The sequence below is a fragment of the Plantactinospora soyae genome (genome assembly GCF_014874095.1).
GTDB lineage: Bacteria > Actinomycetota > Actinomycetes > Mycobacteriales > Micromonosporaceae > Plantactinospora > Plantactinospora soyae.
The window spans coordinates 4,593,796-5,049,683 of the sequence record NZ_JADBEB010000001.1; the positions used below are offsets into that span (position 1 = coordinate 4,593,796).

Annotated in this window: 406 protein-coding genes, 1 tRNA gene, 9 pseudogenes and 3 riboswitches (1 of these 419 running past the window's edge); of the genes and pseudogenes, 219 read left to right on the plus strand and 197 right to left on the minus strand. The window is 71.3% G+C overall.

The genetic code is table 11. The annotated features are described in order from the left end of the window. Positions 1-495: 495 nt before the first annotated feature. Both H4W31_RS20430 and H4W31_RS20435 read right to left on the minus strand, forming a co-directional pair. On the minus strand, positions 496-1,638 hold the full coding sequence (locus tag H4W31_RS20430; protein ID WP_192768125.1) for a hypothetical protein: 1,143 nt from the start codon (positions 1,636-1,638) through the stop codon (positions 496-498). After that, positions 1,635-2,174 (minus strand): RNA polymerase sigma factor, encoded by a 540-nt coding sequence (locus H4W31_RS20435; RefSeq protein WP_192768126.1) that lies wholly within the window; start codon positions 2,172-2,174, stop codon positions 1,635-1,637. The genes H4W31_RS20430 and H4W31_RS20435 overlap by 4 nt, the downstream gene beginning before the upstream one ends. Before the next feature lie 137 nt (positions 2,175-2,311). Between H4W31_RS20435 and H4W31_RS45020 the strand changes: the two are divergent. From H4W31_RS45020 to H4W31_RS20455, 5 genes and pseudogenes are all read left to right on the plus strand, one after another. Further along, positions 2,312-2,429: pseudogene (locus H4W31_RS45020) on the plus strand (IS701 family transposase); the annotation flags it as partial. A gap of 383 nt (positions 2,430-2,812) precedes the next feature. Next, complete coding sequence (locus H4W31_RS20440) at positions 2,813-3,937, plus strand: 5-methyltetrahydropteroyltriglutamate--homocysteine S-methyltransferase (protein WP_192768127.1); 1,125 nt, start codon at positions 2,813-2,815, stop codon at positions 3,935-3,937. 189 nt (positions 3,938-4,126) lie between these two features. Further along, a complete protein-coding gene (locus tag H4W31_RS20445) occupies positions 4,127-4,723 on the plus strand; it encodes a hypothetical protein (RefSeq protein WP_192768128.1) in 597 nt (198 codons plus the stop codon). Between the two features lie 277 nt (positions 4,724-5,000). Continuing rightward, complete coding sequence (locus H4W31_RS20450) at positions 5,001-5,780, plus strand: helix-turn-helix domain-containing protein (RefSeq protein ID WP_318783296.1); 780 nt, start codon at positions 5,001-5,003, stop codon at positions 5,778-5,780. Further along, positions 5,777-5,959 carry a DUF397 domain-containing protein gene (locus tag H4W31_RS20455; protein ID WP_192768130.1) on the plus strand — a complete coding sequence of 61 codons (183 nt, stop codon included), beginning with the start codon at positions 5,777-5,779 and terminating at the stop codon, positions 5,957-5,959. Before H4W31_RS20450 ends, H4W31_RS20455 begins: the two co-directional genes overlap by 4 nt. Positions 5,960-5,996: 37 nt before the next feature. On the opposite strand, the gene H4W31_RS20460 is transcribed toward H4W31_RS20455, so the two are convergent. Beyond that, positions 5,997-6,509 carry a VOC family protein gene (locus tag H4W31_RS20460; protein WP_192768131.1) on the minus strand — a complete coding sequence of 171 codons (513 nt, stop codon included), beginning with the start codon at positions 6,507-6,509 and terminating at the stop codon, positions 5,997-5,999. Positions 6,510-6,571: 62 nt separating this feature from the next. Next, a complete protein-coding gene (locus H4W31_RS20465) occupies positions 6,572-6,871 on the minus strand; it encodes a CBU_0592 family membrane protein (protein WP_192768132.1) in 300 nt (99 codons plus the stop codon). Positions 6,872-6,878: 7 nt separating this feature from the next. Continuing rightward, positions 6,879-6,946, minus strand: a riboswitch (guanidine-III (ykkC-III) riboswitch). Between the two features lie 185 nt (positions 6,947-7,131). On the opposite strand from H4W31_RS20465, the gene H4W31_RS20470 reads away from it, so the two are divergent. Beyond that, the gene (locus H4W31_RS20470) at positions 7,132-8,259 is read left to right on the plus strand and encodes a magnesium and cobalt transport protein CorA (RefSeq protein WP_225945612.1); all 1,128 of its coding nucleotides are present in this window, start codon (positions 7,132-7,134) and stop codon (positions 8,257-8,259) included. 19 nt (positions 8,260-8,278) lie between these two features. Here H4W31_RS20470 and H4W31_RS20475 read toward each other — a convergent pair whose 3' ends face one another. The 4 genes from H4W31_RS20475 to H4W31_RS20490 all read right to left on the minus strand — a co-directional run bounded on the left by H4W31_RS20475 (position 8,279) and on the right by H4W31_RS20490 (position 12,051). Continuing rightward, positions 8,279-9,436 (minus strand): magnesium and cobalt transport protein CorA, encoded by a 1,158-nt coding sequence (locus H4W31_RS20475; protein ID WP_192768133.1) that lies wholly within the window; start codon positions 9,434-9,436, stop codon positions 8,279-8,281. A 303-nt stretch (positions 9,437-9,739) separates the two neighbouring features. Then, positions 9,740-10,015: a ubiquitin-like small modifier protein 1 gene (locus tag H4W31_RS20480; protein ID WP_192768134.1), complete on the minus strand. Its 276-nt coding sequence runs from the start codon at positions 10,013-10,015 to the stop codon at positions 9,740-9,742. Position 10,016: 1 nt separating this feature from the next. Then, positions 10,017-11,102 carry a WD40/YVTN/BNR-like repeat-containing protein gene (locus tag H4W31_RS20485; protein WP_192768135.1) on the minus strand — a complete coding sequence of 362 codons (1,086 nt, stop codon included), beginning with the start codon at positions 11,100-11,102 and terminating at the stop codon, positions 10,017-10,019. 106 nt (positions 11,103-11,208) lie between these two features. Continuing rightward, positions 11,209-12,051, minus strand: coding sequence for an isocitrate lyase/PEP mutase family protein (locus tag H4W31_RS20490; RefSeq protein WP_192768136.1), 843 nt, complete (start codon positions 12,049-12,051; stop codon positions 11,209-11,211). A 157-nt stretch (positions 12,052-12,208) separates the two neighbouring features. Between H4W31_RS20490 and H4W31_RS20495 the strand changes: the two genes are divergently transcribed. The 7 genes from H4W31_RS20495 to H4W31_RS20525 all read left to right on the plus strand — a co-directional run bounded on the left by H4W31_RS20495 (position 12,209) and on the right by H4W31_RS20525 (position 20,011). Further along, positions 12,209-13,798, plus strand: coding sequence for a glycosyltransferase 87 family protein (locus H4W31_RS20495; RefSeq protein WP_192768137.1), 1,590 nt, complete (start codon positions 12,209-12,211; stop codon positions 13,796-13,798). 70 nt (positions 13,799-13,868) lie between these two features. After that, positions 13,869-14,684, plus strand: a complete 816-nt coding sequence (locus H4W31_RS20500; RefSeq protein WP_192768138.1) for a sensor histidine kinase — start codon at positions 13,869-13,871, stop codon at positions 14,682-14,684. Continuing rightward, positions 14,681-15,421, plus strand: a complete 741-nt coding sequence (locus H4W31_RS20505; RefSeq protein WP_318783297.1) for a response regulator transcription factor — start codon at positions 14,681-14,683, stop codon at positions 15,419-15,421. Before H4W31_RS20500 ends, H4W31_RS20505 begins: the two co-directional genes overlap by 4 nt. Positions 15,422-15,571: 150 nt before the next feature. After that, a complete protein-coding gene (locus H4W31_RS20510) occupies positions 15,572-16,618 on the plus strand; it encodes an ABC transporter substrate-binding protein (protein WP_192768139.1) in 1,047 nt (348 codons plus the stop codon). Further along, the gene (locus tag H4W31_RS20515) at positions 16,615-18,405 is read left to right on the plus strand and encodes an ABC transporter permease (protein ID WP_192768140.1); all 1,791 of its coding nucleotides are present in this window, start codon (positions 16,615-16,617) and stop codon (positions 18,403-18,405) included. The genes H4W31_RS20510 and H4W31_RS20515 overlap by 4 nt, the downstream gene beginning before the upstream one ends. Continuing rightward, entirely contained in the window at positions 18,402-19,532 is a 1,131-nt protein-coding gene (locus tag H4W31_RS20520) for an ABC transporter ATP-binding protein (RefSeq protein ID WP_192768141.1), read from the plus strand. Before H4W31_RS20515 ends, H4W31_RS20520 begins: the two co-directional genes overlap by 4 nt. Positions 19,533-19,633: 101 nt before the next feature. Next, positions 19,634-20,011, plus strand: a complete 378-nt coding sequence (locus H4W31_RS20525; RefSeq protein ID WP_192768142.1) for a VOC family protein — start codon at positions 19,634-19,636, stop codon at positions 20,009-20,011. A 19-nt stretch (positions 20,012-20,030) separates the two neighbouring features. On the opposite strand, the gene H4W31_RS20530 is transcribed toward H4W31_RS20525, so the two are convergent. Both H4W31_RS20530 and H4W31_RS20535 read right to left on the minus strand, forming a co-directional pair. Then, entirely contained in the window at positions 20,031-20,669 is a 639-nt protein-coding gene (locus H4W31_RS20530) for a response regulator (RefSeq protein ID WP_192768143.1), read from the minus strand. After that, complete coding sequence (locus H4W31_RS20535; protein WP_192768144.1) at positions 20,657-21,925, minus strand: sensor histidine kinase; 1,269 nt, start codon at positions 21,923-21,925, stop codon at positions 20,657-20,659. The genes H4W31_RS20530 and H4W31_RS20535 overlap by 13 nt, the downstream gene beginning before the upstream one ends. 127 nt (positions 21,926-22,052) lie before the next feature. Between H4W31_RS20535 and H4W31_RS20540 the strand changes: the two genes are divergently transcribed. Both H4W31_RS20540 and H4W31_RS43770 read left to right on the plus strand, forming a co-directional pair. Continuing rightward, on the plus strand, positions 22,053-22,847 hold the full coding sequence (locus H4W31_RS20540; RefSeq protein ID WP_318783298.1) for an ABC transporter ATP-binding protein: 795 nt from the start codon (positions 22,053-22,055) through the stop codon (positions 22,845-22,847). After that, positions 22,844-25,327, plus strand: coding sequence for an ABC transporter permease (locus tag H4W31_RS43770; protein ID WP_192768146.1), 2,484 nt, complete (start codon positions 22,844-22,846; stop codon positions 25,325-25,327). Before H4W31_RS20540 ends, H4W31_RS43770 begins: the two co-directional genes overlap by 4 nt. A gap of 30 nt (positions 25,328-25,357) precedes the next feature. Here the strand turns inward: H4W31_RS43770 and H4W31_RS20550 are convergent, their stop codons facing one another. Next, complete coding sequence (locus H4W31_RS20550) at positions 25,358-25,957, minus strand: TetR/AcrR family transcriptional regulator (RefSeq protein ID WP_192768147.1); 600 nt, start codon at positions 25,955-25,957, stop codon at positions 25,358-25,360. Between the two features lie 90 nt (positions 25,958-26,047). Between H4W31_RS20550 and H4W31_RS20555 the strand changes: the two genes are divergently transcribed. Continuing rightward, entirely contained in the window at positions 26,048-27,016 is a 969-nt protein-coding gene (locus H4W31_RS20555; protein WP_192768148.1) for an NADP-dependent oxidoreductase, read from the plus strand. Positions 27,017-27,044: 28 nt separating this feature from the next. On the opposite strand, the gene H4W31_RS20560 is transcribed toward H4W31_RS20555, so the two are convergent. From H4W31_RS20560 to H4W31_RS20585, 6 genes are all read right to left on the minus strand, one after another. Next, positions 27,045-27,509 carry a PPOX class F420-dependent oxidoreductase gene (locus H4W31_RS20560; RefSeq protein ID WP_192768149.1) on the minus strand — a complete coding sequence of 155 codons (465 nt, stop codon included), beginning with the start codon at positions 27,507-27,509 and terminating at the stop codon, positions 27,045-27,047. A 95-nt stretch (positions 27,510-27,604) separates the two neighbouring features. Next, positions 27,605-28,786 carry an enolase C-terminal domain-like protein gene (locus H4W31_RS20565; protein ID WP_192768150.1) on the minus strand — a complete coding sequence of 394 codons (1,182 nt, stop codon included), beginning with the start codon at positions 28,784-28,786 and terminating at the stop codon, positions 27,605-27,607. Positions 28,787-28,838: 52 nt separating this feature from the next. Next, positions 28,839-30,284, minus strand: coding sequence for an NAD-dependent succinate-semialdehyde dehydrogenase (locus tag H4W31_RS20570; protein WP_192768151.1), 1,446 nt, complete (start codon positions 30,282-30,284; stop codon positions 28,839-28,841). Positions 30,285-30,292: 8 nt separating this feature from the next. After that, complete coding sequence (locus H4W31_RS20575) at positions 30,293-31,597, minus strand: iron-containing alcohol dehydrogenase (protein WP_192768152.1); 1,305 nt, start codon at positions 31,595-31,597, stop codon at positions 30,293-30,295. Next, entirely contained in the window at positions 31,594-32,685 is a 1,092-nt protein-coding gene (locus H4W31_RS20580) for an Ldh family oxidoreductase (protein ID WP_192768153.1), read from the minus strand. Before H4W31_RS20580 ends, H4W31_RS20575 begins: the two co-directional genes overlap by 4 nt. A gap of 81 nt (positions 32,686-32,766) precedes the next feature. Beyond that, positions 32,767-33,849, minus strand: coding sequence for an ABC transporter substrate-binding protein (locus H4W31_RS20585; protein WP_192768154.1), 1,083 nt, complete (start codon positions 33,847-33,849; stop codon positions 32,767-32,769). 136 nt (positions 33,850-33,985) lie between these two features. On the opposite strand from H4W31_RS20585, the gene H4W31_RS20590 reads away from it, so the two are divergent. After that, complete coding sequence (locus tag H4W31_RS20590) at positions 33,986-34,723, plus strand: IclR family transcriptional regulator (protein WP_192768155.1); 738 nt, start codon at positions 33,986-33,988, stop codon at positions 34,721-34,723. A 121-nt stretch (positions 34,724-34,844) separates the two neighbouring features. After that, positions 34,845-36,047, plus strand: coding sequence for an epoxide hydrolase family protein (locus tag H4W31_RS20595; protein WP_192768156.1), 1,203 nt, complete (start codon positions 34,845-34,847; stop codon positions 36,045-36,047). An 89-nt stretch (positions 36,048-36,136) separates the two neighbouring features. Here the strand turns inward: H4W31_RS20595 and purF are convergent, their stop codons facing one another. The 8 genes from purF to H4W31_RS20635 form a co-directional block, all read right to left on the minus strand. Further along, on the minus strand, positions 36,137-37,567 hold the full coding sequence (purF, locus tag H4W31_RS20600) for an amidophosphoribosyltransferase (RefSeq protein WP_318783299.1): 1,431 nt from the start codon (positions 37,565-37,567) through the stop codon (positions 36,137-36,139). 59 nt (positions 37,568-37,626) lie between these two features. Then, positions 37,627-38,775 (minus strand): mandelate racemase/muconate lactonizing enzyme family protein, encoded by a 1,149-nt coding sequence (locus tag H4W31_RS44315; RefSeq protein WP_192768157.1) that lies wholly within the window; start codon positions 38,773-38,775, stop codon positions 37,627-37,629. 48 nt (positions 38,776-38,823) lie between these two features. Next, positions 38,824-39,999, minus strand: coding sequence for a mandelate racemase/muconate lactonizing enzyme family protein (locus H4W31_RS20610; protein WP_192768158.1), 1,176 nt, complete (start codon positions 39,997-39,999; stop codon positions 38,824-38,826). Positions 40,000-40,086: 87 nt separating this feature from the next. Then, complete coding sequence (locus H4W31_RS20615) at positions 40,087-41,148, minus strand: ABC transporter substrate-binding protein (protein ID WP_192768159.1); 1,062 nt, start codon at positions 41,146-41,148, stop codon at positions 40,087-40,089. A gap of 268 nt (positions 41,149-41,416) precedes the next feature. After that, positions 41,417-42,217, minus strand: coding sequence for an IclR family transcriptional regulator (locus H4W31_RS20620; protein WP_192768160.1), 801 nt, complete (start codon positions 42,215-42,217; stop codon positions 41,417-41,419). 219 nt (positions 42,218-42,436) lie between these two features. After that, the gene (locus tag H4W31_RS20625; RefSeq protein ID WP_192768161.1) at positions 42,437-43,219 is read right to left on the minus strand and encodes a CoA-transferase subunit beta; all 783 of its coding nucleotides are present in this window, start codon (positions 43,217-43,219) and stop codon (positions 42,437-42,439) included. A gap of 99 nt (positions 43,220-43,318) precedes the next feature. Continuing rightward, positions 43,319-44,137: a CoA transferase subunit A gene (locus H4W31_RS20630; RefSeq protein ID WP_192768162.1), complete on the minus strand. Its 819-nt coding sequence runs from the start codon at positions 44,135-44,137 to the stop codon at positions 43,319-43,321. A gap of 182 nt (positions 44,138-44,319) precedes the next feature. After that, complete coding sequence (locus H4W31_RS20635) at positions 44,320-45,165, minus strand: SDR family NAD(P)-dependent oxidoreductase (protein WP_192768163.1); 846 nt, start codon at positions 45,163-45,165, stop codon at positions 44,320-44,322. 664 nt (positions 45,166-45,829) lie between these two features. On the opposite strand from H4W31_RS20635, the gene H4W31_RS20640 reads away from it, so the two are divergent. The 21 genes from H4W31_RS20640 to H4W31_RS20745 all read left to right on the plus strand — a co-directional run bounded on the left by H4W31_RS20640 (position 45,830) and on the right by H4W31_RS20745 (position 67,445). Next, the gene (locus H4W31_RS20640; RefSeq protein WP_192768164.1) at positions 45,830-46,918 is read left to right on the plus strand and encodes an ABC transporter substrate-binding protein; all 1,089 of its coding nucleotides are present in this window, start codon (positions 45,830-45,832) and stop codon (positions 46,916-46,918) included. A 94-nt stretch (positions 46,919-47,012) separates the two neighbouring features. Further along, positions 47,013-47,867, plus strand: a complete 855-nt coding sequence (locus H4W31_RS20645) for an ABC transporter ATP-binding protein (RefSeq protein WP_192768165.1) — start codon at positions 47,013-47,015, stop codon at positions 47,865-47,867. Then, positions 47,867-48,652 (plus strand): ABC transporter permease, encoded by a 786-nt coding sequence (locus H4W31_RS20650; protein ID WP_192768166.1) that lies wholly within the window; start codon positions 47,867-47,869, stop codon positions 48,650-48,652. Before H4W31_RS20645 ends, H4W31_RS20650 begins: the two co-directional genes overlap by 1 nt. 319 nt (positions 48,653-48,971) lie before the next feature. Continuing rightward, positions 48,972-50,417, plus strand: a complete 1,446-nt coding sequence (locus tag H4W31_RS20655; RefSeq protein WP_192772251.1) for an aldehyde dehydrogenase — start codon at positions 48,972-48,974, stop codon at positions 50,415-50,417. Positions 50,418-50,462: 45 nt separating this feature from the next. After that, positions 50,463-51,356 carry a transketolase gene (locus tag H4W31_RS20660; RefSeq protein ID WP_192768167.1) on the plus strand — a complete coding sequence of 298 codons (894 nt, stop codon included), beginning with the start codon at positions 50,463-50,465 and terminating at the stop codon, positions 51,354-51,356. Continuing rightward, positions 51,353-52,378, plus strand: coding sequence for a transketolase family protein (locus H4W31_RS20665; RefSeq protein ID WP_192768168.1), 1,026 nt, complete (start codon positions 51,353-51,355; stop codon positions 52,376-52,378). The genes H4W31_RS20660 and H4W31_RS20665 overlap by 4 nt, the downstream gene beginning before the upstream one ends. 6 nt (positions 52,379-52,384) lie before the next feature. After that, positions 52,385-53,386, plus strand: coding sequence for a zinc-dependent alcohol dehydrogenase (locus H4W31_RS20670; RefSeq protein ID WP_192768169.1), 1,002 nt, complete (start codon positions 52,385-52,387; stop codon positions 53,384-53,386). A 70-nt stretch (positions 53,387-53,456) separates the two neighbouring features. Then, positions 53,457-54,431: an SDR family NAD(P)-dependent oxidoreductase gene (locus H4W31_RS20675; RefSeq protein ID WP_192768170.1), complete on the plus strand. Its 975-nt coding sequence runs from the start codon at positions 53,457-53,459 to the stop codon at positions 54,429-54,431. A 5-nt stretch (positions 54,432-54,436) separates the two neighbouring features. Further along, positions 54,437-55,210, plus strand: coding sequence for an SDR family NAD(P)-dependent oxidoreductase (locus H4W31_RS20680; protein WP_192768171.1), 774 nt, complete (start codon positions 54,437-54,439; stop codon positions 55,208-55,210). A 22-nt stretch (positions 55,211-55,232) separates the two neighbouring features. Then, positions 55,233-56,930, plus strand: coding sequence for a dihydroxy-acid dehydratase (gene ilvD / locus H4W31_RS20685; RefSeq protein WP_318783300.1), 1,698 nt, complete (start codon positions 55,233-55,235; stop codon positions 56,928-56,930). Next, complete coding sequence (locus tag H4W31_RS20690) at positions 56,927-58,285, plus strand: FAD-dependent oxidoreductase (RefSeq protein WP_192768172.1); 1,359 nt, start codon at positions 56,927-56,929, stop codon at positions 58,283-58,285. The genes ilvD and H4W31_RS20690 overlap by 4 nt, the downstream gene beginning before the upstream one ends. Before the next feature lie 45 nt (positions 58,286-58,330). Further along, positions 58,331-59,605 (plus strand): aconitase X, encoded by a 1,275-nt coding sequence (locus tag H4W31_RS20695; RefSeq protein ID WP_192768173.1) that lies wholly within the window; start codon positions 58,331-58,333, stop codon positions 59,603-59,605. Continuing rightward, a complete protein-coding gene (locus H4W31_RS20700; protein WP_192768174.1) occupies positions 59,605-60,120 on the plus strand; it encodes an aconitase X swivel domain-containing protein in 516 nt (171 codons plus the stop codon). The genes H4W31_RS20695 and H4W31_RS20700 overlap by 1 nt, the downstream gene beginning before the upstream one ends. Then, on the plus strand, positions 60,113-60,655 hold the full coding sequence (locus H4W31_RS45025; RefSeq protein WP_450091423.1) for a UGSC family (seleno)protein: 543 nt from the start codon (positions 60,113-60,115) through the stop codon (positions 60,653-60,655). The genes H4W31_RS20700 and H4W31_RS45025 overlap by 8 nt, the downstream gene beginning before the upstream one ends. Next, the gene (locus tag H4W31_RS20715) at positions 60,652-61,779 is read left to right on the plus strand and encodes a hypothetical protein (protein ID WP_225945613.1); all 1,128 of its coding nucleotides are present in this window, start codon (positions 60,652-60,654) and stop codon (positions 61,777-61,779) included. The genes H4W31_RS45025 and H4W31_RS20715 overlap by 4 nt, the downstream gene beginning before the upstream one ends. Before the next feature lie 70 nt (positions 61,780-61,849). Beyond that, the gene (locus tag H4W31_RS20720) at positions 61,850-63,130 is read left to right on the plus strand and encodes an FAD-dependent oxidoreductase (protein WP_318783301.1); all 1,281 of its coding nucleotides are present in this window, start codon (positions 61,850-61,852) and stop codon (positions 63,128-63,130) included. Between the two features lie 110 nt (positions 63,131-63,240). Beyond that, positions 63,241-64,062: a DUF6585 family protein gene (locus H4W31_RS20725; RefSeq protein WP_192768177.1), complete on the plus strand. Its 822-nt coding sequence runs from the start codon at positions 63,241-63,243 to the stop codon at positions 64,060-64,062. Between the two features lie 97 nt (positions 64,063-64,159). Continuing rightward, positions 64,160-65,212, plus strand: coding sequence for an aromatic ring-hydroxylating dioxygenase subunit alpha (locus H4W31_RS20730; protein WP_192768178.1), 1,053 nt, complete (start codon positions 64,160-64,162; stop codon positions 65,210-65,212). Continuing rightward, positions 65,209-65,469, plus strand: coding sequence for a hypothetical protein (locus tag H4W31_RS20735; protein WP_225945614.1), 261 nt, complete (start codon positions 65,209-65,211; stop codon positions 65,467-65,469). Before H4W31_RS20730 ends, H4W31_RS20735 begins: the two co-directional genes overlap by 4 nt. Before the next feature lie 138 nt (positions 65,470-65,607). Continuing rightward, the gene (locus H4W31_RS20740) at positions 65,608-66,579 is read left to right on the plus strand and encodes a PDR/VanB family oxidoreductase (RefSeq protein ID WP_318783302.1); all 972 of its coding nucleotides are present in this window, start codon (positions 65,608-65,610) and stop codon (positions 66,577-66,579) included. 95 nt (positions 66,580-66,674) lie between these two features. After that, positions 66,675-67,445: an IclR family transcriptional regulator gene (locus H4W31_RS20745; RefSeq protein ID WP_318783303.1), complete on the plus strand. Its 771-nt coding sequence runs from the start codon at positions 66,675-66,677 to the stop codon at positions 67,443-67,445. Between the two features lie 63 nt (positions 67,446-67,508). On the opposite strand, the gene H4W31_RS20750 is transcribed toward H4W31_RS20745, so the two are convergent. Next, positions 67,509-68,174 (minus strand): TetR/AcrR family transcriptional regulator, encoded by a 666-nt coding sequence (locus H4W31_RS20750; RefSeq protein WP_192768179.1) that lies wholly within the window; start codon positions 68,172-68,174, stop codon positions 67,509-67,511. A gap of 138 nt (positions 68,175-68,312) precedes the next feature. Between H4W31_RS20750 and H4W31_RS20755 the strand changes: the two genes are divergently transcribed. Further along, positions 68,313-70,373 carry a HelD family protein gene (locus H4W31_RS20755; RefSeq protein ID WP_192772258.1) on the plus strand — a complete coding sequence of 687 codons (2,061 nt, stop codon included), beginning with the start codon at positions 68,313-68,315 and terminating at the stop codon, positions 70,371-70,373. Positions 70,374-70,460: 87 nt separating this feature from the next. On the opposite strand, the gene H4W31_RS20760 is transcribed toward H4W31_RS20755, so the two are convergent. Further along, entirely contained in the window at positions 70,461-71,096 is a 636-nt protein-coding gene (locus H4W31_RS20760; RefSeq protein WP_192768180.1) for a hypothetical protein, read from the minus strand. A 202-nt stretch (positions 71,097-71,298) separates the two neighbouring features. Between H4W31_RS20760 and H4W31_RS20765 the strand changes: the two genes are divergently transcribed. From H4W31_RS20765 to H4W31_RS20780, 4 genes are all read left to right on the plus strand, one after another. After that, on the plus strand, positions 71,299-72,138 hold the full coding sequence (locus H4W31_RS20765) for a class I SAM-dependent methyltransferase (RefSeq protein ID WP_192768181.1): 840 nt from the start codon (positions 71,299-71,301) through the stop codon (positions 72,136-72,138). A gap of 165 nt (positions 72,139-72,303) precedes the next feature. Continuing rightward, positions 72,304-72,945, plus strand: coding sequence for a hypothetical protein (locus H4W31_RS20770; RefSeq protein ID WP_192768182.1), 642 nt, complete (start codon positions 72,304-72,306; stop codon positions 72,943-72,945). 64 nt (positions 72,946-73,009) lie between these two features. Beyond that, positions 73,010-73,972: an ADP-ribosylglycohydrolase family protein gene (locus H4W31_RS20775; RefSeq protein WP_192768183.1), complete on the plus strand. Its 963-nt coding sequence runs from the start codon at positions 73,010-73,012 to the stop codon at positions 73,970-73,972. Between the two features lie 69 nt (positions 73,973-74,041). Further along, positions 74,042-74,536: an NUDIX hydrolase gene (locus H4W31_RS20780; protein WP_192768184.1), complete on the plus strand. Its 495-nt coding sequence runs from the start codon at positions 74,042-74,044 to the stop codon at positions 74,534-74,536. 37 nt (positions 74,537-74,573) lie between these two features. On the opposite strand, the gene H4W31_RS20785 is transcribed toward H4W31_RS20780, so the two are convergent. Further along, a complete protein-coding gene (locus H4W31_RS20785) occupies positions 74,574-77,882 on the minus strand; it encodes a hypothetical protein (RefSeq protein WP_192768185.1) in 3,309 nt (1,102 codons plus the stop codon). 97 nt (positions 77,883-77,979) lie between these two features. Continuing rightward, entirely contained in the window at positions 77,980-81,597 is a 3,618-nt protein-coding gene (locus H4W31_RS20790; protein ID WP_192768186.1) for a discoidin domain-containing protein, read from the minus strand. Between the two features lie 611 nt (positions 81,598-82,208). On the opposite strand from H4W31_RS20790, the gene H4W31_RS20795 reads away from it, so the two are divergent. From H4W31_RS20795 to H4W31_RS20825, 7 genes are all read left to right on the plus strand, one after another. After that, the gene (locus H4W31_RS20795; RefSeq protein ID WP_192768187.1) at positions 82,209-82,985 is read left to right on the plus strand and encodes an SDR family NAD(P)-dependent oxidoreductase; all 777 of its coding nucleotides are present in this window, start codon (positions 82,209-82,211) and stop codon (positions 82,983-82,985) included. 10 nt (positions 82,986-82,995) lie between these two features. Continuing rightward, the gene (locus H4W31_RS20800) at positions 82,996-83,307 is read left to right on the plus strand and encodes an L-rhamnose mutarotase (protein ID WP_318783304.1); all 312 of its coding nucleotides are present in this window, start codon (positions 82,996-82,998) and stop codon (positions 83,305-83,307) included. Beyond that, complete coding sequence (locus tag H4W31_RS20805) at positions 83,304-84,317, plus strand: aldo/keto reductase (RefSeq protein ID WP_192768188.1); 1,014 nt, start codon at positions 83,304-83,306, stop codon at positions 84,315-84,317. Before H4W31_RS20800 ends, H4W31_RS20805 begins: the two co-directional genes overlap by 4 nt. Continuing rightward, complete coding sequence (locus tag H4W31_RS20810; protein ID WP_192768189.1) at positions 84,314-85,189, plus strand: amidohydrolase family protein; 876 nt, start codon at positions 84,314-84,316, stop codon at positions 85,187-85,189. The genes H4W31_RS20805 and H4W31_RS20810 overlap by 4 nt, the downstream gene beginning before the upstream one ends. Before the next feature lie 182 nt (positions 85,190-85,371). Next, positions 85,372-86,421, plus strand: coding sequence for an aldo/keto reductase (locus tag H4W31_RS20815; RefSeq protein WP_192768190.1), 1,050 nt, complete (start codon positions 85,372-85,374; stop codon positions 86,419-86,421). A 179-nt stretch (positions 86,422-86,600) separates the two neighbouring features. Then, positions 86,601-87,122, plus strand: coding sequence for an SgcJ/EcaC family oxidoreductase (locus H4W31_RS20820; RefSeq protein WP_192768191.1), 522 nt, complete (start codon positions 86,601-86,603; stop codon positions 87,120-87,122). Positions 87,123-87,537: 415 nt separating this feature from the next. Continuing rightward, positions 87,538-89,607, plus strand: a complete 2,070-nt coding sequence (locus tag H4W31_RS20825; protein ID WP_404825722.1) for a cellulase family glycosylhydrolase — start codon at positions 87,538-87,540, stop codon at positions 89,605-89,607. A gap of 106 nt (positions 89,608-89,713) precedes the next feature. Here the strand turns inward: H4W31_RS20825 and H4W31_RS20830 are convergent, their stop codons facing one another. Further along, positions 89,714-92,470, minus strand: coding sequence for an AfsR/SARP family transcriptional regulator (locus H4W31_RS20830; RefSeq protein WP_192768192.1), 2,757 nt, complete (start codon positions 92,468-92,470; stop codon positions 89,714-89,716). Here H4W31_RS20830 and H4W31_RS20835 point away from each other — a divergent pair. From H4W31_RS20835 to H4W31_RS20850, 5 genes and pseudogenes are all read left to right on the plus strand, one after another. Beyond that, positions 92,372-93,775: a BTAD domain-containing putative transcriptional regulator gene (locus H4W31_RS20835; RefSeq protein WP_225945615.1), complete on the plus strand. Its 1,404-nt coding sequence runs from the start codon at positions 92,372-92,374 to the stop codon at positions 93,773-93,775. The two genes, H4W31_RS20830 and H4W31_RS20835, sit on opposite strands and share 99 nt — an antisense overlap. A 248-nt stretch (positions 93,776-94,023) precedes the next feature. Then, complete coding sequence (locus tag H4W31_RS42935) at positions 94,024-95,460, plus strand: VCBS repeat-containing protein (protein WP_318783306.1); 1,437 nt, start codon at positions 94,024-94,026, stop codon at positions 95,458-95,460. Between the two features lie 28 nt (positions 95,461-95,488). After that, positions 95,489-96,190: pseudogene (locus H4W31_RS20845) on the plus strand (hypothetical protein); the annotation flags it as partial. A 15-nt stretch (positions 96,191-96,205) separates the two neighbouring features. Next, complete coding sequence (locus H4W31_RS42940) at positions 96,206-97,051, plus strand: FG-GAP-like repeat-containing protein (RefSeq protein ID WP_225946890.1); 846 nt, start codon at positions 96,206-96,208, stop codon at positions 97,049-97,051. 405 nt (positions 97,052-97,456) lie between these two features. Continuing rightward, positions 97,457-98,440: a DUF4034 domain-containing protein gene (locus H4W31_RS20850; RefSeq protein WP_192768194.1), complete on the plus strand. Its 984-nt coding sequence runs from the start codon at positions 97,457-97,459 to the stop codon at positions 98,438-98,440. Here the strand turns inward: H4W31_RS20850 and H4W31_RS20855 are convergent. Next, positions 98,400-98,972: a VanZ family protein gene (locus H4W31_RS20855; protein WP_318783307.1), complete on the minus strand. Its 573-nt coding sequence runs from the start codon at positions 98,970-98,972 to the stop codon at positions 98,400-98,402. The two genes, H4W31_RS20850 and H4W31_RS20855, sit on opposite strands and share 41 nt — an antisense overlap. A 192-nt stretch (positions 98,973-99,164) precedes the next feature. After that, positions 99,165-100,436: a serine hydrolase domain-containing protein gene (locus H4W31_RS20860; RefSeq protein WP_225945616.1), complete on the minus strand. Its 1,272-nt coding sequence runs from the start codon at positions 100,434-100,436 to the stop codon at positions 99,165-99,167. Between the two features lie 118 nt (positions 100,437-100,554). On the opposite strand from H4W31_RS20860, the gene H4W31_RS20865 reads away from it, so the two are divergent. Together H4W31_RS20865 and H4W31_RS20870 are read left to right on the plus strand one after the other, a co-directional pair. Further along, positions 100,555-101,211: a response regulator transcription factor gene (locus H4W31_RS20865; protein ID WP_192768197.1), complete on the plus strand. Its 657-nt coding sequence runs from the start codon at positions 100,555-100,557 to the stop codon at positions 101,209-101,211. Beyond that, positions 101,208-102,344 carry a sensor histidine kinase gene (locus H4W31_RS20870; RefSeq protein WP_192768198.1) on the plus strand — a complete coding sequence of 379 codons (1,137 nt, stop codon included), beginning with the start codon at positions 101,208-101,210 and terminating at the stop codon, positions 102,342-102,344. The genes H4W31_RS20865 and H4W31_RS20870 overlap by 4 nt, the downstream gene beginning before the upstream one ends. Before the next feature lie 49 nt (positions 102,345-102,393). Here the strand turns inward: H4W31_RS20870 and H4W31_RS20875 are convergent, their stop codons facing one another. Beyond that, the gene (locus H4W31_RS20875) at positions 102,394-102,585 is read right to left on the minus strand and encodes a DUF397 domain-containing protein (RefSeq protein ID WP_192768199.1); all 192 of its coding nucleotides are present in this window, start codon (positions 102,583-102,585) and stop codon (positions 102,394-102,396) included. Beyond that, entirely contained in the window at positions 102,573-103,385 is an 813-nt protein-coding gene (locus tag H4W31_RS20880) for a helix-turn-helix domain-containing protein (protein ID WP_318783308.1), read from the minus strand. The genes H4W31_RS20875 and H4W31_RS20880 overlap by 13 nt, the downstream gene beginning before the upstream one ends. Before the next feature lie 917 nt (positions 103,386-104,302). Here H4W31_RS20880 and H4W31_RS20885 point away from each other — a divergent pair. Then, a complete protein-coding gene (locus H4W31_RS20885) occupies positions 104,303-104,926 on the plus strand; it encodes a DsbA family protein (protein WP_192772262.1) in 624 nt (207 codons plus the stop codon). 25 nt (positions 104,927-104,951) lie between these two features. Here H4W31_RS20885 and H4W31_RS20890 read toward each other — a convergent pair whose 3' ends face one another. After that, entirely contained in the window at positions 104,952-105,773 is an 822-nt protein-coding gene (locus tag H4W31_RS20890) for an SAM-dependent methyltransferase (protein ID WP_192768200.1), read from the minus strand. A 105-nt stretch (positions 105,774-105,878) separates the two neighbouring features. Beyond that, positions 105,879-106,415: an NUDIX domain-containing protein gene (locus tag H4W31_RS20895; RefSeq protein ID WP_318783309.1), complete on the minus strand. Its 537-nt coding sequence runs from the start codon at positions 106,413-106,415 to the stop codon at positions 105,879-105,881. A 60-nt stretch (positions 106,416-106,475) separates the two neighbouring features. Between H4W31_RS20895 and H4W31_RS20900 the strand changes: the two genes are divergently transcribed. Then, entirely contained in the window at positions 106,476-107,009 is a 534-nt protein-coding gene (locus tag H4W31_RS20900; RefSeq protein ID WP_192768201.1) for a GNAT family N-acetyltransferase, read from the plus strand. Continuing rightward, complete coding sequence (locus tag H4W31_RS20905; RefSeq protein ID WP_192768202.1) at positions 106,993-107,391, plus strand: pyridoxamine 5'-phosphate oxidase family protein; 399 nt, start codon at positions 106,993-106,995, stop codon at positions 107,389-107,391. Before H4W31_RS20900 ends, H4W31_RS20905 begins: the two co-directional genes overlap by 17 nt. 81 nt (positions 107,392-107,472) lie before the next feature. Here the strand turns inward: H4W31_RS20905 and H4W31_RS20910 are convergent, their stop codons facing one another. Continuing rightward, positions 107,473-108,489: a glycosyltransferase gene (locus H4W31_RS20910; RefSeq protein WP_192768203.1), complete on the minus strand. Its 1,017-nt coding sequence runs from the start codon at positions 108,487-108,489 to the stop codon at positions 107,473-107,475. A gap of 179 nt (positions 108,490-108,668) precedes the next feature. On the opposite strand from H4W31_RS20910, the gene H4W31_RS20915 reads away from it, so the two are divergent. The 3 genes from H4W31_RS20915 (at position 108,669) to H4W31_RS20925 (ending at position 111,490) form a co-directional block, all read left to right on the plus strand. After that, positions 108,669-109,871 carry an RNA ligase RtcB family protein gene (locus tag H4W31_RS20915; RefSeq protein ID WP_192768204.1) on the plus strand — a complete coding sequence of 401 codons (1,203 nt, stop codon included), beginning with the start codon at positions 108,669-108,671 and terminating at the stop codon, positions 109,869-109,871. Positions 109,872-109,900: 29 nt separating this feature from the next. Next, complete coding sequence (prfH, locus tag H4W31_RS20920; protein ID WP_192772264.1) at positions 109,901-110,527, plus strand: peptide chain release factor H; 627 nt, start codon at positions 109,901-109,903, stop codon at positions 110,525-110,527. A gap of 162 nt (positions 110,528-110,689) precedes the next feature. Beyond that, positions 110,690-111,490, plus strand: a complete 801-nt coding sequence (locus H4W31_RS20925; RefSeq protein WP_225945617.1) for a leucine-rich repeat domain-containing protein — start codon at positions 110,690-110,692, stop codon at positions 111,488-111,490. Between the two features lie 27 nt (positions 111,491-111,517). Here H4W31_RS20925 and H4W31_RS20930 read toward each other — a convergent pair whose 3' ends face one another. The 5 genes from H4W31_RS20930 to H4W31_RS20950 form a co-directional block, all read right to left on the minus strand. After that, on the minus strand, positions 111,518-112,324 hold the full coding sequence (locus tag H4W31_RS20930; RefSeq protein WP_318783310.1) for a CPBP family intramembrane glutamic endopeptidase: 807 nt from the start codon (positions 112,322-112,324) through the stop codon (positions 111,518-111,520). A 76-nt stretch (positions 112,325-112,400) separates the two neighbouring features. After that, entirely contained in the window at positions 112,401-112,847 is a 447-nt protein-coding gene (locus H4W31_RS20935) for a phage tail protein (RefSeq protein WP_192768205.1), read from the minus strand. Positions 112,848-112,927: 80 nt separating this feature from the next. Continuing rightward, on the minus strand, positions 112,928-115,300 hold the full coding sequence (locus H4W31_RS20940; RefSeq protein WP_192768206.1) for a phosphoketolase family protein: 2,373 nt from the start codon (positions 115,298-115,300) through the stop codon (positions 112,928-112,930). 57 nt (positions 115,301-115,357) lie between these two features. Further along, positions 115,358-116,206: a universal stress protein gene (locus tag H4W31_RS44320; RefSeq protein WP_192768207.1), complete on the minus strand. Its 849-nt coding sequence runs from the start codon at positions 116,204-116,206 to the stop codon at positions 115,358-115,360. 132 nt (positions 116,207-116,338) lie between these two features. Next, positions 116,339-117,295, minus strand: a complete 957-nt coding sequence (locus tag H4W31_RS20950; protein WP_192768208.1) for a PP2C family protein-serine/threonine phosphatase — start codon at positions 117,293-117,295, stop codon at positions 116,339-116,341. Positions 117,296-117,474: 179 nt separating this feature from the next. On the opposite strand from H4W31_RS20950, the gene H4W31_RS20955 reads away from it, so the two are divergent. Then, complete coding sequence (locus H4W31_RS20955; protein WP_192768209.1) at positions 117,475-118,101, plus strand: bifunctional 4-hydroxy-2-oxoglutarate aldolase/2-dehydro-3-deoxy-phosphogluconate aldolase; 627 nt, start codon at positions 117,475-117,477, stop codon at positions 118,099-118,101. Positions 118,102-118,172: 71 nt separating this feature from the next. Here H4W31_RS20955 and H4W31_RS20960 read toward each other — a convergent pair whose 3' ends face one another. Further along, positions 118,173-119,348, minus strand: coding sequence for a peptidoglycan DD-metalloendopeptidase family protein (locus H4W31_RS20960; protein WP_192768210.1), 1,176 nt, complete (start codon positions 119,346-119,348; stop codon positions 118,173-118,175). Positions 119,349-119,485: 137 nt separating this feature from the next. After that, positions 119,486-119,959, minus strand: a complete 474-nt coding sequence (locus H4W31_RS20965) for a GNAT family N-acetyltransferase (protein ID WP_318783312.1) — start codon at positions 119,957-119,959, stop codon at positions 119,486-119,488. Between the two features lie 257 nt (positions 119,960-120,216). On the opposite strand from H4W31_RS20965, the gene H4W31_RS20970 reads away from it, so the two are divergent. Both H4W31_RS20970 and H4W31_RS20975 read left to right on the plus strand, forming a co-directional pair. Further along, positions 120,217-120,708 carry a hypothetical protein gene (locus H4W31_RS20970; RefSeq protein WP_192768211.1) on the plus strand — a complete coding sequence of 164 codons (492 nt, stop codon included), beginning with the start codon at positions 120,217-120,219 and terminating at the stop codon, positions 120,706-120,708. Between the two features lie 175 nt (positions 120,709-120,883). After that, a complete protein-coding gene (locus tag H4W31_RS20975; RefSeq protein WP_192768212.1) occupies positions 120,884-121,354 on the plus strand; it encodes a hypothetical protein in 471 nt (156 codons plus the stop codon). Positions 121,355-121,625: 271 nt separating this feature from the next. Here H4W31_RS20975 and H4W31_RS20980 read toward each other — a convergent pair whose 3' ends face one another. Continuing rightward, the gene (locus H4W31_RS20980; protein ID WP_192768213.1) at positions 121,626-122,261 is read right to left on the minus strand and encodes a TetR/AcrR family transcriptional regulator; all 636 of its coding nucleotides are present in this window, start codon (positions 122,259-122,261) and stop codon (positions 121,626-121,628) included. A 71-nt stretch (positions 122,262-122,332) separates the two neighbouring features. Between H4W31_RS20980 and H4W31_RS20985 the strand changes: the two genes are divergently transcribed. From H4W31_RS20985 to H4W31_RS21010, 6 genes are all read left to right on the plus strand, one after another. Continuing rightward, positions 122,333-122,980, plus strand: coding sequence for an O-methyltransferase (locus H4W31_RS20985; protein ID WP_192768214.1), 648 nt, complete (start codon positions 122,333-122,335; stop codon positions 122,978-122,980). Positions 122,981-123,339: 359 nt separating this feature from the next. Beyond that, positions 123,340-124,233: an alpha/beta fold hydrolase gene (locus H4W31_RS20990; protein WP_192768215.1), complete on the plus strand. Its 894-nt coding sequence runs from the start codon at positions 123,340-123,342 to the stop codon at positions 124,231-124,233. Positions 124,234-124,256: 23 nt separating this feature from the next. Then, positions 124,257-125,048: a MerR family transcriptional regulator gene (locus H4W31_RS20995; RefSeq protein WP_192768216.1), complete on the plus strand. Its 792-nt coding sequence runs from the start codon at positions 124,257-124,259 to the stop codon at positions 125,046-125,048. Between the two features lie 674 nt (positions 125,049-125,722). Then, entirely contained in the window at positions 125,723-125,995 is a 273-nt protein-coding gene (locus H4W31_RS21000) for a hypothetical protein (protein WP_192768217.1), read from the plus strand. A gap of 352 nt (positions 125,996-126,347) precedes the next feature. Further along, the gene (locus tag H4W31_RS21005) at positions 126,348-126,584 is read left to right on the plus strand and encodes a helix-turn-helix domain-containing protein (protein ID WP_192768218.1); all 237 of its coding nucleotides are present in this window, start codon (positions 126,348-126,350) and stop codon (positions 126,582-126,584) included. Continuing rightward, on the plus strand, positions 126,581-127,165 hold the full coding sequence (locus H4W31_RS21010) for a Clp protease N-terminal domain-containing protein (RefSeq protein ID WP_225945618.1): 585 nt from the start codon (positions 126,581-126,583) through the stop codon (positions 127,163-127,165). Before H4W31_RS21005 ends, H4W31_RS21010 begins: the two co-directional genes overlap by 4 nt. Positions 127,166-127,216: 51 nt before the next feature. Here H4W31_RS21010 and H4W31_RS21015 read toward each other — a convergent pair whose 3' ends face one another. Continuing rightward, positions 127,217-127,729: a DinB family protein gene (locus H4W31_RS21015; protein ID WP_192768219.1), complete on the minus strand. Its 513-nt coding sequence runs from the start codon at positions 127,727-127,729 to the stop codon at positions 127,217-127,219. Between the two features lie 112 nt (positions 127,730-127,841). Between H4W31_RS21015 and H4W31_RS21020 the strand changes: the two genes are divergently transcribed. The 4 genes from H4W31_RS21020 to H4W31_RS21035 all read left to right on the plus strand — a co-directional run bounded on the left by H4W31_RS21020 (position 127,842) and on the right by H4W31_RS21035 (position 132,552). Further along, a complete protein-coding gene (locus H4W31_RS21020; RefSeq protein WP_318783313.1) occupies positions 127,842-128,846 on the plus strand; it encodes a diacylglycerol/lipid kinase family protein in 1,005 nt (334 codons plus the stop codon). Between the two features lie 133 nt (positions 128,847-128,979). Further along, a complete protein-coding gene (locus tag H4W31_RS21025; protein ID WP_192768220.1) occupies positions 128,980-130,080 on the plus strand; it encodes a YihY/virulence factor BrkB family protein in 1,101 nt (366 codons plus the stop codon). A gap of 62 nt (positions 130,081-130,142) precedes the next feature. Beyond that, positions 130,143-131,693, plus strand: a complete 1,551-nt coding sequence (locus H4W31_RS21030; protein WP_192768221.1) for a phosphatase PAP2 family protein — start codon at positions 130,143-130,145, stop codon at positions 131,691-131,693. Between the two features lie 43 nt (positions 131,694-131,736). Further along, on the plus strand, positions 131,737-132,552 hold the full coding sequence (locus tag H4W31_RS21035; RefSeq protein WP_192772269.1) for an endonuclease/exonuclease/phosphatase family protein: 816 nt from the start codon (positions 131,737-131,739) through the stop codon (positions 132,550-132,552). 22 nt (positions 132,553-132,574) lie between these two features. Here H4W31_RS21035 and H4W31_RS21040 read toward each other — a convergent pair whose 3' ends face one another. From H4W31_RS21040 to H4W31_RS21050, 4 genes are read right to left on the minus strand one after another with little or no spacing between them, the layout of a single operon-like run. Beyond that, positions 132,575-133,309 carry a response regulator gene (locus tag H4W31_RS21040; protein WP_192768222.1) on the minus strand — a complete coding sequence of 245 codons (735 nt, stop codon included), beginning with the start codon at positions 133,307-133,309 and terminating at the stop codon, positions 132,575-132,577. 20 nt (positions 133,310-133,329) lie between these two features. Further along, a complete protein-coding gene (locus tag H4W31_RS42950; RefSeq protein WP_318783314.1) occupies positions 133,330-134,283 on the minus strand; it encodes a sensor histidine kinase in 954 nt (317 codons plus the stop codon). Further along, positions 134,186-135,583 (minus strand): hypothetical protein, encoded by a 1,398-nt coding sequence (locus tag H4W31_RS43790; RefSeq protein WP_264084078.1) that lies wholly within the window; start codon positions 135,581-135,583, stop codon positions 134,186-134,188. Before H4W31_RS43790 ends, H4W31_RS42950 begins: the two co-directional genes overlap by 98 nt. A gap of 28 nt (positions 135,584-135,611) precedes the next feature. Next, positions 135,612-136,109 (minus strand): hypothetical protein, encoded by a 498-nt coding sequence (locus H4W31_RS21050; RefSeq protein WP_192768223.1) that lies wholly within the window; start codon positions 136,107-136,109, stop codon positions 135,612-135,614. A 368-nt stretch (positions 136,110-136,477) separates the two neighbouring features. Between H4W31_RS21050 and lanL the strand changes: the two genes are divergently transcribed. Further along, positions 136,478-139,711, plus strand: coding sequence for a class IV lanthionine synthetase LanL (gene lanL / locus H4W31_RS21055; RefSeq protein ID WP_192768224.1), 3,234 nt, complete (start codon positions 136,478-136,480; stop codon positions 139,709-139,711). 76 nt (positions 139,712-139,787) lie between these two features. On the opposite strand, the gene H4W31_RS21060 is transcribed toward lanL, so the two are convergent. After that, the gene (locus tag H4W31_RS21060) at positions 139,788-140,816 is read right to left on the minus strand and encodes a TetR/AcrR family transcriptional regulator C-terminal domain-containing protein (RefSeq protein ID WP_318783315.1); all 1,029 of its coding nucleotides are present in this window, start codon (positions 140,814-140,816) and stop codon (positions 139,788-139,790) included. 216 nt (positions 140,817-141,032) lie between these two features. On the opposite strand from H4W31_RS21060, the gene H4W31_RS21065 reads away from it, so the two are divergent. Continuing rightward, positions 141,033-142,733 carry a carboxylesterase/lipase family protein gene (locus H4W31_RS21065; protein WP_318783316.1) on the plus strand — a complete coding sequence of 567 codons (1,701 nt, stop codon included), beginning with the start codon at positions 141,033-141,035 and terminating at the stop codon, positions 142,731-142,733. On the opposite strand, the gene H4W31_RS21070 is transcribed toward H4W31_RS21065, so the two are convergent. The 3 genes from H4W31_RS21070 to H4W31_RS21075 all read right to left on the minus strand — a co-directional run bounded on the left by H4W31_RS21070 (position 142,650) and on the right by H4W31_RS21075 (position 146,911). Beyond that, positions 142,650-145,676 (minus strand): AfsR/SARP family transcriptional regulator, encoded by a 3,027-nt coding sequence (locus H4W31_RS21070; protein WP_192768225.1) that lies wholly within the window; start codon positions 145,674-145,676, stop codon positions 142,650-142,652. The two genes, H4W31_RS21065 and H4W31_RS21070, sit on opposite strands and share 84 nt — an antisense overlap. Positions 145,677-145,820: 144 nt before the next feature. Further along, positions 145,821-145,943 (minus strand): hypothetical protein, encoded by a 123-nt coding sequence (locus tag H4W31_RS43795; RefSeq protein ID WP_264084079.1) that lies wholly within the window; start codon positions 145,941-145,943, stop codon positions 145,821-145,823. A 5-nt stretch (positions 145,944-145,948) separates the two neighbouring features. Continuing rightward, positions 145,949-146,911, minus strand: coding sequence for a TIGR03557 family F420-dependent LLM class oxidoreductase (locus H4W31_RS21075; protein WP_192772272.1), 963 nt, complete (start codon positions 146,909-146,911; stop codon positions 145,949-145,951). Between the two features lie 289 nt (positions 146,912-147,200). On the opposite strand from H4W31_RS21075, the gene H4W31_RS21080 reads away from it, so the two are divergent. Next, positions 147,201-148,616, plus strand: coding sequence for a M1 family metallopeptidase (locus H4W31_RS21080; RefSeq protein WP_192768226.1), 1,416 nt, complete (start codon positions 147,201-147,203; stop codon positions 148,614-148,616). A gap of 178 nt (positions 148,617-148,794) precedes the next feature. Then, positions 148,795-150,189 carry a cellulase family glycosylhydrolase gene (locus H4W31_RS21085; RefSeq protein WP_192768227.1) on the plus strand — a complete coding sequence of 465 codons (1,395 nt, stop codon included), beginning with the start codon at positions 148,795-148,797 and terminating at the stop codon, positions 150,187-150,189. Between the two features lie 64 nt (positions 150,190-150,253). On the opposite strand, the gene H4W31_RS21090 is transcribed toward H4W31_RS21085, so the two are convergent. Next, positions 150,254-151,147 carry an LLM class flavin-dependent oxidoreductase gene (locus H4W31_RS21090; RefSeq protein ID WP_192768228.1) on the minus strand — a complete coding sequence of 298 codons (894 nt, stop codon included), beginning with the start codon at positions 151,145-151,147 and terminating at the stop codon, positions 150,254-150,256. 190 nt (positions 151,148-151,337) lie between these two features. On the opposite strand from H4W31_RS21090, the gene H4W31_RS21095 reads away from it, so the two are divergent. Further along, positions 151,338-152,282, plus strand: a complete 945-nt coding sequence (locus tag H4W31_RS21095; protein ID WP_192768229.1) for a sporulation protein — start codon at positions 151,338-151,340, stop codon at positions 152,280-152,282. 129 nt (positions 152,283-152,411) lie between these two features. On the opposite strand, the gene H4W31_RS21100 is transcribed toward H4W31_RS21095, so the two are convergent. Then, positions 152,412-152,795 carry a hypothetical protein gene (locus tag H4W31_RS21100; RefSeq protein ID WP_192768230.1) on the minus strand — a complete coding sequence of 128 codons (384 nt, stop codon included), beginning with the start codon at positions 152,793-152,795 and terminating at the stop codon, positions 152,412-152,414. A 258-nt stretch (positions 152,796-153,053) separates the two neighbouring features. Here H4W31_RS21100 and H4W31_RS21105 point away from each other — a divergent pair, with 258 nt between their 5' ends. Then, entirely contained in the window at positions 153,054-153,452 is a 399-nt protein-coding gene (locus H4W31_RS21105) for a hypothetical protein (protein ID WP_192768231.1), read from the plus strand. 119 nt (positions 153,453-153,571) lie between these two features. After that, a complete protein-coding gene (locus tag H4W31_RS21110; RefSeq protein WP_192768232.1) occupies positions 153,572-153,769 on the plus strand; it encodes a hypothetical protein in 198 nt (65 codons plus the stop codon). A gap of 71 nt (positions 153,770-153,840) precedes the next feature. On the opposite strand, the gene H4W31_RS21115 is transcribed toward H4W31_RS21110, so the two are convergent. Then, positions 153,841-154,338: an alpha/beta hydrolase family protein gene (locus H4W31_RS21115; RefSeq protein WP_225945620.1), complete on the minus strand. Its 498-nt coding sequence runs from the start codon at positions 154,336-154,338 to the stop codon at positions 153,841-153,843. A 38-nt stretch (positions 154,339-154,376) separates the two neighbouring features. Here H4W31_RS21115 and H4W31_RS21120 point away from each other — a divergent pair, with 38 nt between their 5' ends. Next, positions 154,377-154,622 carry a hypothetical protein gene (locus H4W31_RS21120; RefSeq protein WP_225945621.1) on the plus strand — a complete coding sequence of 82 codons (246 nt, stop codon included), beginning with the start codon at positions 154,377-154,379 and terminating at the stop codon, positions 154,620-154,622. A 108-nt stretch (positions 154,623-154,730) separates the two neighbouring features. Here H4W31_RS21120 and H4W31_RS21125 read toward each other — a convergent pair whose 3' ends face one another. Further along, on the minus strand, positions 154,731-156,959 hold the full coding sequence (locus H4W31_RS21125) for a HelD family protein (RefSeq protein WP_192772273.1): 2,229 nt from the start codon (positions 156,957-156,959) through the stop codon (positions 154,731-154,733). Positions 156,960-157,287: 328 nt separating this feature from the next. Here H4W31_RS21125 and H4W31_RS21130 point away from each other — a divergent pair, with 328 nt between their 5' ends. Then, positions 157,288-157,929, plus strand: a complete 642-nt coding sequence (locus H4W31_RS21130; protein ID WP_192768233.1) for an SGNH/GDSL hydrolase family protein — start codon at positions 157,288-157,290, stop codon at positions 157,927-157,929. Between the two features lie 35 nt (positions 157,930-157,964). Here H4W31_RS21130 and H4W31_RS21135 read toward each other — a convergent pair whose 3' ends face one another. The 4 genes from H4W31_RS21135 to H4W31_RS21150 form a co-directional block, all read right to left on the minus strand. Next, positions 157,965-158,279: a hypothetical protein gene (locus H4W31_RS21135; protein WP_192768234.1), complete on the minus strand. Its 315-nt coding sequence runs from the start codon at positions 158,277-158,279 to the stop codon at positions 157,965-157,967. Positions 158,280-158,441: 162 nt separating this feature from the next. Beyond that, complete coding sequence (locus H4W31_RS21140) at positions 158,442-159,371, minus strand: ABC transporter permease (protein ID WP_192768235.1); 930 nt, start codon at positions 159,369-159,371, stop codon at positions 158,442-158,444. Next, a complete protein-coding gene (locus H4W31_RS21145; RefSeq protein WP_192768236.1) occupies positions 159,358-160,290 on the minus strand; it encodes an ABC transporter ATP-binding protein in 933 nt (310 codons plus the stop codon). The genes H4W31_RS21140 and H4W31_RS21145 overlap by 14 nt, the downstream gene beginning before the upstream one ends. Positions 160,291-160,372: 82 nt before the next feature. Next, a complete protein-coding gene (locus H4W31_RS21150) occupies positions 160,373-161,473 on the minus strand; it encodes a LolA family protein (protein WP_192768237.1) in 1,101 nt (366 codons plus the stop codon). A gap of 96 nt (positions 161,474-161,569) precedes the next feature. On the opposite strand from H4W31_RS21150, the gene H4W31_RS21155 reads away from it, so the two are divergent. Together H4W31_RS21155 and H4W31_RS21160 are read left to right on the plus strand one after the other, a co-directional pair. Continuing rightward, a complete protein-coding gene (locus H4W31_RS21155) occupies positions 161,570-162,226 on the plus strand; it encodes a response regulator transcription factor (RefSeq protein ID WP_192768238.1) in 657 nt (218 codons plus the stop codon). Between the two features lie 109 nt (positions 162,227-162,335). Further along, positions 162,336-163,664, plus strand: a pseudogene (locus H4W31_RS21160) (sensor histidine kinase); the annotation flags it as partial. 1,469 nt (positions 163,665-165,133) lie between these two features. Here the strand turns inward: H4W31_RS21160 and H4W31_RS45030 are convergent. Both H4W31_RS45030 and H4W31_RS21170 read right to left on the minus strand, forming a co-directional pair. Further along, positions 165,134-165,889: pseudogene (locus H4W31_RS45030) on the minus strand (tetratricopeptide repeat protein); the annotation flags it as partial. A gap of 58 nt (positions 165,890-165,947) precedes the next feature. Then, on the minus strand, positions 165,948-166,421 hold the full coding sequence (locus H4W31_RS21170; RefSeq protein WP_450091433.1) for a MarR family winged helix-turn-helix transcriptional regulator: 474 nt from the start codon (positions 166,419-166,421) through the stop codon (positions 165,948-165,950). Between the two features lie 49 nt (positions 166,422-166,470). Between H4W31_RS21170 and H4W31_RS21175 the strand changes: the two genes are divergently transcribed. Then, positions 166,471-166,992 (plus strand): VOC family protein, encoded by a 522-nt coding sequence (locus tag H4W31_RS21175; RefSeq protein ID WP_192768241.1) that lies wholly within the window; start codon positions 166,471-166,473, stop codon positions 166,990-166,992. A gap of 126 nt (positions 166,993-167,118) precedes the next feature. Further along, positions 167,119-168,057, plus strand: a complete 939-nt coding sequence (locus tag H4W31_RS21180) for a hypothetical protein (RefSeq protein ID WP_192768242.1) — start codon at positions 167,119-167,121, stop codon at positions 168,055-168,057. A 175-nt stretch (positions 168,058-168,232) separates the two neighbouring features. On the opposite strand, the gene H4W31_RS21185 is transcribed toward H4W31_RS21180, so the two are convergent. From H4W31_RS21185 to H4W31_RS21195, 3 genes are all read right to left on the minus strand, one after another. Further along, positions 168,233-168,412, minus strand: a complete 180-nt coding sequence (locus H4W31_RS21185; protein WP_192768243.1) for a DUF4236 domain-containing protein — start codon at positions 168,410-168,412, stop codon at positions 168,233-168,235. 181 nt (positions 168,413-168,593) lie between these two features. Then, entirely contained in the window at positions 168,594-169,049 is a 456-nt protein-coding gene (locus H4W31_RS21190) for an RrF2 family transcriptional regulator (protein ID WP_192768244.1), read from the minus strand. A gap of 7 nt (positions 169,050-169,056) precedes the next feature. Then, a complete protein-coding gene (locus H4W31_RS21195; RefSeq protein WP_192768245.1) occupies positions 169,057-169,953 on the minus strand; it encodes a helix-turn-helix transcriptional regulator in 897 nt (298 codons plus the stop codon). A gap of 302 nt (positions 169,954-170,255) precedes the next feature. Between H4W31_RS21195 and H4W31_RS21200 the strand changes: the two genes are divergently transcribed. Next, positions 170,256-172,430, plus strand: a complete 2,175-nt coding sequence (locus H4W31_RS21200) for a glycoside hydrolase family 44 protein (protein WP_192768246.1) — start codon at positions 170,256-170,258, stop codon at positions 172,428-172,430. Positions 172,431-172,593: 163 nt separating this feature from the next. After that, positions 172,594-173,370, plus strand: coding sequence for a glucose 1-dehydrogenase (locus H4W31_RS21205; protein ID WP_192768247.1), 777 nt, complete (start codon positions 172,594-172,596; stop codon positions 173,368-173,370). A 150-nt stretch (positions 173,371-173,520) separates the two neighbouring features. On the opposite strand, the gene H4W31_RS21210 is transcribed toward H4W31_RS21205, so the two are convergent. After that, the gene (locus H4W31_RS21210) at positions 173,521-173,952 is read right to left on the minus strand and encodes an SsgA family sporulation/cell division regulator (protein ID WP_101365276.1); all 432 of its coding nucleotides are present in this window, start codon (positions 173,950-173,952) and stop codon (positions 173,521-173,523) included. A gap of 275 nt (positions 173,953-174,227) precedes the next feature. On the opposite strand from H4W31_RS21210, the gene H4W31_RS21215 reads away from it, so the two are divergent. Both H4W31_RS21215 and H4W31_RS21220 read left to right on the plus strand, forming a co-directional pair. Further along, complete coding sequence (locus tag H4W31_RS21215) at positions 174,228-174,845, plus strand: TIGR02611 family protein (RefSeq protein ID WP_404825603.1); 618 nt, start codon at positions 174,228-174,230, stop codon at positions 174,843-174,845. Between the two features lie 50 nt (positions 174,846-174,895). Then, positions 174,896-174,967 (plus strand) — tRNA-Val (locus tag H4W31_RS21220). Between the two features lie 75 nt (positions 174,968-175,042). Here the strand turns inward: H4W31_RS21220 and H4W31_RS21225 are convergent. After that, positions 175,043-175,907: pseudogene (locus H4W31_RS21225) on the minus strand (tyrosine-type recombinase/integrase); the annotation flags it as partial. Between the two features lie 120 nt (positions 175,908-176,027). Beyond that, entirely contained in the window at positions 176,028-176,549 is a 522-nt protein-coding gene (locus H4W31_RS21230) for a polyketide cyclase (RefSeq protein ID WP_192768249.1), read from the minus strand. A gap of 104 nt (positions 176,550-176,653) precedes the next feature. Between H4W31_RS21230 and H4W31_RS21235 the strand changes: the two genes are divergently transcribed. Next, on the plus strand, positions 176,654-177,328 hold the full coding sequence (locus H4W31_RS21235) for a DUF6624 domain-containing protein (protein WP_318783318.1): 675 nt from the start codon (positions 176,654-176,656) through the stop codon (positions 177,326-177,328). Positions 177,329-177,600: 272 nt separating this feature from the next. Here the strand turns inward: H4W31_RS21235 and H4W31_RS21240 are convergent, their stop codons facing one another. Next, positions 177,601-178,056 (minus strand): hypothetical protein, encoded by a 456-nt coding sequence (locus tag H4W31_RS21240; RefSeq protein ID WP_192768251.1) that lies wholly within the window; start codon positions 178,054-178,056, stop codon positions 177,601-177,603. A gap of 86 nt (positions 178,057-178,142) precedes the next feature. Between H4W31_RS21240 and H4W31_RS21245 the strand changes: the two genes are divergently transcribed. The 8 genes and pseudogenes from H4W31_RS21245 (at position 178,143) to H4W31_RS21275 (ending at position 183,848) form a co-directional block, all read left to right on the plus strand. Further along, a complete protein-coding gene (locus H4W31_RS21245; protein ID WP_192768252.1) occupies positions 178,143-178,688 on the plus strand; it encodes a VOC family protein in 546 nt (181 codons plus the stop codon). After that, positions 178,681-178,809: pseudogene (locus H4W31_RS44795) on the plus strand (MerR family DNA-binding transcriptional regulator); the annotation flags it as partial. The gene H4W31_RS21245 and the pseudogene H4W31_RS44795, both read left to right, overlap by 8 nt. Positions 178,810-178,824: 15 nt before the next feature. Next, entirely contained in the window at positions 178,825-179,145 is a 321-nt protein-coding gene (locus H4W31_RS21250; RefSeq protein WP_264084194.1) for a hypothetical protein, read from the plus strand. Positions 179,146-179,511: 366 nt separating this feature from the next. After that, positions 179,512-179,925 carry a hypothetical protein gene (locus H4W31_RS21255; protein ID WP_192768254.1) on the plus strand — a complete coding sequence of 138 codons (414 nt, stop codon included), beginning with the start codon at positions 179,512-179,514 and terminating at the stop codon, positions 179,923-179,925. A gap of 313 nt (positions 179,926-180,238) precedes the next feature. Continuing rightward, positions 180,239-181,966, plus strand: a complete 1,728-nt coding sequence (locus H4W31_RS21260) for a glycosyltransferase family protein (protein WP_192768255.1) — start codon at positions 180,239-180,241, stop codon at positions 181,964-181,966. Between the two features lie 14 nt (positions 181,967-181,980). Next, entirely contained in the window at positions 181,981-182,556 is a 576-nt protein-coding gene (locus H4W31_RS21265) for a hypothetical protein (RefSeq protein ID WP_192768256.1), read from the plus strand. A 93-nt stretch (positions 182,557-182,649) separates the two neighbouring features. Further along, positions 182,650-183,315 (plus strand): hypothetical protein, encoded by a 666-nt coding sequence (locus H4W31_RS21270; protein WP_192768257.1) that lies wholly within the window; start codon positions 182,650-182,652, stop codon positions 183,313-183,315. Continuing rightward, positions 183,312-183,848: an RNA polymerase sigma factor gene (locus tag H4W31_RS21275; RefSeq protein WP_192768258.1), complete on the plus strand. Its 537-nt coding sequence runs from the start codon at positions 183,312-183,314 to the stop codon at positions 183,846-183,848. The genes H4W31_RS21270 and H4W31_RS21275 overlap by 4 nt, the downstream gene beginning before the upstream one ends. Positions 183,849-183,902: 54 nt before the next feature. Here the strand turns inward: H4W31_RS21275 and H4W31_RS21280 are convergent, their stop codons facing one another. Beyond that, positions 183,903-184,052: a hypothetical protein gene (locus H4W31_RS21280; protein WP_192768259.1), complete on the minus strand. Its 150-nt coding sequence runs from the start codon at positions 184,050-184,052 to the stop codon at positions 183,903-183,905. Between the two features lie 233 nt (positions 184,053-184,285). Continuing rightward, positions 184,286-185,935: a cellulose-binding domain-containing protein gene (locus H4W31_RS21285; protein ID WP_192768260.1), complete on the minus strand. Its 1,650-nt coding sequence runs from the start codon at positions 185,933-185,935 to the stop codon at positions 184,286-184,288. A gap of 434 nt (positions 185,936-186,369) precedes the next feature. On the opposite strand from H4W31_RS21285, the gene aroH reads away from it, so the two are divergent. Both aroH and H4W31_RS21295 read left to right on the plus strand, forming a co-directional pair. Continuing rightward, a complete protein-coding gene (gene aroH / locus H4W31_RS21290; protein WP_192768261.1) occupies positions 186,370-186,732 on the plus strand; it encodes a chorismate mutase in 363 nt (120 codons plus the stop codon). Between the two features lie 118 nt (positions 186,733-186,850). Continuing rightward, a complete protein-coding gene (locus H4W31_RS21295; RefSeq protein ID WP_192768262.1) occupies positions 186,851-187,894 on the plus strand; it encodes an SDR family oxidoreductase in 1,044 nt (347 codons plus the stop codon). 39 nt (positions 187,895-187,933) lie between these two features. Here H4W31_RS21295 and H4W31_RS21300 read toward each other — a convergent pair whose 3' ends face one another. Further along, complete coding sequence (locus H4W31_RS21300; protein ID WP_192768263.1) at positions 187,934-188,881, minus strand: nucleotidyltransferase domain-containing protein; 948 nt, start codon at positions 188,879-188,881, stop codon at positions 187,934-187,936. 252 nt (positions 188,882-189,133) lie between these two features. Here H4W31_RS21300 and H4W31_RS21305 point away from each other — a divergent pair, with 252 nt between their 5' ends. The 4 genes from H4W31_RS21305 to H4W31_RS21320 all read left to right on the plus strand — a co-directional run bounded on the left by H4W31_RS21305 (position 189,134) and on the right by H4W31_RS21320 (position 196,669). Continuing rightward, positions 189,134-191,191 carry a DNA gyrase/topoisomerase IV subunit B gene (locus H4W31_RS21305; RefSeq protein ID WP_192768264.1) on the plus strand — a complete coding sequence of 686 codons (2,058 nt, stop codon included), beginning with the start codon at positions 189,134-189,136 and terminating at the stop codon, positions 191,189-191,191. A gap of 98 nt (positions 191,192-191,289) precedes the next feature. After that, a complete protein-coding gene (locus tag H4W31_RS21310; protein ID WP_192768265.1) occupies positions 191,290-193,815 on the plus strand; it encodes a DNA gyrase/topoisomerase IV subunit A in 2,526 nt (841 codons plus the stop codon). Positions 193,816-193,976: 161 nt separating this feature from the next. Continuing rightward, positions 193,977-195,593 (plus strand): SLC13 family permease, encoded by a 1,617-nt coding sequence (locus H4W31_RS21315; RefSeq protein WP_318783319.1) that lies wholly within the window; start codon positions 193,977-193,979, stop codon positions 195,591-195,593. Further along, entirely contained in the window at positions 195,593-196,669 is a 1,077-nt protein-coding gene (locus tag H4W31_RS21320) for a tartrate dehydrogenase (RefSeq protein ID WP_192768266.1), read from the plus strand. The genes H4W31_RS21315 and H4W31_RS21320 overlap by 1 nt, the downstream gene beginning before the upstream one ends. 45 nt (positions 196,670-196,714) lie before the next feature. Here the strand turns inward: H4W31_RS21320 and H4W31_RS21325 are convergent, their stop codons facing one another. After that, positions 196,715-197,176, minus strand: coding sequence for an aminoacyl-tRNA deacylase (locus H4W31_RS21325; RefSeq protein ID WP_192768267.1), 462 nt, complete (start codon positions 197,174-197,176; stop codon positions 196,715-196,717). A 395-nt stretch (positions 197,177-197,571) separates the two neighbouring features. Between H4W31_RS21325 and H4W31_RS21330 the strand changes: the two genes are divergently transcribed. Continuing rightward, positions 197,572-198,606 (plus strand): NADP-dependent oxidoreductase, encoded by a 1,035-nt coding sequence (locus H4W31_RS21330; RefSeq protein WP_404825723.1) that lies wholly within the window; start codon positions 197,572-197,574, stop codon positions 198,604-198,606. Between the two features lie 273 nt (positions 198,607-198,879). After that, positions 198,880-200,484, plus strand: coding sequence for a flavin monoamine oxidase family protein (locus tag H4W31_RS21335; protein ID WP_318783320.1), 1,605 nt, complete (start codon positions 198,880-198,882; stop codon positions 200,482-200,484). Positions 200,485-200,616: 132 nt separating this feature from the next. On the opposite strand, the gene mdlC is transcribed toward H4W31_RS21335, so the two are convergent. Further along, complete coding sequence (mdlC, locus tag H4W31_RS21340; protein WP_192768268.1) at positions 200,617-202,218, minus strand: benzoylformate decarboxylase; 1,602 nt, start codon at positions 202,216-202,218, stop codon at positions 200,617-200,619. A 256-nt stretch (positions 202,219-202,474) separates the two neighbouring features. Next, positions 202,475-202,616, plus strand: a riboswitch (cyclic di-AMP (ydaO/yuaA leader). Positions 202,617-203,019: 403 nt separating this feature from the next. On the opposite strand from mdlC, the gene H4W31_RS21345 reads away from it, so the two are divergent. Beyond that, positions 203,020-203,874 carry a C39 family peptidase gene (locus H4W31_RS21345; RefSeq protein WP_225945624.1) on the plus strand — a complete coding sequence of 285 codons (855 nt, stop codon included), beginning with the start codon at positions 203,020-203,022 and terminating at the stop codon, positions 203,872-203,874. Between the two features lie 191 nt (positions 203,875-204,065). Here the strand turns inward: H4W31_RS21345 and H4W31_RS21350 are convergent, their stop codons facing one another. The 5 genes from H4W31_RS21350 to H4W31_RS21370 all read right to left on the minus strand — a co-directional run bounded on the left by H4W31_RS21350 (position 204,066) and on the right by H4W31_RS21370 (position 210,149). Beyond that, a complete protein-coding gene (locus H4W31_RS21350; RefSeq protein WP_192772279.1) occupies positions 204,066-204,845 on the minus strand; it encodes a GNAT family N-acetyltransferase in 780 nt (259 codons plus the stop codon). Between the two features lie 13 nt (positions 204,846-204,858). Next, positions 204,859-206,550 (minus strand): CDP-glycerol glycerophosphotransferase family protein, encoded by a 1,692-nt coding sequence (locus tag H4W31_RS21355; RefSeq protein ID WP_192768269.1) that lies wholly within the window; start codon positions 206,548-206,550, stop codon positions 204,859-204,861. A gap of 57 nt (positions 206,551-206,607) precedes the next feature. After that, positions 206,608-208,194 carry a bifunctional cytidylyltransferase/SDR family oxidoreductase gene (locus H4W31_RS21360; protein WP_192768270.1) on the minus strand — a complete coding sequence of 529 codons (1,587 nt, stop codon included), beginning with the start codon at positions 208,192-208,194 and terminating at the stop codon, positions 206,608-206,610. A gap of 241 nt (positions 208,195-208,435) precedes the next feature. Then, complete coding sequence (locus H4W31_RS21365; protein ID WP_404825604.1) at positions 208,436-209,260, minus strand: ABC transporter ATP-binding protein; 825 nt, start codon at positions 209,258-209,260, stop codon at positions 208,436-208,438. Beyond that, the gene (locus tag H4W31_RS21370) at positions 209,253-210,149 is read right to left on the minus strand and encodes an ABC transporter permease (protein WP_192768271.1); all 897 of its coding nucleotides are present in this window, start codon (positions 210,147-210,149) and stop codon (positions 209,253-209,255) included. Before H4W31_RS21370 ends, H4W31_RS21365 begins: the two co-directional genes overlap by 8 nt. 161 nt (positions 210,150-210,310) lie before the next feature. Between H4W31_RS21370 and H4W31_RS21375 the strand changes: the two genes are divergently transcribed. From H4W31_RS21375 to H4W31_RS21405, 7 genes are all read left to right on the plus strand, one after another. Further along, a complete protein-coding gene (locus H4W31_RS21375; protein WP_192768272.1) occupies positions 210,311-210,979 on the plus strand; it encodes a TetR/AcrR family transcriptional regulator in 669 nt (222 codons plus the stop codon). A gap of 151 nt (positions 210,980-211,130) precedes the next feature. Then, positions 211,131-212,240 carry a DegT/DnrJ/EryC1/StrS family aminotransferase gene (locus H4W31_RS21380; RefSeq protein ID WP_192768273.1) on the plus strand — a complete coding sequence of 370 codons (1,110 nt, stop codon included), beginning with the start codon at positions 211,131-211,133 and terminating at the stop codon, positions 212,238-212,240. Further along, the gene (locus H4W31_RS21385) at positions 212,237-213,298 is read left to right on the plus strand and encodes a Gfo/Idh/MocA family protein (protein WP_192768274.1); all 1,062 of its coding nucleotides are present in this window, start codon (positions 212,237-212,239) and stop codon (positions 213,296-213,298) included. The genes H4W31_RS21380 and H4W31_RS21385 overlap by 4 nt, the downstream gene beginning before the upstream one ends. Before the next feature lie 107 nt (positions 213,299-213,405). Next, entirely contained in the window at positions 213,406-214,650 is a 1,245-nt protein-coding gene (locus H4W31_RS21390; RefSeq protein ID WP_318783321.1) for a glycosyltransferase family 4 protein, read from the plus strand. A 9-nt stretch (positions 214,651-214,659) separates the two neighbouring features. Next, positions 214,660-215,268 carry a hypothetical protein gene (locus tag H4W31_RS21395; RefSeq protein WP_225945625.1) on the plus strand — a complete coding sequence of 203 codons (609 nt, stop codon included), beginning with the start codon at positions 214,660-214,662 and terminating at the stop codon, positions 215,266-215,268. Between the two features lie 17 nt (positions 215,269-215,285). Continuing rightward, positions 215,286-216,656, plus strand: a complete 1,371-nt coding sequence (locus H4W31_RS21400) for a glycosyltransferase (RefSeq protein WP_225945626.1) — start codon at positions 215,286-215,288, stop codon at positions 216,654-216,656. Positions 216,657-216,686: 30 nt separating this feature from the next. Next, entirely contained in the window at positions 216,687-217,370 is a 684-nt protein-coding gene (locus H4W31_RS21405; RefSeq protein ID WP_192768276.1) for a hypothetical protein, read from the plus strand. A 64-nt stretch (positions 217,371-217,434) separates the two neighbouring features. On the opposite strand, the gene H4W31_RS21410 is transcribed toward H4W31_RS21405, so the two are convergent. Then, positions 217,435-218,643: a glycosyltransferase family 2 protein gene (locus tag H4W31_RS21410; RefSeq protein ID WP_192768277.1), complete on the minus strand. Its 1,209-nt coding sequence runs from the start codon at positions 218,641-218,643 to the stop codon at positions 217,435-217,437. Positions 218,644-219,175: 532 nt separating this feature from the next. Here H4W31_RS21410 and H4W31_RS21415 point away from each other — a divergent pair. Continuing rightward, positions 219,176-221,098: an arabinofuranosyltransferase gene (locus tag H4W31_RS21415; RefSeq protein ID WP_192768278.1), complete on the plus strand. Its 1,923-nt coding sequence runs from the start codon at positions 219,176-219,178 to the stop codon at positions 221,096-221,098. A 57-nt stretch (positions 221,099-221,155) separates the two neighbouring features. Here H4W31_RS21415 and H4W31_RS21420 read toward each other — a convergent pair whose 3' ends face one another. The 4 genes from H4W31_RS21420 to H4W31_RS21435 all read right to left on the minus strand — a co-directional run bounded on the left by H4W31_RS21420 (position 221,156) and on the right by H4W31_RS21435 (position 225,044). After that, complete coding sequence (locus H4W31_RS21420; RefSeq protein ID WP_192768279.1) at positions 221,156-222,001, minus strand: class I SAM-dependent methyltransferase; 846 nt, start codon at positions 221,999-222,001, stop codon at positions 221,156-221,158. Positions 222,002-222,202: 201 nt separating this feature from the next. Further along, positions 222,203-223,294, minus strand: a complete 1,092-nt coding sequence (wecB, locus tag H4W31_RS21425) for a non-hydrolyzing UDP-N-acetylglucosamine 2-epimerase (protein WP_192768280.1) — start codon at positions 223,292-223,294, stop codon at positions 222,203-222,205. Positions 223,295-223,515: 221 nt separating this feature from the next. After that, entirely contained in the window at positions 223,516-224,346 is an 831-nt protein-coding gene (locus H4W31_RS21430; RefSeq protein ID WP_192768281.1) for a hypothetical protein, read from the minus strand. A 47-nt stretch (positions 224,347-224,393) separates the two neighbouring features. Next, the gene (locus H4W31_RS21435; RefSeq protein ID WP_192768282.1) at positions 224,394-225,044 is read right to left on the minus strand and encodes a class I SAM-dependent methyltransferase; all 651 of its coding nucleotides are present in this window, start codon (positions 225,042-225,044) and stop codon (positions 224,394-224,396) included. Between the two features lie 246 nt (positions 225,045-225,290). Here H4W31_RS21435 and H4W31_RS21440 point away from each other — a divergent pair, with 246 nt between their 5' ends. The 4 genes from H4W31_RS21440 (at position 225,291) to H4W31_RS21455 (ending at position 230,209) form a co-directional block, all read left to right on the plus strand. Then, positions 225,291-226,544 (plus strand): glycosyltransferase family 4 protein, encoded by a 1,254-nt coding sequence (locus H4W31_RS21440; RefSeq protein WP_318783322.1) that lies wholly within the window; start codon positions 225,291-225,293, stop codon positions 226,542-226,544. Continuing rightward, positions 226,541-227,122: a hypothetical protein gene (locus H4W31_RS21445; RefSeq protein WP_192768283.1), complete on the plus strand. Its 582-nt coding sequence runs from the start codon at positions 226,541-226,543 to the stop codon at positions 227,120-227,122. Before H4W31_RS21440 ends, H4W31_RS21445 begins: the two co-directional genes overlap by 4 nt. Before the next feature lie 226 nt (positions 227,123-227,348). Continuing rightward, positions 227,349-228,920 carry a glycosyltransferase family 2 protein gene (locus H4W31_RS21450; RefSeq protein ID WP_192768284.1) on the plus strand — a complete coding sequence of 524 codons (1,572 nt, stop codon included), beginning with the start codon at positions 227,349-227,351 and terminating at the stop codon, positions 228,918-228,920. Between the two features lie 5 nt (positions 228,921-228,925). Beyond that, on the plus strand, positions 228,926-230,209 hold the full coding sequence (locus H4W31_RS21455; RefSeq protein WP_192768285.1) for a nucleotide sugar dehydrogenase: 1,284 nt from the start codon (positions 228,926-228,928) through the stop codon (positions 230,207-230,209). Positions 230,210-230,306: 97 nt separating this feature from the next. Here H4W31_RS21455 and H4W31_RS21460 read toward each other — a convergent pair whose 3' ends face one another. Next, entirely contained in the window at positions 230,307-230,864 is a 558-nt protein-coding gene (locus H4W31_RS21460; RefSeq protein ID WP_192768286.1) for an acyltransferase, read from the minus strand. Positions 230,865-231,532: 668 nt separating this feature from the next. On the opposite strand from H4W31_RS21460, the gene H4W31_RS21465 reads away from it, so the two are divergent. Then, positions 231,533-232,381, plus strand: a complete 849-nt coding sequence (locus H4W31_RS21465) for a fumarylacetoacetate hydrolase family protein (protein ID WP_192768287.1) — start codon at positions 231,533-231,535, stop codon at positions 232,379-232,381. A 79-nt stretch (positions 232,382-232,460) separates the two neighbouring features. On the opposite strand, the gene H4W31_RS21470 is transcribed toward H4W31_RS21465, so the two are convergent. Further along, positions 232,461-234,101 (minus strand): hypothetical protein, encoded by a 1,641-nt coding sequence (locus tag H4W31_RS21470; protein WP_318783323.1) that lies wholly within the window; start codon positions 234,099-234,101, stop codon positions 232,461-232,463. 212 nt (positions 234,102-234,313) lie between these two features. Between H4W31_RS21470 and H4W31_RS21475 the strand changes: the two genes are divergently transcribed. Further along, positions 234,314-235,369, plus strand: coding sequence for an App1 family protein (locus H4W31_RS21475; RefSeq protein ID WP_192768288.1), 1,056 nt, complete (start codon positions 234,314-234,316; stop codon positions 235,367-235,369). A 13-nt stretch (positions 235,370-235,382) separates the two neighbouring features. Here H4W31_RS21475 and H4W31_RS21480 read toward each other — a convergent pair whose 3' ends face one another. Next, positions 235,383-235,730, minus strand: coding sequence for an ArsR/SmtB family transcription factor (locus H4W31_RS21480; protein WP_192772284.1), 348 nt, complete (start codon positions 235,728-235,730; stop codon positions 235,383-235,385). A gap of 186 nt (positions 235,731-235,916) precedes the next feature. Here H4W31_RS21480 and H4W31_RS21485 point away from each other — a divergent pair, with 186 nt between their 5' ends. Next, entirely contained in the window at positions 235,917-236,765 is an 849-nt protein-coding gene (locus H4W31_RS21485; RefSeq protein WP_192768289.1) for a PhzF family phenazine biosynthesis protein, read from the plus strand. A 19-nt stretch (positions 236,766-236,784) separates the two neighbouring features. Here the strand turns inward: H4W31_RS21485 and H4W31_RS43805 are convergent, their stop codons facing one another. The 11 genes from H4W31_RS43805 to H4W31_RS21540 all read right to left on the minus strand — a co-directional run bounded on the left by H4W31_RS43805 (position 236,785) and on the right by H4W31_RS21540 (position 250,345). Next, positions 236,785-238,428, minus strand: a complete 1,644-nt coding sequence (locus H4W31_RS43805; RefSeq protein ID WP_192768290.1) for a thiamine pyrophosphate-binding protein — start codon at positions 238,426-238,428, stop codon at positions 236,785-236,787. 15 nt (positions 238,429-238,443) lie between these two features. Next, positions 238,444-239,205 carry a cyclase family protein gene (locus tag H4W31_RS21495; protein WP_192768291.1) on the minus strand — a complete coding sequence of 254 codons (762 nt, stop codon included), beginning with the start codon at positions 239,203-239,205 and terminating at the stop codon, positions 238,444-238,446. Between the two features lie 179 nt (positions 239,206-239,384). Then, on the minus strand, positions 239,385-239,948 hold the full coding sequence (locus tag H4W31_RS21500; protein WP_192768292.1) for a hypothetical protein: 564 nt from the start codon (positions 239,946-239,948) through the stop codon (positions 239,385-239,387). Positions 239,949-240,147: 199 nt separating this feature from the next. Then, positions 240,148-242,253: a 1,4-alpha-glucan branching protein GlgB gene (glgB, locus tag H4W31_RS21505; RefSeq protein WP_192768293.1), complete on the minus strand. Its 2,106-nt coding sequence runs from the start codon at positions 242,251-242,253 to the stop codon at positions 240,148-240,150. After that, a complete protein-coding gene (locus H4W31_RS21510) occupies positions 242,241-244,316 on the minus strand; it encodes an alpha-1,4-glucan--maltose-1-phosphate maltosyltransferase (protein ID WP_192768294.1) in 2,076 nt (691 codons plus the stop codon). The genes glgB and H4W31_RS21510 overlap by 13 nt, the downstream gene beginning before the upstream one ends. An 86-nt stretch (positions 244,317-244,402) precedes the next feature. Next, a complete protein-coding gene (locus H4W31_RS21515) occupies positions 244,403-244,816 on the minus strand; it encodes a hypothetical protein (protein WP_192768295.1) in 414 nt (137 codons plus the stop codon). Positions 244,817-244,857: 41 nt separating this feature from the next. Then, complete coding sequence (glgA, locus tag H4W31_RS21520; RefSeq protein WP_318783324.1) at positions 244,858-246,081, minus strand: glycogen synthase; 1,224 nt, start codon at positions 246,079-246,081, stop codon at positions 244,858-244,860. A gap of 112 nt (positions 246,082-246,193) precedes the next feature. Continuing rightward, positions 246,194-247,066, minus strand: a complete 873-nt coding sequence (locus H4W31_RS21525; RefSeq protein WP_318783325.1) for a carbohydrate ABC transporter permease — start codon at positions 247,064-247,066, stop codon at positions 246,194-246,196. After that, positions 247,063-248,061: a carbohydrate ABC transporter permease gene (locus H4W31_RS21530; protein WP_318783326.1), complete on the minus strand. Its 999-nt coding sequence runs from the start codon at positions 248,059-248,061 to the stop codon at positions 247,063-247,065. The genes H4W31_RS21525 and H4W31_RS21530 overlap by 4 nt, the downstream gene beginning before the upstream one ends. Continuing rightward, the gene (locus H4W31_RS21535; protein ID WP_225945627.1) at positions 248,058-249,356 is read right to left on the minus strand and encodes an ABC transporter substrate-binding protein; all 1,299 of its coding nucleotides are present in this window, start codon (positions 249,354-249,356) and stop codon (positions 248,058-248,060) included. The genes H4W31_RS21530 and H4W31_RS21535 overlap by 4 nt, the downstream gene beginning before the upstream one ends. Before the next feature lie 380 nt (positions 249,357-249,736). Next, on the minus strand, positions 249,737-250,345 hold the full coding sequence (locus H4W31_RS21540; protein WP_225946921.1) for a LysE/ArgO family amino acid transporter: 609 nt from the start codon (positions 250,343-250,345) through the stop codon (positions 249,737-249,739). Between the two features lie 108 nt (positions 250,346-250,453). On the opposite strand from H4W31_RS21540, the gene H4W31_RS21545 reads away from it, so the two are divergent. After that, positions 250,454-251,350, plus strand: a complete 897-nt coding sequence (locus tag H4W31_RS21545; protein ID WP_192768297.1) for a LysR family transcriptional regulator ArgP — start codon at positions 250,454-250,456, stop codon at positions 251,348-251,350. A gap of 88 nt (positions 251,351-251,438) precedes the next feature. On the opposite strand, the gene H4W31_RS21550 is transcribed toward H4W31_RS21545, so the two are convergent. Both H4W31_RS21550 and H4W31_RS21555 read right to left on the minus strand, forming a co-directional pair. Continuing rightward, positions 251,439-252,767 carry a hypothetical protein gene (locus H4W31_RS21550; RefSeq protein ID WP_192768298.1) on the minus strand — a complete coding sequence of 443 codons (1,329 nt, stop codon included), beginning with the start codon at positions 252,765-252,767 and terminating at the stop codon, positions 251,439-251,441. 11 nt (positions 252,768-252,778) lie between these two features. After that, complete coding sequence (locus tag H4W31_RS21555) at positions 252,779-253,369, minus strand: SigE family RNA polymerase sigma factor (protein WP_192768299.1); 591 nt, start codon at positions 253,367-253,369, stop codon at positions 252,779-252,781. 165 nt (positions 253,370-253,534) lie between these two features. On the opposite strand from H4W31_RS21555, the pseudogene glgC reads away from it, so the two are divergent. Then, positions 253,535-254,776, plus strand: a pseudogene (gene glgC / locus H4W31_RS21560) (glucose-1-phosphate adenylyltransferase); the annotation flags it as partial. Between the two features lie 85 nt (positions 254,777-254,861). After that, positions 254,862-256,508: a phosphoglucomutase (alpha-D-glucose-1,6-bisphosphate-dependent) gene (gene pgm, locus H4W31_RS21565; RefSeq protein ID WP_192768301.1), complete on the plus strand. Its 1,647-nt coding sequence runs from the start codon at positions 254,862-254,864 to the stop codon at positions 256,506-256,508. A gap of 36 nt (positions 256,509-256,544) precedes the next feature. Here the strand turns inward: pgm and H4W31_RS21570 are convergent, their stop codons facing one another. The 4 genes from H4W31_RS21570 to H4W31_RS21585 all read right to left on the minus strand — a co-directional run bounded on the left by H4W31_RS21570 (position 256,545) and on the right by H4W31_RS21585 (position 260,336). Continuing rightward, positions 256,545-256,985 carry a hypothetical protein gene (locus H4W31_RS21570; protein WP_192768302.1) on the minus strand — a complete coding sequence of 147 codons (441 nt, stop codon included), beginning with the start codon at positions 256,983-256,985 and terminating at the stop codon, positions 256,545-256,547. Positions 256,986-257,060: 75 nt separating this feature from the next. Then, on the minus strand, positions 257,061-258,437 hold the full coding sequence (mycP, locus tag H4W31_RS21575; RefSeq protein ID WP_192768303.1) for a type VII secretion-associated serine protease mycosin: 1,377 nt from the start codon (positions 258,435-258,437) through the stop codon (positions 257,061-257,063). Continuing rightward, entirely contained in the window at positions 258,434-259,894 is a 1,461-nt protein-coding gene (locus H4W31_RS21580; protein WP_192768304.1) for a hypothetical protein, read from the minus strand. The genes mycP and H4W31_RS21580 overlap by 4 nt, the downstream gene beginning before the upstream one ends. Further along, the gene (locus H4W31_RS21585; RefSeq protein WP_192768305.1) at positions 259,887-260,336 is read right to left on the minus strand and encodes a hypothetical protein; all 450 of its coding nucleotides are present in this window, start codon (positions 260,334-260,336) and stop codon (positions 259,887-259,889) included. The genes H4W31_RS21580 and H4W31_RS21585 overlap by 8 nt, the downstream gene beginning before the upstream one ends. A gap of 351 nt (positions 260,337-260,687) precedes the next feature. Here H4W31_RS21585 and H4W31_RS21590 point away from each other — a divergent pair, with 351 nt between their 5' ends. After that, positions 260,688-262,742, plus strand: a complete 2,055-nt coding sequence (locus H4W31_RS21590) for a glycerophosphodiester phosphodiesterase family protein (protein ID WP_192768306.1) — start codon at positions 260,688-260,690, stop codon at positions 262,740-262,742. Between the two features lie 53 nt (positions 262,743-262,795). On the opposite strand, the gene H4W31_RS21595 is transcribed toward H4W31_RS21590, so the two are convergent. The 3 genes from H4W31_RS21595 to H4W31_RS21605 all read right to left on the minus strand — a co-directional run bounded on the left by H4W31_RS21595 (position 262,796) and on the right by H4W31_RS21605 (position 267,342). Then, positions 262,796-263,920 carry a DegT/DnrJ/EryC1/StrS family aminotransferase gene (locus H4W31_RS21595; RefSeq protein ID WP_192768307.1) on the minus strand — a complete coding sequence of 375 codons (1,125 nt, stop codon included), beginning with the start codon at positions 263,918-263,920 and terminating at the stop codon, positions 262,796-262,798. 138 nt (positions 263,921-264,058) lie between these two features. Further along, entirely contained in the window at positions 264,059-265,174 is a 1,116-nt protein-coding gene (locus H4W31_RS21600) for a Gfo/Idh/MocA family protein (protein WP_192768308.1), read from the minus strand. A gap of 272 nt (positions 265,175-265,446) precedes the next feature. Further along, positions 265,447-267,342, minus strand: a complete 1,896-nt coding sequence (locus H4W31_RS21605) for a nucleoside-diphosphate sugar epimerase/dehydratase (protein WP_192768309.1) — start codon at positions 267,340-267,342, stop codon at positions 265,447-265,449. Positions 267,343-267,614: 272 nt separating this feature from the next. Between H4W31_RS21605 and H4W31_RS21610 the strand changes: the two genes are divergently transcribed. The 4 genes from H4W31_RS21610 (at position 267,615) to H4W31_RS21625 (ending at position 272,136) form a co-directional block, all read left to right on the plus strand. Then, complete coding sequence (locus H4W31_RS21610; protein WP_192768310.1) at positions 267,615-268,559, plus strand: NAD-dependent epimerase/dehydratase family protein; 945 nt, start codon at positions 267,615-267,617, stop codon at positions 268,557-268,559. An 11-nt stretch (positions 268,560-268,570) separates the two neighbouring features. After that, positions 268,571-270,022 (plus strand): oligosaccharide flippase family protein, encoded by a 1,452-nt coding sequence (locus H4W31_RS21615; protein WP_192768311.1) that lies wholly within the window; start codon positions 268,571-268,573, stop codon positions 270,020-270,022. Between the two features lie 240 nt (positions 270,023-270,262). Beyond that, positions 270,263-270,946 carry a class I SAM-dependent methyltransferase gene (locus tag H4W31_RS21620; protein ID WP_192768312.1) on the plus strand — a complete coding sequence of 228 codons (684 nt, stop codon included), beginning with the start codon at positions 270,263-270,265 and terminating at the stop codon, positions 270,944-270,946. Further along, on the plus strand, positions 270,943-272,136 hold the full coding sequence (locus tag H4W31_RS21625) for a glycosyltransferase (RefSeq protein ID WP_192768313.1): 1,194 nt from the start codon (positions 270,943-270,945) through the stop codon (positions 272,134-272,136). Before H4W31_RS21620 ends, H4W31_RS21625 begins: the two co-directional genes overlap by 4 nt. A 61-nt stretch (positions 272,137-272,197) precedes the next feature. On the opposite strand, the gene H4W31_RS44325 is transcribed toward H4W31_RS21625, so the two are convergent. Continuing rightward, positions 272,198-273,397 (minus strand): glycosyltransferase, encoded by a 1,200-nt coding sequence (locus tag H4W31_RS44325; protein WP_318783327.1) that lies wholly within the window; start codon positions 273,395-273,397, stop codon positions 272,198-272,200. Positions 273,398-273,600: 203 nt separating this feature from the next. Between H4W31_RS44325 and H4W31_RS21635 the strand changes: the two genes are divergently transcribed. From H4W31_RS21635 to H4W31_RS21665, 7 genes are all read left to right on the plus strand, one after another. After that, the gene (locus H4W31_RS21635; protein WP_192768315.1) at positions 273,601-274,638 is read left to right on the plus strand and encodes a polysaccharide biosynthesis protein; all 1,038 of its coding nucleotides are present in this window, start codon (positions 273,601-273,603) and stop codon (positions 274,636-274,638) included. Beyond that, positions 274,635-275,765: a polysaccharide biosynthesis C-terminal domain-containing protein gene (locus H4W31_RS21640; RefSeq protein WP_192768316.1), complete on the plus strand. Its 1,131-nt coding sequence runs from the start codon at positions 274,635-274,637 to the stop codon at positions 275,763-275,765. The genes H4W31_RS21635 and H4W31_RS21640 overlap by 4 nt, the downstream gene beginning before the upstream one ends. Further along, on the plus strand, positions 275,762-276,901 hold the full coding sequence (gene wecB / locus H4W31_RS21645) for a non-hydrolyzing UDP-N-acetylglucosamine 2-epimerase (protein ID WP_192768317.1): 1,140 nt from the start codon (positions 275,762-275,764) through the stop codon (positions 276,899-276,901). The genes H4W31_RS21640 and wecB (H4W31_RS21645) overlap by 4 nt, the downstream gene beginning before the upstream one ends. 85 nt (positions 276,902-276,986) lie before the next feature. Beyond that, entirely contained in the window at positions 276,987-277,715 is a 729-nt protein-coding gene (locus H4W31_RS21650; protein WP_192768318.1) for a sugar phosphate nucleotidyltransferase, read from the plus strand. Between the two features lie 22 nt (positions 277,716-277,737). Continuing rightward, entirely contained in the window at positions 277,738-278,655 is a 918-nt protein-coding gene (locus H4W31_RS21655; protein ID WP_192768319.1) for an NAD-dependent epimerase/dehydratase family protein, read from the plus strand. Positions 278,656-278,678: 23 nt separating this feature from the next. Continuing rightward, entirely contained in the window at positions 278,679-280,022 is a 1,344-nt protein-coding gene (locus H4W31_RS21660; protein ID WP_318783328.1) for a nucleotide sugar dehydrogenase, read from the plus strand. Then, a complete protein-coding gene (locus tag H4W31_RS21665) occupies positions 280,022-281,149 on the plus strand; it encodes an NAD-dependent epimerase/dehydratase family protein (protein ID WP_192768320.1) in 1,128 nt (375 codons plus the stop codon). The genes H4W31_RS21660 and H4W31_RS21665 overlap by 1 nt, the downstream gene beginning before the upstream one ends. A gap of 209 nt (positions 281,150-281,358) precedes the next feature. Here H4W31_RS21665 and H4W31_RS21670 read toward each other — a convergent pair whose 3' ends face one another. From H4W31_RS21670 to H4W31_RS21700, 7 genes are all read right to left on the minus strand, one after another. Beyond that, positions 281,359-283,020, minus strand: coding sequence for an O-antigen polymerase (locus tag H4W31_RS21670; protein ID WP_192768321.1), 1,662 nt, complete (start codon positions 283,018-283,020; stop codon positions 281,359-281,361). Beyond that, positions 283,017-285,353: a glycosyltransferase gene (locus tag H4W31_RS21675; RefSeq protein ID WP_192768322.1), complete on the minus strand. Its 2,337-nt coding sequence runs from the start codon at positions 285,351-285,353 to the stop codon at positions 283,017-283,019. The genes H4W31_RS21670 and H4W31_RS21675 overlap by 4 nt, the downstream gene beginning before the upstream one ends. A gap of 88 nt (positions 285,354-285,441) precedes the next feature. Continuing rightward, positions 285,442-286,089, minus strand: coding sequence for an acetyltransferase (locus H4W31_RS21680; RefSeq protein WP_192768323.1), 648 nt, complete (start codon positions 286,087-286,089; stop codon positions 285,442-285,444). Next, the gene (locus H4W31_RS21685) at positions 286,086-286,862 is read right to left on the minus strand and encodes a sugar transferase (protein ID WP_318783329.1); all 777 of its coding nucleotides are present in this window, start codon (positions 286,860-286,862) and stop codon (positions 286,086-286,088) included. The genes H4W31_RS21680 and H4W31_RS21685 overlap by 4 nt, the downstream gene beginning before the upstream one ends. A gap of 17 nt (positions 286,863-286,879) precedes the next feature. Then, a complete protein-coding gene (locus H4W31_RS21690) occupies positions 286,880-288,013 on the minus strand; it encodes a DegT/DnrJ/EryC1/StrS family aminotransferase (protein WP_192768324.1) in 1,134 nt (377 codons plus the stop codon). Positions 288,014-288,268: 255 nt separating this feature from the next. Further along, positions 288,269-289,909 (minus strand): sensor histidine kinase, encoded by a 1,641-nt coding sequence (locus H4W31_RS21695; protein WP_192768325.1) that lies wholly within the window; start codon positions 289,907-289,909, stop codon positions 288,269-288,271. Beyond that, positions 289,906-290,619: a response regulator transcription factor gene (locus H4W31_RS21700; protein ID WP_192768326.1), complete on the minus strand. Its 714-nt coding sequence runs from the start codon at positions 290,617-290,619 to the stop codon at positions 289,906-289,908. The genes H4W31_RS21695 and H4W31_RS21700 overlap by 4 nt, the downstream gene beginning before the upstream one ends. Positions 290,620-290,777: 158 nt before the next feature. On the opposite strand from H4W31_RS21700, the gene H4W31_RS21705 reads away from it, so the two are divergent. Beyond that, on the plus strand, positions 290,778-290,954 hold the full coding sequence (locus H4W31_RS21705; RefSeq protein WP_192768327.1) for a hypothetical protein: 177 nt from the start codon (positions 290,778-290,780) through the stop codon (positions 290,952-290,954). A gap of 143 nt (positions 290,955-291,097) precedes the next feature. Continuing rightward, the gene (locus tag H4W31_RS21710; protein ID WP_192768328.1) at positions 291,098-292,120 is read left to right on the plus strand and encodes a DUF389 domain-containing protein; all 1,023 of its coding nucleotides are present in this window, start codon (positions 291,098-291,100) and stop codon (positions 292,118-292,120) included. A 70-nt stretch (positions 292,121-292,190) separates the two neighbouring features. Here H4W31_RS21710 and H4W31_RS21715 read toward each other — a convergent pair whose 3' ends face one another. Further along, positions 292,191-294,704, minus strand: coding sequence for a Tex family protein (locus H4W31_RS21715; protein WP_318783330.1), 2,514 nt, complete (start codon positions 294,702-294,704; stop codon positions 292,191-292,193). A gap of 174 nt (positions 294,705-294,878) precedes the next feature. After that, complete coding sequence (locus H4W31_RS21720; RefSeq protein WP_192768329.1) at positions 294,879-295,538, minus strand: GOLPH3/VPS74 family protein; 660 nt, start codon at positions 295,536-295,538, stop codon at positions 294,879-294,881. A gap of 213 nt (positions 295,539-295,751) precedes the next feature. Here H4W31_RS21720 and H4W31_RS21725 point away from each other — a divergent pair, with 213 nt between their 5' ends. After that, positions 295,752-297,239 carry an APC family permease gene (locus tag H4W31_RS21725; RefSeq protein ID WP_192768330.1) on the plus strand — a complete coding sequence of 496 codons (1,488 nt, stop codon included), beginning with the start codon at positions 295,752-295,754 and terminating at the stop codon, positions 297,237-297,239. Between the two features lie 18 nt (positions 297,240-297,257). On the opposite strand, the gene H4W31_RS21730 is transcribed toward H4W31_RS21725, so the two are convergent. The 5 genes from H4W31_RS21730 to H4W31_RS21750 all read right to left on the minus strand — a co-directional run bounded on the left by H4W31_RS21730 (position 297,258) and on the right by H4W31_RS21750 (position 303,246). Beyond that, complete coding sequence (locus tag H4W31_RS21730) at positions 297,258-298,337, minus strand: MBL fold metallo-hydrolase (RefSeq protein ID WP_192772292.1); 1,080 nt, start codon at positions 298,335-298,337, stop codon at positions 297,258-297,260. 294 nt (positions 298,338-298,631) lie between these two features. Then, the gene (locus tag H4W31_RS21735; protein WP_404825607.1) at positions 298,632-299,651 is read right to left on the minus strand and encodes a serine hydrolase; all 1,020 of its coding nucleotides are present in this window, start codon (positions 299,649-299,651) and stop codon (positions 298,632-298,634) included. 204 nt (positions 299,652-299,855) lie between these two features. Further along, on the minus strand, positions 299,856-300,617 hold the full coding sequence (locus H4W31_RS21740) for a succinate dehydrogenase/fumarate reductase iron-sulfur subunit (protein WP_192768331.1): 762 nt from the start codon (positions 300,615-300,617) through the stop codon (positions 299,856-299,858). Next, positions 300,614-302,551, minus strand: a complete 1,938-nt coding sequence (locus tag H4W31_RS21745) for a fumarate reductase/succinate dehydrogenase flavoprotein subunit (RefSeq protein ID WP_192768332.1) — start codon at positions 302,549-302,551, stop codon at positions 300,614-300,616. The genes H4W31_RS21740 and H4W31_RS21745 overlap by 4 nt, the downstream gene beginning before the upstream one ends. Before the next feature lie 2 nt (positions 302,552-302,553). Beyond that, complete coding sequence (locus H4W31_RS21750) at positions 302,554-303,246, minus strand: succinate dehydrogenase cytochrome b subunit (RefSeq protein WP_318783332.1); 693 nt, start codon at positions 303,244-303,246, stop codon at positions 302,554-302,556. A gap of 71 nt (positions 303,247-303,317) precedes the next feature. Between H4W31_RS21750 and H4W31_RS21755 the strand changes: the two genes are divergently transcribed. Next, on the plus strand, positions 303,318-304,253 hold the full coding sequence (locus H4W31_RS21755; RefSeq protein ID WP_192772294.1) for a LysR family transcriptional regulator: 936 nt from the start codon (positions 303,318-303,320) through the stop codon (positions 304,251-304,253). Here H4W31_RS21755 and H4W31_RS21760 read toward each other — a convergent pair. Beyond that, positions 304,247-304,588, minus strand: a complete 342-nt coding sequence (locus H4W31_RS21760; protein ID WP_192768334.1) for an MmcQ/YjbR family DNA-binding protein — start codon at positions 304,586-304,588, stop codon at positions 304,247-304,249. The two genes, H4W31_RS21755 and H4W31_RS21760, sit on opposite strands and share 7 nt — an antisense overlap. A gap of 149 nt (positions 304,589-304,737) precedes the next feature. Between H4W31_RS21760 and H4W31_RS21765 the strand changes: the two genes are divergently transcribed. Beyond that, positions 304,738-305,703, plus strand: a complete 966-nt coding sequence (locus H4W31_RS21765) for a zinc-binding dehydrogenase (protein WP_192768335.1) — start codon at positions 304,738-304,740, stop codon at positions 305,701-305,703. Positions 305,704-305,767: 64 nt separating this feature from the next. Here H4W31_RS21765 and H4W31_RS21770 read toward each other — a convergent pair whose 3' ends face one another. After that, positions 305,768-307,399, minus strand: coding sequence for a GMC oxidoreductase (locus tag H4W31_RS21770; RefSeq protein WP_192768336.1), 1,632 nt, complete (start codon positions 307,397-307,399; stop codon positions 305,768-305,770). Between the two features lie 152 nt (positions 307,400-307,551). On the opposite strand from H4W31_RS21770, the gene H4W31_RS21775 reads away from it, so the two are divergent. Next, positions 307,552-308,037, plus strand: a complete 486-nt coding sequence (locus tag H4W31_RS21775; protein ID WP_404825724.1) for a deaminase — start codon at positions 307,552-307,554, stop codon at positions 308,035-308,037. An 88-nt stretch (positions 308,038-308,125) separates the two neighbouring features. Here H4W31_RS21775 and H4W31_RS21780 read toward each other — a convergent pair whose 3' ends face one another. Then, positions 308,126-308,470, minus strand: coding sequence for a hypothetical protein (locus H4W31_RS21780; protein ID WP_192768338.1), 345 nt, complete (start codon positions 308,468-308,470; stop codon positions 308,126-308,128). A 147-nt stretch (positions 308,471-308,617) separates the two neighbouring features. Here H4W31_RS21780 and H4W31_RS21785 point away from each other — a divergent pair, with 147 nt between their 5' ends. Further along, complete coding sequence (locus tag H4W31_RS21785) at positions 308,618-309,577, plus strand: ankyrin repeat domain-containing protein (protein WP_192768339.1); 960 nt, start codon at positions 308,618-308,620, stop codon at positions 309,575-309,577. A gap of 44 nt (positions 309,578-309,621) precedes the next feature. On the opposite strand, the gene H4W31_RS21790 is transcribed toward H4W31_RS21785, so the two are convergent. The 9 genes from H4W31_RS21790 to H4W31_RS21825 all read right to left on the minus strand — a co-directional run bounded on the left by H4W31_RS21790 (position 309,622) and on the right by H4W31_RS21825 (position 318,946). Next, positions 309,622-310,404, minus strand: coding sequence for an amino acid ABC transporter ATP-binding protein (locus tag H4W31_RS21790; protein WP_192768340.1), 783 nt, complete (start codon positions 310,402-310,404; stop codon positions 309,622-309,624). Beyond that, the gene (locus tag H4W31_RS21795; RefSeq protein WP_192768341.1) at positions 310,397-311,197 is read right to left on the minus strand and encodes an amino acid ABC transporter permease; all 801 of its coding nucleotides are present in this window, start codon (positions 311,195-311,197) and stop codon (positions 310,397-310,399) included. The genes H4W31_RS21790 and H4W31_RS21795 overlap by 8 nt, the downstream gene beginning before the upstream one ends. A 36-nt stretch (positions 311,198-311,233) precedes the next feature. Beyond that, the gene (locus tag H4W31_RS21800; protein ID WP_192768342.1) at positions 311,234-312,145 is read right to left on the minus strand and encodes an ABC transporter substrate-binding protein; all 912 of its coding nucleotides are present in this window, start codon (positions 312,143-312,145) and stop codon (positions 311,234-311,236) included. A gap of 142 nt (positions 312,146-312,287) precedes the next feature. Continuing rightward, positions 312,288-312,416: a hypothetical protein gene (locus H4W31_RS43810; protein ID WP_264084080.1), complete on the minus strand. Its 129-nt coding sequence runs from the start codon at positions 312,414-312,416 to the stop codon at positions 312,288-312,290. Continuing rightward, positions 312,410-312,502, minus strand: a riboswitch (SAM riboswitch). (Overlaps the previous gene by 7 nt.) A 141-nt stretch (positions 312,503-312,643) precedes the next feature. Continuing rightward, on the minus strand, positions 312,644-316,774 hold the full coding sequence (gene hrpA / locus H4W31_RS21805) for an ATP-dependent RNA helicase HrpA (protein WP_192768343.1): 4,131 nt from the start codon (positions 316,772-316,774) through the stop codon (positions 312,644-312,646). A gap of 45 nt (positions 316,775-316,819) precedes the next feature. Beyond that, positions 316,820-317,425: a histidine phosphatase family protein gene (locus H4W31_RS21810; protein ID WP_192768344.1), complete on the minus strand. Its 606-nt coding sequence runs from the start codon at positions 317,423-317,425 to the stop codon at positions 316,820-316,822. A 133-nt stretch (positions 317,426-317,558) separates the two neighbouring features. Further along, complete coding sequence (locus tag H4W31_RS21815) at positions 317,559-318,215, minus strand: hypothetical protein (protein WP_192768345.1); 657 nt, start codon at positions 318,213-318,215, stop codon at positions 317,559-317,561. 123 nt (positions 318,216-318,338) lie between these two features. Next, positions 318,339-318,566: a DsbA family protein gene (locus H4W31_RS21820; RefSeq protein WP_318783333.1), complete on the minus strand. Its 228-nt coding sequence runs from the start codon at positions 318,564-318,566 to the stop codon at positions 318,339-318,341. Positions 318,567-318,583: 17 nt separating this feature from the next. Continuing rightward, a complete protein-coding gene (locus tag H4W31_RS21825; protein WP_192768347.1) occupies positions 318,584-318,946 on the minus strand; it encodes an antibiotic biosynthesis monooxygenase in 363 nt (120 codons plus the stop codon). Positions 318,947-319,152: 206 nt separating this feature from the next. On the opposite strand from H4W31_RS21825, the gene H4W31_RS21830 reads away from it, so the two are divergent. After that, positions 319,153-319,563 (plus strand): hypothetical protein, encoded by a 411-nt coding sequence (locus H4W31_RS21830; protein WP_192768348.1) that lies wholly within the window; start codon positions 319,153-319,155, stop codon positions 319,561-319,563. Between the two features lie 91 nt (positions 319,564-319,654). After that, positions 319,655-320,026 carry a GntR family transcriptional regulator gene (locus H4W31_RS21835; RefSeq protein WP_192768349.1) on the plus strand — a complete coding sequence of 124 codons (372 nt, stop codon included), beginning with the start codon at positions 319,655-319,657 and terminating at the stop codon, positions 320,024-320,026. 130 nt (positions 320,027-320,156) lie between these two features. Here the strand turns inward: H4W31_RS21835 and H4W31_RS21840 are convergent, their stop codons facing one another. Beyond that, positions 320,157-320,645, minus strand: a complete 489-nt coding sequence (locus H4W31_RS21840) for a MarR family transcriptional regulator (RefSeq protein ID WP_225945630.1) — start codon at positions 320,643-320,645, stop codon at positions 320,157-320,159. A gap of 8 nt (positions 320,646-320,653) precedes the next feature. Further along, a complete protein-coding gene (locus tag H4W31_RS21845; protein ID WP_192768351.1) occupies positions 320,654-321,901 on the minus strand; it encodes an FAD-dependent oxidoreductase in 1,248 nt (415 codons plus the stop codon). A gap of 215 nt (positions 321,902-322,116) precedes the next feature. Between H4W31_RS21845 and H4W31_RS21850 the strand changes: the two genes are divergently transcribed. Beyond that, positions 322,117-322,821: a class I SAM-dependent methyltransferase gene (locus H4W31_RS21850; RefSeq protein WP_318783334.1), complete on the plus strand. Its 705-nt coding sequence runs from the start codon at positions 322,117-322,119 to the stop codon at positions 322,819-322,821. A gap of 32 nt (positions 322,822-322,853) precedes the next feature. Here the strand turns inward: H4W31_RS21850 and H4W31_RS21855 are convergent, their stop codons facing one another. From H4W31_RS21855 to trmB, 3 genes are all read right to left on the minus strand, one after another. Continuing rightward, on the minus strand, positions 322,854-323,393 hold the full coding sequence (locus H4W31_RS21855) for a histidine phosphatase family protein (RefSeq protein ID WP_192768353.1): 540 nt from the start codon (positions 323,391-323,393) through the stop codon (positions 322,854-322,856). 132 nt (positions 323,394-323,525) lie between these two features. Continuing rightward, positions 323,526-326,024, minus strand: coding sequence for a DEAD/DEAH box helicase (locus H4W31_RS21860; protein ID WP_192768354.1), 2,499 nt, complete (start codon positions 326,022-326,024; stop codon positions 323,526-323,528). Positions 326,025-326,103: 79 nt separating this feature from the next. Continuing rightward, positions 326,104-326,880, minus strand: coding sequence for a tRNA (guanosine(46)-N7)-methyltransferase TrmB (gene trmB, locus H4W31_RS21865; RefSeq protein ID WP_192772295.1), 777 nt, complete (start codon positions 326,878-326,880; stop codon positions 326,104-326,106). Between the two features lie 214 nt (positions 326,881-327,094). Here trmB and H4W31_RS21870 point away from each other — a divergent pair, with 214 nt between their 5' ends. Both H4W31_RS21870 and H4W31_RS21875 read left to right on the plus strand, forming a co-directional pair. Then, on the plus strand, positions 327,095-327,604 hold the full coding sequence (locus tag H4W31_RS21870) for a hypothetical protein (protein ID WP_318783335.1): 510 nt from the start codon (positions 327,095-327,097) through the stop codon (positions 327,602-327,604). Positions 327,605-327,619: 15 nt separating this feature from the next. Beyond that, complete coding sequence (locus H4W31_RS21875) at positions 327,620-328,330, plus strand: class F sortase (protein ID WP_192768355.1); 711 nt, start codon at positions 327,620-327,622, stop codon at positions 328,328-328,330. 90 nt (positions 328,331-328,420) lie between these two features. On the opposite strand, the gene H4W31_RS21880 is transcribed toward H4W31_RS21875, so the two are convergent. From H4W31_RS21880 to H4W31_RS21890, 3 genes are all read right to left on the minus strand, one after another. Then, entirely contained in the window at positions 328,421-328,759 is a 339-nt protein-coding gene (locus H4W31_RS21880) for an antibiotic biosynthesis monooxygenase family protein (RefSeq protein WP_192768356.1), read from the minus strand. Between the two features lie 183 nt (positions 328,760-328,942). Then, positions 328,943-329,233 (minus strand): flavin reductase, encoded by a 291-nt coding sequence (locus H4W31_RS21885; RefSeq protein WP_192768357.1) that lies wholly within the window; start codon positions 329,231-329,233, stop codon positions 328,943-328,945. A 2-nt stretch (positions 329,234-329,235) separates the two neighbouring features. After that, positions 329,236-329,607 (minus strand): hypothetical protein, encoded by a 372-nt coding sequence (locus tag H4W31_RS21890; RefSeq protein WP_192768358.1) that lies wholly within the window; start codon positions 329,605-329,607, stop codon positions 329,236-329,238. Positions 329,608-329,817: 210 nt separating this feature from the next. Here H4W31_RS21890 and H4W31_RS21895 point away from each other — a divergent pair, with 210 nt between their 5' ends. Continuing rightward, positions 329,818-330,603 carry a helix-turn-helix domain-containing protein gene (locus H4W31_RS21895; protein WP_192768359.1) on the plus strand — a complete coding sequence of 262 codons (786 nt, stop codon included), beginning with the start codon at positions 329,818-329,820 and terminating at the stop codon, positions 330,601-330,603. After that, positions 330,596-330,778, plus strand: coding sequence for a DUF397 domain-containing protein (locus tag H4W31_RS21900; RefSeq protein ID WP_192768360.1), 183 nt, complete (start codon positions 330,596-330,598; stop codon positions 330,776-330,778). Before H4W31_RS21895 ends, H4W31_RS21900 begins: the two co-directional genes overlap by 8 nt. A 141-nt stretch (positions 330,779-330,919) precedes the next feature. Here the strand turns inward: H4W31_RS21900 and H4W31_RS21905 are convergent, their stop codons facing one another. The 3 genes from H4W31_RS21905 to add are packed head-to-tail and all read right to left on the minus strand — an operon-like array spanning position 330,920 to position 333,751. Next, complete coding sequence (locus H4W31_RS21905) at positions 330,920-331,714, minus strand: exodeoxyribonuclease III (protein WP_192768361.1); 795 nt, start codon at positions 331,712-331,714, stop codon at positions 330,920-330,922. A 33-nt stretch (positions 331,715-331,747) separates the two neighbouring features. After that, a complete protein-coding gene (locus H4W31_RS21910) occupies positions 331,748-332,668 on the minus strand; it encodes a proteasome assembly chaperone family protein (RefSeq protein ID WP_192768362.1) in 921 nt (306 codons plus the stop codon). Between the two features lie 3 nt (positions 332,669-332,671). Continuing rightward, the gene (add, locus tag H4W31_RS21915) at positions 332,672-333,751 is read right to left on the minus strand and encodes an adenosine deaminase (RefSeq protein WP_192768363.1); all 1,080 of its coding nucleotides are present in this window, start codon (positions 333,749-333,751) and stop codon (positions 332,672-332,674) included. 294 nt (positions 333,752-334,045) lie between these two features. Here add and H4W31_RS42980 point away from each other — a divergent pair, with 294 nt between their 5' ends. Both H4W31_RS42980 and H4W31_RS21925 read left to right on the plus strand, forming a co-directional pair. Continuing rightward, positions 334,046-335,293: a hypothetical protein gene (locus tag H4W31_RS42980; RefSeq protein ID WP_225945631.1), complete on the plus strand. Its 1,248-nt coding sequence runs from the start codon at positions 334,046-334,048 to the stop codon at positions 335,291-335,293. Positions 335,294-335,648: 355 nt separating this feature from the next. Then, positions 335,649-336,599 (plus strand): EcsC family protein, encoded by a 951-nt coding sequence (locus H4W31_RS21925; protein ID WP_318783336.1) that lies wholly within the window; start codon positions 335,649-335,651, stop codon positions 336,597-336,599. Positions 336,600-336,683: 84 nt separating this feature from the next. On the opposite strand, the gene H4W31_RS21930 is transcribed toward H4W31_RS21925, so the two are convergent. Both H4W31_RS21930 and H4W31_RS21935 read right to left on the minus strand, forming a co-directional pair. Continuing rightward, complete coding sequence (locus tag H4W31_RS21930; protein ID WP_192768364.1) at positions 336,684-337,550, minus strand: SGNH/GDSL hydrolase family protein; 867 nt, start codon at positions 337,548-337,550, stop codon at positions 336,684-336,686. Between the two features lie 177 nt (positions 337,551-337,727). Then, positions 337,728-338,150 carry a PPOX class F420-dependent oxidoreductase gene (locus H4W31_RS21935; RefSeq protein ID WP_192768365.1) on the minus strand — a complete coding sequence of 141 codons (423 nt, stop codon included), beginning with the start codon at positions 338,148-338,150 and terminating at the stop codon, positions 337,728-337,730. Positions 338,151-338,212: 62 nt separating this feature from the next. Here H4W31_RS21935 and H4W31_RS21940 point away from each other — a divergent pair, with 62 nt between their 5' ends. The 3 genes from H4W31_RS21940 (at position 338,213) to H4W31_RS21950 (ending at position 341,009) form a co-directional block, all read left to right on the plus strand. Beyond that, positions 338,213-338,482 (plus strand): DUF6343 family protein, encoded by a 270-nt coding sequence (locus H4W31_RS21940; protein ID WP_192768366.1) that lies wholly within the window; start codon positions 338,213-338,215, stop codon positions 338,480-338,482. A 37-nt stretch (positions 338,483-338,519) separates the two neighbouring features. Further along, complete coding sequence (locus H4W31_RS21945) at positions 338,520-339,935, plus strand: NADP-dependent succinic semialdehyde dehydrogenase (RefSeq protein WP_192768367.1); 1,416 nt, start codon at positions 338,520-338,522, stop codon at positions 339,933-339,935. A 75-nt stretch (positions 339,936-340,010) separates the two neighbouring features. After that, on the plus strand, positions 340,011-341,009 hold the full coding sequence (locus tag H4W31_RS21950; protein WP_192772299.1) for a TIGR03885 family FMN-dependent LLM class oxidoreductase: 999 nt from the start codon (positions 340,011-340,013) through the stop codon (positions 341,007-341,009). Between the two features lie 89 nt (positions 341,010-341,098). Here the strand turns inward: H4W31_RS21950 and H4W31_RS21955 are convergent, their stop codons facing one another. Continuing rightward, positions 341,099-341,626: a GNAT family N-acetyltransferase gene (locus H4W31_RS21955; RefSeq protein ID WP_404825608.1), complete on the minus strand. Its 528-nt coding sequence runs from the start codon at positions 341,624-341,626 to the stop codon at positions 341,099-341,101. A 107-nt stretch (positions 341,627-341,733) separates the two neighbouring features. On the opposite strand from H4W31_RS21955, the gene H4W31_RS21960 reads away from it, so the two are divergent. After that, complete coding sequence (locus tag H4W31_RS21960; RefSeq protein ID WP_192768369.1) at positions 341,734-343,158, plus strand: Nramp family divalent metal transporter; 1,425 nt, start codon at positions 341,734-341,736, stop codon at positions 343,156-343,158. Positions 343,159-343,248: 90 nt separating this feature from the next. Here H4W31_RS21960 and H4W31_RS21965 read toward each other — a convergent pair whose 3' ends face one another. Continuing rightward, positions 343,249-346,329: a glycoside hydrolase family 9 protein gene (locus tag H4W31_RS21965; protein ID WP_318783337.1), complete on the minus strand. Its 3,081-nt coding sequence runs from the start codon at positions 346,327-346,329 to the stop codon at positions 343,249-343,251. 305 nt (positions 346,330-346,634) lie between these two features. Here H4W31_RS21965 and H4W31_RS21970 point away from each other — a divergent pair, with 305 nt between their 5' ends. After that, complete coding sequence (locus tag H4W31_RS21970) at positions 346,635-347,363, plus strand: PP2C family protein-serine/threonine phosphatase (protein ID WP_192768370.1); 729 nt, start codon at positions 346,635-346,637, stop codon at positions 347,361-347,363. An 84-nt stretch (positions 347,364-347,447) separates the two neighbouring features. On the opposite strand, the gene H4W31_RS21975 is transcribed toward H4W31_RS21970, so the two are convergent. Both H4W31_RS21975 and H4W31_RS21980 read right to left on the minus strand, forming a co-directional pair. Next, positions 347,448-350,144: an ATP-dependent RNA helicase gene (locus H4W31_RS21975; RefSeq protein ID WP_404825609.1), complete on the minus strand. Its 2,697-nt coding sequence runs from the start codon at positions 350,142-350,144 to the stop codon at positions 347,448-347,450. Positions 350,145-350,259: 115 nt separating this feature from the next. After that, positions 350,260-351,111 (minus strand): SigB/SigF/SigG family RNA polymerase sigma factor, encoded by an 852-nt coding sequence (locus H4W31_RS21980; protein ID WP_192768371.1) that lies wholly within the window; start codon positions 351,109-351,111, stop codon positions 350,260-350,262. Positions 351,112-351,321: 210 nt separating this feature from the next. On the opposite strand from H4W31_RS21980, the gene H4W31_RS21985 reads away from it, so the two are divergent. From H4W31_RS21985 to H4W31_RS43815, 4 genes are all read left to right on the plus strand, one after another. Then, the gene (locus H4W31_RS21985) at positions 351,322-351,933 is read left to right on the plus strand and encodes a nucleotidyltransferase family protein (protein WP_318783338.1); all 612 of its coding nucleotides are present in this window, start codon (positions 351,322-351,324) and stop codon (positions 351,931-351,933) included. A 181-nt stretch (positions 351,934-352,114) separates the two neighbouring features. After that, a complete protein-coding gene (locus H4W31_RS21990; protein WP_192768372.1) occupies positions 352,115-352,777 on the plus strand; it encodes a hypothetical protein in 663 nt (220 codons plus the stop codon). Positions 352,778-352,853: 76 nt separating this feature from the next. After that, positions 352,854-353,975 carry a protein-L-isoaspartate O-methyltransferase family protein gene (locus tag H4W31_RS21995; RefSeq protein WP_192768373.1) on the plus strand — a complete coding sequence of 374 codons (1,122 nt, stop codon included), beginning with the start codon at positions 352,854-352,856 and terminating at the stop codon, positions 353,973-353,975. 460 nt (positions 353,976-354,435) lie between these two features. Next, positions 354,436-354,570, plus strand: coding sequence for a hypothetical protein (locus H4W31_RS43815; protein WP_264084278.1), 135 nt, complete (start codon positions 354,436-354,438; stop codon positions 354,568-354,570). Positions 354,571-354,687: 117 nt separating this feature from the next. Here the strand turns inward: H4W31_RS43815 and H4W31_RS22000 are convergent, their stop codons facing one another. The 4 genes from H4W31_RS22000 to H4W31_RS22015 all read right to left on the minus strand — a co-directional run bounded on the left by H4W31_RS22000 (position 354,688) and on the right by H4W31_RS22015 (position 358,636). Beyond that, on the minus strand, positions 354,688-356,019 hold the full coding sequence (locus H4W31_RS22000) for an MFS transporter (RefSeq protein WP_318783339.1): 1,332 nt from the start codon (positions 356,017-356,019) through the stop codon (positions 354,688-354,690). An 89-nt stretch (positions 356,020-356,108) separates the two neighbouring features. Next, positions 356,109-356,744 carry a hypothetical protein gene (locus H4W31_RS22005; protein ID WP_192768375.1) on the minus strand — a complete coding sequence of 212 codons (636 nt, stop codon included), beginning with the start codon at positions 356,742-356,744 and terminating at the stop codon, positions 356,109-356,111. Between the two features lie 121 nt (positions 356,745-356,865). Then, positions 356,866-358,104 (minus strand): serine hydrolase domain-containing protein, encoded by a 1,239-nt coding sequence (locus H4W31_RS22010; protein ID WP_192768376.1) that lies wholly within the window; start codon positions 358,102-358,104, stop codon positions 356,866-356,868. A 142-nt stretch (positions 358,105-358,246) separates the two neighbouring features. Further along, positions 358,247-358,636, minus strand: coding sequence for a DUF1048 domain-containing protein (locus H4W31_RS22015; RefSeq protein ID WP_192768377.1), 390 nt, complete (start codon positions 358,634-358,636; stop codon positions 358,247-358,249). Between the two features lie 319 nt (positions 358,637-358,955). Here H4W31_RS22015 and H4W31_RS22020 point away from each other — a divergent pair, with 319 nt between their 5' ends. Then, entirely contained in the window at positions 358,956-359,684 is a 729-nt protein-coding gene (locus H4W31_RS22020) for a GbsR/MarR family transcriptional regulator (RefSeq protein WP_192768378.1), read from the plus strand. Positions 359,685-359,755: 71 nt separating this feature from the next. Here the strand turns inward: H4W31_RS22020 and H4W31_RS22025 are convergent, their stop codons facing one another. Then, positions 359,756-360,010 carry a flavin reductase gene (locus H4W31_RS22025; RefSeq protein ID WP_192768379.1) on the minus strand — a complete coding sequence of 85 codons (255 nt, stop codon included), beginning with the start codon at positions 360,008-360,010 and terminating at the stop codon, positions 359,756-359,758. After that, positions 360,010-360,225 carry a hypothetical protein gene (locus H4W31_RS22030; RefSeq protein ID WP_192768380.1) on the minus strand — a complete coding sequence of 72 codons (216 nt, stop codon included), beginning with the start codon at positions 360,223-360,225 and terminating at the stop codon, positions 360,010-360,012. Before H4W31_RS22030 ends, H4W31_RS22025 begins: the two co-directional genes overlap by 1 nt. Positions 360,226-360,453: 228 nt before the next feature. Here H4W31_RS22030 and H4W31_RS22035 point away from each other — a divergent pair, with 228 nt between their 5' ends. Both H4W31_RS22035 and H4W31_RS22040 read left to right on the plus strand, forming a co-directional pair. After that, the gene (locus H4W31_RS22035; protein ID WP_225946941.1) at positions 360,454-361,248 is read left to right on the plus strand and encodes a helix-turn-helix domain-containing protein; all 795 of its coding nucleotides are present in this window, start codon (positions 360,454-360,456) and stop codon (positions 361,246-361,248) included. Further along, positions 361,239-361,433: a DUF397 domain-containing protein gene (locus H4W31_RS22040; protein ID WP_192768382.1), complete on the plus strand. Its 195-nt coding sequence runs from the start codon at positions 361,239-361,241 to the stop codon at positions 361,431-361,433. The genes H4W31_RS22035 and H4W31_RS22040 overlap by 10 nt, the downstream gene beginning before the upstream one ends. 182 nt (positions 361,434-361,615) lie before the next feature. Here the strand turns inward: H4W31_RS22040 and H4W31_RS22045 are convergent, their stop codons facing one another. Both H4W31_RS22045 and H4W31_RS22050 read right to left on the minus strand, forming a co-directional pair. Next, positions 361,616-362,605, minus strand: a complete 990-nt coding sequence (locus tag H4W31_RS22045; RefSeq protein WP_192768383.1) for a pirin family protein — start codon at positions 362,603-362,605, stop codon at positions 361,616-361,618. Between the two features lie 2 nt (positions 362,606-362,607). After that, positions 362,608-363,105 carry a MarR family winged helix-turn-helix transcriptional regulator gene (locus H4W31_RS22050; protein WP_192768384.1) on the minus strand — a complete coding sequence of 166 codons (498 nt, stop codon included), beginning with the start codon at positions 363,103-363,105 and terminating at the stop codon, positions 362,608-362,610. A gap of 184 nt (positions 363,106-363,289) precedes the next feature. On the opposite strand from H4W31_RS22050, the gene H4W31_RS22055 reads away from it, so the two are divergent. Beyond that, positions 363,290-363,820, plus strand: coding sequence for a GNAT family N-acetyltransferase (locus H4W31_RS22055; protein ID WP_192768385.1), 531 nt, complete (start codon positions 363,290-363,292; stop codon positions 363,818-363,820). 90 nt (positions 363,821-363,910) lie between these two features. Next, positions 363,911-364,498 carry a DUF1684 domain-containing protein gene (locus H4W31_RS22060; RefSeq protein ID WP_192768386.1) on the plus strand — a complete coding sequence of 196 codons (588 nt, stop codon included), beginning with the start codon at positions 363,911-363,913 and terminating at the stop codon, positions 364,496-364,498. Positions 364,499-364,532: 34 nt separating this feature from the next. On the opposite strand, the gene H4W31_RS22065 is transcribed toward H4W31_RS22060, so the two are convergent. From H4W31_RS22065 to H4W31_RS22075, 3 genes are all read right to left on the minus strand, one after another. Next, positions 364,533-365,141, minus strand: coding sequence for a general stress protein (locus tag H4W31_RS22065; RefSeq protein WP_404825610.1), 609 nt, complete (start codon positions 365,139-365,141; stop codon positions 364,533-364,535). Positions 365,142-365,294: 153 nt separating this feature from the next. Then, entirely contained in the window at positions 365,295-366,119 is an 825-nt protein-coding gene (locus H4W31_RS22070) for a helix-turn-helix domain-containing protein (RefSeq protein WP_192768387.1), read from the minus strand. A gap of 143 nt (positions 366,120-366,262) precedes the next feature. Beyond that, positions 366,263-367,648, minus strand: a complete 1,386-nt coding sequence (locus H4W31_RS22075) for a glycoside hydrolase family 6 protein (protein ID WP_192768388.1) — start codon at positions 367,646-367,648, stop codon at positions 366,263-366,265. 374 nt (positions 367,649-368,022) lie between these two features. On the opposite strand from H4W31_RS22075, the gene H4W31_RS44330 reads away from it, so the two are divergent. Then, positions 368,023-369,564, plus strand: coding sequence for an ankyrin repeat domain-containing protein (locus H4W31_RS44330; RefSeq protein ID WP_192768389.1), 1,542 nt, complete (start codon positions 368,023-368,025; stop codon positions 369,562-369,564). A gap of 119 nt (positions 369,565-369,683) precedes the next feature. Then, on the plus strand, positions 369,684-370,628 hold the full coding sequence (locus tag H4W31_RS22085) for a sensor histidine kinase (RefSeq protein ID WP_192768390.1): 945 nt from the start codon (positions 369,684-369,686) through the stop codon (positions 370,626-370,628). A gap of 13 nt (positions 370,629-370,641) precedes the next feature. Here the strand turns inward: H4W31_RS22085 and H4W31_RS22090 are convergent, their stop codons facing one another. The 3 genes from H4W31_RS22090 to H4W31_RS22100 form a co-directional block, all read right to left on the minus strand. Beyond that, positions 370,642-371,949 (minus strand): cation:proton antiporter, encoded by a 1,308-nt coding sequence (locus H4W31_RS22090; RefSeq protein ID WP_192768391.1) that lies wholly within the window; start codon positions 371,947-371,949, stop codon positions 370,642-370,644. Positions 371,950-372,072: 123 nt separating this feature from the next. Continuing rightward, a complete protein-coding gene (locus H4W31_RS22095; RefSeq protein WP_192768392.1) occupies positions 372,073-374,217 on the minus strand; it encodes an ATP-binding SpoIIE family protein phosphatase in 2,145 nt (714 codons plus the stop codon). 137 nt (positions 374,218-374,354) lie between these two features. Then, positions 374,355-374,567: a hypothetical protein gene (locus H4W31_RS22100; protein WP_192768393.1), complete on the minus strand. Its 213-nt coding sequence runs from the start codon at positions 374,565-374,567 to the stop codon at positions 374,355-374,357. Between the two features lie 143 nt (positions 374,568-374,710). Between H4W31_RS22100 and H4W31_RS22105 the strand changes: the two genes are divergently transcribed. Then, positions 374,711-375,922 (plus strand): MFS transporter, encoded by a 1,212-nt coding sequence (locus H4W31_RS22105; RefSeq protein WP_192768394.1) that lies wholly within the window; start codon positions 374,711-374,713, stop codon positions 375,920-375,922. 83 nt (positions 375,923-376,005) lie between these two features. Here H4W31_RS22105 and H4W31_RS22110 read toward each other — a convergent pair whose 3' ends face one another. The 4 genes from H4W31_RS22110 to H4W31_RS22125 all read right to left on the minus strand — a co-directional run bounded on the left by H4W31_RS22110 (position 376,006) and on the right by H4W31_RS22125 (position 378,421). Next, complete coding sequence (locus H4W31_RS22110) at positions 376,006-376,278, minus strand: hypothetical protein (RefSeq protein ID WP_192772304.1); 273 nt, start codon at positions 376,276-376,278, stop codon at positions 376,006-376,008. Positions 376,279-376,407: 129 nt separating this feature from the next. Further along, positions 376,408-376,869, minus strand: coding sequence for an SRPBCC family protein (locus H4W31_RS22115; RefSeq protein WP_192768395.1), 462 nt, complete (start codon positions 376,867-376,869; stop codon positions 376,408-376,410). Between the two features lie 66 nt (positions 376,870-376,935). Continuing rightward, positions 376,936-377,346, minus strand: a complete 411-nt coding sequence (locus H4W31_RS22120; protein ID WP_192768396.1) for a DUF2795 domain-containing protein — start codon at positions 377,344-377,346, stop codon at positions 376,936-376,938. Between the two features lie 94 nt (positions 377,347-377,440). Beyond that, on the minus strand, positions 377,441-378,421 hold the full coding sequence (locus H4W31_RS22125) for a YihY/virulence factor BrkB family protein (protein ID WP_192768397.1): 981 nt from the start codon (positions 378,419-378,421) through the stop codon (positions 377,441-377,443). 249 nt (positions 378,422-378,670) lie between these two features. On the opposite strand from H4W31_RS22125, the gene H4W31_RS22130 reads away from it, so the two are divergent. Then, the gene (locus H4W31_RS22130; RefSeq protein ID WP_192768398.1) at positions 378,671-379,111 is read left to right on the plus strand and encodes a ChaB family protein; all 441 of its coding nucleotides are present in this window, start codon (positions 378,671-378,673) and stop codon (positions 379,109-379,111) included. Between the two features lie 34 nt (positions 379,112-379,145). Here the strand turns inward: H4W31_RS22130 and H4W31_RS22135 are convergent, their stop codons facing one another. Further along, the gene (locus H4W31_RS22135; RefSeq protein ID WP_192768399.1) at positions 379,146-380,585 is read right to left on the minus strand and encodes an aldehyde dehydrogenase family protein; all 1,440 of its coding nucleotides are present in this window, start codon (positions 380,583-380,585) and stop codon (positions 379,146-379,148) included. 145 nt (positions 380,586-380,730) lie between these two features. Here H4W31_RS22135 and H4W31_RS22140 point away from each other — a divergent pair, with 145 nt between their 5' ends. Further along, positions 380,731-382,332, plus strand: coding sequence for a phytoene desaturase family protein (locus tag H4W31_RS22140; RefSeq protein WP_192768400.1), 1,602 nt, complete (start codon positions 380,731-380,733; stop codon positions 382,330-382,332). Positions 382,333-383,430: 1,098 nt separating this feature from the next. Here H4W31_RS22140 and H4W31_RS22145 read toward each other — a convergent pair. After that, positions 383,431-384,195 (minus strand): annotated as a pseudogene (locus tag H4W31_RS22145) (polyprenol monophosphomannose synthase); the annotation flags it as partial. A gap of 340 nt (positions 384,196-384,535) precedes the next feature. On the opposite strand from H4W31_RS22145, the pseudogene H4W31_RS22150 reads away from it, so the two are divergent. The 8 genes and pseudogenes from H4W31_RS22150 to H4W31_RS22185 form a co-directional block, all read left to right on the plus strand. Continuing rightward, positions 384,536-386,296: pseudogene (locus H4W31_RS22150) on the plus strand (HAD-IIIA family hydrolase); the annotation flags it as partial. A 275-nt stretch (positions 386,297-386,571) separates the two neighbouring features. Beyond that, entirely contained in the window at positions 386,572-387,549 is a 978-nt protein-coding gene (locus H4W31_RS22155; RefSeq protein ID WP_192768402.1) for a glycosyltransferase, read from the plus strand. Then, positions 387,534-388,751, plus strand: a complete 1,218-nt coding sequence (locus tag H4W31_RS22160; RefSeq protein ID WP_192768403.1) for a glycosyltransferase — start codon at positions 387,534-387,536, stop codon at positions 388,749-388,751. The genes H4W31_RS22155 and H4W31_RS22160 overlap by 16 nt, the downstream gene beginning before the upstream one ends. Further along, a complete protein-coding gene (locus H4W31_RS22165) occupies positions 388,751-389,527 on the plus strand; it encodes a D-sedoheptulose-7-phosphate isomerase (RefSeq protein WP_192768404.1) in 777 nt (258 codons plus the stop codon). Before H4W31_RS22160 ends, H4W31_RS22165 begins: the two co-directional genes overlap by 1 nt. Further along, complete coding sequence (locus H4W31_RS22170) at positions 389,524-391,410, plus strand: PfkB family carbohydrate kinase (RefSeq protein WP_318783340.1); 1,887 nt, start codon at positions 389,524-389,526, stop codon at positions 391,408-391,410. The genes H4W31_RS22165 and H4W31_RS22170 overlap by 4 nt, the downstream gene beginning before the upstream one ends. Next, positions 391,407-392,126, plus strand: a complete 720-nt coding sequence (locus H4W31_RS22175) for an SDR family oxidoreductase (protein WP_192768405.1) — start codon at positions 391,407-391,409, stop codon at positions 392,124-392,126. The genes H4W31_RS22170 and H4W31_RS22175 overlap by 4 nt, the downstream gene beginning before the upstream one ends. Continuing rightward, positions 392,123-393,268 (plus strand): glycosyltransferase family 9 protein, encoded by a 1,146-nt coding sequence (locus H4W31_RS22180; protein ID WP_404825611.1) that lies wholly within the window; start codon positions 392,123-392,125, stop codon positions 393,266-393,268. Before H4W31_RS22175 ends, H4W31_RS22180 begins: the two co-directional genes overlap by 4 nt. Then, the gene (locus H4W31_RS22185) at positions 393,252-394,238 is read left to right on the plus strand and encodes a DNA topoisomerase IB (protein WP_192768406.1); all 987 of its coding nucleotides are present in this window, start codon (positions 393,252-393,254) and stop codon (positions 394,236-394,238) included. The genes H4W31_RS22180 and H4W31_RS22185 overlap by 17 nt, the downstream gene beginning before the upstream one ends. Positions 394,239-394,339: 101 nt before the next feature. Here the strand turns inward: H4W31_RS22185 and H4W31_RS22190 are convergent, their stop codons facing one another. Together H4W31_RS22190 and H4W31_RS22195 are read right to left on the minus strand one after the other, a co-directional pair. Then, a complete protein-coding gene (locus H4W31_RS22190) occupies positions 394,340-394,846 on the minus strand; it encodes a hypothetical protein (RefSeq protein ID WP_192768407.1) in 507 nt (168 codons plus the stop codon). 124 nt (positions 394,847-394,970) lie between these two features. After that, entirely contained in the window at positions 394,971-396,638 is a 1,668-nt protein-coding gene (locus H4W31_RS22195) for a RecQ family ATP-dependent DNA helicase (protein ID WP_192768408.1), read from the minus strand. A 397-nt stretch (positions 396,639-397,035) separates the two neighbouring features. Between H4W31_RS22195 and H4W31_RS22200 the strand changes: the two genes are divergently transcribed. Then, entirely contained in the window at positions 397,036-397,674 is a 639-nt protein-coding gene (locus H4W31_RS22200; protein WP_192768409.1) for a hypothetical protein, read from the plus strand. 381 nt (positions 397,675-398,055) lie between these two features. On the opposite strand, the gene H4W31_RS22205 is transcribed toward H4W31_RS22200, so the two are convergent. Further along, positions 398,056-398,232 carry a hypothetical protein gene (locus tag H4W31_RS22205; RefSeq protein ID WP_192772829.1) on the minus strand — a complete coding sequence of 59 codons (177 nt, stop codon included), beginning with the start codon at positions 398,230-398,232 and terminating at the stop codon, positions 398,056-398,058. A 140-nt stretch (positions 398,233-398,372) separates the two neighbouring features. On the opposite strand from H4W31_RS22205, the gene H4W31_RS22210 reads away from it, so the two are divergent. Next, positions 398,373-399,890: a glycoside hydrolase family 3 protein gene (locus tag H4W31_RS22210; protein ID WP_192768410.1), complete on the plus strand. Its 1,518-nt coding sequence runs from the start codon at positions 398,373-398,375 to the stop codon at positions 399,888-399,890. A gap of 84 nt (positions 399,891-399,974) precedes the next feature. Continuing rightward, a complete protein-coding gene (locus H4W31_RS22215) occupies positions 399,975-400,766 on the plus strand; it encodes a DUF6042 family protein (protein ID WP_192768411.1) in 792 nt (263 codons plus the stop codon). Positions 400,767-400,863: 97 nt separating this feature from the next. Here the strand turns inward: H4W31_RS22215 and H4W31_RS22220 are convergent, their stop codons facing one another. The 3 genes from H4W31_RS22220 to H4W31_RS22230 all read right to left on the minus strand — a co-directional run bounded on the left by H4W31_RS22220 (position 400,864) and on the right by H4W31_RS22230 (position 403,542). Then, positions 400,864-401,895 (minus strand): PQQ-dependent sugar dehydrogenase, encoded by a 1,032-nt coding sequence (locus tag H4W31_RS22220; protein ID WP_404825726.1) that lies wholly within the window; start codon positions 401,893-401,895, stop codon positions 400,864-400,866. A gap of 112 nt (positions 401,896-402,007) precedes the next feature. Further along, entirely contained in the window at positions 402,008-402,292 is a 285-nt protein-coding gene (locus H4W31_RS22225; RefSeq protein WP_192768413.1) for a GNAT family N-acetyltransferase, read from the minus strand. After that, a complete protein-coding gene (locus H4W31_RS22230) occupies positions 402,289-403,542 on the minus strand; it encodes a cysteine desulfurase-like protein (protein WP_192768414.1) in 1,254 nt (417 codons plus the stop codon). The genes H4W31_RS22225 and H4W31_RS22230 overlap by 4 nt, the downstream gene beginning before the upstream one ends. A gap of 75 nt (positions 403,543-403,617) precedes the next feature. Between H4W31_RS22230 and H4W31_RS22235 the strand changes: the two genes are divergently transcribed. The 9 genes from H4W31_RS22235 to H4W31_RS22275 all read left to right on the plus strand — a co-directional run bounded on the left by H4W31_RS22235 (position 403,618) and on the right by H4W31_RS22275 (position 410,572). Then, a complete protein-coding gene (locus H4W31_RS22235; RefSeq protein ID WP_192768415.1) occupies positions 403,618-403,977 on the plus strand; it encodes a hypothetical protein in 360 nt (119 codons plus the stop codon). A gap of 114 nt (positions 403,978-404,091) precedes the next feature. Continuing rightward, positions 404,092-404,913 (plus strand): DUF1206 domain-containing protein, encoded by an 822-nt coding sequence (locus tag H4W31_RS22240; RefSeq protein ID WP_192768416.1) that lies wholly within the window; start codon positions 404,092-404,094, stop codon positions 404,911-404,913. Positions 404,914-405,045: 132 nt separating this feature from the next. Further along, a complete protein-coding gene (locus H4W31_RS22245) occupies positions 405,046-406,275 on the plus strand; it encodes a mechanosensitive ion channel family protein (RefSeq protein WP_192768417.1) in 1,230 nt (409 codons plus the stop codon). 387 nt (positions 406,276-406,662) lie between these two features. Beyond that, positions 406,663-407,097 carry a phage holin family protein gene (locus H4W31_RS22250; protein WP_192768418.1) on the plus strand — a complete coding sequence of 145 codons (435 nt, stop codon included), beginning with the start codon at positions 406,663-406,665 and terminating at the stop codon, positions 407,095-407,097. Then, positions 407,094-407,405, plus strand: coding sequence for a DUF3618 domain-containing protein (locus tag H4W31_RS22255; RefSeq protein ID WP_192768419.1), 312 nt, complete (start codon positions 407,094-407,096; stop codon positions 407,403-407,405). Before H4W31_RS22250 ends, H4W31_RS22255 begins: the two co-directional genes overlap by 4 nt. Beyond that, positions 407,402-407,674 (plus strand): DUF4235 domain-containing protein, encoded by a 273-nt coding sequence (locus H4W31_RS22260; protein WP_192768420.1) that lies wholly within the window; start codon positions 407,402-407,404, stop codon positions 407,672-407,674. The genes H4W31_RS22255 and H4W31_RS22260 overlap by 4 nt, the downstream gene beginning before the upstream one ends. 90 nt (positions 407,675-407,764) lie before the next feature. After that, positions 407,765-408,466, plus strand: coding sequence for an LppX_LprAFG lipoprotein (locus H4W31_RS22265; protein WP_192768421.1), 702 nt, complete (start codon positions 407,765-407,767; stop codon positions 408,464-408,466). After that, positions 408,456-410,096, plus strand: a complete 1,641-nt coding sequence (locus tag H4W31_RS22270; RefSeq protein ID WP_318783344.1) for an MFS transporter — start codon at positions 408,456-408,458, stop codon at positions 410,094-410,096. Before H4W31_RS22265 ends, H4W31_RS22270 begins: the two co-directional genes overlap by 11 nt. A gap of 272 nt (positions 410,097-410,368) precedes the next feature. Next, positions 410,369-410,572: a cold-shock protein gene (locus H4W31_RS22275; protein WP_007075740.1), complete on the plus strand. Its 204-nt coding sequence runs from the start codon at positions 410,369-410,371 to the stop codon at positions 410,570-410,572. Between the two features lie 94 nt (positions 410,573-410,666). On the opposite strand, the gene H4W31_RS22280 is transcribed toward H4W31_RS22275, so the two are convergent. Next, positions 410,667-410,870, minus strand: a complete 204-nt coding sequence (locus tag H4W31_RS22280; protein WP_192768422.1) for a hypothetical protein — start codon at positions 410,868-410,870, stop codon at positions 410,667-410,669. Positions 410,871-411,032: 162 nt separating this feature from the next. Further along, positions 411,033-412,016 carry an aldo/keto reductase gene (locus H4W31_RS22285; RefSeq protein WP_192768423.1) on the minus strand — a complete coding sequence of 328 codons (984 nt, stop codon included), beginning with the start codon at positions 412,014-412,016 and terminating at the stop codon, positions 411,033-411,035. A 153-nt stretch (positions 412,017-412,169) separates the two neighbouring features. Between H4W31_RS22285 and H4W31_RS22290 the strand changes: the two genes are divergently transcribed. Both H4W31_RS22290 and H4W31_RS22295 read left to right on the plus strand, forming a co-directional pair. Then, positions 412,170-413,045 (plus strand): methyltransferase domain-containing protein, encoded by an 876-nt coding sequence (locus H4W31_RS22290; protein WP_192768424.1) that lies wholly within the window; start codon positions 412,170-412,172, stop codon positions 413,043-413,045. Between the two features lie 9 nt (positions 413,046-413,054). After that, positions 413,055-414,080 (plus strand): adenosine deaminase, encoded by a 1,026-nt coding sequence (locus H4W31_RS22295; protein WP_192768425.1) that lies wholly within the window; start codon positions 413,055-413,057, stop codon positions 414,078-414,080. A 506-nt stretch (positions 414,081-414,586) separates the two neighbouring features. Here H4W31_RS22295 and H4W31_RS22300 read toward each other — a convergent pair. The 4 genes from H4W31_RS22300 to H4W31_RS22315 form a co-directional block, all read right to left on the minus strand. Continuing rightward, positions 414,587-415,981 (minus strand): HAMP domain-containing sensor histidine kinase, encoded by a 1,395-nt coding sequence (locus H4W31_RS22300; RefSeq protein WP_192768426.1) that lies wholly within the window; start codon positions 415,979-415,981, stop codon positions 414,587-414,589. Positions 415,982-416,010: 29 nt separating this feature from the next. Further along, a complete protein-coding gene (locus H4W31_RS22305; RefSeq protein WP_192768427.1) occupies positions 416,011-416,700 on the minus strand; it encodes a response regulator transcription factor in 690 nt (229 codons plus the stop codon). A gap of 124 nt (positions 416,701-416,824) precedes the next feature. Beyond that, positions 416,825-418,765, minus strand: a complete 1,941-nt coding sequence (locus H4W31_RS22310) for a glycoside hydrolase family 3 protein (protein WP_318783345.1) — start codon at positions 418,763-418,765, stop codon at positions 416,825-416,827. Positions 418,766-418,903: 138 nt separating this feature from the next. Further along, a complete protein-coding gene (locus H4W31_RS22315; protein ID WP_192772308.1) occupies positions 418,904-420,046 on the minus strand; it encodes a class I SAM-dependent methyltransferase in 1,143 nt (380 codons plus the stop codon). A 127-nt stretch (positions 420,047-420,173) separates the two neighbouring features. Here H4W31_RS22315 and thrS point away from each other — a divergent pair, with 127 nt between their 5' ends. The 3 genes from thrS to H4W31_RS22330 all read left to right on the plus strand — a co-directional run bounded on the left by thrS (position 420,174) and on the right by H4W31_RS22330 (position 424,000). Next, positions 420,174-422,222, plus strand: a complete 2,049-nt coding sequence (thrS, locus tag H4W31_RS22320) for a threonine--tRNA ligase (RefSeq protein WP_192768428.1) — start codon at positions 420,174-420,176, stop codon at positions 422,220-422,222. 157 nt (positions 422,223-422,379) lie between these two features. Then, positions 422,380-423,438 carry a pectinesterase family protein gene (locus H4W31_RS22325; RefSeq protein WP_192768429.1) on the plus strand — a complete coding sequence of 353 codons (1,059 nt, stop codon included), beginning with the start codon at positions 422,380-422,382 and terminating at the stop codon, positions 423,436-423,438. Between the two features lie 43 nt (positions 423,439-423,481). Then, a complete protein-coding gene (locus H4W31_RS22330) occupies positions 423,482-424,000 on the plus strand; it encodes an HIT family protein (RefSeq protein ID WP_192768430.1) in 519 nt (172 codons plus the stop codon). A 91-nt stretch (positions 424,001-424,091) separates the two neighbouring features. Here the strand turns inward: H4W31_RS22330 and H4W31_RS22335 are convergent, their stop codons facing one another. From H4W31_RS22335 to H4W31_RS22360, 6 genes are all read right to left on the minus strand, one after another. Next, complete coding sequence (locus H4W31_RS22335; RefSeq protein WP_192768431.1) at positions 424,092-426,422, minus strand: esterase-like activity of phytase family protein; 2,331 nt, start codon at positions 426,420-426,422, stop codon at positions 424,092-424,094. Between the two features lie 174 nt (positions 426,423-426,596). Further along, entirely contained in the window at positions 426,597-427,478 is an 882-nt protein-coding gene (locus tag H4W31_RS22340) for a bifunctional DNA primase/polymerase (protein ID WP_192768432.1), read from the minus strand. A gap of 173 nt (positions 427,479-427,651) precedes the next feature. Then, on the minus strand, positions 427,652-428,296 hold the full coding sequence (locus H4W31_RS22345) for a response regulator transcription factor (RefSeq protein WP_192768433.1): 645 nt from the start codon (positions 428,294-428,296) through the stop codon (positions 427,652-427,654). Between the two features lie 14 nt (positions 428,297-428,310). Then, positions 428,311-429,657 (minus strand): sensor histidine kinase, encoded by a 1,347-nt coding sequence (locus H4W31_RS22350; RefSeq protein ID WP_318783346.1) that lies wholly within the window; start codon positions 429,655-429,657, stop codon positions 428,311-428,313. Then, complete coding sequence (locus tag H4W31_RS22355) at positions 429,654-430,424, minus strand: ABC-2 transporter permease (RefSeq protein ID WP_192768434.1); 771 nt, start codon at positions 430,422-430,424, stop codon at positions 429,654-429,656. Before H4W31_RS22355 ends, H4W31_RS22350 begins: the two co-directional genes overlap by 4 nt. Next, positions 430,421-431,146 (minus strand): ABC transporter ATP-binding protein, encoded by a 726-nt coding sequence (locus tag H4W31_RS22360; protein WP_192768435.1) that lies wholly within the window; start codon positions 431,144-431,146, stop codon positions 430,421-430,423. Before H4W31_RS22360 ends, H4W31_RS22355 begins: the two co-directional genes overlap by 4 nt. A 204-nt stretch (positions 431,147-431,350) precedes the next feature. Here H4W31_RS22360 and H4W31_RS22365 point away from each other — a divergent pair, with 204 nt between their 5' ends. Continuing rightward, positions 431,351-432,340: an aldo/keto reductase gene (locus tag H4W31_RS22365; protein ID WP_192768436.1), complete on the plus strand. Its 990-nt coding sequence runs from the start codon at positions 431,351-431,353 to the stop codon at positions 432,338-432,340. Between the two features lie 72 nt (positions 432,341-432,412). On the opposite strand, the gene H4W31_RS22370 is transcribed toward H4W31_RS22365, so the two are convergent. Continuing rightward, positions 432,413-434,575 (minus strand): elongation factor G-like protein EF-G2, encoded by a 2,163-nt coding sequence (locus tag H4W31_RS22370; protein ID WP_192768437.1) that lies wholly within the window; start codon positions 434,573-434,575, stop codon positions 432,413-432,415. A 251-nt stretch (positions 434,576-434,826) separates the two neighbouring features. Here H4W31_RS22370 and pgsA point away from each other — a divergent pair, with 251 nt between their 5' ends. The 7 genes from pgsA (at position 434,827) to H4W31_RS22405 (ending at position 441,587) form a co-directional block, all read left to right on the plus strand. Beyond that, entirely contained in the window at positions 434,827-435,456 is a 630-nt protein-coding gene (gene pgsA / locus H4W31_RS22375; protein WP_192768438.1) for a phosphatidylinositol phosphate synthase, read from the plus strand. Positions 435,457-435,579: 123 nt separating this feature from the next. Then, the gene (locus H4W31_RS22380; RefSeq protein WP_192768439.1) at positions 435,580-436,575 is read left to right on the plus strand and encodes a phosphatidylinositol mannoside acyltransferase; all 996 of its coding nucleotides are present in this window, start codon (positions 435,580-435,582) and stop codon (positions 436,573-436,575) included. Between the two features lie 15 nt (positions 436,576-436,590). Continuing rightward, entirely contained in the window at positions 436,591-437,751 is a 1,161-nt protein-coding gene (locus tag H4W31_RS22385) for a glycosyltransferase family 4 protein (RefSeq protein ID WP_192768440.1), read from the plus strand. Between the two features lie 139 nt (positions 437,752-437,890). Then, complete coding sequence (locus tag H4W31_RS22390; RefSeq protein WP_192768441.1) at positions 437,891-438,394, plus strand: hypothetical protein; 504 nt, start codon at positions 437,891-437,893, stop codon at positions 438,392-438,394. A gap of 261 nt (positions 438,395-438,655) precedes the next feature. Beyond that, positions 438,656-439,534: a pyridoxal 5'-phosphate synthase lyase subunit PdxS gene (pdxS, locus tag H4W31_RS22395; protein WP_192772310.1), complete on the plus strand. Its 879-nt coding sequence runs from the start codon at positions 438,656-438,658 to the stop codon at positions 439,532-439,534. Positions 439,535-439,965: 431 nt separating this feature from the next. Next, positions 439,966-440,604, plus strand: a complete 639-nt coding sequence (pdxT, locus tag H4W31_RS22400) for a pyridoxal 5'-phosphate synthase glutaminase subunit PdxT (protein WP_192772311.1) — start codon at positions 439,966-439,968, stop codon at positions 440,602-440,604. Between the two features lie 233 nt (positions 440,605-440,837). Further along, entirely contained in the window at positions 440,838-441,587 is a 750-nt protein-coding gene (locus tag H4W31_RS22405) for a YebC/PmpR family DNA-binding transcriptional regulator (protein WP_192768442.1), read from the plus strand. Positions 441,588-441,707: 120 nt separating this feature from the next. Here H4W31_RS22405 and H4W31_RS22410 read toward each other — a convergent pair whose 3' ends face one another. From H4W31_RS22410 to H4W31_RS22425, 4 genes are all read right to left on the minus strand, one after another. Then, the gene (locus tag H4W31_RS22410) at positions 441,708-442,109 is read right to left on the minus strand and encodes a hypothetical protein (RefSeq protein ID WP_192768443.1); all 402 of its coding nucleotides are present in this window, start codon (positions 442,107-442,109) and stop codon (positions 441,708-441,710) included. 131 nt (positions 442,110-442,240) lie between these two features. Continuing rightward, the gene (locus H4W31_RS22415) at positions 442,241-442,483 is read right to left on the minus strand and encodes a hypothetical protein (protein ID WP_192768444.1); all 243 of its coding nucleotides are present in this window, start codon (positions 442,481-442,483) and stop codon (positions 442,241-442,243) included. 230 nt (positions 442,484-442,713) lie between these two features. Then, positions 442,714-443,478 (minus strand): SDR family NAD(P)-dependent oxidoreductase, encoded by a 765-nt coding sequence (locus tag H4W31_RS22420; RefSeq protein WP_192768445.1) that lies wholly within the window; start codon positions 443,476-443,478, stop codon positions 442,714-442,716. A gap of 5 nt (positions 443,479-443,483) precedes the next feature. Next, entirely contained in the window at positions 443,484-444,755 is a 1,272-nt protein-coding gene (locus H4W31_RS22425; protein WP_192768446.1) for an MFS transporter, read from the minus strand. 239 nt (positions 444,756-444,994) lie between these two features. Here H4W31_RS22425 and H4W31_RS22430 point away from each other — a divergent pair, with 239 nt between their 5' ends. From H4W31_RS22430 to H4W31_RS22470, 9 genes are all read left to right on the plus strand, one after another. After that, positions 444,995-445,771 (plus strand): ABC transporter ATP-binding protein, encoded by a 777-nt coding sequence (locus H4W31_RS22430; protein WP_192768447.1) that lies wholly within the window; start codon positions 444,995-444,997, stop codon positions 445,769-445,771. Further along, positions 445,758-446,471, plus strand: a complete 714-nt coding sequence (locus H4W31_RS22435; RefSeq protein WP_192768448.1) for an ABC transporter ATP-binding protein — start codon at positions 445,758-445,760, stop codon at positions 446,469-446,471. Before H4W31_RS22430 ends, H4W31_RS22435 begins: the two co-directional genes overlap by 14 nt. Before the next feature lie 86 nt (positions 446,472-446,557). Next, a complete protein-coding gene (locus H4W31_RS22440; RefSeq protein ID WP_404825612.1) occupies positions 446,558-447,808 on the plus strand; it encodes an ABC transporter substrate-binding protein in 1,251 nt (416 codons plus the stop codon). Between the two features lie 7 nt (positions 447,809-447,815). Beyond that, a complete protein-coding gene (locus tag H4W31_RS22445) occupies positions 447,816-448,691 on the plus strand; it encodes a branched-chain amino acid ABC transporter permease (RefSeq protein WP_192768449.1) in 876 nt (291 codons plus the stop codon). Beyond that, positions 448,688-449,770 (plus strand): branched-chain amino acid ABC transporter permease, encoded by a 1,083-nt coding sequence (locus tag H4W31_RS22450; protein ID WP_192768450.1) that lies wholly within the window; start codon positions 448,688-448,690, stop codon positions 449,768-449,770. Before H4W31_RS22445 ends, H4W31_RS22450 begins: the two co-directional genes overlap by 4 nt. 117 nt (positions 449,771-449,887) lie before the next feature. Next, positions 449,888-451,180, plus strand: coding sequence for an MFS transporter (locus tag H4W31_RS22455; protein WP_192768451.1), 1,293 nt, complete (start codon positions 449,888-449,890; stop codon positions 451,178-451,180). A gap of 61 nt (positions 451,181-451,241) precedes the next feature. Continuing rightward, positions 451,242-451,913, plus strand: a complete 672-nt coding sequence (locus tag H4W31_RS22460) for an HAD family hydrolase (RefSeq protein ID WP_225945633.1) — start codon at positions 451,242-451,244, stop codon at positions 451,911-451,913. 160 nt (positions 451,914-452,073) lie between these two features. Next, on the plus strand, positions 452,074-453,642 hold the full coding sequence (locus H4W31_RS22465; protein WP_192768452.1) for an MFS transporter: 1,569 nt from the start codon (positions 452,074-452,076) through the stop codon (positions 453,640-453,642). Positions 453,643-453,655: 13 nt separating this feature from the next. Further along, the gene (locus tag H4W31_RS22470; protein WP_192768453.1) at positions 453,656-454,264 is read left to right on the plus strand and encodes a TetR/AcrR family transcriptional regulator; all 609 of its coding nucleotides are present in this window, start codon (positions 453,656-453,658) and stop codon (positions 454,262-454,264) included. A gap of 29 nt (positions 454,265-454,293) precedes the next feature. Here H4W31_RS22470 and H4W31_RS22475 read toward each other — a convergent pair whose 3' ends face one another. Beyond that, positions 454,294-455,888, minus strand: partial view of a helix-turn-helix domain-containing protein gene (locus H4W31_RS22475; RefSeq protein ID WP_192768454.1) — the 3' portion only. Its footprint extends 328 nt past the window's final position; 1,595 of the gene's 1,923 nt are visible here — the last part of the coding sequence; the start codon falls outside the window, past its right edge; the stop codon is at positions 454,294-454,296.

Below are 455,888 nucleotides of genomic sequence, written 5' to 3' on the forward strand. Positions count from 1 at the left end.
TGGACTCGGCGTTCGGGCCAGGGTTCGGTTCGTCCGACATGACACCCTCCAGGTTGGATCGATCCCATGCACTGCGCTCCCAATAGGTTTGCATCACAAATCGTTCTGCGCAAGAGTTGGTCTCTCCTGATCCCCCAACACGCTCCTGCCGCCAACAGGCGCCGGGGCGGCGGAACCGCATCCCCGGACCGAGTTGGTCGGCCCGGTCAACCGGCACGGAGCGTGCCCGGGCCTTGGGCAGATGGCGTAGCGGTGCAGCAGACAGGCAACATCACGGCAGCAAAGGCCGTCGAGCGCCGTTCAGCGCCGTTGGGAGCGCAGCCCTGCTCCCAATCTGCTCCCTCAACGCCACCCCACGATCCCGGCGGCGGGCAAGCGACGGGTCAGCTCGGCGCCGTAGGAGCCTGTGCCCTCGACCCCGACCTGCTGAACACCTCCGAGATCCGCGCCGGGTTTGCCTCTCCGCCCCGCCGCCCACCCTCGTCGCCACCTCCGTCAGCCGATACGTCCCACCGTCGGGACGATCGCCCACGACCAGAGATCCTGGCTGCGCAGACCGGCGGGGTACGCCGCCGCGTCCGACCCGCCGCCTCCCGTACCAGCCAGCCTGCCGGTGGCCCGGCCGGCTGCCCGGCCGGTTCCCGGATCGAGCAGCAGGTCGGTGACGGCGCCGCCGTCGACGTGCCGGATCACGTACTGCTCCCGGCCGCCGACGGTGACCCTGGCGGCGCTAAGCCCGTCGAGCCCGGCGAGTACCTGGTAGAGGGCGACCCGTACGGCCGGCACGAGCACCGGATCTGCTGACCGCAGCAGGACTCCCAGCGCCTTGGCCAGCCGACCGTCCGGGGAGTCCGGGCTCCCGGCGAGATCGTCGAGCAGCCGGCTCCGCAGCAGCGCCGGATCGGTTGGCAGCTCAGCGAGCCACTGCGGGGTAGGCAGGCCCAGGCTCGGCCCCTCCACGAGCAGCCTCTGCATGGCTTCGCTTCCCCTCTGGCCGTCTGTCGGCCCCGGGTCCACGTCCTGCCCGTTAAGGCGGGCGTCGAGCACGATCATGCCCCTCGGAGTGAGCCACATCTGATGGTCGATCGGCAGCGGCTCGTGCGGGGAGTTCGGCGCCGCGTTACCGGACCCAGGCGTGGCTCCCGGGCCGCCGGTCGGGGTGCCCGACGCCGTTCCCGCCACCGGCGGGCCGGGCTCGCCGCTGCTCCCCGCCGCCGGCCCGCCGGCGCCGGGAACCGCTACCGTCCGGGTACGGACGTAGATGAACCGCCCGTCGGGAACAGGTACCGGCTCCACTGTCGCGGCCCGGGCGATCAGTTCGTCGAGCGCGGCCCGGACGACGGCCGGGCCCCCGTACGAAACGGCCAGCGGGTCGGCCTGGCCGGGCGGCGTCGCCGGGCGGTCCGGCCCGGCGCCGTTCGGCGGGGCGAGCACCAGACCGGCGCCGAGGGCGAGGCCGGCGACCACCGCCGCGGCGGTGACTGGCAACACCAGCCGGGGACGCCAGGACCGGCGCTGCCGCGCCGCGTGCCCGCTGACGACCGCTCGCCAGGTACGCGCCACCGCCTCGTCGTCGGGCTCGGACAGTCCGGGCGGCAGGTTCCGCACCGCGACCAGGTCGGGATCCGTTCGGTTCATCGGGACTCTCCTTCTACGGAAAGGACGGCACGCACCTTGGTTCGCGCCCGGTGCAGGGCCGACCGAACCGATCCCAGCGGGATGTCGAGCGCGGTAGCGATCTCGCCGTACTCCAGGTCGGCGACCGCGTAGAGCATCAGCACGTCCCGCTGTCTGCGGGGCAGCTCGGCGAGTACCACGCGGAGCCGGGCGACGGACCTCTGCGCGTCGACCCGTTCGGCGCTACGCAGGGCCGGTCCCTCGGCGACCACGTCGATCGGGGCGGCCGTACGCAGTAGCCGGATCTCGGTGCGCAGGTGCCGGCGCAACAGGTTGGTGGCGATGCCGTACAGCCACGGCAGCACCGCGCCCTTGCCCGGGTCGTACCTCTCCCTCCGCTCGTACGCGAGCAGAAAGGTCTCGGCCACCACGTCCTCCGCGACGTCGTCGCCGACCCGCCGCGCGCAGTACCGCAACAGCTCCCGGGCATACCGGTCGAACAACCCGGCGAGGTCACCGGCATCGACGGAATCCCGATCGACGGTGTGCGTTGTCATACCCGCTCTTGCCCCTACCGGCCTGCCGGGTTCCCAGCGGCTCGCGATCCCGTTGTCGTCCCACTTCACCCGGGCTAAGTGATGATGCATCCGTCGCGGTGCGCTGTTCACCGAGTGCGGCGTCTCATCGTCTGTCTATGCGCGACTGGCGGCCTGCTAATAGCCCACATCACCCTCACGATGGCCGCCCACGCCTGGCTGGTCGTCGCCCGGACATTGGTCGCAAAAGGGGAACCGGTCCCGGAGAGCACATGATGATCAGCTGAACACTGACAGGTTCCACCGCCGCCTGAGCTCTACTGCCACTGCTCGTCCTCACGATACAAGTCGGGGATCGGCCCGAGGAGCGCCCATCCCGGCTCTAGTCCCTCCTCGGCGGCTCACGCGGGGCGGCTGTTCACCATCCGCGCGATTCCAGTCGATTCCTGCCTCGCGTCGGCCCCATTGGCCAGGGCGTCTGGGAGCGGGTCGACTTCCTTGCCTGGCCGTCCGTCAGCCGGAACGGGCCGGCCGGACTCGGGGCTGGTGATCATCTAGCCCGCTGTGGCGGACTATGGTTGCCGGATCGCGCCGTCGCGGTACGCGAAGCCGGCGCGTACCGACAAGGAGCCCGCGTACAGAAGCAGAGGGGACCCCCCATGGATGCATCACCCCGACCGCCGTTCCGCGCCGACCACGTCGGCAGCCTGTTGCGGCCGGCGCGACTGCTGAGCGCCAGGCAGGACCGGGCCGCCGGGCGGATCACCGCCGAGGAGTTGCGCGCCGTCGAGGACGACGCGATCCGCGAGGTGGTACGCCTTCAGGAGAGCATCGGCCTGCGTACCGCGACCGACGGCGAATTCCGTCGTACGTCGTGGCACATGGACTTCATCTACCAGCTCGGCGGCATCGACCCGGCCGACGAGAAGCTGACCGTGCAGTTCTACAACGAGGCCGGGGCGCTGGAGTTCAGCTCGGCCGCACTGCGGGTCCACGACCGGGTGACGTTGCAGGACACCATCTTCGGTGACGCGTTCTCCTTCCTGAAGGAGCAGACCACCACCGCGACGCCGAAGCTGACCATCCCGTCGCCGAGCATGGTGCACTACCGGGGCGGCCGGGCGGCCATCGACACCGGCGTCTACCCGGACCTGGACCAGTTCTGGACGGACCTGAGCGCCGCGTACGCCGAGCAGGTCAGCCGGCTCGCCGCACTCGGTTGCACGTACCTCCAGTTCGACGACACCAGCCTGGCGTACCTGAACGATCCCCGGCAGCGGGACATGGTGGCGGCGCAGGGCGGCGACCCGGAGCACCAGCATGAGCGGTACATCCGGCAGATCAACGCGTCGCTGGCCGGCCGTCCGGAGGGCATGTCGATCACCACGCACATGTGCCGGGGGAACTTCCGGTCCTCCTGGGCGGCCGAGGGCGGGTACGACTTCGTCGCCGAGGCACTCTTCACCCAGCTCGACGTCGACGGCTTCTTCCTGGAGTACGACGACGAGCGCTCCGGCGACTTCGCTCCGCTGCGGTTCGTGCCGCCGGGCAAGAAGGTGGTGCTGGGCCTGGTCACCACCAAGCGCGGCGAGCTGGAGAGCAAGGACGACCTCAAGCGCCGGATCGACGAGGCAGCCCGGTACGTCCCGTTGGAGCAGCTCTGCCTCTCCCCGCAGTGCGGCTTCTCCTCCACTGTGGAGGGCAACGCGCTCACCCAGGAGGAGCAGGTCGCCAAGCTCCAGCTCATCGTGGAGACCGCGCAGGAGGTCTGGGGCGACAAGTAGTCAGCTCTCGGTATCGAATCTGGCGTGACGAGGCGGTACGACCTGACCGGCGCGCGATGGGTGGCCCTGGAAGTTCCGCCGCCCATCGGCGCCGGCAGGGTCGTCCGCCCTGCTGACTCTTGAAGGCGAGCCCCGGCGTGGCGGTGCTACACCGGTAGGGTCGACAGGCAGAGACGGAAGGGGCGTCGGATGCGCGGGTGGCTGAGATCGGTGGGCCTCGCGGTGTCGATGCTGGTCGGGCTGGTGGCCCTTGCCGGTTGCTCCGACGATCCATCGGGGCCGGGGGTGGCGGCATCGCCGACGGTCTCGCCGAGCCCGACCCCGACGCCCGATCCGGCGGTGCTCGACTGGGTCGGCAAGACCTGCACCGCCCACGATTCGCTGCTGAACCTGCCGCAGACCTCGCTGACCATCGACAGCGCGTTCTCGGAACGGGAGCGGCCCCAACTGGTCCGGCACCTCACCGCGCTACGCGACAGGTTCCGGACGGCGCGGACCACGCTCGACGGCCTGCGGCCGGCGCCGGTCCCCGGCGGTGACGACCTGATCACCGTCGAACTCGCGCCGCTCGACGAGATCCTGGACAAACTCGATGAGTACCTGGGAAACGCCAAGGTGTTTCCGTCCGAGGGCATGAAGGCGGTGTTCACCCTGGCGCAGGTCGAGTCCGTCTCCTTCGAGCGGGACACGGCCGGCGTACGCCGGGTGCTCGACGCGAACCCCGCCCTGGCCGCCGCGTACGGGCAGCACGACGAGTGCCGGGTTCCCGAGCCGACGTCCTCGTGACCGGCGCCTGGTCGCCGGAAGATTGTCAGTAGTCGCCGGTCGTCTGTTAGCCATTTCAGGAGGGCTCGACGGCCGGCAACCTGGATCAGTTCGAACTGCGATTCATAGCCACCGCCGAGGTGTTATGAGCGGGATCGATTCTCTCCTTTCCACTCTGGACTCGGCCGCCAGATCAGTGGAAAATGGGCCACCTGCAGCGCTCGATATTCCGAGGTCAGGCACTGAAGTGGCGCGTCAGGGAACAATTTGCTCCCTGGCGAGAAAGGTCCGGTAATAAGTGAGGAACAATGGTCTTCCACGCATCATCAAGTTCCTGCGGATGACTAACGGGGTAACCCAGGAGCGGCTTGCCGAACGCCTGCGGGTCAGCACGTCACTCGTCGCCAAGTTCGAAACGGCCCGGCTCGTGCCGATGCCGGACACCGCGAGAAACCTGGACGAGGTGTTCGGCTCCGGAGAGCTGATCCAGGAGTTGGCGGTCGACGCCCGGAAGGGTGTGCCGCCCGAGTGGTTCCAGCCGTGGCCGGAGATGGAACTCGAGGCCTTGTCGCTCCGGTTCCACGGGCCCAACTTCGTCCCCGGCCTGCTCCAGACCGAAGAGTACGCGCGGGCGGTACTCAACGCGGGCCTGCTCAATCCCGACGAGGCCGAGGAACGCCTGGCACTTCGGATGCAGCGCCAGGCGGCCGTGTTCGGCCGGGAGAAGCCGCCGATCTGCACCTTCATCCTCGACGAGTTGGCGCTGATGCGGGGCTCGCCGACGCTGATGAAGCCCCAACTGGAGAAACTGGCCGAGTGGTCGACCCGGCAACTCGTCTTCGTCCACGTCGTACCGCGATCCGCCGGACTGTACGTCGGACAGACCGGTCCCCTCGTACTGGCGGCGCTGCCCGGCGGAAGTGAGGCGGCGTACCTCGAAGACCAGGCGGCGGGGCGGGTGATCAGCGAGCCGGACAACGTCGCCGCGATGGTGCGGGTCTGGGACGCGATACGCTCGGTGGCACTTCCCCGAGACATGTCCCGGGACCTGATCGTGAGGATGGCGAGCGAGCTATGACCCCGAACTGGCGGAAGGCGACGAGGAGCAACACCAACGGCGGCGAATGCGTCGAGGTGGCCGACAACCTGCCGGGCCGGGTGCTGGTCCGGGACAGCAAGGACCAGCGGGGACCGGCCCTGAGCTTCGGACCGAACGCCTGGCGCGCGTTCGTCGTCGAGGTCGCCCGCCGGCCGTAACACGCCGACCAGCGCACGACGACGTCGCGCTCCCCGGTCAGCCGGGCCGGGCGAATCCGCCCCTCGGCGCGATGAGTTCGAGGTTGGTTCCGTCCGGATCGCTGAAGTACGCCACCTGGGTGCCGGCCGCGTCCGGCGGCGACACCTCCTCGACCGTGAAGGTGTACGGCGGGCCGAGGAACTCGAACCCGGCGTCCCGCATCCGGTCGTACACCGCCGGCAGGTCGTCGACCTCGAAGCAGAGGTGCATCGCGCCGGGCCGGTTCGCGCCCATCTTCGCCGGCTCGCCGACCGGCTCCTGGAACTGGATCAGGTCGATGCCGAGATTGTCGAGCCGGAGGGTGGCGTACCGCAGTCGGGTCGTAGCCAGGCCCTGGGACCGGGCGAACCCGGCACCCTGCATCGTCTCGTCGCGTACCACCGGTTCCAACCCGGTGAGCGCCTGGTAGAAGGCGACCGAGCGGTCCAGGTCGGCGACGGAGATCCCGACGTGTGCGGCCGTACGGAGCCCGATGGAGACCGTCGACGGATCCGGAACGGCGTTCGTCATCACGCCTCCCTCCGACGTCCCGGCGACCGGGTCTGTTGAGGTCAACGTAACGTCCGGCGGTGTCAGTGGGCAGGCGAATCCAGCCGTTGGCTTCCGGTGGGCCCGGTCCCGGTCGCGGTGCCGTCGGCGCGGCGGGCGACCCGGACCAGCGAGATCGTGGAGATGATCGCCCAACTTCCCTCCAGCAGCAGGAATCCCCACGACTGGTGCAGGAGTGCGATCACCGCCAGCACCGCCGAACCGACGATGTTGAGCAGCAGGTAGCGCACGGAGTGCGGGGAGAGGCGACCGGTCTGGGCGGCGGCGAAGGCCGAGATGATCAGCAGCGAGCCGCCGACCTCGATCAGATCAACAAGAGTCATGATTTTCTACGCGCCGTCTTTGCCTGGCCGGGTACGGCAGCGCTCTCGTCCGGGGCGGTCGCGTATCGGCGCCGCCTAGTGATCAAGCCTAGCTCCGGTCGACCGCCCTCGCCTCAACCGGTGTGGAACCTCACCCGCCCGGAACCCGCCCGGAACTCGCCCGGAACCCGCGCCGCACCACTGGACCCGGGTACCGGTCGAGAAGCCGATGGATGGTTCGATGCACGCCAGTGGCCACGCGAGGGAAGGGACATCCGGGGATGACGGGGTACGAACGGAACGCTGGTCTCGGCGGTACGCGGACCCGGTGGGCCGAGCCGGTACGCCGGGTGATGGCCCGGATGTTCAACGTCGACGGGTCGCCCGCGTACTCCTCGGGGCCGGACACCCAGAACGCGGAATGCGTCGTGGACTGCGCGACGTACGTCGACGGCCGTCGGATGCCGGGGCGGCCCGACTACCGGGACGCGGCGGCGGCAGCGCGCCGGGGTCGGGGCTTCGTCTGGTTGGGGCTGCACGAGCCGACGGCGGAGGACTTCGCGCCGATCGCCCGGACGTTCGGGCTGGACGACCTGATCGCCGAGCACGCGCTCAACCGTGATCACCGGCCGGCTGTCGAGCGGTACGACCAGGTGACCGTGATCGTGCTCCGCACCACCCGGTACGTCGAGCACTCCGAGTTGACCGAGACGTCCGAGGTGGTGGAGACCGGATCGGTGACCGTGTTCGTCGGCCCCCGGTTCGTGATCACCGTCCGGCACGGCGCACCGGGCGCGTTGGGTCCGGTCCGGGCCGACCTGGAGGCCCGGCCCACCCTGCTGGTACTCGGCCCGTGGGCGGTCGCCTACGCGGTCTGCGACCAGCTCATCGGCACGTACGTCCAGGTGGCCGCCGCCGTGGAGGCCGACATCGACGCGGTGGAGGAGCAGGTCTTCGCCCCCGGCCGGAGCCGGGACCGGATCGCGCACATCTACCAGCTCAAGCGGGAGCTGATGGAGTTCAAGCGGGCGGTGGCGCCGCTCCAACGCCCGTTCGCCGCGCTGCTCGAGGACCGGGAACTGCCGAGGCCGGTCGTCCGGTACTTCCGGGATGTCAACAGCGTGCTGGTCCGGACGGTGGAACGGGTCACCGCCTACGACGACCTGCTGAACTCGATCCTCCAGGCGCGGCTGGCGCAGGTGTCGGTGGACCAGAACAACGACATGCGGAAGATCGCGGCCTGGGCGGCGATCTTCGCGGTGCAGACCTTCATCGCCGGCATCTACGGGATGAACTTCGAGGCCATCCCGGGGCTGAAGGCGTCGTACGGCTTCTGGGTGGTGCTGGTGGTGATGCTGGTCGGTGCGATCGCGATGCACCGGGGCTTCCGGCGCAACAAGTGGCTGTGACCGGCACCCGAACCGGTGGTCAGAGCCAGTCGCGGCGCTTGAAGAGGATGAACAGGGTGGAGCAGACGACCAGCATCAGGAACAGCGCGAACGGATAGCCGAGGGTCCAGTGCAGTTCGGGGATGTGGTCGAAGTTCATCCCGTACACAGTGCCGATCACCGTCGGGGCGAACAGGATCGCGGCCCAGGCGGAGATGCGCTTGATCTCCTCGTTCTGGGTGTAGCTGGCCTGGGTCAGGTTCTTGACCTCTTCGTTCTGCGACTGCGAGACCAGCGTGGCGTTCAGGGTGAGGATGTCGCCGAGGATCAGCCGGAACTCGTTCACCCGCTCCGAGGCGGTGGTGGCGTGGTCGGCCACGTCGCCCAGCAGGCGCCGCAGCTCCTCGTCGGTGCCGTACTTCTCGAAGCCGGCGGTCAGGCCCGACAGGATGTCCAGCAGGGGCCGGGTCGCCCGCTGGAACTCGATCACCTCACGGGAGAGTTCGTAGATCCGGCGGCTCACCCGGGGATCGCCGCCGAAAACCTCGGTCTCGATCTCGTCGATGTCGTTCTGCAACCCGCCGACCACCGGGGCGTACCCGTCGACCACGCTGTCCAGGACCGCGTACAGCACCGCCTCCGGACCACGGCGCAGCAGGTCGGGATCGTTCTCCATCCGACGCCGTACGGCGGTCAGGTCGGGAGCCTGGCCGTGCCGTACGGTCAGCACGAAGTTCGCGCCGACGAAGATGTGCACCTCGCCGAAGTCCACCTCCTCCGCCTCGTCGAGGTAGCGGGCGGCCCGGAGCACCACGAAGAGCGTGTCGCCGTACCGTTCGAGCTTGGGGCGCTGGTGCGCGACGATGGCGTCCTCGATGGCCAGCTCGTGCAGCCCGAACTCCTCGGCCACGGTGAGCAGTTGCGCCTCGGTCGGCCGGTACAACCCGATCCACGCCATCGTGTCCGGCTGGTCCCGCAGCCGCTGGCAGGTTTCCGCGAGGTTGGGCGGGCCGTCCACCCGCTGGCCGTCCCGGTAGATCGCCGAGGTGACGACGCTCTCCTCGGCGGGCTGGGCCTGCTCGACCTCGCCGCCGCGCGGGTCCATGGAGAGTTCCGGCGGCGACTGCGGATACCGGTCCTGCGAGCGGCGCAGAGCCCGCTTCGCGGGACGCAGGGCGCGTGAACGCCAGTCGGGCATGGAACGCCTCCACAACGACGACATCGAGCGACACGTGCGGGGATCCCACGGAAGACTGGTGTCCTGTCTCCGGCCGACGCCCCGGCCCGGGCCGCCGTCCCATCCCACGCCTGCCCCCGGCCGAGGACAACCAACCGCCGGCCAACACCAGGAAGATGTTGACCAACAATCACCACGGTAGGCCGACCGGCGGCCGTTCGCACCCCGAGTCGGCGGACCGCCCGAACCCGCCTCGCGGGTCGGGGTGGCGGGCCGGGGCCGTGGCCCGGTGGGCGGTGCGCCCGTAGTCGCTCCGGTGGCCGGTCAGCCGCCGGCGACCGAGGGGATGACCTGGATCTCCGCGTCGTCCCGGACCGGGGTATCGAGACCGCCGGACTGCCGGCAGTCCTCACCGTCGACGTACACGTTGACGTAGCGGCGCAGCTTGCCCTGTTCGTCCCGGATACGCCGGGTCAGCCGGGGCCAGTGCAGATCCATCTCGTCGAGTACGGCGCGCAGGGTGCCCGCCGCGCTGACGCTCAACCGGCTTTCGCCGGCCGTGTCGGTCCGCAGTGCGCCGGGCACGAGTACGGTGACCACCTCACACCTGCGCAGCCCGGACGCAGAGCACGTCGGGCAGGTGGGCGGCGACCAGTGACCACGAGTCGCCCTCGTCCCCGCTGGCGTAGACCTCGCCGGACCGGGTGCCGAAGTAGACGCCGGCCGGGCGCAGGTCGTCGACGCACATCGCGTCGCGCAGCACCACCGGGTAGTACGGCCCGGTCGGCAGCCCGTTGCTCAACGGCTCCCAGGTAGTACCCGCGTCGGTGGAGCGGAAGACCCGGCATCGCCGGTCGACGGGAAAGCGCTCACCGTCGGCCACCAGCGGAAAGCTGAAGATGGTCCCGCTCCGGTGCGGATGGGCGACCATCGCGAACCCGAAGTCGCTCGGCAGCCCGTCGGCGATCGACTTCCAGGTGACGCCGCCGTCGCGGGACCGGTAGACGCCGTGGTGATTCTGCGCGTAGAGCAGCTCGGGGTCGCCGGCGTCCCGGGCGACCTTGTGCACGCACTGGCCGAACTCGGGCCACTCGTCCGGCAGGAAGTAGGCGCGGATGCCGGTGTTCTGCGGTCGCCAGGAGGCGCCGGAGTCGCCGGTGCGGTAGACGCCGCCGGTCGACATGGCCACCAGGACCTGCGCCGGATCGGCCGGGTGCGGAAGCACGGTGTGTACTGCCTGGCCGCCGAAACCGCCCTCCCACTGCTCGCGGTGCGGATGGTCCCAGAGCGGGCGGACCATCTCGTAGTGGATCCCGCCGTCGTCCGACCGGAAGAGCGCCGACGGCTGGGTGCCGGCGTAGACCACGTCCGGCTCGTCGGGGGTGCCGGGGGAGAGCTGCCAGACCCGTTCCAGGCTGGCGCCGGTGCCGTCCGGGAAGGCCAGCGGCGCCTCCGCCGGCTCGTGCCAGGACTCGCCAAGATCGTCGCTGGTCGCCACGCTCGGGCCGAAATGTGAGCTGGTGACTCCGGCGAGCAGCCGGGGCGTCGCCCGCCGTTTGTCGATGGCGACCGCGTACACGCCGGTCATCGAGAAGTGCGGGCCGCTGATCTGCCAACTCCTGCGGTCGTCACCGCTGGTGGCGAGGAAGAGGCCCTTGCTGGTGCCGATGGCGAGCAGGGTTGTCATGATCATCCCTCCGATCGGTCATACGCTGTCGATTTCCGCTGGTCAGTATGCCCACGGGCACCGACAGAACCGGGCGACAGCCGCCGCGGCGATGCGGGTTCGGAACCTACCGGGCAGGGTCCGGCCAGAGGCGGTTCATCTGGGCGTAGCCCGGCACGTCCCGGCCGAACCGGAAGGTGCCCGTCTCGTGGATCTCCCGGGCCGCGTCGACGAATGCGCTCAGCGCCACCCGGGCCAGCGTCGAGCCGACGCTCACCCGGCGTACGCCGCAGTCGGCGAGCATCGCCACCGTCACCGCGGGCGCGCCTCCGGCCAGCGCGTTCACCGGCCTGCCCACCGCCGCGCAGACCGAGCGGACCGCGTCGAGATCGGGCAACCCGGGTGCGTACAGCACGTCGGCGCCGGCTGCCTCGTAGGCCCGCAGCCGGCGGATGGTGTCGGGCAGGTCCGGCCGGCCGTAGAGGAAGTTCTCCGCCCGGGCGGCCAGGGTGAAGGGGAACGGAAGGGCGCGGGCCGCCGCCACGGCCGCCTCGACCCGGCGTACCGCGTCGGCGACCGGCAGGATCGGATCGGCGGGATTCCCGGTGGCGTCCTCGACCGACCCGCCGACGGCACCGGCCTCGGCGGCCAGCCGGATGGTCTCGGCGACCTCGTCCGGCGAGTCGCCGAAACCGCTCTCCAGGTCGGCCGCCACCGGTAGCGGGGTCGCGGCGGCGATCGCCCGGATGTTCTCCAGCGTCTCGGCCCGGCTGACCAGACCCGCCCCGTCCCGGCGGCCGAGCGCGAAGGCGAGACCGCCGCTGGTGGTGGCGAGCGCGGGGAAGCCCAACTGGGTCAGGACCCGCGCGCTGCCGGCGTCCCAGGGATTCGGGATCACGAAGGTCGGCCCCTCGTGCAACCGCTGGAACGCGACGGCGCGGCGGTGCTGGTCGGCGGCGTCGAGGCTCATCGGGTGGCATCCTCTCCGGGGTACGGCTGCGCTGGTCGTCCGCCCCAGGCCGACGGCACGCCACGTTCGACGTGCGTACCAGTCTAGGAGGACGACGCGGGCCGACCCCGCTCCGAGGGAGGCGTACGGCGTGGAGTCCGACTTCTAGAATCGCGGGATGGTGACTCGCAGGGCAGCGGCAACCTGGACCGCCTTCGGGATGATCGCCATCGTCTCCTCGGTGCTGGTGCTGCGCCGGCCCAGCTGGGAACGCCTGTCCGACCTGCACATCTACTACGGGGCGATCCGCCATCTCCAGACCGGCGAGCCGCTGTACGACTTCGTCGCGGAGAACGGCGGCCCGTTCACCTATCCCCCCTTCGCGGCCCTGGTGCTCTTCCCGATCGGCGCCGTACCGGAGTGGGTCGTGCAGTTGACCTGGCTGGCCCTGACCTGCGCGGCGATCGCCGCCATCGCCGTGGCGGTGGGCCGGGCGGTCACCGTGGCCGAGCATCGGCGACCGGTCGCCGTCGCCGCGATCGCCTGCGCGCTGATGCTCTCCGCACCGGCCCAGAGCAACCTGCGGTTCGGACAGGTCAGCGTCTTCATCGTGCTGCTGGCGCTGGTCGACGGCATGGGGCTGACCCCGGCCCGCTACCGGGGCGTGCTGATCGGGATCGCGGCCGCGATCAAGCTGACCCCGCTGCTGTTCGTGCTCTTCTTCCTGGTCTCCCGGAGATACCGGGACGCCGGACGGGCCGTCGCGGCGTTCGTCGCCTGTGCCGTGCTCGCCGCGGTCGTGCTGCCCACGGACAGTTGGACGTTCTGGACCGGGACCTTCCTGAACACCTCCCGGGTCGGCGATCTCGCCTCGCTGGGGAACCAGTCACTGCACGGCATGCTGCTGCGGATCGGGCTGGCCGGCGAGACGTTCCCGCTGCTCTGGGCCGCGCTGGTCCTGGTCGTCTGCGGTACGGCACTGCTGCGGGCCCGGCAACTGCAACTGTCCGGGCAGCCCACCCACGCGGCCGTACTGGTCGGCTGCGCCACCGTGGCGGCCTCACCGGTCTCCTGGACCCACCACCAGATCTGGCCGGTGCTGGCCGCGATGCTCCTGATCGGCGCGTACGGGGTGGCCCGGCGGGTGGCCGGAGTCGTACTGCTCGGCGTGCTGGTGCTGTCCCTCGGGGTGCTGCTCAGCCAGGTCTCGATGACCCCGGGACTCCAGTTCCTGTTCGAGAACTCCCGGGCGGTGGCGGCGGCAACGGTCTGCCTGGCCGGATTCGGCGGGATCACGGTCGCGGTGGTCGCCGCCGGCCGGCGTACCTCGAACGTCCGGGGTTGGCTGCGGGTCGGCACCGCCGCCGTGGTGACGGTGGCGTTCTTCGCGGTGCAGCCGCTGCCGGCCGGGGCCGATCCGACCTTCAAGGCGTACCGCCTGACCGACGTCGACAATCCGAGGTACTTCTTCGTCTGTCACGGCGAGGCCGACTGCGCCGAGTACGCGGCCGGTACGTCGATCACCTTCGGCGTCACCGCCGAGAAGACCAAGGTCCGGGTCAACGGGGTCGTCGACGCCACCGTCAGCCGGCTGGAGTACCGGTCCGCGCCCGGTGGAGCCGCCCGGGCCATCCCACTGTTGCCGGTCTATCCCGGACAGTGGCACTTCTCGTTCCGGTCGGCGAACCTCTCGCACGGCCGCCTGACCGCGTTCGGCGTCGACGGTACGCCGATCGCCGAGTACTCCGCCGAGCTGCGCCCGGGGTGAGCCGCCGGCCGGTACGCCGGATTCGGGCCTACGCTGGATCGACCGGGCCGCTGGCTGACGGGTGGGACCGATGTGGTTGCTGACGATCGCCACGCTCGGCGGTGGACTCGCCGGTGCGGGACTGATGGCCCTGCGTACCCGCCGGACGAGTGCCGCGCGCAGCGCCGAGTTGGCCCAACTGGAGGAACTGGTCCAGCGACGGGCCGACCAGGTGACCTCGCTCAGCCACGAGCTGCGTACCCCGCTGAGCATGATCAGGGGCGCGGTCGAACTGCTCCGTGAGGGTACGCCGGGCCCGCTGACCCCGGCGCAGGAGCGGTTCCTCCAGGTGCTCGACCACCAGTCCACCCAGGTCATCGGGCTCTGCGAGAGCCTGCTGATCCAGGCGAAGATCGAGGCCGGGCTGTTCGTACCCCGACTGGAGCGGGTCGACGTGTCGGTGGTCGCCCGGGACGTGGTCACCGCGATGCGGTCGCTCTGCGCACAGCGCCAGCAGCGGATCAGCCTGGACACCCCGCAGGTGATGCCGAGGATCCCGGCCGATCCGATGCTGCTGGCCCAGGCGTTCACCAACCTGCTCTCCAACGCCAGCCGGTTCACCACCACCGGCGGCAGCATCGACGTCCGGGTGACCCCGATCGACACCGGTGTCGCGGTGTACGTCACCGACGACGGCGCGGGGATGACGCGGGAGGAGCGGCACCGGCTGTTCCACCGGTTCGCCACCGGTCGTCCGCTGGCCGACGGGACCGGCCTCGGCCTGGTCATCACCAAGACCATCGTGGAACTGCACGGAGGCGAGATTATGGTGCACACCGCATCGCGGCACGGGACGACCTTCCTGCTCACCCTGCCGGCCGGCACGCCGACCGGGAGCCCGTCGTGACCGGCCCGGCGGGACAGTGGGCGGACCAGGGCGGCGGCCCGACCGCGCTGGTCGTTGACGACGAGCCACAGATGACGATCATCATCGAGTTCGCGTTGCAGACGCAGGGCTTCACGGTGCTCACCGCGCAGGACGGCGCGACGGCGCTGCACCTGCTGCGGTCCCGCCCGGTCGACCTGGTGGTGCTGGACGTCCTGATGCCGGCGATGGACGGGCTGACCCTGTGCCAGCGGATTCGGGCCCGGTCCGAGGTGCCGATCATGCTGCTCACCGCGCTGACCCAGCCCGACGACGTGATCAGCGGACTGGAGCACGGCGCCGACGACTACGTGACCAAGCCGTTCCATCCGCGCGAGGTGGCGCTCCGGGCCCAGGCGCTGGTCCGCCGTCGCCGAGTTCCCGGCTCCACGATCCGGGTCGGGCAACTGGTGATCGACCTGACCAGTCAGAGCGCCGTACTGGCCGACCGGCAGCTCAACCTGCCGTACACCGAATTCAAGCTGCTGGCCCATCTCGCCGCCCGGCGCGGCGTGCCGCAGTCCTGGCAGGACCTGCTCCGGGAGGTGTGGGGGACGACCGACCTGATCGGCGGCCGGGACGTGGTCAAGTCCACCGTCTACCGGCTCCGGTCCCGGCTGGCGGGCCTGCCCGGCGGCGCCGGATACCTTCGCACGCTGCGCGGCGTCGGCTACCTGATGCCGGACGTCGCACCCGAGGCGGCCGACCGGTCCGGATAGCCGGCGGTCCCGGACAGCCAAGGTAACGGCGGTGTCACCAGGGGTCACGCCGACGTTACCGCCGCCCCCGTCGACCGCCCATAGCCTGAGGCGCAACACACGGCCAACCTTGGAGGTCGGAACCTCATGACGGGTCAGTTGCGACGAGGCATGGAACGGACAGTGGCGTTGACGGCGGCCATGGTCGTACTGGCCGGCGCCGGCTGCGCCCGGGAACCCGGCGGCGGCACCCCGGACGCCGAGGACGGCGGAATCGTCCACGTCGTCTGCGGCGCGACCGAGGAATGGTGCGCGGCGACCACCGCGCGGTTCAGCGGCACGACCGGGCTCAGGGCCGACTTCGTCCGGCTCTCCAGCGGGGAGGCGCTGGCCCGGCTCAAGGCCGGCAGGGGCAGCGTCGAGTTCGACGTCTGGTACGGCGGCCCGGCCGACGGCTTCGCCGCCGCTGGCGCCGAGGACCTGCTGACCGCGTACGTCTCGCCGAACGCCGGAGCCATTCCGGCCAGGTACAAGGACCCGGGGGGAATCTGGACCGGGGTCTACGTCGGAGCCCTCGGCTTCTGTAGCAATCCGGAACTCCTGACCGAGCTGGGCCTCGGGGTGCCGGACTCCTGGGCGGACCTGCTCGACCCGAAACTGGCCAAGGACATCGGCATCGCCCACCCGTCCACCTCCGGTACCGCCTACACGGCGCTCTGGACCCAGGTGGTGCTCGCCGGGGGTAGCACCGACCGGGCCCTGGAGTACATGCGCAAGCTGCATCCGAACGTGTTGCAGTACACGAAGTCCGGTGCCGCGCCGGCCCAGATGACCGCCCGGGGCGAGGTGGCGGTCGGGATCATCTTCTCGCACGACTGCGTCGCGGCGAAGGAGGCGGGCTTCCCCGATCTGACGGTCTCGTTCCCCGCCGAGGGCACCGGCTACGAGACCGGCGGCGTCGCACTGGTGAACGGGGCGAAGAACCCGGTGAGCGCCCGGAGGTTCGTCGACTGGGCGCTGACCGTCGAGGCGCAGGAGATCGGTCCGACCGTGAAGTCGTACCAGTTCCCGACCAATCCCGACGCGAAGGTCTCGGACAAGGTCGTGGACCTGAGCGCCATCCCGCTCGTCGAGTACGACGCGGTCGAGGCCGGCGCCGCGAAGACCGCCCTGAACCGGCGGTTCGACGGCGAAGTGGCCCAGGCGCCGAAGTCATGAGCGTCCTGACCCGGATCCGCTCCAGGGGCGGGGAGCCGGCGGCCGGCGCAGCGGTGTCGGGGCCGCCCCGCCGACGCCGGCTCGACCTCGGCATCCGGTTGCTGCTCCTCGCCTGCGTACTGCTGGTGGTCGTCGGCAGCGTGATCCCGCTCGTCGCGGTCCTGACCGCCGCCTTCGCCCCGGACGCGCTACCGCGCTACGCCGAGTTCATCACCTCCCCGGTCGACCTGATGATCCTGCGCAACACACTGGTGCTGGGCGTCCTGGTCGGGCTGGCCGGCACGGCGCTGGGCTTCCTGTTCGCCTTCGTGCAGACCCGGCTCGCCGTACCGGGCAAGCGGATCCTGCACGTGATCGCGCTGGTGCCGATCGTCAGCCCGCCCTTCGCGGTGGCCACCGCCACCGTCGTGCTCTACGGCCGCCGGGGCGTGATCAGCAACGGGGTCTTCGGCCTGGAGTACGACATCTACGGCCTGGACGGCCTGGTGTTCGTCCTGTCGCTCTCGCTGTTCCCGGTGGCCTACCTCGGGCTGCTCGGCATGCTGCGCGGGCTGGATCCGGCGCTGGAGGAGGCGGCGACGAACCTCGGTGCCAGCCGCTGGCGGACGCTGCGCACCGTCATCCTGCCGCTGCTGGCACCCGGCCTGGTCGGCCCGTTCCTGCTGCTGTTCGTGGAGGCGATCGCCGACCTGGCCAACCCGCTGGTGGTGGGCGGGGACCACACGGTGCTGGCCAGTCGCGCCTATCTCGCCGTGACCGGGGAGTACGACGTCACCAGCGCCGCCGTCTACTGCGTGATCCTCCTCGTCCCGTCCCTGCTGCTCTACTTCGGCCAGCGCTACTGGCTCGGCCGCAGGGTCCGGACCACCATCACGGGGCGGCCGTCCGGCAGCGTGCACCTGGTCGACAACTGGGTACGGTGGCCGATCTACGGCCTCGCGCTGCTGGTGGCGGCCCTGATCGTCAGCATCTACGGGACCGTGGTGGCGGGTTCGGTGACCCGGGTCTTCGGGGTCGACAACACGCTGACCCTGGACTACCTGGAAGAGGTGCTCGCCGGGGTCGGTCGGGAGGCGGTGCTGGACACCATCGTCTTCGCGGCCGTCGCGACCCCGATCGCGGCGATCTTCGGACTGGTCATCTCCTGGCTGGTGGTCCGGCATCTGCGCCGGTCGGCCGCCCTGCTGGACTTCGCCGGCACCCTCGGGGTGGCGGTACCCGGCACGGTGCTCGGGATCGGCTTCGTCCTGGCGTACCGGCCGGAGCGGTATCTCGGCCCGATCGAGGTGTTCCCGAGCCTGGTCGGTGGCAGTGCCATCGCCGGTGGCGCCGCCGCGATCGTCGTCGCGTACGTCATCCGCAGTCTGCCGGCCGGCCAGCGTACCGCCGTCGCGGCGCTGACCCAGATCCATCCGCAGATCGAGCAGGCGTCGACGGATCTGGGTGCCGGTCCGCTGTACACCTTCCGCCGGGTCACCCTTCCACTGATCCGGCCGGCGTTCCTGACCGGGCTGAGTTACAGCTTCGCCCGGAGCATGACGTCGATCTCGACCATCGTCCTGCTGGTCACCCCGGAAACGAAGATCATCACCTCGCAGGTGCTCAGCGCCGCCAGCACCGGCCGGTACGGGGTGGCGTTCGCGTACTGCACGGTGCTCACCGCCATCGTGCTGGCCGGCTTCGCGCTTCTCCGCCTCGTCGTCGGCGCGGGCGCCAACCTGCACCGGGTCGCCTCCACCGGTCCGCAAACCCCGAAATCCCGGGACACCGAAAGGCCGAAACGATGACCACCGTCGTACCCGACCAGGCCGTCGCCCCCGCCGCCGAGGCCGGCGCCGGCAGCCTGCGCCTGGAGGCGCTCACCAAGACCTTCGCCAGCCGCACCGGCACGGTGACGGCGGTCGACGCGGTCAGCCTCGACGTCGCCCCGGGGGAGTTCATCACCCTGCTGGGACCGTCGGGCTGCGGCAAGACCACCACCCTGCGGATGGTCGCCGGCTTCGAGGACGCCACCGCCGGCCACATCCGGCTGGACGGCAGGGTCATCGACCTGGTGCCGCCACAGCGCCGCTCGATGGCGATGGTGTTCCAGAGCTACGCGCTCTTTCCGCACCTCACCGTCGGCGAGAACATCGCGTACGGCCTGCGGCTGCGGCGGCGCGGCCGCAGCGAGATCGCCAACAGCATGCGGATGGCGCTGACCAGCATGAACCTGGTCGGCCTGGAGGACCGCAGCCCGCACGAGCTCTCCGGTGGCCAACAGCAGCGGGTCGCCCTCGCCCGGGCCCTCGTGGTGCAGCCGAAGGTGCTGCTCTTCGACGAGCCACTGTCCAATCTGGATGCCAAGCTGCGGGGGTCGATGCGTGCCGAGATCCGCCGGATCCAGCGGATGTTCGGGATCACCAGCATCTACGTCACGCACGACCAGGACGAGGCGATGAGCATGTCGGACCGGATCGTGGTGATGAACCGGGGGCGGGTCGAGCAGGTCGCCACCCCGGGCGAGATCTACCTGCGGCCGGCGAGCGTCTTCGTCGCGGACTTCATCGGCCGGGCGAACTTCATCGAGGTGGTGCCGGAGACCGTCGCCGACGGCCGCGCCACGGTGCACGCGCTCGGCCAGCGGCTGGAGACCGCGGCCCATCCGACCGTACCGGCCGACAACGGTGGCGCGTACCTGATGACCCGGCCGGAGACGATGAAACTGACTCCGGTCACCGACGGGGGCGGCGGGATCGGGGTGGTGCTGCGGTCGACGTTCCACGGCCCCACCATCGACTACGACGTCGAGACGACCAGCGGTACGATCACCGTCACCGAGCCGGGCCGGGATCCCCGCCAGGCGCTCGACGAGGGCACCAACGTCCACGTGCTGATCGACCCCGACCGGGCCTATCTGCTCGCCCAGGACTGAGGATCGCCCAGGACTGGGGACCGCCCAGGACCGGGACCGCGCCCCGCTGGCGGCCCGCCCAGCACCGACGGCTCGCGCAGCACTGACGGAGGAATCGCAGCATGGGTATCGGCACGGGGCTGACCCTGACGACGGTCAATCTGAGCGCACCGGACCCGGTCCTGCTCGCCCGTTTCTACCAACGGCTCCTCGGCTGGGAGATCACCGAGGAGGAGTCGGACTGGGTGCTGATGCGGAACCCGGCCGGCGGCGTGGGGCTGGCCTTCCAGAGCGAGGCGACGTACACCCGACCGGCCTGGCCGGCCGGGCCCGGTGACCAGCAGATGATGGCGCACCTGGAGATCCGGGTCGACGATCTGGCCAGCGCCGCCGCGCACGCCGTGGCCTGCGGCGCCACCCGGGCCGACCACCAGCCACAGGAGGACGTCCTCGTCCACCTCGATCCGGCCGGCCACCCGTTCTGCCTCTACCTGGACTGACGGGGCATCCGCTCCGCGGTCAGCCGCGCAGGTACGCCAGCACGGCGAGCACCCGACGGTGGTGCTCGGTGCTGGGCGGCAGGTCCAGCTTGGCCAGGATGTTGTTGACGTGCTTGGCGACGGCGGCGTCCGATACGGCGAGCCGCCGCGCGATGGCGTTGTTCGAGCCCCCCTCGGCGATCAGGGCCAGCACCTCCCGCTCCCGGGAGGTGAGCCGCTCCAGTGGGGCCCGCATCCGGCGCTGGGCCAGCAACTTGCGTACCACCTCGGGGTCGATGACCGTGCCGCCGCCGGCCACCCGGTCGAGGGCCGCGACGAACTCGGCGACGTCGCCGACCCGGTCCTTGAGCAGGTAGCCGACGCCCCGACCGGCCTCGACCAGCTCGGCGGCGTAGCGGTGCTCGACGTACTGGGAGAGCACCAGCACCGGAAGTCCGGGATGCCGGCGCCGGAGTTCGAGCGCGGCCCGGAGTCCCTCGTCGCGGAAGTTCGGCGGCATCCGGATGTCGGTGACCACGACGTCCGGCAGTTCCCGGGCCACCTCGGCGAGCAGGCCGGGCGCGTCACCCACGGTGCGTACCTGGTGTCCGAAGTGGTCGAGGATGTGGGTGAGGCCCTCACGGATCAGGGCGGCGTCCTCGGCGATCACGATCCGCACGGCAACTCCACCCGCAACACGGTAGGGCCGCCGGCCGGGCTGGTCACGGTGATCCGGCCGCCCAGCACCGAGGCCCGGTCGGCCAGACCGACCAGCCCGGTTCCGGCGGTCGGGTCCGCGCCACCGCGTCCGTCGTCCGAGACCTCCACGACCAGCCGGCGGCGGTCGGCCCGGATCCCGACCCGGGCGTGCCGGGCGTCGCTGTGCCGGGCGACGTTGGTGAGCGCCTCGCCGACGATGAACCAGGCGGCCGCCTCGACCGGCTCGGATGGGCGTCCCGGCAGGTCGATGTCGACGTCGACCGGGACCGGGCTGCGCTCGGCGAGTTCCGCCACCGCCGCGGCCAGCCCGTGGTCGGTGAGCACCTGCGGATGGATGCCGTACACCAGCTCGCGTAGCTCGGACAGCGCGGTGCCGGCCTGCTCGTACGCCTTGTCCACCAGGGTGCTGACCGGAGTGGAGACCCCGTCGAGGTGCAGCCGGGCCATGCCGAGGGTCATCAGGAGTCCGCTCAGCCGCTGCTGTGCGCCGTCGTGCAGGTCCCGCTCGATCCGGCGCCGCTGCGCGTCCATGGCGTCCAGGATCCGGGCCCGGGACCGGGTGAGTTCGGTCAGTTCGGCGTCGAGTCGTCGGTCCGGCGGCGACAGCAGCGACCGGGTGAGCGCGACCCGGCCGACCGCGTACCCGGTGACGAGGTAGCCGACGACGGGCAGGAGCAGCAGCCCGACGGCGGTGGCGGCGAACGCCTCCGGTAGTTCGGCGGCGGCGAAGCCGAGGACCGGGTCCGGCTGGTACTCGGGAAACAGGACGACGAGGGCGGGAAAGCAGACCAGGAACAGCACACACGGGACCAGCAGCGCGACCGCCGCGTCGAGCCAGGCGAGCCCGAGCGAGAAGACCAGCGCGTACGCCAACTCCCGCCAGGTCACCGGCTCGCGGAACCGGGTGCCCAACCAGCCCCACAGGCCGGGACGGACTTCTCGGGTGTGCGGCGACCGGACCCCGGTCGGGTCGACCAGCCGGACCCGCCAGCGCTCCACGGCCGCCAGCGGAATGCCGGTCAGCAGCGCCAGCAGGCCGACGGCGGGCACCGCGAGCAGCACCAGCACCCCGGTCATCCAGAGCAGCGCTGGAATCCAGCCGGACAGCAGGTAGCCGGTCGCCCGCCACGGCCACGCCGAGGCGCTGAACCGGACCGGATGCCCGGCGAGCGCCCGCGCCGCCGTTTCCGGCGTACGGGCTGGAGTCGGGTCCATGGTGGTCCACCGTACGGCCGGCGACGCGGTCCGACCGGCCGCACCGCGGGAAGGTAACGCTGGCACTACCCCGGCCGGTAACCCCGGTACCAGTGACCCCGGCCGATCCCGACGCGATCCTGAGCCGGTGACGGAGAAACAGGCGGCCGTGGTCCGGCTGCGGCAGGTACGCAAGGTCTACGGCACCGGCCCGGCGGCGGTGACCGCGCTGGACGGGGTGACGATCGACTTCCCGGCCGGCAGCTTCACCGCCGTGATGGGCCCGTCCGGATCGGGGAAGTCCACGCTGTTGCAGATGGCGGCCGGGCTGGACCATCCGACGGCCGGCGAGGTGTCGATCGGTGGGGTGCGGCTGGCCGAGCTGAGCGAGACCCGGCTCACCCGGTTCCGCCGGGACCGGCTCGGGTTCGTCTTCCAGTCCTTCAACCTGCTGCCCTTCCTCGACGCGGAACTCAACGTGGCGCTGCCGCTGCTGCTGGCCGGCCGGCGTCCGGGCCGGGCGGCCGTAACGGCGGCGCTGGCGGCCGTCGGGCTCGCCGACCGGCTACGGCACCGACCGGCCGAGCTCTCCGGCGGGCAGCAGCAGCGGGTGGCGCTGGCCAGGGCACTGGTGACCGGGCCGGACGTGCTCTTCGCCGACGAGCCGACCGGGGCGCTCGACTCGGCCACCGGCCGGCAGGTGCTGGCCCTGCTCCGGAAGGCGGCCGACGAACATGGTCAGACGATCGTCCTGGTCACCCACGACCCGGTCGCCGCCGGGTACGCGGACCGGGTGGTCTTCCTCCGCGACGGGCGGGTGGTCGGTGACCTCGTCGACCCGACCCCGGTGGCGGTGGCCGACCGGATGACGGCGCTGGAGGCCGGACCGGGAGGCGTCGGCGAGGCCGGACCGATGCGCGCAGGGGAGGCGGAGTCCCGATGATCAGGATCGCTCGGTACACCCTGGCCGCCCGCTGGCCCAGTTTCGTCGGCTCGTTCGTGGCACTCGCCCTCGGGGTCGCGCTGTTCGCCGCCGCCGGCCTCGCCCTGCTGTCCGCACTGGAGCAGCAGGGCGGTACGCCGCAGTGGTACCGCAGCCCGGACGTGGTGGTCGCCGGGCCGTCGATCGCCGGCACCGGTCCCGACCACCGGCGCAGGCCCAGCGGGCAGACCCTGCTGCCGCCCGGTGAACGCGGCCAGGTGCCGGGCACCGTTCCGGACCGGCTGGGCAGGCTTCCCGGGGTCGAACGGCTGGTGACCGACCGGGCCGGAGTCGCCCGTTCGGGTGCCGCCACCGAGGGCCATCCGTGGACGGCGGCGGCCCTGCACCCGTACGCCTTCGTGGCGGGTGGTCCGCCGGTCGCCGCCGATCAGGTGGTCGTTCCCGATCCGGCCCTTCAGCGCCCCGGCGACCGGATCACCGTCGACACCGTGGCCGGACCGCGCCGGTTCACCGTCAGCGGGGTGCTGCGTACCGCCGCACCGCCCGCGCTGTACGTCACCGAGGAGGTCGCCACCGAGTTGGCGTACGGGCGGATCGCCGCCGTGGCCCTGTTCGCCACGCCGGGCACCGATCCCGAGGCACTGGCCCGGGACGTCCGGGCGGCGCTGGCCGATCAGCCGCAGCTACGGGTGCTCACCGGTGCCGACCGTGCTGGCGCCGAGCCCGATCCGGAAGCCGGGTTGCTGGTCGCGACCGCCTCCCTGCTCGGCTCCATGGCCGGCCTGGCGGGCTTCGTCGCGGCGTACGTCGTGGCCGGTACCTTCGCGTTCACCGTGACCCAGCGGCGGCGGGAGTTCGCGCTGCTCCGGGCCGCCGGTGCCACCGGTCGTCAGGTACGCCGGCTGGTGCTCGGCGAGGCGGTCGGCACCGGGATGGCGGCGGGGCTGGCCGGCTGTGGACTCGGGATCCTGCTCGCCCCGCCGCTCGCCGGCTGGCTGGCCCGGGTCGGGTTGGCGCCGGACGGGTTCACCGTCCGAACCGGTCCGCTGCCGCTGCTGGTGGCGTTCGGCGCCGGGCTGCTGGTGGCGGTCGCCGGGGCGTGGCTGCCGTCCCGGCGGGCCGGCGTGATCCGGCCGGTCGAGGCGCTGCGTACGTCCACGGTGGACGTTCCGGTTCCGGGCTGGACCCGTCGGATCGCCGGACTGGCCTGCCTGCTCGGCGCCGGTGCGATGGCGCCGCTGCTGCGTACCTCGGAGGGCGCGGCCTACCTCCTGGTCGTGGCGATGCTGCTGATCCTCGGTGGCACCCTGCTGGCCCCGGTGCTCGTTCCGCCGCTGGTCCGGCTGCTCAGCCTCGGCGCCCATGGCCCGGTCGGGGTCCTCGCCCGGCAGGGCGCCCTGACGGCAGCCCGCCGTACGGCGGCGACCGCAGCCCCGGTGCTGGTCACGGTGGGCCTGGCCGGTGCGGCCCTGGCCGGCACCGAAACGCTGTCGGCGGCCCAGGCCCGGTCGGTCCGGGATCACGTCGCCGCCCCGCTGGTCGTGCTGCCGCAGCCCGGCTCCGTGCTCTCCGGGCAGGTTGTCGGCGTCGCCCGCGCCGTACCCGGGGTGGCCGCCGCGATGCCGGTGAAGCAGACGCTCGGTTACGACCGGCAGGGCGACCGGGTTCGGCAGCGCGGAGCCTGGTACCTCGACGGGGCGGGGGCCGGGCAGGCACTCCGGCTTCCGGTGACGGCCGGGACGCTCACCGATCTGACCGGCGACACGGTGGCGGTGTCCGACTCGATGGCCGGTGAGCACGGCTGGCGGCTCGGCGACGCGGCGATGGTGTGGCTCGGCGACGGTGCGCCGGTCCGGTTGCGGATCGTGGCGATTCTCGACGATCGGCTGGGCCTGCCCGCGATGCTGCTGCCCTGGTCGATCGCGACCGCCCACTCGGGTATGCCGGTGCCGGACGCGGTGTATCTCGCGCCGCGCGCCGGAGCCGATCCGGCGGCTGTCCGGCGGGCCGTCACGGATGCCGTGGGCCCGCTCGGCGGAACGTCGGCCGGCACCGACGACTATCTGTCCACACTGGATGCCGAGTTCGACCGGCTGGGCCGGCTCGCACTGCTCGCCATCGTCGGCCTCGCCCTGGTCTACACCGCGCTGTCGATCGCCAACACCCACTACATGGCGACCGCCGGACGGGTGCGGGAACTCGGTGCGCTCCGGCTCGTCGGGGCCACCGTCGGGCAGGTGCTGCGGACGGTGGCCCGGGAGGCGGCGCTGGCCAGCGGGATCGGTGTAGTGCTCGGGCTCGGGGTGCTGGGGGCCAGCCTGACCATCGTCAGCGTCGCGCTGCGGCCGGTCGTTGCCGCCGTACCGGTGGTGGTGCCGTGGTCGGCGGTGCTCCTGCTCGCCGGAGGATGTGTGCTGGTGGCGCTCTGCGCCGGCGTCGCACCGCTGCTGCCGGCCCTGCGCAGGCCGCCAGGCCGCTGAGCGGGCGGGGGAGTACCGGCAGTCGGGGCGTCAGGGAGTCGGCGGCGCGGGATGGGGCAGCGGGTGGGCGCCCTCCGGGCGTAGACCGTCGAAGATGATGGCGAGGTATCGCCGCCACAGGTCGGGTGAGGCGTCCGGTACGTAGCTGGCGACGTAGTTCGGGGCGCACATCAGCAGGATGATGTCCGCGCCGGTGACGTCGGCCCGTACGGCGCCGTGCTTTCGAGCCCGGTCGACCAGCCCGTGCACGGTCTGGGACATCTCCTCGCGGGCCCTGGTGACCTCCGTGGGCAACTCGCCGGACTCGTGCAGGAACGACAGGTCGCGTTGCTGTCGCTGATGGGCGGCGACGGTGAGGAATTCCAGCAGCGCGGCGCCGGGGTCCGTCGCCTCGAGGAGTTCTGCGCCGACCGCGTTGAGTGCGTCGATCCGGTCGAGGACGATCGCGGCGATCAGGTCGTTCTTCGTGGCGAAATGGCGGAACACGGTGCCCTTGCCGACGCCGGCCCGGCGGGCGATGTCGGCGACCGAGGCGTCCAGACCCCGCTCCGCGAACTCGTCCGCAGCGGCGGCGAGCAGCAGCCGCCGGTTGCGGACGGCGTCGGCACGGAGGGGGCGGGTCGAGGTCACACCGGGATCCTAACAAGTTGACCGCCCGGTCCGTTTATTGCTAGCGTCGCCGCAGAACATGACCGCCCGGTCCGTTTCTGGAGGAATGGCATGAAGGCAGTTGTCGCGACCCACTACGGACCACCCGAGGAGTACACGGTGGCCGAGCTGCCGACGCCCCGGCCCGGCCCGGGACAGATCCAGGTCCGGATCGCCGCCGCGTCCATCAACCCGGCCGACGTCCGGCTGCCCAGCGGCGACTTCCGCGACACCGTGCCGCTGGCGTTCCCGCACGTACCCGGCAACGATTTCGTCGGCACGGTCAGCGAGGTCGGTGCCGGCGTGGCGGACTATCAGCCGGGCGACGAGATCTTCGGTCAGGCCGTGCCCCGGGCACTGCGGGCGATGGCCGGCGCGACCAGGCCTTCGCTGAGCACCGGCTCGCTGGCCGAATACGCGGTCTTCGAGGCCGACACCCCGTTCCTGGCGCACCGGCCCGCCGGCCTCGACATCGAACAGGCGGCGGCCCTGCCCACCGTCGGCCTCACCGCACGAGCGCTGATGGCCACCGCCAGGGTGCGGCCCGGGGAAACCGTCCTGGTCGTCGGCGCGACCGGGGGCGTCGGCACCGCCGTGGTGCCACTGCTCGCCGCCGCGAAGGCACGGGTGATCGCCACAGCGACCGACGCCGACGCCGACATCCTGCGAACTCTCGGCGCCGACGACATCATCGGATATCCGGCCTCCGGCTATCCCGCCGAAGTCGACGTCGCGGTCAACCTGACACTGCCGAGCGACCAACTCGGCGCGGTCGCCCGTGCGATCCGCCCAGGCGGACGTCTTTTCACGATCACCTACCCGGTACCGCAGCAGGAGTGGCTCGGCCGGGACGACGTACGTCTGCACTTCGTCCTGGACATGGACGGCAGCCTCGGCGGGATGCGTGAGGTCGGAGAGCTGGCGATCAGCGGTGGACTGCCGGCGACGATCGGCCGCCGTTACCGGCTCGACGAGGGCGTTCAGGCATGCGTCGACTTCGTCCGCCGGCACACCACCGGCAAGCTGGTCGTCACGATGTGAGGCGGCCCCTCGTCGGCGATGCCCCGGGTCAGTCGGCGAGCCGGGCCGGGAAGCCGCCGGTGGCGAGCGGACCCCAACTGTCGATGGTGACCCGGATCAGCGACTTGCCCTGCTGGCGCATGGCCTCGCGGTACTCGTCCCAGTCCGGGTGCTCGCCGGAGATGCAGCGGAAGTACTCCACCAGCGGCTCCAGCGCCTCCGGCAGGTCGAGCACCTCGGCGGTGCCGTCGACCTGCACCCACGGTCCGTTCCAGTCGTCGGAGAGGACACAGACCGAGACCCGGGGATCGCGGCGGATGTTGACCGCCTTCGCCCGCTCCGGATAGGTCGAGACGACGATCCGGCCGGAGGCGTCCACACCACAGGCGACCGGCGAGGACTGGGGTCGACCGTCGGGCCGGGTGGTGATCAGGAGGGCACGGTGTCGCGGGCGGAGGAACTCGACCAGGTCCGGCCGTTCCACGCGGGTGTTCGTCGCGATGCTGCGGGGCATCCGTCGTTTCTACCAGGTACCACCGGACCGGCCGGCCGGAGGCGGGTCTGGGTCCGCCTGCCGGCCGGCCGGAGTTCCTCCGGTCACCGGGCCGCTCACTCGTAGACGGCTACCCCGGTCTCCCTGCCCCGAATCCAGTCCCAGTCCAGGGTCACCCCGAGACCGGGCCCGTCCGGTACGGTCACGCACCCCTGCGGGTCGATCGATTCGAGATCGTCGGTGTACCCGTCGGCGTACACCCGGTAGTGCCGGCTCTTCGGGTCGAGCCCGGGCGCCACCAGGCCCAGTTCGTAGTAGTTGGTGTTCCGGATCGCCGCCATGGCGTGCCGGTGGGCCGGACCGGAGGCGTGGATCTCGCAGTCCAGCCCGAAGCCCTCGGCGGCGTGCGCGATCTTCATGACCCCGGTGATCCCGCCGTCGTAGTCCGGGTCGGCCCGGACGAAGTCGGTGCCCTCGGCAACGATCTGGTCGACGTGCGCCTCCAGGCCCCGGACGTGCTCGCCGAGCAGCAGCGGCGTACGGATCAACTGCCGCAGCTTCCGGTGCGCGAAGGCGGAGACGCCACCGTCGGAGTACGGGTCCTCGTACCAGAGGTAGTTCGCCTCGTCGCAGGCCCGGCCGACCTTCAGCGCCGCCGCGAAGGTCGGGTAGTGACAGGCCGGGTCCAGCATCAGGTCCATCTCCGGGCCGACCGCCGCGCGGGTGGCGAGCACGGTCGCCACCTCGCGGGCGATGTTCCCGTCGGTCCAGCCGTGGATCTTGAACGCCGGATAGCCCAGTTCCCGGCAGCGCACGGCGAAGTCCGCGAACGCCTGCGGACTGTCCAGCCCACCGCCCGAGTCGCCGAAGTACGTCGAGGCGTACGCCGGCAGCTTCCGGCGGTACGTGCCGAGCAGCGCGTGGACCGGTGCGCCGAGGCTCTTGCCGGCGAGGTCCCACAGCGCGATGTCGATCGGGCTGATCCCGAACCGGTCGTGCTTGCGCAGCGCCCGCTTCAGGTCGTTCCAGATCAGTTCCCGGTCCAGCGCGTTCTTGCCGATCAGGTACCGGCCCACCATCGCGATCTGGGTGGTGGAGACGCCCCTGCCCCCCTGCGACCAGGCGTACTCGCCGGTGACCCCGCCGTCGGTCTCGATCGTGACGACGTAGCCCATGTTCCGGGCCTGGGCGCCCTTGGCGTAGACCGGGTTGAAGCCGAGCGCGTCGCGCCCGAGGTCGGGCATCGTCCACGGCACCTCACGCGTGACCACCCGACGGATCCGCAGGTCGTCGCCCATCACCACTCCTCGCCTCGCGCGTCGGTCGAACACCTCGACCGTTTCTCCCCGCTCACCAGCTCAGCGCCACGTACTTGGCCTCGGTGTATTCCAGCAGGCCGTCCCGGGCACCCTCGCGGCCCAGCCCGCTCTGCTTCACGCCGCCGAACGGCGCCGCCGGATCGGAGACCAGGCCACGGTTGATCGCCACCATCCCGCTCTCCAGCCGGTCCGCGATCGCCAGGCCGCGCGCCAGGTCCCGGGTGTAGACGTACGCCGCGAGCCCGTGTTCGGTGTCGTTGGCGGCGGCCACCACCTCGTCGTCGGTGGTGAACGGGATCACCCCGGCGACCGGCCCGAAGACCTCCTCGCGGGCGAGCCGGGCCTGCGCGGCGACCCCGTCGAGCACGGTCGGCGGGTAGAAGTACCCGGGACCGTCGAGCGGTCTGCCGCCGAGCACCACCCGGGCACCTCCGGCGACCGCCTCGGTCACCAACCGGTCGACCTTGTCGACGCTGCGCTGGTCGATCAGGGGACCGCAGAGCGTCTCCGGCGCGGTGCCGGGGCCGACCGGAAGCGCGGCCATCCGGGCGGCGAGCCCGGCGACGAACTTCTCCCGCAGGCCGTCCTGGACGTAGATCCGGTTCGCCGCCGTACAGGCCTGGCCGCCGTTGCGCATCTTGGCGATCATCACGCCGTCCAGGGCGTCGTCGAGGTCCGCGTCGTCGAAGACGATGAACGGGGCGTTGCCGCCCAGCTCCATCGAGCACTTCAGCACCTGGTCCGCCGCCTCGCGCAGCAGCAGCCGGCCCACCGGGGTGGAGCCGGTGAAGGAGAGCGCCCGGACCCGGGGATCGTGCAGCATCGCCGAGACCACCGGTCCGGGATCGCCGGTGGTGACGACGTTGACCACCCCGGCCGGTACGCCCGCCTCGTGCAGGATCTCCGCGACCGCGTACGCGGTGAGCGGGGTCTCCGCCGCCGGCTTGAGTACCACCGCACAGCCGGCCGCCAGCGCCGGGGCGATCTTGCGGGTCGCCATCGCCGCCGGGAAGTTCCACGGTGTCACCAGCACCGCCACCCCGATCGGCTGGTACTGGACCAGGATCCGGTTCGCCCCGCTGGGCGCGACGCTGACGTCACCGATGACCCGTACCGCCTCCTCGGCGTACCAGCGGAAGAACTCGGCGGCGTACCGGACCTCGCCGTGCGCGTCCGGCAGCGCCTTGCCGTTCTCCAGCGAGATCAGCGCGGCAAGTTCGTCCTCGCGTTCGATCATCAGCTCGTAGCAGCGCCGAAGGATCTCGGCCCGCTCCCGGGGCGCCCGTGCGGACCAGCCCGGCCGGGCGGAGGCGGCGGCCGCGACCGCCGCCAGGGCGTCCTGCGGATCCGCGTCCGCCACCGAGGCGAACGGCTGGCCGGTCGACGGGTCCACCACGTCGAGGCGCCGGCCGCCGCTCGCGGGCCGCCACCCGCCGTCGACGAACAGGTCGGTACGAAGTGTGGTCGGGTCGATCATCGGTTGGTTCACCTGTCTCCGGTCGCTGGCTGGGGTGTGCCGGGCAGCAGCCCGGTCAGGTCTCCGGCGAAGGCCGCCCCGACGATCCGGCGCAGCTGCGTGGCGTCCAGCGGCCGGGGATTGTTGTCGACCAGCCGGGCCGCCGTCATGCCCTGCTCGGCGGCCCAGTCGAGCCGGTCCGCGCCGAGCCCCAGTTCGGCCAGGTCGCGCGGGATCCCAACGGCGCCGAGCAACTCCGCCACCCGGTGCACGGCGGCACGGGCCCGGTCGAACTCGCCCGTATCCGGCCCGGCCGGATCCGGCCCGGCCGGTACGCCAAGTGCCGCCGCGACCTCGGCGAACTCCGAGACCCGGGCCGGCAGGTTGTAGGCCATCACGTACGGCAGCAGCGCACCCACCCCGGCGCCGTGCGGGGTGTGCGTCGCCGCGCCGATCGGATACTGCAGGGCGTGCGCGGCGGCGGTGCCGGCGGTGCCGAGCGCCAGCCCGCCGTAGAGCGCGGCGAGGTGCAACTCGTGCCGGGCGGTCCGGTCGGTCCCGTCCCGGTCGGCGGCGACCAGGCTCCGACCGATCAGCTCCATCCCGGCCAGCGCGTAGCTGTCGGTCAGCAGCGACTTGCCGACGAATACCCGCTCGGTGCCGAGCAGCGGAGTGGGCTCCCGCCGGACGGCGGTGAACGCCTCGACGCAGTGCGTCAGCGCGTCCGCGGCGGCGTGCGCGGTCAACGGTCGGGGACAGCTGTACGTCAGCTCGGGATCCACCAGCGCGGTGTGCGGGATCAGGTACGGGCTGGAGATCCCGACTTTCATCTCCCGATCCGGATCGGCGAGTACGGCTACCGGGGTGACCTCGGATCCGGTGCCCGCCGTCGTCGGTACGGCCACCACCGGCAGGGCCGGCCCGGGAACCTTGAACTCGCCGTAGTAGTCCCGGGGATGTCCACCGTGCACCAACAGCAGCGAGACGACCTTGGCGTGGTCGATGCAGCTGCCGCCGCCGATCCCGACCACCACGTCGACGGTCTTTCCGGCCAGCCCGTTGACGCAGTCCACGATCGTGCCGGTGGGCAGCTCCGCCGCGACCGCGGCGAAGACCTCGACGCGCACGCCCGACGCCCGCAGGTCGGCGACCATCTCCCGGAACTCCGGCTGCTCCGCCATCCGGCCGTCGGTGCAGACCAGGGCGTTGCCGCCGAGCGAGGCGACGATCCGACCCAGCCCGTGCCGCTGACCCGGCCCGAAGACGATCTGTCGTGCCCCCCGGAGCAGCCCGTACGGTCCGGCTGCGCTCCTCTGGCCGTTCTTTTCGCTCATCGGCGCTCGCTCTCCGCTCTTTCCGGGATGGTTCCGTGGCTGTCCGCCGGTGTTGCCGCGCTCTCCTGGACGGCGGGGTACGTCCGCGCGGAGTCGTGCAGGGTCTCCAGGTGCCGCCACACCTCGTCGGCGACCTCGATGCCCCGCTGCGCAGCGAGCCCGCTGCGCAGCCGGGACCGGTCGCCCGGGACCTGCACCGGGGCGTCACCGGTCGGCTCGGTGTCCCGGACCGCCTGTAGATACGCCCCGATCGACTCCACCACGGTCGAGGGTGGCCGGTCGAAGACGATGAACAGGTCGCCCTTGGAACTGGGCTGGTCGGAGTCGAGGGTGCCGCGTACCGCCGTACCGGTCGCCGAGGCGGTGAGCGTCGCGACCAGCACCTCCAGGGTGAGCGCCAGCGCGTACCCCTTGGCCTCGCCGAACGGTGCGATCGAGCCGGCGGTCGCGGCCCGGGCGTCGGTGGTCGGTTCGCCCGCCGCGTCCAGTGCCCAGCCCGGCGGCAGCGGCAGGCCCCGGTTCGCGTAGTCGTGGATCTTGCCCATCGACACCAGCCCGGTGGCCATGTCGAGGACCAGTGGATGCGGCTGGGCCGGTACCCCGATCGCGATCGGGTTCGTTCCGATCATCGCCCGCCGGCCGCCCCACGGATGCACCAGCGCCTCACTGGTGCAGGTGGCGATCGCGACCTGACCGGCCAGGGCGACCTGCTCGACGTACCAGCTCAGCATGCCGAGGTGGTTGTTGTGCCGGATCACCGCCGCCGCCACCCCGGTGCTCCGGGCCCGTTCCCGGACCGCGTCCAGCGCGGACATCGCCACCACCGGTCCGAGACCCTGCTCCCCGTCCACCCGCAGCAGCGCGGTGCCGTTCCAGTCGTGCCGGCCGGTCGCCAACGGATCGGCGACGCCGGTCCGGAGCCGCTCGACGATCCGGCGCAGCCGGAACACCCCGTGCGACGGATGTCCGCGCAGTTCGGCGGCGATCAGCAGGTCGGACTGGAGTCGCGCGGCCCGGTCGGGCACGTCGTGCGCGTGGAGGATTTCGCGGACCATCCGGCGGAGCCGGGTGACCTCGACGAGAGCCATGACGTTGCTCCGAATCGTTCGTGGTTCGCAGACCTGCCCCGGCGCCGGCGGGCGGTTCACCCGCCGACGCGTCGGCAGGGCTCAGGAGGCGCCGGTCGGGGCGAACTCGTTGCTGAACCACTGGCTCGGGTCCTTGCCGGCCTCGATGAGCCCGGACCTGACCAACTCGTCGTACGTCTTCTGCCAGGCGGCGGGATCGGTCTGGAGCAGCTTGTCGGCGCCGCCGGCCTGCCAGGAGTCGACGTAGACGTCCATCGCCTGCTGGGTCACCTTCTGATCCTTGAGGCTGGCCACGTCGTACTCCGAGGAGATGCACTTCTTGGTCTCGGCGTACCCGTTGGCCTTGTCCGCGATGATCGCCTTCATCGAGGCGGCGACGCCCCGCATGAACCGGCGGATCTGGTCGGCCTTGGCCGGATCCTTGGCGTTGGCGGCCGAGGTGACGTAGTTGTTCGAGCCGGCCGAGGTCACCGTCGACGGGTCGAACACCACCGCGTCCGGCCGCTGTCCCTGCAGGGTGAACGCCGTGTCCAGGGAGACGACGTAGCCGTCCAGCTTGCGGCTCTCGACCAGGTTGAACACCGCCGGGGTCAGCCCGACGACCTGGCGCTTCAGCGCTTCGGGCTTCAGCCCGGCGGAGGCGAGCACCAGATCGAGGGTCACCTTCGTGGAGCCGCCGGTCGAACCCACGCCCATGGTCTTGCCGTTCATCGAGGCCGCCGTGTCCAGCGGACGCTCGCGGTGCGACACGACGCGCAGCGTCGAACCGCCCTTCTGTACGGCGCCGACGTTCACGATCGGCGCGCCGGTGATGATCGACTGCATGGTGTCGGTGTCACCGGGACGGACCAGCAGGCCGGTGCCGGCCATGACCGCCTGGACCCCGGCGGGAGCACCGTTGATGTACTGGAACTCGACGTCCAGCCCCTCCTTGGCGAAGTGGCCGCAGGTCTGGGCGACCAGTTCGGCCGCCCAGGTCAGCCCGGCGGTCGGCACGTTGGTCAGGAAGGTGACCTTCTGAAGTCCCTCGGTCTCGCCGCCCGCCTCGGAGCCGCCGCAGGCGGTCAACGCCAGCACCGCGCTCAGGCAGAGGGCGGCGCCCGCCCGGAACGCGTACCCACGCCGCCGAGCCGCCGGCGTGCCGGAATGATCCAGCACGGTCATATTCGGTCTCCTTCTCGAAAAGCCGAGGCGGTTCTGGTCGGCCCTCGCCGGTACCCGGCCCCGGTGGTCCCCGGCCGCCTGCGTGCACCCTGCACCCTTGTCAACCGGGCCCTCCGGCGCTAGCCTCCGTTCCGACATGCGGAACCAAGGTTCATCCCTCACTCGGGCCCTCTCCCTGCTCGACGCGTTCGACAAGGGCGACGGGGAGCTCACCCTGACCGAACTCGCCGACCGGGCCGGGCTGCCGAAGTCGACCGCGCACCGACTGGTCGGCGACCTCGTCAGGTGGCGGGCCCTGGAGCGTACGCCGAACGGACTGCGGCTCGGGATGCGACTGTTCGAACTCGGACACCTGGTGCCATCGCCCCGGGAACTGCGCGATATCGCCCTGCCTTATCTGGAGGATCTGCACACCACCACCCGCAAGACGGTGAATCTCGCGGTACGCGACGGGATCGACATCGTCTATGTCGAGAAGCTGCTCGCGCCGAACGAGCCGGTGCCGCACTCGCGGGCCGGCGGGCGGCTGCCGATGCACTGCACCGCGCTGGGCAAGGCGATCCTGGCCTACTCGACCCCGGGGCTGCTCGACGAGGTGGTGGCGGCGGGGCTGCGCCGGATGACCCCGAAGACCATCCAGGATCCGAAGGCGTTACGCGCGGAGCTGGCCACCGTACGCGAGCGCAGGATCGCGTACGACGTCGAGGAGTCCCGGATCGGGCTGCACTGCGTGGCGGCACCGCTCTTCGACCGCCGGGGCGAGATCGTGGCCGCCGTCTCGGTGACCGGGATGCAGAGCCGGTCCACGGCGCGGCAGCTCGCACCCGCCGTACTCACCGCCTCGCTCTCGCTGTCCCGGCAACTCGGCGCCTGAGCCTGCGGCCCGACGGCCGCATGCCGCTGCCGTTCCGGGGAAAGTCCGGGTAGAGCCCTTCACCGAAGACGCCCATCGCGAGGCAGGCCGGGGCGCGCTCGATACGGACAGGAGGCCGAAAATGGCCGTCAAGACGAAGGCGCGAGCGGGCGTCACGGAGATCCGGCCGTTCACGGTAGAGGTCCCGGAGGCGGAACTCGAGGCGTTGCGGGCGCGCATCGCGGCCACCCGCTGGCCCGAGAAGGAGACCGTCGGCGATGACTCGCAGGGCGTGCAGTTGGCGACGATCCAGGCACTCGCCCGCTATTGGCAGGAAGAGTACGACTGGCGCAAGGTCGAGGCGCGACTGAACGCGCTACCGCAGTTCGTGACCGAGATCGACGGCCTGGACATCCATTTCATCCATGTCCGTTCGAAGCACGAAGACGCGTTGCCGCTCATCGTCACGCACGGATGGCCGGGCTCGATCATCGAGCAACTGAAGATCATCGACCCGCTCACCAATCCCACGGCGCACGGCGCGAACGCGTCGGACGCCTTCCACCTGGTGATTCCGTCGCTTCCGGGCTACGGGTTCTCCGGTAAGCCGACCACCACCGGCTGGGATCCGGCCCACGTCGCGCGCGCCTGGACAGAGTTGATGCGGCGTCTGGGCTACTCGCGGTTCGTGGCGCAGGGCGGCGACTGGGGCGCGATGATAACGGACCTGATGGCGCTGGAGGCGCCTCCGGAACTGCTCGGCATCCACTCCAACATGCCCGGTGCCGTCCCGCCCGACCTTGACAAGGCGCTCCTGGCCGGCAATCCGCCGCCATCCGGCCTTCCGGCCGAGGAGAAGCACGCGGCCGACCAGTTGGCCTTCTTCTATCAGCGCATCGCCTACGCCCTCGAAATGGGAACGCGCCCGCAGACGCTGACCGCATTCGCGGACTCGCCCGTCGGCATGGCCGCCTTCATGATCGACCACGACGCGAAGAGTCTGGAGCTGATCTCGCAGGTCTTCGCCGGACAGCCCAGGGGTATCAGTCGAGACGACATACTGGACAACGTCACGCTCTTCTGGTTGACGAACACCGCGATCTCCGCGGCCCGGCTCTACGCGGAGAACAAGCTGCCCTTCCTCTCCGCCAAGGGCGTATCCATTCCGGTCGCCGTCAGCGCCTTTCCCGACGAGCTCTATCAGGCCCCGCGGAGTTGGGCGGAACAGTCGTATCCCAACCTCATCTACTACAACAAGCTCGACAAGGGCGGGCACTTCGCGGCCTGGGAACAGCCGCAGCTGCTGTCGGAAGAGCTTCGTGCCGGCTTCCGGTCGCTCCGCTGACGTCGCGCGTTCGAGCTCGCCTGCTCCGCCGGGACCGCCTGCTCCGCTGACGTCGCGCGTCCGAGGACGGGTGCCGGCGCGTCGGTCGATCAGGCCCGTTCCAGCATGTCCTTCGTGGTGTTGACGGAGACGGGGACGGGGTAGTCACCGGTCATGCACGCGGTGCAGAAGTCGTTCGGCTCGTCGCTGATGGCGCCGAGCATCCGGTCGAGTTCGAGATAGACCAGCGAGTCGACGCCGAGGTAGTCGCGGATCGCGTCCACGTCGAGGTTCGCGGCGATGAGGGTACTGCGGTCGCCGGTGTCCATGCCGTAGAAGCAGGGCCACCGGTAGGGCGGTGAGCAGATCCGCAGGTGGATCGCTGTCGCACCGGCCTCGCGCAGCATCCGCATGGTTCCCCGGAGCGTGGTGGCTCGAATGATCGAGTCCTCGACGACCACCAGCCGTTGCCCGGCGACGTTCTCGATGATCGGGTTCAACTTGATCCGGACCGCGTTGTCCCGCAGCTCCTGGGTGGGCGCGATGAAGGTCCGACCGATGTACCGGTTCTTGATCCAACCGTCGCCGTACGGGATGCCGGACTGCTGGGCGAACCCCTGGGCACCGGGGATACCGGACTCGGGCACCGGCACCACGAGGTCGGCGTCGACCGGTGCCTGCACGGCGAGCTGCATGCCCATCCGCTTGCGGGCGCCGTGCACGCCCTGCCCGCGCAGTACGCCGTCGGGCCGGGCGAAGTAGACGAACTCGAACGAGCAGAGCGTCGGGTTGATGGTGGCGGACGGGAAGGGGCGGACGGACCGGACACCGGACGCGTCGATGACCACCATCTCGCCGGGTTCGACCTCTCGTACCACCTTGGCACCCACGACGTCGAGGGCCGGCGTCTCCGAGGCGAGGACCCAGCCCTGCGGAAGCTGCCCGAGGAACAGCGGACGGAAACCATTGGGGTCCCGGACGCCGATCAGCCGGTCCTCATCCATGATCACGAAGGAGAAGGCGCCCCGGAGGCGGGGGAGCACCCGGGCCAGTGCCCGTTCGAGCGGGTCCGCGTCGCCGAGGGCATCCGGCGCGGCGAGTTCGGCGATCAGGTGTTCGGCGACCAGGTCGCTGTCGCTGCCGACCGTGCCCGGCGCCAGCCCCAGCTCCTGCGCCAGCTCGGGTGTGTTGACCAGGTTGCCGTTGTGCGCGAGGGCGAACTGGACCTCCTGGGCCGTCCGGTACGACGGTTGGGCATTCTGCCAGGCGCTGGCTCCGGTGGTGGAGTACCGGGTGTGCCCAATCGCCAGATGGCCCCGCAGCGCCTCGAGCCGGTGGTGGTCGAAGACGGTCGACACCAGACCCATGTCCTTGTTGACCCAGATCTTGGTGCCCTCGCTGACGGCCATTCCCGCCGACTCCTGGCCCCGATGTTGCAGGGCGTACAGGCCGAGGTACGTGATGTGCGAAACGGGCTGTTCCGGCGCCCGTACCCCGAAAACGCCGCAGGCTTCCTTGATTACGTCGCCGCCATCTCCCACTGGTCCGACTATACGGCCGACATGATCGTCGCGCCGGACGACGGGCAGGAGCCGGCGGTCTAGTTGTCGGTCCGGGGGAAGGGCGAGCCGCGCTCGCCGGGGTAGGCGCCGAGGGCATCCTCGTTGACCAGCACCCCGAGGCCGGGCTCGGTCGGCAGGCTCGCCCGACCGTTCGCCAGCACCGGCCCGCCGGAGAGGACCCCGTCCCGGAACGGGTTCTCCACCGAGCCGTCCGCCTCGAACACGCCGTCCCCACCGGCGGCGGAGAGCAGGTGCAGGGTGGCCGCGTGGTTCAGGACGCTGTGCGAGATGTGCGGCGCGAACCGGAGACCGGCGGCCCTGGCCAGCGCCGCGATCCGCAGCGCCTCGGTGATCCCACCGACCCGGCTCACATCCGGCTGCACGACGTCCAGGGCACCCCGGTCGATCCAGTCCGCGAACTCGTGCGCGCCGCCGAGGTTCTCGCCGGCCGCGACCGGCACCAGACCCCGCGCGCGGAGCGCCACGAACCGGGCCGGGGAGCCCGGGGCGTACGGCTCCTCCAGCCAGCCCACGCCGAGGTCGGCCAGGGCCGGCGCCACCCGGGCCACGTCGTACCGGTGCCCGAGGTTGGCGTCGACCATGATGGAGAGTTCAGCGCCGAACACCGCTCGGATGTGGCGTACCCGGGCGACGTCGCGCTCCGGTGAGTCGCCGATCCGGAGCTTGACCGCCTGCCAACCGAAGCTGTCGCGCATCCGCCCGACCTCCTCGGCCAACTCCGGCGGTGGCTGGAAGCCGAGGGTGAAGCCGCCGCCGTACAACGCGAAGTCGGTCGCCGAACCGCCCAGCAGATGATGCACCGGCTCGCCCTTGACCTTGCCCCAGGCGTCCCACATCGCGAGGTCGATGCCGCTGAGCGCGAGCAGGAACCCGCCGGACATCCCGGCCGAGAGGACGAACCGGGCGAACGTCTCCCGGTTCACGGCCTGGGTCTCGTGAACCTCCCGGCCGACCACCACCTCCTGCATGGTGCTGTTGACGATCTCCGCGACCGCGCTGCCGGCGTGCCCGTGGAAGGACTCGCCGTAGCCGACCGTGCCGTCCTCGCAGACCACCCGGACCAGTACGACGTCCCGGCGCAGCGCGCTGCCGAGGCTGAGTGGTCGCGGTCGGTTGTCGAAGCGGTAGCTGACGACTCGGGCGTCGAGACTGGTGATCCGGGGCACGGGAACTCCTGGGAATCGATCGGGAACGGGTGCGGTGCGGTGCGGGGTTCAGCCGCCCACCGGATGGGCCCGGATGGCCTCCTCGTCGGGTACGCAGCCCCAACCGGGCCCGGACGGCACGACCAGATGGCCGTCGACGATCTCGGGTACCTCGCTGAAGACCTCGTCCCGCCACGGCACCCCGTCGACGTCGTACTCCAGGACGGCGAGGTTCGGGGCCACCGCCGCGAGCTGCGCGCTCATGTACGTGAGCAGGTGACCGGCGTAGTTGTGCGGGGCGATGTTCAGGTCGTACGAGTCGGCCAGGTCGGCGACCCGGACGGCCTCCGGGAACCCGTTCCAGGCCACGTCGACGATCGGCACGTCCATCGCCCGCGCCTCGAAGAACGGCCGGTACGCCCGCGCGGTGTACAACGCCTCGCCGGAGGCGATCCGGACCGAGGTGTGCCGCCGCGCGGCGACCAGGGCGTACGGCTCGAAGGTGTCCACCTCCAGCCAGGACAGGTCGTACGGCTCCAGCGCCCGGGCCAGCCGGCCGATGCCCTCGCCCTTGACGTTGAAGTTGACGTCCAGCAGCACCTCGACATCGGGTCCGGCGCCGGCCCGGAACGCCGCGACGACCTCGACCACGTCCCGGAGGAACGAGGGCGTCAACTCCAGTTCCGGAAACCCGTCCCCGCCCCAGGCCGGTAGCCGCAGGGCGACTTGGCTGCCGTCGTACCCCATGAGGTTGGTCTTCAGGGCCCGGAAGCCGCGGTCGCGCACCTCCGCGCCCAGCGCCCGGATGTCGTCGAGGTCGCGCAGCGGGGGAGTGCCGAGCGCCTCGGACATCCGGATCCGGCCCAGCCCGCAGTGCGACCAGTAGAGCGGGATCCGGTCCCGCACCGGGCCGCCGAACAGCGCGTGCACCGGTACGTCCAGGGCCCGGGCCTTGGCGTCGAGCGCGGCGTTGACGATGGCGCCGATGGCGCGCTGGGTCAGCCCGCCGGCCGCCTCCCGGGTGGTCGAGTGCAGGGTCGCCTCGATCAGCCGGAGCTGTCCCGGATCTGCACCGACGACCCGCTGACCGAGCCGGGCGATGATCTCGCCCAGCGCGGTGCTGCCCAGTTGGTTGTCGGTGTATTCGGCCCATCCGGTGATTCCGGCGTCGGTGGACAGTTTCAGGAACGACCAGACGCGCGTTCCGGCCGCACAGTGCAGGCTCTCCAGGGCCGTGATCCGCATCCTCTTGCTCCTCGACTCGATGCCGGCATGAGTGTTAGGAAGGGGCCCTTCTTCTACAGAAAACGATAGGAAGGGGCCCTTCCTTACCTACTTGAGCCATTGGAGCGGGTCCTTGCCGCCGCCGAGCAGGCCGGCCTTGACCAGTTCCTGGTACGTCGCGGACCACCGGGCCGGGTCGGTCTGCGCCGCCGTCTCGACACCACCCGCGGTCCACGTCGTGACGTACGTGTCCAGGGCCGCCTTCGCGACGTCCGGGTTGGCGAACGACGGCACCTTGTACTTGCCGCTGATCAGCTTGATCGTGTCGGCGTAGCCGTCGGCCTTGTCCTCGGTGATGAACCTGATCGCCGATTTGATGGCCCGCAGATAGCGCTGGATCTCGTCCTGCCGCGCCGGGTCCTTCGCCTGCTCCGTCGAGGTGATGTACGCCTGGGTACCCGCCGCCGTGTACTCGGACGGGTCGAGCAGGATCGCGTCCGGGTGGTCCGCCCGTACCTGCAACGAGGTGTCCAGTGAGGTCATGAAGCCGTCGAGGCGACCGCCCTGGACCAGGTTGAAGGTGCCGGCGCTCAACCCGACCACCTGCTGCTCGACGTCGGTCAGCTTCATCCCCTGCGAGGCGAGCACCAGCACCAGAATGCCTTCGGTGGTGCCGCCCAGCGCGGACTGGCCGATGGTCTTCCCGCGCAGTTCGGCCGCGTTGGTGATCTGGTTCCGCTTGCTCGACACGACCCGGATGGTGGTGCCGCCCTTCTGCACCGTGCCGACGTTCACGATCTGGGCGTTCTTGTCGCCGATACTCCGCATGATGTCGGTGTCGCCGGCCCGGGTGAGCAGACCGTTGCCGGACATCACGGCCGCGATCGCCGGGGGTGTCCCGTTGACGTACTGGAAGTTGACGTCCAGCCCCTCGGCCTTGAAGTACCCGTTGGTGTCGGCGATGAGTTCCGGGGCGTAGGTCAGGCTCTCCAGCGGCAGCGTGTTGAGGTAGGTGACCTTCTTCAACCCGGTGTCCGTGGACTCCTGGGCCGCCGAACCGCCGCACCCGGCGAGCGCGAGGCTCCCGCTGAGCACCAGCGCCAGTGCGCCCCGGGCGCCGTACCGGCGGTGTGATCTGATCCGGCCGGCGGATATCAACTTGCTGAGCATGGCAATCTCCTAGGCGAATGTCCGGCTGCCCGCACCGGGTGAGGCGGCAGCCGACCGCGCGTACGGGGCAGCAGGAGCCCGGCGCGTGAGGGGTGGCAGTTCGGCGGAGTGCGGTGGTGCTGCCAGCACGCTCGCAGCCGACCCCGGAGCCCACAAGAAGCGGTTCCGGTATTCGGCACGCCTCGGGCCGCCGGGCCGCCGGCGGAGGCTTCAGCCCTGGTACGTCGGCGAGCCCGGCCCTGTTCGTCAGCGCGTCAGTCCCGGTGCGTCAGCGCGTTCGGTTCGGGCTCCGGACGGGCACCCGGAGGTCCTGCTGGAGGACCTTGGCGGTGTCGAGCAGTGCGGGAAGCAGCTCCCGGCGAATGCTCTCGGAACTGCCCCGGCTCACGTGCGCAGACAGGTTCATCGCGGCCGCGACGGACCCGTCCGGGCGCTGGATCGGCACCGCGATCGAGCGCAGCCCCTCCTCCAGTTCCTGGTCCACCAGGGCGAAACCCTGGGACCGCACCCGGTGCAGCGTCGACCGGAGTCGTTCGGGATCCGTGATCGTGCGCCGGGTCATCGGCCGAAGCTCGGTCCGGCCGAGATAACCGTCCAGCCACTGCTCGGGCTGCGCCGCCAGCAGTACCCGGCCCATCGAGGTGGCGTACGCCGGAAACCGGGTACCGACGCTGATCGCGACCGTCATGATCCGGTGGGTGGGTACCCGCGCGATGTAGACGACCTCGTCGCCGTCGAGCACCGAGACCGAACACGACTCGTGGACCTGCGCGACGAGCGACTCCAGATGCGGCAGGGCGACCTCGGGCAGATTCAGGCTGGAAAGGTAGGCGTACCCGAGTTCCAGGATCCGTGGCCGGAGTGCGAAGAGCCGCCCGTCGCTGCGTACGTAGCCGAGTTCGACGAGCGTGAGCAGGAACCGGCGGGCGGCGGCCCGGGTGAGGTCCGCGGCGCGGGCGACGTCGGAGAGGGTCAGCTCGGGATGCTCGGCGTCGAAGACCCGGATGACGGCGAGGCCACGCTCCAGCGACTGCACGAACTCCGGACTGCGGGACTGGGTCTCGGTCAATGGTCCACCATGGTCCTGCTCGGTCCGGACAGGGTCCCGCTGGTCGGAAGTGACCGCGTCGGCCGGCACCGCCCAGGGGACCGGTCGGCGTCGGTACCTCAGCGTAGACGGTCCGGCACCCTGGGTAAGGAATCCGAGGTCAGGGTGTCGCGTCGGGGATACGACGGAGCGGGCGATCGGGACCCGGGCGGAAGGGAGAGGGAGGGCCGGGGACCTCGGTCAGCCGGCGGCGACGGTCCGGTCGGCGTCGGTGGCCGCCTTCAACGCACGCAGCACCGTGAGTTCCGCTTCGCTGGGCGGCTCGTTGGTACGGAGGTCGTCGGCGACCACCAATGCCCAGCCCGTGGCCGCGCGGGCCTGCTCGACCGTCGCGCCCGGATGCAGATGCGTCAGCACCAGTTCCCGGGTCGACGGGTCGGGCCGGAGGATGCCGAGGTCGGTGATGACAACCTGGGGACCGGCGCCGCGCAGTCCCAGTTGTTCCCGGTCGCCGGGCCCGGAGCCGTAGCCGTACGAGGTGACGAAGTCGACGCGCTCGACGAAGGTGCGCGGACTCTGCCGCATGATGACGATGACCTCACGGCAGGACGCCGCGATCTCGGGTGCGCCGCCGGCCCCGGGCAGTCGTACCTTCGGGTTGGCGTAGTCGCCACCGATCGCGGTCGTGTTGATGTTGCCGTACCGGTCGAGTTGGGCGCCGCCGAGGAAGCCGACGTCGATGTTGCCCGGCTGGAGCCAGTAGTTGAAGACCTCCGGGACGCTGACCACCGCGTCGGCGGTGTCGGCCAGGATGCCGTCGCCGATCGAGAGCGGCAGCCGGTCGGGTTTGGCACCGAGGCAGCCGGACTCGTAGATGAGGACGAGCCGGGGCGCGTGGGTGGCGCGGGCCAGGTTGGCGGCCGTACTCGGCAGGCCGATTCCGACGAAACACGCGCTGCCGTTCCGCAGTTGGCGGGCGGCGGCGACCGTCATCATCTCGTCCGAGGTCCAGTCCTGGCTCATGCCGTCTCCTCGCTTCGCTCGTCGGCGTCATGAGCCTGTGAACTGAGCTGACCGATTCGCTCGCTGCGCTCGCTCATGCCGTCTCCCTGCTCTGCGCGCTCATGCATCCCTCCGGACGTCGAGGACGTGCTGTTCCATCCAGGTGCCGAACGTGTCGCGGTCGCGGCTGATCGCGTCCCAGGACTGGTAGAACTCGTTGTCGCGAACGGAGTAGCCCTGCGCGTAGGACGGATGGGAGCCACCGGGTACGAGCGCGACCGCGTTGACCGCCCAGGTCGGCAGCACCACCTGGTTGGGCGTCGGATCCAGGGAGTCGACGATCTCCTCGACGGTGACCAGCGAGCGTCGGGCGGCGAGCACCGCCTCCTTCTGCACACCGGTGATGCCCCACATCTGCACGTTGCCGGCCCGGTCGGCGCGCTGGGCGTGCACGACGGTGACGTCGGGGTTCAGTGCGGGTACCGCGGTGAGGACCTCGCCGGTGAAGGGGCAGGTGATCGGCTTGATGTTGCCGGTGTGCTTCGGCAGGTCGGTGCCGGTGTAGCCGCGGAGCACCGCGAACGGCAGGCCGGACGCTCCGGCGACGTACCGGTTGGCCATCCCCGCGTGGCTGTGTTCCTCGATTTCCAACGGGGTCGGCCAGCCGCGTTCGACGGCGTCCCGGAACCGGTGCAGCGAGCCGACTCCGGGGTTGCCACCCCAGGAGAAGACCAGGCGTCGCGCGCAGCCCATGCCGATGAGCTGGTCGTAGACGACGTCCGGGGTCATCCGGACGAGTTCCAGGTCGCGACGTCGCTGCCGGATGATCTCGTGACCGGCGGCGAACGGGATCAGGTGGGTGAACCCCTCCAGTGCCACCGTGTCCCCGTCGTTGACCAGTTCGGCCACGCCCTCGGCCAGCGAGACGATCTCAGCCATCCGTCCCCAGTCTCCTGATCACGTGTTGCCGCCGTGTCGAACGGCGACAGCAGCCGGTCAAGTCGTTCGTTTTGCGTACGGTTGTTCTTAGAACGAACGTAGCGTGGCCCCTCCGGCCCCGTCAACGGCGCCGCCGCGCGCCATCGGAATTTCCGACCGCCGATGCGGCGACGAGCCGTCGGTCAGAGCGCGTGCGAGAGGGCGAGGGCGCCGCCGTCGACCGGGAAAACCGCGCCGGTCATGAAGCTCGACGCGGGCGACGCGAGGAGCAGCGCCAGCCCCTTGATCTCCTCGGGATCCGCCATCCGGCCCAGCGGGATCGTGCGCGCCCACACCGCCTCCGACTCCGGCGTCCGGGGCCGCTTGCCGCCGATGTTCGTCCGGAACGGCCCCGGCGCGATGGCGTTGACCCGGATCTGGTCCGGTGCCAGATCCAGCGCCGCCTGCCGTACGACGTTGACGATCGCGGCCTTGGATGCGACGTACGGGTAGCCGACCATCGGATCGGCGCGGAGCCCGGCGGTCGACGCGGTCACGATGATCCGGCCGGACCGGCGGGGTCGCATCACCGAGGCGGCGGCCCGCATCGTGTTCAGCGCGCCGGTCAGGTTGACGCCGATGACCCGCTCCCAGTCGTCGAGCCGGACCCGTTCCAGTCGCCGGGACTCGGCGTCGGTCCGGGGTGCACCGGGGATGCCGGCGTTCACGAAGGCCACGTCGAGACGGTCGAACCGGTTCGCGGCCTCGGTGACCGCGGCCTCGACCGCGTCGGCGTCGGCGACGTCGCAGACGGCGTGCGCCACGGTGGCGCCACGGCCGGCGAGTTCGTCGGCCAGTCGGCGCAGCGCGGCGGCGTCCCGGTCGACCAGGGTGACGTTCGCCCCGGCGTCGGCCATCGCCTCCGCGATGGCCTGACCGAGGCCGCTCGCCGCCCCGGTGACCAGGACGTGGTGGTCGCGGATGTCGAAGACCCGGCCGAGGTACGCGGCACGGGCGTCGGATTCTGCCGTCTGGTCCGTCGATGTCATGATTTCGCTCCTTGCTCGATGCGCTGACCCGACCCGTTCGTCGACCGTCTGGCCGGTCCGTCCGCCGGTATCGCTCCGGACCCCGGCGACGGTCGCGACGCGGATCTGCGGGTCGCGACGCGGATCTGCGGGACCCGCCGGGCGGCGGGTGGGAACGCGGCGGATGGCAACGATGGCCGGGTCCGAGGGGCGGGTCGGGCCGGGGATGCCCGGTCGGGTGCACAGGCCCGGCCGGGGGTACGGGGCTCGCCCCGGTGCCGACCAGGGCGAGGTGATCCGGCCGTCGATCACGGCGGCGGGAATCGGGGCACGGTACCTCCACCGACCCGGATCCGAACAGAGGCCGCCCGTTCGGCCGGAAAGATTTTGACGCGGCGGGGCATCGATCCGGAGCCGTGTTTTGAGCGCGGAGCGAGCGGAGCGTGACCGGCTGAGGGGTGGCTCAGACGATCGGCCAGCTTCGGAGACGTCCGGATGAACCGTTGACGGCTAGTCGTGACGCGGATAACGTCCGTAACACGTCCGATACGAGCACAGTCGTTCGGATGCCGTACAACAAGGTTCTGTAACGGTCGGTCACCTCGGGATTCGAGCGTACGCGTCCCGGCCGTAGTCAACTGGCGTGCTTTGCGTTATATCGGTGTTACTCAATAGGAGACGGCGCATGACAAGTTCGGCCCACGAGACGCGACGCAACCAGTTCGTTCTGCCGACCCGGCGAGGCTTCCTCGGTGCGGTGGCCCTCGGGGCCGGTGTCACGGTGCTCGCCGCGTGCGGCGACGACGGGGCCGCGGGCGCCGGGGGCGACGGCGGGCAGGCGGAGGTGACCTTCCTCAGCATCATTCCGGCGGCCAGCATCTCGATGTCGCCGGAGCTGCTGGCCGAGACCGGTGGTCACTTCTCCAAGCACGGACTGAAGGTCAATATCCAGGTGACCCAGGGATCGCCGCCGGCGATCCAGACGGTCATGGCCGGTTCGGCGCTGATCACCAAGATCGGTGATATCGAGACGATCACCGCGATCTCCGACAAGAACGCTCCGCTGGTGAACCTCGGTGGGGTGGAGAAGCAGGGCCTGCTGCGGTTCATGTCCAGCAAGCGGAAGCCGTTGACGAAGGCGGAGGACTTCCGTGGGGTGACGATGGGCCTGCCGTCGGCCGGTGGCACCAGCGAGAAGACCCTCGACCTGGTCCTCGCGTCGGCCGGGATTCCGAAGGACTCGGTGCAGCGGCAGGTGGTGGGGCTGGCTCCGGGCGTCTTCGAGTTGGTGAAGTCGGGCCGGATCGACGGCTACATCGTGTCGCTGGACACCTCGCTCTCGGTCCTCAAGCAACAGCCGGAAGCGGTGGCGTTCGCGCCCAGTTCGGCGGTCTCCGCCGGGGTCCAGCTCTACGTGACGTCGACCAGGCAGAGCGAGGACGCCGGCAAGCAGGACCAGATCCGCCGGTTCCTACAGGCGATCTCCGACTCGATCAAATTCATGATCGACGACGAGAAGAACGACTTCAAGGAGACGATCCGGCTGATCGGGACGAAGTACGACGTCCCGGCGTTCAAGGACCCGGCGGTCGCGGTGGAGGCGCTGAAGCTCTTCGTGAAGTCCTGGACCGTGGACGGGCCGGAGAAGATCGTGCAGACCAATCCGCAGAGTTGGCAGGCCACCTACGACGAGATGGTGAAGTCGCAGCTCGTCGCCGGGGGCAAGGACCCGTCGAAGTGGATGACCGACAAGTTCGCCCCCACTGCCTCCTGAGGACCCAGCGGGACGCCGTCCGCGTCGGCGGACGGCGCCCCGACCTCTTCCGCCAGCCGTGAGCGGTCGGCAAGACATCCAGGGATCGATAAACATGACACAAAAGGCAACGGTGCAGGACGCTGCAAGTGAGAACAACACGGGGTCGCCGCCGCGGCCGGAGTTGGGGCCGGTGGAGCTTGAGTTGGCGGGGGTGAGCAAGGTTTATCAGGCGCGGTTGGGTCTGGTGGAGGCGCTCAGTGATGTGAACCTGTCGATTCGGCGGGGTGAGTTCATTTCGTTGGTGGGTCGGTCGGGGTGTGGGAAGACGACGTTGTTGCGGATCCTGTCGGGTCTGTTGCCGCCGTCGGCGGGTTCGGTGCGGGCGAACGGGCAGAGCATCTGGAAGGGTGCGAGCCGGGATGATGAGGCGTTGAAGCAGGTTGGTCTGGTGTTCCAGGAGGCGAATCTGTTTCCGTGGTTCACGATCGTGGAGAACATTTCGTTGCCGTTGAAGTTGCGGGGGGTGGATAGGAAGGCTCGGGTGGCTCGGGCGGAGGAGTTGTGTGAGCTGGTCGGGTTGCGGGGGTTCGAGGGTGCGTATCCGCGGGAGTTGTCCGGTGGTATGCGGCAGCGGGCGGCGATCGCTCGGGCGTTGAGTGCGCGGCCGTCGATTTTGTTGATGGATGAGCCGTTCGGTGCGTTGGACGCGTTGACGCGGGACAAGATGAATCTTGAGTTGCAGTCGATTCATGCGGCGACGGGGGCGACGGTGGTGTTTGTGACGCATTCGATTTCGGAGGCGGTGTTCCTGGCTGATCGGGTGGTGTTGTTGACGCCTCGGCCGGGGCGGATCCGGTCGGTGACGTCGGTGCCGTTGGTGCGGCCGAGGTCGGTGGAGACTGAGACGGGTGTGGAGTTCGGGCGGATTGTTCGTGGGTTGCGGGTGGAACTGGATGAGGAGTCCTGATGGGGGATCGGGAGCGGTTGAACAGGTTGCTGCCGTGGATCAGTTCGCCGATTTTGTTGGCGTTGTTCCTGGGTGGGTGGCAGTTCGCGGTGTCGGTGGTCGGGGTTTCGGAGTTTATTTTGCCGACGCCGGCGCAGACGGGGCGGGCGTTGGTGACGATGTTGAGCGATGGCTCGCAGTGGGTGCATATTCGGGTGACGTTGCTTGAGGTGTTGATCGGGTTCGGGGTCGCGTTGGTGGTGGGTACGGCGTTGGGGGCGGTCCTGGGTCGGATGCAGTGGTTGGAGCGGGCGTTGCAGCCGGCGATGGTGGCGTTCCAGGTGGTGCCGAAGGTGGCGTTCGTGCCGATCTTTGTGATCTGGTTCGGGTTCGGGATGCAGTCGAAGATTGTGATGGCGGCGATTCTGGCGTTTTTCCCGATCATGTTGAATGTGTTGTTGGGGGTGCGGTCGGTGGATCGTGGTCATCGGGATGTGATGCGGGGGTTGGGGGCGTCGCGGTGGGCGACGTTCCGGAATCTGGAGTTGCCGTCTACGTTGCCGTACATTTTTGCTGGTGCTGAGGTCGGGATCGTGTTCGCGGTGATCGGCGCGATCGTGGGTGAGTATCTCGGTGGTAGTAAGGGGTTGGGTTATCTGGTGGTGTCGAGTCTGAATGCTCTGGACGCGCCGACCCTGTTCGCGGTGATCGTTGTCCTGTCGGTTCTCGGTTCGGTTCTCTACCTGTGCGTGACGACCGCGAAGCGGTTCGTCATCCCCTGGCACGACTCCATCGCCAAGCAGTAACCGACGCCGGCACTGGAGGCTGGTCCGGCCGGGCGCCGGGCCAGCGCTCCTCCTCGGCCCACCCGCTCGACCAGCCTCCTCGTCCGGTGCGCCCCAACCGGCCCGGTCGACCAGTGCCCGCGTACGACATCGGGCCACCCCTTCGAAACAGACAGCGCGGCCGGCGATGCCGACCGGCGCCCCCGGAGTCTCCATCGCCGGAACCGTCCGGCACCGGACCCGTCCGCACACCCGATGAATGGCCGCCCGCGTCGATGAACGGGCGTGGTCAGCCAATGGAAAGGAGAGCCGTGGTGGCTCTGTTGCGAGCGTGGGCCTGATGCTGGCGGGAACATCTGTCTTCTGGGACGGGACCTGGCAACCGCCGGCGACCGTCCGGACCCTGACCCTGGTCGACCCGAGTACCGAGGAGCCGTTGGGCTCGGTGCCGTGGGGCGACGAGCAGGACGTGGACTCGGCGGTTCGGGCCGCCCGCCGGGCCGTGGACACCGGGGAGTGGGCCCGGAGTACGGCGGCCGACCGGGCGGACGCGATGGACCGGCTCGCCACGGCGATCGAGGTGCGCGCCGACGCGTTGGCCCGACTGGTGAGTCAGGAGATCGGGCAGCCGCTGCCGGTCTCCCGGCGGTACAGCGTGCAACGCCCGGTCGCGGTGCTGCGCTACTACGCCGCGTTGCTTCGCGAGCGCCCGACCGAGGAGGTACGGGCTGCGGCGATGCGCCCCGGCCACACCGTCGTCCGGCGTGAACCACTCGGCGTCGTGGGTCTGATTGTTCCGTGGAACTATCCGCAGGCGCTCACCATGGCCAAGCTCGCCCCCGCGCTCGCGGCCGGATGCAGCGTGGTGCTCAAGCCGGCGGCTGAGACGTCGCTCGACGCGTACCTGCTGGCGGAGGCGGCGGAGGAGGCGGAGTTGCCGCCCGGGGTCTTCAACCTGGTGCCCGGTGGACGGGACACCGGCGAGTTCCTGGTACGGCATCCCGGGGTGGACAAGATCGCGTTCACCGGTTCGACCGCCGCCGGCCGGCTCATCGGCGCGGTCTGCGGCGAACTGCTCCGGCCGGTGTCACTGGAACTGGGCGGCAAGTCGGCGGCGATCGTACTGCCGGACGCGGACCTCGACACCGTCGCCGGGCAACTGGCCGTCGGATCGTTCGGCAACGCCGGGCAGACCTGCTTCCTGCTCTCCCGGGTGCTGGCGCCCCGGTCCCGGTACGCCGAGGTGGTCGACGCGCTGCGCGAGGTCGCCGACGGCTTCGTCCTCGGTGACCCGTTCGACGAGCGAACCACGATGGGCCCCCTGGTGAGCGGGCGGCAGCGGGATCGGGTCGCCGAACTCGTCGCGAGTGGAGTCGACGGCGGCGCCCGCCTGGTCACCGGCGGTGGCCGCCCGGCCGGGCTGGATCGCGGCTTCTACTTCGCGCCGACCGTCTTCGCCGACGTCGACAACGCCTCCCGGATCGCCCGGGAGGAGGTCTTCGGTCCGGTGGTCTGCGTGCTGCCGTACGCCGACGAGGAGCAGGCGGTCGCGATCGCCAACGACTCGGAGTACGGCCTCGGCGGCAGCGTCTTCACCACTGATCCGGAGCACGGGCTGGAGGTGGCACGCCGGATCCAGACCGGAACGATCGGGATCAACGGCTACGCGCCCGACGTCACCGCACCGTTCGGCGGCTACAAGGCCAGTGGGCTGGGGCGGGAGAACGGCCCGGAGGCGATCGCCTCGTACGAGAACGTCAAGTCGATGTACGTCACCGCCGGTTAGCCGGCTCGGAAAGTTTGCCAGGTGTGCCACGACAGGGATGGGGCGATGACAACTGTGGTCGAGAGACCCTTCGACAGCGACAGTCGCGAGCTGGAACGGGGCCGGCCGGCGAGCGAGGCCGAGCTGAGCCGCCGGGCGGACTGGATCCGGCTCGCGACCATCGAGCTGATCGACCAGGCCGGGCTGGGGCACTACTCCAGCACCTTCTCCTGCGCCGAGATCTTCTCGGTGCTCTACTACCACACCCTCCGGCTGCGTCCGGGTCAGCCGGACTGGCCGGAACGGGACCGCTTCCTGCTCGGCAAGGGGCACGTCGCGACCGGGTTGTGGCCGGTCTACGCCGACCTCGGTTACTACCCCGCCGACTGGTTGGCCACGTTCGGGCAGATCGGCAGCCCGCTGAACGACCATCCGAACATGCGCCTGGCGCCGGGGGTCGACTTCAGCTCGGGATCGCTCGGCCACAACCTCTCCGTCGGCCTGGGGATGAGCCTGGCCGGGCGGTTGACCGGTCGGGACTACCGGACCTTCGTGCTCACCGGCGACGGTGAGATCCAGGAGGGACAGGTGTGGGAGGCGATCATGGCCGCCGGCCACTACCGCCTCGGCGGCGGCCTGGTCGCGATCGTCGACGCGAACGGCTTCTCCGGGCACGGCCCCACCTCCGACGCCATCAACATCGAGTCGGTCGCCGACCGGTTCACCGCGTTCGGCTGGCAGGCGATCGAGGTCGACGGGCACGACGTCGGCGCACTCTGCGAGACGTTCGACGCGCTCCCGCCGGTCGGCGAGGGACGGCCGGTCTGTGTGGTCGCCCGGACCCGCAAGGGCAGGGGCCTGGCGATGATGGAGGAGGCGCCGCAGGCCTGGCACCTCGGTCATCTGACCCCGGAGCAGCGCGACGGGGCTCGCGCCGAGATCGAAGCGAGGATGCGATGACCGACATCCAGGCACCACCGGAGACCGGGCCGGACGCCGGCGGAGCGGCGCCGGAGCCCCGGGAGAAGATGGTCGACGTCTTCGCCGACGACAAGGGCCACACCGTCGCGAAGACCAATCCGGTGGGTGTGGAGATCGCCCGGCTCGCCGATCTCGACGACCGGGTCGTCGCGCTCTCCGCCGACATGAGCGCCGTCCTGGCCGACCTGCGGCAGCGGCATCCGGAGCGGTACTTCGAGTTCGGGATCGCGGAGACGAACACCATCTCGGCGGCGGCCGGCATGGCGGCCAGCGGGCTGCGGCCGTACGTGTTGTCGATGGCGCCGTTCGGGGCGATCAAGTGTGCGGAGCAGTTGCGCACCGACGTGGCGTACAACCACCTTCCGGTACGGTTCGTCGCCCGGCTCTCCGGACTGGCGATGGGCTTCTTCGGCACCAGTCACCACGCGGTCGAGGACATCGCCATCGCGCGTACCCTGACCAACCTCACCGTGGTGGCCCCGGCCGACGCCAACGCGACCATCGGGCTGCTTCGATCTACTGTGGACCACGATGGGCCGGTCTTCTACCGGATCAGCGAGGGAACCTCCCCGGTGTACCCGGAACCGCCCACCTTCTCCTACGGCAAGTGGGTACAGGTCCGGCCGGGCCGGGACCTGACCATCATCGGGTACGGCCTCGGGGTCGGCCTCGGTCTGGCCGCGGCCGAGATCCTGGCGGCCGAGGGGATCGACGCGGCGGTGCTCGACGCGCTCTACCTCAAGCCGTTCGACTCCGAGGCGCTGCTGGCGGCGGCCCGGGACACCGGCAAGCTGCTCACCGTCGAGGAGCACAACGAGATCGGCGGGCTCGGCTCGATCGTCGCCGAGACGCTGGGCCGCAACCGCGTACCGGCGGATCTGGACACCCTGGCGCTGCCCGACGTCGACCTGGAGGTCGGGGTGCCGGCCGCGCTGCACGCGCACTACGGCCTCACCCCCGACGGGGTGGCGCAGCGGGCCCGGGCGCTGGTCGGGGCCTGACCACCGATGCGCGCCGTCGTCTGCGTTCCCGGCGGTACCGAGCTGACCGAGCTGCCGGATCCGGAACCCGCCCCGGACGGGGTGGTCGTCTCGGTCGACGCCTGCGGGCTCTGCGGCTCGGACGTGCACATGGTCGAGCACGGCCGGGCCGTTCCGGGCCACGTGCTCGGGCACGAGTTCGCCGGTCGGATCGCGGCGGTGGGCCGGAACGCCGGCCGGTGGCGGATCGGTGCACCGGTGGCGGTGAACCCGCTCGGCGGCTGCGGCACCTGCCAGCCGTGCCGGCGACAACTGCCGTTCCGCTGTGCGGCGGTACCGAACCTCGGGCTGACCGCGCCGGGGGCGTACGCGGAGTTCGTCGCCGTACCGCAGGCGCAGCTCGTACCGCTGCCGGCGGAGGTTCCCCCGGAGATCGGGGCGCACGCCGAACCGCTGGCGGTCGCACTGCGCGCGGTACGCCTCGGCCGGCCGGAGCCCGCTGAACCGGCGCTGGTGTACGGGGTCGGCACGATCGGCCTCAACGTCATCATGGCGTTGCGGCAGGCCGGTGCCGGCACCATCGTCGCGGTCGGGCGCTCGGCCGGGCGTCGGGCCGCTGCCGGGGCGGTCGGCGCGGACGTCGTACTCGACAGCCGGGTCACCGACCTGGCGAGCTACGCGGCGGAGGCGGGTCTGGCGTTCGGCTCCGGCTACGAGTGCTCGGCCTCGGTCGGCGCGCTGGCCGAGACGGTGGCGGTGCTCGCCCCGGGGGGTGTCGCCGTGCAGGTCGCGCTGAACTCGGCCCCGGAGACGCTGGACGCCCGGGGACTGGTCGGGCGTGGCCTCACCGTGGTCGGCAGTTGCGCCTTCGACGCCGAGGACTACCGGCAGGCGGTGGCGCACCTGCTGGCCGGCCGGGTGGCCGGAGCCGACCTGATCAGCGAGCGGGTCTCCCTGGAACAGGTGCCGGAGACGCTGGTCCGGCTGCGTCGCCCCGGCGACCTGGTCCGGGTTCTGGTGCGGCCGTGACCGGCGGCGCCGGGCGGGCCGGCGTGCGAGCCCGGTCGACCGGGCTGGACGTACCGAGGGAGGGAGTCAGGTGAAGGATTTCAGTGGCCGGGTCGCCGTGGTGACCGGCGCCGGCAGTGGGATGGGCCGGGCGTTCGCACAGCGGTTCGCCGAGGAGGGGATGCGGATCGTCGCGGCCGACGTCCAGGTCGACGCGCTCGACCGGGCGGTCGCCGAGCTGACCGCCGACGGCCACCAGGTCATCGGGGTACGCACCGACGTCTCCGACCCCGACTCCGTACGCGACCTCGCCGACCAGGCCGTGGCGGCGTACGGCAAGGTGCACGTGATCTGCAACAACGCCGGTGTCGAGGGCTATCTCGACGGCCCGATCTGGGAGGCGACCGACCGGGACTGGAACTGGACGGTCGGGGTCAACTTCTGGAGCGTGGTGTACGGCGTGCGGACGTTCCTGCCGCTGATCCTGTCCCACGGCGAGCCGGGGCACGTGGTGAACACCGCCTCGATGACGGCGGTGACCCGCCCGGCCAACATGTACGGGATCACCAAGCACGCCGTCATGGCGCTCACCGAGACCCTGTACGCGGACCTGCGGGCCCGGGGCGTACCGGTCGGGGCGACCGCGCTCTGCCCGGGGATCATCGCCACGAACCTCTTCCTGGGCAGCCGGAACCGCCCGGCACAGCTGCGCAACGAGACCGAGACCCCGGGCGCGGTCGCCGGTCGGGAAAAGCGCGACCTGATGCACGCCCGGCTGGCCGAGGGGATGTCCCCGGCCCAGGTCGCGGAGCAGCTCGTCGCCGCGATCCGCGCGGACCGGCTGTACGCGCTCACCGACCACGACTGGGACGACCGGGTCTCCGAGCGGTTCGGGAACATCCTCGGCGGCGTCAACCCGATCATCGACGGCCTGCCGCAGTCGCAGGCGGGCAACGGGAACGGGTCCGCCACCGGCGACGAATCCTCCAGCGGCAACGAATCCGCCAGCGGCGACGAATCCTCCAGCGGCGACGGATCCTCCACGGGCAACGGGAAAGCGAGTTGAGCACGATGGCAGAGGGCAGATTCGACGGCCGGGTCGCGGTCGTCACCGGCGGTGCCGCCGGCTTCGGCAAGGCGGTGGCGCGCCGGCTGCTGGCCGACGGCGCCGAGGTCGTCCTGGTCGACCGGGACGCCGAGGCGCTGGCCGCCACCGCCGCCGAGCTGACCGGGGTACGTCCGGTCCGGGCGGTCCGGGCCGACGTGAGCCAGGAGGCCGACGTCGCCGGGTACGTGGCCGAGGCGTTGGACGCGCACGGCCGGATCGACGCGTTCTTCAACAACGCCGGGATCGAGGGGCGGATGGCCCCGATCACCGAGCTGAGCATCGACGACTTCGACCGGGTCGTCGCGGTGAACCTGCGCGGGGTGTTCCTGGGGCTGCGGGACGTGCTCCGGGTGATGAAGGCCCAGGGCAGCGGTGCCATCGTGAACACCGCCTCGATGGCGGGCATCCGGGGCAGCGCGACCTTCAGCCCGTACGTCGCGTCCAAGCACGGCGTGATCGGGCTGACCCGGTGTGCCGCGCTGGAGGGTGCGCCGTTCGGGATCCGGGTCAACACCATCGCGCCGGGGCACATCGACACCCGGATGGCCCGGGACCTGACCGTGCAGGTGGACCCGGACGACCCGCAGGGCGCGTACGAGCGCGCGGCGGCCCGGGTGCCACTGGGCCGGTACGGCACCGCCGAGGAGGTGGCGAACCTGGCGGCCTGGCTCCTCTCCGACGAGGCGAGCTACGTCTCCGGCGCCACCCACCTGATCGACGGCGCACTGAACGCCTGACCACCCAACGGAAAGAGAACTCGTGACCCTGCGCAGTAACCTCGCGGTCGGCAGTTCGCGCTGGGCGGTCCGGCGGGCCCAGTGGCGGGCTCTCGGCCTCTCCGACGAGGACATGACGAAGCCGAAGATCGCCATCGTCAACTCCTCGTCCAACCTGGCCATCTGCTTCAGCCACCTGGACGACATCGTGCCGCCGCTGAAGGAGGCGATCCGGGCCGCCGGCGGGGTGCCGTTCGAGGTCCGTACGGCCGCGCCGAGCGACTTCATCACCAGCGCCGGCCGGGACGGCCGGTACATCCTGCCGAGCCGGGACCTGATCGTGAACGACATCGAGGTCGCGGTCGAGGGGGCGCTGCTGGACGGGATGGTCTGCCTGGCGTCCTGCGACAAGACGGCGCCCGGTCAGCTGATGGCCGCCGCCCGGCTGGACATCCCGACCATCGTGGTCGGCTGCGGCTACCAGCCGAGCGGCCGGTTCCGGGGCGAGCACGTCGACATCGAGGAGGTCTTCCTCGCCGCCGGGCACGTCGCGGCGGGGCACCTCTCGCTGCCGGACCTGACCGAGATGAGCGACAACGCGATCCGTGGCCCCGGGGTCTGCGCCGGGATGGGCACCGCCAACTCGATGCACATCACCAGCGAGGCGCTCGGGATGACCCTGCCGGGCAGCACGCCGGTACTGGCGAACAGCCCCAGGATGTGGGACGCGGTACGTCAGGCCGGCGCGCGGATCGTGGCGATGGTCGACGAGGGGCTCAGGCCCAGCGACATCCTCACCCGGGAGGCGTTCGAGAACGCCGTGACGGTGCTGCTGGCGGTGAGCGGGTCGGTCAACGCGATCAAGCACCTCCAGGCGGTGGCGGTCGAGGCGCGCTGCGACGTCGACATTCCGGCGCTGTTCGAGCGGCTCGCCGACGCGGTGCCGCTGCTGGCCGCGGTCCGGCCGAACGGACCGCACTTCATCGAGGAGTTCGAGGCGGCCGGCGGCGCGCTGGCGGTGCTGAAGCAGCTCTCCGGTCAGCTGCACCTGTCGGCCCGGACGGTCACCGGGCAGACCCTGGGCGAGGTGCTGGCGGACGTCACGGTCGCGGACGAGGAGATCATCCGTCCGGTCGACCGCCCGCTCGGGCGCCGGCCCGGGATCGTGGTGGTGCGCGGCTCGCTCGCTCCGGACGGCGCGGCGGTCAAGCGGCCGGTCGACGACCGGGGACCGAGCCGGTTCGAGGGCGAGGCGATCGTCTATCCGAGTCGGGACACCGCGCTGGCCGGGCTGGCCGCCGGCCAGATCCGGGCCGGGCACGTGGTGGTGGTGGCCGGGCTCGGCCCGAGGGGCGGCCCCGGGATGGGGATGGCCTCGGCGGTGGTCTTCGCGCTGGACGGTGCCGGGCTGGGCGAGACGGTCGCGGTGGTCACCGACGGGCAGATGTCGGGCCTGGTCAACACCGGAATCGTGGTCGCCGAGGTGTCCCCGGAGGCGGCCGTCGGCGGCCCGTTGGGCCTGGTCCGCGACGGCGACCGGATCTCGATCGACGTCACCGCCCGGGTGGTCGACCTGCTGGTGCCCGACGACGTCCTCGCGCAGCGCCGGGCCGGGTTCCGGGTCCGGGCCAGCTCCGGTGAGCGGGGCTGGCTCTCCATCTACGAGCGGCTGGTCACACCGGTGGCCGAGGGCGCCGTACTGACCGAGGCTGTACCGGACGAGGAAGGGAAGGCACGATGACGCCGGGGAGCACCGAACTGGTCGAGCCGGGCCGGAGCACACCGGTGCTCGGCGAGTACGAGGTCGTCGTACTCGGTGGTGGGCCGGCCGGGATCATGGCGGCGGCCGCGGCGGCCCGGGCGGGCCGGTCCACGATCCTGATCGAGCGGTACGGCTATCTGGGCGGAGCCGGCAGCGCCGGTGGGCTGAGCACCTTCTGTGGGCTGCACGCCAACGTGCACGGCGACCACCGTCAGGTGATCCACGGGCTCGCCGACGACCTGCTGGCCCGGATGGACGCCCTGGGTGGGCTGAACCCGCCGCACCTGTCCTTCGAGAACCGGATCCTGGCCCAGGCGTACGACATCGCGGCGTACAAGATCGCCACCGATGACCTGGTCGTGGAGTCGGGCGCCACGGTGCTCTTCCACGCGCTCGCCGTCGGGGTGGTGATGGGCGGCGACGACAGCGTGCACGCGGTGCTGGTGGAGTCGAAGTCCGGTCGGGGGGCGATCGTCGGGCAGATGTTCGTCGACTGCTCCGGAGACGCCGATCTCGCCGCCTGGGCCGGTGCGCCGTACGAGAAGACCCCGGGCGACGCCGGGATGATGTATCCCTCGCTGATGTTCCGGATCAACGGGGTGGACGCCGAGACGGCGATCCGGGAGCGGGAGCGGCTGCCCGAGCTGATGGACGCCGCCGAGCGGGAGGGCGCCTTCCAGTTCGCCCGGAAGAAACCGATCGTCCGCCCGCAGCGCAACCCGCTGGAGTGGCGGGCCAACATGACCCAGCTCAGCAACGCCGACGGCAGCGCGATCGACGGCACCGACGTGGAGCAGCTCAGTCGGGGCGAGTTGCAGGGTCGGCGGCAGATCCGGGACCAGTTCCCGTTCTTCCAGCAACGGGTGCCCGGATTCGCGAACTCGTACGTGGTCGACATCGCCCCGTCGATCGGCATCCGGGAGACCCGGCGGATCATCGGCCCGTACCAGCTCACCAGCGACGACATCCTGGACTGCGCCGACTTCCCCGACTCGGTCGGGGTGAACGGCTGGCCGGTGGAGGCGCACGTCGCCGGTGACGTGGTGATCCGCTGGCCGAACGGTGCGAACCCGCGCGGGTTCAACCAGCTGCCGTTCCGGATGATCGTGCCGCAGCGGCTGACGAACGTGTACGTCGCCGGCCGGTGCGCCTCGATGACCCACGACGGCCAGTCGTCGGCCCGGGTCACCGGCCCGTGCTTCGCGATGGGCCAGGCGGCCGGTACGGCGGCGGACCTCGCGCTCGCCGCCGGGGTGGCGGGCGGCGAGGTCGACGTAGCGCGGTTGCAGAAGCGGCTGGTCGACGACGGCGCCTATCTCGGTACGACGTGGTGACGGAGCGCCGGGACCGGATCGGTCCCGGCAGATCGGAGGTGTCGGATGCGGCTCACCGATGACGAGCGGAGCATGCTCGACGGCGAGCAGGGCGAGGCCGTACAGGCCGCGATGGACCTGCTGGTCCGGTACGGCGAGGTGCTCGGCGCCGAACGGCTCGTCGACACGGACAACGTCTGCGGGGCCAACATCTTCGGGCAGCGGCAGATGATGCTCTGCGGCGCCAGCGATCCGGACGCGGTCTTCTCGGAGTTCAGCCTGGACAGCCCGAGGCCGGTCGAGATCACTCCGATGAAGGCGCAGAGCTACCAGTTGATCGGCCCGATGGACACCCAACACTGGCAGGTGCAGGGGCTCAGCCAGGAGGCGCACGACGCGATCGAGGAGAGCGAGTCGTACAGCGCCCGGCACGGCATCCACCTGATGAACACCTGCACGCCGTACCAGGTCGGAAACGTGCCGGTGAAGGGGGAGCACTGCGCCTGGATGGAGTCGTCGGCGGTGGTCTACGTCAACTCGGTGCTCGGCGCGCGGACCAATGTGGAGGGTCGGGAGAGCACGGCGGCGGCGATGCTCACCGGCAAGATCCCGTACTGGGGGTACCACCTGGACGACAACCGGTTCGGCAGCCACCTGGTGGAGGTCGCCGAGCCGGTGACCAGCAGCCTGGACTGGGGCCTGCTCGGCTACTACGTCGGCGAGCAGGTCCAGGAGGGCGTACCGGTGCTGGACGGCATCGCCGAGGTGCCGAATCTGGTCAAGCTCAAGCACTTCGGCGCCGCCGCCGCGTCGTCGGGCGGGGTGGAGATGTACCACATCCCCGGGACGACGGTGGAGGCCCGGACCGTGGCGGAGGCGTTCGGGCCGCGCCGGCCGGTACAGACCCTCCGGTACGGGGCGCGGGAGCGCCGGCAGACGTACGAGCAGTTGAACCACACGGCCCGGGACAGCGACGTCGACCTCGTGATGATTGGCTGTCCACATGCGACGCTGAGTCAGATCCGGGACGTCTGCCGGCTGGTGCAGGGCCGGAAGGTCCATCCGGACAGCGCGCTCTGGGTCTTCACGCCCCGGGCGATCCGGCAGGTGGCCGAGCAGAACGGCTACGCGCAGATCCTCCGGGACGCGGGAGCGCTGCTGATGAGTGACACCTGCCCGGCGATCGGGCAGTTCCTGCCCAAGGGGACCCGGGTGATCGCCACCGACTCGGCCAAGCAGGTGCACTACCTGCCGGCGATCATGAAGGTGCAGGGCTGGTTCGGCACCACCGAGGAGTGCGTCAACTCGGCGCTGACCGGTACCTGGCAGGGGAGCCTGTGATGGGCGAGGCCAACACCGTCACGTTGCGCGGCCGGGGCCTGGTGGGCGGCGTGGTCGAGGGCGAGGCGCTGGTGACCCGGGACAGCATCTCCGGCTGGGGCGGGATCGAGCCGACCGGCGGCCGGATCATCGAGTCCCGGCACGAGTTGAGCGGCCAGTCGTTCAAGGACAAGATTCTGGTCTTTCCGGGCGCGAAGGGCTCCTCCGGCTGGTCGGGCATGTTCCACATGTCGCGGCTCGCCGGCTCCGCGCCGAAGGCGATGATCTTCAACTACATGAACACGAAGATCGCCCTCGGCGTGGTGGTGACCCGGGTGCCGGCGGTCACCGACCTCGACCAGAACCCGCTGGACGTGATCGAGACCGGCGACTGGGTACGCGTCGACGCCGACACCGGAACCGTCGTGGTGACCAAGGGAGGCCGACCCGGAGGCGGTGTCGGTGGGCCGGAGACCGGCGCGGAGAAGGCGGCGACCGGGCGGCCCGGGAAGGAAGTGGGCGGACACGATGACTGACTGGGCGGGAACCATCCTGGACCCGACCGGGGACACCGACCAGGGCGCGGACACCACGTTGGCGGCCCGGCTGGGCAGTCTCCGCGGGGCCACCCTCGGGCTGCTGGACAACGGCAAGCCGAACGGCTCGGTGTTGCTCACCGAGATCGGCGACCACCTGCGCGAGCGGTACGGCGTGCGCGAGGTGACGATGTACACCAAGTCCTACTTCGGTACACCGGTGGACCAGACGCTGACCGAGCGGATCGTGCAGGAGTGTGACTTCGCCATCGCGGCGATCGGTGATTGAGGTTCCTGTAGCGCGGCCAGTCTGGCCGACGGAATTCTGCTGGAACGTGGTGGCATCCCAGCGGTCTCAATCTGCACCGAGCCATTCCGGATTACGGCCGACGCCATGGCGAAGGCGTACGGCTTTCCCGGTTTCCAGTACCTGTTGACGCCGCACCCGGTCGCCAGTCTCAGCCTGGCGGAGGTCCGGGAGCGGGTGGTCGCAATGACACCGCGCATCCTGGAGATCCTGGGGGTGGAACAGTGACGACGACCGGTTCGCCGGTGGTGTCCGACGGCGGCGGGGTGGCCGACCCCGCCGCCGTACAGGACGCGATCGAGTACTGCTACGAACGCGGCTGGACCGACGGACTTCCGGTGGTCCCGTGCGACCAGGCGCTGTTGGACCGGTTCCTGGCCCAGACCGACCGGGACCCCGGCGACGTCGTCTTCGCGATGCCGCACCTGAACCGGAACTGCACGGTACGGCTGGCCGCGCTCAACGCGGCGATGGCCGGCTGCCGTCCGGAGTACTTCCCGGTGGTGCTCGCGGCCTGGGACTCGCTGGCCGCCGAGGGCTACCTCGCCAAGGGGATCTGGCAGAGCACCACCGGCACGGCACCGCTGGTGCTGGTGAACGGGCCGGTACGGGAGCGGATCGGGTTGAACGGCCGGGGGAACGTCTTCGGGCCCGGCTTCCGGGCCAACGCGACGATCGGCCGGGCGCTCCGGCTGACCGCGCTGAACGCGTTCGGCCTGCGCCCCCGGGAACTCGACCAGGCGACCCAGGGCACGCCGGCGAAGTACACCCTCTGCATCGCCGAGAACGAGGAGGAGAGTCCGTGGACGCCCTTCTCCGCGCAGTTCGGGTTCGCGGCGGGGGAGAGCACCGTCACCGCGCTGACGATCCGCTCGGTCGTGCACGTCGAGGCCCGGCACACGGGCGTACCGGAGCAGTTGCTGCGGGACTTCGCCGACACCGTGGCCCGGACGGGGGCGTTGCTGCACGAGACGATCAGCGCCTGCCTGGTGCTGAGTCCGGAGCACGCCCACCTGCTGGCCGACGCCGGTTGGGACCGGCAACGGATCAGCCGGTACGTCTTCGAGACGGCGGTACGCAGCCGGGTGGAGCTCGACCTGGCCGGCAAGGGGAGCGTGTCCCGGAAGTCCCGGTGGCGGGTTCCCGGTGACCATCCGGACGCCGTCGCGGACCGGGAGGCGGAGACCGATCCCGCCTCGACGGTCGGGGCGGGCCGGGTGCACGTGTTGAACTCTCCGGAGGCGGTCCTGGTGACCGTGGCCGGGGCGTCGAACTCGGGGGTCTCCGCCGTGGTCGAGACCTTCGGGCCCCGGGGCGGGAGCCCGCACGTCGTACCGGTGGCGGAGCTCTGACCAGCGGCGATCGCCGAGGTAGTTGTGATCTTCACTGTCCTGGAGGTACCGTGGGCGCATAATTCACCGAGTGTTGAATAAGGTGATCGTGGTGGCGGAGCGGACAACCTGCGTCGTCGTCGGAGGCGGACCGGCCGGGATGGTGCTGGGCCTGCTGCTGGCCCGGGCCGGCGTCGAGGTGACGGTGCTGGAGAAGCACGGCGACTTCCTGCGCGACTTCCGGGGCGACACGGTCCACCCGTCGACCCTGCGACTCCTGGACGAACTGGGCCTGGGCGAGAGGTTCGGGCGACTGCCGCAGAGCCGGCTGGACGAGGTCGCCTTTCCGATCGGCGGGGACCGGCAGATCGTGGTCGCCGACTTCCGTCGACTGCGGACCCCGCACCCCTACGTCGCGATGGTGCCGCAGTGGGACCTGCTCAACCTGCTCGCCGACGCGGGCGCGGCGGAGCCCACCTTCACCCTGCGGATGCGCGCCGAGGTCACCGAGCTGATCCGGGAGGCGGGCCGGGTCCAGGGGGTGCGCTACCTGGGGCCGGACGGCGAGCCCCGGGAGATCCGGGCCGACCTCACCGTGGCCTGCGACGGCCGCTGGTCGATCGCCCGCCGACAGGCCGAGCTGCGGCCCCGGGAGTTCCCCGTGCCGATCGACGCCTGGTGGTTCCGGCTGCCCCGCGACCCCGACGACGATCCGGCCGGGCTGACCCCGCGCGCCGGCCAGGGCCGGTTCGCCGTGGTGATCCCCCGGGAGGGCTACCTCCAGATCGCCTACATCGCCCGGAAGGGAACCGACGCGGAGCTTCGGGCCCGGGGCATCGAGGCGTTCCGGCGGGACATCGCGGAACTGGCGCCGTCGTTCGCGGACCGGGTCGGCGCGCTCGCCTCGATGGACGACGTCAAACACCTCGACGTACGGCTGAACCGGCTCGACCGCTGGCACGTGGACGGGCTGCTCTGCCTGGGGGACGCCGCCCACGCGATGTCGCCGGTCGGCGGGGTCGGGATCAACCTGGCGGTGCAGGACGCCGTCGCCGCCGCCACCCTGCTCGCCGAGCCGCTGCGGCGCGGCAGGGTCACCCCGGCCGAGTTGGCCGCGGTGCGGACCCGGCGCCTGCTGCCGACCATCCTCGTGCAGCGGTTGCAGCGGATGATGCACCGAGGGATGGTCGAGCCGATCCTCGACGGTCGACGGGCCGGACCACCCCGCGCCGTGCTGGCCCTGTTGCGGCGCGTCCCGGCCGTCTCGCTCCTGCCGGCCTACCTGATCGGCGTCGGCGTACGCCCCGAGCACGCCCCGCCGTTCGCCCGACGACCGCCGTCCGGCGCCGCCGTACCGGACCAGACCGGGTAACGAATTCCACTTCGGACAAACGTTCGGATCCGGGCCCACCAATTGATCCACATCTTCCGCCGGAACCCGTAGACTCCCCGCCGATCGGGTGGGACGAAACGGGGGAGAACGTGAGCGGAAGCGACGTTAGGGCGGGCACCGAACAGGACTGGCAGACCGCCGCGGTGGACCGGGCGGTGCGGGCGGCCCAGGGCTACTGGGGGGAGCCCCTGGCGACGTACTGGTGGCAGGAGGCGCGTCGGCGGTCGCGGAGCCGGCTGATCGCGGTGCCCGGCGCGGTCGCGCTTGCCGCCGTGCTCTGCGCGGTGCCGTACACCCTGATGTCCGAGGCGTACGGCGCCTCAGTGGTGGTCGCGCTCGTCGGGATCGTGGCGGCCGTGATCGCGGTGCTGATGTACCGGGGCGGCAAGCCGAACGAGCGGATCGGCATCGTCCTGTTCTCCGGCGGCTTCGTCTGGGACGACGGCCGGGAGTCGGACGTCGTACCGTTCGACCAGATCGCCGACATCCGCCGCAGCGTGACCCAGCACCTCGGCTCCGGGGGAGCGGTCAAGTACACCTCACACCACTACACGGTGATCCGGCCGGACGGCAGCAGACTGCTGATCAACGACGCGTTCCACGATGTCGTCGAACTCGGCGACCGGGTGATGAGCGCGGTGACCGCGCTACAGGTGGCCGGCGGACGGGAGCGGCTGCACCGGGGCGAGACGCTCGACTTCGCCCCGTTCGCGATCAACCAGCGGGGCCTGAGGTTGGACAGCGACCTGCCGGTCACGCCCTGGTCGGAGGTGTCGGAGGTCCGGCTCCGGGACGGCAGCCTCGAAGTGCTGGTCAACGGGCGGAAGGTGGGCGCCAGGTTCATCCAGCACGTGCCGAACGTCTTCGTCCTGGTCACCCTCGCCGAGGAGTTGAGGCTGGCCGGCCGCTGAGGCGAACCTTCCGACATCCGGAAGACCTACTTCCGGGCCGACGTGGCACTCGACATGCTCCGGAGAACGGGTACATCCGCTTCTCCAAGGAGTCGCCATGTCGGCCTTCGTACGCGACCAGTGGTATGTCGCCGCCTACAGCAGGGAGGTCGGGCGGGAACTGCTCGGCCGGACGATCCTCGGTGAACCCATCGTCTTCTACCGCACCGAACAGGGCGAGGCGATCGGCCTGGCCGACCGGTGCGTGCACCGCCGCTTCCCGCTCTCGGAGAGCCGCCTCGACGGCGACAACATCGTCTGCGGGTACCACGGGTTCACCTACGACCAGGGCGGCTCCTGCGTCTTCGTCCCCGGCCAGCAGCGGATTCCGCGTACCGCGCGGGTCGCGTCGTACCCGGTGGTGGAGCAGGACTCGTTCGTCTGGGTGTGGATCGGGGACCGGGCCAAGGCGGACCCGACGACGATCCCCCGGGCGCCCTGGCTGGCCGACCCGAACTACACCACGGTGTGCGGGATGGAGCCGCTGAACGCCCGGTACATGTTGCTGGTCGACAACCTGATGGACCTGTCCCACGAGACGTACCTGCACGGCGGGTACATCGGGACCCCGGAGGTCGCCGAGACGCCGATCCAGACCGAGGTCGACGAGGACTCCGGCACCGTCTACGTGAGCCGGCACATGGACGACGCGGCCTGCCCGCCGTTCTACGCCAAGTCGACCGGCATCGAGGGTCGGATCACCCGCTGGCAGGACATCGAGTACCACCCACCGTGCCTCTACGTCCTGCACAGCCGGATCGCGCCGCAGGGCGTCTACCCGCCCGCCGAGGGCCCGGACGACCAGGCGTTCCACGTCGAGGTCGTGTACGGGATCACGCCGTCGACGGAGAACACCACGTACGACTTCTGGGCCGTGGCACGGGACTTCGCGCTCGACGACGCGCAGGTCTCCGACTTCCTTCAGTCGAACAACCACACCGTGGTGATGCAGGACGTGACCGCCCTGAACCTGCTGGAGCAGGTCATCGCCACCGAGGCGGACGGGTACCAGGAACTCAGCATCAACATCGACACCGGTGGACTGGCGGCCCGGCGCATCCTGAAGCGGATGGCCGAGCGGAGCCGGCCGGAGGGCGCGGTGACGTCATGACCGGGCGGAGCGGGCGAACCGGCGACCGGATGCTGACCGGTCCACGGGTCTACCGGATCGAGTGGGTGCTCGGCACCGACCGGCTCCGGGGGCACTGCTACTGCGGCGCCTCCCACGACGCCGAGGACCCGATCGAGTTGTGGACCTGGCTGCTCGCGCACCCCGACAGCCATGGCGGGGACCGGCCGGAGGTCCCGGGACCGGTCGACCGGGACCCGGCCGGAACGGTCCGGCGACCCGAGCCGGTGCCGGCCTGACCGGTACCGCCCCGACCGGCCACGCCGGCCTGTCCCGCCGCGCCGGTCTGTCGCGCCGGCCTGTCCCGCCGCGCCGGTCTGCCCCGCCGCGCCGGCCTGCCCAGCCCCGAACACGACGCCGAACCGGATGGCCGACCAGTGCACAGCAACCCCGATCCCATTCCCGAGATCGAACTCGACCTGCTGCTGGCCGCGAAGCGCGAGGCGGCGGAGGGCGTCGTCGTACTGACGCTGCGCCGTCCGGCCGGGGCGCCGCTGCCGGCCTGGGAACCGGGCGCCCACCTCGACCTGCTGCTCCGCCCCGATCTGGTCCGGCAGTACTCGCTCTGCGGTGACCCGGCCGACCGCACCGAACTACAGGTGGCGGTGTTGCGGGAGGCCGACGGTCGGGGTGGTTCGGCGTACGTCCACGACGAACTGCCGGTGGGCGCGACCGTACGGGTCCGGGGTCCCCGTAACCACTTCGCCCTGCTGCCGGCCAGCCGGTACCTGTTCATCGCGGGCGGGATCGGGATCACCCCGCTGGTGCCGATGATCGCGGCAGCCGAGGAGGCGGGTGCCGACTGGCGACTCGTGTACGGCGGGCGGTCCCGCGCCTCGATGGCGTTCCGGTCGGAACTGCGGGACCGGTACGGCGAGCGGGTCTCGATCCACCCGCAGGACGAGACCGGGCTGCTCGACCTGCCGGCGCTGCTCGCCGAGCCCGATCCGGAGCGCCTGGTCTACTGCTGCGGCCCCGAACCGCTGCTCGCGGCGGTGGAGGCCAACTGCGGGCACTGGCCCTCCGGTGCGCTCCGGGTCGAGCGGTTCGCGCCGAAGACGTTCGACGAGCCGGCCCGGCGGGAGTCGTTCGAGGTGGAACTCGCCCAATCGGGTCGGACCCTGGAGGTGCCGCCCGGTTCCTCGATCCTCCAGGTGGTCGAGGAGGCCGGCATCCCGGTCCTCTCCTCGTGCCAGGAGGGGACCTGCGGCACCTGTGAGACGGCGGTGCTCTCCGGTGTTCCGGAGCACCGCGACTCGCTGCTCACCGAGGAGGAGCAGGCGGCCAACGACACGATGATGATCTGCGTGTCCCGGTCCTGCTCCGCGCGGCTGGTGCTCGACCTCTGAACCATCCGTCCCCGGCGGCAAATATGCTGGTGGCCACGGGTGGCGAGGGCTGGAGGATGTCGGTGCCGGACGGGACGCCGTCGGGAACGGGATCGGTGACCGTACGGGCACTGAGGTTGCTCGAGGCGTTCACCCCGGACCGCCGCGAGCTCACCCTCACCGAACTCGCCCACCGGGCCGGGTTGCCGCTCACCACCACCCACCGGCTGGTCAACGACCTCGCCGGCTGGGGGGCGGTGGAGCGGGACGCGGACGGCCGCTACCACATCGGGCTCCGGCTGTGGGAGATCGCCTCGTTGGCGCCGCGCGGGCTCGGGCTCCGCGAGGCCGCGCTGCCGTTCCTGGAGGACCTGTTCCAGGTGACGCAGGAGAACGTCCAACTCGCCGTCCGGGAGGGCCTCGAGGTGGTGTACGTCGAGCGGATCGCCGGCCACAGCGCCGTACCCGTGCTGACCCGGGTCGGCGGGCGCTTCGCGATGCCACCCACCGGGGTCGGGCTGGTACTGCTGGCACACGCTCCGGCCGACGTACAGGAGACGGTGCTCGACTCGCCGTTGCAGCGGTTCACCGAGCGGACCATCACCTCGCCCCGGGAACTGCGCCGGGTGCTCGCCGAGGTCCGGCGGACCGGGATCGCGATCAGTGACCGGCAGGTGACCATGGACGCCCTGTCGATCGGCGCCCCGGTGTACGGCGCGACGGGTGAGGTGGTCGCCGCGGTCTCGATCGTCGTCCGGGCGCCCCGGCCGCAGCGGGCCGGCCTGATCCCGGTGGTCCGGGCCGCCGCGCGGGGGATCTCCCGGGTGCTCCGGGCACCGGCGCTGTCGACGCCCTCACGGCCGGTACGCCCCGACCCGGAGCGGTAGCGGTCACGCCTGTACGGCCCGGAGCGCTGGCGGTCACGCCTGTACGGCCCGGAGCGGTAGCGGTCAGCTGCCGTCGGTGGCTGGGCCGGGCGGTCCGGCGTACCCGGTGAGCCCGCCGGCAAGCAGGTGGAAGGCGCGGTCGGCCGCCGCGACGGCGTCGGGGTGAACCTCGGTCGCGCTCCGACCCTCGGTCAGCCGGCGCCAGTTCTCCCGGGCCAGGACCCGCTGGACCGCGACGATCTGACTGGCGGCGAGCCGGGCGTCGAGTGCGCCGGCCGCCGGTGCCGCCTCGGCGAGGGCCTCGGTCAGGGCCTCCTCGTCGTCGGTGGCGTACTGCGCCACCCGGGCCGCCAGGCTGGGCGTGCCGAAGACCATTCCGTGGAAGGCGAGGACCTGCGGGTGGTCGTTGAGCCCGGTCACCGGGTCCCGCCGGGCCAGCCCGGCCAGGAAGTGCCGGTGCAGCGCGGGAAGCGGCGGCTGCCCGGGTGAGCTGTTCCGGACCACCCGGGCGGCCTCGGCCCGGTGGTCGAGGATCCGGTGCAGGACCAGGTCCTCCTTGCTCGGGAAGTACTTGAAGAGCGTCGGCTTGGAGACCTCGGCCGCGGCGGCCACGTCGGCGACGGAGACCTGGTCGTAGCCGTGCCGCAGGAACAGCGAGATCGCCGCCTCGGACAGCGCGTCGTGGGTGCGCTGCCGTTTCCGCTCCCGCAGGCCGGGCCGTTCGGTCATGAGATCCACTCTAACACTTTCCGAGGCTGGGTTAATTTCATGACCGAGTTGTATTCTTTACCGAGTTAAGAAATCTGCCCTGGCCCACCGACGTGGAGAACGATCACCATGGCCCCGCCGACCTCAGCCCACCCCACGATGCCCGCCGCCGCGCTTGCCGAGGAACAGGCCCGGCTGCCCGCCGCGCTCGCCGAGGAACAGGCCCGGCTGGCCGCCGCCCGCGAGGCGCTGGCCCGGATGCTGGACACCGCCCGACTCCGGGTCGCCACCGGCGCGAGCGTCGCCGGAGACCGCTACACGGCCGAGACGCTCGGCCGGATGCTCAAGAGCCACGTGAAGGAACTGACCGAGGAGCCGGACGGCCCGCTCTACTTCGGACGGCTGTGGTTCGGCGCCTCGCCGGCCGCCGGGGAGCATCGCGACGAGCGCTACTACCTCGGCCGGCGCCACATCACCGACGAGTCCGGCCAACCGATCGTGATCGACTGGCGGGCACCGGTCTCCCGGGCCTTCTACCGGGCCAGCACCCGCGACCCGCTCGGGGTCCGGGAGCGCCGGCGGTACGGCTGGACCGGCCGGCACCCCGCCGAGTTGACCGGCTTCGAGGACGAACGCCTCGACGGCGGCACGTCGGTGGACGTGGCGAGCCGGCTGGTCGCCGCCGAGATCGAACGTCCGAGGATCGGGCCGATGCGGGACATCGTCGCGACGATCCAGCCGGAGCAGGACGACCTGGTCCGGGCGGACCTCGACCGGTCGGTCTGCGTACAGGGCGGTCCGGGCAGCGGGAAGACGGCCGTCGGACTGCACCGTGCCGCGTACCTGCTCTACACGCACCGGCGCCAGATGAAGCGGGGTGGCGTCCTGGTCGTCGGGCCGAACCCGGCGTTCCTGCGCTACATCTCGGCGGTGCTCCCCGCCCTCGGCGAGGTCGACGCCCTGCAGCAGACCCTCGCGGAACTGGTCGGCGGACATCCGGTCGGTGCCACCGACAGCGAGGCGGCGGCCACGGTCAAGCACGACCCCCGGATGGCAGGCGTGCTGCACCGAGCGCTGTACCAGCGGATCGGCGAGCCGACCGGGCCGCTCGTCGTTCCGGACGGCTCGTACCGGTGGCGGCTGCCGGTCGAGTGGCTACGCCGGATCGTCACCCAGGTACGGGCCGAGGCGCCGCCGTACGCCATCGGCCGGGAGCGGCTCCGGTCCCGCGTCGTCGGCCTGCTGCAACGCCGGGCCGAGGGGCGGGCGGAGACGCCGGGCGGTGCCTGGCTGCGCCGGATGGCCCGCTGCCGCCCGGTCACCGCGTTCCTCGACGAGGTGTGGCCGGCGACCCGCCCGGAGGAGCTGTTGGCCCTGCTCTTCGGCGACCCGACCGTGCTGGCCCGGGCGTCGGCCGGCGTGCTCGATGCCGAGGAGCAGGCGGTGCTCCGCTGGCAGGGCCGGCCCCGGACGGCTCGGACCGCGGCCTGGACGGCCGCCGACCGGGTACTCCTCGACGAGGTCGCCGGGCTGCTCGACCATCCGGCCGGCCATCGGCACATCGTGGTCGACGAGGCCCAGGACCTCTCCCCGATGCAGTGTCGGGCGATCGCGCGTCGCAGCCGGCACGGGTCGCTCACCGTCCTCGGTGACCTCGCCCAGGGCACCACCCCGTGGGCGGCATCGGACTGGCCGGACCAGTTGGCGCACCTCGGCCAGCCCGCCGCCACGGTCGTACCGCTGACCGCCGGGTTCCGGGTCCCGGCCGTCGTACTCGAACTGGCCAACCGGCTGCTGCCGGAGCTCGGGGTCAGGGTCGCGCCGACCAGGTCGGTGCGTACCGACGGAACGTTGCGGGTCCGGGCGGTGCCGGACCTCGCGACCGCGACCACCGAGGCGGTCGGGGCCGCGCTCGGGCTCGCCGGCTCGATCGGGGTGATCGCCGCCGACACCCGGCTGCCCCGGCTGACCGAGGCGCTGCGGTCCGCCGGGATCGCCGTCGCCGACCCGGACGCCGACGACGAGGGCGTCCGGGTGACGGCGCTGCCGGCGAGCCTGGCGAAGGGCCTGGAGTACGACCACGTCATCGTCGTCGAGCCGGCCGAGATCGTCGAGGCGGAACCGCGCGGCCCGCACCGCCTCTACGTCGTGCTCACCCGGGCCGTGTCCCGGCTCGACGTCCTGCACCAGCGGGCTCTTCCGCCGGCGTTGCGGGGCTGAGCGGTTCCGCTGCCCGGCCGGAACCCTCGCCTGCCGGACACCGGATGGCGGGTGGCGGACGGCGGGTGGCCGGGCGGGCCGGGTCGGTCAGGCCCACCGGCCGGGGCGGGTGCCGACGGCGGCCCGGAACAGGACCGTGGCGGTGGCGTACAGCACGAGCGCGGCACCGAGCCCCGGCAGTACGGTCCAGAGCGCGGAGTGGCCGGTCAGCGGGGCGAGTACGGCGGTGCCGACGGTGACGAGGCAGAGCCCGAGGCCGGTCAGGTCGTAGAGCGGGATCTTGAACAGCCGAGTGAGCGGGAAGAAGTGGATCCCCACGCCGAGGCAGACGACCATGGGGATGAGTTCGGTGTGATCGACGGCGGCGAGCACCCGGGCGATGACGTAGATGCCGACGAACTCGGCGGCGACGATCAGCCCGAAGCGGCGACCGGCGGCCCGGTCCCGCTCGACCGCCGCACCGGCCGGTACGGTGGCAGAGCGCCGGAAGAGGTGGACGGCACCGCCGATCGCCAGCAGGGTGGCCAGTGCGCTCGCCACGGTCAGCGCCGTCTCGACCGGGGCCGGGAGGTCGGCCGACAGGCCCCAACTGATCCAGGCCAGGCCGAAGAACGCCATCACCACGATGCCGACGGCCCGGCCCCGGATGTCCTCCCGGGCGAAGCCGCCGGCCCCGGCTCCGGCCTCGGTGGTGCTGGGCTGTTCGGTGGCGCTGTCGTTCATCGTGCTTCCTCCCCGGTTGGGGGCGACCGGTGGAACTGGCCGCGCCCGTACTTGATGCAACGGACAACTTTGTAGCACAAACAAGTCCGCCACAACAAGTAGTTGACCAGATCGGGGCGGGCGTGGATCACTTCCGCTCCGGTGCCCGGACCACCGGAAATGGCCCGGCGAACCGCCGGCCCGGGGCGTACGCTCCGATGCCGTGACGGATCGGGCAGCCTTCCAGTGGGACGAGACCCTGTACGCCGGCAGCGCGCGCTACTACGCCACCGGACGGATGCCGTACCCCGGCGAGATCGCGGAGCTGCTGCGTACGGAGTTGTCGCTGGACGGCCGTGGTCGGCTGCTCGACGTCGGTTGTGGACCCGGCTCGCTGACCCTTCCGCTGGCGCCGCTCTTCGACAGCGTGGTGGGGGTCGACGCGGACCCGGACATGCTCCGGCAGGCGGCCAGGGCGGCGGAGCGGGCCGGGATCGAAAACGTGCGCTGGCACCACCTGCGGGCCGAGGAGTTGCCGGCTGGGCTCGGCACGTTCCGGGTCGTCACCTTCGCGCAGTCGTTCCACTGGTTCGACCGTCCCCAGGTGGCCGCCGCCGTACGGCCGATGCTGGCGTCCGGCGGCGCGTGGGTACACGTGGGCGCCACCACGCACCGGGGCGCGCCCGGGGACGATCCGCTGCCGTATCCCCGCCCGCCGCACGACGAGGTCGAGGCACTGGTGGCCCGCTATCTCGGCCCGGTCCGCAGGGCCGGCCGGAGCCTGCTGCCCGACGGGACACCGGGCGGGGAGGAGGAGGTGATGCGGTCCGCCGGTTACCGGGGGCCGCGCCGGTTCGAGGTCGCCGGGGGCGTACTGCGGGAACGCGCCGAGGACGAGGTGGTCGCCGGGGTCTTCTCGTTGTCGTACGCCGCGCCGCACCTGTTCGCCGAACGCCGGCCCGAGTTCGAGCGGGACCTGCGGGCGCTGCTCCGTGCGGTGTCGCCCACCGGGCGCTTCGCCGAGCGCACCCGCGCCGTCGAACTGGTGGTCTGGCAGCCGTAGGTCGACACCCCGCCGGCCGCCGTTGTTCCGCCTCCGCACGCCGGTCCTGGCGTTCCGGACTGCCGTCGGCACCGGGTCGGGGTCGGATTTGGTGACATCGAGGGAGAGGACTACGGTCAAGGCCGGCTGATGCCGTCAAATGGGGCCAACGCGACCGATGGGATCATGGTGACTGTCCTCAACCCCCGGCGTATCCGATCCGTTGCCGCGCTCGCCTTCGCGTGCGCGGCGGTCCTGCCGCTCACCGCGGCCTGCGGAGGAGGCGGCAACGAGCCTCCCCAGTGGGCCGACGGAGTGTCGGCCTCGGAGTCTCCGACCGTCCTTCCGACACCGACCGAGGTGGGCCCGACGACCTCGGCGCCGACTCCGACGGCGGTCCGGACCAGCCGACCCGCGACCACCACCAGCGCGCCGGCCAGCCGGCCACGGACGATGGGGCAACGGTCGACGCTCACGGTCAGCGTGTCCGGCGGGTTGGGCCAGTCCCGGGCGTTCACCGGCATCCACCAGGATGGCTGCGGCAATCCCAGTTGGGGACTGGTGACGGTCCGGGTGGGTAGCGCCGCCAACGTCTCGTCGGTGGCGTTCCGCTACCAGGTACGCACCCCGGTGCCGTTCAACGGCAGCGGATCCGCCCGGACACTCGGCGACGACCGGGGTTCCTGGCTCGCCAGCCTCGGGCCGTTCCGGGCCGATTCACGCAACTCGGCGGGCGGCACGATCAACGTCACCGCCGAGGCGAAGTTCAAGGACGGTTCCACCCGTACCGCGAAGACCAGCACCTCGCTCAAGGCCTGCCGGCGCTGACGTCCAGGTCGGCCGGCAATCACGCCATGGTCGGCGTCGACGGCTTGGGGCATGATCGGAGGCGATGACCTTCGTATTGCACGAACCGGCCCGGCTCGACCTCTGTTACGACAGCCTCCTCGGGCTGTCGGTGGGCGACGCGCTCGGTGCCCAGTTCTTCATGGTCGGGCGGTCGCTCGCCGAACTGGTCGCGGGACGCCCGCCGGCCGGTCCGTGGGAGTGGACCGACGACACCCACATGGCCTGCTCGGTGGTGACCGAACTCGCCGAGCACGGGACGATCGATCAGGAGCGGCTCGCCTCGGTCTTCGCGGACCGCTGCGAACCGTACCGCGGCTACGGGGCGGGCGCGGTGGTGATCCTGCACCAGATCCGGGACGGCGTGCCGTGGCGGGAGGCGGCCGGTGCCGCGTTCGGCGGCGAGGGTTCCTGCGGCAACGGCGCGGCGATGCGGGTCGCCCCGCTCGGCGCGTACCACGCGGACCGGCCGCACCGGGCCGCCGAGCAGGCGATCCTGTCGGCCGAGGTCACCCACGCACATCCGGAGGGGATCGCCGGGGCGATCCTGGTCGCGGTCGCCGCCTCGGTCGCCGCCGCCGCCCGGCTCACCGGCGTACGCCCGTCCGCGTCCGCGTTCTTCGACCGACTCCAGCCGTACCTGCTGGACGGGGAGGTACGCCGGGGGATGGAGCGGGCCCGGCGGCTGCTGGAGCGGCGGTCGGCGGAGCCGGTGACGGTGGAGGAGGCGGCGTACGACCTCGGCAACGGGTCCCGGGTCACCGCCCAGGACACGGTTCCGTTCGCGCTCTGGGTCGCCGCCACCCGCCTGGCGGACTATCCGGCCGCGATCACCGCGTGCGTGGCGGCCGGCGGGGACGTCGACACGACCGGGGCGATCGTCGGTGGCGTCGTGGCGGCGTACACCGGGATCGGGGATCGTCCGGAGGCGGTCGGCGTACCGGCGGCGTGGCTGGCCGCCCGCGAGGAGTTGCCGGCCTGGGCCGACCGGAACGCGGCCCGGTCCTAGCCCCCTTCCGACCCGCCGCCGCGGGCGGCGAATTTCGCTCCCCGCACCGATACCTGTCAACATCGTCCGGTGGACGTCATCGAGCGCAACGTCGTACGGGCCGTGGTGCTGGATCAGCATGACTGCGTGCTGCTGTTCCACACCCGTGACCCGCACTACCCCGAACTGGGGACCTGGTGGGAGCTGCCCGGCGGCGGGATCGAGCCGGGCGAGACGTACCGCGAGGCGGTGGTGCGGGAACTGGCGGAGGAGACCGGCATCCGGATCACCGCTGAGCAGGTGGGCACCCCGAGCTGGCGGCGACGGGCGACGTTCCGGTACCGGGGCCACCGGCGGATCAACAACGAGGTGGTCGTGCTGGTCCGGCTGCCGACGGCCGGACCGGAGGTGGTCGGCGACTCCCGCGTCGAGTTCGAGGACGAGGACTACTTCGACCACCGCTGGTACCCCGTGGCCGAGGTGCTCGCCAGCACCGAGCAGTTCTATCCACGCCAACTGCCCGGACTGCTCGGGCCCTTCCTCGCCGGCGAGGAGATCGACGAGCCGTACGAGGAATGGTCCTGAACATCCGGCCCGCGGGCTGCCGGCGGCGCCGTACGCCTCAGCGCGGCGGCAGCGCGGTCAGCCAGGCCGGCTCGGCGAGGTCAGGGTCCTCGGACTCCCGCCAGCCGAGCACGATCTGCCGCCACGGCTCGGCCCACCGGTTCTGCGCGCCCACCAACTCGACGAGGTCGACGGCGAGCCGGATGGCGACGGTGCCGCCCGCGTTCTCCAGCCAGCGGACCAGTGCCAGTGCCTGCTCCGTTGGCACCGGCTCCTCCGGCGAGTACCAGCTCGGTGTGACGATCCGGGTGGCCCGTTCGTCGACCGTACCCAGGTAGCGAGCCCACCGGTCCGGATCGGCGTTTCCGTGGGCGAGTGCCCGCATCGCGGCGTAGCAGGCGCATCGGGCGGCGGCCCGGGGCAGTCGCGCCTGGACGAGCGGATCGACCAGCACATCCAGGTGGTCCGGAGGAAGCCATGACCACGACCGGACCAGGCCGGCCAGCCGGCGCCGGCCCGGCTCGGTCGTCGGCCCGGACAGTCCGCGCACCACGGCGGTCCAGGCACCGGCCATCGGCGGTTCGGTCACCCTCCTGGCCAGCAGGAGGCAGCCGTCGTCCCAGACGTCGTCCAGGGTGGCGGGGTCGGTGAGCAGCGCGACCAGCGGCGCGGACCCGGCCGTTCCGTGCGGCAGCCACTTCCCGTACCCGGTGAGGGCCGGTCGGACCACCGCCGGATCGTGGTGCCGGATCGCGGCGGCCAGGAAATCCGCGTACGCGCCGCGGGCCGGCCCCCCGACGACATCGGGCCGGGCGTCGAGTACGACGTCCCGGACGGCCGGCTCGGTCAGGAACGCCGCGAGTCGGGTCGGCACCTCCGGGTCCCCGATCCAGCGCAGCAACTCGCCCGCCGTGGCGGCCCGGACGTCGCGGTGCAGGTTCGGCTGGTCCCAGACGGCGAGCAGCAGATCCCGGACCCCGGTCGACGGGATCTGTGCCACCGCCCGTACCGCACCCTTGCGGGAACCCACGCTGGCCCGCTCGTCCAGCACGACGCGTCGGCACACCTCCAGCGCCGCCGACTCCGGCAACCGGGTGACCATCCGCCGTACGCCGGTCATCGCCGCCCGGCCCCGTACGCCGGCCAGCGGCGCCGCGGCCAGCAGTTCGGGCAGCGCGGATCCGGGGTCGGCCCCCCGGCCGAGCCCGGTCAGCGCGGCGGCCGCCACCGGATGCAACTCGGAGCGGCACAGCCGCAGCAGGGTGCTCGGTTCGGTGATCCGTTCCGTCGCGGCGACCCGGATCGGCAGTGCGGCGTCCTCATCGTCGGCTATCCCGGCGAGCAGTAGCTGCCAGCGTCGCGCCTGGGCCGGGCGCCACCGCCGGGACGCGGCGGTGGGCACACCGGGCAGCCACCCGTGGCCGGGAACCGGGGTCGTGATCCGGTCCAGCAGCAGGTCGACCAGGTCGGTCCGGCGGGTCGCGACGAGCGGGGCGCACACCAGCAGCGCCGGCTGCGCGCCCTCGGCCGCGACGACGCCGACCCGGCCGTCCCGGTCGGGGCCGGTGCCGAGCCACAACCGGGCGGCGGTCGCCGCCGTCGGCTCCTGGTCCGACCGGAACGCGGCAGCCGACCTCGACCGGGCGCTGCCGCCGGTCGGGGCGACGGCCTGGCCGGCGGAGCGCCAGAGTGCGCCGAGTGCGGCGTCGAGTTCGGGCAGTGCCGGCAGATGGCGGCCGAGCAACCGGCCGGCGGCCAGTACGGTCGCCGGCCGGCCGCGTTCCGGCCGGACCAGCGCCGAGATCGCCACCGCCGCCCCGGCGGTCAGCCGGAGCGGGGCGGTCCCCTCCTGCCGGTCGTCGGCGCCGGCCTGGAGCAGCAGCGTCAGCGCGTCGGCGGCGCGGGAGAACTCTCCCTCGGCCGCGGCCCGTTCGACCACCCGGACCAGCCAGCAGGTGAGTGCCGCCACGGTGTCGGGGGTGCTGTCGGCGGACTGCACGACGGCCACGGTGGCCGCCCGGAGCACCGGGAGCGGCACGGCCGCCAGCAGCGACGAGGGGGTCCGGGCCGCCCGGCGCAGGGCGACGGTCCGGACCTCCTCCTGGTCGTGCCAGGCGCGCTCGGCCCGATCCAGGATCCGGACGTACGCCTCCGGATCGCCGTGCCACTGCGCGCAGTCGAGCAGGGCGGGCCAGGCGACCATCCGTACGCCGTGTCCCGCGGCACCGGCCTGGACCAGCAACTCCTCCTCGACGTCCGGCAGCGGCATCAGCCGGAGCAACCGGAGCAGCTCGGTCGGCGGAGCCTCGCGCCGCTGGCGGGCCAGGATCGGTCGGAGCAGTTCGGCGCGGTCCGCCGGATCCAGCGTGCCGATCTCGGCGGTCGGAACTTCGTAGACCCCGGTGGTCGGGGCGACGGAGGCGGCCACGATCCGGCGCCGTTCGGAGGGCGGTAGCAGGGCCAGCAGCGGGTGGATCCCGTCGGACCGGCCCTCGCCCATCCAGTCGTCCGGCTGGACGAAGAAGGCGGCGGCGAGCTCGGCGATCTCGGCGGGGTCGAGCCGCCGTACCGCGCGTTCCACCGACCGGGGTAGCCGCTGGGACCGCAGGAAGAGCCCGGTCAGCCGGTCCCGGCGGACGATCTCCAGTACGGCGCGCGGCCGGGCGAGCAGGGTCGTGGTCGCCTGTTCAATCAACTTCCTCGGAGCGCGTTCCAGCAGCAGCAGGATCGCCTCGGGTGAACGTCGGGCGAGCACCCGGACCACCTGCGTGCGGGGCCACAGGGCGTCGCCGGCCTGCCCCGTCGCGACGGCTTCAGCGACCGCCAGTGGTGCGGTCCGGGCCAGGCGCCGGAGCAGTCCCGGCGGCGGGGACAGCCGGGGCAGCCATCGGGCGACCAGGTCGGGGGAGCAGGCGGGCAGCAGGGCGGCGATGTCCAGGTCACCGAACCGTCGGGCCACCTCCGGCAGCAACCGGTCGGCCAGTGCCCAGCGCCGGGAACGGCGCAGGATCCCGTACGTGTTCCGGCGGACCGCCAACGTCGCGTCCAGGGCCAGCCCGGCGAGTACCTCGTCCGGCACCGGCAGGCGTCCGGCGGCGGCGAGCGCCCGGGATCGGAGCAGCGGATCCGCCAGCGCGGCGACCAGCCGGTCGACGTCCCGGCGGGCCACCGCGAGGAAGAGTCCGGTGTGCCGGTCGTCGTCGTTCCCGGCGTCCAGTAGGGCGTGCAGCCCGGCGAACGTCTCGGCGGTCAGTTCCCGCCCGAGTACGGCCAGCGCCCGCATCCGAGCCGGGAACGGGGCGGTGCCGTACCGGTCGAGCCGCTCGAACGCCTCGTCGACGGCAGGGGATCGGTACGCGGCAGCCATGGCGCCGATGATCGCATCCGCCCGCCATGTAGGCCTGAGGTGTTAGGAAGGGCCCCTTCTTCTACAGAAAACGATAAGAAGGGGCCCTTCCTTGCACTTAGGGGTTGACGGTGATGGTGAAGGTGGACGTGGTGTTCCGGATGTTCTGGTAGTTGTTGCTCAGCCGGAGGTTGTTGAAGACCGCCGTGCCGCGCGCCGGGCCCTGGCCGGGCTCGGGCATCTCGTTGGCCCAGATGCCGAACCCGGACTTGGCGTCGTACGCGTCACCGCTGCGCTGCGCCCCACTGATCGAGACGTTGGTGAATATCGTGTCGGTGACCGAGTTCTGTGGCTGACCGCCCACGTAGTTGGTCTGGAACATGATGCCGTGGTAGGTCGGGTCCACGATGTCGATGTCACTGACCCGGATCGCCCGCATCTCCTTCGAGGCGGCGAAGACCCATATCGCGGGGAAGGTCTGCGCGCCCCAGAAGTGGCCGCCGGACCGGACTATCGAGGCGTTCTCGATCCGGGTCAGCCCCGGCCCGAAGCCGACGAACGGGTATCCGAAGTCCAGCGAGCTGATCGTGATTCCGGAGTAGACGAGCTGGTCGGCGATGTACATGTTGCGGAAGACGTTGTCCTGTCCGCCGTACACCGCCACGCCCGCCGCCCGCCAGGTCAGCGTCGCCGTCAGGTTCTCGAAGACGTTGCCGGTGTTCGCCCCGCCGCCGGAGTCGGTCGCGGAGAAGAGCGCGAACGCGTCGTCGCCGTTGCCGCGTCCCTCGACGTTGCTGACCAGGTTGTTCGTGCTGCCGTTGGTCATGTTGATCGCGTCGGCGAAGGTGTTGCGGATCCGCGAGTTCTTGATCGTGATGTTGCTGACGTGCACGCCCCAGAACATGCAGACGGTGTGCTCGACCCAGACGTTGTCGAAGGTCAGGTTCTGCACGTTCGACAGCTCACCCCAGACCTTGCCGGGGCCGTCGATCCGGTTGACGTAGTTGCCGAAGAAGGCGATGTGCTCGAAGGACGAGCCGTTCGCCGTGCCCTCCACCCGGAAGCCGGCATCGGTGTTCTCCTGGCCCGGCGGCGTGGTGAACCGGGTGTACCACATGCCGGCGCCGACCACCTTTACCGCCTTGCCGTACACCTGGAACTTGTTCGAGGTGCTGTAGGTGCCGGCCGGCAGGTACACCCCGACCAGGTTGCCGGTGGTGTCCATCCGGACCCGGTCCAAAGCGCTCTGCACGTCGGAGTGGCTGGTGCTGGCCGGCGTGGTGTAGCGGGCCGGGTCGGGGTTCGCCCGGGGCGAGACCTGTTCGAGGTTGACGAAGTCGATCGCGTACGTCGTGTTGTTGGCCGGGTCCTTCTGGAGCCGGATCCGGCTGCCGGCCGGGATCGACGAGTTGAGCAGCACGTTCGCCTCGTCGTAGATGTGCCGGGGTCCACCCGAGCCGGGCGAGTTGGTCGGCTGCGCCTCGTTGCCGTACAGCCAGGCGTACCGGCTGGTCAGGTCGATCGCCTTGTGGAAGGCGCCGTCGACGTAGATGTTCAGCGTCGAGTTGGCTCCGCCGCCGCCCGGGGCGTCCGGAATGGAGAACCGGGTGACCAGGGTGTTGGTGGGCGCCCGGGTGGTCCACTCGACGTAGGCACCGTTGCTGTTCAGGGTCACCGCGCGCCGGCCGGAGGCCTCACCGGCGAGGTCGCCGACGATCCGGTTCGGTCCGACGGTCGCCGCGCCGCCGCCGAGTACGCCGTCCTCGGCCTCGTACATCTCGTACGGCATGTTCGCGCCGCGCCCGACGAAGAACGGGGTGTCGCTGGTGTTGTTGGCCTGCTTCACCGGCAACTCGTTCGCGTCGGCGGCGAGCACCGTCCGGACCGTGTACCGGCCGTTGGCCGCGGTCCAGGTGCCGAGGCTCACCGGTGCGGTGCTGGCCCCGGCGGCGATGGCGCCGCTGTACGAGCCGGTCAGCGTCCGGACCGTCGCACCGGTGGCGTTGAGCACGTTCACCGTGATGCCGTGCGCGCCGCCGGCCGAGGCGACCGTGCCCTGGTTGCGGATCGCCACCGAGAAGGTGACCGTCTGGCCGTTCGCCGGGGTGCTCGGTGACCAGCTCGGAACGGCGACCAGGTCCGAGCTGGCCACCGGGGAGACGGTCAGCGGGGACGGGTTGGTGAAGCTGTTGTTCGTCTCGCTCTGCTCGACGACGGCGTTCGACTCGTCGACCTTGGCGGTCAACTGGTAGCTGCCGGCGTTGCGCGGGCCGGCGTTGGCGGTGACGGTGCTGCTGGCCCCGGCCGCGAGCCCGCCGACGGCGGCGGTGCCGACCAGGGTCGTACCCAGGTAGAAGTTGACGTTGGTCGCGCCGGACGCCGCGGTGCCGGCGTTGCGGACCGTGGCCGAGACGGTGATCGCGGTGGTCTCGACCGGGGCGGCCGGGCTCCAGGTGGCGGCGGTGACCGTCAGGTCCGGGTTCGGTGCCGGCACCCCGAGGACCTGGAACTCGGCGACCTGTCCGGCCGGGGCTCCGCTGTTCGAGGTGATCGACAGCCGTACGTCGGCGACGCTGCCGCTGACCGGGATGGTGACGCTGTTGCCACTGGCCGGGTTGAAGTTGTGCAGCGTCGCCGCCGCCAGGGAGGTGAACGACGAGGAGCTCTGCTCGCGGCCGAGCACCTGGATGGTCTGGCTACGCGGGCCCCAGGACGAGTCCGGGTTCAGCCGGACGACCACCGAGCTGACGGTGGCGTTCGCGCCGAGCTGCACGGTGAGCGCACTCGGGTACGCCCCACCGGCGCCCTCCCAGTAGGTCGCCAGGTTGTCGTCGTTGGCGTTGGTGGCGACGAAGGTGTGCACCGTCGACGAGGCGGTGATCGGCCGGCCCAGTGCCAGGTTTGTGCCGGTCGGCCCACCGGTTCCGGTCCGGGTGACGGTGTTGCTGTTCCCCGACACGTTGCCGGCGGCGTCCCGGGCCCGCACCTGGTACGTCACCGTCGCGGTGGCCGGCTGGCTGTCCGTGTACGTCAGCACGTTGCCGACGTTGGCCCGGAGCGTGCCGTTGGCGTAGACGTCGTACCCGGCCACTCCGGTGTTGTCGCTGGCGGCGGACCAGGTCAACCGGATCTGCCCGCTGGCCGGCTGGGTGTAGGCCAGGTTCGTCGGCGCGGTCGGTGCCTGGTTGTCGGGGCCGCCGGTCGGGCCGTGCACCTCGAATTCGGAGAGCTGGGCGGACGGCCAGCCGGTGTTGGCGGTGACGTGCAGCCGCAGGAACCGGGTGTTGGTCGTGGGCAGCGTGATGGTGACGGTGTTGCCGCTGGCCGGATTGAAGGTGTAGCCGGTGGCGGCGACCAGGGTGCTGAACGTGGTCCCGTTGTTGCTGTTCTGCACCGACAGGGTCTGGGTCCGGGTGCCCCAGCCGGTCGGCAGCTTGAGCACGAGCCGGTTCACGTCGGCGGCGGTCCCGAGGTCGGCCTGGATCCACTGTGGAAAGGCGTTGCTGTTGCTCTCCCAGTAGCTCGCCTGGTTGCCGTCGTCGGTGTTGCTCGCCGGGTACTCCGGGTGCGAACTGCTGGCCGTCATGGTCGCGGGGACGGCGGCGATCTCGGCCCGCTGTGCCGGGTTGTCGGGGCGGGCCGAGGCGGAGGTCGGAAAGAGCGATCCGGCGACCACGACCAGTCCGGTGGCGAGCGTCGCCGCGATCAGGCGCGGCCTTACCTGCTGCTGTCTCATTGCGTTCCCTTGGCGCTCGTCGGAACCGACAGGGGTGCTGCGGGACGGCCGGGACCTGGTCGGCGTCTGGCCCGGCTGCCGCTCGCCGCCGGTCGCGGGCGGCAGCCGGACCAGTCGGCGTCTGGCCCGGCTGCCGCCCACCGCCGGGGGCGAGCGGCAACGCCGCCCGTCGTCCGTCCACCGCCGCCGCGACCCCGCCGAGGGCCGCTCCTCCCGTGGCGGCCGGGCAGGAGTACGGAGGGCGCCTGTTCAGAAATTCCGGGAAGTAGAAAGCTATCCGGCATCTTCTAGCCCGAAACTTGCGCTCTGTCGTCGTAATGTTGCAGACGTGCTACGGCCGCGTCAACACTTCGGCCGGATCAGTCCGCGTCGATGGCGCACACTGGGGCGGTTTATCCACATCGATCGTTATTTGCGGGCTCGACGGGCCCTCGTGGCCTCGGCCCAGGGTGGCCGTCGGAACGTGGGTCCGGCGCAGTTGGTGGCCCGGCTCCGGCGCGCAGAGCGGCGAGCGGGGCAGGACGGCTAGACATCGGATGTATGGCGAGGCATGATCGCGGTCGGCGGGCTCGTGGGCGGGCGTGACAGTTGACCCGATGTGGAGTGATGGGATGACCGAGTTCACCGGCCTGACGGCCATCGTCACCGGCGGCGCGTCCGGGATCGGGCTGGCCACCGCGCGGCTGCTGGCCGCGCGCGGCGCCCGGGTGGCCTGTCTCGACCTGACCCCGGAGGCCGTACCGGAGCCGCTGCTCGGGATCCGCGCGGACGTCACCGACGACGAGTCGGTCCGCGCCGCGGTACGGAGTGCCGTGAGCACGCTCGGCCGGCTCGACGTACTGGTCAACAACGCCGGGATCGGCGCGCAGGGCACCGTGGAGAGCAACCCGGACGACGAGTGGCACCGGGTCCTCGACGTCAACGTGGTCGGCCTGGTCCGGGTCACCCGGGCCTGCCTGCCGGCGCTGCGGGAGTCGCCGCACGCGGCCATCGTCAACACCTGCTCGATCGCCGCGACCGCCGGCCTGCCGCAGCGGGCGCTCTACAGCGCCAGCAAGGGCGCGGTCCAGTCGCTGACCCTGGCGATGGCTGCCGACCACGTGCGGGAGGGGATCCGGGTCAACTGCGTCAACCCCGGCACCGTGGACACCCCGTGGGTCCGCCGGCTGCTCTCCGCCGCCGCCGACCCCGACGCCGAACTCACCGCGCTGCGGGCGCGGCAGGCCACCGGCCGGCTGGTCAGCGCGGACGAGGTGGCCGCCGCGATCGTGCACCTGGCCAGCCCGTCGGCCGCGTCCACCACCGGCGCCGTACTCGCGGTGGACGGCGGGATGCAGGGCCTGCGGCTCCGGCCACCGGCCGCCGACGCCGGACCGGTCAGGTCCTGAGGAGGTACGCGTGGAGCAGATCGCCCTGCACACCCGGCTGAAACCGGGCAGGGAGCAGGAGTACGAGCGGGTGCACGCCACCATCCCGACCGCGCTGGACGGGGCACTGCGGGATGCCGGGGTCCGGTCCTGGCGGATCTGGCGCAGTGGTCGGGACCTGTTCCACCTGGTGGAGGTCGACGACTATTCGGCGATGCGGGCCGCCCTGCGGGACCATCCGGCGAACGTCCCGTGGCAGGCCAGGATGGCCGAGTTGCTGGAGGTCGAGGACGACTACTCCGGCGACGACCACGGGCTCGACCTCGTCTGGCGGCTTCCGTGACGGCCGGCCCCCGGCTGGGCCGTTCGGCGGTCACGGTCGGTCGGCTCGGTCTGGGTACCGCGCCGCTGGGCAACCTGTTCAGCGCGGTCGACGACGGCACCGCCGCGACCACTGTGGACGCCGCCTGGGCCGCCGGCATCCGCTACTTCGACACCGCGCCGCACTACGGCCTCGGGCTGGCCGAACGCCGACTCGGCGCGGCACTCGTCGACCGTCCCCGGTCCGGCTACACCGTCAGCACCAAGGTCGGCCGGCGGCTGGTGCCGGATCCCGACGGTGCCGGACGCCGGGACGACGAGGGCTTCGACGTACCGGCCGCGTACCGCCGGGTCTGGGACTTCAGCGCCGACGGGGTACGCCGGACCCTGGCGGCCAGCCTCGACCGGCTCGGCCTGGACCGGGTGGACCTGCTGCTGATCCACGATCCGGAGGACCATCAGGCGGAGGCGCTCGGGCAGGCGTACCCGGCGTTGCACGAGTTACGGGCCCAGGGCGTGATCGGTGCGCTCGGGGTCGGCTCGAAGCGGTGGGAGGTGCTGCACCGGTTCGTCACCGAGACCGACGTCGACGCGGTGATGCTGGCCGGCCGGTACACCCTGCTGGAACAGCCCGCGTTGGACAGCCTGCTGCCGGACTGCCTGTCCCGGGGCGTGTCGGTGCTCAACGTCGGGGTCTTCAACAGTGGCCTGCTGGCCGTCGATCGACCCCACGCCGGCCTGCCCTACGAGTACGCCGAGGCGCCGGCCCCGATCGTGGGCCGGGCCCAGGCGATCGCCGAGGTCTGCGCCCGGTACGGCGTCCCGCTGCCGGCCGCCGCGCTGGCCTTCGCCGGAGCCCATCCGGCGGTGGCCTCGGTGCTGGTCGGTGCCCGGAACGCCGAACAGATCAGCCGCAACGCCGAGTTGGCCGCCGCCCCGACCCCGCCCGACGAACTCTGGACCGAACTGGTCGAGTCGGGCCTGCTCCGGCCGGACGCGCCCCGGCCGTACCGGGCGGTGGCCTCCTCGTGATCGTCGACGCGCACCACCACCTGTGGCGGATCGAGGACGGGTACGGCTGGCTCGACGATCCGGACCTGGCCCCGATCCGGCGTACCTTCACCCCGGACGACCTGTGCCGGGAGTTGACGGCCGTCGGGGTGGACCGGACGGTGCTGGTCGAGGGCGGACGCTGCGATCCGGCCGAGGCGGCGATCCTGCTCCGGTACGCCCGCGACACCGGGCCGATCGCCGCGGTGGTGGCCTGGGCCGACCCCACCGATCCGGGACTGGCCGACATCCTGGCCGGCTACCGGGAACTGCCCGGGGGAGAGCGGCTGGTCGGGATCCGGCCGCAGGTGCAGGGTGAGCCGGACCCGAACTACCTGGACCGGCCGGAGGTGCGGGCCGGACTGCGTACCGTCGCGGCTGCCGGACTCGCCTTCGACCTGGTGATCCGGGCGGACCAGTTGCCCGGCGCGGCGCGGGCCGCCGAGGCGGTCCCCGAGTTGCGGTTCGTGCTGGACCACCTGGGCAAGCCCCGGATCTCTGCCGGTACCGCCGGACACGCCGACTGGGCCGACCCGCTCGGTACGCTGGCCGCCCGGCCGAACGTCACCGCGAAGCTCTCCGGACTGGTCACCGAGGCCGACTGGACCCGGTGGACGGTCGACGACCTGCGCCCGTTCGTGGCGACCGCCGTCGAGCGGTTCGGCCCGGACCGGCTGATGTTCGGCTCGGACTGGCCGGTCTGCCTGCTCGCCGCCGGCTACGGCACGGTCCGGGACGCCCTGGTCGAGGCGCTGCCACCGTTGTCGGCGGGGGAGCGGGACGACGTCTTCGGCGGCACCGCCGTCCGGGTGTACCGGCTGGCCGGATCGACCGGACTGACCGCCGGATCGTAGGGCGAATCACCCGACCCGGCCCCGGCACCGACTCCGGTGACGAGCGGCGGAAGGCCGGGCGGGGCAGCTGGCTGAGGGTGGCCCTGGGAGGGCTGGTCTCGGCCCGGCCTTACTCGCGGGCGCCTGTTCCCGCAGGGTGGTGCACGAAGCGCGCACCCGACGACAGGACAGGAGCCTTCCTCTTGCGGTACCGACTACTTGGCCAGACCGGCCTGCGAATCTCCGAGTTGTTCCTCGGCGCGATGAACTTCGGTGAGCAGGACGGGGGGCGTACCCGGCTGCCGGAGATCCGCGACATCCTCGACGTCTATCTCGACGCCGGCGGCAACGTCGTCGACACGGCGGTGAACTACGGCGGCGGGGAGAGCGAGCAGGTCCTCGGCGAGGTGCTGGAGGGGCGGCGGGACCGGCTGGTCCTGGCCACCAAGTACACCTGCGCCCGGAACACCAGCGACCCCAACGCCGCCGGCAACCACCGCAAGAACCTCACGCTGTCGCTGGAGACCAGTCTGCGACGGCTCCGCACCGACTACATCGACCTGTACTGGGTGCACGTCTGGGACCGGCACACCCCGATCGAGGAGATGATGCGGGCCCTCGACGACGCCGTACGGGCCGGGAAGATCCTGTACGTCGGCATCTCCGACGCCCCGGCCTGGGTGGTGAGCCGGGCCAACACACTGGCGCAGTGGCGGGACTGGACGCCGTTCGTGGGCCTCCAGGTGCCGTACAACCTGCTGGAGCGGGACATCGAGCGGGAGTTGCTGCCGATGGCGGAGGCGTTCGGGATGACCGTGGCGACCTGGTCGCCGCTCGCACACGGCCTGCTGTCCGGCAGGCACACCCGGCCCGACTCCTCCGCTGCCGGTTCTGCCGGCGCTGTCTCCGACGGTGCCGATCCGCTCGGTGCGGGTTCGCTCAGTGGGCGGGAGCGGGCGGCGGTCCGGGCGGTGCAGGACGTCGCGGACGAACTGGGGGTCAGTGCCGCCCAGGTGGCCATCGCCTGGACCCGGGCGGCCTCCCGAGCCGTACATCCGATCATCGGGGTCAGCAGCGTACGGCAGCTCAGGGACAATCTCGGTGCCGTCGATGTCGTACTGCCCGCCGAGGCGGTGGCGCGGCTCTCGGCGGCGGTGGAGTTCACCGCCGGATTCCCTGCCGACTTCATCGCCGAGTGCGAACAGACTCCGTGGGTCGCCGGGCTCAGCGCCACTCACCTCGACGGTCGCTGAACCTCCCCACCCGGTGTGTCGTGGCCGGATGCCGACGACGACGAATACGACGCCAGATCCTCCGGCGGGGGCATCCGTTGTCCCTCCAGACAGGTATGACGGGATCGCCCGCCGGAGGGTTGGCGGCGCTGTATCGGGACATTTACGGTCGCTGCATCGACACGACCGGAGGTAAACCGATGCGGACCCGACACAAATTCTGGCTGGTAGCGCTGGCAATGGCGACGGCAATGGCCGGCGGCCTGATCCCGACAAGTGCCGGCGCAACCGAAACGGCGGCAGGAAAGGCGATATCTGACGACCGCGAGCGCGACCTCGCCGCATTCGAGCGCATCCTGGGGCAGCAGGAGGCGGCCTGGGCGGCCGAGGACGGAACGGCCTTTGCCGCCACGTTCGCCGAGGACGCCGACCTGGTCACCTTCAACGGCGACTACCTGGTCACCCGCCGGGGTATCGCCGCAGGAATGCAGCACGCCTTCGACCTCTACATTCCACCCAGTCGGATCGTGCGGCTCGGCGAGCACATCCGGTTCCTCGAACCGGACGTCGCGATAATCGTACGCACGAGTTGCATTATCGACGCCGGTCAGGAAGCCTGCCGATCTGGCTCCGATTCGAGGAACACGAACGTGCTACGTAAGCGGCACGGTGGATGGCTACAGACGTCGTTCCAGAACACTCGAATCGACCCGTTACCGTGAACTGATCCCGTTATCGGCGCCGGTGCCGGGCCGGAGTTCCTCGGCCCGGCCGCGCGACGACCTGCCGGCGCTGGCCTGCCCCCTGTCCGCCCCCGCCGGGACGAAAGCCACCCCTCGACGAACTCGGGCCCCAACCTCGGGTCGACGCCGACGTCCGGCCGGTGGGCCTCCCGGCAGCCTGGCGGGACCGCTGCTCCGACCTGGATCGGACGGAGTGCGCGTCCGCCAGGAGATAGCTGAACGCCGATTGACAAAGTTTGGCATCCAAACTTAATCTCGACTGTCCGGGGGCAGTGCGCGCCCTCGCCTGCGGCGCGCCCCACCGTCTTTTTCAGCGGCCGAGATCCAGGCAAGGAGTGCCATTGTGAGTCTGCAGAGCACGTTGCGAAGAGCCCGGTGGCGGGTCGGTTTGGTCATGGGCAGTGCGGCACTGCTGCTGGCCACCGGTGCGATGGTGGCGGCCAGCGCGCAGGCGGCCGCCGGCTGCCGGGTGGCGTACGCGACGGCGTCGCAGTGGTCGGGTGGCTTCAGCGCCAACGTGGGCATCACCAACCTCGGTGACCCGCTCAGTGGCTGGAGCCTGGTCTGGACGTTCCCGTCCGGGCAGCGGGTGACCCAGGCGTGGAACGCCAACGTCACCTCGTCCGGCAGCCAGGTGACCGCGACCAACGTCAGCTACAACGGCGCGCTCGCGACCAACGGCACGGTGTCGTTCGGCTTCAACGGCTCCTGGTCGGGTACGAACGCCGTACCCACCTCGTTCACGCTCAACGGTGTCGCCTGCACGGGCAGCGTCGGGGGTACGACGACGCCGACCACCCGGCCGCCCACGACCCCGCCGCCGACCACCCGGCCGCCGACCACACCACCGCCGACCACGCCACCGCCGGCCGGCAACCCGATGGCCGCGGTGGCCGCGATGCAGCCGGGCTGGAACCTGGGGAACTCGTTCGACGCGGTCGGCGCCGACGAGACCGCCTGGGGCAACCCGAGGGTGACCGAGGCGTTGCTGGACAACATCCGGGCGCAGGGCTTCAACAGCATCCGGATCCCGGTCACCTGGACCAACCACCACGGCGCGGCGCCGAGCTACACGATCGACGCGGCCTGGCTCAACCGGGTACGTGAGGTGGTCAACTGGGCCCTGGCCGACGGCTTCTACGTGATGATCAACCTCCACCACGACTCGTGGCAGTGGATCAACACGATGCCGACCGACCGCACCAACGTGCTCAACCGGTACAACGCACTCTGGACCCAGCTCGCCAGCGCGTTCCGGGACGCCTCACCCCGGCTGCACTTCGAGAGCGTCAACGAGCCACAGTTCACCGGCAGCTCCGGCGATGCCCAGAACGCGACGCTGTTGAACGAGCTGAACACGTCCTTCCACCGGATCGTCCGCCAGTCCGGCGGCAACAACGCCACCCGGCTGCTCGTGCTCCCGACCCTGCACACCTCGGCCGACCAGCCCCGGGTGGACGAGTTGGTGAGCACGTTCACCGCGTTGAACGACCCCAACCTCATCGCGACCGTCCACTTCTACGGGTACTGGCCGTTCAGCGTGAACGTCGCCGGCGGTACCCGCTTCGACGCCACCGCCCAGCAGGACCTGACCGGCGTGCTCGACCGGGTGTACAACGCGTTCGTCTCGCGCAACATCCCGGTCGTCATCGGCGAGTACGGGCTGCTCGGCTTCGACCGGCACACCGGCACCATCGAGCAGGGCGAGAAGCTGAAGTTCTTCGAGTATCTCGGCTACTACGCACGCAACCGGAGAATCACCACGCAACTGTGGGACAACGGGCAGCACTTCGGCCGTACGTCGTTCCAGTGGAGCGACCCGGAGCTGTTTGCCCAGATCAAATCGAGCTGGACCACGCGCTCCGGCACCGCGTCCAGCGACCAGGTGTACGTGCCGAGAACCGGCTCGATCACCAGCAAGAGCCTGACCCTCAACCTGAACGGCACCACGTTCCAGGGACTGCGCCAGGGGAACACCGACCTCGTGAACGGTACCGACTACACGGTCTCCGGCAGCACGCTCACGCTCACCGCGGCCGCCCTCACCCGGCTGGTCGGCTCCCGGGCGTACGGCGTCAACGCGAACATCCAGGCCCGCTTCTCGCAGGGCGTGCCGTGGCGGATCAGCATCATCACGTACGACCCGCCGGTGCTCTCCAACGCGACCGGGGCGGCGGCCTCGTTCGCCGTACCGACGCAGTTCCGGGGGGACCAGCTCGCCACCATGGAGGCGAAGTACGCCGACGGCAGCAACGCGGGTCCGCACAACTGGACCTCGTTCAAGGAGTTCGACGTCGCGTTCGCCCCGAACTACAGCGCGAACTCGATCACCCTGAAGCCCGAGTTCTTCGCCGAGGTGAACGACGGACAGCGGGTCACCCTGACGTTCCACTTCTGGAGCGGTACGACCCTCACGTACTACGTCACCGAGTCGGGCGGCAACGTCACCGGCACGACGTCGTGACCTGACGCCGGGGGTGCCGCAGCCGGGAAGCTGCGGCACCCTCGGCCTCGTCCGCGCCGTCCTCGCCGTCCTCCCGGCCCGCCCGGTGGTACGACGAGCCGGCGCGTCACGGCAGGCGGTTGACCCGCAGCCGGCGGTCGATCAGTTCGTCCTCGGAGACCGGGCCACCGTGCAGCAGCTTCTCGATGTCGGTCGCGAGCGCGTGGCCCAGCTCGGCGCAGATGGCCTGTGCCTCCCGCCAGAGCGACCGTGCCCGACCGGGCGTGCGGGCGGCGACGGCCGATGCCAGCAGGTCGAGACCGTAGGCCTGACGCAGCGGGTCGTGCGCGGCTCGGGCGATCTCGATCTCGGTGGCGGCGGATTCGGCGGCGAGGTCGAAGCGCCGCTGCCGCAGCGACAACTCACCGGCCCAGTGGTTGAGGTACGCCGTGGTGTGCACGTCGCCGCTCGCCGCGGCTGCGGCCAGGCCGCGTCGGACACACTCCGCAGCCTGCTCCAACTCACCCTGGTTGTAGTGCAGGTGGGTCAGGTTGAGCCAGAGCACCGGCGAGTAGCGGGGATCGTCGGAGTAGCCGGGCAGGGCGAGTGCCGCCCGCAGGTGGCGCCGCGCGTCCTGCGGCCGGCCGAAGGTGTTGCACAGCCCACCGAGGTTCACCAGGATCGGCCCGGTCGACAGCACGTCGCCACCCGCCGTGGCGATGTCGAGTGCGCGGTGGTACGCCTCGGCGGCCTGCTCGTACCGGCCCAGTTGTTTGTACGCCACGCCGAGGCCCACCAGGATGCGGCTCTCGGCGTACCAGTCGCCCCACAGCCGCGCCGACTCCTGGGCGGAGCTGTACGCCTCGACCCAGTCACGCCAGAGCCGATGCTGGTGATAGAACGCGAACAGGCTGCCGGCGAGCTCGGCAGCGGCCCGGTGCCAGCCGCGGCGGCCGAGATCGCGGATGAGGGCGACGAGATTGTCACGCTCGGCCCCGAACCAGGCCAGGGCGGCGTCCCGTGAGGTGAACCGGAGCGGCTGCGCCGGCGGGTGGGCCAGATCCGGCTCGGCCCTGCCGGCTCGTCGCGGGCTGAGCAGTGGGTAGGCGTGGAATGCGGTGTCGAGGTACCAGTCGGCGGCACGGCGTACGGCGGCAGACAGATCTGTCGCCGACTCCTCGGCGCAGGCGCGTTCCCTCGCGAAGAGTCGGATCAGCTCGTGCATCCGGTAGTCGCCGTTGGCGTCGGGCGCGGCGAGTTGGCGTCGGGACAGCGACTGCAACAACCGGCGGGCATCCGGCGCGGGCAGCGCGGCGGCGACCGCCGCGCAGGCGGGGCTGACCGCCACGACGGGAAGCGTGCCGAGCAGCCGGAACAGCCGGGCGAGGTCCGCGTCCAACCGGCGGTACGAGCTGTCGAACACCCCACGCATGCCGCGGTCCTCGTCGTCGATCTCCAACGCGGCCAGCCGCTTGTCTTCCGGGGTCAGCTCCGCGACGATCGCCTCCGGTTCGAGGTGGGGGTCGTCGGCGAGCCGGCAGCCGATGATGCGCAGGGCCAGTGGCATCCCGTCGCACAGCCGGGCCAGCTCGGCGAGCGGACCGGGCGAGACGTCGGGCAGCCGGCCGCCGCTCACCGCGGCCAGTAGCTGCGTCGCGTCGTCGACCGGCATCGGCTCGAGGCGGATCTGGCGAGCCCGCTCGTGCACGCTCAGGCCGGGCAGGGCCTCCCGGGACACCGCGATCAGGGTGACGTTGGCGTCAACCGGTAGCGCGGCGCGTACGTGCGCCGCGGCCGGTACGTTGTCCAGGACGAGCAGGCGACACCCCGTCATCGAGGCGTGATAGAAGGCCGTCAGCTCCTCGGCGTCGTCGGGTAGTCGGTCGTCGGTCAGGCCGAGCTGCCGCAGCACCAGCCGCAGCCCCTTCTCGGGCGAGATCGGGCCGGGCGCCGCGTGGCCGTACAGGTCGACATAGACGGCGCCGTCGGGGAAGTTCGCGGCCGCAGCGTGCGCCCAGTGCAGGACAAGCGCGGTCTTACCCACGCCACCGACGCCGTGGACGATCCCGAGCGCAGGCCCCGGACGAGGACGTTGCGCCAGCCGGTCCAGGGCGGCCAACTCCCGGGTACGGCCGACGAAGTCGGTGACAGGCCCCGGCATCCGGCGCGCCGAGGTCGCGGTCTGCCCACGTGACGGCCCGAGGACGGACGGCGCACCCGCCGGGTGTGCCCGAAGCAGCGTCGCGTCCGCCCGCAGGATCGCCGCGTGCAGGTCGCCGAGGTTGCGGCTCGGGTCGATCCCGCTGGTCTGTACCAGGTGCCGACGGAACCTGGCGTAGTGCTCCCCGGCCTCGACGGTCCGTCCGGACCGGTGCAGCGCGAGCATGTACAGGGCCGCCAGCTGCTCGTTCTCCGGATGCGCCGCGACCGCGTCGGTCAGGTCGGGAAGCATCTCGCGATGACCTCCCCGCTCCAGCTCTCCACCGAGCCAGCACTCGAGCGTACGTAGCCGCAGCTCGTCCAGGGTCCGGCCGACCCGCTCCCGGAGGGCGGCGCTGGCGACGTCCGCCATGAGCGGTCCGCGCCAGAGATCGAGCGCGTCGCGGTACATCGCCGCGCGGTCGCCGGGATCGCCGAGGTGGCCGGCCCGCTCGACCAGGGCCCGGAACCGATGAGCGTCCACGGCGTCGGGTGGCACGTCGACCAGATAACCGACCTGTTTGGACACCACCTGGGGAGCGGTTGGATACGGCCGCAACGCCGATCGAAGCCGGGCGGCGTGGGCATGGATCGTGCGTCGTGCGGCTGCCGGTGGTTCCTTGTCCCACAGCAACGCGATCAACCGTTCGGTGGGTACGAGTCTGTTGGCCTCAAGCAGCAGCACGGCGAGCAGGCAACGCTCTCGCCGCCGTCCGATCTGAATGTTCTGCCCGTCGACTCGGGCTTCGAACGGACCAAGCAGCAAGAAGTCCATCACTGCGGTCACTATCGTCGCAGGCTGAGCCGATGGCAACCCCATGGCAACACGTCGGCAGCGCGCGTGGGCGAAGGTAGGACATCCATCAGCCTCTACGTGCCGGACGATCACCTTTACAGCACTGTCGTGTGTGGATCGATGCCGGTCCGGGCCGGGGTGCGCCCCGGTCGGCACCGGGTGAACGTCGCTGTCCACATTTCCAATCGCAACGGGGGAACGTTCATGAGTGTCAGTACGGGTACGGCGAGACCTTTCCCGGGCAGTCTGGTCCGGCAGCGCCGCCACGATCTGGGCCTGTCGCAGAAGGAGTTGGCTGGCCTGACGGGCCTGAGCGAACGGACGGTGCGGGACATCGAACAGAGCCGGGTCGCGCTTCCGAGGAGTGCGTCGCGGCGAAGCCTCTCCGACGTCCTTGGACTGAGCCGCAGCCCGGAAGCACAGCTCAACCTGCCCGACATCGACGTTCTCGGTGCACTGCGGTTGACGATGCGGGATCGGCAGGTGGACGTACCGGGAGCGATGCTGCGCGGTCTGCTCGGCCTCTTCGCGTTGCGTGTCAACAACGTCGTCCAACCCGGGGAGATGGTCGACTGGCTGTGGGGGGCCAGTCCCCCCAAGAGCGCACGAAACCTCCTGCACCTCTACGTGTCGCGACTGCGCCAGATTCTCGAGCCGCAGCGACCGCTGCGCAGCCGGGCCGGGCTGATCCGATCGAGGAACGGCGGTTACGAACTCCACCTCGAACCGGCTCGGATCGACGCCCACGTGTTCCGTGCCCTGGCCCAGCGCGCCCGCGCGGCAGCCCGGGCAGGCCAGGTGGACGAGGCCCTGGACGCGTACGCCGCGGCTCTGCACACCTGGCGCGGCCCGGTGCTGGCCGATCTCGGTCCGCAGATCCGCCTCCACCCGGCCATCGTCAGCATCGCCCGCGCCCGCGTCGCTGCGGCGGCGGAGTACGCCCAGATCGCGGTGGCGGCGGGACGCGCCCGGCTCGTACCGGACCTGCTTCTGGATCTCCTTCCGCAGGAGCCGCTCAACGAGACGCTCCACGCACAGACGATGACCGCGCTGACGGCCGAAGGGGACCCCGTCACGGCGGTGCGCCTGTTCCACGAAATCCAGTCCCGCCTGCGGGAGGAACTCGGGCTCTCACCGGGTCACCAACTCCAGACCGCGTTGGCCACCGCTTTCGGCGCGATGCGGCAAGCCTGATCCGCCGGTCCAACCGTTCGGAACTGCCGATCCCCTTCCGGCCGGCATCGGATGGATAGACGCCTTTCCGCTGGCCGGATCGACGATGGCAGGCGTCGACTTCACGTCGATTCCCCTTTGTGTACGTCGATCTAGCGTGACGGTGCCGGCCAGCTCGGCCGCTTTTTTCGCACCTAGGAGACGTACCCATGAGGAGACCCTGGCGCACGGTGAACCGTGCCTGGGTGTCGACGGCGATAGCGACCGCTGTGTTCGCCGCCGTCGGCCTGACCGCGTCACCCGCGCACGCCGAACCCGATGAGGCCACGACGAGGGCCCTTCTTGCCGACGCCTACCAGACCGTGGCCTGTGACTCCGACGGGGTCAGCTCGGCCGACAACGCGACGGCCAGCAGGCTCGACCCCCAACTGAACGGCACCCTGCGCGGCTACCTGAACGGCTACCGCGTGTCCTGCGCGCGGATGATCGTGGCTGCGGTCAAGGCCCGTGGCCTCAACCAGCGCGCCGCGCAGATCGCGGTCACCACCGCGATCGTCGAGGCCACGCTGCAGAACATCAGCGAAGAGGTCGACCACGACAGCCTGGGGCTCTTTCAGCAGCGCGCCTCCTGGGGCACCCGGGCACAGCGCCTCGATCCGACCTGGGCGACGAACGCGTTCCTCGACAAGATGATCCGGGTCTACCCGAACAACTCGTGGAACACCGCCCCGATCGGGGAGGTGTGCCAGGCGGTGCAGGTCTCGGCCTACCCGGACAGATACCAGGCGCAGGCGCACGACGGCGGGGTCATCGCCGCCGCGCTGTGGGCCGGCAACCCGCCGCAGGCCAGGCGGGAGGCGTTGGCGGATTACAACGGTGATGGGAAGACGGATATTGCGTTGTTCCGGCCTTCTGCGGGGACGTGGCATGTGTGGCATACCGGGGGTTCGGCGGGTGTGTTGCATACCTGGGGTAGTCCTGGTGACATTCTGGTTCCGGGTGATTACAACGGTGATGGTAGGACCGACAGTGCGTTGTTCCGGCCGTCGAATGGTGAGTGGCATGTCTGGTACGCCGGTGGTTGGGCCAGGTTGTTGCACACCTGGGGTGAGGTGGGTGATGTTCCTGTTCCGGCGGACTATAACGGTGATGGGAAGACGGATATTGCGTTGTTCCGGCCGTCGACGGGTGGTTGGCATGTGTGGTACACCGATGGGTGGGCGGATCTTCTGCATACCTGGGGTGGGGTAGGCGACGTACCGGTGCCGGCGGACTACAACGGTGACGGGAAGACCGACATCGCGTTGTTCCGGCCGTCGACTGGTGGTTGGCATGTGTGGTACACGGGTGGTTCGGCGTATTTGTTGCACACCTGGGGCGGGGCCGGTGATGTGGTCCTGCCCGGGGATTACAACGCCGATGGGAAGGCCGATATTGCGTTGTTCCGGCCGTCGACTGGTGGTTGGCATGTGTGGTACACGGGTGGTTCGGCGTATCTGTTGCATACCTGGGGTGGGGTGGGTGACATCCCGACTCCGGGTGACTACAACGGTGACGGTCGGACGGATATTGCGTTGTTCCGGCCGTCGACCGGTGGTTGGCATGTGTGGTACACGGGCGGTTCTGCGTATCTGTTGCACACCTGGGGCGGGGTAGGCGACATTCCCCTGGTCCCGAATCCCGCCAGCCGCGGCATCCAGATCTGACCCCTGAAGGAGCATGATGCGCCAGACAATGCGCACTGTACCGGTGGCGGGAACCCGCCGGATTCTACGTAGGGCCGTGGCAGTCGCCTCGGCGGCACTCGTCGCCGGACTCGTCGTGGTACCCGCCCCGGTCAGCGCGGCGGCCAATCCGAACCCGGCGAGAATCACCGCGGCCTCCTGGTGGCTGATGGAGGAACTCCTCAAGCTCCAACCGGGATCGCAGAACGGCGGAATCTACGCCAACAAGCCGGGCTACCACAACACCCGCGCGGCCAACGATTCCGGCGACTATTCCGTCCGGGACGCCGAGGACAGGGGTGGCCCGTCAGACAAGGCCGCCGCCTACGACTGGACCTTCCCCGAGGCCCAGAGCCTCGCACTGCGCTCGCTTCCCGCCGAGTCGGACGCCGACCAGAAGCTTCCGGTCAACGTGACGGCGGCGGCCTCGAACTTCACCAACATCGCCCGCTATTCCAGCCGGCTCCTGGCATCGGGTCAGAATCCGAACGATCCACGCCTGGACGGATGGCGGGAGTTCTTCGGCCAGGCCGACAACGACACCTCGGTCGAGGGATGGGACTTCCGCAACGGCCGCTCCGCCACCTCTGACTCCTCGCACCTGTGGCACATCCACCTCAGCGAGGACCGCGACAAGGTCGAGAGCGTCGAGAACAAGGAGGCACTGCTCAGCGTTCTCAGGGGCGAGACCGTCGCCGAATGGCTGAACAAGGGCAGGCGGGAGGCGTTGGCGGATTACAACGGTGATGGGAAGACGGATATTGCGTTGTTCCGGCCTTCTGCGGGGACGTGGCATGTGTGGCATACCGGGGGTTCGGCGGGTGTGTTGCATACCTGGGGTAGTCCTGGTGACATTCTGGTTCCGGGTGATTACAACGGTGATGGTAGGACCGACAGCGCGTTGTTCCGGCCGTCGAATGGTGAGTGGCATGTCTGGTACGCCGGTGGTTGGGCCAGGTTGTTGCACACCTGGGGTGAGGTGGGTGATGTTCCTGTTCCGGCGGACTATAACGGTGATGGGAAGACGGATATTGCGTTGTTCCGGCCGTCGACGGGTGGTTGGCATGTGTGGTACACCGATGGGTGGGCGGATCTTCTGCATACCTGGGGTGGGGTAGGCGACGTACCGGTGCCGGCGGACTACAACGGTGACGGGAAGACCGACATCGCGTTGTTCCGGCCGTCGACTGGTGGTTGGCATGTGTGGTACACGGGTGGTTCGGCGTATTTGTTGCACACCTGGGGCGGGGCCGGTGATGTGGTCCTGCCCGGGGATTACAACGCCGATGGGAAGGCCGATATTGCGTTGTTCCGGCCGTCGACTGGTGGTTGGCATGTGTGGTACACGGGTGGTTCGGCGTATCTGTTGCATACCTGGGGTGGGGTGGGTGACATCCCGACTCCGGGTGACTACAACGGTGACGGTCGGACGGATATTGCGTTGTTCCGGCCGTCGACCGGTGGTTGGCATGTGTGGTACACGGGCGGTTCTGCGTATCTGTTGCACACCTGGGGCGGGGTAGGCGACATTCCCCTGGTCCCCAATCCCGCCACCCGCGGCATCCAGATCTGACCCCTCCCAACGGGCGGCAACGTCACCGGCACGACCTCGTGACATGACGCCGGGGTGCCGCGGTCTGAGAGCCGCGGCACCCCGGTCTCACCCGCGTCACGGCTTCCGGACGAGGCGAACGGATCAGACGGTGTACTACCTGGAGGCCGTCGGAGGTGCCGGGTCCACCGCGATGCCGATGTGCGCGGGGTCGGAGAAGTTGCCCGAGCTGTCGAAGGCCCGGACCTCGAACATGTAGCCGCAGGTTGGTCGGGGCGGCCGGGGGAACGCTGTCGGGCAACGAACCCAGCTTGATGATGGCGAACGGGGAGGAGTTGTCGGCCGCGTCGATCGCCCGGATTCCGGCCGTACGCCCGGCGGTCCACCCCTATATGATCTCCGTCCTGGCGCGGGGAGGAGAACCACATGTGGCCGTTCAGGAAGAGCCGGCAGCAGTCGGCTGACGTCGTCGACGATCAGGCTGGCCTCGTCGTCGATCCGGCTTACGGCGACCCGCAGGCACGGGCCCTGATTCACGCGCTGGGCATCCACGACTGGCGTACGGCCCGGGACATCCTCACCGCCGCCACCGATCCGGACACCCGCGCGTACCTCATGGAGGCCGTGGGAGAGGTCGACGGCATCCAGGACTGGATCGGCGACTGGGTCGCCGCCGAGCCGGAGTCCACGCTTCCGCTACTGGTCCAGGGCTGCCACGCGGTGCATTGGGCCTGGGAGGCCCGAGGCGGAAAGCGCGCCGAGAATACCGGCCAGGACCAGTTCCGGGAATTCTTCCGCCGACTACGGATCGCCGAGAACCTGCTGGACGACGTCGTCGCCCGGGACCCGGACGACGTGACCGCCCGGACCTGGCTGGTCACCTCCTCGCGGGGCCGCCAGGTCGATGCCGACGAGGCCCGCTTCCGGTTCGACGAGGTCGTGAAGCGGCACCCTGGTCACGTCGTCGCGCACGAGCAACGGTTGCAGTACCTGTGCGCCAAGTGGTTCGGCAGCCACGAGCAGATGTTCGCCTTTGCTCGCGAGGCCACCGCCGCCGCCCCGAACGGCAGTCTGCTGCCGGAACTGCTGGCCGTCGCGCACATCGAGAAGTGGCACAGGATGCCGGTCGAAGAGAGCGACGCGTACATGCAGTCCGACGAGGTGCGCGCGGAACTGCTGGCCGCAGCCGAGAAGTCCATCTTCCACCCGGACTTCCGGCGCCCCTTCGCCTACGTCCCCAGGGCCAGCGCGTTCGCGCTGGCCCTGGAGTTGGCCCACGAGTTCGAGGCCGCGGCGCGGGTCTTCGAACTGCTCGGCGACAACGTCAGCGGGTGGCCCTGGAACTACGTCAACGAACCCGTCGCGGCCTTCATGAAGTCCCGGGAGTGGGTGTACGAGAACCTCTCCTGATCCGTTCAGGAAGCGGACGGATTCCGGGCGTCGCGCGCCACCAGTGGCGTGACGCCATCGCGGCCAGCACGGCGCCGGCGGTGTTGAGCAGTACATCGTCCACGGAGGACACCCGATCGAGCCGCAGGAGGTACTGCGCGGCCTCGACCAGGACCGAGCAGCCCGCCGCGAGCGCCAGGATCCGGGGTACCGATGCCAGCGCCGCGAACCGCTGCGGGGCGAAGAACCCGAGTGCCGCGAACACCAGCAGGTTGCCGACGACCTGGCCCGTCAGCGTCAGCGGCCCCCCGTCGGCGGCGATCGTGAACAGGTCCCGCAGCGGTACCAGGCTCATCCGACCGGGGACGGCGCCAGCCTGGGCGCCCGGCAACATGATCATCCATACCCACGGCACCGTCCCGTAGACCATGCCGACCTCGGCCAGCGACATCCGCCACGCCCACGCCGACGGGGTGCCGGTGACACTCCGACGGCGTGCCAGGGCCCACACCGCCAGCGCGGCCAACGGCAGTACGGCCACCGTGACGAGCACTACGCCAGTGAATGTACCGATCCAGCCGTGCCACCCATTGATCACACTGCCTCCGTCTTCGTCCGACCGTGAAACCTACCCGGGCCGCCCGCTGCCCGGGGACTGGCCCAACCGACCGCTGCCGGGCCGTCGAGGGGCCACGGGAAGGTCAGGAGCGCCCTTCTCCTCGTGGCGGCCGGCCGTGGCAGCGCGTCAGTCCTGGCCGAGAATGGCCTGCATCTCCTGTTGGATGATGTCCTGTACCGGGAGGCTGTCGTAGTTGCCGAGGATGACGCTGACCCAACCGGTGGCCGGGTAGATGTGCCAGTTGGCGACGCTGCCGGGGTTGGCGCCGCCGCGCCCGTACACCCAATGGCCGTTGATGAGCTTGGCCGGCATCGCGTACGCCATGAACGACGGGTGGGCGGGCGGGGGCCCACCGTCCTTGCCCTTGCCCTGGGGGATCTTGGCCCCGCAGAGCAGATCGACGTAGGGCCGGTCCAGCACCGTGCAGTCGCGCAGCGCGTGCGCGAACCGGACCAGGTCCGGCGCGGTGGCGAAGCCGCCGTCCCCGGCGTAATCGATGAAGTTGCGGCCCGGGTTCTTGCCCGGCTCGTACGGGCTCGGGCTGCCCTTGTCCAGGTTGCGGACGGCGTCCACCCGGCTGCCGTCCTCCAGCGTCATGTACGAGTGCGCGATGTGCTCGTCGGTGAGCCACTGCGGCCTGGTGTAGAACGCCGAGCCGGTCATGCCGCAGCGCCCGAAGATGTGTTCGTGCACATAGTCCCAGTACGTCGTGCCGGACACGGCCTCCACGATCTGCGCGGCGATGGCGAAAACGGCGCCGGAATTGTCGACGCGTGTGCCGGGGGCGGCCTCCAGCCTCGCCTGCCGGGACCACTGCTGGTAGAACTCGTGCACCTCCTCCCGGCTGTGGAAGACGCGTCGCAGGTCCATCTCCGGGTGGTTCAGCCCGGCGGTGCTGGTGAGCAGGTGGTGGATGGTCACCTGCTCGGCGATTTCCGTGGCGAAGCCGGTCAGGTAGGTGCCCACCGTGTCCGACAGCCTCAGTTTGTTCCGCTGCGCCAACTGCAGGACGGCCACCGCGGAGAACGGCTTGACCGCCGAGCCGAGATTGACCGCGACGCCCTCGTGGTTGCGGATCCCCTTCTCCCGGTCGGCCATGCCGTAGCTGCGTGACAGCACCGTCCGGCCCCGGTGCGACAGCAGCACCACGCCGGAGAACCTGTCCTGGGCGGCCAACTTCGCGACGTACCGGTCGTAGGCTCCGCCGGGCCGGGTGTCCGGCGGGATCCGTTCGTGCCCGGACGGCTCGGGCGCGAAGAGTGCGACGGGGTCGGTTGAAGCCGGGGCGGCGTGGCCGGGCCCGGCGCCCACCAGCGGCACGCCGGCCGCCGCACCGGCTGCCGCCAACCCACCCCATCCGACCAGCCGCCGCCGGTTGATACCAGGTACCGATTCCATGATCACGGGCCTTTCCCGATCGACGAACGGACCGTTCCAGGTCTACCGGCGACCGCCTGTCGACAACCGATCGCGGACCCATACGCCGCCCATAAGCGGTGCTGGGGATACTGGGCGGATGCGGGTGCTGCTGGTCGAGGACGAACAGCCGCTGGCCAGGTACATCGCGTCCGGGCTGCGCAAGCACGGCTGCGCCGTGGACGTGGCACACGACGGTCAGCAGGCGCTGGACAAATGCGAAATCACCCCGTACGACGTGGTGGTCCTGGACCGGGACCTTCCGGTGGTGCACGGTGACACGGTGTGCCGGATGCTGGCGCAGCGCGGCGCTGGCCGGGTACTGATGCTCACCGCATCCGGTGCCGTGTCCGACCGGGTGGAGGGGCTGGCCCTGGGTGCCGACGACTACCTGGGCAAACCGTTCGCGTTCTCCGAACTGGTCGCCCGGGTGGCTGCGCTGGCCCGGCGCAGTACGCCGGCCCGCCCTCCGGTGCTGCGCGCGCGGGATGTCGAACTCGATCCGTCGCGGCGCACCGCCGAGCGGGCTGGTCGGCTGCTGTCGCTGACCCCGAAGGAGTTCGGGGTGCTGGAACGGCTGCTCGCCGCCGACGGTGCCGTGGTGAGCGCGGAGACGCTGTTGGACAAGGTGTGGGACGAGCACGCCGACCCGTTCACCAATGCCGTACGCATCACCGTCAGCACGCTGCGTCGCAAGCTCGGCGATCCACCGCTGGTGGAAACCGTGACCGGCGCCGGGTACCGGATCGCCCGATGACCTGGCGACTGACCGCCCGCAGCCGTCTCACACTGCTGTACACCGGCCTGGTGCTGGCCGCCGGATCGCTGTTGACGGTGTCGACGTACCTGCTGCTGTTTCGGAGCCTGCGGCTGAATATCGAGGAGGCGATGTCCAAGCTGCTGACCCAGGCCGCGCCGCCGCTGCTGGTGGTGACCGCACTTGCCGGGCTGACCGGCTGGCTGGTGGCCGGGCGGATCCTGCGGCCGATCCGTACGATCTCCGGTACCGCCAACCGGCTGTCCGCGGAGAACCTGTCCGAACGGGTACCCGTCGGCCGGCCCGCCGACGAACTCGCCATGCTGGCCGCCACCATCAACGGCATGCTGGACCGCGTCCAGCGCGGTGTCTCCGAACGCGACCGGGTCCTGGACAGCCAGCGCCTGTTCGTGGCCAACGCCGCGCACGAACTGCGTACCCCGCTCACCACCATGCGTACCGCCATCGACGTCACCCTTGACGGCGAACCCGACCGGGCAGAACTCGTCGCGATGGCCGGCGACATCGCCACCGCCGTCGAAACCAGCCAACGCACCCTGGACGGGCTCCTGGTCCTGGCCCGCAGCCAGGCCGGCCTGTCCCGCCGGTCGCCCGTGGACCTGGCCACGGTCGCCGCCGCGGCAGTCGCCGACGCCGCCGGCCAAGCGGCGGACGGGGTCGTCACCGTGCAGGCCGACCTGCACCCGGCGCCGGCCAGCGGCGAGCCGGTGCTGCTGGAACGAATGGCCGGCAACCTGATCGAGAATGCGCTGCGCTACAACCACACCGGCGGACACGTCGCGGTGACCTCCGGCATCGCGGACGGGCGCGCGTTCCTGCGGGTGGTCAACACCGGCCGCCCGGTCACGCCGGAGGAGGAGCGGCGGCTGTTCGAGCCGTTCGTCCGGGGCGCCGCCAACGGCACCTGTGGGGCCGGGCTCGGCCTGTCCATCGTTCGGGCGGTCGTCACCGCGCACGACGGGGAGATCTCCAGCACCGCCCGGCCGACCGGCGGCATGGACATCGCCGTACACCTGCCGCCGGCCCTGGGGCTACCACCCGTGCCGGGTCCGACCGGTGGCTCGGATGACCCCGACGTCCGACCGCCACGACCCACCGCTCGCCCGTCATGATGCCGTGAGCAGGTCCCGGACCTGAGAATCACGATCTATGGCTGGAGCATCAGGAAGTGGACAGGTTCTGGATGAAGGCTCGCCAGGCGTACGGGGTGAAGGTCAGGTTGCCGGCGTCGGGGTCCTTGCTGTCCCGGACGAGTACGACCCCGGTCAGGTTGTCCGCCACCTCCACACAGTTGTTGCCACTGGCGCCGCTGCGGCCGGATTTGTGCCATTGGGCGCCGGTCAGGTTGTCCATGGCTTCATCACTTCCTCGATCAGCTCTACCGACTGCCAAGTGGGCAGCGCGACGTTGCGGACACTCTCCCACCTTGCCAGAAGGACTTCCACCTCCTCGGTGTGGTCTACCACGGTCCCGCCGAGCTGGTTGTCCAGGTGTCCCACCCAGCCGCCGTCATCCGACCGGGCCAGCACGAACGAGCCGCTCAGTCCGATGTGTAGGCCGACCTTGGTCGGAATGACGTGCACACTCACGTTTGGTTGCCTGGCGAAGGTGATCAAGTGGGTGAGCTGCCCGGCCATCACCGTGGCGGACTCCTCGGTGAACCGGTGCAGCGCCGATTCGTCGAGTACGGCTGTGACCTGGGGTGGGTGCTCCCGGTCCAGGATGGCCTGTCGGGCCAGTCGTGACGCGACGAGGGCGTTCACCTCGTCATCGGTGAGCGTGACATCACCACGGATGACCGCTCGGGCATAGTCCTCGGTCTGAAGCAGTCCGGGAATCAGCATTGGTTCGAAACAGCGAAGTTGTTTCGCCGCTCGCTCGGCCTCCAGCCAGGGACGGAACCAGGTTGGTTCGCCGTCTCGGGCGGCCAGTTTCAGGAGCGAGACGAAGAGATCGCCGGTGCCGAACACCTTGTCGGCACGGGCCAGGTACACCTCGTCCAGCGGTCGCTGACCCAGCTCCACCGCCGACACCATTGACGCGGAGTAGTGCGCGCGTTTGCCGTACTCCTCCTGGCTGAGGCCGGCGGTGGCCCGCATCCGGCGTAGTTGGGCGCGGATCAGGTCCGCCGTGGGTGTCGGCTCGTCCGCCACAGTTCCTCCACAGTCTTCCGATGCTTCCAATGGGCACGGTCGGTGACGACGATCCCCGCCGTGAGGACGCCGAGGGCGGCGTCGATGGCTTCCGAGAGTAGGGCAGTGGCAGCAGAGTGTCACCAGCGGAACTGCTCGGGAGTTGCCGGAAGGACGGGCGGAACCGCGTGGGAGGCCGTCCGGGGCGGCAACACCGGCCGGCCTCCCCTTCCAGCCGAGCGAGGAGGATCCGGGATGAGTTGGCTACGTCGTACCCCGAAGGATCGACACCGCCGGGACTGGCGGCGGCTCTGGCGCCACTGCCGGTGTGGCTTGCGGTGGCGCTGCCCCGACAGCGTGCCGCAACGCGCGATGCCCTATCCGCCGCCGACACCGGGAAGAGCGCCGGTCGCCGGCCCGGCGGTCCGCCAGCACCCGGACCGATTCACCAACCAGTGGCCACGGTGGCGCCTTCCGGCCGGAACGCCGGCCGACGGTCGGGTGGAACGACGCCGGTCGACGCGCGCCGAGCCGGGCCGTGGGCAGGCCCGGTGACCGGCGTCCCGGGTACGAGCGGCAGTGACCGCCGGCCGCCCGGACCCGGCCGTGCGTGGTCCGGTCGGCCCGCCGGTCCGGTCCGGCCGCACCTGCCACGGCGGCCGATCTGGCTCTGCCGGGTCTGCGCGACCGACTGGCCCTGCCTCACCGCCCGTACCCTGCTGCCGCTCGACTACGTCGCCGACCCGGTCGGACTCGCCGTCTTCCTCGCCACCACGATGCAGGAGGCGATCGCCGACCTGCACCGGCTGAACCCGGCGGCCGGACCCGATCCGAAGGCCATGTACGCCCGGTTCCTCGGCTGGACGGAGCCACGGCTACGCATCGCCCGGAACCGCCGCCGCCGAGTAGGGTCGGCGGAGGAGCGAAGGGAGCCCCCGGTGCCGGGACGTACGATCGCCGACCTCTGGTTCGACCCCGCCTGCCCGTACACCTGGACGACCTCGCGGTGGCTGCTGGAGGTGGCCAAGGTCCGGCCGGTGGAGGTGCGCTGGCACGTGATGAGCCTGTCGGTGCTCAACGAGGGCCGGGACGACGACCCGGAGGGCGACCCCGACGGATACCTCTGGGTACCGGTCCGGATCTGCACCGCCGTACGCGAGAAGTACGGCCCGGAGGCGCTCGGCCGGCTCTACACCGCGATGTGGACCGTGGCCCGTGGCGACGGGGACTGGCTCGGCGAGCTGCACGCCGCGCTGGCCGCCGCCGGACTGCCGCCGGAACTCGCCGAGGTCGGCATGTCGACGGAGTACGACGAGGCGGTACGGGCCTCGCACGCCGAGGGGATCGGCCTGGTCGGCGAGCACGTCGGCACGCCGATCATCGCGGCGACCGGGCCCGACGGCCGGCGCGTCGCCTTCTTCGGTCCGGTCATCTCCCGGATCCCCGTCGGCGAGGAGGCCGGCCGGCTCTGGGACGGAACGCTGCTGGTGGCCGGCGTACCCGGTTTCCACGAGCTGAAGGGTGCGCCGCACGCGGAGCCGCAGCTCGACCTTCCGGGGTGACCGGCCGGTCGCGGGTCCGGGCGGATCAGGGCTTGCGGCCGACCCCGCAGAAGACATCCACCTCGTCGGGCAGCTTGACGTCGGGCCCGGGGCGCCAGCGTGGCGTGGAGACCACGCCGGGCTCCAGCAGTTCGAGGCCGTCGAAGAACCGGGTCAGCTCCTGCGGACTACGCGAGACGTACGGCGTGCCGGCCTCGAAGGACATCTTGGTGGCGGCGTCCTTCGCCGCGCGGTCGACGACGTTGGTGCCGTCGTTGACCACCAGGTAACTGCCGGACGGAAGCGCCTCCACCAGCCGGGCCAGGATCTCCCGGGCGCGGTCGTAGTCGAGCACGTTGCCGAGGACTCCGAGCATCATCAGGGCGATCGGCTGGCCGAGATCCAGGGTACGGGCGGCGCCACGCAGGATCTTGTCCGGTTCGTGTACGTCGGCGTCGAGGTAGTCGATCACGCCGTCCGAACTGCTGGCGAGCAGTTCCCGGGCGTGCATCAGCACCAGGGGATCGTTGTCGACGTAGACGATCCGCGACTTCGGGGCGATGCGCTGGGCGACCTCGTGGGTGTTGTCGGCGCTCGGCAACCCGGTGCCGATGTCGAGGAACTGGCGAACTCCCCGCTCACCGGCGAGCAGCGTGACGGCCCGGACGAGAAACGCCCGGGAGACCCTGGCCACCTCGACGACCCCTGGAAAGACCTCCCGGACCTGGTCGCCGAGCTGCCGATCGGCCTCGAAGTTGTCCGTACCGCCCAGCCAGTAGTTCCAGACCCGGGCGCTGTGTGGGGCGGCCGTGTCGAGAATGGAGGGCGGCTTCCCGTACGGGACGTCCGGTTCCGGGTTGTCGGTCATCGGAGTACGTCCTTCCGGGCCGGGCGAGGTCGGATGGTGCCGGTCTCGACGCAGCGTAGTTCGTTCGGCCCGGGAGCGTGACCCCGAGCGGACGGGCCCCCGGCCCTACTCCGCCACCTGCTGCCGCCGCCAGGAGAGCAGCCGCCGGTACGCCGCCAGCCCGTCCGGCACCCACGCCCACTCGGCGAGCCGCCGGTGCAGCTCATCCTCGTCGAGAAAGGCGTACCAGGCGATCTCCTCCGGCTGCGGCTCGACCGGCAGCGCGCAGCGCACCTCGTAGACGGCCGACCACCAGGTGTGCTCGGGCGTCTCGTAGAGGAACCGGAACAGCGGAACCGGGGCGGGCAGTCCGGAAACTCCGAGTTCCTCCTCGGCCTCGCGCAGGGCCGCCTCGTCGTACGACTCGCCCGCCCCGACCACCCCGCCGACGAACATGTCGTACCGGGACGGGAAGACGAGCTTCCCGGGGGTACGGCGGTGCACGAAGATCAGCCCGGCCGGATCCCGAGCCAGTACGAACACGCACCGGTGCCGCAGTCTGCGCGCGTACGCCTCGCCGCGCGGCGCCTGCCCCAGCACCCGGTCGTGCTCGTCGACGATGTCCAGCACCTCATCGGCGGAGCGGGCCGGTTGTTCGGTCACCCGCCCATCCAACCAGCAGCCGCGTGGCAGGTGGACGCGCAGGTGAGGCACTATGCGTACATGCTTGAAGAGGAACTGGCCACGACCCGGGCGAAGCCGATCATCCGGCCGGCGGAGCCGGCGGATGTCGACGTGCTGCACCGCTTCGTCTGCGAACTCGCCGAGGTGGAGCAGTTTCCCGGGCCGGTCGCCGCCCAGCCGGCGGACCTCGCGGCGGCGCTGTTCGGTCCGCACGCCGTCGCCGAGGCCGTGGTCGCCACCATCGACGGGCTGCCGGCCGGGTTCGCCCTGTTCTATCCCACCTACAGCACCGTGCTCGGCCGCCCCGGTATCCACCTCGAAGACCTGTACATCGATCCCGAGCACCGGGGGAGCGGGCTGGGGCGCGCGCTGCTCACCCACCTCGCCGAGCTGGCGGTACGCCGGGGTGGCGGCCGGCTGGAGTGGTGGGTCCTGCACACCAACGACCCGGCGCTGCGCTTCTACGCCCGGCTGCGCGCCCGGCCGCTCGACGAGATCGCGGTGATGCGTCTCGACGGCGACCTGCTGCACGCCCTGGCGGGGAAGGCCGGGGCAGATGCCGCAGGAGCTTGACGGGTACGTCCGCGACCGGCTCGACCAGGACCGCAACGTCTGGCTCTGTACGCTCCGACCCGACGGCAGCCCGCACGTCACGCCGGTCTGGTTCGTCTACCGCGAGCACGTCTGGTGGGTCGCCAGCTCCGCCCGGAACCGGAAGATCCGTAACCTCGCCCTGGACCCCCGGGTCTCGCTCGCCCTGGAGGACGGTGTCGCGCCCGTGGTCGCCGAGGGGCGGGCGACGATCCACCACGAGGACTTCCCGGCCGAGATCGTCGCCGCCTTCGAGGCCAAGTACGAGGGCTGGGACATCAGGGTGCCGGTGCCCCGGGAAGGTCCCCGGGTCCTCCTGCACATCCCGGTAACCCGGTGGCTGCTGGCCGGCCGGGCACGCTGAACCAGCTGGCCTGGGCGGGTTGAACGGTCGGCTTGGGCACGCTGAACCGGCCGGCTGCCCGGTCTGGTTTACGAGCGTTGCTCAGCGGCGCTCGGCGTACTCGGGCAGGTGGCGGGCGACCTCGGCCGGGGCGGGCATCCGGGCGATCTCCTCGGCGATCGTGCGGGCCGCGTCGCGGTACCCGCCGCCCCGGTGACCTGGCAGCAGCTGTCGTACGTGTTCGGCGACGGCGTCCGGGCTCAGTTCGTCGGGAAGAAGGCGTAGGCCGGCGCCGGCGGCGGTGACCGCGTCGGCGTTGGCGAACTGGTCGGCCCCCTGGGGCAGGAACAACTGCGGGGCGCCCACGCTCAGCGCGCCCAGGGTGGTGCCGCTGCCGCCGTGGTGCACGACCACGTCGACGTTTGGCAGCAGGTTCGCCTGTGCCACCCAGGACTGCACCATGACGTTGTCCGGCACGTCGCCGAGCTGCTCCACCGGTACCCGACCGGCCGCGACCACCACGAACGCGTCCAGCCCCGCCAACCCGGCGATGGCGGCGGTGAGCAGTTCCGGGGTGCCGAACGCCGTACCCAGGGTCAGGTAGATCAGTGGCCGCGAACTGGGCCGGCGGCTCGACCCGGACGCCGCCGCCGGCCCGGAGTACGGGACCGGACGCAGTTCGATCCGGTCCGCGCTGGCGAGGAAGTCCTTGTCCTGCAAGGAGGGCGGGCAGATGTCGAGGTGCGGCCGGCCGGCAGCCTCGCTGTTCCTCGTCGGCAGTTCGAGGCCGATCCCCGCGGGAATCATGCGACCGAACCCGTGCCAGATGCCGGGGATTCCGGCCCGGACCGCGGCGACGGCAGCCCCCGGCACCCCCCACTCAGAGACGACGAGATCCGGCTGAAGCCGGTCCAGTTCCGGCGCCAGGTCCTCGGCGTACATCTCGTAGAACGAGTCCGCGGGACGAAAGGGTCGCAGTCCGTGCGCCGCCAGTGGCTCGTGCACCGCCTCGCCGGCCGCGAAATGCACCTCGTGTCCGGCGTCCCGGACGGCGATCGCCAGCGGGATCAGCGGATAGGTGTGACCGACCGACGCGAGGCTGGCAAACAGTACGCGCATGCCGAGGAATCTACGCCGGGTGCGAAAACCGGTTGCCGCGCATGATCGGTTCGAGGACAGTTGGTGCATGACGTACTGACGGCAGCACTCTCGTTGAACCGAAGCCCCCGGCGGCGCCGTACCGCGCCCGGGTGAGCCGTAGCGCCGTCCGTCCGTACCTTCCCAGGAAGAGAATCTCCTTGTCACAGCAGGAGTCCCTGCCGCCGTCCGCCCCGACCCCGGGGTCGGCCACCGTCACCGTGTTCGCCTCCGCCCGAAGCTGGATCGAGTCCGATGCCGTCGCGCAGTGCCACCAGGTGGCGGCCCTCGACGGCATGATCCACGTCGCCGCCATGCCGGACCTGCATCCCGGCAAGGGGGCCCCGATCGGCGCCGCAATGACGTCGACCGTGCTGTATCCGCTGCTGGTCGGCTCCGACATCGGCTGCGGCATCGCCGTGTTCCCCGTCGCGCTGAAGCGGGTCGTACCCGAGCGGCTTGCCGGCCGGTTTCCCGACCTCGACCGTCCGCTGGATCCCGAACTGGACGCCGACGACCCGGCCTGGGCCGTCGTGGACGCCGACATCCCGGCCGGCCACGTCGAGGGTCTGGGGACGGTGGGCCGGGGAAACCACTTCGTCGAGCTGGCCCGGATCCAGACCATCTTCGACCCGGCCCACGCGGCCCGGCTCGGGCTCGACGCCGACGACCTGGTCCTGATCGTCCACAGTGGGTCGCGTGGGCTGGGTGAACGGATTCTGCGGGCGCACACCGAGCGGCACGGCGCGGGTCCGGCCCCCGATCCCGCCGGGTACCTCGCCCTGCACGACGCCGCCGTGCGCTGGGGATCGGTCAACCGCCGGCTCCTCGCCGCCCGGGTCCTGCACGCCCTGGGCGCCGAGCCCACCGAGCCGATCGTCGACCAGAGCCACAACCTGGTCGAGGTCCGCGACGGGACGTACCTGCACCGCAAGGGAGCCGCGCCGGGAGACGGCCGCGACGTCCTCGTCGCCGGTACCCGGGGCACCAGTTCCTACCTGGTGGCCACCCACGCGGGGCCGGACGCCAACTACTCGGTGGCACACGGGGCGGGCCGCAAGATGTCCCGCGCCGACGCCCTGCTCCGGGGCCGGGCCAAGCACACGGTGGAGGAACTGCGCCGTACCCCGGTCGGGTCGATCGTGGTCTGCGGCGACCGTCAACTGCTGTTCGAGGAGGCGCCGACGGCGTACAAGCGGATCGAACAGGTGATCGCCGACCTTGTCGACCACGGCCTGGCCACCCCCGTGGCCACGACGGTCCCACTGATCACGTACAAGACGCTCGACCGGTCCAGGGGCGACGCCGGGCCGGCGACCCGACGGGGCCGCCAGGACCACCGCCGTACCCGGGGCCGGTCGTGAGCGCGGCAGGCGAGCGCGGCCACCTGCTGATGTCGGCGGGGCGCGGCCCGCAGGAGTGCGCGTGGGCGGTCGCCCAGCTCTCGCGTCGGTTGGACGCCGACGCCGCCCGGCAGGGTCTGACGACGCATCGGCTCGAGACCGTCCCCGGTGACCGGAACGGCACCTACCAGTCGGTCCTGGTACGGATCTCCGGGCAGGGCGCCGGAACGTTCATCGACTCGTGGACCGGAACCCTGTGCTGGCAGGCACCCAGCCCCTACCGGGCCAGCGCCGGCCGGAAGAACTGGTACGTCATCGCCCGACCCTGCCAGGTCGATGTCCCGCACACGCCCTTCGCGGAGGCGGACGTCGTCATCGTCGGCTGCCGCACCGGCGGCCCCGGCGGGCAGCACCGGAACAAGGCCAGCACGGCGGTGCGGGCGACCCACCGCCCCTCGGGAATCGTCGTCGTGGTCGACACCGAGCGACAGTTCAGCCAGAATCGTCGCCTCGCCCTGGAGCTGATCCGGCAGCGCATCGCGGACAACGACAGCAGCGCGGGCCGGGCCGTCACCACCGCCCGCTGGCGCATCCACGACGAACTCGTGCGCGGCAACCCCACCCGGGTCGAACGACCGGACACCGGCTCCGGCTCGGGCCCGACCGCGTCCGGCTGAGTCGACCGCGTCCGGCTGAGCCGACGGCTCGGGCCCGACCGCGTCCGGGCGAGCCGACGGATCGCCTCCGGCTGAGCCGACGGTTCGCCTCCGGCGAGGTGCTGGACGCCCGGCCCGGGATCCCGGATGACGGACGACGGCGTACGCCGCTACCCTCCCGCCATGGGTGACGAGGAAACCAGGCCGACCGTGTTCCCGAACCGTTTCGCGGACGCGGTCGGTCCACAAGGGTCAGAGCCGAGCCGGGACCACTGCCGGTGTGCCGGCCGCTCGGCCGCGACCCAACCGGCGACGGTGGAGTTCCACGCCGAGCGGCAGGACACCCGGGGCGAGGCCTGGCAACGGCTGCTGGCGCTGATCGACGAGGCGGCGGCCGACGGGCGTACGGTCTTCAAGCCGTTCGTGGAGCTGAGTGCCGCACATCGGCGGCAGATCGTCACCCTGCCGCCGACGATCGCGAAGCTGACCGAGGTCGAGCACCTGGTCCTCTACGGCACCAACCTGGTACGGATCCCACCGGAGATCGGGGCGATGACGAGCCTCGTGATGTTCGAGCCGTACACGTCGTATCGCCTGCACTGGTACCCGTACGAGCTGACCAGGTGCACGGGGCTCCGGTCCAGCACGGTGAGCACCCGCGCCCTGTACGGCAACTTCAAGTACCGTCCGCCGTTCCCGAGCCTGCGTCCGGTGACCATGGCGACCGAGGTCGACTTCGACGCGCTCGACCCCGGCGTGTGGGGAGCCGACCGCATCCGGACCTGTAGCGTCTGCGACCGTCCGGTCGATGGTGACGTGCACCAGGTGTGGATCTCCCGGGCGGTCGGCACCGACGTGCTGCCGTTCCTGGTCAACGCCTGCTCCACGGCGTGCGTGGCGGAGCTGCCGGCGCCGTACAAGGGTTATGTCCCGACGCCGCACACCGGCGGACCGGAACTCGTCCAGCCCCCTGCCGGCCACTGAGGCCGTACGGGCAGGGATCCGTCGGGCTCAGCGGAGGATCAGCACCGCGAGGGTGCCGATGGTCGCGTTGGCGGTCACGTGGACCAGGTAGGGGAGGAGAATGCCGCCGCTGCGCAGCCGCATGACGCCCAGGACGAACCCCCACGTCGCTGCCATGACCATGCCGACGACCCCGGAGGGAAAGCCGGCGAAGTGCGCGGCTCCGAACAGGCCGGCCTGTAGCACGAGCGCGACCCGGGCGCCCCAGACCGCGGCGAGTTCGGTGAGCAGCACTCCCCGGAAGAGCATCTCCTCCCACACCGGATTGATCGCGGCGAACGCCACGATGCCCAGGATCGCGCCCCAGAGTGGAACGCTCCGCAACTCCCGCAGGTATTCGGCCGGCTCGGGTCGCACCGCGAGCGCCCATGCCGAGAGCGCCGCCGCGCTGAGCAGTACCGTGCCCAGGCCCAGCCACGGGGCCTCGGGGGTCAGTGATCCGCGCGCCAGCCAGGGTGCCGCCGGACGCAGCGTGGCGTGCCGGCCGGCGAGCAGCAGACCCGCCAGCGGAAGCACGCAGACCAGGATCGTGGTGACCGCGGGCGGCCAGCCACCGAGAATCCCCACCGCGAAGCAGCCGAAGAGCGGACCGATGAACACCGCCGCGCGGATCGCGGCCGGCGACCGCAGTACGAACGCACCGGCGACCAGTACGGCCACCGCCACGGCGACGATCGCCGTACGGGCGCGCGCCTCCGGACGGATCGGCAGGGCGGCGCAGACTCCCAGGGCGACGACGCACGCTCCGGTGAGCGCCGTCCGGACAGCGCTGTCGCGGGTGCCCCGGGAAGGCACCGGCATCATCCGAGCACTGACGTCCCGCACAAGCAGCGAGACTGTCACACCCCGTCAACAGTCCCGCCGAAAGCGGCTACTCCACCTCCACCGACTCGTAGGTCAGGATCAGCTTTTCGGTGAGCACGCTGGTGTCGCCGCCGGTGGCCGCACCCACCTCCAGGTGCCTCGGGTCGGCCTGGAAGAGGGCATACCGGCGGACCGGCGTGCCGTCGGCGTCGTACACGACGAGCGCGGCGGCCAGCTTGCCGGGCCGGCCCGGCCGTTCGGCGCGGACCCGGGCGACCCACTCCTCGAAACTGGTCCCGCCGGACTGGGCCCGGGTCAGGGTCAGCTCGCCGGCTTCGGGCCGGCCGGGAACCTTGCGGATCACGTACTTGCCGTCCGGGGTGTTCGCCTTGTACTCGATGACGTCCTGCCCGAGCCGCAGGCCGGAGACCTCGGTGATCGGCGAGATCACGACGCCGTCCACCTCCAGCGCGAACGAGTGGCCGACGGCGGAGTCGTAGTCGGACAGTGGCATGAGCTGCCTCCTTCGCCGGGACCGTACCGGCGCGCGGAAAACAATCGATGCCACCAGGTAACCAGGTTCGGCGGCTCCGGTCACCCGGGCCACTGCCACTGGGCGATCTGGGGGTGGTCCTCGCCGTACCGGCGGGTGTGGTCGCGGCATTCCTGCCGTGCGTCCACCATCATCTGGCGGAGGTGGGCGGCCCGGGTGGCGAGGCCGGGAACCCGGTCGATCACGTCCATGACCAGGTGGAACCGGTCGAGGTCGTTGAGCATGACCATGTCGAAGGGTGTGGTGGTGGTCCCCTCCTCCCGGTAGCCCCGGACATGCAGGTTGTCATGGTTCGTACGCCGGTATGTGAGTCGGTGGATCAGCCACGGGTAGCCGTGGTAGGCGAAGATGATCGGTTTGTCGCGGGTGAAGATGGTGTCGAACTGGGCATCCGGCAGCCCGTGCGGGTGGTCGGTCGCGGGTTGCAGCCGCATCAGGTCGACGACGTTGACGACCCGGACCCGCAGCTGGGGCAGGTGCCGGCGGAGCAGGTCGGCGGCGGCGAGGGTCTCCAGCGTGGGTACGTCACCCGCGCAGCCGAGCACGACGTCGGGCTCGTGTCCGGTGTCGGTACTGGCCCAGTCCCAGATTCCCAGGCCGCGCTGGGTGTGCAGCACCGCCTGCTCCATCGAGAGCCAGGTCGGCGCGGACTGCTTGCCGGCGATCACGACGTTGATGTAGTGCCGGCTGCGCAGGCAGTGGTCCATGGTGCAGAGCAGGGTGTTGGCGTCGGGCGGCAGGTAGACCCGGATGATCTCGGCCTTCTTGTTGGTGACGTGGTCGATGAAGCCGGGATCCTGGTGGGAGAAGCCGTTGTGGTCCTGCCGCCAGACGTGGCTGGAGAGCAGGTAGTTGAGCGAGGCGAGCGGTCGGCGCCAGGGGATGTCCCGGGTGACCTTGAGCCATTTGGCGTGCTGGTTCAGCATCGAGTCGACGATGTGGATGAACGCCTCGTAGCTGGTGAAGACCCCGTGCCGGCCGGTCAGCAGGTAGCCCTCGAGCCAGCCCTGGCAGAGGTGTTCCGAGAGCACCTCCATCACCCGTCCGCCGGGGGAGAGATGGTCGTCGCCGGGCTCGGTCCGGCCCAGGAACGCCCGGTCGGTGACGTCGAAGACGTCCGCCAGCCCGTTCGACTCGACCTCGTCCGGCCCGAACAGCCGGAACCGGTCCGGGTTCGCCGTGATCACGTCCCGGATCCAGCCGCCGAGCGCCCCGGTGGCGCCGACCATCGGCAGGCCGGGCCGGTCCACCGGGACGGCGTGGTCGCGGAAGTCCGGCAGCACCAGGTCGTGCAGCACCGTGCCGCCGTTGGTGTGCGGGTTGGCGCTCATCCGCCGGTGCCCGCGCGGCACCAGCCCGGCCAGGTCCGCGACCGGTGCGCCGGTCGCGTCGAACAACTCCTCCGGCCGGTACGAGCGCAGCCACCGTTCCAACTGGGCCAGGTGCTCCGGGTCGTCCCGTACGCCCTGCAGCGGAACCTGGTGGGCCCGGAACGTCCCCTCGACCGGTTCCCCGTCGACCTCGGCCGGTCCGGTCCAGCCCTTCGGGGTACGCAGCACCAGCATCGGCCAGCGCGGCCGTTCGATCCGCTCGCCGCTGCGGGCCCGGCGTTGGATCTCGGCGATCTCGTCGAGGATCCGGTCGAGGGCGGCCGCGAGTTCCCGGTGCACCCGGGCCGGCTCGTCACCCGCCACCAGGTACGGCTGGTAGCCGAACCCGCGCAGCATCGAGAGCAGGTCGTCCGGCGGGATCCGGGCGAGCACGGTCGGGTTGGCGATCTTGTAGCCGTTGAGGTGCAGGATCGGCAGCACCGCACCGTCCCGGGCGGGATTGAGGAAGACGTCGGAGAACCAACTGGCGGCCAGCGGTCCGGTCTCCGCCTCGCCGTCGCCCACCACGCACGCCACCAGCAGGTCGGGATTGTCGAACGCGGCCCCGTACGCGTGCGAGAGCGAGTACCCGAGTTCGCCGCCCTCGTGGATCGACCCCGGTACGTCCGCCGCGACGTGGCTCGGGATCCCGCCGGGGAACGAGAACTGCCGGAACAGCCGGCCCATCCCGGCCTCGTCCCGGCTCACCGACGGGTACACCTCGGTGAAGGTCCCCTCCAGCCAGGTGTTCGCGATGATCGCCGGAGCACCGTGTCCGGGCCCGGTCACCAGCATCGCGTCCAGGTCGCGGGCCACGATGGCCCGGTTCAGGTGTACGTAGACCAGGTTGAGCCCCGGATCCGTGCCCCAGTGGCCCAGCAGCCGGGGCTTGATGTGCTCGCGGGTCAACGGCTCGCGGAGCAGTGGATTGGCCAGCAGGTAGATCTGCCCGACGCTGAGGTAGTTGGCGGCCCGCCAGTAGGCGTCGAGCCGTCCCACTTCCTCGTCGGTCAGCCGGAGACGCGGGTCCAGCGAGGTCTTCATCTTCCGACCCTCTCGCGGGTCGACCCGATCCGCGACCGGTACGGCGATCTCACCGGCTCACTCCTGTATGTACAAGCCGTGCGAGCCGCGTACGACGATCACCGGGGCGGGCGAGTGGTAGAGCATGGCCTGGCTGACCGCGCCGAGCATCCCCCGCCACGGCTCGTCGCCCCGGGCACTGACCACCACGACCTCCGCCCGGCTCGCCTCCTTCATCAGCGCCGCCTCCGGGTCGCCGATCCGAGCCTGCTGGCTGACCGAGACCGACGGGTACTTCCGCTGCCAGGGCGCGACCGCCTCGGCCAGTTGACCGACCGCCTCCGCCGGAAGGTCGCCGGTCGTCTCGTCCGGGTCCCAGACCTGCACCACGACGAGGTCGGTCGCGTGCCGGGCGGCGGTGTCGAAGGCGAAGTCCAGCGCTCCCAGCGAACTGGCGGAGCCGTCCACCCCGACCACCACCGGCCCGGTCGACGGGAACGTCTCCCGGGCGACCAGCACGCTGCATCCGGCGCGGGCGGCGATCTGCACGGCGGTGGCCTCGGAGTCGGCGGGTACGTCAGGATTCACCGTCAGCCCACCGTCGCCGATCACCAGCAGCGCGGCCGAGCCCGACTCGCGCAGCAGCGTGGTGATAACGGGTCCCTCGATCAGGGCGGAGGTCGCCGTCAGCTGCGGCTGGACACCGGTGGCGGTCCGGATCGACCGGTCCAGCAACTCCTCGGCGGGCTTGCGGGGCTCCTCCGGCATCGGTTCGGAGGGGTTCGCGACCCAGTTGAACGCATGCACGATGCGTAGCGGGCGCGAGTGCAGGGCCGCCTCCCGGGCCGCCAGCCGTACCGCCGTCATGCTGAGTCGGGAGTCGTCGACGCCGACCACGACCGGCGTCTCGTGCGGGGTGTTCACCACGGACCCGCGGTCAGCCGGCCCACCGGCCGACTTCCGACGACGTGGCGTATCCGCATCACCTGCCGAGGGTATCCGGGCGTTACGTCAGATGTGTCGGATTTAGCCAGTACGCCCGGTTGGCCGGCGGGTCGGTCAGTTCTCCACCCGCAGTACGGCGATCGTGGCGTTGTCCCGACCGCCCGCGACCAGGGTGTCGGCGAGTACCGCGCGGCTCACCTCGGCCGGGCTGGTGGTCGCGCCGAGCCGGTTGGCCAACCGCTGGTAGTCGAGCTGCTCGGCGACCCCGTCGGTGCAGAGGCAGTAGACGTCGCCGGGGCGGAGCGCCACGCTCAGCAGATCCGGCTCCGGATCGCCGGGGTGTCCCACGTACCGGGTGAGCTGGTAGCGCGCGGCGGCCGCCGCCGGCGAGTCGGCCGGGTACCAGCCGTAGACGGCACCCAGCCAGGCGGCCGTGTGGTCGACGGTCAGCAGTTCGAGCAGGCCGTCCCGGAGCCGGTAGGCGCGGGAGTCGCCGATCTGCACGATCCAGGCGGCCAGTTCGGGTACGGCCGGGCCGTTCCGGTCCGCGGCGTCGGGCGCCGTTCGGGCCGGCGGGGTCTGGCGCGGCCAACCTCGCTGGCCGGTGCTGGGCGCCTCGGTGCCGGGCGCCCGCTCCGGCGTCGCCCCGGCCGGTGGTCCGCCCTCCGGCGCCCCGGACTCCGTCGGGGCGAGCACCAGGCCGGTGAAGGTGCAGCCGGTCAGTTCGCCCAGCTCGGCGCCGGCCGCCCGGACCCGGAACTGCGCCTCGGCCATGGCCTCCCGGAGCTGACCCGGGCCGATGTCGTGGCCCGCCGCGTGCACCGCGGTCACCATGGTCTGCATGGTGGTGCTGCCCGCCACGGTGCTGCCGCGACCGTCGCCCATCCCGTCGGCCACCGCCAGAAACGGCAGCGTGGGATCGACGTGCAGGACGTCGAAGTTCGCCGCGTAGCGGTTACCCACCCGGGAGCCACCGGCGACGTGCAGCCGGCGGCCGGCATGGGTGTAGGAACGGGTCACGTCGCCCTCGGCGGGCATCCGATCGGGACCCGTGACAGGGCTTCGGTGCATGGCGGGGAGGTTAGCAGGATTCGCCAACGGCCTGTGCGGTATATGCGAATCCTCCCGTTCCACCCCAGTTTCTTGCGATGAGGTCGGTGGGCCGGACTGCGGGACGCCGGTCAGGGTCCACCGTGTACAGATGGCCACGATGCGCCGCGACGACCGGTCTGAGCTGCGAGGATGGACCGGTGAACCTGCCCGAGACGTTGCGACGGCACCGGCTGCTCGCCGTCGTACGGGGCAACGACCCGGAGGCGGCGCTGGAGAGCGTACTGGTGCTGGCCGAGGCGGGGATCGCGCTGATCGAGGTGGCGGTGACCTCCAAGGACGAGGCCGGAGTGCTGGTCCGGGCCCGCGCCGCGTTGGGACCGGACGCACCACTGGGCGCCGGGATGGTCTTCACCGAGGCGGACGTGGTGCAGGCGGAGCAGGCGGGTGCGTCGTTCGTCGTCACGCCCGGACTGGTGCCGGCGGTGGCGGAATCGGTCCGGCTCGGCATTCCCGCCCTGGTGGGCGCCCTGACCCCGACCGAGGTGGTCGCGGCCAGTCTGGCCGGCGCCGCTGCCGTGAAGGTTTTTCCCGCCTCGCTGGGCGGGCCCGACTACCTGCGTACGCTCCGGGAACCGTTCCCGGACGTGCCGTTCGTGCCGGTCGGCGGGGTGGAGATCGAGTCGATCCCGGACTACTTCGCGGCCGGTGCGGTCGCGGTGGGCGTGGCGGAGCCGCTGCTCGGAAGCGCTCCGCGCGGCGGCGACCTGGACTCCCTGCGACTGCGGGCGGCCGCCTTCCGAGCCGCGATCGTGGGTCCTGCGTAAGGCGACCTGCCCGAGTGCGGGGGTCCCGCCGCGACGGCGGAACCCCTACCCCAACGCTCGGTCGACCCGGCTCAGCACCACCCGTTGACCGGACCGGTCAGCCCGGTCCACAGGTAGGCGTCGGACACCCAGGCGCCATCGCTGAGTCGGTTCCACAGCGACGTGGTGCCGTACCGCCCGCTGTGGGAGGTGCCGTTGGCGGAGCACGAGACGGTGACCGTGGCGCCGTCGCTCACCGATCCCAGCGCGGCGTGGCCGCTGCCGGGCCCGGACCGCTTGGTCAGCGTGCCCCCACCGTTGGCGTCGACCACCGCCTGGTTGAAGCCCAGCGCACCGTGGTTGTAGAGGCCGCCTCCGACGCCGGCCGTGGCCGACCCGTGTCGCGCGCTGCCCTGGTACGCCGCCCCGCCGTTGGCGAACTCCCACTTGCCGATGCTGTGGCCGGCGATTCCCACGTACGCGCTGTTCTGCCGCAACGCGAAGTGGACGTGCCGACCGGTCGCCGCCCCGCCGCAGGTCACGTCGGTGCCCGTGGTGCCGAGGTACGCGCCCTGGCCGACGGCGGCGCCGTTGACCGAGATGCTGCTCCACAGGTGGTAGTAGTCGGTGGAGTAGCCACGGTCGTGGATCACCCGGATGTAGCCCGTACACATGGTGTACGCCGTGCCGGCCCGCGCCGCGCGGACCACCTGGTCGCCGCCGGCCAGGTCGACAGAGCTGTACGGCGCCTCGTAGCCGTTCCAGCCGTGCGGGCCGCTGGTCATCGTCCAGGTCTGGCCGACCGCGAACGGCAGGGCCATCCCGGTCCGGTAGTCGCCACCCGCCATGATGCCGGGAGTGCCGGCAAATACCCCTTTCTCCTGCTGGTTCACCACGGGCGATTCGGCGGCCAGTTCGTTGAAGCCGGCCTCACCATCGAAGTGCACCCGCCACGTTCCGGCCTCGGCACGGGCGATGAAGATCGCGCCGGTCGGGTGGACGTCCTTCTCGTGGGAGGTGAGAGCCACGGCGGTGCCGAAGGCCCACGTGCCGGCCCGGCGGGTGACCGTGACGCGGGTCTCGGGAGCGTCGGTGTGCTCCGCCGCCGTGGCGCTGACCTGCCCGAGCAGCTTGGCGGTCACGGCGTCCTCGACGCTCACCTTCACCGGGTCCGGCGCGGGCGCGGCGTGGGCGGCGGTGCCCGCGACGAGGAGGTCCGCCGCTAGTAGGGCCGTGGTGATGCCGGCCCATCGTCTGACGTACACCATTGATGACCTCTTTCACATCGAAGGACATCGTTCTGGGTTGTGCTGACGATAAACAGCGCACGGAAAGTTGTCTACAGGTTGCTGCTAGCGCAGCGAAGATAACCTTCAGATCATCCTCGGGCCAGGGCGTCTGCTTCTCACCGAACCTGATCTTTTGCCTCGGACGACGGCCGCCACTCCCGACTGATCAGCCCGTACACCCACGAGTCCGAGACCTCGCCGTTCACGACGCAGTCTTCGCGCAACGTCCCTTCACGCACGAATCCGAGCTTCTCCAGGAGGCGGGCAGACCCCACGTTGTGCGTATCGGCCTCGGCCTGGACTCGATTCAGGTCCAACGTGTCGAATGCCCATTGCAGCAAGGCGTGCGCGGCCTCAGTCGCGTAGCCGTGGCCCCATGCCGCATCGTCGAGGCAGTAGCCCATCGACGCGCTGCGGTAGTCCGGGTTCCACCGGTTCAGACTGCACCAGCCGAGGAACGTCCCGTCGGAAACGCGCTCCATGGCCAGCCGTGTCCCGGTGCCCTCCTCTGCCATCTGCCGGCAAGCCACGATGAACCGCTCGGCGCACACCCGCTCGCTCCAGGGCGGCGAGTCCCAGTAGCGCAGCACGTAGGGGCGCTGCTGTGCAGCGCGAAGAGGGCGTTCGCGTCGGCGTCGTTGAACGGACGCAGTCGCAGGCGAGCGGTCCGCAGCGTGGGGGTAGGTAGGGACATGGTCTCCATGTTGCCTCTCTTCAGGTGGTGGCCGCGCAACCGCACACGCGATGCCGATGACTCACAACCGGGCTTGTCACGGGTTGGGCGACCGCCCGGGTCGCGGCATGTCGGTGTTCCGAGGGTCAGGAGCCGATCTGGGTTGGTGCGCCGATGTGGGTGGTTGTCGCCAGGATCGCGCGGCGCCTCTGGCGGAACCAGGCACGACTGCCGGCGGTCCAAGCCGACATGCGCGCGGTCGTCTTCCTCACCTCTGTCCTGTTGGGCCTGCTCGTCGGCGCTCTCATGCTGCGTTCCGGCTGGGAGCTGCCGGTGCACACCTCCTGCTCAGGCGACGTGTGCACGTCGCAGTCGTGGGTCGACGTCGACTGGGACCGCGTCAACTGGGAACTGAAGCCGACCAGGATCGCCTGCTTCGAGGCCAACCCGGCCAACCACGATGTCCTGATCGGGCCCGGTGACGAATGCGTACGGTCCCGTGGCGACGTCATCGAACACCAGGCCAGCTACGAAGAACTACGTGAAGAAATTCAGCAACGGCGTACCCGGGCACTTGCGTTCGCTGGCGCCGCGATCGCGCTGCCACCGATCCTCGTCGAGGTGTGGTGGCGCGTTCGCCGCAGGCCGGCACCGACCGCACACTGATTCCACGCTCGCCCACCCTGATCGCGGCGGATCCGGATACTTCGAGCACCGAGCCACTTCGCAGATCCGCTGGCCGAGCAGGCATAAGAGCGCGGCACGGCTAACCACCGTTCGTGAGGCGAGATTACCCATCGGCCGGGCTGATCATGGTCTCTGGCTTCGATACCATGCAGGTATGGGTGTCGACGTGCTTCGCTGCCGGCCGCTCCATCGTCTCGCCGAGCTACCGACCGCCCTCTGGTTGAGCATCCATGTGCTGTTCTACCTCGGTCTGGGCGCGATGGGCTTCGCCGGCTATGCCCTCTGGGATCTGCACCCGCGCACACCCCTCGCCGAAAGCCTGTCTTTGATGATCATCGGGGTTCTGTGGCTCAGTCCGCTGTGGGTGTTCGTGAGCGTCGCGGCCACCTTTTGCCTGGGAGTGCTGCGTCTGCTGTCCGACGTTCGCTGGTACTGGTTCAGGCTGGCCGCGGTCCTGCTCTTCGCCGTGCCGTTTCCGCTGTTCGTGCTCAGCGTTTACGGTCCGGAGGCGGCGCTGCCCGTAGCTGGTGCCCAATTGGCGACGGCATTGCTCATTGTGCAGCCTCGGAAGAAGCCGGGCAGATGGGCGGACCGGGATCCCGCCATAGAGGACCATCGTTGGTAGGGGATCAGGCCCGGCGGATGGCGTTGAGCCGTTCCGGGGGTATCGACCGACGGCGCGGATAGACGTTTTGACTTAACGCTTCCGGTCTGGTTCGACGTGCTCATTTCGGCTATGTCAGTGCGCCTCGAGCCGAATTTCCCTCGGATCGTGGGATGGCGTGGGGAGCAGATTGGGAGCGGGGCCGCGCTCTCAAGGGCGCTGAGCGGCGCTCAACGGCCTTGACCTGCACGTATCGTCCCCGCTCGACCTGCGGCCCTCGTGTCGTTGCTGGTCAGGCGCGATGCGGAGACCCGGTTTGCGCTGGCGAGAGCTGGGTGAGGACGGCGTCGACGAGCGTGTCGGTGAACTTTGGGGACGCGGTCTGGCCGCTGACAAGGACGCGGTAGTAGATGGGCCCGACGATCTGGTCGACGGCAAGGTCGATGTCGGTGTTGGCGTTGAGTGCGCCGCGGGTGACTGCGCGTTCGAAGGGGAGCCGGTCGTAGCTGCGTTGCTTGCCGAGGTGCTCGAAGCGCAGCCGGGCGGCGAGTGCAGGGTCGTGCTGGGCTTGGGCGGTGAGGGCGCGGAAGACCGCGCCGGCGTCGGACTCGGTCAGGAAGCGGGCGATCTTGCGGGCGTGGGCACGCATGTCCTGTCGAAGGTCCGCCGTGTCTGACGGGATGAGGGCTTCGGCGGCGTCCTGAACGAAGGCGTCCATGAGAATGTCGTTCTTCGACGACCACCAGCGGTAGATCGTCTGCTTGGCTACCCCCGCGCGTTCGGCGATCCCCTCGATGGTCAGTCGCGAGTATCCGACCTCTACGAGCAGGTCATCGGCGGCTTCCAGCACGCTCTGCCGGGCCTCTTCACTGCGGCCGTGCCTGTTGCCGCGGTGTCTACCTGCGGTGCCGCTGGCGTCAGCGCCCATATGTCCGTTCCCTTCGACTGGGCGACCTTAGCACCTTGTCTAGACGCAACGGTGCGTCTACGGTAGCGCCAATGAACACGTTGACAACGACTGACACGGCCGCTGTTCTCGATCGGCTGTTCGCGGCCGCCGACCTCGAAGAGGTGAACCCCGCGCCGTGGCCGCTGGACACGCCCTTCGCCGACGCCTCGGCAAAACAGCGCGCCGATGCGCTGGCCGGGGAGTACATGCCGATCTCCAGATCGGGCGGTCAACTGCTCTACGCGCTCGTACGCCACGGCCGCCCCGAGACGATCGTCGAGTTCGGCACCTCCTATGCCACCTCCACGATCCACCTGGCCGCTGCGGTCGCCGACAACGGTGTCGGGCACGTATGGACGACCGAGCTCAGCCAGGCGAAGGTCGACGCCGCGCGCAGGAACCTGGAGCAGGCCGGCGTAGCCCAGTACGTGACGGTCCTGGCGGGCGACGCTCTCGAGACTCTGACCGAGGTCCGCGGACCTATCGGCCTGCTGCTACTCGACGGCTGGAAGGACCTCTGTCTGCCCGTGCTGCGGCTGCTCGAAGACCGCCTTGCCCCAGCCGCCCTCATCGTCGCCGATGACACCACCTTCGCCAACATGGCCGACTATCTCGCCTACGTCCGCAATCCCGCACACGGATACGTCACCATCGCGTTCCCGGTGGAGGACGGCATGGAGATCAGCTGCCGAACCTGACGCTGCTCGTGGGTTCTCAGCGAAGTTGATCCGGGGTGGCCAGCCGACCAGTAGCCGACCAGTAGCGGATCAGTTTCGGTGAGAAGCCCAGGGCGTCTTCTTCTCACTGCCCGCCCGGATCGCGGCATGCGCGGATGCTCTTCAGGCTCCAGGGTCGGCCTTGGGCTTGGCCGATTCCGTCCATGGCCGACTGTTCGTAACTGTGGCTTGGCGTGGGTGGCCTGGTCGAACGGGGATTCGGCGCGCTCGTGCGACAGCCGGCCGCAGCTGGTGTGGGGCACAGGCCGGCGGTCGTGTGTGTGGTCTTGTCGCTGCGGCGGTTTGACCCTGACGCAGGGTCAACCTTTGAGCATGGTGGCATGACCAAGGAAACCAGTGCTGTGGAGGTAGCCGGATCGCGCAGGTCGCGCGGCGATCACGGCGAAAATGGAGAGCGGGCTGAGAGGGGCGACCGGGCGGTGTGGCATTTCACGATCCACCACGACGGCGTCACGATCCCGGTGTCTCGCGGCGGCCGGGGACGACTGCTGGTCCTGTGTCCCGGGTTGAACTCGACACAGGCAGACCTGCGCGAGCTGACCGAGTTGCTGCGGCATGACCACGACGTGGTGACCTTCGACCTGCGCGGCCATGGCCGTGCCTCCGCCGCCGACCGGTACTCCTTCGAGGCTTTCCTCAGCGATCTCGTTGCCGTGATGGCGGAGCTGGAACGCCTCGACCTGCCCTCGGCGCCCGTGCTTGTGGGCTATTCACTGGGTGCTGACCTGGCCGTGCACTATGCCTCCGAGCATCTTGGCACCGTCGCCGAACTCGTTCTCATCGACGGGGCGAACCCGGTGCCCGATCCGTTCATCACCGAGGCGGACGCGGCGGCGTTTCTCGCGATGTGGGAGGAGTTGGCAACGCAGCAGGGATCCTTGCGGGACACCGCCCGTCAGGTGTTGCTCACCGCCCAAGAGATTTTCGACCTGAATGTCGAGGTCGATGTCGTTCGGTCCGGGATCCGGGACCGATACAGGAAGATCGACCGGCCTATCAGCATGATCATGTCGACCTCGATGGCTGGCGGCAGCGGCGAAGGGCCGGCGCCGCGCCTCAATCAGAACTGGCGTGCCGGCGTCGAACGGCTTGTCCGCGAGCAGCCGTACATCGCCACGTTCTGGCTCGACGCCGACCACCGGCTGGCCTTCACCCACGCCCCGGAGATCGCCCAGATCATTCGCAATATGCTGCCGGCCAGGCCGACTCCTTGAACGCGCCGTAGGAGACTGATGCGATGCTGACCATCGGTGAGCTGGCGTCATATGCCGGAGTGACAGTGCGCGCGGTGCGGCACTATCACGCCAAGGGCCTGCTGCCGGAGCCGGAGCGGGACCACTCCGGCTACCGCAGATACGACGCCACCGCCATGGTCGAGCTCATCAAGATCCGGACCCTCGCCGAGGCCGGGGTCCCGCTCGCGCGGGTACGGGAGCTGCTGCAGGCCGACGAGGAGGAGTTCGCCGCGGCGGTCGCAGACATCGACAAGCGGCTACGGGCGGAGATCTGGCAGCGGCAGCGGCATCGGGAGCGGATCGCCCGCCTGGCTTCCGGGGACAACCTGGTGCTGCCCCCGGTGGTGGTCGAGTATCTCGACCGGCTGCGGGCGCTCGGGGTCGACGAGCGGATCGTTCAGGTTGAGCGCGACGGCTGGATCCCGCTGGCCGCGCGCTCACCAGAGCGAGTCCCGGAGTGGATGGCACGCAAGCGTGAGCAGCTCGCCGACCCGCAGCTCGTCGACTTCTATCTCACCCTCGGCCAGGCCCTCGACCGCGCCGACGACGACCCGCGGCTCGTCGAGCTGGCCGACAAACTGGCCGCCTACATCACACGGATGGCCGACGAACGGGGCGAGAACTACGTCGACGACACAGACATCGAGCCACCGCTGGTCAAGCTGATGGACACACTGGCGTTCGACACCGCGCCGCCGGCCCGTCGGCTGATCGAGTTGCTCAAGGAGCGAGGCTGGGCCGGCTGGACGGAACTCAAACGAGTGGACCCCGCGTCGGCTGCGGCCGGAACATGACAGGAAGCCACCGCAGCGCGGCCGCACCACAGCAGGTGGAACACCGTCGGCAGACTGGCCAGCGGGTCACCCAACCGTGTCGCGCCGTCCATCAACGGCGTCGGCTCCGCGAACACCGCCGGGGCGGCAGCAGCGACCGCCGGCCGCAGGCAGCGCAGATACCGATACCCGGCCAGCCACCGCACGTTCGCCATCACCACCGGATCCGGCTCGTGCACCAGCCGATACTCCCAACCAATCACCACACCGGTGCCATCGACCAGCCGTACGAAGAAGTCCGGCGCGTGCGAGCGCCGCCGGCCCGCCTGGTCCCACGACAGCCAGAACGGCTGCGACGCCCATCGCCACCACCGAGGGGTCGAAGTCCAGGAGCGTCAGGTGATCCCGCTCCAACCACGACTCGAAGCCCACATGCCCGCCGATCGTGGCCGACCACCACAGGCCCGTGTTGTTGCGCTGCCCCCGGTACGCCGGGAACGACCGCCTAATCAGCAAAGATCTTTAGCCACCTCGGTATACGCTCATCTGCCGAGAGCAGAGCACATAGACATGTTCTGAATTGGCGCATTCGAAGTATGCTTCGTCTGCGTGAGGTCTCCTGAGACCTGGGTGTAGTTCATGCAAGGCACCGGCACCGTCAACGACCAATCGAGTCGCGATCAGGGGAGGTCCGGTTGCCCTACGAGAGCCCTGCTGATTTTTGCGCCAAGTTTGCCATAGAGCGCGGCGGCAGGGATGCCGGATTCTTCGACGCCAGGTCCGTTCTGGACAGGGTGACTGTCGTCGGCGAGACCACCGACACGGCGCGAGTCGAGGCAACCTGGTACACAAGTGGCCACGATCCCGAGTCGGGGTACTGGGACGTTTTTGAACGCGCCGCCTTCGTCTTGGTCAAGCGGGTCGACGGCTGGCACCTGAACTCCGAAGAGGATCTCGGCTACGAGTAACAACTGATGGACGCGCCACGCTCATTTGCCGCGGTGAGCGCGCACCCAGCCTGCGTGGCCTTCATTACTCAGTGTTACGTCCGTGGCGGCTCAACCCGGACCTGACCTACCCATCAGTTGTGGAGATGGCGTACCGATCTCGGGACTTCAGCCTGTACCCCGACAAGCGACGACCCGGACGGTGGCACGCAGCCGGGTTCGGATCAAGTTCCGTGAGAACGGATCAGGTACGGATCAGATCCAGTGAGAATGGATCAACTTCGCTGAGAACCCACACCGAGGCTGATCACCTCGTGTAAACGCGTGTCAACCGGGGTTGACAAAGCCTTCCCTGTCAACCTAAGTTGACAGCATGAGTCAGGCAACGGATCTGGCGGCGGCGGCCGGCAGCACCGACCCGAGGGTCGGGCTGCGAGCGGTGATGGCCCTGCGTCGGCTGTTGGAACGCCTGGAGGACGTCCAGGTCGACAACGCCCGGCGCCAGGGCTGGTCCTGGCAGGAGATCGCCGACGTGCTGGAAGTCAGCAGGCAGGGCGTACACAAGAAGCACGCCGGACGCCCGGCGACGCGTACCCAGGGAGGTTCATGATGTTCGAGCGGTTCACGGTGCAGGCGCGCGACGTGGTCCGGGGGGCCGTGGTGCAGCGCGACCGGTGGGGACACCGCAGCGTCGGCACCGAGCACCTGCTGCTCGCGCTGCTCGACGAGGAGAAGAGTTCCGTCGCCGTCCTGCTCCGACAGGCCGGCGTGGACCCCGACCGGGTGATCGCGGAGATCGACCGGAAGGTCGGTCGGGACACGGAGGAACTCGGCGACCGCGACGCGGAGGCGCTGCGGTCGATCGGCATCGACCTGGAGGCGGTGCGTTCCAAGGTCGAGGAGTCGTTCGGGGTGGGAGCGCTGGAACCGCCACCGCCCCGACGTAACCGGCGGGGACTCTTCGGTGGCTGGGAGTTCTCCAGCCCGTTCTCGCCCCGGGCCAGGAAGGTGCTGGAACTGGCCCTGCGGGAAGCGGTCCACCTCAGGCACCGGCAGATCGGCGCCGAGCACATCCTGCTCGGGCTGATCCGGGAGGGGAACGGTCTGGCCGCGCTCGTCCTCACCGAGGCGGGTCTGGACCTCGCCGAGCTGCGCCGCCGGACGATCAGCTCCCTCGACCAGGCCGCCTGAGCGGGTACGCCGGCCCGGGGCGCCCCGGGCCGACGGCGGTACGCGCCCGGCTCAGCCGGTCGACCGGGTCTGCGTCAACTGCTCGCGGAGGATGTCGGCGTGCCCGGCGTGCCGGGCGGTCTCCTCGATCATGTGCGCGTAGATCCATCGCAGCGAGACCCGGCCCAGCCGGGCCTGCGGCACCGAGTCGTCGAGGGCGAATTCGGCGGCGACCCGGCGCGACTCCGCGCACGCCTGTGCGTACTCGGCGAGCAGGCTCTCGACCGTGTCGTCCGGGCCGAGCGTCCAACTCGGGTCGCCACCGTCCACCCAACCGGAGATGTCGGCCGGGTCCCGCTGCGCCATCCGGCGCTGGAACCAGCTCCGCTCGACCACCGACAGGTGCTTGAGCAACCCGCCGAGGGTGGTCAGCGAGGGTACGAGGCGGCGCCGGGCATCCTCGTCCGACACCCCGGTGATCTTCTCGGCGAGTTCCCGGCGCTGGCAGTCGAGAAACGCCTCCCAGACCGCCCGCTCGCCGTCGGTGGACACCTGCTCCTCGCCGGTGAGCGGGGGATCGACCATGGCCGTACTGTAGCGGTCGACGCCGGCCGGGCCGGCACTGACGGCACACCGTGCGCGCTACGTCACGCCCGTCCGGGTCGCTGACGGCGGCAAGCTGCTGCACACTGGCGCCGTGAAGCGGCAGCAGGAAAGCGCGAACGGTGCGACGATCAATGGCGGCGGACCCCGGTCCGCGGTGGTGGTCAACCCGGTGAAGCAGACCGACATCGACGGACTGCGCCGGACTGTGACCGACACGCTGACGGAGGCGGGCTGGCCGGAACCGGCGTGGTACACCACGACGCCGGAGGACCCGGGGCAGGGCCAGGCACGGCGGGCCATCGAGGCCGGAGCCGAGGTGCTCTTCGTCTGCGGCGGCGACGGCACCGTGATGTCCTGCGTCGGTGCCCTGGTCGGCACCGAGGTGGCGATGGCCATCCTGCCCTCCGGCACCGGCAATCTGCTTGCCGCCAACCTGGGGCTCTCGAACGACCTCGCCGCTGGCATCGAGGTGGCCCTCGAACAGGGCCGGCGACAGATCGACGTCGGCGTCTGCGGGGATCAGTTCTTCGCGGTGATGGCCGGAATGGGCTTCGACGCACAGATGCTCGCCGCCACCTCGGAGACCACCAAGGCCCGGGTCGGCTGGCCCGCGTACGTCGTCGGGGCGATGCGTCACCTGCGGGACCGACCGATGAAGGTGTCGATCCGGATCGACGACCAGCCACCGCGACGGCGCCGGGCCCGGACAGTCCTGGTGGCCAACGTCGGGCGGCTACAGGGCGGGGTACGCCTGCTGGCCGACGCCGAGCCGGACGACGGCTTCCTGGACGTGGCGGTGCTCACCCCACGGACCCTCAACCACTGGCTGTCGCTCGGCTGGGCGGTGCTCCGGCGCCGCGACCGGGTGCCCCGGATGGAGGTGCTGCGCGCCCGACGGGTCACGATCAGCAGCAACCGGGAGCAGGCCCGTGAGCTGGACGGCGACGTCATCCCACCCGGCCGTTCCCTGCAGGTGGCGGTCCGCCCCGCCGCGCTCTGGCTCTGCGTACCGCAGCCGGCGACCGAACCGGACCTGTCGGTCGACGCCGACGCGGCGGCCGATCGGGGCGAACGCCGGGTGAAGGAAGCCCGATAGATTTCCGGGTGCGGGCGGGTGCGGGCGGGTGCGGGCGGGTGCGGGTGCGGCCTGGGTGCGGGTGCGGTTCGGCTGCGGTTCGGCTGCGGTTTTGGGTGCGGTTTCGGGAGCAAGCAAGGCGAGGTAGGGCACGGTGAGTAGCACCAAACTGGTTCCGGAGACCCGGCTGATGGCCGACGAGGAACTCTCCGCCGACGACGCCTGGCACGCGCTGCGCCGGCACGGCGGCTGGCACCTGCTCCGGGACGCCTTCATCCGGTTCCGGTACGGCGACGCGTTCAGCCACTCCCGGGCGCTCGCCCTCCAACTCTGTCTCGCCGTGGTGCCGTTCCTGATCGCCCTGTCCGGTCTGATCAGCGATCTCGGCGTGGACGAGGGCGGTCTGGTGGTCGCCGACACCGTCATCGCGCTGACCCCGGGGGCGAGCGACGCCGTCGTCAAGGACCTGCTCGTCGACTCGGAGCAGACCGAGGACGCCGGGGAGCTGGCGCTGACGCTCGGCCTGCTGACCGGTTTCTTCGCGCTGAGCACGACGATGGCCCAGGTCGAGCGGGGCGCGAACCGGATCTACGGGGTGGAGCGGGACCGGCCGGCGCTGCGGAAGTACCTCCGGGCCGGCACTCTCGCGCTGCTGGCCGGGGCACCGGCACTGGCCGGCTTCTTCATCCTGGTCGGCGGCGGCGCGCTCGGCGACTCGGTCCGGGAGCACTACGACTGGTGGGGCCCGCGCACCGACCTCGCCTGGGAGGTCCTGCGCTGGCCGCTGAGTCTCGTCCTGACCGTCTTCGCGGTAGCGGTGCTGTTCCGGCACGCACCGCGCCGCCGCCAGCCGGGAGTCTCCTGGCTGCTGTTCGGGGCGGGCTTCACCACCGCGCTGTGGTGGCTGGCCAGTGTCCTGCTCGCCGCGTACGTCAGCTACAGCGACGCCTTCGACGCCACCTACGGCGCACTGACCGGAATGATGGCGCTGCTGCTCTGGGCCAACCTGACCGGGATCGCGCTCTTCGGCGGCCTGGCCTTCGCCGCCCAGTTGGAGGCGCTGCGGCTCGGCGAACACGAGCCCGCCGAGCCGGACCGCTGGGAGCCGGACCACGCGGACCAGGGCCCGACGGACATGGCCGACATCGATCCCGAGGGCACCCTCGGCCGGGCCGTGCCCGCCCCCCGCGGCGACGACGAACGGCTGCCGGACGCGGTCGGGACGGGCGGGAGCGGGGAGCCCCGCGACGGCTGACGGGTGTACGCGGTCCGCGCGGCGGGTACCGGGCAGTCCAGACGCGAGAAGGGAGCTCTGGCGTGGCCACGGTCAGCGAAGTGTTGCGACGACCCCTCGGGCATTTCGCGGAGCGGAGCCTGGCGGGGTTCGCCGTCGTCGCCGGTACCGGCGTCGGGTTCGGGATCCTGCTGATGCTGGTGCGGTTCCACTGGGAGCCGCTGTACCGGGCCGACCACGAGACCGCCGCCTGGTTCAACGAGCTGGTCTCGTCGTACGACGGGCTGGTCACCGTGCTCCAGGCGGTCAGCTCGCTGGGCGGCCGGCCGATCATGATGTGGCTGGTCACCATCGCGGTGGTGGGCCTGCTGATCCGTCGGCAGGGCCGGCTCGCCTTCTATCTGATCGTGACCGGGGTCGGGGCGCTGATGCTCGACCCCTCGCTGAAGGCGCTGGTCGGCCGGCTGCGTCCGGTGGTCGACATCCCGGTGGCCTCCGCGCCCGGCAACAGCTTCCCGAGCGGGCACGCCCTCGGATCGATCGTCGCCTACGGCGCGCTGCTGCTGGTCTTCCTGCCGGCGATGCAGCGGCGGTGGCGCCGGCCGGCGATCGGCATCTTCGTCGCGGTGGTGCTGGCGGTCGGGGTGACCCGGGTGGCGCTCGGCGTGCACTACGTCTCGGACGTCCTCGCCGGCTGGCTGCTCGGCCTGGCCTGGCTGGGCGTGACCGCGTACGCCTTCCGGTTGTGGCGTCGTGAGCGGGGCCGGCCGGCCCGGCCGCTGGGGGAGGGGCTGGAGCCGGAGGCGGGTCGGGAGATCGCGCCCGCGCCGGCCGAGGAACACGTGCTGCCGCATCCCCGGGCCGCCGTCGCCGAGGTGCTCACCGGCTGGGTGCTGGTCTTCGGCGCGCTGTACGCCTTCGGCATGCTGGTCAGCTACTACGTCGACGGCAGCTTCGTCGACACGCTCGACCACCGGGTGCCGGAATGGTTCGCCGCGCATCGGAGCGACCTGCTCAACGACGTCAGCTACTGGGCGAGCAAGGCCGGCGACACCCACGCCATCCTGCTGGTCTCACTGGTCTTCTGCCCGCTCGCGCTCGCGTTCTGGCGGCGCTGGCGGCCGGTGCTGTTCCTCGCGCTGACCATGTTCGGCGAACTCACCCTCTTCCTCGCCTCCGCCCGCGCGGTGGACCGGCCCCGCCCCGAGGTGCCGCACCTGGACGGCCCGCTGCCGACCGCGTCGTTCCCGTCCGGGCACATCGCGGCCACCATGTGCCTCTGGGCGGCGATCGCGCTGCTGGTGATGCCGCGTACCGACAGGTGGTGGCGATGGCTGACCGTCGTCGCGGCGGTCGTGATGCCGCTCGCGGTGGCGGCCTCCCGGATGTACCGGGGCATGCACCATCCGAGTGACTTCGCCGGCGCCATGCTGCTGACGATCGCCTGGATCGGCGTCCTCTGGCTGGTCCTACGCCCGAACGAGGAACTGCGGGCGGACGACGGCCGGCGGGCGGATACCGGGAGCCAGGAGGAAGCGACGGACCCGACGTCGCCTGAGCGTACGACGCCGCAAAGGCCGGCCGAGCTGGACCAGCTCGACGACGAACTCGCCCGCGCCGCCCGGTCCGACTGAGACCCGGACGCCGGGCCGGGAAGGGGGTGGGCGCCGGTTGCGGATGATGACGTACAACATCAAGAACGGTGGGCTGGACGGCACCGATCCGAGCCGCCTCGACCGGATTCTCGAGGTCGTCGCCGAACAGCGGCCCGACGTACTGGCGTTGCAGGAACTTCGCGGCCTCCGCCGGAACCACCGCCGGCTCGACTCGGTCGCCCGGCGGCTCGGGATGCGGCCGTACCTGGCCGGCGGATGGTTCGGCCAACCGGTGGCGGTGCTGGTCCGCCCGCCCGGCCGGGTCGACCTGGCGAGACCGGTGCCCCGCCCGTTCCACCACGGCGCACAACGGGTGGTGCTCGAGACGGACCGGGGGCCGTTGACGGTGCTCAGTACCCATCTGGATCCGTACTCCGGGCGGCGCCGGCTGCGCGAGGCCGGCTGGCTGGTCGCGGGGGCGCGCCGGGCCGGGCCGGACCGCCGGCCGCTGCCGGAGCGCCTCGTGCTGCTGATGGGCGACCTGAACTCGCTCGACCCGTGGAGCCGGCACGACGAGCGGATCGCCCGGCTACGACCCGAGTACCGGGGCCGGCACCTGCTGCCCGACGGTACGACGGTGGACACCCGTACGATCGCCGCGCTCGACCGGGCCGGCTTCCTCGACCTGTTCCGGCGGCCGGGCCTGGCGGTCCGGGACACCGTACCCACCAGCCAGGGCGGCGGGGCGGAGTTCTCCGGGATGCGACTCGACTATCTGCTTGCCACGCCGCCGCTCGCCCGGCTCGCCGGTCCGTGCCGGGTCGTCACCGGCGGTACGGCCGAATCCGCGTCCGACCACTATCCGCTGGTCGCCGACTTCGATCTGAGTTTCCGCTGAGTAGCGGTGGGCGGGGGAGGGGTCAGGTGCCGAGCCCGACGTCGCGGGCGAGCAGGGCCGCCTGTACCCGGTCCGCCACGCCGAGCTTCGCGAAGATAGCGGAGAGCTGGTTGCGTACCGTCTTCTCGCTCAGCCCGAAGTGCCGGGCGATCCGGGCATTGGTGTCACCCAGGGCGAGACGACCGAGGATGTCCCGTTCCCGCGAGGTGAGCTGGTTGAACGGGGCGGGCAGCTCGACCGGGCCGCGATGCAGCGCGGTGAGCACCGACGGCCCGATACCCGGTCCCAGCACCACACCGCCCTGGGCGACGGTACGCAGGGCGTCGATCACCGCGTCCGGATCGGTGTCCTTGAGCACGTACCCCCGGGCGCCCGCACGGAGCGCCCGGGCCACGATCTCCTCGTCGTTGGCCATCGTCAGCATCAGGACCTTGACGTCCGGGCAGGACTGCATGATCCGCTGGGTGGCGTCGACCCCGTCCCCGTCCGGCAGCGACACGTCCATCGCGATCACCTGGACCCGGTTGGTGACGGCGGAGGTGAGCGCCTCGGCGGTGGTCGCCGCCTCGAACACGTCGCTCACCCACGACTCGCCCTCGAGCATGGTGCGCAGGCCACGGCGCACGACCGGGTGGTCGTCGACGATGAGGATCCGTCCACCGTGCACCATGCTTGTCGCCCGCCTCTGCACGTACCGCCACGTCCTGGGCGGAACCGGCGTCGGCAGTGGGTCCATCCACGACGCCGGCTCAGCCATCGCGGGTTCAGCGTAGCGGGCTATCCGATCCGACCCGCGTCGCTGTCCGGACTCTGGCCATTACTGCCGTTGACCTGGCCGGCGGCGGCCGGCTGCGCACTTTCGCCACGCGGCTCCGGCACATCCGGTGTCGCCTCGGCCACGGAGCGGTGGGCAGTTCCCCAACACTCGTCGGCGCCGTCGAGCACCGAATCGGACCCGCCGTCGGTGCCCGTCCGGCCGATCGTCGGTATCTCACCGGCCGGCGGGCTGGTGGTCGGGCGGTCGATAGTGGATGGGACGTTCTGTGCCGCCCCGGCGACCGCCTGGTCGGTGATCGCCGGCTGAAACGGCAGCCGGACCCGGATCGATGTACCGTGCGGGGCCCGCTCGGTGATGTCGAAGTCGCCGCCGAGTTCGGTCGCCCGTTCCCGCATGGAGTCGAGCCCGACCCCGCCCGGCCGGCGTGGACCCAACCCGACACCGTCGTCGACGATCTCCAGGGTCAGCGCGCGGTCCCGGTCGACGTTGACCCAGCAGATGCTGGCCTGCGAGTGCCGGGTCACGTTGGTCAGCGCCTCCGCGACGATCCGGTACGCGGCCACCTCGATCGCCGCCGGCAGCCCCTGCAGGTTCCCCTCAACCTGCAACCGGACCGACAGCGTCGAACTCTCGAACCGGCCGCACTCGTTGCGCAGCGCCGCCGCGAGTCCCCGGTCCAGCGCCGGCGGGCGGAGCTGGTCGACGAGCTGGCGTACCTCGGCGGTGCAGGTCTGCAGGTCCGCTGCGAGCGCGTCGAGGATCCGGCCGGTCCGGGGCTGTTCGGCGACGAGCTTGTGCGCGGCGCGTACCTGCATCGCCATCCCGGCCAGCGTCGGGCCCAACCCGTCGTGCAGGTCACGGCGCAACCGTCGCCGCTCCTCCTCCCGGGCGGTGATCAGCCGCTCCCGCGAGTCCTGCAGGTCGTGGATGAGCCGGACGGCGTCGGCCGCCACCGCCGCGTGCAGCGCCAGGTCCTTCAGCAGCTGCCGCTCGACCGGAGTGAACCGGTTGGCGGAGCTGCGGGTCGCGACGATCAACCGGCCGACCCGTTCCCCCCCGGGTGACCATGTCGAACGACTCGACCGGTGTGTTCGCGATGCCGTGCGCGGCGAGCATCCTGGGCCCGTCGCGCCCCTCGACCTCGACCGAGACGTGCGGAACCTTCAGGGACCGGGCGATGGTCCCGGTCAGCAACGGAAGCACCGCACCCGGCTCGACCGTCCGCCCGAGCAGGTCACCGAGCCGCGCCATCACCTGGTACGGGTCGTCCCGGTCACCGTAGAGCAGCCGGTTGACTCCACGCTGGACCCGGCCGCGAACCGGTTCGAAGGCAACCGCGATCAGCCCGGTCGCGACCAGTGACGCGTTCGACGTGTTGCCCCGCATCAGCAGGTCACGCAGCAGCGTGATCAACCCGACGAATCCGGCGATCACCAGCAGGCTCATCACCAGCCAGACGATGGTCCGGTTGATGACCTGGTCCAGCCCGTACAGCCGGTAGCGCAGCACCGCGATGGCCATGCCGACCGGAAGCGCCACGACCATGATCACCCAGGCGCCCTTCAGGTCGATGACCTCCAGCACGAGCCCGAGCAACAGCAGGACCGCGGAGGCGAGCAGGCAGGCCAGTTGGGCCCGGGCCTCACCATCGGCGCGGCGCCAGCGCAGTAGCAGCGAGACGAACACCCCGAGCAGACCGAGCAGGGTCACCCCGATCGCGAGGATCGCCACCAGCACGAGGATCCGGGCCCGCTGCGTGGGAGCTGCCTCGGCGACGCTGACCAGACTGTGCGGATCGTCCAGCGCGGCGACCGCGTAGGCGAGCGCCGCGATGGCCGTGCCGCCGCCGATCAGGAAGGCGAGCGGCCGCCACCGTGGCGAGGGCAGCCGCCCGTCCGGGAACACCAGCAGGGCAAGGAAGATCAGTCCGTATGGCGGCCACCAGGCCCACTGGCTCAGCCAGGCCATCGGCAGCCAGTTGCCCCAGCTCTCCGCGAGTACGGCCATGCTCGCCGCCCCCCCGGCGGCGAGCATGAGCCGACCCACGAGGTGCCCGGGCACCCCGACCAGGACCAACGCGCCCATCGTGGTGAACGCGACCGCGATGACCGCGATCTCACCGGTCAGTTGGACCGTGGTTTCACTGGCGTTGAGAAACTGGCCGGTCACCACGAGCGCGACCAGCGCCGCTGCCCCGACCAGTGCGCTGACCCGTCGTACGGGCCACCGTCTCGTGCTATCGGTGGACGTCACCCCTTCGACCCCTGCCCCAATCAGATTTTCAGTGGGTCCAGCCGGCGGCGTGCAGGGAGTTGTGGAACCATCCGCCCTGCGTCATGAGCCTCATGCCGCCCCCCAGCGGCTCGCCACCCGGGAACTGCGCGGCGTCCTGCGCCAGAGTGCCGCCGCCGATCTGCGGCAGGGCCTCCAACGCCGCCTCCACCGACAGGCCGGAGTCCGCGACCACGTCGGGGTTGCGCCGGATGTAGTCCCGGACGTGCTGGATCACAGCCTGCAACCGGGCCTGGACCAGTTCGGGGTCCGGGTCGTCGAGGGTGGCAACCAGCCCCTCCAGTTCCCAGCCGTCGCTGAGCACCGGCGCGAGCCGGCGACCCGCGAGGTCGAAGAACTCCAGGGCGCCCTGGGACTTGGCGCCGATGTCCTTCTCGCTCAGCATTTCCGCCACGCTGCCGTAGGCGTGGGCGAAACTGTTGTCGCTGGCGATGACGATCGGCGCGATGTCCGTGGGACGGGCCGGGCGAGTCGGTTTTGCGGTCATGACACTCCCCTCATATCCATATTCGACGGTTTCCAGCGCTGGTGGCGACGGCAGTCCTCCCGCAGCCTAGGCCCGGGAATCAACGCGGTGCGGGACGATCCGTCGGCAACGCATCATGTTCCGTCCGACGTCCCGGGGGCCCGGGACCGGTGTCCCGGCAGGGTCGGGAAAAACCGGCCGCCGAACATATCGGACTGATTCCGGTGTATCGGGTGGACGGTGTCCGCCGAGGGATCCGGGCACCGCCCCGGCCGTGCTCGATATCGGACCGATACCGCCTCGATGGCGCCGCCCGGCAGGCTCGTCGACGGTGCCAGCCGCCACTCACCACGGCCGGCATCTCGACAACCAGGCAGATGGGGAGACGCATGACGACCGAGTCGTCGGCCATCGAGGGCCGTGGTTTCGGCCGGGCCGTACGGTTCGGCGGGCAGGTGTCCGGTGCGGACACCGGGCCCCGGTACGGGCTGCCCGAGCCGGCCGGGCTGGTTACCGACCTGTTGGCCCGGATCGTTCTGGCGGGCTGGACCGTGCACCGGCGGGACGGGCGGGACGTGGTCACCCCGGCGACGCCGGTCGGCCGGGTACAGGGCTGGAAGCTGCACGTGTCGGCAACCGTACTCTCCGCACCGGAGGTGCTGGCGGCCTGCGCCCCGCTGCTCGTCGAGACCGGCACCGCCTTCGAGTACGTCGCCACCGGACCGGAACTCGCCGCCCTCAACGGGCCGTGGGCGCCCCGCTCGGATGGCGGAAAGTTTCTCACCGCGTACCCGGCGACGGACGAGCTGTTCCGCGAACTCGCGAAGCGGCTCGACGAGGCGACGGTGGGAATGGTCGGCCCGGCGATCCTCTCCGACCAGCCGTACCGGCCGGGCGGGGTGGTGCACTACCGCTACGGCGCCTTCGCCGGTGTCGGCGTGTTCGACAACGACGGTGGGCACCGTCGCTGTGTCGTCAGTCCCCTCGGCAACCTGGTCGAGGACCGCTGCGAGGCGGCCTTCCGACCACCGCCGTGGGTGGAGATGCCCTTCGACTCGTCGCCGGAGTGGTGGGCACCGGCGGTGGCCGGGCCGGGCTCCCCGGCGAGCGGGACCGGGTCGAAGTGGTCGGTCGCGTCGATGCAGTCGATGCGTACGGCGCCCACCGGTCCGATCGACCCTGCCAGGTCGACGGCGGTGCCCGGAGCAACGGGGGCACCGGGGACAACGGGGGTGGCCGGGTCGACGGGGATGTCGGGGCCCGTCGACCCGGCCGGGCCGACCGGGGTGCTGATCGGCGGCCGGTACGCGGTGACCGTCGCGATCCGGCAGGCCAACAAGGGCGGCGTCTACCGGGCGCGGGATCTGCGTACCGGGACCGAGGTGCTGATCAAGGAGGCCCGGCCACACGTGGGTACGGACGCCCGGGGGCGGGACGTCCGGGATCTGCTCGGGCACGAGGCGCGGGTGTTGCGGCACCTGGCACCGCTGCGCGTCGCGCCCCGACCGCTGCGCGAGTTCGTGCAGGGGGACCACCGGTTCCTGGTCGAGGAACTGCTGCCGGGACAGCCGCTGCGACTCGGGGTGCGGGATTTCCCCGAGGCGGGGCCGGACGGGCTGGACGGCGCGGTCCTGCTCGGGGTGCTGGGCCGGCTGGCCCGGCTCGTCCGGACGGTGCACTCCGTCGGCGTGGTGCTCCGGAACCTCACTCCCGACACCGTGCTGCTGCTGCCGGACGGGGAACTCCGGCTGGTCGACCTGGAGCTGGCGGCACTGCGTACCGGGGGACCGGACGACTGGGCCCGCCTCGACCTCGACGGTGTCGACATCCCCGGCTTCATCGCGCCGGAACAGTTGCGGGGGGCAGCGCCGGACGGCGCGGCGGACCGGTTCAGTCTGGGCATGCTGGCGTTGCACCTGGTCGGCCGGACCACCTCGATCCGGTCGGCCGGCCGCTCGCCGCTGCGGTCGCTCCAGGAGCGGGTCGGCGCGCTGGTCGAGCCGTCCCTCGGCGGACGCCCGGTACCGCCGGTGCTGCGCCGGATCATCACCGGCCTGCTTCGCGAGGAGCCGGGCGACCGGCTCGGATTGGACGAGGTCGTCGCGCTCTGCGAGGCGGCGTCGGCGGACCCGCAGCGGTGTCGCGTCCCCGACGGTGTCGGGGCCGACGCGGAGTTGCCGACCCTGCCGGTCGGGAACTGGCGGGACCTGGTCGGCGGACTGATCGCCCGGCTCGCCACCGACCACGACCGGGACCGCGGCGTCGGGGCGGGCGGGCACCGGCCGGTGGGCGGTTCCGGTCGAGGTGTCGAGCCGTGCACGGTGCGACACGGCATGGCCGGGCCGGTCGCGGTGCTGACCCGGCTGGTCGCCGGCGGATCGTCGACCGTCGACGCCGGTCCGATCGACCGGATCCCGGAGCCGGGCCGGCTGGCCGAACCCGGAACGGTGCTGCGCGCCGGCCGGGTGCTCGACGCCCTGCTGGACCGGCTCGTGCACCATCTGGACCGGGAGCCGCACCGGCTCCCCGGGCTGTACGCGGGCTCCGCCGGAACCGCCTGGGCACTCTGCGACGCTGGCCGGCTGCTCGGCCGGCCGTACCTGGTGGACCGGGCGGTCGAGCTGGCGCTGCGGCTACCGGTGGTGTGGCCCGATCCGGGGCTGAGCCACGGTGTCGCCGGTCTCGGCACCTGCCTGCTGCACCTGTGGCAGCACACCTACCTGCCGACGCTGCGGGACCGGATCACGGCGGCGGCCGGGCACCTGCTCGACACGGTCGACCGTACCGGGGCGATGCTCTGGACCGTCGATCCGTCGTTCGACTCCGCGTTCGCCGGGCACCGCTCGTACGGCCTCGCGCACGGCACCGCCGGCATCGGGGCGTTCCTGCTCTCGGCGGGGCACCTGCTCGGGCGCCGGGATCTGACCGCCGCCGCCGTCCGGTGCGCCGACACGCTCCTCGACGCCGCCCGGTACGTCGGCGACGCCGCGCTGTGGCCGGGTACGCCGACGACCTCGGGTACCCGGGCGCACTGGTACGACGGTTCCGCCGGAGTCGGCTCCTTCCTGTGTCGGCTGTACGTCCGGACCGGTGAGGCGCGCTACCTGACCGCCTCGGTGGCGGCGGCCCGGGCGGTGATGCGGGCCCGGTGGACCGCCGGCACGACGTACTGGCACGGGCTGCCGGGTGACGGGGACTTCCTGCTCGACCTCGCCCGCGCCACGGGTGACGGGCGGTACGCCCGCTGGGCCGAGGCCCTCGCGGTACGACTCTGGGCGATCCGGGTCTACCGCGACGGCCTCGCGCTGCTGCCCGACGAGTCGGGCCGCCCGATCGACAGTGGATTCGGCACCGGCCTGGCCGGGCAGTTGGCGTTCCTGCTCCGGCTGCGGGACGGCGGCCCCCGCCTCTTCCATCCCGATCCGGACGTCACGCCGCGGCGCGGCGCGGCGCGTGGCCCGGCAGGCGGTACCGACCTGCCCCGGCCCCGGTCGGCCCGCGGAGCCGGACCGGGCGCCGCAGTCACGGCACCCGGAGCCGGAGTGCAGCGGGGCGCACTGCCGGGAACCGCGCTCGCCCACCGCACCGCGGCGTGTCCGGGCGGGCCTGCCTGTCGCTGCTGACCGGGTTCCGGCCTACCCGCTCCCGGCCCCCCTGTTGCGCTGGGGCCCGGCCGCTCGTCACGGACCGGGTCACCGCTCAGGGGTTCGGCGGCGGGAACAGCGGCACCATGCCGTCGAGCAGGCGTTGCAGACCGAACTCGAAGAGGCTGTCCAGGTTCAGGTCGACGTCGGGTCGGGTCGCGCTGCTGGCGATCAGGGGGAACTCGCCGGCGCTGAACATCGCGGTGACGGCCGCACCCCGGGTACGCATCCACTCGTCGTCGGTGATGCCGGTGTCCTGTTCGGCCTCGGCCTCGCGTTCCAGGTTCACCGCCGTGCCCCGTACGTAGTTGGCGGTCGTGGCGGCGATGTGGATCACGGTGTCGAGGTCGAGGCCACGACCGCTGACGGCACGCATCGCCCACTCGGTGTGCGCCATCGCGTTCGGGGCCAGCAGCGGGCGGGTGAGCGAGACGACCTGGGACAGCCACGGGTGCCGCCGGTAGATCGACCATTGCAGCCGGCAGAGGTACTCGAGTTGGGCCCGCCATCCCGACGGAGCCGGGTCGGGCAGGTCGTCCTCGCCGAACGCGGTGTCGGCCATCAGCACCACCAGGTGGTCCTTGCCCCGGACGTGCCGGTACAGCGACATCGTGGCGACCCGGAGTTCCGTCGCCAGCCGCCGCATGGTCGTCGCCGGCAGCCCCTCGACGTCGGCGATCTCGATGGCCGCCCGCACGATGTGTCGCTGGGTCAGCTCGGGCTCGGCCCGCCCGGCCGTACGCGGGGGCGTACGCGGCGACGCCGTCCCGGCCGGACCCGGACGCGTTCCCCGCTCCCGGTCGCCGACCACCACCGTGCCCCGGCCGGGCTCGGCCCGGACCAGCCCCTCCTGGCGCAGCACGGTCAGCACCTTGCTGGCGGTCGCCATCGCGACGCCCCACTGCCGCATGATCTGACGGGTCGACGGGACCTGGTCGCCCGCGCCGAGTTCGCCGGTGTCGATCCGTTGCCGGATCTCGGCGACGATCCGCAGGTACGGCGGGTCGGGGTGGGTCACGGACACCTCCGGGGCGCAGTTGGCCGGATTCGAGCTGGGAACCAGGCGCAGCGGACGCTGTCGCACTAGAGCACCAGCGGACCGAGGATAGCCGGTGGCCGAACGGTTCCAGCCGTACCCGCAGGTCGGTCGGCGGTCGCGAAATCCAGTGCACTAGTGCCATCGCGCCCGCCGATTGACGGGAAAAGCGCACCAGGTCAACCATGGCGGCACGGAAGTGTACGACGTACGGGATCAGCTGCGTACTGCGTACATCTGCCAGCCGGACCTTGGAGGAAACCAGTGCGAGAGACCATCCGGGCGACAGTTGCCCGCCCAGCCGCCCCGAACGACCGCCGTACCCGTTCGTGGCGCCGTACCCTCGCCGGCACGGTCGCGGTGGTCGCGGCGGTCGGTGCGGGCACCGTGCTGCTGACCGGTGCCGGCGCCGATCCGGTCGACGCGGCCGAAACCCGGTCCGGCCCGGCGGTGGTCCGGACGGATCGCGGAACGGTCCGGGGGACCGTCGCCGGCGACCACCGGTCGTTCCAGGGCATCCCCTACGCGGCGCCGCCGGTCGGCGAGCTGCGCTGGCAGCCGCCCCGGCCGGCCGCGCGGTGGACGGGCATCCGCGACGCGGGCCGCCCGGGACCGGCCTGTGCCCAGTTGCGGGGGCTGCCGATGGACCAACCGAGCGAGTCGGAGGACTGCCTGTACCTCAACGTGACCACCCCGGCGGCGCGACCGGGCCGGCAGCTGCCGGTGATGGTGTGGCTGCACGGTGGACACTTCCTGTTCGGTCAGGGCGACGTCTACGGTGGCCGGTCGCTGGCCACCCGGGGCGACGTCGTCGTCGTCACGGTGAACTACCGGCTCGGTCCGCTCGGGTTCCTGGCCCACCCGGCACTGGACGCCGGTCCCGGCCGGCCGACGTCGGGCAACGTCGGCCTGGAGGACCAGCAGGCGGCGCTGCGCTGGGTCCGGGACAACGCGGCGGCCTTCGGGGGCGACTCCGGCAACGTCACGCTGTTCGGCCAGTCGGGCGGGGCCACCAGCGTCTGCACGCACCTGGCGGCTCCGGCGTCCGGCGGACTGTTCCACCGGGCGATCATCCAGAGCAACTCCTGCGCTACGCCCTTGCAGACCCGGCAGGCCGCCGAGGCCCAGGCGACGGCGCTGGTCGAGAAACTGGGGTGCGTCACCCATCCGCGCGGGACCGCCGGCTGCCTCCGGGAGAAGTCGGCCGCCGACCTGGTCGCGGCAGCCGGTTTCCCCGGCCCCGAGCATGATCCCGGCCCGTCCGCCGGCGGAACGGTGCTGCCGGTCGACCCGGCGCGGGCGCTGGCCACCGGCGGATTCCACCGGGTCCCGGTGCTGACCGGGACCACCCACGACGAGTACCGGGGCCAGGTGTGGGGGATGGAGCGCTCCGGGATGAACTGCCCCGACGGGCCGGAGACCGGCCGCTGCGAGCTCACCGACGAGCAGTACCCGCACCTGGTCGACGCGTTCTTCGGCGATCGGGCGGCCCAGGTGAACGCGCGCTACCCGCGCGACGACTACGACAGCGCCAGCGAGGCACTGGCCGCGATCATGACCGACCACGAGTACGTCCGTCCGGCGCTCGACGCCGACGCCCAGTTCGCGCGGTACGTGCCGACCTACGCGTACGAGTTCGCCGACGACCGGGCCCCGTGGTTCCGTACCGAACCGGTGCTGAGCTTCCCGCCCGGCGCGTACCACCTCGCCGACCTGCCCTACCTGTTCGACGTCGGGTACGCCGAGCCGCTCCGCGCGCAGCAGCGGCAACTCGCCGACCAGATGATCGGGTACTGGACCCGCTTCGCCCGTACCGGAGACCCGAACGGTGCCGGCAGCCCCGACTGGGCGCGGTTCCGGCTCGACTCCCGGTACGTCCAGTCACTCGCCCCCGGGCCGGACGGGATCCGGCGGACCGACCTGGCCCGCGACCACCGCTACGACTTCTGGCGTGCGATGGACTGACCCGTGGGATGTGAACTGTGCGGGGTGTTCGGCGGGACGCGGTGCCGGGGTTGCGCGACGCGCGATCCCGGCACGCCGGGCTGCCCCGGAAGACGTCGGCGGCACCCCGACGTCGTCGCCGGTACGCCGGGCGGCGTTCTGCGTGATGCCGACCGGGTTCACCGGGCCCTCCGGGTCCAACGGGTGCATCCGGCGGGTGGCCATCCACTGCACCGTCGCGCAGCTCGCGACCCGTTGCGGGTCGCCCAGTTCACGGAAGAGCCGGCGCCCGGTCCGAGCCGCCGTCCACGCCTCGGTGACCTCGCCCCGGGACAGCAGGAGCAGGGCGGAACTCAGTGCCAGTACGGCTTCGGCGCGGGCCGGGGCGGACCGGCCCCGCAACGCCGTACCGGCCTGGTCGAGAGCGCGCTGCCAGTCGTCGAGGTACCCGCGCAGCTGGAGGAAGTTGGTGGGCGCCACCGCGAGTCGCCAGGCCAGTTCGGTGTCGCCGAGGGTGGCCGTGTGCGCCACGGCGGCGGCCACGAGCCTCCGCTCGGCAGTGAGCCAGCCGACCGGATCGTCGTCGACGGCGCGAAGCACCTCGGCGGGCGGTCCGAACCCCTCCGGCGGACCGAGGTCACCGGTGGGGAAGCCCTGGCCGGGTACCCGTTCGTCGGCTCGCAGCGTCAGTTCCAGCAGCCACCAGTAGGCCCGGCGGAAGGCCGTGGCCCGTAGCGGCGGCGGATCGTCGAGGGCGACCCGCTCCTGGGCGTACAACCGGATCAGCTCGGGCATCCGGTAGCGCACGGCTCCGGCGCTGCCGGCCGGACCGGGGTGGACCAGCCCGGCGTCCACCAGCTCGGTCAGGGCGAGTTCGGCGGTGCTCCGATCGGCGTCCAGCAGCGGCACGACGAGCCAGCCCGGGAACTCGGCCACCGGCAGCGAACCCAGCCGGCGGAACAGGGTGGCCGTGGCCGGAGCCAGCCGCTGGTAGGTGGTGGCCAGGCCACGCCGTACGTCGCGACCGCCCTCGGCGAGCCGGTCGAGCCGGCGGGTGCCGTCGGCCAACCGTTCGGCGCTCTGGGCCAGCGAGCGTTCCGCCCGGGCGGCGAGCCGGCTTCCGGTGACCCGGATCGCCAGTGGCAGTCCGTCGCAGAGCTGTGCCACCCGGTGCGCGGCCGGTACGTCGTCGGCGACCCGCTCGGGCAGCATCCCGGTGAGCAGCCGGACCGCCGAGTCGACCGGAAGTACGTCGAGCGCGACCAGTTGGGCGCCGTCCAGCCCGGTGAGCGGACGTCGGGCGGTGATCAGCGCGGCCGAGGCCGGCCCGGTGGGGAGCAGGGGCCGGACCTGGTCCTCGTCGGCGGCGCCATCGAGCACCACGAGCAGCCGACGTTCGGCGACGACCGAACGGTAGAGGGCACACCGTTCGGTCCGGTTGGCCGGGATCGACCGGTCGGGCACGCCGAGGGCGCGCAGGAAAGCGCCGAGCACCTCGTGCGGGTCGACCGGTACGTCCTGGCGGTCGGTGAGTTCGGCGTACAGGCAGCCGTCGGGGTGGTCGGCGCCGAGTTGCCAGCCGGACCGGACCGCCAGCGCCGTCTTGCCCACTCCGGCCAGACCGGCGACGACGACCACGGCCGGACCGGGGCGCCCGGTCCGGGCGTCGACGACGCGGCGGATCCGGGCCAGCTCCGCTTCGCGCCCCACGAAGTCGGCCACCGCCGGCGGCAGTTGGCGCGGAGTCACCGGTACGTCGCGCGGGTCGGCCGGAGTCGCCGGCAGGTGCACCGGGGCGGTGTCGATCCCGGACGGGACCACGGCGGCCCGTCCGGCTGCGGGCGCGACGGCGGAGGTCGGTCTGGCCTCGGCGGCGAGGCTGGAGATCCGCTCCGGGCCGGGCGTGACCGTCCGGGTGGACTCCTCGGATACCCAGTGCTCGGGTGCGCCGGTTCCGGGTGCTCCCGGTTCGGCAAGTCCGACCCAGCCGGGGCAGGGCAGGACGGCCGTACCGTTCCGGCCGCCGGGGCGACGGTGCGCCGGGCCCCGTGGTTGTCCGGCGGGGCGTCGCCGGGGCATTCCGTCCGGACGGCGGCCGGGGAGCCCGCCGGTGCGGCGGTGGCCCGGGGGTCCGCCGGGGCGTCGGCCGGGCCGGTCCGGCTCGTTCCGACCGGTCGGCCCCGGCGACGTCGGCGACGCCGGCCCGAGCGGCGGATCGAGTACCGGATCCCGGTTGAGGATCTGGCGGTGCAGCGCCACGAGCTGTGGACTCGGCTCGATGCCGAACTCGTCGGCCAACCGGCGGCGGAACTCTCCGAAGGCGTCGAGCGCGTGGGTCACCCGACCGGAACGGTAGAGCGCGATGATCAGGTCGGTGCGGAGCCGCTCGTTGAACGGATCGGCGGAGACGAGCCCGACCAGCTCGGTGACCAGGCAGTCGTGCCGTCCGAGGGCGAAGTCCAGCTCGATCCGGCGGGACTGTACGGCCGCGCGCCGCTCGGCGAGCAGGGTGGCCGCGGTCTGGATCACCTGGCCGTCCATCCCGGTCAGGGCGGGCCCGCGCCAGAGGTCGAGTGCGGCCCGGAGTCCCTCGGCGGCGTCGGCGAGCGCCCCGTCCGCCATGGCCCGCTCCGCGTCACCCACCCACTGTTCGAACAGCAGCGCATCGATCTCGTGGGTCGACGCGGTGAGCCGGTAGCCGGCGGTCTCGGTGAGCACCGTCGTCGGCGGCGCCCCGGCCCGGGCGAGCAGCCGGCGGAGCTGGGAGACCACGATGGTCAGTTGGGAGCGGGCCGTCGGCGGGGCGTGCCACTCCCAGACCGCCTCGATCAGTCGATCGGTCGGCACCGTACGGTTGGCCTCCAGGAGCAGGGTGGCGAGCAGGGCCGAGACCCGCGCACTCCGGATCCGGAGTGGGACACCGGCTGCCTCGATCGCCAGAGGACCCAGGATTCTGTAGCGCATACGCGTCTCCGCCCCGCCGTGGCAGCCGTACGGCCGCCGAGGCCGAGCCTCGTCCAACCGTCGGTGTCGAGCCAGGGACACCAGACCCGACGACCCGGGAGGATCGCCCACGAGGCCGGGCGCGGTCGGTGCCGCGAGGTCCGGTCAGCCCAGTGCCAGGTTGACCAGGACGGTGAGCGCGATCGATCCGAGGATCGAGATCAGGATCATCAGCAGGCAACCGAGCCCGCCGCCGAGTGGACGGACCTCGACCCGGCCGAGCCGCATGCCGGTCAGAGTTCCCGGAGCCGGGGCAGCAGTTCGTCCTCGGCCCAGTCCAGGAACATCGGTTGGCTCTCCACACCGACCTGAACGACCGCCACGTCGGTGAAGCCGGCGTCGACGAACTTCTGGACGGACGCGACGTGTGCCTCCAGGTCCGGTCCGCACGGCACGAGCTGCGAGATGTCCTCGGGTCGGATGTGCTGGCTGGCGCTGACGAAGGACTCGGGGCCGGGCAGTTCCGCCTTGACGGTCCAGTTCAGCGCGGCCCACCGCCACTGGTCGTGCACCGTCTTGCGGCAGGCATCCGGGTCCGGCCCGTAGCAGATCGCCGCCTGGCCGTAACGCGGCTTGCCGGTGCCGCCGGCCTCGTCGTACATCCGGACCACGGCCGCGTCCGGGTTGTCGCAGACCAGCGCGTCGGCGTACTCGCTGACCAGGGCGACGGAGTGCGGCCCGGAGGCCGCGACGGCGATCGGCACCGGCGTCTCCGGCCGGTCCCAGAGGTACGCCTCCGGAACCTCGAAGTGGTTGCCGGAGTACGACAGGTTGTCGCCGTCGAGCAGCGGCCGGATGATCTGCAACGCCTCCTCGAGCATCTCGTGCCGCTGGTGTACGTGTGGCCAGGCGCCGACGACGTGCTCGTTCAGGTTCTCCCCGGCGCCGAGCGAGAGGGTGAACCGGCCGTCGGAGAGCACTCCGATCGTCGCCGCCTTCTGGGCCACCACCGCCGGGTGGTAGCGCCGGATCGGGCAGGTGATGTAGGTCATCAGCTTGATCCGGGAGGTGGCGTGGGCGACGGCCCCGAGCACGGACCAGGCGTACGGGGAGTGGCCCTGGGATTCCAGCCAGGGATAGTAGTGGTCGGAGATGGTCAGGTAGTCGAATCCGGCCTGCTCGGCCCGGATCGCCTGCTCGACGAGTTCCTTCGGACCGGTCTGCTCACACATCAGCGCGTAGCCCACTCCGACCATGCCAACCTCCTCCGCCATCGGCGATTCCGGTTGTCTACCCGGTTCGCCCACGGTGAATCCCGGTCGTACGGAGAACTGGGACGCCAGTTCCCGGTCGTACGAGGAAGTGACGTCCTTGACTATCTGTCGACAACCGGGGTAGCTTCGTCCTTAACCGGTTAAGGATCACCGGTGCATCATCCTTGTGGTGGGGATGACGGCGCCCGGGGGGTCGGTTCCGCCGGCCGCCCGGGCGTCGCCGGCCGGTGCGTCTTCCCCCGGGTGAACAGCCGTATTAACGTGTCCGACCATGGTGATCTCTCGACGTGTCGGTGCCGTGCTCGTGGCGGCGTCGGTCACGCTCTCGCTCGGTGCCACCCCGGCCACGGCCACCGGCCGGGGCTCCGGCCACGACGGTCCCGGGGGCGGGCCGGGTGCGCCGGGTGCCGGCGACAACTACTTCCCGGCGGCCGGCAACGGCGGGTACGACGCGCTCCACTACGGACTCGACATCCGCTACGAGCCGTCCAGCCGGGCCTTCGTCGGGGTCGCCACGATCGAGGCCCGGGCAACCGAGGGGCTCTCCCGGTTCAACCTCGACCTGCGTGGCTTCGAGGTGCGGTCGGTGACCGTCGACGGCCGCCCGGCCCGTTACGACCGGGACGGCCAGGAGCTGCGGGTGTCGCCGAAGCGGGCACTCTCCCGGGGCGAGCGGTTCACGGTGGTGGTCCGGTACGACGGCACCACCGGCCGGCCGACCGACGCCGAGGGCGCCCTCTACGGCTGGGTCTCCACGCCGGACGGCTCCTTCGTGGCGAACGAACCGGACGGGGCCTCCACCTGGTACCCGGTCAACGACCACCCCACCGACAAGGCCGGTTACGACTTCCGGATCACGGTGCCGGCGGGCAAGACCGCGGTCGCCAACGGTGAACTCGTCGACCAGCGGACCAGCAGGGGCTGGACCACCTTCGTCTGGCGCGCCCGGGACCCGATGGCCAGCTACCTCTCCACCGCCTCGGTCGGCGACTACGACCTGCGGCGCTCGACCGGCCCGCACGGGCTGCCGATCATCGACGCGGTCGACCGGGACCTGGGACCGGACTCCGCCGACGGGCTGGCCCGGACCCGGGAGATGATCGCCTACTTCGCCGACCTGTTCGGCCGCTACCCGTTCAGCTCGTACGGCGCGATCGTGGACGACGACGAGGACGCCGGGTACGCCCTGGAGACCCAGACCCGGCCCATCTACTCCGGCCCGCCCAGCGAGGGCACGGTGGCCCACGAACTGGCCCACCAGTGGTACGGCAACAGCGTCAGCCCGGCACGCTGGCAGGACATCTGGCTCAACGAGGGGTTCGCCAGCTACGCCGAGTGGCTCTGGGAGGAGCACACCGGTGGGCCCACCGCGCAGCAGCAGTTCGACACGAACTACGCCCGCCCGGCGACGGCCAGCTTCTGGAACCCGCCGCCCGGTGACCCGGGTGCCACGAACCTCTTCGCCAGCTCGGTCTACAACAAGGGCGCGATGACGCTGCACGCCCTCCGTACGAAGATCGGGGACCGGGCCTTCTTCACGCTGCTCCGGACCTGGTACTCGGCGAACCGGAACGACACGGCGAGCACGGCCGACCTGGTCCGGCTCGCCGAGAAGGTCACCAAGCGGCAACTCGACGGCTTCTTCCAGACCTGGCTCTACACCCCGGGCAAGCCGACGTCCTGGTGAACCGCGTTAAGTAGCCCTCCACGATGTACTGGTGGAGGGCTACTTAACCGGTTGCGTTAACTTCTCCATCGGCCTACCCTGATCCGTGCCGCCGCAAGGGAGTCGGGTGGTAGCTGTCGGGCTGCAGTTACCAATCCCTCACGTTTCCCCCGTCATGGGGTTCTCCCCGAGGTAGGTCATGAGAAAACGAATCTATGCCGTCGCATCGGCCCTGCTCGCGCTCGTCGTCGCCGTGGTCGTCTCACTGGTCGTCGTCGCCCAGCCGGCGCAGGCAGCGGCTGGCTTCACCGTCAGCGGCGGGCGCCTGCTCGACGCGAACGGCAACCAGTTCATCATGCGCGGTGTCAGTCACGCGCACACCTGGTACGCGAACCAAACCGGTTCATTCGCCAACATCAAGTCGCTGGGCGCGAACACCGTACGGGTGGTGCTCAGCAGCGGTGCGCGGTGGACCCAGAACAGCGCCAGTGACGTCGCCAACGTGATCTCGCTCTGCAAGGCGAACCGGCTGATCTGCGTCCTGGAGGTGCACGACACCACCGGGTACGGCGAAGAGGGCGCGGCGATCACCCTGGACCAGGCGGTCAGCTACTGGATCAGCGTCCAGAGCGCCCTGGCCGGCCAGGAGAACTACGTCATCCTGAACATCGGCAACGAGCCGTTCGGCAACAACGCCACCACCAGCGCCAACTGGCCGACGCACACCCGCAACGCGATCACCCGGCTGCGCAACGCCGGGTTCGACCACACGATCATGGTCGACGCGCCGATGTGGGGCCAGGACTGGTCCTTCATCATGCGGGACAACGCACAGTCGGTGTTCAACGCCGACCCGGACCGCAACACCGTCTTCTCGATCCACATGTACGGCGTCTTCGACACCGCCGCCGAGATCACCGACTATCTCGGCCGGTTCCGCAGCGCCAACCTGCCGATCGTGGTGGGCGAGTTCGGCCACAACCACTCGGACGGCAACCCGGACGAGGACACCATCATGTCGTACTCCCAGACCAACGGGATCGGTTACATCGGTTGGTCGTGGAGTGGCAACGGCGGTGGCGTCGAATACCTCGACATGGTCACGAACTTCAACGTGAGCCAGTTGACCTCGTGGGGTCAGCGGATCTTCAACGGTGCGAACGGGATCCGGCAGACCGCCCGGGAGGCGACCGTCTACGGCGGAACCAACCCGCCGACCACCGGCCCGACCACCCGACCGCCGACGACGCCGCCCACCACCCGGCCGCCGACGACCCCGCCGACGACTCCGCCCGGTGGCAGCGGCGGCTGTACGGCGTCGGTGTCGCTGAACTCCTGGAACGGCGGCTTCGTGGCCACCGTACGGGTGACGGCCGGCTCCTCGGGCACCAACGGCTGGACGGTGAGCATGAACCTGCCGTCCGGTGCCGCGGTCACCAACTCGTGGAACGCCCAGAGCAGCGGCACCACCGGCACGGTCAGGTTCACGAACGTGAGCCACAACGGCCGGATCGCCGCCGGGCAGTCGGTCGAGTTCGGCTTCCAGGGCAGCGGCAGCGGCACGGGAATGTCACCGAGTTGTACCGCTAGCTGATCGAGCCGACACCGGAGCCGGCGCGGAGGACCACTTCGGCCCTTCGCGCCGGCTCCTGCACCCGTCAGGCGCGCTGCTGGAGCTTGGGCAGCACCTCGGTCGCCACCTCGTCGAGTACGCCCTCGTCACCGGCGTACCAGCTCGACTCGCGCGGCCAGTGCGTGACCACGTCGGTGAAGCCGAGTTCGGCGGCCCGACCGACCGCCTCGGTGAAGTAACCGGTGCTGGAGAGCGAGTAGACCGGTGCCGAATCGAGCGAGAGGTAGCGGTCCAGGGTCGCCGGATCACGGCCGGCGGCGGCCAGCGTCTCGTCGAGCCGTCCCGACAGGTCGGCCACGGAACGCCACCAGGCATCGAGGCTGTCGTCGTCGCCGTCCCGGAGTCCGGTGGTCACCCAGCCCTGGCCGTACCGGGCGACGAGCCGCAGCGAGCGCGGGCCGTTCGCGGCGACGACGAACGGCACCCGGGGCGCCTGGACGCAGCCGGGGTTGCTCCGGGCGTCGACCGCCGCGAAGTAGTTCCCGCGCCAGCTGATCCGGTCTTCCCGTAGCAGCAGGTCCAGCAGTTCGGTGAACTCGGCGAACCGGTCGACCCGTCGCCGGGGCGAAAGGGTTTCGCCACCGAGCACCGCCGAGTCGAAGCCGATCCCACCGGAGCCGAGCCCGAGCAGCACCCGTCCGGCGGAGACGTCGTCCAGCCCGGTGATCTGCCGGGCGAAGTGCACCGGGTGCCGGAAGTTGGGGGACGCGACCAGGGTGCCGAGGCGGATCCGGGAGGTGACCATCGCCGCCGCCGTCAAGGTGCCGACCGCGTCGAACCAGGGCCCGTCCACCAGATCCCGCCAGCCCAGGTGGTCGTACGTCCAGGCGTGGTCGAAGCCCCACTCCTCGGCCCGGCGCCACCGGTGCTCGGCCACGGACCACCGCTGATCAGGAAGGATGACAATGCCCACGCGCATGATCGGGAGTTTACGCTCGACACAAAGTCACCCATTCCGGTGATGGCGCGAACGCTCTCAGCAACCTCACAGCTACGGTGAATAGGGTCACGGAGTGCCGTGATGATCCACCGTGGAGGATTGGGCCCGAAACCCGGGGTCAGATCCGTCGTAGACAGCGGCCATATCCGCCGTAAACAGGAGTAACCAGATGGTCTTCAAGAAGATGTTGAGCGCGCTCGGCGTCGGTGGTCCGAGCGTGGACACGGTGCTGACCAACCCGAACACCCGGCCCGGCCTGGTGCTCGACGGACAGGTGAACCTGCGTGGCGGCGAGACCCCGGCCGACATCGAGCAGATCACCCTGGCCCTGGTCACCCGGGTCGAGATGGAGGCCGGCGACAGCGAGTACGCCGGCACGATGGAGTTCTACCGGCTTCCGGTGAGCGGGGCAATGCGGCTGGAGGCCAAGCAGGAAGTCACCATCCCGTTCCAGCTCCCGGTGCCGTGGGAGACCCCGATCACCGACGTCTACGGCCAGCGGCTGCGTGGGATGACGATGGGGCTGCGTACCGAGTTGGCGATCGCTCGGGCCGTCGACAAGAGCGATCTCGACGCGGTCGCGGTGCACCCGCTGCCGGTGCACGAGAAGATCCTCGAGGCGTTCGCGCAGCTCGGCTTCCAGTTCAAGAACGCCGACCTGGAGCGTGGCCACATCTACGGCGTCCAGCAGACGCTGCCGTTCTACCAGGAGATCGAGTTCTTCGCCGCACCGCAGTACGCGCACGCGATCCGTGAGGTCGAGCTGACCTTCGTCACCAACCAGCACGGAATCGACGTCATCATCGAGTGCGACAAGCGCGGCGGGTTGTTCAGCGGGGGACAGGACACCGTTGGCCGGTACACCGCCACGCACGCCGAGGTCGACCAGGTCGACTGGCGGGCCCGGGTGGAGGGCTGGCTCGGCCAGACGGTCGCCAGCTACGGCCGGCACCCGGGCCACGGCCACCCCGGCAAGCAGGGCGGTCACCACGGCCGGCACGGAGCCGGAGGCATGGTCGCCGGTGCCGCGCTCGGGCTGGCCGGTGGCATGATCGCCGGCGAGATGCTGGAGGACTCCTTCGAGGGCGACTTCGGCGACTTCGGCGGGGAGTAGCCGCCGGGGAAATAAGCGCCAAGGGGTCACGGTCCCCGCCGATTTCGGCGGGGACCGTGACCTTCGTGGCTTGTCGCCACCGTTCGGGACACTCCGGCTACGCCCGGTCCTCAGGCGCCCGGAGCGTCGTTACCGCCTGCCGTGGCGCCAGGAGTTACCCAACTTCGACAGACCACGGCTACCGAGGTAGGCGATGGTCATCAGGGTGATGAAGAACCAGGCCTGATTCGCCCGGAACGGGTCGACTCCGCTCGCGTCCCTCCCCACCAGGTCTGCGGCGAGCAGGGTGAATCCCACCGCCGCCAGGTAGATGTAGAACTCGGTGCTCAGGAACGCGGGCTTGGTCTCGTTGCCCGGCCGCTGCCTGACCGGCTCGTCCATCCGGCGCTGCATCTCCGACAACGTCTGCTGTATCTGCTGGTTGGAGATGTTCTGCGTGCCCATCTCGCGGGTCGGTGCCGACTGAATGTCCTGCTGACTCATCGGCTGCCTCGACGGGGTCTGCGTGCTCATCTTTTCCTCCTCGGATTCGATGAGATCTCTTGCGACCTCCCGTGGCCGCGGCATCACCACGGCCCGGCACCCGTTGGCTACCCGACCGGGTACGCCACAAACAGCCGGCCGCCAGCGAACGGGCTGGTCAGGCGGCGGCCAGCGCGGCCGGGGCAGGGTCTTGCGCGGATCCCGCCCGGCCGGCGACCCGCACCCCGCGTTTGGGAACCCGGGCACCGGGGACACCCCGGACAACAACGAGTCGGCGGGGTGGTGGACGTGCGCGGAGACGACGAACGGCGGGAGTCGGCGCGGCGGGCCGAGGACCGGGTCAGTCGCGGGGAGTACGCGCCCGGCGCGATCGAGGAGGTCACTCTTCCGGTCGACGAGGGTCGTGAGGCGCACGAACTCGACATCGAGGATCCGGCGGACGGGGCGCGCGATCCGGACGTACTGCGTAACGGCGGGCCGACCCGGAACCGGGGTGTGATCACGACGACCGGGGGTCGGAAGGCCGGCCCGGCCAGTGTTCGGCGCCGACCCCGCCCGCCCGGCGGAAAGGTCGCGCCGACCACCACCGGAGACGCGACCACCGGCGGCATGAACACCCCGGCATCCGGCTCGACCAGCGACAACTCCGGCGAGGGCCGCCAGATCGGCAACTTCACCGACAAGTAGTCAGCGATATTCATCGGGGGTAGGGACTTCCTCCGACCCCCGATTCAGTCGTTGGATCACCCCGTCCCCTCGGACGCCGGTCGCGGGCGGACCACGGTTTGCGACGAAGGATGGCGCCCGTGTTCTCCGAAGGTAAACTGACCCAGCCCGTACCGATCAACTCCGGCCCCGAGCCGATCCCCGAGTGCGTGGAGCGCGCCGGGATGTGGTCCGTACTCCTTCGCCACGTCGTTCACGGCGGGAACTGCCGGGCGTGCGGCAACCCGCCGGACCACACCGGTTTCTGCTTCGCCGGAGGGTGGCGTACGAGCGGCTGACGACCAACTGGCCGAACTGAGCGCTTCTCCTGCTGCGGGGTGATCGCTGTGCCGGTCGCCAGCGTGGCGGACTACCTTCGGGAGCTGATCGCCAGCCATTCGGCGATGTCGGCGATCACGGCCGGGTCGACGTGCTGCGGTGGCTCGTACTCGGCGGGCGTGGACGGACCCGAGCCTGGGAAGAACAGATGGTTGTCGGCGTCGTAGACGCGGATCACGACGTCCGGCCGATGGGCAAGTCCGGCCTGCCAGCTCGTAAGGTCGTCGTCAACGGTCACCTGGTAGTCGCGGCCGCCCTGCAGGATGAGCATCGGTTTGTCCAGCGCCGCCGCGGCGGCGACCGGGTCGTCGCCGCGCAGGTCCAGCCAGTACGAGGCGGGCCAGCCGAACGGCAGGTCCGCGGCCGGGGTCGCCGGCGACAGCTCGGGGCTGTCGATGAGCGCCGCCTGCCGCGTGAACGCCTCGACAGCGGCCTGGGGGATCGAGTCGGGGATCACCGAGGCGAGGTAGCGGGCGACGCGGACGGCGGCGCGGTGCATCGGCTGCGTGTCCCCGGCCAGGATCACCATGCCAGCGACGGACGCTTCGGCGCGGATTCGCCGCCGCGGTGGCCGCCCTGGTCGCCGAGTTCAACGCGTACCTCGACCGAGAGAACACCGACCCGGCGACCGACCCCGTCGGCTACCGACAACACGCGATCTGGCTCAACCGCGACGAACTCAACACCATGATCAGCAGATTGCGCGACGCGATCGCCCCCCAGCTGGCAAATCCGCCCGCCCCCGATCGCACCAGATACCTGCTGAGCCCCATCCTCTTCCCCAGCGAGGAGCCATCCACCGACACCACCTGAGGCGCGAGAGCATCCACCGACGGGTCGACCGCTGTAGTGCGGTCAACCGGGAGGTCTGGTCAGCCGGCGGCCCGGGTGGAGGGAGGCTCCACCCGGGTGTGCTCCGACTCAGCCGACCCGGAGTACGCCGAGGCGCTGGGTGGCCCGAGTGAGGGCGACGTACAGGTCGTTGCGCCCCCGGGGAGACTCGGCGACGATCCGGTCCGGATCGACGACCAGTACCGAATCGAACTCCAGCCCCTTCGCCTGCGCCACGGTCAGCAGCACCACCCGGCTCTCCAGCTCCGGGGCGTCGCCGAGGGCCAGGCCGGGCACGGCCTCGGTGGCCGCCAAGCCCAGTACGGCACCGCGTCCGGCCGGAACGATCACTCCGACCCGCCCGTCGCCGACCTTGGCGACCTCGGCGCGGATCGCCTCGACCAGCCGGTCGGGCAGGGCGTCCTCGTCGACCTGGACGTCCCAGGGCTGCTCGCCGGTGCCGCGTACGGCGCGGGGCGTGGTCAGCGTCGGATCGATCTCGGCCAGCACCTTGGCGGCGACCGCCATGATCTCGGCCGGCGTCCGGTAGCTCACCGTCAACTCCTCCAGCCGCCAACGGTCGCCGACGTACGACTCCAGCACCCCGTGCCACGACGACGCGCCGGCCAGCGCACCGGTCTGGGCCACGTCCCCGACCAGCGTCATGGACCGGCTGGGCGAGCGCCGCATCAGCACCCGCCAGGCCATCGGGGAGAGTTCCTGCGCCTCGTCCACGATCACGTGGCCGAAGGCCCAGCCCCGGTCCGCAGCCGCCCGCTCGGCGGTGGTCAACTGTTCGCCGTCCTCCTGCCGCTCCGCCAACCGGTCGGCGACGAGCAGGTCGGTGACGTCCAGCATTCCGTCCTCGGCGCCGGCCTCGTCCTCGAAGTCGATCGACTTGGAACCGGACGCGATCTCCAGTACGCCCTCGGCGTACTCGATCTCTGCCTGGCGCTGCCGCGCGACGCGGGCCTGGGCCGCGCGGTCGTCCTCGCCGAGCAGTTCGGCGGCCTCGTCCAGCAGCGGTACGTCGGCCGGGGTCCACCCGCCCCGGGGCTCGCGCCACAGCGAGGCCCGTTCCGCCTCGGAGAGATCCGCCCCGGCGACCGCGAGCCGGTCGGTGGAGGCGAACAGCCCGGCCACGACCTGCTGCGGAGTGAGGACCGGCCAGAGCCAGTCCAGCACGGCCAGCACCTCGGGCTCGGTACGCAGCTCCCGCCGGAACTCGGCAAGGTCGGCCTCGTCGAGCAGGTTCTCCCCGCCCAGTGGATCAGCGCCGATCCGCTCGGCGAGCTGGTCGGCGAGGGCGTGGATGATCTCGATGTCGAACAGTGGCCGGGCCAGGTTGTGCGGCCGGCCCGAACGGCGGGCCCGGTCCCGCGCGGCGACCACGGTCGCCGGGTCGAGGACGATGGAGTCCCGCTCGATCGAGATCTCCAACGGCTCGTCCGGGACCCGCTGCCGGTCCTGGATGGCGGCGGCCAGCACCCGCACCATCTCGGGCCGGCCCTTGAGCTCGGCGACCTCGGCCGGCTCGGCCCGGGTCGCGGTGACGCCGGGGAACAGCTCGCCGACGGTACGCAGCAGTACGCCGGTCTCGGCCAGCGCCGGCAGTACCTGGGAGATGTAGCGCAGGAAGGTCGCGTTCGGGCCGACCAGCAGCACGCCCCGGGTGGAGAGGATCTGCCGGTGCGTGTAGAGCAGGTACGCGGCCCGGTGCAGCGCCACCGCGGTCTTGCCGGTGCCGGGACCACCCTGCACGACGAGCACACCGTCGAGGTCGGCCCGGATCACCTGGTCCTGCTCGGCCTGGATGGTCCGGACGATGTCGATCATCCGACCGGTACGGCTGGCGTTCACGGCGGCGAGCAGTGCCGCCTCGCCGGTGAGTCCACCAGTGCCGCCGCCGGCCCGGCCCGCCACGGCCAGGTCGAGCACCTCGTCGTCGAGGCCCACGACGGCGCGGTCCCGGGTCCGGATGTGCCGGCGGCGGCGTACGCCTTCGGGTGTCGCGGCGGTGGCGAGATAGAACGGTCGGGCCGCCGGGGCGCGCCAGTCCAGCAGCACGGGTTCGAACTCGTCGGCATCGGCGAACATGCCGATCCGGCCGATGTACCGGCGGGTGCCGCTGTCGAGGTCGAGACGACCGAAACAGAGCCCCTGTTCCACCGCGCCCAACCGTTCGAGCTGTTCCGTGTACATCTGTACGGTGCTGTCGCGCTGTGAGCGTTCCTGCTGGGTGCCGCCGGTGTTCCGGAGGGCGTACCCGAGCCGCTCGTCGGCCTGTTTCCGCAACTCGTCCAGGCGTCCGTAGAGCATGGAGACGTACTGCTGTTCGTCGGAGATCTCGGCCACGGACGGGCCGGTCAGCTCGGCCCGGGCGGGCTGGGCGGGCCCTGCTCCGTCGGTGGGTCCGTCACCCTCGATCCGCCCGTTGACCGGCTCGTCGAGACGCGGGTCATGCGAAACGCCGGATTGTTTTGACAAACCGTCTCTCCATTGTTAGACTTCCTGCGGAACGGCATTCAGTGCCGTTCTTTTTTGTGCTCAACTGATGAAAGATAGCGCGTTTTCCCGCCGCCGGCCACGATTCTATCGGTGGCCATAGGTCGTGGCCGAGTCAGCGGAACAGCGGAAAGGCACCCCCGTGATCTTCGAGCCCGGCCAGCGCATCGTGTTCATCGGAGACAGCATCACCGACTGTGGGCGCCGGGACGTGGCCGCGCCGTACGGGAACGGCTACGTCAGCCTGGTCCACGCCTTCGTCACCGCCGCGCATCCCGGACTCGGGCTCGACTGGGTCAACCAGGGCATCGGCGGGGACACCGTGCGCGACCTCGCGGCCCGCTGGGAGCGGGACGTGGTCGAGGCCCGGCCGGACTGGCTCCTCGTGAAGATCGGGATCAACGACGTCTGGCGCGCCTTCGGCAGCCACCCCGAGGATGCCGTGCCGATCGACGAGTACGAGACGACGTTACGTCGACTGCTCGGCCGGGCCGTCGGGGCCACCGGATGCCGGCTGGTGCTCGCCGACCCGTACCTGATCGAGCCGGACCGTGACGAGCCGCAGCGCGCCCAGACCGACCGGTACGCCGAGGTGGTCGCCAAGCTGGCCAACGAGTTCGACGCCCGGCACGTACGCACCCAGGCGGCCTTCGACCGGGTGTTGGCGACCACGACGCCGGGGGACTGGGCCGACGACCGGGTCCACCCCAACCTGCCCGGCCATGCCGTCATCGCGCAGGCGTTCCTCGCCGTGATCGGCTGGCACGAGCCGACCGGGTCCTGACTTCCGTAGCGGGATGCCGGTCGATGGTGCCGGTGTCAGGGCAGGCCAGGGGCACCGGCCGGTAGCAACCCCTCCAGGACCAGGCGGGCGAGTGCGTCCGCGCGGTCCCGGCGCTCATGCGGAGTCAGTCCGACCGGGCGGCCCAACTGGTTCGCCATCGCCTCCTGGGTGACCGCCATCGCCGGTCCGGTGATCGCGAAGAACACCAGCTCCACTGGGACGGTCGGCATCCGGCCCGCCGCCATGAGGCGCTCGAGGACGGGCCGCAGGCTGACGACGAAGGGCTCGATGAACTCCGCGTACAGGTAGGCCAGGCGCTCGCCGCCGCGCCCCGACTCGTCGGCGATCACCCGGTTGACCTCGGGCAGCTCGCTCGCGTTTCGGTAGAGGTCCAGGACCAGTGCCGTCAGTCGGGCATCGTCGGGTAGGGCCGGCGGAACTCCGCACAGAGCTCATGCCGGAAGAGTGAGACCGGCAATACCGCCCGGACCGGAAACCGGGAACGGCGCCCGTCAGCTGGTCACGTCGCGGGCGCCGAACCGGGCCCAGGCCGCGGAGAGGAACACCACGATGTACGCCGCCGCCGAGAGCAGCCCCGGCCGCAGCGCGTCGAACGACACCGGATCCCGGAGCAGTTCGACGAACGCCTGCCAGTGGTGCGTCAGCAGGTACGGGTGCAGCCAGTCGAGCTGCGTGATGGAGTCGAGTACGAAGCTGGTCACCGACAGCATGGTGATCGCGATGGTGGCGCCCATCGGCTGCTCGGTGAGCGTGGAGACAAACAGCCCCACCGCGCCCAGCGCACACAGCCCCACCGCCAGATAGCCGCAGACGGCGAGCAGCCGGAGCAGTCCCTCTCCGAAACCGACCTGGGTTCCGGAGAGCAGGGTCACCGGCCCACCGCCGAACAGGGCCAGCCCGGCGACCAGGCCGACCGCGGCGACCAGCAGCGTCACGGTGAACGCGAAGACGACGATGCCGGCGTACTTGACGGCGAGCAGCCGGTTCCGGCCGACCGGCACGGTCAGCAGGTACCGCAGGGTGCCGGAGTTGGCCTCGCCGGCCACGCTGTCCCCGGCGATCGCCGCCACCGCGATCGGCAGGAACAGCCCCAGTTCCAACCCGAGAGCGGCCAGGGCGACGAAGAGGCCGTTGCCGGTGATCGAGGAGAAGAACCCGGGGCCGTCGCCGCCTTCCGCCGGGGCGTCGGTCACCCGCATCGCGACAGCGATGATCACGGGTACGGCCGCCAGCGCCATCATCCCGGCCTGGTTGCGCCGACGCCCGAAGATCAGCCGCAGCTCGGAGCGGAAGAAGCGGGTGCTGACCGCACGGGTGGACGGCCGGGGCCGACGAGCGTCCGTCGTTGCACCCGGCCCGGTCACCTCGGTTCTGTCGGGCCGGGAAGCCACCGCATCACCCACCGCGTCAACCGCTGACATCGAAACCCTCCCCGGTGAGCGAGACGAACAGCTCCTCCAGATCCGGGGCGACCACCGCGAAGCCGCGTACCGGCACGGCGGCGTGCACCAGCGCGGCGACGACCTTCTCCGGCGGTACCGGACCGAGGATTCCGCTGGCCTCCCTGGTCGCCGTGGCGACGTCGGTGAGCCCCAGTTCGCGGAGTACCCGGGCGGCCTCGACCGGCCGGTCCGTCGTCACCTGGGCCCGGGGCGTGGCCGCGGCCCGCAACTCCGCCAGCGGCGCCTGGGCGACCAGCCGTCCCTGGTGCATGACGCCCACGTCGGTGCAGACCTGCTCCACCTCGGCGAGCAGGTGGGTGGAGAGCAGTACGGTCGCACCCTCGGCGGCGAGCGCGGCGACCAGGCTCCGGACCTCCCGGGTGCCCTGCGGGTCGAGCCCGTTCGTCGGCTCGTCCAGGATCAGCAGATCCCGGGGTGCGAGCATCGCCGCGGCCAGCGCCAGCCGCTGCCGCATGCCGAGCGAGTACGCCCGGTACCGCTTGCCGGCCGCGGCGGTCAGCCCGACCCGGTCCAGTGCCGCGCCGATCCGGTTCCCGGCGGAGGCCGGATCGACGGTGAGGTCCGCCGCGTCCAGCCGGCGCAGGTTCTCCGTACCCGAGAGGTACGGATGGAACGCCGGACCCTCCACCAGCGCCCCGATCCGGGGCAGTACGCTCGCCGCCCGGTCCGGCATCCGTTCGCCGAGCAGCGTGTGCCCGCCCGACGTGGGCCGGATCAGCCCGAGCAGCATCCGGATCGTGGTGGTCTTGCCGGAGCCGTTGGGGCCGAGGAAGCCGTACACGGAGCCACGCGGGACCGCCAGGTCGACGGCGTCCACCGCGACCTGGCGGCCGAACCGCTTGCTGAGCCCTCGGCTCTGCACCGCTAGTTCCGGCACGGTTCCCGCCGACCGTCGGACGGTGCCGGCCGGAGTACCCGCACCTGCCAGCCCGTCATCGTGCTCGGCGGCCGACGAACGCTCACCTGTTGTTCTGGGCGACGTCGTAGAGCCGTTCCGGGGTCACCGCGCCGATCAGTACCCGGCCGTCGTCGGTGGCCAGGGCGGTGAAGAGCTTGCCGCTGAGCAGCCGGCCGCTGCCCCACTCGCCGGTCACCTTCGGCAACCTGTCGAGGAGGCTCCGCACCATGCCGGCCTGCGCCTCGTCGGCGTCCGCGCCGATGGCGGTGCCGAGTTCCGGTACCCGGGCGACCAGCACCGTCGTCCAGCCGGTGCCGACGATCGTCGGCTTGTCCAGCTGCGGCGGGGCGGCCGGCTTGTCGGCGGTCAGCGGCTCCTCGGTAACCTTCGTTCCCGGCGGCGGGTTGAAGGTGAACTGGGCCGGATCCGGGCGGTCGAAGTCCACCTGGGTGAACGCGATCTCGAACGCGGGCGTCCGGGTGCCCTGCGGAACGATCTGGAAGCGCAGCGGCACGTGCTCGCCGGCGTCGATTGCGATCTTGATCTGGCCGACCAGCGACGTGGCGTCACGCGGTTCGAGTACCAGTTCGTAGGCGTCCCGGCCGGCGATCGTGGCGGACCGACCGACACTGACCTCGGTACTGGGATCGATCGCCGCGAGCGCCTGCTCGGCGGCCTCCTGCGGGGTCGACGGCAGGTGGTCGGCCCGGCCCTTCGGCGCCGCGCCGTCCCCGAGGTCCAGCGTGCTGTGCCGGGCCTCGTTCTTCTGGCTGTCCCAGATCCACACGTCCGGGCCGTTGCGGATCACGTCGGTCTCGCCGAGCGTGCCGAGGAGCGCGACCCGGGTCTTGTCCGGGCCGGCGTGCCAGACCCGGAGGGTGTGCGTACCGGAGATCAACGAGGGCAGCTCCGCGCTGCCCCGGCCGCCGATGCCGGGCAGGCTCGGCAGGCCGAGGTCGGCGCGCTTGATCACGGTGCCGGAGAGTCCGTCCAGCCGGGCGGTCTGCAGGTCGACGAGGAGTTGTGCGGCGCTGCGTTCGGGCAGGCTCGGCTCGGCCGCCGAGGCGAACGTGCCGACCGCAGCACCACCACCGATGATTGCCAGGGCCGCCCCGGTCGGGACCAGCCAACGCAACGCGGGCCGGGTGTGGAAAACAGACATGTTCGTACCTCCTGGCTTCCATCCTGCGCCCCCGGCACTGTGAAACCACTGAGAACCGCTGTGGTTCCACTCAGCCGGGGGTGGCACGCTTGTCCCGTGCGGTTGCTGGTGGTGGAGGACGAGGCCCGACTGGCCACGGCGTTGCAACGCGGCCTACAGGCGGAGGGCTTCGTCGTCGACGTGGCCGGGACCGGCCCGGAGGGGCTCGACCTGGCCCGGCACGGCGGGTACGACGCCATGATCCTGGACGTGATGCTCCCCGGGCTCTCCGGCTACCGGGTGGTACGGCAGTTGCGGGCCGAACGCCACTGGCTGCCCGTACTGATGCTCTCGGCCAAGGACGGCGAGTACGACCAGGCCGACGGGCTGGACTGCGGCGCCGACGACTACCTGACCAAACCCTTCTCGTACGTCGTGCTGCTGGCCCGGCTGCGTGCCCTGCTGCGTCGAGGTGCCCCGCGCCGCCCGGTGGTGCTCGTGGCCGGTGATCTGAGTCTCGATCCGGCCCGTCGTCGGGTGACCCGGGGCGGGGCCGAGGTCGAACTCACCGCCCGGGAGTACGCGCTGCTGGAGTACCTGCTGCGCCGGGCGGGTGAGGTGGTCTCCAAGACCGAACTGCTGGACCACGTCTGGGACGCGAGCCTGCAGACCGCGCCGAACGCCGTCGAGGTGTACGTCGGCTACCTGCGTCGCAAGATCGGTCGGGACCGGCTGGAGACGATCCGGGGTGCCGGGTACCGGCTGGTGACATGACCGGCCGGCGCAGATGACCGGCCGGGCCGCAACGGCCACCGAAGCCGTGGCGGCCGACCGTCGCGGCTGGCGGAGCCCGTGGTTGCGGCTGAGCCTGCGGGCCCGACTCATGATCATCGGTGTGTCCGGCCTCGCCGCCGCCCTCGCGGTCGGCGGACTGGTGCTGATCGGCGCCCTGGGGTACGCGCTGGAGCGCACCGTGGACACCGAGGCGCTGAAGACCGCCGAGGCGGTGGCCCGGCTGGCCGGCGAGAACGCGTTACCCGACCCGCTTCCGGTCGCCGGCGGCCAGGTACGGGTGCAGGTGATCGACGGCCAGGGCCGGATCCGGGCCGCGTCGATCGACGCCGACCGGCTGGTGCCGATGCTCTACCCCGCCGAGCTGCAACGGTTCCGGGACGGTGAACGGGACCGGTTCTACCTGCCCGGGCGGCGGCTCGGGCTGTCCGGCCCGGTCCGGGTCGTCGCCGTGCCGGCCGGACCGTCCAACGACCCGCAGACGGTGCTGGTGGCGAAGTCGACGGCGGACGTCAAGCACAGCCTCACGGTCGTCCGGACCATCCTGCTGATCAGCTTCCCGCTGCTCCACATCGCGCTGGCCGCGGTGGCGTGGCGGGTGATCGGGGCCACCCTGCGTCCGGTCGAGGCGCTGCGGGCCGGCGCGGAGGAGATCACCGGCGGCGCCCGGCCCGGCCGGTTGCCGCTGCCCGCCTCGCACGACGAGATCCACCGGCTGGCGGTGACCCTGAACGGGATGTTGGGCCGGCTGGAGTCGGCCCGGGCCCGGCAGCGGACGTTCGTCGCGGACGCCGCGCACGAACTGCGCAGCCCGCTGGCCAACATGCGTACCCAACTGGAGGTGGCGCAGCGGCTCGGTCCGGCGACGGACTGGCCGGCCGTCGCCGACGACCTGCTCGCCGACACCCAGCGGCTGAGCCGGTTGGTCGACGACCTGCTGCTGCTCGCCCGGTTCGACGACGTGAACGCCGGCCCTCCCCGGGCGGCCGGGCCGGTCGAGTTGAGCGAGCTGATGACCAGCGTCGCCGAGCGCTATCCGGCGGCGCCGCTGCGGGTGGTTCCGCCGAGGTTCCCGCTCTGGGTGGTGGGCGAGCCGGACGCCCTGGCCCGGATCCTGGCCAACCTGGTGGACAACGCGGTACGCCACACGACCAGCGAGGTCCTGCTGGAAGCCGGCCCCGGCGGATGGAGCGGTCCGGCGTACCACCTGGTCACGGTGACCGACGACGGACCCGGCATCCCGGCGGAGGAACGGGACCGGGTCTTCGACCGGTTCACCCGGCTGGACGACGCGCGGGCCCGGGACGCGGGTGGCGCCGGACTGGGCCTGGCCATCGTCCGGCAACTGGTACGCCGCCAGGGCGGCACGGTGACCCTCTCCGACGCGGCGCCCGGCCTCCGGGTCGAGGTGCGGCTGCCCGTCGGGGAGCGACCCACCGCAGTAAGGCCACCGGCCCAGCGGCCACCGGGAAACGACGACGAGCCGCCGCTCGGAGATGACGACGATCAGCCGCCGCTCGGGGACGACGACCAGTCGCCGCTGCGGGACGACGATCAGTCGGTATCGGGAGACGACGGTCAGCTCGCGCTGCGGGACGACGGTCAGCTCGCGCTGCGGGACGACGGTCAGCGGGCGCCGGGCGAGGCGCCGGGGCGCTCGGTGCAGACCGGTTCGGCCCGGCCAACGACCGCGACCGAGTAGACCACCGCGACGGAGAAGCAGTAGTTCGTCCGGGTCTCCAGACCGTAGACGACGTACCCGGTCGAGCCGCCGGGAAGTTCCTCGAAGGCCCGGAGTTCCTGCCCGGCACGCCCACCCGAGACCACCACCGGCCCCTCCGCACCGGCCGGGTACGTCCAGGCCAGGGTCACGCCGCTCCGGTCGTCCGCCAGCGTCACGTTGCCGGGCGGGGTACCGGGGGAGGCGGCCGGCACCGGTGTGCTCGGCGCGGCGCTGCTCGGGGTGGCCGGTACGTTGGCCGAGGGCACCGGCTGCTGCTGCTCCGAACCGTCCCCGTCGGTCAGGCCGAATCCCACCACCACCGCCACCGTGCCGAGCAGCACCAGCACGACCAGACCGGCGACGATGATCACCGGCAGTCGACCGGTCGAGGGCTGAATCCGGTGGATCCGGACCGGTAGCCGGGACGACCGCCGTTCGGGCAGGTTCCGGATCCGCCGTACCCCGTCGGCCTCGTCCAGGCCGTCGGAGAATCCGCCCGGTGGCTCCGGGGAGGAGCCGGCGCCCGGGCCCAGCGCGGGTACGCCCGGCGGCATCGTGGACCCGACATCGCCGCTCCACCCGCTGCCACCCGGGTCCATGGCCAGCTCGTCGTCGGGGTCGTCGTCCGGATGTCGCCTGGCCACCTCGGGCGGCCACCAGCCGTGCTCCGGATCAAGGTCCTCGCCGTCACGATCCTGCGGTCCCGAACCGGCGCCGGAACCCGACATTCCCCGGCCGCCAGCCGTCCGGGGCGGAGGCACCGGCGGGCGGTCGGCGGGACGCGGCGGACTGGCCCAGCGCGGCGCGGACTCGACCGGTGGTGCGGGCGGCAGCCGAGGCGGTGGCACCTGCGGGACGGATGTGGCCGAGGACTGTGCGGCGGACCAGGGCGGCCCCGGCGCGGTCGGATACCGCAGCGGCGGCAGATCCTCCAGGGGCGGCAGGTCGGCGTCCGGCGGATGCTCCGTCTCCAGTGGATATCCGCCCGACGGCTGCGCCGAGGAGCCGGACCCGTACTGCCTCGCCGGCGGCTCGTACTGGGACGCGGGGGACTCGTACTGGGATGCCTCGTACTGGGACGCGGTGGGTTCGTACCGGCCTGCCGGCGAGGTCGGCCGGTCCGGCTCGCCCGGGGCACCGGTCGACGGATCGGCCGAGCCGGCCGCGGGGCCGCTACGGGCCGGCGGTACCTGTGGAACGTGCCGGGTCGTCCCGGGTGCGGCGTCGGTGCAGACGTGGTCCGGATTGGCCGCCGCCCGGGCGAGCGCCCCGATCTGGGCGGCCAGCGGATGGTCGGCCGGCAGATGCTCGCGGCAGAGTTCGCGGGCCAGGGCGAGATGTTCGTGCGCCTCGGTGAAGAGTCCACAGTCACGCTGCATCGAGCCCAGCCGGGCGAGCATCCGGATGCCGGCGATGTGACCGTCGCCGTAGACCTCGCGGTGCAGTTCCCAGGCGTCTTCCAGCCGGTTCCGGGCGAGCGTGCACTCGCCCTGGGCGTACTCGACGGTGGCCAGGTCGGCGTGGGCGGCGAGCACCCGCAGTGACTCGGGGCCATCCGTCGCGGTGAGTTCGATGATGACGTCCCGGTACAGCCGGGCGGCCCGCGCGTGACTGCCGACCCGGTGCAGTACGGCGGCGAGCGTGGCCGCCGTGCCGACCGTGCGCTGGTCGGCCGGGCCGTACAGCCGGGTGGCCGCCGAGTACGCGAACGCCGCCCAGCCCCGGGCCGAGTGCGCGTCCCCGAGGGCGACCAGGACCCGGGCTTGCAGGCCAGCGGCCTCGGCCAACTCGGGTGACGCGTTTCCGGGACTCGGGTCGGCCCCGCGCAGCGGTGGGCCCAGCAACTCGCGAGCCCTGGTCAGGTCGCCGGCCGCGACGAGCGCCTGCGCCTGTGCGGTGAGTTCAGCGAAGCCGGAAGCCACGCCCCATCGTGCTCGCCCGGCGACGTTCAGTACAAGAGGGCAGGTGGGGGCAGTTTGGTCATGATGTCGGGCGATCCGGTTCGAGATGCGCGACCAACGCCTCGCTGATCCGCCGCAACTGGTCGACCTGCGCCGGGCTGAGCGGGTCGAACAGGTGCCGCCGTACCCCGTCGACGTGTCCGGGCGCGGCGGCGGAGAGCACCTCGAAGCCGTACTCGGTGAGCACGGCGACCTGACCGCGGCGGTCCGTGGGGCACTCCTCCCGGCGGACCCAGCCGGACTCGACCAACCGGGCGACCGCGTGGGACAACTGGCTGCGGGAGCCGCCGGTGGCGTCGGCGAGATCGGACATCCGTAGCTGCCGGTCGGGCGCCTCGGAGAGCCGGACCAGGATCTCGTAGTACGCGTGCGGCATGCCGGCGTCGCGTTGCAGTTCCCGGTCCAGGGTCGCCATCAGGGCGCGGGACGCGGTCAGGAAGGCACGCCAGGTCCGCTGCTCATCGGGATCGAGCCATCGGGTCATGACGACGATCATACGACAGATAGTTGAACGCTCAACCATCCGTCGCTACGGTGGAGGCATGGCGATTCACCGGCTCAACCACGCCGTACTCTTCGTTCGCGAGCTTGCCCGTAGCGTCGCGTTCTACCGCGACGTGCTCGGCTTCCGGCCGGTCGCGATGACCCCGGACGGGTTCGACGGCGCCGCCTTCCTTCAGGCGCCCGGATCCACCAACGACCACGACCTGGGCCTGTTCGAGGTCGGCGCGGCCGCCGGACCCTCCGGCGCCGGACGGACGACGGTCGGCCTCTACCACCTCGCCTGGGAGGTGGACACCCTCGACGAACTCGACGCGACCGCCGCGCGGCTCTCCGAGGCGGGCGCGCTGGCCGGCAGCTCCGACCACGGCAGCACCAAGAGCCTCTACGCCAAGGACCCGGACGGGCTGGAGTTCGAGGTGGTCTGGCTGGTCCCCGCCGACCAGCTCGACGAGCAGACCCTGACGGCGCGCAAGCAGATCTCCCGACTCGACCTGGAGCGCGAGAAGCGCCGGTACGGCGGCCAGACCCGAGGCGGAGTCGGCATCTCCGTCCCCTCCTGACCGGTGCAAGGAAGGGCCCCTTCCTATCGTTTTCTGTAGAAGAAGGGCCCCTTCCTAACACTCTGGGCCGGGCGGCCGGGCAGCGCCGGCGTGACAGAGCGGGACCGGGCGGGGTAGACACGCAGCATGCCCGCTGACCCGATCGGTGCCGTCAAACGCGAACTGCTGGTACGCCAGCTCGACTCCTGGACCCCGGTGGCGCTGCACCGGTCCCGGCGGGCCACCTTCGCGCAGGCGTACACCGGTCCCGACGGCGGTACGGCCGACGCCGCGCTGCGGGTCTTCGTCGAGTTCGCCGACCTGCTTCGGGGGCGCCGGATGACCGTACTGACCATCGCCGGCGCAACGGACGAGCTGGCCGTACGCCACACGGCGGTGCAGTCGGAGCTGCCGGCCGAGGTGACCGCGCACCTGATGCCGGGTGATCTCGCACGGCTGCCGGTGGCGCTCAAGGCGGGCGGCGCGGCCGGTACTCCGGTACTCGCCTATCTGGACGCGACGGGCGGTCCGGGGCCGGATCGCGACACCATCGCCGCGGTCACCAATGGGCGTCCGGCCGAGCTGCTGTTGGCGCTGGATCCGCCCGGCCCGTCCGACCCGGACCTTCGACGGACGCTCACCGAGGCCGGATTTCCGCTGGTGACCGAGGTCGATTTGGTCGCCGACGCGCCGGCCGAACCCGAGAGAGCCGACGCGCCGGCCGAACCCGAGAGGATCGTCTTCGCCACCGCGGCCGGCAAGCGGCTCGACGCCTTCAAGGACGCCCTGTGGGCGGTCGACGAGTACGCGGGTGTGCGGTACCGGGATCCCGGTGATCCCGACGGGCATCTGCTGGACATTTCGCTGACCCCGCATCCGGGGCCGCTGCGCCGGGAACTCCTGGCCCGGCTGGCGACCGCCGGCCGGGCGTCGGTGACGGAACTGCGCCAGTTCACCGCCGAACGGACGGTCTACCGCGCGGCCGACACCAACCGGGTGCTGGGCGTGCTGCTCGCCGCCGGCCTGGTCGACCGGGACCCGGCGGCGGGTCGACTCTCCGGGGACGTGACCATCACCGCGATCTGACAGTCGCCGTGCGCGAACCAGCTGCCTGCGGACCGATTCACCGGTTGCAACTGCTGCTGCGCTCCTTCGCGCCACGGCGAAAAATGCGCTCCTTCGCGCCACGGCGGAAACGTCCCGGAAAACGCGGCGGGGATGCCGACGGCGTCCGTCAGCATCCCGCCCCGCGCGTATGTCCCTACCGGCGTGGCTTGTCCTGCTTCCAGGACAGCGGGCCGGGCAGGTCGACCCGGTGCGCCCGGGCACGGGAGTTCCACGACCAGCGGCCGATCTTGATACTCCACGAGGAAAAACCGTTCTCGGTGAAGTTGAGAATCAGCGGACCGTACTTCTTGCGCTTACGGAACATCAGACCCACGGCCATGCTCCCTTCGAGGCAAAAGCTTGAATCTTTCAGCGGGGTGGCCACGAAGTTCCCCGCACGCGTATTCGGCAAACCTCCGGGGGTCCTCACCGGACAGTCCGCTAGCGACGCCGGGGGCGCAGCCGACGCCCGGGGTGGGGCTGGGGCCGGGAGTCAGCGTGCCGGGAAGGGGCGCTCAGCGCGGTTGCCAGGCGTCCGGCCGGGTGGTCAGCTTGCGGACGTGCGCCGGCATCCGGCCGCTGACCAGCTCCGCGAGGCTCACCTCGTCGACCACGTCACGGACCGCCGCACGGACGGCGACCCAGAGCCGAGGCAGGTTCTCGGCCGCGCCGTCGTAGCGGGTCTCCTCGGGGCGCAGCCCGCGTACCCCGGCGAGTGGGCCGTCCACGGCCCGCAGGATCATCCCGACGGAGACTTCCCGAGGCGTCCTGGCCAGGGTGTAGCCGCCCTCCGCGCCACGCTGGGCCCGGATGATCCCGGCCCGCCGGAGATCGGCCAGCACCGCCTCGAGGAACTTTCGGGGCAGATCCTGTTCGGCCGCAAGGGCCTGGGCGGACATCAACGACGGGTACGCCGCCGCGAGGCTCAGCCCGGCCCGTACCGCGTAGTCACCTCGCGCGGAGATCTGCACGCCCCCATCATGCACGCTCCCGACGACCGGCCCGGAAGGCGCCCGGACTGTGCCCTACCTCCCGCTGGAAGAACCGGCCGAAGTTCGTCGGTTCGGGGAAGCCGAGGCGCCGACCGACCTCGGCGACCGGGAGATCGGTCGCGGCGAGCAGCCGCCGGGCCTCCAACGCCACCCGGTCGTCGATGACCTGCTTGGCGCTGCGTCCGGTGGCGGCCAGGCAGGCCCGGGTGAGGGTACGCACCGAGCACTCCAGCCGGCCGGCATAGTCCTCGACCCGCCGGGTCTGCCCGTACGAGCGCTCGACCTCGTGCCGCAGCCGCCAGAAGTTGCCGGCGTCATCCCGTACCGGAAGGCGGCTCGGCGCGGGGTCGAGGGCCGGCGGGGCCTCCGGGGCCGGGCTGGCCGGCAGTAGTGCCAGGCGCAGCAGCAGGACGGCGAGCTGGTGTCGCAGCAGGTCGGCGGCGAGACTGTCGCCTCGGTGCCGCTGACAGTCCACCACCAGCTGGCTGACCTCGTTGATCACGGCGTCCTCGTCCTCACCGGCGAGCTGCCAGTAGCCGACGCCGAACGGCGGTGCGACGCGCACGGCCCCGAGTCCGCCCATGGCCTCCGGAGCCCAGGAGACCATGATCGCGTCGAGCCCGGCCGGCCCGCCGTGTCGGAGGACCTGACCGGGCTGGACCCAGAGCAGGGAACCGGGCCGGCACGGGTACGTCCGAAAATCGACCTCCTGCGCCCCGTGTCCGACCGTGACCAGGATGAGCAGATGCCGGTCGAGCAGCAGTGGACGCTGCGACCCGGGATCGAGCGAGAAGTCGCGCAGGGTGAGGGTGCGAATGCCGGCCCATTCGGGCGGGGGCGGCGACTCACCCGGGTCGCTGGGAAACTGACCGAATCGGACCATCCCCTGGGACGTTAGCCGTCGGCGGCTCCCCGCGCACCCCTCCGCGCCGCCGATCCGGGCTCAGCCGAGCGGGGGGAGGTCGCGGAGCAGTTCGGACTCCGCAGATAGCTGCCCGGTGGAGGCCGTCGACCGGCGGCACACATCGACGCTCGACGTTGACCGTAGCCGTCGAAGATCGGTAACCTGACCTCGGTCCGGGCTGGCCACGACGCGCGGGTACGCAGGCAGACCACGCATGACCCCCACCCGTTCTGCCCGTCCGACAACGATTCGGACGCGGAGGAATCCCAGGAGATTCGCTCATGCGCCGCAGACCCGTCCTGCCGCTCTTCGTCAGCGCGTCACTTCTCGTCAGCGCGTCGCTCGTCGGCGCCGGAGGAGCCCCCGTCCTCGCCACCGGGCCGGCCCCCGCCGAACCCGGGCCGACGCTCGAGGTCGACCTCGCCGCCGACCGGCACCCGATCAGTCCGCACATCTACGGCATGAACTTCACCGACGAGGCCCTGGCCGAGGAACTGGCCCTGCCAGTACGGCGCTGGGGCGGCAACGCCACCACCCGCTACCACTACCGGTACGACACCACCAACCGCGCCTCGGACTGGTTCTTCGAGAACATCACCGAGGCCAACGACAATCCCGAGGCGCTGCCGGACGGCTCGTCCACGGACCGCTTCGTCGAGCAGGACCGGCGTACCGGCACCGACACGGTGCTCACCGTTCCGTTGATCGGCTGGGCGCCGAAGGCCCGGGACGGCTCGTGCGGCTTCTCGGTCGCCAAGTACGGCCCACAGCAGAGCACCGACGAGTGGCGCCCCGACTGTGGCAACGGGGTCCGGCCCGACGGCACGCCGGTGACCGGCAACGACCCGCTGGACACCAGCGTGCCGGTCGGCCCGGAGTACGTCCGGGAGTGGCTCGGCCACCTCACCGCCAAGTACGGCACGGCGGCCGAGGGCGGGGTCAAGTTCTACAACCTGGACAACGAGCCGGACATCTGGCACTCCACCCACCGGGACGTACACCCGACCGGGGCGAGTTCGGTGGAACTGCGCGACCAGGCGTACGCGATCGGCGCGGCGGTCAAGGAGGCCGACCCGACGGCGGCGACGCTCGGCCCGGTCGGGTGGGGCTGGACCTCGTGGGACCACTCGGGACTGGACCAGGAGGTCTGCGGGCGTACGGGGTGCTGGGCGAACCCGCCCGACCGGCCGGCCCGGGACGGGCTGCCGTTCACCACCTGGTACCTGCAACAGATGAAGAAGTACGACGACGAGCACCGGCAGCGGGTGCTGGACTACTTCGACATGCACTTCTACCCGCAGGCCTCCGGGGTCGCGTTCGGCAACGGCAACGACCCGGCCACCAACGCGCTGCGGCTGCGTTCGACCCGGGCGCTCTGGGATCCGTCGTACACCGACGAGAGCTGGATCAACACCCAGGTCCGGCTGGTACCCCGGATGAAGGAACTGGTCGCGGCGAACTACCCGGGTACGAAGACGGCGGTCACCGAGTACAACTGGGGCGCGCTGGACCACATCAACGGGGCGTTGACCCAGGCCGACGTACTCGGGATCTTCGGTCGGGAGGGGCTGGACCTGGCGACGCTCTGGGCCCCGCCGGGCGCGACCCAGCCGGGCGCGTACGCCTTCCGGATGTACCGCAACTACGACGGCGCGGGCGGCCGGTTCGGTGATGTCGGAGTCCGGGCGACAAGTGCGGACCAGGAGAAGCTCTCCGTCTACGCGGCTGAGCGCTCCGCGGACGGTGCCCTCACCGTTCTGGTGGTGAACAAGAGCGGCGTGGAGCAGACCAGCCAGTTGTCGCTGCGCGGCCGGACGGCGTCGACCGCCAAGGTCTACCGGTACGGCGCCGCCGACCTCACCTCGATCGTCCGCGCGCCCGACCAGCAGATCCAGGTGCCGCCACCGGTGGCCGGAGCGCCCAGCGGCTACCTGACTCACAGCTACCCGGCCGACTCGGTGACCCTGTTCGTGGTGGACCGGCCGGCTCCACCGACGCCGTCGCTGACGGTCGGGTACCGGAACCTGGACCGGTCGCCGGCGGACGCCGAGATCAGGCCGGCGATCCGGTTGGAGAACTCCGGCACCGTGCCGGTCAACCTGTCCCGGGTCACCGTCCGTTACTGGTTCACCCGGGACTCCGACCGGAGCCCGGTGCAGGCAGGGTGCGACCGGGCCACGCTCGGCTGCGCCAAGGTCACCCGGCGGGTGGTGGCGCTGTCGACGCCCCGCCCCGGCGCGGACGGCTACCTGGAGGTCGGATTCACCCCGGAGGCCGGGGTGATGTCGACGGCCGGGCAGGTCGGTCCGGTCGAACTGCGGCTCCGGAAGGCGGACCGGTCCCGGTTCTCCGAGCCGGACGACCACAGCTGGCGGCCCGCAAGGCCGAACTTCGAGGCCAGCACCCGGATCACCGTCCATCTGGACGGGGTACGGATCGCCGGAGTCGAGCCGTAGCGGCGGCTCGGCCGATCCTTGGCGTGGCGGGGGATCCGCCTCACCGGGGTTCGCCGGGCCGGGGGTTGTTCCGGCGGGCGGCCACGGTTATGTTACCGAACGGTAAGTGAATCGGGTCGGCATCGTCGCCGGGAGGCGGCGGTCCATCGTCGAAGAGGTGTGCATGCCAGGTCTGTTCTCGGTCGAGGACAAGGCGGTGCTGGTCACCGGCGGCACCCGGGGGATCGGTCTGATGATCGCCCAGGGCTTCGTCGAGGCCGGAGCGAAGGTGATCATTTCGTCCCGCAAACCGGACGTCTGCACCGAGGCCGCCGAGCGGCTCTCCGCGTACGGCAGCTGCGTCGCGATCCCGGCTGACATCTCGACGACGGCCGGGGCGAGCCGGCTCGCCGAGGAGGTGCTGGCGCAGGTGCCGGCGCTGGACGTACTGGTCAACAACGCCGGTGCGACCTGGGGGGCGCCGCTGGAGGCGTATCCGGAGAGCGCCTTCGACAAGCTCTGGGCGGTCAACGTCAAGGCGGTCTTCCAGTTGACCACCGCGCTGCTGCCCGCGCTCCGGGCCTCGGCGAGCGCCGACGACCCGGCCAGGGTGATCAACATCGGCTCGATCGACGGCATCCGGGTGCCGTGGATGGAGGTGTACGCCTACTCGGCCACCAAGGCCGCCGTGCACATGCTGACCCGTAGCCTGGCCCACCAGCTCGCTCCCGAGCACATCACGGTCAACGCGATCGCCCCGGGACCGTTCGAGAGCAAGATGATGGCGTTCGCGCTCGACGATCCGGCCACCCGGGCCACGATCGAGCATCAGGTGCCACTCGGCCGGATCGGTCGTCCCGACGACATGGCCGGGGCCGCGATCTACCTCGCCTCGCGAGCCGGCGCGTACCTCACCGGAGCGGTCATCCCGGTCGACGGCGGCATCACCACGCACGGCTGACATGTTAGGAAGGGCCCCCGCATAGCGCTTTTTGTAGATGAAGGGGCCCTTCCTAACACCAAAACGGGCGCCGCGCGGACTCGGCAGGTCCGCGCGGCGTGGTGATCTTTCCCGGTACGGCCGCTCGTCGAGCGGCCGGCGGGTTGTCGGTCAGCGACCGGCCAGGAGCCGGTTGACGGCGGTGTCGACGTCGAGGTGATCCCCCTCCCGGCCCCGGGGCACCACCACGTACGTCCGGCGCAGGAACCTGACCAGAACGCTCCGTGGCACCTCGAACAGTGCGTTGCCGTCCGGCGACGAGAGCGCGAGCGCGACGAAGTCGCCGCGGGGCGTGGCCCACGGCCAGACCCGGACGTCGCCGATGCCGGCTGGCTCGTCGAGGCCGGTGACGAGCAGTTCCCGCGCGAAGGACCAGCTGACCGCTTCGCCTCCGGCGGATTCCGCATGGAACAGGACATGGACCGCATACGGGTCGGCTGGGTCGTAGCGCAGACTGGCGCGCACGGGCAGGGCCGTGGCGTCAGGTGCAACGAGCCTTAACGACGTCTCGACCTCGACCGTGGTCGGTCGGATGACACTCATGGACGTTCTCCCCCCGGCACCGCTGCGGGACGTACGTGTCCCGCTTTTCCCATCCTCTGGTGCTACTTCATGGTTACGCTCCGCCATACGCTGATATCACCCAGTAGTGGGAAGAGGTTTCCTAGCTACCGATCGAAATCGAATCTTTATGTAGGATGTCCAGTTCTGCCCAGGTACTCGATCCCACCCGACGCCAGGTGGTTCAGCCGTCGACTCACTCCGGTAACGTCCAGTCGTCCTGTTGAGTGACGGGCCGGGCCACACTGGGGGTTGAAATGGCTACGAAACCATCCTCAATGGAGAAAGCGGCTCCAACAGGGGCGTCGAGGGTGAACGGGGCCGGCGCCGGGGTCCGCTCCGGTGTTCCGGGGACGGTCGAGGAGCGGAGGTACGACGTGCCGGACGACGAGCGCGTCACGCGGGGGGAGTGGTCGGGGTCCGGTCCGGAGACGGGGACGGACGTCGACGCCGAGGAGCCACTGGACCCGTTCGTGCTGGAGACCCGTCGACAGCGGGTACGCACCACGCTGGAGATCATCCGAGCCAATCCCACCGGCCGGATCGCGTTGAAGGTCTTCGTGGCGGTCGCCGGTGCGATCGTCGTCACTCTCGGTCTCGCGTTGATTCCATTGCCGGGGCCGGGCTGGCTGATCGTCATCGGCGGTCTGGGTATCTGGGCGGTGGAGTTCCACTGGGCCAAACGGCTGCTCAACTTCACCCGTAGGCACGTACAGGGTTGGGCCCGTTGGGTACGCGACCAGTCACTCTTGGTGCGGCTCGTTATCGGATCGGTCGGTCTGGTCTTCGTCGCCCTCGTGGTCTGGCTGTCGGTGCGGGCCAGTTTCGGGATCGATCTCATTGCCCAGGCGATGCACTATATCGCGACCCACTGACCCCGGAGATGCGCGACGGCGAGCCGATCAGGTACAGTCGTCCGCGCTGAGGGCGATTAGCTCAGCGGGAGAGCGCTTCGTTCACACCGAAGAGGTCACTGGTTCGATCCCAGTATCGCCCACGCAGGTCAAAGGCCACCTTCCATCGATGAGGGTGGCCTTTCTGCTGCCCGTACAGCAGGGAAGTACAGCAGTAGTCAGCCATCGAGGGACTCACCAGGCCGGTTGAGCGCTTCGCGGGTCGCCTTGGACGACACCTGTGTGTAGATGTCCATCGTGATCGAGAATTTGGCGTGCCGAAGTATCTGCATCACTACCCGGGGATGCACGTCGAGGTCCGCCAGCAGCGACGCGCAGATCCGACGGGCGTCATCTGCTTCGGTGCTGCTCAGCTGTAGTGCCTTCACGCAGATTTCCGGCAAGGGCAGGACCGCGTCTGATGCCTGCGTCTTCGTGTCGCGGTGCAGGAGTTGGCCATGGACCGTTGTAACTGGTGCCCAACGGTCAGCTCTCCCGCGTCCAGGTCGACGTTGTCCCAGGTGAGTCCGAGCGTTTCTCCCTTGCGTAGGCCGACGACGAGGACCAGGGCGTAGGCCGCGTACAGCGGGTCCTCGTCGCGGCGGGCGGACTCCAGGAACTTGCGGACTTCGTCGCTGGACCAGGATTTGCCACGGTGACGGCGGACCGTGGCGAGCGTGACCGGGATCGCGGGGTTCTTGACGATGAGGTCCTGCGCCTGGGCACGGGAGAGCGCCGCCCGTAGGGCCGCCCGGATGTCGCTGACCGTACGGGTTGACGGTGTGGACCGGCAAGCACCGGCCGACGGCACAGCAGCGGCGCTTGTGCCGGGGTCGGGCGGAGTCCTTGCCCTGGGCGCAGCACTGGCAGGTTCGGGCAACCTGGTTGATCCAGGTCTGGCCGTCCCGCGAGTGCAGTCGGTCGAGTCGCTTGTGACCCCAGACCCGGGGCGATGTACCGGCGTACGAACGTCTCGCAGGTGGCGTAGGTCAGCGGCGCCCGGTGCGGCTCGATGATCTCAGCCAGCCAGTACGTGAGGAAGCTGCAGTTGACTACGGGCGGCAGGCACTCATGTGTGAGCGACAGCCCGGACGCCTGGACCAAAGCCTGGCCGGGCCACGGTCCTACCGCGATGAAACAAGCAGCCGCTGTCCGTGCGTCTCACTATTGGTCTGTGGCCGCGTTCGGGTGCCGGTGACGCTCGGCGAGTTGCTTCAGGTTGAGCAGCTGGCGTCGAGCCATGACCAGGTCACCGATGGACAACCCGAGGGCGGTCAAGCGGTTCGTCTGCATGACGACCTTCAGCAGCAAACGCGTCGCGGTGCGCTCCTGAGGCACGAGGACGTAGGACATGAAGGCCGCCATGATGGTGCCCGTCATTTGCTGCCCTGGGTCGACCGAGAGGATCCTGCCCCACTTCCGGCCGCCGGCAGTCGTGAACGCCTCTCCGACTCGAGGGGCGGGAAGGCCCAGCAACTGTTGAGGCGAGCGGCGGCCGAGGTTGTCCATCCAGTCGTAGGAGTACGGTGCGATCCTCACTTGGGCGATCCACGGCCAGACCGCTGCGGCGGGCGCTTCGACCCGCACCCCCCGCCAGGCTTGCAAGGCGGGGGAGTCGACGAAGTCGTCGCACGGATAAGGGCGCAACGTCTCGCTGTCGGTCACGCCCCACCTGTCACCGATCATGCATCCATCATGCGTCGAGGCCCGACCTCCGCGAATGCCGCACTCCGCGCGGCCACGAACTGGCGGAGGACCTATCCAAAGGTCATTCCGGTCATACTGCGATGATGCGGAAAGCGTCAGCAGCGAAGTGGTGCTGCGCGGCGGTAGGTCTTCTCATCGCCGGTGCTGCGGTGTGCGGAGGCGATCAACGCAGGGAGGTACGACCGGATCGTAGTGCGTCCACTGACGGCGCGGCACGTACCGCCGAGGTGCTCTGCGAGGTGAGTGACCTTTCGCCGCAGCCGAGGCGGGACGCACCAACCGAGCCTGAGCTACGGCGGGAGTTCCTGGAGATGGCCGAGGCCGACCAGGCCGAGCGTACTGGCAAGGTGAACGCCAACAACGACGCGCGCCGGACCGACCGGCTCCGCGACGTCATGGACAAGCACGGCTGGCCGGACGCGCGTTTCGTGGGCGCGGACGGTGCCAGTGCGGCCTGGCTGATCGCCCAGCACGCCGATCACGATGTCGTGTTTCAGCGTCGGGCTCTGGGACTGATGTGCGTGGCGGTGGCCACCGGAACCGCCGACGCGACCGAGTTGGCCTATCTGGAGGATCGGGTCGCGGTGAACTCCGGGCGGCCACAGATCTACGGCACTCAGTTCGGTGGATGCGAGGATGGACGCCCGGTGCCGAGGCCGATCGCCGACGAGGCCGGGGTACACGAGCGGCGCGCCAAGGTCGGCCTCCAGCCGCTGGACGAGTACCTTGCACAGTTTCAGGACGCCTGCGACGAATAGGCGATCCTGGCCGTGTGGCGATGACCTGACCTCGGGCATGCGATGAGCGTCGTGCAACGGGAGTGGATCCCGCGCTCCGCGCTCCGGGGTCCGGGGTCCGGGGTCCGGGGTCCGGGCAACATGCTTCGACACCAGCCGCCCCAGCCACTCCAGGGTGTCGACCGTACGGTGTGAGCCGTTTTTTCGGCGGGCAGCGATGCAGCTCACCTGAGTCGAGTTCGTAGAGCTGCCACTCAAGCCGAGAGGACCGGGGCGATCTGCCACCGGGATGTTCAGTCCAAGCAGTGGACCTGCAGGGCGATGTGTTGCAGCTGTGGGCCGCCCGTGGAGCGGTGCAGCACATCCAGTTCGACCCGGTGATGATCGTTCGAGACCGGGTCCTCGGCTACCCCGGCGAGACAGGTCGGGTAGGTCGAATCGGCATGAATCGTTCCCTCGGCATCTTGCCAGTTTTCCGCGACGATCGAGTAGATGACGTCACCCTTCAACGGGTCGCGCCGCTCTCCATCGACTTGGAAGGCAATCAGTCGAGTCTGTTCGTTCGACCAGGTCACGGTCCCGACGAGCCGTTCAGTGCGCGCCACATGTCGATCGCCTGCCAGCCACATACCGCCTGCGCCGAGGATGACTCCGGCGGCGAGTGGGCCGATCACCGCTATGACTCGCCGTCGACGCGGCGGGGCCGGCGTTTGCCTGGGAGGAACCGCATCGCCGATCGTCATTGCCATGCGGGCAGGGCACGCACCTGATGTTGTTCCCCTTCGCCGCCGTTGAGGTTGACCCTGACGTAGCGTGAGGGCTCACGCTGATGTGCATGAGCGACTTCTTCAACGCCTTCGAGATGAGTCCTGTGCCCGCGCCGGGCCCGGATGCGGTTGCGCCGGATCCGTTCCGTGGGATCTACGCGATGCCGATGTTCGTGACGGTCCCAACGCGCGATCTGGAGGCGTCGACCGACTTCTGGGTGCAGGGTCTCGGCTTCATCGAACTGTTCAGCGTTCCCGGCCAGGTGGTGCATCTGCGTCGGTGGGTGTTCCAGGACGTTCTGCTCGTGCCGGCGACTGCGGATACCGCGACGACCAGCGTGTCAGGGATGCAGGTGAGCTTCTCGGGTGTCCTCGGTCAGCTCGATCCGGTCGCCGCGGCATGCCGCGCGCTTCGGCCGGGGAGCGTAACGGGCCCTCGTGACACCCCGTGGAACACCCGTGATGTCGAGGTGATCACCCCGGAGGGCGTACGCGTGGTGCTGACCGCGGCGAAGCTGTTCGATCCCGAGAGCGCTGAGGCGAAGTACTGGGCATCGGTCGGGGTCGTCGCCCCGGACACGGCGGGGGGTGAGGACAATGGCATTCATGGTTGACCAGGCGATCAATGACGGCGTGACGGTCGGCGCTGCCGCTGACCTCGTGGGGGTGACCGTTCGCGCGCTCCATCACTGGGATGAGATCGGGTTGGCGTCGCCGTCCGGTCGCACGTCGTCGGGGTATCGCCTCTGGATGTCGATTGCGGTCGAGTCGGGCGAGTACGGGCGGGTGGTGGAGCTGGCCCGTACGGTGCGCCCGGAAGCATTGCGAGCGTCGATCCGACACCAGTCGTACTGGTTGGACCTCGGCCGGGCGTTGGCGCACTCGGGGCGCTCCGACCGGGAGGCGGAGGTTGCGTTCATCCGTGCGGAGCGGGCGGCCCCGGGCCCGTTCGTGCTGAACCCGCTGGCCCGGGACGCCGTGGTGACGCTGATGCGCCGAGCCCAACGCCGGTCCGTCTCCACCAACCTGGGGACCCTGGCCCGCCGCTTCGGCATCGAGGTGCACGTATAACCAGGCGTAATACGACCCCCGTTTGCTCTCCATAGCGTTCCGGTAACGGACACGCGAGGCGTAATCCTCGGTGTCCGTGGGAGGCGATGACCGGCTCAGGGCCGGTTGGATCCACAGGGCTCGCGTCCCGGCCGGTCCGGGGCACCTCCCCCGGGGCTCTGGACCGGCGCCGGATCAGGTGGAGAGTGGCGCTCCGTGATCGGTGGTCCGGGGCGCCACGTACCGGGAAGGGGCGTGGCGTGCGAATGCTGGTGAGACTGGGGACCTGGTGGCGGGCGGCATTGCCGCGACGGCGCCGCCGGACCGGCAAGGTGTATTGGCGAGAGCGGCCCGGAGGACCCTGGCGGCCGGCTGGGGGCCGTACGAATGAGCGTCCCGGAGAGCGCACCCGGGCTGGCGATCGACTGGGCGTGGGCCACGATCACCACACACGCCGAGGCCCGGCACTGCGACGGCTGCCGGGGGACCTGGTGCCCGACCGTCGAATGGGCACTCTGGGTTGTCATCACCGACCGGATCGTTCCGGCCGACCGGGAGCAACTCGTCACCGTGGTCGCCCGGCAGACGATGACGGCGCACTGGCCGAGCGGGATCGACGGATGCCGGCCGTGTGGCCTGCCGGACTGTTCCCGGATGCAGCTCGCGGCAACCTGGCTCGAGGTTGTGCGGAATGACTACATACCGGAGTCGGTCCGGATCCTGATGAAGTCGGCGCGGCCGACGGACGCCGAGCTGCGCCAGATTACCGAAATGGGCGGGCCAGCTGGGACAGATCGGTGACGAGCAGGTCGGCGACCCCGGCACCAGGGCCACGACCTCGGTCGACCTCCACGCTGGTCGCCCGCCGCGGTGGTTGAGGCGGGTGTCGGCGTGCCCGGACGCGCCGGGCCGGCGGGTGACGACACCCGTCCACGACCACTGTCGTACGGGATCGCCGGCTCGGCGCGGGACCTGCTTTACTGGTGCGCCGTCGCGCTCCGGCCCTGGCGCATCGGCGGCCCGAGATCCCCTCCGCGTGCGGCGTCGCCATGCACGCCAACCACGGATGCGAGGTGCCATGGGCGCGGACCCGGAAGCCGACGCGGAGCCTGGCGTGCGTACGCGCCGCCGGCAGGACGCGTTGGTGTGCCTCGTCTACCTCGCGCTCTCCGGCTGGGTGACCGGGCGGCTGTGGCTCGGCCTCGGCGACCGGATGACAGACGGTGGGAAGGGCGGCAACGAGGACATCCGCCTCTTCGAGTGGTACCTCGCCTACGTGGCGCGCGCTGTCCGGCACCTTGACAACCCGTTCTTCAGCCAACTGCAGAACGCGCCGGACGGTGTCAACCTGATGGGCAATACCGGGATGGTGGGTCTCGGCGTACCGCTCGCCCCGGTGACCTGGTTGTTCGGCCCGACGGTGACCGCCAACCTCATCGTCTGCCTCGCGCTGTTCGCCACGGCTTCCGCGTGGTACTTCGTGCTCTCCCGGTACCTGGTGTCGTCGCCGCTCGCCGCCGCGCTGGGCGGGGCGCTCTGTGGCTTCAGCCCCGGCATGGTGGCACACACGAGGGGACACCTGAACTTCATCGCCCAGTTCCTGATCCCCCTGATCATCGCGCTGGCCCTCCGCCTGCGTGAACCGGGCCGGCACCCGCGCCGTGCCGTACTACTCGGGATTCTGGTCGCCTGGCAGGTGCTCATCGGTGAGGAGGCGATCTTCCTCTACTGCCTCGCGTCGGGCGTCTTCGTGGCCGCGTACGCGCTGCTGCGGCCGGGCGAGGTGCGCGAGCTGGCGCCGCGCTTCCTGACCGGGCTCGGGCTGGCGGCCGGTACGGCGCTGGTGCTGCTGGCGTACCCGTTGTGGCTCCAGTTCTTCGGGCCGCAGTCCTACCAGACGGTGCCGTTCGTCTCCGGCCACGGCGCGGACCTCGCCTCCTATCTGGCCACCCCGCAGCTGGCGCTCACCGGCAGCCAGTCGGCCAACGTCGACCTGGCGCTCAACGCGGCCGAGGAGAACACCTTCTACACCATTCCGTACGTCGTGCTGGCCTGCGTCGTCGCGATCTGGCTCTGGCGGTCGACGATGGTCCGGGCGCTGGTGGCGACCGCAGGGGTCCTCGTCCTGCTGTCGCTGGGCAAGACGCTGGAGGTCGCCGGCCAGCACACCGGCGTACCGCTGCCGTGGCGGGTGCTCGCCGAGCTGCCGGTGCTGGATTCCGTGTTGCCGGCGCGCTTCGGGCTGGTCGTGGGCACGATCATGGCGATCCTGACCGCGCTCGGCGTCGACGCGGCGGTGACCCGGCTGCGCGAAGGCGAAATCGGCGCCGTCCGGGCGCCACGACTCGTCGCCGGTGGGCTGCTTCTCGCGGTTCTCCTGCCGCTGCTGCCCCGACCGGTGCCGACGATCCCGGTGGGCTTTCCGGTGCCCGACTTCGTGACCTCGGGACAGTGGCGGCCGTACGTCCGGGACGGTCGTTCTCTCGTACCGATCCCGTTCCCCGATGTGAAGGACGCGAGTGGCCTGCGCTGGGCCGCGATCACCGGGGTGCCGTTCGCCGTACCCGGTGGATACTTCCTCGGCCCCGACGCGGAGGGGCACGGCCGGTTCGGCCCGCCACCGCGCCCCACGTTCGAGTTGTTGAGCGATGTCGCGGCGACCGGGGAGCGGGCCGAGGTGTCCGATGCCGACCGGGCGAACGCGCGCACCGATCTCGCGTACTGGCGGGCGGACGTGGTCGTGTTGGGCCGGCACCGGTACGCGGACACGCTGCGCGAGACGCTGGACGCGCTGCTGGGGCCGTCGCGACGAGTGTCGGATGTCTGGCTGTGGGACGTGTAGCCCCGGAGGGCGGTATGGACGAGTCGGAAGAGCCGCGCCGGAGTCGCCGGGGACTGTGGCTGACCGCCCTGGTGGTTGTCGTGGTGGCCGGCGTCGGCCTCTACTTCTATTCGAGAGGCGGCGAAACGACCGGCTACTCCTGCGCGGTGGTCTTCTCGGCCGGGGACGAGGCGGGACGGCAGCGGGCCCTGGAGCTGTGTCACCGCAAGCAGCGCGACATGGCGCGGCGGGCTCCGATCTCCTCGCGCGGCCCGGTCGGCTACGAGGGCACTGCGGAACTCATGAGCGAGGCCGTCTCCCGCGGTGTCTGGTGCCCGACGCCCGGCGATCCGAGCTGTCACCAGTCCCGGCCGACCCGGGCGGCGACGGCCACCGACGTGGCGGCGGCCGAGCGCGCCCTGACCCAGGCAGGGCTCGCCGACAGCGTGGTGCGGGTGGCTCAACCCGACGATCCGGCCCCCGACGGCGCTCTGGTGTACGCGCTGCGGATGGGCGACGGCTGTGTGGTCGGCTACCTCGAACTGGGGCGTGGCGACGGCGACCACCTGGTCGGTGGCCTCCTGCCCAACGGGCAGTGTCTGACCTCGTAGGACGAGCACACGAACGGGCTGTCACGGACGGCTGTCACGGGCGGCCACCTGGTGGACATCTCTTCTTCGACGACGACGTGAAGGAGGGCCACGATGGTGATCTTGGATAGTGACCGGCCAGACGATCTGCTGCGCTCTGCGGCACCGCCCGTCCGGCTGGACCCGGACGGGGAACTCGGCGACATCCTGCATCATTTGGCGACCGAGGTGGTCCGGGCGCAACCCGCGAGGTCGCGCCGGAGGAGCCCGTCCGGCTTCCTGGGGCGCTGGCGTCGGCTGTGGCCGGTGCCGGTGGGCGCGGCGGCGGTGCTGCTGACCGCGGCCGCCGGCTTCGCCGTCTGGCACGACTCCGCGTCGCCGGACTTCGCGCGGGCACTCGACGACTACAGCGCCCAGCTTCCGCTGCCGCCGGGCACGGACCGGGCCGCCTACCTCGACCAGGTACGCGATCAGGGCCTGGAGCGACCCGCCCAGGTCTCCGACCTCGGGGTACGGAGCATGGTCAGCGGCTACGGGGTGTGCACCTGGCTGGCGGCGTGGAACGTCCGGTACGACGCGGGCGACGCCGCCGCCACTGCCGAGGCGGTCGAGGCGTTGCGGCTGGCGATCGCGGCTCCGGCGATCCGGGCCACCGACGGCGGCGGGGTGGTGGCGGCTCTCGGGCAGGTCGTCGAGGCCGCCGCTCGTGGTGACCGGGTCCGGGTCGCCGCCGAACTCGACGGCAACTGCGCCGGCCTGCCCCTGGACGGCATCCGATGACCGGATCGGTGCACCAGCCGGCCGAGACCCGGTTCACCGGGCTGATGAACGATCACGGTCGAGCCGTACTCGGCTATCTTGCCCGGCGTACCGACCCGCCGCATGTCGGCGCGGACCTGATGGCCGACGTCTTCGTCGTCGTCTGGCGGCGCCTCGACGAGGTGCCGGCCGATCCGCCCCAGGCGCGGGCGTGGCTGATCGGGATCGCCCGGGGTGTCCTGGCCAACCACCGTCGCGGTGCCGCCCGCCGCAACCGCCTCGCCGACCGGCTGCGCCAGCACCTGCGGAACCAACCGGACGCGGTTCCCGACGACAGCACCTCGGCCGTACGTGCGGCGCTGGATCGGCTCAGTGCCGAGGACCGGGAACTGCTGACCCTCGTCGCCTGGGAGGACCTGACTCCCAGCCAGGCCGCCGCCGCCCTGGGACTGTCTCCGGCGACGACCCGCAAACGACTCGAACGCGCCCGCGCCCGGCTGCGGGCCGCGCTCGACTCGGAGGAATCGGCCCGGACGACCACCGCCCGCAGGTGAGCCCCACCCGGACGGCGGATCGACGGCTGGGCGCCCGAACCGCCGTCCGGGGTCTCAGACCGCTGCCGCCGTCCCGGTGACGTCCGCCAGCGCCTCGGCACCGCCACTGCCTGCCTTCGGAGGGTCGGTGGCGCCTCGGCGGGAGTCGCAGGGGTTGGACTCGTCGTCCGAGCCGTCGTCCGTCAGATCGCTGAGGTCGTACAATTCACGCCTTTCCAGTCGCCGATACCGTAGGCGGAGGCTATGCGGCGGAACTGGATGGCGAATGGACGACATCTGGATGAGACCGTGATGTCGGTCAATGTCTTTATCGTGCTTGTGTGTCCCGGATCTGGTGTCCGCGGAGTGCCCTGCCGGATGGCGGAGCAGCACTGCTCCGCCACCCGGTCATGCCGGTGGCCTTCCGGTGTGCCCCCGGGCGCCGGCCCGGACGGCGATCAGATTCGGGCGCCCAGGTTGGCGTAACTGACAGGTACCAGGAAGTTCGAGCTCCGGATGCTGCCGTCGGCGTTGCGCGGCCCGGTGAGGGTCGACGGGTCGGTGCTGGCGAGGTCGGCCGCACTCCAGGAACTCTTGATGTTCCAGGAGTTTCCGGTGGCGGTGGAGGAGCCGAGCGAGACGCCCGCCCCGTTGGCCACGGCGAGGTTGTTGGTCAGCCGCGACGTCGAGTTGCCGAACTTGAAACCTCCGTCGCCATTGCGCCAGGCGCTGTTGCGTTCCACCACGATCGTTCCCGGGTTGCCGTTGTCGATGACACCTCCGACCGCGTTGTCGAAGGCGTAGCTGTTCCGAATGGTGTGGTTCGCCGGCGGGTCCGGGTCGCCGCCACCCATCTTGAAGCCATTGCCGTCACCGGTGTAGCCGGGGAGGTTCCAGCGGTTGAAGCCGTTGCCCCACGCCGCCGAATTCTCGATCACGATCGGAGAGGTGAACAGCCAGGCGTCGAAGCCGTCGTCGGAGTTGTTCCACAGTCGCGCGCCACGAACGACGTTCCCGTTGCCCGAGCCTTCCTTGATCGCCAGCCCGTCGGCACTCTCGCCGTTCTTGCGCGGATCACGGTTGCCGTAGGCGTCGAGGTTGAGCACCTGGTTGTTGCTGGCCGCACCCTGGATCTGCAACCCCGACTCGTAGTTGTCCCGGGTGACGAGCCGGTCGAAGATGTTGTTGTTGCAGTCGCGGCAGAAGATCGCGTACGGCCCGTGGATGATTTCGACGCTCCGTACCCGCCAGTAGTCGGCCTCGATGTGCAGCACCCCGCGTTCGAGGTTGGGGATGCTGCCGTCCAGCGGAGCCGGGGTGTGCGGCAGGTTCTCGCCGTCGAGGATGACCCTTTCGCCGTTGTAGCTGGTGATCGTGTACGGATTGGCGGAGGTGCCGTCCTTCATGATCCGTACGTTGGTGCTGAACTGGTAGGTGCCGCCCCGCAGGGCGATCGTGGTACCCGGAGTGGCCAGGGTGACCGCCCGGCCCAACGTCGCCAGTGGTGCGCCCAGCGTGCCCGGGTTGCCGTCGTTGCCGTTCGTCGCCACGATCAACGAGTTCGTCGGCGGCGCACTGGTGGCCGGCGGGCTCGTGGTCGGTGCCGGGCTGGTCGGGGGCGGGCTGGTGGGCGGCGGCGGGCTCGTGGTCGGGGGCGGGCTACCCGGTGGCGGGCTGGTCGGGCCGACCAGCCCGGTGCAGGCCGTGCCGTTGAGCGAGAAGCCCGACGGGACCGGGTTGGCAGAGTTGTTCCAGGTGCCGTTGAAGCCGCCGCCCACGGTCGCGCCGGTGGGGATGGACGCGGTGTAGTCGACGTTGCGGGCGGACACCGTGCCGCTGGCCGGGTCGGCGGTGAAACCCCAGGACTGGGTGATCGCCTGGCCGCCGGTGAAGGTCCAGGTCAACGTCCAGCCGTTGATGGGCTCACCGAAATTGGTGATCGAGAGGTTGGCCCCGAAGCCGCCCGTCCACTGCGAGGCGACCGCGTACGAGACCTGGCAGCCGGCGGCCGCCTGGGCGGAGAGCGCGGGCAGCGCACCGGCTCCCGCAGCGGTGACCACCGCCATCGCCGCCGTCACCAGCACCGATCGGCACCGTCGTCGAGACATGAGGAAACTCCTTAGCGGGTTGGGGACCAGTGGGATCGGAACACGAGCGCGGACCTTCCGGAACGGGGTGGACACGGTGCGCGCCCATCACCCCGTAGACGGCGACGAGCGACGCGCCGCCGGAGGCGGCGGCACTCTGGTAGATGCACCGGCGGCCCGACAGATAACAGAAACCGACAAGAAAGACGTACGCCGCTGCGGGCGCTCAGCGCCGACCCGTACGTCCGGCCGGCCCGGTCAGGGCGTTCGTGGCGAAACGGCCTCCGGTCTGGTCCGGAGGCTGAATCAGGCGGACCGGGCGGCTGCGCCGAGCGATTTCGGGGTGTCGTCGAGCGCCGGTCTCAGGGCCGGGCCGGCCTGCTCATAGGGTTGGGACAACCGATCCAGCAGTGCGGCCCGATGAGCCGGCGCCGCCCCGACGGCGAAGGAGCGATATGGCCCTGCGAGCGATCCGAGGTGCGATCCAGGTCGAGGCCGACGAGCGGGAGTTGATCCTGGAGGCTACCGCCGAACTCGTCACCGAGGTCATGACCCGCAACGAGTTGATGATCGACGAGGTCGTCAGCGTGATCTTCACCACCACCTCCGACCTGACGGCCGAGTTTCCGGCGGCTGCCGCCCGCAAGCTCGGCTTCGGGGAGGTCCCGCTGCTCTGCGCGAGCGAGATCGACGTACCGGGGGCGTTGCCGAGGGTGGTACGGCTGATGGCGCACGTCGACACCGAGCGGACGCGCAGCGAGATCCGCCACGTCTACCTGCGGGGTGCCGTCGCACTGCGCCGCGACATCGCGCAGTAGGCGCCCTCCCGCCGCCCCGGCGGTGGTGGTGGACCGGCGACCGTCGAGAGTGGACTCAAGTGGTTCTGACCCTGGCGGATCGCCGGCCATGCTGGCAGCCTTCCGTGGAGGATCGGCGATGACCACAGGAGGTAGCACCATCAGCGCCCTGAAGGTTCTCTACGTCGGCGGCAGCGGGATCATCAGCTCCGCCTGTTCCCAGCTCGCGGTCGAGCGCGGCATCGAACTCACCGTGCTCAACCGGGGCACCACCACCCGCAGGCCACTGCCGGCGGAGGCGACCGTGCTGCGGGCGGACATCCGCGATCCGGACTCGGTCCGCGCCGCGCTGGGCGCCCGGGAGTTCGACGCGGTCGTCGACTGGATCGGGTTCACCCCGGGCCAGGTCCGGACCAGCATGGAACTCTTCCGGGACCGCACCGGCCAGTACGTCTTCATCAGCTCGGCGTCGGCCTACCAGACCCCGCCCGCCCGGCTGCCGATCGTCGAGTCCACGCCGCTGCGCAACCCCTTCTGGCAGTACTCCCGGGACAAAATCGCCTGTGAGGACCTGCTGGTCCGGGCGTACCGGGACGAGGGGTTCCCGGCGACGATCGTGCGCCCGTCCCACACGTACGACCGCACTCTCGTGCCGTTCGACGGTGGCTGGACCGTACTGGACCGGATGCGGCGGGGCCGGGAGATCGTCGTACACGGTGACGGCACCTCGCTGTGGACGCTGACCCATCACACGGACTTCGCCCGGGGACTCGTTCCGCTGCTCGGCCATCCCGGCGCGGTGGGGGACGTCTTCCACATCACCTCCGACGAGGTGCTGACCTGGAACCAGATCGCCGAGACGCTCGCCGCGGCGGCGGGAACGTCGGCCCGGATCGTGCACGTGCCGTCGGACGCGATCGCGGCGGCCGACCCGAACTGGGGTGCTGCGCTGCTCGGCGACAAGGCGCACTCGATGGTCTTCGACAACTCCAAGCTGCGCGGACTGGTCCCCGACTACGTGGCGACCGTGCCGTTCGCGCACGGCGCGCGCGAGATGGTGGACTGGCACGACGCCGACCCGGCCCGGCGGCGGGTCGACGCCCGGCTCGACGCGGTGATGGACCGGCTCGTCGAGGCGTACCGGGCGCGGGACCTGGTTCCGGCCGGCGGGGACGCCGGGTGACGGGTTCCGGACCGGAGGTTCTCGTCGACGCTTCCCTGGTCAGGCCCCGTCCGCCGGCCGGGCACCGCGGGCGCGTACCGAGTAGAGCCAGGCGTCGACCCGGGCGGTGTCGGGTACGGCGGGTAGCGGGGTGTGGGTGAGCGCGTCGTCCAGTTCGCCGTGCAGGGCGAGGCGCCAGCTCTCCACCGTCGACCAGCCGACCTCGCCCCGGCGTACGGCCAGCAGCCGGTCGCGGTACGCGCCGACGTCGAGGGTCAGCCGACCGTGCCGGAGCAGGTCGCCGGCCGAGAGCAGCAGCCGGAGCAGGTGCATCACGTGCTTCCACCGGGGCTGGCCGTGCTGCCGCAGGTCGGCCTCGATCTTCTTGAACTGGCTCAGCACGTACCCGGAATAGGTCTGGTAGGCCAGTTGGGAGAGGAAGGCGGGTCGCAGCGCGAGGAGTTCCTCGCCCACCGGGGTGAGGGTGAGCACCGTGCCGGAGTGCAGCACCTCCAGCAGGTTCGGATTGGCCTTCAACGCCAGCTCGCAGAAGCGTTCGACCTCCCAGGAGAACTGGTCCGGTTCCGGCCCCTCGAGGTGGCTGGGCGGCTTGGTCAGCGACCAGAACGCCGGCGTGGGTGCGACGTAGACGCCCCGGATGTCGGTGTCGGATCCCTCGGTGTCCAGGCCGAAGGCCCGGGAGCCGACGACTGCGGCGTAGATGGTGTGCCGGGCCAGCAGGTCGGCTCCGTCCACGGCCGGCGCCCCGGCACCGACCGCCGCCCCGTGCTGGTGCGCCTTGCGCAGGGTGAGGTGTCCGCGCGGGCTCCGTAACCGTCGACCGTCGGCGAGCTGGACCAGGTAGTCGTCGGCCGGCTCGTCGTAGCCGACGACCCGACCGGTGGCGCCGCGCTGCACCCGTACGCCCTCGGTGTCGGCGGCGGTCTGCCGGAGCACCACCTGGGTACCGGCCGGTAGCTGGGGCGCCGACGGTGCTCTCCTCGACATGGCCGTCATGCTGCCGTACCCGCAGTCCCGCCCGGTACCGGGTTTCACACCGGTCCCGCAGCCCACCCGGATCACTCCTGTCGTACGCGGCGGCGACAATCGGGTGATGTTCCTCGCCACGCGGGCCGGTCGGGCCGGACGGTCCGCAGCCCCGACCGGGGTAGTGGGTACGCTCGCTACCGGCGTGGGGCCCGGCCCGACGGCCAGCGCCGACCACCGGCGCACAACCGGCAATTCTGGGAGTTCACCTCGTTGACTGCACAGCCTGAAATCTTGTACGGAGCCGACGACCTGACCCACCTCGAGGGTCTGGACGCGGTCCGGAAGCGGCCCGGTATGTACATCGGGTCGACCGACAGCCGTGGTGTGGGTCACCTCTTCAACGAGATCGTGGACAACTCCACCGACGAGGGCGTCGCCGGTCACGCGACCCGGATCGAGGTCACCCTGCACGCCGACGGCTCGGTGCAGGTCGACGACGACGGCCGGGGCATTCCGACGGACGTGCACGCCAAGTCCGGGCTCTCCGGCGTCGAACTGGTCCTCACCCGGCTGCACGCGGGCGGCAAGTTCGGCGGCTCCGGCTACAAGACCTCCGGCGGCCTGCACGGCGTGGGCGCCTCGGCGGTCAACGCCCTGTCCCGGCGGTTCGACGTGACGGTCCGGCGCGGCGGGCAGATCCACCAGATGTCGTTCCAGCACGGTGTCCCGGGGGTCTTCGACTCGCCGGGGCAGGGGGCGACCTTCACCGCGCACCCGGGTCTGCGCCTGCTCGGCAAGCTGAAGCGCGGCGAGTCCACCGGCACCTCCATCCGCTACTGGTACGACACCCGCTACTTCGAGACCGGTGCCGTGCTCGACGTCGACGCCGTCCGGGCGAAACTGCGGCACACCGCGTTCCTGGTGCCCGGCGTGACGTACGTGCTGCGGGACGCCACCGGCGGTGCGATCAGCGCGGAGACGTTCCAGTTCCCGGACGGCCTCACCGACATGGTGGACTTCCTGGCCCCGGCCGCCGACAAGCCGGTCTCCGGCACGCTCATGATCACCGGCACGGGCAGCTACCGGGAGAACGCCGCCGACGCCAACGGGGTGATGCAGAGCAACGTCGAGCGTCGGGCCGAGGTCGAGATCGCCTTCCGCTGGGGGACCGGCTACGACCGGACCGTCGAGTGCTTCACCAACACGATCCGGAACGTGCACGGCGGTACCCACCGCAAGGGCTTCGAGCGCGGCGCCGTACGGGCCCTGGTCGACGCGATCCGGAACGCTCGCGGCCTGCTCAAGCCGAAGGAGGATCCGCCGGTCCTCGACGACATCCTGGAGGGCATCACCGCGGTCGTGCACGTGCGGATCCCCGAACCGCAGTTCACCTCCCAGACCAAGGACGAACTCTCCACCGCGCCGGTGACCAAGGTCGTCCAGGCGGTCGTCGAGCAGCAGATCCGGGCCTGGCTGGAGGATCGGAAGACCAAGGCCGAGGCCCGTACGGTGCTGCAGAAGATCGTCGACGCGGCCCGGGTCCGGCTCACCCAGAAGCAGCAGAAGGACGCCGCCCGGCGCAAGACCGCGCTGGAGGGCGCGTCGATGCCGCCGAAGCTGGTGGACTGCCGCTCCACCGGGGTCGAGCGCAGCGAGTTGTTCATCGTCGAGGGGGACAGCGCGCTGGGCACCGCCCGGATGGCCCGCTCCTCGGAGTACCAGGCGCTGCTGCCCATCCGGGGGAAGATCCTCAACGTCCAGAAGGCCAGCCTCCAGCAGGTGCTGGACAACGCGGAGTGCTCGGCGATCATCCAGGTGCTCGGCGCCGGCTCGGGACGTACCTTCGATCCCGCGTCGCTGCGGTACGGCCGCATCCTGATCATGGCGGACGCGGACGTCGACGGCTCGCACATCCGTACCCTGCTGATCACGCTGTTCGCGAAGTACATGCGGCCGGTGATCGAGGCCGGCCGGCTGTACGCGGCGGTGCCCCCGCTGCACAAGATCAGCACCAAGGGTCGGAGTCCGGAGACCTTCTACACCTACACCCAGGCGGAGATGGTCGGCAGGGTGAGCCGACTGGAGAAGGCCGGCAAGCAGGTCGTCACCCCGATTCCCCGGTTCAAGGGTCTCGGTGAGATGGACGCCGACGAACTCTGGGACACCACGATGAATCCGGCCACCCGGTCGGTCCGGCGGATCACCATGGACGACGCCGAGGCGGCCGAGGAGGTCCTCGAACTGCTGATGGGCGAGAAGGTCGAGCCCCGGAAGAACTGGCTCATCGAATCGGCGAACCGGGTCGACCAGGACGCGATCGACGCCTGAGCGTCGGCCCGGCAGGGCCGGTCGACCGGGGTCGACGAGTCGGAAGAGTGGGAGCGGCCGTGCAGGCTGGCCGAGGAGCGGGAAGAGAGCGCGAAGTCATGGCACGCCGTACGGGCAAGGGACCGAAGGTCGACCTTTCCGCCTTCGACCAGGCGGGGGCGCGGATCCTCGACAACCCGCTGGCCACCGAGGTCGAGGACTCCTACCTCGAGTACGCCTTCTCGGTGATCCACTCGCGTGCCCTGCCGGACGCGCGGGACGGCCTCAAGCCGGTGCACCGGCGCATCCTCTTCTCGATGAGCGAGCAGGGCTACCGACCCGACCGGGCCCATGTGAAGTCTGCCCGAGTTGTCGGGGATGTGATGGGTAAGTACCATCCGCACGGCGATGGGGCGATTTACGACGCGATGGTGCGGCTGGCCCAGGACTTCTCGCTCAACGCCCCGCTCATCGACGGGCATGGGAACTTCGGATCCCCGGACGATGGACCGGCCGCGGCGCGTTACACCGAGGCACGGATGTCCCGGGAGGCGATGCTGCTGGTCGGCGAGCTGGGCGAGGGTACGGTCGATTTCCGGCCGAACTACGACGGTTCGCTGAGCGAGCCGGCGGTGCTGCCGGCGGCGTTCCCGAATCTCCTGGTCAACGGCACTTCGGGGATCGCGGTCGGGATGGCCACGAACATGATCCCGCACAACCTCGGTGAGGTCGTCGCGGCGGCCCGCTGGCTGATCGAGCACCCGGACGCGTCCCTGGGCCGGCTGATGGAGTTCGTGCCCGGCCCGGACCTGCCGACCGGAGGGATGCTGCTCGGCCTGGACGAGGTGCGCAGGGCGTACGAGACCGGTCGGGGCGTGGTACGGATGCGGGCCCGGGTCGAGACCGGGCCGCTGGAGGGCAGCCGGGGCCGGCAGGCCATCACGGTGGTCGAGCTGCCGTACGGGGTGGGCGCCGAGAAGATCATCGAGGCGATCACCGACGAGGTACGCGGCAAGATGATCACCTCCGGTCCGCGCAAGGGGCAGCGGCAGCCGGCCCGGTTGCAGGGCATCGCCGACGTCAAGGACCTCACCGACCGGGAGAACGGCACCCGGCTGGTCATCGAGTGCAAGGTCGGGGTCAACCCGCAGGCGCTGCTGGCCGACCTCTACCGGCTCACCCCGCTGGAGCAGTCGTTCGGGGTCAACAACCTCGTCCTGCTCGACGGGCAGCCGCAGACCCTCGGGCTCAAGCGCCTGCTCGAAGTCTTCCTGGCCCACCGGTACGAGGTGGTGACCCGGCGCAGCACCTTCCGCCGGCAGAAGCGGCGGGACCGGCTGCACCTGGTCGACGGCCTGCTGATGGCGCTGCTCGACATCGACGAGGTCGTCCGGCTGATCCGTGGCAGCGAGAACGCGCAGGCGGCCAAGGACGGCCTGATGAGCCAGTTCGGGCTCTCCGAGATCCAGGCCACCTACATCCTGGACACCCCGCTGCGCCGGCTGACCAAGTTCGACCGGATCGAGCTGGAGGTCGAGCGGGAGCGGCTGCGGGACGAGATCGCGGCGCTCTCCCTGATCCTGGACGACGACGCCGTGCTCCGTCAGGTGGTCTCCGACGAGTTGGCGGCCGTCGTCGAGGACTTCGCGACGAAGCGGCGTACCACGTTGATCGACGGTGACCTCAAGGAGGTGCTGGCGGCCTCCGTACCGGCCGGTCCGCTGGAGGTCGCCGACGACCCGTGCCAGGTGATCCTCTCCGCGACCGGGCTGGTCGCCCGGACCGCGGCCGAGTCCGAGGAGAGCTCCGAGGGGCGTCGCCGCAACGGCCGGACCAAGCACGATGCGGTACGCGCGGTCGTACACACCACCGCGCGCGGTCAGGTGCTGCTGGTGACCAGCGCCGGGCGGGCGTTCAAGACCGACGTACTGCCGTTGCCGGTGCTGCCGGAGCAGGCCGGGACGGTGTCGCTCAGTGGCGGCATGTCCACCTCGGAACTGGTGCCGCTGGAGCCGGGCGAGACGGTGGTCGGCCTGGCCCCGCTCGGCGACGGGGACGCCGGCTCGCCCGGCCTGGCGCTCGGTACCCGGCAGGGCGTGGTCAAGGTCTGTGCCCCCGACTGGCCGGTCCGGTCGGACGAGTTCGAGGTGATCGGGCTGCGCGAGGACGACGAGGTGGTCGGCGCCACCTGGCTCACCGACGGTACGGAGACGCTGGTCTTCGTCACCTCGGACGCCTCGTTGCTGCGGTTCCCGGCCAAGCTGGTCCGGCCGCAGGGCGCCAAGGGCGGCGGCATGGCCGGGATCAACCTCGGCGCCGACGCGGAGGTGGTGTTCTTCGGCGGGGTCCGTACCGACGACCCGGAGCAGGGCGAGCCGATGGTGGTCACCTCCAGCGGCAGCGGTGTGAAGGTGACCCCGTTCGCCCTCTACCCGGCCAAGGGCCGGGCGACCGGCGGGGTCCGGGCGCAGCGCTTCCTCAAGGGCGAGTCCCGGCTGGTCGTCGCCTGGGTCGGTCCGCGTCCGGTGGGCATCAGCAAGCGCGGGGAGCCGATGACGCTGCCCGAGCCGGACCCCCGCCGGGACGGTTCCGGCGCGGCGGTGTTCGGGCCGGACAAGGTCGGTCACCTGATCGAGCGGGGCTGACGCGTCCGGCGGTGTCGACAGTGGACCGAGGCATTCGTCCACAAGAATTGGCGTCAACCGGTCTTGAAACACGGACCATCGGGAACTGACTGGGTCAGGGGCACCTCCGGTAGCACCGGAGGACCCCGTTCCGGCCCCAGTGGAAACCGATGGAGGTTGTCGTGGCCATCACCAGCGACACCGGCGGCACCCCGGTCAAGACCGATGTGGAGAAGGCGTTACTCGGCGGCAGCACCTACCGCAGCCTCGGGGAGCAGCGCCTCTCCCCGGCCGAGGAGAGATTCGAACGGGGCCGCCGGACCATCGGCCTCTGGCTCGCCCCGCTGGTCTCGATCGTCTTCCTCGCCCTGCCCCTCGACATGGCGGGCAACCAGCAGACCCTGGCCGGCATCCTGCTCGGCGTCATCGTGCTCTGGGTCACCGAACCGGTACCCATCCCGGTCGGCGGGCTGATCGGGGTCGCCGCCGTCGTCGTACTCGGGGTGGCGCCGGCGGCCGACGTGCTCGGACCGTTCGGGTCCTCGACGGTCTTCACCTTCATCGGCGCGTTCATTCTGGCCCAGGCGATGCTCAAGCACGGACTGGCCCGGCGGTTCGCGTTCCGGATGCTGTCGCTGCCCGGGGTCGGCAAGACCACCGGGCGGGTCGTCATCACCTTCGGCCTGATCACGGCCGCCCTCTCCGCCTTCGTCTCCAACACCGCGACGGTGGCGATGCTGCTGCCGACCGCGCTGGGCATCCTCGCGGTGATCGCGAAGCTGATGCAGGAACGGGGCATCGCCAAGGCAGACTTCGACCCGACCCGGCTGCGGGTCGGCGTCGCGCTCATGCTGATGCTCGCCTACGGGGCCAGCGTCGGCGGGCTGCTCACCCCGGTCGGCACCCCGCCCAACCTGATCGGTCGGGACCTGATCGCCGAGGCGACCGGGGAGAAGATCTCCTTCGCCGAGTGGATGGTCGTCGCGTTCCCGATCTGCGCGCTGATGTTCGTCGCCCTCGCCGTGGTGCTGCTGCTGTTGAACAAGCCCGAGATCCGGCACATCGAAGGGGTCGCCGAGTACGTCGCCAGCGAGCGGGCCAAGCTCGGTCCGCTGTCCCGGGCGGAGCGCAACACGCTGATCGCCTTCACCGTGACGGTGCTGCTGTGGATCACTCCCGGTGTGGTGGCACTGGCCTGGGGCAGCGACTCCAGCCAGTACGACTGGATCAGCGGGCGGCTGAACGAGGGGATCGTGGCCGTCCTCGGTGCCTCGCTGCTGTTCCTGCTCCCCACCGACTGGGGCAGCCGGCAGTACACCCTGAACTGGAGCGACGCGGCCCGGATCGACTGGGGCACGATCCTGCTCTTCGGCACCGGCATCATCTTCGGCGCCCTGCTGGAGTCCAGCGGCCTGGCCAAGACGATCGGCGAGGGCAGCGCCGACCTGTTCGGGCTGAGCAGCGTCGTCGCGATCACCGCGTTCGCCGTACTGCTGGCGATCATCATCTCCGAGACGACGAGCAACACGGCCTCGGCCGCGGTGGTCGTACCGATCATCATCCCGGTGGCCATCGCCGCCGGGGTCAACCCGTTCGTGCCCGCGCTGGCGGCGACCTTCGCGGCCTCGTTCGGCTTCATGCTGCCGGTTTCCACCCCACAGAACGCGATCGTCTACGGCTCCGGCGTCGTACCGATCACCAAGATGATCCGCTCCGGCTTCTCCTTCGACATCCTGGGCGCGATCCTGATCCTGCTGCTCCTGCCGCTGATGGTCGCGCTCGTCGGGCTGGGCAGCTGATGGCGGCGGCGACGGCCGGGACGGCTTCGTACCGGATCGCGGTCATCCCCGGCGACGGCATCGGGGTCGAGGTCACGGCGGCGGCCCGGCAGGTCCTCGACGCCGTGGCGGCGCGGCATCGAATCTCGCTGTCCTACGAGGAGTTCGACTGGTCCTGCCAGCGCTATCTCGCGGAGGGCACGATGATGCCGGCCGACGGCCTCGAACGGCTGCGGCCCGCCGACGCGATCCTGCTCGGCGCGGTGGGCTGGCCGGGCGTGCCCGACCACGTCTCGCTCTGGGGGCTGCTCATCCCGATCCGCCGGACCTTCCGGCAGTACGTCAACCTGCGTCCGATCCGGGTCTTCGAGGGAGTCGTCAGCCCGGTACGCGGGGCCCGACCGGGCGAGGTGGACCTGGTTGTGGTCCGGGAGAACGTGGAGGGGGAGTACAGCGAGATCGGCGGGCGACTGGGGCGGGGGACGCCGGAGGAGCTGGCGATGCAGGAGGCGGTCTTCACCCGGGCCGGAGTCACCCGAATCGTCGACTACGCGTTCTCGCTGGCCCGGACCCGGCGGTCGTACGTCACCTCGGCCACCAAGTCGAACGGGATCGTGCACACGATGCCGTTCTGGGACGAGGTCGTCGCGGAGCGGGCCGCCGGGTACGCCGACGTGCGCTGGGACGCCGAGCACATCGACGCGCTGGCCGCCAAGCTGGTCCTGCAACCCGAGCGGTTCGACGTGATAGTCGGGTCGAACCTGTTCGGCGACATCCTCAGCGACCTCGCCGCGGCCGTGGCGGGCAGCATCGGCATCGCCCCGTCGGCCAACCTCGACCCGACCCGTACCTTCCCGTCGATGTTCGAGCCGGTGCACGGTTCGGCACCCGACATCGCCGGCCAGGGCGTCGCCAACCCGCTCGGCGCGGTCTGGTCCGCCGCGATGATGCTCGACCACCTGGGCCACCCCGGCGCCGCCGCCGACATTGTCGCGGCGATCGAGGCGTGCCTACTCGATCCCGCCACCCGGACCCGCGACCTCGGCGGCACGGCCAGCACCGAGGAGGTCACCCACGCACTGCTCGCCCAGGTGTAAGGAAGGGCCCCTTCCTATCGCTTTCGGTAGAAGAAGGGCCCCTTCCTAACCGGGGTCGGTGACGTCGGCGATGGTGGTGGCGAGGGTGGCCAGCGCCTCGTCGGCGTCGAGCGCGACGGCGGCGCCGTGCTCGCCGGTACCGAGTGTGATGGTCCGGCCCCGGATCCGTTCGTCGGCGACGACCGGCCACGCCGTGTGGGCGCCGAACGGGGTGATGGTGCCCCGCTCGTAGCCGGTCGCCTCCCTGGCCTCGTCGGCGGCGGGCAGCGACAGCCGGTTGACGCCGAGCAGCGTACGCAGTTTCGGCCAGGAGATGACCCGGTCACCAGGTACCAGCACGAAGACGAAGTCGTGCTCGGCCCGGCGTACCACGATAGTCTTCACGACGTCCGGGACCGCGACCCCGATCGCCTCGGCGGCCTCGGCCACGCTGCGTACCGGCCCGTGCCGGATCACCCGGTGTGCGATCCCGGCCGAGGTGAGGGCGTCGAGGGCGGCACCGGACATGACTGCACCGTACCGCGCCGATCCGGCGGCTCCGGTCCGATCCGGCGCGGTGGTGTACCGATCCGGCGCGGTGACGTACCGCGACTCCGGCCGGGACGCCCGACGTCGGGAACCATCCACCGGCGGCCCGCCCGGCCGGCATGACCGACACATCGATCCTGGACGTCTTGGGTACGACCGAAGACGGCCGCCGGATTCCGGACCGGTTGCGGCGGCGCGGGCGCCGGCTCCGGGCCACGGTCCGCCGGTCCGGCCGGTACGTCGCCCCCCCGGGTACGCCCCGGCCGGTACGTCGACCCCGGGTACGCCTCGGCCGGCATCCGGAAGCGCGGAATCAACAGGTAGGGAAGGAATCGACGATGTCCACCGACGCCACCACCCAGTCCCGAACCCCGGTGCACCCGACCGACGCGCAGGAGGGCCGACCCAGCGGGCGGGAGATCCGGCTCGTCGCCCGTCCGACCGGTGAACCCGGTCCGGAGAACTTCGAACTGGTCCGCAGTACGGTGCCGGCGTTACAGCACAACCAGATCCTGGTCCGGAACACCTGGATGTCGGTCGACCCGTACATGCGGGGGCGGATGGACGACCGGAAGTCGTACATCGCGCCGTTCCGGCTCGGGGCCACTCTGGACGGCGGGGCGATCGGCGAGGTCGTCTCGTCCCAGGTGGACACGATTCCGGTCGGAGCCACCGTCTCGCACTTCCTCGGCTGGCGTGAGTACGCCGTACTGGACGGCGCGAACGCGACAGTCGTCGACACGACGATCGCACCCGCCGAGGCGTACCTGGGGGTGCTCGGCACGCCGGGGCTGACCGCGTACGTCGCGCTCACCGACACCGCCCCGGTACGCCCCGGCGACGTCGTCTTCGTCTCGGCCGCCGCGGGTGCGGTCGGCAGCGTCGCCGGGCAACTCGCCCGCAAGTTGGGCGCCGGCACGGTGATCGGTTCGGCCGGTGGCCCGGAGAAGGCGAGGCGCCTGGTCGACGACTTCGGGTTCGACGTCGCGATCGACTACCGGGCCGGTTCGGTGGCGAGGCAGTTGGCGGCGGCCGTACCCGGTGGAATCGACGTCTACCTGGACAACGTCGGGGGTGATCAGTTGGCGGCCGCCATCGGCGCCCTGCACGTCGGCGGTCGGGTCGCGCTGGTCGGCGCGATCAGCAGCTACAACGCCACCGCACCGGTGCCCGGTCCGGCCAACCTCGCGCTGACCGTGACCAAGCGGCTCTCCCTGCGCGGCATGATCGTGACCGACCACCTCCAGCGGCTCCCCGAGTACGTCGCGCTGGCCGCCGGTTGGCTGGCCGACGGCACGCTCCGTACCGAGTCGACCGTGCTGGAGGGCATCGAGCAGGCGCCCGCCGCCTTCCTCGGCATGCTTCGCGGCGCCAACACCGGCAAGATGCTGGTCCGGCTCGGCGACTGACCGGCGTACCCGGGGCGGGCCGTCGTCGGGCCGGAAGACGGTTCAACGGCGACGGCCGCCGCCGGGTCGGCTGCGGCGCGCGCGGGAGGCCGAGACACTCGACGGGTACGAAATAAATTGGCAACTTTCTCTGCGCGGTTGTCGAAACACACCGCTTACAGACTCGGCGTCCCACGGATCTTCAGACCGGGGCGGCGTGAGCGAGCGCAGCGGGCGGATCAGGAAGCTCGATCTCCGAGGTCATGCCGACGGCGAACGTATCGAGGGGGCGGCGTGAACCATCACGAGCAGTCCGCGGTCAGTCGGCGGGGTTTCCTGCGCGCGGTCGGGGTCAGCGGCGGGGCGGGGGCGATGCTGGCCACGATGGGGGCCCTGGGGCTGGCCCCGAGCGCCGCAACCTCGGCGGTACCGGCCTTCCGCGCGCCGACCCGGTCCGACTTCAACCTGACCGGCCGATCAGGAGCCCGGGTCGTGGTCCTCGGCGGGGGCGTGGCCGGCCTCGCGGTCGCGTACGAGCTGGGCAAGGCGGGGTACGACTGCACCGTGCTGGAGGCGCGGAGCCGGGCCGGCGGCCGGAACCTCACCATCCGGGGCGGCTCGGTGGAGACCGACCTCGACGGGCACACCCAACGGGCCAACTTCTCCGACGGGGTCTACTTCAACGCCGGACCGGGCCGGATAGCGCAGTGGATGGTCACCATGGACTACTGCCGCGAACTGGGCGTACCGGTGGAGGTCTTCACGAACGCCAACGCGGACGCGTGGATCTACAACGAGTCGGCCGGCATGACCGCGCCGGTACGCTACCGCACCGCCAAGGCCGACGTGTACGGCTACGTCTCCGAGCTGCTGGCCAAGGCGACCGACCAGGGTGCGCTGGACGACCGGCTCAGCGCCGAGGACAAGCAGCGCCTGCTGTCGTTCCTACAGAGTTACGGCGCGATCGGTGGACGTACCGGCGGGTGGGCGTACACCGGCACCAGTCGGCGTGGCTACCTCGAATATCCGGGTGCGGGTAACGACGAGGGCGTCCCGTTGGGTGCCCCGCCGGCGCTGGCCGACGTCTTCGCCAGCAACGTCGGCCGGTACTTCGCCTTCGAGACCGGGTACGACCAGGCGATGCTGATGTTCCAGCCGGTCGGTGGGATGGACCAGATCCCGAAGGCGCTGGCCAAAGCCGTCGGTCTGCAAAGGATCCAGCTCGGTGCCGAGGTGACCGGGGTGACCGACCGGGGCGGCCGGGTCGAGGTGACGTACCGGCAGGGGGGCCGGGACCGGATTGTCCGGGCCGACTTCTGCGTGGCGACGATGCCGCCGCACCTGATGGCCCGGGTGCCGCACAACCTGGGTACCGGGGTGACCGCCGCGCTCGCCGGCTTCCCGGCCACCGCCTCCGGCAAGATCGGTCTGGAGTACCGCAGTCGCTGGTGGGAGTTGGACCAGCGCATCTACGGAGGAATCACCGAGACCGACCTCGACCTCTCGCACATCTGGTACCCGTCGTCCGGCTTCCACGGTCGGCGCGGGCTGATCGTCGGCTACTACAACACCGGGTCGAACGCGCGGACGTACAGTGCCCTCACTCCGCTCCAGCGGGCGGAGCGGGCGGTCGCCCAGGGAGTGAAGATCCACGGCGACAAGTACCGCACCGAGCTGGCGACCTCGTACTCGCACGCCTGGGACCGGACCCGCTACCTGGAGGGGGCCTGGACCTCGCCGCCGCACGGCACCGCCGGCTACAACCTGCTGCTTCAGCCGGCCGGCCGGGTCTATTTCGCCGGGGACTGGCTCAGCCACGAGACGGCCTGGCAGCACGGCTCGTTCGTCTCCGCCCGGACGGTGGTCACCGCGCTGCACCAGCGGGTGATGGCGGACTGAACGCGACGGTCGCCGGCGACCGGAAGCGCACGGCACTCCTTCGGAACAGCCGCGGACCGCGTTCAGCGCGGCAGCGGGCCGCCCATGGAGACAGCAGTTGCGGGCCGCCCGCCGAACGGCCGCGAGCCGGGTTCAGAGCAGCGGCGCGACGTCCCGGGTGATCGGCACGGCCAGCACGGTCGGGCCGTCCGTGTCGAGCGCGGTCCGGAAGGCGGCCCGGAACTCGTCGACCGTCTCCACCTGGTGGGCGGTGCAGCCGTAGCCGCGGGCGATGCCGGGGATGTCGATGCCCGGCAGTTCCAGGCCGGGTACCCCCGGTGCGTTCTCCAACTCGGCGAAGGCCTTGAGGACGCCGTACTCCTGGTTGACCGGCACCACGAAGACCACCCGTAGCCGTTGCTGGGCCGCCGTCCAGAGCGCCTGTGGCGAGTACTGGAACGAACCGTCCCCGATCACCCCGATCACCGGCCGCTGCTGCCCGGTGTCCCGCTGGGCGAGCGCGATGCCGACGGCCGCGGGCAGCCCGAACCCCAGACCGCCGCTGGACATCTTGAAGTACGACCCGGGCCGGGTGATGGTCAGTCGCCGGTGCAGCACGCTGAGGTTGGAGGGCGACTCCGGTACGACGATGCCGCCCGCCGGCCACTCGTCGGCGAGGGCGCCGAAGAGCGCCTCCGGGGAGAGCGGGAGGCCGGACTCGGCGGTGGACGTACCGGGCCGGGCCGGTGGCGTCGGTCGGTCCGTCGCGGGCAGTTGGGCGGCCAGGGCGGCACAGGCGAGCGTGACGTCCCCGACCAGGCTGTCCCCGACCGGTGCCCGGGCCGCCTCGGACGGGTCGTCGGTGATGTGCAGCAGCCGGGTACCCGCCGGAAGGTACCCCTGGGAACCGGGGACGTACGGGTAGTAGCGGAACACCGGGGCACCGATCACCAGCACCGTGTCGTGGCCGGCCAGTTTCTCGGCGAGCGGCCCGATGGCCGGCGGCAGCAGTCCCTGGAACTGCGGGTGGTCCTGTGGGAAGCCGATCCGGTCCGCGAACGGCGGCTGCCAGACCGGTGCCCGTACCCGTTCGGCCAGGGCGACCGCCTCGGCCCAGCCGCCGCTGCGGTCGATGCCGGAGCCGATCACCAGCATCGGGTTGCGGCTCTGCGCCAGGATCTCGACGAACCGGGCCAGTACCTCGGGATCGGGCGCGACCCGGGTGCTCACCTGGCGGACCGCCGCGGTGCCGGTGGCCGGCTCGTCCCAGTCGTCGAGCGGCAGCGACAGGTAGACCGGGCCGGCCGGCGCCTGTACGGCGGTGGCGTACGCCCGCATGAATGCCTCCGGGATGTCCTGGGCGCGCAGTGGTTCATGGCTCCATTTGACGTACGGCTCGGGTAACTGGGTCGGGCGCACATTCGTCAGCATCGGTTCGAACAAAGTCATCGTCCGGGTCTGTTGGCCGGCGCTGACGATCATCGGCGTCTTGTTGTGCCAGGCGGTGACGAGGCTGCCCATTCCGTTTCCGGTGCCGGGGGCGGTGTGCAGGTTGACGTGTACGGGCCGTCCGCTCGCCTGGGAGTAGCCGTCCGCCATCGCGACCGCCGAGGCCTCCTGTAGGGCCAGTACGTAGCTGAAGTCGGCCGGAAAGTTCTTCAGGAATGGCTCCTCGGTTGACCCGGGGTTGCCGAACACGGTGGTCAGGCCGAGGGAACGGAGCAGGTCGTAGGTCGCTTCGTGCACCGTTGTCATCGGAAAGAGCCTCCTGGAGTCCTCGTCCCACGGGCGGACCACCGGGCTAACCCGCTCATTTCCGTCATACCGTACGCGTACATGATCATGCTGCTTTATCCGTACGACCCGCTGCCGCCCCGGGGCGGGGCCCGATCCGGCGAAAACGGGGCGTCGGTCACTGTTTTCGCTGCTGAGAGGGGTTGGCACCGACGGAACCGGGCCAGTAATGTCGGCGAGTCTGGTCCGGCCCTTTGGTTGCCACGCGGGTGACACCGGAACAGACCCGCCGAGTCGTTCAGTCACGAACCGGGGACCCACAGTTATCTGGGGTGAATCCGCGAGCCACCGGCCCGCGGTAGGGCGGCCTTCCCGCCCGAATCCGTCAGCTAACCCGGTAGGCGGAGTCGGAAGGAGAACATGTTCGTGCCGTACCCCCCGGGCTCCGGCCCATTCCCCCAGCTCACTCGCCTCACCGCGCGCCGGCTTCCGGTCGCCGTGCCCCTGCCCCCGGCCCCTGCGCCCGAAGCGGGTCGCTGACCCCGGCCAGATAGCGGTTTGTGACGCGAGAACGGCTGGGCTGCCGGCCCCGGTGAGCCTTCCGGCCCCCGGGAAGCCGTCCGGCCCCGGTGCCGGGCCGCTACCCCGGTAGCGGATGCCCCAGGCCCGGCACACCTCGGTGTGCCTTTGGCGGCCAGGTCGGAAGAACTGTTTCCGCGCTGATACGCGCGGCATCGCGTCGCATTCTCGACAGCGGATAGAAACGACGCGTCACCGGTCGAATTCACCTGACCGGTAATGCGTATTTCCCTGGAGGATACGTTGAACCATCCCGTTTACCAACGGCTCAGAAATGCCACGTCCGGACGACGTAACCGGCTCGCGCTCGCCGCGGCCGTGGTCGCCGCGGCGGCGTCCACCACCGGCGTCGCGCTGGCTTCGACCGGGCAGTCCACGACGCCCACCGGCACCGCGGCCGTGGCCGTCGCGGAACTGGGCCGGACCGCCGGCCAGACCGGCCAGACCGAGGCGCCGCAGCCGACCGCACCGGAGACCGCCGCACCGGCCAGCCCGTCGGACCCGGCGACCGCCGAACCGACCCGTGCGGCGTCGAGCGCGGCGAAGACGGCTCCGACCAGCACCCCGAGCAAGCGACCGGCTCCGCCCGCGAGCAAGGTGCTCGACTACCAGTTCCAGGCCCAGATCAACGGCTGGTACTGCGGGCCGGCGGCCACCCGGATCGCCCTGACCGTCCGCGACGAGCGGCCGAGCCAGGACGAGGTGGCCGGTGACCTCGGCACCACCATGAGCGGAACCAACTCGGCCCAGGACACCACCCGGGTGCTCAACAAGGTCATCGGGACCGACTTCTACCGGAGCACCATGCTCTCCGGTGGGGCGGCGAGCCGGGCCGAGATGGACCAGCTCCAGGCCGATGTCGTACACGCGGTCAGCAACGGGTACGCCGTGGTGGCCAACATCGCGGGCTCGGCCACGGATGTCGACGGAGGCTGGCACAGCTACCCCGGTGGCCACTACCTGACCGTGGTCGGCTACCGCGACAACGGACGTACGGTGAAGATCGCCGACCCGGCCATCCCGGGCGACGACAGCACCTACTGGATGACCACCATCGACCTGGCGAACTGGGCGGCCAGCCGAGGCTACTCGTCCTGACCCCGTAACGCCGGTTCGGTCTCCGTCCGCCGGTCCCCCTCGTCCGTCCGTGCGTCCCGTGCCGACGCGGACGGTCGAGGTGGGGCCGGCGGACGTCGTTGCGGCGTCGACAACCCCCGTACCGGCCCCGGGTCAGTCCGTACCGGCCCCGACCATCCCGTCAGGCAGCCCGTACCGGCCCCGGCCGGCCGTCAGGCGGTCGTCGGGGGCGGGTCGCCGGCGACGACGAACTCCCCGTACTCGGCGATCGGGGTGAACCCGAGCCGCCGGTACAGCGCGATCGCGCCGACGTTGTCCGCCTTGACGTTCAGGGTCACCTGGTCGACCGTGTCCAGCAGCCGTCGGCAGAGCGCCGCCACCGCCGCCGTGGCCAGTCCCTGCCCCCGGACCGACGGGTGGGTGGTGACGTTGCCCAGCGCGCTCACCCGGTACTTGGGCGACCAGACGTGCACCCCGGCCACCGCGAGCAGTTCGCCGTCGCGACGTACCCCGACGTACTGGCCGGTCCCGATCATCCGCTGGTCGAACCAGTTGTCCGGGTAGGCCGCCGCGTACAGCGCGGCCAACTCGGGTACGTCGGCGGGGCCGAGCACCTCGCCGGCCGCCGCCACCCGGTCCAGCCTGCCGGCGTCGGTGAGGGCCATCTTCAGGTGCGGGCCGCGCGGCTCGAGGCCGAAGTGTCGGGCCAGCACCTCCTCCCCGCCCGGCGACAGGTGTGCGTCGAAGCGCCGTGGCAGGAGCGGGACGAGCGCGGTCAGCAGCTCGGCCAGGGCCTGCGGGGAGCGGTCGAGCGCCAGCAGGACCGGGGTGTCGCCGCCGTGGTAGACCAGCGCCACCGCGTCGCCGAGCCGGTACCAACTGGTGTACGGCCAGTAGAAGTCGTCGAGGTCGCCGAGTTCGTACGCGTGCAGGTGCGGGTCGCGGCGTAGCAGGTCGGCGAGTTCGTCACGATCGTGAGTGGCCCTGATCATCCTCACGTCCGGATCATGGCACAGGCGCGGGCCGGGGTGCCGGTACCGCCGACGCCCCCGCTCCGGCGTCGAGGTGCCGGCGGGCCTCGTCGAGGAACCCGTCGGCGTACGTCTGCGCCGGGAAGTCGCCCAGATACCGGGTCCGGGTCTGCCAGCGGGTCTCCTCCAGCGGATCGGTGCCGAGCAACTGGTCCAGCACATCGTCCAGGTTGGACATGTCGGAGCGCAGTACGTAACCAGACCCGGCCAGCGGGAAGCTCTGCACGAACTGCTCGCCCTCACCGACCCGGTCCGTGACCGCGTACGGCTTGCCGGAGTAGAGGTAGTCGGAGATCACCGCGGAGACGTCCGACACCAGCGCGTGCGACCGGTTGACGCACTCGACCAGCGTCATCTTCCGGGCCGCGTCGGCGCCGAAGACGTGCTGCCGACCGGTGGCGGCCCGGTGCTCGGCGAGTACCTGTTCGAGCCGGGCGAGCTGCCGGGCCGACGCCGGATTCTGCGAGGTGTACGGGTGCGCCCGGAGGATGACCGTCGTGCCCCGGTCCAGCAGCCCGCGGACCAGGGTCTCGCCGACCGGCAGCGAGCAGTAGTCGACGTCGGCGTGGTGCCCGGTCCAGGTCGGGGTGTAGAGCACCACCTTCTCGGCCCGCTCCCGGATGGGCTCCCGGGTGACGGCGATCGACTCCACCTGCGGCCGGCCGACGATCGCGAACTTCTCCCTCGGGATGACCACGCCGTTGCGGGCGTACCGGTCGATCGCCGCCTGGCCGGCGACGAAGATCTTGTCGAAGATCGCCGAGACCGGGTTTGCGCTCGGCGCCTTGTCGCTGTCGCCGTGGTGCAACTGGATGTGCGTGAGGTGGGCGAACCGGATCGAGTGGCTGTTCTTGGCGCCGTGGTTGACGTAGAACGCCACCCGCAGGCTCGGCACCAACGCCTCGTCGATCGAGCGCGGCGTCGGGCAGACCACGACCGGCGCGCTGGTGGCGGCCGCGACCGGGGCCAGGAAGTTCGGCTCGCGCAGCAGCACCATGAACGGCCGGCCGATCCGTTCCAGGTACGGCAGCCACATCATGACCTGGTACTCCGACCCGGGCGGGGCGGAGAAGTAGAGCAGGAACTCGGGCTGGTGCCGGCGGAGCGCCTGGGTGACCGGGCTCTGCCCGGCCGACGGCCGGAGTCGCCGCAGCGCGATCGGCGCGATCGCGCCCCCGGCACAGACCGCACCGACCAGCACGGTGAGGATCAGGGCCGGCCAGGCCGGCAGGGTCAGCGCCGCGCTCGCGGCCAGCGCGACCAGCAGGAGCAGGACGGCCGGGCCCAGCCGCCCGGCGACCAGCAGCGGCGACGAGCGCACACCGAGGTTGGCCGACCGGACCTCCCACTGGGCGGCGTCCCGCAGCGGGCGTTCGGCCAGGGTGAGCCCGAGCAGTGCCGCCCCGGTGACCACCAGGGTCCACCGGGCCTCGGGGACCAGCCGGGCGTACCCGACCAGGACGCCCGCGATCAGCAGCACCGGCTCGGCGACGAGGTCGGAGCGCGGGTTGATCCGCCGCTCGGCCCATACCGAGGCCGCGGCGGCCACCGCCAGTGCCAGCCCGACCGGTTCGGCCGAGGTCAGGGCGAGGGTGAGGAAGGACAGGACCGCCAGGCCGGCGCTGAGGCACCGGATGGCCAGCTTCCTGACCAGATCACCACGCATGATCTTCCTTCCCTGCTGGAGAGCCGGGCGGGGGCACCGACTCCGGCGACGATGTGGCTACGGCGTGCCCACCCGGGGCGGCGGCAGCAGTTCGGTGGTGCGCTGTCGGACGATCGGCCCGGGTGTCCCGTTCCCGTCGTCCGGGGCGGCCGAGTCCATGATCGCATCGGCCGAACCGGTGTTCGGCTCGACGGGTGCGCCGGCCGGGTCGCCGGGGGAGCGGCGGACGTCGACCACCTGACCGGTCAGCCCGGAGAGCAGGACGTCGAGGGAGACCCGGGCGACGGTGTCCGCCGCCAGCAGGGTGTGCTCCGGCTCGTCCCCGAACGCCCGGGTACGCATCGGCGTCGCGGTCCGCTCTGGGTTGACGCAGTTCACCCGTACGCCGAGTTCGGACCACTCGTCGGCGAGCGCCTGGGTCAGGTTCACCACGGCGGCCTTGGTGGCGGAGTAGAGGGCGTACCGGGCCCGTCCCCGGGTGTACGAGCTGGAGGTGTAGAGCAGCAGCTGGCCCCGGGTCTGCCGCAGGTACGGCAACGCCTGCCGGGCGATGGTGACCGGGGCCATCAGGTTGACCTGGAACATCTGCTCGATGGTCGACTCGTCCATCTCGGCGAGCGCTCCCATCCGGAGTACGCCGGCCGTCACCACCACGTGGTCGATCCGGCCGGTCGCCTCGAACGCGGTCCGCAACGCGGCAGCGACGTCGTCGGCCCGCTCGACGTGGGTGCCGGTGCTCGACCGGCTGACCGGGAACACGTCGGCGCCGTACTCCCGGGCGACCTCGGCCAGCCGGTGGCCGATGCCGTGGCTGCCGCCGAAGACGACCACGGTCCGCCCGCTCAGCTCCTCGGTGTACGCCCGCTCGTCCACCAGCCGGGGCGCCTGCGCCGCGGCGAGCTGGAACAGCTTGTCCGCCAGGTGTACGTCGACCGGATGGGTCACCTTGATGTTCTCGTCCGAACCCTCGATGACCTTGATGGGCACCTCGGGCAGGTAGCGGAGCACCACTCCACAGTCGTCGGTGGCGCTGAACCCGGCGTCGTCGGCGGCCAGCCGGTAGGCCTCCCGGATGGTGCCGGACCGGAACGCCTGTGGCGTCTGGCCCCGGCGCAGCCGGGCCCGGACCGGGATGTCGGTGATGCAGTCGTCCTCGTCCACCTGGATGATCGTGTCGGCGGACGGGATGGCGACGTCGACGGCGGCGTGCGTCCAGAGGGCGTTGACGCACTCCCGGACGATCCGCCCGCTCAGCAGCGGCCGGACCGCGTCGTGGAACAGGACGTTGCAGTCGTCCGGCCCGATCGCGTCGAGCGCCAGCCGGGTGGTCGCGTTGCGGCTGTCGCCGCCCTCGATGACTGCGCTGACCTTGCGGAAGCCCGCCTTGTCGACGATCTGCCGGGCCGCGTCGAGGTGGCCCGGTGCCATCAGCACGATGATCTCGTCGATCTCGGCGGCGGCCTCGAAGACCGCGATGGTGTGTTCGAGGATCGGCTTTCCGGCGATCTTCAGCAGTTGCTTCGGGATGCCCAGCCCGACCCGGGTTCCGGTGCCGCCGGCCAGCACCACGGCGACCGTCCGGGTGGGCCGCCATCCGGCGGTGGCCGGTCGGCCGGTCGGCGTCGTCGCCGGGTCATGCGCCATTGCCGATCCTCACTGACTTCGCACGATCGATGTTCCGGTGTTCCCTCGGTCGTTCACGCCATTTCATCCGAAACAACGCAGGGTGGGCGGATTCGCACCGGGTCGGACTCCGTAACCCCTAGGACCCTAGCGCGGGACCGGCCGGGCATCAGCTTCCTGACTGCCCGGCCGCCGGGTACCGCTGCCGCCGGTCGACGGCGCGAACGCCGCCTGCCGGTCGGGTCTCCTCGGTCGTGCGGAGTTACGTCCGGTTCATGAACTTCTCGTACTCGGCGACGACCTCGTCGGTGGGGCCGTCCGCCCGGATCAGCCCGGACTCCAGCCAGATCGACCGCTCGCAGGTGTCCCGGATCGTGCCGATGCCGTGGCTGACCAGGAACACCGTTCCGGCCTCGGCGCGCAGTTCGCGGACCCGCTGCTCGCTGCGGCGCCGGAACCTTACGTCACCGGTGGCGAGCGCCTCGTCGATCAGCAGTACGTCGTGCTTCTTCGCCGCGGCGATCGAGAACCGCAGTCGGGCACCCATGCCGGAGGAGTACGTCCGCATCGGCAGCGAGCTGAAGTCGCCGCGCTCGTTGATCCCGGAGAACGTGATGATGTCCGGCGTGACCTGCTTCACCTGGGCCGGGGTCATCCCCATCGCCAGGCAGCCCAGCGCGACGTTCCGCTCGCCGGAGAGATCGTTGAGCAGGGCGGCGTTCACCCCGAGCAGCGACGGCTGTCCCTGGGTGTAGACGGCACCCCGGCTGGCCGGGAGCAGTCCGGCGATCGCCCGCAGCAGCGTGGACTTACCGGAGCCGTTGCTGCCGATCAGGCCGATCGCCTCACCCCGGTAGGCGGTGAAGGTGACGCCCTTGACCGCGTGCACCTCGGTGATCGCGCCGCTCTTGCCGCCGGTCACGATCCGCTTCAGGGCGGCGACCGGGCTGCCGTTGCCACCGGCACCGGCACCGTGCACCCGGTAGATGATGTGCACGTCGTCGACCACGACGGTGGGAATCCGGGAACCGCCGACGGCGGTGGTGGTCGCCGAGAGGTCGGTCTGGGAAACGATCGGCTCAGCCACGGCCGTACTCCTTCTCACCGCGCCAGAAGTAGATGAACCCGAGGACGCCGGCCACCAGCGCCCAGCCGATGCCGAGCAGCCAGGACTGGGTCTGCGACGCGGTCACCGGCGCCGTCTCCATCAGTGCGTGCCGCATCAGCTCGATGTACACCAGCAGGGGGTTGAGCTGCACCAGCCAGGCGACCGTCTCCGGAAGGTGCTTCTCGAAGTTGGCCACGCTGTAGAGCACGCCGGAGCCGTACATCCAGGTACGCATCACGAACGGTACGACCTGCTTCAGGTCGGTGACCTTGGATCCTAGTCGGGCCATCGCCATCGCCACTCCGGCGTTGAACACCGACTGGAGCAGCATCGCGGGTATCAGCAGCAGCCATTCCAGGGTCAGCGGTTCGCCGTCCACCAGCACGATGCCGGCCAGTACGACGATCGAGGCGAGCAGCTGCTGGAACTGGGTCAGCGTGATCGCGATCGGCAGGGCGGCCCGGGGGAAGTGCAGCGCCCGGATCAGGCCGAGGTTCCCGGTGATCGCCTGGACGCCGCCGCTCACCACGGACTGGGTGAAGGTGAAGACGAACAGGCCGGTGCAGAGATAGGCGATGAAGTTGTCGATCTCTCCGCTGGTGTTGAGCACCACGCCGAAGATCAGGTAGTAGACCGCCGCGTTGGTGAGCGGGGTCAGCACCTGCCAGACCCGACCCAGGCGGGCGGTGCTGAACGACGCCGCCAGTTTGGCGTTGGCGTAGGCGGAGATGAAGTGCCGATAGGACCAGAGCTGCTTGATGTACGTGACGAGGCCGGGCCTCTCGCCGGCGACCGACAGGCCGTACCGGGCCGCCAGCTCTGCCTGGGTCAGCTCTGCATCGGGGTTTGCTACCGCCGTGGTGGCCATAGCCGGGCGCTCCGATCTGTTCGGGCTGCAAGCGTCAAGATGCGCGCGACTTTCCCGGGCCGGAGCCAGGGCGGGGAACGCCAGTGGGCTGTCGCACGGTGGAAGGTAGTCCAAACTACGTCGGGACGCAACCGTACCGTCGTCGCGCTATATTGGCCCACGTGGCGACCGACAACCGGCGTGCTCCAGCGGGAGCGGCGGTACTCCGAGGGGAGATCACCGCTGCCCTGCGCATGGCCGTGATGCAGGAACTCGCCGCGGTCGGATACGGACGCCTCTCGATCGAGGCGGTCGCACGCCGGGCCGGCGTCGGCAAGACGGCGATCTATCGCCGGTGGAACTCGAAGCTGGAGATGGTGCTGGAGATCGTTTCCCGAGTCGCGGGGCAGAGCCTACCGCTGCCGGATACCGGAAGCCTACGGGGTGACCTCGAGGTGCTGCTGCGGATCGTGGCCCGGGCCCTGAAACACCGCCTGGCCTCGCAGATCATCCCGGATCTGCTCGCCGAGGCGGCCCGCAATCCGGAGATCGCCCAGACCCTGCAAGAGGCCCTGCGTGCGAATCAGCGGGACATCGGCATACTGTTGCTGGACCGTGCGGTCGATCGTGGTGAGCTTCCCGCGGGAACGGACCCGGACGCCGCGGTCGATCTGATCGTCGGTCCGCTCTACTGGCGGTTCGCCGTCGCCCGCACCCCACTCCCGGAGGACTACCTGCCGCGAATGGCCGCCGCGATCGCGGCCGGACTGGGCGTACGGAGCGTCGTCGCCGCAGCGGTGGAGGACGCCGTCACCCCCGGAGGGAGCGTGGGCGTCGCCCTGTCAACCTGACCATCCCGCCACCGACTTCTTCACGCCAGGTCACCCCGGCCGAGGGTCCATCCGCAGGCCGTGACCTATCCCGCACCACCCGATCCGCGTACCGAACAACGAGCTAGCATCGCATGCCAACCGCGATCCCCCCAGTTACAGGAGGATGCCCATGGCCGGGCAGAACGCAGACCTGATCCCGCCTGCCAAACCAGTCATCGGAGAAGCCGAGATCGAGGCCGCGGTGCGGGTGCTCCGCAGCGGCATGGTCGTGCAGGGCCCGGAGGTGGCGGCGTTCGAGGAGGAGTTCTCCGAGCTCGTCGCCGGCCGGCACTGTGTCGCGGTCAACTCGGGTACCTCCGCTCTCCAACTGGCTCTGCTGGGGCTGGGTATCGGCCGCGGCGACGAGGTCATCGTGCCGTCGTTCTCCTTCGCGGCCAGCGCGAACGCGGTCCGGCTGGTCGGCGCCGAGCCGGTCTTCGTCGACATCGAGCCCGGTAGCTTCTGCGTGGACCCGGACGCGGTCGCGGCGGCGGTCACCCCGCGCACCGTGGCGATCATGCCGGTGCACCTCTACGGCCACCCGGCCGCGATGGACCGGCTGATGCCGATCGCCGAGCGGCACAACCTGGCCGTCGTCGAGGACGCGGCCCAGGCGCACGGCGCGGCCCTGGGCGGCCAGCCGGTCGGTGCCTTCGGCGCCGCCGGTTGCTTCAGCTTCTACCCGACCAAGAACATGCACGCCCTGGAGGGCGGCATGATCACCACCGGCGACCCGCAGCTCGCCCGGACCCTGCGGCTGCTCCGCAACCAGGGCATGGAGCAGCGGTACGCGAACGAGATCGTCGGCGCGAACATGCGACTCACCGACGTGGCGGCGGCGATCGGCCGGGTGCAGCTCCAGCAGCTCCCCGACTGGACCGAGCAGCGGCGGGCGAACGCCAAGTTCCTCGACTCCCGGATCACCGGCGTGATCACCCCGCCGGTGGCCGACGCGGCACGGCACGTCTACCACCAGTACACCGTGCGGATCACCGAGGACCGGGACGGCGCCCAGCAGCGACTGCTGGAGCAGGGGGTGGGCAACGCGGTCTACTACCCGACCCCGATCCACCGGCTCAAGCCGTACCTGGGCGAGGGCGGGCAGCCCGGCCCCTGGGACCTGCCCGAGACCGAGCGGGCCGCCCGGGAGGTCGTCTCGCTGCCGATCCACCCCGCGCTGACCCCGGACCAGTTGGAGCGGATCGCCAACGCCGCGAACAGCCTGGCGGGTGCCAGGTGAGCGGCCAGGCGCGTACGTTGCGCGCGGGACTGATCGGCCTCGGTGCGATGGGACGCAACCACGCCCGGGTGCTGTCCGGCCTGGACGGCGTCGACCTGGTCGGCGTCGTGGACCCGGCCGGTGACCCCACCGGTGCGCTCCGGGTGCCGGTGCTGCCCACCGTCACCGAACTGCTCGCGCTCAAGCTCGACTACGCCGTGGTGGCCTGCCCGACGGCGCTGCACGAGGAGGTCGGCCTGGAGCTGGCCGCGAACGGCGTCTGCGCGCTGATCGAGAAGCCGCTCGCGCAGTCCCTCGACGCGGCGACCCGACTGGTCGAGGCGTTCGAGGCCGCCGGCCTGGTCGCCGGGGTCGGGCACATCGAGCGGTACAACCCCGCGTTGCAGAGCCTGCGGACCCGGCTGGAGGCGGGCGAGCTGGGCGAGGTGTTCCAGGTCGTCACCCGGCGGCAGGGCCCCTTCCCGCACCGGATCGCCGACGTGGGCGTGGTGATGGACCTGGCCACCCACGACATCGACCTGACCAGTTGGGTCACCGGCCAGGAGTACCGCTCGGTGTCGGCCCGCACCGTCTCCCGCAGCGGCCGGTTGCACGAGGACATGGTCGCGGTCGTCGGCCAGCTCGCCGACGGGACGATGGTCAACCACCTGGTCAACTGGCTCAGCCCGCTCAAGGAGCGGTCCACTGTGATCACCGGTGACCGGGGCTGCTTCGTCGCCGACACGCTCACCGCCGACCTCACCTTCTACGCCAACGGCGCCATCGACACCGAGTGGGAGGCGCTGCGCGCGTTCCGGGGCGTGGCCGAGGGCGACATGGTCCGGTACGCGATCCCGAAGCGTGAGCCGCTGCTGGTCGAGCACGAGCGGTTCCGGGACGCGGTGGAGGGCAAGGAGAGCGACATCGTGACGCTCCGCCAGGGCCTGCGTACGGTCGAGGTTTCCGCCGCCGTACTGCGGTCCGCCTCCGACGGCAGCACGGTCGACGTCGGTCCGGGCAGCTCGGAGCGGTCCGCGCCCGCCCCGCGGTCCGGGGTGGACGACGTCGCCTCGCGGTAGGCGCCGGTGATGGGTAGCCTCCGGTGCCGGGCGGCCGGTTTCGCCCGGTACGGCAACCTGGTCCACAATCGAGAGTCCCGAGCGCAGAGAGCTGGAGGTACATCCGGGTGGCGGCAACTCCTGTGAAAGACGTGGCCATCGTCACGCCCTGGTACCCCACCCGGGATATGCCGTTCCGCGGCGCGTTCGTCCAGGCCATGGTCGGGGCGACCGCACCCGGTTGTGACCGGGTGACCGTCTACCACGGCGACGCGTGGGTGGCGGCACTGTCGGACCGCGACGACGAACTCGTCGGCCGGGCCCACGCGGAACTGCTCGGACTCGCCACGGAGCAGACCCCGACGGTGGGCGGCGCCAACCTGCGATACGTGCCGGTGCCGATCCCGCGTGGTCGCTGGCACGCCGAGATCGCCCACCGGCACGCCGCTACCCTCAAGGCGGCGCTCGGTGGGAAGCCGATCGACGCTCCGGTGGTGCACGCCCACGTCGGACTGCCGGGCGGATGGGCCGCGATCCGCAACGCCCGGCCCGACGCCAGGATCTTCGTCACCGAACACGCCACCTTCCTCGACCAGGTGCTGGACACCCCCGAGGCGCGGCAGATGTACGACGAGGTGCTGCACCAGGCCGACGGGTTCTTCGCCGTCGGTGAGGCGGTCCGCGCGCCCCTGCTGGCGGCGTTCCCGCACCACGCGGACCGGATCACCTTCATCGCGAACCCGATCGACTTCGACGTGTCCCGCCCGGAGCCGGTCACCGACCTGCGTCGCTGGCTGTACGTCGGTGGGCTCATCCCGCGTAAGGGCGTGGACCTGCTGCTGGAGGCCTTCGCCACCTGCCGGGCCGAGGATCCGACCCTGACCCTCACCCTGGTAGGGGCGGGCGAGCTGGCCGGCCGGCTGGCCGAGCGGGCCGCCGAACTCGGGATCGCCGAGGCGGTCACCCAGACCGGGGCGGTCGCGCCGGACGAGGCGCTGCGGCTGATGCGCGAGCACGATCTGCTGGTGCACAACAGCCGGTTCGAGACCTTCGGGGTGACCGTGATCGAGGCCGCCGCCGCCGGCATGCCGGTCCTGGTCACCAGGTGCGGCGGCCCGGAGGAGACGCTGGCCGGCGTCGAGGAGTCCGCGGGGGAGCTGATCGACGTCGCCGACACTCCGGACGTGATCGTCGCCGGGTACCGGCGACTGCGGTCGCGCTTCCCGCAGCAGGTCGACCTGGCGCTGGCGCGCCGCGAACTCGCGGCCCGGTACAGCTATCCCGCGGTCGCGCGGGCGCACCACCGCATCTGGTTCGCCGATACACCGGCGGGCCCGTCCGATCCGGTGTCGGTTCCCGCGCAACGGTCCTGAGGAGCGATCATGCAGGTACTCTTCCTGGCGCTCGGCGCCACCCGCAGGCGGTCCGTGGTCGAGGAGTCCGCCCAGGTGGTCGCCGACGGCGGGCGCGCGGTCGTCCTGGTCGGCGCGACGAAGCCGTGGAGCCGGGAACGGTTCCACCCCGAGGTGGAGATCGTCGACCTCACCAGGCTGGAGACCCAGGGTCCGATTCGGAAGGTCGAGCGGGCGCTGCTGTTCAGCGGCCCCGGGCTGGTGTTCCGGGCGCTCGGCCGGGGTCCGATGAAGACGTTCGCCCGGCGGGCCGGCGGGGCGTACGAGCGCCGGATCGCCTCGCCGGTGCAGCGTGCCCTGACGCCCCGCAAGGGCGAGGATCCCGTCGAACTGCGGCAGCGCCTGATCCGTCGGCAGGTACTGGCCGGCAGGCCGCCGTTCGACCTGTTCGTGGTGAGCGACCCGGCGTCGATGCCACCGGCCGCGCGGCTCTTCGCGCGGACCTCCGGCAGCGACTCGCCCGCGCCGAGGGTCGCCTACCGTTATGACTACGCTGGTTCCGGCGGGCGCGCCCCGCGTCGGCCGGCCGCCTCGGTGCAATCCCCCCTCGCTTCCGCCGCTGCAAAGGAAAGCAGATGAAAGTCAGGCGTGCACCAATGCGCCCGCGCGTCCTGTACCTCTCCTTCTACTTCCCGCCCTCCCGGGCGAGTGGTGTCTACCGGGCCCGGGCCACCGCGAACCACCTCGCTGCCAAGGGCTGGGACGTCACCGCCTGCGCGGCACCGCTGGACTTCCTCTACGGCGTGATCGGATCCGTCGACGAGGAGCTGACCGCCACGATCGACCCGAGGGTCAGCATCGAACGCCCCTCGCTGAACCAGTTCGCCTGGAACAAGGACCTGCGGCAGTACGGCCGGTTCCGGGGCTCGATGCCGTTGCTGGCGCAGAAGCTCTACACCCTCAGCCAGCGCAAGGGCTTCCCCGAGAACTACGCCTCGTGGGGGCTGAACGCGGTCGCCCGGGGGCTCAAGCTGCACTCCCGGAACCGGTTCGACGTGGTGCTGGCCACCGGCAACCCGTTCGCGTCGTTCGGCGCGGCCTGGCTGTTCAGCCGGATCACCGGTGTGCCGTACGTGGTCGACTACCGCGACTCGTGGACGCTGGACCTGTTCACCGACAGCCCGGCCTTCCCCGACGGCCATCCGGCCTGGCAGTGGGAGAAGCGGGTGCTGGGCGGTGCCGCGACCTCGGTTTTCGTCAACGAGGCGCTGCGCGGCTGGCACGCCGAACGCTATCCCAAGGTGGCGGACCGGATGATGGTGGTGCCGAACGGCTGGGACGCCGACCTGCTCACCTCGGCGCCCGGCGAGCGGCTGTCGGACCGTACCCGGCCGTTGAGCTTCGACTACCTCGGCACGATGACCAGCAAGCAGCCGGTGGAGGAGCTGACCGAGGCGTGGACGCGGGCGCGCCGGCATCCGGACCTGGCCGACGCCGAACTGAACATCCACGGTCACCTCGGCTTCTTCCGCAACGCCCACCACGACCTCCGGCAGCGGCTGGGCCTGCCACCGGAGGAGGGGGACGACCCGGACGGCTTCGAGGGGAAGGACCTGGGTATCCGGTACCGGGGCCCGGTGTCGAAGACCGAGGTCGCCCGGGTCTACGAAGAGAGCGACGTGCTGGTGTTCCTCGCCGGCGGCGGGCGGTACGTCACCTCCGGCAAGATCTTCGAGTACATGGCGACCGGCCGGCCGATCGTCTCGGTGCACGCGCCCGGGATCGCCGCCAAGGACGTGCTGGACGGCTATCCACTGTGGTTCAACGCGGACAGCCTCGACGTCGACGCGGTGGCCCACACCATGGTCCAGGCCGGCAAGGCGGCCCGTGACCTCACCCCCGAGCAGCGGGCGGCGGCCCGGCGTCATGCCGACGGCTTCACCCGGGACGGGCTGCTCGCCCCCCTCGAAGAGCGGATGCGGTCGCTGGTCAAGCGACCGCTGTCGGAGCCCGGGTCGGAGATCTGAGCCGTGAGTGCGGAGAAGGAGTCAGTGGTCATGGGCGAGCGCACCGAACCGGTCGGCCCGGCCCCGTGGAACGACCCGGTCGACCCGAGCGGTACCGGGGCGGCGGCATCCGGCAGGTCGTCCGGCACTCCGGTCCGGGTCATGGTGCTGGCCTTCACCCACCGCCTGCCCGAGCGGGTCCGCAACTACGTCCTCAACCTGCTGGCCGAGGGCGTCGAGGTGGACCTGGCGATCCTGGGTACGGACGCCTGGTCCGAGCACGAGCCGGAGCAGTGGGCCGAGGTCAGTCGCCATCCCCGGCTGCGGGTGCACAGCCTCGACGGCGCCGAGCACCGGCACCCGGTACGCCGGGCCGAGCGGCTGCTGGTCTACAAGCTGCCGGGCGGCGCGGTCGCCGGAACCAAGCGCCTGGCCGGCCGCGGTCCTCGGCCGGGTGCCGGCGGTCAGCCGCCGGAGGAGGGCCGGCAGCGGATCTCCGACGCGATCCACAACCGGGTGTTCATGCCCTTCTGGCGGCTGGGTCGGCCTCGCCTGCTGGCCCGGATGTTCCACAAGCGGCTCGCCACGGTGGACTTCACCGGGGTGGACCGGGTGGTGGCGGCGGACGTCTACGCGGTGACGCTCGGCTGGCAGCTCGCCCGTCGGCACCCGCATCTGGTCGCGACGATGCAGCTCGACCTGAACCTGCACGAGAGTCACCGCCCGGCCGGCTGAGCGACGCGAAGTGCTGGATCCACCGGCGACCAGGCCCCGCCCGGTCGCCGGTTGGACCCCGCCGTCACAGGTCGTCGACGTGGGTCAGCCCGACGATGATCGACAACAGCACGGACTGCACCCCGACCACGATGAGTCCGACACCCAGGATCGGCAGTCGCATGGTCTCGACCGCCTGGAGTTCGTCGAACCCGGCCGCGCCCCAGCTCCAGAGGGCGTACCCGAAACAGCCGAGCCCGGCGAGGACCACCAGCGCGCCGATGCTGACGCCCCGGCGTACCGCGAAGTTGCCGATCCGCATCTCCATCCGGTTGTCGGCGGGTAACAGCCCGGACTGTGTCGCATGGGCGTGGACCACGACGGCGAGGGCGACCGCCTGTACTCCGATGCTCACCCCGGTGGCCGCCGCGAGCATCGTGTGCAGGTCGAACGCCAGCCCGCCGACGCGCTGCGGACCGGCGAGCAGCCAGGCCAGCACCAGGATGCCGCCGATGAGCAGCGCGAGACCCGGGTACAGCAGCATCCAGCGGGGGCTGAGCGCGAGCAGGAACCGCAGGTGCCGCCAGCCGTCCCGCCAGGTACGCAGGTGCGGTGCCCGGGTCCGGCCGTCCGGGGCGAGGGTGGTGGGGACCTCGTCGATGGTCAGTTGGGCCAGGGCGGCCCGGGCGACCATTTCGCTGGCGAACTCCATGCCGGAGGTCCGCAGCGACAGGTCGAGGATGCGGTCCCGACGGAATCCGCGCATCCCGCAGTGGAAGTCGCCGATCGGCACCCGGAAGAACGTCCGACCGAGGAACGACAGCACCGGGTTGCCCAGGAAGCGGTGCAGGGCGGGCATGGCCCCGCGCTGGATGCCGCCCTTGAACCGGTTGCCCATCACCAGGTCCGCGCCGGTGCGCAGCCGGTCCAGGAAGGGGCCGAGGTCGTGCAGCGCGTAGCTGTCGTCGGCATCCGCCATGATCACGTACTGCCCGCGCGCGGCGGTGATGCCGGTTCGCAGCGCGGCGCCGTAACCGCGTCGCTCGCAGTGGATGAGGCGGGCGCCCTCGGCGATCGCGATCTCCTGGGACCCGTCGGTCGACCCGTTGTCGGAGACGATGACCTCGCCCCGGACGCCGAGCTCGGACATGCAGGTCAACGCCTTGCGAATGCAGACGGCAAGGGTCTCCGCCTCGTTGAGGCAGGGCATGACCACGGACAGTTCGACCTCGCCGACCTCGTCGTGCTCGGCGCCGGCCTGTTCGGGTACGTGGATGACCTGGTCAATCGTCATCGGATAATCCGCCACTCGTGATGATTGATCGCCGCGCGGTCAACTCCCGCAGCGTTCTCGGCTGAAACTCGGACTCGGTATTTCGGAGGGGATCCGCTGTCGACCAAGGAGTCTTGCCTCCTGCGGACATAACCGGGTGGGGTGAAGGTCCCAACGCGGCGACAGGCTACACCAACAGTTGGTCACGCTGGGTACCTCGGCCAGCCCGGCCACCCGCCGGCAACCGCGCCGGCCTGCGGCTTCAGCGGCAATTGTCGGTTACCTCTATCTCGGTCGGATCGGCCGGCTTAGGGCCGTCATCGGTTTGCGTGACCACTTTCACCGCACGCCAATCGCCTTCTGGCGATCTTCGAACGGCCTGATCATGATCATCTTTGTTCGACCCAAAGCCGTTTACGTTGCACGGTTCTTTGGATTCCAACCGTTTGGACAGGAACGGATTCCGTTCAGTCAGGAGGCTGCTCGGCCGGTCCCGTACTCGTAAGGAATGTCCGCTAGGCTGGCCCGCGATTTCCAACGGGAGGACATAACGGTGACGACTGCGCCGGAGATTGCCCAGGTCGAACCAACCCGGGAGGCGCCACCACGGGTCGGCTTCGCCGCCCGGGCCCGAGCGGCGATGCCGACCGGGGCATCGCTGTGGGCGACGCTGACCTGGGCGGTGGGCTTCCCACTGGCCGTGCTCCTGGTAAAGCTGCTGGACGGCAATCCTCTCACCGGGCGAGGGTCGGTGGGACCGGTCGCCATCGGCATCATCGGCGGGGTCGTCCTGCTCGTGCTGGTGGTACGCAGGTACTCCGACGCCATCCTCGGCCTGGCGGCCGGGGGATACGCCGCCTGGTGCGGCCTGACCCTGGTCGCCTCCTACCACGGGACACCGTTCGGCGACTCCGGCCTGCGCGGCGACTCCGCCCGACTGGCCACAATGGCCACCCGGTTCAGCACCACCTGGCAGCCGGTGGACGGGATCGTGCCGTCGGTGCCGGCCGAGTACCCACCGCTCTTCCCGTGGTTGCTCGGGCGGCTCTCGACGATCATCGACCGCCCGGCGTGGTCCCTGATCGGGTACGGCGAGGCCGCCCTGATCTCGGCGGCGGTACTGTTCGCCTTCCTGCTCTGGCGGGGCATCGTTCCGACCCCGGTCGCCCTGGCGCTGGCGGTACTGCCGCCCTGGGTGTTCGCCCAGCCCCGGAAGTCGTACGAGATCATCACCATCGCCGTCTTCGTGCCCTGGGTACTCCGGACCTTCACCAACCGGTCCCGCTCCGAGGGCGGGCTGCACTGGCTCAGCGCCGGAATCATCGGCGGACTGCTGGTCCAGACGTACCAGGGATATCTGCTCTTCGGCGTGCTCGGCATCCTGGCCATCATGGCCTTCACCTGGCACGGCGCTGCCGACCGGATGGCGTACCTGCGGCACGTGATCGGTGCCGGGCTGACCGCGTTCGTCGTGGCGTCCTGGTACCTGGTGCCGTATCTCTACGGCACCCTCGTCCTCGGTGGTAGCCGGGTCAACGACTACTTCATCTCGCCGGCCATCGTCGAGGATCCACTCGGCGTCTGGTTCCTGACCGGGCCCTTCGTCAACCCGCTCTACATGATCGAGCTCGTCGGCCTGCTCGGACTGGTCTGGTACTGGAAGACCCGGTGGTGGGCCCGCCCGATGCTGCTGCTGGTGGCGGGTGTCTACGTGTACCGGTGGGCGCTCGTGCTGATCTTCGTCAGCAACGGGCACACCCTCTACCTGCACTACACCACCCGGCTGATCGGCCTGGTGTTCGCCTCGGCAGGCATCCTGACCGTCATCGCGGCGGTGCCGGCGCTGGCCCGCCGGGTGACCACCCGATCCCTGCGCGGTGTCGGGGTGCTCAGCACGGCGGCGCTGCTGGTGGTCGCCGCGATGGCCGGGCTGGGCACCTGGATGCCCTGGCCCCGGGGGATCAACGACGTCAGCCGGCCGGTCGACAGCTACTCGCCGAACCTGGCCACGTACACCCACGCGGAGCCGCTGCCGAACGGGAAGCGGGCCAAGTACGCGCCGAAGGGTGTCACCGTCGCCTGGTTCCCGGCCGAGCCGATCCGCGAGGTCGTCGAGGGGACGCTCGGCGAAGGGGCCCGGCCCTCCACGCTCGCGTACGACGAGCGGATGTTCGCCTACTACCCGTGGAAGGGCTACGTCGCCGTGGAGCGGCTGGCCTCCAACACCTTCTCGCACTGGGACGAGCGGCACGCCGAACTCGTCCGGATCGCGGGAATCAAGGACCCGGCCGAGTTCGCCCGCGCCTCGGCGGACACCGAGTACGGCGGCATCGACGTCTTCGTCCTGCGCCGCCGTGGAGCGGGTTGGATGTGGGGCGACGTGGTTTTCGACGCCGCGCAGTTCAGCCCGACCTACTGGCGGGTGGCCGACGACCTGCCCAGCAACACCGCGGTGGCGGTACGCCTGCCCGGCTGACCGGACGCCCTCGGCAACGGGGCGGGCGGTGTCGGATCCGACACCGCCCGCCCCGGTTCAGTCCCGCTTGCGGGGGGCCGGCAGAAGTTGGCCGAACTGCTGCCGGGCCCAGCGGCGCAGCGCGGGCCGCTTGCCGGCGGCCGGCGCGGTCGCCGCGGGGATCGGTGTGGCGAGATCCTTCCGGGGCGTCCGGACCCGGGGCGGGCCGCCCGGCTTCTGCACCCGGAACGAGAACTGTCCGCAGAACTGCAACTTGCGCAGGTTGACCAGGGCGGCCCGGCGGCGGGTCGTGACGCCCCACTCGTCGATCTCCGTGTTCAGCGGTGAGCGCTTGAACCAGCTGCTGTGTTCGGGCCGCCGGCCGAACCACTGGCGATGCACCAGCGCGATCCCGTCGATACCGGGCCGCACCTCGGTGAGCGTCATGCCGGCGTCGGAGACGAGCACCTTGAAGCCGTAGATCGTGTAGTTCCACAGGCTCCAGGCGTGGTACGGCTCGAGCTGGGAGGTGCTGCCGATGAACAACCCGCCGGGCTGGAGCACCCGGGCTATCTCGCGCAGCAACGGCTCCGGATGGCGTACGTGCTCGAACACCTGGTTCGAATAGATCAGCGGTATCGAGTTGTCGGCGAACGGCAGGTTCACGCCGTCGTAGAAGAGCACCTGCTCGCCCACGATGCCCTTGGCGTATCCGGACTGCAGGATGTCGACCCCGACCCACCGGACATCGGATCGCCACTTGCGGGCCAACAGCGCGGACGAGCCGTCGCCACACCCGAGGTCGACGACGAGCGGCGGCGAGTCCGGCCCGGTCAGCTCCTCTTCCAGGTAGTACTGCGAGTGCACCTGGCGGGAATGGTCATCGGGAATTTGCTCGGCCATCAATTGCCACAGCGTTGCCACGACACCGTCCTAGCGATATCCGTCTATTTCCGGGTCCCCGACGGCTGACTGTCCGCTCAGATTTCCGGGGCGGGGAGCCCTGCGATCAACGAAGAGTAGCCGCTACGACGGTGACGTGGTGAGTCCCACAGGAGGACAAGATTCACGACGTGCCGGCCGGGTCGGGTCGACCCGGCCGGAGGAAGCGTCGGTCGGGCGGGCTCAGGACGGCAGTCGCTCCTGGAGAACCTGCACCACCCGTACGGCGGCCTGACCGTCGCCGTACGGCGTGGTCCGCTCGGCGGCCGGCGCCGGGCGGGTGGCCGTTGCCGACCAGCCGTCGGGGCCCAACCGGCCCGGCTCGGGAACCAGCCGGTTCCAGTCGTCGACGAGCGTCTCCGGCCACTCCGTCTCGGGACGGAGCGTGGTGCAGGGCCGGCCGAGCAGGTAGGCCTCCTTCTGCAGCCCGCCGGAGTCGGTGACCACTCCGACGGAGCCCAGCACCGCGGCGACCATGGCCGCGTACGGCAGCGGACGCCCGGCGTGCAGCGATCCCTGGTTCAGCTTGATGCCGTACTCCTCGGCCCGGGCGAGCAGCCGGGGATGGGCGAGCAGCGCCACCGGCAGGCTCAGTCCGGCCAGCGCCTCGACGAGCCCGGCCAACCGCTCCGGGTCGTCGGTGTTCTCCGCCCGGTGCAGCGTGGCGAGCAGGTACGGCGCGTCGGCGTCGATCCCCTCGGGCAGTACCGGGGTGGGGTGCTGGCCGGCGAGTACGCCGTCCCGGATCCGCAGGCAGACGTCCACCATCACGTCGCCGACCAGCACGGCGCGGCCGGACAGTCCCTCGGCGGCGAGGTGCCGGATGGCCTCCTCGGTCGGCGCGAGCAGCAGGTCGGCGGCGTGGTCGGTGAGGATCCGGTTGTGCTCCTCGGGCATCCGCCGGTTGAAGGAGCGCAGGCCGGCCTCCAGATGGGCAACCGGGAGGTGCAGTTTGACCGCCGAGACCGCACCGGCGAGCGTCGAGTTGGTGTCGCCGTAGACCAGCACCCAGTCCGGCCGCTCGGCGGTGAAGACGGAGTCCAGGGCGGCGAGGATGTTGCCGGTCTGCACGCCGTGGCTGCCGGAGCCGACGCCGAGGTGCACGGCGGGGTCGGGTATTCCGAGGCCGGAGAAGAACACGTCGGAGAGGTCGGCGTCGTAGTGCTGTCCGGTATGCACGATTACGTGTTCGTGCTCGCTGTTCGCGAACGCTGCGGCGATCGGTGCGAGTTTGACCAGTTGGGGACGGGCCCCGACGACACTGACTACCTTCACTGCGGTCTTCTCCTGGCGTGTGGGATAAGGGGGTTTCGCCAGGTCACGAGCGTCGATGGTGCCCGTCGCCCGCACCGGACCGATGTTGTCCGCGGCCCCCTGGCGCCAACACGATACGTCACCCGGCCGCCGGAACACGCTCCTCGACGGTCCGGAACGCCCCCTGGCCACCCGCAACGGTACCCGGCCCCTCGGCATGTCGCCCGGCGGTGCGCGGCGGCTCAGCCGTCGGCGTCCGGGCGGTGGGAACCGTCCGGGGAAGCGGCCCGGCCGTTCCGGCCCGACTGCGGAAACGGCCACATCCGGGGCATCCGCCGGACGGCGTGCACCGGCCGGCGGATCCCCTCCGCCACCACGGCACCGATCTGGAAACTGAGCGACGACTCCAGGGCGGCGACCCGGGCCCGCGACCGGGCGAGTTCGTCCTGAAGCGTCGGCAGCCGGGCGTCCCGGTCGGCCAGTTCCCGTTCCAGTTCGACCACCCGGCGGCGCAGCGGCCGCGAGACCAGGTCGAGGAAGACGTACTCGTTGGCCATCCGGAGCAGGGTGGGCAGCGCCTCGGCGGCCGGGACGTCCGGTTCGTCCCGGGCCCGGCCGCCCGGACCGACCAGGTACGACGGCACGGTCGCCAGCCGCTCCACCCGCTCGACGACGATCGCGCACTGCGCCCCGGGTACCGGAACGCGCTCCACCGGCGCCGCCGCCAGGATCTGGCAGCGGCCGTCCACCAGCGGCCCCAGCAGCCGGTGGTAGGGAAGCTCTCCGATCCGCCAGCCGAGCACCGCGATCAGCCGGGCGCCCGGACGCAGTTCCCGCAGCAGCGGTGCCAGCGCGTCGGGTTCGGCGTGTGCCGGCGCGGTGGGGCCGGGCGCGCAGAGCAGCAGCGTGCCCGCGCCGGGGCCGGACCTCGTCGCCTCGTCGAGCCCGGATCTGCTGTACCGCACCGATTCGGGCAGGCGCAGCGCCTCGCGCAGGTCGATCCGCTCGTCCGTCAGGTCGACGACGTGGTCCACCCCGTCGAGGTGGGCGTGCAGCAGTTCGTGGATCCGCATGACCGTGTCTCGTCCCTTCGTCGGGGGATGACCGCCGAGGTGGCCGCTCAGGCGGTACGGGTGAAGACGTAGAAGCCGATCGGACTGCCCCGGAACCCGTACGGCCGCCAGGCGTCGAACCGCAGGCCGCACTCCGCCAGCAGCGGCAGGTAGCGATCGCGGCCCCGGACCAACTGGTAGTTGCCGTACACCCGGTCGCCGTCGGCGCCCCAGTCGGAGACGACCAGGCGGCCGCCCAGCCGGACCAGCGAGGCCAGGTTCCGCAGTGACCGTTCCCATTCGTGGTGGTCGAGGACGTGGAAGACCACGTCGATCGCGAGCACCACGTCGTAGAGCCACGGGCTGCGCCAGCCGGCGAGCGTCGAGGAGAAGTAGCGGGGGCCGCCACCCTGGGCCCGGCAGTCCGCCAGCGCGGTCGGGCTCGGGTCGATGCCGTCGACCAGGTGCCCGAACCGGGCCAGGGCCCGGCTGAACCAGCCCTTGCCACAGCCGGCGTCCAACAGGAACAGCGGCGCGACCGGGCTGGAGTGCTGCCCGACGACGTCGAGCAGGATGCCGAGCCGCAGGGTGTAGAACATCTGGTTGGTGGCTTCGTCGTACGTCACGTCGCCGCCGGACCGCAGGGCACCCTCCCGCTGGTGCCGGGTGTCCCAGTAGGCGACGGCCTCCTCGGTGGTGAGCATTTCACCCACGATCACCACCCTCCTTCCAGAAATGGGAGGATAGGGCCGGTGTGGTAGAAAACCGGCGTAACTGAACAGGTGACGTTACCAGGGATCGCCGAGATGTCCGTTCGGAGCGCCGTTGCCGTACACTCGCCGGGGCCTTCGGCGGAAGGCGGTCCCGGCCGTTTCCGGCGGCACCGACCCGCCACCTCGGTCCGGGGCGACAACGCCGTCCAGCGACTCGCGGGCCAGCCCGACGACCAGGACGAGGAGAATTCGGTGAGGGTCTCCGCCACCCGAGACGTGGCCATCATCACGCCCTGGTACCCGACCAGACAGGTGCCGTTCGGCGGCGCGTTCGTCCGGGCGATGGTCGAGGCGACCGCGACGGTGCGGGACCGGGCCACGGTCTTCCACTGCGACGGGTGGGGCGCCCCGGTGTCACGGCGCGGGGACCGGGCGATCGTCCAGGCGCACCAGGCGCTGCTGACCCGGGGTGTCCGGAAGACCACCACCGTCACCGGAGCCGACCTGGTCTATCTGCCGGTACCGGTGCACTCCGGTCTCTCGTACGCCGAGGCCGCCCGGCGGCACTCGGCGGCGCTCGGGGTCGTGCTCGGCGGGCGACCGATCGACGCTCCGGTCGTACACGGGCACGTCGGGTTGCGCGGCGGCTGGACGGCACTGGAGAACGCCCGTCCGGACGCCCGGGTCTTCGTGACCGAACACGCGACCTTCCTGCCCGCCGTACTCCGGCAGCCCGACTCCCGGGCGATGTACGACGAGGTGATCCGCCGCGCCGCCGGGTTCTTCGCGGTCGGCGAGGCGGTGCGTTCGGTCCTGGTCGAGGCGTTTCCGCAGCACGCCGAGCGGATCGGGTTCATACCCAACCCGGTGGACTTCGGCGTTGCCCGGCAACGGCCGGTCACCGCGCTGCGCCGCTGGCTGTACGTCGGGTCGCTGAACGAGCGCAAGGGCGTGGCCCTGCTGCTGGAGGCGTTCGCCCGGTGCCGGGCCGACGATCCCGGCCTGACCCTGACGTTCGTCGGTGACGGGCCGCTGCGCGCCAGCCTGACGGCCCGGGCCGCCGCGCTGGGGATCGCCGACGCGGTCACCTTCGCCGGCTTCGTCCTGCCGACCGCGGCGCTGGAACTCATGCACCAGCACGACCTGCTGGTCCACCCGAGCCGCCTGGAGACCTTCGGGATGACGGTGGTGGAGGCGATCGCCGCCGGGATGCCGGTGCTGGTCACCCGCTGCGGAGGGCCGGAGGAGACGCTGGCCGGGATCGAGGACGCCGCGGGCGGGCTGATCGCCGTGGACGACGACCCGGACACCATCGTCGCCGGATACCGGCGGATCCGCGATCGGTTCCCGGAGCAGGTGGACCTGCGGCACGCCCGGGAAGTTCTGGCGGACCGGTACGGCTACCCGTCCGTCGCGCGGGCGCACCGCCGGGCGTGGTTCCCCGATCCGGCGGGGTCCGGTCCGGTCCCGGTCGCGCCGGAAGCCGCCCTCAACTCGATGGAGTGACCGTGCAGGTGTTGTTCTTCGCCCTCGGCGCCCGGCGGATGCGTGCGGTCGCCGACGAGTCCGCCCAGGTCGTCGCCGACGGTGGGCAGGCGGTCGTCCTGATCGACCACGCGAAGCTGTGGCGCAACGTCACCTTCGACCCGGCGGTCCAGGTGGTCGAGCTGTCGGGGATCGAGGCCGACCAGCTGCCGATGAGGATCGGCCACGGCCTGCTCTACGACGTCCCCCGGGGACTGTTCCGGGCGGCGGGTCGGGGGCCGTTGCGGCAGCGGGCCCGGCGTGCCGAGAAGGCGTACGAGTTCCGGCTCGCGGACCGGGTACACCGCAGGGTGCTCGCGCCGTCGTACCGGCTGGTCTGGGGTGGGGTGTCGCAGTCCCTGGTGCACCGGCACGTCCTGGACGGTGCGTCCTTCGACCTCGTCGTCGTGACGGACTCGCCGTCGATGCCGTACGCGGCCCGGCTGCTGGAGCGGTACGGCCCCGACGGATGGAATCCGCAGGTCGCCTTCGGGCTGGACTACGCGGCCGTGGATCCGGACGGGCCGGCCGGGTCGGTCGACTCCGGGCACCGGGAGTGAACGCCCGGAAACCGCCGAACTGCTCCGGACCCCTCGAAGCAGGCGATAGCGGGATGAAGCGCGGCAACTCGGCCGGGACGGTGGGCGGCGGGTTGCCGTACACTCGCCCAGGTCCGCTGGGAGAAGCCCCTGTGGGAGAGGCAGAGACACTCATCATGGACGTGAACGGGGCTGCCGGGGCGCGGCGGTCGGTGGTGCGGCGGCGGGCCACGGAGGCCACCGCGCGATGAGCGAACCGGACGTCAGCGTGGTGGTGGCGGTCTACAACACCATGCCCTACCTCACCAAGTGTCTGAACTCGCTGCTGCGGCAGACCATCGGCCGGGACCGGATCGAGGTCATCGCGGTCGACGACGGGTCCACCGACGGCAGCGGGCGGGAGCTGGACCGCTTCGCCCGGCTCCATCCGGACACCGTCAAGGTGATCCACCAGGCCAACTCCGGCGGACCGGCCGTACCGAGCAACCGGGCGCTGGACCAGGCCACCGGGCGGTACGTCTTCTTCATCGGCGCCGACGACTACCTCGGCTCCGAGGCCCTGGAACGCCTGGTGAAGGCGGCCGACGAGTACGGCTCCGACGTGGTGCTCGGCAAGGCCGTCGGGGTGAACAGCCGCAACATCCACCAGGCGGTCTTCGCCCGCAACGAGGTCGAGATCGGCCTCTTCGACTCGGCGCTGCCCTGGTCGCTGTCGAACACCAAACTCTTCCGGCGTGAGCTGGTCGAGCGCCACCACCTGCGCTACCCGGAGGACATGCCGGTCGGCAGCGACCAGCCGTTCACCCTGGAGGCGTGCTTCCGGGCGAAGCGGATCTCGGTGCTGGCGGACTACGACTTCTACCACGCGGTACGTCGACTCAACGCGCACAACATCACCTACCGCTCCCGACACGTCGAGCGGCTTCGCTGTGCTGAGTCGATCATGAATTTCGTGGCCCAATTGATCGAGCCGGGCGAGCAGCGGGACGCCGTACTCCTGAGGCATTTCACCTGGGAGGTCGCCCGGCTGGTGGAGGACGACTTCCTCCGGCTCGACCGGGGCGCCCAGGAGCAGGTCGCGGCCGGGATCCGGGTGCTGGCCGACGAGTACCTCACCGACCGGATCCGGACCCAGTTGGAGATCGAGCCACGGCTGCGGATCTCCACCGCCCAGCGCGGCACCCTCGACGACCTGCTCGCGGTCATCGCCCAGGACGCCGAACACGGTGTGCCGCCGACGATCGTGGACGGGGTCCGCTGGTACGCCGGCTATCCCGGCTTCCGGGACGCCCGGCTGGACCTGCCGGACAGCTGGTTCGACGTCTCCGACACCGCCGCGGACTGGCTCGCCAGGCTGGAGGCGATCGCCGTCACCTGGGAGACCTGCCCCGACGGCGAGCGGGCCCTGACCGTCACCGCCCGGACCCCGCGTCGGGACCTGGCGTCGCTGACCTCCGGCCCGATCGGGCTCACCGCCGGCGACGTCACCGGTACCACGCTGGAGACCAGCCGGGACAGCGGCGGCAGCACCGTACGTGCCCAGTTCCGGGTGAACCTGCTGCTCGCCGGTGCCGCCGCCGGCGGTGCGCTGCTCTCGGTCCGGTCCCAGCTGACCGCGTTCGGCGGGGTCGGCACCGCGGCGGTGCGGGCACCGACCCGTCCGACCGTGTCACGATTGATGTTCCGCCGGGGGATGCGATTCTTCGTGATCACCCCGACAACGAGTCACCGAGGCCAGCTCGTGATCGCCATCGCACCTGTCACGCCTCGTCGGGTCATGGCCCGACTGCGGCGCAGGCTGCCCCAGGGAGGAAAGTAGTAGGCATGAAAATCTGCGTCGTCGCTCTCGGAAAGATCGGCCTGCCGCTCGCCGTGCAGTTCGCCGACAAGGGGCACTCGGTGGTGGGTGCCGACGTGTCCGAGCGGGTCGTGAAGCTGGTCAACGACGGTGCCGTGCCGTTCCCGGGCGAGGCCGACCTGGACGTCAAGCTCAAGGAGGCGGTGGCGGCGGGCCGGCTCTCCGCCACCACCGACACCACGGCGGCGGTCGCCGAGTCCGAGGCCGTGGTCGTGGTGGTGCCGCTGTTCGTGGACGCCGACGGGGTGCCGGACTTCGGCTGGATGGACGACGCGACCCGGGCGATCGCGGCCGGGCTGAAGCCGGGCACGCTGGTCAGCTACGAGACCACGCTGCCGGTGGGCACCACCCGGAACCGCTGGGCGCCGATGCTGGAGGAGGGTTCCGGCCTGAAGCTGGGCCGCGACTTCACCCTGGTGTTCAGCCCGGAGCGGGTGCTGACCGGCCGGGTCTTCGCCGACCTGCGCCGCTACCCGAAGCTGGTCGGCGGGGTGGACGAGGCCTCGGCCCGGCGTGGCGTGGAGTTCTACGAGGCCGTGCTGGACTTCGACGACCGCCCCGACCTGAACCGCCCCAACGGCGTGTGGGACCTGGGCTCGGCCGAGGCGTCGGAGTTGGCGAAGCTGGCCGAGACGACGTACCGCGATGTCAACATCGGCCTGGCGAACCAGTTCGCCCGGTTCGCCGACACCGTCGGGGTGGACGTCATCAAGGTGATCGAGGCGTGCAACACCCAGCCGTACAGCCACATCCACTCGCCGGGTATCGCGGTTGGTGGCCACTGCATCCCGATCTACCCCCGGATGTACCTCTGGAACGACCCGTCGGCCACCGTCGTACGGTCGGCCCGGGAGGCCAACGCGGCGATGCCGGAGTACGCCGTCGACCTGCTCGCCGCGGCGGTCGGTGACCTGACCGGAGTCGACGTGCTGGTGCTGGGCGCGGCGTACCGGGGTGGGGTCAAGGAGACCGCGTTCTCCGGCGTCTTCCCGACCGTCGAGGCGCTGCGTCGCCGGGGCGCCCGGCCGTACGTCTCGGACCCGATGTACACCAACGACGAGCTGACCGCGCTCGGTCTGCCCGCGTACGCCGGTGAGTCGGTGACCGCCGCGGTGATCCAGGCCGACCACGCCGAGTACCGGACCCTGGGCTCCGCCGACCTGCCCGAGGTCAAGGTGCTGGTCGATGGCCGTCGGGTGACCGACCCGGCCCGGTGGTCCACGGTCCGCCGGGTGGTGATCGGCGGCTGAACCCGCCGTACGACGACCGCGAGCCCTGGCCGATTCCGATTCGGCCAGGGCTCGTGTCGTCTACGGGTGCCGGACGCCTTCCCGGCCGACGATCAGGTCAGTGCGTCTCGGCGTCGGCCAGGGCCGGCGGGCGCTCCGGGTCCCGCGAGACCACCTCGCCACGGGCGTTGACCCAGCCCCTCGGCCGGGCCGGGTTGCCGACCACCAACTGGTACGGGGCGACGTCCCGGGTGACCACCGAACCCGCGGCGATCATGGCGTACGCGCCGATCTCGACACCGCAGACGATGGTCGCGTTCGCGCCGATCGACGCACCCTTGCGGATCAGCGTCGGAGTGATCTCCCAGTCGGCATTCTGTGCGCGCGGCCGCAGGTCGTTGGTGAACACCGCGCACGGGCCGACGAAGACCTCGTCCTCGATCGTCACGCCCTGGTAGACGGAGACGTTGTTCTGGATCTTCACCAGGTCGCCGACCACGACGTTCGCGTCCACGTAGACGTTCCGCCCGATGACGCAGTCGGCGCCCAGCCGGGCGGAGGAGCGGACGTGGGCGAGATGCCAGATCTTGGTACCGGCACCGATCTGGGCACCCTGGTCGACCTCGGCCGAGGGGTGTACGAAGACCGTGGCGGGCAGGGAAGAAGTCTCGTTCATCGCTCGATTCACCGGCTCGGAGGAGGATCTCCGGGCTCGCGGAGATGCGTCCCGGAGCTGGTCGAGGCCCGTCATCGGCGAAGCCTCGCGGTCGTGCCGAAGCATAGCCGGCGGATCGGGCGCTCCCGGCGCTCGGGGCGGTACGGAGCGGCCGGAAAGCGGCACGTCGTCACGCGGGGCGTACCCCCGTTAGCCCACCCAGCGTGACGACGTCCTCTCCCGTCGGGTCCGGTGCCGCGCCCCCGGCCGGTCCGGTCCCGACTGCTCTACCGGGTGAGTCCCGTCGAATCACGAACGAACGGGCCACGGTCGGGTTGACCGGTGGAACCACCGGCGGCGGGACGGTGCCGGTCCGATCCGCCGGAGCGGCGCCGGTGGACGCCGTACCGGGCCGGCACGTTGGCACGGCCCATTGTGGACGAACCTGCCGGGTGGGGTCGCCCATTTTCGGTGGCTCGCTCCGGTCGGAGGCGGATCCTGGTCGGGTCTTTCGCCACCGCATCCCCGTTCGGGCCCCGGTGTGACCCTCGGAAGTCCGGCGACGCTGGCCAGGCGGGACGGACCAGCGGTGGCACCCACTTGTGCTGGCGAAAATGCCTCGGCTACCGTCGGCTGCGCCGCCCGGGCCAAGATCGGACGGCGTTGACGAGGCGAGGCGAGGACGACCCATGCGGCTGGCGAATCTGGCGGGACGACTGGTGGTGCTGACCGACGACGGGTCCGCCGTCGATGTGGCGACGGCGAGCGGAGGACGGTTCGGGCCGGATCCGCAGGACGCCTACGACCGCTGGGCGGAGTTCGTCGACTGGGCGGCCGGCCTGGACCGGTCGAGCGGTGCGGTTCCGGTGTCGGAGGCGGAACTGGGACCGGTGGTACCCCGGCCCCGGCAGATCTTCGCCATCGGGCTGAACTACCGGGACCACGCCGCCGAGTCCGGGCTTCAACTGCCGGCCCAGCCGATGGTCTTCACGAAGTTCGCGTCCTGCCTGAGCGGACCGTTCGGGGACATCCCGCTTTCCGGCGACCGGGTGGACTGGGAGGTCGAGCTGGTCGTGGTGATCGGCCGTACCGCCCGCGGGGTGGCCCCGGCACAGGCCTGGGACCACGTGGCCGGCCTCGCGGTCGGCCAGGACCTCTCCGACCGGGCGGTGCAGATGCTCGGCACGCCACCGCAGTTCAGCCTCGGCAAGTCGTTCCCCGGCTTCGGACCGGTGGGCCCGTGGCTCAGCACCCTCGACGAGGTTCCGGATCGGGAGGACCTGACCCTGGAGTGTGCCGTCAACGGCGAGACCGTGCAGTCCGGCAGCACCCGGGAGATGGTCTTCGGGATCCCGGAGCTGATCAGCTACCTGTCCGGGGTGTGCCCGCTGCTGCCCGGGGACCTGATCTTCACCGGCACCCCGGCCGGGGTCGGGATGGGCCGGAAACCCGCCCGCTACCTCGCGGTCGGCGACGTCCTGGAGACCCGGATCAGCGGACTCGGCGCGATGCGGCACCACATCGTCGCGCCGTCCTGACCCGACGCTCCGGCCGCCCTTGCCGGGCCGGAACCGATCCGGCCGCCGTGGCTGCGGCTGATCCGGAACGGTTTCCGGCTCAGCCGGGTGGCTGGATCGGCGTACTCGGCTGGTAGATCCGGTGGTTGCCGATCTCGGTCACCGTCGCGGTGGCACCCCGGCGCCGCAGCAGGGCCTGGAACGCGGCCTCCGCCGGCCCGCCGACGGCGAAGACGAAGGCCGGCCGGGCCGCCGCACGCACCCGTTCCGGGTACGGCCGGTAGCGGTTCTGCCCCGGCCGCAGGTTGTCGCCGAGCACCGCGCAGCTGACCCGTTCCCGGGCGTTGAAGACGAGCCGGTTGCAGGTCCAGTACTCGCCGTACACCCGGTCGAGGCCCGCTCGGCGCAGCGTCGTCGCCAGCTCCCGGAACTGCCGCTCCTCGGCGCGGATGGTCGGGATCTCGCCGATCAGCTGCGCGGTGGCGCCGAGCAGGAAGGCGACCAGCAGGGCGAGCGCCGTCGCGGCGAACACTCCGGCGACCCGGGCCAGGGGTTTCGCGCTCACCCGAGCGGCCCAGCGGGCGACCAGCCAGAGCGGCCAGAGCACCGCCGGAAGCGAGATCTGCAGGATCGACAGGTAGCGGGCGCTGGCCAGCGGCGCGGTCGCGGCGAGAGCACTGCGGGCGTACGCGGCCAGGGTCAGCGCGGCGGCGACGAGCAGGGCGAGTTGGGTGACGTACCGGATCCGGCCGGTTCCCGGCGACCGGCCGGACCCGTCGTCGGTCCGCTCGGCCCGGTGCCGCAGCCCGAAAACCGCCAGGACCAGCGCGACCAGCAGCAGCGCCAGGTACAGCCAGCCCCACCACATCTGCCACGGCTGGCAGCGTTCCGGCGGGCAGAGCCCGGTCGCCAGTGGTACGCCGAGCAGCACCGCGCCGTGCAGCCGGTCCACCGCCGAGGTCACCACCGCGTCGCCCTCGCTGACCTGCATCAGCACCGAGACCGAGTCCTGGCCGGGCGGTGCGGTCAGGTTGTCGACGATCAGCGGCGCGACGCCGAGCAGGAAGCCACCGACCAGCACGAGTCCGGCCCGGCCGAACAGTTCCCGCCAGCAGCCGAACAGCAGCACCCCGAACGCGGTGACCAGGTACGGCAGCACCAGCCAGTCGTCCCAGACGCAGAGCCCGGAGATCACACCGAAGAGCCCGAACGCCGGCCAGCGGTGCCGGAGCCGCCGCTGGCCGAGGGCGAGGGCGATCAGCAGCAGGCCGACGACGGCGGGTTTGATCTCCGGACGACCGCCGACCGCGGTGATCTGGTCCCGGACCACCCGTTCCGAGCCGAGCGCCAGCAGACCGACGGTGAACGTGGCCAGCCAGGGGGAGTAGAGGTGACGGGTGAGCCGGTAGGTCAGGTAGACGAAGGCCGCGTACAGGAACAGCAGCGGCAGCCGCAGCAGGCTCCAGCTCGGGCCGAACAGGACGAACAGCGGGGCGGCGAGATAGCTCTCCACGGTGCCCATGTAGTGCTGCCCGTACAGGAAGACCGGCAGTTCGCGGCCCTGTGCGATGTGCAGCGCGGCCAATCCGAAGGTGGCCTCGTCGCTGTTCGATCCCGGCACCGTGAGCAGGATCAGCGCCAGCCGGTAGCCGGCCCCGAGCAGGCCGAGGCCGAGCGCCACCAGTGCTGGCCGGTCGAGCGATCGGACCAGCCGACCGCCGCGCGGCATCGCCACCGACACGACCAACGCCCCCGTCGTCGTCCCGTTTCGAAGTCTTCCACAGCGGCAGCGCACGGGCGGCCGGATCGGGACAGGCCGGAGTGGCCGTCCGGTGCGGGAGTTGATCTCGTTCAGCGACGGTCCGACTCCATCCGGTCGACCTGTCGATCCGGTCGGCGCCGACTAGTCGATCTGTCGTGGCCCGGCCCGGAGGTCTGTGGCAGGGTGTCAAGGTGTCGCTGATACCCGCCGGTCCGCCGCCCCTGCCTCGGTTGCACCGGGCGGCCCGGATCGAGGACGCGGTGCACCAGTTCATCGAGCGTCGGCTGGGGCAGGGCGGGTGGGACGTCACGATCGTCCCGTACGCCGGCTACGGCGGGCCGGGCTGGGTCCGGGTACTCGGCCGGGTGCTGCTGACCCGGCTTCGTCGCCGTCCCCGCCGCGGACCCGAGAAGCTGCGCGGTTGGCGTACCTTCGCGACCCTGCCGGTGCAGCACGCACCGGTGGTGATCGAGGCGGGTGGCAGCCGGCACGAGGCTCGGGCCGACCGTAGCGGGTTCATCGACCTCGTCCTGGACACCGAACTGGCGCCGGGCTGGCAGAGCGTACGGCTGAGCAGTCCCGGTGCCGAACCGGTCGACGCGCCGGTCCGGATCGTCGACCCCGACCTGCGGATCGGTGTCGTGTCGGACATCGACGACACGGTGATGGTCACCGCGCTGCCCCGTCCGCTGCTCGCCGCCTGGAACACGTTCGTGCTGGACGAGCACGCCCGGATGGCGGTACCGGGAATGGCGGTGCTGTACGAACGCCTGGTCAACGCGCACCCCGGCGCGCCGGTGCTCTATCTGTCCACCGGTGCCTGGAACGTCGCGCCGACCCTGACCCGGTTCCTGTCCCGCCATCTGTATCCGGCCGGCCCGCTGCTGCTGACCAACTGGGGCCCGACGGCCGACCGCTGGTTCCGCAGCGGGCGGGAGCACAAGCGGGCCACCCTGGAGCGACTGGTCCGGGAGTTCCCCGAGATCCGGTGGCTGCTGATCGGCGACGACGGGCAGCACGACCAGGAGATCTACGCCGAGTTCGCCGCGGACCATCCGGACAACGTGGCCGGGGTGCTGATCCGCCGGCTCTCCCCGACCCAGGCGGTGCTGGCCGGTGGTTTCCCGGCCCCGGTCGAGAACAGCGACGAAGGTACCCCCACCGCCGGCCTGCTCGGCGAGCGGTGGTTGTGCGCCCCCGACGGCGCCGGACTGTGGCGGCTGCTCCGGGAGGCCAACCTGGTCTGAGCCGGCCCGCCGGTCAGGACCGTTCGTCGTCCGTGCGGCGACGTTCGCGGCGGCCTCTCGCGATCTCGGTGCCGAGGGCGTCCAGGCGTTGGGTCCAGAAGCCCCGGTACCGGTCCAGCCACCGGTCGATCTCGCGCAGCGGGGTCGGGTCCACCGCGTAGAGCCGCCGGGTACCCACCGCCCGTACGGTGGTGAAGCCGTTCTCCCGGAGTACCCGCAGGTGCTGCGAGACGCCCGGTTGCGAGATTCCGAACTCCTCCTGCACCACCGCGCTCACCTCGCCCGCCGGGCGTTCGCCGTCGGCGAGCAGTTCCAGGATCCGCCGCCGGACCGGGTCGCCGAGAACGTCGAACGCGTGCACGTACGCCATCCTTTCAGCGTCCACTTATATAAGTAAAGTCTAACCTGGCTCCGGCGCCGCCGGAGATCACGGCCGCCGAGCCGCCCGGGCCGGGCCGGGGTCGGCCCGGACGACCCTACCGGCCAGGGTCCGGGGTGGATCACCACCGGTACGCCGGCTGCCGGTCGGTGGTGGTAGACAGGTCCGATGCGGCTCCGCCTGATCCAGATCGACGCCTTCGCCGACCGGGTGTTCCAGGGCAACCCGGCGGCGGTGATGCCCCTGCCGTCCTGGCTGCCCGACCCCGTCCTGCAGGACATCGCCGCGGAGAACAACCTGTCGGAGACCGCGTTCTACGTCGCCGAGCTGCCGCCGGAGGCAGACCCGCCGCCGGACGTCCCCGCGTACCACCTGCGCTGGTTCACCCCGGCGGTCGAGGTCGACCTCTGCGGGCACGCGACCCTCGCCACCGCCGGGCACCTCTTCGAGGACGTCCACCCCGACGCCGGGCGGATCCTCTTCTGGACCCGTAGCGGCTGGCTGCCGGTCAGCCGCACCGACCGGGACGGTGAACTCGAACTCGACTTTCCGGCCGGGAAGCTGCGGCCGGTTCCGGAGTCCGACGAGGTCTCCGCCGCCGCCGTGGCCGCGCTCGGCCTCGACCCGGAGGTACGGCTCCAGGAGACCGACCTGGTGTACGTCCTTCCGGACGCCGGCGCCGTCCGGGCCGTGCTGCCGGACTTCACCGCGCTGGGCCGGCTGCCGGTGCGGGGCGTCGTGGTCACCGCGCCCGGCGACACCGACGGCGTCGACTTCGTCTCCCGCTGGTTCGGTGCCGGCGCGGGCACCTTCGAGGACCCGGTCACCGGTTCCGCGCACAGCCAGATCGCACCGTACTGGGCGGAGCGGCTCGGCCGGACCCGGCTGACCGCCCGGCAACTCTCGGCGCGTGGCGGCACGGTGGGCTGCGAGGTCGACGGCGACCGGGTACGCCTGCGCGGCACCTGGCGCCGCTACCTCGACGGCACCGCCATCATCCCGGAGATCACCGGCTAGCCCCGATCGGGCTGCCGGCTCAGTGGCCCCGGAAGGCCTCCTCCAGCCACCACGAGCCACGTTCACTGGTGACCTTGGCGTCGATCAGCATCGGCCTGCTCCTCGGTCCGGCGAGCCACTCGCGTACCGGGGCGAGGTCCTCGACCGTCCGTACGGTCACGGCGGCGCAGCCGTACCCCCGGGCGATGGCGGCCAGATCGGTGTCCGGGAACCGTACGACGTCGAGCGGGTGGCCGTCCGGTCCGAAGTGGTGCACCTCGGCGCCGTACGCCGCGTCGTTGTAGACCACCACGAGCAGCGGGAGGCCGAGCCGGGTCGCGGTGACCAGTTCGGCGGACGACATCAGGAACCCGCCGTCGCCGAGTGCCGCCACGGTGAGCCGGTCCGGCCTGGCCACCGCCGCACCGAGCGCGCTGGCCAGGCCGAGCCCGATGGACTGGAACGCCTGGGTGAAGCAGAAGCCGGCGACATCCGGCACGGAGAGGAACATCGACGGGTAGCCCATGAAATTGCCGGAGTCCACCGCCACCGTCCGCTGCGCGGGCAGCAGGTCGTCCAGCGCGACGCTCATCGTCCGGGGGTCGATCCGGCCCTGCGCGCCGGCGACGCTGTCGTCCGGATAGGACACGTCCCGCCAGCGGCCCGCCGCGGCGATCCGGCTCCGCAGTTCCGGCGTGCGCTGGCCGCCGACCGGCCGGTCCTGCCCCGGTTCTGCGGCCAGCCGCCGTGCGGTGGCGTCGGCGATCCTGCCCACGTCACCCCGGACCTGCACGTCGACCCTCGGATGGGGCTCGGAGCCGGCGGGCTCCCGGTCGACCCGGACCACCACGGCCGACGGTGAGATGAGCCGACCGTGTCGGGTCGTCCACATGTTCAGGCTGCTGCCCCAGGCGACGACCAGGTCGGCCCCGGCGATCAGTTCGGCGGCGAGCGGGGTGGCGAACCCGCCGGAGACGTCCAGGTACCAGGGGTCGCCGACGAACAGGCCCTTCGCCGCCGCCGAGACCGCGAGCAGCGCGTCGCAGCCGTCGGCGAGCCGGATCAGCGGCTCCCGGGCCGCCCGCGCGCCCCGCCCGGCGATGAACACCGGCCGCCGGGCGGCCCGCAGCGCGGCGATCAGCGGCTCGACGTCGGGCACCGGCTGGGCGTCGGTACGCCCCGGTGGGATCGGCCCGGACCACGGCGGCACCTGCACGGCCTGTACGTCCAGCGGCAGCCCCAGCACCACCGTCGCCCCCTCGGCCGCCGTCCGGTACGCCGAGCTGACGTCCGCGACCGCGTGCTCGGCGCGTACCGTCCGGAACACCGCGCCGAGCGCGACGGTGACCGCCGGCAGGTCGATGAAGAAGTTCGACGTCGGTACGGTCGCCTCCGGCGCCAGCACCAGCATCGGGGTACGACTCTTCGCCGCCTCGGTGATCCCGGTCAGCGCGTTGGTGATCCCCGGACCCTGGTGTACCGAGAGCACCCCGACCGAGCCCGAGGTACGGGCGTACCCGTCCGCCATGCTCGCCGCGCCGCCCTCGTGTGCGGCCGGCACCAGTTGGGCCCCCGCCGCCACCAGCGCGTTGGTGACGTGGAAGTTGCCGCTACCGACGACGCCGAAGACGTGCCGCACCCCGTGCGCGGCGAGAACCCGGCCGACCACCTCGGCGACCCGCATGCCGCTGCGCCCGCCCTACCGTTCGACCAGGGCGAGGACCCGGCACGGGCTGCCCGAGCCGCCGATGATCGGCAGCGGCCCGGCGACCACCACGGCACCGGTCGGCGGCAGCGAGGCCAGGTTGCGGAGCTGGGTCAGCCCGTACTTGTCGGCGCCGAGCAGGAAGGAGTGGCACGGGAACGGCGGATCGAAGGAGTGGGCCCCACCCGCGTCGGTACCGACCGTCTCGACGCCGACACCCTGGATCGGGGACTCCTCGGCCAGCCACTTCGCGCAGGCGGGGGAGATTCCCGGGGTATGGCCGGCGTTGGCATACTGCGCGGCGTCATCCCCGTACGCGTCCCAGCCGGTCCGGTAGAGCAGCCACCCGCCGGCCGGCAGCGGACCGTGTTCCGCCTCCCAGGCCCGGATGTGCTCGACCTCCAGCAGGAAGTCGGGGTCGGCGGCGGCCTCGGCGGTGCGGTCGAGCACCACCGCCGGGGCGACGAGCCGGCTCGCCGGCACCTGGGACACGTCGTCGCCGTGCTGGCCGCTGACCCAGTGGACCGGGGCGTCGAAGTGGGTTCCGGTGTGCTCGCCGGTCGAGATGTTGTTCCAGTACCAGGCGGGGCCGCGTTCGTCGTACCGGCTGATCTCGGTCAGGCCGAAGGGTACGGTCTGGCCGAACGGCTCGGGCAGGGTCAGGATCGGCGTCTGCGCCGAGAGCGGGGCGGTGAGGTCGACGACCTCGACCCGGCCGCTGGCGAGCGCGGCAACTAGATCTTGCAGCACGGTCATGGCGAGAACCTACCCGACTTCGCCGCCCCAGGGACCCACGCGATCGGATGTAAGGAAGGGCCCCCGCATATCGTTTTCTGTAGAAGAAGGGCCCCTTTTTAACACCCTGCCTCCCGGTGCGGAGCGGGCCGGGGCGGACCGCAGCCGGGCCGCTTGGGTGCGGTCCGCCCCGGCGTCCGTCACCGCTGGATGCCCAGCGGCTGTCGGGGATCCGGAAGGTACGTCTGGGCCGTGCCGCAGTAGGTGGGTCCCGGCGTCGGTATCGGGTTGTTGCCGAGGGTCGTCCGGCAGACCTGGACCACGACCCGGTCGATGGCGCCCGGGACGAGGCCGGCCTGGAGCCGGAACTCGAACTTGGTCACGTCGTTGTCGACCCGGTACGCCTGCTCGGCGACCAGGACGTCCCGGCTGTACGCGGAGAAGGTGGCGGAGCTGTACCGACTGTCGTCCCGGCAGGGAACGCCGGGGTCGAACGGGACGGGTCGATCGGTGAGCGTGCCGCCGACGACCACCACGCCCTGGCTCGGGGGTGCGGTGACCGGACGGAATTCGAGTCGGCCCTCGGTGTACCCGTACTTGCAGTTGTCACCGGAGTCGGCGGCGAACGACTGGACGGCGGCGGTGCCTCCGGCGGCCGGGTTGCCGGTGTCGGCGGCGGCGAAGGCGGGGCTGGACGTGACGGTGCCGGCGGCGAGCAGCGCGGCGGCGAGGACGGTCGACGCCCGGTGGATCGTACGCGGCATGAAACTCCCCTTCGGACAGACGTGATGGCGGGCGGGCGTACGGCCGGCCATCCGGGCGGCTTGCCCGCCGCGCACCGGATCGCCGGCCTCGCGGGGCCGGCAGGTCACGATATTGTTTCATGTCTATCTGGTGGAAGGTAGTCTCCGGCCAGGAACCAGGCCCGACGCGAGCGACGACGGCCCGGCCGAACGGGGACGGTCAGGCCGGGCGGAGCCAGAGCACGCCGAGCGGTGGCACCCGGAGGGCCGCCGAGGCGGGCAGCCCGTGCCAGGGCTGGTCCTCGGCGTACACCGATCCGAGGTTGCCGACGCCGGAACCGCCGTAGCAGTCCGCGTCGGTGTTCAGCGTCTCGACCCAGGTACCGGCCAGCGGCAGACCGATCCGGTAGCCCTCGTGCGGCAGCGCGGCGAAGTTCGCCACGCAGACCAGCGGCGAGGAGTCGGCGGCGATCCGGATGAACGCCAGTGTGTTGTTCGCCGAGTCGTCCGAGACGATCCACCGGAAGCCGGCCGGGTCGGTGTCCTGGGACCACAGCGCCGGACTGTCCCGGTAGGCCCGGTTCAGGTCCCGCAGCAGCCGCTGGATCCCGGCCCGGCCCGGATCGTCCAGCAGCCCCCAGTCCAGCCCGCGGCTCTCGCTCCACTCCCGCTCGTCGCCCAGCTCGCAGCCCATGAAGAGCAGCTGCTTGCCCGGATGCGCCCACATGTACGCCAGCAGTGTCCGGACCCCGGCGAGCTTCCGCCACTGGTCGCCGGGCATCTTGCCGAGCAGCGACCCCTTGCCGTGCACCACCTCGTCGTGGCTGATCGGCAGTACGTAGTTCTCGCTCCAGGCGTACACCAGCGAGAAGGTCAGGTCGTCGTGGTGGTGCTGCCGGTAGACCGGGTCCTTGCCGACGTAGGTGAGGGTGTCGTGCATCCAGCCCATGTTCCACTTGAAGCCGAACCCGAGCCCGCCGCCGTCGGTCGACCGGGTCACCCCGGGCCAGGCCGTCGACTCCTCGGCGATCATCAGTACGCCCGGATGCTCCCGGTAGACGGTCGCGTTCACCTCCTGGAGCAGCGCGATCGCCTCCAGGTTCTCCCGGCCGCCGTGCTGGTTCGGCAGCCACTGGCCGGCTTCCCGGGAGTAGTCCAGGTAGAGCATCGAGGCGACGGCGTCCACCCGCAGCCCGTCGACGTGGTACTCGGCGAACCAGTAGAGCGCGTTCGCGACCAGGAAGTTCCGGACCTCCGGGCGGCCGTAGTCGAAGACGTACGTGCCCCAGTCGGGGTGCTCGCCGCGACGCGGGTCGGGATGCTCGTAGAGCGGAGTGCCGTCGAACCTTGCCAGCGCCCAGTCGTCCTTGGGGAAGTGCGCCGGCACCCAGTCCAGGATCACTCCGATTCCGGCGGCGTGCAGCCGGTCCACCAGGTACCGGAAGTCGTCCGGGTCGCCGAACCGGGCGGTCGGGGCGTAGTAGCCGGTCACCTGGTAACCCCAGGATCCGCCGAACGGATGCTCCATCACCGGCAGGAACTCCACGTGGGTGAAGCCCAGGTCCAGCACGTACGCGGTGAGCTGCTCGGCGAGGTCCCGATAGGACAGACCCGGCCGCCAGGAGCCGAGGTGCACCTCGTAGACGCTCATCGGCTCCTGGTGCGGCTGCCGGCCGGCCCGCCGGGACAGCCAGTCGCCGTCGGACCACTCGTACCGGGACCCGTGCACCACCGAGGCGGTGCTCGGCGGCACCTCGGTACGCCCGGCCATCGGGTCGGCCTTGTCCCGCCACTGCCCGTCCTGGGAGAGGATCCGGTACTTGTAGCGGTGCCCGGGCGCCGCCTCGGGAACGACGACCTCCCACACCCCGCTGCCGCCGAGCGAGCGCATCGGCCAGCCCTCGTGCGCGCCCCAGCCGGTGAAGTCCCCGACCACCCGGACGCCCCGGGCACCCGGCGCCCAGACCGCGAACGACACCCCGCCACCGTCCCGGGGGCGGGCGCCGAGCGCCGTCCAGAGCCGCTCGTGCCGGCCCTCGGAGATCAGGTGCAGGTCGAGTTCCCCGACGCTCGGCGGATACCGGTACGGGTCGTCGCGCAGTTCGCCGTCCACCGCCACCCGGTAGTCCAGCACCGTACCGGGAACGCTCGCCTCGAAGATCCCCTCGTCGTGTACCCGCCGCATCGGCAGGCGCTGCTCGCCGACGACCAGCTCGACCGTGCCGGCGCCCCGGCGCAGGGTACGTACGACCGTCCGGTCACCGTCGGGATGCGCGCCGAGTACGGCGTGCGGGTCGTGCGCCGTACCGTTGATCAGCTCGTCCATCGCATGCCTTCCGATCCGGCGGGAGGGTCGGCGCGATCGGCGCGATCGGCGTCCGGGCCGGCGTCGGAGTAAGGTCCGGCGTCGGAGTCCGGATCCGTACCGTGCCGGTGCACCGTGAACACGTGTGCTGGCTGGAGGTACGGGTCGAGCCGGACCGCGTTGTGCTGCCCCCAGTCGTACCGGGCGCCGGTGAGTTCGTCGTGCACGGTGAACCGCTCGTGCCAGTCGAAGCCGAGCGCCGGCAGGTCCAGCACGGTGTTCCCCCACTGGACCTGCGCGGGGTCGACGGAGCAGACCACCAGTACGGTGTTGCCGGTCACCGGATCCCGCTTGGACCAGCAGAGCAGCGCCGGATTGTCGATCTCGTGGAACCGCAGGTTGCGCAGCCAGTGCAGGGCCGGATTGGCCCGCCGGATCTCGTTGAGCCGGGCGATGAACGGGGCCAGTGACCGGCCGTCGGCCTGCGCCGCCGCCCAGTCCCGGGGGCGCAGCTCGAACTTCTCGTTGTCCAGGTACTCCTCGGCGCCCGGCCGGGGTACGTGCTCGAAGAGCTCGTAGCCGGCGTAGATCCCCCAGGACGGGGAGAGCAGGCTGGCCAGCACCGCGCGGATCTTGAACATCGGCGGTCCGCCGTGCTGGAGGTGCTCGGGCAGGATGTCCGGGGTGTTCGGCCAGAAGTTCGGCCGCATGTAGTCGGCGGCGTCGACCAGCTCCCGGCAGTAGTCCCGCAGCTCGGCCGGGCTGATCCGCCAGGTGAAATAGGTGTACGACTGGGTGAAGCCGATCTTGCCCAGCCCGTGCATCAGCGCCGGTCGGGTGAACGCCTCGGCCAGGAAGATCACGTCCGGATCGTGCCGCTTGACCTCCCCGATCAGCCAGTGCCAGAAGTCGAACGGCTTGGTGTGCGGATTGTCGACCCGGAAGACCTGCACGCCCTCGCCGACCCAGTGCAACACCACCCGCAGCACCTCGGCCCGGATCCCGGCCGGATCGTCGTCGAAGTTGACCGGATAGATGTCCTGGTACTTCTTCGGCGGGTTCTCCGCGTACGCGATCGAGCCGTCGGCCCGGGTGGTGAACCACTCCGGATGCTCGCCGACCCACGGATGGTCCGGCGCGGCCTGTAGCGCAAGGTCCATCGCCACCTCCAGACCGACCTCGCGGGCGGCGGCGACGAACCGCCGGAAGTCCTCGGCGGTACCCAGGTCGGGATGGATCGCGTCGTGCCCGCCCTCGGCCGCCCCGATCGCCCACGGCGACCCGACGTCGTCCGCCCCGGCGACCAGGGTGTTGTTCCGGCCCTTCCGGTTGACCCGTCCGATCGGATGGATCGGCGGCAGGTAGAGCACGTCGAACCCCATCGCGGCGACCCCGGGCAGCCGGTCCAGGGCGGTCCGGAAGGTTCCGGACCGGGCCGGTTGCCCGTCCCCCGCCAGCACCGCGCCCTCCGAGCGCGGAAAGAACTCGTACCAGGCGGAGAAGAGCGCACGCGGCCGGTCCACCCAGAGCGTCAGCGGCTCCGCGCTGCTGAGCAGCGCCCGTACCGGATGCTCCCAGAGCAGTTCGGCCAGCCCCAGCGCGGGCCAGACCCGCTCCGGCAGGTCCCGCTTTCCGTCCCGCAACGCGACCACGGCCTCCCGGACCCGGTTCCGGGACTCCGCCGGTACGTCCACCGCGGCGGTTTCCAGCAGCTCGGCACCCTCGGCCAGGTCGTTGGCCAGGTCCTCCGCCCCCTGCCCGGCGTCCACCTTCTTGACGACGGCGTCCCGCCAGCTCAGGTACGGATCGTCGAACGCCTGCACGGTGAAGCTCCAGCCACCCACCGCGTCCGGCTGTACGGCACTGTGCCACCGGTCGTCGAAGTCCGGGCCCGGCCGCATCCGTACCGCCGGTCGGTCCACGCCGTCCGGCCCCCGGAGGACGACCTGGCAGCCCATGGCCGCATGCCCCTCCCGGTACGCCCGCGCGGACACCGGAACCAGCTCGCCCACCACCGCCTTGGCCGGGTAGCGTCCGCCTGCCACGGACGGCGTCACGTCCTCGATCGGGATCCGTCCAGTCACCCTGCCAAACCTACTGGCAAAGATCGACCCCCGCGCGGTGGAAGTACGGACGGCCGAGGATCGGTCACCCTCTGCCGCGAGTCGCACTACCCGGGGTCTTGATTCGCCAGTTCGACGGCGTACGTGTCCGCCGGGTTGATGTCGGCGACCGCCTGTCGGGCGGCCGTCTGCTCTCCTCGCCCGCGAAGCAGTCTCACCAGGTAGTAGAGCGCGAGCTTGTCGCCGTGTTCGGCCCGCTGCCGTAGCTCGCCGTCGCGGCCGTCCTCGAACAGGAACCTGTCCAACCGGCGCCGGGCGGGAGTGTCGGTCCTGGCGAGTTCGGCCAACTCAGCCAGGAGCCCGGCCTTCACCAGTAGGTCCATATGCCACAGGTGCAGACTGTGTCGATTGTGGTCGGAGCTGTACGACTCGGAGAACTCACTGACCATGGCGATTGCCGTGGCCCAGTCGCCACGCTCTGCGGCAGCTTCCGCCAGGCTGTGGTCGTACGCCGCTCCCATCGCAACAGCTTAGCGATCCGGTGGCGTGCCGGCTGGGTCCGTCAGGGTGTGCCGAGCACCGAGCGGTAGACCGCCATCGTGCGTTCCGCGATCGAGTCCCAGGAGAAGTGCTCGACCGCGCGGCGTCGCCCGGCCCGGCCCAGCTCGACGGCGCGCTTCGGGTCGTCCAGCACCCCGATGATGGCCTCGGCCAGGTCGGCGACGAAGCGGTCCGGGTCCAGCGGGGTACCCGTGCCGTCGGTGGCCTGGGCGATCGGCACCAGCAGCCCGGTCACGCCGTCCGCGACCACCTCGGGGATGCCGCCGGTGGCGGTGGCGACCACGGCGGTCTCGCAGGCCATCGCCTCCAGGTTGACGATGCCCATCGGCTCGTAGATCGACGGGCAGACGAAGACCGTGCTGTGGGTGAGGATCTGGATCACCTCGGGCTTGGGCAGCATCTCGGCGACCCAGACCACGCCCTCCCGGCTGGCCCGCAGCTCGGCGACCAGCTCCTCGACCTCGGCGGCGATCTCGGCCGTGTCCGGAGCACCGGCCAGCAGCACGAGCTGAGCCTCCGGCGGCAGTGATCGGGCCGCCCGGAGCAGGTAGGGCAGGCCCTTCTGCCGCGTGATCCGGCCGACGTAGCTCACGCTTGGCCGGTCCGGGTCGATACCGAGCCGGGCCAGCACGTCGGTCCCCGGATCCGGGGCGTACTGGTGGGTGTCGATGCCGTTGTGCACCACCCGGACCCGGTCCGGGGAGACCGACGGGTAGGCGGCCAGCAGGTCGCGCATCATCCCGGCGGAGACCGCGATCACCGCGTCGGCGGCGTCCAGCGCGGTCCGCTCGGCCCAGGAGGAGAGCGCGTAGCCGCCGCCGAGCTGCTCGGCCTTCCACGGCCGCAGCGGTTCCAGACTGTGTACGGTCACCACGTGCGGCACCCCGTGCAGCAGCTTGGCGACGTGGCCGGCGAGGTTGGCGTACCAGGTGTGGCTGTGTACGACGTCGGTGCCGGCGCAGCCCGCCGCCATCTCCAGGTCCACCCCCATGGTCCGCAGCGCGGCGTTCGCACCAGCCAGGCCGGGTGGTTCCGGGTACGCGGTGACGCCCGCCTGGTCCTCGCGCGGCGCCCCGAAGCAGTGCACCCGGGTGTCGGCGCGGGAGCGGAGTTCCCGGGCCAGGTACTCGACGTGCACCCCGGCTCCGCCGTACACCTCCGGGGGGTACTCCCGGGTCAACAGGTCCACCCGGAGCCGCCGGTCGTCGGGCGTCAGTTCGGTCACAGCCGGCACCCTAGTGCAGCCGGAGCCGATCCGCCCGCGATGCCCGAGTGCCAAGGCTCCCGGCGGGGAAGCCCTGGCACGAAGGGGTCACGGGCGCACGCCGTCCGGCACGCTATCCCTTGACGGCGCCGGAGAGGCCACCGACGATCCGGCGCTCGGCGAGCAGGAAGAACGCCAGGGCGGGCAGCATGGAGAGCCCGGTGAACGCCAGGATCCGCGCGGTGTCCTCGCTGTACTGGGTGGAGTAGTTCGCCACCCCGAGCGGCAGCGTCCAGCTCGACGGATCGCTCAGCACCAGCAGCGGGAGCAGGAATCCGTTCCAGCTTCCGACGAAGGCGAGGATCGACACCGTCATCAGGGCCGGCCGGGACAACGGCAGCAGGATCCGGAGGAAGAAGCCGAACTTGGAGCAGCCGTCTATCGCCGCGGCGTCCTCCAGCTCGCCCGGGATCGCCCGCATGAACGGCCGCAGGATCACGATCGTCACCGGGATACCGAACGCCGCCTGCGGCAACGCCACCCCGAGGGCCGTGTCCAGCAGGTAGAGGTCCCGCAGCATCAGGTAGATCGGCAGGATCGCCACGCTGATCGGAAACAGCAGCCCGAGCGTGAACAGCAGGTAGAGCGTCTCGCGGCCCCGGAACTCGAACCGGGCGAGCGGGAACGCGGCGAGGGCGCCGAGGGCGACCACGATCGCCGTGGTCAACACGGCGATCAGGGTGCTGGTGCCGACCTGACCCCAGAAGGCGCTGGAGGTGGCGATCTCGGTGTAGTTCGAGGTCACCCAGGGGTCGGGCAGCCCGGCCGGGTCGGCGGCGAGTTGGCCGGTGGTCCGGAACCCGCCCAGTGCGACGTAGAGGATCGGCACCAGGACCAGCGCGGCGATCATGAGCCCGGCGGTGTAGGCCAGCGCCCGGGAGAGCCGCGCCCGGGTGCGGTACCCGATAGCCGGCCCGGAGGCGTAGTCCACCATCTGCCGCGTCACCTCACGTTCCTGGTCAGGGCGCCCTCGGTGTCCCGGCGCAGGACGAACCGCTGGTACGCGAGCGCCACCACGAACGAGATCACGAAGAGGATCACGGCGACGGCGCTGCCGTAGCCGAACTCGTACCGCTGGAAACCACGGTCGATCATGTACGTCGCCATCGTGTTGGAGGCGTTCGCCGGGCCACCCAACGTCATGATCCAGATCAGGTCGAAGAGCTGGAGCGACCCGATGATGGACAGGAACGCCCAGATCCGGATGGTCGGCCCGAGCAGCGGCAGGGTGATCCGCCGGATGGTCTGGATCCGTCCGGCGCCGTCGATCGCCGCCGCCTCGATCAGCTCCTGCGGAATCGCCTGGAGGCCGGCCAGGAACAGGATGATGGCGAAGCCGATGTACTTCCAGGTGATCACCACGAACATCGTGTAGAGCACGACGCTGGTGTCGGCGAGCCAGAGTTCGATCAGGTCACCGAGGCCGACGGCCCGCAGGAGGGTGTCGACCAGTCCGTCGGGTTGCAGCATCAGCAGCCAGGTCACCGCGGTGACCACCTCGGACAGGATGTACGGCGCGAAGTAGACCGCGCGTAGCGCCGCCCGGCCCCGCATGCGCTGGTTGAGCAGCAGGGCCAGGCCGATGCCGACCAGTCCCTGGATGGCGATGGAGAGCACCACGATGATCCCGTTGTGCGTGATCGCACCCCGGAACACCTCGTCGTCGAGGGCCCGACGGTAGTTGTCGAACCCGATGAACTCCGTCAGCGGGCCCAGCCCGTTCCACTTGTACAGGCTGTAGTACACCGCCAGCCCGATCGGCAGCAGTACGAAGAGCACGTACAGGATCAGCGCGGGACCGACGTACAGGGAGATCTCCGCGGCCCGCCGGGCGCTGCGCCGGGCGGCGCCCGGCTGCGGAGATCCGCGACCGGGCGCTGCGTCGGACGGCACAGGTTCGGTGGGTTGCCGGGCGCCGGCGGAGAGGACCGGCTGGCTCACCGGTTCTTTGCGGCGGTGTTGAGGGCCTCGATCACCTGTTCCGGCGTCGCCTTGCCGGCGAACTGGTTGGCGATCGCCTCGTTCAGCGCCTGGCCGACGCTGGTCAGCACCGCGATGTCGAAGTACAGCTGTACGTGACTGGCGCCGGCCCGGAAGTCCAGCAGCGACTTCAGCGTCGGGTCGGTGACGGCGCTCTCCGAGCCCTTGGTGACCGGCAGGCCGGTGTTGAGTGCGGCCCAGCGCTTCTGCACGTCAACGCTCGCGATGTACTTCAGGAAGTCGGCGCACGAGTCCGGCGCCTTGTAGGAGCAGGCGAACCCGTCGCCTCCGCCCAACGCGGCCTTCGGGTCACCCGCGCCACCCGACACGGCCGGGAACGGGAACCAGCCGAGCTTGTCGCCGAGTCCCTTCCGGTCCGGGGTCAGGCCCCGCATCACGCCGGGGTTCCAGTGGCCCTGGAGCTCCATCGCCGCCTTGCCGTTGGCCAGCAACCCGGCCGAGCTGGTGGCACCCTGCTGGGCGGAAGTGGCCAGGAAGCCCTTCTGGAACGGCTTGGCGTCGATCAGTTCCCTGGTCTTCTGACCGGCCTGGATCCAGCACGGGTCGTCGAACTTGTAGTTGGTCACCGAGTCCTTGAGGACCTGCTGCGAGCAGCCGCGTACCGCCAGGTAGCCCCAGTAGAACGCGTCCGGCCAGCGGTCCTTGCCACCGATGGTGATCGGGGTGAGGTTGGCGGCCTTCAGCTTGCCGATGGCGCCGAGCAGTTCCTCCCAGGTGGCCGGCGGCGCGCTGATGCCCGCCTGGCTGAAGAGGTCCTTGTTGTACCAGAAGCCGACCACGCCCAGGCTGTACGGAACTGCGTACTGCTTACCGTCCACCTGCCAGCCCTGCGCGGCGGGGCCCAGCTCGCCGATCCACGGCTCGATGGCCTCGCTGATGTCCTTGATCCGGCCGGAGCTGACCTGGTCGGCGAGCTGGCCGCCGCCCCACGACTGGAACACGTCCGGCGGCTCCTGCGACTGCAACGCGACCGGGATCCTGGTCTGGAACTGCTCGTTCTGCATCGGGACGACTTCGACAGTGACGTTCGGGTTCTTCGCGTGGTACTCGTCCGCGACGGTCTTCCAGAACCCCAGGCCGGGCTCCGCGTTGGCGTTGTGCCACCAGGTCAGGGTCTCCGCCCCGCCCGATTCCTCGGCACCATCGCCGCCGCGACCGCAGCCGGCACTGATCGCGGTCGCGAGCGCCAGTACGCCGACGAGGAGTTTCCGACGTCGTGTAGTAGGGCCCATCATGGTTTCGGCTCCTGTCTCACGCCACAGATGCTCGGAAGAGTGTCAGCCGTATTCCGGAACGTTTCGGTCGCCTGACGCCCTGTGGCGGAGCGTGTCACGCGTGTTGTCGGAGTGTCAACCGTCGACGATGCTCGATATCTGACGAGCTCATGATCGGAAAGCTCTATGAGTGTTTGCGGCCCGATCCCGAAACTCTCGGAGCTGTGGCTCGGCCCTGGGGTGGCGTACCGGGGCATGCCGCGGCGGTTCGCGATCCGGGTGCGGCGGTTCGCGGGGGATCGGCCCCACCGGATCGGCGAAGCGGACATCGCGGACGCGCTGCGGACGGGTGAGGGTGCGGCCCCGCGGCGGAGTCGGCCGTCGGGGGTGCGGCGGTGCGGTCAGCCGTTCGCCACCAGGCTGACGCCGATGGTGATCATGGTGATCGCGACCAGGGCGTCGAGGACCCGCCAGGCCACCGGCCGGGCGAAGAGGCGTCCGAGGAGGCGGGCGCCGTAGCCGAGTGCGGCGAACCAGACGAAGCTGGACAGGGCGGCTCCCGCGCCGAACGACCAGCGGCCGGACCGCCCGTGCGTGTTGGCGATCGAGCCGAGCAGCAGCACGGTGTCGAGGTAGACGTGGGGGTTGAGCCAGGTCATCGCCAGCATGGTGAACACGGCGGTACGCAGCGACACGCCGCCGCCACCGTTCGCGGCGGTCAGGCTCTGGGTGCCGAAGGCCCGGCGGGCCGCGAGAAGCCCGTACCCGACCAGGAAGGCGGCGCCGGCCCAGCGGACGACGGTGAGCGCGACCGGGGCGTGCGCGACGATCGTGCCGATTCCGGTGACGCCGGCCAGGATCAGGACGGCGTCCGAGACCGCACAGATGGCAACGATCGGAAGGACGTGCTCGGCCCGGATGCCCTGCCGGAGCACGTATGCGTTCTGGGCGCCGATCGCCACGATCAGGGACAGCCCGACACCGAACCCGGTCGCCAGCACGGGAACCAGTTCGGCGGCGGGCGTCAGGCCCGAGGAGATCGGCACGCACCCGACCCTAGAGAGCCGGATCGCATCACTCCAACTAATCATTCTTACGATTCATTAGACTTGCTTATCATGGACGTCCAGTTCGAGCAGCTTCGTACCTTCCTCGCCGTGGTCGACCACGGATCGTTCGAGGCCGCCGCCCGGCAGCTGCACGTCACCCCCTCCGCCGTGAGCCAGCGGATGAAGGCCCTGGAGAGCAGCGTGGGCCAGGTCCTGGTCGAGCGGGCCAAGCCGGTCCGGCCGACCCGGTCCGGCCAGGTCGTGTTGCGGCTGGCCCGCCAGGTCGCCCTGCTGGAGACCGACGCGGTCCAGGAACTCGGGTACGACTCCGCCGCCGATCCGGCCGAGTTCACCCGGATCCCGGTGGTGGTCAACGGAGATTCCCTGAACACCTGGGTCCTGCCCGCGCTGGCGGCCGCGGCCCGGCAGCGGATCGGCGTCGACGTCTACCGGGAGGACCAGGACCATTCCGTGGAACTTCTCCGGCGGGGCACCGTGCTGGCCGCGATCACCTCCGAGGACCGACCGGTGCAGGGCTGCGCGGTCCGGCCCCTCGGACGGATGCGTTACCGGCCGATGGCCAGTCCCGAATTCGTCCGGACCTGGCTGCCCGACGGGCCGACGATCGACGACCTGGCCCGGTCACCGGTCCTCGTCTTCGACCGGCGGGACGACCTCCAGGACCGGTACCTGCGGCAGCGGGCCCGCCGCAGCTGGGACCCGCCCCGCAGCTACCTTCCGTCGTCCGGCGACTTTCCGGAGGCGATCCGGCTCGGCCTCGGCTGGGGCATGCTGCCGTACCAGCAGACCGACCGCTACGAGGCGGCCGGTCTGCTCGTGCCGATCGACCCGGAGGCGGGCATCGACGTACCGCTCTACTGGCAGCAGTGGCGGCTCGACTCCCGGTCCCTCGGCGTACTGGCCGACGCCGTCGTCGCGGCGGCCGGGGGAGCGCTGGAGCGGTGAGCGTGGGGCGAGGCTCGGCGGCTGCGGCGGCGACCCGCGCGCCGGACAGCGCGATGTCGAGCGCCGGATCCGGGGCCGACCGGCCCGGTCACCGGATCGCCCGCAGGTCGAGGAGGTAGAGCCCGTCCGTGCCGTCCGACCACTGCACGGTCGCCGCGTCGGCGCCGAGCAGAGCCTGACCCAGCAGCCACGCCGCGGCACCCCGAGGCGGTACCGCCGCCGGCGGGGGCACCGTGGTGATCAGCGCCGCCCGCCCGGTCGAGCGGTCCCAGACGAAGGGCGCCGGCTTTCCGCCGACACTGACCGAGCCCGCTCCGAACCGACCCTCGACCGCCGGGTACATCGTGAAGTTGAGCGTGCCGTGGTACGGAAGCACCTGGTAGCCGCTGCCGTCGAGTCGCTGCACGAACGACGCCCGTCCGTCCGCGGTCTGCCCGCTGCACAGGACCGGGTCGCAGGACACGTTCGCGGACGGCCGCGCCGTCCAGTGCAGGCGCCGGCCGGTGACCAGGTTCCACAACTCGCCCGAGGCCGGCGACGGGACGTCGGTGTTCTTCACCCAGGGTGACAGCTTGCCGTGTCCGGGGCTGGACCCGGCAGGGTAGAAGCCTCCGGCGCCGGGTACCGGCGTCGGGATGCCGCCAGCGACGGGAAGTTGGTAGATCCCGGCTGGAGCGCCCTCCTGATACCAGTAGACCTGGTCGCCGGCGACGCCGAGGGTGGGGAACGCGCGGTCGGCCGGGGCCGGGGTGTGCAACAGGCGCGCGGCGGCGGTGCCGTCGAGGCGGGCGGACCACAACTCCTCCACCCGGTCGTCTGCCCTGGTGTAGGTCGCCCACCAGAGCAACTCGTCGCCGAGCACGGCGAAGTCGGGTACCCCGTAGAAGTTCTTCCCGTTCGCCGCCGCGGGGTCGCCGAGCGCGCGCACCGTGCCGGCCCGTACGTCGAAGACCGAGGGCGGCGCCGACCGATTCACGTACGAGACGAGCTGCGAATCGGGAACCGCCCGTGCACCCCAGCCCGGAATCTCCACCAGGTACCGGTCGTCGTCGAGGATGGCGACCACCCCGTACGACCGGCCGTCCGGCAGCGTTCCGGGAAGCCGGCGTACCGCCTCCGGCCAGACCCGCTCCGGCGACTCCAGTTCGGTGGTGAACGCCGGCACCGTGCCGGACCAGGCGGCCACCACCGGTACCGGGTCGGTAGGTGTCGGTGGTGGCGCGTGCAGGCGTACCACCGTCAGGCTGGCGACGACGGTGAGCACCACCGCGCAGGCACCGGTCAGCGCGGTACATCGACGTCGGCGTCGGCGCTGCCGCCCGCGTACCCCGGCGACGAACTCCTCGTCCGGCACCGGCGCCGAGGCGGCCGCCTCGTCCAGGGTACGGACCAGATCCCGCTCCAACTGGCTGCTCATCTTCCCTCCCGTCACCGCTTCCTCCTGGTCATCTCCGGCGTGGTCTGCGCAGAACCCGCGCCGGCCCCGGAGCCGGAGCCGCCCTCCGCCCCGGAACCGGACCCGGAGTCGTCTGCGCCCGGCAGCCAGACCGCGCGCAACTTGTCCAGCCCCCGGGCGGCCTGGCTGCGCACGGTGCCCCGGGAGATGCCGAGCAGGCGGGCGATCTCCTCGTCGTCGCGGTGCTCGTAGTAGCGCAGTACCAGTACCGTCCGCTGCCGTCGGGGCAGCCCGGCGAGGGCCCGCCAGAGCCCGCCGTCCCCGTCCGCGCGGGCGTACCCCGGATCGAGGTGCTCCCGCTCCGGTACCTCGCCGACGAGGCGTTCGTGGCGTCGGCGCCGCCACCAGCTGACGTGCAGCCGGGCCATGGTCGTCCGCACGTACCCCTCGGGATCGTCCCGGCGGCGAACCCTCGACCAGGCGGACCCGAGTCGGGCCAGTGCCTCCTGCGTCAGGTCGGCGGCGTCGTGCGGGTTGCCGGTCAGCACGTATCCGTAGCGCATCAACGCCTCCGAGCGGGCGCGGACGAATTCGGTGAAACCGCGGGCGTCTGCATCGTCCATGACACCTCCTTCCACCCCGGGACGCGGCCGACCGCCGAACTGTTGCACGGCGAGGTGGACGGGCCGGCCGGCCGGAGGGGCGGACCAGCCGGACGAAATGGCCGTTAGCGATCTTGGCGGGATGAACACGACGAGCCCCGTGCGGAGCGCTCGCGGCTCCGTTACCGTCGGGACATGTCAGCCAAGGTCCTCGCGATCGTCCTGGCCGGAGGAGAGGGCAAGCGCCTGATGCCCCTCACCGCGGACCGGGCCAAGCCGGCCGTTCCGTTCGGTGGCATGTACCGGATGGTCGATTTCGTGCTGTCCAACCTGGCCAATGGTGGCTTCCTGAAGATCGTTGTGCTGACCCAGTACAAGTCGCACTCGCTCGACCGGCACGTCACCAAGACCTGGCGGATGTCGAACCTGCTGGGCAACTACGTGACACCGGTACCGGCGCAGCAGCGACGCGGGCCGTGGTGGTTCGCCGGGTCGGCGGACGCGATCTACCAGAGCTTCAATCTGATCAACGACGAGCAGCCGGACTACGTCATCGTGTTCGGCGCCGACCACATCTACCGGATGGATCCCCGGCAGATGCTGGACGAGCACATCGCCTCCGGCGCCGGGGTCACGGTGGCCGGCATCCGCCAGCCGCTCTCCTCGGCCGACCAGTTCGGGGTGATCGAGGTGGCCGAGGACGGCCGGCGGATCCGTGCCTTCCGCGAGAAGCCGACCGACGCGCAGGGGCTGCCGGACGCGCCGGACGAGATCTACGCGTCGATGGGGAACTACGTCTTCACCACGAAGGTGCTCTGCGAGGCGGTCGAGCGCGACGCGGCGGACCGGACCAGCAAGCACGACATGGGCGGCAGCATCATCCCGATGATGGTGGAGCGGGGCGAGGCCAACGTCTACGACTTCCGGGACAACGAGGTGCCGGGCAGCACCGACCGGGACCGGGGGTACTGGCGGGACGTGGGAACGCTGGACTCGTTCTACGAGGCGCACATGGACCTGATCGCGGTCCACCCCGTCTTCAACCTCTACAACTACGACTGGCCGATCTACACCGACCATCCGCCGTGGCCGCCGGCCAAGTTCGTCCACGGCCTGGAGGAGCGGGTCGGCCGGGCGGTCGAGTCGATGATCTCTCCGGGCGTGGTGATCTCCGGATCGCTGGTGGAGAATTCCGTGGTCTCGCCGAATGTCCGGGTGCACTCCTGGGCCCACGTGGAAGGCTCGGTGCTGATGGAGGGGGTGCAGATCGGCCGGCACGCGGTGGTCCGCAACGCCATCCTCGACAAGAACGTGGTGGTGCCCGAGGGCGCGGAGATCGGTGTGGACCTGGAACGGGACCGCGAGCGGTACACGGTGTCCGACCGTGGGATCGTGGTCATCGGCAAGGGTCAGCGCATCGAGCCCTGACCTCGCCGGCCACCACCGGGCGATCCGGCGTACGCCGATCGGCCGGGCAGCGTGCACAGATCCGTGTCAGAAGGAGGCCCCACCGATGTCGGTCCACGCCCGCGCCGGCCAGCCCGCCGAGCCCGAGGACCTGGTCGACGTGCCCCGGCTCGTCACCGCGTACTACGCCGAACACCCCGACCCCGCCGACCCGGCCCAGCAGGTCGCGTTCGGCACCTCCGGGCACCGGGGGTCGAGCCTGCGGGGCGCGTTCAACTCCGACCACATCCTGGCCATCACCCAGGCGACCTGCGACTACCGCCGGAAGCAGGGGATCGACGGGCCACTGTTCCTGGCCCGGGACACGCACGCCCTCTCGGAGCCCGCCTCGGTGAGCGCGCTCGAGGTGCTCGCCGCGAACGAGGTGACGGTGCTGGTCGACAGCCGGGACGGGTACACGCCGACACCGGCCTTGTCGCACGCCATCCTGACGTACAACCGGGGTCGTACCACCGGGCTCGCCGACGGAGTGGTGATCACCCCGTCGCACAACCCGCCGTCGGACGGCGGCTACAAGTACAACCCCACGCACGGGGGGCCGGCGGACACCGACGCGACCAGGTGGATCCAGGACCGGGCCAACGCGCTCCTGGCCGACGGCCTCCGGGAGGTACGCCGGATTCCGTACGCGCGGGCGCGGGCCGCCGAGACCACCGGCCGGTACGACTTCCTGGCCGCGTACGTCGACGACCTCCCCTCGGCGGTGGACCTGGCGGCGGTCCGGGCGGCCGGGGTACGGATCGGCGCGGATCCGCTGGGCGGAGCCAGCGTGGCCTACTGGGGCGAGATCGCGTCCCGACACGGGCTGGACCTGACCGTGGTGAACCCGCTGGTGGACCCGGCCTGGCGGTTCATGACCCTGGACTGGGACGGCAAGATCCGGATGGACTGTTCGTCCCCGTACGCGATGGCCTCGCTGATCTCGCGCCGTTCGGAGTACCAGGTCGCCACCGGCAACGACGCGGATGCCGACCGGCACGGCATCGTCACCCCGGACAGCGGCCTGATGAACCCCAACCACTACCTGGCGGTGGCGATCTCCTACCTGTACCGCAACCGGCCGCAGTGGGCCGCCGACGCGGCGATCGGCAAGACGCTGGTGTCGTCCTCGATGATCGATCGGGTGGCCGCCGACCTGGGCCGCCAGCTGCTCGAGGTCCCGGTCGGCTTCAAGTGGTTCGTGCCGGGGCTGCTCGACGGCTCGGTCGGCTTCGGCGGCGAGGAGAGCGCCGGGGCGTCGTTCCTGGCCCGCGACGGCCGCACCTGGACCACCGACAAGGACGGCATCCTGCTCAGTCTGTTGGCCGCCGAGATCATCGGGGTGACCGGGCGGACGCCCAGCGAGCACTACGCCGACCTGGTGGCGCGGTTCGGCGAGCCGGCGTACGCCCGGATCGACGCGCCGGCCAACCGGGCCGAGAAGGCCGTGCTCGGACGACTCTCGCCGGACCAGATCACCGCCACCGAACTGGCCGGGGAACCGATCACGGCGACGCTGACCAACGCACCGGGCAACGGCGCCGCGATCGGCGGCCTGAAGGTCACCACCGAGTCGGGCTGGTTCGCGGCCCGGCCGTCCGGCACCGAGGACGTCTACAAGATCTACGCCGAATCCTTCCGGGGGCCGGAGCATCTCGGGCGGCTCCAGGAGGAGGCGCGGTCACTGGTCACCGAGGTACTCAAGGACGCCTGACCGCTGCCGGGTCTTCCCTTGGGCGGACCGCCCCGGTCATTCGGGCGGCCAGGTGTCTCCCGCGTCGAGCCGTCTGCGGAGCATCGTGTGCAGCGGCATCGACTGCCCGTCCGGTCCGCCCTCGCCGATGACCAGCTTCGGTGGCGACGGGTGTGGTGTCGCCCCGGTCAACCGGGCCCGCAGGCTGGCCGGCACCGTGAGCACGTAGAAGGCACCGTCGCCGTCGACCGCGTGGATCAGGGCGACATCGAGGTACCAGCCGACGAGCGGAGTCCGGTAGCGGCTCCGTCCGTTGTAGGCGATCGCGGTCAACGGGGTCTGCCGCAGCCCGCGTTCCCGAGCCTCCTGGAGGAAGGACACGACGAGTTGCCGGGCCTGCCCGGTCTCCACGTCCCGGCGACGCTCGTCGGCCGCCGCGTGTGCGGCCACCGCCCGTCGTCGTTGCTCCACCCAGTCCTCGGGCCCACCCTCCGCCATGCCTGGACGGTACGCCCACCAGATCGACGGCCGGCCCGAGAGCCCCGGTTCGGCTCTGCCCGATGCTCTCCGCTGCTACCCGCCGGGGGATGGACCGCCGGGGTGTGTCGGTGGGCGGGGCTGGCCGGGCTGGCCGTATCCCGGCGGAGGTTGGTGCGGCGTGGCCGGATAGCCGGCTGGCGGATACCCGGTGGGCGCCGGATACCCGGATCCGGGCGGTCGAGCAGTCTGCGCCGCCGGGTAGCTCCCCGGCGCTGGCCCGGGAACGGTGGGCTGTCCAGGCGGACCGCGCCGACGTCGGCCCGAGCGTACGAGCAGCCAGACGAGTACGCCGACACCGGCCAGCACCAGCAGCAGGCAGGACCCGCCGACGACGTACGCCACCGGGCTCAGCGTGATGCCCGGCGACGCCTCGGTGTCGGGTGGTGCGGCCGCCGGCTCGGATGGGTCCTCCGCCGGCGCGGACCCGTCGGGTGACGGTGCCGACTCGGCGGGCTTGACGTCGGCGGTGAGCGCCTTGACGAGGTTGAGTACGCCGTAGCCGTACTCGGGGTCGCGGCCGGGTGAGCCCTGGTCAGTGGCGGTCGCGGTGAGTCGGTGTACCACCTCGGTCGCCGAGAGGTCCGGGTACTTCGCCCGGACCAGTGCCGCCGCGCCGGCCACGATCGCCGTCGAGTCACTCGTCCCGGTGGCGGACCTGTATTCGCCGGTGCGGCTGGTGGTCGCGATGTCCTCGCCGGGCGCGATGAGTCCCACCGCCTCGCCGGTCACGCTGACCCGCGCCAGTTTTCCGTCCCGTGCGCTGGCGCCGACCGCGAGGACACCCGGGTAGGCCGCCGGATAGCCGACGGACCTGTTGTCGGGCCGGTTGCCAGCGGCGGCCACCAGAACCACGTCGGCGGCGAGCGCCTTGTCGACCGACTCCCGGAGTCGGTCGAAGGTCCCGCCGCTCAGCGACATTGAGATCACCTTGGCCCCCCGCTGTACCGCCTGGTCGATGGCGGTCGGGAGGATTCCGCCACTGCCGACCGAGGATTTCGAGTCGCGAATGGGCAAGATTTTTGCCTTTGGTGCGATCCCCAGCGCACCGTCGGCGTTACCCGGCCCGTGTCCGTGCGCAGCGATCAACCCGGCCATCGCGGTGCCGTGCCCGTTGGCGTCCTGCTGGCCGTTGCCGCCCTCTCCGGTCAGGTCGACTCCGGGCAGGACGTTGTCGACCAGGTCGCGATGGCTCGCCCGGACGCCCGTGTCGATCACCGCGACCACCACCCCGGCACCCTGGGTGATCCGGTGTGCCTCGGCGATGTTGAGCGAGCGCAGGTGCCACTGCCGGTCCCGCGCCGCGTCCGCGAACGCCGGCGGTGCGCCGACCAGCACCGCGAGGACGCCACAGGCGGCCGCCGCGCACCAGCGCGGCAGCCACGTCCCGTGCCCCCGGCGGCGAGCCCTCACCGATCCTTCCCGATGACCCCGGTGCCGGGCTCGTGCCGCCCGACGGCCCGGTTCGGCTCGATCTCGGGGGCGACACCCTCCTCGACCGCCCACGGGTTGTCCGGATCCCAGTGACGGGTGTCCTGCTCGTCCCCGGTCTGCCGGCCACGCTGGCCACCGATCATGCCGGGAGAGCCGGTCCCGCCGGCCGCGCCGCCCCGGCCGGCACCCGGCCCGCGAGCCGCTCCGGCGCCGCCGATCGCGCCGGCCGCCCCGGGTCGGCCCGCACCCTGGCCGGACTGCCCGATCACGCCACCGACCGGGTTCGCCCGTGGTGCGCCGCCGCCGACTCCGCCCGGTACACCGCCGACGGCTCCGCCCGGCCGGGCACCGATCACCCCGCCCGGCGGTACCCCCGTACTGAGCGAGGCCGGCCCCAGGCCGACCTTGCCGGGGCCGCCGGGCACCCCCTTGGGACCGCCGCCGGTGTGGACCGGCGGCGGTCCGCCGATCAACCCTGGCCCGACCGGAAGGACTGGAGTGACGGTGGGCGGTGGCGGGGCTACCGGAGGGGTGGGCGGAAGCGTCGGCCCGGGCAGGGTGGTCGTCGGCGGGGTGACTCCGGTCAGGCTCGGACCGTCGTCCCAGGGCGGGTCGGTCGGTACCCCGATGTCCGGTGGCGGGTACTCACTGTGCAGGTCGGGCGGAGGTGTTCCCTCGATGTAGCCGGGCTTGTCGTCGTCCTCCGGCTCACCCCGACGGTGCGGCGGCGGGTTGACCTCGGGGGGAATCCTGGTCCGGGTCCGCTTGGCGGAGTGCTCCGTGCTGTCCTGGTCCTGAATCAGCTTCGGTGGGAGGTACTCGGGCGGGGGCTGGACGCGGTTGCTGCCGTCCCGGGCAGAGGTGTCCACCTCCACCTGTACCGCACGGGCCCGCGCGATCAACGCCGCCTGTTGCGCGTCGCTGACCGGTGGATCGGTGAGTGCCTGCATGCCCTTCTCACCGATGAAGTCGCCCGCAACCCGGCCCAGGGCGTCGAGGCCGAAGCGTGACCCCCCGACGCTGCCGATCGCCCCGCCGATATCGCCGGCCTTCTCGACCTGCTTCTGGTAGTCCGCCAGCAACGCCTGGTTCTTGACGTACTCGTCGTAGATCGGCTTCAGCTTGACCCGCGCCTGGTCGATCGCGTCCGCCACGTAGCCGATGTGCGTCGCGTTGTTCTGGGCGGCGGTCGACGTCTGTTGGGCCGCCTGGATCAGCCGGTCCAACTCGGCCATGTAGGCGGCCGACGCCGCGTTCTGCTCCGGCGGCCAGAGGGTGGCGAGCTGGTTGCGGCACTGCTGAAGTCGGGAGGAGTGGTTGCTGAGCATGCCGGAGGTGCGCTCCCAGGCCGCGACCTGGTCCCGGCTCGGCTGGAGCTTCTGCTGGGCCGCGTCGATCATCTGCCACAGCCGGGGGATGTAGGTCGGGTCAGCCATTGCCGCCGCCTCCGGCCGGGTTGGCCGGGGTGGTTCCCGGCGCCGGCTGCTCGGGCGGCGGCAGGACCTCCTGGACATCACTCACGGTGGCGTGCGCGAACGCGTCGGAACCCTGATAGTTGGCGGCGATCTTGTCGGCCGCCTGGGCCACGGCCTCGGTGCCCAGGTCCAGGTTGAACAGCGAGTCCAGGGTCTTCTGGATGCACTCGTCGTACCGGTCCTGGAGCCGCCTCCAGTCCTCGCCCTCGATCCGGTCGCCGATGGTGGCCCCGGGCTGCATGGCGTCGTGCACCTGAGGCACCTGGGAGCGGTAGCCCTGTTCCAGTTCGTCGCGCATCACCGCCGCCGCGCTCACCAGACCGTCGATCTCGACGTTGATCTGGCCGATAACCGCAGCGGCCGCCGCGCCGAGCGCCGCTCCGCCCGACTCAACCGGAATCATCGCAACCCCTCCCCGTGGGTGGTCGTCAGATATGGGCGGGGCTCATTGTAGCCGAGGCACAACACCGAGTACCTGTCAAATCGGGCTAGTCGATCATCATTCGAAAGTGGACCCGTACGTCCACCGTCCTGCTCCGACAGTGACCGCCGTACCGACGGTCGGGCACCCGGTACGGTACGGGTCGTCGACCCCGGTTCACGGGGATGTCGCCCACCGCACGCCTACCGTACGCCGATCGCCGTGATGCTGTGCCCGACCGCCGGGTCCGGCCCGGCGTCCTCTCTGCTCACGCACCCCGACGACCGGCAGCTCGGAAAGTCCGGGTGCACCACTGTGGAACGGGTGATATCCATGTCCCGACGGCGCCACATCTTCGGCGCGCTGCTGGTGACGGCGACGGTGTTGGCCGGGGCGCCCACCGGCGTACAGGCCGGCGAGCGGCACCGGCCGGAGTCCGCGCCAAGCTTCGACCTCCAGGCCCACCGTGGCGGGCTCGGCCTGCGGGTGGAGAACACGCTCGCGTCCTTCGGCAACGCCCTGCGACTCGGGGTCAGCACCCTCGAACTCGACGTGCAGATCACCGCCGACCGGCAGGCGGTGGTCACCCACGACCGTCGGGTCACCGGCACCAAGTGTGTCGACACCGGACCGGCGACGCCCGGCGACACCGCGTTCCCCTACGTCGGCAAGTACGTCAACACCCTCACCCTGGCCCAGGTGCGTACGCTCGACTGCGGCAGCCGGACCCTGGCCGACAAGCCGGGCCAACTCGCCGTACCCGGTGCCCGGATGCCGCTGCTCCGGGAGGTCTTCGCGCTGGTCAAGCGGTACGGCGCGGACGACGTGACGCTCAACGTGGAGACCAAGGTGGAGGCCGGCGCGCCGGCCGAGACCGCGCCCCGGGAGCAGTTCGTCCAGGTCACCGCGGCCGAGATCCGGGCCACCGGACTGCTGGAGCAGGTCACCATCCAGAGCTTCGACTGGGGCGCGCTGATGCGGATGCGTCAGGTCGAGCCCCGACTGCCACTGGTGGCGCTGACCAACTACGACTTCCTGCAAACCGGTGCGCCGGGTGCCTCACCCTGGCTCGGCGGGCTGGACATCGACGACTTCGGCGGCGACCCGATCAGGGCGATCAGGACCTTCGGCGCCCGGACCTTCTCGCCGGTGCACGGCTTTCCGCAGAACGGCACGGTCACCGAACCCGGCTACCGGCCGTACGTGACCAAGCAGCTGGTCGAGCACGCGCACCGCAACGGCGTCAGGGTCGTGCCGTGGACGGTGGACGACGTACCGACGATGGCCAAGCTGCTCGACGACGGGGTGGACGGCATCATCACCGACTACCCGGACCGGCTGCGTACGCTGCTCGCGCAGCGCCGGATCGCGCTGCCCCGGGGGTACGCGGCACCGTTCGACATCCAGGCGCACCGGGGCGGCCGGGCGACCAGGCCGGAGAACACCCTGCCGGCGTTCCGGAACGCGCTGGAGAATTCGGCGATCTCGACCCTGGAGCTGGACACCGGGGTGACCCGGGACGGCCAGCTCGTGGTGCTGCACGACCGGACGATCAACGGCAGCCACTGCGAGGACACCGCGCCGGCCAGCCCGGGGGACAGGGCGTTCCCGTACGTCGGAAAACTGGTCCACGACCTGACGTGGAAGCAGATCAGGACCATCGACTGCGGGTCGAAGACGCTGCCGGAACTGCCGGACCAGGTCGCCGTGCCGGGTGCCGGCATCCCGACCCTCGACCAGGTGTTCGACCTGGTGCGGTCGAGCGGCCGGCGGGACGTACGGCTGAACATCGAGACGAAGCTCAGTCCGCTGGTGGCGGACACCGAGCCGTACCGCAGCTTCACCGCCAAGCTGGTCCGGGCGATCGAGCGGGCCGGCCTCACCGACCGGGTGACGATCCAGTCCTTCGACTGGCGGACCATCACGTACGCCCGGCAGCTCAACCGGAAGATCGGCACCGTCGCCCTGGTCTGGCAGTACGGCCCGGCCGAGTGCGCCAGCCTGGCCGACGAGTGCTCCCTGCGGGCGGTCTACGGTGACCGTTCGGTGCGCAGCCCCTGGACCGCCGGCCTGGACTGGTGGCGGTACCAGGACCTGGGCAAACTGGTCCGGGCCGCCGGTGCCGGAACGGTCTCCGCGAACTGGCAGGTGCACGATTCGGCCCAGGGCATCGTACGGTCGACCGACTGGTATCTGCGGCAGGATCCGGCCTACTTCCATGGACCGACGGTGCCGGAACTGCAACGCCGGTACGGGCTCAAGGTGGTGCCGTACACGGTGGACGACCCGGCGGTGATGCAGCGGGTCATCGACCTCGGCGTGGACGGCATCATCACCGATTACCCCGAGCGGCTGGTGGCGGTGGCGATCCGCAACGGCCTCCGCTGACCTGTTAGGAAGGGCCCCTTCTTCTACAAAAAACGATAACAAGGGGCCCTTCCTTACACCTTGTCGAAGTAGGTGCGGACCTCGGCGACCACCGTCTCCAGGTGCTCGTCGGAAAGTTCGGGGTAGATCGGGAGGGATAGGCACTCCCGGGCCCAGGCCTCGGTGACCGGGAGGTCGCCCGGCTGGTGACCGAGCGAGGCGTACGCGGGTTGCAGGTGCAGCGGGATCGGGTAGTGCACCCCGGCGCCGATGCCGGCGTCGCGCAGATGGGCCAGCAGCCCTTCCCGGTGCCGGGTACGCACCACGAACAGGTGGTGGACGCCGCGCCGGTTCGGTGGCTCGACCGGCAGGACGAGGTCGCCGACTCCGTCGAGCCGGGCGCGGTAGGCGGCTGCCAACTCCCGCCGTCGCTGGTTGCCCTCGGCCAGCGTGGTCAGCTTCACCGCCAGCACGGCCGCCTGAAGCGTGTCGAGCCGGGCCGCGTAGCCGACGGTGAGGTGCTCGTACTTGCTGGTGCGACCGTGGTCGGCCAGGCGCCGGATCCGGTCGGCCAGCGCCGGGTCCGAGGTGGTGACGGCCCCGGCGTCGCCGAACGCGCCGAGGTTCTTGCCGGGATAGAACGAGAAGCAACCGATCCGGCCGTACGCCCCGGCGCGGACCGTCGAGCCGTCGTCGCGGACGTACTCCGCCCCGTGGGCCTGTGCGGCGTCCTCGATCACCGGCACTCCGGCCGCCGAGGCGATCGCGCCGATCGCGCTCAGGTTGACCGGCAGCCCGTAGAGGTGCACCGGCAGCACCGCGCGGACCCGGTCGATCACCGCCTTCAGCGCGTCGGGGTCCATCCCCCCGGTCTCCTCGTCCACCTCGACGAAGCGCGGTCGGGCGCCCAGCCAGCTCACCGGCTCGGCGGTGGCGACGAAGGTGTGTGCCGGAACGGCCACCTCGTCACCGGGTCCCACGCCGAGGGCGGCCAGGCTCAGGTGGATCGCGGCCGTGCCGGAGGAGACTCCGACGGCGTGGCTGGTGCCGCAGAAGGCGGCGAAGGCCGACTCGAACTCGCCGACCTCCCGGCCGAGGATGAACCGGGTGTCGTCGACGACGGCTCGGATCGCCGCGTCGATCGCGTCGCGGTGCCGGTCGTACGCGGCGGCAAGGTCGACCAGGGGAATTCGGGGCATCACAGGCTCCTGACTGTTCACGCTGCGGGCGAACCACGTCGCCGTGGAGAGTGCGGGCGTACCGCGTCGCCGTGGAGAGTGCGGGCGTACCGCGTCGCTGTGGGAGGTGCGGGCGTATCGCGTCGGGCGGCCCTGTGTTCAGTGTGCGGCGGGTGTGAGGTCGGGATGCGGTCCGTCGGAGTGCGGCCGTCCGACCGGTGCCGGGTCGACAGGTGTCCGCTCGATCGCCGGCGACCCGGGAATCCGGGGAACCGTCACCGTCACGCCACCGGCCCGGAGCGAGGCGTCGGCCGCCTCCAGTACGGCCACCACCCGGGCGCCGTTCCAGCCGTCGGTCCGGGGCCGGGCGCCGGTGCGTACGCAGTCCAGGAAGTGTCCCAGCTCCACGGCCAGCGGTTCGGCCGTGGAGAGCACCGGTACGTGCGCCGCGTCGTCGCGCAGCCGGTACTGCCGGACGCCGTGTCCGTCCGGCTCCAGTGGTTCGGCGCCCTTGTCGAAGACGGTGAGCCGGGCGTCGGTCTTCAGGTCGTCGTAGACGAGCATCCGGCGGGTGCCGACGACGGTGGTACGCCGGGTCTTCGCCGGATCCAGCCAGCTCACGTGCATGTGCGCGACCACGTCGTCCGGGTACCCGACGGTGACGAACATGACGTCCTCGACGCCGTCGTGCAGGTACCGGCCGCCCTGTGCGGCGACCCAGCGGGGCTCGGCCCCGAGCAGGTAGTTGGCGATGGAGACGTCGTGCGGCCCGATGGACCAGAACGTGTGCAGGTCGCTCTGGATCCGGCCGAGGTTGAGGCGCTGGGAGTGCAGGTAGAGGACGTCACCTATCTCGCCGGCCCGGATGAACTCGCGCATCCGTTCGACCGCCGGGACGTACTCGAAGGTGTGGCCGACCATCAGCACCAGGCCCTGGCGGTCGGCCGTCTCGGTCAGCGTGACCGCGTCGGCGACGGACATCGCCAGCGGCTTCTCGACGAAGACGTGCTTGCCGGCGGCCAGCGCCCGGCGGGCCAGTGGCGCGTGGCTCGGCGCCGGGGTGGCGATCAGGACCGCGACGACCTCGTCGTCGTCGAGGACCTCGTCCAGGTCGTCGGTGGCCCGCACCTGTGGGTACAGCTCGGTCGCGGCCTGGCGTCGGTCGGGACTGGCGTCCACCAGATAGCGCCACCGCGACTGTGCCAGTTGGTCGAGGTTCCGGGCGAGATTGGTACCCCAGTAGCCAAAGCCGATCAGGCCCAACTTCTCGGTCACGATACTGTCTCCAATGGATCGGGGACGGTGATGGGTCGCCGGAGATGTCGCCGTGGTTCGCTCGTACGACGTGAATTCCATTCGTCGATGAGCGCTCGCGATCGGATGTTGAAAATCGTCGTGACAGCGCCTGTCCCGACTCAGTGGGCGCCGCCCGGTCGAGTAGTCGATAGGCGGCCGATGATTTCGTTGATAATGCGGTGACAATTCATCGGGGATCCTGCTACGGCGCCCCCGCGACCCGCCAGACGGCTGTCCAGTTCCCGACCTCGTCAGGTCGACCGGAACGAGGAAGGGCGAGCGTTTCGCGTATTCGGCACCAGTGCCGAGGCGCGGAGGGTCTGATCCGGGTGGCCGCAGAGCCAGGCGAGGCGTTCGATCATCTTTTCCGGATCCTCGAACGGATCCAGCCCGGTCACCTCGGTCGGATTCAACGCCGGAACCGAGACGTGCGAGATCAGCGGATGCAACGGCCGTACGTCGATCTCACCCTCGCCGAGCAGGTCCTCGTGGAGTTTCTCGCCGGGCCGCAGGCCGGTGTAGATGATCCGGGGCTCGCCGGGTGCCTGGGCGGCGAGCTGCCGGGCCAGGTCGTCGATGCGTACCGGCTTGCCCATGTCGAGCACCAGCGCCTCGCCGTCCCGCCCGAGTGCCGCGGCCTGGAGCACGAGCTGTACCGCCTCCTGCACGCTCATCAGGTAGCGGGTCACGTCCGGGTGCGTGACGGTGATCGGCAGTCCAGCGTCGATCTGGGCCCGGAAGGCGGTGACCACCGATCCCCGGCTGCTCAGCACGTTGCCGAACCGGACGCTGAGGAAGGTGCCGGCCTCGTTGGCGCCGGTGTACGCGGTCAGCCGCTCGGTGATCCGTTTGGAGTAGCCGAGGACGCTGATCGGGTTCGCCGCCTTGTCGGTGGAGATGTTCACGAACCTGGCCACGTCGCGCGCGGCATTCAGGACGGAGAGGGTGCCCCAGACGTTGGTCTTGATCGCCTCCCCGGGATGCCGCTGCAACAGGGTGAGGTGTTTGAGCGCGGCGGCGTGGAAGATGATGTCGGGGCGCCGGTCCCGGATCGTCCGCGCGATGCCCTCGCTGTCGCGCAGGTCGGCCAGGATCAGTTCGGGCCCGTCCAGCAGCGCCCGGCCCGAGAGCGACAACTGCAGCCCGTGCAGCGCCGACTCGTCCCGGTCGAGCATCATCAGCTCGCCCGGGTCGGCCCGGAGGATCTGCCGGCACAACTCGGAGCCGATCGATCCGCCGGCCCCGGTGACCAGCACCCGCCGGCCGGTCAGGGCCGAGTCCGCGTTGCCGAGGTCGGCGACGACCTGACGCCTGCCGAGCAGGTCGTCGATCTCCGGGTCCCGTACGTCGGCGACGCTGATCCGTTGGTTGACCAGGTCCCGTACCGGCGGCAGCACCTTGAACTCGGCACCGGCGGCCAGCGTGGCGGCCCGGACGACACGGATCAGTTCCGCGTCCGCGTTGGCGACCGAGAAGATCACGGTACTGGCGCCGGTCAGGGCCAGCGCCTCACGGATCTCCCGGCGGCCACCGAGCACGCGTACGTCGTCGATCCGTAGGTGCCGCTTGTCGGGATCGTCGTCGAGCAGGCCGACCGGCAGGTATCCGCCCCGGGGATCGCTCACCATCGCGCGCAGCAGTGCCTGGCCGGCCGAACCCAGGCCGAAGAGCAGCACCGGGGTTGCCGAGCGGGTGTTGGGGCGCAGGGAACGGTCGCGCCGGTGGCGGTACGCGGACCGGACGCAGAGCATCAGGAGCAGGGCCACCGCCGCGCCGACCGGCGGGGTGCTGGCCGGGATCGGGTGGTCCGCCATGGTGAGGACGGCGAGCAGCATGACCGCCGCGCTCGCGGCCACCGTCGCGGCCAGCGCCCGGATCTCCTGGAGACTTCCGAGCGGGTGTCGTCCCCAGTGTCTGCGCTGCACCGAGGCGAGGGTGGGATGCAGGGCGGCGGCGATCAGTCCGGCGCCGACGACCTGGACGAGCTGACCGGTGGTGAGGTCGAACTCGTATCTGGTCCAGGCTGCTGCGGTGAAGCCGCCGATCCACGCCAGGGCGTCGCCGGCCACCAGCGCCGCGACACGGCTCTGGGCCTTCCAGCGACGACCAGCGTTGGGGAGGGGTGGCGCATCTGCGCTGAGCGACATGTACGACTCCTGGTGCTGTTCTGTCTGGTGGTGAGCTGGCGGAACGCGGGGGGTCCTATTCGTCAGTGTTAAACATTTACCCGACGGGAAAGCGGATCGAGGGCTTTTCCCGGTTTTCCGCTCCTACCCGACCGGCCGCGTTACCGGACGCCCCCTGTGTCGTTGACGGGTCGGGCGGATTGGGTGACGGCACCGGTAGCCCGTGCGCCGGGCGCCAATTTATGAGAAAGCTACGCAATGGAAAAGCCGGACCTAGGTGAATAGAGAAAGCATTGAAGATCGTCGTGACTGGCGGGGCCGGGTTCATCGGCTCTAATGTGGTACGCGCGCTCACGGCTGCCCCGGAGATCCAGGAGATCGTCGTCGTCGACGACTTCTCGACCGGTAGGCTCGAAAATCTCGTGGAACTGCCAGCCCGACTGCTGCCCGGCACGATTCTCGACCCGGCGACCCTCGACGAGGCGTTCGTCGGGGCGTCGAGCGTGATCCACCTGGCCGCCATACCCTCGGTCCAGCGATCCGTGGACGATCCGCTGCGCAGTCACCAGGCCAACGCGACCGGCACCCTTACGGTGCTCGAGGCGGCGCGGCGGCACCGGGTACCGCACGTCGTCCTCGCCTCCTCCTCGTCGGTGTACGGCGGCAACCTGGCCCTGCCGAAGGAGGAGACGCTGCGGCCGATGCCGCTGAGCCCGTACGCGGTGTCGAAGCTGGCGACCGAGGCGTACGCGCTGGCCTACTCGTCCTGCTTTCGGCTTCCGGTGCTTCCGTTCCGGTTCTTCAACGTCTTCGGCCCCGGCCAGGCGGCCAACCACGCCTACGCGGCGGTGGTGCCCGCGTTCGTCTCCGCCGCGCTCGACGGCCGGCCGCTGCGGATATTCGGCGACGGACGCCAGACCCGGGACTTCACCTTCGTCGGCAGCGTCGCCTCGGTGATCGTGGACGCGGTCCTGCGCCGCGTGTCGGCGCCGGACGCCGTCAACCTCGCCTTCGGGTCCCGGGTCTCGCTGCTCGATCTCGCCGGCGAGTTGGAGGCCGTGCTGGGACGCAGCCTCGACGTCGTCCACGAGCAGCCCCGGCCGGGTGACGTGCGGGACTCGCAGGCGGACCGCACCCGACTGAGTTCCCTGTTCCCCTCGGTGCGGCCACATCCGCTGCGGGTGGGTCTGGAGGCCACCGTCGACTGGATGTCCGGCCGCGTTCTCGCCGGCCGCTAGCCTTCCGGGACATGCGTTCCCTGGGACAGGGCGTCGTCGCGCACGACAAGCCGGCCGACGGGCGGTCGGCCGGGGACCCCATAACGGTCGGCGGAGTCGGCCGGGACCGGAGCCGACGGCTGGTGACCGGCATCGCCACCGCGGCGTTGAGCCGGGGGACCGGGGTGGTGGTGCCGCTCGTCCTGATCCCGGTCACGCTGGCGTATCTCGGTGCGGACCGGTACGGGCTCTGGATGGCGGTGACGGCGCTCACCGCCATGGCGGCCTTCACCGACCTCGGGCTCGGGAACGGACTGATGACCAAGCTCGCGCCCTGCTACGCCAGCGGGGACACGGGCAGGGCGCGGGGCTACATCTCGAGCGCGTACGTGGTGCTGGCGGCGATCTCACTGGCGACCTGCTGCCTGCTCTGGCTGCTGTCCGGCGTCATCGGCTGGTCGTCGATCCTCAACGTGTCCGGTACCGCGACACCCTCGGACGCCCGGAACATCGCACTGGTCTGCCTGACCGCCTTCGTCCTGAACATTCCGCTCTCGCTGGTCGTCCGCGTCCAGTACGCGTACCAGCAGGTCGGCCGGAGCAACATCTGGCAGGCGGTGGGGAGCCTGTCGGCGCTGCCCCTCACCCTCGGGGCGGTGCACGCCGGCCTGCCGCCGGTCGCGGTCATCGCGGCCACCGTACTGGGACCGGTGTTGGTCAACGTGGTCAACACCGGCTGGATGTACCTGCGGCACATGCCGGAGATCGGCCCCCGGATCGCATCCGTCGACCCGCGGATCGCCCGGGAACTGATGCGGCTGGGTGGGCTGTTCTTCCTGCTGACCATCCTGTGGTCCGCGGCGACCCAGGCGGACGTCCTGATCGTCGCGCACGCGCTGGGCCTGGAGAGCGTCACCACGTACGCGGTGCCGGTCCGGCTGTTCAACCTGCTCGGCTTCCTCGTCACGCTGGTGAACCTTCCGCTCTGGTCCGCCAACGGTGACGCGCTGGCACAGGGCCACCTGGGTTGGGTGCGCCAGACCACCCGGCGCATGACGCTGTTCTCCACGTTGACCGCACTGCTGCCGGCCATCGTGCTGGTGCTGGTCGGCGACCGTCTGCTCGGCACCTGGTTCGGAGTTCCGCCCGGCGCGGACCACTGGCTGCTCGTCGGGCTCGCCGTGTGGGGAGTGACGCTCGCGGCCACCTCTCCACGGGCGATGGTGCAGAACGCCGCCGGTGTCGTCCGGCCGCAACTGCTCGGCGTGGGGCTCTACCTCGTACTGTCGCTGGTCGGGAAGTGGTACGGCGCGAAGTGGTACGGCATCGCCGCCGTCCCGTACGTCTCGATCGTCACCTACCTGCTGACCGTGATCCCCTGCACGGTGTACGGCTACCGGCAGGCGCTGGCGGTGTCCGGGCCGGCCGGCTCCCGGGGTGAGGCGACCCCGGTGCGGCAGACGACTGGCCCAGGGGTGGGCTGACCCGTGCGCGAAGTACGGCGGCACCCCCGATCGGATGGGAATCCGCCGGTTCAACGAACCAACTCGTCTACAGTGAGCGACTGTGCCCGGACTATCAGTGATGGACGCGGCGTACGCCCGGGCCTTCAAGCCGGGCTCGGCACCGAACGCCGTACGACGGTGTTCAGCCGGGACTTCAACCGATGGGCACGCCGCCGCGCAGGCGGATGAACCGAACTAACTGGACGATGGTTGGCGGATATGAACAGACAGTCAGTGCAGGCGCGGCTCCGCACCCTGCTGCCGGGGGTTCCCCGCTCCCGGGGTGAGGCGCTGGCGTCCCTGCACCTCCTGGCAACCCTGCGGGCCCAGGGGTGGCAGCGCTCGATGAGGGGCGGGGCGCCGGTCAACGCGAGCGGCGAGCCACAGCCGTGGCTGACCTATCCGGCGGTGGACTGGCTCGAACGGGCGCTGACCCCGAGCGCCCGGGTCTTCGAGTACGGCGCCGGTTCGTCGACCTCCTGGTTCGCCCGGTCCGGCCGGGTCAAGGAGATCGTCTCCGTGGAGCACGACCCGGGGTGGTTCGCCCGACTGCCCCAGCCGCCGAACGGAAAGATCAACTACGTGCCCTGTGAGGGTACGTGGTGGGAGACGGACGTACGGGCGCCGTACGTGCGGGCGATCGCCGACGGAGCGCCCTGGGACGTGATCGTCATCGACGGCATGGCCCGGAACACCTGCGCCCGGATCGCCGCCGACCACCTCACCCCGGCCGGCATGGTGGTGCTCGACGACACCGACAACGCCGCATCCGTACCGGGGCAGGTCGAACTCGCCGACCGGGGGCTCGGTCGGCTGGACTTCTGGGGACTCAAGCCCGGGATCGGCACCCGGACCTGTACGTCGGTCTTCGGTCGGGACATCGACTCCTGGCTGCACAGATGACCCGGCGTGGAGCCTGGGTGGCCCAGGTCGGCCCGTTCCTCTTTCCCTGGGGGCAGCCGGGTTCCCGGCGGGTCTACGGCGTGGCCAGGTCGCTGGCCGCCGCCGGCTACGACGTCGTGGTGGCCAGCGGCGAGGACGGGCCCGCGACACCGACCCGGCTAGACGAGGTCGACGGTCCAGGCTCCGTCCGGTACCTCGGACTGGGGGAGATTCCGTCGGCCGAGGCCAGCCGGCTCAGCCGGTCCGTGCAGTGGTTCCTGCGCTGGGGGCAGCGGACGGCCCAATGGCTGGATGCCCAGCCGACGTTGCCGTCGCACGTCGTGGTCGCCGGTGGCGACGCGCCGTACATGCTGCACCTGCGGCGATGGTGCCGGCGCAACCGGATCCCGCTGATCGCCGACGTCGTCGACTGGTACAGCCCGCGGCAGCTCCGGGGCGGCGTCCTCGGTCCTCCGCACCTCAGCGCCCAGGCGGCGTTGCGCTACTACTACCCCCGGTGCGACGGCATCATCGCGGTGAGTTCCTTCCTGGAACGGCACTACCGCGACCGGGGACGTCGGGTGCTGCGGGTGCCGCCGACGCTCGACGTGCGGAACCTGGCCGTACCCGAGACCGGGGCCGGGAGCGGCGGACCCGATCTCACCCTGGTGTACGCCGGCTCGCCGGGCCGGAAGGACCTGATCATCGACATGATCCGCGCGGTGGACCGGCTGGACCGGGAGGGGGCCAGGATCGAGCTGCGGATCTACGGTCCGTCGCCGCAACAGGTGCGGGGCCTGCTCGGTGCCGAGCCGCCGCCCGGCAGCGTACGGCTGCTGGGGCGGCTGCCGCAGCAGGAGATCCCGCGCGCGTTGCAGGAGGCGGACTTCAGTGTGCTGCTGCGCCGGCCGGAACGGGGCAACCAGGCGGGCTTCCCGACGAAGTTCTGCGAGAGCCTCGCCAACGGAACACCGGTGATCGCCAACCTCACCAGCGACCTGGGCGGCTACCTGACCGACGGCCGGGAGGGACTCGTCTGCGCCGACCACTCGGTGACCGGGCTCGGCGAGACGCTCCGGACGGCGCTGCGACTGACCCCCGGGCAGCGGCGGCAGATGCGCGAGGCCGCACGCCGCCGGGCGCTCGAGGAGTTCGACTTCCGGGCGTACGCGGAGCCGCTCGGCACCTTCCTGGACACCGTCCGGCTCTGACCCTCGTCCGGACAGTCCCGGCTCGGCTCCTCGTCCGGACAGTCCGGCTCGGCTCCGGCCGTCACCCGTACAGCCGCTCGGAGCGGGTCCCGGCACCCGCGCCGGCCGTGCGCAGGGCGTGGTAGAAGACGTCCCGCCGCCGCGCCAGCGGCTCGTCGGCGAAGTCGGCGGCCCGGCCCAGGTTGCGGGCCGAGGCGGCGGCCATCCGGGCCGGATCGGTCAGGAACTGCCGGATCGACCCGGCGAGGCTCTCCGGGTCGTCCGGCGGTACGAGGTCGTCCGGCGGCAGCAACTCGGGTATCCCGCCCACCGCCGTGCCGACGGCGGGCAGTCCCCGGGCCATCGCCTCGATCAGCGCCTTCGGCAGTCCCTCCGTTCGGGACGGCATGACGAACAGGTCCGCCTCGTCGAGCCGGTGGCGTACCTCGGCCCCGGCGGGGAGCGCACCGGTCAGCACCACCCGGTCCGCCACGCCCAGGCGCTCGGCGAGCCGTTCGAGCCGGGGCCGGCACCGGCCCTCGCCGACGTGCACGAGCCGCAGTGCGAGTCCGGTCGCCACGAGCCGGGCGAGGGCCTCGACCAGGGTGTCGACGCCCTTGTACATCTGCTCCAGCGTGCCGACCGACACCAGCGTGTGGCCCTGCCGCCCGGGATCGGGGCGGCGCGGACCGTCCCGGTACGCCTCGGCGGGAAGTTCGATGCTGGAATAGGCCGCCGTGACCGCCCCGGTCCGGGCCGGGTAGCGGGCCTGTAGGTAGCGGTCGGTCACGTAGGCCGCCCCGACCGCGTTGCGGCACTGGCGCCGCAACCGCGCCGTCTCCCGCTGGCGCAGCAGCGGGCGCAGCGGATGCCGGATCACCCCCGGGGCGAACACGTCGTACGGGTCACCCACGACCTCGACCGCGTAGGGCAGCCCGGCCCGCTCGCGCGACGCCGCCAGCAGCGAACCGAGCGGGGACGGCACCCGCAGGACGACCGTGTCCCCGTCCTCCGCCGCCGCCCGCACCGCCCGGACGACCGCCGCCCGGCGGGCCAGATACTGCGCCGGCCCGATGTAGCAGGGCACCGGCCACACCTCGACCCCGGCGCCGTCCACCCGCTTCGCGCCGTCGTCGCGCCGGGGGACGTCGGCCACCCGGGCGAGCACCCGGACCCGGTCGAACGCCGACAGGTACCGGGTGAAGAACGGGTACGCCGGTCCGCCCCGGGTCCAGATCGCCCCGTCCGGAGAACGGCTGAACCGTGCCTCGACGGTCACCACCACTCGGGTCCCGGGAGATTGAGAAGCGTTCACGTAAGGGGCCTCCGCATTCGATCCGAGGCGAGCCGGGACGCAATATCTCTGTAGGACTAAATCAGATTAAGGATGCCCTTTGGTCCTAACAGCGGATGTGCCGCGAATTCTGCGTGTCTTTCGCCTTGTCACCTCGTTGACCCCGGTGTTGTAGACGAACGGGAGTACGGATGACCTTCCTGCCCGCCGGCCGCCGGGTGCTGATCACCGGTGGCACCGGTTCCTTCGGTCGAACCATGGCGCGCCGGCTCCTGCACCGGGACGTGGGCGAGGTCCGGATACTCAGCCGTGACGAGGCCAAACAGGACGCCATGCGCCGGACGATCGGCGACGACCGGGTGCGCTACCACGTGGGCGACGTACGCGACTACGACACGGTGCTGCGGGCCAGCCGGGACGTGGACTTCGTGTTCCACGCGGCGGCGCTCAAGCAGGTGCCGTCCTGCGAGTTCTTTCCGCTGGAGGCGGTCCGGACGAACGTGCTCGGCAGCGCCAACGTGGTCGAGGCGGCCGACCGCAACGGGGTCAGCTCGGTCGTCGTACTCAGCACCGACAAGGCGGTCTATCCGGTCAACGCGATGGGGATGAGCAAGGCGTTGATGGAGAAGGTGGCGCAGGCGCACGCCCGGAACAACCCACGCAGCCGTACGACGGTGTCGTGCGTGCGGTACGGCAACGTCATGTACTCGCGCGGCTCGGTGATCCCGCTCTTCGTGGAGCAGATCAAGGCGGGTCGGGCGCTGACCGTCACCAACCCGGCCATGACCCGCTTCCTGATGTCGCTGGACGACTCGGTGGAACTCGTGGAGCACGCGTTCTCGCACGCCCGGCCGGGCGACGTGTTCATCCGCAAGGCGAGCGCCTGCACCCTCGGCGACCTGGCCGCCGCGCTCTGCCAGTTGTTCGACGCGCCCGCCAAGCTCGACGTGATCGGGGTACGGCACGGCGAGAAGCTGGACGAGACGCTGGCCAGCCGCGAGGAACTGGCCCAGGCCGAGGACTTCGGGGAGTTCTTCCGGGTACCGGTCGACGCCCGCGACCTCAACTACGCCCTGTACGTCTCCGAGGGCGACCCGAGTACGGACACCGTCGACTTCAACTCCGCCAACGCGCCCCGGCTGGACGTACCGGAGATCGTCTCGCTGCTGCGGACGCTGCCCGAGATCCGCGCGGAGCTGGCCCTGCGCGAACCGGTGCTGATGTCATGAACCTGGCCCTCACCGGCGCCGGCGGTTTCCTCGGCTGGCACGTACGCGTACTGGTCCGGGCGCTGGGCTGGCCCGATCCGACCGTGCTGACCCGGGCCGACCTCGCCGACCCGGACGTCGTGGCGGCGAAGCTCGACGGTGTCGGCCGGCTGCTGCACCTGGCCGGCGTCAACCGGGGCGACCCGGCCGACGTGGCCGCCGGCAACGTGGAACTGGCCGCGTCACTCGCCCGGGCCCTGCGCCGGTGCGCCCAGCCGCCGCCGACGGTCGTCTTCGCCAACTCCACCCAGGCCGGCAACGGCACCCCGTACGGCGACTCGAAGGCGGTGGCCGCGGCCACCCTGGCCACCGTGGCGGAGCGGGGTGTGCACTTCGTCGACCTCCGGCTGCCCAACCTGTACGGCGAGCACGGCCGGCCACACTACAACTCCGTAGTGGCGACCTTCTGCCGGCTGCTCGCCGACGGGGGTGAGCCCGAGGTCCGGGACGACCGGGAACTCGATCTCGTGCACGCGGGCGACGCGGCGGCGCTGCTGGTCGACGCGCCGGCCAGGGGTGCCTGGGACAGCACGCTGCCGAGCCTGCGGATCGGCGTACGGGCCCTCGCCGGGCGACTCGGCGACTTCGCGGCGACGTACCGCGACGGTCAGATCCCGGCACTGCGGGACCGGCACGACGTACGACTCTTCAACACCTACCGGTCACACTGCTTTCCGGCGCACTACCCGCTGCCGCTGGCCCGGCACGCCGACCGGCGCGGCGAACTGGTCGAGGTGGTCAAGGCGCACGGCGGCGCCGGCCAGACCTTCTGCTCCACCAGCCGTCCCGGGATCACCCGGGGCGAGCACTTCCATCTGGCCAAGGTGGAACGCTTCGCGGTGCTGCGCGGCACCGCCGAGATCAGCCTGCGCCGGGTCGGCCACACCGAGGTGACCCGGTTCGCGGTCAGCGGCGACGAGCCGGTGGTGGTGGACATGCCGACGATGTGGGTGCACCACATCACCAACACCGGGCCGGACGAACTCCTCACCCTCTTCTGGGCCAACGAGATCTTCGACCCGGCCCGGCCGGACACCTATCCGGAGCCGGTGGACGGCCCGGCCCGGGTACCGGCGGTGGTGGGATGAGCGGCTCCGCCGCGACCCGGGTGATGACGGTGGTCGGCACCCGACCGGAGATCATCCGGCTGTCCCGGGTGCTCGACCGGCTGGACCGCACCCTGGACCACGTGCTCGTGCACACCGGGCAGAACTGGGACCACTCCCTGTCGGACGTGTTCTTCACCGAGCTGCGGCTGCGCAGGCCCGACCGCTTCCTCCGGGTCGACACGTCGTCGCTGGGCCGGGTCCTCGGCGGGGTGCTGATCGGCATGGAGGAGGCGATCACCGAGCTGCGCCCCGACGCGCTGCTGGTGCTGGGTGACACGAACAGTTGCATCGCCGCGTTGATGGCCCGCCGGATGCGGATCCCCGTCTACCACATGGAGGCCGGCAACCGGTGCTTCGACCTCAACGTGCCGGAGGAGACGAACCGGCGGCTGGTGGACCACGTCGCCGACTTCAACCTGGTCTACACCGAACACGCCCGGCGTAACCTGCTCGCCGAGGGACTGCACCCGAGGCGGATCCTGCACACCGGCTCGCCGATGCGCGAGGTGTTGGAGCACCACCGTACGGAGATCGCCGGCTCGTCAATCCTCGACCAGCTCGAACTGCGGCCGGACCGCTACTTCGTGGTGAGTGCCCACCGCGAGGAGAACGTCGACGATCCGGGCCGGCTCCGACGCCTGCTGGACTGCCTCCGCGCGGTACGCGACACCTGGCAACTGCCGGTGCTGGTCTCCACCCATCCCCGTACCCGCAAGCGCCTCGAGGCGTTGACCACCGACGCCACCACCCTGGACGGGGTCGCGTTCCACGAGCCGTTCGGGCTCTTCGACTATGTACACCTCCAGATGGGGGCCAGGTGCACGCTCTCGGACAGCGGCACGATCAGCGAGGAGTCGGCCATCCTCGGCTTTCCGGCGGTGACGCTGCGGGAGTCGATCGAGCGCCCCGAGGCGCTGGACGCCGGCGGAATCATCATGACCGGGCTGGATCCCGCCGGGGTGGTCGAGGCGATCTCGGTCGCGGTCGACCAGGTCCGCGCCGAGGGCGTGCCCTGTCCGGCGGACTACCGGGTTCCGGACACCTCCCGCCGGGTCGTCGACTTCATCCTCTCCACGGTCCGCCGCCACCACGACTGGGCCGGCATCCGGCGATGAGGCGACCGGCCGGGGACACGGCCGACGGGAAAGGGCGACGCGGGAACGGGGCTGGAGGTTCAATGGCGACAGATCGGACGACGACATGCACGTAGTGATAATGGCCGGCGGCAAGGGCACCCGGTTGCGGCCGTACACGACGGCGCTGCCGAAGCCGCTGGTGCCGATCGGTGACAGCCACGCCATCCTGGAGATCGTCCTGCACCAGTTGGCGGCGCAGGGGTTCGCCGACGTCACGCTCGCGATCAACCACATGGGCTCGCTGATCCGCGCCTTCGTCGGCGACGGCTCGCGGTTCGGCCTCCGGGTGGACTACGTCGAGGAGCGGGTGCCGCTCTCGACCATCGGGCCGCTGTTCGGCCTCCGGGACCGGCTGCCCGAGCACTTCCTGGTAATGAACGGGGACGTCCTCACCGACCTCAACTACGCGGACCTGCTGCACACCCACGCCGCCTCGGGCGCACCACTGACCGTCGCGACCTGCCACCGTACGGTCAACGTCGACTTCGGCGTGCTCTCGGTCACCGACGGCAGGATCGTCAGCTTCAGCGAGAAGCCCAACCTCGACTACCAGGTCAGCATGGGCGTCTACGGGCTCTCGGCCCGCACCATCGCCGGGTACCCGGAGGGGTTGGCGTTCGGGTTCGACCAGCTGATGCTGGAGCTGCTCGGCCGGGGCGAGTCGCCGGCCAGCTACGACTTCACCGGCTACTGGCTGGACATCGGCCGCCCCGAGGACTACGACGAGGCCAACCGCCGGTTCGATGCGCTGAAGCCGATCCTGCTGCCCAGCCCGGTACCGGAGCCGGTGTGACCGGGCGGGGCGGGGAGCGGCCATGACCGGGCGGAACGCGAGCATCGACCAACCCCGGGTGCTGCTGTTCGGCGCGTCCGGATTCATCGGCGGTCAGGTACGCCGGACGCTCGGACCGGTCGCCGCGCTGCGCTGTCCACGACGCGACGAGTTCGACCTGGTCCGGTGCGAGGTCGACGAGTTGGGCGCGCTGCTGCGCGCCGAACGCCCCGACGTGGTGGTCAACTGCACCGGCCGGCTGTCGGGCGGCAGCCACGACCTGGTCCGGGCGAACACCGGGGTCACCGCCAAGCTGCTCGACGCGGTGGCGAAGGAGACCCCGGACGCCCGGCTGGTCCGGCTGGGCTCGGCGGCCGAGTACGGCCCGGTGCCGCCGGGGCACGCCGTGGCCGAGGACGATCCGGCGCTGCCGATCAGCGGGTACGGCGTCAGCCAACTCGCCGCGACCCGGCTGGTCGAACTCGCCGCCTCGGCCGGTCGGGTCGACGGCGTCGTGCTGCGGGTGTTCAACCCGATCGGTCCCGGTACGCCGGAGGAGACCCTGCTCGGCCGAGTCGCCGCGCTGCTGCGCCACGTACCGGTCCCGGACGGGACCACCGGGAACCTCTCGCTGGGCTCGCTCGCGGCGTACCGGGACTTCGTGGATGTCCGCGACGTGGCGTCCGCGGTCGCCGCCGTGGCCATGGCCGGGACGCTGGCCGAGCGGGTGTTCAACGTCGCCAGCGGCCGTGCCGTCTCGGCCCGGGAGGCGGTACGACTGGTCGCCGAGACGGCCGGGTTCGCCGGGGAGATCCGCGAGGACCGCCCGGCACCGGAACGCTCGGCCGACGTCGGGTGGATGTGCGGCGACATCCGGCGTGCCGGTCGGCTGCTCGGCTGGACGCCCTCGTACGACCTGGAGGGGTCGGTCAAGGCGATCTGGTCGGGCGGGCTCGACTAGGTCCACCGTTTCGCAAGGAGGCAGTGGTTTTGTACCGGAAGATTGGCGTCGTCGGGCTCGGCTATGTCGGCCTGACCCTCGCCGCCTCGCTGGCCCGCAAGGGCTACCAGGTGTTCGGGGTCGACGCGCAGCCGCAGGTGCTGGAGTCGTTGCGCGAGGGCCGGGTGCACATCTTCGAGCCCGGCATCGCCGAGGTGTTGGCCGAGCACATCGGACGGTCCCTGCAGGTGGACAGCACGCTGCCGCCGGACGTCGACGTCGCGGTGCTCTGCGTCTCCACGCCGGTCGACGACCAGGCGTACCGGCCCAACCTGGGCAACCTGGCCGCCGCCGCCGAGCAGGTGGCACGGTGGTGTGGACCGGAGACGCTGGTGGTGGTCCGCAGCACGGTGCCGGTCGGAACGAGCCGCGCGGTGGTGCTGCCGCCGCTTCTCGCCGGCTGGGGCCGGGCCCGGCTGGTGATGGCGCCGGAGCGGACCATCCAGGGGCAGGCGCTGCGCGAACTGGTCGAGCTGCCGCAGGTCGTCGGCGGGCTGGACGAGCCGAGCCGGGAGGCGGGGCTGGCGTTCTTCGGCGGACTGGCCACCCAGGTGGTGCCGGTCTCCAGTCTGGAGGCGGCCGAGCTGGTCAAGCTGGCGAACAACTGCCACACCGACCTGATCTACTCGTTCGGCAACGAGCTGGCCCTGATCGCCGAGCGGCACCGGCTCGACCCGCTGGAGGTGATCGGTGCGGCGAACCTGGACTATCCCCGGCCGGACCTGAGCCGGCCCGGGTACGTCGGCGGCGGCTGCCTCTCCAAGGACCCGTACCTGATGATCGAGAGTGCCGGTGTCCCCGGGCCGTTCCTGGTCGGCGCGGCCCGGCGACTCAACGAGTACCTGCCGGTGCACGTCGCCACCCGGGTGGTGGAACTGATCCGGCAGGAGCGCGGGGCGACCGTGGGGGCCCGGTTGGCCGTACTGGGGTGGGCCTACAAGGGGTGGCCGCCGACCGACGACATGCGGGGCACCCCGATCGCGGCGATGATGGCCGTGTTCCGCGAGGCGGGCCTGGTGGTGCTCGGCCACGACCCGATGGTCACCGACGACGTGATCCGGAACCACGGCGGCGACCCGACCAGCCTCGACAAGGCGTTCGTCGAGTCCGACGCCGTACTCGTGATCAACGATCATCCCGACTACCGGGCGATCGAGATCGGGACCGTGCTCGCTGCCCGGCGACCGGTGCTGATCTACGACTCCTGGCGGATCCTCGACGAGCGGGCGATCAGGGCCGCCGGGGTCCGCTACGCCGGCATCGGCTACCTGCCGGAACCGGCCGGCATCGCCCGGCCGGACCGGGACCTCTCGGAGGGCCGGGTCTGATGCGGGCACTCGTCCTCGGCGGCGCCGGCTTCATCGGCAAGCATCTCGCCGACCGACTGGTCGCCGACGGGCACCGGGTGACCGTCGTCGACGACTTCTCCCGGGGCCGGGACGACCGGCAACTGGCCGCGCTGCGCCAGCACCCGGCGGTGGACATCCACTCCGCCGACCTGACCAGCCCGGCCGCCTGGGCCGCGCTGCCCCGGGGGTGGGACCAGATCTACCTGCTGGCCGCGGTCGTCGGGGTTCGCAACGTCGAGGCCGACCCGGCCCGGGTGGTCCGGGTCAACACCCTCACCGCGCTGCACCTGCTGGACTGGATCGCCCCCGGCGAGCGGGTGTTCTTCAGTTCCACCAGCGAGGTGTACGCCGGCGGGGTGGACGCCGGCATCGTGCCGGTGCCGACCGCCGAGGACGTACCCGTGATGATCACCGACGTGACCTCGCCCCGGTTCGCGTACGCGATCAGCAAGCTCCTCGGCGAGGTGGCCTTCGTACACGCCGCCCGGACCAAGGGCTGTCCGGCGGTGATCGGCCGGTTCCACAACGTCTACGGCCCACGGATGGGTACCGACCACGTCGTACCGGAGCTGGCGATGCGCGCGTTGGGCGGGGAGGATCCGTTCCGGGTGTGGGGCTTCGACCAGTACCGGGCGTTCTGTTACGTCGACGACGCGGTCGAGGCGATGCTCCGGCTGATGGACTGTCCCGAGGCGGCCGGTCGGATCGTCCACATCGGAAACGACACCGCCCACACGAGCATCGGCGAGCTGGCGGGCCTGGTGCTGCGGATCGCCGGGGTGAGTCCGGTGGTGCAGCCGCTGCCGGCGCCGCGCGGCTCGGTCAACCGGCGCTGTCCCGACCTCGGCCTGCTCCGCCGGTTGACCGGGTTCGAGCCGGCCGTGCCACTGGCCGAGGGGGTGCGGCGCACCTTCGACTGGTACCGGCAGTGGCAGGCGTCCACCGTCGTTCCGTCCGGCGCCATCCCGCCCGGCGCCATCCCGTCCGGCGCTGGCCCGCCTGTCGGCGGTGCTCCGCCCGGCGATGCCCGGTCCGGCGGTGATGCCCCGGTCGGCGGTGCTCCGTCCGTCGACGCGCCGGTCGGCGCTCATCGTCGCGACATCTGAGGAAGCGACGCCGCCTCGGCCCCGGAACCCCCTGCCCACGATGGCATCGGGTTCCGGGGCCGAGGGCGTGCGCGGTCGACGCCACGGCCCGTGCCGGAGGCAGCGGGACCGGTTCCGGGGCCGAGGGCGTGCGCGGTCGACACTGCCGCCCCGGGGGATGCGGGACCGGCCGGGCCGGCGGGAAGGCTTCGTACCCCGGACGCCGGAGGTCAGCGGCGGGACAGATCCGGTAGCGGCCAGGCCTCGGCCGCGGGTACCGGGCGGGTACGGGCCGTCCTGGGGCTTTCCGTGGGGGGCCCGGAACGGAGTGCCCTGCTGGCGGACCGGCCCTGCCGGGCCAGCCACACCACCGCGGCGAGCGGTAGAACGTACTTGAGCAGGAACCAGGTGTTGTTGTCGAGGTCGGCGGTGGGCAGGAACGCGCACACCAGTGCCATCGGCGCCAGCAGCGTCGTGCTGATCGACCGTTGCTGCCGGGCCCGGGCGTAGTGCCGCCGGCTGAACCGGACGAGCACTCCCAGCAGGGCGAAGGAGACCACCCCGCCGGCCGGCCCGAAGTTCATGATGGCCTCTCCGGTGAGGCCGTAGACCCGGCTGGCCCGGATCCCCGACTCGTACGCCCCCGGCCCGAAGAGCAGGTCGGTGCCGGCCGCCACCTTGTCCCTGGGGCGCTCGGGCAGGACGGCACCGGGTACGAGGAACGAGACGTCGCCCAGATAGGTGACCCCGTACGCGAGCTCGGAGTTGCCCCGGAGTTGCCGGTCGAGCACCAGGGCCTGGATGTCCGCCCTGGAAAGGTCCCCGAGCAGTAGCGAGGGTACATCCCGGCCCGTCTCCGACGAGATGTCCTCGACACTGCGGGTGCCCCGGGCGGCGTCGAGCACCTCCAGCCCGGCCGACTTGTAGAGGCCGTACGTGTAGACGAAGAGGCCGAGCACCAGTATGAAGACGAACATGGCCCGTCTGGAGACCCGGACGACGAGGAGGTGGATCAGGGTCAGGCCGATCAGGACGGGCCAGATGGTGTTGCTCCGGCTTCCCCGCAGCCCGCCCACGAAGAACTGCATCAGCGCCAGGCCGACCAGCAGCAGGAGGATGGCCCAGCGGTGTTCGGCCAGCCAGCTCCGCCATCGTACGAGCACGAGCGCGAAGACGATCATCGGGAAGGCCTCGCCGAGGATGAGCAGCCAACCGAGCCCGGCCAACTCGACCCGGTCCGACTCACCGGTCATCGTGCTCAGGTATCCCGATATCCCGCCGAACATCACGACCTCGCCGCAGAAGGCCAGCACGCTCACCAGCACCGCGACGAGGCCGACCCGGTAGAAGGCCCGCTCGTCGAACCGGGAGGCCCGCCGGGTCCGGGGCGGCGGCCGGTCCCGGAAGCCCAGGACGACGCGGTAGAGGCAGAGGCCGAGGACGTTCAGCAGCGCCATCGTGCCGAGGGCGGCCCGCCAGTCGGGTGGCCCGACGAGGTGCCGGGGCCAGTGGTCGAGCATGACGTTGAGGATCGGCGCCAGGTAGAAGAAGTGCATGCCCAGCAGTCCCAGGATCGCCTGCGGATCGAAGATGTCACGCCGTCGCCGGACCCATTCGACCGCGTCGATGCCGATCAGCACGCCGCACACCGTCACAGGAATCAGGAACCAGTGCCGCAGGCGCGGATCGAGGAGCGCCAGGATCGTGCTGGCCGACGTCACCAGGAGTGCGGACATCGCCCAACTGGCGGCCTCGGCACCCAGCCCGGGACCGATCAGGGCGATCCGTGCCGGCGTGGTGTCCGAGGGTGCGCCGCCGTCCGGAACCGGTTCGGTGGTCGGCGTGGCCCTGTTCGCCGGTGTGGTCGACGCGAGGTACGGAGTCCGGGTCACCGCGCACCCGCCCGCCACAACGTCTTCCACTCCCGTACCGCGTGTTCCAGGACGAACGGCGACGACCGCAGGCTCCGGCTGATCTGCCGCCGTCCGGCCGCATCCATCCCGGCCTGCCCCGTCGCGGCCTCCGCCCAGCGGCGCGCCCCGGCCGACAGTGGCAACAGGGTGAGCCCGTGCAGATGGGAAGCGAGTTCCCGCAGGCACGGCAGGTCCGTCGCCACCACCGGGACGCCGGCAGCCAGGGCCTCCAGCACCACGCCGGGCAGGCCCTCCCGCCGGGAGGGCAGCACCAGCACGTCGGCGGCGGCCAGCACCGAGGCGATCTCCTCGGTCTCACCACCCAGTACGACGTACGGGTCGTACGCGGCGTCGGGATAGGCGGTGACGATGTCGTCGACACCGCCCGGCCCGACGGCGAGCAGTCGCGCGTCCGGCAACTCCAGCCGGACGGCCCGGTGCACGTCGACCAGGAACGGGCGGTTCTTCGCCGAGGCGGCCCGGCCGATGTGCACCAGCACCGGCGCCTCGGCCGGCAGGTTCCACCGCCGTCGCGCCGGCTCGCGCTGCCAGCCGTCGACCCGGTCGGTGGAGACGCTGTTGTAGAGCACCCGGTAGCGGGTGTCGCCGGCGCGGGGCCCGGCGAGGTCGAGCGCCGCCGAGGTCACCCCGACGATGTCGGTGGCGGTGTGCCGGAGCAGTTGCCGCAGCATGGCCCGCCGGGCCCGTTGGGTCCGGGTGTCGGGCCGGCCGTCACCCTCGCTCCACATCCGGGCCACCCGGACCGGTACCCGGGCGGCCCGGGCCACCAGGAGGATGGCCGCGCTGACCAGGCTGACGTGTGAGACGACGATGTCGGGCCGGACCGCCCGCAGGGCCCCGAACAGTCGCGGCCCGAAGGACCGGGCCGGCCGGAGCGGGCACTGCCGTACCACGGCGCCGGCGGCCCGGAACTCGCCGACCAGCCGCCCCTCCCGGCCGGCGAGGGTGAGAAAGACCTGCTCGACCTCGGCGGACGGCACCGAACGGCAGATGTCCAGGGTCACCGTCTCGGCGCCGCCGCGGTCCAGGCTGCCGATCACGTGAGCCACCCGGAGGGCCCGGTCCGGGAACTTCCCGGCGCCGTCCCGGGCGACATGCTCGATGACGTCGGCGACCCGGACCGCCGAGGCCCGGTTGTCGAAGAGCCGGACGGCGCGGAGCCGGGCCTGCTCGCCCCGCTCGGCCAGTCGCCCCGTCCCGAACTCGCGGTATGCCGCCTGGAGCGCGCTGGCCAGCGCCGGCGCGTCGCCCCGGGGCACGATCCAGCCGGACGACCCGTCGACGGTCTCGGGCAACCCGCCGGCGTCGCTGACGATGCTGGGTACGCCCATCGCGCTCGCCTCGACGGCGGCACCGTGCCCCTCGGACAGGGACGGGCTGACGCTCAGGTCGGCGGCCCGGTGGCAGGGGCGTACGTCGGCGACCGATTCGAGCCAGGTCACGCTCGGATCCGTGTCGACACCGAACCGGTGGACGAGTTCGCGGCGGTGTGCCTCGCCGGCGGCGCCCCAACCGCCACCGACCAGCAGCAGATGGGCCCGGGGATGTCCGGCCCGGAAGGTCTGCCAGGCGGTGAGGAGCACGTCATGCCCCTTGATCGCCCGTCCGTTGTGGGCCAGTCGCTTCGGCGGGTAGACGTAGGCGATCATGACAACGAGGAAGGCGTCGGAGTCGACCCCGAGTTCGGCTCGGGCCTTGGCCCGCTCCTCGTCCCGAGTGGGGACGTCGGGGGTGCCGGGCCGGACCTCGTCCACCGAGTGGGCCACGGCGAAGTGGGCCGGGTCGACGCCGTAGGTGGCCACCGGCCGGCGGGCGGGCGGGCAGCCGAGCGCGCCGTAGAGCCCCGAGGTGTGTGCGGTGCCGCAGATGGTGGCATGGTCCAGGCGCCACAGCAGACGCTCGACCGGTCGGATCAGCGGCGACTCGAGGAACAGCGGCCCGGCGACCATGTGCACCCGGCGTACCGGCAGCCCCAGGGTGCCGAACCGGGCAGCGAGCGCCGAGGCGTACAGGTGGTAGTGCAGCACGTCGGGCCGGAGCCGGCCGAGGAGCCGGCGGAGCCGCCACAGCCCCCGCAGCGTCGCGACGCCCGGCCGGAACCGAAAGTCGAACGGCGATTCGCGTACGTCGAATCCGCGCCGGGTCAGCTCCGCCGTCAACCGACCGGGGCCCGGCGGCAGCACGACGACGACCTCGTGGCCACGGCTACGCAGCTCCGTCACCTGGGGCAGAATCCACATTCCACCATCGTTGGTCTTCAGTAGGACCGCGACCCGCAGTCGTTCCACCACTTGTGGTCCCCTCTCTTTCCTGGGCGGCTCCGCTGCGGCGTGGTCGGGTCCGGGCGCCCGGCGGGTGCCGGAGCGACCACGGCCGGGGTCACCTCGCCGGTACTCCCTTGACCACGGTGCCGGCCGGCACGTCCCGGACGACACAGGCGCTCGCGCCGACGGTGGCGTCCGCGCCGATCCGGAGCCCCTGGAGCACGACGGCACCGGCACCGATAAGTACGCCGGCCTGGAGCTGGCACTCTCCAGAGACCGCGGCGAGGGGATTGACCGAGACGTAGTCCGCCAGCACACAGTCGTGTGCGACGGTCGAGTTCTGGTTCAGGTGCACGTGCCGGCCGAGGGTCACGTTGGTGGTCACCCGCGCACCCGCGAAGACGACCAGGCCGTCTCCGGCAACGGTGTCCGGGCCGACCACGGCGGCGGGGTGCACCAGGCTCGCGAACGGCAACCCGTACCCGTCGACCCGCTGCCCGACCGCGCGCCGGACCCGGGGGTCGCCGAGCCCGAGTACGACGTGCGTCTCCGGACCGGCCTCCCGCAACCACTCGACCGTGCCGAGGTACGGCACCGCCAACCGTTGCAGCCGCTTGTGGTTGACCTCCGAGGGGCGGTCGTCGATGAAGCCGCGTACCCGCCATCGTGGACCGGTACTCGACGCCGTGTTGATGGCTCGGATGATGTCGAGGGCCTCACGGCCGTGGCCGCCGCAGCCGACGAGAACGACGTCCAGGATCATCCGGTCCGCCAGTCCGCGGGACGGCCCGGTACGTCATGGGCGGCACCACCCTGCCCCGGTACTCCGGTGCCGCCGAGGAACTCCGGCGCGGTGGGGCTGCCCGGTGCCGTGATGCCGCGTCGGCGCAGTACGGCACCGACGGTCTCGGCGAGGATGTGCAGGTCCACCCGGAGGCTGCGATTGTCGACGTACCACACGTCGTGCGTGAAGCGCTCCGGAAAGGGCATCGCGTTGCGGCCCCTGACCTGGGCCAGTCCGGTGATGCCGGGCCGCACCTCGTGGCGGCGCGCCTGTGCCGGGGTGTACCGGTCGAGATAGTCGACGAGCAGCGGACGCGGCCCCACCAGACTCATCTGACCGCGCAGGACGTTCCAGAGCGTCGGCAACTCGTCCATGCTGGTGGCCCGGAGCCGGCGGCCCAGCCGGGTCAGCCGGTCGCCGTCGGTCACCGCGCCGCCCGCGACGTCGACCGGGCGCATGGTCCGGAACTTGACCAGCTCGAACAGTTCGCCGTGCCGGCCCGGCCGGACCTGCCGGAACAGCACCGGCCGGCCCAGCGTCGCCGCGACGACGACGGCGATCGCGAGCATGGCCGGCGAGGCGACGACGAGCAGCAGGACCGCCAGCACGATGTCGAAAAGGCGCTTGGTCCGGTCGTACCAGGGCCGGCCGTCGGTGCCGACCGGGTCGCCGGGGCCGGGCTGTCGGTCGGCGGTGCCCGGCCGGATGTCGTACGCGTCCTGGCGGATGGTGCCCGTGCTCCGCTCGGTCACGTGACCTCCCCGCTCGGTCACCGGTGGGTCTCCAGGAACTGCGCGGTGGCGTCGAGGACCCGGCCGATCTGTGTCTCGGTCAGGGCGGAGCCGCTGGGCAGGGTGAGCCCCTGGTCGAACAGGCGCGCGGCGGCACCGGTCAGGGCGGTGCGGGCCGTGTCGAAGACGGGTTGCAGGTGCATCGGTTTCCAGACCGGTCGGGTCTCGATCTGCCGTTCCGCGAGGTGGGCGGCGAGCTCGTCGGCGCGCCAGCCGGCTCGGGCCGGGTCGACCACGACGATGGTGAGCCAGCAGTTCGACCCGGGATCGCCGTCGCCGAGCAGGCGTACGCCGGGCGTCGCGGCGAACAGCTTCGCGTACCGTTCCCGCAGGTCCCGGCGGCGCGCCATCATCTCGTCCAACCGGCTCAGCTGGGCCCGGCCGAGGGCGGCGAGCAGGTTGCTGAGCCGGTAGTTGTAGCCGATGTCGGTGTGTTCGTAGTGCGGTACGGGCTGACGGGCCTGGGTCGACAGGTAGCGGCACCGCTCGATCAGCGCGGCGTCGTCGGAGACCAGCATTCCGCCGCCGGAGGTGGTGATGATCTTGTTGCCGTTGAAGGAGAGGGCGGCGACCCGGCCGAACGACCCCGCCGGTCGTCCCCGGTACGTCGCGCCGAGCGCCTCCGCCGCGTCCTCGACCACCGGCACCTGGGCCGCCGCGCACAGCGGAAGCAGCGTGTCGTAGTCCGCGCAGGCGCCGAACATGTCGACCGGGATCACGGCGGCGATCCGCTCGCCGGCGGCGGTCAGCCGGTGGAGCAGGTCCGCCAGCAGTTCGACGTCGATGTTTCCGGTGGCCGGATCGCAGTCCACGAAGACCGGTTCGGCGCCGGTGTAGGTCACGGCGTTGGCCGTCGCGGCGAAGGTCAGGGTGGGTACCACGACCACCTGACCGGGCCCGGCGCCGAGGGTCAGCAGCGCGAGGTGCAGGGCGGCCGTTCCCGAGTTCACCGCCACCGCGTACCGGGTGCCGGTGCGTTCGGCGATCTCCTGCTCGAACGCGACGAGGTCCGGACCGGCCGGTGCGATCCAACCGGAACGGATCGCCCGCAGGACGTACGACTCCTCCAGCGCCCCCACGTCGGGGGGCGACAGCAGTATCTGGGCTGTCATCGGGTGGCGGCTCCGAGGATGAAAACCATGAAAAGGGTTCAAAAGGTTCTGCGGGTCCAACTACCGCTCTAACGGCGCTGACCGGCGTTTTCCGGTGATGTCACAGAGAATTCGGCTACAGCGCACGATGTAAGTGATATCCGCCCATGACGGCAGATGATCCCGCTACCCTGACGGGTTGCCCGCCGGCCCGGCTCAATTCCGGCCCGATCCCGGCCCGGTGTTCTGGCTGGTGGGGACCGGGCGGGCGAGCCTTCAGCCGGCGGTGACGGGCAGGGTGAGGGTGAAGGCGGTACCCACGCCGAGCTGGCTGGTGACGGTGATCGATCCACCGTGGTCGGTCAGGATCTGCCGGACGATGGCCAGGCCCAGCCCGCTGCCTCCGGTCTGCCGGCCGCGTGCCGAGTCGGCCCGCCAGAACCGGTCGAAGACGTGCGGCAACGCGTCGGGGGCGATTCCCGAGCCGGTGTCGACGATCCGTACGACGGCGGAGCCGGCCTCGCGTACCAGCGTGAGCGTCACCCGCCCACCCGGGGCGGTGGCGCGGAGCGCGTTCGTGATCAGGTTGCCCAGCACCTGCCGGAGCCGGTCGGGATCGGCGTACACGGTCACCGGGGTGGCGGTGACGGTCAGCGATACCCCGGCGGTGTCGGCGCCGGCCCCGTGGGCGGTACGGCAGGTCTCCAGCAGTTCCGCCAGGTCGACGGGGGTCCGGTGGTAGGCCAGGCTCCCGGCCTCGGCCAGCGCGAGTTCCTGGAGGTCGTCGACGATGCGCTGTTGCAGGACCGCCTCCTCGTGCAGCGAGGCGAACAGCTCGGGGTCGGGCTCGATCACGCCGTCGGAGAGCGCCTCCAGATAACCGCGCAGGTTCGCCAGCGGGGTACGCAGCTCGTGGGCGACATCGGCGACCAGCCGGCGCTGACGTTCCTCGCCGCGTTGCAGTGAGTCGGCCATCCGGTTGAAGGAGCGGGCCAGCGTGGCGAGTTCGTCGTTGCCCCGGACCGGTACCCGGCTGCTCAGGTCGCCCCGGCCGAGCCGCTGCGATGCCGTGGTGAGGATGCCGATCGGCCGCAGCACCCGATGACTGAGCAGGGCGGTCGCGATGATGGCCACCGCGGCCACCCCGGCCGCCGCGGCCAGCAGTGGACCGACGACGAGACCCGGTCCACCCTCCTCGCCGACCCCGATGATGACCTGGGCCGGCTCGGGGGCCACCCCGGCGATTCCGGCGTTGAACGCCTCGGCCAGGCAGTAGTTCGTCGCCTGGGTATCCGCCGAGGTGATGCAGCTGGCCAGTTGGTTCTCGTCCGCCCGGTACGCCTGCGGGGACTCGTGCGCCTGGTCCTGACAGCCCTGGACGACCCGGAAGTTCGGGGACGTGTCCGGGGCGATGTCGTAGGTCGGGACGCCGTACGCGCCCGGCATCTGGACGACCTCGATGCCGTTGCGGGTCAGGCAGGCCGCGTACCGTATCCCGGTCCGGTACGCGTGGAGCTGTTTGGCGGTGACCCCCAGCGCGTCGCCGCCCGCCGCGGACAGGTCCAGGGTCGGCCGGGGGTTGACGGGCCTGACCACCGTGCCGAGACGCCTGGTCGCCCGGTCCGGATTCGCCTCGCGATCGGTGTCCACGAGGACCCAGCCGGACGCCGAGACCAGGTGGATCCGTTGCCCGGTCTGCTTACCCAACCGCACGACGACGTCCCGGACGCCCTCCCAGGTGCCGTGCCGGCTGCCGTACTCGACGAGCTGCCCGGTGATCTGGTCGAGCGTCGAACCGGGGACGGCGGAGGCGTCGATCTGCTGCGAGGCCTGCCGCAGGACCAGCCAGAGGGTGGCGGCGGTCGCGCTGACCGCGACGAGCATGACCAGGGCGAGCACCCGGAACCGGAAGCTCACGCCGGCAGGTCCGCCCCGTCGGCGGCCGACTCGGCCAGCCGGTAGCCGCGCCCGAACACGGTCTGTACGTAGCGCGGCTCGGCGGGATCGATCTCGATCTTGCGGCGCAGGTTCATCACGTGCGCGTCGACGGTCCGTTCGAGCACGTAGTGGTCGAAACCGAAGGCCCGGTCGATGATCTGTGCCCGGGTGAACGCCCGTCCCGGCTCGCCGGCCAGCACCTCGAGGATGCCGAACTCCTTCGCGGTCAGGGTGATCAGGCGCCCGTCGATCCGTACCTCGAACCGGCCGGGGTCGACCTCCAGGTCGCCCACCCGCAGCACCGCCTGATTGCCCGCACTCAGTACGCCGGCCCGGCGCAGCAGGGCCCGCACCCGGGCGGCCAGCTCACGCGGACTGTACGGCTTGGTGAGGTAGTCGTCGGCCCCGATGTCCAGACCCAGCAGTACGTCGTCCTCGGTCGTCCGGGCGGTGAGCAGCAGGATCGGCAGGGTGGACTCGGCCCGCAGGATCCGGCAGACGTCGAGCCCGTCCACCACCGGCATCATCACGTCGAGGATCACCAGATCGGGACGGCGGGACCGGCACTGCTCCAGCGCCGCCCGGCCGTCGCCGACGACGAGCACGCTGTGACCTTCCCGTTCGAGGTAGACCCGGACCAGATTGGCCTGCTTCGGGTCGTCCTCGGCGACCAGTATCCGCGCGCTCATGATTCCCCATTCTGCCTGCTTCGAGCGCGTTCGATTAGAGCCGCCGACCGGTGAAAAAGTGATGAAGACCGGGTCGGAAAGCCGTCAGACGGCTATCTGCACCCAGCAGGCACCATTCCTTCACAGCTTCCACATATCCGCGTCCCTACCGTGTCGGCATGGAAGAGCGGAGATTGATCGTGCTCGGCGCGGTCGGGCGGACCGGCGACGGTGCCCAGGCCCGGAGCCGGGCCGCGCGGCGCCGCATCCGGGAGATCCTGGCGGTGCGCCGGGCCGACGCGGCGGCCGGACTGCGGACCGGAACACCGGACGGGTACGGCCCGGCGGCGGCGTAACCCGCCCCGGCGGCGGGCGGACGCCCCGGAACCCTTAGGCGGGCGGACGCCCGGGAACCCTCAGGCGCGCGGACGCCCGGGAACCTGGTTAGAGTCTTCGCCGACCAGCCCACGCCGTGCTGGTCGGCTGGAGGACGGTGCCCGTGCTGCACCTGAGGATCATCGCGCCGACCGACCGTTCCACGGCGGTGGTGGACATGCTCTCCGCCGACCCCGCAGTGACACACGTCATCGTGCTGCCCGGCGCCGCCCGTTCGCCCCGGGGTGACGTGGTGCTCTGCGATGTCGTCCGGGAGGGCGCCGACGAGGTGCTGGCGGCGCTGCGGACGCTCGGCGTGGACAAGTCCGGGGGAGTCGTCGGGGACGGGGTGGACATCACCCTCTCGGCCTCGGCGGACCGGGCCGCGCGGGCCGCCCCGGGCCTGGGTACGGACGCCGTGGTCTGGGACGAGATCGCGCAGAAGACCGGTGAGGAGACCCGGCTCTCCGCGACGTACCTGCTGCTGCTCACCCTGGCCACCGTGATCGCCGGCATCGCGGTGCTGCTCGACCAGCCGATCCTGATCATCGGCGCCATGGTGGTCGGCCCGGAGTTCGGGCCGCTCGCCGCGCTGAGCGTGGCGCTGGTCCGGTGGCGGCGTCAGGTCGTCCGGCGGTCCGTTCTGGCCCTGGGGGTCGGGTTCCCGATCGCGATCGCGCTGACCGTGCTCAGCACCTGGGCGCTGGACGGTGCCGGCCTGATCGACAAGTCGATGCTGCTCGCCGAGCGGCCGGTGACCGACTTCATCTGGCGGCCCGACGCGCTCTCCTGGGTGGTCGGCTTCCTGGCCGGGGTGGCCGGGATGCTGTCGGTCACCTCGAACCGGTCCGGTTCGCTGGTCGGCGTGCTGATCTCGGTCACCACCGTGCCGGCGGCGGCGAACGTGGCGGTCGCGCTCGCCTACGGCGTCTTTCCCGAGGCGGTCGGTTCCGTCGTCCAGTTGCTGATCAACCTCTGCGCGATCGTGGTCGCGGGGGTGCTGACGCTGCTGGTGCAGCGGCTGTGGTGGGAGCGGGTCACCGCACGCTGGTCGGGCGCGATCCGCGTCGGGCGCTTCAGGCTGGCACCCCGGCGGGCGGCCGTGGCCGAAACCGAGGCCGCCGCGCCGGACCGTACGGCCGGGTAGCCGACGACGTACCGGCGGGTGCCACGATCGCCGGACGGTCGTGGCACCCGCGTGAGGGGTACCGGAGGTGTTACCGGCCGGACCCGTCGAGTCCCTTGTCCAGGCCGGCCCGGCGCAGCGCGTCGGCCAGGGCGCCGCCACCGAACCCACCGCCCTGGCCGCCGCCGGAACGTCCACCGCCCTGACCACCGCCGGAACGTCCGCTGCCCTGACCACCGCCGGAACGCCCGCCGCCCTGGCCGCCGCCGGAGCGTCCGCCCGCGCCGCCACCGCCACCGCCCGGTCGGCCGGTGCCCTGGCCACCGCGTCCCTGCCGCGGCTGGCCGTCGCGCGGCTGGCCGTCCCGGGGTCCGCCGGTCCGGTCCCGTGGCGGGCGCGGCTCGGCCTCGTCCTCCAACCGGAGGGTGAGCGAGATCCGCTTGCGCGGTACGTCCACGTCCAGCACCTTGACCCGGACCACGTCGCCGGACTTGACCACGTCACGCGGGTCCTTGACGAAGGTCCGGGACATCGCCGAGACGTGTACCAGACCGTCCTGGTGCACCCCGACGTCCACGAACGCGCCGAACGCGGCCACGTTGGTGACCACGCCCTCCAGCAGCATCCCCGGTTGCAGGTCGCCGATCTTCTCCACGCCCTCGGCGAAGGTCGCGGTCCGGAACGCCGGTCGCGGGTCCCGGCCCGGCTTCTCCAGTTCCCGGAGGATGTCGGTGACGGTCGGCAGGCCGAAGGTGTCGTCGACGTACTCGCTGGGCTTGAGCGCCCGGAGCACGGTGGCCTTGCCGATCAGCACCGAGAGGTCGCCACCGGTGCTGGCCAGGATCCGCCGGACCACCGGGTACGCCTCGGGGTGCACGCTGGACGCGTCCAGCGGGTCGTCGCCGCCGGGGATGCGCAGGAAGCCGGCGCACTGCTCGAAGGCCTTCGGGCCGAGCCGGGCGACCTCCTTGAGCGCCCGGCGGGTCCGGAACGGGCCGTTGGCGTCCCGGTGCAGGACGATGTTCTCGGCCAGGCCGGCGCCGATCCCGGAGACCCGGGTCAGCAGCGGTGCCGACGCGGTGTTCACGTCCACCCCGACGGCGTTGACGCAGTCCTCGACCACGGCGTCGAGCGAGCGGGACAACTTCACCTCGGACAGGTCGTGCTGGTACTGGCCGACACCGATCGACCGAGGGTCGATCTTGACCAGTTCGGCGAGCGGGTCCTGCAACCGGCGGGCGATCGACACGGCTCCGCGCAGCGAGACGTCCATCCCGGGCAGTTCCTGGGAGGCGTACTCGGAGGCGGAGTAGACGGAGGCACCGGCCTCGGACACCACGACCTTGGTCAGATTCAGGTCCGCGTGCCGCTTGATCAGCTCGGCGGCCAGCTTGTCGGTCTCCCGGGAGGCGGTGCCGTTGCCGATCGCGACCAGGTCGACCTGGTGGGCCCGGGCCAGCCGGGCCAGTGTGTCGATCGAGGCGTCCCACTGTCGGCGCGGCTCGTGCGGATAGATGGTGTCGGTCGCCACCACCTTGCCGGTGCCGTCGACCACCGCCACCTTCACCCCGGTCCGCAGCCCCGGGTCCAGCCCCATCGTCGACCGGGTACCGGCCGGCGCGGCGAGCAGCAGGTCACGCAGGTTGGTCGCGAAGACCCGGACCGCCTCGTCCTCCGCCGCCTGCCACAGCCGCATCCGCAGGTCCGCGCCCAGATGGATCAGGATCCGGGTACGCCAGGCCCACCGCACCGTGTCGAGCAGCCAGCGGTCGGCCGGCCGGCCCCGGTCGGTGACGTCGAAGCGGGCGGCGATCTCCTGCTCGTAGCGGCTCGGGCCGACCGGTGCGTCCTCGGGCGCGGACGCCTCCTCCGGGTCCAGCGTGAGGTCGAGCATGCCCTCCTTCTCGCCCCGGAACATCGCCAGGATCCGGTGCGAGGGCAGCCGGGTGTACGGCTCGGCGAAGTCGAAGTAGTCGGCGAACTTGGCGCCGGCGTCCTGCTGGCCGTCGCGTACCCGGGACACCAGCCGGCCCCGCGACCACATCCGCTCCCGGAGCGTGCCGATCAGGTCGGCGTCCTCGGCGAACCGCTCGACCAGGATGGACCGGGCACCGTCCAGCGCGCCGGTGGCGTCGGCCACCCCGGCGTCCGGGTTGACGAACCCGGCGGCGAGGGTCCGGGGGTCCTGCGACGGGTCGCCGAGCAGCGTCTCGGCCAGCGGCTCCAATCCGGCCTCCCGGGCGATCTGGGCCTTGGTCCGGCGCTTCGGCTTGTACGGCAGGTAGATGTCCTCCAGCCGGGCCTTCGAGTCGGCCGCCATGATCTGCGCCTCGAGCGCGTCGTCCAGCTTGCCCTGGGTCCGGATCGACTCCAGCACCGCCGCCCGGCGCTCCTCCAGCTCCCGCAGGTAGCGCAGCCGCTCCTCCAGTGTGCGCAGCTGGGAGTCGTCGAGCGACTCGGTGACCTCCTTGCGGTATCGGGCGATGAACGGCACGGTCGACCCACCGTCGAGCAGCTCCACCGCGGCCCGCACCTGCCGCTCGTGTACGCCGAGCTCCTCGGCGATCCGCTGGTCCACCGAGCGCGGCTGCGCAGAGGTTGTCACGATCCTGATCCGCCTTCTCCACTGGGTTCCGCCGGCGCACCCACCGGTACCCCGGGGATCCCGGATGGGTGCCGGACTGCATTCTGCCGCACCCGGTCCCGGCCGCCACCCGGACCGCGCCGGCCCTGCGGGACGACCGCCGAAGCTGCTACAGATCGTCGTGGTGGGACCCGGTCAGCGGCGGACGGCCAGCGCGGTGGAGGCGACGGTCGCGTCGACCGCGTTGAGCAGTTCGGCCAGCTCGGCCGGCAGGAGCCGTCGGCTGGCGGCGATCCGGTCCAGCACGATCGCCCGGTTGGTGGGCAGCAGCGCCCGGACCAGGCCGGCGGCCCGGACCAGTCCGGCCAGCGTGGCGGTGCGCGGGTCCAGCGGTTGTTCGGAGCGTTCCAGGATGGCGTTGAGGCGTACCCGGGGTCGGGCCACCCGGTTCGGGTCCAGCCCGGGCCAGCGCACCGTCATGCGGAGGCTCAGTCCGCGCCCGGTCATCCGGCGTACCGCACCGGCGCTCACCAGCCGGTCGCCGACGTGCTCCCGGACCCGGGGCGCGAGGAACTCCAACCACGAGCGGGCCGGATGCCCGTCGCCGCGACGTACCATCTCGCCCAGCACCCGATCGGTCACCGGCTCGCGCCAGGCCCGGTCGTCCGAGACGTAGACGTGGGAGCGGGCGAGCGTGATCCGCCCGTCGAACAGAAGCTCTCCGAGCAGCGCGCCCGCGAGTGCGGCGTTCACCAGGATCGCCGCCGCGAGCGGTTTGCCGCTGTAGTCGTCGTGCGCGATGAGGAACAGGTCGTCGGCAAGCCGCTCGGTGGGGGAGCCCGCGTTGTTGGTCATCCATCATCCTCGGCCGGCCGGCGTGCCGGGTCGGTCACCGCTCAGTGTCGATGCAGGACGGTACGGCATGAGCACTGTCCGTTCAACCCGCCCCTGCCCTGCGTGTTCGATACTGTGATGCGTCGATCTCTTGTCGCGCGGCGTGGTCGCCCATACCCTCTCCGGTGTCGCCCGAGTCCCTTTTCGTCCCCTTACCGAGGGAGACCGAGATATATGTCAGCCAGTTCCGCTTCGGATACCGGCCTGCGCTGGGGACGGCTGGGCACGGTGCATCTCGTCTTCTTCACGGTCGCGGCGTCCGCCCCGCTGACCGTGCTCGGCGGTGGCGTGACCACGATGTACGCGGTCAGTGGCAACGTCGGCGCCGCGTTGTCCTACGTCCTGCTGGCGGGGATCCTGGCCGTGTTCGCAGTCGGCTACGCCGCGATGAGCCGGTTTGTCAGCAATGCCGGGGCGTTCTACGCGTACATCGCGGGCGGGCTCGGGCGGGCTGCCGGCGTCTCCGGTTCGTTCGTCGCGCTGGCCGCGTACAACGCCATCCAGATCGGCCTGTACGGGTTGTTCGGCGCCGTCGTCGGCGACTTCATGGCCACGAAGTTCGGCGTCGAGCAGGCGTGGTGGGTGTGGGCGCTGATCGGTCTGCTGGTGGTCGGGGCACTGGGCATCCTGCAGGTCGACCTCAACGCCACCGTCCTCGCGGTGCTGCTGCTCCTCGAATGTCTCGCGGTCGTCGTCTTCGACGTGGTGTCCCTGGGCAACCCGGCGGGCGGCAGCGTCAGCCTCGCCGGCCTGGATCCGGGCAACCTCTTCGCCGCCGGACTGGGTGCCGTACTCGCGCTGGGAATCGCCTCCTTCACCGGGCTCGAGTCCGGTGCCATCTACAGCGAGGAGGTCAGGGACCCGCGTCGTACGGTGGCCCGGGCGACCTACATCGCGGTCGCCTTCACCGGTGGGTTCTACGCGCTGTCCGCCTGGGCGTTGACCGTGGCGACCGGGCCGGAGAACGCGCAGGCCGCCTCGGCCGGGGCCGGTCCGGAGGTGGTCTTCGGCATCCTCGCCGAACACGCCGGTACGACGGTCTCGGACGTCGTCTACCTGCTCTTCGTCACCTCGGTACTCGCCGCCCTGCTCTCCTTCCACAACGGAGTGGCCCGGTACCTGTTCGCGCTGGGCCGGGAGCGGGTGCTGCCCGCGTACCTCGATCGCACCGGGGTCAGGACCGGTGCACCCGTGACCGGTTCACTGACCCAGTCGGTCCTGGCGCTCGGGGTGGTGGTCGCCTTCGTACTGGCCGATCGGGATCCGGTGGTCGACCTGTTCACCTGGCTCAGCGGCGTCTCGGCGGTGGGTGTGGTGCTGCTGATGACGCTGACCTCGGCCGCGGTGGTGGGCTTCTTCCGGCGCCGCCCGGAGGGCGAGGTCAACACGTGGCAGCGGCTGGTCGCCCCGGCCCTGGCCACCGTGCTGCTCTTCGCCGTACTGCTGGTGCTGGTGGTCAACTTCGACGCGCTGCTCGCTCCGGGCAGCCCCCGCTACCTGGCCTGGCTGCTGCCGGGAGTCACCGTGGTCGCCGGACTGGCCGGACTCGCCTGGGGACTGGTGCTCCGCTCGACCCGGCCGACCGTCTACGCGGCCGTCGGCCGGGGCGCGGCCGAGCGGACGGCCACCGAGGAGGAGGCCGAAGTCGCCGTGAACCGCTGACGGATCCACCCGCTCGGGTCAGCCGAGCGCCTGCCACCAAGCGTCCACCGGGGGCGGCTGGTCCACCACCACCCGCTCACCGGGGCGCGGCACCGCCAGCCGTACGCCCCGGGCCTTCGCCTCCCGCCACAGCCGGTCGACCGGATCGGTCCAGGCGTGCGGGGCGAGGGTGAAGGTCCCCCAGTGCACCGGAATGAGGAGGTCGCCGCGCAGGTCAAGGTGCGCGGTGATCGCCTCCTCGGGCACCATGTGGATGTTCGGCCAGGCCACGGCGTAGGCGCCGATCTGCATCAGCGTGGCGTCGAACGGGCCGTACCTGGCCCCGATCTCCGCGTAGCCGGCGAAGTAGCCGGAGTCGCCGGAGCAGAACACCCGGCGGTGCCGGCCGGAGATCACCCAGGAGCCCCAGAGGGTACGGTCCCGGACGAGCCCGCGTCCGGAGAAGTGCCGGGCCGGGGCCACGGTGAAGTCCAACCCGGCCACGGTCGCCCGTTCGGTCCAGTCCAACTCGACGATCCGGTGCGGCGGCACGCCCCAGCGTTCCAGGTGGGCGCCGACGCCGAGGGGCACCAGGAACGGTGCCGACTGACCGTGGCGCAGCGCGCGTACCGTCGCCATGTCCAGGTGGTCGTAGTGGTCGTGTGAGATCACGATGGCGTCCAGCCGGGGAAGTCGGTCCAGCGGTACCGGCACCGGGTGCAGCCGCCGGGGACCCAGTCGGGCCGATGGCGAGCACCGGTCGCTCCAGACCGGGTCGAGCAGCACCCGACGGCCCTCGATCTCGATCAGGGCGGACGCGTGGCCGTACCAGATCACCCCGAGCTCGCCGGCCGGCGCCGACGCCGGCGGGGCGGCGCCCGGGACGATCACCGGAATGCTGCCGGCCGGCCGTCGGGGCTGGCCGCCGAGGACCAGGTCGCGGAGCATTTCGCGGCCGGTGCCGGGCACCATGGTGCGGGTGTCGACCGGATTCCGGAACGCTCCGGCACGGAACTGGGGGGAGCGGCGTACCCGGTCGGCCCGGGCGCCGCCGGGGAGCCGCCCGAGGGCGGCGGGCACGTCCCGGACCGCCCAGGCCGCCACGGCGAGCCCGGCCATCGCGAGAGCGCCGAGCGCCCGCCGCCGACGGCGGGCGCGGGCGCTCGGCGCGGAGAACCCGCCCCGTTCTGGTTCCGTACGCATCGGCCGTCGCCCCCTCGTCTTCTGCGAGGGTACGCCGGAGCCGGTGCCGACCTCTCCACCTCCGCCCGGCGCCGTCGCCGGATGCTCGACTCGGCTGGCCGGGTGCTCGGCTCGGCCGGCGGGAGGCTCGACTGGCCGGGTGCTCGGCTCGGCCGGCGGGAGGCTCGACTGGCCGGGCGCTCGGCTCGGCTGGCCGGGGGCTCGGCTGGCTCAGCCGCCGTTGGTCGGCCGGTACGTGGTGGCCTTCCGGGCCGGAACGGACGTGTTGCGCAGCCCGTCCACCGCAGCGAGGAAGCCCGGTCCCATCGCGGCGCGGGCCTGCACCGCCGGGTGGGTGGCGCCGAAGTTGTCCGGGTCGGCCTGCCCGTCGGCGAACAGGACGTAGGTCAGCACCGGGGCGCCGGCCGGATCGAAGATCAGCCCGGCCTCGTGGCGGGCGTTGCCGAACCAGCCCGCCTTGGTCGCGATCCGGGCCCGCTCGGCCGAGGACATGGTGCGGCGGATGCCGTCGGTGAACGCGATCGGGGCACGCAACTGGTTCAGCAGGAAGGTGGTCGAGGTCGCCGAGAGCAGGGTGCCCCGGACCAGCGCCTGGAGCAGGTCGTGGGTCTCCCGGGCGGTGCTGGTGCCGAGGAAGAACCGGTTCGGGTTGGCGACCGGCTCGACCTGGGTCTTCGGGAAGCCCTTGGCGACCAGGATCTGGTTGAGTTCGGCGGCCGGGCAGACCAGCCCGCAGAGCCGGACGGCGGTGTCGTCCGAGACCGTGAGCAGCGCGGCGAGCGCGTGTCCCAGGGTCACCGAGCTGGGGTACGCGCCGTCCAGGCTGAAGATGCCGTCCCCGCCCGGCACCACGATCGCCGAGGTGACGTCCACCCGCTGGTCCAGGCTGAGCAGGCCCCGGTCGACCTTGTCGAGTACGGCGGTGGCGACCGCGATCTTGTTGACGCTGTACGCCTCGACCACCGTGTCGGCGTTCTCCCGGACGGCGGGCGTCGGGGTGGGCCCGGTCCCGCTGGCCACGCTCAGGTACGTGTACCAGGTGCCACCGGCCCGTTCCTTCTCCCGCCGGTAGATCGCCGCGACCTGGTTCCCCCGGTACCGGGAGTCTTCCACGGCCCCTCCTCCGGTGCTCGGTGCGGCCATCGCCGGGCCGGCGGCTCCGAGTACCACGCCTGCGGTGGCAACGGTGCCGATACCCAGTGCGGTCCTGCGATTCAGCGTGCTTCCCACGTCGATCTCTCCCCTCAGAGGTCGTTCCGCCTACCGGCGTCCGGCGTGGGTCGCTGCCCACGCCGCGGTTGCCAGAGTTGCGGCTTGCCGACCGGTAACAATAGGCGAGTCCGGATCGGTCCGGGTAGCCGCGCAGGTCGGCCGACTGGGTCGAGGGGCGCGGCGGTGTATCGACTGGGTACCGCCGCCGGTGGATCGGGAGGGTCAGGTGCCCGGAGCGCCGTCGCGGTCGCGGATGGCCCCCAGATAGTCGCGGTTCAGCCGTCCGATGCTGGTCAACGGGATCCCCTTCGGACAGACGGCCGTGCACTCGCCGATGTTGGTGCAGCCGCCGAATCCGGCCGCGTCGTGCGCGTCGACCATCCCGACGACCCGGGTGGAACGCTCCGGCTGGCCCTGCGGCATCAGGCTCAGATGGGTCACCTTCGCGGCGGTGAACAGCATCGCCGAGCCGTTCGGGCAGGCCGCGACGCAGGCACCGCAGCCGATGCAGGCGGCCGACTCGAAGGCCGCGTCCGCGTCCGACTTGCGGACCAGTTGGGCGTGCGCCTCCGGGGCACTGCCGGCCGGCGCGGTGATGTAGCCGCCGGCGGCGATGATCTGGTCGAAGGCGGTCCGGTCCACGACCAGGTCCTTGACCACCGGGAACGCCTTGGCCCGCCAGGGTTCGATGTCGATCGTCTGGCCGTCGGAGAAGTGTCGCATGTGGAGCTGGCAGGCCGTGGTGGCCCGCTCCGGCCCGTGCGCGACGCCGTTGATGACCATGCCGCAGGCGCCGCAGATCCCCTCCCGGCAGTCGTGGTCGAAGGCCACCGGCTCCTCGCCGTCGAGGGTGAGCCGTTCGTTGAGCACGTCCAGCATCTCCAGGAACGACATGTCGGGGGAGACGTCCGGTACGGGGTAACTCACCATCCGACCGGAGTCGTCCGGCCCGGACTGCCGCCAGATCCGCAGGGTGAGGTTCACTTGTAGCTCCGCTGGGTGGGGTGTACGTACTCGAAGTCCAGGTCTTCCTTGTGCAGTACCGGTGGGCGGTCGGCGCCGGTGAACTCCCAGGCCGCCACGTAGCTGAAGTGGTCGTCGTCGCGCTGTGCCTCGCCCTCGGGGGTCTGGCTCTCCGCCCGGAAGTGCCCGCCGGCCGACTCGGTACGGTGCAGCGCGTCGACGCACATCAGCTCGGCCAGTTCGAAGAAGTCGGCGACCCGGCCGGCCTTCTCCAGCGCCTGGTTGAGTCCCTCGCCGTCGCCGGGCACCTTCACCCGCTGCCAGAACTGCTCGCGGAGACTGCGGATCTCGGCCAGTGCCTTGCGCAGTCCGGCGTCGCTCCGTTCCATTCCACAGTGGTCCCACATGATCTGGCCCAGTTCACGGTGGAACGAGTCGACGGTCCGGTCGCCGTCGACCGCGAGCAGCCGGGCCAGCCGGTCGGCGACGTCGTTCCGGGCCGCCGCCACCTCCGGATGGTCGTCGGAGAGCGGCGCGAACGGGCCGGCGGAGAGGTAGTCGGCGATGGTGCTGGGTAGGACGAAGTAGCCGTCGGCCAGCCCCTGCATCAGAGCCGAGGCGCCGAGCCGGTTGGCGCCGTGGTCGGAGAAGTTCGCCTCACCGATGACGAACAGCCCCGGGATGGTGGACTCGAGGTCGTAGTCGACCCAGAGGCCGCCCATCGTGTAGTGCACCGCCGGGTAGATCCGCATCGGTACCTCGTACGGGTCCTCGCCGGTGATCCGCTGGTACATCTCGAAGAGGTTGCCGTACCGGTCGGCGATGGTGGACCGGCCGAGTCGGTCGATCGCGTCGGCGAAGTCGAGGTAGACGCCGAGCCCGGTCGCGCCGACGCCCCGGCCGGAGTCGCAGACCCCCTTGGCCGCACGGGAGGCGATGTCCCGGGGGACCAGATTGCCGAAGGACGGGTACATCCGCTCCAGGAAGTAGTCCCGCTCGTCCTCCGGGATCTCCCGGGGCGACCGGTCGTCGCCGGCCCGCTGCGGCACCCAGACCCGGCCGTCGTTGCGCAGCGACTCGCTCATCAGGGTCAGCTTCGACTGGTGGTCGCCGGAGACCGGGATGCAGGTCGGGTGGATCTGCGTGTAGCAGGGGTTGGCGAACAGCGCACCCTTGCGGTGTGCCCGCCAGGTGGCGGTCACGTTGCAGCCCTTGGCGTTGGTGGAGAGGTAGAAGACGTTGCCGTAGCCGCCGGAGGCGAGCACGACGGCGTCGGCGTACTCGGTGGTTATCTCGCCGCTGACCAGGTCCCGGACCACGATGCCCCGGGCCCGGCCGTCGACCACGATCAGTTCCAGCATCTCGTGCCGGCTGTACATCTCCACCCGGCCCAGCCCGATCTGCCGCTCCAACGCCTGGTACGCCCCGAGCAGCAACTGCTGGCCGGTCTGGCCTCGGGCGTAGAAGGTCCGCTGCACCTGGGCGCCGCCGAACGAGCGGGTGTCGAGCAGTCCGCCGTACTCCCGGGCGAACGGAACGCCCTGGGCCACGGCCTGGTCGATGATCTCGACCGACACCTCGGCGAGCCGGCGTACGTTCGACTCCCGGGACCGGAAGTCGCCGCCCTTGACGGTGTCGTAGAAGAGCCGCTGGATCGAGTCGCCGTCGTTGCGGTAGTTCTTGGCCGCGTTGATGCCGCCCTGGGCGGCGATGGAGTGGGCCCGGCGCGGGCTGTCCTGGTAGCAGTAGGACTTGACCCGGTAGCCCAGCTCGCCGAGCGTGGCGGCGGCCGAGCCGCCGGCCAGCCCGGTACCGACCACGATCACCGTGAGCTTGCGCCGGTTGGCCGGGTTGACCAGCTTGGCGCCGAACCGGCGGCGCTGCCAGCGGGTCTCGATCGGCCCGTCCGGGGCCTTGCGGTCGGCGATCGGCTCGCCATAGCTGAAGAGTTCCATAGTCAGCGCACCAATCCGGCGATCACGGCGAAGGGAACGACCAGGTAGCCAGCGCAGAGGGCGACGCTGAAGCCGAGCGCGACGGCCCGGGCCCGGCGCTCGCCCCGGGGGGTCTGCTGGCCGAGGCTGCGGAACGCGCTGAACAGCCCGTGCCGCAGGTGGAAGCCGAGCGTCACGATCGCGACGGCGTAGAACAGGGTCACGTACCAGCGCTCGGGTGCGAAGTCGGCGGCGACGTTCGCGTACGGCCGGCGCGGGTCGCCGACCGGGTTCAGGTCACCGGTGGTCAGGTCCAGCAGGTGGTAGACGACGAACAGCGCGATGATCACGCCGCCCCAGCGCATCGTCCGGGCCGCGTAGCTGCCCTGCACCTTGGGGCGGTGCGCGTACCGGACCGGCCGGGCGGCCCGGGCCCGCCGGGCCAGGACGGTGGCCGACCAGATGTGCGCCACCAGGGCGATGCCGAGCACCGATCGCTGGATCCACAGGTACCAGGTGTCCGGCAGTACGGGGGAGCCGATCGTCCGCAGCCAGTGCGCGTAGTGGTCGAACGACGTGGGGCCGACGAAGATCTTGAGGTTGCCGAGCATGTGCGCGATGAGGAAGAGCACCAGGAGGATGCCCGTCACCGCCATAACGGCTTTCAGGCCGATGCTGGATCGGATCGGCGACCGCGTACCTACCGCTGCTGTCACCCGATAAACGCTAGGAGACCTCTGATTAGTCGTCCAATGCATCGAAGGCTCAGTGTTGATAGCCGTAAGCTATTCAGGTGCAGCTCCATCAGTTGAAGTACTTCGTGGCGGTGGCAGAAACCCGGCATTTCACCCATGCGGCGGACATTGTCGGCATCACCCAGCCGTCGTTGAGTAAGCAGATTCACGTCCTGGAGGCGGACCTCGGTGCCCCGCTCTTCGAACGGATCCGGGGCAACATCGGCCTGACGGCGGCCGGGGAGGTGCTGCTGCCGCTCGCCAGACGGATCCTCGCCGATGTCGACACCGCCCGGCGGGAGGTCCAGGAACTCGTCGGGGTACGTCGGGGCCGGGTCCGGCTCGGCGCCACCCCCAGCCTGGCCACCTCGCTGGCCCCGGCGGTGCTGCGCCGGTTCCGGGACGCCCATCCGAACGTCGACCTGCGGGTCGAGGAGAGCGGCTCCCAGGACCTCGTCCGCGACCTGTTGCGCGGTGAACTCGACCTGGCGTTGATCATCCAGCCCGGGCACGGGCCCGACCCCGCGCTGCGGGCCGAGCCGATCCTCCGGGACAACCTGGTGGTGGCCTCGCTCAACCCGTTGCCGATGACCGACCCGACCGGCACGGTACGGCTGAGCGACCTGCGCGACCAGCCGCTGGTGATGTTCCGACAGGGCTACGACCTGCGCGACGCCACCATCCGGGCCTGCCGGGAGGCGGGCTTCGAGCCGTCGCTGGCGGTGGACGGCGGCGAGATGGACGCCGTACTCAGCTTCGTGGAGGCGGGACTGGGCGTGGCCCTGGTGCCGGGCATCGTGGTGGCCCGCCGTCCCCGACTCTGGGTCACCCCGCTGGCCCCGCCCGGGGTGCACCGGACGATCGCGCTGGCCCGACGGCGGGAGGTGGAGCCGACCCACGCGGCGCGGGCGTTCCGGCGGATCCTGCTGGACTACGTCCGCACCGCCGCCGAGAACTCGACCCTGCCCGCCGGAGTGACGCCCTACTGACCCAGTCGCTGCCGGGCGAGAAACCGGGGTACGACCATCCGCCACGCCTCGCTCACCAACTCGGTCATGTGCCCGTGGTCGAGCCGGTCGAGATGGCAGCACACCCAGTTGAAGCGCAGGTCGGCGGTGGGAGGCAGGAGGAACAGGTCCGGCTCGGCGGCGATGAGCGCGGCACGTTCCTCCTTCGGGTACCCGAAGCCCATCGTCGACTCGTCCCGGGAGAAGGCGACGTACACGATGGAGCCGACCCGGAACTTCACCCGGTCGCGGATCAGGTGCTCGGTGGTTCGCGGCAGCGTACGGGCCAGCGCTCGTACCTCGGCGACGGTAACCATGCCCACACGCTAGTGCGGGGGACCGACGGCTTTCGTCGGCGACGTATTGACCTCAAGTCCGCTTGACGTTCGACACTGGGCGAGATCGTGTCGGCGGCCGTCGACACGCAGCCCTGCCGTGACGGTACTGAGGTCGGAGGTGGTCAACGATGCGGGTGATCGAGGTGGCGCGGTTCGGTGGACCGGAGGTGCTCGTGCCGGGCGAGGCCGCCGATCCGGTGGCCGGGGCCGGCGAAGTCGTGGTCGCGGTCGAGGTGGCCGACGTGCTGTGGCTGGAGACGATGGTGCGCGGCGGGCACGGCGGCGAGGTGTTTCCGGTGCAGCCGCCGTACCGGCCCGGGGTGGGTGTCGCCGGCACCGTCGCGGCGGTCGGTCCGGGCGTCGATCCGGGCTGGGTCGGTCGGCGGGTGGTCGCCGCCACCGGCTATCAGAACGGATACGTCGAACGGGCGGTCGTGTCGGCCGACGGCCTGGTGGCCGTACCCGACGGGGTCGACCTGCGGAACGCGGCGGCGGTCCTGCACGACGGTCTCACCGCCCTGGCACTGGCCGACATCGTCAAGATCACCGCAGGGGACCGGGTGCTGGTGACGGCGGCCGGTGGTGGCCTGGGCGCCATCCTCGTCCAGCTCGCGTCCGCAGCCGGCGCGACCGTGGTGGCGGCCGCCCGGGGCGCCGCCAAGCTCGACCGGATCGGCGAACTCGGCGCCGACGTGTTGGTCGACTACTCCACGCCGGACTGGACCGACCGGGTCTGGGACGCGACCGGGGGCCTCGACGTGGTCCTGGACGGTGCCGGCGGAGACTACGGGCGGGCCGCGTTCGATCTGGTCAGGGCCGGCGGCCGGTTCTCGGCGCACGGCACTCCCGCCGGCGCGTTCGCCACTGTCGATCCGGACGTTGCCAAGGCCCGGGACATTTCTGCGACCGGCATCGAGGCCGTCCAGCTCCGTCCGGAGCAGGCCCGTGGCTACCTGGTACGGGCGCTCGACGAGGTGGCGGCGGGTCGGATCACTCCACTGATCGGCCAGACCTTCCCGTTGGAGCGCGCCGCCGACGCCCACGCCGCGATCGAGAACCGCACAGCGGTGGGCAAGACACTGCTGCTGATCTGAGCCCGCCGTCGTCGCGGCGCGGCGCGTCGCGACGACGACGGCCCGGCGGGACGGTCGGCTCGGATCAGAAGACGGTGCCGACGTCGCGGGCCACCACGTCGTCGAGGCAGCGCTCGGCGAGCGCGGCGATGGTCAGCGCCGGGTTGCAGGCCGCGGTGGAGCCGGGGACCAGGGCACCATCCACGACGTACATCCCGGGATAGCCGGCCACCCGGCCGAAGCCGTCGCAGGCCTGGCCGAGGACCGCACCGCCGAGCGGATGGAAGGTGTACGCCTCCAGCCCGTTCATGTCCAGCAGCCCGTACGGCGCGGCGGCGGCCAGCGAGAGCAGCCCGTCGAGTACGCCGATCCCGGTCGGCGGTGGCACCGGGCCGGGCGTGCTGGACGCGGTGACCAGCTGCCGCAGGGCGGCCCGGATCGCCCGCTGGGCGGCGAGGTCACCGTCGGGCGGCCAGATCAGCCGGACGTCGTCGGTCAGCGGAACGTACTCGAAGCGGCCGACCGGATCGCAGATCCCGAATCCGGGTACCGGCATCGCGTGGGTCTCCACCGGAAACGGCGTCGGTCCGAACTCGATGGTGACCGCGTTGTCCGGATCGTCCCAGCGCATCACGGCGACGCTGGTCGGGCCGCCCTGGTACGCCCCGGTCGGCTCGGGCACCAGCGCCCGCAGGTAGATCCGTGAGCCGTTGTTGCCCCAGTGCCGGCCGACCTGGTCTGACAGCCTCGGCAACGCCCCGCTGTCCCGGGCCCGCACCAGCATCCGGGAGGTGCCCATCGAACCGGCGGCGAAAAACAGCGCGTCACCGGTGAGTACCACGTGCTCCAGCAGGTTCCCGTCGGCGTCGATGTGCCGGGCCCGGACGACGTACCGGCCCTGCGCGTCGGTCGACACGTCGGTCACCACGTGCAGCGGCCTGACCTCGGCCAACCCGGTCGCCTCCGCCCAGGCCAGGTAGTTGCGGTCCACCGAGGTACGCGCCCCGCTGTTGATCCCGGTCAGGTACTCGCCGATCGACGCCGAGGGCACCGCGTTCCCGGCGAGTTCGTCGCGGACCACGGACCAGTCGCACGCCTCGTCGATCCGGCCGGCCGGCAGTCCGGCCCGGCGCGCCTGGTCGAGGAAGAGCCGGGTGCCGGCGTACCGCTGGTGGGCCAGGACGTCGTCCGGAACGGTGCCGACCCCGATCCGGGACCGGGCCCGGGGGTAGTAGCGGTCGTTCATCTCCTGGTAGTCGACCCCGGCGGGCATCACCCGGTCGAACACCGCCTCGGCGGGTTGCAGCATCACGCCGTCGACCAGGGAGAGGCCGCCGACCCCGGCACCGGTGATCACGTTCATGCCCTGCCCGACGATCTTCTCGAACAGCCCCGCGTACGGCCGGTACACCGTCGGCGGCATGCCCGGGTAGACCGGTGTCGGCGTGAACCACGACGACCTGCGGTCGGGACTCAGGAACGGTGGGAAGGTGTCCCCGGCCGGGGTGATCGGCCAGCGTCGACCCCGCTCCAGCACGACGCTGCGTACGCCGGCCTCGGCCAGCCGGTACGCGGCGACCGCCCCGCCGTACCCGCTGCCGATCACGATCACCCGGTGCCGCTCCTCGACGGTCCGGACGGCGGCCAGCCCGGCGGCAGCGGCGGCGACGCCAGCGGTGAGTCCGAGGAAGTCCCGGCGGGTGAGGTCGGTGGCCACGAACGTCCCCGTCCAGTAGAAGGTCGGCGGGGGAGAGGGCGGGCCCTCGCCATGAGCAACAGTGTGACCCGTCGATGGGTACCCCGCACGGCGAGCGGATCGGGGGACGCCGGTCAGCCGGGCTCTACACTCCCGACGGGAGGGAAGACATGATCGATCAGCGGATGGTCGACCGTCGGTGGTTGCAGGCGGCGATCGACATGTCCCGGCTCTGCCCCGCCACCGTCACCGCCTACGCGGTCGGCGCGATCGTCGTCGACCGGGACGGGACCGAGTTGGCCCGGGGGTACTCCCGGGAGACGGGTCCGTTCCTGCACGCCGAACAGCAGGCTCTGGCCAAGCTCGACGGCATCCCGCCGGACCTGTCCGGCGCGACCATGTACTCCTCGCTGGAGCCGTGCACCACCCGCGGCTCCTTCCACCGTACGTGCACCGAACTGATCGTCGAGGCGCGGATCCGACGGGTCGTCGTCGCGATGCGGGAACCGCCGGTCTTCGCCGACTGCGTCGGGATCGAACTCCTCGGGAAGGCCGGTATCGAGGTGACCGTGCTGCCCGAGTTCGCCGGGCAGGTCAAAGCCATCAACGCCGCCGTCATCGCCACCGCTCCCGGCGCACGGGCGCCGTCCACCGGCTGAAACCCTCGCAAGGTGCCGAACCGGGGGCCGGAAGCCGTCCGGCTCCGGCTGTCCGTCGGGAGGCCGGCAGGAATTTCGCGCCGACCGCCTAACCGACCCCGTGGTACGCCGATCCCGGGTCGATCCGCATCGTCCGTTCTCGTGGATCCGGGGTGAGCCACCCGGTGGCGTTCTCGTCGGGAAGCAGCGCCGCCCAGTCGATGTCCTGACGGGACGCGACGGCCCGGCCGAGCAGCAGGACGAAGGTCCAGTCCTCCTGTCCGGTCCGCCCGCACCAGGCACGACCGCGTACGCACGGCCGCGCGGCGTCCAGATCGAACTCTCCGGCGACCAGGCCGTCGCACCAGTGGTGACGCAGCCGGGCATCGTCGAGGCCGGCGAACTCCCGGCAGAGTCGACGTTCCAGCCTGAGCCAGTAGTCCGCCTCGTCCAACTCGTCACCTCCGCCGGCCGGTGCCCCGAAAATGTCGGAGTGTCGGGTCAGGATCGTACGGACGGGGTGATGCCGCTACTCGGGCCCACCGGATGAGGATGCGACAGCGGGGAGGTCTTGGACGTGGTCGACGACGGCGGATGGTCCATGATGGGCTGGCAATCGTGGTCAGAGCCGGCCGAGGTCCGGGCTCGGCTCGCCGCTGGCGCCGACCCGGACGGAGACGTACGCGGCCTGGGCGGCCCACTGCACCAGGCGGCCGAGTGGGGCTCCGCCGAGGTGGTCGCGGAACTGGCGAGCCTGGTCGGGGACGTCGACGTGGAACACGAGGGTCGCACCGCGCTGTGGATCGCCGTCCAGGCCGACAAGCCCGACAACGCCCGGGTGCTCGTCGCGGCCGGCGCGGACCCGTGGCGGTCGATGATGGCCGGCTGGTCCCCCGGGCGGCTGAGTCTGGTCAGCCGGACGCCGGATCTGTTTCCGGTGCCACCCGCAGCATCCGGCCTCTCGCCGGCCGAGTCCGCCGCCGTCGCCGACGCGCACCGGCTGCTCGACGCGCTCGGCGACTTCTATTACGACGGACTGAGCCTGTGCTGCGTGCGCGGCATCGACGCGGCCGAGGCCGTACGACGGCTGGAGGCCACCGTCATCGAGATCGAGGGGGACGATCCGGAGTCCGTGCTCGAGGACCTGTCCGATCGCCGGTTGAACCAGCAGGCACTGCTGACGGTCGGTGTCACCGACGTACCGGGTGGCTGCATCGTCAGTCAGCCGTGGGCGTACGGGGCGTCGACACCGCGCGTGACCAGGCGGCTGTCGGTCGGCACGGTCAGCTACGCGATGTATGCCAATCCGAAGAGCGGCAACCAGGGCAGCATCGGCCGGAACGGGGTCCTCACCGACTGGGACCTGCACCCCGGCGGCGGATGGTCCGGCGCCGACGAGCCGGCCGAGGAGATCCTGCGGACGTACCTCTACCGGCACAGGGCCATCGCCTACTGCTGCGCGTACGCCGACCTGAAGCCCACCGGCGCCCGCCCCATCACCGGCCCGCCCGACCTGTGGCTCGAACTGCCGCCCCGCGACTACTGGTCGCTGAACGACTGACGATCCGGTCGTCCCGATCACCTGCCAGCCGGTGGCGGCTCCGCCTACAGCACCTGGGACAGGAACTGTCGGAGCCGCTCGCTGCGTGGTGCCTCGAAGAGTCCGGCGGGTGGACCGGCCTCGACGACCCGGCCACGGTCCATGAAGACGACCTGGTCGGCGACCTGCCGGGCGAATCCCATCTCGTGGGTGACGACCACCATCGTCATCCCCTGCGAGGCCAGGTCCGCCATCAGCGACAGCACGCCCTTGACGAGTTCCGGGTCGAGCGCCGACGTCGCCTCGTCGAAGAGCATCACCCGGGGCGACATCGCCAACGCCCGCGCGATGGCCACCCGCTGCTGCTGGCCACCGGAGAGCCGGCCGGGCCGTACGTCGGCCTTGTGCCGCAGGCCGACCACGTCGAGCTGGCGTAGCGCCAGTTCGGTCGCCTCGTCCCGGGAGAGCTTCCTGAGCTGGCGCAGCGCGAGGGTGACGTTGCGCAGCACCGTCATGTGCGGAAACAGGTTGAACTGCTGGAAGACCATCCCGATCCGCTGCCGCAGCGCGTCGGGGTCCTGGTCCAGCACGCTCACCCCGTCGAGCAGCACGTCGCCCCGGTCCGGCTCCAGGAGCCGGTTGATCGTCCGCAGCAGGGTGGACTTCCCGGACCCGGACGGGCCGATCACGCAGGCGGTCTCGCCGCGTCCGACCTCGAGGTCGATGCCACGCAGGACCTGGTTGCGGCCGAAGGCCAGGTGTACGTCCCGGGTCGCCACGCTGACCGACTCGTAGCCGTCGCCGGCCACCGCCGTCCCCACCCCGCTCTGCTGGCTGACGTCAGGCATTCGTCGCTCCTCTCCCGGTGGCGGGCAGCCCGGTCTGGCCGGCCAGCGCCACCGGATCGTCGGGATCGGAGTCGGACTCCGGGCCACCGTCCCGCCCGTCCCGCAGTCGCCGGTCGACCCAGTTGACCAGGTGGGTCAACGGCACCGTGATGGCCAGATAGAACAGCCCGGCGAGCAGCAGCGCCGACTCGTTGCCGGTGTTCGCGGCGTAGTCCTGGCCGATCCGGAACAGCTCCCGCTGGCTGGCCACCAGGCCGAGGAAGTACACCAGGCTGGAGTCCTTGATCAGGGCGATCAGCTGGTTGACCCAGGCCGGCAGGACCCGGCGTACGCCCTGCGGGATGATCACCAGACGCATGGCGGCACCGTGCGACAGCCCCAGCGCCCGGGTCGCCTCCAGTTGGCTGGCCTCCACACTCTGGATGCCGGACCGGAAGATCTCCCCGATGTACGCCGCCGCGATCAGCGACAGCGCCAGGATGCCCAACGGGTACGGGTTGGGGCCCCACCAGGCGAGCCCGAGGGGCGCCAACCCGACCCCGATCAGCAGGATGGTGACGGCGGCCGGCAGGCCACGGAACACGTCCGTGTAGATCCGGGCCGGCCAGCGCAGCCAGCGGCTCCGAGACAGGCCGGCGATGGCCAGGAGCATGCCGAGCAGCGTTCCCAGGATGGCCGAGATGAGGGCCAGCAACAGGGTGTTGCGCAGCCCGACCGTGAACATCTCGGGTAGCGACTCGCGCATCGACTCCAGGTCGAAGAACGTTTCCCACAACGTTCTCAGGGTTTCCATCGCCTCGCCTCTGGTTGTCTCGGGTCCGTCCGTCCGTCAGCCGGCGGGCGTGGCCGTCGGGGCGGTGGGGGCCGCGGACGTACCGGCCGGACCTGCCGAACCGGCCTTGACCGGCGGGTACGCCACCGTGCCGCTACCCGGCTTGAAGGTGTCCGGAATCGGCCGCCCGGGGTAGTACTGGTCCTGGAGCCGGGTCCAGGTCCCGTCCTCGATCACCTGGTCGAGTCCCTTGTCCAGCGCCTCGCGCAGCGCGTCGTTGCCCTTGGCCACCACGAAGGCGGTCGGAGCCGAGCTGAGCTGCTTCTCGACGAGGATGATCTTTCCGCCACTGTCCTGTGCGGACTTCTCGCCGATCTCGGCCGGTGCGATCCAGGCGTCCGCGGTCTTGGCCTTGAGCTGGTTGATCGCGCCGTTGTAGTCCGGCACCCGTACCGGGTCCAGCCCCTCCTTGGTCGCGTAGTCGTCCTGCACGGTGCCCTGCACCACGACCACCCGCTTGCCCTTCAACTCGGCGAAGCTCTTGATCGGCGAGCCGGCCGGTACGTCGAGACCGAAGTAGCCGAAGTCGTACCCGTTGCCGAAGTCCACGGTCTTCTTCCGGGCCTCGGTGATGGTGACGGACGAACTGCCGGCATCGAACTTGTGGTTGTTGACCTGCGAGAGCAGCGCCGAGAAGTCGGTGCCGACGAACTCGACCTTCAGCCCCAACTTGCCGGCGACGGCGGTCATCAGGTCGTTGTCGAATCCGGTGAACTTGCCGTCCTTGAGGTACACGTTCGGCGGGGCGTCGGTCAGGGTGCCGACCCGCAGGGTGCCGGCCTGTAGCAGGTCGTACGGGTTCTCGGCCGCGTCGGCGGACGAGCCCCCGCCGCAGGCGGCAGCGGCACCGAGCAGTGCGAGGGCGGCGACTCCGGAGAGCAGGCGGGCGGAGACAGTTGTGATGCGCATGTACGGAAACTCCATGAAATGTCCGGCGACAACTACGCCGACGGCTGCCACGGCCGGTGAACGGCACGGGCAGCGGGCGACAAAGCGGCCGGGAAGGGTGATTACGAGAGGTGGTCGGTTACCCGCCGACCGGCGGCTGCGGTCAGTCCCGGCCGGGACAGAGCATGGTGCTGGTCCGGCAGAGATCGACATGTCGACGCCACCGATGCCAGGTGACGTGCAGCCGGCTGCTCCGCTCGGCACTCGTCGTACGCACTACAGGTACCTCCATCGATCCTGGCGGTAGCACCCGCACCCACAATCGGGGGGTTGCTGCGACGTCAACGAGCCAGGTCTCTCGGTCGCTCTGGATGGCCGGACCCGAGCATAGCCACCCCGTACCGGACATCCCACCTGCCCAGCCCCGCCTGTGGTGCGCGCCACGTGCGGCGCCGAGGCACTCAGAAGTGTTAGGAAGGGGCCCTTCTTCTACAGAAAGCGATAGGAAGGGGCCCTTCCTTACCCCTCGGCCACGTCCATCGCGCGGTAGATGCGCTGTTCCGAGATCGGGTACGGGGTGCCGAGGGCCTGGGCGAAGACGTTGACCCGTAACTCCTCGATCATCCAGCGGATCTGGCGTGCCGCGTCGTCGTTGCGGCGGGGTGGGGGAAGGGCGGCGAGCATGTCCCGGTACTCCTGCTGGACCTGCTCGATCCGGGCCTGTTGTTCCCGGTCGCGTTGCGGATTCTGCGGAAGCCGGTCGAGACGCCGTTCGATGGCGGTGAGATAGCGGGGCAGGTCGGCCAGCCGGGCGTAGCCGGTCTCGGTGACGAAGCCTCGGTGCACCAGCGCGGAGATCTGGGCCCGGATGTCGGTGAGGGCGGCGACCAGGGGCAGGCTGTTGGTCCGGGTCAGCCGCTGCTCGACCGCGTAGGCCGTGGCCAGCACCCGACGTACCCGGTCGACGACCTCGATCGTGGTGTCGACCAGATCCGCCCGGACCCGGTCCCGTAGCGCGGCGAAGCCCTCGGCGTCCCAGGCCGGGCCACCCGCGTCGGCGATCAGCTTGTCCACGGCCGCATCGGCGGCGTCCTCGAGCAGGTCGACCACGCTGCGGTGCGGATTGCGGCTCAGCGCCAGCTTGGCCTCGTTGGAGAGCCGGCCCTGGAGGAACTTCGCCGGTGCGGCCAGGCCGATTCGGAGCAGGCGCCGGGTACCGGCCCACATCTGGGCGCGCTGCTCGGCCTCGGACTCGAAGACCCGTACCGCGACGGTGTCCCCCTCGTCCACCAGCGCCGGGTAGGCGGTGACCAGGTAGCCGGTCCGGTTCTGCTCGATCGACCGGGGCAGGGTGCCGAGGCTCCACTCCCGCAGGCCCTGCCGTTCCACGTCGGGCGCGGCGGCGGCCACCATCCTGCGTACCTGGGTGGTGAGTTGGCGTTGCAGCGCCGGCAGGTCCTTGCCCTCGGCGACCGTCTTCTGCTCGTCGCCGACCACCCGGAAGGTGGGCCGCAGGTGGGCCGGCAACCGCTCCGGCTCCCAGGCGTCCCGGGGGACCGTGACGCCGGTCATCCGGCGCAGCTCCCGGGTCAGCGCGTCGAGCAGCGGCTCCCGACCGGGCGTGATCGCGGCCAGCGCCGCCCGCGCGTAGTCCGGCACCGGGACGAAGTTCCGGCGTACGGCCTTCGGCAGCGACCGGAGTAGCGCGATGACCAACTCCTCACGCAGTCCCGGTACGTGCCAGTCGAAGTCCTCGGCGGTCACCTGGTTGAGCATCGGCAGCGGGATGTCGATGGTCACGCCGTCGGTCTCGGTGCCCGGCTCGAACCGGTACGTCAGCGGCAGCGCCACCCCGTCCGAGTGCCACTCGTCGGGGTAGTCCGCCGCCTCGACGCCGCCCCTGCCCTGGTTGACCAGCATCTGCCGGTCGAAGGTGAGCAGCTCGGGCTGGTCCCGGCGGGTCCGCTTCCACCAGCTGTCGAAGTGCCGGCCGGAGACGACGTCGGCGGGCAGCCGCTGGTCGTAGAAGGTGAACAGGGTCTCGTCGTCGACCAGGATGTCCCGGCGCCGGGCCCGGTGCTCCAGCTCCTCGACCTCGTCGAGTAGCGCCCGGTTGTCGTGGAAGAACCGGTGCGGGGTCTGCCAGTCGCCCTCCACCAGCGCGTGCCGGATGAACAGCTCGCGGGACAGCGCCGGGTCGATCCGACCGAAGTTGACCTTGCGGCCGGCGACCAGCGGGATGCCGTACAGGGTGACCTTCTCGAACGCCACCACGGCGGCCTGCTTCTTCTCCCAGTGCGGCTCGCTGTAGCTGCGTTTCACCAGGTGCGGAGCCAGCGCCTCGACCCACTCCGGCTCGACCCGCCCGGCGACCCGGCCCCACAGCCGGGACGTCTCGACCAGTTCGGCGGCCATCACCCAGCGCGGCGGTCGACGGAACAGTGCCGAACCGGGGAAGAGGCCGAACCGGGCACCCCGGGCACCGAGGTACTCGTTCTTCTGGGCATCCTTCAGACCCACGTGCGAGAGCAGTCCGGCGAGCAGCGACTGGTGGATCCGGTCCGTGTCGATGTCGTTCGCCGGCTGCTCGCTGCCATCGGCCGTACCGCCGTCCGTGGGCCGCTGGTCGCCGCCGCGCTGGTCGCCGCGCCGGCCGTCGCCCGCCGGCCGTTCGGCGTCGTTGGGCCGGCCGTCGCCCGCCGGCTGCTCCACGCCGCCGGGCCGGCCGTCCGTCGGCCGGGCGGCCATGCTGCGCAGTACCTGCCGGAGCTGGCTGTTGATGTCCTGCCACTCCCTGACCCGCAGGTAGTTGAGGTACTCGGCCTTGCACATCCTGCGGAACGCGCTGGACGACAACTCCTTCTGCTGGTCCTTGAGGTACCGCCACAGGTTCAGCAGCGCGGAGAAGTCCGACTCCTTGTCGGTGAACCGGGCGTGCGCCTGGTCGGCCTGCGCCTGCCTGTCGGCGGGCCGCTCCCGGGGGTCCTGGATGGACAGCGCGGCGGCGATCACCATCACCTCGGCGGCGCAGCCGTTCCGCTCGCCCTCCAGCACCATCCGGGCCAGCCGGGGGTCCACCGGCAGCTGGGCCAGCCGGCGGCCCAGCGGGGTCAGCCGACGACCGGGCTCGTCCCCGGTCGCCGCCTCCAGCGCGCCCAACTCCTGCAACAGGGCGACCCCGTCGGCGATGTTGCGCCGGTCCGGCGGATCGATGAACGGGAAGGCGGCGATGTCGCCCAGCCCGATGGCCGTCATCTGGAGGATGACCGACGCGAGGTTGGTCCGGAGGATCTCCGGGTCGGTGAACTCGGGGCGGCCGAGGAAATCCGACTCGTCGTACAGCCGGATACAGATTCCGTCCGAGGTACGTCCGCAGCGTCCCTTGCGCTGGTTCGCCGACGCCTGCGACACCGGCTCGATCGGCAGCCGCTGCACCTTCAGCCGGTGGCTGTACCGGGATATCCGGGCGGTACCCGGGTCGACGACGTACTTGATTCCGGGAACGGTCAGCGAAGTCTCGGCGACGTTGGTGGCCAGTACCACCCGGCGGGCCTGGTGCGGCTGGAACACCCGGTACTGCTCGGCGGTGGAGAGCCGGGCGTAGAGCGGCAGGATCTCCGTCCCGCGTAGCCCCGGTCGGTTCTGCACCAGCTTGGCCAGGGCGTCGGCGGTGTCCCGGATCTCCCGCTCCCCGCTGAGGAAGACCAGGATGTCGCCGGGCCCCTCGGCGGCGAGTTCGCCTACCGCGTCGCCGATCGCCTGGATCTGGTCCCGGACGTTGTCCGAATCGTCGTCGGAGTCGTCGGACTCGTCCGAGTCCGCCACCTCGACCAGCGGCCGGTAACGGACCTCCACCGGGTACGTCCGGCCGGACACCTCGACCACCGGCGCCGGCTCGGCATCGGTCCCGAAGTGCCGGGCGAAGCGGTCCGGGTCGATCGTCGCCGAGGTGATGATCACCTTGAGGTCCGGCCGGCGGGGCAGCAACTGCCGGAGGTACCCGAGGATGAAGTCGATGTTGAGGCTGCGCTCGTGCGCCTCGTCGATGATCAGGGTGTCGTACTGCCGTAGCATCCGGTCCTGCTGGAGTTCGGCGAGCAGGATCCCGTCGGTCATCAGCTTGACCAGCGTCCCGTCGCCGACCTGGTCGGTGAACCGGACCTTGTATCCGACCGCTCCGCCGAGTTCGGTGCCGAGTTCGTCGGCGATCCGGTCGGCCACGGTACGGGCGGCCAGGCGTCGCGGCTGGGTGTGCCCGATCAGGCCGCGTACGCCCCGACCCAGTTCGAGGCAGATCTTGGGCAACTGGGTGGTCTTGCCGGACCCGGTCTCGCCCGCCACGATCACCACCTGGTGATCCCGGATCGCGGCCAGCAGGTCGTCCTTCTTCTCGCTGACCGGTAGCCCGGCCGGATAGGTGATCACCGGCACGGCGGCTCGACGGCGGGTCAGCCGCTGCTCCGCCGAGGCGACCTCGGCGACGATCTCGGTGGTGGCGGCCTCGCGTCGGCGCGGGTCGCGGATCTTGGGTATCCCGTCGATCCGCCGCTGGATGCGGCGCTGGTCCCGAAACATCAGCTCGGGCAGCCGGGCCCGGAGCTCGGCGAGATCGGCAACGGGTGCGGCGGGGGAGGGCGGCGTCGTGTGCATGTCGTCGCCAAGGATAGGCAGGCCGGGGCGGCGGATGCCCGCGAGTTATCCACGTTCCGGCGCGGGCTGCCCGGGTTGGGCCCGTGCCGGCGGGGGCCGATCACTGCCCCAGGCGGTCGGCAGGCGGTACGACCAGCCCGGCTGCCAGTCGAAGGGGGCGTCGACCAACTCCGCCAGCGACCTGCCGTGCAGCAGGTGCTCAAGGGCCCAGCGGTTCGCCGAGTGCGCCACCACCAGTACCCGGGTCCCGTCCCAGCCGGCCGCCAGGTCGCGCAGAAATCCGTGGGTCTGCGCGACCACCTGCCGATAGCTCTGTCCACCGGGAAAGGGCTGGTCGAGGTGCCGGCTGCGCAGGCCGGCCAGCTCGGCCACGGGCATGCCGTTGAGCTCGCCGTAGTCGCATTCCCGCAGCCGGGTGTCCCGGTGCACCGGCAGCTCGCGGAGTGGGAACGCGATCTCCACGGTCTCGACCGCGCGACGCAGATCGGAGCAGAAGACCACCTGGAAACCGTCGTCCCGGCGTCGTTCGCCCAGCTCGTGGGCGCACTGCCGGCCGTAGCCGGAGAGTTCGCCGGGCAGCCAGCCGGTGGCCAGCCCGGCCTCGTTGTCGGTGGTCACCGAGTGGGTCTCGTAGACGATGTCGACCGCCATGGACCCAGCCTGCCAGTCGTGCCGGTGCCGGAATGCGCCAATGCCGTACCCCGGTGCCGTACCCAGGCGGCCGACGGTGGTCGTCGCGGGGGGAGCCGCGACGACCACCGTCGGGGCCACGACCACCGATGGGCTACGCGGCGGTGGACCAGATCGCGGTGAAGGCGGCGGCCTCACCGGCCAGCCAGCGCTCCACCTGGTCGGCGCGGACCGCCGGATCGCGGTGGTGTGCGACACCCCGGCGTACGTCGACCAGCACCGGATCGGCACCGGGTAGCACCTGGTCCATCTGCCGGTTCATCAGGTGCAGGGTCGCCAGCAGCGCCTCCTGGCTCGGTGGCTGCTCGTCGAAGTGCAGCCGGACGGCCTCCCGCCGCCCGTCGTCGTAGCGCAGTCCGAGGTGCGGATTGATCTTCACCGGCAACTCGCCGACCATGCCCAGGGCGTCATGGGTCTGCGCGAGTTCGACCGTCGAGAGGTCGCCGAGCGAGTGCAGGAAACTCACCGTGCCCGGAACCAGCGTCTCGTAGAGCGGGCGCCAGCGCGGCTTGACCACGTCGACGATCTCCGCCAGGTGTCGGCCGCCGGTCCGGAAGGCGATGTCGGCCTTCAGCGCCTTGACGAGCTGGCCGTGCGGGTTGAAGCCGGAGCGGCTCGCCCGCTGCTTGCGAAGGCCGCCGACGAAGTTGGCCTTGGCCGGACCGGTGCGGTCGACGTAGCGGGTGAAGGCGAGCAGGGTGGCGTAGGGCAGGGGGGCGGGAGAAGGTGCGGTGGAGACGGGCTCTGGCACGGCTGTCCTCCCAGTTCAGAAGCCGTTTTAGTACACCCATTCTAATTGATTCACGCCGCTTCGACCAGCCCAAAACGGTCATTTCGATGTGCCGCGTTCGCCCGAACCTTGTGGAGTCCGGACCTACTTGGAGGGTCTGCGGCTCGGCGACGTTGAGACCTTCGGTGTGGTAGGCGTGGAGCAGGGTTGATAACTGCGCCAAACGATCTGCATCCGGTCGCGGTCGGTGATCTTGGCGAGGGCGGTGGCGAGGCGCCTCTTGCCGATGTAGCACCACGGGCACAGGATGTCCGCGTATATCTCGACCTTCATGGGTGCCTCATTCGATGGGCAGCGGTGGATGCTGCACATGCTCGGGTGAGTCGGGTTCAGGCATCGGTCTGCTGTGGGCCGGGACCGACCTCACGGACGACGACGTAAGTGGGGTTGCCGCTCATGCGAGGTTCGGCCTTGCCGGACAAGCCGCCCAGGGCCTTGCCGATGGCCGCCATCCGGCCTTCGGTGTCGGAGGTCGCCACAAAGTTGCGGTAGTCCGCCTCGCTTGCCCAGTGCACGATGTTGTAGACGCGGGTGCCGTCGTTGCTGACGTGGAACCGGGCCGACAGGTAGCCGGGATAGAAGCGGACCCACTGCTCCTGAATATCGGCGAAGGCAGCCACGAGTTCACGCTGCGTGTCAGGTCCATCGACCGTGTAGTCGATGATCGAGTAGAAGCCGGTGTCAGTACTCATGTGCTCTCCGTCGATGGAGTGTCAGAGATCTGGTCCAGGCTTGGATCTTGCAACCCCAAGACGGCTTGAGGTCAAGAGCGCGATCCGGTGCGGCAGCCGGTTGGCGTTCCATCGGGCGAGTACTTCGCCCGGGACCACAATTGACTTGGCGCAAGTCTTGTCTCAGGATAGTGAGACAAGACTTGCGACAAGCTGGGGAGGCCGCCATGCCGAGGAAGGTGCGTCCGACGGAGCTCGAGATAGCCCGTCTGTGGTTGGCCGCGCGCGGCCTGGCCGACGTCACGCCGACACCGATGCTGGCGGCGCGCCTGACGGTCCGGCGACGTGCGCGGCTGGCCGCTGCCGTCCTGCCGGCCGCGTTCCTCTGCGCGACTGCCCTCGTCTACGTCTCCGCCTTGCCGATCCGTCCCGCGGAGGACGGGTTCGGGACGCAGCGGCGCTGGGCGCTGGCGGTGCTGACGGCGCTGGTGGCCGGGTTGGTGCTGGGCCTGTCGCTGCTGGACCGGTGGGTGCGGCGGGTCGATCAGCAAGCCGGCGCGGAGTTGCCGCGTCGGGCGACCCACTCCGTCCGGCCCGGCTGGCGAATCCGTGGAACACGGGCTGGCTCGTCTTCATGATCCTGAGCGTCATCGCGCTCGTCCTGATCACGGCCTGGGACGGGCGGAGCGCCCTGGCGGCCCAGCACGGCCCCAGCGCCCGGTGAACCGCATGATCGTCATCGACTCGGCCTCGCCCGTCCCACCGTTCGAGCAGCTCCGCGCCCAGCTCGCCGGGCAGATCCAGGAGCGCACACTGGCCGTGGGCACCCGGCTGCCGACCATCCGCCGCCTGGCCGCGGACCTCGGCTTGGCGGTCAACACGGTCGGCCGGGCCTACCGGGAACTGGAGAAGGCGGGGCTGATCGAGACCCGCGGTGCGGCCGGCTCGTTCGTGTCCGCAGCCGGCGAGCAGGGACGCGAACGGGCAAGCCGCGCCGCTGCCGAGTACGCCGCCGTCATCGCCGGTCTCGGCATCGACACCACCGAGGCCGTCCGCATCGTCCAAGCGGCGCTGACCCAGGGCGTTCCAGAGGTCGGCTGAACGTCGGGAAGACCTCCATCTCCTGGGCGGTGAGTTTCAGAGCCACCCTCAGGCTGGCTGTGGGTCGGCTCGCTGCCACGGTCTGCCGTCCGGTGGCGACCGGGAGCGTGGTCAGTTCCGTGATGCCGCCTCAGGCAGACCGTTGCGCGGTGTCGCCGCTGCGGAGGCGGTCCAACTCGGCGAGGTACATCGCCTGCATGCGGTCATAGTGCCGGACCAGCAGCATGACCTCCTCGACGCTGTAGCCCTGGATGAGCCGCTCCGCCTGCTCGGCGAACCGCTCGTACGGTCGCTCCAACTCGGCGATCCGCTCCGGCCGCAGGGTGACGATCACCCGCCGCCGGTCCGCCGGATCGCGCTCGGCCGTCACGTAGCCCGCCTGCTGGAGCCGGCGGAGCATGCTGGTCACCGCCCCGGTGGTGAGGTTGGTCCGCTCGGCGACCTGCCCTGCGGTGGCGGATCCGACGTCCGCCAGGTAGTCCAGGCACTCCAGGTCGCTCACGGTGAGGCCCAGCCGCTCCGCGATGGCGTACCGGAACACCATGGACAGCCGCGACGTCTCCCGCCCGGCGCGCATGAGATCGGCGATCGCGGACGCACGGGCCGGCTCGTCGGACATGTCCGCAATCATGCCTCCGGTACGGTGACCCGGTGCAGCCGAGGTAACACGCGGGTCAGCACCCAGTGCGGTGCGGTCGCGCCCCCGGTGAGGCGGCGCATCAGCCCGGCGGCGGTGTCGACGGCGCCGAAGGCGTAGGGCACCATCTCGTCCTGGTAGCCGGCGATCGCCTCCTCCACCGGCGTGCCGCTCGCCCGGGCCTCGACCAGCCGGTGGCCGAGCAGGGCGGCGTCGCGGAGCGCGGTGTTGCCGCCGTGAGCGCCGAACGGCGGCATGACGTGCACGGCGTCGCCCATCATCGTCGCCCGGGGCACCGCCCACCGGCGCGGGCGCCGGCCGGTGGCGAAAAGGTTGAGCACCGTGGCGTCCAGTTCGGCCGTGTCGACCAGCCGCCGGATGAGCGGGTGGAAGTCCGCACTCATCCGGGCGGCCAGTTTCCACAGTGCCAGCAGGTTCCCGCGGACGCCGACGGGCACCTCCTCCTGCCGGAGCAGCAGTCCCCACATGACGTAGTCGTCGCCGGTGGGCGCATAGCTGCCCGGGGCCAGGCGCGCGAACGCCTCCCGCGGGCTCTCGCCGAACCGCATCGAGGTGAAGAAGAAGGCGCGGCCCGGCCGGTCGGCGATGGCCAGGACCCCGCTGGTACGCAGCGCGTCCGGGATGACGCTCTCGCCGTTCCGCCGCAGGGGCGACCGGCCGTAGATGCCCGCCATCGAGGTGTTCGCCGGGTCCGCGTCCGGCATGAGCTGCGCGCGCAGCGCCGAGCCGGCGCCGTCCGCGCCCACGACGACGGTTGCCGCGGCCGCCCCGCCGTCGGAGAACCGCAGCCGCAGCCCTGCCGGGCCGCCGCTGTCCACCGCGACGGCGGCCTTGCCGTAGTGGATGCGCCCGCCCAGCCCGGACTGCAGGATCGACCGCAGGGTCAGCCGGTCGACCTGGCGGGTTGCGTGCGGTTCGTCCTTGAAGGTGATGGTGAATGCGTCCCGCAGCCGGCTGTCGGTGAAGCGTAGGCGCCCGCCGGACTCGTCGCCGGTGGTCAGCGCCAGGCGGTACAGCGGGCGGGGCAGGCTCTCGCGCAGCGCCTCCAGCCCGTACCGGTCGAGAATGATCCGGTAGCCCTGCCGCCGGACGAAGGGGCCCGGGTCCCGCTCGTAGACGTGCACGTCGATGCCGGCGCGCATCAGGTACTGGGCGAGGCAGAGGCCGGAGAGGCCGGCGCCAGCGATCGCCACCGAGAAGTCAGTCGATATGCCCATGCGATTATCTTAATGACTAAGATGATTTGGGCAAGGTCGCCGGTCGACCAGAACGTGGCCCCGACGAGCGCAGTATGCCCCGGTCCGCCGAGCCGCCCGGCCGGCCACCTCGGACCGGTCCGCCGGTGTGGCCCGGCGGATGCCGGCACCTGACCCCACCCGACACGACGACCGTCCACTACTCACCTGACAGCCCCGACAGTGAGACTGGTGGCGTGACGGACGTACGTAGGGCGCGGGTTCGCGAGGTACGGGATCGGCTCCGACGTGACGGACCTGTGTGGACGCGCCGCCCCGAACGGGACTTCGAGACCGTGACCCTGCCCGAACGCGACTGCGACCTGCTCCGCGACCTGTTGGTGTCCGAGGGCGTCCAGACGGTCGTGGAGATCGGACTCGCGTACGGCAGCTCCGCACTGGCCATCGGGGAAGCGCTGGTGACCGTCGGCGCACCGCATCCACGGCACATCGTGATCGATCCGTTCCAACAGCAGGCCTTCTCGAACGTCGGCTGGGACCTGCTCTGTTCCGCGGGGCTGGACTCGATCGCCAGACTCGTCGCCGATCCCTCGTCGATCGCCCTGGCACAGCTCGTTCACGACGGCGTCGTCGCGGACGCGGCCTTCGTGGACGGCAGTCACCGGTTCCACGAGGTCTTCGTCGATCTCTACTTCCTCCGCAAGATCGTCCGGCCGGGCGGTCTTGTCGTTCTCGACGACGACTGGACGCCGTCGGTGCGCAAGGCGGTGCGCTACTACGAGCGGAATCTGGGCTGGACACCGATTCCGGACGTCTTCGTCGACGGAACCTTCTGGACCGTCGGGCGCGATCCGGCGGCGGAGGCCGTGCCCCGTTGCCGGGCGGTCAGACTGCCCGACCCGATGATCGAGCCGCCGTTCGAGGAATTCCACCCGTTCTGAACAGCGGATCCGGGGGCGCAGGCTGAGGCAGGTCAGCCGAGCCGGTACTCCCAACCCTCGGCTCGCCACTCGAAGTCGGCGGCGAGCAACTCCCGTACGGTGAATCCGTTGACCACATGCTCCAGGGCCCGGTACGTCGCGAGGTGTCCGATCAGCATGACCCGTCGTCCGGCCCATCTGGTCGGCAGGTCGGCGAGGAGTCCCGCCACCCGCGCAATCGCCTCACCGTGGCTCTCGCCACCGGGGTACCGGCGATCGCAGTGGTCCAGACGATCACGGCTCACCTCGGCGGCAGGCGAACCGTTCCGCGCTCCGAAGTCGCACTCGCGCAGCCGCCAGTCGTACAGGATCGGAATGTCGCTTCCGCCGAACGCGATCTCCGCCGTCTCCGCCGCACGGCGCAGATCCGAGGTGAACACCGCGACGATGCCGTCGTCGCGTCGCCGTCGGCCCAGCTCGGCGGCGTTCGCGCGGCCACGCGCACTGAGGCGGCCGGGCAGCCATCCGGTGGCGATGCCACGCTCGTTGTCCTCGCTCAGGGCATGGGTCTCGAACACGATCTCGACCGACACCGAGTCAGGCTACCGGGCCGGTCCGACCCTCGCCGAGGGTGAGGCCACGACGGGAAGTCGTCGCGGCAGTGCAGCCGGCCCTCGGAGACCGCGACGTTCAACCGGGCGACGACGCCTCCCCGGCCGCCGGGCTCAGAGCTGGCCCACGTCGGTGATCCGGAGCACCGCCGCACCGACCGCGTCGGAGGCGGCGAGATCGACCTCCGCGCTGATGCCCCAGTCGTGGTCGCTGTCCGGGTCGTCGAGGATCTGCCGCACCGTCCACCGGTCGCGCCCCTGCTCGATCATCAGCAGCGCCGGACCCCGGGCCGCCGGTCCGGTGCCGATCTCGTCGTACGCCTCGAAGTACGGCTCCAGCGCCTCGGCCCAGGCATCGGCGTCCCAGCCGTCCTCGGCGTCGAGCCCGCCCAACTCGTCGTACCGGCGCAGGGCGGCCAGTTCGACCCGGCGGAACAGGGCGTTGCGGACCAGTACCCGGAACGCCCGCACGTTCCCGGTGACCGCCGGAGGCTTGTCGTCGACGACCATTGTGGCCGCCTCGCCCGGGTTGCGCAGCCGCTCCCACTCGTCGATCAGGCTGGAGTCGACCTGCCGGACCAGCTCGCCGAGCCACTCGATCAGGTCGATCAGTTCCTCGGTCTTGGCGTCCTCGCGCACGGTCTGCCGCAGCGCCTTGTACGCGTCCGCCAGGTAGCGCAGCACCAGGCCCTCGGAGCGGGACAGCCCGTAGAAGCTGACGTACTCGACGAAGGTCATCGCGCGCTCGTACATGTCCCGGACCACCGACTTCGGGGCGAGCTGGTGGTCGGCCACCCAGGGATGGCCCCGCCGGTACATCTCGTACGCCGCGTCCAGCAGCTCGACCAGCGGCTTCGGATAGGTGACGTCGTCCAGTAGTTCGAGCCGGGCCTCGTACTCGATGCCGTCGGCCTTCATCTGGGCGACCGCCTCGCCCCGGGCCTTGAACTGCTGTGCCGACAACACCTGACGCGGATCGTCCAAAGTAGATTCGATCACCGAGAGTACGTCCAGCGGGTACGTCGGGGACGCCACGTCCAGCAGTTCGATCGCGGCCAGCGCGAGCGGGGAGAGCGGCTGGTTGAGCGCGAAGTCGAGTTGGAGGTCGACGGTCAGCCGTACCCGTCGACCGGCCTCGTCCGGCTCGGCGAGCCGTTCGACCACGCCGCCGGCCAGCAACGCCCGGTAGATGGCGATCGCCCGGCGGATGTGCCGGCGCTGCGCGGCGGCGTCCTCGTGGTTGTCGGTCAGCAGGTGCCGCATCGCCGCGAACGCGTCACCGGGCCGGCTGATCACGTTGAGCAGCATCGCGTGGCTGACGGTGAAGCTGGACGTCAGTGGTTCCGGCTCGGCCTCGACCAGCCGTTCGAAGGTGGGCCGGCCCCAGCCGATCGACCCCTCCGGCGGCTTCTTGCGGACCACCTTGCGGCGCTTCTTCGGGTCGTCGCCCGCCTTCGTCAGCGCCTTCTCGTTGTCGATCACGTGCTCCGGCGCCTGCACCACCACCGTGCCCAGGGTGTCGAAGCCGGCCCGGCCGGCCCGACCGGCGATCTGGTGGAACTCGCGTACCTTGAGCAGCCGGGTCCGGATGCCGTCGTACTTCGACAGGCCGGTGAACAGCACCGTGCGGATCGGCACGTTGATGCCGACGCCGAGGGTGTCGGTGCCACAGATGACCTTGAGCAGCCCGGCCTGGGCCAGCGTCTCGACCAGCCGCCGGTACTTCGGCAGCATCCCCGCGTGGTGCACCCCGATGCCGTGCCGGACCAGCCGGGAGAGGGTACGCCCGAACCCGGCGGTGAACCGGAAGTTGCCGATCGCCTCGGCGATCATGTCCTTCTCGGCCCGGGTGGCGACGTTGACGCTGGTCAGCGCCTGGGCCCGTTCCAGGGCGGCGGCCTGGGTGAAATGTACGACGTAGATCGGCGCCTGGCGGGTGCTGAGCAACTCCTCCAGGGTCTCGTGCAGCGGCGTCATCGCGTACGTGAACATCAGCGGCACGGGCCGCTCCGCGTTCTTCACCAGCGCGGTCGACCGGCCGGTACGCCGGGTCAGGTCGTCGGTGAACCGGGTGACGTCGCCCAGCGTGGCCGACATCAGCACGAACTGCGCCTGCGGCAGCTCGATCAGCGGGACCTGCCAGGCCCAGCCCCGATCCGGCTCGGCGTAGAAGTGGAACTCGTCCATGATCACCATGCCGACGTCGGCCCGCGCGCCGTCGCGCAGCGCGATGTTGGCCAGGATCTCCGCCGTACAGCAGATGATCGGGGCGTCCTCGTTGACGCTCGCGTCGCCGGTCAGCATGCCCACGTTCTCCGCGCCGAACATCTCGCAGAGCGCGAAGAACTTCTCCGAGACCAGTGCCTTGATCGGCGCGGTGTAGAAGCTGATCCGGTCCTCGGCCAGGGCCGCGAAGTGGGCACCGGCGGCGACCAGGCTCTTTCCGGACCCGGTAGGCGTGCTCAGGATGACGTTGGCACCGGAGACGATCTCGATCAACGCCTCTTCCTGGTGCGGATAGAGGGTGAGGCCACGCTCCTGCGCCCAACCGGCGAACGCGTCGAAGAGGGTATCTGGGTCGGCGCTGCCCGGCAGCTGGTCGGTGAGCGTCATAGCCGGTCCATGGTGCCTGGCCCGGACCGGCAACGCCAGTCCGCCGCCCGCCCGATGATCGTTTCGCCTGGGCGCGGGGTCAGCGGCGGTGGAAGATCAGGTCGAGGATCGGCCGGCCGGCGACGGTCCCACGGCGCTCGAACTTCGTCACCGGCCGGTACGCCGGGCGGGGCGCGTAGTCGGCGTACCGGTTCACCAGGCCCGGGTCGGCGTTCAGGGTGCCGAGCATCGACTCGGCGTACTCGGCCCAGTCGGTGGCGCAGTGCAGGGTGCCGCCGCTGACCAACCGGGAGCGGAGCAGGGCGACGTGCGACGGCTGGATCAGCCGCCGCTTGTGATGCCGGGGCTTGGGCCACGGATCGGGGAAGAAGGCGTGCACCGCGTCGAGGGTGTCCGGCGGAAGCAGGTAGCGGACGAGGTCGAGCGCGTCGCCCCGGGCGATCCGGACATTGGTCAGTCCGTGGCGTTCGGTCAGCGCGAGCAGGTTGGCGATGCCCGGCGTGTGCACCTCGACCGCGAGGTAGTCCCGGTCGGGATCGGCGCTGGCCATCGTCGCGGTGGCGTCGCCCATCCCCGAGCCGATCTCCAGAACCACCGGCGCCCGGCGACCGAAGAGGGCGACCAGGTCGATCGGCGCACCCCCGTCCAGCGTGTCCCGGGCCGGCGCGTTCTCGTCCGGGGTGTTTCCGGCCGACGCGCCCTCGTTCGGGGTACGCCCGTCCGGCGTGTCCCCGGTCGGGATGGTGAAGCCGTACCGGGGCCACAGCCGGTCCAGCGCGTCGAGGTGCCGGCCGCTGAGCCGGCCCCGGCGCGGATGGAAGGTGCGGACCCGGGCCAGCCGGTCCGGCGGCGCCAACTGGCCGGTTCGGGCCGAGGGCACCCCGGCGGTCTGCTCACGGCTGGGAAGGGTCACAGAAAAGTGAGCCTACGCCTACGCCCGGATCGGCCGTCGATCCGGCCGAGATCGTCCGACCGGGTGTGCACGGCGCGGCTTGATGAGAAGATTTCTCTGTACGGCAGGCCCCGTGGCCCCGCGCCCGGCCCTGCCGACGGCGCCGGGAGGGGGAACAGTGGCCACGCGTCGACGCGCCGCGATCCTGTGCGGTGCCGTGCTCGCCGTCGGCGGGGTGCTGATCGCGCCCGCCCCGGCCCGAGCCGCCGACGTCTTCGTCCAGGTGAACCCGAGCACGGTCGAGGCCGGGTACATGGTCGGGATCAAGGCCAGTTGCACCAGCAACACCCAGCCGGCCACGGTCGAGTCGGGCGCCTTCGGCACCGTGACCGTACAGCCGCAGGCCGGCTTCCTCACCGCCGTGGCGACCGTGCCGCACAAGACCCGGGCGGACACCTACCGGGTCAGGCTGAGCTGTCCGGACGGCAAGAACGGGTCGACCCAGCTGATGGTGGTCGGCGCCACCCGGCCGAGCCGTGGCCCGGCAACCGGCTTCGGCGGTACGGCAGGAGACGATCCGGGCGGCCTGCTGGTGACCGGTGGACTCGTCACCACGGCGCTCGGGGCCGTGCTGGGGCTGATCGCCCTGCGCCGACGGGCCCGCTCGGCGACGGCCCGCCGGATCTGACCCGGGCTCCCCGCGATGGCCCGCGCCCCGACCGCCCGTCGACCCCGACTCGGCGGCCGCCGTCCGGCGTCGCACCTGCTGCACCCGGCCGCGCGGGGCGGGGCAACCCGCCAGCGCCGGAGCATGATCGGGCCGCTCGCCATCGTCCTGGTGCTGGTCGGGGTCTTCGCCACCGGGGCGGGACTCGGACAGTCCTCGGGCGGGCCGTGGAACTGGCTGGGCAGGAGCCACCGGGAGCCGCCGCGCGAGTTCCCGGTGCTGACGCCGAGCCGACCGGTCAAGCTGGCGATCCCGTCGATCGACGTACGGGCTCCGGTGCACCGGGTCGGGCTCGCCGACGACGGCTCCATCGCCGTACCCGCGCTCGACCGGCACAACGAGGCCGGCTGGTACGAGCGCGGCCCGACCCCCGGCCAGTTCGGTCCGGCGATCATCGTCGGCCACGCGGACACCCGGACCGGCCCGTCGGTCTTCCACGACCTGGTCAAACTCCGGCCCGGTGCCAAGATCGAGGTGACCCGGCAGGACCGCTCGGTGGCGATCTTCGAGGTCAACTCGGTCGAGCACTTCGACAAGGGCAAACTCCCCGTCGAACGGGTGTACGGCGACTACGGGCGCCCGTGGTTGCGCCTGATCACCTGCGGCGGCCGATGGATCGGCGGCGGTACGGGCTACTCCGACAACATCATCGCCTTCGCGTCACTGGTCGACTCCCGGGAACGCTGACCGCCCGGAGCTCGCGTGATCGGCCGGAACTCGCTGACCGGCCGGAACTCGCTGACCGGCCGAGAATTCGCGTGGCCGGCCTAGAAGTCGTCAGTCGGCTGCCGGTCCGGCCTGCTGGACAACCTCGAACTCCAGCAGGGTGGCCCCGGTGGAGACCGGCTTGGGCTGCTCGCCACCCGATCCGCTCTCGGCCGGACCACGGGCGTGCGCCTGCTTGGCCGGTCCGGCCGACCAGGCCTGGTACGCCTCCTCGCTCTCCCACCTCGTGTAGACGAAGTAGCGGCTCTCCCCGCCGACCGGGCGGAGCAGTTCGAAGCCGAGGAATCCGGGGGAGTTCTCGACCGCACCCAGCCGGGCGGCGAACCGGCGCTCCAGTTCCTCGCCGGCACCGGACGGAACCTCGATCGCGTTGATCTTCACAACTGCCATGGCTCCACCCTACGAGCCCGGGTGCGCAGCGGGTGGACGCGTGCCCCCTGGGCTCTCGTGTCCCATCCGGGAGGCACGGAGGGCCGAGTGAGGTGTGAAGTGCCAACGAGGTCCGCCCCGGGGCCGCTGCGAAGGGGAAGCGCAAGCGGACACCGGGGCGAGCCGTTCGCGTGATGAGGCAGGTCAGGGACGGCGCCGGGGCACCCAGTAGAGGAGCTGACCGGTGATCAGCGCGGGGTGCGTGTCGGGCAGTGCTTCCAGTGCGCTGGCGAGGTGGGAGGCGAGGTACATCATCAGCCCGACCCGGTCACCCTTGAAGCCGACCAGCAGGGCCAGGCGGGCCGGCGCGCAGGGCCAGGGGTCCTGGCAGGTCTGACACCGGTACGACGGTGTCGGGCTGTGGCGGCCCGCTGGGTAGCGCCGCTGCGCAGCCCGCCGCATGGACCGGTACCAGCGCTCCTGCGGCCCGATCACGACTACACCCGGCCGGCCCGCTCGTTGTGCCGGGCTCGGTGGAGCCGGCCTCGCGTCAGCGCGCCCGCCCGGCCGATCTTGTGCACCCCGGACGGGGAATTCCAGAGCGGGTGCCGCTGATTGATCCGCGCCCGGAATTCGGCCGGTGCCGGCGGGACGATCGGGTCCAGACGTACCACCTTGGGCACGGGCGACGAGGCTTCCATGCCCGCCCGGTACTCGGCAGCGGTCAACGGCCGGACACAGGGCTCGTACGGCATCGGGACGCGACCGACCGAGTCCGGGCAGGCCCAGCGGAAGCCGCATCGGCAGTACCGCCAGAACCGCCGCCAGTCCCGGCGGTGTCTTGGTCTGGGCCGCAGTAGCCATTTCATGTTGTCCCCTCCTCTGTCGAAATGGGAGCGGGGGAAGCGCCGACGGATCCCCTCCCAGCGCTACCCCCGCGCGCCCCCGCCCGTCCCGGACTTCGCGGGTGTGGGTCCGAGCAGAGCCGCTTGCACTCCACCCTGGACCAGGACGCAGATGGAGCGGAAGATGAATGAAAGAGAGTCCTTATGGAACTTTGCTAGCTGAGCTGGAGTCGGGTGGAGTACGTGAGTGATCTCCGGGAAATCCTCAGAGAACAGCGGAAACAGGCGAAGCTGACCCGTGATCAGGTGGGGTCGGCCGTCGGCCTCAGTGGTGCCTCTATCGCGTCATTCGAGCAGGGCCGGATGATCCCCCAGCCGGACACGGCGAGGCTCCTGGACGAGCTGTTCAAGACCGGCGACGAGATCCAGCGGGCGGCCCAGGAGTCACGGGACGATGCCCGGCCGACCTGGCTGCGCCCCTGGACGGAGCATGAGCAACGCGCCACGATGCTCCGCTGCTTCGAGCACAGCCTGATCCCGGGACTGTTGCAGACCGAGGCTTACACCCGGGTACTGCTGCAAAGTGGCAGGTTGCCGGACGACGTGATCGACCGGACGGTACAGGTTCGGCGGGAACGGCAGGCGGTCACCATCGATCGGCCGAAACCTCCGATGCTGTCTGCCGTCCTCTGTGAAGTGGCCCTGACCTACGGGCCTGCCGACGTCATGAAAGAGCAGCTAGGCCACCTGATCGAGGCGGGCCGCCAGCCCCAGGTGCAAATCCTGATTGTGCCCCGGGTCGCTGGCCTGCATCCTGGCCTGACCGGGGCATTCATGCTCGCGACCCTTCCGGCCCGAGGGCGCGCCGTCTACCTTGACGACCAGCTTCGAGGACGTTCGATAACGGAGGGGGCCGACGTGGACGAGCTGGAGCGGTCCTGGGAGACCATCCAGGGTCTGGCCCTGCCGGTAAGCTTGTCGCGAGACCTGATCATGAAAGCGGTTAACGACCATGACTGAGCCGAACTGGCGCAAGAGCAGCCGCAGCGGCACCAACCAGGGCAACTGCGTGGAGGTTGCCGACAACCTTCCCGGCCGGGTGCTGGTCCGGGACACCAAGGACCGTGACGGCGGCACCCTGGCTTTCGAGCCGGCCGCGTGGCGGGCGTTCGTCGGCCTCGCCAAGCTGCACTGACCGCAGTCCCCGCAGGGCCCTCGGCGTCATGCCGTGGGCCCTTTGTGGCGGCCTCTGGATGTGCGGTGACGCTGCGACGTTAGGCGAAACCGCCGCACCGTCCGGTGCCCCGCGAACCCTCGGCTCGACCCATGCTTCAGGTCAACCTTCATCATCGCCGTCCAGGTCGGCGTCCACCACGATCGGGGCGTGGTCGGACGGGCCCTTGCCCTTGCGGGCCTCGCGGTCGACGTACGCCGAGCGGACACCGTCGGCGAACGAGTCGGTCGCGTACACCAGGTCGATCCGCATGCCCTTGTTCTGGTGGAACATCCCGGCCCGGTAGTCCCAGTACGTGAACGGGTGCGGCCCCTTCATCGGCGTCGGTACGACGTCCGCCAGGCCGAGGGCGCGAAGGTCGGTCAGCGCCTGCCGCTCCGGAGGGGTCACGTGGGTGGAGCCGACGAACAGCGCCGGATCCCACACGTCGGCGTCGGTCGGGGCGACGTTGTAGTCCCCGCTGACCACCAGCGGCCGGCCGGTACGCAGTTCGGCGGCGAGCGCGTCGCGCAGCACCGCCAGCCAGGCCAGCTTGTACTCGTAGTGCGGAGAATCCGGGGTCCGCCCGTTCGGCACGTAGATCGACCAGACCCGTACCCCGGCACAGGTCGCCGAGATCGCCCGGGCCTCCGGTTCCGGAAAGCCGGGTTCGTCGGCGAAACCGACCGCGACGTCGTCGAGCCCGACCCGGGACAGGATGGCCACCCCGTTCCAGCGTCCGTCGCTGTGGCTGGCCACGGTGTAGCCCAGCTCGCCGACCTCGTCGACCGGAAACGCCCCGTCCGGGCACTTCGTCTCCTGGAGGCAGACGACATCGGGTCGGGTGTCGGCGAGCCAGGCCAGCAGCCGGGGCAACCTCGCCTTGACCGAGTTCACGTTCCAGGTCGCCAGACGCATGTGCCCAGCCTGCCGGATCGGGCGCCGCCGCGCTCAGTTGCCCGGCGTGTCCCCCGGCCGGCCCTGCTCGGCGAGGAACCGTTCCAGCTCCGCGCCGAGTTCGTCGGCCGTCGGCAGCGGCCCGGTCTGGTTCGTCAGCAGGTTGGGGCCGCCCCGGCCACGGGTGAAGGCGTCGTACTGCTCCTCCAGCGCGTGGACCAGTGACGTGGCCTCGTCGGTCTGCGCCACCTGGCGGTCGATGTCGAGGCGTACGGCCTCGGCGGAGGTCCGCAGCGTCTCGGTGGGCAGCAGCAGGCCGGTGGCCCGGGACACCGAGGTCAGCAGCAGTTCGGCCGCGCCCGGGTACTCCGTCTGGGCGACGTAGTGCGGCACGTGGACCGCGAAGCCCAGCGCGTCCCGACCCTGCTCCCCGAGCCGGAACTCCAGCAGGTTGCCGGCGCTGCCGGGCACCTGGATGCGCTGTAGCCACGACTCGTAGCCGGTGATCAGGTCCGGGCGGGTGGCGTGTGCGGTCACCCCGATCGGTCGGGTGTGCGGCACGGCCATCGGAATGGCGTTGAGCCCGAGGGTGAGCCGGACTCCGAGCCGCTGGATCAGGCCGGTCAGCGACGCGATGAACCGTTCCCACTGGAAGTCCGGTTCCGGGCCGGAGAGCAGCAGGAACGGCGTTCCGGCGTCGTCGTGCAGCAGGTGCAGCTCCAGCTTCGGCTGCTCGTAGTGCTCCCAGTGGTCCTCGACGAAGATCATCGTCGGCCGCCGGGACCGGTAGTCGAGCAGCTGGTCGACGTCGAAGGTGGCGATCGTCCGGCAGTCGAGCGTCGACGCGAGGTGTTCCCGGGCGAGCCGGGTCGCGTTTCCGGCGTCGACGAAGCCGGAAAGCGCCTGGATCAGCACCGGCTGACCCAGTTCGGGCAGGTCATCGGTGAGCTGGTAGAGCTCGTTCGGGTCGAGCACCGGTCAGGACCTCCTCAACGGGGTACGCCGGGACGCGCCCATGGCGGACGGCGCCCCGATGTAGCAAACGCTGCCGCTATCTTGGTCCATTCCACCGAGCCACTCGGAGACGCCTGCCAGCATCGCCGTCCGGACCTCCGACGGGGCAGCCGAGGCGTCGATGGATTGCCGGGCCAGCGTGGCCAGTTCCTCGTCGGTACAACCCAGTACATTCCGGGCCAGCAGGTACTGGTCGAGCAGGCCCGTACCGAACAGCAGCGGGTCGTCCGTACCGAGCGCCACCGGCACACCGGCGGCCAGCAGGGCGCGCAGCGGGGTCGACGCCAGGTCCGCGGTCACCCCGAACGGCGGGTATGAGCTGGGGCACACCTCCATCGCGACCGACCGGGCGGCGAGCAGTTCGAGGGTCGGCGGATCGGTCGCGGCGGTGAGCCCGTGGCCCACCCGGTGCGCGCCGAGCAGCGTCACGCAGTCGCGGACGTGCCAGGCGGCCTCGTAGAAGCCGCTGTGCGGTACCGCGAGCAACCCGGCGTCGGTCGCCGTCCGGACCGCCGGGACGAAGTCGGTGATCCGGCCGCGCCGCTCGTCGTTGGAGAGCCCGAAGCCGACGACACCGGCCCCGGCGTACCTGGCCGCGATCCGGGCGACCCGCTCGGCCTGTGCCGGCGGTCCGGCCCAACTGGCCGCCAGGATCACTCCGGTACGGCCACCGCCGGCCCCGGCCAGCACCGCCTCCACCACCGGCTCCAGCCCGCCCAGTCGGACGGCGTACGTCGTCGGGTCGACCTGGATCTCCAGCCAGCCCCCGCCCTCGGCGGCGTTGTCGGCGACCGCCTCGGCGACCACCCGGGCAAGATCGTCGGCCGTACGCAGTGCCGCGCGGGCCAGGTCGTACCGGCTCTGGAACGCCGACCAGCCGTGTACGGCGCCGGTCGGCAGCGGGTCGGGCAGCGGCAGCCCGTAGCGATCCGTCAACTCGGTCAGGGTGCTCGCCCGCATCGAGCCGGTCAGGTGCAGGTGCAGGTTCGTCTTGGGCAGCGGGCGGAGTTCTCGCCTCGGTACCGGCCCGGTGACCTGTGCCATGACCCACGGTCTCACGGCACCGCCCGGTTCGGGCAGCGGGTGGGGCACCGATCGGCCGGGTACCGGATCCTCCGATCGGAGGAGGCGTTCGGGGTCGCGTTGGGTGACGGTCGTTTCGAAGGTAGATGCCGGACTGATCCGTAAAACGTGGCTTCCCCGAGATGTCGGTCTCGCCCGGGTTGGCCGGTGCCGCCCACGCCTGCGGGTCGCTGACCGGTTGATCGGTCGACGATTGTGGGCAGGCCCACTCGATGACTCGCCGTAGTCGGGGGTTTGGCTGCCTAGCCTCGTCGGATGCCTGACGACGACCGTTCTGAGACCGTGAACGCCGCCAAGCCCGGCACTGTCCGATCGGCTGAGGCTCCCTCCGCCGACCCGGCATCCCCACCGGAGCGGACCCGACCGACCGCCAGCGTCCTGCTCCGGTCGACCCTCCTGCTCGCCCGGCTCTGGGCTCTCCTCCGAACCGGGGCCGCCCGGCTCCGGCGGGCGATCGAGCCCGGCCTGCTCCGCCTCCGCCGGGCCGTTGAGCCCGGTCTGCTCCGCCTTCGGCGGGCCGTCGCGCCGGGCGTGCTCCGGCTCCGGCGGGCCGTCGCGCCGACGTCGACCCGACTGCGCGCCAGCGGGTCGGTGCTGCGGAGGGCCGTGGCCGGCCTCGCCCGGCCCGCGCTGGTCCGCGCCCGCCGGTTCGCCGCCTTCCGGGCCGCCGAGCGGGTACTGCACCGGACCCTCCGGCTGGCCGCGCCGTGGGCCCGTCGATTCGCCGCCCGCGCCAACCTCCTGGCCGTCCGGGTGGGCCTGCGGACCCCGCACGGCGTACGACGTCCCGCCCGGGTCGCGGTCGCGGCCGGCGTGCTCTGCTGCCTGGGCGCGATCGCCGTGGTCGGCGCGGCCGGCCAGCCGGACAGCCCGACGGGTGCCAGCGCGGCGAACCCGGACGACCGGGTGGCGCTGTCCCGGCCGACCACGTCGCCCGGCGAGGATTCCCCGGACCGTTCGAGCCGGTCGGCCGAGCGTGACCGTCCCGGGGCCGGCGGATCGTCCCGGTCCACCGGGTCGGACCGGAGCGACTCGCCCGACTCGCCGCTGGTCGACGCCGCCCCGGTGGCCGGGCTCTCCGACGTGCAGATGAACAACGCCCGGGCCATCGTGCGGACCGGCCGGGACATGGGCATGCCGCGCCGGGCGCTGGTCATCGGCGTGGCCACCGCGATGCAGGAGAGCAACCTGCTCAACCGGGCCAGCGAGGTGCTGCCGGAATCCAAGCGCTACCCGCACCAGGGGAGCGGCTGGGACCACGACTCGGTCGGCCTGTTCCAGCAGCGCACCAGCAGCGGCTGGGGACCGGTCAACCGGCTGATGGACCCGGCGTACGCGACGGCACGGTTCTTCGACGCCCTGCGGCAGGTGCCCGGTTGGGAACGGATGCGGCTGACCGAGGCGGCGCAGGCGGTGCAGGTTTCGGCGTACCCGGAGCACTACGCCAAGCACGAGGGAGAGGCGGCCCAGGTGGTCGAGGCGCTCGTGCCGTCGCGGCGGTGAACCTGGGGGACATCGACGGGTCGCCGGCTTGATCGGTCCAGCCACCATGGAGGTCGGGACCCGGGCATCTCCGTCGGCCGGTGTGGCGGGACGCCGAATCGGGTAAACCTGATGCAGGACCACCACAGGAGGACCGAGATGGCGTCATTGGTACAGCGGATTCAAATGTTCCTCAGGTCGCCCAAGGGCCGGCAACTCATCGACCGGGGCCGTCGCGAGATGGCCAAGCCGTCGAACCAACATCGGATGCGCCAGATCATGGCCAAGCTACGGGGCCGCCGCTGATCGCGCCGGCGGCCGTCGCGCCGATGGTCCCACCCGAGTCGTCCTCCCACCCAGTTCCGGAGCGTGTTCCGTGACCGAGTCCTTCCCGGCCGGCGGTGAGACCGCCGCGCCGGTTCCGTCGCCCGACGTCCCGTCCCCAACCCCCGGCCCCGGTCCGGCGCCCGGCACCGGTCCGGGCGCGTCGCCCGCGCCGGCTCCCCGTTCGCCCGCGACGGCTCCCCGTCCGGCCGCCGAGGCGGACCGGCTCGGGGGCGGTCGGCCCGGGGACGCCGACCCGCCCGGTTCGGGCGACGGCGCGACATTCGGTCCGGAGGGCTCGGCGGATTCGGACGACCAGGACCCGGCGGCCGTACCGCCCAGCGGGTTGTGGGACCGGATGAAGGCCGATCCGCAGTACGCACCGGAGCACCTCGCGCTAGAGGCGGTACGACGGCTCGGCCCGGAGGCTCAGGCATGGGTCGAGCGGACCCGTGCGAATTCTCCCGACCTGTCGCCGGACGGTGTGGCGGAGGTGGCGATCCGGAAGTTCGTCAACCGGGCACGGCTGTCCGGGGCGATCTCCGGCGCCGCCGGCCTGCCCGGTGCGGTCCTCGACATGGGCGTGCTGGCGTGGACCCAGGCCCGGATGGTCCTGCACGTCGCGGCGGCCTACGGCCATGATCCGCAGCACGCCGACCGGGCCACCGACCTGCTGGTGCTCCAGCGGGTACACAAGATCGCCCAGACCGCGCGGCTGGCGCTCGGGGTGGCCGCCGGCCGGGAGCGGGCGGGCGCGATGCTCGGCCGGTCGGGGACGCCGTTGCGGCAGGCGATGCTGCGGTTGGGCCTCAAACTGGCGCAGATGGCCGGAGTCCGGGCCGCGAAGCGGCTCTTCGCCAAGGCGGTGCCCGGAGCCGCGATCATCCTGGGTACCTGGGCGAACTCGTCGGCGACCAAGGATCTGGCGGCCCGTTCCCAGGAGATGTACCGGCAGCGCCCGGCGATCATGCCGCCGCCACCGGCGACCACGCCACGGTCGTAGCCGATCATCAATGCAGCCGTAGGTGACCCAGTGCGGTCGTAGCCGATCGTTGCAGCCGTCGGCGGCCAGTCTGGCCGTCGGCCGTCAGTCCGCTCGGCCGGCCAGGCCGGACGCCCGCCAGGTCACCTCGGCCAGCTTGTTCTGGCCGGCCACGTTCGGGTGGAAGTAGTCCAGTCGGTTCACCAGGTCAAGGTCGAACCGGACCCGGTGCACCGCGCCGCCGTCGTAGCGGCATCGGGACCCGTAGGCCCGGCAGGCGGCGGAGAGTTGCTGGTTGTAGGCGTCGATCCGGGCCCGGAAGGTCGACCGTCGGGTGCGGTCGGCCGGTGCGGTCGAGGCCGCGTTGGCGAGCAGCGCGGGGCAGACCCGGTCCCGCCAGACCCGGACCACCCGGTCGTTGGTGTGCCCGACCTCCCAGAGCCGGTACAGGTCCGGGATGCTGACCACCAGCACCCGGGCCCGGGGCAAGCCCTTCTTCACCACCGCGAGGCCGCTGTCGAGGCTCTTCCGGAACGCCGAGACGCTGGTCATGTCGTCGATTCCGCCCCGGCAGGCGTCGTTCGCTCCGATCAGTACGGTCACGTAGTCCACCTTGGCCCGTACCGCGTCGGTGGCCTGGCTGGACAGACCCGCGACCCGGGCGCCGCTGACGGCCTCGTTGCGCGCCCTGCCGCGGATCGCCGGGTTGGCCTCCCGCAGCCGCCGGTAGAGGCTCTCCACCCGGACGCCGTCCCCGGTCGACCAGGAATTGCGCTGGCAGGTGGCCAGGGTCAGGCAGGAACCGAAACCGGCGGTGATCGAGTCGCCGAGCGCGGCGATCGAGCTGGGCAGGCCGGGTCGGGGTGACTGGGCCGGGGGATCGGGTTGGCTACCGCCGCCCTGGGCCCCGTCGCAGGCCAGCGCGAAGGCCGCGAGCACGGCGGTGACAGCGGCGGTCCAACGTCTGGGCATGCTTCTCCTGTACGGAGCGGACAGCAATCGCTCCGTAACTTTACGCGGTGCCGTCGTCGCGCAGGAACCCTCGGCGGTGCCTCCGGTGCCCCCGATTCCCGACCTGACGGGAACCGGACAGCCGCTCGGACGACCTCCCACCGAGGCCCTGGCGACGCGTTCCGTCGAGCCCCCGGCTCAGCGACTCCGTACGGGTTGCCCGCCGGTCACCGCGACGAAGTTCTCCGGCCGAATCGTCATGATCACCCGGACCGGTGCGTCGTTGATGTCGTACACGTTGCTGTACCGCTCCTGGAGCGACCGGTAGAAGGACGCCACCTCGTCGTCGTCCTCGACCTTCTCCAGCACGCCACGCACCTCCAGGAAGCGGTACGGGTCCTCGGGGTCGACGATCGAGAGGGCGATCCGGGGATCGTGCTGGAGGTTGCGGAACTTCTGCCGTCGCTTGGTGTGGGTCATCCTGATCCGCTCGCCGTCCCAGGCGAACCACATCACGTTGCTCTGCGGCCCGCCGTCGGGCCGGGCGGTCGCCAGGTGTGCGAAGAGGGGGCGGGCCAGCAGGTCGGCGTGGCTCTCGGGGAGTGTCGGACCAGTCGTCATGGTCTTCTTCTTACCCCACCCGCCGCAGGTTAGCCGACGCCCATACCGGGTAGTTCGGCGAAATGGCCGCGAGACCGCAGCCCCGTGGGGCGAAAGGGACGGTGGGCCGCCCCTACAGCGCGCTGAACCTGCGCCTGGCACTGGCGTCGTTCGGCCTGCTCGTCTGCGTGGTACTCGGTGTGCTGGCAGCCCGGGCCGACCAGCCGGTGCTGGCGGCGATTCTCGGCGTGCTCGCCCTGGTGGCGGTGGTGGACCTGATCGTGGTGCAACGCCGTCGGGCCGCGCGGCGCCGTGAGGACCCGCCGGGGACCCGCCGCTCCCTCTTCGAGTGATCCGCTGCCAGGCCCGCCGATCCCTAGGGAGTACGAGATGTCGATCGCCACCATCGACCCGAGCACGGGTCGGGTGCTCAAGACTTTTGACGAGATGACGGACCAGCAGGTGGAGGACGTACTCGCGCGGGCGGCGGACGGGTTCGACAGGCTGCGTACGACGACCTTCGCCGACCGGGCTCGATGGATGTCCACCGCCGCCGACCTGTTGGAGGTCGACCGCGACGACGTCGCCCGGATGATGACGACGGAGATGGGCAAGACGTACGCCTCGGCCAAGGCCGAAGTGACCAAGTGCGCGATGGCCAGCCGGTACTACGCCGCACACGCCGAGCGGTTCCTCGCCGACGAGCCGGCCGACGCGGCGGCGATCGGTGCCGTCCAGGCGTACAGCCGGTACCACCCGATGGGACCGGTGCTGGCGGTGATGCCGTGGAACTTTCCGCTCTGGCAGGTACTGCGGTTCGCCGCGCCGGCCCTGATGGCCGGCAACGTCGGGCTGCTCAAGCACGCCTCGAACGTGCCGCAGACGGCGCTCTACCTCGACGAGTTGTTCCGGCGGGCCGGGTTCCCGGCCGGTGCCTTCCAGGCCCTGATGATCGAGTCGTCGGCGGTCGAGCGGGTGCTCGCCGACCCCCGGGTCCGGGCCGCGACCCTGACCGGCAGCGAGGGTGCCGGGCGTTCGGTGGCGGCGATCGCCGGACAGCACATCAAGAAGACCGTCCTCGAACTCGGCGGCAGTGATCCGTTCGTGGTGATGCCCTCGGCCGACGTGCAGCGGGCCGCCGAGGTGGCCACCGTCGCCCGGTGCCAGAACAACGGCCAGTCCTGCATCGCCGCGAAGCGGTTCATCGTGCACGACGAGGTCTTCGACGCGTTCGCGGACGCCCTCGTGGCCCGGATGTCGGCACTGCGGATGGGCGACCCGATGGCGGAGGAGACCGACATCGGCCCGTTGGCGACGGAACGGGGCCGCGCCGAGGTCGAGGAGCAGGTCCAGGACGCGGCGCGGCAGGGGGCCAGGGTGCTCTGCGGTGGGCAGCGCCCCGACCGGGACGGCTGGTGGTACCCGCCGACCGTGGTCACCGACCTGACTCCGGCGATGCGGATGTACGCCGAGGAGGTCTTCGGCCCGGTCGCCGGGCTGTACCGGGTGTCGTCGTACGACGAGGCGATCGAGGTGGCCAACGGCACCGACTACGGGCTGGGTTCCAACGCCTGGACCCGGGACCCGGCGGAGCAGGAGCGCTTCGCCACCGACCTCGACGCCGGAATGGTGTTCATCAACGGCATGACCACCTCGTACCCCGAACTGCCGTTCGGCGGGGTGGGCAACTCCGGCTACGGCCGGGAGCTGTCGGCGCAGGGCATCCGGGAGTTCTGCAACCTGAAGGCGGTCTGGGTGGGCGAGGGCGGTGCCACCGGTCCGGGTGCCGGCGCACACAGCGAGTAGGAGTTTTCCGGAAAAGGAACATCAACCGGCGTACCGGGTATTGGCGGCGGCGTCGACGGGGTACGGATGACCGCCATGACGATGTTCGGCATCCACGCATCCCATGAGCAGATCCATCCCGCCGACCTGCTGCGGGCCGTCGTGCGGGCCGAGGAGGCGGGCTTCGACGCGGCGATGTCGTCCGACCACTTCTCGCCGTGGAGTTCCCGGCAGGGGCAGTCCGGCTTCGCCTGGGCCTGGCTCGGCGCCGCGCTCCAGGCGACCTCGCTGCCGCTCGGAGTGGTGAACGCGCCCGGTCAGCGCTACCACCCGGCGATCATCGCGCAGGCGATCGGCACCCTCGCCGCGATGTACCCGGGACGGTTCTGGGCGGCGCTGGGCACTGGTGAGGCGAGTAACGAACACATCACCGGGCAGGGCTGGCCCCGCAAGGAGATCCGGACCGCCCGGCTCCGCGAGTGCGTCGACGTGATCCGGGCACTGCTCGACGGCGAGCAGGTCAGCCACGACGGGCTGGTCACAGTGGACCGTGCCCGGCTGTGGACCCGGCCGGAGCAACCACCGGCGTTGGTGGGGGCCGCCGTCAGCGAATCGACCGCCCGCTGGTGCGCCGAGTGGGCCGACGGGCTCATCACGGTCAACGCGCCACTGCCCCGGCTGCGCCGCATGATCGACGCCTACCGGGAGGCCGGCGGCCGGGGTCGGCTCGCCCTCCAGGTCCACCTGAGCTGGGCGCCGGACCGGGACGAGGCGGCCCGGATCGCGTACGAGCAGTGGCGCAGCAACGTGTTCGAGCCGCCGGTCTGCTGGGATCTGGAGCTGACCGACCACTTCGACACCGTCTCGGCCGTCGTCGCGCCGGACCGGGTCGCCGAGGTGGTCAACATCTCCGCCGACCTGGGCCGGCACGCGCAATGGCTGCGGGAGTACGTCGAACTCGGCTTCGACGAGATCTACCTGCACCACGTCGGGCAGGAGCAGGACGCCTTCATCGACGCGTTCGGCGCCAAGGTCCTGCCCGAGCTGAAGGCGACCGGCGCAGTAGTCGCCGCGACCGGCGACCGGCGAGGTTGATCAGGGCGAGGTTGATCAGCCGGCGGGCGAGGTCGACCAGGCTGCCGGCGAGGTTGAAGCGGGGTGCCGTCGGGTCGGCCGGGCGGGGCTCAGGACAGCCGGCGTTCCAGCAACTGTCCGGGCCAGCGCCGGTCGAGGAGCTGCACGCTGAACGGTTCCGTCGCGGTGAACCCCTGGCGCTCGTAGTAGCGGACCAGGGCACCGTCGTCGCCCGCGTAACAGTCGACGCGCAGCAGCCCGACGCCCCGTTCACGGGCGAGTTCCTCGGCGTGGTCGAGCAGCCGCCCACCGATCCGCCGTCCCGCCTGGGCCCGGTCGGTCACCAGCAGGTTGACGTACAGCTCCGGCTCTCTCGCCCGTGGCACGTGCGGCACGGCGTCACCGACCACGATCGCGCCGACCGGTACGCCGGACTGTTCGGCCAGGTAGAGATCGCCGGCCGTGGCCCACCGCCGGACCTGGGCGATTCGTCGGGGGTTACCGGAGTGCGGCGCGGTACCCCATTGACCGGTACGTCCCCGTGCCACCAGCCAGCGGGTCGCGCCGTCGAGCAGGGAGAGCACCGCGGCGACGTCTCCGGGGCCGCCGGCCCGGATGACGAGCTGATCGGTTGTCACACCGTCCATGTTGACAGATGATCCATCCACCGACACCACTGCGAATTGATCTCAGATCCGGCCTCCGGGCACCCGTCGGCCGGTACTCCGTCCCCCTGGAGGTCAGCATGACGCAGAGCGCCGCCGACCGGTTCCCGACGAAGCATCTTCCCGGGGTAGCCGTCCGGGAGTTACCAGCAGCACCCCGTTCGCCGTGGTCCGTCATCGGCCCCGGCGTGATCGCCGCGGGTGTGGGGCTGGCCTCCGGCGAGTTCATCCTCTTTCCGTACATCGCCTCGCAGGTGGGGCTGGTCTTCCTCTGGGCCGCCGCGGTCGGCATCGTCACCCAGTGGTTCCTGAACATGGAGATCGAGCGGTACACGCTGGCCACCGGGGAGACCGCGCTGACCGGGTTCTCCCGGTTCTGGCGGCACTGGGGACTGGTCTTCGCGATCATGGTCTACTTCGCCAACCTCTGGCCCGGCTGGGCCTCCAGTTCGGCGACCATGGTCACGTACCTCTTCGGCGGCGACGCGACCTGGATCGCGATCGGCATGCTGCTGGTGATCGGCGCGACGCTCACCCTGGCGCCGGTGGTCTACACCGCGCTGGAGCGGATCGAGTTCGTCAAGGTCGGCCTCGTGCTGGTCTTCATCGTGGTGGCGGTGATCTTCGCGATCTCGGCCGAGGCCTGGGGCGACCTGCCCAGTACGGTGACCGCGCCGGAGTTCCCCACCGAACTGGGCTTCGCGCTGATGCTCTCCGCACTGGTCTTCGCCGGAGCCGGCGGTGGGCAGAACCTCGTGCAGTCCAACTGGATCCGGGACAAGGGCTACGGCATGGGCAAGTACGTGCCCCGCCTGGTCAGCCCGGTCACCGGTCGGGAGGAGGCGGCACCGGACTCGGCCGGATTCGTCTTCGAGCCGACCGAGGAGAACCTGACCCGGTGGCACCGCTGGTGGCGGTTGGCGAACCGGGAGCAGCTGATCACCTTCGTGCTGATCTCGTTCGTCACCATCGTGCTGACCTCACTGCTCGCCTACTCCACCGTGTACGGCGTACCCGGCCTGGCCAACAGCGTCTCGTTCCTCCAGGTCGAGGGGGAGCGGCTGAAGGAACTGGTCGGTCCATGGTTCGGCACCCTGTTCTGGGCCGTCGGGGCGCTGTCGCTGTTCGCCGCCGCGCTGGGCATCGTCGACTACACCAGCCGGCTCGCCGCCGACGTGCTCAAGACCGCCTACCTGCGTCGGTTCTCCGAGAGCCGGATCTACTTCGCGCTGGTCTGGGGACTCGTCGGCATCGGCTGCGTCGTCCTGCTCGCCGGGTTCGACCAGCCGCTGATCCTGCTGGTCATCTCCGCCTGCGTCGGTGGCCTGATGATGTTCCTCTACTCGATCCTGCTGCTGGTGCTCAACCGCCGGGTCCTGCCCGTCCAGATCCGCCCCCGCTCCTACCGCGTCGTGGCCCTGGTCTGGTCCGTCCTCCTCTTCGGCGTCTTCTCGGTGCTCACCGTCTGGCAACAGGGTGACCGCCTCCTCGACTGGCTCCGCTGAGCGTGCCTGCTTAGCGGGTGGCTGGTTAGGAAGGGCCCCTTCTTCTCGTTTTTTGTAGAAGAAGGGGCCCTTCCTAACCGGCGGAGCCGGTCAGCCGCAGGGTGCGCCGTTCACGGTGAAGAGGCCGGGGTCGGGGTTGGGGCCGCCGGCGGTGGTGGCGTTGAAGCCGAACATCTGGCTGCCGCCCGGCATGATCCGGGCGTTGTACGACTCGTTCCGCACGGTCACCCGGGCACCCGCCTGGGTCACCTTCGCCATCCACGCCTCCCGGATCTTCTGGTCGCCGGTGAACGCGAAGCTCAGCGTCCAGCCGTTGATCGGGGTGCTGCCGGTGTTGGTGACGGTCGCCTGTCCGGTGAAGCCACCGCCCTCGGCCCAGGTGCCGTAGTTGGTGTAGGTGACCCGGCAACCCGAGGCGGCCGGGGTGGTGCCGGCGCCGCCCTGGTCGGCCAGGAACGAGGCGATCCAGGCCAGCGCCGAGTTCCAGTTGACCGCCACCTCGTTCGTCGCGTACGAGGCGATGTCGTCGACGTAGCAGAACTGTGGCGCGCACCCCTCGAGCAACTGCTCCGCGAACGGGTCGTCGAGGCTGGCGTTCGCGCCACCGGCGATCGACCCGGCCGGCGGGTTCGGCAGCGACTCGTCGTACTGGTTGCCGAAGATCCGGCTGTGCTGGTTCTCCGACGCGTTCTCGCCCCACCCGGTCACGTACGACTGGTTGAGCGCGTTGCGGCCGAAGATGTAGTCCATCCCCTGCACGGCACCGTCCCGGTACTTCGCCTGCCCGGTCAGGTCGAAGGCGGTGGCGAGCACCACCGCGTTGTTGATGATGTTGCTGTTGGCGCCCCAGAAGTAGCTGCCCGGGGCGCCCGGCATCGGCAGGCCGTACGCCTGACCCTGGGCGGTGGCGAGGTAGCCGTCGGCGGCGGTGACCACCGAGGCGCGGAGCCGGTCGCGCTCGGCCACCGGCAGGCCGCTCGGCACGGTGGCCAGGTCCAGCCGGCCGAGCGCGGCGGTGCTGCCCCAGCCGAATCCGTTCGCCCCGAAGACCTCGTCGTCGGTGTGGTGCGCCGACGCGGTCAGGTCGTCCAGATAGGACTGGGTGCCGGTGCTCAGGTACAGCTCGGCGGCGGCCCAGTAGAACTCGTCGGTGACGTCCCCGTCGCTGTACGAACCACCGCCGTTGCCGTCCAGCGGGTCGGCGTACCGGGTCGGGTTGGCCTTGGCCGCCGCGTACGCCGTGGTCGCCGCGGTCCGGCAGCGCGTGGCGAACGCCGCGTCGTACGGGGCGTAGAGCCGGGCACACTGGGCGGCGGTGGCGGCCAGGTTCAGCGTCGCCGCGGTCGACGGTGGGTGGAGTTCCCGCAGTTCGGGGTCGTCCTCCGGCTGGAGCGGCAGCCCGGTCCAGTTCCGGTCGTGGATCTTGTGGTGCGCCATCCCGGCCAGCGGCTGGCCGGCCGGCACCTGCATCCGGAGCAGGAACTCCAGTTCCCAGCGTGCCTCGTCGAGGATGTCCGGCACCTGGTTGGCGCGCTCCGGCAGCCGCAGCGTGCCGTCGCCGAGCGCCGCGCCACCGCCGCCGGTGGGTGCGGTCTTGGTCCGCTCGAACGCGTTCAGCAGCTGGTAGGTGGCGATGCCGCCGTTGACCACGTACTTGCCGTGGTCGCCCGCGTCGTACCAGCCGCCCCGGACGTCCAGCCGGTAGTCGCAGACCCCGGGCTGGCACGGTACGTCGGTGTCGCCCCGGTTCGGTGCCACGTCGAGGTGGCCGGCCGGGCGGGCGTACTCCGCGCCGACCAGGGCGCCGTCGATCGCGATGCCGCTGCGCTGGATGTAGAAGAACTGCAGCGAGTCGGAGCGGAGCTGCTTCCAGACGTCGGTCGAGATGTCGAACGGATGACTCGTCTCGCCGTCGGCGCTCAGGGTGTAGCCGCTGCCCGGGGTGCGGTACCCGGAGAAGTCGACGCTGTGCGTGTTCTGGTCCGAGGCGGCGTCGACGCCACGCGGGGTGCTCTGGCCGCTGGCCACCACCGCACCCGCCGCCGACTTCAGCTCCCAGCCGAGCGGGGTGGTGGACTCGGTGACGATGGTGGCGTTCTTGGGTCCGGCGGGCAGGTAGCCGACCTGGTTCACCCGGACCCTCGGCCCGGTGTCCGGCACGTACGGCGGTTCCTCCTCGCCGCCGAGCAGCGAGACGTTGTCCAGGCAGAGTTCGTACCCGTCGGCGTTGCCGCCGACCTGGAAGGCGACCTGCGCGACGGTGGTGTCCTCGGTGGCGGTGAAGGTCCGCTCGACGTGCTGGGCCTCCCCGGTCAACGCGACGTCCTCGGCGAAGTACGACGTGTACGGCTCGGCGCCCAACTGCACCGCCACCCGTACGGTCGCGCCGGGTTCGGCGGAGGCGTCGAAGGAGAGCGCGTACGTCTCCCCGGCCACCAGCGTCACGTCGTTCTGTCCGACTCCGGCGTCCCACGGGTTGGCCAGTCCGCCGGGTACGGCGGAGCAGAGTCGCCCGTCGGTGACTCCGAACGAGGTGGTGCCGTAGGAGTACCAGCCGGAGGTGCCGTCGTCGAAGTCCCCGTTGTCCACCTGCTCGGCGCCGCCCGGTGGCGGGTCGGTCGGGGCGTCGCTGCTCAACGAGACGTCGTCGAGGCAGAACGTGTACGCCTCGGCGGCGCCGCCGAGCTGGAAGGTGAGCGTTCCGTTCGTCGAGTCGAGGTTGCCGTTGAACTCGTACGAGAACTCCTGCGCGGTGGCGGCGAGCGCGACGTCCCGGGAGAAGACCGTGGTGTACGGGTCCTCGTTGAGTTGCACGTTGGCCTTGACCGTGACCGGTGCGCTGGCCGAGGCCCGGAAGGTCAGGGTGTAGCCGGCGTCGTCGACCAGCGGGATGGCGTTGTGGCCGAGGCTGGCGTCCCAGGGGTTGGCCAGTCCGCCGGGTACCTCCGCGCAGAGCTGGCCGTCGACGACCGCGAGCGGAAGGTTGGTGGTGGACCACCAGGGGGCGGTGGAGTCGGTGAAGGTGCCGTTGACGATGTGTTCGGCGAGCGCCAGGCGCGGCGCGGGTTCGGCGCGGGCGCCGGTCGCGCCGCTGCCCAGTAGCAGGGCGGTGGTGGCGAGCAGGGTGAGCGCGCGTCGGCATCGACGCAGGTGGTGGCGGGGTCGGGTCACGGGGAGTCCTTCCGGTCGGGGGCCGCCGGGTGCGGCGAATCGCGGGGGTCCGCGGCGGAGAATCGGAAGTATCGGTGGGAGCGCTCCCAATACGGAGCCGATGTTGCCAGTCCGTTTCTGACCTGTCAATCGACCACTCTGGATCGCTTTCGCCGCCGGACTGTGCGGCGAGGCCGCCGACCGGCACCGGAAGGCATGGCGGTGGGTGATCTCGGGCGCGACGGACGGTAAATTTCGATCGCCACTCCGGCCGGTCGGTGATCTACTGCAAGCATTCTGGCCATCTTTTTGGCAGGCTGCCTGCCATGAGCCTGAAGCTGCGATCCGTGGCGGTGAGCGACCGCGGCCTGATTCGGGGCGCGAACCAGGATTCCGTGCATGCCGGACCCTGGCTGCTCGCCGTGGCCGACGGCATGGGCGGCATGGCCGCCGGGGACCTGGCCAGCACCATCGCCATCGAGGCGATCCATCCGCTGGACGTGGAGACGCCGGAGGAAGGGCTGGTGGCCGCCTTGCAGGGGGCGATCGACACCGCCAGCGCCGGCATCCGGGGCGCGGTCGCCGAGGATCCGGAACGGCAGGGGATGGGCACCACGCTCACCGCCCTGCTGCTGGCCCGGACCGGGACCTGCCTCGCGCTGGCCCATGTCGGCGACTCCCGGGCCTACCTGCTGCGTGGCGGCACGATGACCCAACTGACCAGGGACGACACCTTCGTGCAGATGCTGGTCGACGAGGGGGTCATCAGCCCCGAGGAGGCCAGCAGCCATCCCCGGCGGGCGGTGGTGACCCGGGCGCTCCAGGGCGAGGCGGTCACTCCCACCTACACCACGCTGGTGCCCGAGGCGGGCGACCGCTGGCTGCTGTGCAGCGACGGGCTGTCCAATGTGGTCCGTGCGGACAGCATCGCGGAGGCGTTGCTCGGATACCCCGATTCGGCCGCCTGCGCACAGCGGCTGGTCGACCTCGCCCTGCGGGCGGGCGGACCGGACAACATCACCGTCGTGGTCGCGGACATCATCGACGGCCCCTGAACACCACCCGTCGGGCCAGGGCGTGCCCTGCCGGATCGCCGCCTGAGCCCGCCGCAGCCCACCAGTAGATCCGCAAGACACGCCCTACCGACGGCGCGGTTGCAGCCGCCGGGTCGGCTCCGCCTCGGTCGGGTCCGACGGCCACGGATGCCGGGGATAACGGCCGCGCAGTTCGGCCCGTACCTGGGGGTAGCCGGTCTGCCAGAAGGAGGCGAGATCGCGGGTCACCGCCACCGGGCGGCCGGCCGGGGAGAGCAGGTGCAGCAGGACCGGTACCCGCCCGTCGGCGATCCGGGGCACGTCCCGCCAGCCGAAGGTCTCCTGCAGTTTGACCGCGAGCACCGGTGCGGCCGGGTCGGCGTAGTCCACCCGGTGCCGCGACCCGCTCGGCACGGCGAGCCGTTCCGGAGCCAACTCGTCCAGCCGGGCCGCCCGGGCCCAGGGCACCAGCCGGCGCAGCGCGGTCGGAACGTTGATCCGGGCCAGGTCGGCCCGGCGCCGGGCGTTCGACAACTCCGGCCCGAGCCACTCCTCGGCCCGGTCGAGCAACGCCGGGTCGCCGACGTCCGGCCACTCCTCGCCGAGCGCGTACCGGCAGAACGCCAGCCGGGCCCGCAACGCCAGCGCGTCCGGGGTCCAGGTCAGCAGGGACAGTCCGACCTGGCGCAGCCCGTCCAGTAGCGCGGCGGCGACCAGGGCCCGGTCCGGCTTCGCCAGTGGGCGGTCCACCAGGACGATCGCGCCCAGCCGCTCCACGTCGCGGGCCAGCACGTCGTCACCGGACCACGCGATCTCCTGCTCCCGGCGGAGCAGCGCGGCACCGGCCTCGCGGGCGGTGGCCTCGTCGATCACCGCGGCCTGCCGGATGGCCGCGCTGCGCCGCCCGGGTGCCCGGTCCGCGGTGGCGATCGCCAGCCATTCCGTCCCGGCCAGCCCGGACCCGGGCGGCAGGTCCGCCCCGGTGCCGCCGGCCATCAGGTACGCGCTGCCGCCGGGCTGCCGGAGCCGGGCCAGCCGTTCCGGGTACGCCAGCCCGACCAGCAGCCCGGCGGCCAGGTCGTCCGACAACTCCGGTTCGGCACCCCGACCGGCCCGTCCGGCGTCCTGTCGGCCGGCCCGCCCTGCGTCCTGTCGGCCGGCCCGTCCGGCGTCCTGTCGACCGGCCCGTCCGGCGTCCTGTCGGCCGGCCCGCCCGGCGTCCTGTCGGCCGGCCCGCCCAGCGTCCTGTCGACCGGGGCGTCCGGAGACGGCGTCCCGCCCGCCGTCCGGTGGGCCGGGGAGTTCGGCGAGATTGGCCCGGAGCCGGGTGACCTCGGTACGCCACCGGCCGGTGGCGGCGTCCGTACCGGAGCGCAGCCGGCGCCAGCCCGACACCAGGTCGTCGCCGGAGGTCGTCTCGGAGAGCACCGCCACCACCTCGGCCGCCCGGCGTGCGCCCAGCGGCCCGGCCCCGTCGAGCAGCGCCCGGGCCAGTCTCGGATGGGCGCCGAGCGCGGCGATGGCCCGGCCACGCCCACTCACCCGACCGTCGGGCTCGATCGCCCCGAGCGCGTCCAGGGTCTCCCGGGCCACCTGCATGGCGGCGTCCGGCGGCGCGTCCGGCAGCGCGAGGCCCGCCCCGTCCGGATGTCCCCAGCAGGCGAGTTGCAGGGCGAACGCGGTGAGGTCGGCGACCATGATCTCGGGTTCGGGCTGCGCGGGCAGCCGTTCGTGGTCCAGCGCCGACCAGCACCGGTAGACCCGCCCCGGTGCCTCGCGTCCGGCGCGTCCGGCGCGCTGCGTCGCCGCCGCCCGGGAGACCGGCACCGTCACCAGGGAACCCAGGCCCCGGGCCAGGTCGGTCCGGGCCACCCGGCTCAACCCGGCGTCCACCACCACCCGGACGCCCGGCACGGTCAGGCTGGTCTCCGCCACGGCGGTGGCGAGCACGATCCGGCGTCGGTCGACCGCCGGGCGCAGGGCGGCATCCTGCTCGGCGTTGGACTGCCGACCGTGCAGGCTGATCACGTCGACCGCCCCGGGCAACCCGGCCAGGCGGGCGGCGACACCGTTGATCTCCCCGGCGCCGGGGAGGAAGACCAGCAGGTCACCGTCCTGGTCCGCCAGTGCCCGCCGTACCGTGGCCGCCACGTGGTCGAGCAGTCGGGGATCGACCCGCAACCCGTGCGGCGGGGTCACCGGGCGGGACGGGGGAGCCCAGACCACGTCGACGGGGTGCGCCCGGCCCTCGGCCCGGAGTACGGGCGCCGGCCCGGCCGACCCGCCGAGCAGCGCGGCCAGCCGCTCCTCCTGCGCGGTCGCGGACATCACCAACAGCCGCAGTTCGGGGCGGAGCGCGGCCCGTACCTCGATCGTGAAGGCCAGCGCCAGGTCGGCGTCGAGTTGGCGCTCGTGCACCTCGTCGAGCAGCACCGCACCGGTACCGGCCAGTTCGGGATCGTGTTGCAGGCGCTGCACCAGCAGGCCGGTGGTGACCACCTCGATCCGGGTACGGGCACTGCTGCGGCGCTCACCCCGGACGGCGTACCCGACGGTGTCGCCGACCCGTTCGCCGAGCAGGTCCGCCATCCGCCTGGCGGCGGCCCGGGCGGCGACCCGACGCGGTTGGGCGATGACGATCCGCCCGTCGACCTGGTCGGTCAGGGCCAGTGGGACCAGGGTGGTCTTGCCGGCGCCCGGTGGCGCGACCAGGACGGCGGCGCCGGACTCGCGTACCGCCCCGATCAGCGCGGGCAGGACGTGCTGGACCGGCAGGTCGGGGGCGGGTTCGGGCAGCGGCACGCGGCCAGTGTCGCACCGGTGCTGCCGGTCGGTGCCCTCGGCCGCGACCGCTACGCCAAAGATCCGGGCCCCGGCAACGGTGCCGGGACCCGGATCGCGGTGGCAGTGCGATGGCTCAGTACGTGTCGCCGAGCTGGCCGCGGAGTTTGGTGAGGGCGCGGGTGAGGAGTCGGCTGATGTGCATCTGGGAGACGCCGATCTGCTCGGCGATCTGGGACTGGGTGAGGTTGCCGTAGAAGCGGAGGGTGAGGATCTTCTGCTCGCGCTCGTCGAGGGTGGCCAGGGCGGGGCCGAGGGCGACCCGGAGTTCGGCGAGTTCGTATTCGCCGTCCTCGCCGCCGAGCATGTCGCCGAGTTCGGTGGCGCGTTCGCCGTCGCCGGTCGGGGTGGACAGGGAGACGGCGTTGTATGCGCGGGCGCCTTCGAGGCCTTCGAGGACCTCTTCCTCGGTGAGGTTGAGGTGGCGGGCGATGTCGGTGACGGTCGGGGACCGGCCGAGGGTCTGGAGCAGGTTGCTGTTGGCTTCGCTGATGGCGAGGCGGAGTTCCTGGAGTCGGCGGGGTACGCGGATGTCCCAGGTGCGGTCGCGGAAGTGTCGCTTGAGTTCGCCGATGATGGTCGGGATGGCGTAGCCGGCGAAGTCGACGCCGCGGGTGGGGTCGAATTTGTCGATGGCTTTGATGAGTCCGACGGCGGCGGTCTGGATGAGGTCGTCGGTGGGTTCGCCGCGTCCGCTGTAGCGGTGGGCGAGGTGGTTGGCCAGGGGGATCCAGGCTTCGATGGCCTTGGCGCGCAGGGCGGGTCGGGAGGGGTGCTGCGCGGGTAGTGCGGTCATGGCCAGGAGCAGGTCGGTGGCGCTGTCGGCGAGGGCGCCGGACTTGGCGGGGAACCGGGTGCGGGTCTCGACGGCGACGGTGGCCGGAGCCTCGGACTCGGTGGTGGCCCGGGTGGTGGTCGGTGCGGTCATGGTGGTCCTCCCTGCACGTGGTGGAAGTCGTGGTGGGGACGGTGTATGTCGAAATTCGTGGTGGTGTTCGTGGTGGTGGTAATCCGTTCAGGCATCACCTTAGCCCGATCGTCCTGCCGAAAGCTAGCCGAACGGCTGATGTATAAAAGGGATAGAAACCCCATAAGCGGCAAATTTTTCCGAATTCCGGGGTTTGACTAGGCTCCGACCGTGAACTTCGGCACCCCAGCGCAGGGCCACACCGCACCGCACCGGGTCGCCGGACTGGTGCTCGCGGCCGGCGCCGGGCGCCGCTACGGCGGTCCCAAGGCACTGGTCCGGCTGGACGGGCAGTTGCTGGTCGAGCGGGCCGTGCGGCTCGCCCGGGACGGCGGCTGCGTACCCGTGGTCGTGGTGCTCGGCGCCGCCGCCCCGGTCGTCCGGAGCCGGGCCGACCTCGGCGACGCCCGGCCGGTGGAGAACCCGGACTGGTCGACCGGGATGGGTTCCTCGCTCCGGGCCGGGCTGGCGGCGCTGGCTGACACCGATGCGGTCGCCGCGCTCGTACTCCTGGTCGACATGCCCGGCATCACCGCCGAGGCGGTACGGCGACTGGTCGCCCTCGCCGCACCGGACCGGCTCGCCACGGCCGGCTACGGAACCCGGCGTGGCCACCCCGTGCTGCTCGGCCGGACCCACTGGACGGAGGTGTCGGCCTCGGCCGTCGGGGACGTGGGTGCCCGGCCGTACCTGCGTCGGAACGCGGCGCGGCTGGAGGTCGTACCCTGCGACGACGTCGCGGACGATGCCGACCTGGACACCCCGTCCGGTACCGCCTCCTGACGGGCCCCGCCGCACCGACCCGACACCGCGGCGTCGTACCGCCCCGGCCGGGCCGGCGCCCGGCGGGTTGATCCACTCCTCGACGCGCCGACGGGGTGGAGGAAGCTGTCAACTTTCTGTCTTGTCTCCCGACTGTGCCGGCCGTAGCGTCGCGGCTACCGCGGATGTGACGGAGGACCTGGTGAGCCAGCTTGTCCCGCCCCAGCTGGTCGTGCAGTGTCGGATGCTGCACTTCGGTTGGATTCCGGCCGATCCCGAGGCGGTGGCGACGCTGGTGCCGAGCGGGCTGCGGCCGCTGGCGAACCGACAGGTCTTCATGCACCAGTACGTCGTGGACGACGCCGCCCAGACCTCCGGGCTCGACACCTTCTCGGCGACCTGCCTCGGCCCCGAACTGGACGAGGCCGACGCCTCGGAGCCGTCGGGACACAGCCGCTGGTACGCCCAGCACATCAGCTCCAGCCCGGCGGTACGGGCCGGGGTGGCGGCCCGTGGCGCGCCGGTCGGTACCGGTCGGACCTCGATCGAGATCGACGGCCGGACCCTGGTCGCGGTCACCGAGGTCGACGGTGTCGAGCTGATCCGCACCACCGCCCGGATCGGCCTCACCAGCAGGCGGATCCTGCGCGGCCACATGCGCTACGTGGGCGTGGTCGCCGGTCGACAGACCGCCGTCAGCTACCCGTACGTCTTCGAGCCGGTCACCCCGTTCGAGGTCGAGTCGCTGGAGTTCCTGGCACCGGAGCACCCCGTCTTCGCGCTTCGGCCGGCCAATCCGTTGGAGTTGCTGTGGGGCTTCTACTCGCCACGCTCGTCGTTCGCGTTCCCCGGCAGCGAATGCTGATCCCCGTACCGGACGTACCGGACGTACCAGACGTGCCGGACGTGCCGGACGGGCTGCGGTCGCCGGTCGGACGACCATGACGGCGTCGGCCGAGCTGCGCCGCCGGTACGTCGAGGAACTGGTCGGCGACGGGCTGATCTCCGACCCGGACGTGGTACGGGCGTTCGGCGTGGTGCCGCGTGAGGAGTTCGTCGGCTCCGGCTTCCACGCCGGTGGCGATCGCTGGGCCGGACCCACCGATCCCGACTTCCTGACCATGGTCTACCGCAACCATCCGTTGGTGACGAAGATCGTCGACGGCGTACCCGTCAGCTCGTCGAGTCAGCCGTCGCTGATGGCCGCCATGATCGAGGGGCTCGGTCTGCGCCCCGGGACGAGGGTGCTGGAGATCGGCGTCGGCACCGGCTACAACGCGGCGCTGATGGCGACGATGGGTGCCCGGGTGACGGCGGTCGACATCGCGCCGGACGTGGTCGACCGGGCCAGGGCGGCACTGGCCCGGGTCGGGCTGGCGGACGTCGTCGACGTACGGCTCGGCGACGGGTATCTCGGCGAGCCCGCGAACGCCCCGTACGACGGGGTGATCGTCACCGTCGGGCTGACCGGGGTGTCGCCACGCTGGCTGGACCAACTCGCTCCGGGCGGCTTCGTGCTCGCACCGGTCGAGCACGCCGGCAACCATCCGGTGCTGCGGGTCCGGCCCGGCGGGTCGGGGGTGGGCGAGGCGCGGGGACTGCTGCGCGCCGGGTTCATGTCCGCGGCCGGACCGCTGGCCGCCCGTTATCCCGAGGCGTTCCCCGAGCCCCGGCGGGCCGGCGAGTTCCCCGAGCCGACGGTGTGGCATCCGGCCCGCTGGCGGACCCCGCTGGACGTCTTCCGCTACCACGACCTGTGGTTCGCGGTCGGGGCCTGGGACCGGCGGGCGACCTTCGCGGCCGGTCCGGCCGGTGGCTGGGGCGGGCCGGGCGGATGCGTACTGCTGGACGAGGTGAACGGCGGCGGCGCCGGCCTCCTCGCCGACGGGTCGGTACGGGCGGCGGGACCCCAGGCCGGCCGGTACGCGGCGGAGGTGCTCGCGCTGCGGGACCGGTGGGTGGCGCGGGGGCGGCCGGAGATCTCCGCCTGGTCGGCCCGGCTGATCCCGGCCGGCGATCCGGACCGGCCGATCCTGGTGCCGACCGGTTGGATCCAGTGCTGAGCCGTTTCCGACCGCTCCCGTCGACGTCGTCCCGACCGCTGTCCCGTCGACCTCTTCACGGCCGCTGTCCGTAACGGTTTCACCCGACTCGTCACGGACGTCCCACCGGCACCGGCCACCCCACCGGTCGTCTTCCGCCGCGTCCACCGGCCCGGGGTGGGTCGGGGCAGACTATCGGTGGTCGACCGGCTCCGCCGGGTTTCTGATCCGCCAGATCGGCAACTCCCATGCTGGTTGCCCCGTGCGCGTGCGGCTTGGTCCGTACCCGTGCGGCGCGGGACGTGATCGTGCACGCCCCCGGCAACCCGGCGGGCCGCCGAGGGTGATCCCGCCGTAGGGCGACAGGTGAGGCGTTTCCCGCGAATCCCCGTGTCACCGGTCATCGGGGATACACCGCGAATCCGGTACGTCGGCATGGTCGTCCGACCGTCCGTAACGGTAACGACCAGGGGAGGACAGCATGTCCAGCGAGATCATGGACGCCGAACCGGACCAGCCTGACCAGGCAGCGGTCGAGAGCGAACGCGGAGCCCTGGTCGCGGTGTTGGTGATGGTCCTGCTCGGGGTGGCCGGCATTTTCGCCGTCTCCACGTGACAGCGTCCGATCTCCAGCCGTAGGTGTGTGGACCCGCTGGCTGACAACGGCCGGCGGGTCCGAACGTTCTCCGGTCGGGGCGGAGGAGCCGACCCGGGGCGGGGGAGCCCCGTCCGGTCAGGAACCGACCCTGGCCTCGTCGGCCGGGCGACTTGTTTCCACAGTGCCGGTGGGCCCGGCGGCGACAGCGTCGGCGGATCCCGTCGCCCGGATCGATCGTGCCGAGCGGATCGCGGAAAGCGCGGCGCCGAGACAGAGGGTCGCGGCGATGGCCAGCGGCAGTCGGCGGTCCAGTAGCACGAGGGCGGCGCCCAGCGGGGTGGCGATCGCGATCGGCGCGAAGAGCAGCGTACTGGCGGTCCCCGCCACCCGGCCGAGCAGCGCCTCCGGGGTGCGGGACTGCACCGCCGTCATCGCGGCCACCAGCGTCCAGGGCAGGCCGATTCCGATCACGAAGGAGCTGCCGACCACCACCGGCCACCAGGGGACGCCCCACCCGGTGGCGCCGAGTGCCACGAGTACGGCGCCGAGGATGCCGACCGCGCGGGTACCCCGTACCCGTAACAGCCGGCCGACGATCAGACCGCCCAGGATGGATCCGGCACCCTGGGCCGAGGAGAGTACGCCGAGGAACGTGGCCGGCCGGTGCAGGTCCTCGACGACGACCGAGTAGAGGGCGGCGGTGGTCAGCCCGGACATCGCGATGGTGATCGAGCCGAGCAGGACGGTGATCCGCAACTCGGGACGCGCCCAGAGGAAGCGGATGCCCACCAGGAACCGTCCGGCCGACCGCTCCGGTGGCCCCGGTTCGGTCGGTGCAGTCGAGGGCTGGTCCGCAACGCCGGCTCCCGGAGCGGCGGCTGCCGGAACGGATGGCCGGAGGCGGATCAGCAGGTACAGCCCGGCGGCGGCGGTCAGCGTGCCGACGGTCAGCAGGGCGACCGAGTGCCCACCCCACCAGCCGAAGAGCCCGGCCCCGACCAGTGGCGCGATGAGCTTCACCCCTTCCTGGGCGCTCATCCGCAGCCCGTTCACGCCACCGAGCACCTCGGGCGGAAGTGCGGCGGGCAGCAGGGCGGCCTCGCCGGCGTCGATCAGGACGAAGCTGACCCCGTAGCCGAGCATCACGGCGTAGATGAGCCAGGTCTGATCCTCCGTGTGGACCGTGAGCAGGGACAGCACGGCACCGGCGGTGAGCAGGTGGGTCCAGACGATCAGCGGGCGGCGGGGGAACCGGTCGACGAGGACCCCGAGCACCGGCCCGAGCAGCGTCGGGACGAAGAAGCAGAATCCGGTGAGCGCCGCCAGGCTGCTGGATCCGGTGAGGTCCAGCACCCATATCCCGGTGGCCAGGGACATGACGGTTCCGCCGAATCCCGAGAGTAGGGAGATCGCGACGAACAGGGCCGTGTTCCGGCGGGGTGACACCGCTGGTCGTACTGGGCGCACGTCTGCCCTCCCGAAGACTTGAGCCGCAATGACTCACATCCTCGGGTTGATCGACGGTGGATGTCAACCGGAACTTCAGTCGGTCGGGCTCAAGGCGCCTCCACCGTCGGGCTGGGGGTCGCCGCCAGGATCGCCCGCCGAAGTCGGTCCAGTGCGGACGGCAGTGGCGGCGGCAGCCGCTCCACAGGCACCGAGCCGAGGTCGTCAACGGCCTGCGTGGCCAGGGCGAACAATGCGCCGGGCTCGGCCGAGGCGGCCAGGGCGAGGGTGGTCCGGGCGAGTCCGGCCCGGGGATGCCGGCCAGCCAGGTCCGGGTCCGCAGCCAACTGCCGGTGTACGGCGAAGACCGTCGCCCGGAGCCGACCGATCTCCGGCCCGTACCGGCTGTCAATGGATCGTTGACGCTTCCGGTCGGTGCGTACCCGTTCCGGATCCCGGTCGGTGTCGCCGGAGAGCCGCAGCCAGCGCTGTTCGGCGGCCTGCCGACTGCCCAGCCCCAGCGACGTGGCGATCTGCGCCCAGCTCGCCCGCTGCTCCCGGGCGGACTCGAGAAGCTGGCGCTCGGCGTCGTCGAGGCTTCTGCGGAGCGCGCCGAGCAGGTGCAGTGCCGCCAGTGGCTCCGTCCGCTCGGCATCCGTCCCGTAGGCGGCGGCCAGTACGACCGCATGATCGGCGAGCGACTGCCACTGCGTCGCCGCCTCATCGGGCTGGTCACCGTGTCGCATCCGGTCATCGTGCCGGCCACGAGAAGGCGTGTCAACGATTAGTTGACGAAACGGGGCCTTTCGCCGCAGGCCGGAACCTGGTCGAGATCCGCTGCCGAGCGACCTCGACCAGGTGGCCGGATCAGTCCTCGATGGCCTGGTAGAGGGTGGTCCAGAAGTCGTGGATGGCCCGCGCCGAGTCCGGGGTGGACATTCCGGTCTGGGTGAGCAGGATGCCAACGAGCTGGTTCTCCGGGTCGGCGTACGTCGTGGTGCCGGCCCCGCCGTCCCAGCCGAACTGGCCGACGGGTGCGTAGTCGCTGCGGTAGGTGCGTACCGCCATCCCGAAGCCCCAGCCGCCGTGCTGTCCCAGGCCGTACCCCTGGTGGACGGCGTTACGGGCCCAGGCTTCCCGGGCGGCCAACTGCTCCGGCGGGAGGCTGTTGGTGGTCATCAGCAGGGCGGCCGCCCGCGACAGGATCCGTTGACCGTCGTGCATGCCGTGGTTGAGCAGCATCCGGAAGTAGGCGTGGTAGTCGTCGGCGGTTGAGTCCAGGCCGCCGCCGCCCGACTGGAACGCCGGAGGCGTGCTGTGGTGTCCCCCTTCGGCCTCGTCCTCCACGGTGAACTTCCCGGTCTGCCAGTCGGGGGCGTACAGGGGCGGCAGCCGGTCGATCTTGTCGGCGGGTACGTGGAAACCGGTGTCCTTCATGCCCAGCGGTTCGAAGATGCGTTCGCGCAGGAACGTCTCGAACGGCTGGCCGGTCACCCTGGCGACGAGTACGCCGAGCACGTCGTTGCTGATGTTGTACTGCCACCGCTCTCCGGGCTGGTACATCAGCGGCAGCTCGCCAAGGCGGCGCATCCACTCGTCCGGCCCTGGCTCGGGCAACAGCCAGCCGTCCGGCTGGCCGTAAACGCCCTGCTCGAACAGTGCGCCCAGGATCGGGGAGCCCTTCGCCGTCATGTCAATGCCGAGCCCGAACGTGGAGGACAGCAGGTCCCGGACGGTGATCGGCCGATGTGCCGGCACGGTGTCGTCCAGCGGGCCGTCGGGCAGCTTCAGCACCTGCCGGTCGGCGAGTTCGGGCAGCCACTGATCGACCGCGTCGTCCAGCCGCAGCCGGCACTCGTCCAGCAGGACCATCGCGGCCGCGGCCGCGACCGGCTTGGTCGTCGAGGCCATCCGGAAGATGGTGTCCCGCCGCATCGGTGCGCCGCCGTCGTGGCGCATCGTCCCGAGCGCTTCGACGTGCGGTTGTCCGCCCCGGCTGACCAGGGCGACGAGCCCGGGAATCTTCCCGGATTCGACGTGCCGGGCCAGCACCTCGCGCAGCCTGCGCAGCCCTGCCTCGGAGAAGCCGCCGTTGCCAGTTCCCATCGTGAATCTCCTGACCTCAAATGTTCGGTACCCAGAGTGTTTGATCTTGTGGAACCCGTCCCGCCGTGGCGCTCATGGGTTTTGCCCGCGCCGACGTACGAGGGCCGGGGACGAGCCCAGCGCGACCCCGGCCGTGGGGTTGTCAGGCTGCCTTGGCTTCTTTTCCGGTGGCTTCGCCGGCGGCGCGCACGATGGCGTCGGTCAACTGCTTGCGGGCACGGGCCGGGACGTAGCCGCCGTCGGAGTAGTCGTGGACGAACGCCTCGACGAACTGCACCGGATGGTTCCCGACGATCTCGCGGATGGGCGTTCCGTCCGCCGCGGCCTGCTCGAACAGGCTGGCGAGGTTCTCGAACCTCGACGCGTCGCTCTCGGCGTCGGTCGGCACGAAGTGCATCATGTGCCGCTGGATCGCCTCGACCGCCGTGCGGTAGTTCGGCGGAAGCTGCCGTACGCGTGCCTGGTACTGCCGCCACCGCAGCTTGGGACCGATCATCGTCGCGATGAAACCGCCGAATCGAGTGTCGGACATGGTCATCTACCCCCGTCGCGGAGCTGTGCTGAGCCGTTCTGCAAGGAAGCTCCAGATCCTTGAGAACTCTGGTTGGGCGTTCATGCATCGCTGAACGTCTGCGACAGTACGTTGCATTCACTGTTCGGTCAACATGCAACGAGAGCTCAGTTTGCCCGGCCAGAGTCATTACAGGAGCTGGCGTTGCAATGAATATGACACTGAATGCAACGGGCGATCAAGATCCCACGTTGCAATGGACTTCGAGTGATTGCATACTGTGCGACGGGGGTACGGGCGCCGAGGCCCGCGCATGCCGGCAGATGGGAGACGAGCACCGATGCCCGGAGACAGACTCACCGACGAGGATCGGCAGCACATCGCCGCGGGGCTGGCCGAGGGGCTCGGATTCACCGAGATCGGCCGGCGTCTCGGGCGGCCCGCCTCGACCATCATGCGGGAGGTCACCCGCAACGGCGGACCCGACGACTACCGGGCGCAGCGGGCGCAGGAGGCCACCAAGCAGCGTGCCCGCCGGCAGCGGCAGCCCAAGCCTCCGGCGCCACCGGTCGGCGACAGCAGCCATGGGCGTGACCCCCAGGCGGTCCAGAGCCTCACCGAATCCTTCGCCACGCTCCTTGAGCAGCAGGGCATGCCCCGGATGGCCGGCAGGGTGCTGGCCTGCCTGTATGTCACCGACTCCGGCAACCTCACCGCCGCCGACCTGGTCCAGCGACTTCGGGTCAGCCCCGCGTCGATCTCGCAGACCGTCGCCCTCCTCGAACAGCAGGGACTGCTCAAGCGGGAACGAGCTCCCGGCGGGCGCCGCGAACGCTATGTCGTCGACGACGAGCTCTGGGTCCGGTCCACCCTCGCGGCCCTGCACATGAACGACGCCCTGGCCGCCGCGTCGCAGCGCGCGGCGGAGATCCTCGGGGCCGCGACCCCGGCCGGCGCCCGCTTCGGCTCCTCCGCCGAGTTCCTGCTCCTCGTGAACGCGACCCTCGGACAGGTCATCGAGCAGTGGCAGCAGAACCAGGCCGACCGGGACGCCGGGCACCGGGCCTGACCTTTCGGCAGGGCCTCGGAAGGGGGATCTGGCGGCCACGACGACCGTCGACACAGAAACGGTGAGGCAGGTCAGGGGGCAGGACGGCGGGGCACCCAGTAGACGATGCGGCCGGCCAGCAGGGTCGGGTGCACCGTCGGCAGATCCTGTAGCGCCCGGGTGAGCTGGGCGGCGAGATAGATCATCAATCCCGGCCGGTCCTGCTCGTACAGCTGGAGCAGCGCCAGCCGCGCGGGTGAGCACGGCCACTCGGCGCCGCACGACCGGCACCGGAACGACGGGCGCATCGGCGTGTGCGGGCGGCGCGGCGCGTGCGGGCGGGTCATCACCGCTCACCCGGCCGGGGATGCTCGAAACGCTCGCTCCGGGTCGGGGTACGGCTGCCCGCGCGGTACTCGGCGCTGCGCTGGTTCGTCCCTCGTACCCGGGACGGTGGGGGTTGGCCGTCGAGGCAGCGCCAGCGGTATCCGCAGCGGCAGTACCGCCACAGCCGACGCCAGTCCCGGCGGTGCCGTGCCTTGGTGCGACGAATCCCTTTCATCGTGGGCCTCCTGCCGTGGAAATGGAGCGGGGGCGGTGCCGAGACCCGACCGAGCGCAATGGCATCGCCCCCACGCACCGCCCGCCCGACCGTCCTTTTGCGGCGATGTTCCGGCGAATTCGAGTGGTACAACTGTCTTCCACACTGGACCGCCGACCACAAACGGCGGAACACTGGCCACCAGCAGCAAAGAAGACGGACCCACAATCACGCCGGGAAGGGCGGGGAATGTCGATTCACAGCGGAGGACTTGGAAGACTCCTCAAATTCGCTCGTACGAAAGCCGGAATGACGCAGGAGCAACTTGCCGAAAAGATCAACGTATCGACCTCACTGATCGCCAAGTTCGAGACCAGTCGACTTATCCCGAAGTCCGACACGGCACGGCATCTCGACACCGTGTTCGACTCCGGCGACATGTTCCAGGAGTCGGCCGCCGAGGCGCGGGCGTCCTCCCGCGATTCGGTCTGGTTCACGCCGTGGCTGGAGTACGAGCAGCACGCCACCATGGTCCGAAGCTTCCAGCCGACGCTTGTCCCCGGACTGCTCCAGACCGAGGAGTACGCCCGGGCCATTCTCCGGGACGCCGGAACGCGCGTGCCGGACCTGGACGAAACGGTGGCGAGCCGGATCGCTCGGGCCGGCGTCCTGCACCGGGACGAACAGCCGTGCCGGCTCTTCGCGGTGGTCGACGAGTCGGTGCTGCGCCGACCCGTGGGCGGGCCGAAAATCATGTCGGAGCAACTGCACGCGATCGTGCAGGCGTGCGCCCTGCCGAACGTCAGCGTCACCGTGGTGCCGGCCTCGGCGGGCGCCTATCCGGGGCTCAACGGACCATTGGCGGTGGCCACTGTCGACGGTCGCAACGTGGCCTTCCTGGACGATCCGCTGGATGGCCGGGTGGTCGAGGACCCGGATCGGGTCACGGCGCTGGACGAGGTCTGGGAGTCCGTCCGCGAGTACGCTCTACCGGGACGGCCGTCCCTCGAACTGATCATGGAAGCAGCGGAGTCATGGAGCTGATCAACGTGCCGCGCTGGCGGAAGTCCTCCCGCAGCAACGGGCAGGGCGGTGACTGCGTAGAGGTCGCGGACAACCTCGCCGACCGGGTGCTGGTCCGCGACACCAAGGACCGCAACGGCGGCACGCTGGCGTTCGGCCCGGACGCCTGGCGCGCCTTCGTCGCCGAGGTGACCCGCCGGCCGTAGTGCAAGGAAGGGCCCCTTCTTATCGTTTTCTGTATAAGAAGGGCCCCTTCCTAACAGGACCGCCGAAGACAGACGCAGCGCCCCGCCACCCGGATCGACCGGATGGCGGGGCGCTGTGCTGTGTCAACCGCTGAACGAGACCGCCTGGGCACCGGCGGGACGCGTAGCGCGTACCCGATCGGTCAGGCCGGGCGCGGCCCGGAACCGCCGGTGTGCGGCAGGCGCTCGGCGGGGATCACGCCCAGTCGACCGGCCTGGTAGTCCTCGAAGGCCTGGACCAGTTCGGCCCGGGTGTTCATCACGAACGGTCCGTAGTGCGCCACCGGCTCCCGGATCGGCTGACCGCCCATGATGTACAGCTCCAGCGCGGGCGTCGCCGCGTCCTGCTCGGCGTCGGCGGCGAACCGGAGCGCGTCGCCGGGACCGTGCACCGCCAGTTGACCGGTGTGCATCGGCCGCCGATCGCTGCCGACCGTGCCTCGACCGGCGAGGACGTAGACCAGTGCGTTGAAGTCGGGCCGCCACGGCAGCTCGACGGCGGCACCGGGCTGCACTGTCACGTGGGTGATGGTGATCGGGGTGTGCGTGCTGCCGGGCCCGGCATGGCCGGCGACCTCACCGGCGATGACCCGGAGCAGCGCGCCGCCGTCCGGCGTGCTGAGCAGTACCGACTCCCGGCCCCGGATGTCCTGGTAACGCGGCGGGTTCATCTTGGCGACCCGGGGGAGGTTGACCCAGAGCTGTAGGCCGTGGAACAGCCCGCCGCTCATCACCAGGTGCTCCGGCGGCGCCTCGATGTGCAGCAGGCCGGAACCCGCCGTCATCCACTGGGTGTCGCCGTTGGTGATGGTGCCGCCGCCACCGTTCGAGTCCTGGTGGTCGAAGATCCCGTCGATGATGTACGTGACGGTCTCGAACCCCCGGTGGGGGTGCCACGAGGTGCCCTTCGGCTCGCCCGGCGCGTAGTCCACCTCGCCCATCTGGTCGAGGTGGATGAACGGGTCCAACTCGTGCAGCGGTACGCCGGCGAAGGCGCGGCGGACCGGGAAGCCCTCACCCTCGTAGCCGCTGGGCGCGGTGATCAGCCGGCGGACCGGCCGGAAGGTGGTGGTCTCGGCCAGCCGGGGCAGGCGGGGCAGGACCAGGACGTCGTCGACGGTGATCGCGGGCATGGCTAGTTCTCCTTGGCGCTGGGGCTGAGAGATTCGGGGGACGGGGTGCCGTTGGGGTTCAGCCGGTTGCCCAGCCGATCGAAGACCCGGGTGAGGCAGGCGATTTCCGCGTCGTCGAGGTCGTCCATCAGATGACTCCGGACCGACGCCGCGTGGTGCGGTGCGGCCGCCCGGAGCGCGAGTAGTCCGGCGGCGGTCAGTACCGCCTCGTTGCCCCGGCGGTCCTGCGGGCAGCTCTGTCGGGCGACCAGGCCACGACGCTCCATCGAGGAGATCTGGTACGTCAGCCGGCTCGGCGAGAAGACCAGCCGGCTGGCCAGCTCGCCCATCCGGAGGCGTTGCCGAGGGGTCTCGGAGAGCAGCACCAGGACGTGGTAGTCCGCCAGGCTCAGTTCGCTGGTGGCCCGGAGCTCGTCCTCCAGCTGGTTCAGCAGGCGCTGACTCGACTCGATGTACGCCCGCCAGCACGCCAACCGCTCCGCGTCCAGACCCTCAGCCATGTGCCGAGAATAGCACTCTTTCAAATCTGAAGCATCTGTTGGCAGGTGATCGTGCTCACCCTCAGGCCACGCGTGGGCAAAGATCCTCCAGCTTTGAAGGACAGCCGGAGGGCACCGGTCCGCAGGATGGCCGGCGGGGAAAACAGTTGGGACCGGAGCCGTACCGGTGGCACACTGCCGCACCGTGGAAACGATCGAGATCGCCGTACCCGGCCTGGTGTTACGCCCCTGGCGCCCCGACGACGCGGCGGCGGTCCTGCCCGCGCTGCGGGAGCCCGCCATCGCCCGATGGAACCCGGCCCCGACCGTGGTCGACCTGGCCAGCGCCGAAACCTGGCTGGCCCGCCGGGCGGACCTCTCGGGCGGCGAACACGTGTCGCTCGCCGTCACCGACCCGGCCGGCGGCGAACTGCTGGGCTCGGTCTCGCTGCACAGCATCCACGACGGCGGCGCGTCGATCGGCTACTGGACCGTCGAGCCGGCCCGCGGCCGGGGCGTGGCCTCCCGGGCGGTGGCGGCGCTCACCGGCTGGGGCTTCCTCCAGCTCGGGCTGCACCGGGTCGAGCTGTGTCACGCGGTAGCCAACCCCGGCTCGTGCCGGGTCGCCGAGCGCGCCGGCTACCGGCTCGAGGGCACCCTGCGCGACTCCCACCGGTACGGCGACGGCCGCCGCTACGACGAGCACGTGCACGGACGCCTGACGACCGACAGCTGAGCGCGGCGATGCCGGGACCGGTCATGCGCCAGATCACCTGAGCAGCGGCTCGGCCGCCGACCCGCCCCGGAGCCGGCTAGGCTCGGCCGGGTGGATGAACTGGAGTTGGCGGACTGGCGTGAGCAGGTGGCCCGGCTCTATCTGTCGGACCTCGACCTGGCCGGATTCCGGGCGGCCCGGGACGCGCTCTTCGCCGGGCACCCGCAGTCACCGATCCCGCTGACCGACCGACCCCGGTTCACCGGGCTGCGCTACTTCCCGCCCAACCCGGAGGCGGTGGTCGACGTGCCGGTGCGCCCGGCGACCGGCACCCTGAGCATCGACACCGGTGGACCGGACGGAGTGGTGCACTACCGCCGGACCGGCATCGCGGAGACGCCGTGGGGGCCACTGACCCTCTGGTGGATCGAGGCGTACGGCGGTGGGCTGTTCCTGCCGTTCCGGGACGGTACCGCCGCCGCTCGGGAGACGTACGGGGGTGGGCGGTATCTCACCGACACCGTGAAGGGGACGTACGGCCGGGGCCTGACCGTGCTTCCCGGCGGACGCCTCCGGCTCGACTTCAACTACGCCTACAACCCGTCCTGCGCGTACGACGACCGGTGGGCCTGCCCACTGGCGCCGGAGGAGAACCGGATCACCGCGCCGCTCCGGGCCGGCGAGCGCACCTACCACTGACCGGCGCCCGCCGGCTCGCTCCGAACCGAAACCGTCAACCCGGGGCCCCGGCCGGCTGCTGTCCCGGCCAGTTCATCCGCCCGATGAGCTGGCGGGCCTGGTCGGCGAAGGTCGCGTCCACGGTCACCGCGTACTGGTTGGCCCGGAGGCTGCTCGCCGAGGTGAAGTCGCGCCGACCACCGGTCATGGAGTGCGCGATGGCGCCGAAGATGGCGCCCCAGACCGCACCGATGCCCAGGCCGACCAGGATCACCGCCCACCAGTTCCCGACGGTGAAGATGCCGAAGAGCAGTCCGATGAACAGACCGAACCAGGCACCGGTCGCGGCACCGGCCAACCCTGCCCGTGCGGTCGTCATCCGCCCCAGCACCGTCTCGACCAGCGCCAGGTCGGTACCGACGATCGCGGCACGCTCGACCGGGAACTGGTTGTCGGAGAGGAAGTCCACGGCGTACTGCGCCGATGGGTAGTCCGGGTACGAGGCGACGGTCACCGTGGCGTTTCCGGGCCCGGTGCCGCCATCGCTGCCGGGCGTCCTGAACTGGTCGCCGGACGGGCCGGACGGGAGGTCGTTCCCTCCGGTGACACCGGGTACGCCGAGCGTGCCGGAGCGCCACGCCGCCGTCGGGTTCCTGGACATCATGAATCAGCCTCCTTCGTCACCGCTCGGTTCCCCGCCTGGAAGGCGCGGTAACCCGTCGCGGCGACGGGAAACGGACGCCCGTCACGTCGCCCGGGAGTTCCGTCCCCGCCGCGCCCGGATGTCCGGGTACGGGCTCAGCGGGCGGGTACGCGCTCAGCGGGCGGTTACGGTGCCGACGCGTCGATCGGCCGAGGCCAACGCCTCGCGGGTCGCCTCGTCGAGGGGGAAGAACGACTCGACGGAGAGTTCCGCCACGGTGACGTCCAGCGGGGTGCCGAAGGCGAAGACGGTGCTGAAGAAGGCGAGTTCCCGGTCACCGTCCCGGATCCGCAACGGCACCACGACGTCTCCCGGGCCCGGAAGTTCGATCTCCGGCTCGGGCTGGTCGCACGGATAGCCGCGCAACTCGTCGTACAGCTCGGCCAGCTCGGGATCGCCGGTCGTGGCGACCTGCCGGCGGAGCCGGCCGAGCAGGTGGGCCCGCCATTCGCCCAGGTTCACGATCCGCGCCGCCAGCCCGGCCGGATGCAGGCTCAACCGGAGCGCGTTGACCGGCGGGGTGAGCAGCGGTGCCGCGACCCCGTCGGTGAAGACGCCGATGCTGTCGTTCGTCTCGACGAGGTTCCAGCAACGGTCGACGGCGACCGCGGGGTACGGCTGGTGGCCGGTGAGCACCTGCCGGACCGCCGCGCGGATCGGGGCCAGCGCGGGGGAGTCCAGCGGCGTCCGGGGATAGATCGGCGCGTAGCCGGCGGCGAGCAGGAGGTAGTTGCGTTCGCGCAGCGGCACCTCGAGTTGTTCGGCGAGCCGGAGCACCATGTCTCGGCTCGGCATGGCCCGGCCGGTCTCCACGAAGCTCAGATGTCGGGTGGAGATCTCCGCCTGGATGGCGAGTTCCAGTTGGCTCAACCGGCGTCGCTCGCGCCACCCGCGCAGCAACTGGCCGATCGGACGCTGTCGCTGTCCGGCGACCCTCATCTCGTCATCACCACTCTGATCGTACGGATGTGTCGCGGACGGCTCCCCCGAGCCGGCCAGGTCAGGGGGCGAAAGGTTCGCCCCGACAGGGTCGCCGCCCCTCGGGTGGGTGGTGGACGGCGACACTGTCGTGGATCCGTGGACTAACTGGTACAGGCACTGCCGTTCAGGGCGTAACCGCTCGGCGGGGCCAGGGTGCCGCTGTAGGTGCCCTGGAACCCGACGCTGGTGGTGCCGCCGGCGGGCAGCGAACCGTTCCAGGCCGCGTTCCGGACCGTCAGCTGGGTGCCGGACTGGCTCCACGTGCCGCTCCAGCCGCTGCTGAGCCGCACGTTGGACCCGACGGTGAAGGTGAGCGTCCAGCCGGTGAGGGCCGTGCTGTTGTTGGTCACCCGGATCTCGGCCGTGAAGCCGCCGCTCCACTGGTTGGCGGTGTAGCTGACCTGGCAGCTACCGCTGGCGGGCGGAGTGGTCGGTGGTGGCGTGCTGGGGGGTGCCGTGCTGGGTGGGGTGGTCGGTGGGCGGGTGGTCGGCGGTGCGGTGGTGGGCGGGTTGGGCGCGGCCATCGCCATGTCGTACGCGCGCTGCGGAACGAACTGGCCGGCCCCGGCGATGCAGCCGTCGGCCTCGCCCGGCAGCTTGATCCAGAGGAACGCGTCGACCGCCGCGTCACCGGTCTGGTTCGTGCTGGCGGTGCCGATCGCCCGGCCCGCCGGGTCGCACCACTCGCCCCGGGCGTCGGGGCCGTTGCCGTTGCGACTGGTGTCGACGACGATCTTCAATTGTGACGCGCCGGTGGCCGCCACGACCGCCTTCGCGTAGCTGACCGACTCGGCGGTGGTCCGGTAGTTGGAGACGTTGACCGAGATCCCGTCGGCGCTGTTGGCGATGTCGGCGGCGACCAGCCGGGAGGCCATCGCCGAGGGGGTCAGCCAGGCGGAGTGTGCCGCGTCGAAGTAGACCCTGGCCTGGCTGGAGGCGGTCTTGAAGCGCTTGCCGGCGTACGCCATCGACGCCTGCGTCTCGGCCTGCTGCGAGGCGTTCTGGCAGTCCGACATCAGGGCCAGTACGTCCGGTTCGAGGATGATGCTGGCGGGTCGACCGGCGAGACCGGCGGCCACCTGGTCGATCCACTGCCGGTAGGCGGTGTGGTTGGGTAGGCCGCCGCCGCTGGCGCCGCTACAGTCCCGGTTCGGGATGTTGTAGACCACCAGGATCGGGATCTTGCCGGCCGACGCGGCGGCACCGACGAACGCGTCGACCTGGGCGCGTACGGTGCTCGGGTTGTTCTGGGTGAACCACCGGCCCTGTGGCACGCTGGCGATCCGGTCCCGGATGACGGCGGCACGGGAGTCGTTCGGGTTGGCGGCCACCCAGCGGGCTGCGCTGGTGTCCGGGTCGACGTAGAACGCCGAGTCCGCGGCGAGGGCCGGGGCGGGGTTCAAGAGGCCGACACCGACCGCTGTCGTTACGGCGAGCGCCGTTACGGCGACGGCACCGGCCGCGGCGAGCGCGGGTCTGAGGTGCATGCGGTACTCCCTTCGGAACGGTGGGAGATCGAGGGGCATCGCTGGAAGCGCTCCCATAGACATCGACAACGGTAAGGCCATGTTGCGTCCGTGTGAAGCCCCGGTTTCCGGACCCTGCCATCGCCGCAGGTCACCGGCGCGACGAGCCGGCTTCCGCGCCGATCATCAACCGCCCTCCGGCCCAGGCAGGCGCCCCGGAAGCGGTGCTCCGGGTTAGGCTGGGCGCGGCTTCCCGGAAGCCACCGGTCCGCGGGAAGGGCGAAGCCCACCGGGAAGACACCGGTGCCGGAACACCCCGGCGCCCACTTGGGTTGCGTGGCCGAACCTCCTCCTTTCGCCCGACGACGCGGACCTCGGGCCACGAAGGAGTTGCCGTGCCGACCGTGCCGCTGCCCGCAGATCCGAACCTCGAACAACTGCGCCACCAGGCCCGTACCCTGCAACGGGCGGTACGCGCCGGCGAACCCGCCGCGCTGGCCCGGATCGCCGAGCACCACCCGGCGGGCGTACCGGCCGAGGCGGCCCGGGCCGGCTTCCCGCGCCACGCCGCCCAACTCGTGATCGCCCGGGAGTACGGCTTCACCGGCTGGCCCCGGCTCAAGCGGCACCTGGACGTGGTCACTCGCTACCGTCGGGACCCCGACCCGCTCGTCCCGTCCGGTGGCACACCGCTCGTCCCGTCCGGTGCGGTGGCGGCCGAGTTCTGCCGGTCGGCGTGTCTCAACTACGACGACGACGGGCCACGGCGGTGGGCCGAGGCGCGCCGGCTGCTTGCCGAGCGACCCGACCTGACCGCCGGGAACATCTGGGCCGCGGCCGCCGCGGCCGAGCCCGCCGCGGTCGCCCGGTTGCTGGCCGGCGCACCGGAACTGGCCGGGCGGGACGGACCGCCGTACGGCTGGCCCCCGCTGTGCTATCTGAGCTACTCGCGGCTGGACCCGGAGATGCCGGCCGAACCGGTACTGGCGACCGCCCGCCTGCTGCTCGACGCGGGTGCCGATCCGAACGCCGGCTTTCTCTGGCACGGCCTGCCGACGCCGTTCACGGTGCTGACCGGAGTCTTCGGCGAGGGAGAGCAGGGGTCGGGCCGGCAGCCCCGGCATCCGCACTCGCTCGCCCTGGCCCGGCTGCTGCTGGCCGCCGGTGCCGACCCGAACGACGGACAGGCCCTGTACAACCGGATGTTCGGCCCGGACGACGACCACCTGGTGCTGCTCTTCGAGTTCGGCCTCGGCTCGGGGGACGGCGGTCCGTGGCGACGCCGGCTCGGCCCGATGGCCGATCCGCCCGCCGCGCTGCTGCGCCGCCAGCTCGAATGGGCGGTGGCGCACGGCTTCGCCGACCGGGTACGGCTGCTGCTCCGGCACGGCGTCGACGTACGGGCGCCGCTGTCCGACGGGCGTACCCCGGTCGAGGTGGCGGCGGCGCAGGGGCACGCCGAGGTGGTCGAGGTGCTGGCCGGCTTCGGCGTACCCGCTCCGGTACTGCGTGGGGTCGACGCCCTGGTGGCCGCCGTCCTGGCCGGCGAGCGTCGCCGGGTCGCCACGCTGCTGGCCGGCGACTCCGAACTGCTGGCCGCCGCCGTCGCCCGGCATCCCACGCTGATCCTCCGGGCCGGCGCCACCGGCCGGCCGGAGGCGGTCGAGTTGGCGGCCGAACTCGGCTTCGATCCGGACGCCACGGTGGACGGGGCGACCGCGCTGCACTGGGCGGCCTGGCGTGGGGATCTCGAGGTGGCCCGCCGGCTGGTACGCGCGGGAGCCGACCTGGACCGCCGCGACGACCGCTACCACGGCACCCCGCAGGACTGGGCCGGACACGCTCACCGGGACGCACTGGTCGACTACCTGATCGTCCAATCGGGAGCCCGGTCCGGCTCGGTACCCGATGCGAATAGTCCGGAAATATCCGACTGACGACCTGGTTTCTGCCGCTGACTCTCCGTGGCTAATCGATGCCGGCGACGCGTAGGCTGCTGATCGGAGGTGCGGATGGACGCGTCACGAATGGATGCGTCGGGGGCGGCGGGCGGACTATGACATTCGAGTCGGACACGTGGTCGGAAGCGGGATCGCTACGTCACGACGCACTCTTCTACCGGGACGACGACGACTACGTCACCAGCATCCGGTCGTTCGTCGAGGCGGGACTCGCCGCCGACGAGCCGGTCCTGATCGCGGTGCCCGGTCCCCGGCTGGACCTGCTCCGGACGACCCTCGGCGCCAGCACCGACCTGCGGTTCGTCGACATGGCCCGGGACGGGCGCAACCCGGCGTGGATCATCCCCGGCGTTCTGCACGCCTTCGTCGCCGAGAACACCCGGGCCCGGGTACGCATCGTCGGGGAGCCGATCTGGCCGGGCCGGTCGGCGACCGCCTACCCCCGGTGCGTACAGCACGAAGCCCTGATCAACATCGCCCTCGCCAAGTGGCCGGTCAGCATCCTCTGCCCGTACGACTCGGTACGGCTGGACGTCGACACCATCGCCGACGCGGCGAGCACCCACCCGTACCTGATCAGAGGCGGCGACCGGCAGCCCAGCGCCGGCTACGGCCATCCCGAGCGCGTCGTCGACGCCCTGAACCTGCCCTTTCCCGCGCCGGAGCCATCCGCGCCGACGCTGTTCTTCGACGCCTCGGGACTGGCCGAGATGCGGGCGATGGTCGCCGACCTGGCCCGTCAGGCCGGCCTCGCCGCCGAGCGGGTCGAGGACCTGCGGGTCGCGGCGAACGAGATCGCCACGAACGCCGTCGTGCACTCGGGTCGCCCGGCCGTGGCGCGGGTCTGGCTCGACGAGGAGGGCGTGGTCTGCGAGATCACCGGCTCCAGTGTGCTCACCGACCGGCTCGCCGGCCGGATCCCGCCCTCGCCGATCAGCGACAGCGGCCGGGGCCTGCTCCTGGTGAACTACCTCTGCGACCTGGTCCAGGTGCACACCGACGACACGTCCACCGCCGTCCGGCTGCACATGTACCGGTGACCCCGGCCCGGTCTCACTCCCGGGCCGCGGCGGGTGCGCGGCGGGCTCTCGGCACCCGCGCCCCGGCGGAGTCGTCGGCGCCGCCGCCCACGGCCTTCCCGTCGAGGAGCTGCATCACCGGGGTCGCCGCCACCCCGTGTACGACCACGGAAATGATCACCGCCAGACCGGCCGTCGCCCACAGCAGGTCGGTTCCGGGGAAGTAGGCGTGCGTGGTGGCGTACGCCAGGTAGTAGAACGTACCGACGCCACGGATGCCGAACAGGGCGATCACCCAACGTTCGGCGGGCCGGCCCGGGGTGCCGAGCAGCGACAGCCAGCCGGTCAGCGGCCGTACGACGAAGACCAGCGCCAGGGCCACCGCGACCGCCGGCCAGGTCAGCGGGGCCAGCAGCCCGGTGACCACCGCGCCCCCCAGGAGCAGCAGCAACAGGACGGTGAGCAGCCGTTCGACCTGCTCGGCGAAGTTGTGCAGCACCTGGTGGTACTCGTTCGACCGCTCCGCCGCCCGGATCGCCCGAGCCGTCACGAAGACCGCGATGAAGCCGTACCCGCCGATCAGCTCGACCAGGCCGAACGACAGGAAGGTGGCGGCCAGCGCGAGGAAACCCTCCGAGTGCCGGGCCAGCCGCAGTTGCTCCGACCGGGCCCGGAAGAACAGCTTGCCGAGCAGCCATCCGACCAGCAGCCCGCCGGCCACCCCGACCAGGGTCCGGTAGCCGACGTCGACGGTCAGCCACTCGGCCAGCCAGTCCCCGGGCGCCAGGCCCATCGTGGCAATGGCGATGGCGGCGTAGACGAAGGGGAAGGCGAGCCCGTCGTTGAGTCCGGCCTCGGCGGTCAGGGCGAACCGGACCTCGTCCTCGGAGTCCTCGACGTCGGTCGGCTCGCCGACCTGCACGTCGGCGGCGAGCACCGGATCGGTCGGCGCCAGCGCGGCGGCCAGCAGCAGTGCGGCGGCCGGCGCCAGACTCATCCACCACCAGCCCAGTACCGCCACCGCCGCGATGCAGAGCGGCATGGCGATGGCCAGCAGCCGCCAGGCCGAGGACCAGCTGCGCCGGCCGAGCGGGCGGTCGATCTTCAGTCCGGCGCCCATCAGCGCCACGATCACCCCGATCTCGGTGAGCTGGGTGGCTATGCCGGCGTGACTGCGTGGATCCGGTGCCGGCAGTCCGAGCGGCAGCAGGAACACGACCATGCCGAGGCCGAGGAAGGCGATCGGCATGGAGAGCGGCCGACGCTCCAGCACCCGGGGCAGGATGCCGGCGAGCAGCGCGCCGAACCCGATCAACGCATACGAGACAGCGGAGAGATCCACCCCGCCACTCTTTCCCCGCCGGGTCGGTCCGCACGCCTGTCCGGCGGGCCCGGGTGCCGGACGGGTTCGGCCGACCGGGCCGGAGTTCGCATCCCGCCCCAGGTCGGCGGGGCAGGACGGGGGTCAGTCCGGTGCTGTGGTCCCGGGTGGGATCAGCATCTCGAACCAGACGGTGGAGCCGCGGACCGTCGGATCGGTGCCCCAGGCGTCGCTGAGTTGCTCGATCAGCCCGAGCCCCCGACCCCGGCTGCTGAGTTTCTCGGTCCGGGTCCGGGTCACCGTGCCCCGGGTGCCGCTGTCGGCGACCGAGACCAGTAGCCGCTCCGGGCTGAGGTCGATCTCCACCCGGGCGGCGGTGCCGGCGTGCAGCAGCGCGTTGGTGGTCAACTCGCTCGCGCAGAGCACCGCTCCGCTGATCACCTGGTCGGGCACCGCCCAGAGGGTCAACTGGGCGTTCAGCCAGTGCCGGACCCGGCCGGGTGCGGTCGGCTCCGCCGGAACCTCCATGCTCGCCGACCGGCTCGGGGTGGTGGCGTGCTCGACGGCGAGCACTGCGACGTCGTCCTCGGTGCTGCCGGGAACCGCGCCGGTGGCCAGCGCGCAGAGGGTACGGGGGTCACCGGTGGCCGCCCCGGCCAGGCCGGCGGCGAGGATCTCCAGTCCCTCGGTCAGGCTCCGCCGCCGGCGCTCCACCACCCCGTCGCTGAACAGCAGCAGGGTGTCGCCCGGCGGAAAGTCCACGGTCACCGTCGTGCGTGGTCCGTCGAGCCCGAGCGGCACGCCCGGCGGCACGTCGACGTACCGGACGGTGGACGGCTGGCCGGGGGAGCCGCGCCGGATCAGGGGCGGGGGATGACCGGCACTGGCGATCGTCAACCGGTGGCTCTCCGGCCTGATCACCCCGTAGACCACGGTGACGAAGAGTTCGTCGCTGTGCGCCTCCGCGCTCAGGCTGGTCACCAGCCGGTCCAGCCCGGCCAGCACCGGTGTCGGATCGGCGTCGCTCAGCGCGAGCGCCCGCAGCGCCGCGCGTACCTGCCCCATCAGGGCGGCGGCCTGTACGTCGTGACCGGCCACGTCGCCGAGGACCACGGCCAGTTGACCGTCCGGCAGGGCGAAGGCGTCGTAGAAGTCGCCACCGGCCGCGTTGCCGTCGACACCGGCGTCGTAGCGGGCGGCGATCCGGAGCAGCGGCAGGTCGGGCAGGTGCTCCGGCAACATGCTGCGCTGGAGCAGCTGCGCCGTCCCGTGCTGCGTCTCGAACCGTCGGGCCCGCTCGGCCGCCTGGGCCACCAGTTCCGCCGAGGCGGTCAACAGGGCCCGCTCCGGGGGCGGCCAGAGGTGCGGCTGCCGGTAGGCGACCGCGAGCCCGCCGCGCAGGGACGGCGTACGCAGCGGCAGCGCGGCGAGCGCACGGACCTTCTCGTCGTGCCGGTCGACCGCGTTGTTCAGCAGCGGCTGACCGTCGGTGGCGAACATCGGCGTACCGCTGTCGGCCGTCAGCACCAGCGGCGCGGTCGAGCCGGCGTCGTGCCGTCGCCACAACGGCGGAAGGCGTTCGTCGGCCTCGTCCAGCACCTCGCCACGGATCCGCCGTACCACCCGCCAGCCGGGGCCGTCGTCCACGCCGAACTCGGCCTGGTCGGCGCCGAACGTCGAGACGGCGCTGCGCAGTGCGACCCGGGCGACGTCGTCGAGGGTGAGCGTGCCGGACAGTGCCGAGGCCAGCTCGCTGAGACTCTGCAACCGCTGGGTGACCTGCGTCGTCTCGGCGGTCACCGTGAGTACGCCGATGATCTGGCCCACCGTGTCCCGTACGGCGGAGTAGCCCCGGGTGAAGACCGACTGTTCCGCCGTCCGGGACTCCTCGCGGACGACCGGCAGCGGGGCCTCCTTCTCCAGGAAGGCCTCGCCGGTCCGGTAGACCCGTTCGAGTACGTCGCCGACGCCCGGCACGTGCCACACCTCGTGGAACACCTCGGCCGCCGGTCGGCCGAACGCGCCCGGATGCTTGGCCGTGATGAGTTCGGCGAAGCCGTCGTTGTAGATCAGCGCCAGTTCGTCCCCGTACGCCAGGGCCATCGCGACCGGGGCGGAGAGCACCAGCTCGACGACGGCCCGCACCGCGGGGTCCCAGTGCTCCGGGGGACCCAGCGGGGTGTCCAGCCAACGCAGGCCGGCCGGAGGCGCGACCGTCGGACGGGCGGTCGGCAACGCTCCGGCCACGGTGGAAGGGGGAGCGGGAACCCGCCCTACCGTGCCTGGCATGTCAGCAGCCTAGCCGGAACCGCACAATCCGCTCGCCGCACGGATGGCAGGAGCCTCCGATGTGCTGCGGTCCTGGTCAGTCCGGGTCCGGTCGGCTCGCCGGAGTTCCGGTGGTGGTCGCCCGAGGCGGGCGGCGGCTACTCGGCCGAACTGGCGTCGGCCGGGCGACGCCGCATCGCGTCGTCGGCGAGGATCACCGTGGCGACCATCATGGCGACGCAGAGGCTGAACAGCCACGAACCGTCGTCGACCAGTCGGGCCGAGACGGGTGCCTGAAGCGCGGTGAGCAGAAAACCGAGCCAGGCCAGCCGGCGCTGCCGCGTCGAAAGAAACCCAGGAGCCTGATGCATCCCGAAATTCTGCCCTGACAGCCGCCGATCGCCGTCACCCGTTCGGACGATTTGAGGGCGACCTGTCCGCTTGATCCGTCTCTGGCACCCCGGGCGGCATACGTGGTGGCGGCCCGACGGCCCCTCCGGCATGATCGACGAGCGTGTCCACCACCTCCCGCACCACCACCCGGACCTCTCTGCTCGTCCTCGCCTACCTGGCCTTCGTCAGCCTCGGCCTGCCGGACGGCCTGCTGGGCGTCGCCTGGCCGTCGATCCGGTCGGACTTCACGGTGTCGACCGAGGCGGTCGGGCTGCTGCTCACCTCGGGCACCGTCGGCTACCTGATCTCCAGCGTCGTCGCCGGCTTCAGCATCGCCAGGATCGGTGTCGGCTGGCTGCTGGCCGGCAGTACCGCCCTGGCCAGCATCGCGCTCACCGGCTACGCCAGCTCGCCGGGCCTGCCCCTGATGATCGGCTGCGCGCTGCTGCTGGGACTCGGCTCGGGTGCGATCGACGCGGGGCTCAACGCGTACGCCGCCGGTGCGTTCGGTCCGCGCCACATGAACTGGCTGCACGCCTGTTTCGGGCTCGGCGTCGCCATCGGACCACTGATCATGACCACGGTGCTCGGTGCCGGCCTCGCCTGGCGCTGGGGGTACGGCATCGTCGCCGCCGCGCAGGTCGTACTGGCACTGGCCTTCGTCCTCACCGCCCGGAACTGGGCGCAGCACCGACCGGTGACCGGCATCCCCGCTCCGGACGGCGTTCCCGCCCCGCCGACCGGCCCGGTACGGATCGGGGCCACCCTGGCCCTGCCGGCGGTGTGGTTCGGCGCGCTGACCTTCGCGGTCTACGTGGCGATCGAGGTGGCCGCCGGCCTCTGGGCCTTCCTGCTGCTCACCGAGGACCGGGGAATGAGCGCGACCGCGGCCGGCCTCTGCGTGTCGCTCTACTGGGGCAGCCTCTTCGTGGGGCGGGTCGTCCAGGGGCTCTTCGCCAATCGGCTGGGTACCCGGTCGGTGCTGCTGGGCAGCATGCTCGGAATGACCGTCGGGTCGACGTTCGTCGCGCTGCCCGGACCGGCCTGGCTGGCGGTGCTCGGCCTCGCCGTCATCGGGTTCAGCGCGGCGCCGGTCTTCCCGCTGCTCACCCTCACGACGGCCGAGCGGGTGGGCCAACGGCACGCCGATCGCGCGATCGGGGTGCAGATCGGCGCGGCGGGGGTGGGCGCCGCACTACTGCCGGCCGCGTTCGGAGTGCTGATCGGCCGTACCTCGGTCGCGGCGCTCGGGCCCGCGCTGGTGGTGTCGTCGCTGGCCATGCTGGTGCTCTACTGGGCCTCCACCCGACCCCGCCCGGTCCCGGCGCCGTGACGTCCGGCCCGCCGGCCGGGTCGAGCGATGGACGGGTCGTCGCGGGATCAGTGCGTCGGACCGGCCGGTGGGTCGTAGCCGGATCAGTGCGGTCCGGACCGGCCGGTGGTCGACGGCCGGTACTGGCGCTGGTCGTCGGTGGTCTGGCTGGCCCGGTCCCGGGCCGCGCGGCTGTCGGCGGGCGGCTCGTCGGAGTCCGCCTCCGGCCCGTGGCCGAACGCCGACTCCGCACCCGCGTCGTTACCGGTCACGTCGTCGACCTGCCCGTCAGGGGTCGAGCTGGACATCGCCCGTTCCAGATCGCGCAGCGGCAACCGCTCCTCGTCCCGCCAGACGTGCCCGTCGTTGTCGGTCATGTTCTGGCCTTCCCGGCCGGCGGAGGCGGCAAACGCCGGCCGGGCGGCGGTGCCGACGACCCGGACGGCGGTGGCCGCCGGAAGACATCTTCCGGCGGCCACCACAGGGCCCGGTATTGCGTCGCGGGGCTACGGCTGGGGTCGCGCCACGGTGCCGCGCCAGGCGCCACTCTCGGTGCCGCGTCGCTCGATGAACTCCTTGAACCGGTTCAGGTCGCCGGAGATCCTCCGGTCCACCATCCCGAGCTTCTCGCCGGCCTTCTCGGCGACCCCGTGCGGTTCGAACTCCATCTGCGCGGTGACCCGGGTGTGGTTCTCGTCGAGCCGGTGGAAGGTCACCACCCCGGCCTGTCGGGTGCCGTCGGTCGACGTCCAGGCCACCCGCTCGTCGGGCAACTGCTCGGTGATCTTGGCGTCGAACTCGCGGTTGACCCCGCCGATCTCGACCTTCCAGTGGGTCATCGTGTCCGACACCTGCCGGACCTCCTCGACGCCCTCCATGAACTCGGGAAAGTCCTCGAACTGGGTCCACTGGTCGTACGCGGTCCGGATCGGCACCGCTACGTCAACAGATTTGGTCACGCCACTCATCTGACATCCTCCTTCTCGTCCGGCCGGTCTCTGCCACGGCCATTCGTCTGGCGAGTCGGTTTCGCGTCACCAGCGTTGGGTCTCGTTCGCGTGTCCCAGGGCGGCCCACACCTCGGAAACGGTCTGGAACTGGGTACCGGGGGGCAGTTGGTCCAGCTGGGCGAGTACGTCGTCCGGAGCCTCGTTCCCCGCCGCGCTGCGGCGGAGGCTCTCCCGGTCGCCCGGCAGCGCCGACAACGGGATGAAGCGGCCCAGCCGGCTCCGCTGCTCGACCTCCTCGGAGGTCATGCCCTTCGGCGCCCCCGACCGGGTGTCGTGGCTGGGCGCCCTGGTCGAGGCGGGCTGGTCCTCGCCGGACGGCTCCGGTTCACGCCACTCCTCGGCCCGCCCTCCGGCGGTGCCGTGCACCGTGCCCTTCACCTCCCGGTCCATCTCCTCGTCGAGACGCGGGCCGTGCTTGCTGTTGCCTCGTTCCATGCCTAATGCGCTACCCGGCGTGGATCGGGCTAAACCGGTCGCCGGCGCGGCGCACCCCGCCGATCGGGTCGGCCCCGACCGGCCGCTGCCTGGATCAGGAGTCGGCGGGTGACTTCGGGGGCAGCGCCGGCTGCACCGGGTCTTCGGCGCCGCCCTGGATGGCGCGACCACGCTGTATCTCGGCGTTGATCTCCACGCCCAGCATCACGGCGCAGTTCGACAGGTACAGCCAGATCAGGAAGGCGATGACGGCGGCCAGGCTGCCGTAGGTCACGTCGTACGAGGAGAACCGGGCCACGTAGAACCCGAAACCGACCGACACGACGGCCCAGGAGAACAGGGCGACCGTGCCACCCACGGTGAGCCAGCGGAACCGGGGCTGCTGGACGTTGGGCGCGATCCAGAACAGCAGCGAGAGCAGCAGCATCATGATGGCCACCAGGACGGGCCACTTCGCCACGGTCCAGATGGTCCGGGGAGCGTCGCCGATGTTCAGCGCGTCGCCCACGGCGTCGGTGACCGGGCCGCTGACGATGAGGCCGGTCGCCACCACCGCGAGCAGGATCAACGCGATCGCGGTCAGTCCGAGCTGCAACGGCCGCAGCCGGTAGAACGGCCGCCCCTCCGCCACCCCGTAGATCGCGTTGGAGGCCCGGGTGAACGCGCCGACGTAGCCGGAGGCCGACCAGAGCGCCGCCACCAGGCCGAAGCTCAGCAGCGCCTTCGCCGGTGACTGCTTGTCGACGACGTCGCCGAGCAACTTGAGCACCGTGTCGTTGGCCACCACCGAACCGGCTCCGACGTCCGTCGCCAGCTCCGCGATCGTGTTGATCGTCTGCTCGCCCTTGGAGACGAGTCCGACCAGCGCGACGATCACGATCGCGGACGGAAAGATCGCCAGCACGCCGTAGTAGGTCAGCGCGGCGGCCCAGTCGGTGCAGTTGTCCGACACGAAGTTCTTGACGCTCCGGACCAGCACCCCCCGCCACGTCGACCAGTGCAGTTGTCGCAGGTGGCCGGGGAGCCGATGGTCGCGGTCGCTTTCCTGCGGGGCCGGATCCGTGGTCGACGCCATGATGGCTCCCTCGTCGGCGGCGTGTCAGCCGTGGGTGAAGTGTGCTTCGCGCGGGTGGGTGCCGGATCGGCGCCTCGGACGTCGGAGAGGTCTCCCTCGGTGCGGCTGCGGTTGCCGTGCCCGGTACCCCGGGCGGGAACCGGACAAACGCCCGCCCGCCCCGCCGACCAGGGGTGGAGCCGGGTTTGCCGCCGGTGGGCCGGGAAACCGAACCACTTCAGGCAGCACCGATGGCGGAGGAGGAAGACCATGCCCGGACGCGAGGTTCTGCCGAGCACCCTGCGACGCTCGCCGGAGAAGGCCCAGGACACGTGGGCGAAGACCCACGACTCGGCGGTCGAGACGTACGGCGAGGGTCAGCGGTCGCACCGGACGGCGTTCGCCGCGCTCAAGCACTCGTTCGAGAAGGTCGGCGACCACTGGGAGCCGAAGGGCGCGAAGGGCCCGAGTGACGCCCAGGCCGCCGGGGGTGGGCCGGCCCGCCGGGCACCGACCGCCGGTGGCGTGGACGCCAACGCAAACAAGGAACACCTGCTCGACGTGGCGAAGCGGTTGAACGTACGGGGCCGGTCCCGGATGACCAAGGCCGAACTCGTCGGCGCGATCCAGAAGGCGAACGCCCGGAGCACCGGCGAAAGCCTGGCGCGGGAGAAGAGCCGGGCGCGGGAGAAGGGCCGGAACCGGCGCTGAGTCGGGGACGGCCGGTCGGCGGTGGGCGGTCGACTCACCACCGTCCGCCCTCACCGCCCGGCGCCCCGATGTGCACCGCCTTGGTGGCGGTCAGCTCGTCCAGCAGTTCCGGGCCGTACCCGAAGCCCTGGCCACTGCCCCCGCGCGGCTCGGCCGCACCGCCGGGCGCGCCGCCGAAGACCGCATTGATCTTCACGGTTCCGACCGGCAGTTCCCGCCAGGCACGCTGCGCGTTGCTCATCGAGGCGGTCAGTACGGTCGCCGCCAGGCCGTACGGCGAGTTCGACGCCCGGGAGAGGGCCTCGTCGAACGACTCCACCACCATCACCGGGGCCACCGGTCCGAAGGTCTCCTCCCGCATCACCAGCATCTGGTCGGTGCACTCGCCGAGCACGGTCGGTGGGTAGAAGGCGCCCGGCCCGTCGGGCACAGTCCCACCGAGCAGGACCGACGCGCCGTCCGCCACGGCCGCCTGGACCTGCCCGTGCACGTGGTCCCGGTGCCGCCGGTCGACCAGCGGTCCCAGTTCGCTGCGCGGGTCCCGGCCCGGCCCGACCCGCATTGCCTTCGCCGACTGCACCAGCGCGCCGAGGAACCGGTTGGCGACGGACCGGAGTACGTAGATCCGCTCCACCGACACGCAGAGCTGCCCGGAGTTGGCGAACGCGCCCATCGCGGCCTGCTCGGCGGCCCAGCGCGGATCGACGTCGCCGTCCACGATCAGCGGGTCGCTGCCGCCGTTCTCCAACAGCGCCTTGGCGCCGGACCGGGCGCAGGCGGCGGCGATGGAGCGGCCGGTGGCGGTCGAGCCGACGTGCGCGACGACGTCGACCTCCTGGCCGGCCAGGGCGGCACCCACCCGCGCGTCCCCGGTCAGCAGCGACAGGACTCCGGACGGCAGGTGCTCGTCGAGCAGCCGGGCGAGCAGGAAGCCGGCGGCCGGGGTCCGCTCGCTCGGCTTGTAGACGACGGTGTTGCCAGTCACCAGGGCCGCGCCGAGCAGGCCGCAGGAGACCGCGACCGGATCGTTCCACGGCGTGATGACGGCGACGATTCCCCGTGGCTGGGGCACCATCAGGTCGATCGCGCCGGCGTCACCGGCGAGACTCCGGCCGCCGCGTACCGGCCCCAGCTCGGCGTACTGGCGCAGGGTGGAGACGCCGGCCTCGACCCCGCCCCGGGCGAGCGCCAGTGGCCGTCCCAGTTCGGCGGTCTGGACCTCGGCGAGCTGGTCGGCGACCGCCTCGATCGCGTCCGCGGCCCGGCGCAGTGCCGCCGCCCGCTCGGCAGGTGAGGTCCGGGCCCAGCGGGGTGCCGCCGACCGGGCCGCCTTGACCGCCGCTCCGACGTCGGCCTCGGTGGCCACCGGCGCCTCGCTGACCGGGGTGCCGTCGACCGGGTCGAGCACGGTCAGTCGCCCCGCGTCGCCGCCTGCGCCCCACACCCCGCCGATCAGTTGCTGCACCTGATACATGGGGGGCAGTTTGCCCGGGTCGAGCCCGGTCAAACTATCCTGTTTCGCCACACGCTACGGCGAGTAGTCGACACTCCTTCCGGCCGCCTCGGTCGACCGCCTCCGGCCGACCACGCCCAGCCGGTGGACCGGATAGGGTGCACGGGTGGCGATCGTCGGGGACACCGCCGACGCGGTCGTCGTCGGCGCGGGGCACAACGGACTGGTCGCGGCGAACCTGCTCGCGGACGCCGGATGGGACGTACTGGTCCTGGAGGCGACCGCCGACCCCGGTGGCGCCGTCCGGTCGGCCGAGGTCACCGCCCCCGGGTACCTCAGCGATCTCTACAGCGCCTTCTATCCGCTCGGATACGCCTCGCCCGTCCTGCGTGGGCTGGAGCTGGACGGCTACGGACTGGCCTGGCGGCACGCGCCGGACGTACTCGCGCACCTGTTCCCGGACGACCGGGCCGTACTGCTCCATCGCGATCCGGAGCGGACCGCGGCCTCGGTGGAGCGGTTCGCGGCAGGGGACGGCCAGCGGTGGCTGACCGCGTACGACGAATGGCGGCACCTCTCGGGTCCACTGCTCGACGCGCTCTTCACGCCCTTTCCACCGGTACGGGGCGGACTCGCGCTCGCCCGGCGGCTGCGTACCGCGGGCACGCTGCGGATGGCCCGCCGCCTGGTGCTGCCGATCCGCAAACTGGGTGCCGAGCTGTTCCGTGGCCCGGGCGCCCCGGCCCTGATGGCGGGCTGCGCGCTGCACACCGACCTCTCCCCGGACGAGGCGGGCTCCGGGGTGTACGGCTGGCTGCTGGCGATGCTGGGTCAGCAGGTCGGCTGGCCGGTGCCGGTCGGCGGGGCGCAACGCATCACCGACGCCCTGGTCGCCCGGCTGCGGGAACGTGGCGGGCGGATCCACTACCGCACCCCCGTCGACCGGGTGCTGGTCGCCCGGAACCGGGCGGTGGGTGCCCGCTCGGCGGACGGCCTGCTGTGGCGGGCCCGCCGGGCGGTGCTGGCCGACGTACCGGCCCCGGCGCTCTTCCTGGACCTGGTCGGCGCCGCCCGGCTGCCCGCCCGGCTGGTGGAGGATCTGGAGCACTTCCGCTGGGACGGCTCCACGGTCAAAGTGGACTGGGCGCTGGCCGGCCCGGTGCCGTGGCGCAATCCCGAGGTGGCCGGCGCCGGTACGGTCCACCTCGGCGCCGACCTGGACGGGCTCAGCCGGTACGCCTCGGCGCTGCACCGGGGCGAGTTGCCGGCCGACCCGTTCGTACTGGCCGGTCAGCTGAGCGTGGCGGACCCGAGCCGGTCCCCGGCGGGTACGGAGTCACTCTGGGCGTACACCCATCTGCCGTTCCGTCGGCACTGGTCGGCCGAGGAGATCGGCGAGCGGGTCGCGGCCGTGGAGGCGGTGCTGGAGCGCGCGGCGCCCGGCTTCGGCACGCTCGTCCGGGGGCGGCACGTGGCCGGACCGGCCGAACTGGCGGCCGGCAACCCGAGCCTGGTCGGCGGGGCGTTGGGCGGGGGCACGTCCGCCGCGTACCAGCAGCTTTTTCTGCGGCCGGTGCCCGGTCTCGGCCGGGCGGACACGCCGGTCGACCGGCTGTTCCTGGCCAGTTCGTCGGCGCATCCCGGCGGCGGGGTGCACGGCGGCCCCGGGGCGAACGCGGCGCGGGCCGCCCTGGCCCGGGACCGCGCCCTCACCGGCCGGGCGTACGCCGCCGCCCTGGCGGCCGCCCACCGCGCCATCTACGCCTGACCGCAAGGAAGGGCCCCTTCCTATCGCTTTTTGCATAGGAAGGGGCCCTTCTTAACACCTGGGTGCGGTTGACGGTCAGCCCGCCGAGCCCTTCGGCACCCTCGGCTGGCGCTTCGTCGCCCGGCTTGTCGGCACGGGCGGCGTGTCCGCTGCGCCGGACTTGTTCTCTGAGGGCGTCTGCTCAGCGGATGTCTGCTGAGCGGGTGTCTGCTCGGCGGCGGTCTGGGCAGCGGCGGTCCGCTTCGGTGCCGCCCGCTTCGTTGGCCGGCTCGTTGGTACGAGCGGCGTGTCCGCTGTGCCGGGCTTGTTCTCCGAGGGCGTCTGCTCGGCGGCGGTCCGTTTCGGGGCCGCCCGCTTCGTCGGCCGGCTCGTTGGTACGAGCGGCGTGTCCGCTGTGCCGGACTTGTTCTCCGAGGGCGTCTGCTCAGCGGATGTCTGCTCAGCGGCCGTCCGCTTCGGTGCAGCCCGCTTCGTCGCGCGCTTCGCTGCCGGGCGCTTCGTCGCCGGACGCTCCGGAGCGGCCGAGGTCTCTCCGGTCGCCGTCCCGGTCTGGGCGGTGGCGGCGGTCGCGGTCGCCTCGCTGGCTGTCGAGGGCTGCGCCGTGACCGTGGCGGCCTGTTCCATGACCGTGGGGCTTACTGCCGTGACCGTGGGGCTTGCTGCCGTGACCGTCGGGCCTTCTGCCGTGACTGTGCCGATCTCTGCCGTGACTGGGCGGCTCTCTTGCGTGACCGGAGGCCTGTCCTGCGTGACCGTGGCGGTCTTCTCGGTGACGGTGGGGGACTCCGTCGTGGGCGCCAGGGCCTCTGCCGTCACCGACGGTGCGTCATCCGGGACAGTCGCCGGGTCAACCGACTCAGCCGGGGCCGCCGGGACGGTCGCCGAGTCAGCGGGGATCGTCGGGACGGTCGCCGGGTCGGCCGGGATCGTTGGGACGGTTGCCGAGTCGGCCGGGATCGTTGGGACGGTCGCCGGGTCAGCGGGGATCGTTGGGACGGTTGCCGAGTCGGCCGGGATCGTCGGCGGTTCCGCCGGGGCACCCGGGGTCGTCGCCGGGGCCGCCGTGCCCTCCGGGAGCGTCGTCGACCTGCGGTCCGTACGGGTGATGTTGCGGTGCCGGCCGCGCAGCTTGAACGGCATCAGCGCGCTTTCGATCTTGGTAGCCGTGGTCATCTTCGACTCGCCGTCCAGGCGTTCCTGGAACCGGATCGGCACCTCCAGGATGGTGTGCCCGAGCTTGGTGGCCAGGTAGTGCATCTCGACCTGGAAGCTGTACCCGTTGGACTGGACCCGCTCCAGACCGATGTCGCGCAGGGCATCGGCCCGCCAGATCTTGAAACCGGCGGTCAGGTCCCGGATCCGCACCTGGAGCAGCGTGTGGACGTAGAAGTTCGCCCACCCGCTGAGTGCCCGCCGGTAGAGCGGCCACGCCTCGTCGAGTTGTCCACCAGGTACGTAACGGGAGCCGATCACCACACCGGCCCGGGTGGACAGTAGCGAGCCGAGCATGCCGGGCAGCGCCTCGGGCGGGTGGGACAGGTCGGCGTCCATCTGCGCGACGTACTCCGCTCCGCTGTCGAGCGCCCGGCTCATGCCGTCGACGTACGCCCGGCCGAGTCCTTCCTTCCCTGCTCGGTGTACGACCTGGATCCGCTCGGGGTGCTCGATAGCGAGTTTGTCCGCGACCTCGCCGGTGCCGTCCGGGGAGTTGTCGTCGGCGATCAGGATGCTGAGCCCGGGCAGCGGCAGGGCGAGCAGCCGCTCGACCAGCACCGGAATGTTCCCCGCTTCGTTGTAGGTCGGAACGACGACGGTCAGGCGAGCGTCCCGCCAGGGGGTGGGCAGCTGTACGGGTTCGATCATCGGGGCATCCTCGGTTGGCCGACAGCGGTCAGGGGCAAAGCGTAACTTGACGCAGAGCGTGGGCCACAACACGGGCCGAACGGTGCAAACCATCCGCCACCTCGGACGGCACGCCAGAACTGCCTTCCCCGTCGATCCACCAGCCGCCGCACAAGTGTCCGGAACTGGGCGGGAACCCCGGATTCGGGCCGGATATCGGGACGGCCCCGGGGTATGAGGACGAGGATCCGGTGTCACGGGCGGAAGGCCGTCCGGTGGGTGACGCCGGGCGTACCCGCCGTGCCCGTCCGGCCGCGCGGAGGTGATGTTTACTCCTCCTGCTCCAGGGAACCCGCCCGCCGTGCGCAACGACCAGGTCGACCCGCATCAGTGCAGGTCAGGGGCACCGCACGGTGGCCCGACCGGGCTGTGGGCCAGGCCGGGTCTGTTCGACGCGGTGCTCTTCGACCGGGACGGCACTCTGGTGTACGACGTGCCGTACAACCCAGACCCGGACCGGGTACGTGCCATGCCGGGCGCGAGGGAGGCGCTGGACCGACTTCGTGACGCCGGCTTGCGCCTGGGGGTGGTGAGCAACCAGTCCGGCCTTGCCCGTGGCCGGTTCACCGCCGCCGATCTGGCCCGGGTCAACGCCCGGGTCGACGAGCTTCTGGGCCCGTTCGACACCTGGCAGGTGTGTCCGCATGCGGAGCCGGACCCCGGGGCGGAGTCGTGCCGCTGCCGCAAACCCGCGCCCGGGCTGATCCGGGACGCGGCCCGGGCGCTGGGTACCGACCCCACCCGGTGCGTCGTGGTCGGCGACATCGGTATCGACATGACGGCGGCCGGCGCGGCCGGCGCGGCCGGAATACTGGTTCCCACGCCCGTCACCCGGGCCGGTGAGGTGGCGGCCGCACCCGCGCTGGCCGGAAACCTGCGCGACGCGGTCGACCTGATTCTTCAACGTCACCGGTTGGCGGACGCCGAACGGCCCGGGGCCGTCCCGCGCGGGCGCCCCCGCTGCGTCCTGGTCGCCCGACCGGACTCGGCCGGGGACGTGCTGGTCACCGGCCCGGCGATCCGGGCCGTGGCGGCCGGCGCGGACCGGGTGGTGATGCTCTGCGGACCGCGTGGCCGGGCCGCCGCCGAACTGCTGCCCGGCATCGACGAGCTGGTCGAGTGGCGGCTGCCCTGGATCGACCCGGAGCCCGAGCGGATCGACCGGGCCGAAGTGGACCGGCTGACGAGCCGACTGGCCGCGATCGGGGCGGACGAGGCGGTGCTGTTCACCTCGTTCCACCAGTCCGCGCTACCACTCGCGCTGGTACTGAGGATGGCCGGAATACGGCGGATCTCGGCGATCAGCGAGGACTATCCGGGATCGCTGCTCGACGTACGGCACCGGGTGCCGACCGGTATCCCCGAGACCGAGCGGGCGTTGTCGCTCGCCGCGGCGGCGGGGTTCCGACTGCCGCCCGGCGACGAGCCGGTGCTCCGGCTGCTGCCCGACGCTCCGCAGGCCGTCCGGGTCGACGATCCGCAGCGTGTCCGGGTCGACGATCCGCACGCCGGGTCGGCCGTCCGGGTTGATGGTCCGGCTGCCGGGGTTGATGGTCCGGCTGCCGCGTCGGCCGGCGATGAACTGCCCGAACCGGGTTATGTGGTGGTGCATCCCGGCTCGTCGGTGCCGGCGCGGGCCTGCCCACCCGAACTCTGTGCGGAGTTCGTCCGCGCGCTGAGCGCCGCCGGGCACCGGGTGGTGGTCACCGGTGGACCGGGGGAGGGGGCGTTGACCGCGCAGGTCGCCGGGCGTACCGGCATCGACCTCGGTGGACAGACCTCGCTGACCGGGCTGGCCGGGATCATCGCGCGGGCGGGCTGCCTGGTGGTCGGCAACACCGGCCCGGCACACCTGGCCGCCGCACTGGGCGTTCCGGTGGTCAGTCTCTTCGCCCCGACGGTCCCCTTCGGACAGTGGGGGCCGTACCGGGTGCCCACCGTACGCCTCGGCGACGCCGACGCCGCCTGCCGGCACAGCCGGGCCACCGCCTGCCCGGTGCCCGGACACCCCTGCCTGTCCCGGATCGAGCCGCGTCAGGTGGTCGAGGCGGTCCGGTTGCTCAGTCGCGACGACGATCCCGCCGACCCCTCCGGTCGGGTCAATCCCTCCGGTCGTGTCAATCCCGCCGGTCGTGCCGACCCTTCCGATCGTGCCGAGCCCCCCGATCGTGCCGAGCCTTCCGATCGTGCCGAGCCCGCAGGTCGTGCCGAGCCTGGCGGTCGCGTCGAGGTCCCGGACGCCGCCGGCTCGACCCCGGTCCTGACCGGCAGCGGCACCTCGGGCGGTCTGGCGGTACCCGCCGGGCCGACGCGGTCCGCCGTTCGGGAGGTCCGGCCGTGAACATCCTGCTCTGGCACGTGCACGGGTCCTGGACCACCGCATTCGTGCACGGCAAGCACCGGTACCTCGTCCCGGTCACCCCGGACCGTGGCCCGTACGGCCGGGGCCGGGCCCGTACCTACCAGTGGCCGGACACCGTGGACGAGGTGACCCCGGAGGAGTTGGCCGACGCGGAGATCGACCTGGTGATCCTGCAACGGCCGGAGGAACTCGACCTCGCCACCGAGTGGCTGGGCCGGCGGGTCGGTCGGGACGTACCGGCGATTTTCGTCGAGCACAACACGCCGAAGCAGGGGGACGTGCCGAACAGCCGGCATCCGATGGCGGACCGCGACGACCTGCTGATCGCACACGTCACGCACTTCAACGCGCTGTTCTGGGACACCGGCGGTACCCGGACAGCCGTGGTCGAGCACGGCATCGTGGCGCCGACCACGCACTACACCGGAGAACTGGACCGGCTCGCGGTGGTGGTCAACGAGCCGGTCCGCCGGTGGCGGGTGACCGGGACCGACCTGTTGCCCCGGTTCGCCGAGATCGCTCCGCTCGACGTCTTCGGGATGGGGGTGGCCGGACTGCCGGACCGGCTGGGGCTGCCGGCCGACCGGATGACCGTCTACGACGACCTGCCGCAGAGCCGGATGCAGACGGAGATCGGACGGCGGCGGGCGTACCTGCACCTGTGTCGGTGGACCTCGCTGGGGCTGAGCCTGATCGAGGCGATGGCCATGGGCATGCCGGTGGTCGTCCTCGCCGCGACCGAGGCGGTGGCGGCCGTACCACCGGACGCCGGGGCGCTGTCCACCCGGATCGACACCCTGACCGATGCCGCCCGACGGCTCATCGAGGAGCCGGCGACCGCCCGCCGGCTCGGTGACCGGGCCCGCGAGGCGGCGCAGGGCCGCTACGGCCTGGATCGGTTCCTGGCGGACTGGGATCGGTTGCTGGAGGAGGAAATATGCGCGTCGCGATGATCTCCGAGCACGCCAGCCCGCTCGCCGTGCTCGGCGGTGAGGACGCCGGCGGCCAGAACACCCACGTCGCCGAACTCTCCGCCGCACTGGCCGACGCGGGGCACGACGTCCGGGTCTACACGCGCCGGGACGACTCGGACGGGCCGACGGCGGTACGGATGCGCGACGGCGTCGAGGTGGTACACGTACCCGCCGGGCCGCCGGAACCGATCGCCAAGGACGAGATGTTGCCGTACATGAAGGATTTCAGCCGGTGGCTGGTCGCACAGTGGCGCGGCGACGGCTGGATTCCCGACGTGGCCCACGCGCACTTCTGGATGAGCGGGCTGGCCGGGATCGCGGCCGGCCGGCAGACTGGGGTCCCGGTGGTGCAGACCTATCACGCGCTGGGCACCGTCAAGCGGCGGCACCAGGGCGCGATGGACACCAGTCCGGCCCGGCGGGTCGGCTACGAGCGGGCCCTGGGCCGGGCCGTGGACCGGGTCATCGCGCAGAGCCAGGACGAGGTCCGGGAACTGGTCCGGATGGGCGTGCCGCAGGCCCGGATGACGGTGATCCCGTCCGGGGTCAACGACGAGACCTTCTCGCCCGACGGTCCGGCCGTGCCCCGGGTACCGGGCCGGCCCCGGATCCTGACCGTGGGCCGGCTGGTCGAGCGCAAGGGCTACCAGGACCTGATCCGGGCCATGCCCACGATCCCGGACGCCGAGTGCGTGGTGGTCGGCGGACCGCCGGCCGGCGACGTCGACGACGACCCGCAGGTGCGACGGCTACGGGCGCTGGCCGAGGAGGTCGGGGTCGCCGACCGGGTACGGCTGATCGGCGCCGTGCCGCGCGAGGAGATGCCCTACTGGTACCGCTCCGCCGACGTGCTCGTCGCCGCCCCCTGGTACGAGCCGTTCGGGCTCACCCCGCTGGAGGCGATGGCGTGCGGCGTACCGGTGATCGGCACCGCGGTCGGCGGCCTCACCGACACGGTGGTGGACGGCAGCACCGGCGATCTGGTGCCGCCCCGCGATCCCGCCGCCCTGGGCACGGCCGTCCGGGACCTGCTGGCCGACCGGGTACGCCGGTTCGCGTACGCCGGTGCCGCCCTGGACCGGGCCCGGCGCTGGTACTCGTGGACCCGGACCGCCGACCAGGTAGCCGCCGTCTACGCGGCAGTCAGCGAGGTACGGCGGCCGAGCGGGGTGGTCGCCTGATGACCGGGTCGACGACCGACGTGTTGGACAGTCACCTCACCGGGCTCGCCTCGGCGCTGCTGCCGTACCGGACGGAGGCGGCCCGGCTCGACCGTTGGGGCGACGAACTGGCCGGGCTGCTCGCCGGGGGTGGTCGGCTGCTGGTCGCCGGCAACGGTGGCAGCGCGGCCGAGGCCCAGCACCTGGCCGCCGAGCTGGTCGGCAAGTTGTGCGACGACCGGGCACCACTGTCCGCGATCGCGCTCTGCGCCGAGACCTCGTCGCTGACCGCGATCGGCAACGACTACGGCTTCGACGAGGTCTTCGCCCGGCAGGTACGGGCACATGGGCGTTCCGGGGACATCCTGCTGCTCCTGTCCACCAGTGGCCGCAGCGCGAACCTGGTCCGGGCCGCGCGCGCCGGCCGGGAACTGGGGATGCGCTGCTGGGCGTTCACCGGCCCGACCCCGAACCCACTCGCCGACGCCTGCACCGAGGTCCTCGCGGTGCCCTCGCCGGACACCCAGGTCGTGCAGGAGCTGCACCTGGTCTCGGCACACGTGCTCTGCGCCTACGTCGACGCGTACCTGCCGGTGCTGTTCGGCCCGGCCGGCGGGTACGGCACCGGCCGGCACCTCCCCGCCGCCACCCCGTACGCCGGATCGGCGCCGGGACGTTCCGGACCAGCCCCGGAGCACTCCGGCAGCGGGCAGGTACGGCCGTCCGGCGTCGAGGACGAACTCGTGCTGCGGGTACCGGGAACGCTGGACCTTCACCGGAGCGAGGAGGGGCCGTGACCAGAAAACTGGTGGTCGTCGGCGACACGCTGCTCGACCGCGACGTGGAGGGCGTGGTGAACCGGCTCTGCCCGGACTCGCCGGTCCCGGTGCTGGACGAGAACAACAGCGTCGACCGGCCCGGTGGGGCGGGGCTGGCCGCACTCTTCGCCGCCGGGCGCGGGTACGAGGTCGCCCTCGTCACGGCGCTGGCCGACGACGAGGGGGGAGCGCGGCTGAGTTCACTGCTCACCGCCGCCGGGGTGCAGATATACGGGCTTCCGCTGCCCGGTGCCACCCCGGAGAAGATCCGGCTGCGGACCCGGGGTCGGGTGCTGCTGCGCCACGACCGGGGTGGACCGGCCGGGCCACCCGGTGAGCCGAGCGACGCCGTACTGGAGTTGCTGGCCGGCGCGGCGGGGATCCTGGTCAGCGACTACGGCCGGGGAGTGGCTCGACTGCCGGCCCTGCGGGTGGCGCTGGCGAACACCACCGCACCGATCGTCTGGGACCCACACCCGAGGGGCCCGGCGGCGGTGCCGGGCGTGCGACTGGCCACGCCCAACGAGGTGGAGGCACGGGAGCTGGCCGGGCTGGCGAGCGGCGGTTCGCGGCTGGCCATCGCGTCGCGGTGCGCCCAGGCGCTGCGCCAGCGGTGGCGGGTCGGTGCGGTCGCGGTGACCCTCGGCGGCGAGGGCGCGCTGCTCTCGCACGCCGGTGGCACGCCACTGGCGGTCGCCTCGCCGACCTGCGCCGACGGTGACACCTGCGGCGCCGGCGACCGGTTCGCCGCCGCGGCGACGCTGGCCCTGGCGGACGGGGCGCTGGTCTCCGAGGCGGTGCAGCAGGCGGTGGCCGAGGCTTCTGAGTACGTGGCCGACGGCGGTGTGGCGACCGCCGTGCCGGCGGCCTCGGCCGGAGGGCGGATGCGCCCGGCCGGCAAGGCGCCCGCTTCGGCTCCGGCCTCGGTGAGCGGGCCGGCAGCAGTGAGCGGGCCGGCAGCGGTGAGCGGGCCGGCAGCGGTGAGCGGCTCGGCGGCGCTGAGCCGATCGGCGCCCACGTCCACGACCGGAAGCGGGTCCTCGGCGGGAGGCGGGTCGACGGCGATGGGCGGGTCCGCGACCAGGTCGGCTTCGGACCCGGTGGGCGCGCCCACGTCGGCTTCGGACCCGGTGGGCGCGTCGGCGTCGGGACCGGACCCGGTGGGCAGGTCGGCGTCGGCGCCGGGATCGGTGGGCAGGCCGGCGTCCGGGTCGGTACGACCGGCCGGGGCGGCGTCCGCGTCGGCCGGCCCGGTCCGGCCCGGCCCGGCCGGTGGCACCCAATCCGGGGCATCCGGACGAGGACGGACCGGTACCCCGGTTCGGTTCGGCGCGGCGCCGGTCATGGCGGTGGGCTGGAGCGACCGGATCGGCGCTCGGGCCGCCGGTGACGTGGTCGCCCGGGTCCGGGCCGCCGGTGGCACGGTGGTGGCGACGGGCGGCTGTTTCGACCTGCTGCACGCCGGGCACGTGGCGACGCTGGAGGCGGCCCGGCAACTCGGGGACTGCCTGGTGGTCTGCGTCAACTCCGACGACAGCGTGGCCGGACTGAAGGGGCCGGACCGGCCGTTGGTCCGACACGCCGACCGGGCCCGCCTGCTGGCCGCGCTCGGTTGCGTGGACGCGGTACTGATCTTCGACGAGTCGACCCCGCACGCGGCCCTGTCCTGGCTGCGCCCGGACGTCTGGGTCAAGGGCGGCGACTACGGCACCGGTGCCGACGGGCCGGACCTGCCGGAGGCGGAGATCCTGCACCGCTGGGGTGGGAACACGGTGGTGGTGCCGTACCTGGACGGCCGCTCCACCAGCGAGATGATCGCCGCCGCGCGGGCCGGCGGCCGACCGGGAGGACGGCCCCGGTGAGCGGCCGTGACGCGGGTGCCGGGGATCTCCTCGCCTCCGGTGGCGCGGTGCTGATCAGTGGCGGCGCCAGTGGACTCGGCGCGGCGGTGGCGAGCGCGGTGGCCGGGGCGGGCGGTCGGCCGTACGTGCTGGACCGGCAGGCCCCGAGCGCCGGGGTGCCGTGGCTCGAATGCGACCTGGCCGACACCCGTGCCGCCGAGGCGGCCACCCGGGAACTCGCCGAGCAGGCGGGCGGGCTGGTCGGCGTGGTCACCGCCGCCGGTGTCGACGTACCGGGGCGGCTGGGCGACGTACCGGCGCAGACCTGGGAGCGGATCGTCACGATCGACCTGTTGGCCACCGCCGCGGTGATCCGGGCCGCGCTGCCCTACCTGGAGCGCTCGGCCGGCACGGTGGTGACCGTCGCCTCGACCCTGGGCGTGAAGGCGGTCGGGGACGCCACCGCCTACTGCGCGGCCAAGTTCGGGGTGGTGGGCTTCACCCGGGCCCTCGCCGCCGAGCTCGCCGGGCAGGTCGGGGTGACGCTGCTGGTGCCGGGCGGCATGCGTACGGCGTTCTTCGACGAGCGCGACGCGCAGTACCGTCCCGGCGCCGACGCCGTACTCAACGAGCCGGCCGACGTGGCCTCGGCCGTACTGTTCGCGCTGCGCCAACCGCCCGGATGTGCGATCCGGGAGATGGTGGTCTGCGCCGACCGGGAATCGTCCTATCCGTGATCCTGGTGCTGCGTGCGCTCGGAGTGGGCGACCTGGCGACGGCGGTTCCGGCGCTGCGCGGGTTGCGCGCCGCGTTCCCCGGGCACACCCTGTCGATCGCCGCGCCGGACTGGCTGACCCCGCTGGCGGAGCTGATCGGCGACGTCGACAACGTCATTCCCGCGAACGGGCTGGACCCGGTCCACTGGGCCGGGCCGGCACCGTACTGGGCGGTCAACCTGCACGGGCGGGGGCCGCAGTCGCATCAACTGCTCGACTCCGCCGACCCGGAACGACTCTGCGCCTTCGAGTGCGCCGAGGCCGGGCACCTCGACGGTCCACAGTGGAGGCATGACGAGCACGAGGTGCACCGCTGGTGCCGGCTGCTGAGCTGGTACGGCGTTCGAGCCGACCCGGACGACCTGGACCTGCGACGTCCGGCGCCCCGTCGGGTACCGGTCGGGGTGACCGTGCTGCATCCGGGCGGCAAGGGCACCGCGCGCCGCTGGTCGCCGGGGCGGTTCGCGTCCCTGGCCCGGGAGCTGGCCCGGACCGGGCACCGGGTGGTGGTGACGGGCTCGTCGGACGAGCGGGACCTGGCGGAGCGGGTCGTCGCCGGAGCCGGCCTGCCGAACACCGCCGTGCTGGCCGGTCGACTCGACCTGCTGGAGTTGGCCGCCGTGGTCGCGCACGCCCGCCTGGTGGTCAGTACGGACACCGGGATCGCCCACCTCGCGACCGCCTATCGGGCCCCCTCCGTCGTTCTGTTCGGACCCGTCCGACCGGAGCTGTGGGGGCCGCCACCGGACCGCCCGTGGCACCGCGCACTGCACGCCACCCTCACCGGTCCGACGTCGGCCGACGCCGAAACCAACTCGACCCGGGTTCACCCGGCTGTTACGGCTGGGCCGGCGTCGGAGGGTGCCGGGGGCGACTGGGCCCGGATCCACCCGGCCGTTACGGCTGGGCCGGCGTCGGAGGGTGCCGGGGGCGACTGGGCCCGGATCCACCCGGCCGTTACGGCCGGGCCGGCGTCGGAGGGTGCCGGAGGCGACTGGGCGGGGATCCACCCAGCGTTGGCGGCGATCGAGGTGGACGAGGTGTTGACGGTGGCGGGCGAGGTGGAGCGGGCGGGACGGAGCTGCGGTGCGGCTACGACGTAGCGACCTGTCGGCCCCGGGGTACGGGCGGCGTCGGCACGGTCGCGGCGTGAGCTTCCTGGACACCGATGGCCGGCCGATCCGGGACCGGGACGAGCTGACCCGGCTCCGTGACCTGGTGATCCCACCGGCCTGGAAGGACGTCTGGATCTGCCCTCATCCGACGGGACACATCCAGGCGATCGGCACCGACGCGGCGGGGCGGCGGCAGTACCTCTACCACCCGACCTGGCGGCTCCGGCGGGACCAGGCGAAGTTCGACCACGTACTGGAGGTGGCCACCCGGCTGCCGATCCTGCGCGAGCGCATCGGCGCCGACCTGGCCGGCCGGGGCCTGGGCCGGCCCCGGGTGCTGGCGACGGTGGCCAGCCTGCTCGACATGGGAACCTTCCGGATCGGCAGCGACCAGTACGCGGCCGGCGACGACCCGACGTTCGGGGTGGCGACGCTGCGACCCGAGCACACCCGGACCCGGCAGGGGGCGGTGGTGTTCGAGTTCCCGGCCAAGGGTGGCATCGCGCAGGTGCGGCGGATCGACGACGCCCAGGTCTGCCGGGTACTGCGTGACCTGCGTCAACGTCGGCGCAGTGCGCAGCGGCTGTTCGGCTACTGGGACGGGCGGTGCTGGCGGGACGTCCGCAGCGACGAGGTCAACGACTACCTGCGGAGCGCGAGCGGGGGCGAGATGACGGCCAAGGACTTCCGTACCTGGCACGCCACCGTGCTGGCCGCCACCTGGTTGGCGGGCAGCGGTCCGCAACGTTCGACCACCGGACGGCGACGTACGGTGGCGGCGGCGATGCGCGAGGTGGCCGGGCTGCTGGGCAACACCCCGACCGTGGCCCGAGCCTCCTACGTGCATCCGAGGGTGGTCGATCTCTACCACGACGGCGTGGTCCTCGACGCCGACCCGGCCTCGGACCGGCGGAACGCCGAGGCAGCCGTGCTTCAGCTGCTGCGCACGAATCGGTGACCCGGCGCCCGCTCCGCCCCGTCGACGGGACGACCGGACGGTTCGGGCACGGGCCGCAGGCGTGGATCACGGTGCGGCCCGGCCCGTCCACCGCGGTTCGTTCAGTCGTTGAGCACGTGGGACAGTTCGTCGCGGAACCGGCGCTCGGACTCGGTCACCTCGTCGCCGCCCAGGCCCAGCAGACCGCCGGTCGACGCCGCGGTCACCACCTGCTCGGCGACCGAGAGCAGCCAGTGCCGGTACGCCCCGGCCTCGCCCTCGGAGACCCGGTTGGTCAGCAGCGTCGACGCCTTCCCGGCCCGGTCGAGCACGTCGGCGATCAGCGCCCTCGGATCGGCCGGCTCGATCGCCGGCAGTTCCTCGCCCGCCTCCGGGTCGCCGACCCGGCCGATCAGCTCACCGGCAACGGCGGCGACGAGCGGACTGGCCGACTCGCGGCCGGCCGCGATGGTCTCCAGTCCGGCGGCGTTCTCCGTCCTGGTCCGGCGGCTGCCGTCCGACTCCGCGGCACTGGCCGCGGTCAGCACCGACTGCGGCAAACCGACGAGCAGACCCCACTCGTCGTCGGAAAAACCGAACTCGGTTGCATACAGCGGTTGCTCGGTCACGGCAACCTCCCTTCACAGATGGCAAACCATCACATCCCACGGCACGACGTGCCGTACTGCAAACCGAATCGCCGGAGGCGGTCGGGACAACAGGGTCGGACGACGTTCGTCCGCACACGCTAGATCAGTCGCCGGCCGGAACGAGCAGGCCCTGCTCGCTGACGACCGGTACGGAGAGGGTCTTGTACCCCACCTCGTCGAAGAGCACCGTCATCTTGTCCGCCTCGTAGCCGAGGACCAGGCCGGAGCCCCACTCCGGGTGCCGTACGGAGCTGTGCACCGGGAACGGTGTGTCGTCCGGGTCCCGCCCGGCGGCGGTGGTCCCGCCGTCGCCCGGAACGCCGTCGCCGGCATGGCAGTTGTCGCAGTGCCCGCAGGGCCGGGGCATCTGCTCACCGAAGTACGCGAGCAGGGTCTGTCCCCGGCAACTCCGGGTCTCGGCGAAGGCACGCATCATGTCGGTACGGGACCGCTGTACGGTCTGCTGCCGTTCCGCCTCGGCCAGCGCCGCCGTGGCCGCGTCGACGGGTTGTGGGGCGTACTGCGGGCTGTCGAGCCGGTGGTTGGGCAGTGTGGTCGCCGCGCCGACCTGTTCGAGCAGCGCGACGAGTTGTCCGAGCTTGCGGGCACCGAGGCCGGTACGCTCGCGCAGCGCTGTCCTGCTCAGCGGGCCGCTGCGGAGCAGGGCGGCGAGGTCGCGCAGCTCGTCGGGGTCCGGTGCGCCGCCGGTGAAGTAGCGGCGGAGGCCGACGTCCTCGGCCCGCCACAGCAGCAGCGCCCGGGCCTGCTCGCCGTCCCGACCGGCCCGGCCGATCTCCTGTAGGTAGCTGTCCGGGGCGTCGGGCAGTGCCATGTGTACCACCCAGCGGATGTTCGGCTTGTCGATGCCCATCCCGAACGCCGAGGTGGCGACCATCACCGGTACCTGGTCGGCGAGGAACCTCTCGTGCAGTTCCTCGCGGGCACCGGCCGGCATGCCGCCGTGGTAGAACTCGGCCGCGAAGCCGGCGGTGGTGAGTCGGGCGGAGAGTTCCTCGGCGGCCCGTCGGGTCGGCACGTAGACGATTCCGGGCCGCTCCTCGGCGCCCAACAACGTGATCAGCCGCCGCCACCGGTAGTCCTCGGTGGCGCAGTTCGCCACCTCCAGGAACAGGTTGGCGCGGTCCAGTCCGGCGACCACCACCCGGGGCTTGTGCAGGCCGAGCCGGGCGATGATGTCGTCGCGGACCGGCGGCGAGGCGGTGGCGGTCAGCGCGACCACCGGTGGCCGGCCCAGTCCTCGGATCAGATGTCCCAGCGCCAGGTAGTCGGGGCGGAAGTCGTGCCCCCAGGCGGAGATGCAGTGCGCCTCGTCGACCGCGACCAGGGCCGGGCGCAGCGCGCGTACCTCGGTGAGCCGGTCCGGGTTGCTGAGCTGCTCCGGGGTGGTGAACAGGAACCGCGCCCGACCCTGCCGGATGTCCTCCAACGCGGCGGCCTGCTGTGCGGGGCTCTCGGCCGAACTGATCCGGACCGCGCGAAGTTCCGGCCGGTCGCGGTCGTTGAGCGCGGCTATCTGGTCCTGTTGCAGGGCCAGCAGTGGCGAGATCACCACCGTCGGGCCGGGCAGCAGCGTCGCCGGCACCTGGTAGACGGCGGACTTGCCGGCTCCGGTCGGCAGCACCACGAGGGTGTCCCGGCGCTTCATCACCGCCCGCATCGCGGCGAGCTGGTCGGGGCGCAGCTTCCGCCAGCCGAACCGATGCCGGGCGGCGCGGCGGAGCCGGGTGGCGTGCAGAGGTGGCAGCTTCATCGGAGGCCGGAGGTACCCCGGGGCCGGAGAACCGAAACGGAGGGCCGGTCCGGGTGCGGTCCGCCGGAGGCTCAGCCTGATCCCGTCCGGGCCCCTTCGGGTACGGCGGCGGCGATCGCGCCGTCGGTCCCCGCTCGCCGTCGGCCGTGGCGGGTTCGGCGGCGGCGAGTCGGTCTCCGATCACGAGTCGGTCTCCGATCAGTGGCCGGTCTCCGATCAGTGGCCGGTCTCCGATCAGTGGCCGCAGCAGGTCGGGCGCGGTGTCCGGGGACAGCGGGTCGAGGTCGAGCCGGCGGACGCCGTACCGGGCGACCAGGCCCGCGAGGCCGTCCCGGCTGGTGACGAGCGTCCGGCACCGGCCGGATCCGGGTAGCAGCGGGCGTACCTGGTCCACGGAGTGGGCGTTGTCCAGGACGACCAGCATCCGTCGCCCGGCGAGCAGGGTCCGGAACCGGGCGGCCCGTCCGGCCAGTGCGGCGGGCAGGGTCGCGGCGTCCTCGCCGAGCGCACCGAGGAAGCCGGCGAGGGCGTCGGTGGGGCGGATCGGCGGATCGGGATCGTAGCCGCGCAGGTCCACGTAGAGGCGTCCGTCCGGGAACCGGTCGGCGGTCCGGTGCGCCCAGTGCACGGCGAGCGCGGTCTTGCCCACCCCGGCCGGGCCGGTCAGCGCCGCGATCATCGTCTTCTCGATCGGGTTGCCGGCGCCGAGCAGGGCGTCGAGTTCCGCCAGTTGCCGGTCTCGCGCCGTGAACGGGAACACGTCCGTAGGCAACCCGCCGGGAGCCGCGACGCCGCAGATCCCCGACCCGCCGCCGGATCCGTCCTCCGGGCCGCCCGGGCCGTCGAGGGTGGTGCCGGTGCCGGTGCCGGTGCCGGTACCCGGGGCGGGCCGGCGGTGCGGGACGTGCTCGCCGGCCGTCCCGGGGTGCCCGGCCGGCGCCGGCCGGACCGACGGCGTCGAACCGACGGCGTGGAGTTCCCGGTGGCGGGCCCGCTGCCACAGTTCGGCGAATTCGGCGGGATCGCCGTCGAGTAGTCGCACGATTTCGGAGACCAGTTCCCATTCGGGCAGCCGGGGGCGGGCGAAGGCGGTGTGGATCGACGTCGAGTTGATTCCCCGGGGACGTCGCGGGGTACGGGTACGCCGTTGCAGCGCCCGCATGCTCGGTCGGCCCGCCGCGGAGTGCAGCTCGTGCAGGCGTTGGTAGAACTCGCGGATGGGTCCCTCGGGTACGGGTGGAGTGCTGAGCCGCCCCATCGACGCTCCAATGCAGATCGACAAGCCACCGGTCGGGTCGGCAGGTGTGTTCCGTCGCCATTTCCGGAATTTCTCATCACGATAGGCATCAATGCCAATGGTCAGGAAGAATGCGCCTATCGGAAATCCGACGTACGGGGCCGGGTTGCGGCTCGTCGGCTAACGGCCGCCGCGACCGAACATCGACCGGAGGGCCGCGATCAGGAGCAGGGTGCCGAGGACCACTCCGAGGAGCCGGACGGCCGGGATGTCGTACCAGCTCGTGTCCTCGGCGGCGAGGAGGCGGTACGGCAACTCGGCGAGGTGCTGCCGGGCCGGCGAGGTACTGGGCTCCATCCCTGCACTCTCGCACGTCGGGGCCACGTTCCGGTTAATAGGAAGGTTTATTGACTATTTGCTGAGCTGGTGTGACCATGGCAGCACCCGCCGCGACCGGGGCGGTGGCTGTCCACTGTAGATTCGGGGGAACCGGCGGGATGAGCGGATCGACGGACAACCTGTCCAGCCTGGCGGCGGCGGTACTTCAGCCGGGCTTCGTGGGAACCACCCGACCACCGGACTGGGTGCGCCGGTGGCTCGGTGAGGGACTCGGCGGGGTGGTGCTGTTCGCCCGCAACGTGGTGGACGCCGAACAGGTCACCGCGCTCACCGCGATGATGCGGGCTGAGAAGTCGGACGTGCTGGTGGCGATCGACGAGGAGGCCGGCGACGTCACCCGGCTCGAGTCCGGACGCGGCAGCTCCCGGCCCGGCAACCTGGCGCTCGGCGCGATCGACGATCCCGAGCTGACCGAGGCGGTCGCCCGGGACCTCGGGGCCGAACTGGCCGCCGCCGGGATCACCCTGAACTACGCGCCCGACGCCGACGTCAACGCCAACCCCGACAATCCGGTCATCGGCGTACGGTCCTTCGGGGCCGACCCCGAGCTGGTCGCCCGGCACACCGCCGCCTGGGTCCGTGGACTGCAGGCCGCCGGGGTCGCCGCCTGTGCCAAGCACTTTCCGGGACACGGGGACACCAGCGTCGACTCGCATCTCGACGTACCCCGGATCGGGGTCTCCCGGGCCCGGCTCGACGCCTGTGAGCTGCCGCCGTTCCGGGCCGCGATCGACGCCGGGGTGCAGGCGGTGATGACCGGCCACCTGCTGGTCCCGGCGATCGACGACGAGTGGCCGGCGACCCTGAGCCGGCGGGTGCTGACCGACCTGCTCCGCGACGAGCTGGGCTTCCAGGGAGTCGTGATCACCGACGGCATCGAGATGCGGGCGGTCGCCGACCGGTACGGCTTCGCCGGGGCGACCGTGCGGGCCCTGGTCGCCGGTGCCGACGCGATCTGTGTCGGCGGCGAGCACGCGGCCGAGGCGGACGCCCTGCGACTGCGGGACGCGATCGTCGAGGCGGTGACCACCGGCGTGCTGCCCGAGGAACGGCTGGTCGAGGCCGCCAAGCGGGTCGGCCTGCTGGCCGAGTGGGGCGCCGCGGCCCGCGCGGGATTGCCGGCCTGGACCGGCTCCGGTCCGGCGGGATCCGCGCTCGGCCTGGCCGCCGCCCGCCGGGCGGTCCGGCTGACCGCCGCCACGGGGGCGACCGGTCTGCCGCTGACCGGCCCCGCGCACGTGGTGGAGTTCGAGCCGCCGCGCAACATCGCGATCGGCGCCGAGACCCCGTGGGGGGTGGGTGCGCCGCTCGCCGCGTTGCTGCCCGGCACCACCACCGTACGACTGGCCGCCGAGGATCTCGGCGAGGACGGCGAGCTGCCGGCCGACGCGTCTGCGACGGCGGACGGGCGACCGCTGGTACTCGTCGTCCGGGATCTGCACCGGCACGCCTGGATGGGTGCCGCGGTACGCCGGATCCTGGCGAGCCGGCCGGAGGCTGTCGTGGTGGAACTCGGCGTACCCTCCATCGTCGCGGGTCGGGTCCACCTGGCGACGTACGGCGCCTCCCGGGCGGCCGGGCAGGCCGTGGCGGAAGTGCTCGCCGGAAGGTCCTGATCGGACGATCGCCGTACGATCCGTACCACTGGGGTAACCATGGGTGCCCCCACGTGTACGCCGAGTCGCGGTATCGTTCGTCCGGTGACCCCTCGCTGGCAGCGGGCCGCCCTCAAGCCGTCCTGGATCCGGTGGCTACCCTGCGCTTTCGTCTACCTCACCGTGGTTCCCGGGCAGTCCCGGTTCCGCCGCTCGGCGTGGACCAGCGTGGTGCCCTGGGACGGTTCGGCATGGTGCGACCCCGGCAGTGTCGACGAGTGGGTGGACCGGGCCCGGCGGCGTCGCGTCGGACGTGACGCCGACGACGCCGAACTGCACGCACGCCAGCACTACGCCTGGATGGTGCGGGTACGGGCGACCCGGATCGAGTTGTTCGCCGAGATGTGTCGGCGAAGCGGGCTGCCCGTCCCGCACACCGTCGGTGAGCTGCTGCTCTGCCTGGCCGGGTTCGGGCTGTTCGAACTCGCCGACGACGGCCGGGCCGGGGACGGTGTCGACGATCCGTGGGTGCTGCCCCGGCTGGACCGCGACCCGCTGGACGTGCTGCCGCTCTCACCCGAGGAACAGGAGTTGGAGGCCCGGGCCCAGCGGGACGACCAGGCCGTCCTGGTGGCCATCGCGGTACGCCGGCTCGCCCTGCGGACCCGTCGGCGTTGGCGCCGCCGGGTGGTCAGCACCAGCCTGGCCAGCCTGGCGGGCAACGCCGGAGTCACCGTCGAGCAGGCCCGGCGGTCCCTCGCCGATCTCGGTGAGATCGCGGATCTGCGGGTGGACGCGGACCGGGGCGACGACGCCCTGCGGCTCACCGTCCCGTGGCCGGACTTCCGGCTCCGGTTCCCGTTCACCGAGCTACCCGCGCCGGAGCACGCCGTCTGATCCGTCCGGGGCACCCGGTCTGCCCGACCGGCCCCCGGGGTCTGATCGCCGGGGAGCCGAGCGGTCTGATCCGTCCGGGGGTCGGGCGGTCCGGGTGTCAGGGCACCAGGCGCAGGATCCGGTCATCGCCGTCGTCCGGTGAGCCGCGGCCGTCGCGGTTGGAGGTGAGCACCCACAGCGATCCGTCCGGGGCGGTGGCGACGTGCCGCAACCGGCCGTACTCGTCGTTCAGCAGCGCCTCCGGGTTCCGCCCGTCGGTGCCGATCCGGTAGAGCCGCTGCCCGCGTAGGCAGGCCATCCAGACCCGGTCGCCGACCACGGCGATACCGCTGGGCGATGCCTCGTCGGTGCCCCAGGTCGCGAGGGGCGCCACGAACCGGGAATCCTCGGACTCGCCCTCGACCTCCGGCCAGCCGTAGTTGCCGCCGGCCGAGATCCGGTTCAGCTCGTCGTAGTGGTTCTGCCCGAACTCGGAGGCGTACATGGTGCCGCCGGAGTCCCAGCCCAGGCCCTGGACGTTGCGGTGGCCGTAGCTGTAGACCAGCGAGCCGAACGGGTTTCCGGGTGCCGGCTGGCCGTCCCGGGTCATCCGGAGGATCTTGCCGGCCAGGCTGTTCCGGTCCTGCGACGCGTCGCGCTGCCCCGCGTCGCCGGTGCCCGCGTAGAGCATCCCGTCGGGTCCGAAGGCCAGCCGGCCGCCGTTGTGCGTCCGGCTGCCCCGGGGGATGCCGGTCAGCAGCGGCTCGGGGCGTTCACCCAGGCGGAGCCGGGCGATCCGGTTGTCCTGGGCAGCGGTGTAGTAGACGTAGACCCAGCGGTCCCGGGCGTAGTCGGGGGAGACGGCGATGCCGAGCAGGCCGCCCTCGCCGGACGGAGCCGCCTCGTCGATCCGGGCCACCTCGCGGGCGCTCGCGCCGGAGACCTGGAGGATCCGCTTGGTGTCCCGCTCGGTCACCAGGGCCGATCCGTCGGGCAGGAAGGCCAACCCCCAGGGCGCGGCCAGGTCGCCGACCACCGTCTCCACCGTGCCGGCCCGGGCCCGGGGCGCGTCCGAGACCGACGGGTCGGCGAACCAACCCCGCCACAGCGCGACACCGACCAGGGCGGCTACCAGCGCGGCCACCACGATCGCCACGGCTACCAATCGACCCGTTCGGCCCGTCGTGCGTACTTTCGGCTCCGCCACGGGTACGAAGGTAGCCGCTCGACCCGTCGTGCGGTACGCGGGACCGTGGCGGGGATCAGGCGTCGGTGACCACGGAGGCGTACTCGGGGTGCCGTTCGATGAACCCGAGCAGGAAGGGGCAGGTCACCCGTACCCGGTCACCCCGCTCGCGGAGCTGGTCGAGGGCGCCCCGCGCCAGTGCGCTGCCCACCCCCTGCCCCTCGTACCGGGAGTCGACCTCGGTGTGGACGAGCACGGTGGTCCCGGACTCGACCTGGTAGCCGATGAAGCCGGCCAGGCTGTCGTCCAGGAGGATCTCGAAGCGCCGACGGGCGGGATTGTCTTCGACCAGGAGGTTCACCGGAGCAATTCTCCACCCATCAGCCCGGCGGTGTCCGGGGCCGCGCCGGTGATCAGCCGGTCGAGTTCGGTGAGCAGCCGGTCGACCTCCGATTCGGTGTTGTAGTGGTAGATGCTGGCCCTTACCGCTCCGCCGCTGTCCCGCAGCCCCATCGCCGTGAAGTACTCGTAGGCGTAGTAGTCGCCGGCCGAGACGCAGACGCCCCGCTCGCCCAGGGCCGCGGCGGTATCCGCGGGCGAGCGGCCGGCCAGCCGGAAGGAGACCGTCGGGCAGCGGCGCCGGGCCGCGCCGTAGACGGTCACCCCGGGCAGCCCGGTAAGGCCGGCCAGCAACCGGTCGAAGAGACGCTTCTCGTGCGCGTACGCGGCGGCCATGCCGGCGAGTACCCGTTCGCGGCGGCTGCCGGTCGCGGCCGGATCCAGCCCGGCGAGCTGGTCGACGGCGGCCCGCACCCCGGCCAGCAGCGGGAAGCTCGGCGTGCCGGCCTCGAAGCGTTCCGGTACCCCGTCCGGCGACGGCAGGAGCTTGGCCGGATGGAGTTCCGCCCACCGGCCCGGGTCGGCGATCACGGCCGCCAGATGCGGGCCGGACCACTTGTAGGCGCTGGTCACGTAGAAGTCGGCGCCGAGCGTGGGCAGGTCGGTGGGGCCGTGCGGGGTGGCGTGCACCCCGTCGACGTAGACGAGCGCGCCGGCCGCGTGCGCGATGGCGGCGATCTCGGCCACCTCCGGCACCGTGCCGATGGCGTTGCTGCCGGCGGTGAGGGCGACCAGCCGGGTACGCGGGCCGACCAGTTCGGCGTACTGCGCGGCCGGCAGCTCCCCGGTCTCCGGCTCGAACACGGCCCAGCGGACCACCGCGCCGGTGGCCTCGGCAGCCTGTACCCACGGCCGGACGTTGGCGTCGTGGTCGAGTCGGGAGAGCACCACCTCGTCACCCGGCCGCCAGTTTCGGCTCAGGGTCCGGGCCACGGTGTAGGTGAGCGCGGTGGCGCTCGGCCCGAGCACCACGCCGTCCGGCGTCCCCCCGACCAGGTCGGCGACCGCCTGGCGGGCCGCCGCGACGAGTTCCCCGGAGCGTCGGCCGGGAACGTGCGCGCTGCTCAGGTTGGCCACCGCGGTACGCATGGTGGTCGTCACCGCCTCGACGACCCCGGCGGCCACCTGGGTGCCGCCGGCCCCGTCGAAATGGGCGTATCCCTCGGCGAGAGCGGGGTAGGCGGCCCGGACCCGGGCGATGTCGAACGGCATGTCGGGCACCATAACCGCGGTGCCGCGCGCTCGGAAAGATCAGTTGCCTGGATCACCCCCGGTACCCTTGGTCGGGTGACGATTCCCCCGTACCGCCACCTGACCCCCGTCCGTCGCGCCGCCGGCCTCTTCGCCGCCCTGGCCCTCGGTGCGGCCGTCCTGGCCGGCTGCAGTTCCGAGGGCGCCACCACCGACTGTGGGCTGGACGCCTGCACGGTGAAATTCAGTCGGGGCGTAGACGCCCGGACGAGCATCCTGGGCGTGGAGGCCAAACTGATCGGAGTCGACGGCGACAAGGTGACCATCGAGGTGGGCGGCGAGCAGTTGTCGCTCACCGTCGGCCAGCAGGCGACCGAGGTGGGCGGCCTGTACGCCACGGTCGAGAGCGCGGACGCGGACCAGGTGGTGGTCCGGATCGGCCGTAACGCCGGATAGCCGACCCGCCGGATCCGCGGGCGGCGGTGGCCATCGGCCGGCGCCGCCCCGGTCCGGCCCCGACCGGGCGGCCCGGGAGTTTGGAAATCATGCCGATCGGTCATTGACAAGGCCATGTCAGCGACTCACACCGCCGGAGCCAGCGCAGCCCGCGCCGCCAACAGCAAATCTCTCGAACTCCTGGCCCGGGCCGGCTTTGTCGGTTACGGGCTCGTCCACCTTCTCTTCGCCTGGTTGGCGTTGCAGATCGCGTTCGGCCGGCCGGCCGACGACGGTGACCAGTCCGGTGCGTTGCGGACCCTGGCGGCACAGCCGCTGGGCACCTTCCTGGTCGCCGCGATCGGCGTCGGCCTGCTCGCGATGGCGATCTGGCAGGCCTTCGAGGCCGCGATCGGGCATCAGGAGTACCGAGGTCGGGAGCGGTTGTTCGAACGCCTCACCTCCGCCGGCCGTACCCTCGTCTACTTCTACTTCGCGTGGACCGCGTACCAGGTGGTCCAGCAGGCGAACTCGTCCAGTGCGGACAAGCAGCAGGCGTTGACCGAGCAGTTGATGGGCTCCTCCGGGGGCCGGCTGCTGGTCGGGCTGGCCGGACTCGGCCTGGCCGCGCTCGGCGTCGGGCTGATCTGGTACGGCGTCGTCAAGCGGTTCGAGCGGCATCTGCGGACCGGTGAGATGGATCACCGGGTACGGACCGTGGCCCGTCGACTCGGTGTCGCCGGCTACGCCGCCAAGGGTGTCGCGTACGGCATCGCCGGGCTGCTGCTGCTGACCGCCGCGATCAACTACGACCCGGACCAGTCCCGGGGGCTGGACGGCGCGCTGCACACGCTGCGGGAGCAGTCGTACGGCGGGATCCTGCTCACCCTGGTGGCCCTCGGCATCGGCGCGTTCGGGGTGTTCTGCTTCGTCCAGGCCAGGTACCGCAAGGTCTAGTATCGACAGATCGGGTGATATGCCGCATTCTGCATTATTCACACATATCCCTTAGACGGTGCACGCCCTGCCGGGCTCGCTCGGGAACATCCCGAAGCGACGCCCGGCTTTGGCATGAGAGGAAGAACATTGGTGGACAGCTATCTGTGGACCATCATCGCCGCGCTGGGCGCGGCGGCGATCGCACTGCTCGTGGTGGAGGCGGTGCACCGCACCGTGCGCCGGCTCGGTCGGCGGTCCATCCTGCTCAGCGAGCTGTCCGAGCACTCGCACCGTCCGTTCCAGGTGGCCACGACCGTGCTGGCCGTGCAGTTCGGCGTCCGGTTCAGCACCGAGTACGGCATCGGCACCGCCTGGCGGCAGACCCTGCTGCACTTCCTCGTCCTGACCGTCATCGCGACGACCGCCTGGCTGGTCGCGTCCCTGCTGGTGGTCAGCGAGGACACCGCGCTGGCCCGGTTCCGGATCGACGTGCCGGACAACCGGCAGGCCCGACGGATCAAGACCCAGATCGTGATGCTGCGCCGGGTCACCATCGCCGTCATCGTGGTGCTGGCCATCGGCGTGATGCTGATGACCTTCCCCAGCGTCCGGGGCGTCGGCGCCAGCGTGCTCGCCTCGGCCGGAGTGATCGGCGTGGTCGCCGCCCTGGCCGCGCAGAGCGTGCTCGGCAACGTCATCGCCGGGCTGCAACTGGCGTTCAGCGACGCGGTCCGGCTCGACGACGTGGTGGTGGTCGAGGGGGAGTGGGGGCGGATCGAGGAGCTGACCCTGAGCTACGTGGTGGTGCAGATCTGGGACGACCGCCGGCTGATCCTGCCCACCTCGTACTTCACCACCAAGCCGTTCCAGAACTGGACCCGTACCCAGGCCGCTGTGCTGGGTACCGCCGAGTTCGAGGTGGACTGGTCGGTGCCCGTACAGGCGATGCGGGAGGAACTGCGCCGGCTGGTGGAGGGCACCGAGCTGTGGGACGGGCGGACCTGCGTACTCCAGGTCACCGATGCGGTGGGTGGCATGGTCCGGCTGCGGGCGCTGGTCAGTGCCGCCGACGCGCCGAGACTGTGGGACCTGCGCTGTCAGGTACGCGAGCAGCTCGTCGGCTGGCTGCGCGACCAGCGACCCACCGCGTTGCCCCGGCTGCGGGCCGAGGTCGGTCACGCCGAAGGCACCCTGCCCTGGCAGTCGGTCGCGCCCCGGGGGTCGGTACCCGGTCGGCCGGAGCGCCCGTCCGCCGATCGCCGGGCCGGGGCGCACGAGCCGCCCGACGACGCCCGGCTCTTCGGCGGCGGCGACGACGGCGAGGCCCGGAGCCACGACTTCGTCGGCCCCGACGAACCGGTCGACGCCCCGCCCCGTTGACCCTGCCCGCCGTGCTGAGCGTGCCCTACCGCGCGGGGGCGTGTCCCGCCGTGCTGAGCGTGCCCTACCGCGCGGGGGCGTGTCCCGCCGCGCTGGGAGCCGGCCCGCCGCGCTGAACCGCCCAGCCGGAGCGCTGATGGCGCCGTCGGCCGGCCCTGGCGGGTTGACCTGCCGGGATCGGCCGCCATCGGACCGGCCGGTGGCGGACACTAACGACAACGGAGCCCGACGGTGTGCCCGCCCGCCGCTGCGCCGGACGCCCCGCAGCCCGATGCCGCCGGGCCGGCGGACGGCGGTCGGGGCACCCTGGGCGAGTCGGGCCCGACGAACAGGATTGAACGGCGGGCGACCGGGGCATACAGCCCAGGGACCGGGAAGGAGGACACCATGGCCGATGTCGTACGTGATTCCGCTCGACCGGTTACGGAGCAGTCCACCGCGGAGCTGGTGCAACGAGCGACCGAGCAGCTCTCGCGACTGGTACGCGACGAACTGGCGCTGGCCCGGATCGAGCTGGCCGAGAAGGGCCGGCACGCCGGCATCGGGGTCGGGCTCTTCGGCGGCGGCGGTGCGATGGCGCTCTACGGACTCGGCGTGCTGGTGGCCGCCGGTGTGTTGGCGCTGGCCCTGGTGATTCCGGCCTGGGCGGCGGCGCTGGTGGTGGCCGGGGCGCTCTTCCTGATGGCCGGGCTGCTCGCACTGGTCGGCCGCCGGCAGGTACGCCGGGCGGTGCCGCCGATGCCCAGCGCCACGGCCGACAGTGTGCGGGCCGACGTGCGTACGGTGGCCTCGGCGGTCCGGGACCGGGGACAGCCGTCATGAACCGCAGCAACGGATCGGGCAATCCGGAGGCACTCCGGGCGGAGATCCGGCAGACCCGGGCCGAACTCGGCGAGACGGTGCAGGCGTTGGCCGCCAAGGCGGACGTGAAGGCCCGGATCAAGGGGTCGGCCGCACAGACCCGGGACCGGGTACGCGAGCGGGCCGGGCAGACCACCGCGACCGTCCGGTCCTCCGTACACGACGCCGGGTCGGTAGCGTTACGCCATCCGGCGTCCTGGGCCGTGATTGCCGCCGGGGCGCTGGCTCTGGCGGTCGTGGTACTGGTGGCGCGAGGGAGGCGTGGGTGAGCAGGACAGTCAGCAAGGTTGCCTACCGTCCGGTGGGCATCCTGTTGGGTATGGCGGCGGGTGTGGCCGCGGGAGCGGTGTTCCGGCAGGTCTGGAAGCTCACCGCCGGGGACGGCGAGGCGCCCGACGCGATTGACGAGGACCGGGGCTGGGGCGAGATCCTGGCTGCCGCCGCGTTGCAGGGTGCCATTTTCGCGGTGGTCCGGGCCGCCGTGGACCGGGGCGGCGCGATCGGGGTCCGTCGATTCACCGGTAACTGGCCCGACTGACCGGCGCGACCGCCCGCCGATCCGGGCTCCGGCCGGCACGACCAGCGGGATGAACGCCGCCGGCCGACCGGTCGTGAGTACGCTTCGGGTATGCGTCGACCCTTCGCTCTCGCCGGTGTACTCAGCCTGCTGTTGGCCGTAACCGTTGGCTGTACCGACCGGGGTGCCGACGGCGACCCGGCCGACGGTGCCGGAAACTCCACATCGCTGCCCGAGGCGGCCGGCCTGCTCCGCTCGGCCGCGACCGAACTGGCCACGGTGAAGACCGCCCGGTTCGCGATCGCGACCGAGGGTGCGGCCGAGTCGCTCGGGATCAGCGCCGCCGAGGGGGTGATCACCGCGACGGGTGAGGCCCAGGGCTCCGCCCGGATCGAGCAGAGCGGCCTGCCGCTCGAACTCCAGTTCGTGGTGAAGGGCGACACGTTGCACGTCAACGGACTCACCGGCGGCTGGCAGAAGTTACCGCTCTCGACCGCCGCGGCGATCTACGACCCGACCGCACTGCTCTCGCCGGACCGCGGGGTCGCCAACCTGGTCAGCAAGTCCAGCGGTACCACCGAGGGCCGGGAGACCGTCGACGGCGTGCCGACGTACCGGATCAAGGGAACGCTGCCGGGTTCGGCGCTCGGCACCCTCGTGCCGGGCGTCAGCGAGGACGTCACCGGCACGCTGTGGATCGGCGTGGACCGGCCGCTGCTGCACCGGGCCCAGTTCCCCGTGCCCGGCCAGACCGGCACCGTGACGGTCACCTTCTCGGAGTACGACGTTCCGGTCACCATCCGTGTCCCCTGACTCCGCCGCACCTGGCGGAGCACCGGCGGTGTCACCGGGCGGCGAGGTGCCGCCGGCCGATACCGCGCCGGCCGATACCGCGCCGACGGAGGGCGCGCCGACGCCGGGCAGGACCGGTGGCCGGGTCGCGATCGGGGTCGGCGGCGCGGCGGTGCTGCTCGCCGCGCTGGACGCGTACGTGGTGGTGACGCTGCTCGTGGAGATACTCGGCGACCTGCGGGTCCCGGTGAACCGGCTCGAACGGGCCACCCCGGTGGTCACCGGCTACCTGCTGGGGTACGTCGCCGGGATGCCACTGCTGGCCCGACTGTCCGATAGGTACGGTCGACGGATCGTCATCGAGTGCTGCCTGGCCGGATTCGCCGCCGGCTCGGTGCTGGCCGCGGTCGCGGACACCATGCCGCTGCTGGTCGCCGGTCGGGCGTTGCAGGGCCTCGCCGGTGGCGCCCTGCTGCCGGTGACGATGGCCCTGGTCTCCGATCTCGGCACGGCCCGGCGCCGCGCGCTGTCGCTGGGGCTGGTCGGCGCGGCACAGGAACTCGGCAGCGTGCTCGGTCCGCTCTACGGTGCCGGGGTCGCCGCCCTGGTCGGTTGGCGCGGGGTGTTCTGGGTGAACCTTCCGCTCGCGCTCGCCGCGGTCGTGGTGGTCCGGCTGACCCTGCCCGGTGCGGGCGACCGGACCTCCGCCGCGCGGCAACGCGTCGACGTCGTCGGCGGGATTCTGCTGGCGGTCGCCCTCGGGCTGCTCGTGGTCGGCCTCTACAACCCCGATCCGGCGCGGTCTCTGCTGCCGCCGTGGGGCCCGGCCAGCGTCGCGGGCGGCGTCGCGGTGTTCGCCGGTTTCCTGCTGTGGCAGGCCCGGTCCCGGACCCGACTGCTGGACCCGACCGGGGTGCGGATGCGGCCGTTCCTCGTCGCGCTCGGCGTCAGCGCACTGGCCGGCGCGGCGCTGATGGTGACGCTGGTGGACGTGCAACTGTTCGCCCAGACGGTGCTCGGCCGCGACGCGGTGGGCGGCGCGTTGCTGCTCACCCGGTTCCTGGTGGCGCTGCCGGTGGGTGCGGTCGTCGGTGGACTGCTCGCCCGTCGCCTCGGCGAACGCGGGCTGACCGTCGGTGGTCTGGCGTTGGCGGTGCTCGGCTACCTGCTGATCGCGGGCTGGCCGGCGGATCCGCTGTCGGCCCGCTACGCGATCGGCCCGGTCGGGTTGGCCCGGCTCGACGTCGACCTGGTACTGGCCGGCTTCGGTCTGGGACTGGTCATCGCGCCGCTGAGTGCCGTGGTGCTGCGGGCGGTTCCGGCGGCGCAGCACGGCGTCGCGTCGGCCGCGCTGGTGGTGGCGCGGATGATGGGGATGCTGCTGGGTGTCGCCGGGTTGACGGCGTGGGGCCTGCATCGGTTCCAGCGCCTCACGGCGGACCTGGTGACCCCGCTGCCGTTCGGTGTGGAGCGGGCCGAATACCAACGCAGGGTTGCCGAGTACGCCGACGCCGTACGCGCGGCGTTGCGGGTCGAGTACGCGGAGATATTCACCGGTGCGGCCCTCTTCTGCCTGTTGGGCGCGGTGTTGGCGCTGGCCCTGGGTGGCCGTACGCCCTCCGGCGACGCCTCGGGAAAACCGTCTGCCTGATCCGTTTTTGCCCGGTTGGCGGTGCTGTGACCGCACTGATCCGTCGATGCGTCGGACCCCGTTTTCCGGCTTCTCAGGTCACATGTCGGAGAATTTCGTCGGCTAGGCTATGCGAAGTTTTTGCGTACGTGGTTTGCTGTCTCACGCTGTTGAGAGATGGCGTGGGTCGAGGGGATGTCCTCCTTCGTGGGGGCCACTCAAGGCGCCGCTGCTCGAAAACGGCCAACCGGCCGCACGGCGTGCTCGGCCGCCAGTTTTAGAAGGAGATACACATGGCGCAGGGAACCGTGAAGTGGTTCAACGCAGACAAGGGCTTCGGCTTCATCACCGTCGACGGCGGGGGTGCTGACGTGTTCGTCCACTTCTCGGCCATCCAGACCAGCGGCTACCGCACGCTGGAGGAGAACCAGCGGGTGGAGTTCGAGATCGCTCAGGGCCAGAAGGGGCCGCAGGCTGAGCAGGTTCGCCCCATCTGATTCCGGTGACGGCCGGCCCGCCGGCCTAGAGTTACGATTCCTTTGGATCCACGTCGAGCCCCGCGCCCCTGCGGGGCTCGACGCGTATCCGGGCTCAGGACGGCGTACGCCTGCTGCGGGCGCGTAGGCCGAGACCGAGCAGGACCAACCCGGCCAACGCCACGATCGGCCCGATGACCGCCCAGACCGTCTCGCCGGTCATCGCACTGCCACCCAGTCGACCCAGCCCCTGCAGGGTCCACACGGCGCCGACGACGACGGCGAGCACGCCGAGCGCGAGCGGAAGCCAACCCTTCATCCGCCACTCCTTTCCACGACGTCCCGATCCGGTACGTCGACCCGATCGGGTACAGCGTCATCCCGCTTTCCCAACGACCGCAACCGATCCGACGCTACGCGCGACATCGGGCGCGGGCCACGGGAAGTAGTGGCGGTCGGCGGTGCGACGGCGGTACGGCGACTACCAGCGGTCGTGCACCTGCGGCCGGATCAGTTCGTCGTACACGGCGTTCACCGTGGCGGTCGCCTCGGCGGACAGTGGCGCCAAGTCGGCGGCGGCGACGTTCGCCCGAGCCTGCCCGGTGTTGCGGGCGCCCGGAATCACCACCGTGACACCGGGCTGGTCGAGGATCCAGCGCAGCGCGAACTGCGCCATCGTGGCCCCCTGCGGCACCAGCGCGCCGAGTCGGCGTACGGCCTGCAGCCCGGTCTCGTAGTCGACTCCGGAGAACGTCTCGCCGACGTCGAACGCCGCACCGTGCCGGTTGTAGTTGCGGTGGTCGTCGCTCGGGAACGTGGTGTTCTCGTCGTACCGGCCGGAGAGCAGGCCGCTGGCGAGCGGCACCCGCGCGATGATGCCGACTCCGGCGCTGGCGGCGGCGGGCAGTACCCGCTCGATCGGCTTGTGCCGCAACGCGTTCAGGATGATCTGCACGCTGGCGACGCCGGGCCGGGCGATCGCGGCGAGCGCCTCGTCGGTGGTCTCCACGCTGACGCCGTACGCCGCGATGCGTTCCTCGGCCACCAGGGTGTCCAGGGCGTCGAAGACGGCATCGGTGTGGAACACCGGCGTGGGTGGACAGTGCAACTGCACCAGGTCGAGTACGTCCATCCCGAGGTTGGCGCGGGACCGGTCGGTCCAGGCCCGGAAGTTGTCCAGTACGTACGCCTCGGGCACCTGTGGCACCCGGCGGCCCATCTTGGTGGCGACGGTGAGTCCGGCGTCCGGTCGTTCCCGCAGGAACCGGCCGATCAGTTGTTCGCTGCGGCCGTCGCCGTAGACGTCGGCAGTGTCCAGAAAGGTGACTCCGGCGTCGACGGCGGCGGCCAGGATGTCCAGGGCGTCGGACTCGGTGACCTGGCCCCAGTCGGCGCCGAGTTGCCAGGCACCGAGCCCGATCACGCCGACCTGGCGGTCCAACCGCCCGAAGATGCGCTTTTCCACGTCGGCGAGCCTAGCCCCGCCCCCCACCACCCCGCCGGGCGGAGGTGTAAGGAAGGGCCCCCGCTTATCGCTTCCGGTATAGGAAGGGCCCCCGCTTAACACCCGGGCCCGCCCGATGTGGTAAACAAGACGTACGTACGGTTTGGAGGCGCCATGTGGGATCCAGCGACCTATCTCCGGTACGGCGACGAGCGGTCCCGGCCGTTCTACGACCTGACCGCCCGGGTCGGCGCCGAGCGGCCCCGTGTCGTGGTCGATCTCGGCTGTGGACCCGGAAACCTCACCGCGACCCTGTCGACCCGGTGGCCGGCCGCCCGGGTGGTCGGCCTGGACTCCTCGGTCGAGATGATCGAGGCCGCGACGGCGCGTGACTCCGACCCGCCGGGGGCGGCCGGGGCTGCGAGCGGGCTCGCCGACACCCGGCCTGCCGGGGCCGCACTCGACGGCAGCCGGCCCGCCGCCTCCGGTGTCGAATTCGAGGTGGCCGACGCCCGGACCTGGTCGCCCGGTCCCGACGTCGACGTGGTGGTCTCCAACGCCGTACTTCAGTGGGTTCCCGGACACGAGGCACTGCTGGTGCGCTGGGCCCGGGAGCTGACCACCGGTTCGTGGCTCGCGGTCCAGGTGCCGGGCAACTTCGCCGCCGCGTCCCACCGGGCGCTGTACGCGACCGCCGGGGAACCTCGCTGGCGTGGTCTTGTCGATCTCGTCCTACGCGACGCGCCGGTCTCCGACGCCGCCGGCTACGCGGACCTGCTGACCGGCGCGGATTGCCAGGTCGACGCCTGGGAGACTACCTACGTGCACCTGCTACCGACCTCCGGCGCCGACCATCCGGTGCTCACCTGGATGGAGGGGACGGCCCTGCGTCCGGTCCGGGCGGCGCTGGGCGGCGCGGGTGCCGACTGGGACGCCTTCCGGGCCCGCCTGGCGGAGCGGCTCGCCGAGGCGTACCCGATCCGGGGCGGGCTGGTGTACTACCCGTTCCGCCGCATCTTCTTCGTCGCCCGCACCGGCGCATCGCAGTAGGGAGAACCCGTGACCGACCTATCGGCCTTCATCGCCGGACTGCCCAAGGTGGAGTTGCACGTCCACCACGTCGGCTCCGCGTCGCCGCGCATCGTGGCGGAACTGGCCGCCCGGCACGAGGGCCGGACCAAGGTGCCGGCCGACCCGGCCGCCCTCGCCGACTACTTCGAGTTCCGGGACTTCGGGCACTTCGTCGAGATCTACCTCAGCGTCGTCGACCTGATCCGGGATCCGGAGGACGTCCGGCTGCTGACCTTCGAGGTGGCTCGGGAACTCGCCCGCCAGCAGGTCCGGTACGCGGAACTGACCGTCACGCCGTACTCACACGTGCACCGGGGGATTCCCGCGCCCGCGTTCTGCGAGGCGATCGAGGACGCGCGTCGGAGCGCCGAGACCGAGTTGGGCATCTCGTTGCGCTGGTGCTTCGACATCCCCGGGGAGGCCGGGCTGCCCTCGGCCGAGCAGACCCTGCGGATCGCCCTCGACGAGCGGCCGGACGGCCTGATCAGCTTCGGCCTGGGCGGTCCGGAGGTGGGCGTGCCCCGGCCCCAGTTCAAGCCGTACTTCGACCAGGCCCGGGCGGCCGGCCTGCGCTCCGTACCGCACGCCGGGGAGACCACCGGTCCCGGGACCATCTGGGACGCGATCCGCGAGCTGGGCGCCGAGCGGATCGGGCACGGCATCTCCGCCGTACGCGACCCCGAACTGCTGGACTATCTCGCCGAGCACCAGATTCCGATGGAGGTCTGTCCCACCTCCAACGTCCGGACCCGGGCGGTCGGCACCATCGAGGAGCACCCGCTGCCCCAACTCGTGGCGGCCGGCCTGCTGGTGACCGTCAACTCCGACGACCCGCCGATGTTCGGCACCACCCTGAACGACGAGTACGCGGTCGCCGCCCGGCTGCTCGACCTCGACCGGTCCGGGCTGGCCGGGCTGGCCCGCAACGCGGTCGCGGCGTCCTTCCTCGCCGGGCCGGACAAGGACAAGCTGACCGCCGAGATCGACGCCTACCTCGCCGCGTCCGGCTCCTGATCCCGCCGGATCGGCGGGACGGCGTGCGGGGACGGGGGACGGGACGGCGTGCGGGGGAGAGGATAGAGGCTGGCCCGGCGCGGGGTGCTGCGGGCGGCCGCGCCGGGCCAGCGATCGTGGGTTCCCGACCGCTGTCGCACCGTGGTTCGCGCCGACAGGGCGTCGCGGCGGTGCGGGTCCCGGTCGGGTCACCGGGTTGGTGCCAGGTCCTAGCTATTGGCGCGCGGCGGAAGCGAGGTGTGGGGGACCATGCTCCCGCCGCGCGCACGGCTCCCCCGGACCGGTAGGGGCGAACATCTGCGGGTTGGTGGTCCGGTGGAGCGGGATGGGATCGCGACTGATGTTGCCACCGGAGCCGGGCCGCCGGCCGAGCGTTAATTCAGACCTAAGGAAGACTTGCGCCGGACCAGAAAATAGCCCTGGACGCGCAACTCGCGGAGATGACGATCACCGACGGCGCCGGCCCCGCCCGGTCGGGAAAGCGCGTTCACCGGGCGGGGCGGCGGTCACTCGTCGGTCTGGCGCTGACGGCCCCAGCGGCGGCGGGTGGCGGACTCCTTCTCCCGGGCCAGCCGGCCGACCAGTCCGAATCGGCTGACCTGCCGTGGCGCCGCGTCCGGGTCGGCCAGCAGCATCACCACGCTGGCACCGCCGAGCCGGGCCCGGTCGATGCTGACCGACCCGCTGGCCTGCTGTGCCACCCGGCGGGCGATGTCCAGCCCCAGCCCGGTGGACCCCTGGTCGCTGGCACCGCGGCGCAGCGCCCGGTCCGGGTTCGCGATCCCGGGTCCGGCGTCGTCGACCCGGACCGCGATGTAGCCGTCCCGGCGGGAGACCGCGACCTCGAAGGCGGTGCCCTGCGGGGTGTACCGGAACACGTTGCCCAGTACCGCGTCCAGCGCGGCGGCAAGCTCGGCGCGGGGCACCGGCACCGGAATCCGAAGCTGCGCGCCGGTGACCCGGTGCGAGCGGTTCTGGTCGCCCGCCAGCGCGGCCCAGAACACCATCCGGTCCCGGACCACCTCGCTGACGTCGCAACTGCCCGGCAGGGCCTCCGCGGAGACGGTCTTGCGGGTCGTGTTGATCAGTACGTCGATCTCGCCTTCCAGCGTCACGATGGCCTGCCGGATCCGTCGGATCGTCCGGCGCCGGTCGAGTTCGGCGGCGCTGAACGAGCCGACGCTGGTGTCGTCGGAGTCCAGCGCGTCGGCGTCCAGCCGCAGCACCGTCAGCGGGGTACGCAGCCGGTGCGACAGGTCGGCGACCAGTTCCCGTTCGTCGGTGCGGGAGGTGACCAGTCGATCCGCCATCCGGTTGAAGGCGTACCCGGCCTCGGCCAGTTCGCGCGGCCCGCTGGGCTGGATCCGCAGCTCCAGGTTTCCGTCGCCGACCGCGAGGGCCGCGTCGACCAGCCCGCGCGCGGACGAGACCGCCCGGGCGGCGAGCCGGTCCACCACGATCACCGAGGCGACCACCAGCCCGATCGCGACCAGGATCAGCATCAGCCAGGTGCCGCCGGTGCCGGCGTTCAGCGCGGCCTCGGCGACGAAGACCTCGACCACGAGGACGCGGCCGGCGACCGGCACCGGTTCCAGCCGGACCACTCCGCCGGGTACGTCCGCGACGACCGGTGACCCGTCCCGGATCGCCTGGTCGACGTCCTGCGAACCGGCCCGGGGCGTCCCGCCGGTGGCGAGTCCGTGCACCACCGGTGGGTTGGTCGAGTTGCCGCCGCCCGCCTCGATGACCCGTCGGACCACCGCCGGATCGGAGCTCACCGCCAACGCGCCGGTGATCATGGCACTGCGCCGGGCCGCGTCGGCGAGCGCGTCCTCCCGGACGTCGCGGTCGAGCGCCGTACCGAGCGGGATCAGGAAGGCCAGCGCGACGATGGTGGTCATGCCGGCCCCGAGGTAGGCCAGCGCCAACCTCAGTCCGGTACCACCAACCGGAACCCGACCCCCCGCACGGTGCGCAGGTAGCGCGGCTTCGCCGCGGACTCGCCCATTTTGCGGCGTAGCCAATACAGATGTACGTCGATGGTCTGGTCCTCGCCGACCGATGGCTGCCGCCATACCTCCTCCAAGAGTTCCCGGCGGGACACTACCCGGCCTGGGCGGGCCGCGAGATAGGCCAGCAGGTCGAACTCCTTGCGGGTCAGCGCCAGCGGCACCCCGTCCAGGAGTGCGCTCCGTTCGCCGACGTCGATCCGCAGCCCGCCGACGGAGTGTACGGCCGGCTCGATGGTCCGGCTCGCCCGGCCGACCCGGCGGAGCACGGTGGTGATCCGGGCGTCCAGGTGGGCGCCGGTGAAGGGCTTGACCATGTAGTCGTCGGCACCCGCCCGGAGCAGCCGGACGATCGCCTGCTCGTCGTCCCGGGCGGTGGCGATGATGATCGGTACGTCGGTGATGCCGCGCAGCATCCGGAGCGCGTCGGCGCCGTCCAGGTCGGGGAGCCCGAGGTCGAGGACGACCAGGTCCGGTGTTTCCGCGGCAACCCGGCGCAGGGCGTCGAGAGCCGTGCCGACCGCGTGCACCGCGTGCCCGCGGTCGGCCAGGGAGCGCAGCATTGCGCCGCGTACGACATGGTCGTCTTCGACCAAAAGCACCGTGGCCACTTGATGACCGTACTGCCCGTGGCAAGTCGGAGAAATCGACGTCCGGTATAGGGGGATCGGCCCGTTCCGCCGGTCAGATCGCCGTTCCGGATCGACGGAAACGTGAAGCCGAGCCTCCGACCGGTCAGCCGCCGGAGTAGCCCAGCCCGAAGCCGTACGGGAAGAGGGGTGTCTTGCCGTCTCCGTCGTTGATCGGCTGCTGGCTGGCGCCGCTCATCCAGCTCACCGGCAGCTTGCCGGTCGGCCGGTACGTCCCGAACAGCACGTCCGCCACGCCGCCGCCCTCGGTACCGGGCAGCCAGGCGGCGAGCAGGGCCCGCCAGCCCGGCAGCTGCGCCGAGATGTCCAGCGGCCGGCCGGAGACCAGCACCACGATCACCGGTACCCCGGACGCGCGCAGGGTGTTCAGGGTGGCCAGGTCGGTGGCGTCCAGTCCCATCCCGGATGGCCGGTCGCCCCGCCCCTCGGCGTACGGCGTCTCGCCGATCACCGCGATCGCGGCCCGGTACGAGTTGTCGATGCCGGTTCCGGCCGGGTGGTAGGTGACGGTGCTGGACGGGGCGACCGCGGTCCGGATGCCGGCCAGGATCGAGGTGCCGGGGGTGATCGCCCCGCTGCCGCCCTGCCAGGAGATGGTCCAGCCGCCGCTGGCGTACCCGATGTTGTCGGCGCTCTTGCCGGCCACGAAGATCCGGTTGTTCGCGCTGGCCAGCGGGAGGATGTTGCCGTCGTTCTTCAGCAGCACCTGGGACCGGGCCACCGCCTGCCGGGCGAGCGCCCGGTGCGCCGCGTTGCCCACGGTGGCGGTGTACGCGCGGTCGGTCAGCGGTCGCTCGAAGAGGCCCAGCGCGAACTTTTTGGTCAGGATCCGGCGGTTCGCGTCGTCTATCCGGGCCTGGCTGACCCGTCCGGCCTGCACCTCGGTGCGGAGGAGGCTGATGAACTGCCGCCAGCCGGTGGGCACCATCACCATGTCGATGCCCGCGTTGACCGCCTGGCGGACCTCGGCGGCGGTGAACCCGGTCGCGCCGTCGAGCTGGTCGATGCCGTTCCAGTCCGAGACCACGAACCCGGTGAACCCGAGTTCGCCCTTGAGTACGTCGTTGATCAGGTACGCGTGGCCGTGCAGTTTCTGCCCGTTCCAACTGTTGTAGGAGATCATCACCGAGCCGACGTTCCGGCGTACCGCCTCGGCGAACGGCGGCAGGTGGATGCTGCGCAGTTCGGCCTCGGAGAGCTGGGTGTTGCCCTGGTCGGTGCCGCCGGTGGTGCCGCCGTCGCCGAGGTAGTGCTTGGCGGTGGCCAGGATCGAGCCGCCCTCGTCCAGCGCGGCGCCCTGTAGCCCGTCGATGACGCTGGTCATCGAGCTGACCAGGGCCGACTGCTCGCCGAAGGACTCGTAGCCGCGGCCCCACCGGTCGTTGCGGACGACGCAGACGCACGGGGCGAACGTCCAGTCCACGCCGGTGCCGGTGACCTCCTCGGCGGTCGCCCGGCCGATCTGCCGGACCAGTTCCGGGTCGCGGGTCGCGCCGAGTCCGATGTTGTGCGGGAAGATCGTCGCGCCGACCACGTTGTTGTGCCCGTGCACCGCGTCCGAGCCGTAGATCATCGGAATTCCGAGCGGGGTGCCGAGGGCGGCGTTCTGGAACCGGTCGTACATGTCGGCCCAGCTCGTGGCGGTGTTCGGGGTCGGTGCCGAGCCGCCGCCGGAGAGCACCGAGCCGAGCCGGAAGCTGGTGATGTCGGCCGGGGTGACCGAGGCTCGCTCGCCCTGGGTCATCTGGCCGATCTTCTCGTCCAGGCTCATCCGGGCCAGCAGGTCGTCGACCCGGGTGGCCACCGGCAGGGCCGGATCCTGGTACGGCAGCGCGGCGGCGCCGACCGACGGCGGGGCCGGTACGCCGATCCCGAGCAGGGTCAGCAGGGCGACCAGCAGCACGGCACGGGACAGGGCGGCGGAGGTGGGTGGGGTACGCACGGGAGGTCCTCTCGGCGGCGCGGCCCGTACGCCCGGCGCCGCTCCCCGGCGTACGGCCACCGCAGACAGATCGATGACCGTCACTTACATCGGCTCCCGCCGACCCTATTCGGGAGCGCTCCCACGCACATCCGGAGCGCCCTAACGATCGGATAACGGCCGGCCCCCAGGTGTTAGGAAGGGGCCCTTCTTATACAGAAAACGATAAGAAGGGGCCCTTCCTTACCGGGCGGGTAGTTGGAGGACCCAGCGGTACGCCTGGACGAGGCCGGTGTCGAAGCCGGCCGCCGAGCCCCAGAGGAAGAGCCGGAAGCGGCGGTAGAGCGGCGCACCCCAGCGCTGCTCGATCTCGTCCCGGGCGCCGTCCAGCCGCCGGGCCCACTCCCGGCAGGTGAGGTAGTAGTTGTGTCGGTCGTCGTCCAGGCTGAGCAGCTCGAACGGGGAGTGGGCCACGTGCCGCAGGTACTGGTGCAGCAGCAGCGGGGCCGAACCACCGGGGTAGACGTACCGCTTCATGAAGGTGGAGACGAGGTGCTTGCGGCGCATCGCCAGCGCGTCCAGGTAGACCCGGCCGCCGGGGCGGAGCAGTTCGGCGTACTTGCGCAGCGTGGTGCGGTAGTCGGGCAGATGTTCGGTGACGCCCATGTTCACGATCGCGTCGAAGCGCTCGCCGGGGGAGTACCCGAAGATGTGCTCCCGGACCACCTTGACCGGCAGCCGCTCGCGGTCGAACAGTTCGGTGAGGAAGCGCTCCGACTCCACCGACAGCGTGGTGGTGGTGACCCGGACGCCCTTGCGGGCGGCGTGCTCGGAGAAGGCGCCCCAGCCGCCGCCGACCTCCAGGACGTGGTCGCCGGGCTGCACCCCGATGGCGTCCAGTGCGAGGTCCATCTTCCGGGTCATCGCGTCCTCGAGCGGCTCGGTGTCCGAGACGAAGACGCCCTCGGTGTAGCACCGGTGCCGCTGGTCCAGGAAGGTGAGGAAGAATTCCGAGTCCTCGTCGTAGTGGTGCGAGATGGCGCGGCGGTCGTCCTCCTTCCGCCCGCCGCGCAGCAGCGCCGGCACGAACCGCCCGAGCCAGGCGATCGGATGTCGGTCCGGAAAGAACGACCGCATCCGCAGCGCGGCGGCGAGGTCACCGTCGACGTCCAGCGAGCCTTGGAGGTACGCCACGGCGACGGCGAACTGGTCCAGGGCGGCGAGCGCCTTGGCTCCGCGTTCGTCCTTGATGATGATGGTGAACAGCGGATCTCCGCTGCCGAGGATCTGTGCCGGCCCGCCGGCCGGCGCCACCGCGAACGGCACCGCCGCTTCGGTGGCGAAGAAGGTCTCGTATCTGCGCTGTAGTGCGCTCACCGCGTCCATGGGTGTCACGGCGTCAATCTAACGCCGAGGTAGCGGCGCTGGCAGGTGGAAAAGCCAGGACCGATAGCATCTCCACTGCCGAAGTCCTCGGCGCGGTCCGATTCGTCCAAGATCGAAGGAGTCACCCGTGTCCGAAGCCCGTACCCCTGTCGTGGCCGACCCCGTCGTCGTCGCGGCCGGTACGACGGCGGCCGAGGCGGTGGCCGCGGCGGGTCTGCCCAGCGCCGGCCCGGGAGCGATCGTGGTGGTCCGCGACCCGGACGGCCGGCTGCGCGACCTGGACTGGACGCCCGAGGCGGACACCCCGGTCGAGCCGGTCCGGCTCGACTCGCCGGACGGGCTGAACGTGCTGCGGCACTCGACCGCGCACGTACTGGCCCAGGCGGTCCAGGACACCTTCCCCGAGGCCAAGCTCGGGATCGGCCCGCCGATCGACAACGGCTTCTACTACGACTTCGACGTCGACCGCCCGTTCCAGCCGGACGATCTCGCCCGGCTGGAGAAGCGGATGCAGGAGATCATCAAGTCCGGGCAGCGGTTCCGGCGGCGGCGCTTCGACAGCCTGGAGGCGGCCCGGGTCGAGTTGGCCGACGAGCCGTACAAGCTCGAACTGATCGAGATCAAGGGTGCCGGCACCGAGGGCGGCGGCGCCGGGTTCGACGCCGGTGAGGTGATGGAGGTCGGCGCGGGCGACCTCACCATCTACGACAACCTGGACGCCGACTCGGGCAAGGCCTGCTGGTCGGACCTGTGCCGGGGCCCGCACCTGCCCAGCACCCGGCTGATCGGCGCGTTCAAGCTGATGCGCTCGGCCGCCGCCTACTGGCGCGGCAACGAGCGCAACCCGCAACTGCAACGGGTGTACGGCACCGCGTGGCCGACCCGGGACGCACTCAAGGCGTACCTGAAGTTGCTGGAGGAGGCCGCCCGGCGCGACCACCGCAAGCTCGGCGCCGACCTCGACCTGTTCAGCTTCCCCGAAGAGATCGGCTCGGGCCTGGCGGTCTTCCATCCCAAGGGCGGGATCATCCGTCGGGAGATGGAGGACTACTCGCGGCGCCGGCACGAGGCGGCGGGCTACCAGTTCGTCAACTCCCCGCACATCACCAAGGGCCAGCTCTTCGAGACCTCCGGCCACCTGCCGTACTACGCCGAGACGATGTTCCCGCCCATGAAGCTGGAGGGCGCGGACTACTACCTCAAGGCGATGAACTGCCCGATGCACAACCTGATCTTCCGGGCGCGCGGGCGTTCCTACCGGGAGCTGCCGCTGCGGCTCTTCGAGTTCGGCACCGTCTACCGGTACGAGAAGTCCGGCGTGGTGCACGGCCTGACCCGGGTACGCGGACTGACCCAGGACGACTCGCACATCTACTGCAGCCGGGAGCAGATGCCCGGGGAACTCACCACGCTGCTGACCTTCGTGCTCGACCTGCTCCGGGACTACGGCCTGGACAACTTCCACCTGGAGTTGTCGACCCGGGACGACTCGCCGAAGTTCATCGGTTCGGACGCGGAGTGGCAGGAGGCCACCGACGCGCTGCGGGTCGCCGCCGAGGCGTCGGGGCTGGACCTGGTGCCGGATCCGGGCGGTGCGGCCTTCTACGGCCCGAAGATCTCGGTGCAGGTCAAGGACGCGATCGGCCGGAGCTGGCAGATGTCCACCATCCAGGTCGACTTCAACCAGCCGGAGCGGTTCGGACTGGAGTACCAGGCGTCGGACGGCACCCGGCAGCGGCCCGTGATGATCCACCGGGCGTTGTTCGGGTCCATCGAGCGGTTCTTCGGCGTGCTGACCGAGCACTACGCCGGGGCCTTCCCGGCCTGGCTGGCTCCGGTGCAGGTGGTCGGCATCCCGATCCGGGACGAGCACTCCACCCATCTCGACCGGTTCGTCGCGGCGCTGCGCGCCGAGGGCATCCGGGCCGAGGTGGACACCTCCGACGACCGGATGCAGAAGAAGATCCGTACCGCCCAGCAGCAGAAGATCCCGTTCATGGCCATCGCCGGAGACGCCGACGTGGAGGCCGAGGCGGTCTCCTTCCGCTATCGGGACGGTTCGCAGCGCAACGGCGTACCGCTGGTCGAGGCGGTGGCGCACGTGGTCGAGGTGGTCCGGTCGCGTACCAACTCGGGCCCGAGCGCGGAGCCCGAGCCGGAGCCGGCTTCGGAGTAGGCGTCGGCCAGGGCCTGGCGATCGCGAGCACGATGCCGGGCAGGTCGGGGAACCGCCGGCCCACCGAGGGGCATTGACCGAGATCGCTGTGCCGGCATAGCCTCGGGTGGACGACGCGGGAAAGCCCTTTCCGTGCGGGACCCGGATTGGCGGCGGCATGCGACGCAGGACACTTCTGGCTGCCGGTGCGGCGTCGACGGTCGCGGCGGTGACGGCGCTGCCGGCCCGCCCGGCCGGAGCCCGACACCGCCGGGGTCTCACCGTCGCGGCCGACGGCAGCGGCGACGTCGACGGCATCCAGGCCGCGGTGGACGCCGTACCGTCCGGCAACCCGTCGACCTTCACCATCGCCATCCGGCCCGGGACCTACCCGGGCCAGGTGATCGTGCCGGCAGACAAGCCGCACATCGTCTTCCGGGGCCTGTGCGCCGATCCGAGCCGGGTGGTCATCACCGACGACCGCGCCAACGGCACGCCACGCCCCGACGGCGGCACCTGGGGCACCTCGGGCAGCGCGTCGGTGACCATCTCCGGCGCCGACTTCACCGCCCGGAACCTCACCTTCGCCAACTCCTTCGACGAGGCCGCCCACCCGGAGATCACCAACCGGCAGGCGGTCGCCGTACTCACCCGGGCCGACCGGCTGGTCTTCGACAACGTCCGGTTCCTCGCCAACCAGGACACCCTCTACGTCAACAGCCCGGACGTGGCGACGGTCAGCCGGGCGTACTTCCGGAACTGTCACGTCGAGGGCGACGTCGACTTCATCTTCGGCCGGGGCACCGCCGTCTTCGACCGCTGCGAGATCCGGTCGCTCGACCGCGGCTCGACCACCAACAACGGGTACGTCACCGCGGCCAGCACCGACCTGCAGAACCCGTACGGCTTCCTCGTCGTCCGCAGCAGGCTGACCGGAGCCGTCGCACCCGGAACGGTGTACCTGGGTCGGCCCTGGCATCCGAGCAACGACCCGAACGCCATCGCCCAGACCGTGATCCGGGACAGTTGGCTGGGTCCGCACCTCAACCCGGCACCGTGGACCGATTTCGGCACCTGGTCGTGGCGGGACGCCCGCTACGCCGAGTACGCCAACCGAGGCCCGGGGGCGGCGACCGGTGCCGACCGGCCGCAGTTGACCGCCGCCCAGGCCGCGGCGCTGACCCCTCGGGCCTACCTGACCGGTCCGGATGGCTGGAGCCCGATGCGCTGGTCGTAGGATCATCGGCGTGACAGGCGCGGCGCCCCACGCGGAACCCGGTATGCCCGATGGGCTGGACCGGCTCTGGACACCACATCGGCTGACCTACATCTCCGGACCGGACCGGCCGGGGGAGGGACACGAGAAGCCCGCCGGCTGCCCGTTCTGCCTCGCCCCGGAACGCGAGGGCGAGGAGAACCTGGTGGTGCACCGGGGCGAGCGGGTCTTCGTGGTGCTCAACCTCTACCCGTACAACCCCGGACACCTGCTGGTCTGTCCGTACCGGCACCTGGCCGACTACACCGAGCTGGACACCGAGGAGACGGCCGAGCTGGCCGACTGCACCCAGACCGCGATGCGGGTGGTCCGGCGGGTCAGCAACGCGCACGGCTTCAACATCGGCATGAACCAGGGCGGGGTGGCCGGCGCCGGCATCGCGGCCCACCTGCACCAGCACGTCGTGCCGAGGTGGGGCGGGGACGCCAACTTCATGCCGGTGATCGGCCGGACCAAGGTGCTGCCGCAACTGCTGGCCGACACCCGTACGCTGCTCGCCCAGGCCTGGCCCGTACCGGCCTGATCCCGGCCGTACCGCCCCGGCCGCCGAAACGGCGGTGGCCGCCGGACCCGAGCGGATCCGGCGGCCACCATCGGTCGGTACCGGGACGGCGTCAGCGCCCCTTGAAGACCCGCTTGTCGGAGCCGAGGCGCAGGAACACCGTCTCACCGGTGGCGTCCTGCACCGCGTCGTTGTCGGTGACGGCGTAGACCTGGCCGTCACCGGCGACCGTCAAGCCCTCCAGCTTCTCCTGGGTCCAGCCGTGCGTCGCCCGCAGGTCGGGCAGCACGTCGTACGCCAGGGTCTTGGGCAGGACCCGCAGCGGCCCCGGCGTGGCGGCGGCGCGGGGTAGCTCCACGGTGTAGATCCGCTTGACCGTGGCGGCCGGACCGTTCAGCTTGTCCCGCTCGATCACCGCGAGCCGGTTCCCGACCACGGTCACCTCGGACAGCCCGATCCAGTCGCCGGGCGTGCTCGTGCTGCCCAGCCGGTAGCCGAACCAGCTCCAGCTGCCCGCCGTGACGTCGTAGCGGCCCAGCCGGACGATTCCGGTCGGGTCGCCGGCCACCTCGCGCTGCAACGCCGCCCAGACGACCTCGTGCCCGCGCGGATCGGTGGTCGCGGTGACGCCCTCGAAGCCCTGCTTGGCCAGCCCGGCGGCGACCTCCGCCGGCACCGGTACGACCTGTCGGGTCACCCCGTCCCGGTCCAGCCGGACCAACTGGTTGCCGGCCCCGGTCGCACCCTCGACGGCGAGCCAGAAACCGCCCTGCGGACGCGCGAAGATCCCCTCGGCGTCGTAGCCCACCGGGGTGCCGTCGGCGGCCCGGACGGTCAACGCGTGGTCGACCACGGCCGGGGTCGAGGTCGGATCGATGGTGAGGATCCGACTCGGCTGGTACGCCGCATCGGTCACGCTGTAGAGCAGGTGCGACTTGCCCGGTACGGCGGAGAGGGCGCCGAGCGCGCCCCAGCCGATCGGCCCCGCACCGCCGCGCTCCGGCGCGGAGACGATGCTCGGGAACGCCGGAGTGCTCCGCCCGAGCCGGTAGAGCGTCACCGAGGCGCGTACCCCGACGGAGGCGTCGTCCTCCTCACTGGAGACCGCGAGCAGGCCACGGGACGGGATCGGCAACAGCCCCTCGGGACCGTTGGTGGCCGGCAGGACCTGCCGGAAGACCGGAGCGGTGGGCCGGCTCAGGTCGTAGACGGCGACGAAGTTGCTCCGCTCGGAGCCGACGAAGGCGTACCGCACCCCGTCGAACTCGGCGATCGCCACACCCTCCGGCTCGGTGCCCTTGTTGTCCGCCCGGTCGTCGTTGGCGAAGCCGTACCGGACGGCGAGCTGCTCGAAGCCGTTGCCGGCGTCCCAGGCCACCTTTCCGGTCCGGCTGTCGAAGATCGACCAGCCCCGGGTGCCGCCCCGCCAGTCGCCCTCGTTCGCGGTGGCCAGGTAGCGGTCGTCGACCCAGGCGACGGCGTCGGGCTCGCGTGGGGTGTCGGTGATCGAACCGGCCGGGTCGAGGGCGCCGTCGTTCTCCGTGTCGATGCCCCGCACCGTGGCGGTGCCGGTGCTGAAGACCTTGTCGATCCGCCCCGTCGGCACGTCCACCAGGACGACACCGTTGTTCTCCTGGAGGGTCACCGCGAGCTGGTTACGACCGTTGATCGAGACGTACTCCGGCTCCGGGTCGGTCGGCGCGGCGATGCCGGCGGCGGTCAGGGCGGGCAGTGCCGCACCGTTCGGGCCGGTCAGCGGCACCGCCCGGGTACGCCAGCGGTCCGGCGAGTTCCCGCCCAGGTCGACGAGCTGGACGAAGCCGGCGGGTGCCTGCGGCAGGTCGCCCTCCTCGCCACCGGCCGGCGTGGCCTCCTCGTCGCGCTCGTTCTCGATCGCGATCGCGGCGTACCGGTGGTCGTGGCTGATGGTGATCGAGTCGGGCTGTCCACCGAGGTCGAAGCTGGTCACCCGGCGACGGTTCGACAGGCTGATCACGTCCAGCCGGCCGGACGGGTCCGTGAAGCTGGCACTGGTGTTCACCACGACCAGGACGTACTGGCCGACCACCGCGACCGAGGTCGGCTCGTCCTCGGCGTCGCCGAGTTCGGTGAGCGCCAGGGTGCCGAGTCCACGCGGCCGGTCGGCGTCGCTGATGTCCAGGAAACCGATCCGTCGGGCCAGCGCGTCGGTGTAGATCAGGGTCCGGCCGTCGGAGCTGACCGTGGAGATCTCCGCCACCGTCGGGGTGGCCGGATCCTCACCCGCCGGACGGTTCTGGAAGACGGGGTAGGTGGCGGTACGGTCGAACGCCAACTGCCGGTCCGGCCGTGGCGTGCCGTGCGTCGCCGTACCCGCGCCGGCCACCCCGGAGGTGGCGACGGCGATGGTGCCGGCGGCGAGGGCCACGGCGGCGAGCGTGGCGTATGTCTTTCTCGAGGGCATCGTCTCTCCGTTGCTCTTGCTACTTCCGGTTCGGAAGGTTGCACGGACCGGCGAGCGGCAGCCGGCTCCCAGATGAACGGCGGACGAAGATCAAGCGATCGCTCCGGCCTTCCTTTCCCCGCGCTGACCAGCGGCTTCTCGGAACAGGACGCCAGACAGATCGCGGGACACGCGCTACGCGGCGAGGCCGGGTCGGGGGCGGCGGTGGCCGGTACGGAGTCCGGAGCGGATCGTCCGGGAGATCTCCTGCCGACCGAGCCCCGCGTGCCGAGCCGCGTCGCCGAGCACGACCGTGATCTCGTGATCGTCGAGCAGGCGTACGGCGGCGAGCTGGCCCAGGCGGTAGGCGGCCAGGTAGAGCGTGCTGTTGCGGGTACCTGCGACCGCGCTGGCGACGATGCCGGCCTCGGCGGCCAGGGCGGCGCTGGCGTAGCGCTCGGGGTGGTGTACCCGCTCGCCGACGCCGGCCGGGCCGCCCGGATACCGCCGGTCGCCGCTGGGGGCAGGTGGGAAGAGCAGGTTGGCCAACTCCGTCGGGCAGTCGTCGAGCGGGACGTCGGGCGGGCGGACCCACCGGTAGCGCCGTCCGCTGGCGTGCCGCGACGGTGGTGCGACGACGTACCCGTCGACACCGCGCCAGTCCACGCCCGGCAGCAGAGCCGTCCGGTTGCCCGCACCGGTCGGCCGCAGGTAGACGTGCCAGCCGCCGGAGCCGGTCCGGACCACCGGCCCGGAGATGGTGTGCTCGGACACGAGACTACGCAGCGCGGACACCCCGTCGGGAACGTCGACATCGCAGACGTCGAAGCGCACGCCGGTCCGGGCCGCGACGTTCGCCTCCGGCCAGCGGGTCCACCACTGCCGGATCAGCTCCGGTCGGGTGCTGGCGTCGTGCAGGCCGTGCCGGAGCAGGCTGCGGTGCCAGCGGGGATGTTTGCCGGGGCGGTCGCAGTCGGACCCGCCGCAGGTGCATCCGGCCCCGGTCGGGGTGTGCAGTGGCAGCACCGGTACGCCGGCGGCGGCGTACTCCAGGGCGGCGCGCAGCAGCGGTGACATTCGCCCGACCTCCTCGCCGGTCGGATACCCGCTACCAGAATATTCGAACACACGTGCGACTGCCCAGGTCTGGGTGGGCGACTTTCAGCAGCCGTCAACTCCACCCCGGCTGCCGACCACACCACCGTCAGGTAGGGACGACGTCAGGTAGGGACGACGGCATCGCGTGAACGTCAGCCGCCGACGTGGCGGAGGACGGCCAGGACCCGGCGGTTGTCGCTGTCCGAGGAGGGCAGACCGAGTTTCGCGAAGATGTTCGCCACGTGCTTCTCCACGACTCCGGAGGTGATGACAAGAGCCGCCGCGATCCCGGCGTTGGATCGTCCCTCGGCCATCAGCGAAAGCACCTCCCGCTCCCGGGGAGTCAGCGACGCCACCCCGGCCGTGTCCTGTCCGGCCCGCATCAGGTGGCCGACCACCTCCGGATCCAGTGCGGTGCCACCGGATGCCACCCGGGTCAGCGCGTCCACGAAGTCGGCGACGTCGGCGACGCGGTCCTTGAGCAGGTATCCGACGCCGGTCGGCCGGTCGGCGAGCAGGCGGGTCGCGTAGCGGGTCTCCACGTACTGCGAGAACACCAGCACACCGACGTCGGGATGGTCGCGCCGGATGTCGATCGCGGCGCGCAGTCCCTCGTCGGTGTGCGTCGGTGGCATCCGGATGTCGATGATGGCCACATCCGGTACGGCGGCGGCAATCGCGGACCGCAACGCATCCGCGTCGGCCACCGCCGCGCACACCTCGAAACCGCGGTCGGTGAGCAGCCGGACCAGCCCTTCGCGCATCATCGCGGCATCCTCCGCGATCACCACCCGCATGTCGTCGCCTCCGTTCACACCTGTGTGGGCAGCTTGATCTCGACCCGGGTCGGACCGCCGGTTGGACTCTGTACCCGCATCCGGCCGTCCACGACGGCGATGCGGCGGTCCAGGCCGGACAGGCCGGGACCGTCCGGGTTCGCCCCGCCGATGCCGTCGTCGGTGACGGTCAGCGTCAGGTGCTCGCCGGATCGGACGACACCGAGGCCGATCTGGGTCGCCCGGCTGTGTTTGGCCGCGTTCGCGAGCAGTTCCGAGGCGCAGAAGTAGGCGATGGTCTCGATCGCGGGCGCCGGGCGGTCGGGCAGTTCGACGAACACCCGGACCGGGATGGCGCTGCTCGTCGCGAGCGTCGCCAGCGCGTCGCCGAGACCGTTGTCGAGGACCGGCGGGTGGATCCCGCGCACCAGGTCGCGCAGGTCGGCGAGGGCATCCTTCGCGCCACGGTGGGCGAGCGCGACCAGTTCGCGGGCCTGCCCGAGGTCGGGTGGCGGCCCGTCGACACCGAGCTTCTCGGTCGCCATGCCGAGGTTCATCGCCAGCGTGGCCAGCCGGATCTGCGCGCCGTCGTGCAGGTCCCGTTCCAGTCTGCGCATCATCGCGGCCGCGTCGTCGATCGCGCGGGCCCGGGTGACCTGCAGTTCGCGTACCCGCTCGGCGAGCCGGCGCGGACCGAGCAGCCGCCGCATCGCGGCGAGGTCCAGTGTCGTACCGGCCCGCATCAACCACGGTGCGACCAGCAGCATGGCGAGGCCGGCCGTGGCGATGAGGAACGTACCGGCGAACGTCCGCGTACCGATGGTGCCGAACGGCGTCAGCGCCCACACCGGCCCGAGCGTCGTTCCGGGCGGGTGGTTGCGGAACAGCGGCCACCACACCGGGTAGCTGAGGTTGGCCAGGCCGAACAGGTAGCAGAACGCGCCGTAGCCCTCGGGGATGGCCAGTGGCACCTTGAGCAGGCCGTATCCGACGGCGCGCCAGCCCGGTCCGTCGGAGACCAGGGCGCCGATCCGATTCGAGAGCCGGGGCGGCGGGGCGTCCACCCGCACGTCGAGCAGCCGGCCGGCGAGGAAGCGGTGCCCGGCTCCCATCGTGCGCCCGATCGGGGCGGCCAGCACGACCAGGAGCGCGATGGTGAGCGGGAACAGGACCAGGAACACCGGTCCGACGACAGGTGCGGAGCGGTCGGACGTGGCTCCGGTCGCCCAGAGGACTCCGACGCCCAGGGCCGGCACGATCGCCGGTACGGCCAGGATCGCGGCCGCGCTGACCACGCCGACGACGCAGAACACCGCCTGGCGCAGGGCCAGCGTGGTGAACGGAGCGCGCAGCCCGGTCATCGGCCCATTGTCGCTGGTCACGCGTCACGGTAGCGGAGCAGTACGCCGCCACAGAGGATCGCTGTCGCCGCGTACCCGCACATCAACAGCGCGCTGATCCAGCCGGCGAACAGCCCGGGTATCGGCGAGGTCACCGCGATCGAGTTGAGCAGCATCAGCAGCGGGACGAAGCGGCCGACCGCGATTCCGCTCTCGCCGAACAGGCCGGCCACGATCATCGGGACGAACATCAGACCGAACAGCGTGCCGATCGCGGCGCCCGAGTGCCGCACGACCGTCCCGATGCCGACCCCGATCAGCGCGGTGGCGCCCAGATACACGCCGGTCAGCACGACCGCGCGCAGGATCGCCGGCTCCCCGAGGGAGGCGGCCGGGATGGCGGTACCCCGGATTGCGAGCTGTCCGCACAGATAGCCGGCGAAGCTTGCGACCAGGCCGACGGCGAGAGCCGCGCCGCCACCGACGGCGACCTTCGCGACCAGGACGGTCCGACGCCGCGGGACGGCGGCGAACGTCGAGCGGATCATCCCGGTGCCGTACTCGCCGGTCACCATCAGGACGCCGAGCGCTCCGAGGAGCAGTTGGGCCGCGATGGCGCCGCCGAGGCTGTTGTTCAGGATCTGGGCGGCGGTGGCGACCGGGGTGTGCGATCGGTACCCGAGTCCCACCCCGGCCCCGGCCGCGGCCATCGAGACCACCGCCGCGATCGCCAGCCACCACGTCGACCGGACGCTGCGCAGCTTGATCCGTTCCATCCGGGCCGCGTGCCGGAATCCGTACCCGTTCATGACGCTCCCATTCCGCGATAGTCGGTGGCCTGCGCGGTGAGCCGGAAGAACGCGTCCTCCAGGCTGTCGGCGCCGGCGGCGAGCTCGGCGACGGTCGTCTCGGCCAGCAGCCGGCCGCGGCCGATGACCACCAGCCGGTCGGCGGTCAGCGCCATCTCGGCGATCAGGTGGCTGGACACGAACACCGTCCGGCCTTCGGCGGCGAGTCCGCGCAACAGGTCCCGGATCCAGCGGATGCCCTCCGGATCCAGTCCGTTGACCGGCTCGTCGAGCAGGAGGACGCCCGGGTCGCCGAGCAGGGCCACCGCGACGCCGAGCCGCTGGCGCATGCCGAGCGAGTACGTGCCGGCGCGCCGGGTTGCCGCGTCGGAGAGACCGACGGTGCGCAGCACCTGCTCGACCCGGGAACCGGAGATGTCGTTGCTCGCGGCCAGTGCGGCCAGGTGCGCCCGGGCGCTGCGGCCGGGATGGAAGGCCCCGGCATCAAGCAGCGTGCCGACCGCCTTCAACGGCCAGCTCAGATCCGGGTACCGGACGCCGCCGATCAGTGCCTCGCCATGGTCCGGGGCATCCAGGCCGAGGATCATCCGCATCGTCGTCGACTTGCCGGATCCGTTCGGGCCGAGGAAGCCGGTCACCACCCCCGGCTGGATCCGGACGCTCAGCCCGTCGACGGCGACCCGGCCGCCGTAGCGTTTGGTCAGCTCACGTAGTTCGATCACACAGTCGACGTTAGGCAGCGCCGTCGGCGGTCGTAAGCCGGAAACCACCCGACTCCGGCTGGGGGTTTTCCACCCCCACCGCGGTCCCGACCGGCTGCTACGGCGGCGATCGGCGCCCTGGCCTTCCGGGTACGGGCACGTGCACCAGGGGTGGCCAGCGGCTGGCTTCGTCGACGTACCGCCGGATGTGACACGCTGATGGACATGAATGCGAATACACGGGTGTTGGGTCGCAGCGGCATCGAGGTGAGTGCACTCGGTCTCGGCTGTTGGGCCATCGGAGGCGTGTGGCACGAGGGGGACCAACCGCTGGGCTGGGGACAGGTGGACGACGACGAGTCGATCCGTGCGGTCCGGCGCGGCCTCGACCTCGGGGTCACCCTCTTCGACACCGCCGACGTCTACGGCACCGGGCACAGCGAGCGGATTCTCGCCCGGGCTCTCGCCGGACACCGCGACGAGGTGGTGATCGCGACCAAGTGGGGCTACACGTACGACGAGGCCACCCGGCAGGCGACCGGCCCGGACCGCTCGCCGGAGTACCTGCGCCGGGCGGTGGCGGCGTCGCTGCGCCGGCTGGACACCGATCGGATCGACCTGTACCAACTGCACCTCGGCGACCTCGCCATCGACCAGGCGGCGGAGCTGCTCGGCACGCTGGAGGAGCTGGTGACCGAGGGTCGGATCCGGTCGTACGGCTGGAGCACCGACCTCCCGGACCGGGCGGAGGCATGGGCGACCGCCGGCACGCACTGCACCGCCATCCAGCACTCCTGCTCGGTGCTCCAGGACGCACCGGAGGTGCTGGCGGTCTGCGAGCGGTACGACCTCGCCAGCGTCAACCGGGGACCACTGGCCATGGGCCTGCTCTCCGGCAAGTTCACCGAATCGTCGACGCTGGCCGCCGACGACGTACGCGGGATCGCTCCGGTCTGGCTGGACTGGTTCCGGGACGGCCGGCCCGCCCCGGAGTTCCTCGCCCGGGTCGCCGCCGTCCGCGAGGTGCTGACGGCGGACGGCCGTACCCTCGCCCAGGGCGCACTCGGCTGGCTCTGGGCCCGCAGCGGCAAGACGATACCGATCCCCGGATTCCGTACCGTCGCCCAGGTCGAGGAGAACGTCGGCGCGCTGGCGTACGGCCCGCTGCCGGTGGAACAGGCCGCCGAGGTCGACCGCCTGCTCGCCAAGCTGTAAGGAAGGGCCCCTTCCTATCGTTTTCTGTATAGGAAGGGGCCCCTACTAACACCTCCGAAGCGCCGCGCGCGCTCAGCGGCTGTTGCTGTGCTCCTTGCGGAACTGTTCGGCCAGTTGGGCGGGCATCGGCTCGTACCGGACGAAGGCTCGCCGGAACGTGCCCCCGCCGGAGGTCATCGAGCGGAGTTCGACGGCGTACCGGACCAGTTCGGTCGCCGGCACCTCCGCCCGGACCAGGGTGTGTTCGCTGCCCGCCGGATCCGGCTCGGTCCCGAGGACCCGGCCACGCCGGCCGGACAGGTCGCTCATCACCGCGCCGACCGAGGTGTCCGGCACCCGGACCACCACCTCGTCGACCGGCTCCAGCAGAGTGACCTGGCCCTTCTCGGCCGCGTCCCGCAGGGCTAGCGAACCGGCGGTCTGGAAGGCGGCGTCGGAGGAGTCGACACTGTGCGCCTTGCCGTCGACCAGGGTCACCTTCACGTCCACCATCGGATAGCCGGCGACGATGCCCCGGTCCATCTGGCTGCGTACGCCCTTCTCGACCGAGGGGATGTAGTTGTGCGGTACCGCGCCGCCGACCACCCGATCGGCGAACTCGAACCCACCGCTGCGGGGCAGCGGCTCCACCTCGATGTCGCAGACCGCGTACTGGCCGTGCCCGCCTGACTGCTTCACGTGCCGGCCGTGCCCCTTCGACGCGACCGCGAAGGTCTCGCGCAGCGCCACCCGTACCGGCTCGGTCTCCAGGTCGACGCCGCCGCCCCGGAGCCGCTCCAGCACCACCTCGGCGTGTGCCTCTCCCATGCACCACAGCACCAGTTGGTGGGTCTCCGGGTTGCGTTCCAGCCGCATCGTCGGGTCACCCGCGACCAGCCGGGACAGGTTCTTGGCCAGCGCGTCCTCGTCGGCCCGGCTCTTGGCGACGATGGCGACCGGCAGCAGCGGCTCGGGCATCTCCCACGGAGCGATCAGTAGCGGGTGCTCCTTGGCCGAGATGGTGTCGCCGGTCTCGGCCGTACCCGATTTGGTGATCGCGCAGATGTCCCCGGCGACACATTGCGGCACCTCGCGCAGCGTGGCACCGAGCGGGGCGTAGACGTGCGCGATCCGCTCGTCGGCGTCGTGGTCCGGATGGCCACGCTCGGCCATGCCGTGCCCGGAGACGTGTACGACCTGGTCGGGCCGCAGCGTGCCGGAGAAGACCCGGACCAGGGACACCCGCCCGACGTGCCGGTCGATGGTGGTCTTCACGACCTCGGCGACCAGCGGGCCGTCGGGGTCACAGGTCAGCGGTGGCTGCGGGGTGCCGTCGATCCCGGTGACGGTGGGCAGGTCATGCTCCAGCGGGGTCGGGAACGCCGAGGTCAGCAGTTCCAGCAGTACGTCGATGCCGAGTCCGGTCTCGGCGCAGACCGGTACGACCGGATAGAAGTGTCCACGCGCGACGGCCGTCTCCAGGTCGTCGATCAGGACCTCGACCTCGATCTCCTCCCCGCCCAGATAGCGGTCGAGCAGGGTCTCGTCCTCGCTCTCCGCGATGATGCCCTCGATCAGCTCGTTCCGGGCGTCGCCGATCGCCGGCAGGTGCTCGGGATCGGGCTCGCGGACGGTGGCGGGCAGACCGTCGGAGTAGTCGAAGATCCGCCGGGTGATCAGACCCATCAGTCCGACCACGTCGACCCCGTCGTCGTTCAGCATCGGCAGGTACAGCGGAAGTACGTTGTCGCCGAAGACCCGCTGGCACAGCGCCACGGTCTCGTCGAGGTCGGCCCGCTGGTGGTCCAGCCGGGTGACCGCGACGGCCCGGGGCATGCCGACCGCGGCGCACTCCTGCCAGAGCGCGGCGGTGGCGCCGTCCATCCCGTCCACCGCCGAGACCACGAACAGCGCCGCGTCGGCCGCCCGTAGCCCGGCCCGCAACTCGCCGACGAAGTCCGCGTAGCCGGGGGTGTCGAGCAGGTTCACCTTCACGCCCTGGTACACCAGCGGCGCGCAGGCCAGCGAGATCGACCGCTGTTGCCGGACGGCCGCCGGGTCGTGGTCACAGACCGTGGTGCCGTCGACGACCGAACCGGGCCGCGAGATCGTGCCGCTCGCCGCCAGCAGCGCGTCGACCAGCGTCGTCTTGCCCGCGCCGGAGTGGCCGACGAGCACCACGTTGCGAACCCTGCCGGGTTCATCCACCACCGGCGCCGGGCCGGTGACTCCCTTCTCCGAACTCCTCTGCGCCATTGGGCGCACCTCCCTGTGCCGGTGGTTGGTGGCGACCGCCGCGTACGACGGGGGAGCTGCCCTGGCGACTCCGCGGCGATATCCTCGGGTGGCCTGCCGTGTCCGGGGGACGTGCCGGGTGGCAAGGTGAGCTAAGTCACGTCCCCTGCTCCGATCTCACACCCGTACAAGACGTGACACAAGCCCGCAGCCCGAACTAGGCGCCACCGGACGTACCGGCCCGGTTGCGCGCCCGTTATGGTGGGACGGCCATGGCGAAGATCTTCCAAGTGTCGGCCCGTGCGGGCATGACCCGCGTTGTCGAACCGATTGCCCGGACCCTGCTACGGGCCGGAGTGACGCCCAACGCCGTCACCGTGACCGGAACCCTGGGGGTGCTGGTCGGCTCGATCGCGCTCGGTGCCCGGGGTTACCTGGTGGCCGGCGCGCTGGTCGTGACCTTTTTCGCGCTCACCGACCTGCTCGACGGCACGATGGCCCGGATGCGCGGCGGGTCCAGCCGGTTCGGCGCCTTCCTCGATTCGAGCATGGACCGGGTCTCCGACGGAGCCGTCTTCGGTGCCGTCGCGTACTGGCTGGCCACCCAGAACGACCGGGTCGGGGTGGCCGCCGCGCTGATCTGCCTGGTCTCCGGCGGGCTGGTCTCCTATGTCAAGGCCCGGGCCGAGGGGCTGGGCATGACCTGCAACGTCGGGATCGCCGAGCGGACCGAGCGGCTGCTGATCGTCGGGGTCGGCGGGCTGCTCACCGGGCTCGGGCTCGACTGGGCGCTGACCACCGCGCTCTGGCTGCTCGCCGCCGTCTCCGTGTTCACCGTCGGACAGCGGATGACGCACGTCTACCGGCAGGCCCAGCGTGCCGAGCTGGGCGTCGACGCGTGACCGGGCGGCCGGACGGGTCGACGGGGCGGCCGGAAGCACCGACCGGGCGGCCGGAAGCGTCGGCGGGGCGACCGGACGCAGCGACCGGGCCGGTGGACGCGTGACCGGACGGCGGCCAGGCCGGTGACCCCGGTCGAGTTCGCCTACCTGGCGGGCTGGCGCATCGTGCGTACCCTGCCGCAGCCGGTCGCCGCCGCGATGTTCCGGGCCGCCGCCGACCAGGCCCACCGCAAGCGCGGCCGGGGCACCACCCGACTCGCCGCCAACCTGCGCCGGGTGGTCGGCCCGGAGCTGTCCGAGGCCGAACTCGACCAACTGGTACGTCGGGCCATGCGCTCCTACGCCCGGTACTGGCTGGATGCCTTCCGGCTGCCGGCACTGCGCCGCGAGCAGATCAGGGCCCAGTTCCAGCTGGACGGCGTCGAGATGCTCGCCGCCGACATGGCGGCGGCCCGGGGTGCGGTGGTCGCGCTGCCGCACTCCGGCAACTGGGACGCCGCCGGTGCCTGGGTGGCCGCGATGGGCTGGCCGATCGCCACCGTGATGGAGCGGCTCAAGCCGGAGGGGGTGTACGAGCGCTTCCTCGCCTTCCGCCGCCAGCTCGGGATGGAGATCCTGCCGACCCACGGCGGCGCACGGGCCCCCTTCGAGGTGCTGGCCGACCGGCTCGACGCCGGATACCTGGTGCCACTGCTCGCCGACCGCGACCTGTCGGCGCGCGGGATCGAGGTGCGGTTCTTCGGCGGACGGGCCCGGATGCCGGCCGGCCCAGCCCTGCTCGCGATCCGTACCGGTGCGCCGCTGTACGTCGCGGCGCTCTGGTACGACCCGGAGGGTCCGCGTGGTCGGCTGGTGGGGCCGCTGGAGGTACCGGAACCGGACAGCGGGCCACTCGACGAGCGGGTCCGGGCATTGACCCAGCAGATCGCCGACCACCTGGCGGCGGGCATCGCCCAGCGTCCGGAAGACTGGCACATGCTGCAACGGGTGTGGATCGACGAGGGGACGGCCGTCGGCTCGACCGGGGCGACGGCAGCGTCGAAGGGCCGGTCTGACGCGGGGCGTGACGGCGTGGAGCCAGAAGTGGCCAACCCGTCCCCGATGTCCGGGCCGGCCTAGAGGGGGAGGGGCCCAGTGCGGATCGGCATCGTGTGTCCGTACTCCTTCGACGTACCGGGCGGGGTGCAGAACCACATCGTCGACCTGGCGGAGGCGCTGATCGGTCTCGGACACGAGGTGAGCGTCCTCGCACCCGCGGACGAGGACTCGCCCCTGCCGTCGTACGTCGTGCCGGCCGGCCGGTCGGTGCCGTTCCCGTACAACGGTTCGGTGGCCCGGATCACCTTCGGGCCGGTCTCCACCGCCCGGGTCCGGCGTTGGCTGTCCCGGGGCCAGTTCGACGTGCTGCACGTACACGAGCCGTTCGTGCTCAGCCTCTCGTTGCTCGCGGTGCTCTCCGCCCGGGGTCCGGTGGTGGCGACCTTCCACACCGCGATGACCCGGTCCCGGGCGTTGGCGGTCGCCCAGGGCATGCTGCAACTGGTGCTGGAGCGGATCACGGCCCGGATCGCGGTGAGCGCGCTGGCCCGGAAGCTCCAGGTGGAACATCTCGACGGTGGCGCGGTGGAGATCCCCAACGGGGTGGCGGTGGCGAAGTTCGCCGATGCCGAGCCGTTGCCGGGCTGGCCCGGTCCGTGCGGCCCGGGGCAGGGCGGCACGCTGGGCTTTCTCGGCCGGTTCACCGAGACCCGGAAGGGTTTCGGGGTGCTCCGGGACGCGTTCGTGGCGCTCGCTCCCGAGCGTCCGGGGCTGCGGCTGCTGGTCGCCGGCCCGGGTGACCAGGCCGACCTGTACGAGGGCGTTCCGCCCGAGCTGCGGGACCGGATCACCTTTCTCGGCCGGGTCTCCGAGGAGGACAAGGCGCGGATGCTGCGCAGCGTCGACCTCTATGTCGCGCCGAACATCGGCGGCGAGTCGTTCGGGATGATCCTCACCGAGGCGATGGCCGCCGGTGCGACGGTGGTGGCCAGCGACCTGGACGCGTTCCGGCGGGTACTGGACGGCGGCCGGGCCGGGGAGATCTTCCCCACCGGGGACGCCCAGGCGTTGCGCGGCACGCTCGCCAGGCTGCTCGACGATCCGGTACGCCGGGCGGAACTCTCCGCCTGTGCCCAGGAGGTGGTCGCGGCCTTTGACTGGCCGACGGTTGCCCGCCGGGTTCTGGAGGTATACGCAACAGCGATCGAGGCCACCGACGGCCGGGTACTGGACGAGGAGTGGATCGGCCCGACCTGAGCCCCCCGGGGCCGGAATGCGCCGATCGGGTCGACCTGAGCGGGCTGGGCCGGGATGGGATGATCGGGCCGATCTGGGCTGGCCGTACCGGGCCGGCCCGGGTGACGTGCCAGGGAAACGGGAATGGGGCCGCACTACGATGCCGGGCATGTGGTGGGTGGTGGGCGTCGTCGTGGCGGTCGTCCTGGTAACGACGTACCTGACCTGGACGGCTGCCCGGGTCGACCGCCTGCACTCTCGGGTGGCGTCGGCGGCCCGGGCACTCGACGCGCATTTGCTCCGCCGGGCGGCCGCGGCCGCGGTGCTGGCCGAGGAGCGGTACGCGGTGGAGCTGTACGCCGCGTCCCGGATCGCGCTGGACGCCGAGGGCGACGAGCGGGAGGCCGCCGAGAACGACCTGACCCGGCAACTGCGGATCACGCCGCTGGACCCGGACGACCAGGCCGCCGGGGCGGTGATCGGGGCCAGCCGTCGGCTCGGACTGGCCCGCCAGGTCCATACCGACCTGGTTCGTGACGCCCTGTCCGCGCGTCGGCGTCCCCTGGTCCGGCTGATGCGGATGTCGCGGAAGCACGAGCGGCCCCGCTACTTCGACATCGACGACCCGACGCTGGACACCCGGACCGGACTCTCCGTCAGCTGAACCGGACGGGCAACCGCCGCACCGCCGTCGGCCCGGGCCGCTCGGCGTGGCTCGCCCGCTCCCTGGCCGTGAGCCGGGACACAGGGCAGTCCACCCGGGGGCTGATTGGCTGTCGGTCGCGCGTTGTACTCCGCGTAACATCGGGAGCGGATTTCATCCGCCAAACCACTGCCGAGGAGCGAGAACGCCGTGTCTGATTCCACCGCCAAGTCCGGTTCCGACCAGTCGACGGCCCCGGAGCAGACCTCGAGTGCCGCCCCGGTGGTCGGCACCGCGCGGGTCAAGCGGGGCATGGCCGAAATGCTCAAGGGTGGCGTGATCATGGACGTGGTCACCGCCGAGCAGGCCAAGATCGCAGAGGATGCCGGCGCGGTCGCGGTGATGGCGCTGGAGCGGGTACCCGCCGACATCCGCGCCCAGGGCGGGGTGTCCCGGATGAGTGACCCGGACATGATCGACAGCATCATCAACGCGGTCTCCATTCCGGTGATGGCGAAGGCCCGGATCGGCCACTTCGTCGAGGCCCAGGTGCTCCAGGCCCTCGGGGTGGACTACGTGGACGAGTCCGAGGTGCTGACCCCGGCGGACTACGCGAACCACATCGACAAGTGGCAGTTCACCGTGCCCTTCGTCTGTGGAGCCACCAACCTGGGCGAGGCGCTGCGCCGGCTCACCGAGGGAGCGGCGATGATCCGCTCCAAGGGCGAGGCGGGCACCGGTGACGTCTCCAACGCGACCACGCACATGCGCAAGATCCGTGACGAGATCCGTCGCCTCGGTTCGTTGCCGACCGACGAGCTGTACGTCGCGGCCAAGGAGTTGCAGGCCCCGTACGAGCTGGTCCGGGAGGTGGCCGAGACCGGGAAGCTGCCGGTCGTGCTCTTCACCGCCGGCGGTATCGCCACCCCGGCCGACGCGGCGATGATGATGCAGCTCGGCGCGGAGGGTGTCTTCGTCGGTTCCGGGATCTTCAAGTCCGGCAACCCGGCGCAGCGGGCCGCCGCGATCGTCAAGGCGACCACCTTCTACGACGACCCGGACGTGCTGGCCAAGGTGTCGCGCGGGCTCGGCGAGGCAATGGTCGGGATCAACGTGGACGACATCCCGGCCCCGCACCGCCTGGCGGAGCGGGGTTGGTGAGCGCGAGGAGTGAGCCGGGTTTGCGAGCCCCGCAGTCGCGAGCGGAGAGCGGGTTGGTGAGCGCGAGGAGTGAGCCGGGTTTGCGAGCCCCGCAGTCGCGAGCGGATGGCGGGTTGGTGAGCGCGAGGAGTGAGCCGGGTTTGCGAGCCCCGCAGTCGCGAGCGGATGGCGGGTTGGTGAGCGCGAGGAGTGAGCCGGGTTTGCGAGCCCCGCAGTCGCGAGCGGATGGCAGGTTGGTGAGCGCGAGGAGTGAGCCGGGTTTGCGAGCCCCGCAGTCGCGAGCGGATGGCGGGTTGGTGAGTGCGAGGAGTGAGCCGGGTTTGCGAGCCCCGCAGGCGCGAGCGGATGGCGGCTTGGTGAGCGCGGCGAGTGGCCCGTCGGGGTCGCCGGTCCCGCAGTCGCGAGCGGAGAGCGGCGTGCCGGCTCGGTCCGTGCCCGAGGTGACCATCGGGGTCCTGGCGCTCCAGGGTGACGTCCGGGAGCATCTGCTGGCGCTGACCTCGGCGGGCGCGTCCGCCCGCCGGGTCCGCCGGGCGGAGGAGCTGGAGCAGGTCGACGGCCTGGTGATCCCCGGCGGCGAGTCGACCACCATCAGCAAGCTGGCCGACGAGTTCGGGCTGCTCGACCCGGTGCGCAAGCGGATCGGCGCCGGCATGCCGGTGTACGGCTCGTGTGCCGGGATGATCATGCTGGCGACCGAGGTGCTGGACGGCCGCCCCGACCAGCAGGGCTTCGGCGGTATCGAGATGACGGTACGACGCAACGCGTTCGGACGGCAGGTCGACTCCTTCGAGGCGCCGGTCGAGATCGTCGGCGTACCGGGGCCGAGTTTCTCCGCCGTCTTCATCCGGGCACCCTGGGTGGAGCGGGTCGGCGACGGTGTCGAGGTGCTGGGACGGGTGACCGAGGGGCCGGCCGCTGGTCGGATCGTGGCGGTCCGGCAGGGCAACGCCGTCGCCACCTCGTTCCATCCGGAGTTGACCGGGGACCGGCGTCTGCACCGCTGGTTCGTGGACCTTGTCCGGCAGTCCGAGGACCGGTCCGAGGAGCGGTCCGAGGAGCGGGTCTGAGCGCCCGTTCGCGGGGCGGTCCGGCGGGCTGACCGGGACCCGGACGGAGGCGGGACGTACCGCCGGACGGGGCTGATCCGGACGGCGCTGTGCGAACCGTCTGATCCGACCCCGTGCCGGGCGTGAATTCGCCGGAACGGCGTCGGTAGGATTGTCGCGGGTTCGGCGGTTCTTCGTGGAGATGGCGCGCGGTGCAGTCGACGCAGACGGCGGGTAGCAACGGAGGTCAGCTTATGTCCGGCCACTCAAAGTGGGCGACGACGAAGCACAAGAAGGCGGTCATCGACGCCAAGCGCGGCAAGATGTTCGCGAAGCTCATCAAGAACGTCGAGGTCGCGGCGCGCACCGGCGGCGGGGACCCGGCCGGTAATCCGACCCTTTTCGACGCCATTCAGAAGGCGAAGAAGAACTCGGTACCCAACGACAACATCGACCGGGCGGTGAAGCGCGGCTCCGGGTTGGAAGCCGGCGGTGCCGACTGGCAGACGGTGATGTACGAGGGTTACGCCCCGGGCGGCGTCGCACTGCTGATCGAGTGCCTGACCGACAACCGCAACCGCGCGGCGACCGAGGTCCGGACCGCGCTGACCCGCAACGGCGGGTCGCTGGCGGACGCGGGCTCGGTGTCGTACATGTTCTCCCGCAAGGGTGTCGTGATCGTGCCGAAGGCGGGCCTGTCCGAGGACGACGTGCTGCTCGCGGTGCTCGACGCCGGCGCCGAGGAGGTCAATGACCTGGGTGAGGCGTTCGAGGTGATCTCCGAGCCGGGCGACCTGATCGCGGTCCGGACCGCCCTGCAGGATGCCGGCATCGACTACGAGTCGGCCGAGTCGTCGTTGGTCCCGAGCATGACCGTGCCGCTGGACGCCGAGGGCGCCCGCAAGGTGTTCAAGCTGATCGACGCCCTGGAGGACTCCGACGACGTGCAGAACGTCTTCGGCAACTTCGACGTCTCCGACGAGGTCATGGCGGCGGTCGGCTGAAGCCCCTGACGCCGTCGAGCCGATCGGAACGTCGGCTCGACGGCGCGCTGTCCGTACGGGCGAATCTCCGGCCGGCCCGACTGCGACCAGTCCGGCACGGTCAGCCGTTCCGGCGCACGGTCAGCCGTGTTTCGCGCGTTCGGCGATGACCGGCAGGGCGCTCACGAACGACGCCAGGCTCTTGTACGGTTCACCGTTCAGGACCCGGGCGGCCAGCCCGAACGGGAGTCCGGTCACCCCGAGTGCCGATATCGCCGGGGTTCCAGGTGACGCCTCGTGCATGACCCACTCGCCGCCGTGGGCCCGGATGGCCACTTCTCCGGTGTAGGCGCCGATCAACCGGCCCCACAGCTCTCGGCGCTCGTCGACGAGCGGTCCGTCGGCGAGCAGCTCGACGCAGACCTCGTCGAGCGTGGACAGGCTCTTCGGCGACCAGTCCAGTTGGTGGCCGAACGTCCGGGACACCAGCTCCACGCATTCGTGGGCCAGAAGCTGCAGGTACGCCGGATCCGGTGCGCTCATGGTCGCCGATCCTCGCATAGATCATGTCGCGCTTCCGGCAATAACCAGTCGGACCCGGCGGACGGTCGGCGTACCGGAGCGCGCTGGCGATCGGCTACGACGACCCGGCCGGCCGCCCGGCGTCCCGCGACCTACCCGCAGTCCCGGGTCCAACTCAGGAACCGCTCGAACAGTTCCGCCGGGGTGACATCGGACAGGTCCCGGGCCGCCTCCCGCATCCAGTCACCGGCCCGAGTGGACAACCGGCACGGATCGGTGGTCCGCAACAGCAGCATCCGGGCATCGGGACAGGGCCAGCGCTGGTCGCCACAGCTACAGGTCCAGTCCGGACGTACGGCCGCATGGTCGACAGCACTGGAATTGCGAATAGCCATCAACCTTTTCGGCCTCTCATTTCGACGGCGCCCACTGCCGGACTTCGACGTGGAAGTTCCGCAGGGCTCAACTCCCGACTCCGGGTTGGTCGCCGTCGACGACCGACGAGTTGCAGATGATGCTGACTTTGCCATCACCCCCGTAACCTCTTCGCGCACCGTACTCGGATGACCCCGGAGAGTTCAGCTGCTGTGGGCAGGCCGAACTTTCCGGGATCACGGGTGCCGGCTCAGATGGTGAAGCCGCCGTCCACGTTGATGGTCGCGCCGGTGACGTACGAGCCGCCGGCGCCGGCCAGGAAGGCGACGGCGGCGGCGATCTCGGCCGGGACGGCGAACCGGCCGAGGGCGGTGAAGCCCCGGATCGTTTCGGCGAACGGGCCGTCGGCCGGGTTCAGCGCGGTGTCGGTCGGCCCGGGATTCACCAGGTTCACGGTGATCCCGCGCGGCCCGAGTTCGCGGCCGAGCCCCTTGGTCAGCCCGGTCAACGCCGTCTTGCTCATCGAGTAGAGCGCGAACCCCGGGAACGGAGCCCGCTCGGCCATGTTGCTGCCGATGTTGATGATCCGCCCACCGTCGGTCATGTGCCGGACGGCGGCCTGCGCGGCGACGAATGGTGCCCGGATGTTCACCGCGATGGTCTCGTCGAGCGCCGCCGGCCCGATCTCCGCGGCCGGGGCGACGAGGTACGCCGCGGCGTTGTTGACCAGGATGTCGAGCCGGCCGAACTCCTCGACCGTCCGGTCCACCGCCGAGGTGACCGCCGTGACGTCGGCACTCTCCGCCGCGATGGCGACCGCCCGTCGACCGATGGCCTTGATCCGGTCGACCACGGCCGCCGCCGTCCCGGAATCGCTCTGGTACGTCAACGCCACGTCGGCACCGTCCTCGGCCAGCCGTACGGCCACCGCCGCGCCGATGCCCCGTCCGCCACCGGTGACGAACGCTACCTTTCCATCAAGAACCAGATCTTTTCCATAAAGAACGTTACTCATGCCACCTATCGTGGTTCAGTCCCGGGTTGTCGTCTGGCGGTGATCGGACGCCTCGTTCGGGCGTACAGCAGCAGCGTGCCCGCGGTGAGGGCGGCCAGCCCGACCGTGGCGACCCCGGATCCGAGCAGTGTCCCGCCGGCGCCGAACGCCGTCACCAGCGGGCCGCCGAGCGCGGCGCCGAGCGGCATGGCAGCGGTGGTCACCGCACTGCGGGCGGCGAGTACCGCCGGCAGGTCGGCGGGGTCGGCGGCGTTCTGGAACAGGGCGAGGCTGAACGCCGGGAACGGTCCGTAGACCAGTCCACCGACGGCGAAACAGGCCAGGGTGAACCACATCGGCATGCCCAGCCCGAACGGCAGCAGCGACAGACCCCAGCCGGCGATCACCGCGATGGTGACCGGCCACTGCCGGACGGCGGTGAGGACGCCGCCGAGCAACCCGCCGACGACCGCGCCGATCCCGAACACCGTCCAGTAGGCGCCGAGCAGGCCGGCGGCGCTGGTCAACTCGTCGGCGACGTACAGCGGAAGGGCGACCTCGACCGGGCCGTAGAGGAAGTAGAAGACGGCGGTGACCCCGACGAGCCCGACCAGTTCGGGGCGGCGGGCGAGGATCCGGAAGCCGGTACCGGTCGCTCGGCCGTTCCCGGTCGCGGCGGCGACCGGCGGTAGGTCGAGCCGGCCCACCTGGACCGCCAGCAGTAGGTAGCTGAGCGCGTCGATGCCGAGCACGACCGCCGGGTCGACCCCGGCGACCAGCAGGCCGGCCAGGGCCGGCCCGACGACGTAGGCCGCCTGCTGGCTCGTGCCGACCAGGGCGTTCGCCGGCAGCCGGCGGTCCGCCGGGAAGATCTGACTGATCAGGGTGTACGTGCCGGCGTTGCCCCAGGCCGCCAGCAGCGACGAGCCGGCGAGCAGGGCGACGTACCAGCCGACGGTGAGCTGGCCCAGCAGGTGCAGCGCGACGATCGCGCCGAGGGCACCGGCCCGGAGTCCGGCGTTCGCGGTCACCAGCCGACGGGCCGGGGCCCGGCTCAGCCAGCGGGCCAGCAGCAGCGCACCGGCGGCGGCCGGCAGGGTGTACGCGGCCACCGCCGCCCCGATGACCAGGCCGGCCCGTTCGGGCGGGGCGAGCCGGAGTGCCAGCCAGGTGATGGCGACCACACTCATCCCGTCGCCGAGGTGCGAGACCACCAGCGCGGAGAGCAGCCGCCGGAAGGCCGGTACGCCGAGCGCCGCGCGGTACGTTTCCGGCACCAGCCGGCTCACCGAAGTCATCCCGGGACGATTGCAGTTCAAGCCCGGTTGAGGTCAACCCGACCGGGGCCGACCGGTTGATGATCGCACCCGGCTCCCGCTCGCATGTGGACGAAAGCCTCCACCGGTCCTCTCAATGTGTGGCCCGGGCCCATGGCCGGATCCGATCGACAGTCGTAGGTTTCCCGGAACGCGACGATTTGTGATGCCGGTCACCCACTGCCCCGGCGCGCGTCGTCAGCACCTCGCAGAGGAGGGCGATGACCGGGCAAGCACTCCTGTCGGTTCGTGGGCTGACCCGCGACTTCCGGGGCTTCCGGGCGGTCGACGGGGTCGACCTGGACGTGGCACCGGGCAGCGTGCACGCCCTGGTCGGGCCGAACGGCGCCGGCAAGACGACGCTGTTCAACCTGCTCACCGGCTTCCTCCGGCCCGGTGCAGGGCGGATCGAACTGGACGGTCGGGACGTCACCGGGCTACCACCGGAGCGGATGGCCCGGCTGGGTGTGGCCCGGTCGTTCCAGATCACCAGCCTCTTTCCCCGACTCTCCGCCCGGGAACATCTCGAACTCGCGTTGCAGAGCGGCAGCGGCCTCGGCTGGCGGTTCTGGCGTTCGGCCAACCTGCTGCGCCGGTACCGGGCCCGGACCGACGAACTGCTCGACCTGGTCGGGCTCGGCGAGCACGCCGACACCGCCGCCGACGCCCTGGCGTACGGCCGCAAGCGCGCCCTGGAACTGGCCATCGCGTTGGCGTTGGAGCCGAAGGTGCTGCTGCTCGACGAGCCGACCGCCGGAATGGGGCTGGAGGACGTGGACCGGACCGTGGACCTGATCGGCCGGGTCCGGGAGGGCCGCACGGTGGTGCTGGTCGAGCACAACATGAGCGTGGTGGGCCGGCTCGCCGACCGGGTGACGGTGCTGCGGGCCGGACAGGTGCTGGTCGAGGGGTCGTACCAGGAGGTACGGGTCGACGAACGGGTGATCACCGCCTATCTCGGTGTCGCCACTGCGGGGGTGGACGATGCTGCGGGTTGAGAACCTCTCCGCCTGGTACGGCGAGGCGCGGGTGCTGCGCGACGTCAGCCTGCGGGTCGACGCGGGCGAGGTGGTGACCCTGGTCGGCCGCAACGGAGCCGGCAAGTCCACTCTGCTGCGCTGCGTGATGGGACTGCACGCCGGGCAGCGGGGCACGGTCGAGCTGGACGGCCGGGACATCGGCCGGCTGCCGGTGCACCGGCGGGCCCGGCTCGGCCTCGGCTGGGTGCCGGACGACCGTGGCAGTTACGCGAGCTTGTCGGTCGCGGAGCAGTTGACTCTGCCGCCGGTGCTGAGCCCGCGGTCGGGTGACGGTGTCGGCCTCTCCTGGCCGCTGGAGCGGATCTTCGAGGCGTTCCCGGTGCTGCACGAGCGCCGGGCGGTGCCGGCCAGCACCCTCTCCGGCGGCGAGCAGCAGATGCTCGCGCTGGCCCGGGTGCTTCGGATGGGCGCCCGGCTGCTGCTCTGCGACGAACCGACCGAGGGGCTGTCGCCGCTGCTGGTCCAGCAGGTCGGCGACATCCTGCGGCAGGCCAAGCGGCACGGCGTGACCGTGTTGCTGGTCGAACAGAACCTGCGGTTCGCCACCGAGGTCGCCGACCGGCACTACCTGCTCGCGCAGGGCGGGATCGCGGAGGCGATGGAGAACTCCGAGGTGCGCTCCCGGGAGCGGGAACTGCTGACGTACCTCGGCATTTGAGTGTCCGTGGGGTTTCGCTCCGACGACTGGATTCATGACGAGCACCGCGCGGCCCTCCCCGGCCGCGCGGGTGAAGGGATTCGGCTATGCGTACAACCATGGGTGTCGCGGCGGCGTCCGCCGCCGTGCTGCTGATCGCCGGATGCGGTGGCGGAGGACCCCGGTCCAGCGAGGGGGAGAAGCTCACCGACGGCAAGATCGTGCTCGGGGTGCTGAACGACCAGTCCGGTGCCTACTCCGAACTGTCCGGAAAGAACTCGGTCAAGGCCGTCGAGATGGCCGTCGCCGACTTCAAGGCCAAGCACGGCGACAAGGCGGTGACCGGCGACATCACGGTGGTCACCGCCGACCACCAGAACAAGCCCGACGTCGCCAACACCCGCGCCGCCGAGATGTACGACCGCAAGGCGGTGGACGCGATCTTCGACGTGCCGACCTCGTCGGCGGCGGAGAAGGTGGCGGACGTGGCGAAGGAGAAACGGAAGCCGTACTTCAACATCACCGCCGCCACCACCACGCTGAGCGGGGTGAAGTGCAACAAGTACACCTTCCACTACGCGTACGACACGTACATGCTGGCCAACGGCACCGGGCGGAACAGCACCGAGCAGGGGGCCCGGAACTGGTACATGGTCTATCCGAACTACCAGTTCGGGCAGGACATGGAGAAGAGCTTCTCGACCGCCGTCGAGGCGGCCGGTGGCCGGGTCGTCGCCCGGGACGCGGCACCGTTCCCGAACACCAGCGGTGACTACTCGACGTACCTGCTGAAGGCGCCCACCCTCAACCCCCGGCCCGACGTCCTCGGCACCATGCAGGCCGGCGCCGAACTGGTCAACCTGGTCAAGCAGTACAACGAGTTCAAGTTGCGGGACAAGGGGATCGGGCTCGCCGTCGGGCTGATGTTCCTGACCGACATCCACTCGCTGACCCCGGCCGCGCTGTCCGGCACGGTCTACACCGACGCCTGGTACTGGAACTACGACGTGCAGAACCGGAAGTTCGCCGACCGGTTCCAGGCCGAGACCGGCACCCGGCCGACGTTCGCGCACGCGGCCAACTACTCGGCGGCGACCCAGTACCTGGAGGCGGTGCAGGCGAGCGGGTCCGACGACGCGGACACCGTGGTCGGCGCGCTGGAGGGCAAGGAGGTCGAGGACCTCTTCCTGCGCAACGGGAAGATCCGGGCCGAGGACCACCGGGTGGTGCACGACGCGTACCTGGCACAGGTCAAGCCGGCTGTCGAGGTCACCGAGCCGTGGGACTACGTGAAGATCCTCAAGACCATCCCGGCCGCCGAGGCATTCAAGGCGCCGTCGCCCGACTGCAAGATGTGAGCCGCTGATGACCGGTTTCCTGCAGAACACCTTCAACGGGCTGGTGAGCGGGGCGTTCTACGCCCTGCTCGCCCTCGGGCTCGCGGTCATCTTCGGGATGCTGCGGGTGGTCAACTTCGCCCACGGCGCCTTCTACATGCTCGGCGCGTTCGGGGCGTACATCCTGCTCGCCGAGGTGGGGGTGCCGTTCTGGTGGGCGCTGGTGCTGGTCCCGACCGGACTGGGCCTGTTCGGGATGCTCCTGGAACGGGCCTTCGTGCACCGGCTGACCCGGCTGGATCCGCTCTACAACTTCCTGCTCACCTTCGGGCTGACGCTGATCCTCCAGGACGTGGTCAAGTCGCGGTACGGCATCCAGTCCAGCCCGTACGCCACGCCTGCCGAACTGGGCGGCTCGGTCGACCTGGGACTCTTCGACTTTCCCACCTACCGGGTCTTCATCCTGCTGTTCGCGGTGGCGGTCTGCGCCGGTGTCTGGTGGCTGTTGACGCACACCCGGATCGGGGTCGTGGTCCGGGCCGCCACCGAACGGCCCGAGCTGACCCGTGCCTTCGGGATCGACGTGGGGCGCTGGGTGACTCCGGTGTTCGGGTTCGGAGTCGGGCTGGCCGGGCTGGCCGGCGTACTGGCCGCGCCGATGCGGGCGGTCAATCCGCTGATGGGCGCGGATCTGATCATCGTGGTCTTCGCGGTCGTGGTGATCGGCGGGCTCGGTTCGATCTTCGGATCGGTGGCCGCCGGCTTCGGGATCGGGCTGATCCAGGCCTGGGGCGAGGCGTACGCGCCGCCGATCGTGGCGCAGACCCTGGTCTTCATCGTGATGGCCGCCGTGCTGCTGCTGCGCCCGGCGGGACTGTTCGGCCGTGAGGAGTCGTCGGCATGACCGAGCGAAGTGACAAGTCCTCGGTGGACGTCGCACCGGAAACGCCGGACACGCCGGGCGGTGTCGTACCGCAGACGCCGGAGACGCCGGCCCGGAGCCGGCCGCCGTCCGTGCTCGGTGCCGTCGCCGGGGCGCCGGCCTGGGTCCGGTACGCGCTGCTGGTGGTCGGGCTGGCCGTCGCGCTCTGGCTGCCGAACGGGCTCTATCCGGCCGTCGCCGTCGACATCGCCTGCTGGGCCCTGTTCGCGGTCTCGGTCGACCTGCTGCTCGGGTACACCGGACTGCTCTCGTTCGGGCACGCCGCCTTCTGGGGCACCTCCGCGTACGTCACCGGGCTCGTCGCGATCCACGCCGGGCTGCCGTTCCCGCTCGCCGTCCTCGGCGGGGCCCTCGCCGCGGCGGCGCTGGCCGCACCGATCGGCTACCTCGCGGTACGCCGGACCGGCATCTACTTCGCCATGGTCACCCTGGCCTTCGCCCAGATGATCTACTTCGTCGCGAACGAGTGGCGGGGCGTGACCCGGGGTGAGAACGGCCTCCAGGGCGTGCCGCGCGAGCTGGCCGGACTGGATCTGAGCGACGAGTACTACTTCTACTACGCCGCGTTGCCGATCGTGCTGGCCGGACTCTTCGCCGCCTGGCGGATCGTGAACTCCCCGTTCGGTCGGGTGCTGGTCGGCATCCGGGACAACCCGGCCCGAGCCCGGGCGCTCGGTTATCCCGTACACCGCTACAAGCTGACCGTGTTCGTACTCTCCGGTTTCATCGCCGGGTTGGGCGGCGGGCTGTTCGCGATCGGGCACCGGTTCGTCTCGCTCGACGTGCTGCACTGGACCACCTCCGGCAAGGCGGTGATCATGGTCGTCCTCGGCGGCATCGGAACGCTCTGGGGCGGCCTGCTCGGCGCGGCGGTGCTGGTACGCCTGGAGGACTGGCTCTCCTTCTCCGGCTTCGACATGATCGGACTGGTCACCGGCGGCCTGTTCGTGCTGGTCGTACTGCTGTTCCGGCGCGGCATCTGGGGCAGTGCGGCGGCCCTGGCCCAGCGCTGGGGTGCCGGCCGGCGGCGGCCGCACTGAGAGCACCTCTCCACCGCCAGCCACCTGACCAGGTCGTCCGCCGGCCTGCTGTGGGCCTGGTCACCGGGCCGGCAAACTCGGTCGCAATCCGTCAGGGGTGCGCGGGAGACTCGCCGGATGTTGCGTAGCGCCCTGCCCAGCCGCCCCGAGGCGCGCCGGCTCCTGGTCGGCACGATCTTCTCGGCCATCGGCCGCGGGCTCACGCTCCCTTTTCTCTTCATCTACCTCACCGAGGTCCGGCAGTTCGACGCCACGACCGTGGGTCTGCTCATCGGCTGGTTCGGCCTGTGCGCGCTCCTGATCGCGCCGCTGGGCGGCACGCTGATCGACCGGCTCGGCGCCCGTCGGATCGTGCTGCCGGCGCTGCTGATCGAGGCGGCGGGCGTCGGCGGGCTGGCGCTGGTGACCGAGGTCTGGCACGCCTGGATCGCGTTGACGCTGGCCTCCATGGGCGCCGGGGTGATCTGGGCCGGCCAGAACACGCTGCTGACCTCGCTCACCACCGACGCGGAGCGGCAGAATGTCTTCGGGCTCCAGTTCACGCTCCTCAACCTCGGCATCGGCGTCGGATCGGCCGTCTCGGGCTCGATCGTGCAGGTGGCTTCGCCCCGCACCTTCCAGCTGATCTACCTGATCGACATGGTCTGCTACCTCGCGCCGTTCCTGCTGCTGCTCTCCATGCCCCGGGTGGGGCGGCGTCTGGTCGAGCCGAATCCGGCCGACGCCGACGCGGGCCGGAGGAACCGGGGATGGGCGGTCGTGCTGCGGCACCGGCCGTTCCGGCGACTGATCGTCTTCAGCGTGCTGCTGACGGTCTCCGGCTATGCACAGATGGAGGTCGGCTTCACCGGCTTCGCCACCGAGACCGTCGGGGTGACCCCACAGATCATCGGGTATGCCTTCACCGCGAACACACTCGTGATCGTGGTAGCGCAGTTGTTCGTCCTCAAGAAGATGCAGGGGCGCAGCCGTACGACCGCACTCGCCGTCGTCGGTGCCGTCTTCGCCGCGGCCTGGCTGGTCCTCGGCCTCGCCGCCGTGATCGACATGGACAGCGCGATCGTCAGCGCGTTGGGAGTGATCGCCTTTGGCGCGATCTTCGCGGTCGGCGAGACGTTGCTGTCACCGACCAGCCCCGCGCTGGTCAACGCACTGGCCACCGATGCGCTCCGGGGCCGCTACAACGCGCTGGCCTCGATGGTCTGGGGTATCTCCGGCGTCGTTGCTCCGGTCAGCGCCGGCCCGCTCCTGCACGCCGGACTGGGTGGGCTCTGGATCGTGCTGGTGAGTTGCGGCTGCCTGGCGGCCTCGGCGGTCGCGCTCTCCCTGCGTCGGTTGATCACTGCCGAACAGGATGGTCGGGTGATGCCGGCTCTCGCGCCCCGTCTCGCCTCGACGCCCGCCGGGTAGCGTGACAGACCTTGCGCCCGTCGGGCGTGGTACGCGTATCCGACGTTTCGGGGGAGGACCGTTGCCGTCGATCAGCGCCGTGCTCCTGGACTGGCGGGGCACGCTCGTCTACACGCCACCGCTGACGGTCTGGGTCGAGCGGTCGCTTCGCCGAGCCGGGCTGGACACCGCACCGTCGGAGGTGGCGCGGATCGAGGCGGCGCTGCTGGCCGCGTTCCGGCAGCCGGAGGTCGTCCAGGCCGAGGTGGGGGCGGACCGGTCCGTCGCGCGGCACCGGGAGAGCTACGACCGGTTGTTCGCCGCCGCCGGCATCCCGGGTCGGCTGGCGGAGGCGCTGTACGAGGTCGAGTCCGACCCGGCCGAGAACCCGTTCGCGCCCGACGTCGCGCCGACCCTGGCCGCCCTGGCCGGAGCCGGGATCCGGATCGGCGTGATCAGCGACATCCACTTCGACCTGCGACCGGTGTTCGCGGCGGCCGGGCTGAACGGGTACGTCGACAGTTTCGTGCTCTCGTACGAGCACGGGGTACAGAAGCCGGATCCCGCGATCTTCCGGATCGCGCTGGCGGAACTCGGGGTCAAGCCCGGCGCGGCGCTGATGGTCGGTGACCGCTCCGGCTACGACGGCGCGGCGGTCGAGGTCGGCATCCCGACCCTCCTGCTGCCGCCGCTCGCCGACCCGGGCGAGGAGCGCCTGCACCTGGTCTCCGCGCTCTGCGGGATCACCGCGTAGCGCCTCTCGCACACCTGGGTTCCGGCTTCGGGTGAGGCGGCTCACAATACGATACGAGACGGTGTCGTTTCGGTTCTCTTCTCGTTATCGTCGGTGCGAACAAGAAATCTTCCCCGCCGCCGGAATCGGCGAGGCGGGGTGTCGGGGGGACAACAAAGGCATGGAATTATCCGAAAACACCGGGCACCCGAGGCGCTGGGCGATTCTCGGCGTACTCGTGGTCAGCCTGCTGGTCATCGTGCTGGACAACACGGTCCTGAACGTCGCACTGCGGACCCTCGCCGACCCGGTGCACGGCCTCGGCGCCAGCCAGGGCCAGTTGGAATGGTCGATCAACTCGTACACGCTGGTCTTCGCCGGCCTGCTCTTCACGTTCGGCGTCCTCGGTGACCGGTACGGGCGCAAGTGGTTCCTGATGGTCGGCCTGGCCGTCTTCGGGCTGGCCTCACTGCTGTCGGCGTACGCGCAGACCCCGGGACAACTGGTCGGGGCCCGTGCCCTGATGGGCCTCGGTGCCGCGGCCGTGATGCCGGTGACGCTGTCGATCATCTCCAACGTCTTCGACCCGAAGGAGCGCGGACGCGCCATCGGGGTCTGGGCCGGCGCGATCGGCCTCGGCGTGGCGATCGGCCCCGTGCTGGGCGGACTGCTGCTGGAGAACTACTGGTGGGGCTCGGTCTTCCTGATCAACGTCCCGGTGGTGGTGCTCGGTGTGATCGCGGTGGCGCTGCTGGTGCCCGACTCGCGGGACCCGAAGCCCGGCCGGATCGACGTGATCGGCGTACTGCTCTCGGTGATCGGGCTGGTCGCCCTGTCGTACGGGATCATCGACGGCGGCGAGCACGGCTTCGGTCGTCCGCTGGTCTGGGTCTCGATCATCGGTGGCCTGGCGGTGCTGGGTGCGTTCGTCGCCTGGGAGCGGCGCGTCGCCTACCCGTCGCTGGACGTACGGCTGTTCCGGGTACCCCGGTTCGCCGCCCCGGTCGCGGTGATCGGGCTGGTCTTCTTCGCCGCCATGGGCGTGATGTTCTTCAGCTCGTTCTACCTGCAACTCGTCCGTGGCTACAGCCCGCTGGAGACCGGCCTGCTGTTCCTGCCGTTCGCGGCCGCCCAACTGGTCTTCGCGCCCCGTAGCGCGGCGATGGTCAAGCGGTACGGCGGCAGGGCGGTGGCGCTGGTCGGGCTGCTGTTGACCGCCGGGGCGCTCGCCGCGTTCGCCTTCGCCACCGAGACGACCCCGATCTGGATCGTCGGGGCGATCTTCTTCTTCCAGGGCGTCGGCATGGCCAACATCATGCCGCCGGCAACGGAGTCGATCATGTCGGCGCTGCCCCGGGAGAAGGCCGGAGTGGGCTCGGCGGTCAGCAACACCGTCCGCCAGGTCGCCGGTGCGCTCGGCGTCGCGGTGCTCGGCTCCGTACTCTCCGGGGTCTACCGCGAGCAGATGGAACCGGCGGCGCAGGCACTGCCGGCGCCGGTCCGGGACGCGGCCACCGAGTCGGTCTCCGGGGCGTACGCGGTCGCCGAGCGGCTCGGCCCGGCGGGCCAGCCGGTGCTGAGCGCGGCCAACGACGCCTTCGTCTCGGCCATGCACTGGGCCGCGGGACTCTCGGCGGTCTTCGCCGCCCTCGGCATCCTGGTGGTGCTGCGCTGGATGCCCAGCCGTGCGGACGAGGCGAAGGTGCTGCCGCCGGAGCCGGTGGCCGATCCCGAACTCGTCGCGGCGTAACTACTGAGCGACAATGGTTGACGTGACCGAAACGATGGATGCTCCGCGGGCGCCAGGGCGCCCGCGGAGCATCCGCGCGGACGAGGCGATCCTGGAGTCGGCGATCGACCTGCTCGCCGAGGGCAGCACCATCGAGGCGCTCTCGATCGAGGCGATCGCCACCCGGGCCGGGGTCGGCAAGGCGACCATCTACCGTCGCTGGCCCGGCAAGGAGGCCCTGCTTCACGACGCGCTGCGTCGGCTGAAGCCACCGCCGCCGGAGCCTCCGGGCCAGTCCGTCCGGGAGGACCTGATCGCGCTGGTCGGGATGTCGGGGCACAACCCCGACCCCCGGGTCAGCAAGATCATGCCCTGTCTGATGCCGATGATGAACCGCAGCCCGGAGCAGTACCGGCTCTACCAGGAGCTGGTCGAGCCACGGCGGCGGATGCTCCGCGAGGTGCTGCGCCGGGGCGTCGAACTCGGCGAGTTGCGGGACGACCTCGACCCCGAACTCACCGTCGCGCTGCTGACCGCGCCGCTGCTGATGCAGCGGCTGCTGCGGGCCCAGCCCGACCTGGACGAGCGGGACCTGCCGGCCCGGATCGTCGACGCCGTGATCGCCGGCATCGCCGCACGCTGAGCCGGCATCATCGTCGCCGGCCGGCGAGGTCAGCCCGGCGGCTGGTTGCGCAGCTTGTGCAGGCGCAGCGCGAGCTGCACCTCCAGGGCCCGTTCCGGCTTCTGCCACTCCGGGCCGAGCAGCTGGCCGACCCGATCCAGCCGCTGCGTCACCGTGTTCACGTGTACGTGCAGCAACTCCGCGGCCCGGGCCAGGCTGCCACCGACCCCGAAGTACGCCTCCAGCGTCTTCACCAGCGCGGTGCCCCGGCGCGCGTCGTAGTCGACCACCGGCCCGACCGTGTCGGTCAGGAACCGGGCCACCTCCCGGTCGCCACCGGACTCGACCGCGCCGAGCAGCAACCCGACGAAACCGAGTTCGGCACTGCTCGCGCCCTCCCCGGACCGGCCCAGGGCCCGGAGCGCGGTCAGGCACCGGTCCGCCTCCACGGCCGCACCGGCCAGTGACGCGACGCCGGCCACCGATCCGCCGGCCCCGGCGGTGACCGGCCGCCCGAGCACCCGGGACAGGTCCCGGACCACCGTCCGGGCGGCGGTTCCGGCATCCGCCCCCGGCAGCATCAGCACCACCCGGCCGTCCCGGGCCGCGGCCAGGCCGCCACGGGTCGAGGCGTACGTGGTGGCCCACGACGTCACCCGCTGCCGGACCGAGGCGCTGCCGGCCATCGCGTCGTCGCCCACCGCGACGAGTACGTGCGGAGCGTCCAGGTCCACGCCCAGCCGGCGGGCCCGGCCACGCAGTGCCGCCACGTCGCGCACCGGCCGGGCGATCAGGTCGTCCAGCAACTCGCCCCGGACCCGCCCCTCGGCATCGGCGACCGTCTGCCGGAACAGCAGCAGCAGCGCGGTGACCAGTGCGGCCCGCTCCAGGATCCGCTGGTCGGCGTCGACCAGTTCCTCGTCGGGGCGCAACAGCAGCGCACCGAGGTTCTCCGCCCCGGCGACCACGGCCGCGTACCAGAGACCACCCCGGCGTACGCTGCGTCCCTCGGTACGGGAGGCGACGACGGCCTCGTCGAGCGCGCCCCGCTCCGGCTCGTCGATCTCGCCGACCCGGGCCAGCGTCCGGCCCTCGGCGTCCAGCGCCAACAGTGCCCCGCCCAGCACCTCGGTCACCGCCGCCGCGACGTCCTCGACCCCGCCACCGCGCAGCACCAGCGCGGTCATCCGGTCGTGCGCGGCGGCGGCCCGCTCCACCGACGCGCTGTGCGCCTGGATCGTCGAGTTGGCGGCGGAGAGTTCCGCCAGCGCCGCCTGGGTCTCGGCGAGCAACCGGGCGGTGTCGATCGCCACCGCCGCGTGCGCGGCCAGCGAGAGCAGCAGGGCCACCTCCTCGCGGGCGAACGGCCGGGCCGACCGGTTGGCGGCGTAGAGCACCCCGATCACGCTCGATCCGAGCCGCAGCGGCACCCCGAGGATGGCGACCAGGCCCTCCTCGCCCACCCCGGCGTCGATCTCGCCGGTGTGGTGGAACCGGGCGTCCTCTGGGTAGTTCGCGGTGGCGTACGGGCTGCCGGTCTGGGCCACCAGGCCGCCCAGGCCCGCCCCCATCGGCAGCCGGAGCCCCTGGAACCGGGCCGAGATGGAGCCGTCGGTGACCCGCATGTACGTGTCGCCGCGCTCGT

Bases quoted from the DNA above. Each gene is read 5' to 3' on its own strand.
- H4W31_RS20430 (WP_192768125.1), bottom strand. From the start codon at position 1,638: ATGAACCGAACGGATCCCGACCTGGTCGCGGTGCGGAACCTGCCGCCC.
- H4W31_RS20435 (WP_192768126.1), bottom strand. From the start codon at position 2,174: ATGACAACGCACACCGTCGATCGGGATTCCGTCGATGCCGGTGACCTC.
- H4W31_RS20440 (WP_192768127.1), top strand. From the start codon at position 2,813: ATGGATGCATCACCCCGACCGCCGTTCCGCGCCGACCACGTCGGCAGC.
- H4W31_RS20445 (WP_192768128.1), top strand. From the start codon at position 4,127: ATGCGCGGGTGGCTGAGATCGGTGGGCCTCGCGGTGTCGATGCTGGTC.
- H4W31_RS20455 (WP_192768130.1), top strand. From the start codon at position 5,777: ATGACCCCGAACTGGCGGAAGGCGACGAGGAGCAACACCAACGGCGGC.
- H4W31_RS20460 (WP_192768131.1), bottom strand. From the start codon at position 6,509: ATGACGAACGCCGTTCCGGATCCGTCGACGGTCTCCATCGGGCTCCGT.
- H4W31_RS20465 (WP_192768132.1), bottom strand. From the start codon at position 6,871: ATGACTCTTGTTGATCTGATCGAGGTCGGCGGCTCGCTGCTGATCATC.
- H4W31_RS20470 (WP_225945612.1), top strand. From the start codon at position 7,132: ATGACGGGGTACGAACGGAACGCTGGTCTCGGCGGTACGCGGACCCGG.
- H4W31_RS20475 (WP_192768133.1), bottom strand. From the start codon at position 9,436: ATGCCCGACTGGCGTTCACGCGCCCTGCGTCCCGCGAAGCGGGCTCTG.
- H4W31_RS20485 (WP_192768135.1), bottom strand. From the start codon at position 11,102: ATGACAACCCTGCTCGCCATCGGCACCAGCAAGGGCCTCTTCCTCGCC.
- H4W31_RS20490 (WP_192768136.1), bottom strand. From the start codon at position 12,051: ATGAGCCTCGACGCCGCCGACCAGCACCGCCGCGCCGTCGCGTTCCAG.
- H4W31_RS20495 (WP_192768137.1), top strand. From the start codon at position 12,209: ATGGTGACTCGCAGGGCAGCGGCAACCTGGACCGCCTTCGGGATGATC.
- H4W31_RS20500 (WP_192768138.1), top strand. From the start codon at position 13,869: ATGTGGTTGCTGACGATCGCCACGCTCGGCGGTGGACTCGCCGGTGCG.
- H4W31_RS20510 (WP_192768139.1), top strand. From the start codon at position 15,572: ATGGAACGGACAGTGGCGTTGACGGCGGCCATGGTCGTACTGGCCGGC.
- H4W31_RS20515 (WP_192768140.1), top strand. From the start codon at position 16,615: ATGAGCGTCCTGACCCGGATCCGCTCCAGGGGCGGGGAGCCGGCGGCC.
- H4W31_RS20520 (WP_192768141.1), top strand. From the start codon at position 18,402: ATGACCACCGTCGTACCCGACCAGGCCGTCGCCCCCGCCGCCGAGGCC.
- H4W31_RS20525 (WP_192768142.1), top strand. From the start codon at position 19,634: ATGGGTATCGGCACGGGGCTGACCCTGACGACGGTCAATCTGAGCGCA.
- H4W31_RS20535 (WP_192768144.1), bottom strand. From the start codon at position 21,925: ATGGACCCGACTCCAGCCCGTACGCCGGAAACGGCGGCGCGGGCGCTC.
- H4W31_RS43770 (WP_192768146.1), top strand. From the start codon at position 22,844: ATGATCAGGATCGCTCGGTACACCCTGGCCGCCCGCTGGCCCAGTTTC.
- H4W31_RS20555 (WP_192768148.1), top strand. From the start codon at position 26,048: ATGAAGGCAGTTGTCGCGACCCACTACGGACCACCCGAGGAGTACACG.
- H4W31_RS20560 (WP_192768149.1), bottom strand. From the start codon at position 27,509: ATGCCCCGCAGCATCGCGACGAACACCCGCGTGGAACGGCCGGACCTG.
- H4W31_RS20565 (WP_192768150.1), bottom strand. From the start codon at position 28,786: ATGGGCGACGACCTGCGGATCCGTCGGGTGGTCACGCGTGAGGTGCCG.
- H4W31_RS20570 (WP_192768151.1), bottom strand. From the start codon at position 30,284: ATGATCGACCCGACCACACTTCGTACCGACCTGTTCGTCGACGGCGGG.
- H4W31_RS20575 (WP_192768152.1), bottom strand. From the start codon at position 31,597: ATGAGCGAAAAGAACGGCCAGAGGAGCGCAGCCGGACCGTACGGGCTG.
- H4W31_RS20580 (WP_192768153.1), bottom strand. From the start codon at position 32,685: ATGGCTCTCGTCGAGGTCACCCGGCTCCGCCGGATGGTCCGCGAAATC.
- H4W31_RS20585 (WP_192768154.1), bottom strand. From the start codon at position 33,849: ATGACCGTGCTGGATCATTCCGGCACGCCGGCGGCTCGGCGGCGTGGG.
- H4W31_RS20590 (WP_192768155.1), top strand. From the start codon at position 33,986: ATGCGGAACCAAGGTTCATCCCTCACTCGGGCCCTCTCCCTGCTCGAC.
- H4W31_RS20595 (WP_192768156.1), top strand. From the start codon at position 34,845: ATGGCCGTCAAGACGAAGGCGCGAGCGGGCGTCACGGAGATCCGGCCG.
- H4W31_RS20610 (WP_192768158.1), bottom strand. From the start codon at position 39,999: ATGCGGATCACGGCCCTGGAGAGCCTGCACTGTGCGGCCGGAACGCGC.
- H4W31_RS20615 (WP_192768159.1), bottom strand. From the start codon at position 41,148: ATGCTCAGCAAGTTGATATCCGCCGGCCGGATCAGATCACACCGCCGG.
- H4W31_RS20625 (WP_192768161.1), bottom strand. From the start codon at position 43,219: ATGAGCCAGGACTGGACCTCGGACGAGATGATGACGGTCGCCGCCGCC.
- H4W31_RS20630 (WP_192768162.1), bottom strand. From the start codon at position 44,137: ATGGCTGAGATCGTCTCGCTGGCCGAGGGCGTGGCCGAACTGGTCAAC.
- H4W31_RS20635 (WP_192768163.1), bottom strand. From the start codon at position 45,165: ATGACATCGACGGACCAGACGGCAGAATCCGACGCCCGTGCCGCGTAC.
- H4W31_RS20640 (WP_192768164.1), top strand. From the start codon at position 45,830: ATGACAAGTTCGGCCCACGAGACGCGACGCAACCAGTTCGTTCTGCCG.
- H4W31_RS20645 (WP_192768165.1), top strand. From the start codon at position 47,013: ATGACACAAAAGGCAACGGTGCAGGACGCTGCAAGTGAGAACAACACG.
- H4W31_RS20650 (WP_192768166.1), top strand. From the start codon at position 47,867: ATGGGGGATCGGGAGCGGTTGAACAGGTTGCTGCCGTGGATCAGTTCG.
- H4W31_RS20655 (WP_192772251.1), top strand. From the start codon at position 48,972: ATGCTGGCGGGAACATCTGTCTTCTGGGACGGGACCTGGCAACCGCCG.
- H4W31_RS20660 (WP_192768167.1), top strand. From the start codon at position 50,463: ATGACAACTGTGGTCGAGAGACCCTTCGACAGCGACAGTCGCGAGCTG.
- H4W31_RS20665 (WP_192768168.1), top strand. From the start codon at position 51,353: ATGACCGACATCCAGGCACCACCGGAGACCGGGCCGGACGCCGGCGGA.
- H4W31_RS20670 (WP_192768169.1), top strand. From the start codon at position 52,385: ATGCGCGCCGTCGTCTGCGTTCCCGGCGGTACCGAGCTGACCGAGCTG.
- H4W31_RS20680 (WP_192768171.1), top strand. From the start codon at position 54,437: ATGGCAGAGGGCAGATTCGACGGCCGGGTCGCGGTCGTCACCGGCGGT.
- H4W31_RS20690 (WP_192768172.1), top strand. From the start codon at position 56,927: ATGACGCCGGGGAGCACCGAACTGGTCGAGCCGGGCCGGAGCACACCG.
- H4W31_RS20695 (WP_192768173.1), top strand. From the start codon at position 58,331: ATGCGGCTCACCGATGACGAGCGGAGCATGCTCGACGGCGAGCAGGGC.
- H4W31_RS20700 (WP_192768174.1), top strand. From the start codon at position 59,605: ATGGGCGAGGCCAACACCGTCACGTTGCGCGGCCGGGGCCTGGTGGGC.
- H4W31_RS20730 (WP_192768178.1), top strand. From the start codon at position 64,160: ATGTCGGCCTTCGTACGCGACCAGTGGTATGTCGCCGCCTACAGCAGG.
- H4W31_RS20735 (WP_225945614.1), top strand. From the start codon at position 65,209: ATGACCGGGCGGAGCGGGCGAACCGGCGACCGGATGCTGACCGGTCCA.
- H4W31_RS20750 (WP_192768179.1), bottom strand. From the start codon at position 68,174: ATGACCGAACGGCCCGGCCTGCGGGAGCGGAAACGGCAGCGCACCCAC.
- H4W31_RS20755 (WP_192772258.1), top strand. From the start codon at position 68,313: ATGCCCGCCGCCGCGCTTGCCGAGGAACAGGCCCGGCTGCCCGCCGCG.
- H4W31_RS20760 (WP_192768180.1), bottom strand. From the start codon at position 71,096: ATGAACGACAGCGCCACCGAACAGCCCAGCACCACCGAGGCCGGAGCC.
- H4W31_RS20770 (WP_192768182.1), top strand. From the start codon at position 72,304: ATGGTGACTGTCCTCAACCCCCGGCGTATCCGATCCGTTGCCGCGCTC.
- H4W31_RS20775 (WP_192768183.1), top strand. From the start codon at position 73,010: ATGACCTTCGTATTGCACGAACCGGCCCGGCTCGACCTCTGTTACGAC.
- H4W31_RS20785 (WP_192768185.1), bottom strand. From the start codon at position 77,882: ATGGCTGCCGCGTACCGATCCCCTGCCGTCGACGAGGCGTTCGAGCGG.
- H4W31_RS20790 (WP_192768186.1), bottom strand. From the start codon at position 81,597: ATGAGACAGCAGCAGGTAAGGCCGCGCCTGATCGCGGCGACGCTCGCC.
- H4W31_RS20795 (WP_192768187.1), top strand. From the start codon at position 82,209: ATGACCGAGTTCACCGGCCTGACGGCCATCGTCACCGGCGGCGCGTCC.
- H4W31_RS20820 (WP_192768191.1), top strand. From the start codon at position 86,601: ATGCGGACCCGACACAAATTCTGGCTGGTAGCGCTGGCAATGGCGACG.
- H4W31_RS20825 (WP_404825722.1), top strand. From the start codon at position 87,538: ATGGGCAGTGCGGCACTGCTGCTGGCCACCGGTGCGATGGTGGCGGCC.
- H4W31_RS20835 (WP_225945615.1), top strand. From the start codon at position 92,372: ATGGATCGTGCGTCGTGCGGCTGCCGGTGGTTCCTTGTCCCACAGCAA.
- H4W31_RS20850 (WP_192768194.1), top strand. From the start codon at position 97,457: ATGTGGCCGTTCAGGAAGAGCCGGCAGCAGTCGGCTGACGTCGTCGAC.
- H4W31_RS20860 (WP_225945616.1), bottom strand. From the start codon at position 100,436: ATGGAATCGGTACCTGGTATCAACCGGCGGCGGCTGGTCGGATGGGGT.
- H4W31_RS20865 (WP_192768197.1), top strand. From the start codon at position 100,555: ATGCGGGTGCTGCTGGTCGAGGACGAACAGCCGCTGGCCAGGTACATC.
- H4W31_RS20870 (WP_192768198.1), top strand. From the start codon at position 101,208: ATGACCTGGCGACTGACCGCCCGCAGCCGTCTCACACTGCTGTACACC.
- H4W31_RS20875 (WP_192768199.1), bottom strand. From the start codon at position 102,585: ATGGACAACCTGACCGGCGCCCAATGGCACAAATCCGGCCGCAGCGGC.
- H4W31_RS20890 (WP_192768200.1), bottom strand. From the start codon at position 105,773: ATGACCGACAACCCGGAACCGGACGTCCCGTACGGGAAGCCGCCCTCC.
- H4W31_RS20900 (WP_192768201.1), top strand. From the start codon at position 106,476: ATGCTTGAAGAGGAACTGGCCACGACCCGGGCGAAGCCGATCATCCGG.
- H4W31_RS20905 (WP_192768202.1), top strand. From the start codon at position 106,993: ATGCCGCAGGAGCTTGACGGGTACGTCCGCGACCGGCTCGACCAGGAC.
- H4W31_RS20910 (WP_192768203.1), bottom strand. From the start codon at position 108,489: ATGCGCGTACTGTTTGCCAGCCTCGCGTCGGTCGGTCACACCTATCCG.
- prfH (WP_192772264.1), top strand. From the start codon at position 109,901: ATGTCGGCGGGGCGCGGCCCGCAGGAGTGCGCGTGGGCGGTCGCCCAG.
- H4W31_RS20925 (WP_225945617.1), top strand. From the start codon at position 110,690: ATGGGTGACGAGGAAACCAGGCCGACCGTGTTCCCGAACCGTTTCGCG.
- H4W31_RS20935 (WP_192768205.1), bottom strand. From the start codon at position 112,847: ATGCCACTGTCCGACTACGACTCCGCCGTCGGCCACTCGTTCGCGCTG.
- H4W31_RS20940 (WP_192768206.1), bottom strand. From the start codon at position 115,300: ATGAAGACCTCGCTGGACCCGCGTCTCCGGCTGACCGACGAGGAAGTG.
- H4W31_RS20950 (WP_192768208.1), bottom strand. From the start codon at position 117,295: ATGCACCGAAGCCCTGTCACGGGTCCCGATCGGATGCCCGCCGAGGGC.
- H4W31_RS20960 (WP_192768210.1), bottom strand. From the start codon at position 119,348: ATGGTGTACGTCAGACGATGGGCCGGCATCACCACGGCCCTACTAGCG.
- H4W31_RS20970 (WP_192768211.1), top strand. From the start codon at position 120,217: ATGTGGGTGGTTGTCGCCAGGATCGCGCGGCGCCTCTGGCGGAACCAG.
- H4W31_RS20975 (WP_192768212.1), top strand. From the start codon at position 120,884: ATGGGTGTCGACGTGCTTCGCTGCCGGCCGCTCCATCGTCTCGCCGAG.
- H4W31_RS20980 (WP_192768213.1), bottom strand. From the start codon at position 122,261: ATGGGCGCTGACGCCAGCGGCACCGCAGGTAGACACCGCGGCAACAGG.
- H4W31_RS20985 (WP_192768214.1), top strand. From the start codon at position 122,333: ATGAACACGTTGACAACGACTGACACGGCCGCTGTTCTCGATCGGCTG.
- H4W31_RS20990 (WP_192768215.1), top strand. From the start codon at position 123,340: ATGACCAAGGAAACCAGTGCTGTGGAGGTAGCCGGATCGCGCAGGTCG.
- H4W31_RS20995 (WP_192768216.1), top strand. From the start codon at position 124,257: ATGCTGACCATCGGTGAGCTGGCGTCATATGCCGGAGTGACAGTGCGC.
- H4W31_RS21005 (WP_192768218.1), top strand. From the start codon at position 126,348: ATGAGTCAGGCAACGGATCTGGCGGCGGCGGCCGGCAGCACCGACCCG.
- H4W31_RS21010 (WP_225945618.1), top strand. From the start codon at position 126,581: ATGATGTTCGAGCGGTTCACGGTGCAGGCGCGCGACGTGGTCCGGGGG.
- H4W31_RS21015 (WP_192768219.1), bottom strand. From the start codon at position 127,729: ATGGTCGATCCCCCGCTCACCGGCGAGGAGCAGGTGTCCACCGACGGC.
- H4W31_RS21035 (WP_192772269.1), top strand. From the start codon at position 131,737: ATGATGACGTACAACATCAAGAACGGTGGGCTGGACGGCACCGATCCG.
- H4W31_RS21040 (WP_192768222.1), bottom strand. From the start codon at position 133,309: ATGGCTGAGCCGGCGTCGTGGATGGACCCACTGCCGACGCCGGTTCCG.
- H4W31_RS21050 (WP_192768223.1), bottom strand. From the start codon at position 136,109: ATGACCGCAAAACCGACTCGCCCGGCCCGTCCCACGGACATCGCGCCG.
- lanL (WP_192768224.1), top strand. From the start codon at position 136,478: ATGACGACCGAGTCGTCGGCCATCGAGGGCCGTGGTTTCGGCCGGGCC.
- H4W31_RS21070 (WP_192768225.1), bottom strand. From the start codon at position 145,676: ATGCGCTACAGAATCCTGGGTCCTCTGGCGATCGAGGCAGCCGGTGTC.
- H4W31_RS43795 (WP_264084079.1), bottom strand. From the start codon at position 145,943: ATGCGGCTCGGCCGGGTCGAGGTCCGTCCACTCGGCGGCGGGCTCGGT.
- H4W31_RS21075 (WP_192772272.1), bottom strand. From the start codon at position 146,911: ATGGTCGGAGTGGGCTACGCGCTGATGTGTGAGCAGACCGGTCCGAAG.
- H4W31_RS21080 (WP_192768226.1), top strand. From the start codon at position 147,201: ATGGTGATCTCTCGACGTGTCGGTGCCGTGCTCGTGGCGGCGTCGGTC.
- H4W31_RS21085 (WP_192768227.1), top strand. From the start codon at position 148,795: ATGAGAAAACGAATCTATGCCGTCGCATCGGCCCTGCTCGCGCTCGTC.
- H4W31_RS21090 (WP_192768228.1), bottom strand. From the start codon at position 151,147: ATGCGCGTGGGCATTGTCATCCTTCCTGATCAGCGGTGGTCCGTGGCC.
- H4W31_RS21095 (WP_192768229.1), top strand. From the start codon at position 151,338: ATGGTCTTCAAGAAGATGTTGAGCGCGCTCGGCGTCGGTGGTCCGAGC.
- H4W31_RS21100 (WP_192768230.1), bottom strand. From the start codon at position 152,795: ATGAGCACGCAGACCCCGTCGAGGCAGCCGATGAGTCAGCAGGACATT.
- H4W31_RS21115 (WP_225945620.1), bottom strand. From the start codon at position 154,338: ATGGTGATCCTGGCCGGGGACACGCAGCCGATGCACCGCGCCGCCGTC.
- H4W31_RS21125 (WP_192772273.1), bottom strand. From the start codon at position 156,959: ATGCTCTACGGACGCCTGGACGAGTTGCGGAAACAGGCCGACGAGCGG.
- H4W31_RS21140 (WP_192768235.1), bottom strand. From the start codon at position 159,371: ATGTCAGCGGTTGACGCGGTGGGTGATGCGGTGGCTTCCCGGCCCGAC.
- H4W31_RS21150 (WP_192768237.1), bottom strand. From the start codon at position 161,473: ATGTCTGTTTTCCACACCCGGCCCGCGTTGCGTTGGCTGGTCCCGACC.
- H4W31_RS21175 (WP_192768241.1), top strand. From the start codon at position 166,471: ATGGCGATTCACCGGCTCAACCACGCCGTACTCTTCGTTCGCGAGCTT.
- H4W31_RS21180 (WP_192768242.1), top strand. From the start codon at position 167,119: ATGCCCGCTGACCCGATCGGTGCCGTCAAACGCGAACTGCTGGTACGC.
- H4W31_RS21195 (WP_192768245.1), bottom strand. From the start codon at position 169,953: ATGGTCCGATTCGGTCAGTTTCCCAGCGACCCGGGTGAGTCGCCGCCC.
- H4W31_RS21200 (WP_192768246.1), top strand. From the start codon at position 170,256: ATGCGCCGCAGACCCGTCCTGCCGCTCTTCGTCAGCGCGTCACTTCTC.
- H4W31_RS21205 (WP_192768247.1), top strand. From the start codon at position 172,594: ATGCCAGGTCTGTTCTCGGTCGAGGACAAGGCGGTGCTGGTCACCGGC.
- H4W31_RS21210 (WP_101365276.1), bottom strand. From the start codon at position 173,952: ATGAGTGTCATCCGACCGACCACGGTCGAGGTCGAGACGTCGTTAAGG.
- H4W31_RS21215 (WP_404825603.1), top strand. From the start codon at position 174,228: ATGGCTACGAAACCATCCTCAATGGAGAAAGCGGCTCCAACAGGGGCG.
- H4W31_RS21230 (WP_192768249.1), bottom strand. From the start codon at position 176,549: ATGATCGGTGACAGGTGGGGCGTGACCGACAGCGAGACGTTGCGCCCT.
- H4W31_RS21235 (WP_318783318.1), top strand. From the start codon at position 176,654: ATGCGGAAAGCGTCAGCAGCGAAGTGGTGCTGCGCGGCGGTAGGTCTT.
- H4W31_RS21240 (WP_192768251.1), bottom strand. From the start codon at position 178,056: ATGGCAATGACGATCGGCGATGCGGTTCCTCCCAGGCAAACGCCGGCC.
- H4W31_RS21245 (WP_192768252.1), top strand. From the start codon at position 178,143: ATGAGCGACTTCTTCAACGCCTTCGAGATGAGTCCTGTGCCCGCGCCG.
- H4W31_RS21250 (WP_264084194.1), top strand. From the start codon at position 178,825: ATGTCGATTGCGGTCGAGTCGGGCGAGTACGGGCGGGTGGTGGAGCTG.
- H4W31_RS21255 (WP_192768254.1), top strand. From the start codon at position 179,512: ATGAGCGTCCCGGAGAGCGCACCCGGGCTGGCGATCGACTGGGCGTGG.
- H4W31_RS21265 (WP_192768256.1), top strand. From the start codon at position 181,981: ATGGACGAGTCGGAAGAGCCGCGCCGGAGTCGCCGGGGACTGTGGCTG.
- H4W31_RS21270 (WP_192768257.1), top strand. From the start codon at position 182,650: ATGGTGATCTTGGATAGTGACCGGCCAGACGATCTGCTGCGCTCTGCG.
- H4W31_RS21275 (WP_192768258.1), top strand. From the start codon at position 183,312: ATGACCGGATCGGTGCACCAGCCGGCCGAGACCCGGTTCACCGGGCTG.
- H4W31_RS21285 (WP_192768260.1), bottom strand. From the start codon at position 185,935: ATGTCTCGACGACGGTGCCGATCGGTGCTGGTGACGGCGGCGATGGCG.
- aroH (WP_192768261.1), top strand. From the start codon at position 186,370: ATGGCCCTGCGAGCGATCCGAGGTGCGATCCAGGTCGAGGCCGACGAG.
- H4W31_RS21295 (WP_192768262.1), top strand. From the start codon at position 186,851: ATGACCACAGGAGGTAGCACCATCAGCGCCCTGAAGGTTCTCTACGTC.
- H4W31_RS21300 (WP_192768263.1), bottom strand. From the start codon at position 188,881: ATGTCGAGGAGAGCACCGTCGGCGCCCCAGCTACCGGCCGGTACCCAG.
- H4W31_RS21310 (WP_192768265.1), top strand. From the start codon at position 191,290: ATGGCACGCCGTACGGGCAAGGGACCGAAGGTCGACCTTTCCGCCTTC.
- H4W31_RS21320 (WP_192768266.1), top strand. From the start codon at position 195,593: ATGGCGGCGGCGACGGCCGGGACGGCTTCGTACCGGATCGCGGTCATC.
- H4W31_RS21325 (WP_192768267.1), bottom strand. From the start codon at position 197,176: ATGTCCGGTGCCGCCCTCGACGCCCTCACCTCGGCCGGGATCGCACAC.
- mdlC (WP_192768268.1), bottom strand. From the start codon at position 202,218: ATGACAACGGTGCACGAAGCGACCTACGACCTGCTCCGTTCCCTCGGC.
- H4W31_RS21350 (WP_192772279.1), bottom strand. From the start codon at position 204,845: ATGATCAGGGCCACTCACGATCGTGACGAACTCGCCGACCTGCTACGC.
- H4W31_RS21355 (WP_192768269.1), bottom strand. From the start codon at position 206,550: ATGCGTGGTGATCTGGTCAGGAAGCTGGCCATCCGGTGCCTCAGCGCC.
- H4W31_RS21360 (WP_192768270.1), bottom strand. From the start codon at position 208,194: ATGGCGCATGACCCGGCGACGACGCCGACCGGCCGACCGGCCACCGCC.
- H4W31_RS21370 (WP_192768271.1), bottom strand. From the start codon at position 210,149: ATGGCCACCACGGCGGTAGCAAACCCCGATGCAGAGCTGACCCAGGCA.
- H4W31_RS21380 (WP_192768273.1), top strand. From the start codon at position 211,131: ATGGCCGGGCAGAACGCAGACCTGATCCCGCCTGCCAAACCAGTCATC.
- H4W31_RS21395 (WP_225945625.1), top strand. From the start codon at position 214,660: ATGCAGGTACTCTTCCTGGCGCTCGGCGCCACCCGCAGGCGGTCCGTG.
- H4W31_RS21400 (WP_225945626.1), top strand. From the start codon at position 215,286: ATGCGCCCGCGCGTCCTGTACCTCTCCTTCTACTTCCCGCCCTCCCGG.
- H4W31_RS21405 (WP_192768276.1), top strand. From the start codon at position 216,687: ATGGGCGAGCGCACCGAACCGGTCGGCCCGGCCCCGTGGAACGACCCG.
- H4W31_RS21410 (WP_192768277.1), bottom strand. From the start codon at position 218,643: ATGACGATTGACCAGGTCATCCACGTACCCGAACAGGCCGGCGCCGAG.
- H4W31_RS21430 (WP_192768281.1), bottom strand. From the start codon at position 224,346: ATGCGGATCCACGAACTGCTGCACGCCCACCTCGACGGGGTGGACCAC.
- H4W31_RS21450 (WP_192768284.1), top strand. From the start codon at position 227,349: ATGAGCGAACCGGACGTCAGCGTGGTGGTGGCGGTCTACAACACCATG.
- H4W31_RS21455 (WP_192768285.1), top strand. From the start codon at position 228,926: ATGAAAATCTGCGTCGTCGCTCTCGGAAAGATCGGCCTGCCGCTCGCC.
- H4W31_RS21460 (WP_192768286.1), bottom strand. From the start codon at position 230,864: ATGAACGAGACTTCTTCCCTGCCCGCCACGGTCTTCGTACACCCCTCG.
- H4W31_RS21465 (WP_192768287.1), top strand. From the start codon at position 231,533: ATGCGGCTGGCGAATCTGGCGGGACGACTGGTGGTGCTGACCGACGAC.
- H4W31_RS21485 (WP_192768289.1), top strand. From the start codon at position 235,917: ATGCGGCTCCGCCTGATCCAGATCGACGCCTTCGCCGACCGGGTGTTC.
- H4W31_RS43805 (WP_192768290.1), bottom strand. From the start codon at position 238,428: ATGCGGGTCGCCGAGGTGGTCGGCCGGGTTCTCGCCGCGCACGGGGTG.
- H4W31_RS21495 (WP_192768291.1), bottom strand. From the start codon at position 239,205: ATGACCGTGCTGCAAGATCTAGTTGCCGCGCTCGCCAGCGGCCGGGTC.
- H4W31_RS21500 (WP_192768292.1), bottom strand. From the start codon at position 239,948: ATGCCGCGTACGATCCACCGGGCGTCGACCGTCCTCGCCGCCGCGCTG.
- glgB (WP_192768293.1), bottom strand. From the start codon at position 242,253: ATGGACGAGCTGATCAACGGTACGGCGCACGACCCGCACGCCGTACTC.
- H4W31_RS21515 (WP_192768295.1), bottom strand. From the start codon at position 244,816: ATGGGAGCGGCGTACGACCACAGCCTGGCGGAAGCTGCCGCAGAGCGT.
- H4W31_RS21535 (WP_225945627.1), bottom strand. From the start codon at position 249,356: ATGATGGGCCCTACTACACGACGTCGGAAACTCCTCGTCGGCGTACTG.
- H4W31_RS21545 (WP_192768297.1), top strand. From the start codon at position 250,454: ATGGACGTCCAGTTCGAGCAGCTTCGTACCTTCCTCGCCGTGGTCGAC.
- H4W31_RS21550 (WP_192768298.1), bottom strand. From the start codon at position 252,767: ATGAGCAGCCAGTTGGAGCGGGATCTGGTCCGTACCCTGGACGAGGCG.
- H4W31_RS21555 (WP_192768299.1), bottom strand. From the start codon at position 253,369: ATGGACGATGCAGACGCCCGCGGTTTCACCGAATTCGTCCGCGCCCGC.
- pgm (WP_192768301.1), top strand. From the start codon at position 254,862: ATGTCGGTCCACGCCCGCGCCGGCCAGCCCGCCGAGCCCGAGGACCTG.
- H4W31_RS21570 (WP_192768302.1), bottom strand. From the start codon at position 256,985: ATGGCGGAGGGTGGGCCCGAGGACTGGGTGGAGCAACGACGACGGGCG.
- H4W31_RS21580 (WP_192768304.1), bottom strand. From the start codon at position 259,894: ATGGCTGACCCGACCTACATCCCCCGGCTGTGGCAGATGATCGACGCG.
- H4W31_RS21585 (WP_192768305.1), bottom strand. From the start codon at position 260,336: ATGATTCCGGTTGAGTCGGGCGGAGCGGCGCTCGGCGCGGCGGCCGCT.
- H4W31_RS21590 (WP_192768306.1), top strand. From the start codon at position 260,688: ATGTCCCGACGGCGCCACATCTTCGGCGCGCTGCTGGTGACGGCGACG.
- H4W31_RS21595 (WP_192768307.1), bottom strand. From the start codon at position 263,920: ATGCCCCGAATTCCCCTGGTCGACCTTGCCGCCGCGTACGACCGGCAC.
- H4W31_RS21605 (WP_192768309.1), bottom strand. From the start codon at position 267,342: ATGTCGCTCAGCGCAGATGCGCCACCCCTCCCCAACGCTGGTCGTCGC.
- H4W31_RS21615 (WP_192768311.1), top strand. From the start codon at position 268,571: ATGCGTTCCCTGGGACAGGGCGTCGTCGCGCACGACAAGCCGGCCGAC.
- H4W31_RS21620 (WP_192768312.1), top strand. From the start codon at position 270,263: ATGAACAGACAGTCAGTGCAGGCGCGGCTCCGCACCCTGCTGCCGGGG.
- H4W31_RS21625 (WP_192768313.1), top strand. From the start codon at position 270,943: ATGACCCGGCGTGGAGCCTGGGTGGCCCAGGTCGGCCCGTTCCTCTTT.
- H4W31_RS21635 (WP_192768315.1), top strand. From the start codon at position 273,601: ATGACCTTCCTGCCCGCCGGCCGCCGGGTGCTGATCACCGGTGGCACC.
- H4W31_RS21640 (WP_192768316.1), top strand. From the start codon at position 274,635: ATGAACCTGGCCCTCACCGGCGCCGGCGGTTTCCTCGGCTGGCACGTA.
- wecB (WP_192768317.1), top strand. From the start codon at position 275,762: ATGAGCGGCTCCGCCGCGACCCGGGTGATGACGGTGGTCGGCACCCGA.
- H4W31_RS21650 (WP_192768318.1), top strand. From the start codon at position 276,987: ATGCACGTAGTGATAATGGCCGGCGGCAAGGGCACCCGGTTGCGGCCG.
- H4W31_RS21655 (WP_192768319.1), top strand. From the start codon at position 277,738: ATGACCGGGCGGAACGCGAGCATCGACCAACCCCGGGTGCTGCTGTTC.
- H4W31_RS21665 (WP_192768320.1), top strand. From the start codon at position 280,022: ATGCGGGCACTCGTCCTCGGCGGCGCCGGCTTCATCGGCAAGCATCTC.
- H4W31_RS21680 (WP_192768323.1), bottom strand. From the start codon at position 286,089: ATGATCCTGGACGTCGTTCTCGTCGGCTGCGGCGGCCACGGCCGTGAG.
- H4W31_RS21690 (WP_192768324.1), bottom strand. From the start codon at position 288,013: ATGACAGCCCAGATACTGCTGTCGCCCCCCGACGTGGGGGCGCTGGAG.
- H4W31_RS21700 (WP_192768326.1), bottom strand. From the start codon at position 290,619: ATGAGCGCGCGGATACTGGTCGCCGAGGACGACCCGAAGCAGGCCAAT.
- H4W31_RS21705 (WP_192768327.1), top strand. From the start codon at position 290,778: ATGGAAGAGCGGAGATTGATCGTGCTCGGCGCGGTCGGGCGGACCGGC.
- H4W31_RS21720 (WP_192768329.1), bottom strand. From the start codon at position 295,538: ATGACCAACAACGCGGGCTCCCCCACCGAGCGGCTTGCCGACGACCTG.
- H4W31_RS21725 (WP_192768330.1), top strand. From the start codon at position 295,752: ATGTCAGCCAGTTCCGCTTCGGATACCGGCCTGCGCTGGGGACGGCTG.
- H4W31_RS21730 (WP_192772292.1), bottom strand. From the start codon at position 298,337: ATGGCCGGGCTCGCCGTGGCGGCCTGGGCGGTCCGGGACGTGCCCGCC.
- H4W31_RS21745 (WP_192768332.1), bottom strand. From the start codon at position 302,551: ATGGAACTCTTCAGCTATGGCGAGCCGATCGCCGACCGCAAGGCCCCG.
- H4W31_RS21760 (WP_192768334.1), bottom strand. From the start codon at position 304,588: ATGGTTACCGTCGCCGAGGTACGAGCGCTGGCCCGTACGCTGCCGCGA.
- H4W31_RS21765 (WP_192768335.1), top strand. From the start codon at position 304,738: ATGCGGGTGATCGAGGTGGCGCGGTTCGGTGGACCGGAGGTGCTCGTG.
- H4W31_RS21785 (WP_192768339.1), top strand. From the start codon at position 308,618: ATGATGGGCTGGCAATCGTGGTCAGAGCCGGCCGAGGTCCGGGCTCGG.
- H4W31_RS21790 (WP_192768340.1), bottom strand. From the start codon at position 310,404: ATGCCTGACGTCAGCCAGCAGAGCGGGGTGGGGACGGCGGTGGCCGGC.
- H4W31_RS21795 (WP_192768341.1), bottom strand. From the start codon at position 311,197: ATGGAAACCCTGAGAACGTTGTGGGAAACGTTCTTCGACCTGGAGTCG.
- H4W31_RS21800 (WP_192768342.1), bottom strand. From the start codon at position 312,145: ATGCGCATCACAACTGTCTCCGCCCGCCTGCTCTCCGGAGTCGCCGCC.
- H4W31_RS43810 (WP_264084080.1), bottom strand. From the start codon at position 312,416: ATGGAGGTACCTGTAGTGCGTACGACGAGTGCCGAGCGGAGCAGCCGG.
- hrpA (WP_192768343.1), bottom strand. From the start codon at position 316,774: ATGCACACGACGCCGCCCTCCCCCGCCGCACCCGTTGCCGATCTCGCC.
- H4W31_RS21810 (WP_192768344.1), bottom strand. From the start codon at position 317,425: ATGGCGGTCGACATCGTCTACGAGACCCACTCGGTGACCACCGACAAC.
- H4W31_RS21820 (WP_318783333.1), bottom strand. From the start codon at position 318,566: ATGTGCAGCATCCACCGCTGCCCATCGAATGAGGCACCCATGAAGGTC.
- H4W31_RS21825 (WP_192768347.1), bottom strand. From the start codon at position 318,946: ATGAGTACTGACACCGGCTTCTACTCGATCATCGACTACACGGTCGAT.
- H4W31_RS21830 (WP_192768348.1), top strand. From the start codon at position 319,153: ATGCCGAGGAAGGTGCGTCCGACGGAGCTCGAGATAGCCCGTCTGTGG.
- H4W31_RS21835 (WP_192768349.1), top strand. From the start codon at position 319,655: ATGATCGTCATCGACTCGGCCTCGCCCGTCCCACCGTTCGAGCAGCTC.
- H4W31_RS21840 (WP_225945630.1), bottom strand. From the start codon at position 320,645: ATGTCCGACGAGCCGGCCCGTGCGTCCGCGATCGCCGATCTCATGCGC.
- H4W31_RS21845 (WP_192768351.1), bottom strand. From the start codon at position 321,901: ATGGGCATATCGACTGACTTCTCGGTGGCGATCGCTGGCGCCGGCCTC.
- H4W31_RS21860 (WP_192768354.1), bottom strand. From the start codon at position 326,024: ATGACGCTCACCGACCAGCTGCCGGGCAGCGCCGACCCAGATACCCTC.
- H4W31_RS21875 (WP_192768355.1), top strand. From the start codon at position 327,620: ATGGCCCGCGCCCCGACCGCCCGTCGACCCCGACTCGGCGGCCGCCGT.
- H4W31_RS21880 (WP_192768356.1), bottom strand. From the start codon at position 328,759: ATGGCAGTTGTGAAGATCAACGCGATCGAGGTTCCGTCCGGTGCCGGC.
- H4W31_RS21890 (WP_192768358.1), bottom strand. From the start codon at position 329,607: ATGAAATGGCTACTGCGGCCCAGACCAAGACACCGCCGGGACTGGCGG.
- H4W31_RS21900 (WP_192768360.1), top strand. From the start codon at position 330,596: ATGACTGAGCCGAACTGGCGCAAGAGCAGCCGCAGCGGCACCAACCAG.
- H4W31_RS21905 (WP_192768361.1), bottom strand. From the start codon at position 331,714: ATGCGTCTGGCGACCTGGAACGTGAACTCGGTCAAGGCGAGGTTGCCC.
- add (WP_192768363.1), bottom strand. From the start codon at position 333,751: ATGGCACAGGTCACCGGGCCGGTACCGAGGCGAGAACTCCGCCCGCTG.
- H4W31_RS42980 (WP_225945631.1), top strand. From the start codon at position 334,046: ATGCCTGACGACGACCGTTCTGAGACCGTGAACGCCGCCAAGCCCGGC.
- H4W31_RS21930 (WP_192768364.1), bottom strand. From the start codon at position 337,550: ATGCCCAGACGTTGGACCGCCGCTGTCACCGCCGTGCTCGCGGCCTTC.
- H4W31_RS21935 (WP_192768365.1), bottom strand. From the start codon at position 338,150: ATGACGACTGGTCCGACACTCCCCGAGAGCCACGCCGACCTGCTGGCC.
- H4W31_RS21940 (WP_192768366.1), top strand. From the start codon at position 338,213: ATGGCCGCGAGACCGCAGCCCCGTGGGGCGAAAGGGACGGTGGGCCGC.
- H4W31_RS21945 (WP_192768367.1), top strand. From the start codon at position 338,520: ATGTCGATCGCCACCATCGACCCGAGCACGGGTCGGGTGCTCAAGACT.
- H4W31_RS21950 (WP_192772299.1), top strand. From the start codon at position 340,011: ATGACGATGTTCGGCATCCACGCATCCCATGAGCAGATCCATCCCGCC.
- H4W31_RS21960 (WP_192768369.1), top strand. From the start codon at position 341,734: ATGACGCAGAGCGCCGCCGACCGGTTCCCGACGAAGCATCTTCCCGGG.
- H4W31_RS21970 (WP_192768370.1), top strand. From the start codon at position 346,635: ATGAGCCTGAAGCTGCGATCCGTGGCGGTGAGCGACCGCGGCCTGATT.
- H4W31_RS21980 (WP_192768371.1), bottom strand. From the start codon at position 351,111: ATGACCGCACCGACCACCACCCGGGCCACCACCGAGTCCGAGGCTCCG.
- H4W31_RS21995 (WP_192768373.1), top strand. From the start codon at position 352,854: ATGACGGCGTCGGCCGAGCTGCGCCGCCGGTACGTCGAGGAACTGGTC.
- H4W31_RS43815 (WP_264084278.1), top strand. From the start codon at position 354,436: ATGTCCAGCGAGATCATGGACGCCGAACCGGACCAGCCTGACCAGGCA.
- H4W31_RS22005 (WP_192768375.1), bottom strand. From the start codon at position 356,744: ATGCGACACGGTGACCAGCCCGATGAGGCGGCGACGCAGTGGCAGTCG.
- H4W31_RS22010 (WP_192768376.1), bottom strand. From the start codon at position 358,104: ATGGGAACTGGCAACGGCGGCTTCTCCGAGGCAGGGCTGCGCAGGCTG.
- H4W31_RS22015 (WP_192768377.1), bottom strand. From the start codon at position 358,636: ATGTCCGACACTCGATTCGGCGGTTTCATCGCGACGATGATCGGTCCC.
- H4W31_RS22020 (WP_192768378.1), top strand. From the start codon at position 358,956: ATGCCCGGAGACAGACTCACCGACGAGGATCGGCAGCACATCGCCGCG.
- H4W31_RS22025 (WP_192768379.1), bottom strand. From the start codon at position 360,010: ATGACCCGCCCGCACGCGCCGCGCCGCCCGCACACGCCGATGCGCCCG.
- H4W31_RS22030 (WP_192768380.1), bottom strand. From the start codon at position 360,225: ATGAAAGGGATTCGTCGCACCAAGGCACGGCACCGCCGGGACTGGCGT.
- H4W31_RS22035 (WP_225946941.1), top strand. From the start codon at position 360,454: ATGTCGATTCACAGCGGAGGACTTGGAAGACTCCTCAAATTCGCTCGT.
- H4W31_RS22040 (WP_192768382.1), top strand. From the start codon at position 361,239: ATGGAGCTGATCAACGTGCCGCGCTGGCGGAAGTCCTCCCGCAGCAAC.
- H4W31_RS22045 (WP_192768383.1), bottom strand. From the start codon at position 362,605: ATGCCCGCGATCACCGTCGACGACGTCCTGGTCCTGCCCCGCCTGCCC.
- H4W31_RS22050 (WP_192768384.1), bottom strand. From the start codon at position 363,105: ATGGCTGAGGGTCTGGACGCGGAGCGGTTGGCGTGCTGGCGGGCGTAC.
- H4W31_RS22065 (WP_404825610.1), bottom strand. From the start codon at position 365,141: ATGATGTCCAGGAACCCGACGGCGGCGTGGCGCTCCGGCACGCTCGGC.
- H4W31_RS22070 (WP_192768387.1), bottom strand. From the start codon at position 366,119: ATGAGGGTCGCCGGACAGCGACAGCGTCCGATCGGCCAGTTGCTGCGC.
- H4W31_RS22075 (WP_192768388.1), bottom strand. From the start codon at position 367,648: ATGCACCTCAGACCCGCGCTCGCCGCGGCCGGTGCCGTCGCCGTAACG.
- H4W31_RS22085 (WP_192768390.1), top strand. From the start codon at position 369,684: ATGACATTCGAGTCGGACACGTGGTCGGAAGCGGGATCGCTACGTCAC.
- H4W31_RS22095 (WP_192768392.1), bottom strand. From the start codon at position 374,217: ATGCCAGGCACGGTAGGGCGGGTTCCCGCTCCCCCTTCCACCGTGGCC.
- H4W31_RS22100 (WP_192768393.1), bottom strand. From the start codon at position 374,567: ATGCATCAGGCTCCTGGGTTTCTTTCGACGCGGCAGCGCCGGCTGGCC.
- H4W31_RS22110 (WP_192772304.1), bottom strand. From the start codon at position 376,278: ATGACCGACAACGACGGGCACGTCTGGCGGGACGAGGAGCGGTTGCCG.
- H4W31_RS22115 (WP_192768395.1), bottom strand. From the start codon at position 376,869: ATGAGTGGCGTGACCAAATCTGTTGACGTAGCGGTGCCGATCCGGACC.
- H4W31_RS22120 (WP_192768396.1), bottom strand. From the start codon at position 377,346: ATGGAACGAGGCAACAGCAAGCACGGCCCGCGTCTCGACGAGGAGATG.
- H4W31_RS22125 (WP_192768397.1), bottom strand. From the start codon at position 378,421: ATGGCGTCGACCACGGATCCGGCCCCGCAGGAAAGCGACCGCGACCAT.
- H4W31_RS22130 (WP_192768398.1), top strand. From the start codon at position 378,671: ATGCCCGGACGCGAGGTTCTGCCGAGCACCCTGCGACGCTCGCCGGAG.
- H4W31_RS22135 (WP_192768399.1), bottom strand. From the start codon at position 380,585: ATGTATCAGGTGCAGCAACTGATCGGCGGGGTGTGGGGCGCAGGCGGC.
- H4W31_RS22160 (WP_192768403.1), top strand. From the start codon at position 387,534: ATGCGCGTCGCGATGATCTCCGAGCACGCCAGCCCGCTCGCCGTGCTC.
- H4W31_RS22165 (WP_192768404.1), top strand. From the start codon at position 388,751: ATGACCGGGTCGACGACCGACGTGTTGGACAGTCACCTCACCGGGCTC.
- H4W31_RS22195 (WP_192768408.1), bottom strand. From the start codon at position 396,638: ATGAAGCTGCCACCTCTGCACGCCACCCGGCTCCGCCGCGCCGCCCGG.
- H4W31_RS22205 (WP_192772829.1), bottom strand. From the start codon at position 398,232: ATGGAGCCCAGTACCTCGCCGGCCCGGCAGCACCTCGCCGAGTTGCCG.
- H4W31_RS22210 (WP_192768410.1), top strand. From the start codon at position 398,373: ATGAGCGGATCGACGGACAACCTGTCCAGCCTGGCGGCGGCGGTACTT.
- H4W31_RS22230 (WP_192768414.1), bottom strand. From the start codon at position 403,542: ATGCCGTTCGACATCGCCCGGGTCCGGGCCGCCTACCCCGCTCTCGCC.
- H4W31_RS22240 (WP_192768416.1), top strand. From the start codon at position 404,092: ATGTCAGCGACTCACACCGCCGGAGCCAGCGCAGCCCGCGCCGCCAAC.
- H4W31_RS22250 (WP_192768418.1), top strand. From the start codon at position 406,663: ATGGCCGATGTCGTACGTGATTCCGCTCGACCGGTTACGGAGCAGTCC.
- H4W31_RS22255 (WP_192768419.1), top strand. From the start codon at position 407,094: ATGAACCGCAGCAACGGATCGGGCAATCCGGAGGCACTCCGGGCGGAG.
- H4W31_RS22265 (WP_192768421.1), top strand. From the start codon at position 407,765: ATGCGTCGACCCTTCGCTCTCGCCGGTGTACTCAGCCTGCTGTTGGCC.
- H4W31_RS22275 (WP_007075740.1), top strand. From the start codon at position 410,369: ATGGCGCAGGGAACCGTGAAGTGGTTCAACGCAGACAAGGGCTTCGGC.
- H4W31_RS22280 (WP_192768422.1), bottom strand. From the start codon at position 410,870: ATGAAGGGTTGGCTTCCGCTCGCGCTCGGCGTGCTCGCCGTCGTCGTC.
- H4W31_RS22290 (WP_192768424.1), top strand. From the start codon at position 412,170: ATGTGGGATCCAGCGACCTATCTCCGGTACGGCGACGAGCGGTCCCGG.
- H4W31_RS22300 (WP_192768426.1), bottom strand. From the start codon at position 415,981: ATGACCACCATCGTCGCGCTGGCCTTCCTGATCCCGCTCGGTACGGCG.
- H4W31_RS22315 (WP_192772308.1), bottom strand. From the start codon at position 420,046: ATGGACGCGGTGAGCGCACTACAGCGCAGATACGAGACCTTCTTCGCC.
- H4W31_RS22325 (WP_192768429.1), top strand. From the start codon at position 422,380: ATGCGACGCAGGACACTTCTGGCTGCCGGTGCGGCGTCGACGGTCGCG.
- H4W31_RS22330 (WP_192768430.1), top strand. From the start codon at position 423,482: ATGCCCGATGGGCTGGACCGGCTCTGGACACCACATCGGCTGACCTAC.
- H4W31_RS22335 (WP_192768431.1), bottom strand. From the start codon at position 426,422: ATGCCCTCGAGAAAGACATACGCCACGCTCGCCGCCGTGGCCCTCGCC.
- H4W31_RS22340 (WP_192768432.1), bottom strand. From the start codon at position 427,478: ATGTCACCGCTGCTGCGCGCCGCCCTGGAGTACGCCGCCGCCGGCGTA.
- H4W31_RS22345 (WP_192768433.1), bottom strand. From the start codon at position 428,296: ATGCGGGTGGTGATCGCGGAGGATGCCGCGATGATGCGCGAAGGGCTG.
- H4W31_RS22355 (WP_192768434.1), bottom strand. From the start codon at position 430,424: ATGAACGGGTACGGATTCCGGCACGCGGCCCGGATGGAACGGATCAAG.
- H4W31_RS22365 (WP_192768436.1), top strand. From the start codon at position 431,351: ATGAATGCGAATACACGGGTGTTGGGTCGCAGCGGCATCGAGGTGAGT.
- H4W31_RS22370 (WP_192768437.1), bottom strand. From the start codon at position 434,575: ATGGCGCAGAGGAGTTCGGAGAAGGGAGTCACCGGCCCGGCGCCGGTG.
- pgsA (WP_192768438.1), top strand. From the start codon at position 434,827: ATGGCGAAGATCTTCCAAGTGTCGGCCCGTGCGGGCATGACCCGCGTT.
- H4W31_RS22390 (WP_192768441.1), top strand. From the start codon at position 437,891: ATGCCGGGCATGTGGTGGGTGGTGGGCGTCGTCGTGGCGGTCGTCCTG.
- H4W31_RS22405 (WP_192768442.1), top strand. From the start codon at position 440,838: ATGTCCGGCCACTCAAAGTGGGCGACGACGAAGCACAAGAAGGCGGTC.
- H4W31_RS22410 (WP_192768443.1), bottom strand. From the start codon at position 442,109: ATGAGCGCACCGGATCCGGCGTACCTGCAGCTTCTGGCCCACGAATGC.
- H4W31_RS22415 (WP_192768444.1), bottom strand. From the start codon at position 442,483: ATGGCTATTCGCAATTCCAGTGCTGTCGACCATGCGGCCGTACGTCCG.
- H4W31_RS22420 (WP_192768445.1), bottom strand. From the start codon at position 443,478: ATGAGTAACGTTCTTTATGGAAAAGATCTGGTTCTTGATGGAAAGGTA.
- H4W31_RS22425 (WP_192768446.1), bottom strand. From the start codon at position 444,755: ATGACTTCGGTGAGCCGGCTGGTGCCGGAAACGTACCGCGCGGCGCTC.
- H4W31_RS22430 (WP_192768447.1), top strand. From the start codon at position 444,995: ATGACCGGGCAAGCACTCCTGTCGGTTCGTGGGCTGACCCGCGACTTC.
- H4W31_RS22435 (WP_192768448.1), top strand. From the start codon at position 445,758: ATGCTGCGGGTTGAGAACCTCTCCGCCTGGTACGGCGAGGCGCGGGTG.
- H4W31_RS22440 (WP_404825612.1), top strand. From the start codon at position 446,558: ATGCGTACAACCATGGGTGTCGCGGCGGCGTCCGCCGCCGTGCTGCTG.
- H4W31_RS22445 (WP_192768449.1), top strand. From the start codon at position 447,816: ATGACCGGTTTCCTGCAGAACACCTTCAACGGGCTGGTGAGCGGGGCG.
- H4W31_RS22450 (WP_192768450.1), top strand. From the start codon at position 448,688: ATGACCGAGCGAAGTGACAAGTCCTCGGTGGACGTCGCACCGGAAACG.
- H4W31_RS22455 (WP_192768451.1), top strand. From the start codon at position 449,888: ATGTTGCGTAGCGCCCTGCCCAGCCGCCCCGAGGCGCGCCGGCTCCTG.
- H4W31_RS22465 (WP_192768452.1), top strand. From the start codon at position 452,074: ATGGAATTATCCGAAAACACCGGGCACCCGAGGCGCTGGGCGATTCTC.
- H4W31_RS22470 (WP_192768453.1), top strand. From the start codon at position 453,656: ATGGTTGACGTGACCGAAACGATGGATGCTCCGCGGGCGCCAGGGCGC.